Here is a 461,373-nt window from a genome sequence, read left to right as displayed (position 1 = left end):
GGAGCGAGCTCATGACGCTGCTGTTCGGCGGCGCGGAGCGCCTGACCGGTGAAGTAGAGGTGCTTGGCAAAAAGGTCAACTACAAAAACCCGAGCGACGCGATCAAAAACAAGATGTGCTATATCACGGAAGACAGGCAGCATACAGGTCTCTTCCTGATCCACACCATCGCACGCAATACGCTCATTGCCAATATGGTCAACACAAAGGGTTCCTATATCAATCCGAAGACGGAGATGAAGGTCGGAAACGAATTTGTGGAAAAGCTGGGGACAAAAGCAAAGGACGCTGCAGTGCTGGCAGGAAACCTGTCGGGCGGGAACCAGCAGAAAGTCGTTTTGGCGAAGTGGTTCAATACAGACGGAGAGATCTTCATCTTTGACGAGCCGACGCGCGGTATCGACGTCGGTGCAAAGCAGGAGATCTACCAGATCATGATGGACCTTTTAAAACAGGGCAAGGCGATCATCATGGTATCCTCGGATATGCCCGAGGTCGTCTCCATGAGCGACCGCGTTATGGTCATGAAAGCCGGAGAGCTGGTTGGCGAATTGGGCCGTGACGAAATATCCGAAGAAAATATTCTCGAGTATTCAATAGGGGGTAAAAAAATATGAAGCAGCAGCCATCTTCTATTTCCGGCAAGAAGCCGTCTATTTTCAGGAGAAGCGACCTTGCAATGGTACTTACCATTTTGGTGGGCTTTGTAGCCGTAATGTTTGTGATAGAGCTTGCAGGCGGTACATTTAAGTTCTTTACACCAACAAACTGGCTCAACATTCTGATGCAGAATACGGTAATCGGCATCATGGCAATGGGCATGACGATCGTTATGATCGCGGGCGGCATCGACCTTTCGGTCGGTTATCTCGCGTCTCTCGGCGGCATTTTCGTTGCGAAAGGCATCGTAGACTGGGGCATTCCGGTCGTTCCGGCGGTGATTCTTGGCATCTTGATCTGTATCGGCCTTGAAGCGATGCTTGGCGCGATCATCGCGCGCCTCGAGGTGGAACCGTTCATCATCACGCTGGGCGGAAGTATCGCGTTCCGCGGCATCGCACTTCTCATGTGCCAGTCCCGTGAGGTCGTTATGCAGGGGCAGCTTGAGGGTTTCAAGACAAACCTGATCGAGGGTGCGAAATCTCCGGATGGCCTCAATATGACCTTGCCAATATATGTCGTGATTTTTATCATCATTGCTATCATAGTTTGGTGGGTGTTGAAATATACAAAATATGGCCGCAGGATCTTTGCGGTCGGCGCGAATCCGAGCGCTGCCTATCTTGCCGGCATCAATGTAAAGAACATCAAGCTTTCGTCCTATATTATTAATGGATTGCTTGTAGGTATTGCGTCTATTTTGCTGTTGGCCCGCGTTGGCACCGGTATCATCACGAACGGTGAGGGTATGGAGATCGACGTCATCGCGGCAGTCGTTATCGGCGGCGTTGCGATGTCGGGCGGCAAAGGAAACGCGATGGGAACGCTCCTTGGCGTGATTTTGCTCGGCGCGATCACAAACGGCATGACGGTCCTGAAGCTGCAGTCCGAATGGCAGTTTGTCGCAAAAGGTGCGATCATCATTGCAGCAGTTGCGGCGGGCGCTATCTCAACGAGGATCGCCGCACGTGCGGAGCTTCGCCAGCAGAAGCAGGAAGCGTTGGCAGAGCAGGCTGCGGCGGAACAAAAATAATGATATTGACCGGAAACCGGTTGATATAAAATCCCTGTAATTTGTGTAAGTGAGCACACATGAAAAAAAATCAGGAGGAAAACATGAAAAAGATTATTGCTATTCTCGTATGTGTAGTAATGGCAGCAGCTCTGTTCACGGCATGTGCGGCAGAGACTCCGGCTGAAACTTCGGCTCCGGCTGAAGAATCCGCTTCCGCTGAAGCTTCGGCTCCGGCAGAAGAGTCCGCTGAGGCTTCCGAACCGGCTGCTTCCGGCGAAGCAAAGACGATCGGCTACTACAAAGACGCGGCTGACGACTATTACAAGGCTGGCTATGAAGTGTTCCTTGAATGCCTGAAGGCAGACCCGGAAACGGCTAACTGGGAAGTGATCGACAAGGTTGGTCAGGGCACGGCTCAGGAACAGCTTGCTGCGGTTGAAGACTTTATCACCACGGGCGTTGACGCGATCGTAGTGGTTCAGAACTCTCCCGAGATCACGGCTGAGTGCATCACGAAAGCAAACGAAGCGGGCATCCCGTACTTTGCTCTCACGCACGCTCCGACGGTTCCGGCAGGCGGCGAGCTCGCTGGCTTCATCGGATATGACTTCGTTGAGACCGGCGTTATGGCTGGTGAAGACGCGCTCCAGTACAATAACGGCGAAGGCGTTAAGAAGCTGGTCATGGTAGAAGGCAAGCTCGGTCAGGGCACGGCTTCCGCGCAGTCCCTCGGTTTCCTGCAGGCTTATGAAGAGGCTGGCAAGGACATCGGCGGCACGGCGAACGACGTTGCTGTAAACAAGACGGCAGGCGGCGCAGACCTCGAGATCGTTCAGTGGTCTTCCGGCGACTGGATGGCTGACCCGGCTAAGAAAGTGGTAGCTGACGTTATCACGGCTCTGGGCGCAGATGGTTTTGACGGAATGTACGTTCAGAACGACGAAATGATGGACGGCGCGATCCAGGCGATCGAAGAAGCTGGTCTCAATCCGGCTGACTACTGGCTCGGTTCTTCCAACGGTAAGGAAAAATCCTGGACGTGGGCTGAAGAGGGCCGCGTAACGATGGACGTTAACCAGACGCCCGCGCTTGAAGGCGACGCGCTCTATCAGATGCTGAAGGCATACTTCAACGGCGAAGAATACAGACAGTATATCGCTCCGTACCTCACGCCTTACAACTCCTCCAACGTTACCGAGCTGACGCTGGTACCGTATGTTGCTGCTGATTACATGGCAGGCCGTGAAGCGGGCGACTATGTAACGGATATCAACGATCCGAAATTCACGGACGCGACGGAACTGATCACGTTCAACTAAGAAAGAATCTATTAGTTAAGCATTAAGCAAGATAACGAATCGATTCACTTACAAAAGGGATAACAGTCAAGGGTTCAAGGCTTTGCTTTGGACCCTTTGCTTTCCGGGCGCGCAAAGCAAACCCATCTCAAAGAAAGCGCAAATATGTCATAGCGTTTTCGGACGCCGGTGATAAACTGTATTTATAGTATAAGAAGTTTTGCTCTCCGCAGGCGTATCTGCTGCAAAACAGACGGAAAAAATCACAAAAAAAGCGGCGCGATCCCGAAAAAACTGTTATAATGAAAAGAGGCCGGAAAAAGGCCTGCATGTCAAACGGCAATTCGGCCTGAGACCCGTATCTTCAGGCTTCGGGCCAAAACAAATCGATAAAACGAAGGGAGTAATTGATTATGGCAAGACCGGTAACACTGATGACGGCACAATGGGGCGATATGGATTTTGAGACCCTGTGCAGGACCGCAAAGGAAATGGGCTACGACGGACTTGAGATCATGTGCTGCTCGCACATCGACCCCAAACGCGCAGCGGAGGATATGGACTACTGCAACGAGCTGAAGAGCACGATGGAAAAATACGGCCTCAAAACGTGGGCGCTCGCGGCGCACATGGTAGGCCAGTGCGTGGGCGACAAATGGGATCCGCGGCTCGATAATTTTGCTCCGGCAGAGCTTGCAGGCAAGCCGGAAGAGATCCGCAAATGGGCGATCGAGACCATGATGTATGTGCCGAAAGCGGCAAGAAATATGGGCGTAGACGTTGTAACGGGCTTCATGGGCTCGCCGATCTGGGCATACTGGTATTCCTTCCCGCAGACGACGGAGGAAATGATCGACGCAGGATTTCAGGAGATCGTGGACCTGTGGACGCCTATCTTCGACGAATTTGACAAATACAACGTTCTTTTTGCTCTGGAAGTACATCCGACGGAGATCGCGTTCGACTACTATACGGCGGAACGCCTCCTCGAGGAATTCGATTACAGGGAAACGCTGGGCTTCAACTTCGACCCGTCCCACCTGCTGTGGCAGGGCGTGAACCCGACCATCTTCCTGCGTGACTTCATCGACAGGGTATATCATGTGCACATGAAAGACGCGGCGGTCACGCTCGACGGACGTGCGGGCATCCTCGGTTCTTTCATCACGTTCGGCGATACGGCGCGCGGCTGGAACTTCCGTTCCCTCGGCCACGGCGACGTCAATTTCGAAGAGATCATCCGCGAGCTGAACCAGTACGGCTATGACGGCCCGCTTTCCGTTGAGTGGGAAGACAGCGGCATGGAGCGCATCTATGGTGCGACGGAAGCGTGCGAATTTGTACGCGGAGTGGACTTCAAGCCGTCCGACGTAGCGTTCGACAAAGCGATTGCGAACGACTAATATCTGGATTTTACCGCAGTACGCGGGAACGGAGAGCCGTTCCCGCATACATGCGCAAAAAGGAGGATACAAGCATGGAACGTAAATTGAGATACGGTATGATAGGCGGCGGCCCGGGCGCATTCATCGGCGGCGTGCACCGTGCAGCGGTACGGCTGAACGACGAAGCGGAGCTCGTAGCGGGATGCTTCTCCTATATCGAAGAAGAACGCCAGCAGGCGGGACGTGAACTGAATATCGATCCCGAGCGCAATTATACGACGTTCGAAGAAATGGCAGAGGCTGAGGGAAAGCGTGAAGACAAGATCGATTGGGTCGATATCGTGACCCCGAACCGCTTCCACTATCCGGCGGCAAAGCTGTTCCTCGAGCAGGGCATCAGCGTTGTCTGCGAAAAACCGCTGTGCTTCACGGTGGAAGAAGGCGAAGACCTCAAAAAGACCGCAAAAGAGCATGGCTGTCTGTTCTGCGTGACCTATACCTACACGGGCCACGTCATGGCGCGTCAGGCGCGTGCGATGGTGCAGAAGGGCCAGATCGGCGATATCCGCATGGTCATGGCGGAATATCCGCAGGATTGGCTTCTTGATTCGCTCGAGACGATCACGGAAGACAATAAGCCGTGGCGCGCGGACCCGAAGCTTTCCGGCCGCGGTGCATGCGTGGCGGACCTTGGAACGCATATCGAAAACTGGGTCAACTATGTAACGGGCCTCAAGATCGACAAACTGTGCTGCAACCTTGACGTGTTCGGCAAGGGCGGCGTGCTGGACAACAACGTAGAGGTCATGGTGAAATATAAAGGCGGCGCAACGGGTATGTACTGGACGTCGCAGGTCGCGATCGGCTTTGACAATGCCCTCAAGATCCGTATTTTCGGTGAAAAGGGGACCATCGAATTCGTACAGGAGGAAAACAACTACCTGCGCGTTTCCATGCGTCACGAGCCGCCGAAGATCTACAGCCGCGGCTGCGGCTACCTCGAAGAGGAAGCGAAAAAATATGTGCGCGTTCCCTGCGGCCATCCGGAAGGCCTTACGGAAGCATTTGCGAACATCTATAAGGACTTCTGCGCCGCCCTGCGCGATAAGCTCGACGGCAAGGAAGTCGACGAAGCAAGCTACGGCTATCCGACGATCGATATGGGCATCGAAGGCGTGGAATTCTCCAATAAATGCGTAGACAGCTCTGAAGCAGGCTGCACGTGGGTAACAATGGAGAAATAAATCAGGACATCAAAGGAGAAAAACGATATGAAATTTGGTATGGTATCACTTGCTTGGCAGTCGCCGTTCAGCGATCCGCTCGGGCAGTTCAAACTGGCAAAGAAATATGGCTGTGACATCTATGAGATCGTTCCCGAGGATTGGGCGACCATCGATGTGGACGCGATCAACGCCGCAAAAGCGGAAACGGGCATCGAAACGCCCACCATCACGGGCGCGTTTGGAGATACGCGCGATATGTCTTCGGATAATCCGGAATACCGCAAGGGCGGCGTCCAGTATGTGAAAGATATGGTGGATTTTGCCGTCAAGATCGGCGCGAAGGTCGTTGCCGGCCCGATGTATTCGGCGGTAGGCAAGGCGCGCCAGATCACGGAGGACGAAAAGAAGCAGGCTTGGGATTGGGCGACCGAGAACATCAAAGAGTGCGCGCAGTATGCGCAGGACAAAGGCATCAAGCTCGGTATCGAACCGCTCAACCGTTTTGAAACGGACTTTATCAACACGGTGGAGCAGGGCCTTGACCTCATCGGACGCATTGGTTACGACAATGTGGGTTTCCTGCTCGATACGTTCCACATGAACGTAGAGGAATCCAATATCCCGGCTGCGATCCGCGCTGCGAAGGGCAAAATTTTTGACTTCCACACCTGCGCGAACAACCGTGGAACACCGGGCGAGGATAACTTCAACTGGGAAGCGATCGCGGAAGCGATCAAGGACGCGGGCTATGACGAATACTGCCTGATCGAGTCCTTTACACCCGATTGCAAGGAGATCGCGAAAGCGGCGTCCGTATGGCGGCCGTTTGCAAAATCTCCGGAAGCGATCGCAGAGAACGGCATTCCGTTCCTGAAGAAAGTATTCGGATAACAAAAACGCGCCGCGCGCGGCGCGTATGGCTTTGGCGGCTCCCGCTTTTTGCGGGGGCCGTTTTTTATGCGGCTCACGGGGCAGGGCTGCGGCCTTGCTGCGCCGCTCTCTTTCATCGCAAAGCATGGCCGTCTCTATCGCCCCTGCGCATGTGTTCGTGCCGCTGATATGCTTGCTTCCGAAGCCTTGAAGCCTGTATCCCATTGGCCTGCATGGGTCAGGCTGCGCGCCGGAAAAGTACCGTCCGGAGCATATTTGCGCAGCTTTTCCGAACGCTCAAAAAATGGCCGCGCTTATGAGCGGGCGGCGGTCAAAGGGTATGGCCGCTTCACCTATTTTTCATCATCCGCAGCAGGCAAAAGGATTGACAAAAAAGGGGAGATATAGTATAGTCTAATTAAACGATTAAGAAGAGCGGAAACCACGATTTTCCGTTGCAATACAGCAACAAAAAGAGCGAAAAGGCCGCAGCAAAAGCTGTGCGCATGAGGAAGCCGGATATGGTAAGAATGAAAGACGTTGCCGAACACGCAGGTGTTTCCGTCGCAACGGTATCTAACGTCATTACGGGGAAAAACTTCGTAAGCCCCGCAGTAAAAAAAAAGTAGAAAAATCGATTGAGGAGCTGGGCTACAAGGTCAATCTGCTTGCCCGGGGCCTGAAGATCAAGCATACCTATACCATCGGGGTAGTACTTCCCGATATCACGAAGATCTTTTTCCCAAATGTGCTCAAGGGAATCGAGACGGCGGCGAAAAAGGCGGGATATAAAGTAAATTTCCTCTCCAGCGATTTTGATTTCGCAACGGAGCGGGAGAGCGTGGAATATCTGAAAGCAAGCTATGTGGACGGTATCATCATAGACTCCTGCTGCAGGGCGGAGGGCCTTGCAAAATGGGCGGGAGAGCTTGCAGAAAGCGGCGGGGAAGCGCCCTTTCATGTCGTTTCGATGGAGCAGGTGATGGATTCGTCCAAGATATCGTCGGTGCTCGTGGATTATGAAAAGCTGAGCGGGATGGCGACGGCCCATTTGATCGGGCAGGGAAAGCGGGATATCCTTTACATAAAGGTGGGGAAAGAACTCCGGCATGGACAGGAGCGTTATCAGGGGTATTTGAGCGCTCTTGCAGAGCAAGGGCTCCCTTTTCGTGAAGAGCTCGTTCTGGAAGCGGATTTTTCAGCGCTTTCCGCCTATCATGCCACCAAGCTGGCCCTCGAAAAGGGGCTCCGGTTCGACGCAGTCCAGACGACGAACGACCAGATGGCGATCGGGTCGCTCAAGGCGCTCAAGGAGGCGGGGATATCTGTTCCCGGGCAGGTGGCGATTGCAGGATGCGACAATATCTTTCCCAGCACGCTCGTAAGCCCGCAGATCACGACCATAGACCTGCCGAAGTATGAAATGGGCTATACGGCGTTCGAGGAATTGAAGCGTTTGATGGACGGCGAGGGAAAGGCGTCTCCCCGTTCCGTCATATTGGAAGCAAAGCTGGTGGTCCGGCAGTCGACCGCCGCAGACAGAGCTGGCGACTGGAACCTTTCGATGTGGTAAAAATTTTTTTGGATAAAGCACAGACGGCAAAAATATAAGGGAAAAGCAGCAATTTTTCTTGAACGGAATGCTTAATCGATTAAGCGAATAATCAATTTCTATCCGCCTGCGCAGCGGATGAATCAAAATAACGAAGACCAAAAAGAAGCGGTAGCTTTTGAACGGGCAAAAAGGAGAGGTGAAAACTATGAAAAAAGTATCGATCGGTAGTTGGGCGTATGTATTCGGAGCATTCGAAGAAAACCCGGTGCTGCTTCCGCAGCTGTGCGAAAAGCTGCATGAGCTGGGATTCGACGGCATCAGCATGGGCGGCTTCAAGCCGCACGCGAATCCGGAGCTTTATGACACGCCGGAAAAACGGGAAGAGCTGAAGCAGCTCCTGAAAAAATATGATCTGGAAGTCGCGGATTTCGCCTGCGACCTGTGGAGTCTCGACTCCTTGAAGCAGCCGGAGGAATGGATCGCCCTGTTTGAGAAGAACGCGGAATTTGCGTCGCAGATGGGCTTCAAGATGATCCGGGTCGATTCTGGTACGGAGCCGGTCCTGCCGGAGGGCATGACCTACGAGCAGGCGCGCGCGAAAATTGTGGATAACTTCAAGCGCATCGCAAAGATCGCGCAGAAATACGGCCTCGAGGTCGTTTGGGAATTCGAGCCCGGCTTCATGATCAACGAGCCGAAATACATCGTTGAAACGTACGAAGCAGTAAACGAGCCGAACTTCAGCATTCTGTTCGATACCTGCCACGGCTATATGTCGGCAGTCGTCGGCGCGCGCCACATCGAGCCGAACAAGCTCGAGGGCGGCCTCGTAGAATTTATAGAAATGCTGAAAGGCAAGATCGGCCTTGTGCACGTCATCGATTCGGACGGTACGCTCAACGTGGCGAATACGAGCACACACGCGCCGTTCGGCCTCGGCAAGGTGGATTTTGACGAGGCGATCCCGGCTCTGCTCGAAAAAGCGGACTATAAGGGCGACTGGTGGGCGATCGACCTGTGCGAGTGGCCGGACGCTTGGAACGTAACGGCGGACTGCAAGGCGTTCGTAGATCAGTTCAACAAAAAATACTGCGGCTGAGGAAAGGCAGAAAAATGGAAACAAAAGAAATCAGAAATATATTGGAACGCGGAGAGGGCATCCTCTCTATGGCGCCCACATGGGTGCCCCGTCCGTTCAATAGGCCGGGCAAGCGCATCCGCCTGCATCCGGACGACTATTACGCGATGGGTCTGAAGCGCGGCGCGATCGTAGAACGCTGGTTCTCGTCCATCACAAAGGTGGAAACGGAGGGCGCGGAAGAATTTGAAGGCATGAGCTTTGTCAATGTGGACGGAAACGCCGACCACAAGGTCCTGTTCAAGGACTTTGTAGACGCGCTCGGCGCGGAGCTGATCGGCGAAAAGCTGATGGAGGATTACGGCACATGGCCGATGTATTCCAAATTTTACGACTACAACGAGCCACTGTTCCATCATGTGCACCACCGCGAGGAAGCGTGTGCGAAGGTCGGCGTGATGCCGAAGCACGAGCACTACTTCTTCCCGAAGCAGTATAACAACCATCTTGGCATCCGTCCTGTGACGTATTTCGGGTTCGACCCGTCTGTCACGAAGGAACAGGTCAAAGAGCGCCTGTCCAAATTCGAAACAGCGGACGGACGTATCCTCGAGCTTTCCCGCGCGTTCCGCGTAGAGCTCGGAACGGGCTGGTTCACGCCCGCAGGCGTCGTTCATGCGCCCGGCTCGCTGTGCACCTATGAGCCGCAGTGGAACAGCGACGTTATGGCAATGTGGGAAAACGTCGTGGAGGGAGAAGTGTTCGACTATTCGAGCCTGTGCGGTTATGTTCCGGCAGGAAGCGAACGCGACCTCGACGTCATCATGGACGCGGCGGACTGGGAGCTCAACACGATCCCGAATTACCGCGAGAAGTTCTTCCGCCCGCCGGTCACGGACGAAGTGGGCGAGGGCTATAAGCAGGACTGGATCTGCTACGGAAACGACTACGTCGCGGCAAAAGAACTGACGGTAGAGCCGGGCGCGGAGGTCCTCATCAAGGATGCGGCGGCATACGGCTGCCTTGCGGTGCAGGGCCACGGGCAGTTTGGTAAATTCGTGGTCGAATCCCCGACGCTCATTCGCTATGGGCAGCTGACGGCGGACGAGTTTTTCGTATCGAACGCGCGCGCAAAGGAAGGCGTGCTCATCAAAAACACGTCGCCTGTGGAGCCGCTCGTTATCTTAAAGCACTTTGGGCCGGACTGCGGAATGCCCCAGATGGACTGAACGCAGGCGTGGCATAAAGCGTGTCGCAAGACAGAAAGGGAAAATAGATGAAAGGAAAAATGAAAGTCCAGAATTTTTATGAACCGATGGTCATGAAGCTGGAGGAGCACGATATCCCCCAGATCGCAGACAACGAGGTTCTCATCAAAGTAAAGGCCGTGGGTATCTGCGGCTCCGATATATCCTATTATTATGGGCACAGCCCGCTCGATACGCCGAACGGCAAGGGACCGATGTATCTCGGGCACGAAGCGTCCGGTGTGGTCGCAGAGGTGGGAAGCATCCCGCGGAGCCTCGGGCTCTTCAAGGAGGGAGACCGCGTGGCCCTGAACCCGGTGCAGCAGTGCAACGCCTGCCCGGCATGCATGCGCGGAGAATTCAATACATGCAGCCATGTGGAAACGATCGGCGTTTCGGTAAACGGCTGCTTTGCGGAATATGTTAAGGTAAAATATACGCACGTCTATAAGATACCGGATGAGGTCAGCTTTGAGGATGCGGCGCTCGCAGAGCCGCTTGCCTGCGCGACGCACGCCATCGAGCGCCTTGACGTACGGCTCGGCCAGACGGTCGTGGTCTATGGAACAGGCGGGATCGGCCTCATGCAGGCACAGCTCGCGAAGGCGGCGGGCGCAGGCAAGGTCATCGTCGTCGCACGGAAAGACTATGGCCTCAAAAAAGCATTGGAATGCGGCGCGACGCACGTCATCAACAACACGGATACGAGCTCTGAATATTATGCTGCGGACGTTGCCGCCCGCGTTGCGGAAATCAACGGCGGAGTACCCGCTCCCCGCGCGATCGTCGCGACGAGCAACATGGATGCGCTTCAGGATGCCATCAAGGTAACGGGCCCGTGCTCGACCATCGTTTACTTCGGCCTGCCCGGTCCGGAGGATAAGCTTCAGGTTCCGGTGCTCGACGCCATCCAGTCTGAGCGTACGCTGAAATTCGCATGGCTCGCTCCGCTCGTATGGGACGAAGTGTTTGCGGTCATCGCCTCCGGGCAGGTGGATCTTTCCCCCATCATCACGCACCGTTTCTCGCTCGAGGATGCGGAAAAAGGCATCGTGTTCATGAAGGAAGCAAAAGAGCCGAAGATCAAAGGCGTTATTGTAATGGATTAAAATACGGGAAACAGCGGCGCGCGCATTCTTCCCGGATGCGCGCATCCGTCTGCCCGGAAAACAGGACAGGAGAAATAAGATAAATGGCACTTGATACAAAAGAAACCGTACTGAGAGCACGCAAAAACGGGGTCGTGATCCCGGCGTTCAACATTCCTCACCTCCCGATGCTCAAGGCTGTCGTAGAGGCGATCCGGGACGAGGATTCCGTCGCTATGATCGAAGTGGCGCGCGTGGAATGGGAAAAATTCAGCGCGCAGAGCCTTGAAGCGGTTGCGGAGGAATATCGGAAATACGCGGACGAAAAGCGCACCATGCTGCATCTCGACCATGTTCCGGTCATAGATGAGGATTATAAAAAGGTAGACTATATGCCGATCATCGAGCGTGCGGTGAAGGCGGGCTTTGGCTCCGTTATGGTAGACGCTTCCCGGCTGTCCTTTGAGGAAAATGCCGCGGCGACGAAGCAGGTCGCAGACAGGGCACACGCGGCAGGAATACCCTGCGAGGCGGAGCTCGGCGCGGTCATGGGGCACGAGAGCGGCGAAATGATGCCCTATGAGGAGATTTTTGCCACCAAAACGGGCTTCACGAAGCTCGACGAAGCGAAGCGGTTCGTACAGGAAAGCGGCTGCGACTGGCTCTCCGTCGCGGTCGGAAATATTCACGGGGCGATCGCAGACGCGACGCGCGACCAAAAGAAGCCGACGGCGCGCCTTGACGTAGAGCATATCGCGGCGCTGCATGAAGCGACGGGCATACCGCTCGTGCTGCACGGCGGCTCGGGCATCGATCCGGAATATATCCGCGCGGGCATCAAGGCGGGTATCGCGAAGATCAATGTGGGCACGGAAGTGCGGCAGGTGTATGAAGCGGCGCTGAAAGAAAGCGGAAACGATATCGAAGCGGGCCGTAAGGCAGTTTATGACGCGGTACGCGCACTGCTGCACGATACGCTCCGCATCAGCGGGACCCGGAGCCTTTTATACGGAGAATGATTGCTTATGATAAGCGGCCGGCAGGGAACAGACAGCATAGGAAGGCATATTATTTTTCCTGCGCGGCAGCTTATTGTAATAACCTGTCCGCCGCAGAAAAGAGCGGACATGAAAAGGAAACGGCGGCGCAAAAGAAACCCTTTTGCGCCGTTTTGCCAAAAAATTTCAAAACAAGGGGCTGTGCCCCGCAAAGCAGGAGGATAAGCCATGAATTTCTGCGGACTCGACGTAGGAACGAGCGGCGTGAAAGCAGTCGTTTTTGACGAAACGGGCAGACAGGCCGCAGCCGCATACCGCGCCTATGGAACGCAATACGACCCGGACGGCCTGCGCGGCCTTGACCCGCGCGCCATGTGGGAAAAAACAAAGGAAGTGCTCGCGGAAGCATGCGCGAAAGCCGGAGGGATCGACGCGCTTGCGGCGGCTTCGTTCGGCGAGGCGTTCGTTGTGCTGGACGACAGGGACGAACCGCTGCACGACATCATGATCTTTACGGACCCGCGCGGCGAGACGGAATTCCTGCGCGCGTCGCAGGGGCTGCCGCAGGAAGAGATCGCGGCTGTCTGCGGCCTCCCGTTTTCTCCGACCTACAGCATTTCCAAGCTGCTTTATCTGAAAGAGAAGAAGCCGGAGCTGTACGGACGGGCAAAGCGCGTTTTATTCATCGAGGACTATGTGGGCTATATGCTCAGCGGGAACGCGGCAGTCGATTATTCGGTGGCCGCGCGTTCCATGCTGTTCGATGTGAAGAACTATATATGGAGCGAACGGATGACCGGCCATTTTGGGATCGATGCGGGCCTGTTCTCCGCGCCTGTTCCGGCGGGCACGGAGATCGGCACGGTGCGTCCGTCTCTCGCGCGGGAGCTGGGACTGCCTGAGGGAATGAAGGTGGTCGCGGGCGCGCACGACCAGCCGGCCTCGGCGATCGGCGCGGGTCTTGCGCCGGGCAGCGTCGTCTGCTCGATGGGCACTTCCGAATGTATGACGCCCGTTTATAAAGGCATGTTCAAGCCGGACGCGATTTTGCAGAACGGGCTCCCCTGCGAGCCAATCTGGAATGATGGAACGTATTGTACGCTGGCCTATAATCCGTCGTGCGGCGTACTCATTGAATGGTTCTTCCGCACGTTCGCTGCGGAGGAAACAGAGAGGAGCGGGCCGCCCTTTGCGTTGTTTGAGGAGAATTTCCCGAGCAGGCCGACGAAGCTGATGGTGCAGCCCTACCTTACAGGCAGCGGCACGCCGTATCTCGACGCGCATGCGCGGTTCGCCGTTTTGGGCGCAGGCCTTGAAACGACGCGCTATGACCTATACCGTGCGGTACTCGAGGGCCTTGTGCTCGACCAATATCTGAACAAGGAAACACTGCACGCGCAGGGCGTTGAGGTAGAAAGCCTTGTGTGTGTGGGCGGCGGAAGCAAAAGCAGGCCGTGGCTCAGGCTCAAGGCGGATATGATGCAGATACCGGTCTCTACCCTTACATGCAGCGAAGCGGGTGCGCTTGGCTGCGCGGCCCTGTGCGCGGCCTCCACGGGTGCATATAGCTCCGTAGCGGAAGCGGCGGGGCGCATGGCGCAAAAAAAGGATACGATCGAACCGGATCCGGAATATCGGGAGCTTTACCGGGAAAAATTCGAGGAATACCGCACGCTCCACGCGCGGCTCGTGAAGCAGTAAAAACGGTCAAAAAAGAGCGCGCCCTGCGGCGCGCTCTTTTTTCGTTTTCCTGTTATTTTCCGTTCAGACTCCGGTAAAGCTCCATCGCGTCTGCCGCGGTGCGCATCCCGTCCGAAGCGCCGTCCGCAGAAAGCGAGCATGCCGCGGAGGCGATGCCAAGGCGTATCGCGTCCTCCAAGGACTGACCCTTATATGCGGCGTAGAGCACGCCCGAGCAGAACGCATCGCCTGCGCCCACCGTGCCCTTGATATATCCTTCCGGGAGCCGGAGGCTCGGAAGCTCGACAAAATTTCCGTCCGCGTCCATTCCATAGCCGACCTCAGGACAGTGAATGACCACCCATGTGGAAACGCCCATTTCAAACAGGCTGCGGAGCGCTTTCGGAAGATTTTCCGTGATCAGCTTTTCATCCGCGTCGCGCAGCGGGATGCCCGTCGCGTTCTGTGCCTCAAGCTCATTGATGATGCAGTAGTCCGTGAATTTAAGCGCCGGAGGCACGAGCCGCGCAAAGCGGTCACCCGTTTCGCTCACGACGTCGATAGAGGTCTTGATACCCGCCTGCTTCGCACTGTGCAGCAGCCGCGCCATTTTCGTGCCGTATTCCGCATCCTCCTCATCGAGCGTATCGAGCAGGAGGATATAGCCGATGTGCAGCAGGGAAGCGTCGATCTTACTCCAATCAAAATCCGCCTCGCACAGCTGCGCGTTCGCGCCGCGGTATTGGAAGAATGTACGCTGCTTGGTCGTGCTTTCGGCCATGACGGCAGTAAAGGAGGTCTTGCCCTCGCGGATCATGCCGTCTGTCCTGATGTTCGGGAACCGCTCCATCTCGCTCAAAATAAGGTCTCCCTCTGCATCGTTCCCGATGCGGCCGACCGCTGAAAGAGGGAGCGCAGGGTCAAGGTGCGCAAGATCGAGGATCACATTGCAAAGGGCGCCGCCCGTCGCGCGCGAGATGCCCTCGGTAATGGTGGTAAGCTCGCCCTTGCCCGGATAGCATTCGATGGGATACAGGATATCGATGATCGCGTTTCCTGCAACGCAAATACCTTTTTCCATAAAAATCTCCTTTGAAAGACCGGAAAAGCAGAAGAAAAGCTGCATACCGGTATATTCTGATGTTTTTGTGATGATTCTATTTTACAAAAAAAGGCCGCGCCGGATATGACAGGTTTGCCATTTTTGCAAGACCGATTTGTCTCAAATCAAAAAATATGACAAAAAAGCAAAAAAGTAATAGATAAGATCGGGAAAACCTGTAAATATCAAGGGGAAAGCAACAGATAGAAAACAAAACTGTCCCGGAAAAAAAGCAAAGATGTGCGGGAAGAGGGAAAAAAGAGGGGATATAATAAAGGCAGCATGGAAAGAAAGGCCGTTCGGCCGGAAAAAAAGGGAACCAAAGGAGGAAAAAAGGATGGCAAAATTCAGGTTTACGGTAGGACCGTGGAACGTGCACGAGGGAAACGAGACGTTCGGGCCGGGGATCAGGCCGACGGTGCCGTTTGAGGAGAAGATCAAAACATTCGCGGAGATCGGGATGGACGGAGTGCAGTTCCATGACGATGACGCGGTGCCGGATATGAACAATATGACGGAAAAGGCGATCGTGGATTACGCGAAGGACGTCAAAGCGATGCTGGACAAATACGGTCTGTTCGCGGAATTCGTGGCGCCGCGGCTGTGGTTCGACGCGCACACGAACGACGGGGGCTTCACGGCGAGCCGGAAGGAGGACTATGATTTTGCGATCTGGCGGGCGCTGCGGTCGGTAGATATCGCAAAGGCGCTGGGGACGAACAAGGTGCAGCTGTGGCTGGCGCGCGAGGGAACGCTGTGCGCGGAGGGGAAAAACCCGGTCGAGAAGATCAGGCAGCTGAGGGACGCGTTCGATACGATCCTGAAATACGACCCGGACGTGCAGATACTGGTAGAGCCGAAGCCGAACGAGCCGATCGACCGGAGCTACTGCGGGACGGCAGGGCATGCGCTTGCGGTAGGAGCGCAGACGGTGGATCCGTCGCGGGTAGGACTGTGCATCGAGAGCGCGCATTCGATCTTAGCGGGTCTTGACCCGGCGGCGGACATGGCGTTCGCGATCGCGTGGGGGAAGCTGTGGGGAGTACACCTGAATGACCAGAACGGGATCAAATACGATCAGGACAAGACGTTCGGAGCGGAGAACCTGAGGGCATGCTTCAATCAGGTGAAGGTGCTGTATGAAAACAACTTCGGCGATAACGGGGAATGCGTAGGACTCGACGTAAAGGCGATGCGGACGCAGCCGGCGGAGGACTGCTACCGCCACATCATCAACAGCAAGCGCGTATTCGAGCTGCTGCTTGAGAAGGTGAAGAAGTTCGACTATAAGTTCCAGGAGGAGTGCGTGAAGACGCAGAACTTCGAGAAGCTTGAGATGTATGTGATCGAGCTGCTGCTGAACGGCTGAGAGGAAGACAAAGGAACGGCGGACATCCCTGCCGATACCGTGCCGCAGACGAACAGGCAGGCTCTGAAAAAGTGTCCGGCCGCGCAGCGGGCGGCAAGACTTTTTTGAAAAACGCAGCATTGGCGGAGCATTCCGCCAATGCTTTTGCCGTTTTGCGGCTTTAAAATAAACACGACACAGCGGAGGATAAACATGAAACAGGCGGTAATGTATGGAGCGGGAAACATCGGAAGAGGTTTCATCGGAAAAACGCTTTCAGAAAGCGGGTATGAGGTGTGCTTTCTCGATATCGTGCCCGAGGTGATCGACGCATTCAACAAAGACCACGAATACCGGGTACGCATCGTTTCAAACGAAGGACAGAAGGTAGATACGGTCAAAAATGTGCGCGCGGTGAACGCGAATACGGAAGAGGCCATCGAGACCATCGCGGCGTGCGATATCATGGCGAGTGCCGTCGGCGTCAACGTGCTGCCGCATATCGCGGAAAATATTGCAAAGGGAATGCGGCTGCGCATGCAGAGAAGCGGCCGGCCGCTCGATATCATCCTCGCGGAAAACCAGCTTGATGCGGATAAGATCATGCGCGGGTATATCTATCAGTATCTGACGGAGGAGGAAAAGAAGTGGGCGGATGAAAATCTGGGACTGGTGGAAGCATCCATTGGGCGTATGGTTCCGCCGCTCACGCCAGAGGAGCGCGCGGGCGACCCGCTGCTCATCGCGGTGGAGCCCTATTGCCAGCTTCCGGTGGATAAGGAAGCGTTCCGGGGCGGTATTCCGGATATCGTGGGGCTGATCCCCTATGCGCCGTTTTCGTTCTATATCCGGCGCAAGCTCTTTATCCACAACATGGGGCACGCGATATGCGCCTATCTCGGCTGGCTGAAAGGCTATGAATATATCTGGCAGGCAGTCGCGGACGAAGAGATCAAAGCGGCCGCGCAGGCTGCGATGGACGGCAGCGCGGCGGCGCTCAGCAAGGAATACGGCGTGCCGGAAAGCGAGCTGAAAGAGCATGTGCGCGACCTTCTTTCCCGCTTCGGCAATCAGGCGCTCCGCGATACGACGGTGCGCGTGGGCGCAGACCCGGTGCGCAAGCTGCGCCGGGACGACCGTCTCGTGGGCGCGGCGCTCTATTGCATGGAGCAGGGCGTCGCTCCGGACATGATCGTACGCGGCATTGCGGCGGCGCTGAAATTCGCGCCCGAGGGCGACAAAGCGGCAGAAAAGCTGCAGGCGGCGCTGAAGCAGGACGGGCTCGACGCCGTGATCGAAACCTATATGGGCATTCCAGCCTCAGGAGAGCTCGCGCAGCTCATCAAAAAAGAAATGGCGTAAACGGAAAGGAAAAAGGCTGCTTTCCCGCGACCCGGAAAACAGCCTTTTTTTGTTGCGGACAGGCGCCGGTTTCCTTTGAAGATAAAACCATTGAACGAAAGAAAAAACGGGGGTAAAATAATATCCGGAAACGAAAGGAACGGTATTTATGGGGCTAATCGGCAGAAAACCAAAGGGAAAATGCCCGCCCGGAACGGCGAAAAAGGCGCTGCGGGCGGCGTTTCCCCATACGCTTCCCATCTTTGCAGGCTTCTGGTTTCTGGGCCTCACATATGGGATCTATATGAACGCGTGCGGGTTCAGCTTTTGGTATCCGATGCTGATGAGCCTGACTATTTTTGCGGGCTCGATGGAATTTGTGGCGGTGAACCTGCTGATGGGAGCGTTCGATCCGCTTCAGGCCTTTGCCATGACGCTGATGATCAACGCACGCCACCTGTTCTACGGACTTTCCATGCTGGACAAATATAAGGGAACGGGCTTAAAAAAGCCCTATCTTATCTTCGGCATGTGTGACGAAAGCTTTTCCATCAATTACACCGCAAAAATACCGGCGGGGGTGGATAAAGGTTGGTTCATGTTTTTCGTGACGCTGCTCAATCATATCTATTGGTTCTCCGGCTCGACGCTTGGCGGCATTTTCGGATCCCTGCTCCAGTTCAATACGGAGGGCCTTGAATTTGTGATGACAGCCATGTTCGTCGTCATTTTCCTCGAGCAATGGCTGAAAGAAAAAAACCATACCGCCGCACTGCTCGGCCTCGGGCTGTCCCTCCTGTTCCTCATCGCGTTCGGGGCGGACGGTTTTATCCTGCCCGCCATGCTGGCGATCCTCGGCGTATTGACGCTGCTCCGCAGGCCTATCGAGCGGGGAGGTGATGCCGCATGACGGAAATGACGCTCACCCAGCAAATTGTTACGGTCGCCGTCATCGTGGGAGGTACGATGCTCACGCGCTTTCTGCTTTTCCCGGCAGGGAAGAGTACGCCGAAATTTGTGCAGTACCTTGGGAAGGTGCTTCCCGCCGCGGTGTTTGGCCTGCTCATCATCTATTGCCTGAGGAACGTCTCCGTTTTTACGGGAAGCCACGGCATTCCCGAATTGATCGCGATCGGCGTCGTCGTGGGTCTGCACCTGTGGAAGCGGCAGATGCTCCTTTCTATCGCTGGCGGAACGATATGCTATATGCTGCTCGTGCAGCTCGCGTTTTGAGAACGGGAGGAAGATGGTCTATGAAAAGAGGAGAAGGCGCCTGCCTCGTGTGCGGACAGCCGCTGCAATACTTCAGGGAAGCGCGGGAAATGGAATGCAGCGTGTGCCATGGGAAATTCAAGAGCTATGCAAGCTGCAAGCAGGGGCACTATGTGTGCGACGCGTGCCATGAGAAAAAAGGGCTTGAGGCAGTCATGCGGGAATGCGGGGAAAGCGGGTCGAAAGACCCGATCCATATCATACAGACGGTCATGCAGGACCCTTACCTCTATATGCACGGGCCGGAGCATCATGTGCTCGTGGGCACGGCGCTGCTTACCGCCTACCATAACGCGGGCGGGGAGCTTGACCTTGCGGCCGCCCTGCGGGAAATGGAAGCGAGGGGAAGCGGATATCCCGGCGGGGCATGCGGGCTGTGGGGCTGCTGCGGCGCGGCGGTCAGCACGGGCATATTCGTCAGCATCGTGACGGGGGCGACGCCCCTGAGCGGAAAGCCGTGGAGCCTCGCCAATCAAATGACGGCGCGTGCGCTCGATGCGGTCGCACAGCTTGGCGGACCGAGGTGCTGCAAGCGAAATTCATTCACAGCCGCACAGGAGGCCGTCCTATTCACACAGGAAAACTTAGGTGTTTCAATGAAGCTGCCCGAAAAGATCGTCTGTAGGTTTTCGGATGAAAACAAGGAATGCATCGGGAAAAAGTGTCCATATTATCAGAAAAAATGGGAACGGTAGATTCAAGCGACGTAAGGAAAAGACTTCTGAAGGGAAACCGCATTCTGTTTACGAGAGATAGCCCGTGCCTAAAGGAGCTGCTTTGTATGCTCCGCGGACAGACGCGCAGAGCAGTGGTGCTGTGGGCGCTTGCCTGTGCGGAGGAAACGGGGCTTTGGCTGTCCAAACGTTTGCTGGACGACACAAGGCCTCAAACGGCGCTGCGGCCGTACGGGAATATGGGATAGATACCTGTGAAAATGCCGTGCGCGATAGGCTGACTTTCTACAAAGAGCGCATGGAATGGTGCAAAAGGATGGAATGCGGAAGAAAATGGGCCTCCTTTCTCCAAACCGGAGGTCCCAACCGGGAGTGGCTGTTGTGGAAAAAGAAGGTAAAAAAATAAGCCGGAGTGTATATCCGGCTTATTTTCAGTTGAGCGCCTTTAAAAGCAGCGTATAGGCATTGCCCATCGCGGTCCTGAGCGCGCCGTCCGTCGGCAGGTCCATACGGCAGCGCGCATGCACGAACCCCATCAGGGCGGAAGCGAATGCGCTGTAAGTATATTCTTCGTCGGTATACGGCGGAAAAAGCCCTTCGTCCGCGCCCGTTTGCGCGAGCTGCAATACCTTTTCGCGTATGGCCGAAAGATAGCGCCATATAAGAGAAATTTCACCGCCGAGAAGCTGTTTTGCCTCTCTGCTCCCCAAATTAAACAAAATCAGGTTTAGGTCGGAATGCTCGTTCGCCATCATTTCATGTATGGAAAACAGAACGGCATAACACTTTCCGCGGAAGGAGCTTTCCCGGTCCATACGCTCCCAAATACCGTGCAGCAGAGTATCGATGCTGTAAATGACTGTCCGCGCGAAAATATCTTCCTTTGCCGCAAAATAATTGTAAAGCGTTCCCTTGCCGACGCCCGCCTCCTGCGCGATGTCGGAGGTCTTGATCTCCGCGAGGGTTTGCCCGCGTGCAAGCAGGCGCATCAGCGCCCGCATGATCACGAGCTCCTTTTCTTTATAGGACGGGGATATCATCATCAAGTCCCTCCTCGATCACAACAGGCTTCAGAGCCTTTTTGTTGAAGATATCGTACAGCACGGGTACGAAGAACAGCGTCATAAAGGTCGCGTAAACGAGGCCCCCGATGGTCACCACCGCCATGGGCTGCAGCATTTCCGCGCCCTGCCCCATGCCGAGCGCGAGCGGCACGAGGCCAAGGATAGTGGTAAGCGCCGTCATCAGGATAGGCCGGATACGCGCCGCGCCCGTTTTGATGAGCGCCTCCCGCTTCTCCATACCGGAGAGCCGAAGCTGGTTCACATAATCCACGAATACGATGCCGTTGTTCACGACGATGCCCGCGAGGATGAGGAAGCCGAGCAGCGCGATCATGCTGAGGTCCGCACCCGAGAAAAGCAGGGCCAAAAGCCCGCCCGTGAACGCAAGCGGGATCGTGAACAAAATGATGAACGGCGCCTTTAAGGACTGGAACTGCGCCACCATGATGAGGTAGATCAGTACCACTGCAAGCAGGAACATGTAGATCAGGTTCGAGAAAGCATCCATGATCGTCTGGTTCTCACCCTCGATCTCCACGGAATAACCGGCCGGGACCGAATAGCCGGCCAGCTTCTGGGAAAAATCCCTGCTGACAAGGCCAATATTATGCTCCGTGTCTACGCCTGCCGTCACAGACATTGTGCGCGTCTGGTCTTCATGGCTGATGGAGGCGAGGCTTTGCTGCTGCGATATCCCGGCGATGTCCGCAAGACGCACCTCCGCTTCCTCTCCGTCTTTCGTTCCGATGAGCGTAAAGTCTTCCAGCGTATCGAGGGAGGCCATACCCTCCGGGCTGTTTTTTACGATGACAGGATACTCCTCTGTTTCAAAGGTCACGGTGGTGGCCGTCGTACCGGAGGAGACCTCGGCGGCTACCTGCTGGTAGACCTGCGCCGTTGTGAGGCCATATTCCGCGGCCTTGTTTTTGTCGACAACGATGCGCGTTTCCATCGAAGCGTCCGAAAGGCCGTCGTCGACTGCCGTAAGTCCCTCCGTCTCCTGCATCATGGCGGCGACGTCCTGCGCGATCTGCTTTAATGTGTCGAGGTCGTCGCCCTTGATGACGACCTCAAGGCCGGAGCCGGAAAGCGCGGACAGGTCCATCGTGGAATCGCTCACGTCGATCTCGGCGGGTAGGTCCGCTACGGCGTTTCTCATATCCGCTGCGATTTCGGAACTGGTGCGCGTCCGGTCTTCCTTCAAAAGAGCATACATCATCATGCTCGTGTTGTTCCCGCCGCCGGACGACGTTCCCATGGAAGACATCACGCTTCCCTCCATTGCGCCGATCGTTTCCACGTCGGGAACGGCGGTGAGGCGGGCAAGCACCTCGTCGCTCATATCCCGCGTCTCCTGCGTGGTGCTGTCCTCCGGCATCTCCATCGTGATCATGATCTCCGAGCTGTCCATCTTGGGCATGAGAGACGTTCCCATCGTAAAGACATTTGCCGCGCTGAATACGAACAGCACGACCACAAGGACGATCACGATCCATTTGCGCCTGAGCGCGCCGGAGAGCAGCTTCTGATAGCCCGCGGTAAAGCGGTCAAAGAGGGGGTGCTTTTTCTCTTTTGCCTTTTTCAGCATGGTGGAGCCCATGGCCGGTACGAGCGTGAGCGCGATGATGAGGCTCGCGAGCAGCGAAAATGCGATCGTAAGCCCCATATCCGCAAACAGCTGGCGCGTGAGGCCCTCTGTAAATACGATGGGCAGGAAGACGCACACCGTGGTCAGGGTGGAGGCGAAGATCGCGCCCGCTACCTGCTGCGCTCCTTTCACAGCCGCCCTTGCGGGCGGGATGCCGAGCGAACGCAAACGGTAGATATTTTCGATGACGACGATACTGTTGTCCACCAGCATGCCTACGCCGAGCGCAAGGCCCGCGAGGGAGATAACGTTCAGCGTGACGCCGCAGAAATACATCAGAGTGAGCGCGGCGAGCAGGCTGAACGGAATACTGATGGCGACGATCAGCGTGGGGCGTATATCCTTCAAAAAGAGGAACAGGATAATGATCGCGAGCACCGCCCCGAGAAGCAGGTTATCCAGCACCGAATCGAGCACGATGCCGATGTATACCCCTTGGTCGGACAGCGCGGTAAGATGCAGGGAAGAGTCCTCGGCCTGCAGCTGCTCCATCATGTCGTTGATGCGGTCCGAAACGTCGGTCGTAGAAGCCGTGCTCTGCTTTTGGAACGTGAGGAGAATACCGTCGTTGCCGTTGATCTTGGCATACATCTCGTCCCGGTTGTCCGTCATCTCGATATCGGCGACGTCCGAAAGGGTAACGGCGCCGATGCCGCCCGCCTCGATGTCAAATAAAACAAGGTCTTTGAGCTGGCCGATATCCCCGAACTGATCGCCCACCTTGACGAGATAGCGCTGGTCGCCCTCGCTGACATATCCGGCGGGCATAGAAAAGTTCTGCGCGGAGAGGATCTGGCTTATCGTTTCCTGCGTGATCTGCCCGTCAAGACCGGCCTGCTCGTAGGCGGCCTCTTTCTGCGCTTCAAATTCGGCCTCCTGCTGCGTGAGCGCCGCTTCCCCTCCGGCAAGCTGGCCGGAGGCCTGCGCAAGCTCTGTGGTAAGCGTCATTTTTCCGGCTTCAAGCTGGCGCTCACCGTCTGCGAGCTCGGCAAGCTTCGCCTCCAGCTGTTCTTTTTGAGCGGGAAGTGCGTCGAGCCCTGCTTCGATCTGGGAAATGCCGTCTGTAAGCTGCGGGATACCCTCCTCGATTTGAGAAAGCCCGCTTTCAAGCTGCGGTATGCTTTCCTTCAGCGCCGCAAGCTGTGCGGTCAGCTCGTCCGGAACAGGCTGCCCCGCGGCGACGAGCGCGGCGATCTGCTGCTCAAGCGCCGTTTCGGCTGTCCTTGCGTCTGCAAGCTGCGCGGTCAGCGTGCTTTTCTGCGTTTCAAGGTCCGTAAGCTGTGTTTTGAGGTCCGTAAGCTGCGTCTCGAGGTCTGTCTGCGCCTGCGGCAGGCTTTCGAGCGCGGCCTCGACCTGCTCCTTTCCGGCGGAGAGCGCGAGACCCATGTCCACCAGCTGCTGCGACTGCGTTTGGCTCATGGAGCGCAGCTGCGATTTTCCGCTTTCGATCTGCCCCTTTGCCTCGTCGATCTTCTCCTGCGCCTCCGCGAGCTTTTCATCTACCGACGCAAGCACACGCCGGTTCAGTGCGTCGATCTTGTCCTGATCGAGCGTGACCTCGATGGAATCCTCCACAAGGCCGGTCGCGGTGACGGACGCCACGCCGTCTATCCGCTCGAACGCGGGCAGGATATCTTCGGAGACGATTTTCGAGGTCTCGATGATGTCTTTGCCGTCGATGTCAACGCTTGAGATCATGACGGGCATCATGTCGGGATTGATCTTGATGAGCGTAGGCGTGCCCGCCGCGTCGTCGAGACTCGCCTCCACAAGATCGATGCTGCCGCTCATTTCGATCATCACGCTGTCCATGTTGGTTCCCTGCTCAAATTCCAGCAGGACCATACTGGAGTTTTCGTTGGACGAGCTGGTGATGCTTTTCACGCCGCTCGTAGTGGCGAGCGTCTGCTCAAGGGGCTTCGTTACCGTTTGTTCGATCTTCTCCGGGCTTGCGCCGGGATAGGTAGTGAGCACCATAACGTAGGGAAGATCCATTTTGGGCAGCAGGTCGGTGGTCATACTCGTGAATGAGATGAAGCCGAGGATGCACACCAAAACGACCGCCACAAAAATGGTCATTGGTTTTTTCACGCTGAATTTTGGCATTGCCGTTCCTCCGTTGCAGTAAAGTATATCCGCCGGTAAAGGCGGCTGGATCCTGATATCGTTTACGGTCCGCATAAATGACTGACCGGTCAGTCCGAATCCATTATACTGCGTGCCCGGGAAAAGCGTCAATAAAAAACGGCGCCGCTGTTCATAGTATTTTCATAAAAAGTTTACAGCCCTGATGCATGGTTATTGCTATAATGAGTAGTGCTATGCAGTACTATAATGAAACAGATCTTGAAGTCAGGAGAAGCTTATGAAACGCATTTTATCTGTGGTAATCGGTATGATGGTAGCGGCGGGAACGCTGTGCGCGTGCGCGCCTGCGGCGGAAACGCCCGCCGTGTTGCCGGTGGAAGCTGTTTCGTCCGCGGACGAGATGTCGGAAAAGCTGGGCTTTACGATGGAGACGCTCAGCATGGACGGCTACGAAGCGGCCCGTTTTGAAATATTGGACGGCGAGCTGGGGCAGATCACCTATGAAAATCAGGATGGCAGGATACTGCGCCTGCGCGTGCAGGATGTGAGTGACGATATCTGCGGGATAGAAGGCGCGAAAGACGCGGGTATGCACAAGATAGGAAAGCATGATATCTGGCTCGGATATCTTGACGGTACGCAGATCGCACAGTGGGGCGATAATGGCTTCACCTACTGCCTGATCGGTGAAAATTTTGGAGGAATGGGAAGAAAACCGTTCAAGGAAGCTGTAGCCGCACTCGAAAAACAAATCGAAGCGCGCAGGGAATGACCGGGCGCTTATTGCTTATCGCAAAAAAAGACAGGCTCCATGCCTGTCTTTTTATATGGAGCGATTCAGCCCTTCGGCTCCCATTGATCCAGATGGACGATGCCCATCACATCTTCCACAGGCAGGGAGAAAGAGATCCCATGCCCCTCGGTGGAAAGGCCGGCGCCTTTGCAGATCGCTTTCATGATAGCGTTCCGCGTCTTGAGCGGCGTGAGTATGAGGACGACTTCCTTTTCCGGCTGTATCGTGATGCCGAAAAATTTTTCCGCCTCATGGATGCCGGTGCCGCGACCATACAGCACGGTGCCGCCCGTCGCTCCTGCGGCCTTTGCCGCATCCATGACCTCGTCGGCAAAGCCGCGGTTTACGATCGTGATCACGAGTTCAAATTCTTTTTGGGATAGTTCCATGGTTCGTACCCTCTTTCAGCGTTTCAAACAGTTGGGAGAGAAAGGAAAGTGTCGTAGGACCGCCTACGCTGCCGATCGGTATGGTAAAGGCAATGCCGTTTCCCGCTTCCCGCAGCTCGTGGTCGTTTTCCAGCATGCGCATGACCTGCCGAACCTTATCTTCCGCCACAAAGCTCAGTATAACATATTTTTCCGTTTCGCCAAGCCCCAAAATATCGAGAAGCTCGGAAGAAGCGGTGCCCCGCCCCATCAGCATCATATTATAATACAGCCCCTCGCCGCGCAGGGTATGCAAAGCGTCTTTGCCTTTCTCCCGGTCGACGATCGTGACCAGCATCTTCATTTTTTTGCGCACGGCTTCCGCCATAAAAAAACCTCCTTTTTTAGAGATCGATGATCTCTTCCTCGTCCTCTGCGGCGGCCTGACCAAGCCCTCCGGCGAGCCGGGCCGCGTCGTTTTTGGTCTTGAGCTTATAATAAAGCCCCATGACCTGTATGGTAACAAGCGGCGTCATCGCGACCATCGCGACGATGCCAAAGGCGTCCGTGAGGATATTCCCCCCCATCGCACTGCATGCGCCCATCGCAAAGGGGAGCAGGAACGTAGCGGTCATCGGGCCGGAAGCGACGCCGCCCGAATCGAAGGCAATCGCCGTAAAGATTTTCGGTACGAAGAAGGAAAGGCCAAGGGCGACCGCATAGCCGGGAACAAGGAAATACCAAATGGAAAGTCCGGTCACGACACGCACCATAGCGAGGCCGACCGAGACTGCCACGCCGATGGAAAGGCTCAGGAGCATGGAGCGCTTCGAGATGGCTCCTACGGTGATCTCCTCCACCTGCTTGTTCAGAACATGTACGGCAGGCTCCGCCATGACGACGAAGAAGCCCATGATCATGCCGAGCGGAATGAGTATCCAGTTATAGTCCACAGAGCCGATCTGCGTGCCGAGATAGTTGCCCACCGGCATAAAGCCTACGTTCACGCCCGTCAGGAACAATACGAGGCCAAAATAAGTGTAGGCCATGCCGACAGCCATTTTCAAGAGCTGCGTTTTCGGCAGCCTGAGGAATACGATTTGAAAGATGACAAAAAATGCGATGATCGGAGAGATCGCGATCCCCACATCGCGGAAATATTCGGGGAAGCCCTCGCCAAACGCGTGCAGCAGGTCTGAAAATCCGCCGATCTCCGGAACAGAAAGGTCCGCCGCATAGTCGCTGGACGCGGGAAAAAGCATCCCCATAATGAGCACCACGAGAATCGGGCCGACCGAGCAAATGGCAACGAGGCCAAAGCTGTCCTCCTGCGCGCTGCGCCCGCCGCGCACCGCCGCGACGCCCACGCCGAGCGCAAGGATAAAGGGAACGGTGATAGGCCCCGTCGTTACGCCGCCCGAGTCAAATGCCACAGAAAGAAAATCGCCGGACGTAAACACCGCAAGGGCAAATACAGCAGCATAAAGCACGATCAGAATAACGGCAAGCTTCTTCTGAAAAATAATACGCAGGAGCGCGAGGACGAGGAACAGGCCCACGCCGAGCGCCACTGTGATGATAAGCGTCATATTGGGAACGGAGGGGACCTGATCGGCAAGCACCTGCAGGTCGGGCTCGGCAATGGTGATGGCGATCCCCATAATAAGGGCTACCACGATGAGCAGGCCGAGCTTACGCGTTTTGGTCAGCTGCGAGCCGATCCGTTCACCCATCGGCATCATGGCGATATCCGCGCCAAGAGAAAAGAGCGCCATGCCCACGATGAGGAGCACAGCGCCCATAAGAAACAATGCGACCGTTCCGCCTGTCATGGGGGCGACGGTGAAATTGAGCAGCAAAACAATGGCCGTGATCGGCAATACCGATATGAGGGCTTCCTTAAATTTTGCTGACAAGTTTTTATTCAAGCTTCCGGCCTTTCTTTTTTATTGTAGTATTGATAGACAAAAAATATTCTGCTAAAACGTCTTACTTTCAGTAAGCTTATTTTAATTATAGCAAAAAAAGCCGAAAGCATCAAGCGCAGGAAAAGGAAACGGGCAGATCATGCCATTTCATGACAGCAAAAAAAGACCGCTTCCGCGGCCCTTTCGCAATCATTCCGGGAAAACGATGCCCGCCTGCGCGCGCATCTGCGTGATCGTCTCCAGCACATCGAGGGAAAGCCGCTGTGCGCGCCGAAGCTCCTCCGCACAGCCCGCAGGGTCCCTGACATAGCGGACAAAATCCCGCGCCTCGTTCGCCATCAGCGTTTCGCGCGTAACGTCGCCCACAATGGTTTCCCTGCTCCCGTCCAGATATTCGATGCCGATGCCGGAAAGCTCGAACAGCGTGCGGATCGTCATCGTTCCCTTGTCGCCTAAGATTTCAGAGCCGATCCGGTCCTCCGATGCTTTGGAGGCGGTGAGTACGACGTGCTTGTCGTCATACACGAACAGGCTGGTAAATGAAATATCGGCGCCGGAGGAAAGCAGCCTTGCGCGCGTCACGATCTCGCGCGGCCGTCCGAAGAAATACAGCGCGGGATAAACGACATAAACGCCGAGGTCCATCATGCAGCCGGCTGCGAACCGCGGGTTGAAGATGTTCGGAAGCTCGCCGTCCATAAGCGCCTGATAACGCGAGGAATACTGGCTGAAATCGAAGCGTGCCGTATCGATCCTCCCAAGCCTTGAAAGGGCGTCTTTTACTGTTTTCAGACAGGGCTGGTGGAGCATCATGATGGCCTCCATGAATACGAGGCCGTTTTCATGCGCAAGGTCGTGCAGCTCAAGCAGCTGCTCGGGCCGGACGACGGCAGGCTTTTCGCAGATCACATGCTTGCCGTGGGATAAAAACAGCTTTGCCTGCTCGTAATGCAGGGAATTCGGACTCGCGATATAGACCGCGTCTACGCCGCTCCTCGCGATGGTGTCAAGGTCGTCGTAAGCATAATCGCAGCCGTTTTTGGAAGCGAATTCCACCGCGCGGGAGAGGCTGCGGGAATAGACCGCCCCAAGCGTGAGCTCTCCCAGTGTATTCGCACTGTCGATAAACGCCTGCGTGATCCATGAAGTGCCGATGATCGCATATTTCATAAGGAATACCTCATTTTATTTTATTGATCAAGATAAACATACAACATGCGCGCTTTTTATTCAAGGGATTTTTAGGAAAGAGGAGCGCGGAAAGAGAAAAAGCCGGAAAAGGATGGCGGGAGAAGGGCTTTTTGAGGGAATACGCGCATTTATTTCATGAAATCTATTGAGTTTCCGGCGCAAGATAGGGTACAATAACACTGTATTGGATGAATACAGGGTGTGCGCACCCGTGGAAGGAGAAATTATGTTTAAGGTAAACGACTATTTCGGACGGCTGCAGGGAAGCTATCTCTTCACAGAGATCGCGCACCGCGTGAACGCGTATACAAAAGAGAATCCGGATAAGGAGATCATCCGGCTCGGCATCGGCGACGTAACGCGCCCGCTTGCGCCCGCAGTCCTGCAGGCGATCGATGCGGCGACGCGCGAAATGTCGGACGCGAAAACGTTCATGGGCTACGGGCCGGAGCAGGGGTATGAATTTCTGCGCGCTGCGATCCGCGAGAACGACTATCTCGCGCGCGGGGTGGAGATCGGCCTCGACGAGATATTCGTCTCGGACGGAAGCAAGTGCGATACGGGCAACATTCAGGAGCTGCTTTCAGCGGACTGCAAAATCGGCGTGACCGATCCAGTCTATCCGGTCTATGTGGATACGAACGTCATGGCGGGCCGTTCGGGCGAATTTGACGCAGCGAAGGGCGAATTTACAGAGATCACCTATATCCCGACGACGGCGGAGAACGGCTTTGTTCCCGCGCTGCCGGAGCGGCGGGTGGACGTGATGTATTTGTGCTCCCCCAACAACCCGACGGGCACGGCGATGACCAAAGAACAGCTCAAGGTATGGGTGGACTGGGCCAACGAAACGGGTGCGCTCATTCTGTTCGACGGCGCGTACGAGCATTTCATCACGGACGAAAACGTTCCGCACAGCATTTATGAGATCGACGGAGCCAAGACGTGCGCGGTCGAATTCCGCAGCTTTTCCAAAACGGCGGGCTTCACGGGCACGCGCTGCGCGTATACGGTCATTCCCAAAGAGCTCGCGGGGGAAAACAGCAGGGGCGAAAAGGTCAGCCTGAATGCGATGTGGCTGCGGCGGCATTCGACGAAATTCAACGGCGTTTCCTATATCGTACAGCGCGGCGCTGCGGCGGTTTATACGGAAGAGGGCAAAAAGCAGATCGACGAAACCATCGCGTTCTATCTGGAAAACGCGAAAATCATCCGCGAGGGCCTCGGGCGGATCGGCATCACGGCATACGGCGGGGTAAACTCGCCCTATGTATGGCTGAAAACGCCGAACGGCATGAAAAGCTGGGATTTCTTCGATAAACTGCTTACGGAAGCGAACGTCGTAGGAACGCCGGGCAGCGGCTTTGGAAGCGCAGGCGAGGGCTATTTCCGCCTGACGGCGTTCAATACGAGGGAAAATACGGAAAAGGCGATCAGTCGCCTTGCCAATTTAAAGTAAGGAAAGGGAAGTATCATGAAAATCGCATTTTTAGCGGCGGCAAGCTCGCCGCATACGGTCAAATGGGCAAACGCTTTCGTGCAGGAGCACGACGTTACGGTCTTTTCCCTGCCCGACCAAAAGGATGAGCAGGGAGAGCTCGACGGAAAGGTGACGGTGGAATATCTGCCGTTTAGCACGGCGCAGGGCGGTTATAAGAAAAATGCGGCGGAGCTCAAAGGAAAGCTTGCTGCCGGCGGCTTCGGCGTGGTCAACGCATTCGGCGCGACGACCTACGGCTTCCTCGCGGCAAAGGCGAAAGCGCCGAACGTGCTTCTCACGGTGCTTGGCCCGGACGTTTACGCGGAGGCAGACCGCGGCCTGAAAGGACTGGTGAAAAAAAGCGTGAAGCACGCAGCGGGCGTGCTCGCGGCGGCTCCGAACGTCATTACGCGCGTCAAGACGCTCTATAAAAAAGAAAAAGCGTATTTTGTAGCGCCGTTCGGTGTGGATACCGAGGTGTTCAAAAAGCTGGGCGCAGAAAAACCGGAGGATTCCATGTGTTTCGGCTCCTTAAAGGCGCTTGAATACGGGAACGGCGTGGACCACGTTCTGGACGCGTTTGCGAAATATCTCGAAAAGACGACGGGCGCGGCGACGCTGAAAATAGCGGGGACCGGCTCGATGGAAAGCAGCCTCAGGCAGAAAGCGCAGAGCATGGGGATCGCGGACAAGGTGGAATTCCTCGGACATGTGAAAAATGCGGATATGCCAGCTCTCCTTGCCACGATAGACGTAACGGTGCAGATGGGCGACGCGGAGGCGTTCGGCGTGCCGGGCATCGAATCCATGGCGTGCGAAGTGCCGGTCGTGGCGTCAGACACGGTAGGCGCGAGCGAATATATCCTCAACGGGGTGACGGGCTATCTTGTGAAGATCGGCAATGTGGACCGCTGCTGCGAATGCATGATGGAGCTGCGCGACAAGGCGGCGCGCGAGCACATGGGCGAGCTTGCGCGGGGCGATATCAAGGAATCCTACGAGCTTGCGGCCTGCAGGGAAAAATATGAAGAAGCGCTACGGGCAGTCGGTTCGCGCGTGATGTAAGCAGAAAAATAAAAAAACGGCATGACATAGAGGTCATGCCATTTTTTTATGCGCACGGAAATCTTTGCCGGAATATCTAAAATTTTATGAAAGGCTGCTGCGCGGGGCGGGGGGCTTATCCAAAAAATGTATACCGCGATCCAAAGGATTTGGGATAGGAAACGTTTTTTATCTCCGTATAATGAGAAGCATGGAGCATTATCATTCTTTCGGAAAAGGAGACGGAAAAAATGGCATATATGAAAAAAATCTATCTCAGCAGCTATGAAGAAGTGCTTGAGCTCGGAAAAGAGCAGATGGAAGAGCTTAAAACGCGGGTAAAACAGGAAAAAAAAGAGGCGCCGCGGCACATCGGAAGCGAATGGGGAAGATTCGAGGGGCTCCATGATCTCTCGGAAGAACAGATAGATGAGTTGGCAAAAACAGTTCTGGCGGAAATGACACTCGAGCAAAAAGTGAATCAAATGAGCGGAGACGAATCACTGGATTCCATCGCGCTCAGCATCACGCGGGAATACAATAAAACGCCTTATTACGGAGGAGAGGATGCACAGCTCGACCTGCCCGCAGTTAAATTTTCAGATGGATCGACAGGCGTAGTGATGTACCATTCCACGGCATTCCCGGTTCCGGTCGGCCGGGCGGCGTCGTTTGATAAAGAGCTTGAATATAAGATCGGTGATGCGATTGGAACGGAGATCAGAGCACAGGGCGGCAATTATTATGGAGGCGTGTGCATCAATTTAGTACGGCACCCGGCATGGGGACGCGCGCAGGAATCCTTCGGGGAGGATCCCTATCTGCTGGGCGTTATGGGGGAAGCGCTGACAAAGGGTGTACAGAACCATGTAATGGCCTGTATCAAGCATTTTGCGGCAAACAGCATTGAAAATACGCGGTTTGAGGTAGATGTAGATATGGACGAGCGTTCCCTGCGCGAGGTCTATCTGCCGCATTTTGAACGCTGCGTCAAGGCGGGTGCAGCATCTGTGATGAGTGCCTATAATTATTTTCGGGGAGAGTCCTGCGGGCATAGCGCTTACCTGCAGAGAAAAATATTAAAGGACGAGTGGGATTTCCGTGGATTTATCCTATCAGACTTCGTGTTTTGCATCCGGGATACAGAGGATTCTGTAAACAGCGGTATGGACATCGAAATGCCGTCGACGATCCATTGGGGCACAAAGCTGGTGGAGGCGGTCAAAAAAGGGAACGTAAGAGAGGACGTGATAGACGATGCCGTCCTGCGCCTGCTGCGGCAGAAGATCCGTTTTGCGCAGATCAATGCAGATAAAAAGCCCGAACCGGAAAAGGTTGTGTGCAAAGAACATATCGCGCTTGCACGCCGGGCAGCGCAGGAATCCTTTGTTCTGCTGAAAAACGAAGGGGTCTTGCCGCTTGACGATAAAAAGGGGCAGAAAATACTTATTGCCGGAAAGCTCGCTGCGGAAGTCAATATCGGGGATGGAAAAGGTTCGAGTGCGGTCCGCCCGCCTTATGCCGTGACGCCGCTTGAAGGAATTTACCGCAGGGTAAAAAATGCGGCGGTCCTCTATGATGACGGCGATGATCTGAAAATGACCGCTCAAAAGGCACGGGATGCGGATTCCGTTATTGTCATCGCAGGGCTTACATGCGCAGACGAGGGGGAATATATGGCGACCTTCAGCGGCGGCGCAGACGGTATCATAGGCGGCGACCGGAGCGACCTGCGCCTGCACGGCAGCGACATACGCCTGATTGAGGCCTGTGCAAGGAATAACCGGTCCGTTACGGTCTGTGTGATGGGCGGAAGTTCGATCATTATGGACCCGTGGTGCGAAACAGTACAGGGGATCGCGATGATCTGGTATCCGGGAATGGAGGGTGGCAATGCGCTTGCGGATATCCTTTTTGGGGATGTATCACCCAGCGGAAAGCTGCCTGTCTCGATCCCGAAGACGGAGAGCCAGCTCCCATTCTTCAGAATAAACGCAGTAAAGGCAAAGTACGATTACTACCACGGTTATTTTCTTGCGGATAAAAATGGTTATGATATGCGGTATCCATTCGGATATGGACTTTCATATACGGATTTTGAATTGAGAAATCTACGTGTGAGCGCAAAGACAGCAAGCAAGGAAGACGTCGTAAAGGTGTTGGTCGATGTGTCGAATACAGGCAGCCGGGCAGGCACAGAGATCGTGCAGCTGTATACAGGCTACTGCGGACCGTCGGTAGAACGCCACCTGAAAGACCTGCGGGGCTTTGAGCGCGTCACGTTGGAACCGGGGCAGACAAAAACGGTGAGCATTCCTCTTGCTGTAAGTGATCTTTCCTATTATGACGATGCAAAAGGTGAATGGAGGGTAGACCCGATCGGCTATCGTATTATTGTGGGAAATTCTTCCATGGATCCGGACGCACTTGAAGCCGTATTGGAGGTGCGGTAAAAAATGGTCTTAAAAATACCGCTTTGTCCTATAAAATGATTGAACGGGCTGAAAAGGGGGTATGAATGAGACATAGCCTCCCGTCCGCCTCTGTACGGAAAAGGAAGGCGAAAGGCGGTATGATAATGAAAAAAAGACCAGAAATAGGAAAAAAGACGGCACAGCTGCTGCTTGCCGCGCTGTTTTGCCTCCTGCCGTTTACTTCGGCCTATGCTGCGGAAACGGGCGAAGAGGACTATGTGCCTCAGACTGCTGCTGTGGAAGAGACTGAGAAGGAGACGCAGGAAACGGATGTCTCCCCGGCTTCTGTTCCGTCTGCCCCACAGAAAGAGGTTGCGGACCTGCAGCCCGAAACAGAAAGCAAAGAGGCCCCGACGGCGCTTGCCGCCGGGGATGTGGCGATCGATGAAGCAAATTTTCCGGATGCCGTGTTCCGGGCGTATATCAGCAAACATTTCGATACGGACCACAATTCTATTTTGACACCGGAGGAATGCGGCGCGGTAAGCAGCATCAACGTTTCATTCTCTCAGGTGACAGGCACGATTTTTTCGCTTGAAGGGATTGGTTTCTTTCCAAATTTGACTTTTCTTAAATGCAACGGCAATGCCATAACCTCGCTTGACATGAGCGGGAATCCCAAGCTGGAACAGCTGATTTGCGAAAACAATCAGATATCCAGTCTGAATGTGACGGAAAATCCACAGCTGAAAACGCTGGAATGCTATAACGACCCGCTGACAGAGCTCGACTTAAGCGGAAATCCGCTTTTGTCTAGCCTGTCGTGCGGAAGCGGCCGGCTGACAGAGCTTGACTTGTCGCACAACCCGAATCTTATTTCGTTCACCTATCTGGGTGGGAATATCGGGGAACTGGACGTCACCCATGCGGCCGGGCTTCAAAGCCTGATCTGCGTCGGTTCAAAAATCAGCAGCTTGGACCTGTCGGGTAATCCGCAGCTCAGCTACCTGTCTCTCAAAGGAGACCGGCTCACCCGGCTCGACCTGTCGCATAATCCGCAGCTTTCTGTGCTGGAAGTGAATGGAAACGAACTGCTTACGCTCGACCTGTCCAACAATCCGAATTTGAGCAGGATAGAAGCGGGAAACAACGCTCTGATCTCTTTACACATGGGAACGAATACGGCAGCGAATGTGGATGGGCAAAAGGCTTATACCATCAAACTGGCGCAGGGAGAGACATCCTTCGATCTGACACAGCTCGATCCGGCGTTTGACGGTACGGCAGTCAGCAATCTTAAAAATGCTGTTCTGAACGGAACGGTGCTGAAAAATCTCACCGTCGGCATGCCGGTCTCCTACGATTATACGAGCAACGGCGTGACGCTGCATGCGAAGCTCGACGTCGTAGAGGGAAACGCATGGATAACGCCGCTCAGTATCCAAAACTGGACCTTTGGGGAAACGCCGTCTAAGCCGCATGCACAGGCACGGCTTGGAACCGTCCGCTTTCTCTATGGCAGGAACGGAGTATTCACAGAAAATATACCGCAGAGCGCCGGAACGTGGACGGTCCGGGCAGTAGTGGATGGAACGGACGATTATCCCGGGCTTGAGGCGGAAACGGAATTTGAGATCTATAAGGCGGTGCCGGCTTACACGGTTCCGCAGACGCTTTCGGGGACCTATGGGGATATCCTGCGCGATATTTCACTGGGAACAGGATTTTCGTGGACAGACGGGAGCCTGAGTGTGGGAAACGCCGGAGAGCATACGTTTGAGGTGACCTATACGCCTGCGGATACCGCCGATTACGTCACGGTAGAGCATATCCCCGTACACGTCATGATCCGGCCCAAGGACGGAACCGGCTTTGCAATATCCCCCTTGCCGCTGCAAAATGCGGAGGACGCAGACAGCATTGTCATCAAGGACGGCAGTACCGTGCTTGAGCGCGGCAAAGACTATACGGTAACGGAGGAGCGGCAGGGAACCGGCGTTCTTGTCACAATACAATATATCGGAAACTATACGGGAACCGTGACGCTCAGATATCCCGTTCCCGGGGCGGGAGCAGATGAAAGCGGGATTGCGCCCCGTACAGACGATGCTTCCGGCGGGCCGGGAGCCTATATTCTGGCTGCGGCCGCACTGCTGGCCATGTTGGGAACGACATTCGCACGGCGCGCAGGGAAAACAAAATAGCACGATATAAGAAATATCCGCCCGGAATGGCGGATATTTTTTTGCCGCGTGACGCGGCAGCCGTTTTCTGCTATAATCTGAAAGAGATATATTGGGATGGGCGGCGTAAAAAGCAGGAGCAGGGCGAATGAAAAAAAATTCCCGGTTTCCGGAACGGAAAAAAGAAGCGGAGATCATGGACTTTTCACAGGAGAGTAATTTGGAAGAGAAACTGCTCGGGCAGCTGAGGTCGGCGTTTTGGGGCAAGTTCGAAGACGACGACCTTGCTTCCGTCCATGCCGCCGGAAAGCCGCCGGTCTATCGGGATGACCGTTTGCCAAAACAAACGGAGGAGACGGACAAGCGATAGCCCGCGCACGCCCGCCTTGGCAGGCTGCCGTAAAGCAAGACGAAAAGCCAAAGCGGAGAATACGTTTGAACTACGATATCACGAGCCAAAGCGGCTTTGAACGAATGTACCGGGAATATTTCCCGAAGATCTACAACTATATTTTTTACCGGCTCCTGTCCCGGGAGGATACGGAGGACGTCGTGAGCGTGATCTTTATGAAAGCGGCCCGCAGCGCAGAAACATTTGACGAGAGTCGGGCGTCCCTCAGGACGTGGCTCTGCCGGATCGCTCAAAATGCGCTGATCGATTTTTTCCGTGCGAAGAAGCGGACGGTCTCTCTCGACGACGAAACTGCCGGAGTCGTCCTGCCGGTCGATTTTGAGGAGCAGGCGGAGCAGATCTCCTCGGAAAAGCGCCGGGTGATCTATCTCGAGCTCATGAAGCTTAGGGAACGCGAACGGCTCATTGTTTACTATAAATTTTTGAGGGCTATCACAACAGGGAGACCGCCTCTTTGCTCGGTATGAACGAGAGCACGGTGGGCACGGCGCTCTCCCGTACACTGAAGAAATTACGGACGGCTGGTTTGCGGGAACTCTGAAGCAGGGTTTCCGTTTTGCGGTCTCTTAAGAGAAACGCGGTATGGCGCACGGAAGACAGGAAAGAGAGGAAGCTATGGGAGACCTTTTCCGTAAAAAACCATTAGAGCATGCGGCAGGGCCGGAAAAATTAGACGATTACATCAAGGTGACGAATCCGGGTGTGTGGAGCCTGCTTATCGCCTGCATTGCGATCGTGGTGGCAGCCGTCGTGTGGCTTGCCATAGGAACGATACCGACGACGCTCGACATCAGGGGGGTCGTATTCCCGGGGAGCGGCGCGCTTTCCGTGACTGTACCCGTTTCCGGAGAGATACAGGATATGCGGGTGTCCCCGGGGGATACCGTATATCCGCACGATATCCTTGCGGTCGTTTCCCAGCCGGAGCTGCGCGCCGAGCTCGAAGCGCTTATGGCGGCGGAAACGCCCGATGAAGCCGCGGCCGCGCAGAAAAGGCAGGAATATATTGCCGCCTCCGTTATCCGTTCTGACACCTACGGCGTTGTGCTTGACGCGAAGCACAGAGGAGATATCGTTTCGGAAAACGATGAGATCGCAAGCCTCGCGCTGATGGAAGAGGGGACGAACAATTATCAGATCATCTGTTACGTTCCCGCGGATACGGCCCGCCGCCTGTCCGCCGGGATGGAGGCACAGGTCTGCCCGTCCTTTCTTTCCCGGGAAGAATACGGCTATATGTACGGGTATATCGAAAGCGTCGGAGACCATCCTGTGACAGACAGCGATATCGAAGCGGCAGTAGGCAGCCGGCAGTATGTGGAAGAGGTCCTTTCGGAGGGCAGTCTGATCGAAGTGCGCATCACGATCACGCTTGATCCGGAGGCGGAAGGCACGGCCAACTCTGCGCTTTGGTCCAATCCGATTGGGAACACAGTTCCGCTCTCGACGGGTATGGCGTGCGACATTCTTGTTGTGTTGGACGAACAGAAGCCATACGAGCTTCTCTTAAGGTCATAAGGAGGGCGCAATGGCGAAAACAGCCGTTAAGGTACCCGTTGTTATGCAGATGGAAGCGCTGGAATGCGGCGCGGCGAGCCTTGCGATGATTCTGGCCTATTATGGGAAATGGCTCCCGCTCGAGCAGGTGCGCGCCGACTGCGGCGTATCGCGCGACGGAAGCAGCGCGCGCGATCTGGTGCGCGCAGCCCGCGCCTATGGGCTTTCAGCCGCGGGTTACCGCATGGAGATAGAGGACGTCATGGCCTGCAGCTTTCCTGTGGTCCTGCATTGGGGATTTGATCATTTTGTCGTATTATGCGGCTTCAAAAGGGGGAAAGCCCTCATAAACGACCCTGCGCGCGGACGGGTAGCGGTGCCGATGGAGGAATTCGACCGCACGTTCACGGGCGTTGTGCTGTGCTTTGAACCAACTGGGGATTTTGAGCCCAGCGGAAAACCGGCAAGTGTGCTCGGATTCGCAAAAAAGAGGCTGCGGGGCAGCCGGGCGCTGATTCTGTTCGTCATGCTGTGGTCGCTGATCGGTGCGGCGATCGGCGTGGTGATTCCCCTCTTCTCTAAAATATTTATGGATCATATCCTGTCCGGCAAAAATCCGGAATGGCTTACGCCTCTTTTAAGCGTCATGCTCGGCGTGCTTGTTTTTCAATTTGTGGTATCCGCGCTGCAAAACGTCTATTGGCTGCGGATACAGGGGAAGATGGCCGTACAATCCAGCGCCTCGTTCATGTGGCATGTACTGCGCCTGCCTGTCGGCTTTTTTGCACAGCGCTATGCGGGCGATATCGCCGCGCGCCAGCAGAGCAATGAGGGTATTGCATTTTCTCTCATCGGGCGTATCGCGCCTGTGGCAGTCAATATATGCCTGCTCGTGCTCTATTTGTTCGTGATGCTGCGCTACAGCGTCCTGCTGTCGGCAGTCGGCCTTTCGGCAGTGGCGGCGAATGTTATCGCCATGCGCGTCATCTCGAATAAGCGCGTCGATTTCAGCCGCGTGATAGAGCGGGATATGGGCGCGCTGGCGGGGCTCACAGCCGCCGGCTTCGACATGATAGAAAGCATCAAGGCCGCAGGCGCGGAGGAGGGCTTTTTCGAGCGGTGGAGCGGCGCGTACGCAAAGGCGAATAACGGACGTATCCGCATGGAAAAGGCAAATCAATATTACGGCGTCATTCCGCAGTTTATCCAGCAGATCGCCAATATCGCCGTGCTCGTCCTCGGCGTCAGCCTCATATTGGACGGACAGTTCACGATCGGTACGCTGCTCGCGTTCCAAGGCTTCCTGTCCTCCTTTCTTGCGCCGGTAAACGAGATCGCGCAGATCGGCTCCGCGTTCATCGAGATGCGCACGCAGATGGAGCGTGTGGAGGATGTGCTGCACTACCGGACGGACGTTCCCGCAGCGGACGGAGGAGGCGGGGAAAAGCTGAACGGAGAGATCCGCATGGAGGGCGTTACATTTGGCTATGCCCGTCTTTCCCAGCCGCTCATCACAGATTTTTCTCTTCATGTAGGTCCCGGAAAAAGCGTCGCGCTCGTCGGCGCGTCCGGGAGCGGGAAATCCACGCTGGCCAAGCTGATCGCAGGGCTCTATCCGCCGTGGTCGGGCAGGATATCGCTGGACGGCCGGGAGCTCAGCGCGATCCCGCACAGCGTGCTTACGGATTCTCTCAGCGTCGTCGATCAGGATATCGTTCTGTTCGAGGATACTGTGGAGAACAATATCACGATGTGGGACGCTTCCATCTCCCGTGCGGACGTGATAGAGGCGTGCAGGGCGGCGGAGATACACGCGGATATCATGCAGCGGCCGGAGGGGTACGATTATATCATCCGGGAGGGCGGCATGAATTTTTCGGGCGGGCAGCGCCAGCGGATAGAGATCGCACGCGCCCTTGCCGTAAAACCGCGCATTCTGGTGCTTGATGAAGCCACGTCGGCTCTGGACGCGAAAACAGAGCAGCAGGTCATGGAAAACATCAAGCGCATGGGGCTCACCCTTGTAGTCGTCGCGCACCGCCTTTCCACGATCCGCGGCTGCGACGAGATCATCGTCCTCGAAGGCGGGCGGGTCTGCGAGCGCGGAACGCACGAGGAACTGATTGCCGCGCACGGCAAATATGAGGAATTGATCAGAAGCTAAACGAAAGGAGGCGCACAGTGGAAAGAAACAAAAAAGAACGGGAGCAGGAAGCGATGGATACGGCACTGGAAGCGCTCCTCTCCGTTTTTGGCAAAGAGGCGCCCGGAACAGACGGCGCGCAGCCCGCAGCGGACGGTATGCCCGCGCTGCGGCAGATACTCCGCTATCTGAAAGCGGATGCGCCGGAACCGCCGGAGGAAGTAACGGAGCTCCGGGAAAAAATGGAATATATGCTGCGCCCGGCAGGCGTCATGTGCAGACGGGTGCGGCTCACCGGAGCGTGGTGGAAAGAGGCGGCGGGGCCTTTTCTCGGTTCGCTCGCAGATGGAACGGCAGTCGCTCTTCTGCCTGCGGCGGGAGGATACTGCTATACCGACGGGGCGGGAAAGCGCGTCAGGATCACCAAAAAAAATGCGGGAAGCATCGAGAAAGAAGCCTGTTCTTTCTACCGGGGCTATCCTCTCCGGCCGCTGAAGCTGATGGATTTCCTGAAATTTCGGTTGGAGAGCATTTCCGTGTGGGACGTCGTATGGGTGTTGATCGCGTCGCTCGGCGTGAGCCTGCTTGGGCTGGTGCTGCCCATGATCAACAAGCTGATCTTTGACAATATCATTCCCGGAAATCTTCGGGAGGATATTCTGCCTGTTGCCGCCCTGCTCGTCGGAGCGACGGTAGGCAGCCTGCTGTTCGGGATATCGCGCACCCTCGTCATGTCGCGTTTGAGCAACAAGATGTCGTTTGCCTCCCAAAACGCCGTCATGGCACGTATTTTCTCGCTGCCTGTGTCGTTTTTCAAAGACTATTCGGCGGGAGACCTTGCCCAGCGCTTCAATGGGATCAACACGGTGTCGCAGGTCGTTTCAGACGGCGTGCTGACCGCAGGACTTTCGGTGCTGTTCTCGTTCGTATACCTGTTTCAGATGAATTCTCTGGCGCCTGTCCTCGTCGGACCGGGCATGCTTGCCATCGCCGTGATGCTGGCGGTGATCGTCGCAACGGTCCTGCTGCGTATGAGATTTATGAAGCTGCAGACAGAGGCGGCGGCAAAATGCAGCGGCCTTACGTTCAGCCTGCTCGGCGGGATCCAAAAAATCAAGCTGGCGGGCGCAGAACGGCGCGCATTCGCAAAATGGGCGGAGCTTTTTGCGCGGGAGGGGCGGTATGAATACAATCCGCCTTTCGGCATCAAGATCGGCTCCGCGCTGACCGGTGCGGTCTCGCTCGGCGGCACGATCCTGCTCTATCTGATCGCCGGTACGAACGACGTCTCCCAATCGGACTACATCGCGTTTTCGACCGCATACGGGGCAATATCCGCCGCGCTCATCGGGCTTTCGGGCGTGGTCGTGCAGATTGCGATCATCAAGCCGCTCCTCGACCTCGTTCAGCCTATTTATGACGCACAGCCGGAAAAAGCGGAGGAAAAAAAGCAGGCCGTTTCTCTCAGCGGAGAGGTGGAGGTGTCGCACCTGTCTTTCCGGTATGGGGAAAAGCTGCCCTATGTCCTCAAGGACCTCAGCTTGCATGTCGCCCCGGGCGAATATGTCGGCATCGTTGGAAAGAGCGGCTGCGGAAAATCCACCCTGATGCGCCTTTTGATCGGTTTTGAAACGCCCGGCTCAGGCGCGGTCTATTACGACGGGGAGGACCTGCGGGAGTTCGATCTGCGCAGTATCCGGCAGAAGATCGGCGTCGCCCTGCAAAATGGGAAGCTGTTTGCGGGGGATATTTTCTCCAATATCGTCGTCACTGCGCCGTGGAGCACGCAGGAGGATGCATGGGAGGCCGCCCGGCTCGCAGGGATAGCGGACGACATCGCCGCTATGCCGATGGGCATGCATACGGTGATCAGCGAAGGCAGCGGCGGGATATCCGGCGGACAAAAGCAGCGGCTCCTCATTGCACGGGCCCTCGTGGGAAAGCCGAAGATATTGCTGTTCGATGAAGCGACGAGAGCGCTCGATAATGCTGTGCAAAACGAGGTGGCGAAAAATATCGCCCGGCTCGGCTGCACGCGCATCGCGATCGCGCACCGTCTTTCCACCGTAAGGGAATGCGACCGCATCATCATGATAGACGGCGGACAGATCGCGGAGGAAGGAACTTACGACGAGTTGATGGAAAGGAAAGGGCTGTTCTATGAGTTTGCCGTCCGGCAGATTTGAGAACGGGCAATACGAATGAAAAAAGGTATGAAAAAAATAGTATCGGTATTACTATGCGCAGCAGTGTTCCTTTCGCTCACGGGCTGCGCACCCGCGCCGGAGCAGCAGGATGCGGACGCAGTCCGGATCGCGCTTCTTTGCAGGGAGGATATGGACTATAATGTGTCCCGCTATCAGAAGGGCATGGAAATGGCGATCGAGGAATACGCCGGACCGTATGAGGCGTCCGTTGAAGTGTACGGCCTTGACGCCCCCGATTTTGAAAGCTCGGTAGAGGAGGCTGCGCGCCTTGCGGAGGACCCGGATATTACGGCAGTCGTCACGATGCAGGACTATGAGGTCATCAATGCGGCGGCGAAAACGATGGACGATGCGGGCAAGGCGTTTTTCGCCGTGCAGGGCTATTATGACGAAACGGCGGAAGCAGGCTACGATACGTTTTTTCCGTTTTCCCTCAATGCGGAGCATCTTGGCTGCGCGATGGGCCTTTATGCTGCCCGGCAGGGTCTGAGACGGATAGGCTGCATCTACAGCGGCGCTGAATTTGAACGTGTACAGGTCAACGAGTTTGAGCGCGCGGGTATCATGAATGGGATTCAAACGGGAAGCTCGCTTTCCGAGCCGTTTGATACCGCTGCGTTTTATGAAGAGCTTGCAGTATGGGAGGCGCTCGGCATAGAAGCGGCCTATGTTCCCTATTACCGCTCGGCGTGGGGAGCGGAGATTTTAGCCGAAATCAAGGCGGAAATGCCGGAGATCCGACTGCTCTCCTGCTTTACGCTCGGCTCGCAGACCGCGGTGGATTATCTTGCGGAGCTTGACGGAACCGTCATGCCTGCGTTCTATCCGGTCGAAAGAAGCGATGAATACCGGGAGTGGGCGGCGCGGTATGAAGAAAGATATGGAGAAACACCGGATAACGAGGCGGTACAGGGCTACGACCTTGCGAATCTGATTCTCAGCAATTACAGCGGGGATAACAAAACGCTTGCGGAGGCGATACGTGCGAACGCGGAAAATGCCGCAGGGATCGCAGGAAACACCGTGCGCGACTTGCTGACCGGCCTGCCGGAGGTCTCCTATGACGAGGCGGATGCATACGGTTACGAATATTTGACCGTTCAGGACGGCCGGCTGGTGCATACGGAGCCGTAAAGCAAAAAACGGGCCGCGCGTAAGGTGGTCCGCTTTCCGTGAAACGCTTCAAAAGGGCGCAGCTGCAGGGCTGCCCCTTTTTTTATCCGTTTTTCTGCTTATATTCCGTACCCCACGCAACCATAGCGTCCAGAATGGGCTTTAAGCTATAGCCGGTTTCCGTAAGCGTATATTCTACGCGGGGCGGGACCTCGGCATAAACCTTTCTTGTCAGCAGGCCGCTTTCCTCCATAGAGCGCAGGTTTGCGGTCAGGACCTTCTGAGAAACATCCCCAACGGAGCGCTTCAGCTCTCCAAAGCGCTTCGTGCCCTCCATCAGGTCCCGCAGAATGAGCACCTTCCAACGGTCGCTGATGAGCATCAAAGTGGTCTCCACCGGGCAGGCCGGCAAATTTTTTTTCATAAAATCCCCCTGTTTTACACAATAGTTTCTATTTGGTAACTATAGCACAATAAAGTGCTTACTTTACGATTCGGGACTACAGATATATTATAATATCAGAAGCGGAACAGAGCAAGCCGCAAAAATAAAAAACGGAGGAAAGCAAAATGAAGATCGCAGTTGTTTGTGCAAATGGAAAAGCAGGAAAGCTGATCGTGCAGGAGGCTATGGAAAGAGGGCTCGACGTCACCGCTGTCGTGCGCGGGGAAAACCGCACGGTAGCGAAGCAGGTGATAAAAAAGGACCTGTTCGATCTGACGGCGGACGACCTCAAGGATTTCGACGTTGTGATAGACGCATTCGGCGCGTGGACGCCGGAGACTCTGCCGCAGCACAGCACGTCGCTTAAGCATCTTTGCGATATTTTGAGCGGCAGCAGCATCAGGCTGCTCGTTGTCGGCGGCGCCGGGAGCCTGTATGTAGACCCGGCGCATACGGCGCAGGTCATGGACGGAGTGGATTTCCCGGATATGTTCAAGCCCTTGGCAACGAATATGGGAAAGGCACTGGACGAGCTCCGCGCGCGCAGCGATGTAAAATGGACCTATATAAGCCCGGCGGCGGATTTTCAGGCGGACGGTGCAAAAACGGGGAAATATATTCTGGGCGGCGAAGAGCTGACGCTGAACGGCAAGGGAGAAAGCGTGATCAGCTATGCCGATTACGCCATTGCCATGGTGGACGAAGCCATAAGCGGGGAACATATCCAAGAGAGGATCTCCGCAGTGGCGGAATGAGCGGAAGCAGCCCCCTGCCGAAGGAACAGGGGGCTGCTTGCTTTGGAGGAACGATGAAAGCAGAACGGTATTTACAGATGCTGCAAAAGGATATCCATTCGGTGGTGCTTGCCTCGACGGATGAAAACGGCCTGCCCGTCACCTGCGTGATCGACGTCATGCTGGCAGGACAGGATGGGCTTTCCTTTCTCACGGCAAAGGGAAAAGCGCTTTACAGGCGTCTCAAAGAGCGGCCGTTCGTCTCTATCACAGGGTTTACGGGAAAAAGCACAATGAAGAGCAGGGCCGTCACCCTGCGCGGCGAAACGCGGGAAACGGGCCGGGAAGAGCTGGCGGAAATATTCCGGGAAAACCCTTACATGGCTGAAATATACCCAAGCACGGAAAGCAGGACGGTGCTGACCGTATTCCGGCTCTATCGGGGCAGCGGAGAATTTTTCGATCTGAGCCAAAAGCCTGTTTTTCGGGAAGCGTTTTCGTTCGGCGGGCTGGAAACGCATGCAGAAGCATTCTTTATCACAGCAGACTGCAATGGGTGCGGACGCTGCGCCGCTGCCTGCCCGCAGGATTGTATCGACCTGTCCGTTCGTCCTGCGTGCATACGGCAGGAGCATTGTCTGCACTGCGGGAAATGTGAGGAGCTCTGCCCGCGGCAGGCGGTGGAAAGGAGAGCATTATGACACAAGAGGAAAGGCGCATCTTTCTGATCGACTATTTAAAGCATGAGGACAGCAGGCTGGAGCAGCTGGAGCTTCCCGCTGGGGAAGAGGAGCAAAAGCGCCTCCTGCGCTCTCTTATGAATGTGCGTCCGGCAAGGCCGGCCCCGCCGGAGTTTATGGCGGTGCAGGACGCGTATTTGCTGGAAGAGCGGGAAAAAAGGGGGATCGTCTTTCCGGAAGCGCTTTCTCCGGTCAGGCCGGGAATTTATCTGTGGCAGGGCGACATTACCCGCCTTGCCGCGGACCGTCGGCTGAAAAGCATTGCCTTTTGCTGCATTTCCACCGGCGAATTTCATTTTCCGCCCCAAAAGGCGGCGGAAACGGCGGTACGGACGGTGCTGGAATATTTGGAGAAAAACGGGAACGGTATGGAGGTGGTCTTTAATGTCTTTCAGGACAGCGACTATGAGCTCTACCGGCGGCTGCTGGCATAGTGTCCGGCGGCTGAAAGCGGAACTCGAAGAGGCCGACGCCGTATTGGTCGGCGCGGGGGCCGGATTATCTGCCTCTGCGGGCTTTACCTATTCCGGCAAACGCTTTGAAGAGAATTTCCCGGATTTTATCCGGAAATATGGATTTTCGGACATGTATTCCGCGGGCTTTTATCCCTATGAGACCTTAGAGGAGCACTGGGCGTATTGGAGCCGCTATATTTTCATCAACCGCTATGAGGACGCGCCAAAGGACGTCTATGGGGCCCTGCTGGCGCTGCTGCGGGATAAGGATCATTTCGTGCTTACGACGAATGTGGACCATTGCTTTCAAAAGGCGGGCTTCGACAAGCACCGGTTATTTTATACGCAGGGCGACTACGGCCTGTGGCAGTGCTCGAAGCCCTGCCATGCGAAAACGTATGATAACGGGCGGAGCGTCCGGAAAATGCTTGCGGAGCAGAAGGATATGCGCATCCCGCCGGAGCTTGTTCCGCACTGCCCGCGCTGCGGCGCTCCGATGACGATGAACCTGCGGGCGGACAGCACCTTTGTGGAGGATGAGGGATGGCATAGAGCGGCGGCAAGATATCAGGATTTCGTGCGCCGCCACAAAGACCTGCGCGTCCTGTATCTGGAGCTTGGCGTGGGCGGCAACACCCCGGGGATCATCAAATATCCGTTCTGGCAGATGACCTATCAGAACCCAAATGCGGTCTATGCCTGCGTCAATCTGCTGGAGACCGGCGTCCCGTCCGGGCTTGCGGGACGTTCCATCCGCATCAAGGGAGATATAGGGAGCATTCTTGCGCAGCTATAGAGCGGGCCTCCATTTTCGGCGGCAAACGGGCTTTTCATTTTGGCGGGATATGGTATAATAAAAAAGATGCCGGGGAGAAGCGTATGCTTTTTGCCCGGCATGCCTATTACAACGACCGATTGGAGTTTTGTATGTCGAGCACGACGAAAAGCCTTATCAAAAGCACGATGATCCTCGGTGCGGCGGGCGTGATCGTAAAGATCATAGGCGCGCTTTTCAGGATCGTCCTTACGAACCTCATCACCTTTGAGGGGATGAGCTATTACCAGCAGGCGTTTCCGGTCTATTCCGCCCTGCTCATCATTTCTACGGTGGGCCTGCCCATTGCCATCTCCCGCCTCGTTTCCGAGCGTGTGACGGTAAACGACTATAAGGGCGCGTACGCCGTGTTCCGAACGGCGCGGGCCTTTCTGCTTATCGTCGGGCTGATAACCTCTATCCTGATGTTTGCGTTCGCGGGGCAGATCGCGGCGCTCCAGCAGCTCCCCGACGCGAAATATTCCCTGATGGCGCTTGCACCCGCCCTGTTCTTTGTATCGGTCATGTGCGCATACCGCGGTTATTTCCAAGGCCTGCAAAACATGAAGCCCACGGCGCTTTCGCAGATCGTCGAACAGCTCGTTAAGGTGGGCATGGGCCTTGCGCTCGCCTATTTGCTCCTGAAATGGACGGGCAGACTCGAATTCGGCGCGATGGGCGCGCTGCTCGGCATCACGATTTCCGAGATCACGGCGCTTTTCTATGTCATGGGGGCATTCGGGAAAGAAAAACGCCGCATGACCGCGGGCATGGTCGCGGCCTATAAAGGAAAGCTTTCCTTTGAAGACGCAAAGCCGCTTTTGAAAAAAATACTGGTGATCGCGCTCCCCGTTACAGTGGCGGGGCTCGTCATGCCGATCATCACGTTTGTAGATTCGGTCATCATACCGCGCAGCCTGTTCAACCTCGGTTATGACACGCAGACCGTACGCAGCATGTATGGCGCCCTCACAGGAGGCGTGCTCACGCTCATCAACCTCGCGGCCATCGTTTCGCAGGCGCTGCAGATGAGCGTCGTGCCCGCGATCTCCGAAGCGCTCAAGCTGGGGGACAAGGACCGCGTCCGGGCGAACGTCCTGCACGGGATAAAATTCGCGTTCCTTGAGGGGATACCGGTCACAGCGGCGTTCTTCGTCTTTGCGTATCCGCTGCTGCACTTCCTCTATCCAACGGCGTCGCAGGAAGAGATGGCGCTTTCCACCGGGCTCTTGATGACGATGTGCTCCGTTGCAGTATTCCTCCCGTTTATGCAGACCATGACGGGCATCCTGCAGGGGATCGGCAAGCAGAACCTTCCCCCGATCTCGCTCGCGGTCGGCGCGGGGACCAAGGTCGCGCTCAGCCTGTATCTGATGACGTTCCCGCAGATCAATATCTATGGCGCGGTCATCGGTACAGTCGTGTGCTATATCATTGCGGCATGCATGAACTATTACTTTGTACGGAAATATACGGGCGTACGCATGAATTTCGGCGAACACCTCCTGAAGCCAATTATTGCAACGGCGGTCATGGCGGCGGCTGCTTATCTGGTCTATAGCCTAATCGCGCCGTATTCCAATACGGTGGGCGTGATCGCCTGCGTGCTGGTAGGGCTCGTGGTCTATTTCATCATGCTTATCCTTGTAAAAGCGGTCACGGAGCGGGAGATGGAGCAGATACGCGGCGGAAAGAAGCTTGCCCGGATTTTGAAGCGGATGCATGTCTGGAAATAAAAAAGAAAAAACGGCGTAAGAGCCGTTTTTTTTTTGACGTTATTTTTCCCCGTATTGCTCGAGTCGGCTGATGCTGTCCTCCTCGCCGATCACGACAAGTACATCGTCCTCGGCGATCACGTCGCCGGGCAGCGGGCTGACATTGACGGAATGGCCGTTTTTGATGGCAATGATGTTCACGCCGTATTTTTTACGGAAATCGAGGTCGACGAGCGTTTTGCCGACCCATGGAGCATGCACCTCTATTTCCGCGATGCCGTAATCGTCTGAAAGCTCGATGAAGTCGAGAATGTTGGAGGAGATCAGGTTGTGTGCCACACGGATGCCCATATCGCGCTCCGGGAAGACGACCTTGTCCACACCCATCTTATAGAGCACCTTTGCGTGTACCTCGCTCTGCGCTTTCACGAGCACGAGATCGATCCCCTGCTCCTTGCAGATGAGCGCCGCCATGATGCTCGACTGGATCTCGCCGAGACATACGCACGCCACGTCGAAATTGCGGATGCCGAGGGACCTTAGGGCCTGCTCGTCTGTGGCGTCCGCCTGAACGGCATGCGTCGCATAGCTGATGGCCTGATCCACCTTTTCCTCATTTGCGTCGATTACCAGAACGTCTGCTCCCTGCTCTGCCAATGTTTTTGCGACACTCGTACCGAACCGTCCGAGGCCGATCACTACATACTGTTTTTTCATATCGTTTCTCCTGCTGTTATCCAATCATTACCCGGTCCTCGGGATAGCGTATATTGCTTGTATCTTGCTTACGCATGCGTTTTGCCACCGCTAAAGACATCGTAAACACGCCCACCCTGCCTGCAAACATGGTGAGCATGATAAGGATTTGGCTCAAAGGGGATAAAGTATAGGTGATGCCGGTGGAAAGCCCTACCGTGCCGAATGCGGAGACCGTTTCAAAAAGCAGGTCGGACGCGGCGATGTGGTGCTGCTCGATAATGCACAGCAGCATGGTAATAAACCCAACGAATACGAAAGCGAGGGTTGCTATCGTAATGGCACGCATCATCACGTCCTTGTTCATCCGGCGCTCCATCACGACAGTGTCCTTTTTACCCGTCACGACGGTCACAACAAAGAAGAGAAGCATGAGGGCGGTCGTCGTCTTGATACCGCCGCCCGTACCGGAGGGGGAAGCGCCGATAAACATCAGGGCCGTCGTAGCGATCTTGGAAGCCGGCATCAGATCGCCCTGCGGGATAGTCGCATATCCGGCGGTACGCGGCGTAACAGACTGGAACATGGCGCCCAGGACCTTATCGCCCACGGAAAGCCCCTCCGCTCCCAGTGTTTTGGGATTGTTCCACTCCGCGACCAGAAAGAAAAGAAAGCCGGCAACGATCAGAATACCGGAAGTAATCAGTACGATCTTCGTATGCAGCTTCAAATGATATTTGCGGCCCAGAAGCGCTTTGCGGTAGAGCTCCACCACAACAAAAAAGCCAAGGCCGCCAACAGTGATAAGAGCCATGACGGTGATCGTCACAAGAGGGTCGTACGCATAGGGAATGAGGCTCGTTCCAAGCCCGAATACGTCGAATCCGGCGTTGCAGAAAGAGGAGATCGAATGGAACACGCTGTAATAAAGGCCGCGGAGGACGCCGTATTCCGGAACAAAGCGAATAGATAAAAGCAGGATACCTGCCGCCTCCGCAACGGCGGTCACGATCAAAACATTGCGCGTCATGCGCACCACGCCCTGAAGATTCGTTTCATTCAGCGAATCCTTGATCACGATACGGTCCTTGAGCGTAATGCGGCGGCCGATCAGCATATATACCATAGAGGTCGCCGTCATGAAGCCGATACCGCCGAGCTGGATCAGGACAAGCATCACGAGCTGGCCGAACAAAGACAGGCTTGCGCCTAATTCCACCACGGAAAGCCCGGTCACGCAGACCGCGGACGTAGAGGAAAACAGCGCGGATAAAAAACCGATCGATTCGCCCGTAGCGGAAGCAGCGGGCAGGGTCAGCAGGACCGCGCCGATCAGGATCATTCCGCCGAAGCCAAAAACCAGTATTTCGGCGGGATTCAAAGCTCGTTTACGTTTCAAGATCCTCAATTGCAAATACCTCTGCGGGCTGCCCGGCGTTTCCACCGGCCGGATGGCGCGGGCGGGAGAGCAGACTGCCGCAAAACAAGACCCCGGAAGATCTTATGGAACCAAATTCTCTGTACCATTATACACTCTTTCGCGTAAAAGTACATACGATTCCATGCAGGACGTAAAAAATTATGAAAAAATTTAGAAAAACCGGAATATTTTTTTGTTTTCATGAATATAAGCTTATAGATATCAGCCGATAAACGATATGAAACAAGGCGCGGAAAGGACGATGAAAGAAATGAAGTGGGAGAAGATAGCGATATTACTGATAGATGACGATGCCCGGCAGGCAGAGGAAATGAAGCGGTTCCTTGTCCGGCAGGAGGAAGTGAGGCGGGTGGACTGCGCCTGCTGTGTGCGGGAAGCGGCGGAATACTGCGCGCTCGAAGCGTACGATATCGCCGTGCTGGACCTTATTATGCCCGGTGAGGACGGCTTCAGCTTTCTCGAGCATACAGCGGGGCAGAAAGCTCCCGGAAGTATCGTCGTATCTGCGGTCAGCAGTGAAGATGTGATACGGAAAGCGTTTTCCAAGGGGGCGAAATATTATATGGTAAAGCCCTTTCAAAAAGAGATCCTATATCGCAGGATATGGGATGTTCTGCGCCTGTGCAGCGGGGAAGAAGCACAGGCGGAGGCGGCTGGCGGGGCGGGTATGGAGCAGCGCATCACAGAATTGTTTTTGCGTATGGGGGTGCCGCCGCACCTGAAAGGCTATCAATATCTCAAGGAAGCGGTAAAGCTTACGCTGGCAGACCGGATGATCATCTACAGCATCACAAAGGAGCTTTATCCGAAGATCGCGGCGGCGTTCGGCGTTACGACAACAAAGGTAGAGCTTGCCATTCGCCACACGGTGGAAGTGATGTATGACAGGGATGGAATGCGCCGCATGAAAGAGGCGTTGGGCCTCCCGGCGGACGCGCACAGCCAGAAGCCCACCAACGGTGAGCTGATCGCGCTCATAGCGGACTGGATACTTAGCGGAACAAACGAATAATTATGCAGGAATCTGTTTCACGGAAATGTTTCACAAAATGTATAATTGTGGATAACGTGGATAAAATTGTGGATAACTTATGCCCAAAAGAGGCTTTTCCGGGCTGATTTGTGGATAGACTTGTGGATAACGTGGATGACTGCGTATGAATAATAAAAAAGCTTATGAATAAATCTGCCGTACAGGAACGGGTGTTATCTATGCGAAAGTGGATATTCCATGCATATTTTTCTGATAAATATACGGCTCGCAGCCGCTGTGCGCAGAAGCAGAGCAGAACAAAATCATCTGAAAGCCGCGCTTATGCCCGGCTTTCAGACTGTTGGCAGAATAATACCGCCTGCGGACAAGAGAACCGTATCCACCCGTTTATATGGCAGTTTTACAGCTATGCGGTTCCCGCCGCAGCACGGAAAATCTTCGGAGGCGCAGCGCTTTTCAATAAGCCCGAACCAGAGACAGCTTATTGCAGAAGCTCCCTGAAGCTGCGGATATAATAGTCCGCAGCTTCGGCAAGCCCCTCCTGCTCTTCAAAAGACCACGGCTCATAGACGCCGCAGGTGAAAAAACCGCCCGCTTTCGCGCCGAGCACGCCGGTACGGATATCCTCAAATACCATGCATTCCGCCGGACTTACGCCGATGCGCTGCGCCGCCAGCAGATAAACATCCGGAAACGCTTTGCTGCGCGGCACCTCGCAGGAGGAGGCGAACGCGTCGAATAAGCCGTATATGCCGTTATGCTCAAGGACGGGGCGGTATAGGCGGCTGGTAAGCGCGGTCGCTACACCGAGCTTCACGCCCGAATCCTTCAGCTTTCGCAGATATTCGCCCGCACCGTTTTTCAGTGTTACCTTGCCTGCGTAAACGCAGAGCGCCATTTCATCCCATTCGCGGAGCAAGTCCTCCGGCTCGTCGGAAAGGCCAAGCGTACGGATCGCGTAATCTGCCGCCTCGTCGGAAAACATCGGGGCGATTTTTTCAATATACCCGTCCGGCGCAGTAAGACCGCGTTTTTTTAAAAAATCCCGGTTGACGTCCGACCAGACGTACATCGAATCAAGAAGCGTTCCGTCGAGGTCAAAGACCGCGCCGTTCAATACTGGAAGCTGCATACTGTTCTCCTAACGACAAAAAATGCAGCGGAAGAAATTCCGCTGCATTTTTATATGCGTTTTCAGCCTCTCGGGCCTGCGTCCACAATGTGCTTGGGCATGTTCGGATATTTCTTTGCAAAATTATCGGCGAACATCTTCGCGAGCTTCTTCGCGGATTCATCGTAAGCAGCCTTGTCTTCCCATGTATCGCGCGGATTCATGATCTCGTCCGGCACATCCGGGCAGCTCTGCGGCACGTCTACGTTGAATACCTCGTCATGCTTGAACTCGGCGTTCTCAAGCGTTCCGTTCAGTGCGGCGGTGATCATCGCACGCGTGAATTTCAGCTTCATGCGGCTGCCCACGCCATACGGGCCGCCCGACCAGCCGGTGTTCACAAGGTAAACCTTCGTGTTGTATTTTTCGATCTTCTCACCCAGCATTTCCGCATAAACGGAGGGGTCCATCGGCATGAACGGCGCACCGAAGCAGGTGGAGAAAGTCGGCTGCGGCTCGGTCACGCCGCGCTCCGTACCCGCCAGCTTGGACGTGAAGCCGGTTACGAAGTGATACATCGCCGCATTCTCGTCAAGACGGCTGATGGGCGGAAGTACGCCGAATGCATCCGCCGTCAGGAAGATGATGACCTTCGGAACGTCGCCGACGCCCGGGATCGCCGCATTGGAGATAAAATCGACCGGATAGCCCACGCGGGTGTTTTCCGTGAGGCTGCCGTCATTGAAGTCGGGCGTGCGCGTTTCAGGGTCGAGGACCACGTTTTCCATCAGCGCGCCAAAACGAATCGCGCCGTAGATTTCCGGCTCGCCCTCCGGATCGAGATTGATGGTCTTTGCATAACAGCCGCCCTCAAAGTTGAAGATGCCGTGTTCAGACCAGCCGTGCTCGTCGTCGCCGATGAGTTTGCGGTTCGGGTCAGCGGAAAGCGTCGTTTTGCCCGTTCCGGACAGGCCGAAGAATACCGCCGTGTCGCCCGTTTCAGGATCCATGTTTGCCGAGCAGTGCATAGGCAGAACATCCTCTTTCGGCATCAGGTAGTTCATGACGGAGAATACGCTCTTTTTGATTTCGCCCGCATACTGGGAGCCTGCGATCACAACGAGCTTCGCTTCATAGTCTATCATGATGGCGGCCTCGCTGTTCACGCCGTCCTCCTCCGGAATGCATTTAAAGCCCGGAGCGGCGATGATCGTGAAATCCTCCTCGCCGTAGGAAGCGAGCTGCTCCGCTGTCGGACGAATGAGGAGCTGGTGAATGAACAGGTTTTCGCTTGCCAGCTCGTTCACAATACGGAATTTTTTCGTGCAGGCCGGGTCTGCGCCTGCGAATCCGTCAAAAATAAAAATTTCGCGGTTCTGCAGGTAAGCGGCCATTTTGTTTTTGATCGCGTTGAACTTTTCGCGGCTGATCGGCACGTTCACGCTGCCCCATGCGATCTCGTCATGCACGCCGGGCGTGTCGACGACAAATTTATCCTTAGGGGAACGCCCCGTATATTTACCGGTCGTGACGGTAAGAGCGCCCTTATCGCTCAAAACGCCTTCGCCCCTTCTCAGCGCGGCTTCCACAAGCGCGGCGGGGGACAGGTTGCGGTAAACTGCCGTGGGATTCAGGATCCCCAATTTTTCCAAACCGTAAGTCTCCATCATATACCTCCTAAAATGTTTTTATAATAATATTTTGATAGCATGCTCACTCCATCAGAGATGGAAAAGGATACAATTTGAACGTACCCCATATTTTAAATATTCTACATATACCCCTCTATTCCTGCTTGAAATCAAAAAAATTGTGAAAAAATTTACAAATTTTGAAAAATGGATTTTGCGATATCGCAGAATTGTGCGGGAGAAAGCTCCTGTGCCCGTGCATTCGGGTCTATTTTGCAGGATTCCAAAATGGATTTTGCGCGACCCTTTGCGAGCGGCTTCAAATTGTTGAAAATGGTCTTGCGGCGCATGGAAAACGCCGCGCGGACGACTGCCGTATAGTCTTCCCGCGGTACGCCGCTTATGGGATGAAGCTCCATGCGGATGATGGCTGAGTCTACGTCGGGCGCGGGATAAAAGCAATTGCGGGATACGGTAAACAGCGTCTCCGGCTTTCCGAAATACAGGCAGGACGCAGTGAGCGCGCCGTAATCCGTATCGCCCGGCCGTGCGGACAGGCGCTGCGCGACCTCTTTTTGTACCATTGCAGTGATGGAGCGGACAGGCGCACCGCTTTCCAAGATGTGAAGCAATATTTTGCTCGTGATATAGTAGGGCAGGTTCCCGCAGACATGAAAGGGCGCGCCGCCGAATTGCGCGCCGCACAGGGCTTTCAGGTCGAATTTGAGGATATCCCCTTCGAGCACGGTAACATTGGAAAGCCCATGAAGCGTCCTTTCGTGCAGGGCAAGAAGCCCCCGGTCGATCTCTATGGAGACGACCTTTTTCGCCCGCGCGCTAAGAGCGCGCGTGAGCGCGCCGAGCCCCGTGCCGATCTCGAGGACGAAATCCTGCGGAAAAAGCGTCGCGCCGTCCGCGATCTTTTGCACGACGTTTTCGTCGCACAGGAAATTCTGGCCGAATTTTTTCAGCGGGGAAAGCCCGCTCTCCGCGAGCAGGCATGTGATCTCACGTGGGGATGTTACGTTCATAGAACCTCCTCATTGCAGGCGGCGGAAATGCTCCGCCTCCGGTCAGGGTCATAAAAAACGGCGGGCAATCTGCCCGCCGCCCGGTATTTTCTATCCGATGACATAAACGGTAACGTTTCGTTTTCGTCCAAAAGCGTTGCATACATCGTCGTTCGGCTGCTCACCCATATAGATATCGATCACATTTCCGCCCATACCGCCGCGGTCCTCCACGACGTATTCTCCGTAGCCCTCGATATAGATGCGCGTTCCAAGCGGGAGGAAATTGCACGCGACTGTCCGGCCCGCCGTGGGATAGATCCCCATAGATGTTGTGCTGCCGCTGTTGCAGTACGAGCAGTAGGCGGTAAGCTGTACCTTCATGCCCTTGCTCCCGTTGAGATCGGAGTCAGACGAACCGCCCGACGAAGAACTGCCGGAGCTGCCCGAAGAGCTGCTTCCCTTGTTGGAACTGCCGGAGCTGCCCTTGCCCTTAGAACTGGAATTCTTTTTGGGAGTTTCCTCCGGCTCCGGTTCTACATACGTGCCGATCGCCATGACCTGATCGACAGGCGCCTGGATCACTTCCTCCGACACCGCCTCCTGCGAGATGAGCACGCCGTTCTTATAAAGCTGCTTATAGGTGATACGCTTTATGCCCTCCTGACCCTCCTGTACGATCTGGTGCTTGCCCTTTTCAAGCTCAGGGTCCTCTTTCGTCGTATTATCGAACGGAATAGACTGATCCTCTGTCGTTTCCTGCGTCGTTACCACGATATGGTCGATCACCATGCCGGAACGGACGATGGTGTCTGAGGACGGATATACCTCGTCGTCCGGCGCAGGGGAGATGCCCGCCATGTCGAGCGCATCCTGCACGGTATGCCCGGCCACGATGCTTATCTGTGTCTCCGCTCCATTGCTTTTTACGGTGACGGGCACAGCGCGGTAGATGGTAATGGTCTGCCCCTCATAAATTGGAGCGGAAAGGTCTGTGGAAACGACGTCCTCCTCTCCGAGCTCGACCGCATTGTCGGTCAAAAATTCACCGACCGTCTGGGCAGTGGTCTCGCATTCAAGCTCCCGGCCGTTGTCGATCAGCGTGATCGGTACCCCCGGCTTTGCAAATGTCGTCTGTACGGTAATGAGCGATACCGCGACGACGGCGATGCACACGAGTGATGTGGTCCGCAGGAGCTTATCGTGGAAAAAGCTGTTTTTACTCTGCCGCGGCTGCTGTGTGCGCAGCACTCTTCCGCTTCCTGCGGCCGGCGCGCCGCTCTGCTGTTTTGCCGGAGCCGTATTGAATGGCTTCCGGCGGAGTCTGCTGAAAAACGTTCCTGCCGGTTTTCCGGCCGGAGGGCGGCGGCGTTCCTTCCGCGGGAGCGGCGGCAGATCGTCCGGCGCAGAGCGCCGGCTTCCCGTATACAAGATCCCTTTATATTTTGTTTCCGGATGGACCGAAAGGTCGATATCCTTTTTCCGTCTTCCAAAAGGCATGTATTTCCTCCGTCTTTTTGCGGGCCTGCCCGCAAAATGTATGGGTATTATACTCCAAAACGGGCGGGAAGTCAAACCGGGCGAAAGGCCGTCCGTCCGCATTTTCAGGAGAAACGGCGGATTTGCAGGGCATAGATATGAACAAAACGTAACGTTTTTGCAATCAAAGCGAAAGAATAGTATAATGATACAAGCGCGGCGGCTGCGCAAACACTTAAGCAGGAATAAAGGAAACCTATGAAGAAAAGAATTCTGATCTGTATCGTGGCGGTCCTCTTTCTGGCGGCGTCCACGGCCGGCTTCTTTACCGGATGCTCGTCTTTTACGGAAAGCGCGGACAGCGTGGGAAACACATTTGTGAACAAGCTCGTGTCGCGGGACTATTCCGGCGCGTTCGATTACGTCTATGTGCTGACCTCCGATGTAAACACGCGGGACGAATTCGTAGCGCGGTTCACGAACATCTACGACGCGCTTGAGATATCCGACATCAAGCTCGTGTCGCGCAGCGTAGAGCCGGTGTCGGAAGACGAGTATAAGCTCAGCTATACGCTTGCGCTGACCAGCAAGCTCCTCGGCGTACTTACCTACGATTATTCGGCAGACATCGTTTCCGGCCCGCAGGGCTATACGGTCCTGTATACGCCCAGTCTGATCCTGCCGCAGCTCGAGGAGGGAGACCGTGTGCGCACCACCACGCAGGAGGGGCAGCGCGGCGAAATCTTCTCCGCGGACGGCGCAGTGCTCGCCAAAAACGATTACGCGGAAAGCATTTATATCGACCTTGAAAAGGGGCCGGACATTGAAGAGGTCAAGGCGTTCCTCGCGCAGAATTTCGGCGCGGACGCAGAGACGGTGCAGAAAAAATACGACAATGCAGTGGAAAAGGGCTATCCGCTCGAGGTGCTGCTCACCTATCCGAGGGGCACGCTCACAGAGGAGCAAAAAGAGTCCGTACAAACTGTGAACGGGCTCGGCTTCGACGATTCGCGGCTCACACCCACGCGGTATTATCCGCTGAAAGACGATGCGGCACATATCATCGGTTATCTTGGCTCGCCGTCGGAAGAGCAGCTTGCGGAAAATGAGGAGCTGACGGAATATTCCACGGTGGGCAAGTCCGGCCTTGAACTGCAATATGAGGATATCCTGCGCGGCAGCGACGGGCGCATCATCTATATCGAGGATGAAAAGGGCAATCTGAAGGAGGTGCTGTTCGAGGACGCGAAGACCGACGGGCAGAACATCGAGCTTTCCATCAATTCGCGGACGCAGGAGCGCGCCTATACGCTCATGGCGTCCAACCTTGTGGACGGGCAGAGCGGCGCGGTGATCGTTATGGACTATACGACGGGCGCGGTGGAGGCGATGGTCTCCTATCCGTCCTTTGACAATAACCTGTTCAATTTCCCGCTGGACGAAGCGACGTGGAACTATTATAACGACGACGAGGACCACCCGCTCATCAACCGCGCGACGCAGTCGGCCTATATGCCCGGCTCGTCCTTTAAGCCGTTTTCTTCCGTTCCGGCAATCGAAGCGGGACTGCTGGACGAAAGCTCCGTGCCGCCTATCCAGAAAAAATCGCCCCATTCGGCGGGCAACGACAGCGGCTCCTACAGCTGGACGCCGGATATCGAGGGCTGGCATTCTGGCTCGATCTATTCCAAAACGGTCGCGGATACGCCATATACCTATGAGATGGCGATGAAATCGTCGGATAACATCTTTTTTGCCTACTATGCGCTCCAAACGGGAGTAGAGCCCTTCAAATCCTATCTGGAGCAGATCGGCATCGGCGAAGCGCCCTCCTTTGAGCTTCCGGTCGCTTCGTCCAGCATGCTCAGCCAGTCCGAAGACGAGGTGGACTGGCTCGACTGGCTGGCGCGCACGGGCTACGGAACGGGCGAGCTCGTCATCACACCGCTCCAGCTCGCCTGCCTGTATACGGCGATCGAGAACAATGGAACGATGATGAATCCCACGATCGTAAACCGGATATTCACCATAGACGAAGAGGAAAATGAAACGGCAGTCAGCCAAACGGAGCCGTCCGCCTACCGGGAAAACACGATGAGCGAAAAAGCGATCAGCATCATAAAGCCCGCCCTGAAGCGCGTTATGGTGGACGGAACCGGCTATGAGGCGCGTTTAGGGGATATGCAGGTCCTTGGCAAGACGGGAACGGCGCAGGTCGGCGCGAACAATTCCCGCGAGGTCAACTGGATCATCGCCTTAAACGAGGAGGACGGCAAGCTGTACCTTGTGGTCGTAGAAACGGATACGGACGAGGGAACGGAACCGAAAACGGCGATATTGCGAGGGCTCGTGAAGCAGGAGGACTATTCTGTGGCGCTCAATGCAAGCAGCGGAGCCGCGGATGGGGACGGCGCGGGAAGCGGAGAATAAAGCGAAGACTGTTTTTATAGCATTGGATGTAAAAAAGGGCGGACCGGCAATAGGCCGGTCCGCTTTTTTGCATTGCAAAAAATTTAAAAAAATAAAACCTTTCGCCCTGAACGCCTGTCTTATAGACAGAAACCAAAATGGAAGCCGAAGAGCCGTTCAAAAGCCCGGTGGAAAAGCCGGAGACAAGAGCGCGCCGACGGCTTCGGAAAAAGAAAGGAAAAAAGAAATGAAACCTATCAGAAACTTTATCGCCCGTCATAAAAAAGCCGTGCTCTTCACCACTGTCCTCGTAGCCGCCATAGCAGTTGGACTCTGTTTCACGGCACAGCCGATACCGTCCCCAACGGCGCGGGCCGCCGGGGACGCGCAGCAGGCCGGGGAACAAACGGAAAAGCTGCACACGGCTGCACAGGAATCGGCAGCCGGAGGAAAGGAGCCTGCCTCTGCCGCTTCCACGGCCCCGGCCGGATCCCAAGCGGTCTCCGCAGGGGAGGACAGGGCAGTATCAACGGAGCCGGAAGAGGCATCTGCGGAGCCGACGGAGGAAAACGGAGAAAATACGCCTTCTTCCGCCTCCGGAAAGGGAGATGAAACAGCACGATCTCCGGAAGAGTCTGCCCATACGCACAACTGGCAGCCCCATACTACACAAAGATGGGTGCCCGAGCTCGTGACCGTTGTAGACACTCCCGAGCAGACGATATACGGTGCACAGCTCTATACGGAAAATGCAGACGGCATATGGACGAGCAACGGAGAGACCTATTGGTTTGAAAACGGCTTTACAATGGAGGATTTCAAGGCCCTGCTTGTGGATAAGATGAAAAACGAAGGGTATATCGGGAATTATGTGAACCGCACCAAAACGGTTCCGGCCGTAACACACGAGGAAGACAGAGGGCATTACGAGAGCTATACTGATTTCTACTTCTGCTCCTGCGGCGCAGTAAAATAAAAAGGCATTTCCCATGGAAATACCTTTTGCAGGGCCGTTGCTGCACGCTTTATTCGTGCAGCGTGAACAGCCACGCACATGCGCACGAATCGTCCGTCACGTCGGGGTAACAGCTCACACATTCACAGGTGAAACGTTCGTCGATGACGCGCGCAAAGCCGGAATATTCAATTTCGCCGACGGGCTTGCAGGGGTGCAGCTCCATGCCCTTGCGGCTGCGGGCGTTCTGCACGCGGCAGGCCGTCATACGGAATAAAAGCGTGTTCCCCTCCGTAATGCACTCATATTCGTTGATATTCGCATAAAACCGGAACGACAGAGCCTTTTTCAGTCCCTCGATCCCGGCATGCTCGGGCAGGCCGAGAAATTCCTTCAGCCTGCGCGCCTCGATAACGGTGAACCGTTCCCATGCGCGCGCGTCGTGCAGCATAGCCTCGTCCATCCCAAATTTCTGCTCGACGGATTGGAACCATACGCCGTCCAGCGCCAGCCAGTTTTTGGAATACAGGCCGATGAGCCGGATCAGCTCTTCCTTGGAAAGCGCCTCGAGCGCTTCATTTTGCTTCATAAGGCTTCCTTTCTTTCGCAATAAAAAGACGGCGGGCACGGAAATCCCCGGCGATGTGGTGCCGGGAAAGACCTAAGCCGCGCCGCCCTTGTTTCGGTGGTCAGTATTTCCTGCTCCGCTTGAATGCCTTGGCAAACAGGATGAATACAGTAAACTGCGCTGCGCACGCCGCGACGGCAAAAATGCGGATGCCCCACTGCGCCTCCATGCCCATGTCCGGCGCCTTCAGACTGTAAAACAGGAGAGAGATCGCTGTGACGAGCACAACGCTCGTGATGATGAGCGCAACGCCCCACTTCTTTTCATTCATATCAGATCACGCGCACCTTGACGATGCCGTCGATTGCGCGGATCTCAGAGAGCGCCTCGTCTGTGATATCGTGGTCGAGGTTCAGCACCGTATAGGCGATATCCCCGCGGGATTTGTTCGCCATATCTGCGATATTGAGGCCATATTTGGCGACGGTATTCGTGATTTGGCCCACCATGTTCGGCAGGTTCCTGTGAATGATCGTCACGCGCACCGCGTCAGACGGCGGAACGATGCATTCCGGCATATTGACGGAATTGACGATCGTGCCCGTCTCAAAGAAATCACGCAGCTGCTTTGCCGCCATCACCGCACAGTTTTCCTCGCTCTCCGGCGTGGAAGCGCCGAGGTGCGGGATCGCAAGGATATTCGGATGGCACAGCATGTCGTCGTCCGGGAAATCCGTCACATATTTTTTCACCTTTCCGCTCTCCATCGCGTCGAACAGGGAGGTGGTCTTCACAAGCCCTCCGCGCGCGAAGTTGAGGACGATCACGCCGTCTTTCATTTTGGAAAACTCCGGCGTGCTCAAAAAGCCCTTCGTTTTTTCATTCTGCGGAATGTGCAGCGTGATGAAGTCCGATTTTTCCAGAAGCTCGTCCAGCTTTTCCGCCTTGTGCGTATACATGGAGATAGACCACGCGCGGTCAACGGACAGGAACGGGTCGTAGCCGATGACGTTCATACCGATGGCCGACGCCGCGTTTGCAACCATGATACCGATCGCGCCGAGACCGATCACGCCGAGCGTCTTTCCCTTGACCTCGCCGCCCACAAACTGGCCCTTGCCCTTTTCCACAAGCGCGGGAACGCCCTCCTGTCCTTTCAGCGTTTTTGCCCAGTCGTATGCCTCGGGCAGATTGCGCGAGGCGGAGATCATCGCGCCGATCACGAGCTCTTTCACGCCGTTTGCGTTCGCGCCCGGCGTATTGAACACGACGATGCCCTTTTCGGTGCATTTATCGATCGGGATATTGTTGGTGCCCGCGCCGGCCCGCGCAATGGCGACCGTGTTTTCCGCAAAATCCATTTCATGGCAGCTTGCGCTGCGCACGATGAACGCGTCGCTGTCGTCCTCCAAATGGGAAGACACGTTATAGTTTTCCTTCGGCAGGTAATCGTAGATCACCGGGGATATTTTATTCAGCTTTTTGATCGTATGCATTCCAAAACTCCTTACGCTTTTCCATAATGATGGATCGAGAAACGGAGCGCCGTGCGGCATTCCGCAGTCCGGTCCCTTATTTGTGCTTCGCCTCAAATTCAGCCATGAAAGCGATCAGGCTGCGCACGCCGTCCATGGGCATCGCGTTATAGATGCTCGCGCGCATGCCGCCCACGCTGCGGTGGCCTTTCAGGTTCACAAGACCCGCTTTTTTCGCTTCGGCAACGAATTCTTTGTCGAGATCCGCGTCGCCCGTTACGAACGGAACGTTCATCATAGAACGGTCCGCGCCGGAAACCGTCGCGCGGAACAGGCTTGAATTGTCGAGAAATTCATACAGCATAGCGGCCTTTTCCTTATTGATCTTTTCCATTTCGGCTACGCCGCCCAGCTTTTTCAGATTCTTGAATACAAGGCCCGCGATATAGATGGCGTAGGTCGGAGGCGTGTTGAACATCGAACCGTTATCCGCATGCGTCTTATAGCGCAGCATGGTCGGGATATCCTCCGGCGCGTTTTCCACAAGGTCCTTGCGCACGATGACGATGGTCACGCCCGCCGGGCCGATGTTTTTCTGCGCGCCCGCATAAATGAGGGCATAGTCCGAAACGTTGAACACCTCGGACAGGATACAGGAGGACATATCCGAAACGAGGGGAAGCCCGCCCACGGGGGGAAGCTTCGTATATTTTGTTCCGTAGATCGTGTTGTTGGAAGTGATGTGTACATAATCCGCGTCCGGCGTGAACATATCTGCGGACAGCTCCGGAATATAGGAGAACGTCTTGTCCTCCGACGACGCGACGACGTTCACCTCGCCGAACTTTTTCGCCTCGGCGATCGCCTTTTTCGACCATTGCCCCGTGTTGACCGCATGGATCTTTTTATATTTTGTCATCAGGTTCATAGGGACCATGCAGAACTGCATAGACGCGCCGCCCTGCAGGAATAATACATCGTAGCTGTCCGGGATATTGAGCAGCTCGCGCAGGTCGGCCTCCGCTGTGTCGATGATATCCTGATATTCCGCGCTGCGGTGGCTCATTTCCATCACGTTCATGCCGCTTGCGCCATAGGAAATGAAATCCTTCTGCGCTTGCTTCAGAACCTCGATGGGCAGGCAAGCCGGACCGGCCGAAAAGTTATACACTCTTTCTTCCATTGTTGTAAGACCTCCTAAAAATTGAAGGACAGGATACGGCGTCCTCACCGGCCGCTCTGCCCAAAATATCGTGGTATAAACCTATTATAATATGGGAAAGTTGCATTTTCAATAAAATTTGCCGCAGACGCGCGCCCTATAGTTAAAATTTTCGCAAACGGACAGCAAATGGTATATAATAGGTAAAAGAGAATCAAGGGAGGAGATGCGGCGCTGCCGGGCGGCTCTTCCGCATGCCGGCCCTGAATATTTCCAAAGGAGTTTGCCAGTGGATTTGTTTTCCGGAAATATGGAAAAAAGCGCTCCGCTCGCGGACCGTATGCGTCCGCGCAGCCTCGACGAATTTCTGGGGCAGGAGCATATTGTTGGGAAAAACACCCTGCTTCGCCGGGCGATCGAAGCGGATAAGCTTGGCTCGTGCATTTTCTGGGGCCCGCCCGGGTGCGGGAAGAGCACCCTCGCGGCGATCGTCGCGCATACGACGGGCAGCGATTTTTATAAACTGAACGCGGTCACGAGCGGCGTAAAGGACGTGCGCGAGGTGATAGATAAAGCGGAAAACAGCCTGAAGCTATATGGCAGGGAAAGCTTCCTGCTGCTCGACGAGTGCCACCGATGGTCAAAATCCCAGTCGGACAGCGTGCTCCCCGCCATGGAAAGCGGGGTCATCAAGCTGATCGGCTCCACAACGGAAAATCCGATGGCCGCGATGACGAGCGCTATCGTTTCGCGCTGCCGCCTGTTCGAGTTTTACGCCCTTGGAAAAGAGGATATCAAAAAAGCCATATTCCGTGCCGTGCAGGATAAGGAGCGCGGATTCGGAAATATGGACCTTATGGTCGACGAGGCCGCGGCGGAGCACTGGGCGTCCGTCTCAAACGGAGACGTGCGGAGCGCGCTCAATGCGCTCGAGCTTGCGGTGCTCACCACAAAGCCGGACGCAAAGGGCAGGGTGCATATCACCCTTGAGATCGCAGAGCAGTCCATCCAGCGGCGCGCCGTGCGCATGGACGACAACGAATATTACGATATGCTGTCCGCGTTCTGCAAATCCCTGCGCGGAAGCGACAGCGACGCGGCTCTTTTCTGGTTCGCGCGCCTCATTTACGCGGGGGTGGACCCGCGCGTGCCCGTGCGGCGTATGATCGCGCACGCCTCGGAGGACGTGGGGCTGGCGAACCCGAGCGTGCTCAACCAGTGCGTGGCAGCCATGCAGGCGCTCGAGTTCAACGGCATGCCGGAGGCGCGGCTCAATATCGCGCAGGCCATCATCTATCTGTGCGAATCCCCCAAAAGCAACAGCGTGCTCCTCGCGGTGGACGCCGCGGCAAAGGCCGCGCGGGAGGCTTCGCGGCAGGACGTGCCCGCCTATCTTCAGGACGCGAATTTCGAGAAAGCCAAGCACGAAAAGAAAAGCAGGGAGTATAAATATGCGCACGATTACCCGCGCCACTATGTCGAGCAGCAATATCTGCCGGACGAAATGAAGGGCCGGGTGTTCTACCGCCCCTCCATGCAGGGCTACGAACAGAAGGTGCACGAATACCGCCGGTTCATCGGCAAGGAAAAGAAACGGGAAGAATAAAAAGAGGCCGCGGCCATGGCGGGAATGAAAAATACGCCGCCCGGCCGAATGCTGTGAGATGCCCGTTTTCCCCCTTTACAAAGCCCGGATCGTACCATATAATGATAATAATCGAAATATGTTTCGGCGCAGGACCGACAAACGTCCTTTCAAGTGGCCCACTAAGCGAGCGGGAGAGGGTGGAAGCCCCGCGGCAACGCTTTTCAGGATTATCACGCGTCCGCACTTTGCGCCGCGCGTTCCGCGCGTTACAGCGGAAACGAGCGCTTTTCTTTCCGCAGAAAGAAAAGAATTCAGGTGGTACCGCGAGCTTTCGTCCTGATGTGGACGGAAGCTTTTATTTTTGAATCTGATTTGTGAGGTTTGACTATGTACAAAAAAGTTCCTACAGACCTAAAGTTTGGAGAGCGCGAGCTCGAGGTGCTCGATTTCTGGCACAAAAACAAAATATTCGAGCAGAGCATGAAGGAAAATGAGGGCGGCCCCAAGTTCACCTTTTACGACGGCCCGCCGACGGCGAACGGAAAGCCGCATATCGGCCATATCCTGACGCGCTGCATCAAAGACCTGATCCCGCGCTATAAGACCATGCAGGGCTATCATGTACTGCGCAAGGCAGGCTGGGATACCCACGGGCTTCCGGTGGAGCTTGAGGTGGAGAAGCTGCTTGGCCTCGACGGAAAAGAGCAGATCGAGGAATACGGCGTGGAGCCGTTTATCCAGAAATGCAAGGAATCCGTGTGGAAATATAAGGGCGAATGGGAGAAGATGTCCGACCGCGTCGGCTATTGGGCGGATATGGACGACCCATACGTCACCTATGAAAACGACTATATCGAGTCCGTGTGGTGGTCTTTAAAGGAGATACACAAAAAGGGACTGCTCTATAAGGGCCATAAGATCGTGCCCTATTGCCCGCGCTGCGGGACGGCGCTTTCCTCGCATGAGGTGGCGCAGGGCTATAAGGACGTGAAGGAAACGTCCATCTTCGTGCGCTTCAAAGTGAAGGGCGAGGACGCGCATTTCCTCGCGTGGACGACGACGCCGTGGACGCTGCCCTCAAACGTCGCGCTGTGCGTGAATCCAAACGAAGAATATGTGCTCGCGCAGGACAAAAACGGCGACCAATATTATCTTGCGAAAGCGCTGTGCGAAAAGCTTTTGGGCGAGGACGCGCATATCGTCCGCAAATTCACGGGCAAGGAGCTCGAGTTCAAGGAATACGAGCCGCTGTTCGATTTCGCGCAGCCGGAAGAGAAAGCGTGGTACGTGGTGTGCGACACCTACGTCACGCTGACGGACGGCAGCGGCATCGTGCACATCGCGCCCGCATTCGGTGAAGACGACGCGAATGTCGGCCGCAAATACGGCCTCCCGTTCGTCCAGCTCGTAAAGCCGGACGGTACGCTTTCGGAGGAAACAAAGTGGGCGGGCGTGTTCGTGAAAAAGGCAGATAAGCTTATCATCGAGGACCTCAGGGAGCGCGGCCTGCTGTTTGCGGAGGTGCCGTACGAGCACAGCTATCCGTTCTGCTGGCGGTGCGATACGCCCCTCATTTACTATGCCCGCTCGACATGGTTCATCAGGATGACGGCCCTGCGGGATAATCTTCTGAAGAATAACGCCGGTGTGAACTGGCTGCCCGAAAATATCAAAAACGGGCGCATGGGCAACTTCCTTGAAAATGTCATCGACTGGGGCATCTCGCGCGAGCGCTATTGGGGAACGCCGCTTCCGGTGTGGACGTGCGGCTGCGGACATGTGCATGTGGTCGGCTCGCGGGCAGAGCTGCGCGAAATGGCGGAGACAGACGTTCCGGAGGATATCGAGCTGCATAAGCCGTTCCTCGACCCCATCACCCTCAAATGTCCGGAGTGCGGAGGCAGCATGCACCGTGTGCCGGAGGTCATCGACTGCTGGTACGACAGCGGCTCCATGCCCTTTGCACAGTGGCACTATCCCTTTGAGCACAAAGAGGAATTCGAGAGCCATTTCCCGGCGAATTTTATCAGTGAAGCGGTAGACCAGACGCGCGGCTGGTTCTATACGCTGCTTGCCATCGGCACGCTGATCTTTGATAAAGCGCCCTTTGAAAACTGCATCGTGCTCGGCCATGTGCAGGATAAGGACGGCCAGAAAATGAGCAAGCATAAAGGCAACGTTGTCGATCCGTGGAGCGTGCTCGATAAGCAGGGCGCGGACGCGGTTCGGTGGTATTTCTATTCGGCAAGCGCGCCGTGGCTGCCCTCGCGCTTCTATGACGAAGCGGTGAGCGAGATGCAGCGTAAATTCATGGGCACGCTGTGGAACACCTATGCTTTCTATATCCTGTATGCGGATATCGACGGGTTCGACCCGACGCAATATGAGCTGAAACCCACGAACATCATGGATAAGTGGGTGCTGTCCCGCCTCCATTCTCTGGTAAAAGCCGTGACGGACGACCTCGACCATTACCGCATCGTAGAGCCGTCGCGCAGCCTGAGCCAGTTTGTGGACGAGCTTTCCAACTGGTATGTGCGCCGCTGCCGTGACCGCTTCTGGGGAAGCGGGATGGAGCAGGATAAGGTCGACGCCTATATGACGCTGTATACGGTGCTCGAGACGCTTACGCGCCTGCTCGCGCCGTTCACACCGTTCATGACGGAGAGCATTTATCAGAACCTCGTGCGCACGAACGACAAAAACGCGCCGGTGTCCGTACACCTGTGCAAGTGGCCGCAGGCAGACGAGGCACTCATCGATACCAAGCTGGAGCGCGATATGGACGCGGTGCTGAACGTGGTCAACCTCGGACGCGCGTGCCGCAACACGGCAAACATCAAAAACCGCCAGCCCATTGCAAAGATATTCGTTTCGGGCATCGACCATCTTGACGAGACGTTCCTTTCCGTCATCCGCGGAGAGCTGAACGCAAAAGAGGTCGAGCTCGGCGCGGCCGCTGCGGAATATATCACCTATAACGTCAAGCCGCAGATGCGCACGCTGGGGCCGAAATACGGCAAGCTTCTGGGCGGCATCCGGGCGCATCTCGCGCAGGCGGACGGCATGCTCGTGGTCAGCACCGTGCGGAGCGGCGCGGCCTACGAATTTGAAGTGGACGGAAACAGAATATCGCTGCTGGAAGAGGACGTATTGGTCGAACCCGCGCAGCGCGAGGGCTTTGTAGCGGAAACGGGCGGCGATTTCGCAGTTATCATCGATACGACCCTGACGCCCGAGCTCATCGAGGAGGGCAACGTGCGCGAAATCATTTCCAAGGTCCAGACGATGCGCAAGGAAGCGGGCTTTGAAGTGACGGACAAGATCAGCCTTTCTGTAACGGATAACGATACGATCGCGGCGGTCATCCGCGCCAATGAAGCGCAGATCAAAAAGGAAGTCCTCGCACAGGCCGTGGAATACGGCGCTGCGGACGGCTATGCAAAGGAATGGAGCATCAACGGGGAAAAGGTGACGCTTGCGGTGAAAAAAGCGTAAACGCAAAATATATGCGCCATACTCCGAAAAAGCGCAGGAAAGACGGCACTCGGTGCCGTCTTTTTTACCGCTGGATGATAAATACGTTATAGGGCCTATTCTCCTGTGTGCAGGCCTCCCGCGCCCGCTGCACGAGCGGATTGCCGCGCGTGCAGATCGTCACCGCACGGTCGACGGTCTTGAGTGCATCCTCGGGCGTCAGCAATGATTTGAGCTTGTTGTAATCGACCAGCTCGATATCTTCCTCCGTAAAAATCAGAATTCTCATAAAATGCCTCCTTAATGAAATCATAATAAATGATATTTGCATTCATTTTTGCCAAATGGCTGTAAAATACAGCTATAATGAAAACAGAATAGATGCAATCATCATTCAAATTGGAGGGAAAAGCAAAGTATGAGCGCAAAACAGCTTATGCAGACTGCTGCAAAACCCATCAAGGCAAGCATAGCCACCTATACGCTGCGCCTGCCCAGAAACCTGTTGGAACAGCTCCACTATATTGCAGATTACGAGGGACGTTCTGCCAATATGGAGATCATCCAGCTCATCAAAAAACACATCGCCGCGTTTGAAGAAAAATACGGCGAAATCAAAATGAAGTGATTGAAACAGCCCCGCATGAACATGCGGGGCTGTTTTGAACAAATAAGTACAAAAGATGTTAATTTATAACATTCAAAGAAAGAATCGGTTGCCTTTTCCGGTTGAAATGGATGCGGGAATCCGTTATAATAAAAGTGTTTTTCAAGACCCATCATCACTGTAAAGATTTCACAGGAGGTTTCAACCAATATGAGTAAAGTGGATAAACTTGCGGTCAATACCATCCGTGTGCTTTCGGCGGAAGCGATCCAGAAAGCAAACAGCGGCCATCCGGGCCTGCCGCTCGGCAGCGCGCCTATGGCATATACGCTGTGGTCAAAGTATTTGAAGCATAATCCGAAAGACCCGAAATGGGAAAACAGGGATAGGTTCATTTTAAGCGCGGGCCACGCGTCCATGCTGCTGTATTCTCTGCTCCACATGTTCGGCTATCAGGTGTCTATGGAGGATATCAAGAATTTCCGCCAGTGGGGATCCGTAACGCCCGGACATCCGGAATACGGCCTTACGGACGGCGTGGAAGCAACGTCCGGCCCGCTTGGGCAGGGCATCGCGATGGCGGTCGGCTTTGCGATGGCGGAGGCGCACCTCGCGGCGCAGTTCAACAAGCCGGGCTATAATGTGGTAGACCACTACACCTATGCGCTCACGGGCGACGGGTGTCTGCAGGAGGGCGTTTCCGGCGAGGCAAGCTCCTTTGCGGGCACGCAGAAGCTTGGAAAGCTCATCGTGTTGTATGATAAGAACGATATTACCATCGAGGGAAATATCGGTACGGCGTTCGACGAAGATGTGAAAAAGCGCTATAAAGCTTACGGCTGGCAGGTGCTCGAGGTGGAAGACGGCAATGAGGACATGAAAGCCATCGCCGCAGCCATCGAAGAAGCAAAAGCAGAAAAGGAAAAGCCGTCCCTCATTATCGTCAAGACGGCGATCGCATACGGCTGCCCGGCAAAGCAGGGCAGCGAATCCAGCCACGGCTCCCCGCTTGGGCAGGAGAATATCGACGCAATGAAAAAGAACCTCGGCTGGGAATACGAAGAAGCGTTCGTAGTGCCGGAAGAGGTGAAGAAGCATATCGCAGAGCTGCAGGAAGTCTATTCCGCGGAGGAAGCGCAGTGGAAAGACCTCTTTGCGAAATATGAAAAGGAATATCCGGAGCTTGCAAAGGAATATAAGGCCTATATGGCTCCGGTGCCGGAGGATGTGTTCGACGACGCATATTGGAATTTTGAGGATAAGCCGATGGCAACGAGAGACACCTCCAACGTCATCCTGAACAGGCTCGCCGCAAAGGTGCCGAACCTCATGGGCGGCAGCGCGGACCTCGGCCCGGCGAACAAATCCATCATGAAAGAGCGCGCTTGGTTCTCGCCGGAGGACCGCAAAGGAACGAACGTGCACTTCGGCATCCGTGAATTCGCGATGGCGGCGATGTGCAACGGTATGATGCTGCACGGCGGCATCCGTCCGTACTGCGCAACGTTCCTTGTGTTCAGCGATTATATGAAGAGCGCGATCCGTATGTCTGCGCTGATGAAGCTCCCTGTTACGTATGTTCTGTCGCACGACTCCATCGGCGTCGGCGAAGACGGCGCAACACACGAGCCGATCGAGCATCTGGCGGCGCTGCGCGCAACGCCGGGCGTATATATGTGGCGTCCTGCAGACGGACACGAGACGGCGGCGGCTTATAAGGCTGCGATGACGGCGAAAGCGCCGAATGCCATCGCTCTTTCCCGTCAGAACCTGCCCCTGCTGAAGGAAACGGGCGAGGGCGCGCTGCGCGGCGGCTATATCTTAAAGGACGGCGGCGGGAAACCGGACGTGATCCTGATTGGAACGGGCAGCGAGGTAGAGCTGTGCATGAACGCGGCAGAGGAGCTCGGCAAGGAAGGAATTTCCGCCCGCGTAGTCTCCATGCCGTGCATGGACCTGTTCGAAGAGCAGGACGCAGCCTATCAGGAAAGCGTGCTTCCGAACGCGGTGCGCGCAAGAGTAGCGGTAGAAGCGGGTACATCGTTCGGCTGGGCGAAATATGTGGGGCTCGACGGCGGCTATGTGACGGTCGACCACTTCGGCGCTTCCGCTCCGGCGGGCGTGCTGTTCGAGAAATTCGGCTTTACGACGGAAGCGGTCGTCAAAAAAGCAAAAGAAGTGCTCGGAAAATAAAAAGAATAAAAAAGACGCGTCCGGCTTACCGGACGCGTCTTTTTTACATCTGAAAACCAATCGTTAGGCAAGCTGTTAAATTTTGAACGATGGAGAAAAGAAACTTCCTTTCTATCCCCCTTGCAGTGCTATACCTAAGAATCATCGAAATACAAGACATTCATAAGACTTAACTATCCAATATATGCTTCGTTGCCGAATAAAAAAGGCTATGCTATAATCAATTTAGTGATAAATCCTGATAAAATAGGTGGTAAAATGGAATTCTATGAAGCTGTCAATAAAAGAAGAACGGTACGGGAGTTTTTGGATAAAGCGGTCGATTTTGAAATTATCAAAAGAATTCTGAGGGCCGGTAATCAGGCTCCAACATGGAATCATAATCGCAATTGGAGTTATATCATATTAAGAACTGACGAAGAAAAAGAATATGCATTTGAACACGCAAAAAAGATAGCCGGGCGGTTTGATGCTGAAAAGTATCTGAATGCGCCGAGGCCGTATCCGACTACGCTTGCTCAAAAAATGTATGCCTACGCAATGCCAAGACAATATACGATGTTAAAGGATGCACCCTATGTGGTCATCCCCGTATTCAAATCAAAGGAACTGAATGGCGAATATGTGTCTAAGCTGAATTCATTTTCCACAATTTGGTGTGTCATAGAAAACATATTCCTTGCGGCAACCGCCGAGGGATTAGCTTGTTCTATGAGGATCCCGTTGAATGAAGAGCATGATATTGTGAAAGCAAAATTAAAAGTACCTCCCACATATATGATCCCTGTATTTATCGGAATTGGTTACGCAGACCCAGCGGAAAGGGAATTGGAACAGAATATTGCCGATCTTGATAAGCAGCTGCATTTTGGAAGATGGAAATGACCTGACTAACGATGAAAAGGGGCATAAGATGAAAGCTGCCGTAAAAGAAAGAACTGTAAAATCGATCGTCACTCGGTCAAATCTTCCGGTATGCGATTATTCCGTGAATCCTTATGTGGGCTGTACGCATGCCTGCAAGTACTGTTATGCCAGCTTTATGAAGCGCTTTACAGGACATACAGAGCCATGGGGCGATTTCCTTGATGTTAAGCATTGGCCTGAAATCAAAGATCCGCAAAAATATTGTGGAAAAGAATTCTTCGTTGGCTCGGTGACAGACCCCTATAATCCGTTTGAAGAACACTTTGGCAAAACAAGAGAATTTCTTGAGCAAATGCAGGGCAGCGGTGCAAAACTAAGTATACAGACAAAATCTGATTTGATCCTGCGCGATTTAGATTTGATCAAGACTTTTCCCGATGCAAGGGTAGGTTTCAGCATTAACACACTCGATGAAAAATTCAGAGAGGATATGGATCATGCTGTCAGTATTGAACGCAGATTTGCGGCGATGAAAGCGTTTCACGATGCCGGCGTCCGCACGACTTGCTTTATTTCTCCTATTTTCCCCGGTATAACGGATGCAGGCTCGATCATCGACCGTGCCAAGGCTCACTGTAATTTGATTTGGCTGGAAAATCTGAATCTGCGTGGAAGCTATAAAGCTGTGATCATGGACTATATTCGTGACAAATATCCGAAGCTGTTTCCGTTATATCAGGAAATCTATTCTGACGGAAGCAGGCTGTACTGGAAAATGCTTGATGCCTCTTTACATGGATATGCTAAGAAAAATGCACTTGATTATGTCCGAAACGATGATACAATGAAACGCCCATTCAGTGCACCGCCCGTGATGGTAAATTTCTTTTATCATGAAGAAATAAAAAAATCTGCAGGAAAACCGAACCAATAATGAAAAGATTTATCTCCGGAGAGCCGAATAAGAGAGCCAACGAAAAGGATCGGTGCACAAGTCTGTTTATTCCTTTTGGTCCTGCGCCTCCCGCACCAGCATGGGGATCATGTAGCTTAAATTCAGATCAAAGGCCTTTTCCGGCTGCAGGCTTGCCGTTACGTCGTTGTAAAACAGAGCCTTGAATTCACGGGCGAGCATTTCCGCCGTTTTGCCCGCGCGCAGGCCGTCGCGCACCCGCCGCATCGCTTCTTGGTTCCAATAAACGGCCCGTTCGATGAAATTCCGGCACGCTTTTCCCGTAAATAGGCCGCGGTGCGGAACCAAAACAGCCTCCGCGCCGAGCGCCGCAAGCTTCTTGATGGATCGCATCGCAAGCCCGTAGCCCACCAGATAGCAGGGAACGACAAGTCCGCCTCCGGCGTCCACCCCCAGCGTCTCGCACGAGATGAGAAGCTTCTCCTTTTCACACCAAAAGGCGATACAGCATTTCGTATGTCCGGGCGCCTCGACTGTTTCGAGCTTCATGGGGCCGAGCGAGAGCACATCGCCCTCCGAAACGGTTCTGTCAAGCCGCAGTCTATCTATGCGGTCGTCATACGGATAGGCGCCCGCAAGCCGGGCGGCGTTGTCGTTCATCTCCCGCATCACAGCCCGCGCGGAGGGTTTTGCAAAAATTTTTTCCGCGTATGCGCTGCCCACGATCTGCACATCCGGCCATTCGTCCCGCACGAAAACGCTGCCCGAAGCATGGTCGTAGTGCGAATGGGTCAGCAGCACATACCGCAGGGGACGGCCGCAAAGCCGCTCCCTGATTTTGGCGGCCATACGTTCCGCGCAGAACGCAAAGCCGGAATCGATAAGCGCGCAGCCCTCCTCCGTTTCGAGCAAAAACGCTTCGCCGCCGGGCGCGCCGCTCACATCTGTTATCGTATACATTTCAATGCTCCCTCAAAGCTCCCGCAGTCCCGCCGCCGGAGCATATTCCGGGCACTATTATAATCCATGCGCGCGGGGGCGCGCAAGGCGCTATTGTACTTCCTGCAAAAATGATGTATATTTAAACTGTTGAAATTTTGTGTAAATTTGTGTAAAGGACAGGACAAAAATGGCAGAACAAAAGCTGCGGGGGAGCTTTTCCAATTTTCCGGTGAACCCGGAGGATGCGGAAATGATCAACTTTGACGTGGTCGTCAAAATCGGCTCTATGGCTCTCATCCGCAAGGAAGACAATGACATCGACTACAATATCTTTTCGAGGCTCGCCGCCAGCCTGAAGCCGGGCTATATCCTCGTTTCGTCCGGCGCGGCGGAGATCGGGCGCATCGACTATATGAAGCGCAACGGCGGACGCGAGCTCAAGGGCAATCTTGCGGCGATCAAAACGGCGTACTCCGCGCAGGGGCAGCCGATTCTGATGGAGATGTACCGCCAGTTCGTGAACCCCAAATATTCAGTGCGGCAGGTGCTTGTGGAGCACAGCCATTTCAACGACGCGCGCAAGGTGAACCATATCCGCAATCTGCTTTTCTCGGCGGCGAACCAGAACGCCATCCCCATCGTCAACTATAACGACGCGGTGTCCGATACCGAAAATATGAAGCTTGAGCTGCGCGACCTCAAGCGCAAAACGGACCACGTTGTGGAATGCGTGGACAACGACGAGACCGCCGCGGTCATCGCACGGCTCGTGAATGCGCGCATCCTCGTGCTCCTCACAAGCGTGGAGGGCATCTATGCAGACCCAAAGGATCCGTCCACCCTCATCGAGGAAGTGACGGGCGGCACCTATGAAGAGGTGGAGCAGAAAATAGACGCCATGATGGAAAACTGCAGCGGCGCGTCCCGGCAGGGGGCGAACGGCGCAAAGGCCAAGCTCCAGTTCGCAAAGGGGCCGCTGCGGAACGGCACGACGGTCATCATCGCGCACGCGCGGCATAAGCTGTCCGACATTATCAAGGGGAATGTAAAACGCACGCTCCTGCATGTGGAATAAGGAGGAAGCTATGGATCACGAAACCCTGTATCAGGCGATTTTTCATCGGTGCTCAGTTCGCAAATACGACGCAGCTCCGCTCCCGAAACAAACGCTTGAAGAGCTGCGTTCGTTTATGAGCGGGCTCCTGCCGCTGCTCCCGGAAATCAAAACAGAGCTTAAGCTGCTGGGGCCGGACAGCATCAAAATAAATGCGCCGCACGCCGTATGCCTGTATTCTGAAAAAAAGGACGGCTGGCGCATGAACGCCGGTTTTCTGATGGAGCAGATCGACCTCTACCTCTCGGCGGGCAATATCGGCGCGTGCTGGCTCGGCATGATCAAGCCGGACAAAGGAAAGACTGCTCCGCCGGAAGGGATGGAATGGCTGGCGACGCTATGCTTTGGTACGCCCGCACAGCCCATGCACCGCACGGGCGCAGAGCAGTTCAAGCGAAAGAGCCTGAACGAGATATCCGGGCTGACGGACCTCTATCATGTGCTTGAGGCGGCGCGCCTCGCGCCCTCCGCTATGAACAGCCAGCCCTGCTTTTACAGCGGCGACACACACAGCATCGTGGTGAGCCGGAAAAAGAACCTGATGCTCGGCAAGCTGAACCAGATCGATACAGGCATCGCACTGTGCTGCCTGTGGCTCTCTCTGCTGCATCAGGGCATGACGGCGGAATTCTCCTTTGAACCGCAGCCCGTGCCCGAAAAGCACATTTTTATGGCTTCGGTCAAAACCGGAAAATAAACGGCGCGCAGCGTTGTGCTGTCTGCGCGAAGCATAAAAAAGAGCCTTTCGGCTCTTTTTTCCGTTTGTTTCTTATTTCCTGCATGCCAGCTTGCCGGAGCAGGCTTCCGCAAACAACGCGACGCCCCCGACAATGAGATAAAACGCGAAGATCCATTCCAACGTAAAGAACCCTGTGATCGGCGCGCAGATGATCAAAATACCTAAGATCAGATTGATGATACCGCTTGCGAGTATCCATCCCGTTCCCGGTTCACCTGCACGCTTGAACGCTCCGTAGGAAGATATCTGCGCGATACCGCCGAACAGAGCGAAAAAGCCGATGATAAACGAGAACGTGGACAGCATATTCAGCTTGCCGATGTGGCTTCCCAGCGCCTCGATCAAAATCAAAAGGCCGATCAGCGTGAAAATAATACCGTTGGCCAGCGTCCAGCCGTTTCTGAGGTCAGGATGGGTCCGCACATAAGCGATGATCTCAAAAATGCCGTACACAATAAAGCCAGCCGTTACGAAATACCCAATGCCGATTCCCATCGTATAGGGAGCCAAAAGAATCAGGACGCCGATCACGACCATGCAGATCGCAATCACGATCCCCGCCGTTTTATTGCCGCCGCTCATCTTCCGCGCTATGCCGTTCATATCCATTCTGGACTTAGGCGGCTCCTCATTGGAGCTCGGGTCATTTGGACCACGGCTGCCCCATGTTTCATCAGACATCATATCGATTTTCCTCCTTCATGCCCGTATGGGCGTATCGGTCTTGCCGGATACTCCGGCTTTCTTTTTTATTAAACGGATTTCCGCCCGTTTAAACAACGGGAAAACAAAAAGGCTCTCCGCTTTCGCGAAAGGGCCGTTTGCCGCCGCTTCAAACACGGCGCTTTTATTGTTCCAATATGCTTCCGTCCGTATCTACGATGGTCACGTTCCACGGGATCATTTTTCCGCAGTTTTTCAGCGCCTCTGTTGCCGCGAGGGCAAGACCACCGCAGCAGGGTACGGACATCCGCACGATCGTCACGCTCCTGATGTCGTTTTGCTTCAGGATATCCGTCAGCTTTTCGGTGTATTCCGCATCGTCGAGCTTAGGGCAGCCGATCAGCGTCACTTTCCCGCGGATAAAATCATTGTGGAAATTACCGTACGCGAACGCGGTGCAGTCCGCGGCAATGAGTAAATGAGCGCCGTTGAAATAGGGGGCGTTCACCGGAACGAGCTGAAGCTGTACCGGCCATTGGGAAAGCTGAGACTCCATTGCCGCGCTTTGTGACGGGGCCGCGGGCGCAGAACTCAGCCTGCGGTCGATGACTTTGGTGCGCATGCCGGGGCACCCTCCCGGAATAGGGGGCGTTTGTTTGGCCTCCATGTTCTTCCTGACTGCCTCCGCGTCATACGCCGCGGCCTCGCGTTCTTCAAAAGAGATCGCGTCCGTCGGGCATACGGGCAGGCAGTCGCCGAGCCCATCGCAGTAATCGTCGCGCAGGAGCTTCGCTTTCCCGCCGACGATACCGATCGCCCCCTCGTGACAGGCCTGCGCGCACAGTCCGCAGCCGTTGCATTTTTCTGCATCTATCCGAATGATTTTCCGTTTCATTTCGATCACCTCGTTGCTTTGATATTCTTATCATACCAGATGCCCGGGGAAAAGATGTTGCAAATGCAACAAAATTATCGGCGGGATTTTTTTCTGTGCGACGGTATGCTTATTTCCCGAAAGCCCTCGCCGGTGATCTCGCCTGCGTCTCCTACAATAATAAAGGCGTCCGGGTCAAGCTCGTGAATGAGATGATAGACTTTGTATACCTCCGGGCGGCGGACGGCGCACAGCAGTACCTCGCCCTCCGCGCCGCTGTAGCTGCCGCGCGACTTGAGTTCGGTCACGCCCCGCTCCATTTTTGTCAGGATCTCCTGTGCGATCTCTTTGTTTTTAGGAGAGATGATAAACATCATTTTTCCCGTGCCGAGGCTCGTGCCGTAAAGCACTGCGTCGATGACGCGGGAGGTGATGAAAATAACGAGAACGGCATAAAGCGGGCCTTCAAATTCGCGGTATACCACCGCGGAGATCAAAACGACGATCACGTCCAGCACCATGATGAGCTTGCCGAGAGACAGATGCGGGAAGCGTATGGCAAGGAGGTTCGCCGCAAGCTCCGTGCCGCCCGTCGTTCCGCCGCGCATCAGGATGAGCGCGAGGCCAAGCCCGGCGAACAAACCGCCGAATACGACGGTAATGAGGGGCTGGCCCGTATAGGCGGGCATGATCCCGGCCGTCGCGTCGATCACAACGGAAGACAAAATGGTGGCGACCACCGTTTTGATTACGAAGTGGTATCCGAAGAACAGAAAACCAAAAATGAACAAGGGAATGTTCATCACAAGGATCATGGTACCGATCGGCAGATCGAACGCGTAATTCAGCATCGTCGCAATACCGGTCAGACCGCCGGGGGCAATGTTGTTCGGCGCGGTAAAGATATTGACTGAGGCAGCATACAGCAGGCTGCCGAGCAAAAACAACACGCCGTCGAAAATATGCTCTTTTATTTTTGAGGAACGCAGCTTCATTCCTGTTTCTCTCCCTTCTGCTTCAAGCAAGACTGCATTTATCATACTCTTTTCCTATAAACAGGAAAAGCGCCGCCGTATTAAAATTCCGTTAAGATTTAGAAAAGATCCGCGGAAAGAAAATGCGCCGTTCCATGACAGAAAATCAGAAAGGCCCGCAAAAAGCGGGCCTTTCGATGCAAGTACGCCGGTCTGCCGGAAAAGCGGGGCTTATCCAAACGGCGCGGGAGCATCAGCCGACGCATTTCCCGCAGGGGTCAAGCCCCCGTGCAAGTGCTTCCTCCAAGCTGCACGGATAATAGGTTCCATTGCCGCAGGGATTGGCATAGTGGTATTTTGAGCCCGTCCGCGTATAGTAAACAGTCCTGCCGCCGCTTGGTTCGGACGGCTCGGCCGCAGCCTGAACGGCAGCAGCGGAGCTCTCCTCCATGTTTTTGGCTGCAAGCTCTTCGCTCGCCCTGCTTTCCTGTTCGGTCCGAAGAGCTTCATAAGCCTGCTCAAGCTCCGCATGCTTACGCGTCAACACATCGTGCTCGGCGGTCAGGGAAGCTTTTTCTGCTGTTACCGTTTCTAACTCTGCCTGCGCCTGTGCTAAATCGTCAGTCAGGCTCTCGTTTTGTTCCTCAAGCATACCGACGGTCTCCTGAAGCGTCTCGGCGGACGCCGCTTTTTCAGATAAGACCTTGTTCTGTACGCCTGCGGCATAATTGGATATACCGAGAGAAATACATACTACGGCAAAAGCGATCGCCACGATCAAGAGAAACACACGGAGAAATTTTACGTTGCTCAAAAGATCTTTCATAAAAAATACCCCCTTTATAATTCGTGGATTTTCGTAACAAAAAAGCACGGGCTCCCGTGCTTGCGTTCTGTCTGAAAAATAGCGGCGCGCTGCCAAGCGCACGATTTGTAAAACAGGCCCATCCTTTTCCGTTCCCACCTTTATCTGTTTACACGATATCACAAAAAAGGCGCGGAATCAACCGCGGCTCTGTGCGGACACAGAAAAACAGGCATACGCCGCCGGAAAGGGCGCATAATCTTCCTGCCGCCGCAGCCTAAAACAAAAAGCGGCATGCACAGCATGCCGCAGTCGAATCAATTATTTTTGCCTTCCGGCCTTATCCTGTATTGCCCTGTCAGCTTTTTCCACAGCCTCGCGGGTCTTCTCCGAAGCCTTGCTGATCCCCTCTTTCGTCTTTTCCGAGGCGATACTCACACCCTCGCGCGTTTTGTCCGCGACTTTTTTGAAAGCATCGTCGATCTTTCTGCCGGCGTCCTCTAATTTTCCCATGCATAACACCTCCCTTTGTGTTCTGATTTTAATATAACCATAAAATCCGGAACGGAAACAAAAAAGCCGTTCCCTGCGGACGTAAAAACGGCTGTGACCGAAAAGGCTCCCTTACGGGAGCCGGAATAAGGTGGGGAATCTATATAAAACGCCGGAGGCGGTGTTTTTGGACTCCCCCGGGCGCAGGGCCCTTCGCCCGAAGGAGAATTTTGATGTTTTTAAGATAACCGGTTTTCATGAACCCGATGTGAAACAGGTTTGAATAAATTGTAAAGAAGATGTCGATTTTCACACATAATTTATCCGTGGAAAAATCGGCACTGTTTTTATGTAAGAGATCCGTTCCGAAATAGAACGATCCTCCGTGTTATTTTTTACGATAGGGAGAGAAACGGGAAAAATTCATAAAAATTTTGCAGGGTTTCGTTATTTTTCCGGCAGCTTCTTTTGTTTTCCGCTGATTTCCCGCAGTATGATCTTCACGATACCGGTGCGCGAGAGTGATCTGCGGATGGCTTCGTCAAAGCCCGCCATATTGTCCGCCGCATATTTCCCGCAGATCAGGCGCAGGGCATAAATCTTTTCTTCGTCATCTGTTACGGTTTCCGCCCGCCCGAATGCGACCGTGCTTTGGTATGCCGTGGAAAATTGCTCGGGGATCGGCACGACACCGTCCGCACAGACGAGGCACACCTCCGGCTCGTGCTCCAAGCATTCGAGCTTATAGCCAGCGGGAGCGCAATGGAAATAGACTGTATCTCCGGAAACGGCGGGAGATATGGGAACAGCATAAGGCTTCCCGTCCGGCCCTGTCATGGAAAGCACCGCATATTCGCATCCGGCAAGCAGCCTGCGCGCTTCTTCTTCTGTCGTCGCACGTTCTTTTCGTCTCATTTCCCGCATTGTTTTTCTCCGCCTTTTGTTTTTTAACAGTATATCATAAAAACGGGTTTGCCGTTGCGGAAATAAAAAGGGGAAAGCGCGGAGCCGCTTTCCCCCGCCCCTTAGGAGCCGAGAATTTTTTCCAAATCCTCACTGGGCGTCGAGATCGGGCTGATACTGAACTTTTCCACGAGGAGCTTAAGCACGTTTGGCGATACGAATGCGGGCAGCGTGGGGCCGAGATAAATATTTTTGATACCAAGAGAAAACAATGTCAGCAGAATACATACCGCTTTTTGCTCGTACCACGAAAGCACCATGGAAAGCGGCAGGTCGTTCACGCCGCATCCGAATACGTCCGCAAGTGCTGTGGCCACCTGAATGGCGGAATATGCGTCGTTGCACTGGCCCATGTCCATGATGCGCGGCAGCCCTGCCACCGTGCCGAGGTCGAGGTCGTTGAAGCGGTATTTCCCGCAGGCCAGTGTCAGGATCACAGAGTCGTCCGGCGTTTGTTTGACAAATTCAGTATAATAGTTCCGGCCGGGCTTCGCGCCGTCGCAGCCGCCTACGAGAAAAAAGTGTTTGATCGTTCCGGACTTTACTGCGTCCACCACCTTGTCTGCAACGGAAAGCACGGTATCCACGCCAAAACCGGGCGTCAGCACATGCCCGCCGTTCAGCCCGCTCATCTCGCGTTTTTCCGCATAGCCGCCGAGCGCGAGAGCCTTTTCGATCACGGGCGTGAAATCTTTCCGCTCATCGATATGCGTCATGCCGGGATAGCCCACCACAGAGGTAGTGAATATGCGGTCCGAATAGGAGGGCGCCGGCGGCATCAGACAGTTCGTTGTAAAAAGGATAGGCGCGGGGACGTCCGCAAATTCTTTTTTCTGATTTTGCCATGCCGTGCCGAAATTGCCCCTGAGATGCGCATATTTTTTTAACTCCGGATATGCGTGAGCGGGCAGCATTTCACCGTGCGTATAGACGTTTATGCCCTTGCCCTCCGTCTGCTCAAGCAGCAGCTTTAAATCGTGCAGATCGTGTCCGGTCACGATGATAAACGGCCCCGCTTCGATGTCTGTGGAAACGGGCGTAGGCTCGGGCTTCCCGTATGCGCCTACGTTCGCATCATTTAAAAGCGCCATACACTTGAGATTCACCCGCCCGCATTCCATCACGAGGGCGAGCCGTTCGTCCGCCGTCAGGTCTTTCGCAAGAGACGCGAGCCCCTTGTAAAAGAATGCGTTCACCTCCGGGTCCTCTTTACCGAGCACGCGTGCATGATGGGCGTATGCCGCCATGCCGCGCATACCGAACAGCAGAAGCGATTCAAGGCTTCGCACGTCCTCGTCCGCATGCCACACATCCGCCGCCGCGAACGGGCAGCTGCCGCCGTAGCTGCGGATCAGCGCGTCGCCCCGGCTGCACAGCGCCTCGATATCCGCGTCGTCAAAATTTACGTTCGTGATGGTCGTAAACAGGCCGTCTATCATAAAATCATCCGTTTCGGCGTCGTGCGGTTTTCCCTCCGCAGCGCAGGCAAGCTCTACTAATTTCGAGGTAAGCTCATCCTGTAAAAGCGCTGTATCTATTTTTTTACCGCATACTCCGCCGCGGGTACACCCTGTACCGTTCGCGGTCTGTTCACATTGAAAACAAAACATTTCCATTTCAAATATCCTCCTGATAAATTTCTACATTCATACCCTGCCGTTGCGTTCTGTAAACAAGAATAGTACAATAAGAACAAATAATATGTTGCATTTGCAACAAAAAGGAACGGGAATGGAACGATATTATGAAGTCCTGCGGAAAAATGAACTGTTTAAGGACGCGGGAGCGGAGGAGCTGCGCTCTATGCTTGCCTGTCTTGGATATACGGTCAGGCAGTACCCCAAAAACGATATGATCTGGAACGTTGGCGCAGACGCGCGCAGCTTCGGCATCGTCCTTGCAGGGCAGGCGCAGGTGATACGCGAGGATTGGGACGGCGCGCGCAGCATCATAGCCGCGGTCCCGCCGGGCGGCGTGTTCGGAGAGGCATTTGCGTGTGCGGGAATAGAAAAAAGTCCGGTCGCCGTCCGCGCGGGAGTGGACAGTACGGTGCTCTTTTTGCGCGCAGAAAAGCTCCTGACCGTATGCAGCAGCGCCTGCGGGTTCCACAGCAGGCTGATCCGCCGCCTTACGCGTATGCTGGCGCGGAAAAATATTGAGCTTAACCGCAAAATAGAATTTATGGGCCGGCACACTACAAAAGAAAAGCTCATGGCCTATCTGCTTTGGGAATATGGACGGCAGGGCAGGAACCCATTTTCAATCGCCTTCAGCCGCGCCGAGCTCGCAGATTATCTCGGGGTGGACCGCAGCGCTATGTCGCGCGAGCTATCGCGCATGAAGCGGAAGGGAATCATCGACTACTGGAAAAACAGCTTTAAGCTGCTCGTGCCTGAAAAAGAGGAAAAGTGATTGAAAGCAGCTGCTTGCCTGTTATTGCATCTGCAGCGGCCCACTGCCCTTTTCAGCAGAAAAATGCTGAGCGGATAATCGAAATCTCCGGTTGATGCATTTTCGTCCCGATAATACCTGTGATGACAGAGCACATAAAGGTATGATTTCATTAATTGCGATGATGAAAAAGAGAAACAATTATGATGAAAAAGCAAAATAAAACGGCTGCCTGCGCAGCCGTTTTATGATAAATTCAGTTTATCCACTCGGCAATTCTCTGCGCGGCGGCCTCCTGCTGCGCGGCGGGAGAGAGCGTGGCCTCACCGTCGCCCTCCTGCGCGCCATAGCTGCCGAAGCCCGCGTGATTGCCACCCTCTATTTCAGAAAAAATGGTGTCTGCGGGAAAGGAGGGAAGCGCCGCATCATATTTTTCCCGGTTCAGCACGCCGTCGTTTGAGGCAGTGAGGGAAAGGGCCCTAAGGCCGCTCCGCGAAAGGTCGGAATTGGGATAAGCCGCAAGGAACACGACCCCCGAAATACGCTCGTCCTTTGCGGCGTAATCCGCCGCCATCACACCGCCGAGCGAATGCCCGCCGATCGTCCAGCTTTCTATCTCCGGATAAGCGTCAAGCACCTTTGACGCTCCGCCGCTGCCGAAGACCGCGAGGTCAAACGGCATTCTTACGATCACGGAAAAAATTCCCTCATCCGCAAGCGCATGCGCGAAATAGGCGTAGGCCTCAGCGTCCACCTTGCCGCCCGGATAAAAGATGAATCCGCGGCCGGCCAGCTGCTCCGACGGCGAAAAAACGATCCTGTCGCCCATATCCTCAACTGTTACGGTTTCGGTGGACATGAGCGCGCCAAGCGCCTCCTCGTTGGGCGGATGGCTGCCGGTCAGCAAATAGACCAGCAGGACAGCACATACGGCCGCCGCTGCACACACGGCGATCAGAAGCTTTCTTTTTTTCTTTTTCATCAAACGACACCTCCGTTTTTGTCAGACGGGCGCTCAACGTACCGCCGGAACCCCGAGCGGTCTGGTGAACCAGTCGACGCATTGCCAATTTTCATGCTTCGTCACCCTGTTGAACGCGCTGCGGAAAAACGTGTCGATCGCGGCGTCGGGCTCCGGGTAGGAAAGCGCGTCCTCAAGCGAAAGAAAATATTCCATTTTCTGCGGACTCCAAACAGCCCTATCCGGCGCTGCCGCCATATCGTCCTTGATGAATGGGTAAGGCATGATAAAGAATGACGGAGCCGCAAGGTTCTCGTCTCCGGCCCAAAAACCAAATTCAATAAACTGTTCGTCAAATCCGTTCGTTCCGATCACTCCGCCGCCCGGATAAGGGCTGGGCTTGCCGGAAAAAAGTATCGCCGAAACGTCGAACGTACCCCAGAAAAATGCGGGAAGCAGCTTTTTTCCGCGAAACGGCGATGTGAATCTGAGAAGCGCATTGCGCGCATATACGTACATGCGGAAAAAATCCCGTGCCGCACAGCCGTCGTAATCCCGTTTGGTGCGGTCGTCATAAAACGGGATCCTTGTGCTCATTTCCTGCGGCAGCGCATTGATCGGCGTATCGCATGCCAGCGTATGGAGCATCTTTTGGAAATCATTGTAATACTCGCTGACAGATGTGTTGCCGCGCAGCGAAAGCCCTGCTGTCTCGCCGGAGACTGTCTGTGCAAATGCGGTCGATGTGTCAAGATTCAGAGAAACGGAAAAGCTGTTTTCCCCGTTCGGGATCAGCCCGGTCGTCAGCCCCTGTGCGGTAAAATACAGCACGACGTGCCCCCATTCGGGCTGCGCGGGCATGCGCGCAAGCTTGACCTTACCCATCATCTGCGTGATCATGTGCAGGGTATACGCTGTTTCTGCCCACTCGTTGTAATCGATTTTTTTTATCATAATAAAAAGCCTCCTTAAAGAATGATAACGATACCGGAGGCCTATCATGATATACCGCGCGTCAGCGCTTTTTTTCCTCTGCCTGCGGGCAGCCTGCACAGCCGTTTTCACTTCTGCTGCACGCGCTGCAGCCGACGCATTCGCCCTTTTTCCGCTTCCGTACGATATATGCGACGGCCGCAAAGACTGCAGCCATGACTGCAATGATCAAAATAATATCAGCCATATTTCCTCATCCGCCTAAAATAAGCGAGCCGACTTGGAAAATGATGAACGCGACCACCCATGCAGCAAGGGTTTGATAGAGGATCGTGAGCAACGCGTTTTTTCCGCCGATCTCGCGCTTTGTCGTGGCGACCGCAGCCACGCACGGCATATAGAGCAGCACGAATGCGAGAAAAGAATATGCGGTGAGCGGCGTGAAGAGCGTCCCTAACATCTGTTCGCCTCCGGTCAGTACCGACAGAGTACTGATAACCGTTTCTTTAGCGGTCAAACCGGTAATGAGGGCGGTGGAGGCCTGCCAGCTTCCGAAGCCGAGCGGCGCGAACACAGGAGCAATGGCTTTGCCGATACCGGCAAGGATGCTCTGACTGTTGTCCGTAACAAAATTGAACTGGAAGTCAAACGACTGCAGGAACCAAATGACGATGCTCGCAAGGAAGATGATCGTAAATGCCCGTACCAGAAAATCCTTCGCCTTTTCCCACATATGGAGCAGTACGCTTTTGAGGGAGGGCAGGCGGTAGGCGGGCAGCTCCAGCACAAACGGAACGGGATTGCCCTTGAAAAGCGTCTTTTTAAAGAGAAGTCCGGTCAAAACAGCGATCACGATCCCCAGCAAATACAGGGAGATCATGACCAAAGCCTGATTCTGCGCGAAAAAGGCCGCCGTAAACAGAGCATAGATGGGAACCTTCGCCCCGCACGACATAAACGGCGTGATGAGGATGGTCAGCTTCCTGTCACGTTCGCTTGCCAGCGTCCGCGCAGACATGATCGCAGGCACGCTGCATCCGAACCCAATCAGCATGGGAACGAACGACCGCCCGGAAAGGCCGATCTTGCGGAGAGAGCTGTCCATCACGAACGCCACACGCGCCATATAACCGGAATCCTCCAAAATGGAAAGAAAAAAGAACAGGATCACGATGACGGGCAGGAAAGACAGCACCGTTCCAACGCCTGTAAACACGCCGTCGATCAGAAAAGAGTGCATCCAAAGCGATACGCCCGCATCCGAGAGCGCATTGCTTGCCGCGTCCGTCGCGAACGAGATCGCGTCCTCGAACGCCCCCGAAAGAGAACCGCCAAGCGGCCCGAATGTTAAATAGAAAATAAGCGCCATGATGCCGATGAAGATCGGGATCGCCCAAATCTTATGGGTCAGGATACGGTCCGCTTTCACAGAACGCTGCATTTCCCGCGTCATGCTTTTTTGACTTACACATGCGTCGTATAGCTGTTCGATGAACTGATAACGCATATCGGCCAGCGCAGCCTCGCGGTCTGTGCCCGTTCCCTCCTCCATCTGGTCGATGATGTGCTGCAGGATATCCTTATCCGATTCGTCGAGTTCAAGAACCGCCTCGAGAGGCTCGTCGCCCTCGATCAGCTTGGAAGCAGCGAACCGCGCGGGATAGCCTGCCGCCGCCGCATGGTCTTCGATCAGATGCTTCGCCGCATGCAGGGCCTTGTGTACCTCTCCCTCACAAAAATCTGTGCGCGCAGGCAGCTGCCGTGCACGCACCACGCGCCGCAGCTCCTCAACAAGCTCTTCCACGCCTTGGTTTTTGGCAGCAGAAATAGGAACGACGGGAACGCCGATCTCTTCGCTCAGTTTTTTGATATCAATAGAAATACCGCTGGAACGCACCTCATCCATCATGTTGAGGGCGATCACCATCGGTTTGCCAAGCTCGATGAGCTGCAGCGTCAAATACAGGTTGCGCTGCAGGTTGGTCGCGTCTACGATATTTAAAATGGCGTCGGGGTTCTGCTGAATGATGAAATCGCGCGAAACGATCTCCTCCGGCGTATAGGGCGAAAGGGAATAGATGCCGGGCAGGTCCACGACGGACATATCCTTTTCTCCTCGAATCTTTCCTTCCTTGTGCTCCACGGTCACACCGGGAAAATTGCCGACGTGCTGATTTGCACCCGTCAGTTGATTGAACAGCGTTGTCTTGCCGCAGTTTTGGTTCCCTGCGAGCGCGATCAGAATACTCATGCCTGTCCGCCTCCTTTGCGGAAGCGGTGACGGGATCGCCGCCGGGCGGCCTGCTCTGCCGCATCGCCGGACAGTATCTCGATTTCCGCCGCGTCCTCTTTTCTTAAAGTAAGCTGATACCCGCGGATATGGATCTCGATCGGGTCGCCGGACGGCGCCATTTTCTGTACCATCACGCTGGTTCCGGGCGTGAGCCCCATTTCAAGCAGGCGGCGGCGAAGCGCACCCTGCCCGCCCACCGTACCGATCACGCCGGATTCGCCGGGCTTCAAAGTGTCAAGCGTATGCATTTTTTGGACCGACCTCCCTGTATTAGCTTTTGCTAATACCAATCCGTAAAAGAGGAGTTTAGGAAACGGTTTCCAAAACTCCTTTCAAATTCTCCTAACTCTAATGGTAATGGAAAACGGCTGTGTTGTCAATCGCACACAGCCTGCCGGAAAATATTTTCGTAGGAAATGGTACTGTTTTTCTGTATGGTCTTACGTAATGCCCGCCCCGAACACATACGTTGCGAGCAGCGCGAGCGACTCGCGCATATAAGAGGGCGGCGCGGTATACGGCAGCGTATGGTACGAAAGCCCGTGAACGTCCGTCATGCCGGCCTCCTCCGCGTTCAGGTATCCGCGCAGAATATGGTAATCGTTGGTCACGAATACCGTCGTATAGCTTCCCTCGCCGAACCGTTCGTCAAGCAGCCTCTTTGAATTGACAAAGTTTTCATGCGTGCTGCGCGACTGGTCCTCCACTAAAATGCGGTCCTCGCTGATGCCGCGGCCGATGAGGTAATCCCGCATGGCGTGGGCCTCGGGAATGTCCTCCTGCGGACCCTGCCCGCCGCTTACGACGATGACCGCCTCCGGATTTTCCTGCGCGTAGGCGATCGCCGTATCCAGTCTGCGCGCAAGCGTATCCGACGGCTCCGTTCCCTTCAGCGCCGCACCAAGCACGAGAACAGCATCCGCATTCTGCGGCGGAGCAGTGTTCGCCGCTGTTCCCATCATGATGCCGAACACAGTAAAAACACCGATCAAAAACAGGTAACCGGCGATAAATATCCACTTGACGGCTTTTCCGAGCCCATGCGAGAACCAGCGGTTCAAAACGGGCGCGAAAATTCCATATATGAGAAGAGGAAGCCCAAGAAGCCCGGGCAGCACGTTGCCAAGATTAAAATTGTTGACCGCGAGCAATACGCCGGAATAGGCCGCGAGCAGCAGACCAAGCACGAGCAATACAGCGCGCAGTATTTTCAGCCCTTTTTTTCTTTTCATACGCCGTCTCCGTTTTTTTCGGCGGCACGAAACGAATGCCGCGCAGCCTATCAGTATTATGCAGGGGAAAGGGAAGCGGTGTCAACCGTCCGCGGCGTATCTTCAGGAAATCTTCATAATGCCGGGCCGCTCACTTCTGCTGCTTTTCCTTCACGACGCCCCTGCGGTATGCGTCGAGGAGCGCAGTCAGATCGTCGATATCACGCTGGAGGGCGCGCCCGATGTCCGTTTCTCCCACCGTGATACGGGATTGGGCCGTATCGAACACCACATGCGTGGAAAGGATGTCCTTGTTGTTCTTCACCGCGTCCGAAAGGCCGGGAAACGGCTCGTGCGATACGAGACGGATGCCATAGGAACTGTAAAACATCGTATAGCCTGCGATCCCCGTCTGTTCCTGATACGCCCGGCAGAACCCGCCGTCGATGACGATCGCTTTCCCGCCGCCGCGTACGGGAAGCTCCCCCTCGCGCGCGCGTACCGGAACATGCCCGTTCACGATGTGCGAATACTGCCCGGTCAGCCCGAATTCAGCCAATATTTTCGCGCACATCTCCGGCTCGTCGATAAAACGGTAGTATGGGTCCTTTTCCTCCCGCCATGCGGCTTTATCGTCGATAAACATGCGCTCGAACGTGGCGATCTTGGAGCGCCCGAACAGCGGGGAACGCCGCCCGCACCATAAATACCACAGAAAATCCTGCCCGTATTTCCGTTCATCCGTGCCCTCTTTCGCATAATACCCCTGCCGGGCAAGTGAGTCGGCATAGTCCATCAGCGCCCGCCCGGAAAGCTTTTTCCCATCCGCGTCGAATTCATAAAAGCCGCCGTCCTCCGTCATGGGAATACAGCCGTGAAACAGGAGGTTCCCGTTGAAAACCAAATAAATGCTGCCCTGCGAATAGAGAAACTTCACATGCCTCTGCAGCTTTTCGCTCTGCGTGAACGAATAGATGAGCTGCGCAACGACGTCAGCCTCGCCGGGCGTCAGGTCGTATGGATGCTCAGGGTCGATGGTGGGAAAGTCGTGGTCGTTGAGAGCATATTTTACACCGTCTACCATAACGGTCCTGTCTGAAAAGTCGATCTTGTCAAGCAGGAGGCGGTCTTTCATGTCGAATTCCGGCCGCCGCATCATGATCTGTCCCTCCAGCTTGAACTGAATGATGGCGATGGCCTTGTGCATGTGGTCAAGAAGGTCCGTATCGTCCGTATAGGTCTCCTGCGCAAACAGGGCGAGCGGACGCAGGTTGATGCCGTATGCCGTTTCCACAAAATCAATGTTGGAATAACGGGTGCTGATGTTGAGTACGCAGGCGATGCACGCGCCGCTTCCCGCCGCCGCGCCCATCCACAGCACATCGTGGTTTCCCCATTGGATATCCACGGCATGGTGGGCGGTCAGCTTGTCGAGGATCACGTCCGCATGCGGGCCGCGGTCGAATACGTCGCCCACTACGTGCAGACGGTCCACGACCAGCCGCTTGATGACGGATGCAAGCGCGATGATAAATGCGTCTGCACGGCCGATGTCTGTGATCGTGGAGATGATATGCTCGTAATAGGCCCGCTTGTCCTTATCGTCCGAGGGAGTGTGCAGCAGTTCGTCGATGATATATTCAAAGTCCTTTGGAAGCGCCTTCCTCACTTTGGAGCGCGTATATTTGGAAGCGCACAGGCGGCACACCTCGATCATACGGTAAAGCGTGATACGGTACCACTCGTCGTCCGTCTCGCCGCGCAGCTCCTCCAGCTTGCGGTCGGGATAGTAGATGAGCGTACACAGCTCGGTGCGCTGCCGTGCGGTCAGCGTTTTCTCGAATAAGAGGTCCACCTTTTCGCGGATCACGCCGGAAGCATTGTTCAAAATATGGCAGAAAGCCTCGTCCTCTCCGTGGATATCGCTTACGAAATGCTCCGTGCCCTTCGGCAGGCTCATGATGGCGTTCAGGTTGATGATCTCCGTACACGCCGCCTGTACGGTCGGGTATTTCTGCGACAGCAGCTCCAGATATCTCAAATTCTGTTTTGGCATTTTTCAGTTTCCTTTAGAGTTGATCGTTCCTTTTTGCGACAGCAGATAAAACATCCATTTTTTATTTTACCTCAAAAATAATAGAATAGGAATAAATTTCATCAAATTCTTGCGGTGAAAATATGATATAATGGCTTCAACACAAAAAGGAGTAAATGATGGACCTGCTTCAAAGTAAAAATTATATCCTGTTCGACGGCGCGATGGGGACCTATCTTGCGGAACGCTATGCAGGCGGCGTCGGACGGTGTGAAGAAAACAACCTCAAGCATCCGGAACGCGTGGTGCAGGCGCACCGGGATTATATCGCGGCGGGTGCGGACGCGGTCAAGACGAATACGTTCGGCGCGAACACGCTCGCGTTGGGCGCGGATATGGAAACGGTGCTGCGTGTGGTGGACGCAGGCTGCGCCTGCGCGCGGGAAGCGGCGGGAAAAGATACGCTCATTTTTGCGAGCATGGGGCCTATTCTGTATGATGAGCAGGAGCGGTGCGATGCGGAGCGTGAAAAGATCATAGACCGTTTTCTCGAAAACGGGGTCACAGGCTTCCTGCTCGAAACCTTTGCGGAAGCGGACGTGCTGGTGCGCGCCGCGCGGTATATCCGGAAGCATTGCCGGGAAGCGTATGTCATCGCGGAATGCACGGTCGCGCCGGATGGATATACGCAGAGCGGTATCTCTGCGCAGAGCATTATAGACGCCATGAAAGACGCGGAGGAGATCAACGCGTATGGCTTCAACTGTACGTGCGGGCCGATGCACATGGCGCATATCGCGGAAACGACGGAATTTTATGGGAAAACAGTCTCTATTATGCCGAATGCGGGCTATCCGACGATAGAGGCGGGACGCACCGTGTTCAAGAGCGCGCCGGATTATTTTGCGGAACAGCTGAAACGGAGCTTCCTTGCCGGGGCGCGTATCCTCGGCGGCTGCTGCGGCACTACGCCGGAGCACATCAGAGCGGCGAAAGAGGCGCTGAACGCAAACGAAGCCCCTGCCAAGCCAAAAGGGCCGGAAGCGCCGCGCATGGCGCGCAGAAAGGAGGCGGCGCCCGCGCTCTGCGGAAAGCCGGTCGCAGTAGAGCTCGATTCCCCGCTGGACGCGGACGGAAGCTTTTTTGTGCATGCGGCACAGGAGCTCCGCGCAGCAGGCGCGGATTATATCACGATAGCGGACTGCCCCATCGGCCGCGCGCGCGCGGACAGCAGCATGCTTGCCGCTATGCTCAAAAACCAGTATGGAATAGAAGCCATTCCGCACCTTACCTGCCGCGACAGGAACCTCAACGCGTCGAAAGCCCTGCTGCTCGGATTATCTATGCAGGACATACGGAACGTGCTCGTCGTGACGGGCGACCCGATCCCAAACAACCGCCGGGGCGAGATCAAAAGCGTGTTCCAGTTCAATTCCGTGCTGTATGCGGACTTCATCCGCGACCTCAACCGCACAACGTTTGCGGAAAGGCCGTTCCGCATCATGGGGGCGCTGAACGTGAATGCCAAGAATTTTGAAGCGGAGCTGAAAAAAGCGCAGAAAAAAGAAGCGGCGGGCGTTACCTGCTTTCTTACCCAGCCGATTTATGACCGCCGGGCTGCGGAGAATCTTGCACAGGCGAAGAAAACGCTTTCTTCCGCCCTGTGGGCGGGGGTCATGCCGGTGGTGAGTTATAAAAACGCCTGTTTTATCAATAACGAGCTTGCCGGGATCGAGATCCCGGCAGACGTGTGCGAGCGGTTCCGGAATGCAGATCGGGAGCAGGCGGCAGATATTGCCGTGGAAACGACGCTCGGCGCCGCAGAACTGATAAAGGATATCGCAGACGGTTACTATATCGTCACACCGCTCCGGCGCGCGGATATCGTGTGCCGCATCATAAAGGAGTTGAAAGTATGATCATTATTGGAGAAAAGCTCAACAGCTCTATCCCGTCCACCCTCAAGGGGCTGAATGAAAAAAACGAAGCGTTCGTAACGGAGCTTGCAGGGCGGCAGGCCGCCGCCGGGGCGCACTATCTCGATCTCAATACAGGCATGTGCGAAAATGAGAGCGAAATGCTCGTATGGGCGGCGGAGCTTGTACGGAAGGCTGCTCCGGGCTGTGCCATCATGGCGGATTCCACTGATCCGCGGGCGCTCCGGCGCCTGTTTGAAAGCATGGAGCTTCCGGGCGCGGTCATCAATTCGGTCACGCTCGAGGAAGAACGGCTCGCCGGCGTGCTCCCTCTCGTGCAGGAATTCAAAACAGGCGTCGTGGGTATGCCGGTGGGCGAGGGCGGGATCCCTAAAACAGCGGAGCAGCGTGTGGAAAATGCCCGCAGGCTGATCGGTATCCTGCGGGAAAACGGCAGTACGGATGCGGATATCTATATCGATATCGTGGTAGAGGCCGCTGCGACCGGGTGGGATGCGCCCGCTGCGGCGCTTGAGGCCGCCCGCTTGCTGCGTGAGGAATTTCCGGACGTGCATCTCCTTGCGGGGCTGTCCAACATTTCTTTCGGACTTCCCAAAAGAAGCGTGATCAATCAGGCTTTTCTTGCCTGCGCCCTTGTCTGCGGCGTGGACGCCGCCATCATGGATATCACGAGCCCGGCCATGAAGCTGCACCTGCGCGCGGCGGAGATGCTGCTCGGGCAGGACGAATACTGCGCGGGCTATCTCGAAGCGTTCCGGGAAACGGAAAACGGGTGAGCGTTTTTTCAAAAACAGGGGGGGAAATAAAATGAAAAAGTGTAGGATCACGGTGCTCAAAAAGACTCTTGACGAGGAATTGGCGCGCGAATACGGCGCGGAGGGGCTCACGGCCTGCCCGATGCTGCGGACAGGACAGGTGTTTTATGCCGATTACGCAAAGCCGGAGGGCTTTTGCGACGAAGCGTGGAAAGCGGTCTATCAGTATGTGTTCGCGCTCTCTCACGGCGCGGGCGGCGGGCTTTTTTATTACGGAGACTGGATCAGGAAGCCGGGCGTCGCCATTTGCAGCTGCAACGACGGCCTGCGGCCCGTGATCTTCAAGATCGAGGCGACGGACGAGGAATCGGAGATCGGTTACGAGCCGGTTGAATAAGCTGTGCTCATCTCATATTGCCAATGTGCCGCTGGTAGCGCTTGGGGATATTGATGCCCACGAGGAAGCCGAGGGATTCCAGCGTATGGGCAATGACGCTGAAGCCGTCCTTATAAAATGCCGCGATGCGTCTTTGCTGATCTGCGATCCCCTTGTAGTCGGGCGGGCAGGCGAACGTCCAATCCGCGCCGGAATCGTCTAATACGATGCGGAAATATTGATCGATATCCCGGCTGTCCCTGCCAATGTTCATAAGCAATATATGATGCTCGACACTGTCGTCGACCGGGCTGATGATCGTTTCGCTCCCGTCAAATGAGATGAGGACCAAGAGAGGCTCCTTATTTTTGATCGCGTCGGCGGCTTTCTGCTCCGACGGATAATAGACGATAGACATAGCATTCTCCTGCTTTCCTGCGTTTTTCTCATTATACCATTGCCGCGCAGGATAGAAAAGCTTTTCATGGAGCGTCCCGCGAACGGAGACAAATGAAGTTTACAAAATATTAACGCTGTGGGTGGCCCGATTCAGCGGCATTCTGTTGAATCCGGGCTTTTTTTATACTATAATTGAACTCTAAAGATAAAGGAGCTGCGGATGTTCAATAACAATACGGTAGAGATCACGTCATACGGGATCCTGAGCGACAAAGTAAAAAACGGGATCGTAGTGGCCCACCTTTCCGATCTCCATGAAAAGGAATTCGGGCCGGAGAACGCTCAGCTATTCGAAAAGGTAGAGGCGCTTGCGCCCGATCTTATCGCCGTTACGGGCGATATGGTAGCGCATGAAAATCAAAAAGAGGTAGACGAAGGATATACGCGGCGGTTCGCGCATAGCTTAAGGCGGATCGCGCCCGTCTATTTCGTAACGGGAAACCATGAGCGCAATTTTGACGGGCGTGTCGAAGCGATCATGGAGGAAGAGGGCGTGCGCGTCCTGCACAGCGGAGATATGGTCTGCGCAGCGGTAGGAGAGAGCAGGCTCAATATTTCGGGCATGGACGACGTTTCGTTTGAGGACACGAACGTTTCGCAGGCAGTGGGCGTGTTCCGGGAGAGGCGCAGGGGCTTCAATCTGTTTCTCGCCCACCGGCCGGAATATTATCCGCTCTATCTGCACAAAAACATCGACCTCGTGCTTACCGGCCATACCCACGCCGGGCAGATACGCTTTCCGAAGATCGGAACATTCGCCATGAACGGACAGGGCTTCCTGCCGAAATATGTGCAGGGTGAGTTTACGGACGGAGCGACGACGATGATCATCAGCCGCGGCCTCGGGGCGAGCGGCTATCCGAAAATCAGGATCAATAATCCGCCGGAGCTGGTCGCGGTCTATATAGAGCCGGAGCCGGAGGATATGCAATAAGTTTTCAGGAAGAGGGATACAGTATGGAAAAGAAACCGTTTGTCACAAAGGAAAAACTGGAGGAGATCGCGGCGAAATACCCCACGCCCTTCCACCTGTATGATGAAAAGGGGATACGGGAAAACGCGCGCCGGATGAACAAGGCGTTTTCATGGAATAAGGGCTTCCGCGAATATTTTGCGGTCAAGGCGACGCCCAATCCCGTGCTCATGAAGCTTCTGAAAGAGGAAGGCTGCGGCGTCGACTGCTCATCCTATACCGAGCTCATGCTTTCGGACGCGTGCGGCTTCCATGGGCACGACATCATGTTTTCATCCAACGATACCCCGCCGGAGGATTTCAGGCTGGCCAAGCAGCTCGGCGTCATCATCAATCTCGACGACCTGACGCATGTGGATTTTTTAAATGAAGTCGCGGGCATACCGGAAACGATCTGCTGCCGTTATAATCCCGGCGGCGTGTTCAAGACCGCGAACGGCATCATGGATAATCCGGGCGACGCCAAGTATGGCATGACCTACGACCAAATGGAGGAGGCATACCGGAAGCTGATGAAGCTCGGAGCAAAGCGCTTCGGTATCCATGCGTTCCTCGCAAGCAATACGCAGACAGACGAATATTATCCGGAGCTTGCACGCATTTTGTTTCAGCTCGCGGTCAGGCTGCGGGACGAAACGGGCGCGGATATCCGCTTTGTCAATCTTTCGGGCGGCGTGGGTATTCCTTATACGCCGGAGGGCGAGCCAGTCGATATCCTCAAGGTAGGAGAGGGCGTGCGAAAAGCGTTCGAGGAGGTGCTCGTTCCCGCGGGAATGGAAAACGTGGCGATCTTCACAGAGCTCGGCCGTTTCATGCTCGGGCCGTACGGCTGCCTCGTGACACGCGCGGTGCACGAAAAGCATACCTATAAGGATTATATCGGTGTGGATGCGTGCGCGGCGAACCTCATGCGCCCGGCCATGTATGGGGCCTACCATCATATCACGGTCATGGGAAAGGAAAATGCGCCCTGCGACCATAAATACGACGTGACGGGAGGCCTGTGCGAAAACAACGACAAATTTGCCATCGACCGTATGCTTCCCAAAATAGATATCGGAGACCTGCTTGTGCTCCACGATACGGGGGCGCACGGTTTTTCGATGGGCTATAACTATAATGGAAAGCTGAGAAGCGCAGAAATTCTGCTGAAAGAAGACGGAAGCTTCGAGCTGATCCGCCGGGCGGAAACGCCTGCGGACTATTTTGCGACGCTCGATTTTCTGCATCTGTTCGGCTAAAGCGGAACAAAAAACAAAGGGAGAAACGGAATGGACCGGAACCGGCTTGGAGGAAATGAAAACGGCAGAGCGGAACGCGCAGAGGCTGGAGAAAAGCCGCAAGCGGCACAGGCCGCGCCGCGGAAAAAAGGCGCTGTCCTGTCATGGGTCATTATTGCGGCGGCGGCCGTGGTGCTCGTTTTTGCGCTCGTCAACATCATTGGCATCAAAAGCGAGGATATGGCAAACGAACAGACCTATGAGCATCTGAAGATCGTGGCGCAGGGAACGGCCGAAGAGACCGCCCCGGCGGACCCGCGCGACAGAAAGATCGATTTCGCCGCGCTTGCAGAGGTCAACGAGGATATCATAGCTTGGCTCTATATTCCAAATACGAAGATCGATTATCCGGTCGTGCAGGGGGAAGACAACGACTATTACCTCACACGGGGCGCGAGTAAGGAGGAAAACCGTGCGGGCGCGGTCTTTCTCGATTACCGCAGCAGCGCAGACCTCTCGGACCCCAACACGCTCATCTACGGGCACCGTATGAACGACGGCTCCATGTTTGCGGATCTGCACCAATATGAGGATGAAAACTTCTTCCGTGAGAACCGCAATATCTATTTATATCTTCCGGACGGAACGGTAAATGTATATGACATTTTCGGGGCAGGCGTCGTCGGCGACAGCGACGAGGCTTATACCATTTCCTTTGCGGACGACGAGGCCTTTCAGGACTATTTGACCAAGATGAAAAACCGGTCGGCTGCATCCTTCGATATGGAGCTTTCGCCGCAGGACAGGATCATCACGCTGTCTACCTGTGTGCGCGGAGAGGATACGAGCCGCTATATCGTGCAGGCAAAATTGGAGCAATAGAAAGCAGGAGAATTTCTGATGATTTATACGGTAACCTTTAATCCGGCGCTCGACTACATCATGTATATGGACGGCCTGCGGGAGGGCGAGGTCAACCGTGTGCGCGCGTCTAAAATTTTGTGCGGCGGCAAGGGCGTCAATGTGTCGTGGGTGCTGCATAATCTGGGTGTGGAAAGCGTCGCGCTCGGTTTTATCGCCGGATTTACGGGAGAAGAGATCGACCGCCTGCTGCGGGCGCATGGATGCAAGACGGATTTTGTCCGTCTCCCGGAGGGGCTTTCGCGCATCAACGTGAAGCTCGTTGCGGATAGGGAAAGCGACCTCAACGCGCCCGGACCGCAGGTGCAGAACATAGAGCCCTTTTTGGAAAAGCTCGACGGACTGACGGGGAAAGACACGCTGGTGCTCGCAGGCAGCCTGCCCGCCGAACTGCCGCGGGATACGTACGAACGGGTGCTCGCGTGTGCGGGAAAGGCAAGGTGTGTGGTCGATACGACGGGAGAGGCCCTGCGCGCCGTGCTGAAATACCGCCCGTTCCTCATCAAGCCCAATCATCATGAGCTGGGGGAATTGTTTGGAAAGGCGCTTGAGAGAACAGAAGAGATCGCGGCCTGTGCCCGAAAGCTACAGGAGGAGGGCGCGCGCAATGTCCTCGTCTCTATGGCGGGCGCGGGTGCGCTCATGGCGGGAGAGGACGGAAAAATTTACCGCTGCGCCGCGCCGAAAGGAACGGTGCGCGGCTCTACAGGAGCGGGCGACTCTATGGTCGCGGGCTTCCTCGCGGGCTATCAGGAAAGCGGAAGCCTTTCTCATGCGTTCCGCATGGGCGTTGCTGCGGGAAGCGCGAGCGCGTTTTCAGAGGAGCTTGCAACGCGGGGCGAGGTGGATGCGCTTCTGGGAACGCTCAGAGATATCACGGCCGAATCATAAGCTTTGTACTCAGGCAGCTTCTGTAAATAAAGCGGCGGGGCTTTACGATAGCTCCACCGTTTCTTTTTTGACTTTATAAAAATTTTTTCAGGATAGATAAAACTTTTTTCGTTCTCCGCTTGTCTTAGGTATGAAAGCGAGGTGAGCGGGCTGAAAAAAGGAGGCTTCATCCAATGGCTGGTCCGCCTGATCAGGCGGGATATGGAGGGCTTCCGGGAGGATACGGAAGCAAAACGGAGCATTTACGATTTAGTCAGAAAGAGATCGAAGAGGTGAAGAAGATGGATTATCGAAAAGCGGTCGCGCTTGCAAAAGAGGGAAAAGAAGAGGGATTTCATTTTCTATACGAAGCGACCTACCGGAGCAAATACTATTTAGCGCTCCAATATATGAAGAACGGGGAAGCGGCAAAGGATGTGCTTCAGGACGCATACATCAAAGCGTTTTCCAAGCTGGATCAGCTGAAAGAGCCGGATGCGTTTCCGGGATGGCTGGGGAGGATTGTTGCCAATACGGCAAAAAATAAACTGGCAAGAAACGAACCGCTTCTGTTTTCGGACGTGGGCACAGACGAAGATGCGGAAGGGTTTGAATACCGGATTGAAGATGAGACGATTGAAAACCAGCCGGAGCTTTCCTATACGAAGCAAGAGGTGCGGGATTTGGTGCACGAGCTCATCGGTTCGCTCTCCGAGGAGCAGCGGATGTGTATTTTGCTGTTCTATATAGAAGGGGCGTCCATAAAGGAGATCGCCGCCACACTGGACTGCTCGGAAAATACGGTAAAATCCCGCCTGAATTACGGCAGGAAAAACCTGAAAGCGAAGGCCGAGCAGCTGCAGAAGAAAGGCTACAGGCTGTATGGCGTGGCGCCGCTGCCGCTGCTGCTCTTCCTGCTCCGGACGCAGGAAGCAGGGCTGTCCGAAAGCGGCGCGTTTGCGGAAGCGGGCAGGGAGGTCGCAAAGGAAATATTCCGCCATTCTGCGGCGCCGAAAAGCATGGCGTCCTCCGGCATACGGCATACTGCGGAGGGCGGCGCAAAAACAGCCGCAAAGACTGCGGCAAAAAGTGGATTTTTGCATACGGCGGCAGGAAAGGCAGTCGCGGTCATTGCCTGCGCGTGTATTGCGGGCGGCGTGATCTACGGCGCGTCAACGATGGCACCGCAGCCGGCCGAGACAGAAATAGCAGTACAGGAAACGGAAGAAGCGGCGCCGGAGAGAACGCCGGAAGCTACCCCGGAACCTACCGCAAGGGAACTGTCGGAAGCGGAATATCCGGAGCTGCTCGCCGGACAGCTTACCAAAGAGGAGCTGGAATTTGTTCTTGCCTATGGGCCGGATGAGATCCCGGAGGGGGGCTTCACGTCTTCCGACTATACGGATCTCATCAATTCGTTATGCCAAGGCTCCGATTCAGAGAATGGCGCCATAAAAAACTATGGGACCAACGAGCAATGGGAATCGCAGTATTCCATCGGGGATATCAACCGTCTGTTTTCCATGTTCACCGGTTACCGCCTTGCGGAAGGAAATGAACCCTCGGAAATGTTCCGTATCAGTGGGGACACGCTCGTGTTTTTCCCTGCCACACTCAGCTATACGGCGGCGGCCGACATCACAAAAACGGAATATACGGACAGCGAGCTCGATATTTATTATACTCATGTGCACAACAGCTATGAGAACGGCGAGAGTACATCTTTCAAAAAAGCGGTGCTCATGCCAAACGAGGACGGTGTGTATCAGATCGTAAGAATCGAGGAGGCCGGGCAGCCGACCGGAACGCCTGCTGCGGAGGCAACGCCCGAAGCGGGCGGCGCAGCAATAGGAGAGCTTTATGCGGGTGCATTGGACGAATCGGAAAGCGGGAGCGACTATTATTTTGTATACGACATGAACGGAGACGGAATACAGGAATTGATCGTAGGAACGGAATTTGCGGAAACGGCGTTTATCTATAGCGATATTCGTGTGTATACCTGTGAGAAACAAGCGGCAGGTTATGTGCTGAAGCCGATAAGCGGGGAAGTCACGACGCTGGGGCTTTGCATAGCAGAGGATGGAAACGGATTGTTTACACAGGATATCTCGCGCGGCACCGGCGCGATCGATATCTACCGGATCACGATACAGGACGGGGCGCTCGTAAGGGGAGATTCGGAACAGGAATACACACTGGGAGATGCCGGATATCAGGAATTCGGTAATGCGAATCCGACAGTCGAATGGCTCGAGCTTTCCGACCGTTCGGCTCTCGCTGTGATCGGCTGAAGCCGGCGCGCCCGGAAAGGGCAGAGCCTGCCGCGGCGGACGAACAGCAAACCAAAAAGTCAAAACAGCGGATAGTGTGTTCGCTGTTTTTTGTTGGCAATAAACAGGCGGAAAACGCCGCGATATGCGGAAATATGGCGTGCATCGTATAGATGGAATGCCGCGGATCGGAAGCTGTGGTTTGAAATTTCAAAGGAGGAAGAAGAGCATGAATGAAGAAATGGAAAAAACAGGCAGAATGGAACGGATCGAAGCATTATAGCAGATAGAGGTGGGAAGAAAAACGCTGCGCGCGGCCAAACTGCGTACAGCCCTGCTCGCTCTATGCACGGTCATCCTGATCATCGGAGCAGCTGCAGCCGGAAGTACGCTTTCTCAGACAGCGGATGTGCTCGAACAGCATTAGCGACGCAGCGGCGGGGATTGCTTACAGATATCGTAAGGCCGCTTGCAAACCTCGTGAATTTCTTTTCATGACAGGGTGCGGAAGAAAACCAGTGCGCCTTTGTTCGTCAGACAGCTTCTGAAAAGCAGGACTGCATGGCCTATGGGCGCGCATTCCTTGCCCGCAAATCAGAAAAAATGCTTGATTATCTGTAATAAGAGTTTATAGAAAGCTCAAGGTCTTCTCCCGTGTGGGAGGAGACCTCGCTTCTATAAAAAAGAGGAAATGAAAAAACTTATTTGCTATCGTTATTTTAAACGGCTTTTGTAAAAGCGGAACGAAAAAAACGTAAAGCCTTTGTAAAATAGCTGAGCCGTATAGGAAAACAATTTCCCGGAGCATATCATCGGATTATGGAGCCGTGCCTGTTTTTCAGATTTTCCGGCCGGACAGGAGTTCCCGCGTTTTATAAAATAAAAAACAGGTATTCCCGACCCCCAATCATTTGCGGGAACACCTGTTTTTCGGTATATCAAATTGCCATATAGGCTGTTTAGGAGGAGCCTTGCTTACAATTCCTGCACGTTCCATAAAACAGAATAGAATGCCCGGAGATACGGCAGCCCGTTTTTGCTTCAACCTCATTGTCAAAGGCGGGAACATATTCCTTTGGGATATCCACCATCGTTCCGCATTTTTCACAGATCATATGGTAATGCGGTTCCAGCGTTCCGTCAAAGTGGTCCGCTCCGTTTGGAACGGGTACCCGTACAAGCAGACCGCTTTTCGCCAGATGATTTAAATTGCGGTAAACGGTCGCGAGGCTCAGTTCCGGATGACTCGGCTTCAAAAGGGCGTAAACTGCGTCTGCCGTCGGATGGATTCTGTTTTCAAGGACTGCTGTGAGGATCAGTTCTCTTTGCTTTGAATATGCCATAGGAGTCCCCTTTCCACCGCAAATAAAATAATGATAATTATTATCAATATTTATTATATAGAAATATAGAGGAAAGTCAATCCTTTTTGCAAAATTTTTTTGAAATATGAAAAAGCACCGGCCATGGTTTTCCGGCCGGCGCTTCGGTCATGCTTCGAATGCTGCGGCAACCTCTTTCATCAGGTCCGCGATTTTCAGATGCTGCGGGCAGGCATGCTCGCAGCGTCTACAGCCGATACAATCCGAAGCTTTCCCGAACGTTTGAGCATAATTATCGTAATAGACGGTATGCAGAAAGCTTCTGGGGTTTGTACTTTGCTTCTGCCCGTTAAACAGGGCGAAATATTTCGGGATCGGGATGTTTTTCGGACAGCCGGCCGTACAGTACTGACAGGCAGTACAGGGAATTGCGATGGACTCGTTGATGAGATCCGCCGCTTTGCGCAGAAGAGCCGTCTCTTCGCCGGACAGCGGAGAAAAATCACGCATAGCTCCGGTGTTGTCGAGCAGCTGCGGCATGGACGACATCCCGCTCAAAACGACCGCCGTATTTTCAAGACTGGCCGCAAAGCGGAGCGCCCAAGAGGGGATGGACCAGTCCGGGTGGCATTCCTTTAGAAGGCGTTCGGCCTTTTCCGGGATATTTGCCAGCATTCCGCCTTTAACGGGCTCCATAACGATTACTTTTTTCCCGTGCCGCACGGCTGTTTCGTAGCACAGGCGGGACTGGATGCTTACGTCCTCCCAGTCGAGATAGTTGATCTGCAGCTGCACAAAATCGACCTCCGGGTGCTCGGACAAAATACGGTCCAGAAGCTCGGCGCTGTCGTGGAAGGAAAAACCGGCCTTCCGAATATAGCCCTCCCGCTTTTTGCGGGCGAGAAAACCGAAGCTGTCCATTCGCCGCGCGATCTCATAATGCTCCGTTCCAAGATTGTGCAAAAGGTAATAATCAAAATAATCCACACCGCATTTTTCAAGCTGCTCTTCAAAGATACGCGTCTGCTCCGTCTTTTGCTCCAATATGGCTACGGGCATTTTGGTAGCCAGTATGAAGCTGTCGCGCGGATGCCGCCGGACGATCGCCTCGCGTACGGCATATTCGCTTTTTTTATCGTGATAGACATAGGCGGTATCAAAATAGGTGAAGCCGCGTTCCAAAAAGACGTCCGCCATACGGGAAACCGTATCGATATCGATGCTTTCCTGCCTGTCCGGGTCGGTAAGCGGCAGCCGCATCAAGCCAAAGCCCAATTTTTTCATCACAGTTATTTACTCCTTTCTGAGTTGCCTGCAATTTCCGTCCATTGTTCGGAACGATACGAGCTATCCGCGAAAGAGCTGCTTTGCCCGCCGCATATTCCGGCGGACAGGAACGTCGAAGGGGCAGCGTTTTTCGCATGCGCCGCATTCGGTACATTCACCGGCGTGATGCGCAAGAGCGGCATAATGCTCGCGCACCGTTTCAGGAACTGTATTTTGTGCCTGCACAAGGTTCAGGAATTTGGTAACAGCCGCCACATCAATGCTCTGCGGACAGGGCGCGCAATGGCCGCAATACATGCAATGCCCGCGCCAGCTGATTCGCGGAAATGAGGCGAGTGCCGCCGCATAATCCCTTTCGCCGTCCGATGCAGTCTCATACGCGAGGCTTGCCTGAAGCTCTTCCAAAGAGTGGGCGCCGGTGAACACCGTTGCCGCGGCAGGCCGCGTCAAAGCGTAATGGATGCACTGGTTCACCGAAAGCGCCGCGCCGGCAGGGGAATCGGCAGTTAAAAGATCGCCGCCGCCAAAGGCTTTCATGACGGTAATACCGACGCCCATACGCTGACAGGTCTCATAAAGGGCCTGACGGTCAGGGTCCATGTTCAGCAATTCTTTTTCATAGCTTTCATCGGCCCACAAGGCTTCCACATCCTCGCTGCCCGGCTGCAGGTCATAGCAGGGGTTCACGCTGAACATCAAAACACGGATGAGGCCGCTTTTCACCGCTTCCATAGCGGCGACCGGGTTATGGCTGGAAAGGCCGATCTCCCGTATCTTTCCGGCCGCTTTCAGCTCTTCGGCATAGCGCATGACCTCTCCGTCCCTGATTCTGCGCCAAGTATCGACGGAATCCACATAGTGGATCATGCCGACGTCGATATGATCCGTATTCAAGCGGAAAAGCAGATCGTCAAAGGAGGCGCGCACCTCGCGGATATCCCGCGTCGCCTTATACTGCCCGTTTTTCCAGACCGTACATAAATGAGCCTGCAAAATAAAATCATTCCGGCGTCCGTACAGAACAGAGCCGATACGGCTGCGCAGGTCGGGATCGGGACTGTAAAGATCCATGCAGTTTATCCCGTTCTCTAGAGCATACGCGAACATCTCGCGGTCAAAAGCCTCGTTCCGGCCGGAAAATCCTTCGCAGCCAAGGCCGATCTCACTTACCATAAGGCCGGTATTGCCAAGCTCACGGTATTTCATACGCTTTCCTCCTGCTTTTTGCGAAGCGCTTCCAAGGTATGCCGGACCGCGGCAAAGGCCTCCTGAGGCGTACAAATCCCTGCGACGGCCTTTTCCATCGGGCACGGACCCGTACCTGCACGGTTTTCGATAGACGGCGTGAGTATGCCATAGGAATAGGCGATCCCACTTTGCTGCAATACGGGCAGGGCGGCCCCGCTCATTACAGAAGCATATATCTCACGCACACCGAGCAGTACGAATAAAAATGCAGCGGCCCTGCCGACGATCTTATCTGCTGCGGAAAAGCCGGTCAGGTCGGCTCCGGAGGAAAGAAATTCCACTAAGGGAAGAATGCCTGTTTTCCGGCTGATGGAAATACTGTTCCCTTTTACCAGAACACAGGAACAATTCTCTGACGCCAGCAGACTCTTTGCATGTTCAATATCACGCATGACGCTTCTCACGGTTTTGCAGCCAAAAGACGGCGAGCGGAATGAGGCACCACTGGAGTGCAAGCCCCGGAAGACCGGCGGCGATGCTTGTCCAGATGGAGCTTACGGCAATGGATTCGCTGCCCATGCCATAAACAGCGATCAATACGGCGGCAGCGCGCAGCGCGCGTCCGGCGAGCTGGGCAAGCAGGAGCTTTGCAATAACGGGCATCTTCGTTTGCATGAGCAGGCCGGCGAAAAGACCGTAGCCCGCGAGCTCGATCATCATGAAAGGAACTATTGCCGCAACGGGCATACCAGTCAAAGCAAAGCTCAGGAGCGGGCTTAACGCGCCCGCTGTGGCCCCCACAAAAGGGCCCGCTAAAAGGCCGATGAGCAGGATCGGCAGATGCATCGGCAGGAACGCCTGACCGAGAGCCGTTCCTGTTCCGGATACAGCGCCTGCGATATGAAAGAGCTGCGGAAGCGCCACCGCCAGCACGACGGCTGTCAGGATGGCGGCCGATTTGGTTTTCAACGTTTCTTTTTGAAGCGCGATCGTACGTAACATAAATTGATTCTCCTATCCGTTTTTGTAGTATAAGGATATCACTTGGAGTACACTCTAAGTCAATAGGATATTTTGTAAAATGAGAAATCTGACCATGTGCGGGGGCAGGGAAGAGCGGATCGGGATATCTCACAGGCTATGCCATAAAGAGGATAGAAACGGGCGTATAGAGTGAAAATGAAGCGGAAAATATTTTTGCCCGCAGCCGTTGACTTCCTAAATGCTTTATTATATAATAATAGAGCTTCAATTTTATAGTTGTGCCAGTAGCTCAGCTGGATAGAGTGTTTGACTACGAATCAAAAGGTCGGGGGTTCGAATCCCTTCTGGCACACCAAATGCCATTCCGTGCGCGAAGCGTATGGAATGGCATTTTTTATGTCATGGAGGATTCGAAGCCCCGGGGGTTCATGCAAGCGCAAGCCAAAGGCGCAGCGCGCGCTATCCCTTCTGGCACACCAGAAAAAAGCCTTTAACCATACGGGTTAAAGGCTTTTTTCTTTATCTTCTTGTTTTTGATTTGTGACACATTATAGGAAAAAATGAAAAAGAAAAAAAGAAACTATTGCATAATTTTGTGAATAGTGTGTATAATAAAAGCAAGGGTACAACCGCAAAGCGGTTAGCCCGGTGTGTTATTTGTTTAAATAACCGTCCGTGCAGGGGCGGTTATTTTTTGATGTCTGAAAAAATTTTCCAGAGCACGACCAATGAAATTACTAAAAATACTAATTCCATAAGCCTCATCCCCTTTCATAAGGGAGTGACTAACCGCCCGCTTATGTACCCTTGCAAATTATATTTTAACGTGGCAAAAAGGAAAAAGCAACAAAGTTACTTTTTCTTTTCATTGAAACAAGCGTGATAGATTTTCCAAAAAAGGTCAATTTCTTTTTTGGCTTCCGTTACGGAATCCGCAACGGAGCAGTTGAAGCTGTTAGGCTGAAATGCCACTTTCCCGTTTTGAAAAACAATGACGATGAAATTCCGACAAAGATATTTTTTCATGATTGAAAACCGCCTTTCGCCGCAAAAATGCGAATTTTTATGATATAGGGCATATTTTACCGCCGCGACAATGGCACGGAGTGCGCGGAGCGTTTACCATTGCCGCAAGGCGGGGAAAATATGCGATACTGGAAAGATTCGCAAGGCGGCAGGATAGGACGCAGGGCGGCGCAATACGCCGCTAAAATGGGGTCCCCGGCGCACTCGAACAAGCGAAGTGCCGTGAGTGCGTTGGGGTAAGCGAGGAACCGCCCGGCAAGCGGAATAACGCCGTGTGATTAACGGCGTTATGAAGCGCGTAGGGCGTGTTCGGAGCGCGTGCTTGCACACCACGACCCGGGAGGAATACCCGTTAGTTTAAAAAATAGGCGCACTTATGGCGGCGGTGAGCCGAAGCGAACGGGAGCCGCCCACACATAAGCGGCGGGAAGCGGGAACGCATAAAAAGCCCGCGCCGCAAGCCGGGCTTGCGGTTTTCTGTTTTTTCCCCTCTCATGAAGCGAGCAAGCTATCAATAAAAAGGCAACCGCGCCGCAAGCATGACCCGAGACGCGGCGCGGTTGCCTACCGAAACAAAATGCCCCCGCACACATGAGCGTTTCATTGATGTTTGTGTGCGGGGGGAAAAAAGGGGGAGTTTGAGGGGGAAAAAACACGCGGGCGTGTGATAAGAGAAAAGAGTTTGCGCCGGACAGTTTTTGCAGTATAATGACAACTCATTTTTCAATATGGTACGGGTGCGCGCCGCGCACTTCCTTTATCCCCGCGAAATCCATTTCGCCATGCTTCATTGGGCTTTCGCGGGACCCCTTCATTTTTCTTGGCATCTTTTTTGTCGAGATATTAAAAATACCATTCCGTACGCGAAGCGTACGGAATGGTATTTTTTATGTCATGGAGGATTCGAAGCCCCGGGGGTTCATGCAAGCGCAAGCCAAAGGCGCAGCGCGCGCTATCTCTTCTGGCACACCAGAAAAAAGCCTTTAACCCGATGGTTAAAGGCTTTTTTTTCTTTGAAATTTTGCGGTTTGCGACACAGTTGCGATATATTATGAGAAAAACGGGAAGTAAAAAAAGAAACTGAGGTTAGCCCTAAGCGTAAGGTATAAAATAATCGTCACCATTGAGCCTGAAGTGCACCCCGAAAGTTAGATAAAACCTAACAAACGGAGGTGCATTTTAAAAAAGGAGAAACGGCTAACCGTCCGATATATCCTTGCAAACGATGCTTTAACGCTGCCAAAAAATATCATTGATTTATATAAAAGCTGTAATGAAATCATTCATATTATGAATTTATTTATAAAATAAAATAATTAAACAAAAAAATTATAATTGCTTGTATATGAAATTTGGTATAAGATAATATCAAAGAAAAAACGGTTTTCCTGCGATGGACCGTTTTCAGACAGGATATGTATTGAGAAAGTGGGGAATGAGAATTTATATGGCTGCTACAAAAGGAAAAAATCTTGAAAATATTCAGCAGATGAACAGGACGTTGGTCTTGAAGCTGCTTCAGCAAAACAAGATATGTGCGCGTTCCGAACTTTCCAAACAATCAGGGCTGAAGCAGGCGACTATTACCAATATTATCAATGATTTTATTGCGTGGGGGATCGTTGAGGAGATCGGCTTTTTGGAAGGCATGAGAGGGAGGCGTTCTATTGCTGTTACGCTGGAACGGAAACGGCATTGTGTGGCAGCGGTTCGCATCTCAAGGAGATATTTTATGGTCGGTCTCGTTGATTTCCTTGGAGAAGAAGTTTCAAAACCTTATAAGGAAAACGTTAGCGGTCAAGCGCCGGAAATGATCATCGCCAAGATCAAGCGTACGATCAAAAGAGTGATCGCTGAAAATGACAAAATTATTTCCGCGATTGGCGTTGCGGTGCCTGGTCCTTATTTTTATAAGGAGGGAGAAATCGGCATTATAACAGACGCGCCCGGATGGGAAAAGGTATCGATCAAAAAGGAGCTGGAACAGGATTTCAGTATTCCGGTCGTGGTAGATCACGACGCCAACGCGGGAGTACTTGCGGAATGCTCTTTTCGTGAAACAAAGTTTTCAAATGACACTATTATCTATCTCGCGGTCGGACAAGGCATTGGCGCGGGGATATCCTATCATGGACGGATCATCCGTGGCTCCCTCGGCATTGCGGGCGAGGTAGGGCATGCCAGTATTAATGCAAACGGAATCAAATGCGAATGTGGAAACAGGGGATGCTTGACGCTCTATGCATCGAGCAGAGCGTTTATGGAGCAGGCAGAAAGAGAACGGAGCAGTGGAAAAAAGACCATGCTCAAGGAAGGCTTTACGTTGGATGAACTGATTGAGGCGACAGTGGAAAAGGATAAGATGGCCTATTCTGTTTTTAAAAAAATCGTTTACTACCTGAGTGTGGGAATCATCAATATTATTTATATCTATAATCCGCACACTCTGATCATTGGAGATGAAATGGCTGCTATTGGCCCGCTGCTGATCGATGAGATCATGCAGAACGTCGATAAGCTTAAGTCAAAACGGATCGCAGAAAACGTGAATGTACGCCTGTCATCCTTCCAGCCGGATCCCGCCTATATTGGAGCGAGTGCCGTCGCGATTGATCACCTGTTTAAAAATACGGAATTGTTCGATAGTGCAGAGGAAAGGTCGGCTGAATGAGGGAAGGATCGGGGCAGAGTATACCGTAAAAATAAAATATCCCGGCGATTTTGCCGGGATATTTTATTGGAGCGTGGGAAAGAGGCTATTCCAGATTCTGAAAAGAAAGGTTATGGAAGTCCACGTTACTGTCTTGCGCGAACAGGCCGATTTCGTGCTCTGCAGGTTCGTAGGAACGATAGGAGAAAGCGATCATATCGTCTATAAACGCTTCAATAGTGGTTTTGCCGACTACGATCTTAACATTGATAGTATCTCCGCTTCCAAAAGGAAATGTTTTCTCGCATACACGGGGACCGTCCACCTCGGGAAGGGGCTGTTCTTTCCCTGAAAGTGTTGCCCAGAAAGGATCAAGGGGTGCGGGAAGTTTGTTGAGGGAAACGCGTTGTCCGGCGAGATCGAAAGCAAGCAGATATCCCTTATCAAGATCAGAATCTGTTTTCAACGTGATACCAAAATAATCTCCACAGTCGCTGGGAACGATATTGCATTCAAAGAGAAATTCTTTTTGGGCAGGCAGATCAAAAAATCCGTAGCTGAGTGAGCCGATGGAATTGATGGAAACGGACTTGTTGCCGTAACTGCGTGTATTACCAAAATGAGGTCTGAAATCTGCGGAAAATCCTGCACCAAAAGAATGATAGATATTTTCAGGCATAGATACATAAAGATTGCCGTCCGGTGCGGATTTTACCTCATGCGGGATCGCGAAGTCGCCGCCCCATTGCCACCAGCCTTCATCAGAAGCGCCCTCGCGGTCATGGATCCATCCGAAATAGAAGCGATGGCCTTCTTTGTCGCTTAGTGATTTCGCTGCATAAAAGCGGCGGCAGTCAATACCGTCAAACTGCGGAGTACGCCATGGACCGTAAGGAGACATAGAAAAACGATAGAGAGTCTGCGCGCGTTCGGAAAAACGAGAATAGGAGAGATACCAGAAATTTCCAAGACGATACATCTCCGGGCATTCAGGACAGTTTGTGTGGTAAGGCTCATAGAGGACGCCGTAGTGCTCAAAGGTCCTTAAATTCTGGGATTTGTAAAGTACGACGCAGCCACGTCTATTTTCCGGCCCTTCATTACGGCGCGCAGCAATCAGCATCCAATAGCACGCATCCTCATCGTTATAAAAAACATAGGGATCACGCCAATCTATGGATTCGTAATACCTTGTATCCGGAACGATGTAGGGGCTGTCCTCATCTTTTACCCATACAATGCTGTCGTCACTGGTTGCATGACAAATGGTCTGCGGGAATTCAGCGGAAATATGATAACCAGTATAAAAAATATGGTATTTTCCCTCCGCATAAATAGCAGAACCTGTCCAACAGCCATTTGCATCTACCTGAGGCTCCTCGCCGGGAACAAGCGCTGGAGGAAGCTCCTCCCAATGAACGAGATCGGCTGAACGGGCATGCTGCCACGTTGTACGAACCCGATCGGGATACCGAGTGGTGTCCGGCGGGCTTGTCAGATAAAATAAATGATAAACGCCGTCATGATAGAATGGGATCGCGTCTCCGGATGCAAAACCTTCTTTACTTCTTCTGAATAACTTCATATTTTTCACCTCGTATTTTATTGTAAAGCATGATTTTTAAAAAATGATGGCGAATAACTGCTTAATAATTATTTCTATTTTAAAGAGAGATTAACACAGGAAAATAATTATGTCAATAAATTAATTAATAAAATTTATAAATTCATAAAAAGATGAAATTTGGAATGAAACTCCGCATATATAAAGGATTTTTTTAATGAATAAAAAATAGAGGAAAAAATATATTGACATAATATAAAATGAATAATATAATTAATTCGATAAAATAATTAAATGATTATCCAATATTAAAAAAGAATAGCACAGAAAAACTCAAGAGTCTTAAAGAACGGACGGCAGAAAACCAGATATCAGAGTTTGCCTGAAAGGGCAAAATAAAATAATTTGTGGAGGAAACAATGAAAAAGGTACTATTGATCGTATTGTGTGTAGTGCTCGCGTGCAGTGCTGTTGCATGCAGCGCGGAGGCCCCGGCAGAGACGGGATCTGCTCCGGCAACGGAATCTGTTGCGGTATCCGAGGAGCCGAAAGAAACGGAACCTGCCACAACAGCGGAATCTGCGGATGCATCCGCTTCAGAGGCTGTGGAAACAGCTCAGTACGAAGCGCGGGAACCCAAGAACGGTGATCATTATGTGTTCGGTTTTACAGAATGGGGCGCGGGCAGTTTCTTTGATTCTGTTTATGGGGCAATTGAAGAGGTGGTACTACAAAACGGAGATGAGATCATCCATCTGGAAGGACAATCGGACAGTAATGCGCAGTTGCAGGTCATTGAGGATTTTATCAGTCAGGATGTAGATGCGGTATTCTTTAATCCGGTAGATGCGGAAGCGTGCAAACCGGCAGTGCAAGCGCTGGTTGATGCAGGGATCCCGATCATTAATTTTGACTCGGCGGTTGCAGATATCGAGCTTGTAGATACGTTTGTGGCGACGGATAACTACAAAGCCGGACAAATTGCGGCCGAACAGATGATGAAAGATTTTCCGGACGGCGGTAAAGTGGCAGTGCTTGATTATCCGATCAATACAGCCGCCGTTGACCGTGCAAATGGCTTCATTGATGCGCTGAAAGGAAGCAATTTCGAAGTGGTAGCACAATTTGATGCAAGCGGAAAACCGGAAACAGGCCTTTCCGTGACAGAAGATATTTTACAGGCCCATAGTGACCTGACAGCGATTTTTGCAATCAACGATGAATCCGGAATGGGCGCGTATGCGGCGGTCGTAGCATCGGGCGACGATGTTGCGATCTATGGTGTAAACGGCAATCCGGAAACAAAGGTGGAAATTGCAAAAGCAGATTCGCCCTATAAGGCAACGGCGGCGCAGTCTACGATCGGAATGGGACAGCAGAGTATTGAAGTCGCATACAAGATCCTGAAAGGGGAAGAATTCCCAAAACAGATCGACGTAGCACCTTTTATTATCAATGCGGACAACGTAAATGATTATCCGTTAGACGGCTGGCAGTAATCAGTAAAATAAAAGGCGGATAAGTAATACTGGCGCTTCCCGCGGCCGAGAATGCGGGAAGCGCCAAATAATTTTAAATGTAACCAGTAGGGCAAGGAATGCTGGCTGGATCAGATGATCTCACGATGGGGAGGAAAAAAAGTTGAGTGAATTACTGGAAATGAAACATATATGCAAGCGTTTTCCAGGCGTAAAAGCTCTTGATGATGTCCAGTTGACAGTAAAAGCAGGAGAAGTCCATGCGCTGCTAGGAGAAAACGGCGCGGGAAAGTCTACATTGATCAAGGTGCTCGGCGGGATCTATACAAAGGATGAAGGGGAAATTCATATTGACGGAAAACAGGTTGATATTCATGACGTGGAAAGTGCGCGTGCAAATGGTGTGAGCGTTATCCATCAGGAATTGATGAGCGTGCCGTATCTTTCGGTTGCTGAGAATATTTTTCTGGGACAGGAGGAAACAAAATCCGGTTTCGTGAAAAAGGTACAGCAAAATAAACGGGCGCAGGAAATTTTAGACGAATATGAAATGGATGTCCGGGCCGGACAGCTTCTTGGCGAACTCACGATCGCACAGCAGCAAATGGTCGAGATCATCCGTGCAATTTCGTTTGGAGCACGAATCATTGTGATGGACGAACCAACCTCTTCTCTTTCTACAAAAGAGGTCGATATCCTGTTTGATACGGTTCGTAAGCTCAAAGAACGTAAAATCGGAATTATTTATATTTCACATAGAATGGCTGAACTGGACGAGATCGCAGACCGTATCACGATCATGCGCGACGGCCAATATATCGATACAGTAGTCACTTCGGAAACGCCGCGGGAGAGACTGGTGGCGCTCATGGTCGGACGCGAGCTTTCGAGCTATTATACAAAAACGGATACGGCGACGGAAGAAGTTATTTTAGAGGCGGAACACCTCTCAGATGGAAAAGATGTATTGGATGCGAGCTTCAACCTGCGCAGGGGTGAGATCCTTGGATTCTCCGGCCTCGTTGGGGCAGGACGCAGTGAAACGATGAAAATTTTGTTCGGGCTCCAAAAACCTATTTCTGGAACGATCAGATTGAATGGGGAAGAAGTAAAAATCAGTGATCCCCAAGAGGCGATCAGGCTTGGGATCGGAATGGTTCCGGAAGACAGGAAAGATTTAGGTTTATTTCAGGAATCCAGCGTGCGGTTCAATATGACGATCGACGTATTAAAACAGTTCATTAAGGGGATATCTTACAGCAGGGCGAAAGAAATGCGGCTTGTAGACGAGTATATCAAAAAAATGTCGATCAAGGTGGCTTCGCCGGAACAGCTCGTATCGGGCCTTTCCGGAGGGAATCAACAGAAGGTGCTGATCAGCCGCTGGCTGATGTGCACGGAAAAAATATTGATATTAGACGAGCCGACGCGCGGCGTAGATGTCAAAACCAAAGCAGAAATATACTATCTGATCAATGAACTGGCCGCGAACGGACTCTCCATCATTATGGTATCGTCTGAGCTTCCGGAACTCATCAATATGAGTGATCGCGTGGTAGTTATGTGTCATGGACGGACAACGGGTATTCTGGACCGCGCTGAATTAGATCAGGAAAAAATCATGACATTAGCGACAACGGATATCGTTGCATAATACAGAAATATACAGGAGGGAAATATGAAAGGTCAGGAAATGCTGGGGAACAGGAGTTCCCTTTCGAGATTCGGCGGTTCTTTGAAGACTGGATTGAAAGACAAACTGGGGATTTTAATTGGGCTGATCGCAATGTGCGTCTTGCTGGCGATTTTTACGGATTCTTTCGCGACGTCCAGAAACATTATCAATGTACTGCGGCAGATGTCGGTCAACGCATTTTTAGCCTGCGGTATGACGATGGTCATTATTCTCGGCGGAATCGATCTCTCGGTAGGATCTGTGATTGCGGTTTCGGGCTGCCTCTGCGCGGGGCTCATTACCAATAATGGGCTCCCATCCGGACTTGCCATTTTGCTGGCGATGGGGGCAGGTACACTGGTCGGCGTATTTAACGGACTTGTGATCTCGCGGACAACGATACCGCCTTTTATTGTGACGTTGGCGACAATGAATATTGGGCGCGGTTTTGCGCGGGTCTATACTGCGAATAAAACAATTATGGTTTCAGATGACCTGTTTGGCTTTATCGGCACAGGCTATTATGGTGCGATACCGGCGCCGGTCATTTATATGATCATTGCAATTGCAGTTGTAGGCTGCATACTCGCTTTTACACGGTTCGGGCGGCATATCTATGCGGTTGGCGGAAACAAGCAGGCTGCGATTTATTCCGGTATCAACGCTAAAAATGTCACATTCACCGTATATATCCTTGCGGGGCTGCTTGCTTCCTTTGCGGGTATTATAAGCGCATCGAGGACGTTTTCAGGACAATTTAATGTAGGCGATGGCGCGGAGATGGATGCGATTGCGGCAGTTATTCTGGGAGGGACCAGTATGACAGGCGGTGTGGGAACGCTGTCCGGTACAGTGATTGGCTGCTTTATCATCGCAGTGCTTAATAACGGGATGAATCTCCTAGGGATAGATTCATCGTGGCAATATATCGTGCAGGGAATTGTGATTTTGATCGCCGTTATGATCGATTTCCTGAAAAAGCGGAACCAGAAGTTTTGAATAATAGGATAATGCAGAAAAATTGTAACGTCGAAAAGGAAAAAATATGTCGGTAGTTTTAGGAATAGATCTGGGAACATCAAGTGTGAAAGCGTTGCTGATCGACTGCGAAAGAGGCGTGATCGGGCAGGCTTCTCAAGATTATGATGTATCCATCCCCATAAACGGATATGCGGAACAAGAACCTGAGATGTGGTGGAACGCCACCTGTAAGATCCTTCTGGAATTGAAAGAAAAATATTCGGATGTGTTTCAAAAAATTGCAGCTGTTGGACTTTCGGGACAGATGCACGGACTGGTCGCAGTAGACCGGGCAGGGAACCCGGTGCGGCCGGCGATCATCTGGCTTGATCAGCGCTCAGAGGAACAAGTAAGGGAGCTCCAACGTAGAGTATCGCACAACGAAATCCAAAATATACTGCAAAACGAGCCTTTTACAGGTTTTGCTTTCCCATCATTGCTGTGGGTCAGGGAACATGAGCCGGAGATATACCGGCAGATCGATAAGATTTTCCTGCCAAAGGATTACATTCGTATGAAGCTGACCGGAAAAATCGCTTCTGATGTGACGGATGCAGCTTCAACAGGATGCTTTGATATCGGCCGGCGCGACTGGGCCTACCGGATTGCGGAAAAGTTTTCTGTGGAAAGCGGTTTGCTGCCGGAATGTCATGAATCAACGGAAGTCGCCGGGGAAACTACGGCCGAATGCATGAGGCAGACTGGGCTCGCGGTGGGGATCCCTGTGATTTACGGCGCGGGAGATCAGCAGTGTCAGGGGATTGGGAATGGTGCTGACAAAGAAGGTATCGTCATATCCAATATCGGTACAGGAGGTGAAATATCCTCCTATATCGACAAGGATGTTTTCGACCCGATGATGAGGACACATACTTTTTGCCATGCGGTAAACCGTGGATATATTATCTATGGTGCGACGTTATGCAGCGGTATGTCGCTGAAGTGGCTGAAGAATAATATATTAAAGGCGGCCTCCTTTGAAGAATTGAGTAAAATGGCCTCCGAGATCCCCGCTGGAAGCGATGGTGTTATTTTTCTTCCGCATCTGACCGGCGAACGAACGCCCTACATGAATCCAAAAGCAAAAGGGATATTATTCGGCCTTCATTTAAAACATGATTCACGGTATTTGGCCCGCGCAGTGATGGAGGGCGTAGTATACAGTTTAAAAAGCACGTTGGAAATTTTCCGGGGGCTGGGAATACAGACAAATAAAATTATTGCCTCGGGCGGCGCTGTGTCAAGCCCCGTATGGCTGCAAATACAAGCGGATATTTATGAAAAACCGGTCGTGGTTTCAAAAATAAAAGAACAGGCAGCGCTCGGAGCAGGAATTCTTGCGGCACTGGGAGCGGGAATATTTCGTTCAGACGCCGACTATGCACATCTAATAGAGATGGACAAAAAGGTTTACTTTCCAAATAGCAAGAACGCAGAATGCTACCGTAAGGCCTACGCTGTCTTCATAGAACTCTATCAGAGAAATAAAGATTTGTTTGAAAAAAATTAATAAAAAAGACGATATTAAGGAGGATAAGATTATGTCTAATATTTATCGCCGCTCAGGCACGAATAACCCGCCTGCAAGTGATCCGATGCCCTTGTTTGTTGACGGGGCTTATCATGTGATACACTTGAGTCCGCCGTGGGATTCTCTGGGCGAGATCGTACCGGAAATTCGGAGCAAGGATACGCAGCGTCACATTTCCAGCACAGATATGGTACATTGGACCGTACATGAGCCTGCGCTTTATCCCGGTAAGCCCGGAGAGATAGATGAGGATGGGTGCTGGACTGGCAGTTTAGTACGCAAACGCGACGATGGTATGTTCTATCTGTTCTATTGCGCGTTCGATCACGATGCGGAAAATCCACAGAAAATCTGTCTTGCGACTAGTGAAGACGGATATCAATATACGAAACGTCCGGATTTTCCGACACTCCGTCCGGCAGCTGATCTGGAACAGATCGATTACCGAGATTCCTATGTGTTCTGGAATGAAGATGAACAAATATATTGGATGGTACTGGCTGCAAGATATCAGGATGGCGGTCCGTTCCATCGGAAAGGCGTTATCACCTATCGTACGTCGAAAGACTTGTGGAACTGGAGCGAAGACAATATATTATATGCTCCGTGGTATATGATTTGCCCGGAATGCCCGGAAATGTTCAAAATGGGTGACTGGTGGTATCTTGTTTATTCGCATTTTGACCAGAATGCCAAGACGACCTACCGTATATCTAAAAGCTGTCATGGGCCGTGGCGTGTTCCGAGCCTTCCGGGGTTTGACGGGAGGCGCTTCTATGCGGCAAAATCTCTTACAGACGGAAAACGCCGCTTTCAGTGGGGAAATATTTATGAACGTGAAACACTGACAAACGAGGGCAGATGGACCTATGCGGGCGATATGGCAATGCCGCACGAACTTCTGCAGAGGGAGGATGGTTCTCTCGCAGTATGCGTACCGCATGAGATCGTAGACAATTTCGCCAAACCGGTACAGAAGAAATTTAAGCAAATGATGGGCGATTGGCGGCAAGACGGAGATTCCATTCAGGTGGATTCTACGTCTACGTTTGCTTACGGTTTCTTTGAAGAAGAGAGCAAAGATGCGGTGATGCTGCATGCAAAGCTGAACCTGAAGGACGGATACGGAGCATTCGGTCTGCTTCTGAAGAGTACGGAAGGCCTGTCTCCGTCGTGGGAACTGATTTTTGAGCCCGCAAGGTCACGGGTGAGTATCACACGCTACCCGGTCGCATTGGATCCTTTCTGGGAAACATTGAACCCAAAAATCGACGATGCGCCGATGGAGGTAGATGGTCCGAGGACGATCGAACGTCCGATCAGGATCGAAAACGGTAAGGAAATCGATGTAAAAGCCTTTGTGGATGATTCTTTTGTCGAATGCTTTGTAAACGACGAGCTGGCTCTTTCTTTCCGCATCTATGATCCTACGGGCGGAGCACCCTTCCATAAATTCGGACTCTTTGTCGAGGACGGCGTTCTTGATGTAACACAGATCGAATTGAATGAAGAAATAGATTGAACGGCATACAGCTGCAAAATAAATTAAAACAGAGATAAAAAACCGGAGATTTTATGAAACTCCGGTTTTTTATTGCGTGATGGCTATACTGGGCATGCTGCTTTAACATTTCGGGAAAGGAAATGGCAGGGGGCGGTTTTGATAACCGGGAAACAACTGAGATGGTTTGTCTAAACGGCATTGCAAGAATAAAGAGCCTACATATTGAGAGGCTGCAATGGCTGCTTATAAATAGAAAAAGACTCTATGACAGCGTTGGGCTGAAGGAACAAAGATATAGTACCGGATATCGGAAATGAGAGAAACATTAGGCGCGGGGCAAAAGAAAAATAGAAAGGACCTGTCTGAGCGCTGCCGCGGCAGCGTGGACAGGCCCTTTCGTGAGGTATGCCACAAAAAATTTACATGGAACGAATATCCTTATACACCTGCTTTGTTTCGGCGGTCCATTTCGGCGACCGAAAAGGAACGCTTTGGCGTATAACCCGGAAGCGGCTGTATTTTCTGGTGATATGCGTCGAGAAACCAATCAGCCTGCGGAAAGAAAGAATCCTCCAATTCATATACGGGGGTGATCCAGTTTCTGGCGCCTAACACAACAGGCGGAGCATCCAGATAATTGAACAGGGAGGAACAGATATTCTGGGCGAAATCATTGATGATGGAACCTTTCTGACATGCGTCGCTTGCGATGATGATACGGCCTGTCTTTTTTACAGATTCCTGAACCGGACCAAAATTAAAAGGAACAATGCTCCGCGCGTCGATCACTTCCGCGCTGATTCCATACTGATCTTCAAAGAGCTTTGCGGCCTCTATCGCCTTATACAGCGTAGCGCCAATGGTCAGGATCGTAAGATCGGAGCCACGCCTTTTGATATCCGGCTCCCCAATCGGGATTTCATAATAATCCTCTGGAACGCCGCCTTTGTGGAAAGTTTCGCCAATACCATAGAGAGATTGACTTTCAAGATAAATAACGGGATCCGTTCCGGAGAGAGCGGAGTTAAGAAGCCCCTTTGCGTCATATGGGGTGACGGGGAATACGACCTTAAGACCGGGAACGTGTGCGCAGATACTCGACCAGTCTTGAGAGTGCTGCGCGCCATATTTTGCACCCACGCCCATACGCAGAACGACCGGCATTCTCACCTGTCCTGCAGTCATACTCTGCCATTTTGCCAGCTGGTTGAGTACTTCATCGCCTGCGCGGCCAAGAAAGTCACAGTACATCAGCTCAGGAAGCGCTCTGCCGCCCATCATGGCATACCCGACGGAAGCGCCGACAATGGCGGATTCCGATATCCCGGAGTTGAAAAGCCGGTGATAAGGAACAGACTTATCGAGGTCCTTATAAGCCCCGTAGGCGCTGCCCCAGATCCTTAGGTCTTCGCCGAACGACACCAAGGTCGGATCCTCATAGAATTTATCCAGAACAGACTCAAAAATCGCGTCGCGCAGCTGAACGACTGCGGAAGAAGGCAGCTCTTTACCGTCCTTTATCCCGTCGCGACTCTTTTTCTTCAGGCGCTGAAGGCGCGGGTTTTCTTCCTTAGGCGCACAGACCTCAACGGGAGTATCCGCCATTTTAGGCATGTGCTGGTTGGAATACATATATTTTTCAATGCTGTCCGGCTCTCTCAATAGGTCCATACGCGGAGAGATGTTATCATCGACCGCCAGCTTGAATACGGAAAAAATCAGGCTGCGTACTTCTTCCCGCAGGGAATCAGCTTGTTCCTTTGTCAGGACAGCATTTTCAACAAGCTGTTTTTCATAATCAGCAATCGCATCCTGTGCCTCCCAAGCGTTGATTTCTTCTTGTGTGCGGTTGGGATTGGCGTCCGATGTGGAGTGACCGGAGAAACGATAGGTGATAACATCGAGGAGAGCCGGGCCTTTTCCTTCTTCGAGCAGCTTTTTTTTGCGTTTCATTGCATCGATCACGGCGAATACATTGAAACCGTCTATACGTTCCGCATGCATCTGATCTGGATTGATGCCGGCGCCCACACGTGCGAGTATGCCGTATGCCATGGTTTCGCCGCTGGTTTGGCCGCCCATGCCGTATCCGTTATTGTTAAAGTTGAAGAGGATCGGCAGGCCGCCTTTATATCCTTCTTCCCATAGCGTTTTATATTGATCCATAGAAGCGAAATTCATAGATTCCCATACCGGGCCGCAGCCGAGCGAGCCGTCGCCTGCATTGGCAACTATGATACCTTTTTTCCTCATATTCTTTTTGTAGAGCGCCGCACCTGTCGCGATCGGTGCGCTGCCCCCGACGATGGCGTTGTTGGGATAAACGCCGAAAGGAATAAAAAACGCATGCATAGAATTGCCGAGGCCTTCCGCAAAACCATTTTTGCGGCCAAATATCTCCGCCATAATACCATATAGGTAGAAACGTTTTGCGGTTTCACGGACATCAAGGGAAAAATGTTCTTTTACGACACGGTATTGCGCTCCGCCGTTTGAACGCTCCATGATCTCCTCAAGTTCCCGGTCTGTCAGCTTGCGCAAAGCAGAAAAGCCTTTTGCAATCAGCTCGCCGTGGCTGCGGTGCGTACCGAAAACCGCATCGTTGCAGTCGAGCAGGAACGCTTGACCGACAGCGACGCTTTCCTGACCGATACCAAGATGTGCCGGACCGGAATAGTTGTAAGCCATATCGCAATATTTGCCTGTCAGACGGAGATCCTGCATCATAGTTTCGAACTCGCGGATCGTCAGCATATCGAAAAAGATATTGATGAGCTCTTCGCTGGTGAATTCGCCGAGGACGTCCTTCATTTTTTTCTGATAGTTGTTCAGTGGAATATCCTTGAATGCGGATGTACCGCGCGCTCTTATTTGAGCCGGATCAAGATACAGTTCTTTTGTCATGATTTTGATTACCTCCTAAAAGTTACATGAAAAGCACTTCGCGAATAATTTCGCAGACTGTCGGATGAGGAAAGATCGTTTTCCGGATGCTTTTTACCGGGATCTTATTCTGGATCATCAGCGCAAGAGAATAAATTATCTCGGAAGCATAGGCGCAAAACAGTGCCGCTCCTAAAACCGTTTGTCCTTTTTCATCAAGGATCAGTTTACAAAAGCCCTCGCTTATGCCATATTCGGCAACGTGCCGTCCGCTTAGGTTGATCGTTGCTTTTTTGACCACTGTTTTGATTCCCCGGGAATCCGCCTGCTGTTCCGTAAGACCGCAGAAGGCAGCTTCCGGCTGTGTATAAATCACGCCGGGGACTGCGGCATAATCCATTTCGTCCGGCACTCCTGTCATATTATTGATTGCTACTTCAGCTTCACGATAGGCAACGTGGGCAAGCATGTACTTTCCGTTTACATCACCCGCCGCATATAGATTCGGTATATTAGTCTCACAGTGGAGATCTGTTGAAACCGCGCCGCGCTCCACATAAAGGCCCATATCGGAAAGACCCGGGATATGAAGGGACGGCCTTCTTCCTACACACAGCAGAAGTTTATCATAAGGCAGGTCTTGATTGCCGGAAGGTGTTTCGATACGTGCGGTTTTTCCGGACACATCAACGACCTTGCTTCCCAAGATAAATTTGATCCCCGCTTTTTCCAGATGAGTTTGCAGCGCGAAGGAAAGCTCGGCGTCGATTGGGCCGCCGATCTGCTCCAGCATTTCGACGACGGTGACCTTACTTCCCGCGATGTTGAAATAAGCAGCCATTTCAAGACCAATAACGCCTGCCCCTACAATGACAAGCTCTTCAGGAACTTCCTGCAGCTCCAAAATTTCGCGGCTGGTAAGCACCGAGCCGTCTCCAATGCCGCCTGCAATGCCGGGGATATTGGGAATGACGGGTTCGGAACCGGTCGCAAGCAGTACTTTTTCTGCGCAGAAAGAGCTTCCGCCGCACAGAATAGTGAACCCATGCTCCGCCCTGCGTAGCCCCGCTTCGCCCCGTACGACGTCGACCTTTTTACGCGTGAGGGCGGAGGATACGCCGCCGACAAGCGTATTTACCACAGATCGTTTGCGGGCAAGCACCATAGTGTGGTCAAGCGCTGCATTTTCACAGCAAAGGCCTAAGTCTTTGCCTTTATGGTCTTCATATTCAAATATTTTTGCGGAATAAAGGAAAGTTTTAGTGGGAATGCACCCTTCGTTGAGACAGACGCCGCCGACTGTCCGCTTTTCCGCAAGCAAAACTTTTTTTCCGGCGTCAGCCGCGCGTTCCGCCGCGAGATACCCGGCAGGCCCGCCGCCGATTATGGCAATATCATATGATTCCATGATATGTTCCTCCTATACGAGTTGGTCAAATTGCTCCAGATTTTTGCATACCGCTTGCAGAAACTTGGAGGAAGGCGCACCGTCAACGGCGCGGTGGTCATAGGTGAGAGACAAATGGCCGGCCGGGTAATATAGGATGCCTTCGCTTGTCTTTTTAACTGCGTAATCAATGGTTCCGATGCCAAGAATGCCTATTTGGGGCGGGTTCAGGATGGGGGTGAATCCGGTTACGCCAAATCCGCCGAGGTTAGAGACCGTAAAGGTCGCCCCCGACATTTCCTCCGGACGGATACTCCCATCGCGGCATTTCGCTGCAAGCTCCTTGAGCTTTCTCGACAACTCAACGAGCGAAAGCTCCTGAGCCTTTTGGATGGTGGGAACCATGAGTCCGCGTTCCGTATCGACCGCGCAGCCGAGATTGATATCATCGAAATATTTGATTTCCTCATCGCTGACCATATGCGCATTCATATAATTGAACTGCTGAAGTGTTTTTGCCGTTGCGAACAGGACCATATCCGTGATCGTGACATTTTTTTCATCCCCCGGCGACAATTTCAGCCATTCGCGGTATCGCTGGATACACGAAGCATTGTAGGTCATGTGTGAAGTGAGCTGTGCGGTACTGGACAAAGAACGCACCATGTTTTTGGCAATCGCACGGCGGATCGGAGATGTTTTTTCGAGCCGTGAATCGTCTGTGCGAACCGCAGCGGAAGCCTCAGGCACCGAAGGCGCTGCTTGCGCCGCGGGAACGGGAAAAGCTTCCATCGCACGGATCACATCCGCTTCGATGACCCTGCCTTCCGCACCGGACGCAGTGAGCAGGGATGCATCTACAGCGTTTGCCTCGGCAAGCCTGCGTGCGCGGGGAGATAAAAAGCCTCCTGTCTGAGACGCCGGTGCAGGCGCGGATATGGATGCCTCTGTTGTCGGGGGAACGGGTACGGTCCTCTGTTCCTGCACGGGTTCGGCTTCCGTTCCGGCTTTTGCTGGCTGGATACCGCTGATATCCTCTCCCGGATTCCCGATGACGCAGACCGGCGTCATTACAGGAACGACATCATAGGGTTCATAGAAGCGTTTCAGAACTGTTCCGCCTGTTTCGGAATAAACAGTCATAGAGGATTTGTCCGTTTCGATGGAAAAAAGCTCGTCGCCATTTTGGACCGGATCGCCTTCGGACACGAACCATTCGCCGAGCACGCTGGCGTCTTCGTTAAGCCCGAGCCGAGGCATATTTACAACTTCTGCCATATTGTTTTCCTCCTTAGTAAAGTCAGATTTGAAAAACCGATTGCAGTATACCATTGCAGAGCTCTATGTCCAGCAAAAAGGAAAGATCCGGCAAAAATCCCACAAAAAAAACCTTTTTGAAATTAGTTTCAAAAAGGTTTTCGGCTGCGGGCAAGAATCTATTTTTTAAGCAAACGGGCTTTTTTCAGGATATCTTTCGCCGTAATTTCGTCTGTATAAAGGCGGTTCACGATCCCGCCGCGCAGGGCGCCCAAGATGGCATGGCTTTTGTGTTCGCCGATCGCGATGCAGATACGGTTTTTCTTTTTCTTAAGGTCTGCAAGAGGAATGCTCATGATCCGGCCGGTAATATTACTCTGGATCTCGTTGCCGTTGATGTCGAAATTACGCCCTGCAACATCGCCGACGCCTCCGCTGTGTGCGATTTTATTATAAACGCTGAGATTATAGGTCCCTTCATCCGTCAGAAAAGTATCCTTTAGGTCTGTTCCCCCTACGGAAAGGATAACGGTTTGCGCCTTGCGGCAAAGGTTCATGACGTAGCGTATATTGGAATCGGATAGCAGTACCTGCGCAATATGTTCCGTATCGACCAACAAGGGAGCCGGCATGACAAAACCCTGTGCAGAAAAAATATCCGCGAATTTTTCGATAATATGAGTTGCTTTCATAGAAGCGATGGTTCCTGTCACGAAGCCGCTCAGCATACAGATTTTTACGTCCCGTTTTTCCTGCGAGGGGGGAATCAGGTTCTTAGCGAGATATTCGGTTGTACGCCCCCATGTGACTCCGACAGTCTCGCCGTCCTCGATATATGCGGGAATATCGCGTGCGGCATATGCGCACACATCGTCAAGCCGCGGGAGGTAATCGTCTACAAATGAGGGAAGTACTGTGCAGGGAATGCCAAAGAAATCGAACAGCTCCTGCTGGAGGTGAATTACCGCCTCGCCCGAATAATTGATTTTAAATTCGACATATCCAAGATCGACCGCTTTACGGATCAGGCGGGAGACCGTAGACTTGGAAACATAGGCTTTCCTCGCGATCTCTTCCTGACTGATACCAAGCTGGTAATATTGCTTTGCAGCACTGATCATCAATTGAAATTCTTTTTCGTTCATACGTTCTCCCGTCCGAAATGGATTATTTATTATTATACCACATAGGCAATGGGCAAGTAACAAACCGGCCTGACATATCGTTCCTCCCGCCGCATGGGAAGCAGGCTCATCCGTGACCGGACGTACTATATTTATAGTTTGGAAAAGAAATATAAACAGCTGCCGAACGAAGCCGGAGGGAAGGAGACGACACTGCCGGAAGATGCAGGAACGGAGACGGATTCCCTGCCCAAAAAATATAAAGTATAAAATTATTCTCTTCATTTCACCCGGATTTATCCGCTGTTCGTCATTTTTTGTACAGAGGGGCCGCAAACGCGGTCTTATCTGCTATGATATTTTTACCGGTTTCGTGCGCACCGCTGCGGCGCGCGCGGAAGCTTATTATATAAACTGTTCTGATTCGTCAGCTTATGGAGGGCTCGATATGAAAAAAATTGTGTGTATGATATTGGCTGCCGTCATGATATGCTCGCTCGGCGCGACAGGCTTTGCGCAGGACGGTATTCCGGAGAGCGGCGGGCTGCCGCCTGTTCAGGATAGCTCCGTCAATGATGCGGAAGCGCCGCCGTCCGCTCCGCCGCAGGAAACGGATGCTTCTCCGGGGGAGAGCGGCCCGGAAAATGCCGGACCGTCCCCGTCTGCGGTTGTTTCGCCGCAGCCTGCGCAGGTACAGAGCGCGGATGCTGCCCCTGTCCCGAGCGCGGCTCCCGCATTGGGAGAAACGTCCGGCGCGGGCGGCACGGCAGTGTCGCGCGGTATTATCGGCAGGATCAGGGAGCCGCTGTCTGAACGGGCAAAAGAACTGCTCGAGACGCAGATCGTACTGGCGTTGGAGGATATGTCGGAGGATGGAAGCGAATTTGCCGGAGGCCTGCTGTTCTTCTTCTACAATGCGACCGATTATACGCTCGTTGAGATATACGAGACAGTGCTCGAAACGCTGGAGGTCGTCAATGAGATTGACGACGAAGTGGACGCGCTCACCATACGGATGGAGGAGCTGTTCGATGAAATAGAAAGAGGATTTGCGCAGAACGCCTATAACGACTGCGCCGAGGATCTGGACGCGGTATACGGACGTCTCGCCCCGCTTTGGGAGGATTACACGGCGCTTCTGGCGAAGGCCGACGCAAAAGCGGAGGACGGCGAGATTTCGGAGCCGGAAGAGCTTGCGATCCAAGGAAAAACAAAAGAACTGATGCAGGATATCTACGCAGTCTACGGTCCTTTTGGCGTCTCGAGCTTTGAAAGCGACCTTGAACTGGTGCACAATGCGATGTACAGCCCGTCCGGGCGCACGACGTTCACGGACGCGCAGATCGAACTGTCCCGTCTGAATCTTCCGTTTGAGCATCAGATCGTAGACGAAGCGGCTGCGGCGTTCAATTACGGGGCGGCTCTGCAGACGGCCCTGCTCTGGCTGTATGGAGAATATTCAAACTATATGCTGAGCAATGATACCGTGCTGAACGACCCGCAGGTAACGCTCCATCCGTTTGCGGCGGTCGGCGATCAGACGATCGAAAACCTGAACGCGCAGGCGGAGAAAAGCGGCATAAACGAGCTGATGACGCCGGAGGAGGTCGAGACGAGCATCACGCTGGCCGACGGCACAGTGCTGCCCGCCTATCATGTGATCGTGAACGCGGACGGGCACGAATATATGATAGGCCGGGAAACGCTGCGGCTGGGTTCTGCCGTCACGAGCTATAGCAGGGAAAACGATATCTACCGTCAACCGAGCCACGAGGGAAAGCTGACCAGTGCGGACGGGCGCTGGTATATCCCGGCGACCGAGAGCGAGATGAAAACGCTGTTTACCTCCACGATCACGAACCCCGGCTCGTGGCTGTCGGATCAGGGCAAGCTTTCCCTGCCCTCGCATGACGCGCTTCTTTTGGCCGATATCAGCCAAAAGACCGAATCGCGCCTGAACGGTATCCAAAAGCAGTACATCTATTCGTTCGATCAGGGCATGCTGGATTCCCACCACCTGACGGGAGACAGGGATAAAGTAACGGCTAATTCCTATCACGACATAGTGGATGAAGATACGAGCGTAAAGTGGGCGGGCCGCTCAGAGGAAATTTTATTCCAAGATACGGAGCTGCTGTATGTTTTCTTTGATAAGAGCAACCAGACGGCAGGGATCCCTACGGACGACAATGGTTTCCTCGCGCCCAGCGATCCGACGACTCTGCCGGATGAGATCTATCTCGGCGAGGGCAGCGGGCTGAACCTGACCAAACTGAATTCCACGGATATGCTCAATAAGGTGGTGGTCGTATCGGGAAACGCCGCGATTTTAGGCGGCGGACGCACCTACCAGAACCTCCAAATCCAAATGCGCCCCGGGGCGGATCTGACGGTGGACGGCCTGAACATAGACCACAAGAATATGAATAAGGCGGCGGTCGACGTATATGCATCGGACGCGAAGCTGACCGTAAGGGGCGAATGCAGCTTCCGCGGCGGCGCGGGGATGTATCTGGATAAGGACAGCGTGCTCGATGTGAAAGGAGAGGGCGAAGGCGCAGCTATTACCATTGCCGGAACGTGGGGATTCAACGTCCATGAGGACAGCTATGGGAATTTTCTTGGGCCGACAACGGCAAGGTTTGACGGTCTTGCGGTTTCCGTACAAGGCACGGAATATGGGCTTCGCGGGTTGTATTGGATGGAATGCAGAAACTGCGACGTATATATAAGCGGCGACAAGTGCGATCTTTATACACGGACGACCGGCGGAGTGAACTGCTATTTTTACGACTGCAACGTAACGATAGCCCATAATACAAAAAAAGATCATCATGTGAACGTGAAAATATCTGAATCTACGGCGATCAACACGCCGGTAAGCTACAAAATAAAGACCGCTACCAGTTATGTCAAGAACGCCGAGAGCAAGTCGGATATTTACCTCTACCTTACGGGAACGGACCGGTCCGGTAATACTGTGACCACCAACGGAGTCAATATTACGGATTTAGCGGGCGGCAAATTTACCAATAACAGTTATGATAATTTCTATACGGATTTTGACGTGTATCTGACGGATATTGATTATATCACGCTGGTCAACAAGGGCAGCGACGCATGGTATCCGGACTGGATCGAGATCACAAACGATTATGAACTGCCGAATCCGGAGACCGGAGAAGAGTGTTACTATCATTTCAAGGTTGATTCGTTCATCGATACGAAAAACTATGAGTACCGGTTTACTCATGACGGCAAACGGAACGCGCCTGCAACGGTTGGCTCGACACAGCCGATCAGCGATGAAGAGCTGATCGCCATGCTGGAAAAGGCAGGTGCGCCGAGCACCCTGCAAACGACCGTGGACGATGGGCATACCGTTTCCGCGCAGGTTCTCGCAGCGCTCAAGCGTTTGGGGCAGCGGCTGCAATATGCCGTAACGGACGCGGACGGGAACACGCTGTACCAGTGGAAATTTGACGGCACAAAAATTACGGATGCTTCCCTCCTGACGAGGCTGGGCATCACGATCGCAAAAACGCAGGAGGATGATTACGGCGGCCTGCTCGCGGGAAAAGACGGGCTGGTACTGCGCTTTGCGCACGACGGCCTGCTTCCCGGCGGAACGCAGGTCCGCGTCAACGCCGCGCGGCACGGCTATGCCGAGGGCGATATCTTTACGCTGTATCATATCGGGGACGGCGCGCTGAAAACGGCGGCGGAGGGCCTCGTTGTGGGAGAAGACGGATTCGTCACGCTGGAGATATCCCATTGCTCGGATTATGCGCTGGTCAAAACAGGAACGGGCGGGAGCGCGAACCCGAAAACAGGAGACGGACGCGATATTGCTCCGTGGCTCGCCCTGACGGCGGCTGCGGCAGGCGCGGCGGCGTTTTGTGCGGCCCGTTTGAGAAAACGGCGCAGGGGGGATATTTCCTGAGAAAATGCATGAAAATAAACACGGCCCGGAAGCATCAGGCGGCGCTTTCGGGCCGTTGTTTGCCTAAGGACTATTCTGCAAGAGGCAGACGGACGGTAAATTCGGTTCCATGTCCCTCCTCAGACTGCACACCGACGTCGCCCCCATATTCCTGCGCGACGGTACGCACGATATAGAGCCCCATTCCGGTTCCCCCATCGGCCGAACGCGTCGTGAAAAAGCGGTCGAACACGCGCGGGAGGATGTTTTTCGGAATACCGCTTCCCGTATCCCGCACCGAAAGGAAAGCGTCTCCGTTCCGGCAGGAAAGCGACAGTATAATACTGCCGCCCGGCGGGGTAAAGCTGACGGCGTTATACAGCAGGTTTTGAACGAGCCGGGTAAGCTTCTCCGGATCCGCATAGACCGTGCAGGCTCCCTGTTTCGGCAGTTCAAGGGAAAAAATTTGGCCGTCCATCTCCACATCCGGCTTGTTGAAGCGGTAAAGGTCACGGAGAAAGACGCACAGGTCAAGCCTTTTGCGGGGCGTTATCAGACGGTTTTCAGCGGCGTATTGCTGTACCTGCCTGATGCGGTCGCTGAGCATGCCGCACTTTTCCTCGATGACTGCAAGCTGTTTCCGCGTCTGCTCATCCAGCTGCACATTGTTGCTGCGTACCATCTGTGCGTAGGAAAGCATAAACGCTGCCGGCGACTTCATATCGTGCAGGAACCGGGAGATCAGGTCCTCACGTTCGCTTACCATCAGACGGATATCATGGGTCTGCCGCTCGACCTCTTCCTGCAGATGTTGGGTGAGCCGCAGGTTTTCCTGTACGACGGCATAGCTTCTGCGCACCACGAGAATGCCGAAGCATACGACAAGCGCCAGCGCGCCATATTCCTCCATCCAGCCAAAGCGCATGGGCTCAAAGGTGCTTACGGTAAGCGCGCCGGCAAGTATTCCCGTACCGTAAAATCCGGAGCCGGCAAATATCCATGCCATGTTGTCTTTCCCGCGCAGCGTTCCGTAGAAAGAGAGCGCGGTCAGGATCCCGGCGCTCAAAAAACGGTATACGGTGACGAGTGTTCCATACCACGCGGCAAAAGCAGGAAAAACGGGCAGAATAAACAGCGGAATGATCCCGCCCACGAATACCATCGTAAGCGCGGTGCGGGAGATGATGTGGGCAAACCGCGTATGAGACAGGCCGCATACCTGCAGCGCTATGCAGAACGTTCCCCATAGGAGCAGCAGGAATGCCGCGTCCTCAAGCGCGTAACACAGGTTTACGGCAGACGTTCCGAATGTCCAAATAAAAGCATGGGCCGTCCAAACGGAAAAAGCAAGGGCGAGCACTCCGAAGCTCTGTATCAGACTGTTCCGTTTCTGCCGCTTCCCCATCCAAAAAGCAGCGGAAAACACTGCGGCGGCAAGCGTGCCGAAGCAAAGGAGCCCATAAAAAGCGAGCCGTGCCGCGCGAAGCTGTCCGACCGCCTGCGCCGTTCCAAGAACAGGCGGATAGGTGAGTCCGCTGTAATAATGTGTGGCATTGACGGTCTGCAGGACGATCTCGTTTTCTTTGGCCAGAGAAAATGAGACGGCCGTGTCACGCACAAACGGAGCATACGGCTGTGTAGAGCCGCATTCTGCTGCCAGCCTGCCGTTGATATAAAGCCGGAACGCGCAGAACACCTCCGGCAAAAGCAAAGAGGCCGTGCCTTCCGGGCCGCTGTAGGAAAAGCGGAGACGCCATGTCGCGCTGCCGTAGGGATCGCCGTCCGAATGGAACGAAGAAAGCGTCAGGTATTCTCCCACAAAAGCATCGGTCGGCCGGATATCCCCGGCTGAAAGCTCCGACGGGGAAAGGAGGCGGTCGGGATACAGCTCCCAGCCGTCCGCCAGACTGACGCCCGCCGCAAGGTTTTGCCGCGTTACGGAAAGGATTCCATCTTGCGAAACGGGAACTCTGTCGGTATACTTGTTATCGTAATAGAAAATAAACGTAAAAAATACGGCCGCAAAGCAAAGAACGATGCCGAATATGATTATAGAACTGCATGCTGTCCGTATTTTCATAGGATCACCTCGTTTCCAAAGAAAGGAGCGCCGTTTATGTCAGAGCGACGGTTCCTGCGCAAGGCAGGTCTCATTCTGGCTGTATTGCTGGTTTTTTTAAATATTCCCATTATATCATACGCCTCCGGCATGGAACAGACGGACACACAGGAAACGGTGTGGGAGGAGGCGTCCAGTTTTGCGGAGCTTACGGAAAAGCTGGATTCCATGCGGCAAACAGGCGGGAATCTGCGTCTTACGGCAGATATTACCGTTGAGCAGGGAGAAGCCTATGATTTTATTGCACCGCAGCTCATGGGAAAGGAGCCGGTCCTTTTGGACCTTGGCCCATACACCATTACAGTGCGGGGAACGCTTGCGCTGTATCCATACCTGCATATCACGGGACAGGGCGGGCAGGATGGCCTGTTCCATGTAGAGGAGGGCGGATGGCTGGAAGTGTGGAGCATAACGGTCTCCGCGCAGGACGGCGTTGCGATACGGCAGGAAGACCGCTCTATTCTCGCCTATGGCAATCTGTTTGACGGAATGCCGGATTTCGCGTGTGAGGGGGAGATCATCCTTGCCGGCCCGGTCGCGGTGCCGAGATCGGCGGATGACCATGAATATCTTCCGGTTTTATATGTGCGCGACGGCGAGCGGCTGGAGGATGTTCTTCCCGAAACGGACCGCGCGGCTTTCTATGAAAACGGAACGGTCGATTATGAGCGCGACCTGCCTGTTTTATGGGATACCGAAGCGTTCGCCGGGCAGATCGGGCGCAAGGAACGCTTTCTGCTCACCGGAACCTACAGGGACGCGGCGGATTTTTCACCGCCGCAATGTCTGGTGACATTCGAGAACGGGAATCCTGCCACACTGCTTGCCTGCAGCACTTCCGCTATGCAGGGAGGGCTGATCGGCGACGTATGGGTCGCGTTTCCCCGGCCGGGCCCGGAATGCCGGCTGGACTGGTCTTCCGATGGGGAGCACTGGCAGCCCTGTGTATTCGAGATACAGCGCGAGCAGGACGGCAGGATACAATATGCAATAGAGCTCCCGGGAGCAAGCTATCCGTTTTATCTTTCCGCTGCCGTCCGATCGGAAACGGGCGGGGAAAGCTATTCCGATACCATCCGCATCGATGGTCCGGACGATACGGGAAAGATCGGCGGCAACCGCGGCGGCGGAACGGATATTTTAGAGCCTGACCTGCCGCCTGTTGTTTCCTCTCCCGGACAGGAGCAGGAGGGGCCATCCTTGTCTTCTGAGGCTTCTTCCGGCCAGAACGGCAGCGGAACGCCTGCTGCGGAACCGGATAAGATGGCACCGGCTGAAGCCGGTGCGCCCGCATCCGCACGGGAACAGAACGGCTCTTCCCCAGAATATGAAGAGCAGCCGTCGCCGTCTCAGCCGGTGCAGGAGGAACCATACGACGAAAAAAATGCCGGACAGGAGTCCGGAGCTGCGGAAGAGCCCGCCGAGGCATCCTCCGCGCAAAATATACAGAAAAAGCCGGAATATATGGCTCCCGCGCTGCAAATCATAATAGGCGCTGCGGTCATCGCGGGAATTGCTGCGCTCGTATTCACATGGGGGACCAAAGCCGGACTTGGCGCCAAGCTCAAGCGGCTTTTCCGTAAAAAGCAATGAAATACAGCGCAGCACGGTCAGCTTTCTTCTGAAACGAACCGATAGCCCTGACCGCGTATCGTTTCGATATATTCTTTTTCAGGGCAGAGAAAATGCAGCTTGCGCCTTACTTCAGATATGCGCGCCTGAATCGCATGGCGCCCTAAATTGACCGGTTCGCGCCACACCCTGTCGTGCAGCTGCTCATAGGAAAAGACACGGCCGGGATGGCGCGCAAGAAACGCGATGATCTCAAACTCGATCCGCGAAAAGTCTCCTTTTTGCTCTCCATACCATACCTCGCGTTTTCCGGTATCGATTTTGAGCGGGCCAAATTGCAGGAGCTCCGGCGGAAAATCCTCCGTGCGCCGTTGGATGCGCAGGCGTATCCGTGCTTCCAGCTCCAAAAAGGAGCAGGGCTTGCATACATAATCGTCTCCACCGATCGAAAGTCCACGCACACGGTGCTCCTCCTCCGTATAGACGGAAAGAAAAATGATAGGAACCGAAGAAACCGCGCGGATAGCGGTACATACGTCGAACCCGTCCCATTCCGGAAGATCGACGTCCAGTACGATGCAGTCAAATGCGGTAGAGGTCACGGAGCGGAGCACGTCTTTTGCATCGGAAAGACATGTGACGGTATAGCCGCGTTCCTTAAAAAAATCACGGCAGATCTGCAGGAAGTCCGTATCGTCATCTATAAAAAGCAGCTTATAATTTTTATGGCCTGTCATGACAGCATTGCCTCCGGGATACTGATTTCCTCCCTATTATAGCATAGGGAAAAATGCGGAATATTTGGAAATTGTCCGCTGGACGTCATATTTTGACGTTTCGTCCGCAGGCTGTGATAATAAAATGCCGTAAAAATCAGCGGAAAGAGATTCACGGCGGCCCGAGAGAAACTGCGGTATTGAAAAACAGCCGAAAAAATTCTGGAATATAAAAAAGCAGGGGGCCGCGGAACAATAGGCAAAAATCAGACTGTGGACCCGCCTTGACGACGGAACCGCACTGTTTGCCCGAGCATGCTCCGGCACGCTGGCTTACAGAAAATAATAGGAAAGCAGACGAGCCGCTTTTTCAGGACGGCAGACTCCGGATATAGTCATCGTCTCCCCAAACGATACGCAAAGCATATCGTTTGGGGGAATTGCTGTACCGGAAAACCAAAGCCGGATGAAGCTTCCGTTTTATTAAAAGCTCACGGCTCGAAACAGATCTCCCGTACCCCATCCTCGATATAGTAGTGCATCTCCTCATGCACATCCGCATCCGCTGCGATCTTCTGGATATCCATTCTGCAATAGGTGACCTCGGCGGAAGCGAGCGGCTCGCCGCGCACATCCAATATCTCCGTATTGACGCGGAAGAAAAGCGGGCTGCTTTTGGCAAGCCGTCCTCTTCCGAATAGGTCGGCGCCGTAGGGAACAGGCTTCCTGTATTTCACATTCAGATTGATGGTGACGCCCCACGTATCCTCCGCTTCCGTCCAGCAGGCCCGAAGCCCGAGCTCGTCGAGCATGGCCGATATGAGGCCGCCGTGCACCCGGCCGGGATAGCTCTGGTGCTCTTCGCGGAACTGAAACGGCGTTAAGACGCTGCCGTCCTCCATATTATAGAACTGGGCCTTCAGGCCAAAGGGATTATCCATACCGCACATCACGCACATGCGGCTGTTCCTCTGCTTGCTCAAAACTTTCATGCATTCACCTCAAAATATACCGTAAGATTTCCGAAATGCGGAGATAAAATATATTATAATAGAAAGGAAAAAGATAAAAAAGGAGTTTTGAAGAGAATTCCATGCAGAACGGATGAAAAGGGATGAACGAAAAGCAAAGGGCAGCAGTTACAGCTATGGAAAAATTTGGCCGTGTGTTTGCCGGAGCAGACTCGCGTTTGTTGCGATGACACGGGCACAAAAGAAGCGGTGGCTCTCCGGCGCGTTTTGATGGATCGCCCTGCCATCCATTCCGCTTTCTGTTTGATATTGGCGCAAAGTTCGTCTATACGCGGTAACAATGGGCTTGTGGAAGAAACGAGAAATTATGTACGCTATTGCCGGTAAAATATGCCGGAGAGAATATGGAGGCTCCCGTTTCCGGACGCGCAGAGGGAAAGCACGCGGTATTCAGCTGTGGAACGGTACTGGATGCGGATATGGATAAGGCGGCGTATGCCGCCCGGTTCGATGGACTGGATATGCCACGGCGCATCTCATTCCGTGTGAAATTGGAAAAGTTATAAACGCCTCTATATGCGGGAATCGAAAAAAGCGTAGTAACGGATTGCTTTTTTTGGTATAATAGAGAAATCATATGGGGCCTGCGGCCGCCGGAGGATATGTTTTTGAAGTATGACGTGACGCTCAGCATCGTCAATTACAACGACTATGACCGGGCAAAAGAGGCGATCGCCTCTATCCTGCAATATACGCACGGGATACGTGTAAAGATCTATCTTGTGGATAACGCGTCCAAAGACGGGAGCGCGACGCGGCTTGCGGACGAGTTTTCCGCGATCAGCGTGATCTTCAGCGATAAAAATCTGGGTTTCGGCGCGGGGCACAATCTCGTCCTGCCTCTGATCGATTCGGATTTCCACGCGGTGGTGAATCCGGATATCATTCTTGCGGGCGATATCCTTGCGGAGCTTACGGACTATATGCGCCGTCACCCGGATATCGGGATGTGTACGCCCGCCATCCGCTATATGGACGGAACGCCCCAGCATCTTCCCAAACGCAATCCGCGTTTGAAATACCTGATCGCAAACCGTGCGCCGGGCAAACAGTGGGAGCCTTTGCGGCGGCACTATAAAATGCTGGACGAGGATCTCTCGGACGTAACGGATATCGAGTTTGCGTCCGGCTGCTTCCTATTCGCGCGCACGCCGCTCTTAAAGCTTGTGGGCGGGTTTGACGAACGGTATTTTATGTATTTCGAGGATGCGGACCTTACGCGGATGCTGCGGAAAAATGCGCGCGTGGTCTATTATCCGTATGCGTACGTCTATCACGATTATTCCCGGACGAGCGCGCACAGCGCGCGCTATCTGATGATCCATATCGCTTCCATGTTCAAGTATTTCTGGAAATGGCGGGGAGCGGGAGCTGTGCAGGACGGCATTACAGTCGGACCGGGATAAAATACGATTTGAAAGAGGGAAAAGAAATGAAAGGAATCATATTAGCGGGCGGAAGCGGCACGCGGCTCTATCCGCTCACGATCATGACGAGCAAGCAGCTTTTGCCCGTCTACGACAAGCCGATGATCTATTATCCGCTTTCCACGCTGATGCTTGCAGGGATCAAGGATATCCTGATCATCTCCACGCCCGTCGACCTGCCGCGGTTCCAAAACCTGCTGGGAGACGGACAGCAGTTCGGTATCTCGCTCTCCTATAAGGAGCAGCCGTCGCCGGACGGCCTTGCGCAGGCGTTTATCCTCGGAGAGGAATTCATCGGAGGCGATTCGTGCGCAATGATCCTCGGAGACAATATTTTTTACGGAAACGGCCTTTCGCAGCTGATGGCAGAAGCGGTCGCAAACAAAAACCGTGCGACGGTGTTCGGATATTATGTAGACGACCCGGAACGCTTCGGCATCGTGGAGTTCGATGCAGACGGCAAGGCGCTGTCGGTAGAGGAGAAGCCGGAGCAGCCCAAATCCAATTATGCCATCACCGGCCTGTATTTTTACGATGAACGGGTGGTGGAATACGCGAAAAGCCTCAAGCCAAGCGCACGCGGCGAGCTTGAGATCACGGACCTCAACCGCATCTATCTTGAAAAGGGCGACCTTGACGTGAAACTCATGGGGCGCGGCTATGCGTGGCTCGATACGGGAACGTTTGATTCGCTGATCGAGGCGGCGGAATTTGTGCGCATGCTGCAAAAGCGGCAGGGCATCGTGATGTCCGCGCCGGAGGAGATCGCCTACCGCAGAGGCTGGATCGACGAACGGACGCTTGTGGAAAGCGCGGACCGGTATGGAAAATCATCGTATGGGCAGCATCTGCATGCTGTCGCGAAAGGAAAGGTGCTTGATATATGAAAGCGATAGAAACGGGGATCGAAGGCCTTGTGGTGATCGAGCCTGACTGCCACGGCGACCACCGCGGCTGGTTTATGGAAACGTACAGCAAGCCGAAGTTTGAAGCGCTCGGCATCACCTGCGAATTCGTGCAGGACAATCAGTCGTACTCGGCACAGAAGGGAACGCTGCGCGGCCTGCATTTTCAGAAGAATCCGATGGCGCAGTCGAAGCTTCTGCGGTGTACGCGGGGAAAGATACTCGATGTGGCGGTGGACATCCGCAAAAATTCACCGACCTATAAAAAATGGTATGCGGTGGAGCTTTCGGCGGAAAACAAAAAACAGTTCTTTATGCCGAGGGGCATGGCGCATGGTTTTGTCACGCTCACGGACGACGTGGAGGTGCAGTATAAGGTGGACGCGGTCTACGCGCCCGACTGCGACCGCTCCATCCGGTTCGACGATCCGGAGATCGGCGTCGACTGGGGCGTCACAGAACCGATTCTTTCGGAAAAAGACCTCAAAGCGCCTCTGCTGAAAGACAGCGACGCAGATTTTTAAGCGCGCGCGAAAGCGTGCCGCAAGCGCCTGTGAAACAGGCAGCGGACCGTCCAAAAGGCGTTTCCTGAACTTTCAGGCGCACGGCGCGGCAATACAGATCAATTTTAAGGAGTTTATGATATGACGAAAGTACTTATCACCGGCGGTGCCGGATTCATCGGGAGCAACTTTGTGTTCCACATGCTTGAAAACCACCCGGATTATGAGCTTGTGGTCGTTGACCTGCTCACCTATGCGGGCAACCTCGAAACGCTGAAAGACGTTTTGGACCGCCCGAACGTCCATTTCTATAAGGCGGATATTGCGGACCGGGAAGCGATTTTTGAGCTTTTTGAAAACGAACGCCCCGACACGGTGGTCAACTTCGCGGCAGAATCCCATGTGGACCGTTCCATCGAAGACCCGGGCATCTTCCTGCGTTCTAATATCATCGGCACGCAGACGCTGATGGACGCCTGCCGCAAATACGGGATCGGACGCTATCATCAGGTCTCTACAGACGAGGTGTACGGCGATCTGCCGCTCGACCGTCCAGACCTGTTTTTCACAGAGGAAACGCCGCTCCACACGTCGTCGCCCTATTCGGCGTCCAAAGCCAGCGCGGACCTGCTCGTGCAGGCGTATCACAGGACGTATGGGCTTCCGGTCACGATCTCGCGCTGCTCGAACAACTACGGGCCCTACCATTTCCCGGAGAAGCTGATCCCGCTCATCATTTCGCGGGCGCTTGCGGATGAAAGCCTGCCGGTGTACGGAACGGGCGAAAACGTGCGCGACTGGCTGTATGTGCGCGACCATTGCACAGCCATCGACCGTATCATCCACGACGGACGTGTGGGCGAGGTATATAATATCGGCGGGCACAACGAACGCACGAACCTTCAGGTCGTCAAAACGGTCTTAAAGGAGCTTGGAAAGCCGGAGAGTCTCATTACATTCGTCAAAGACCGCGCAGGACACGATATGCGCTATGCGATCGATCCGGCCAAGATGATGCGGGAGCTCGGCTGGGAGCCGACGACGACATTCGACGAGGGGATCAAAAAAACCGTGAAGTGGTATCTTGAAAACGAGGAATGGTGGAAAAACATCATCAGCGGAGACTATCAGCAATATTACGAAAAGATGTATGCGAATAGATAACGGGGCGCAGGGCTCCTAAGCTGACGACACAGATTTACCGCATATAAAAAACGCCGGATACCGGCGTTTTTTTATATGCAGCAGAGCGCGCGGCACCCCGGCAGACAGAGATAAGAAAAACGTACGGAAACAGATTTTTGGAAAGTGTATTGACTTAGAGTGAACTCCAAGATTTATAATGGTCCTGACAGCAGGGGAACGTAAGGGAACCTTTCAGAATATTTGCGGTAAAAATGGCGAATATATAGGCATAAGGAGGGAACAAAATGAAAAAGCAAACGGCGGGGCGGGACAGCCTCGGAAAATTTGCACCGAAATTTGCGCAGCTGAACGACGACGTGCTGTTCGGCGAGGTATGGAGCAGGGAAGACAAGCTGTCGCTGCGGGACAGGTCGCTCGTGACGATATGCGTCTTTATGGGGAAAGGTTTGGTGGACAGCTCGTTGAAGTTCCATCTGGTAAGTGCAAAAAACAATGGCATCACGCAGGAGGAAATGGCGGAGATCATTACGCACGCTGCCTTTTATGCCGGCTGGCCTAACGCGTGGGCCGTATTCAACATGGCGAAAGAGGTATATGCGGACGGCGATGCCGAAAAAGCGCATGGCGGACTATTCGGAATGGGAGAGCCCAACACGGCCTTTGCACAGTATTTCACAGGGAATTCCTATCTGAAGCCCCTGACGGACCCAAGCGGAGCGCTGTTTTTAGCCAATGTGACGTTTGAACCGGGCTGCAGGAACAACTGGCACAAGCATCTCGCCAAAAGCGGCGGCGGACAGCTTCTCGTCTGCGTCGAAGGAGAGGGCTGGTATCAGGAGGCGGGCAAGGCGGCTCAAAGCCTGAAAGCGGGAGACGTTGTTACGATACCGGCAAACGTCAAGCATTGGCACGGCGCGAAACGGGATTCATGGTTCAGCCATATTGCGGTCGAGGTTCCGGGAGAAGAGACTGAAAACGAATGGATGGAGCCTGTAACAGATGAGGAATATGGGAATTTAGAGCGGGAGGCGCGCGGCGAATAAGAGGCCGCGGCTCAAGAGAGCAAGAAATTGACGGAAGGAGGGAAGTATGCGAAAAAAACGAATAAGGTTCGCGGGACTTGTCCTGACGGCGTTTGCCCTCGCGGCTGTGATGACCGCTGCCGCATGTGCGGAAGCAGAACCGCAAAAACAAAATGACGACGGCAGGGGCTATGCCGCAGCCGGCGTGGAAGAACAGGCTGATGAGACGAAAAATAAAAATGCGGATATGGAGGAGGCGGCGAAGAACGCAGAGCTGAAGATCGCCGTAGGCGGCACGGTTCTGACGGCATCGCTGGAAGAAAATTCTTCTGCACAGGCATTGGAGCAGCTGCTTGCAGACGGCCCGCTTACTATTGAAATGCGGGATTACGGTAATATGGAAAAGGTGGGAGCGCTCGGCGCCGAGCTGCCGGAAAACAATGAGGAGCTCACGGCGCAAGCGGGAGACCTGATTCTCTATCAGGGAGATTCATTCGTCATCTATTATGCGCAAAACACATGGAACCTCACAAGGCTGGGGAAGATCAGGCATACCACAGCGGACGAACTGAAAGAAATACTCGGGAATGGTGATGCTACCGTTACGCTTTCACTGAATAAAGAATAACGATATGTAAAGGCGCGGCATATAGCCGCGCTTTTTTGCGCGGCGCTGCTCCCCCGCTTCTCCGCCGGGCTCATTTTACTGACGTTCCATTCAATCTCGGCAAAGATTTCGTTTTATCTGTATCTGTTTTGCAAAAAGTATAAAATTATTCTCTTCATCTCACTCGGATTTATCCGCTGTTCGTCATTTTTCGTACAGAGGGGCCGCAAACGCGGTCTTATTTGCTATGATATTTTTACCGGTTTCGTGCGCACCGCTGCGGCGCGCGCGGAAGCTTATTATATAAACTGTTCTGATTCGTCAGCTTATGGAGGGCTCGATATGAAAAAAATTGTGTGTATGATATTGGCTGCCGTCATGATATGCTCGCTCGGCGCGACAGGCTTTGCGCAGGACGGCATGAACGGCACGCAAAACCCAGCCGGAACGGCGGGTAATTTTACCGTCACCTATAAAACCAACGCCGATGTGGAAATGGGGACGCTGACCTATGAGATCGGCGGCGAAAACGCCCTGCCTACAGCCGGCGAACTCAGCTCAAAATTCAGTACGTTTATCCAGCGCGCAAAGCAAAAGGGCGATGTATACGTGCCGAACGACGGCGTCCTTTGGTACGAAGATAAGGAATTTACAAAGCCTGCCGCATTCCCAAACGGGCAGAAAGATGAAAACTATACCCTGTACTGTAAACTGACGATAGGCTCCATATCAGCAGGAAGCGTTAGCAATGGTGCGGAAAATAAGTCCTATGCGGACGTCGGCGGAACGATCCAGCCGTACTTAGCGGTAAGCGGCTATTACACAACAGGACGCAACGACGGATACGACGGAACGAAAGCTATCTTTGAGAAGAAAAATGCCGAAGGAAACTGGACAGAGGTGCCGGAAGAATACTGCACAGATAAATCCGGCAATACATGGCCGAATATGATTTATTTCAGCAGCGTATCTGACAGCGGCACATACCGGCTGAAAGATGTGCGCTATACGGCGACGGATAATGACGGAAACATCCTCTATTATGTCAATGCGGAGGATACGCCGAAAGATGAACATATCGTTACGATTGCCCCCGTGGAGCTTACCATTACAGGCGTAACGGCACAGGACAGAAATTGCGACGGTACCGATACGGTGCAGCTTACCGGCGGTGCGCTGCAAGGCGTTTTATATGGCGATGATGTATCTTTCAGCCTTGGAAGCGGCACAGTTGCGGATAAAACCGCAGGCAGCGGCAAGCCGGTAACAACGAATATTACCCTGACGGGAGCGGACGCCGGAAACTATACGCTGAAACAGCCGGAAAACATTACGGTGACAATATCCCATACAGTAGATCATACCGTCTGGCATTCCGATGAAAACAGGCATTGGAATACCTGTGTCTGCGGAGAAAAAATGAACGCGGACAGTCATACCGGCGGCACGGCGACCTGTACCGAACAGGCGGCTTGCGCAATCTGCGATCAAAAATACGGAGCTTTGCTCAAACATGAGCTGACGCCTGCGGAAAAGGTAGAAGCTACCTGCACCACGGACGGCAAGGAGGCATACTATACCTGCGAAGTCTGCGGTAAGCATTTTTCAGACGCTGCCGGGCAAGACGAAATCGGTGACCTTGACAGTTACGGCATTATTGGAGCGGCAGGCCATAGCATGACGCATCATGAAGCTGTGACTGCAACCTGTGCCGCGCCGGGCAATGTGGAATACTGGCATTGCTCTGTATGCGAAAAGAGCTTTGCGGACAAACAAGGAACGCAGCCTCTTATCAGCACGGAAATTCCCGCAGGTCATAAGGCTGAAAAGACTGATAGGGTGGAACCCACCGCTGCGACGCCGGGGAATATCGAATATTGGTACTGTCCGGCCTGCGGTCAGTATTTCAAAGACAAAGACCTGACGGAAGTAATCGCGAAAGAAGAAACAGTCCTTGCGGCAATTGGTGAAACAACGCAGTCAAATCCGGAACAACCGAAAAACGGGGATGCTGCCGCTGCAAACAATCCGAAAACCGGGGATAACAGCAATCCGGTTTTATGGATCGTACTCTTGATATTTGCAGGCGGCGCGGTCGTGGGAAGGACTGTTTACGGACGAAGAGTGAAACACAGCAGATGACCGGCGTTTCACGGCAGTATTGAGTACAGATGCCGCTTAGAGAAAGGAAGCGCGGAAGCTGGGGGGCGGCCGACCCATTGAGCGGATCGGCCGCCTTGTTTATCTGTCCGGCGGTCTGTTGCTTTTCCGGAAGTATAACTGCAGACTGAAGCGTGGAACGATGGATTTCATATATCTGCCGCCGTTGTCATAAAGCGGGTAAAGTGGTATACTTGCATCAGCGGATTAGCTGAATAAAAAATGTACGGAATGAAGGAGCAGATCATGCGGGTACTTGTAACGGGCGTAAAAGGACAGCTCGGCTATGACGTTGTGCGGCATCTTGAGGCGCGCGGCATCGAGAACAGAGGCGTGGATATCGAGGATTTTGACCTGACGGATGAAGCGGCAGTGCGTGCTTACGTCCGGGAATACAGGCCCACGTGTATCGTGCACTGCGCGGCTTATACCGCCGTGGACAGGGCGGAGAGCGAGCCGGAGAAATGCTTTGCCGTCAATGTGACGGGCACGAGAAATATCGCGCTGGCAGCCAAAGATGTGGACGCGGAGGTGCTGTATGTCAGCACGGATTATGTGTTCGACGGGAGGTCGAAGGAAAGCCCGTGGGAGGCGGACGATCCGAAAGGACCGCAGAACGTATACGGAAAAACCAAGTATGAGGGCGAGCTTGAAATAGAAAAGCTTCTCGACCGCTACTACATCGTCCGCATTTGCTGGGTGTTCGGCAAAAACGGGAACAATTTCGTAAAGACCATGCTGCGCCTTGCGCAGTCGCATGATGAAATATCCGTCGTGTGCGATCAGCACGGCGCCCCCACCTATACCTACGATGTGGCGGCGCTGATGTGCGACATCATCGCGTCCCATAAATACGGCGTGTATCAGGCGCCGAACGGCGGAGACATCACATGGTATGATTTTGCGGTGGAGATTTTCCGGCAGGCTGGCAGGAATGTGACGGTGCATCCCGTTTCCACGGAAGAATACGCGAAAATGAATCCGCAGGCCGCGGCGCGGCCCAAAAATTCGCGGATGTCGCAAAAAGCACTGGTCGAGGCAGGCTTTACTCCCCTGCCGGACTATAAGGACGCGCTCGCGCGGTATTTGAAAGAGCTATGAGAAAAGAGCCGCTCATCTCCGTTATCATACCGTCCTATAATTATGAAGCCTATATCGGACAGGCGGCTGAAAGCGCCGCCGCGCAAAGCTATCCCGAGCTTGAGCTTGTGATCGTGGACGACTGCTCGAAAGATGCAAGCTTTGCGCTCATTTCCGCTCTCGCGGAACAGGAGCGTATCAAGGAACGTTTTTCCGGCAGGATCATCGTGCGCCGGAACGAGCGGAATCTGGGTGCACACGAGACGATAAACCGTGCGGCCGGACTGGCGCACGGGGAATATCTTGCCATTCTTAATGCGGACGATCTTTTTGAAAGCAACCGCTTTTCAGTCATGCTGGAGGAAATGCGGCGCAAGGGTGCAATGTGGGGCTTTTCGCGCGTGCGGTGCATCGGCGCGGACGGAAAACCGCTTGAAACAGAGCAGGCGCAGGCTTTCGAGCGCATTCAGGAAAAGCTCTCCGGCAAGCGGCATACCGCGCTCGCGGCGGTGGCGGAGAACATAGGCATCTCGACGGGGAACCTCCTTTTTTCGCGGCAGCTCTATGAGGGGATCGGCGGCTTTAAAAATTATAAATATGTGCATGATTATGATTTTTTCCTGCGGGCGTGCTTGTATGACGAGCCTGCTTTCACGGCGGAAACAGCTTATTTATACCGCCTGCACGGGGAAAATTCCTTTTTATCCCTGCATGAGGAGGGCGTGCGGGAAAACCGCGTCGTTTGGCTGGAGTTCTACCGCGCTGTGCAGCGGGGAGAAGTGGCTAACCGCGTCATTCTTGAAAATCCGGCCTATTTGCAGGAGTTCTACGAGGCAGTATGCGCGGAGGGAAGTAAAAAACGCACGCTGTGGAAGCTGGCGCGCAACCCGCTCCTGCGCGCGGGTCTCAAGCTGGTCAAGGCAAAGTACCGCATGGAATAGACGAAAGCGTATCCAAACGAGAGCCGTCAGGCTCTTTTTTTTGCTGAAAACCGCTTGCCCGCGCATTAAGATTGTGTTAAGATAATCCTTGCTTTCAAAAGCCGCAGGAGGAAGGAGCGACGTATTTCAGAATGGAAAAAGGACTGAAAAAGAGCATGGACCACAGGAACATGCTGAAGATGTTTTTGACGATCGCGCTGCCGGTAGCCCTGCAAAATCTGCTGACGTATGCGGTGAGCCTGATGGATTCTATCATGGTCGGCTCTCTCGGCGAGGTGCAGCTTTCAGCCGTTACCGTGGCGAATCAACCCTTTTTCCTGTTTATGATGTGTATGTTTGGGCTGTCGTCCGGCGCATGCGTTTTGATCTCACAGTATTGGGGCAAGCAGGACCGCGAGACGATCTCGCGGATATTCGGCATCGTCATCAGGCTCGCGGTACTTATCGGGATTGGTGTGACTGCTGTGGTGCTGCTCTTCCCGCGTCCCGTAATGGCGCTCTATACAAGCGAGCAGCCGGTGATCGAGTATGGCGTGCAATATCTGCGGGTGGTCGTGTTCTCCTATATCCCGTTCGCTTTTACGAACGGATATCTCACCTGTGTGCGCAGCGTGGAACGGGTCAGGATCGCAGTCGTTACCTACAGCATCTCCTTTTGCGTCAACGTATTTTTCAATTATGTATTTATTTTCGGAAAGTTTGGCGCGCCGGCACTCGGCGTTGCGGGTGCAGGCGTCGGAACGGTGATCGCCCGCGCGACGGAATTCGCGATCGTACTTATCTACGCGCTCAAAAAAGAGACGCGGGTCACTTTGTGGTGGCGGTATATCCTCAAGAGTGAAAAGTGGCTGTTCCGCGATTTTATCCGCTTTGCAGCGCCCGTCATGGTGAACGAGATGATGTGGGCGTTCGGTTCCTCCGCGCATACGGCGATACTCGGACGCATGAGCGTTTCGGCAATCGCCACGGTGAGCATCGTTTCTACGGCGTTTCAGATCGTGACGGTCTTTATCTACGGCGCGTCGTCCGCGACGCTCGTGATCGTAGGGAAACACATCGGGGAGAAAAAATTTGAACTTGCCCGGAAAAGCGCCAACTGGCTTGTTGTCGCCAACGTCGTGATCGCCGCGGCTACGGCTGCGGCTTTCCTGCTGCTGAAGGATACTTTCATGAGTTTTTATACCATCACGCCGGAAACCAAAACGGCGCTCGATGCCACGATGGTCGTCGCCGCGGTCATCATTTTGTTCTATTCGGTCAACATGGCGTGCATCGTAGGCGTTTTCCGCGGCGGTGGAGATACGATGTTCGCGATGTATCTGGATATTATCGCAATGTGGGGGATTGCGGTGCCGCTGGGTGCGCTGGGTGCGTTCGCATGGGGCCTTTCCATTCCCGCTGTCTATTTTCTTCTGAGGTCCGACGAGGTCGTAAAAGCGGTGGTATGCCTTTTGCGCATGAAAAGCGGAAAATGGCTGCGGTCGGTCACGCGGAACACGGACGGAACGGATGATGCGCCGTTGCCGCCGCAGCGGGAAGTATGCTGAAGAGGAGTACAAGGCTCGTTTCAGACCGCCTGTCTTTATCATAGGCGGGTAAGCAGGCTTTTTAAGCTTTTATTTGCGGAAAAGGGCGGCATGTGCGCCATCAGGTCTGCTTTTATGCCGGTTTTACGGCCGTGCGACGCGGTAAAAACGGTGCGGGCCCCAAAAGCGTCGTCCGGCCGCGCAGCGGCGGGACTGTTCCGAAAAATGCAAAGGAGCCGCAAGGCTCTTTTTTTGTGGTAAAATAAAAGAATAAGGCGGAAAATTCCTGTTTATAACATACGCGAAGCTTTTTATCTTGAGAAAGGTGAGGATCATGGCGCAGAACGGAACGATGATGCAGTATTTTGAATGGTATCTCCCGCCGGGAATGCTGTGGACCAAAATCAAAGAGGAGGCGCAGTCCCTTTCGCGCTGCGGGATCACCGCACTGTGGATACCGCCCGCCTATAAAGGCAGCGCGGGGGTGAACGACGTAGGCTACGGCGTTTACGACATCTATGACCTCGGGGAATTCGGGCAGAAGGGCACGGTCGCGACCAAATACGGAACAAAAGACGAACTGCTTGCAGCGATTCACGCCGCGCATGAGGCAGACCTGCAGGTATATGCGGATATCGTGCTCGACCACATGATGGGCGCGGACGGGCTGGAGCTCGTCAATGCCTCGGAGGTCGACCCGAACGACCGCAATGAGGAAGAGGGCGAACCGCAGAAGATCGCGGCGTGGACGCATTTTTATTTTCCCGGACGGAATAAGGTATATTCAGATTTCGAATGGCATTGGTATCACTTCACGGGCATCGACTGGGATCAGCTGAAAAAGGAATCTGCGGTCTATAAATTCGAGGGCAAGGAATGGGAGCAGGAGGTAGACCGGGAAAACGGGAATTTTGACTATCTGATGGGCGCGGACCTCGATCTCGACCACTTCGACGTCATTACCGAGCTGACACGCTGGGGAAAATGGTTCATCGAAACGACGGATATCGACGGCTTCCGGTTTGACGCGGTCAAGCACATGAAGTTTTCTTTCTACCAGAACTGGCTCGATTCCATGCGGCGGGATGCAAAGGAGGAACTTTTCTCTGTAGGAGAATATTGGAACGCGGATATCCGCGCGCTCAGGAATTATATCGATATCACAAAAGGGGCGCTTTCCTTGTTTGACGTTCCTCTGCACTACCGCTTCGTTGATGCGGCAAATGCGGGCAGTGCGTTCGATATGCGCACGATATTTGACGGTACGCTCACGCAGGACAATCCAACGCGGGCCGTAACGTTCGTGGATAACCACGATACGCAGCCGGAGCAGGCGCTCGAGTCGTGGGTGCCGGATTGGTTCAAGCCCCTCGCCTATGCACTCATCCTTCTGCGGCAGGATGGCTATCCCTGCGTTTTTTATGGGGATTACTACGGCATCGCACATAACGGCATCGCTGCGAAAAAAAGAGAGCTCGACCGTCTGCTGTCCGCACGGCGGGACTGTGCCTACGGAAAGCAGAACGATTATTTCGACCATCCGAATCTCATCGGATGGACGCGCGAAGGGGATGAAGAGCATCCGGACGGTCTTGCCGCCCTGCTGACGAACGGCGACGGCGGCACAAAGCGCATGTATGTCGGGCAGGCGCACGCAGGCGAGGTCTGGCACGACTGTATGGGGAACCGTGCGGAGGAAGTGACCGTCGGAGAGGACGGGAACGGAGAGTTTTCGGTAAACGGCGGATCGGTTTCCGTATGGATCAAAAAGAAATAAGAAAGGGTGAGGAACGGTATGAACGAAGGAAGAATACGTCTGCGTCTGAAAGACGGCGGCGAAATGCCCGCGCTCGGGCAGGGCACGTGGCACATGGGCGGTCATAAGAACAGGGAAGAGCGGGAGATAGAAAGCATACGCCTCGGGGTATCTCTCGGCATGACGCTCCTCGATACGGCGGAAATGTATGGGGAGGGCGCGTCTGAACGCATGCTCGGCAGGGCGATCGCGCCGCTGCAGCGGAAAGAGCTGTTTCTCGTTTCCAAGGTCTATCCGTGGAACGCGGGGAAGGAGCACATCTTTGAAAGCTGCGAAAACAGCCTGCGGAGGCTGAAGACGGATTATCTTGACCTCTATCTTCTGCATTGGCCGGGAAGCGTGCCGCTCGCGGAAACGGTGGACTGCATGGAACGGCTTGTACGCGAGGGAAAAATACTGCGCTGGGGCGTATCGAATTTCGATACGAACGATATGGAGCGGCTATGGGCCGTACCGAATGGCGACCGGTGCGCAGTCGATCAGGTGCTTTACCACCTCGGCTCACGCGGCGTGGAATACGATCTGCTTCCGTGGCTGCGGCAGCATGAGGTCGCCATGATGGCCTATTGCCCGGTCGCGCAGGGGGGAACGCTGCGGGGGCGGCTCCTTACGGATCGGACGCTGAACGATATTGCCGCTGCGCACGGCGTCAGCGTCATCCAGCTTCTGCTTGCCTTTGTGCTCCGGCAGGAGGGCGTGGCAGCCATTCCAAAAGCGGGGACCCCACAGCATACGCGGGAGAATGCGGAGGCCGCGCAAATCAGGCTGACAGAAAAGGAGTGGAAAGAAATAGAAGCCGCTTTTCCGGCCCCTGCGCATAAAACGCCCCTCGACGTTCAGTAAAAAGCACAGGAACTGTTCCGGTCAGCTGTCGGCGACCCTTTCCGCAAACGTAAAAACCGTTCCCAAAGGGAACGGTTTTTCAGATACGAGGCATCTCATACAATATCATATTTGAAAGAAACAGTCTATACTTTTTTTCGGTTTCTGATAATCTTTTTATGGAAACGATCAGGAGGGGAGAGAAAATATGGCGGTAGATTTTGATAAAGCGGCGTACTATTACGATGCGATGTACGGAAATGAGGAGGAATACCGCACGGAGGCGGAGCATATCAGGAAACTCGCGCAAAAATACGGAGCGGGAAAGAGACTGATCGATATCGCCTGCGGTACGGGTCTTGCGGCAAAATATCTGCTTCGGGATTTCTGTGTGACAGGCGTGGATCTTTCGGAAAGGATGCTGGATAAAGCGAGGAAAAATGCACCGGGGGCACGCTTCCTGCGGGGAGATATGTTCTCGTTTTCGCTGCGGGAAAAATTCGATATTGCCGTAAATCTCTATGGAAGCGCCGGATTCGCAAAAGATACGGACGCACTTGCGGCAATGTGCGCGTGCGCATATAAATGCCTTGCGGGCGGAGGGCTTTTTATTCTTACGCCGTGGAGCACACGCGAGACGTTTGCGGAAAGCATCACTGCGGACAGCGGCAGGCGCGGCGGGCTCGCCTTTTGCAGAATGGAGGCGGTGCGCAGAAAAGACGCGCGGCACGCGGAGATCGAGATGATCCATCTGACCGGAGAAAACGGAACGCTCGATACGGCCCGCTTTGTACAGGAAATATCAATCTTTTCCGAACGGGAATACCGCGATGCTCTCGCAGAGGCGGGCTTTTGTATCTTGGAGCGTCTTGCAGAAGCGGAATTCCGAATGGGGGCTTTCGTATGCCAAAGACAGTAGGCGCTTGTTCAGGCTGTTTTCCATGCGGCCGGCAAAATTTACAGAAAATTATTTTTCCGATAGAATATTTTGTGATATAATTGATGCAATGTAGCATAGGGCGGGTGCTTAAGTGCCGCCGCAGAGCCGCAGGCTGGAAAGCCGATGCGGCGGAAAGAGAAGGGTATGACGAAGACGACGCAAAGCATCATGGTCAATATACGCGGAACGCAGGCCGACGCGTATGACGACAATACGATGGAGCTTTACACGGAGGGCATGCTGACGCATGACGACGGGAAATATATCATAGAATACGACGAAAGCGAGATATCGGGCATGGAAAATACGCGGACCTCGCTTACCGTGGAGGGAGACCGCGTACAGCTCAGACGCACGGGGGCGGTGGAAACGGAATTCGTGTTTTTAAAGAGCCGTGTTTTTGAGGCTGCCTATGAGACGCCGTTCGGGATGATGCAGATGTCTGTCCTGCCCACCCAAATTTTGAGCGAGCTTTCGGAAGAAAAAGGAAAGATCAATTTGGAATATGTGATCCGCATTGGCGACCAACAGGCGGTCAATAAGCTGGATATCGATTATAAAAAGATACCGAAGGCGTAAAGCCGGAGGTACTGTTTGAAGTTTTGAGGAGGACTGATGGAACTATGTTGATCGAATGGATAGGACATTCCTGTTTTTATATGACGACGGAGGCCGGAAAGACGATACTGATCGATCCGTATGACGATACGATCGGCCTTAAAGTGCCGGAAAAGCAGGCGGATATCGTGCTTGTGACGCACGACCACTTTGACCACCGCAATCAGGCATATCTTGACGGTATGCCGTCCGGCAGCGTTTTGATCGAGCAGGAAGGCGTGCATGAGGTGGACGGCATCAAAATCACCGGGCTCCCGGTATGGCACGATGAGCAGCAGGGGACGCAGAGAGGCAGGGTCATCACTTATCTGATCGAAGCGGATGGGATGCGGCTCCTGCATATGGGCGATGTAGGCACGATGCCGGAGGCTTCCTATTTTGAGCAGCTCGGGAAGATCGACATCCTGATGATACCGGTGGGCGGTTATTACACGGTGGATGCGAAAGGAGCACTCAATATTATGGACACGATCCACCCGAACATCACGATCCCCATGCATTACCTCACGGGCAGCCTGACGCTCACCGAGCTTGCGGGCTCGCACGACTTTCTGGCGCGTGCGGCCAGCCGGGAATATGATGTTTCGCGCCTTGGAGGCGGGCAGTTCGAGATCACGAAAGATAATCTGAAGAAACGCAACAGGATCGTCGTGATGGAATGTACGCATTGCTGACGCGCCGTTTGCGCGGCAAGCGATAAAACAGGAATAGACCGGAGGGAAAAAGGCTCCGGAAAGTGATGGGAAAGAAAAACGGGAACGCATTTTATGCGTTCCGTTTGTTGTGGGTAAAGGTCTGACGGCTTTTCCTTCTGGGAATGCCGGCGCTATATTGTATGGGGAGGCGTATGCTGCAATGAAAACCGGATTTGATAATGAGCTTTATATCAGAAAGCAAACAGAGAAGATACGCGAGCGTATCGAGCTTTTCAAGGGAAAGCTGTATCTGGAGTTCGGGGGCAAGCTGTTTGACGATTATCATGCGGCGCGCGTCCTGCCCGGTTTTGATATGAACGGAAAGGCAAAGCTTCTGCAAAGCCTGAAAGATCAGGCGGAGATCATATTCTGCATCAACGCCGGAGACATTGAGAAAAACAAGATGCGCGCAGACCTTGGCATCACCTACGATCTCGACGTGCTGCGCCTCATCGATAATCTGCGCGGTATGGGCCTTTATATCGGCAGCGTGGTCATCACGCAATATACGGAACAGCAGGCCGCGGATATCTTCCGCCAGAAGCTGGAGCGCAGAGGAGTCAAGACTTATATCCACAAGCATACGAAAGGGTATCCGAACGAGATCGAGCTGATCGTCAGCGACGAGGGCTATGGCATGAACCCATATATCGAAACGACGCGCCCGCTCGTCGTCGTGACCGCTCCCGGGCCGGGAAGCGGCAAGCTTGCGACCTGCCTTTCGCAGCTATATCACGAAAACAAGCGGGGCGTAAAGGCAGGCTATGCAAAATTCGAGACGTTCCCCATCTGGAACCTGCCTTTAAAGCACCCTGTCAATATGGCATACGAGGCGGCGACGTCGGACCTCAATGACGTCAACATGATCGACCCGTTCCATCTTGAAGCGTATGGGAAAACGGCGGTCAATTATAACCGGGATATCGAAGCATTCCCCATCGTCAAGACGATCCTTGCAAAGATCACAGGAAATAAGGACTACTACCAGTCTCCGACAGACATGGGCGTCAACATGGCGGGCTATGCCATCACGGACGACGAGGTCTGCCGCGAGGCGGCGCGGCAGGAGGTGATCCGCCGCTACTATAATGCGCAGTGTGATTTCAAAAAAGGCCTCATTCAGCAGGAGGCGCTGCAGAAGAACCTGATGCTCATGAAGCAGCTTGAGCTTGAGCCGTCGGGCCGTGCAGTCGTAGCGCCTGCCCTTGCAAAAGCGGAAAAAGAGGGTGTGCCTGCCGCCGCGATACAAATGGGAGACGGAACGATCGTTACCGGAAAAACAACGGAGCTCATGAACAATGTTTCGAGCATGCTCCTCAATGCCATCAAGCATCTTGGCAATATCGCGGACGAGATACGCCTTATTTCCCCAATGGTGCTGGAGCCTATCCTGAAGCTGAAATCGAGCGCGCTCAAAGAGCTTGACCCCATCCTGAACACAGAGGATGTGCTGATCGCGCTTTCCATCAGCGCGGCCATGAACCCGATGGCGGAGGTCGCGATGGATAAGCTTAAAGACCTCGCGGGCTGCGAGGTGCATTCTACCTGTATGCTGACGCAGACGGATGAAGCGATGCTCAAAAAGCTGAATGTGAACCTGACGTGCGAGCCGGCCTATCCGTCCAAAGATCTGTATTACGTATAACGGCTGAAGAAAATCAGCAAAAAGGGGAACGCCCGAAACAGCGGCGTTCCCCTTATATCTGGTAAAAAATACCGCAGAGGCGGCTTTTTCCTTTATCCGCATTCGCTGGAAATGAGAACTTCGACAGCAGAGCATCTTCCGGCGTTGCAGCTGCTCTCCGAAACGCTGCAGGCAGCTATGCCGAGGCGTACGTCCATCAATGCTTTCAGCTGTACGGCATCACCGGACCGGGAAAGAGGCCTTTCTACGGAAATACTTCCATCCGGACTGATTTTTGTATACATAAAGAAATTAACAGGATGGATCATGGCACGCTGCTCGCCTAAAGCGGCATTTATGTTGTCCAGACAGTTTGGGTGGCCCTTTCCGTTTTGGTAGAAAAAATCATACATCTCCGGACGGCAGCAGGGATGCAGCAGGTCATGCTCTCCTACGTCGTCGGAAATCAGACGGAACATGGGCCGGTATAAATTGGAATAGATCAGATCGCCGGGACGAAGCCGCAGAGATCCGTTGCAGTCGACGGTAACGCCCGTGGATAAATATTCGCGGGGATTTTGAAGGGCCTCGGCAAAGAAATCCACTACCTGCCCGCCCTCAAGGTCGATGACTGTAATGATTTGATTTTTTGCCGCATCAATTGCCTTTCCGGCGCATGCCTCGATTCGATACTTTTTCATTTTTCTCTCCTGATAAAGGGTCTACGGCTGTGCCGTATTCCCGCCGTACGATAGTTTGCAGGGGCTCAACCGGCAACTGTTTCTTTCTTAGCGGCCCTGCGCCAAAACCAGAAAAACAAGCCGAGGACGATCAGCGCAAGACTGACCCATTGGGAAACGGAAAAAACGCCATAAATACCACGGAACGCGTCATACCGGAAAAATTCGAGGATAAAACGGATGACGCCATAACCGATCAGATAAAAGGCGAGCATTTTGCCGGGCAGTCTTTTTTGTTTCCCATAATGATACATGAGAAAAAACAGCACAAGGAGGCATGCGGATTCGATGAGCTGGACGGGCAGCAGACGCACGCCGTGCGGCGCGATGGGAGATGCATCAAAGTAAAAGCCCCAGTCAGAGGGGATGCCATAGCAGCAGCCTGCTGTAAAGCAGCCGACCCGCCCGAAAGCATGCATAAGCGGAATAGACGGCAGTATGGTGTCGAGCACACTCCAAACGGGTGCGCCGACCAGCTTTGCGGTCATGAGCACGAACAGGACGGCGCCGATGAAGCCGCCGTAATAGACGAGTCCTGCGTCATTGAAATAATCGAGAAACGTATATCCGGTCTCCCGCGCCAGCTCTAAAAACTGCGGGAAGCCCTGTATCATATAGAACAGCTTTCCGCCGACGAGCGCTCCGGCCGCGCCGATAAAAGACAGGCCACAAGGTCCACAAGAGAGACCTCATTGACTTTCCGGTGAACAAGACAGAAAACAGCGCCGGCGGCAAAGCCGGCGATGATGAGAATGCCGTATGTAGTGACCGTATGGCCGAATATCGTTAAATAGGGATACAATCTTTTATCCTTTCGGTGAAAGCATAGGATTCAGGGAGCGGGCGCCCCCGGCGGACGGCCCGCGCTCTGAAATCTGTTTTAAAGCTGAGGCATGGTATTTTCGGTATGCGCTTTGGATCTATTCATACTCGTTACACAACAGCGCGATTTTTTCCTCGTCCTCCTCCAGCGTGCTGAAGCGGTTGACGTCTTCTGCGAAATAGTTATCCGTATCGTCGTCGTTCACAGAGGAGACCTCGCCGATCACTGCCGCTTCTTCACCCGGCGCGCCCCAGAACGAATGATACATATACGGCGTGAGCGTGATGCTGTTCCCGTTTTCGATCCGGAACACCTCCCCGGCCTTTACCGTACGCGGTATCCCATCGCAATACACCGTCACGTCGGACTCATAGTCTACACCGCCGTCCTTTGCCGTGTTGTAAAGCTTGATCTCAAACGGTGCCCCCGCGCGGCTGATGATATCCTCCGATTTACACACGTGCATGTGGATGGGCAGCCTTTGCCCCGGCTCCAATACGATATATTTTTCCGCATATGGCGTGCCGATCTCAGGATGATTCACGACTCCGTTGCGGACGGTGAACAGCACAGCGCCGACCTTGTGGAAATCACCGCACCCAAAGTCGGTCACATCCCAACCCAGCATCGCCGCCTTGACCGTATCGGCCTGATAAGCGCTCCAGTCCTCCGGCTTAAAATATCCGAACATCGGCAGTTTGATATTTGCCTGTGCAAGCTGCTCTCTTGCCCATTTGATTTTCTCGTTGATCAGACTGCGTTTCATTCTGTTTTCTTCCTTTCCTATTCATTTGCCGCTTCACTCACAGCGGCTGCCTTTCAATTTTATAATGATTTTCCTTTCTATGCAATAAAAAACAGGCAAACCGGAAATGAGGCTTGCCTGTTTTGATGCAGGTCTATTACATCATACCAGCAAGGGAAGCTGCTGTACCTACAAGCGCAATTGCACAAACTGCGAGAACGATCCACAAAATCACGGAAAGAACGATACCGATGATTGAGAGGACCAGACCGCCCTTGCTCATGCCGCTCGGAGCCACCTTGTTTGCTTTTACGCCCAGAACTGTACCGATGATACCGCAGATCAGGCCGACGATCGGAACGATGAATGCGAAAACGACCGAAACAATGCCCAGTACGAGAGGCGCAATGCCCATGTTTTTGTTTTCCATAGTGATGATACCTCCATAAATAAATATGATACTTGAATGTTGGAATACGGCGGAGGCAAAACCGGCAGGCATACCTCCCAGCCTTTTCCACACCCATATTATATACCGTTCCCCGCTTGTAAGTCAATTTTTTAAAGAGAAAAAAGGCGGTAAAATCAGAGAAAAAAAACGGGGATAGACAAAACCGGAAAATAAGATATATTTCTTTGTAATAAATGTAATATTTCTGCATAAAATATCGATAAATTTCATTGACAACCGCGCCTTTTTTGCGCATAATAAAAGAGACAGAAGTGGAAATGTGCAGAAATGGAGTTCCAAGCCGTTTTTTTCCTGTATTTTTATGTAGATAATTTTATCACTTCATGAACGTTAAAGGGTTTTGATTGACGCTGCTTTATTACAAATGTGTTTAAAATTTAACTATTTTTAACATACTGAGAAGGAGTAATCATCGTCGTGGATACCAGCTTACTTGAATCCAAAAACCTCGCAGATTTACGCGAGATCGCGAAATTGGCAGGTGTGAAGTCTCCAACAAAATACAAAAAAGCGGACCTCCTTGCAAAACTGCTCGAGCTCGAACAGGCAGAAACGGAAAAAAAGGACGTGCCGCCGCAGGAAGAGCCTGAGGTCATAAAGGAAGAGCCGGCTCCTGTGGCGCAGGAGCCGGAGGCGCCGCAGAAGAAAGCGCCGGCGCGGCGCGGACGGCCGAAAGCAAAGGCGCAGCCGGAAGAAGCGGAAGCGCCGGAGCAGATGCAGGATTTCAGTGAAGACGAGGCCGAGGGAGAGGAAGAGCACCATTCCCGCAGGCGCAGGATTATTGAATATGTGCCGAACAACGATGCCGTAAACGAGATACTCAATACCGGGGAATGCAAGGACGCCAACGGCATCCTTGAGGTGCACTCGGAAGGCTATGGCTTCCTGCGCAGTGAAAACTATCTGCCCGGCTCTAAGGATGTTTATGTGTCGCAGGCACAGATCCGCAAATTCAACCTGAAAACGGGAGATAAGGTGCGCGGAAAAACGCGGCCGTCCAAGGATGGAGAGCGCCTCTTGGCACTGCTTTATATCGAAACGGTAAATGACGAACCGGTGGAAAACTGTCAAACGCGGCCGGCGTTTGAAACGCTGACGCCGATCTATCCGGACGAACGTTTCACGCTGGAGAATATCCGTGCGTCGCGCGATCTTGCGATCCGCATGATCGACCTCATTTCGCCGATCGGAAAAGGACAGCGCGGTCTCATCGTTGCCCCGCCGAAAGCCGGAAAAACAATTTTGCTGAAAAAGATCGCGAACAGCATTACGACCAATTATCCCGAAGTGGAGCTTTTGGTGCTGCTCATTGACGAGCGGCCGGAGGAAGTGACGGATATGCAGCGCTCGATCGCGGGCGAGGTAGTCTATTCTACATTCGACGAAAAGCCGGAGAATCACGCGCGCGTGTCGGATATGGTGATCGAACGGGCAAAACGCCTCGTAGAGCATGGGCGCGACGTCGTGATCCTGCTCGACAGCCTGACGCGCCTCGGACGCGCGTATAACCTCATCGTCCCGCCGTCCGGACGGACGCTTTCCGGAGGTCTTGATCCGGCGTCCTTATATAAGCCGAAACGGTTTTTCGGCGCGGCCCGCAACATCGAAGGGGGAGGTTCCCTTACCATCATTGCCACAGCGTTGGTAGAGACAGGCTCGCGTATGGATGAGATCATCTACGAAGAGTTCAAGGGTACGGGCAATATGGAGATACATCTTGACCGCAAGCTTTCAGAAAAACGCATCTTCCCTGCGGTGGACCTTGCAAAATCCGGCACGCGGCGGGAAGACCTGCTGCTCTCGCAAAAGGAACTGGAAGGAACGTGGGCGCTGCGCAAGGCGCTTTCCTCCGGTAATACGACGGAGGTCACGGAACAGCTCATCGGCATGCTCGTGCGCACGCAGACCAACGAGGAATTCCTCGCAAGGCTGCATGAATGGTTCCGGATATGGGAAAAGGAAGGCTATAATTCGGGCAGCGGCGGACGGTATTGATAAGATGCAGAAACGGATATCCAAATTCGGATATCCGTTTTTTTGCGGTTCGATCCCGGCGCGCGCTGCGCCGGAAAGCATCTCGGCGGGGCAATCCATTTCGGGGCAGAACGCATTTCGAGCGCACACTCAGGCGCAGGCTTGGAAGTCAGGCGGCAAAAAGCTCCCGCGCTTTACCCGAACCGTTTTTTGTGCTATATTTTGTCCTGTATGAAAAACAAGGGGAGCGCTATGAAATTCAAAAACCTTTCCGTGCGCAGGAAGATATTGCTGACGAATTTTATGATGATCGTGATCCCCGTTTTTATCGTGCTGCTCGTTATGGCTGTGATCCTTGCCGGTATCCTGACAGGAGGCGGGCCGGGCGTCATGATCGCGGCGGCGGAAAAATGGGCGGGAGAAACGACCAATTATCAGCTCCAGCTGATGATCGATTCCATCAGCGAACAATTGGTGGAAGAGGAGGATGCATTTCGGGAGAACTCTTCCATGAGGGAGCTCTGCCGGAAGCTCGAGCAAACGGGAATACATATTGCAATCGCTGATGACACGGGTGTGCGCTATCTTTCGGAGGGCACATCCTATGAAGCGCTTGAACGGCAGGCAGATGAATTGGGGGCTTCCTCTGCGCCGTCTTTCGTACGGACGCAGGATGGGTTTGCGTGCCGCGCGGTGACAAAAACCGCCGCGGGAGCATACTCCATCACGGCGGCGGCACCGGGCTTCGCATATCCGCAGGGAGAATATTATGCCTATGATTCTATAAAAGCGCATCTGAAAGTTATCCTCGTTGTGGTCAGTGCAGCGGCAGTTGTTATTATATTGCTGACGGGCGTATTCCTTTCGCGCAAGCTGTCCCGCAGCATCCTTGACCCGGTGGAGAAGCTGGGAAAAGCGACGGAGGCGCTTTGTAAGGGGGATTTAGACCAGCCTGTGGGATACGGATCGGAAGACGAGCTTGGGCAGGTATGCAAGGGCTTTGACGAGATGCGGATCCGGCTGCGGGAGTCAAGGCGTAGAGAGGAGCGCTATCGGCAGCAGAGAAAACAACTGATCGCAGGGATATCGCACGACCTGTCAACACCCATCACCTCGATCCAAGGATATGTGAGCGGGATATTGGACGGGATTGCAGATACGCCGGAAAAGCGGGAGCGTTATCTGCATACGATCTATGACCGCGCCTGCGATATGAACAGAATGGTGGACGGCCTCTTCCTGCTTACAAAGCTGGATCTTGACCGGGAGCCGTTCCACATGGAGCGGACAGACCTTGCGCAGTACTTTAAGGAAAAATATCCCGGGTGGAAGGAAAAAATACCGGATATGGAGCTGGAGGTGCACATGGACGGCAGCCGCGGCGTGTTCGTGCAGATCGACCGTTTCCAGTTTGAACGCGTCGTTGCCAATCTGATCGATAACAGCAGCAAATACCGGAGGGGAGCGCACGGGAAAGTCAATATCTATCTCGTGCGGAACGCAGGCGCAGCAGAGATCACGTTTCGGGACGACGGGATCGGAATAGCCGAAAATGAGGAAGAAAAAATTTTTGAGAGCTTTTACCGCGCGGACCCTGCGCGGAATACGGAAAAGGGAAGCGGCCTCGGGCTTGCCATTGCGCGGCAGATCGTCGAACATATGGGCGGAAAAATCTGGGCGCAGGCCGTGCAGAGCGGCGGGCTCATCATACGCATCAGATTGCCGGAGGCGGGAGGAGAGCAGTGAAAAGAGTATTGATCATAGAAGACGACAGGAGCATTGCGGAGCTGGAACGGGATTATCTGCAGGCAGACGGCATTGAAGCGGTGGTAGCAGAAAATGGAAGGACAGGGCTTGCGTATGCGTTGGAAGAGCATTTTGACCTGATCGTATTGGACGTGATGCTGCCCGGTATGGATGGATTCGAGGTATGCCGGGAAATACGCGCACGGAAAGAGGTGCCGGTCCTGATCGTTTCAGCGCGGCGGGATGATGCAGACAAAGTGAAAGGGCTTGGAATCGGAGCAGACGATTATATCGTCAAGCCGTTCAGCCCGTCAGAGCTCGTGGCACGGGTCCGTGCCCACATCGCGCGGTTTGAGCGCTTGACGAACCGGAACGGAAGGGGAGAGATACGGGTCCGCGGCCTTGTGATCGACGTTCCGGCCCGGCGGGTATATGTGCAGGATAAGGAGGCCGTCCTCAAAAATAAGGAGTTTGAACTGTTGCTGTTCCTTGCGGAAAACCCGAATATCGTATTCAGCAAGGAAACGCTGTTTGACCGGATATGGGGCATGGATTCGCTCGGAGATACCGCAACGGTAACGGTGCACATCAACCGCATCCGCGATAAGATAGAGGGAACGGAAAAATATATCGAAACGGTATGGGGCTCGGGCTACCGCTTCCGGGCATAGAAAAAACGCATATACACGCGGTTTTTGCAGAGCCCTTTCATTGACAGCGCTAACCGGAACCGATACAATAAAAAAGGAACGTTTTGGGAGCAAACGGCGCAAAGCCGCCGAATCAACGGAACGGAATGGGGAATCGATATGAATGAACAGGTAAAACAAATAGCGGCGCGGATACGCGAACTGCGGGAGATATTGGATATCCCGCAGGAAAGGGTCGCCGAAAAAGTCGAGGTGAGCCTCGCAGAATATCAAAAATATGAAAATGCGGAGGACGATATCCCGATCGGCGTGCTGTACGGCGTGGCCGCAGAGCTGGGCGTGGACCCGACCGAGCTTTTGACGGGGGAAGCCCCGCACATGGACGAATATACCATTGTGCGCGGCGGTGCGGGCGTAAGCGTGGAACGCTATCCGGGCTATGCGTTCACCTCCCTTGCCTACAACTATAAAAACCGCGATATGGAGCCGATGATCGTGACGATCTCGCCGAGCGACGAAGCGGAGCTGATGACGCACAGCGGGCAGGAATTCAACTATGTCCTTGAGGGAAGCATCAAGGTCATCATCAAAAACCGTGAGTTTATTCTGAATGCGGGCGACAGCATCTATTTCAATCCCGCGTTTCCGCATGGGCAGCGGGCGGTCACAGATGTGGCGAAATTTTTGACGATCATCAACGAGTGAGGGGCAGGCAGATGTTGGAACGGTTTTTGGACAGAATAGAATTTGACAGCTATGAGGATTTCAAGCAAAATTATAAACTGAATATCCCGGAGCATTTTAATTTTGGTTACGATATCGTAGACGAATGGGCGCGGCAGGATGAAAGCAAGCCTGCGCTCGTGTGGTGCGACGACGACGGAAATGAGAAGAGGTTTTCATTCGGCGACATAAAGCGCATGAGCGATAAGGCGGCGAATATGCTGAAGAGCAAGGGCGTGCGCAGGGGGGACCCGGTTCTGCTGATGCTCAAGCAGCGCCCGGAGGTGTGGTTCATGATGGTGGGGCTGCACAAGCTGGGAGCAGTGTGCATTCCCGCAACTTTCCAGCTGACGCCGAAGGATATCATCTACCGCTGCAACGCGGCGGACGTGAAGATGATCTGCGCGGTGGACGACGAAGAGATGCTGAAGCATGTGGAAGCGTCGCTCCCCGAATGCAAAACGGTCGGGCATGTCGGCGTGGTCGGAGAGAACATTCCGGAATGGGCGTTCGATCTGCGGGCGGAGCTTGCGGCGGCGGACGGCGAATGGACGCGCGAATATATCAATGAAAACGACGAGCCGATGCTCATCTATTTTTCGTCGGGAACGACGGGCATGCCTAAGATGATCCTGCACGATTTCACTTACCCGCTTGGGCATATCGTAACGGCAAAATACTGGCAGAAGGTGGAGGATGGCGGCCTGCACCTTACGGTGTCCGACTCCGGCTGGGCAAAATTCGGCTGGGGCAAGATATATGGCCAGTGGATCTGCGGAGCGGTGGTTGTCGCATACGACACGGAAAAATTCAGGCCGCAGAAGCTGCTGGAAACGATCGACAGGCTCAGGCTGACGACGTTCTGTGCGCCGCCCACGATTTACCGCTTCCTCATCAAGGAGGATATGAGCCGCTGCGATTTTTCTACCATCAGGCATGCGGGCATCGCAGGGGAGCCGCTGAATCCGGAAGTGTACAACCGCTTCCTTGAGATCACGGGGCTTCCGGTGACGGAGGGCTTCGGACAGTCTGAAACGAGCGTGCTGATCGCCAATTTCGGGTGGGACCCGATCAAGCCCGGCTCTACGGGCAAGCCGTCCCCGCTTTACGATGTGGACATCGTGGACGAGGACGGAAATTCGTGCGAGGACGGCGTGGTCGGCTCCATCGTCGTAAGGAATGCGGACAAACACCCGGCAGGGCTGTTCAAAAAATATTACCGGGACGAGGAAGCGACGGACCGCTGCTGGAAAAACGGGATGTATAATACCGGAGATACGGCGTGGCGGGATGCGGAAGGATATTTTTGGTTCGTAGGCCGGAACGACGACGTCATCAAGTGCTCGGGCTACCGCATCGGGCCGTTCGAGGTGGAAAGCGCCCTGCTGACGCACCCGTCCGTACTGGAATGCGCGGTAACGGCCGTGCCCGACCCGGTACGCGGACAGGTCGTGAAAGCGACGATCGTGCTCGCGCGCGGATTTGAAGCGTCGGAGGAGCTGAAAAAAGAACTCCAAACGCATGTGAAGAATGTGACGGCGCCCTATAAATACCCGCGCGTGGTGGAATTTGTAGACGAGCTGCCCAAAACGGTGAGCGGCAAGATACGCCGCGTGCAGATACGAAACGAGGATGCAAAAAAATAATATGGAAACGGAAAAGCCGCGGCGAACGTAAGCAAAGCCGCGGCTTTTCGTATAGCTGCCGCTTTGCAGCAGGCGGCTGAATCCTCATAAAATGGCGGTACGGCATGATTGGTTTTTGGTAAAAGAACCGGATGGCTGTCAAAAAAGCGTTCCCGCTGCCAGAAACGCTTTTTTGAAATAGAAGAGGAGAGAAAATTACAGCTGGGAGCAAGCCAAAGCCTATCCCAGTTCGATCAATTCACAGTTATTATCCGGGCAAGCCCGCCGCCACATACGGGCAGTCATGCACTGGAGCGACAGGTCATGGAATTTTCCGTCTATCAGCACATGATCGATGAGCACGCCCTCCTGTATGCAGCCGCTTGCGGTCCTGCGCCGCGCCGCACACGCATTTTCCGGGAACGCGCTGAACGTGACCTTGTTGAGCCCTAATGCTCCGAATGCGTGATGATAGACGCTTCGTTCCAGCAGCAAAGACAATTCGTCCGAATCGTCCGCCGGATCGTGCAGATAATAGCTCCAGCCGCACCGCTTGTTTTCAAGGTTGATCCCTACGAGGGCAAGAACGCCGATGGGGGCTTTGTTCCTGCGTATGAGCCAATGCGTCGTAAAAGGCTCGTTTCTGCGCTCCCCGATCCACCGGAACTGTCCGGCAAGGGAGGCCTGCGTATCGCAGGCAAGAAATTCACGGGCGCTTTCGTCCGCCATCCATTCGGAGAGCAGACCGATCTCTTCCCGGGCGATCGGTGTACAGCTTATCAATGCGTTTACCATCCTGTTCTGTTCAGGCACAGCGCCTGTATGATAGTCTTTGTATAAACGAAACAGGGAAGGGATAAACAGGTTTGTTTGCGGTATGATAAAAGAAACGGAGGATAACGGGTGAAACAGACGGAACGGCTTTTTATCGCTGCGGAACTGCCGGAAAATATGGTGCGGACGCTCAAGCATACGGCACACAGCTTGGGATTGCGGGGAAAGGCGCGCTTATCACGGCCGGAGAACTATCATGTCACGCTTGCATTTCTCGGAGAGACGGAGCTTGCGCATGCGGAACAGATAGAGCGTGCGGTATCCCGTGCCGTGGAAAATGTGCCGCCCGTTTCTGCCGCGCTGTCCGGTCTCGGCTATTTTGGAAAGAAAAACGACGCGGTGCTGTGGTGCGGCCTTGCAGGTGCGCAGCCGCTGATCGCGCTTGCAGAGCGTATTCGTAAGAACTTGGGGCAGGCGGGGATATGGTTTGACGGCAAGCCGGTGCGTCCGCATATCACGCTTGCGCGCCGTGCAGACCTGACCGGGATAAGCTTGGAGGGCGCTTCGCCTGCGCCCGCGGCAGGAATACTCTCAAATATAACGCTTTTTGAGAGCGTGCGGGAAGCCGGACGGCTCGTATACCGCCCGCTTCGCCGGTTTTATTTAAAAGACGTTTAAAAAACGTGTATGCTTTGGATGCCGGGGACGGTTCGTTTTATGGAGGATAAACAGGTGATCAAAGTAGTAGCTGGGGTGCTCGAACGAAATGGGAAGATTTTGGTGTGCCGCCGCAGAAATCAGGACGGAAGTCCCGGAAAGTGGGAATTTCCGGGCGGAAAGCAGGAACCGGGGGAAACGGAAGAGGAGTGCCTTGTGCGCGAGCTGCGCGAGGAGCTATGTCTTGCGGTACGGCCGGGCGAAGAAATAGGACGCGTGCGGCATGATTACAAGGAATTTTCCGTAGAGGTCGTTTTCCGGCATGCGGCGGCAGAAAACGGAAATATGGAGCTTATGGTGCATGCGGAGGCGGTGTGGGCGGAGAAAAAGAGCCTCCCGGACTATGATTTTCTGGAAGCGGATATAGAATTTGTAAAACGATTGGCGGAGGGAGCGTTATGAAATATGATTTTGAGACCTGCACGGACAAACGGAAGAGCGGCTCTGTGAAATGGCGGGCCATGCTGAAAAAATATCCGGATATCCCGGACGGCATCGTGCCGCTCTCCGTTGCGGATATGGAATTCAGGACCGCGCCGGAAATTGTGGAGGGGCTTCAGGAATATCTTGAAAACAACGCACTCGGCTATACCGAAGCGACGGATTCCTATTACGCCGCGGTACAGGGTTGGATGAAGCAGCGTCATCATTGGAACGTGGAGCGCAGCTGGATCGTGACTACGCCGGGGATCGTGCTCGCGCTCGGCCTTGCGGTGCGGGCTTTCACGCAGCCGGGAGACGGCGTGATCGTCATGACGCCTGTTTATTATCCTTTTTTTCTTGTGGCGGAGCAGCAGGGGCGCAGGATCGCCGAGAATGTGCTGCTGAACCGGGGCGGAAGATATGAGATCGATTTTGAAGACCTCGAGAACAAGGCGAAAGACCCGGGCAATAAGCTTCTTCTTCTGTGCAGCCCGCATAACCCGGTGGGACGGGTGTGGACGCGTGAGGAGCTGAGGCGCGTCGGGGATATCTGCAAAAAACACGGTGTGCTCGTCGTAGCGGACGAGATCCATAATGACCTTGTTCTGCCGGGCCATGCGCATACCGTGTTCCTGCAGGCGGGCGATTTTGCGGATAACGCCATAATATGCACCGCGCCAAGCAAAACGTTCAGCCTTGCGGGTATGCAGGATTCCAATATCATCATTCCGGATAGGGAACTGCGTGAAGCATTCGTGCGGGAGAAGCGGCAAAACGGGCTTCTGGAGCTCAGCGCGCTTGCTTACCGCGCGTGCGAGCTTGCCTATACGCGCTGCGGCGGCTGGCTGGATGCACTCTTGCAGGTGCTCGACCGAAACCGGCAGCTGACGGAGAAATTTGCCGAACGTTTTTTACCGAAAGCGGTAGTATCCCCGCTGGAGGGAACCTATCTGATGTGGCTCGATCTGCGCGGCTATGGATATACGCCGCAGGAGCTTGAGAGGAGAATGGTAAAAGCATACCTCTTTCTGGACGAGGGTTATATTTTCGGAAAGCCGGGCGAGGGCTTTGAACGGCTCAACGTTGCCTGCCCGTCCGCTGTGCTGGAGGCTGCGCTTGCGCGGCTCGAAACGGCGCTCAATTAACAAAATTTTTGTTTGAAGCCCCTTGATTTTGTTTATTAGTTAGTATAAAATAAAAGCCAATCAGCCACGGGCATTGGACTTGCGGCTGATTTTTCTAAATCTTAATAAAGGAAGTGATGGATATGAAAGACAGAAAAATATCTGCCGCCGTCACGGATTCCGATTTTCGCAAACTCATAGAGGGCAAGAATATCAGAAAAGCTGTGATGGTAAAAAATGGAAAAGTATTCAAATATGGATACGATAAATAAACCGCGCGCAGATTTCCTGCACGCGGTTTCCATTTGAAAGGGCGCATTTCTTAAAAGTTTCGAAAGAACTGTTTAAAAATTTACAAATATATTACGTATATATTAAAATAATGTAAACAAAAACCCGCGTGCCGGAAAATACGTGTTATGATAGAAGCACAGGAAAGCAGAAACAGCGGCAAGGGGAAAACAGTTGAAAGGAGAAACAGGATGATAACAGGAAATGCTGATTTCAAACAGGAAGCAATGATGGTAAAAAAACAGAGCTATGGAACCGTTACTTTTGCCGGAGAGGTGCTTGCCACGATCGCGGGACTCGCGGCAGTTGATGTTCCCGGCGTTGCGGGAATGAGCGGCGGCTTTGTAGATGGGCTTACAGAACTGCTGGGACGAAAAAACCTTTCGAAAGGCATCAAAATAGAGCTTGGCGAAAAAGAGATCGCCGTAGACGCGGCGATTGTTGCGGAATACGGAAGATCGATCCCTGAGGTCGCTGAAACGATACGCAAAAATATCGTACAGTCCATTGAAAGCATGACAGGGCTCCGGGTACGGGAGGTCAATATTCGTGTGCAGGGGCTGAAGCTCGACGCACAGACGCAGGAAACACCGGTACCAATGCTCGCAGGCGCGAGGTAAAGGCCGTTTACATAGGATAGGAAAAGCGCGGAGCCAACGGTTCCGCGCTTTTCCTATTGGCCGCCTCTGCCGCAGCAGCCATAAAAAGGGATTGACAGAATGAGAGGAGTATGTTATTTTAGTATTAGTTAGCAATTGCTAACTAATCGGCGCGCTGCTGCGCGCATATTTTTCGGAAAACGGTTAGCATAAGCTAATTTTGGAAAGGAACGGTCATGACAGACGAAATGGAAATGACGGCCGCCTATCACTGTGCACCGGCGCTCGCCGGAATCAAGCCGTCGAATCTGGTCTCTTTCTGTATGGAACGCCATCCGGATTTGGAAAAACGGCTTGCGGAATGGAACGAGGGGCTTGCGCCGAGCGGGATTTGCTTTGAAAAACTATGCAGGTGTAAAAAGCGGATGCTTGTCCTTGTTTACCGCAAAAAAAAGATGGAAGAGCTGCTGCGCGACCCAAAGCTGTCCGCAGAGCTTGGCAAAGCGGGTTACCCGGCCGGGCAGGACTGCGAAGCGGTCATCTCTCATTTGAAGCGCCGCATGAAAGGGCGGGAAGATTTTCCGCATGAAATAGGGATATTCCTTGGCTATCCGCTGGAAGATGTGTATGGCTTTGTCCAAAACCAAGGAAAAGGCTATAAATTGAACGGCTATTGGAAGGTATATTCGAATGAGGACAGGGCAAAGGAGCTTTTCCGGCGGTATACCCGGTGCCGGGAAGCGGTGTGTGCCCGTATGGGCATGGGAATGTCGATCATGCGGCTGTTTGCAGTCGCTTAAAAATAGTTTAAAGGAGGAAAACATGGGAAAAAAGGCAGTCATTTATTGGAGTCTTACGGGTAATACGGAACAAATGGCAAATGCGGTATTCGAGGGTGCTGAGGAAGCGGGAGCGGACGTGGTGCTGTTGAAATTTTCAGAGACCAGCGCAGACGATGCGCTTGCCTTTGATGCAGTTGCGCTCGGCTGCCCGGCGATGGGAAACGAGGTGCTTGAGGAAGGCGATGTAGAACCGTTTTTCGCGGAAATGGAAAGCAAACTGAGCGGCAAAAAAATAGCGCTGTTCGGTTCCTACGACTGGGGCGACGGCGAATGGATGCGCGAATGGGAAAAGCGCGTCAGCGCCGCAGGCGGACAGCTCATCAGCGGAGAAGGCCTGATTGTGAACAACGAGCCGGACGAATTCGCACTTGGAGAATGCAAAAAACTGGGACAGGCACTGGCAACCGCATAGGTGCCCTCTATCATAGGAGCATGAAAAAAGAGCCCTTCGGCTCTTTTTTCATGCCGCGCCGCCGCGGCAGTCATTTCCGGTCAAAATAGGGCGATTTTCCCTTTGCGGAAAGCGGGATAGCGAGAATCACGCGTACATCGCCTCCCATGATGCCGAGGGAAAGCGCCGCCCGGCCTGCAGAGAACATGACGCGGCTGTCTATCCGCGCATCGGCGGCGGCAGAGACAGCGGAACCGACCGCGATGCCAAGGTCGATATTGTCGTAAGCGCATACGCTTCCGTCCTGCGCGCACTCCGTACAGTTTTTTCGGTTGCAGTATCCGCAGCCCTCGTTCAGTCCGCGCTGCTGATAAGTCGTGCCGATCAAAACAACGGCATGGCTGCTGCGGACGTTGCCTGCATCCCGTATAAAAAACGGATAACCGAGGACCGGAGCCAGACGCTCCATTTCATCTGCGAGCGCATCCTTTTCCCCACCCGTCAAAACGCAGGTATGAATAAAGTCGACGCCCTTTGTTTTGGGCGCGGTCCGCGCGGCAGCGCATACAGATGCGGCGGCAGCCATAACTGCCTGCTGTTCCAATGATTCGGATTCTATTTTCATCATTTGTTCCCCCTATAATGTTTCGAGCCTCGAAAGCGTTTTTAAAAATGCTTTCAGCTTTTTTTCCCCCAGCTGTTCCTTCAGACCGCGCTGCGCCCGCTTCCACAGTATTTCTGCGTGGACGAGCGTGTCCTTTCCTGCCTGTGTAAGCGAAAGGCGGCGGTCGCGTGAACCCTTTACCGCCGTATCCTCTACCAGTCCGGCAGTAAACAGCGGCTTTAAATTGCGGGTGAGCGTACTGCGGTCAAGCCTCATATCCTCGGCAAGCCCGCTCGTGGACGCAGCATTCAGACGGGCAAGATGGGAAAGAAGGGAATACTGTCCCGCCGTGACACCGGCCGGGGAAAGCATGCGGCTGTAATAAGCAGTAAGCGTCCGGCTTGCATGCCGGAGGCGTGCGCAGACACATTTTTCCTTAGTCATCCCGTTCCTCCCCGTTCAGAAAAGCGGACGTGAAATCCGGGTCGTTCTCCAGCGCGCGCAGCTGCTCGCGTGTGAGAACGCTGTTCGTGCCAAGGCATGCTGTGCACCGCGCCTCGCATGCGGGGCAGATACAGCCAAGCGTCAAGTCTTCGGCGTGCACCATATAGGCGCCGCACTGTGCGCATTCGCATCTCAATCGGCCACACCTCTTTTCGTGTATATACATTATATTAACGGGAAAACGGGAGCTTGTCAAAATTCATACGACGATCACGCCGAGCAGGCGCGCAAGCTCGACCGCCTGAACGGCGGAGATCACCGCGCCGCGCAGTTCGTGCAGAGAAACCGTGATGCCGGTGATATCGCTCGCAGTAAAATCGATCTCTTTCAGCGGGGTCTGAAAGAAACTGACGCGCGCAAACCCGGCGCCGGCAAGAGAAAAGCCGGAGAGGGAACACTCTTCGAAATCCGCATCCGCAAAAGAGGAATCTGCGACGCCGGAGTTTTTCTATTTGGAACGGCTGCAGTTTGCATAGCTGAAGTTTGAATCGGAAAAAAGGACGTCGCGCAAAAGACAGCCGCACAGGCGGCAGCCCACGCCCTTGCAGGCGTGCAGCTCACAGCGGCTGAAATAGCCGTTTTCCAAAAAACAGCCTGAAAAGTCGCAGCCGCGGAACAAGCAGTCTGAAAACGCGGCTTTCGCAAGCGCGCCGTCTGTAAACCGGCAGCCTTCGAAGACACAATTTTGAAAAGAGCATTTGGAAAAATCAACGCCGGAAAAATCAGCTCCCTGAAACAGAAAGCCGCTGATATCCGTTTCCTCGCTTCGTGCCTGTGCGGCAAGCCCTTCAAGCTCTCCGGCATATTCCATGTGTTCCCGTGTAAGACGGGGCTTTAAGCGTTTCATGATTTCTTCTCCTTGTAAGCTTTGAGCCTATCATAACATATAGGGACGACAAAAAAACGCATATCCCTGAATAATGTACCGGAGAATATCGAAAGGATCCTTGGCAATAGAGGAATGTGCGCCGTCAGGCTGCCCATACAGCGGTTTGATGTGCGGCGCAGCAAACCCGAAAAATGTCCGGCCGCACAAGAGCGGAAGCTCTGATGCGGCCGCACGCGTCGAAGCGATGCGCTTCTTTAAGAATCGATTTCGTTCAGATCGATCAGCTTTGCCGTCACGCCCTCTACGGCGTTGAAATCAGCGAGCATCTGTTCGACCGTTTCCCGGTCTCCGCAGACCTGAAGCATGATCACGCCGTCGTCCGCGCAATAGCCGTCGCCCGTCTCATGCATACCGACGCGCATACGGATATTGCAGCCGTGAGCGGTGAGCGCTTCCTGAAGCCTTGCGGCGTTGGCGGCCCGGTGCCTGAGCCGGATACCAATGATATAATAACAAGACATGACAATTCCTCCTTTTATGTTGTGAAAACTGAAGTATTGATTTCAGTATAGCATGCATCAGCCTATATTCGCAAACATTCCGGCGATCCCGCCAATGCATGCCATAAGGGAGACCATCCGCAGGATACTGACGGCGAGAACGATAAGGCCGATGGCAAACGCTGCGAAAGAGACGGCCGTGCGCTGCCCTGTACGGGCTATGATACCGAGTACAAAGCCTGCGGCGCCTGCGGCAAAGCCGATGAAAGGCCCGGCAAGATAAGAGAGCGGAAATCCCAGCAGAAAGCCGGCGGCAAAACCGCCAAGGCTGACGAGGATGGAAACGATAGCCATAAATAGATTCTCCTTATTTTGGATATCTTATTAGATACCCGAAAAAACTGTGCGTAAGCAGGAAATCGTTGTTGTGCGCCCCGGTAAGGTGATATACTGGTCCTGAACGATACAGAAAGTGGAGGAAACGGCTATGTATCAGATCATGACGGCGGAAGAAGCGGTCGGGCTCGTGCGGGATGGGGACGTCATAGGGATCAATTCCTTTCTTGCGCTTGCCAATCCGTTCGCGCTGCATACGGCGCTTGCAGAGCGTTTCCGGAAAACAGGACATCCGGGAAAGCTCACCTATTTTGCTTCCGCGGGCTTCGGCGGATGGGCCGAAACAAAGCTGGGCGACCAGCCGGTCGTCGCAGGGGCGGTAACGAAGGTCGTGACCAGCCATTTGAAAAGTATGCCGGGTGTGATGCGCCTGACAAAGGAAAACGCGATTGAATGCTATTGTATGCCTCTGGGCGTGCTGTCTCACATGACGCGCGCCGCTGCCGCGGGGCATCCCTTTTACATCAGTAAGGTTGGACTCAATATTTTTGTAGACCCGCGGATAGACGGACCGGGACTGAATGAGCGGTCGCGCGAAGAACTCGTGAAATTAGTGGAGATCGGTGGGGAGGAATACCTTTCCTACCGCGTGCCAAAGCTCAACGCAGCGTTTATACGCGGAACTACGGTGGACGGAAGCGGGAATATCTCTTTTGAAAACGAGCCGGTCACGGTGGATGCGCTCTCCATGGCGCAGGCGGTACGGGCAAACGGGGGCAAGGTGATCGTACAGGTAGAACGGGTCAGCAACACCTATACGCGCCCGCGCAACGTCATCATTCCCGGCGCGCTCGTGGATGCGGTCGTGGTGTGCGAGGACGTTCCGGAGGAATACCGTGCCGTACCCATCTTGTCCGGCGATATCCACGTCCATCCACGGCACATGGACTATTGGCTGGGCAAGCTGCGTGGATATGCAAAAGGAAGAGACGCAGAGGACTGCTCGGCGGACATCATAGGCCTGCGCGCGGCGCAGGAGCTGCGGCGCGGGGATATCATCAATATCGGCATCGGCATTCCGGAAAAGGTGGGAACGTATGCCTCGCGTATGGGAATGCTTCCGGATATCACGCTGACAGTAGAGGCCGGGGGCTTTGGCGGCCTGCCTGCGCCCGGGGGGCATTTCGGAGCGACCGTAGGCTCGGACATGGTGTGCGACATGGCGACTCAGTTTGATTTTTACGATGGCGGCGGGCTCGACGCCTGTTTTATGGGCGCCGCAGAGGTCGACCGGATGGGAAACGTCAATTCCCATTGCTTAGGCGAGCTGTATTCGGGGATCGGCGGATTTGCCAATATCACAGGAGCGACCAAAAAAATCGTATTCTGCTGCACCTTTACGGCGAAAGGGCTGAAGACTGCGGAGCAGGACGGCAGGATCGGCATTCTGCACGAGGGACGTATCCCGAAATTTAAAAAGCAGATATCGGGGATCAGCTTTTCCGCGAAAAATGCGCTTCAAAACGGCCAAAAGGTGCTTTATGTAACGGAACGCTGCGTGTTCGAGCTGACGCCGGACGGGCTTAAGCTGAAAGAGGTATATGACGGGATAGACGAAAAGACGCAGATACGCGGCCTGCTGGATTTTGAACTGCAATAAAAGAATACGGGAAGACAGCCTCCGGCTCTGTATGCGCCGGAGGCTGTCTTTCTGTCTGTGCAAACTGTGGCAGAATGCGGAAATATTAAAATATGGATTAAAATATGGGATTTTAATTCCAATACCAGATAAAGCATGGTATAAAAATACTTTGCCGCGGTTTTATGCGGGAGTATGATAAAAACGGTTACAGAAACGGTACCGCATATTCTTGTAGATCGGAAAACAGCGGAAAATAATGCGGGAATGTCTTTGCGCCGTGCTTACCGGCGCAGGCGTTCGGGTGGTTGGCTCTGCGTTGGAAAGGAAACAGAAAATGGGCGGAAAGACATTTTTGTGTGCATTTTACGGAAAAGGAGGGCAAACATGGCAACGTATGGGTATATGCGGGTCTCGTCGCGGGACCAGAAGGAATACCGTCAGGCGGATGCGTTCCGCCGTTTTGAAATACCGAAGAAAAATATATTTTTGGATAAGCAGTCGGGAAAGGATTTTGAGCGGCCGTCCTATCAGCGGCTGTTGAAGCGTTTGAAAAAGGGCGACCGGCTGGTCGTAAAGAGCATAGACCGGCTTGGGAGGAACTATCGGGATGTGATGGAGCAATGGAGCCTGATCACGAAAAAAATAGGCGCAGATATTACCGTGCTCGATATGCCCCTGCTGGATACGTCCCAGCAAAAGGACTTGCTCGGCACGCTCATCGCAGATATCGTGCTGCAAATTCTATCGTATGTGGCGGAGAATGAGCGGGAAACGATACGGCGGCGGCAGGCAGAGGGCATTGCATCGGCTAAGGCGCGCGGCGTGCGGTTCGGCAGGCCGGAGGTTCCGCTTCCCGAAAATTTTGAAGCGGTGTACCGCGAGTGGCGCGGCAAAAAAATCACGGTGCGGGAAGCGCTGTGCGCAACGGGGATCCCGCAGAGCACCTTTTACCGCAAGGTAAAGGAATATCAAAAAAACGGCATGTCCTCATGCCGCTGAAACCCTTTCTATTAACACATTCCACGATTTACAAGTAACTATACTTTTTTGTAACCTATAAGGATTTTAATAAATCCCTACGTCTCTTAACATTTTAGCAAAATTTCCGTAAAAATCAAGAGCTTTTTTGCGTTTTTTTGCATTCCCGAAAAGTATGACTTATGAGAAAAAAAGGAGGAGAACATGAAACAAGGACGAAGAAGAATGGCGCTTCTTGTCGTGATCGCGCTGCTGGTCACGCTGGCGGTGCCGATGAGCGCAATGGCGGCGTCGGAGATACCGAACGACCTCAAGATTGATGCAGTATCGGTAGATGAGGGAATACCTGCAACGTTTACGGTGGAAAGTGAAGGAGGGGCCCTTCCTGCTGGACTTACATTCCAGTGGCAGGTGAAAAAGGGCGAAAATGCCGCATTTGAAAATGTAACGGACGGAAAGGGAGACAATACGGCTTCCTACACGACGCCCGCGACAACGGCTGACATGAACGGGTGGGAATATCAGTGCATTGTAAGCAACGGAATAGAGGAGGCAACACCGAATCCGACGGCAAAACTGACCGTTACGCCCAATGAAGTTCCGAGTAACGAAAAGCCACAGGTAGAGGTGACGTCAGAACCGGAGGATGGCACACAAGTCGTGGACGGGGCTTCCGTTACGCTGACGGCCGAAATCACGATGAATCCGGAAAGCAGCCGTTCGATCCAGTGGTATGTAATCAAACAGGACGAAACGGGCAAGGACCTCGCGGCGGAAGCGGTTTCCGGCGCGACGGGCGAAGAGCTTGTTCTCGATCCGGTAACGGCGGAGATGAATGGGTGGAAATACTATTGTGTCGTAATAAACACGGGCTATTCCGATCCATTAGAGGGAAGTTCTAAAGAAAGTCCGATTACGCTGAATGTCCGCGCAAAGGACGGAAGGATCGAGATCGTTTCCAATCCGAAGTCCGCGGAGGTATTGGAAGGCGAGAATGTGATGTTCACGATCGATGCGGCGGCTGAAAACGGCGCAGCCTTGAGCTATGAATGGCAGAGAAGTGCAACAGAAAAAGGCACTTACCGTAAGGTGGCAGGTTCGCAGAATGCGCCGGAGCTGACGATCTCGAATGTAACATCCGACTATGCGGGCTATTACCGCTGTGTAGTGACCAGCGGCAGCGGAGAAGAGAGCAAGACGGCGACCTCCGCAGTGGCGCAGCTCACGGTCAATGAACGTTCCGCAGACCCGACTGTTACGCCAAAATATGAGACTACAACAACGGTGTTTGAAGGAGACCCCGTAACGCTTGAGGTAGAGGCTGAGATCACCAACGGTGATGCGATCGCTTATCAGTGGGAAGTAAAGATTGGCGGAACGGGAAGTTGGACGCCGATCGTAGGCGCGAACAGCGCAGCCTATACCATTGCAGCGGATGATGTACAGAATGGAAATCAGTACCGCTGTGTCGTAACGAATGCGGATGATGCAGAAGCTAATAAGGCAGGAGAGGACAACACAGTAACAACATTGTCGCTCCAGCATAGAGAGCTGATCCCCGAAATCGTCGCGCAGCCGGAAAATGTGACGGTGAAACAGGGCGATGAAGCCAATCTGAAACTGGAGATTCAGATTGCTCCAGTCGAAGAAGGTTCGACGGCGGTATATGAGGTTCAGGCACAGAGATGGGACCCGACCAAAACAGACGATACAGGCTGGATAAACATAAGCACAGCGAGAACGGTAGACGCGACAACAAACGCGGATGGAAAGATATTGGTAAACATTGGCACAAGTTATTTTAATAACTGGCTCGGAACCTATGGAACAGGCAGCTATCGTTTTCAAGTGACGACAAAGACATCGGGCACGGAGACGACTGCAAATGGTGAGTCGATTCTTTCAGATGTTGCGTACGTGACCTATAAAAGGGACCATTACCCGCAGATCACCGCACAGCCGCAAAATACTACGGTGTCGGTTGGCGGAAGCGCGACGTTCTCCGTGGAAGCGACGGTAGAACCCGCGGCACGGCTTTCCTACCAGTGGTACAAGGGCAGTGAGCCGATCAAAGACGCGACGGAAGCCTCCTATACGGTAAAAGATGCAGCCGTGGAAATGGACGGTGCGAAATATTATTGCGTTGTTCAAAACGACCAGTATAAGGTAACAACGAAATCTTATTGCGCGGTATTGACCGTAAGCGATGAAGCGCCGGTCGTAATTCCGGGCGATGTGGACGGAAACGGTGAAATTACTGCAACGGATTTGGCGCAGCTCGCACAGGCTCTGATTGGTGAACGCGAATTGACGGGCGCATCTGCGGAAGCTGCGGACATGAATGGCGATGGCGCAATTACTCCGACAGATTTAGCACAGCTCGCGCAAGCTCTGATTGCATAATATAGGCGATTGAGACAATAAAAGTAAACGTTAGGAGATAAATAGAATGAACAAGAAAAAGAAAGTAATTATATCGATTGTTATGGCGGCAATATTGGTCATGGCAATGAGCGTGACCGCATTGGCGGCGGAGCCGGTAATCAGTGTGGATAATCCGAAACCGCAGGTAGGCGATCAGATAACATTTACGATAAAAACGTCTGATGTGTCGGTCGTTGCGGAAGTTCAGGCAAGCGACAATCTTCACTTTGAAGGTTCGACAGGTGCAATGGCAGCCAACGAGAACAAATTTGCGAGCGTCAATAGCGCGACTGTAACTTATACCTACACAGTAACAGGTGAGGCAGGAGAAGCGTACAGCTTTGCGTTGGCAAATGTAGTATGCAGCGATGGCAGCAGTGATGTAGAAGAAACGGTAGCACCGGTAACCGGCACGGTAGAAGCGGCCCCGGCACCGAGCGGAGATCCGTCTGAGCCGACGCAGCAGCCGAGCGAAGACCCGTCCGAGCCGACGCAGCAGCCGTCTGAGCCCACGGGTGAGCCGAGCGCGCAGCCGTCCGATTCCCAGAACGCTGACGAACTGGACGACGTTCCGAAGACCGGCGACGCGACAACGGACCTTTGGGTGCTCGCGGCAGTCGGCATTGCGGCAGCCGCGGCGGTAGCGGTCGTTGCAGGCAAAAAAGTGTTTTCTCATAAGTAATAACTTTATCCATACAATGACGCACAAGTAACCTATGAGCAGTAAGAACGCGGCGGGCGGGGATCACTCCCCGCCCTGCGGCGTTTTTGCGGGAAGAACGGAAAAGGAAGACCAATGGAGCGAAACAACAACGGATATCATAGCAATACGGGCGGCCGGCAAAGGCGCAGGGCGCAGGCCGTACGTCCGAAGGAAAGAAAGCCGAATGGCAAAAAAAGGCTGTGGATCGTGATCATGGCAGCCGCAACCGCGGCGGTATGCATCATCCTTGCCGCCGCCCTGCCGATGTCGCAGCCCGCGCCCCGGCCCGTGCACGTTACGACGGAAACGGCGAGCGTCAGCACGCCCGTGCCGAGCGCGGCGCCCACGGAAAAGCAGATGCTTCCCGCTATGCAGACGCTGTATGAGCAGAACAGCGATATTGCGGGCTGGATCACGATAGAGGGGACGGAGGTGGATTATCCGGTCATGTATACGCCGGAGGACGGAGAGTACTACCTGTACCGGAATTTTGAAAAGGAGGATGACCCGACGAAGGAGGGGTGCCTTTTCATCGATAAAAACTGCACGGTAGAGCCGCGCAGCACGAATCTTCTGATCCACGGGCACAACATGAAGAACGGAACGATGTTCCACACGCTCATCAGCTATCAGGACGAGGCGTTTTATAAGGAGCACCCGACGATACGCTACAGCACGCTCTATGAGGAAGAGGAATACGAGATCGCGGCGGTATTCCTGTCGAAGATATACAAAAAGAGCGAAACGGACGTATTCAAATTCTATCAGTTCTATGACGCGGAGACGGAAGAAGAATTCGATGAATTTGTGCGGAGCATCAAGGAGCAGGAGCTGTATGAAACGGGCGTGACGCCGGAATACGGCGACGAGCTCATCACGCTGACGACGTGCGAATATTCGCAGGAGAACGGCAGAATGGTTGTCGTAGCGCGCAAGGCGGAAAAGGAAGCGAAAGCTGCGGAAACGGCGGCAGGCTGAACGGAGGGAAGGGATATGCGGATCAAGGCGACGACGGTCTACGCTGTAAGGATATTGGGGTTCATGATGCGTCGGCCCGGGGTCACGACGGTAAGCGAGCTCGTCCGGGGCGTCGGCATCACGCACCAGTACTGTATAAAGATATTGAACGAGCTGCGGCACGCGGGGCTGGTCGTATCGGAGCAGGGCTGCAAGGGCGGCTTTCGGCTGGCGGCGGAGGACGGGATCATCACCCTGTATGACGTCGTGGCGCTGTTCGAGCCGGAAAAGCAAAGTGAGAAAGGCTGGAAAGCCGCGGAGGGAGACCTTTTCCACAGCCATCTTCTGAAAATATGGGAGGAAAGCGTGGAAAGGCTGAAAGGGCTGAAGCTGAAAGAGATCTATGCGGGCTGTTCCGCAGAAAAAACACTTTGATTTGACCGCGGCGGCAATACGGTGTTCCTCCGGAGCGGGGTCCATCCGCCTGAAGCCCGGCCGGATACCGGGATGCTTCGCGGTGATCGTGAAATCAGGCCGCTGGCGCAAACCCGAAAAAGTGTCCGGCCGTGCAGAAGCAAGACTTTTTGAAAAATTCGGGAGATATGGAAAGACCATATCTCCCGTTTGCATAGAATGGAAATTTTTCCGCTCATGGTGTAAAATAAGAGCGGACGGAGGCGGGCAGATGGAAAAATTTTGTTTTACGACCAAAACAGATTATGAGGTGTTCCGGGATTACTGGATGTTTACACTGCTTCAGAAGAGGAGCGCGGGCGGGAAAAAGAGCGGATTTCTGAAATATATGACGGCCCTTGCCGCGGTGGTCGGCGCAGCGGGCGTGCTCTGCGTATGCAATGCCTTTGCGCTTGAAAATGCGCTTGGCGTGTTTCCGCTGTTTTTGCTGCTCGGTGTGGGCGCAGCGTTTGTCTCCGCGCTTGCAACGGCGCTGTATGTACAGCCGAAAGGGCAGTATAAGCTGGTGCGCGAGGCGGTGGAAAGCCCGCAGAAATACCGGTTTACGGAAGAGCAGATGGAGGTGCGCGAATCGATACCGGAGGAAAACAGGGAGTCGCTCGCGGAATTCCCGTATGGAAGCATCGTATGCGGGTGGGAAACGCGGAAAGCATTCTATCTGTTTATCAGCGAAACAGAAGCGTTTCTGATCCCGAAAGATCAGCTTGCGGACAGCAGCGGATTTTCAGCTTTTCTCGCCCGTAAATTGGAAGAACGGTATTTCCGGCAAAAAAACTGAATTTTGTGTTTGCAGGACGTTTATGATATGATGAAGAAAGTATGATCGGCAAAAAGGAGAGAATCGCATGATATATGATGTTATTATAGCGGGAGCAGGCCCGGCAGGCCTTACGGCTGCGATCTATGCGTGCCGGGGCGGGCTTAGGACGCTCGTGCTCGAGCGCGCGTTTGCGGGCGGGCAGATGGCGATCAGCCATATCATCGATAATTATCCCGGCTTTGAAAATGAAGTGACGGGCGCGGCGCTTGCCCACAGCATGAAGCTTCAGGCACAGAACCTTGGAGCGGAGATCGTAACGGAAGAGATCGTGGCGTTTGAATTGACCGGACAGGTCAAAAAGATCACGACCGCGAAAAATGCCTACGAAGCCAAATCGGTCATTCTGGCGATGGGCGCGTCACCGAAAAAGCTGGGAGTCAAAGGAGAGGAAGAGCTTGCGGGTGCGGGCGTTTCCTATTGCGCGACGTGCGACGGCGCTTTTTTCCGCGGCAGGGACGTCGCTGTGGTCGGCGGCGGCAATACGGCTGTGGAGGACGCGCTTTATCTTGCAAAATTCTGCAGCAAGGTTTATCTTGTCCACAGGCGCGACCAGTTCCGCGCCCTGAAAGGTCTGGTGGACGCGGCCGCGGCCCTGCCGAACATAGAATTTGTTTTGAGCCATACGCCGGAGGCGATAAGCGGTGAAAACGCCGTGCAAAGCCTGACGGTGAAAGACGTGAAAACGGGAAAAACAAAGGAGCTCGGCGTTGCGGGAATTTTTATCGCGGTCGGGCAGACGCCGAAGACAGAGCTCGTACGCGGACAGGTTGAGTTGGACGAGGCGGGCTTCATTCGGGCAGACGAGACTTGCCGGACGAACCTCGCAGGCGTTTCCTGCGCGGGAGATATCCGCACGAAGCGGCTGCGGCAGATTGTTACTGCGGTCGCGGACGGCGCGGTCGCCGCAGACAACAGCCTCGGGCTCGGCTGTGCCGTGCAGGCGGGAAAGGAAAAATAAAGAGCTCCCTGCGGGAGAAATTCAAAATAAGGGGTATACTATGGCACGACTTTTTGGTACGGACGGCGTGCGCGGCATCGCAAACGAAAAGCTCACGTCGAAGCTTGCTTACGATCTCGGACGGGCGGGGGCTTATTGCCTGACGAACGAGCTTCACAGTGCGAGGATATTGATCGGAAAGGATACGCGCGGCTCGGGCGATATGCTGGAATCGGCTCTTGTGGCGGGTATTTGCTCGGCGGGCGCGGAAGCGGTGGTGGCCTGCACGCTGCCCACATCGGCCATTGCCTATATCACCCGGCATTCGGGATACGACGCGGGCGTGGTCATTTCCGCTTCCCATAATACGGTGGAGTATAACGGGATCAAGTTTTTTAATTCCAGCGGTTACAAGCTGGCGGACGAGATCGAGGACCGCATTGAAAATATCATTATGAACGGCTCGGAGACCGTGCCGCAGCCAACCGGGAAAAAAATCGGCAGGCGCGTCCGGCTGAAAAAGGCCGCGCAGGATTATATGGATTTCGTCGTGGAAACGACGGACGTGCGTCTTGACGGAATGAAAGTCGTGCTCGACTGTGCCAACGGCGCGGCGAGCGAGGTTGCTCCGTGGATCTTCAAGCTGCTCGGGGCGGAGGTCATCCCCTACTATAATATGCCGGACGGTACGAATATCAACGAAAACTGCGGTTCCACACATCCGGAGCAGCTGTGCAGGCTGGTTTCCGAGCTTGGCGCAGACGTGGGGCTTGCATTTGACGGCGACGCCGACCGTTTGATCGCCGTGGATGAACACGGCAGTGTGGTGGACGGCGATAAGATCATGGCGATCTGTGCGCTCGATATGAAAAAGAGGGGCAGGCTCAGCAAGAATACGGTCGTTGCGACTGTCATGAGCAACATGGGGATGGAAGCGACGCTCCGCGAAAACGGCGTCGATCTTGTACGCACAGGGGTAGGAGACCGATATGTACTGGAGGAAATGCTGAAAAGCGGCTATAATTTCGGCGGAGAGCAGTCGGGGCACATTATTTTCCTCGACCATAACACGACCGGAGACGGAATCCTTTCGGGCGTACAGCTGATGTCCGTGATGAAGCGGGAGGATAAACCGCTCGCGCGTCTTGCGCGCCCGGTCAGCATTTATCCGCAGGTGCTCGTGAACGCATATGTCAGCGACGAGAAAAAGCATGACTATGATAAGGACGAGGAGATCCTCGCGGCGATCAAAAAGCTGGAGCAGGATTTCCGGGGAGAGGGCAGAGTGCTCATCCGGACGTCGGGGACAGAGCCGATGGTACGCGTGATGCTCGAGGGAAAAGACAAAGGAGCGATCACCAAGCAGGCGGTGGCAATGGCAAAGCTGATCGAAAAACGGCTGAAATAAAAAAGGCGGGGAGCGTGCAGCAGCGCTCCTTTTTTATTGCCGGGAAGCGCGCCGGATTTCATGTTTCTTTTTAGAGGAAAATCGGATATAATAGAAATATCTCGGCTTAGTAAAACTAAAATCAGGAGAGATATTATGTGCGGAATTGTTGGATATGTAGGAGAGAAAAATGTGATCCCCGTTCTGATCGGCGGGCTCAAAAAATTGGAATACCGCGGATATGACAGCGCAGGCATCGCGTATCTGGACGGCGGAAAAATGACCATCTATAAAGAAAAGGGCAAGCTGAAGGAGCTCGGGAAGATGGTGGAGGGGAAATGCGCGGAGCATACCGTCGGCATCGGGCACACCCGCTGGGCAACGCACGGCGAGCCAAACCAGATCAACGCGCACCCGCATACCAATGCGGCGGGCAATCTTGCCATTGTGCATAACGGCATCATTGAAAACTATTTACAGCTTCGTGAATGGCTGGAACGGAAAGGGGTCTCGTTCGTATCGGAAACGGATACGGAGATCATCGCACATCTGATCGACTATTATCTGGAGGGCGACCTGAAGGAAGCAGTTGCGCAGGCGATCTCGAAGCTCAAGGGAAGCTATGCGCTCGGCGTCGTGTGCGAGCGTTTTCCGGACGAGATCGTGGCGGTGCGCAAAGACAGCCCGCTCGTCGTAGGCGTAGGACAGGGGGAAAATCTGATCGCGTCGGATATCCCGGCTTTGCTGGAATATACGCGCGACGTATATTTCTTAAACAACGGAGAGATCGCCGTTGTGAAGAAAGACAGCGTGAGCCTGTATGATGAAATGCTGAACCCGATCGAGCGCGAGCTGTTCACTGTGGAATGGGACGTTTCGCAGGCGGAAAAGGCGGGCTATCCCCATTTTATGCTCAAGGAGATCGAAGAGCAGCCCCGCGCCCTTGCGGATACGCTCAATCCCCGTGTCAAGGACGGAGAGATCAACTTTGACGAGATCGGGATCGACGACGCGATGCTCGCTGAAATCAAAAAAATCACGATCATTGCGTGCGGCACGGCGTATCATGCGTCGTATGTGGGCAAATATATCATCGAGAGATTCGCGCGCGTTCCGGTCGAGGTGGAGATCGCCTCGGAATTCCGGTATAAAAATCCGATCATAAGCGAGGACAATTTTGTCATCGTGGTCAGCCAGTCGGGAGAAACGGCGGATACGATCGCCGCGCTCCGCGAGGCAAAAAGCTGCGGTGCGTCCGTGCTGGCGATCGCAAATGTCGTCGGCTCCACGATTGCCCGTGAAGCGGACAAGGTGCTGTATACGCGCGCGGGGCTTGAGATCGCCGTTGCGTCCACAAAAGCATATACCACGCAGCTGATGGCGCTCTATATGTTCGCGCTCAAGCTTGCCTATGCCAAGGGAAAGCTTTCAAAGGAGGATTACCATACCTATGTGGCAGAGCTGCAGAAGGTGCCGGAAAACGCGAAAAAGGTGATCGAAAACAAGGAGCTGCTGCAAAAATTTGCTTATGAGCATTTTACGGAGCACAGCGTGTTCTATATCGGCCGCGGGCTCGATTATGCGATGGCAATGGAGGGCTCCCTGAAGCTGAAGGAAATCAGCTATATCCATTCCGAGGCGTATGCGGGCGGAGAGCTCAAGCACGGAACGATCGCGCTGATCGAGAAAGGAACGCTCGTCGTCGCGGTACTGACGCAGGGCGAGCTGATCGAAAAGTGTCTCAGCAACGTAAAAGAGGTCACATCCCGCGGAGCGGTCGTGATGGTGGTCACGCAGGAGAAATATAAAGATATGGTAAAGGACGTTGCGGATAAGATCGTCACCATTCCGGATGCGATCGATTTTGAAGCGACGATCACTTCTATTATCCCAATGCAGATATTCGCTTATTATATGGCGGTACAGAAGGGCTGCGATGTGGATAAGCCGAGGAACCTTGCCAAAAGCGTGACAGTAGAATAAAGCAGACTCGGAAAACCGCCGGGAGACGGCCTTTCCCGGCGGTTTTTTCACACGATCCGATGGAATACGGAGAGAGGTATATGGCGGAAACGGGTTCAAGAGCTGCAAAGCGAAACGAGGAAAAAAAGAAAAATATATGGGGCTGGATACTGGCGGTCGGTATCGCCGTCGGAATAGCGCTTCTGGTGCGCGCCTTTTTATTTGAGATCATTCTGGTGGACGGCCCGTCTATGGAGCCGACGCTTTATACGAACGAGCGCCTTGCGGTGGAAAAGGTGAGCCGGTATGCCGGACTGCCGCAGCGCGGAGATATCGTGATCGTGCATTATTCGGACGGCACGGACAATAATTATGTGAAGCGTGTGATCGGCCTCCCCGGCGAAACGGTGGAGGTTCGGAACAGTACGGTGTACATCAACGGAGAGGCGCTCGCGGAGGATTATGTCAGCGCGAAGCCGTATGAGGATATGGCGCCGGTGACCGTTCCTGAGGACACGATATTCGTGATGGGGGACAATCGGGCAAATTCGACGGACAGCCGAATCGTCGGCCCGGTCCGGCAGGATCAGATCGTCGGTCATGCGTTTGCCGTTCTGTATCCTTTTGATAAAATGCGGGGGCTGGACGGAGATTGACCGGCTGGAAAACGGCGGGAGCATTTTATGGGGGCGAACTAATAAACTGTGGCAACATGCCTTAAGAAAGGGGAATACGCAATGAAGTTATTTGGAAAAGACATGACAAAAGAAGAGCTGTGCAAGCGTGTAGGTGACCTGTCGCAGATCGCGGACGCGCGCGAGGGAGTGCTGACTGCGGGAAAAGCGGACGGCGTGCGCGTGATCGACGTCAGGACGGGCGGCGGATTTTCTTTTTCGATCCTGCCATCCCGGGGAATGGATATCGCGTGGGCGGAATATAAAGGAACCCCCGTCGCTTTCATCGGGAAGACAGGCGTTGTGGGTCCGGCCTATTTTGAAAAAGACGGACTCTGCTTCATGCGCGGTTTTTTCGCGGGGCTCATGACGACCTGCGGCCTTACCTATATGGGCGCTCCCTGTACGGATGAAGGAGAAGAGCTCGGCCTGCACGGACGGATTAGCAATACACCCGCGTATGACGTGGGCGTCAGCCGGGAATGGGAAGGAGACGACTATGTGATCCGCATCCGGGGAAAAGTTGCAGAAAGCGCCGTGTTTGGCGAAAATATGGTGCTCACGCGGGAATTCACCGTAAAAATGGGCGAACCATGCGTACATGTGCATGACCGGGTGGAAAACTGCGGGCATAGCGAAGCGCCGTTTATGCTCCTGTATCACTGTAATTTCGGTTATCCGCTGGTCAGCGAGGATACAGTGCTGCTCGAACCGGAAGGAACGAAGGTACGCGCGCGCGACGCGGAAGGCGAAAAAGGGATCGACCGTTATATGAAATTCGAGAAACCAACGCACGGATATCAGGAGCAGGTATTCTATCATGATATTCCCAAGGTAAAAGGAGACGAGAGCTATGCATGTCTGTATAATGAAAAACTCGGTCTGGGCGGATATGTGAAATTCAACCGGGAACAGTTCGGCCGCTTCGGGGAATGGAAAATGATGGGTGAAGGCGATTATGTAGTGGGCCTCGAACCTTCAAACAGCCTGCCCGAAGGGCGCGACATGGCGCGCAGCCGCGGACAGCTGATCATGCTACAGCCCGGAGAGATCAAGGATTTTGAATTTACCATCGGGGTAGCCGAGGGCAAAGACGGAGTCGCAAAGATTCTATAGGGCATGACGGCCGTTATATAGTAAAAAGCCTGCGCTGCAAAGCGGCGCAGGCTTTTTTGTATCACCTGATATCGATTTTTTTTTGACTTCTTTTTTTCTTCTCCGCTTTTAGGAAGAACGATTTTCAAAACGCCGTCCTTCTTAAAATTCGTGAATCCGTCCGAACCGTTGAAGAAGCTGCGCATAAAGCTTCCATCCCAGAAGCCGAGGTCGTCAAAGCCTCTTGAAATACCATGCCGGTGACCAAATGGAATCAATCCTGCCATTTTTATCCATCTCCTTTTTACTTCTCCCGAGGACACGATATTCGTGATGGGGAACAATCGGGCAAACTCGACGGACAGCCGGATCGTCGGCCCGGCCCGGCAGGATTAGAGCGTCGGGTACGCATTTGCCGTTCTGTATCCTTTTGACAAAATGCGGGAGCTTGAAGGGCCGTAAGGCAAAGCCGGATTTTGCACGGCGCATGTCGTTTTGGAGGCTCACCAAAAGTATTCACAGATAAAGTGAAGCCGGGGAGTTGACAGCGCCCGAAAAAAGATGTATAGTTTTCCCATAAACCGTGCTCGAGCACGGAATGAGTAGGAGGATAGAATTTGGGAGTTACGATCAAACAGATCGCCGAGCTTGCGGGCGTATCGCGCGGAACGGTGGATCGGGCGATCCACGGGAGAGGAGACGTTAACCCGGAAACGAAAGAGAAAATCGAGCGGGTGATGCGCGAAACGGGCTACCGGCCGAACGCGGTCGCAAAGGCCCTGAAAGCGGCGCAAAACCCAGTGACACTCGACGTGCTCGTTCCAAGCAGCCCCTTTTATGCGGACCTTCTGCGGGGGGTACGCGCGGCGGAAGAATTTTACGCGCACTATGGGGTAAGGCTCCGGGTCGCGGAACGGTTTGAATTGAACGGAGCGTCGCAGGCGGCGATGCTGAGAAAACTCAGTGAAGAGCATACGGACGGTATTATTATGGCGGCGCTGGACGTTCCGGCTGTGCGGGAGGCGGTTTCGTGCGCGGCGGAAAAAGTTCCCGTCATCACCTGTAATTCAGATCTCACGGGGGTGAAGCGTCTTTGCTTTGTCGGGCAGGATCATTTCGCGGCGGGGCGCGCCTCCGGGACGCTGATGGGAAAAATGCTCCCACAGGGGGGGGAAGTCGCGGTGGTGCCGGGCAGTCGGGATATGCTCGCCCACATGCAGCGCGCTGCGGGTTTTCGGCAGGCGCTTCAGGAGCAGGGGGAATACGAATTGCTCTTAGACGTCCGTGAAACGGGAGAGTCCGACAAGCGGGCCTATGAAGTGGTCAAAGAGTTGCTGGACAGCCGGAAAAACCTTGCGGGGATCTGCATGACGGGAGGCGGGCAGGCCGGAGCGGGAGCGGCGCTCGCAGATTCCGGACGGGCCGGGGAAATAAGGCTCGCCTGTTACGATACCCTGCCCGGGACAGTAGAGCATATAAAAAACGGAACCGCGGATTACACGATCGCGCAGGATCCGTTTTTGCAGGGCTGCCTTCCGGTCAAACTGATGTACGAATACCTCGCGCTGGGCAAGGAGCCGGGACGTGAACGGATTTTTACCCGCATCGACATCCGGGTGAAAGATAATGTGGAAGATCAAGAATATGACATGTTTACCGGGGAAGACAGATAACACAGGGAGGAAAGAGCAATGAGAAGTACGTCAAGAGAAAGACTGATGAAAACGCTGGATCATAAAGACCCGGGCAAGGTGGTCGTCGATTTGGGGAGCTCGCTCGTGACGGGGATTTCGGCGGTCGCGCTTACGCGCCTGCGCGAGGCGCTGGGGCTCGAAAAGCGTCCGGTCAAGGTTTACGAGCCTATGCAGGTGCTCGGGCTGGTGGAAGACGATGTGATCGAAGCGCTGGGGATCGACATAGTGGGGGTATGCTCGCCCTACACCTGCTATGGAAACAAGAACGAAAGCTGGCAGCCATGGAAAGTGCGGGAAATCGACGTGCTGGTGGGAGAAGGCTTTGAAACAAGGGTGGATGAAGAAGGCAACACCTATGTATACCCGCAGGGCGACCGATCTGTGCCGCCGAGCGCGAAAATGCCGTCGGGCGGCTATTATTTCGACAATCTCGTCCGCCAGGGAGACATCAGCCATGAAAACCTGAACGGCCGCGAGGATTTCAAAAACGATTTCGCGTGTATGACGGACGAGGTGGTAGAGTCGATCCGCGGGCGTGTGGCCGATTACTATGAAAATACGGGCTATGGCATCAACGTGGGGAATTTTATGTGCGGCCCCGGGGACGCGGCGGCAATTCCGGGTGCGGGCCAGAAAGTGACGAAAGGGATCCGTAGCGTGGAAGAATGGCTGGTAGCGCATTACACGGAACCGGAATATGTGCACGATGTATACGATTATCTTGTGGAGGAAGCGCTCAAGACCTATGGAAAGCTGAAAAAAGCGCTTGGGGATATGCCGCAGGTCATACAGGTCAGCGGAACGGATTTCGGTACGCAGCGCAGCGAATTTATTTCACCGGATATGTACCGGGAGTTCTATAAGCCGTACCATACGAAAGTCAACAAGTGGATACACGAGAACACGAACTGGAAGGTGATGTATCATACCTGCGGCTCGATCGTTAATCTTCTGGACGATCTCGCAGAAACGGGGATCGACATCTTAAATCCCGTGCAGTGCTCTGCCGACGGAATGGATCCGCATATGCTGAAAGAAAAGTACGGAGATAGGTTCGTATTCTGGGGCGGCGGCGTGGATACGCAGAAGACGCTGCCGTTCGGCACGCCGGACGAGGTGTACGACGAAGTGTTGGAGAGGTTGAAAATATTCGCGCCGGGCGGCGGGTTCGTTTTCAATACGATCCACAATATTCAAGCGCCCACGCCGACGGAAAACATTCTGGCGATGTTTGAAGCCATCAGGGATTATAACAAAGATAAATAACCGCAAAAAGGCCCGTACCGCTCTGCGGCACGGGCCTTTTTTATGTCACCTGATATCGATTTTTTTTGACTTCTTTTTTTCTTCTCCGCTTTTAGGAAGAACGATTTTCAAAACGCCGTCCTTATATTCTGCGGAAATCTCATCTTCCTTTACGTCGCTTACCGAGAACGAGCGGGAAACACGGCCCATACGGCGTTCGTTTACCACATAATGCTCCTTTTCGGCCTTGGTTTCTTCATTCATGTCGGCGCTGATCGTGAGAATGCCGTCGTCATAAGAAACGTCGATCATTTCCCGGTGCAAGCCCGGAAGCTCGGCGTCGATCTCGTAGCGCTCCCCTAAATCTTTCACATCCACCTTAAAATTCGTGAATCCGTCCGAACCGTTGAAGAAGCTGCGCATAAAGCTTCCATCCCAGAAGCCGAGGTCGTCAAAGCCTCTTGAAATACCATGCCGGTGACCAAATGGGATCAATCCTGCCATTTTTATCCATCTCCTTTTTACTTCTTATAATTCAATAATACCAACATGGCAGAGTTTTAAACGTATGAATTTGTAAAAAGAATGTGAACGGGTCACCGCTCTATGAGAAGACGCTCCTCAGCACGGCACAAAAATGCATAGACCGGGGCAAGCAACTGAAAACCCTCCGCGAGAACGGTGCTGAGGCTGGAGGAAAACAACAGCTCGGCCTCCGAACTGTTTTTGATCCAAAGCAAATTTTTGCGGTCCAGCCAGCTGCGAAGCGCCTCCGGTGCGTCCGGGCATTTGCTCCGTTTATAAAAATCACCCTCCAAAATGAACGCATCCTGTTTTTTCATTGCCTGAAATGCTCTGCGGAAGAGAGGATCGTTTTCCGCAAGAGCCATTCGGCGTATCATTTCCATCGTGCGGGGCGGCGCGCTGTAATAGCCGCAGCCATACCGGAAGCCCTGCGGGGAAAATTCAAAGATAAATCCGGGCGGAGCTGCCAGCTCCTTTTTCCCGCGGGAGAATACGAGCCACATGACCTCCCGGTACAGAGATTTATCGTGTGAATACCGCGTATCCCGGTAAATACGGGAAAGCGCCTTGCCGACCTTAGGCTCTGTAACGATCAGCGGATCGATTGCCTGCATAGCGGGTGCAAGCTGCTCCGCTAACTGGATCATAGGCGCCAGAACATAGTTCAGATAATCCGGTCTGTGCGCGTGGAACCATTCTCTGCTGTTGCGGAAGCGGTTTTCCGCAAGAAATTGGAGCGTTTGCTTTGAGAGCGGCATGGGCATATCCTCCTTTTTATTATTGTATCATAAGAGCAGAACACGAAAAAGGCCTGCCGCAGGGCAGGCCCGGTTTCAGTCCTCCGTAATGGAGATGACGCCCACGGGGCATCCGTTTTCCGCTTCATAAGCGTCTGCTTCGTTCTCGCCGGTGATCTCGCCATAGACCTCTGCAAGACCGCGGTCTGTGATGCGGAATACGCTGGGGCATACGCTCTCGCATAAGCCGCAGCCGATACAACCATCCTCGATTTTTGCGTATTTCATATCAATCCTTCCTTTCCGGCGGAGGAAATACAACTGCCAGAAACATCTTGAACCGCCCGATCGCGCGGACTGCATGAGGATGTCCGGCAGGCATTAGAATCGCTTCGCCTTTTTCTAATTTATATTTTTGCCCGTCGATCGTGATTTCGCCAATGCCGTCAAGAGCGATCACGAGCGCGTCTCCGTGTGAGGCGTGCGTGCTGATCTCCTCATTTTGATCAAACGCGAATAGGGTGAGACTCACCGCATCGTTCTGAGCGAGCGTTCTGCTGGCAACCTGCCCCTCCGAATAGTTTACCAGATCCGCAAAGGGAAGCACCTCGGCGACAGAAATATTTTTCATCATTTGTTCCATTTTTTGGCTCCTTTTCTCTCTTCTTCTATTTTTATAATCCTTTTTTCGGCATGCAAACCATAATTTGGAGATGTTTATCCCTCAAAAATGCGTTTAACAATATACAACGATAAAAGGAGGTAGCATGATGAGAAAAAGAGATATCAACCCCGGAGAATTTGTGGAGGAAGATGAGGTCGTTATGACGGATACGAAGACCGATGAGGTAAATACATTCAAGGACGACGGCGTTTCAGCGGCTTTCCTGCGTTTTGACGATGTGGATGAAGACGAAGAAAAAAAGAACGCATGACCGTATGAAGAGAGCTGCCTGTGCCGCAGGCGGCTCTCTTTTAAGTTGGCACACAAAAACAAACCGCATACAAGCGGTTTCCCATTGGAACAGCCTACCCAAAATTGAAATTCTCACATGCAATAAACCGCACCGCAAGTACATATCCGTAAAAAGTTGGGGAGCAAGTTGCCGTCCAAAGCCCGCGTTTACAAGGGCTTAGGCAGCGTGAACACGACTTTTTTACGGAGGAGGAAAACGGAGCGAATGCAAAAGGCCCGCTTTTTAGCGGGGCTTTCCAGTGCAGTGTAGTTTGCTGCGGCGCGGAGAACCTACGGAATTTAAATTCTTGACTGACAATAAAACGCGCTGTAGGCGCGTACCGCAAAAAAGTGGTAGCGACCGAATCGGCGTTAAAAGGGGACATTTACAAGCCCTTAGCTGATGAGAGCGTGCGTGCTTTTTTGCAGAAAAGAAAGAGGAATCGGATCGGTTGCAGGATAAGTGCATCCCGGTCTGCCTCGGAGTGATCGACATTGTGTTATCGCTCTTATGGGTACTTGTTGGGAGTATACCGTTTGAAACGGCGAATGCGATACTGGAAACTGTGTTTACGGCGATCACACAAGGTGTTCTTGCCGCGGGGCTTCGGCCTCCGTTTTTTTGCTATCGCTATTTATAAAATGTGTAAAAATCGTGTGCAGATAAAATAAAACCCGCTGTTTAAGCGGGCTTTATGGTAACTGGTGGAGACAGCTGGGCTCGAACCAGCGACCCCCTACATGTGAAGCAGGTACTCTGACCAACTGAGCTATGCCTCCAAAACTATACTGCGAACTTGCTGAACAATAAATATTATATCATGTTTCCGAACGGTTTAAAAGGATTTTTTAAAAAATAGAAAAAATAACACGGCAGACAAGACGCTGCCTTTATACCCGTGTGAAATGCCGGGCAGAAAGCTATTTGCGGATATCGCCGGGATTCTGCCCGGTAAATTTTTTGAATACGGTATAAAAGTAACTGATACTGGAAAATCCGACTTTCTCCGCCACCTCGTTTGCCTTGACGCCCGATGTCATAAGCAGCTCTTTTGCCTTTTGAACGCGCTTTTTGTTTAAATAATCGGAAAAAAATTCATTCGTCTCCTGCTTGAACAGACGCCCCAAATAGGCGGGATTGATATTCAGCGCATTTCCCAGCGTTTTCAGGGAAATATTATAGTCATAATATTTTTCATTGATATATTCGATCGTTTTTTTAACGGCAAAAGAGTAGTTATGCGGAGAGGTACTGCGAAGCTGCCCGATGATCGCGTCGGAGAAGTAGATGAGCAGGTCTTTCAGTTGATCGGCATAGGATACAGTCTGCAATTTTGCGTAGATGGCTCCTTTGATTTTTTGCAGATAGATGGAGGAGATGTCATAGGCTTCCATATGATAAAGAACATAGGAAATAATATTGACGATCGAATATTTGACCGTCTCCGGATTGATATACCGGTTTTCGCTGAAAAGCCCGCCGATATATTGCCGGACAGCCTGTTTGTCTCCTTTTTTGATAAGAGTCAGAATGTTTTCATATTGAAGCTGTTCATACGCGGGCGCTTCCCCGATCTTATATATTTCATATTCTATGGAAGAATAAACTTTATCGAGCCCATATAAAAGCTGGTAATTCAACAGACGGAGCGAATCCTTATAGGTGTTGGGAAGCTCGCGGTGAGAGGAGGCAGGGCCGCTGAATGCCGCCGCACATCTTGTGTCCAGATATTTATGGATGTGATAGATGCAATCCTCCAAAAGACGCTGTATCCGCGAAGTATCGGGCTCGTCCTTGAAAAGAAGAATGATATTATCGCGGAGATCCGGAAAAATATAGCAATCCTTCGGAGAATGAATGAGCTCGTCGCAAATGTTGAGCGTCGCATATATTTTCCAATGGTCCTCTTCCTGTACGTTTAACTGGATGGCGGCAAGATACATACAGGAGGACTGAAAAGAGATCCCTAAAACATCACATTTTTCACGCAGCTCCTTAAGCGGGATCTGACCGGTGATTACGCGGTTGAGTGTATTTTTCTGGAGAAGCTGCAAAAATTCGCGGTACTTTAAAAATTCCTGTACGTCGGCGCCGATATTTTCAAGGATCTCGCGCATTGCGGCAATCAATTCTTCCGTATCGATGGGCTTTAACAGATAGTTTGCGGCCCCGAGGCGCATAGCGGTGCGTACATAGTCAAAATCATCATATCCGGAAAGAACGGCAACCTTGATATTCGGATATTGCTGTGAGATACGCTTCAATAATTCGATGCCGTCCATTTCAGGCATGCGGATATCCGTCAATACGACCGTCGGTTGAAAGGCTTCTATTTTATTAAGCGCATCTTTTCCGTTTTCCGCCTCGCATACGATCTCCATACCGAGGTCTTCCCATGAGATCACACTTTTCAGGCCGCTTCGTATGCTGGCTTCATCATCCACGATCATTACCTTATACATTCTTTTGCATTTCCTCCTTCGACATACAGGGGATGCGGACAGAGACCAATGTTCCGCGGTGCTTTTTGCTTGCAACAGAAATACCATAGTGTTCTCCGAAAAGCATCTGTATGCGTTCGTGTACGTTTTTCAGACCGATCCTGCAGCGGCCGTCCGCAGACTCGCCCGCAATGCTTTTCCGCAGGGCGCAAAGCTCCCCGTGCGTCATGCCTATCCCATTATCCGCTATACGGAATACGATATCGCGCCCACGCTTTTTCGCGCGGATCATGACGAGCCCACGCGCTGGTACAGCGGACAGACCATGCATGATGGCGTTCTCGACAACGGGCTGGAGCACGAGCTTCGGAATGCCGTAATCGAGCAGACTATCCGGCACAGAGATATCGATGTCGATCTTGTCGCTGAACCGAAAACGCTGCAGCTGAAGGTAAGACGAAATATAATCGACTTCATCTTCAATATAGACGATCTTTTCGTCGAAACGCATGCTCCAGCGAAACATGTTGCCTAAAAGAGAGAGCATCTGCGCGATCTCCATATTGCCCTCCTCCACGGCTTTCATGCGAATGCTTTCAATGGTGTTGAACAGAAAATGCGGATTGATCTGTGCCTGAAGCGCGTTCAGCTCGGCGGTCCGCCGCCTGATCTCCGCATCGTAGTTCCGCTTGATATAATCGTCCAGCCGTTCGCACATATCGTTGAACGAGGAGGAAAGCATGCCGATCTCATCACTTGATTCCACCGGCAGGCGGACGGAGATATCGCCGTCCTTGATCTCCTGCATTTTAAATGCGATTCCGGAGATGCGCCTGTTGTAGACCTTAAGCAGGGAAAATACCAGCAGCGTCAGCACGGCGATACACACGATCAGCACAAAGATCATTTGCAGCTGAAGCGGATAAATATCGTTTGAAAGCATTGCGTCGGAGACGATATTGACGACGCGCACGCCGGAAAGCCCGACATTGGCCTCGCTTATCGTCGTATTTTTGCCGGCAGCCTGTTCTGCAGAACTGTAATAATGCCCTTCCTCCTTCGGATCAGAGGAAAACAGGATGTGTCCGGTCTTGTTTACGAGATAAAGCTCTCCTTTGAATAGGGAGGCCTGCTCCTGATAGGCTTCATCGAAAGCGCTGATGGGGATGTTCATGATATAGATGCCGACAACGTGCCTTGAGGGAAATGCGGCGGGGTCAAAGATCTTGCCGATAAATGAAACGACAGGCTCGGGAGAGGAGCCTGATGTGCCGCTGATATAGGGCGGGGCGGCGTCATAGGTGATTAGCATATTATCCTCACCGGCGAGAAGCTCCTGTACCGGCGTGTATGTAAAATAATCAAAGCTGGGGGAAACGGTGCGGCCGCTGCTCGAGGGAGAAGCATATACGTTTCCATTCAGCGTTACGAGAATATATTCGGAAATATCCGATCCTGAGCTGCTGACGCTGAGCAGATAGTTATCAAGAAATTTGATCGTATCATAGTGATAGGCATAGCTTGGATCGGAAAGAATATTGGAAAAATAGCTTCCGACATTTCCGGAGGTATGCATATAATTGGATAAATTATAGGCACGGTTATATTTTTCCTCCGTGAAAGACTGTATCTTGCGGACAGCCTCCTTGCCAAGCAATGCTTCCTTTTCAAGAGCGACGCTGGAAAAAGAGGAAATCATAATAGAGGCTACTACAATGATAGCAACCGCGATAATCAGCACATTTGCAAAGGTGATTTGAAAGAAAAGGCCCCTGCTTTTGAATTTAGCATAAAACGTGGCAAACAATTTTTTCAATTCTTACATCCCATAGAACCGACTCTGATACATTTATATCTTATTTTATCAGAAAATATTTCCGGTTAGAATATTTTGTATAATTATTTAATTTTTTATACAAATATTAAACTATACAGAGGCTATCCGCATGCTCTACTATTACGGTAAAAGGAGAGTGAGATCAGGTGACTGCAAGGGAAAGAATGCTGAAAGCAATTGCACTGGAAAAGCCCGATGTATTGCCCGTAACGACGCATCATGTGCTGCCTTATTTTTTGGAGCGGTCGGAAGGGGGAATATCGAAGCGGGAGTTCTTTGAACGGTATGGGCTTGACGAGATCGAATGGATCGCCGTACAAAAGCCGGACGAAGCAAGAGGGGAGGCCTGCGATCCCAAGCAGGGAGAGCTCGGTTTTTTAGAGCTTCCGGTCATCATATCCGATGAGTGGCGTGTATCACGTGAGGAATTGCCCGGAAAATATCAGACGGTCCGCTGCCGCGTCAGCACACCGAAAAAAGAGCTTTCGATGGTCCTGCAGTCGAACGCCTATACCACATGGATCACAGAGCCGATCATCAAAGAAAAAGAGGATATCGACGTGCTGGAGCGGTATCTGCCCATGCCGCTCATGGATGTGCAGGCGAGCCTTGACGCGCGCGAACGCATAGGGGACAGAGGGATCGTGCGCACACATATACCGGGTGCGGTCGATTTTTACGGACAGCCCGGCTGCTGGCAGGACGCCTGCACGATGTATGGTCCGCAGAAGCTGATCCTGCAGACGTTTGACGATCCGGGCTGGGTGCACGCGCTTTTGCGCATGATCCAGAGAAGAAAGAAAAATTATATTGCCAGCATGAAAGGGGCGGCGTGCGACCTTGTGGAGCTTGGGGGAGGAGACGGCTGTACAAGCGTGATCTCCCCTGCGATCTTCGACGAATTTGTCGCGCCGTACGACAAGGAGCTGATCGACGCGGCGCACAAGAGCGGACAGAGGATCGTCTATCATCTCTGCGGAAGCAAGATGGCGCTTCTTGAAAGCCTTGCCCACATGGGAATGGACGCGCTCGAGACGCTTACGCCTCCCGCGATGGGGGGAGACTGCCGCCTGCGCGAAGTAAAGGAAAGCTTAGGGGATAAGATGTGCCTGATCGGCGGCTTCGATCAGAACTATTTCTTTACGGAAGCATCGGAAGAAGAGACGCGTGCGGCAGTGCGGAAATGCTTTGCGGAGGCCGGGGAGGGCGGCGGCTATATCCTTGCGCCGTCGGATCACTTTTTTGAAGCGAAGAGCGGGCTGCTCGCGGCCTTTGCGCAGGAAGCGCACAGTATGGCATATACATGAAAGGGGAAGCGATGAACAGTACCAAGGAACAAAAGCTTGCACGGATACATGCCGCGGCCAGCCATCGGGAGGCTGACCGTATACCGGTCGGCGAGTCTTTTTGGACGGGATTTTTAAAAAAGCTGGACGCGTATCACGGACATTCCATAGACCCATACCGGCAGTTCGACCTCGATTACCTTATGGTGATTCCAAACATGGACCCTGCAATACGCCGGTTCGAGATACAAAAAGCAGGAAAGGAGGACATCCGTATCAAAACCGGCTTTGGGGCGACTCTGCTGCGCCGGGGCGATATTCCAATGCCGCATTATGAAGCATTTGCGGTAACAAGCGCGGCACAGCTGAAGGATTTTGCATTCGATCCTCCGCGCGATCCTCGGCGGCTGTACGGCGCGGGCGACGATCAGATCAACTGCGTCGGAGATACGCTGCTGCGCAGCATTCCCTGCTGGAACGCACGTCTTGACAGCTATTGCGATGATTTTCCCGTTTTCGGCGGGATATGCGAAGCCTATGAGTATGTATGGAGGATCACAGGAACGGAAAATGCATTGTGCTGGATGCTGACTGAGGAAAATGCGTTTGGGGATTTCGTTGAGTGCGTGGGAGATTTTCTGGTCGGGCTGACGGAATATCAGATCAGCGAGGCGCGCGGGCGGCTGGCGGGAGTCTGCATCTATGGAGACGTTGCCTATACGAACGGAATGCTGTTCTCACCGGAAAAGTGGCGGGAGCTGTTTGCACCTGTGACCAAGCGCCTGATCGATACGATCCATGCTGCGGGGCTGCTCGCTTACTACCACGGCTGCGGGAATGCCTATCCGATCTTTGATGATCTGGCGGCAATGGGGCTTGATTTTTATAATCCGCTCGAAGCAAAAGCAGGGCTCGACGTGGTGGAACTGAAAAAGGAATACGCCGGACGTATGGCTTTTGCAGGAAATATCGATGTGCGCGCGCTGGAAAGCGGAAACAGGAAGCAGATCAAAAAAGAGGTCCTCTATAAGCTTCAGGCCGGAGCAGGCGGCGGCTGGATGTGCGCGAGCGACCATTCCATTTCTTCTTTCGTAGAACCGCAGAGCTATGAATATATGGTTGAGCTGCTCCGCGAATACGGAAGCCTGCCGCTTGATACGGAACGGCTGAAAGCAGAGCTGGAAGCGCTTGAAAGGTAAGGAATAAGGGTATGGAGCGGAATGTGCGGCTGGAAAGATGGCTGACAAAAGAAGCGCGGCGGCTTGTGGACGGGTGCAGGGTATTGGCATTCGACGGCGTTACGCAATGCTATACGCCGGACGCGACGGGAAAATACGGCGGCTTGTGGATACGGGATTTCTATTTTTTGGCGGAAGCTGTGGAATTTTTCCAAAAGGACGGGATATATGAGGCGGTAAACGATGTTCCGAAATACCGCGGCGCGAAGGACTATGTGATCAGCGCGGCGCTGGTCCTTGCGGCGCTCCGGCAGAGCATGAAGTGGAAATAGACCGTTTTTTTATAAAGGAGCGGAGCGCTGCTTGAATTTAATCGGCATGTATAATTTTTTATAGCTTTTCTATAATATTCTCAATTGAGGGTACCGCTGCGGTGTACTACAATCAGAAATAAGAGGAACGGTTTTGTTCCGGTTTTCTAAATTCACAAAAAAATAAGGGAGGAAAGAAGAAAATGAAGAAGTTGCTTTGTCTTGTTGTTGCCGTTTTAATGGTTGCTGCATTGTTTGCAGCCTGTGCGCCGGCAGCAGAAACACCGGCTTCGGAAGCGCCTGCGGAGGGGAACGCAGCATCAGAAGCTCCGGCAGAGGAAAGCGAGGCCGCTGCGGGCGAGCCCGTAACGATCACATGGTCTGTATTCGAGACCAATAACTATACGCCGGAATTCTATCAGCATATCATCGATGCGTTTGAAGCGGATAATCCTGATATCAAGATCGAAAAGGTTCTGATGACGGGTGACAGCCGTATGCAGTTCCAGAAAACACAGCTTGCTGCCGGAACGTTCTCAGACGTAACGATGGAAGCGAACGACCTTGCGAACATTGAGGGCGTATACGCAGAAGTACCGGAAGAGCTGATCTCCCGGTTCGACGATGCGGCAGTTGTGGAATGCTTTGGACAGAAAACGCTGATACCGGCCGGTAAGCAGTACCGCGTACAGTGCTACTACAACAAAGACCAGTTTGCGGAGGCAGGGATCGCAGAACCTCCGAAAACATGGGACGAATTCGTGGAAGCATGCGATAAGCTCGTAGCGGCAGGAAAAACGCCTCTCATCTGCGGCGGCGCGAAAGACATCTGGGCGACGGGCCTTTATTGGACGTCGACTGCAAACATGGACGTTATGCAGGAATATCCGAATTTCAACAGAGACCTGCTGGACGGAAAAGTGAAATGGGCAAACCCGACGATTTCCGAGACGCTGAAAGCATGGCAGAGCCTCGTACAGGCGGGGTACTATCATGAAGGAAGCATGTCCTTCAGCTATACGCAGGCATCCGAAGAATTCCTGAACGGTGCGGCGGCCATGATGTTGGACGGCAGCTGGCTGGCGGTGCAGGAAGATGCGAAAGGAAATGAAAACCTCGGTTCGTTCATCATGCCGAGCCCGGGTGGGATCAACACCTATTGCACGGATATCCAGTATTGGGGCGTGAGCAACACCTCCGAAAACAAGGAGGCGGCATTCCGCTTTGTGGATTATGTTCTCGGCGGAAACCCGGAGATTTATGCTTACTACCTCCAAGCGGACGGCTACGGCTCCACGACGAAAGAGCCCGTCGAATATGAGAGAGGACCGATCATCACGGAATTCATCGCAAATTACGACGGAATGACGCTCGTTCCCGAGATCGTAAAGGTAAAGGGCGACGACGCGCTTCCGGCGGGAACGCAGGACTTCATCGACAAATCCACGCAGAGCATGTTCGCGGGCGCGGATGTAGACGCTGAGCTTGAAAAGTGGGACGCTGAGCTGGCAAGAATGCTGGAAGCGCAGGAAGCGAACGCTGAATAAAAAGAAGCTTGAAATAAGCGGTTCCGGGACATTGACCCCGGAACCGCTTTCAAGAAAAGGAGAGGAAAGGTAATGAGGAAAAAAGGAAAGACAATAAGACCGATGGCCCTAAAAGGAAATACGGTTTCATTTGGCTTTGCAGTTCCCGCGCTCGCGTTGTATACGGTTTTATTGATCGTACCGATTATCATTGCTTTCGGATTCAGCTTTACAAGCTGGAATGGGATAGCCACGACTACACCGAAATTTATCGGATTTGATAATTATGCGGCGATGTTTCAGGACGAGCGCCTCGGGAACGCGATCGGAGTTACGGTGACGATCACCGTAGTCGTGGTAGTCTGCGTGAATGTATTCGGCCTGCTTTTGGCGATGCTGCTGAATCACGCAGGAAAAATGACAAATGTATCGCGGAGCGTTTTCTTTGCTCCTTACGTGCTGAGCACGGTAGCGATCTCCTTTATCTGGCTGAGTATTCTGTCTTATACGGGAATTCTGAACAGTATCTTTGAAGCGCTTGGCTGGGAAGGCCTTATCAAAAACTATTTGGGAACGCAGCAGGAAGCGATAGCGAGTATTTGCGTCGTGGAGATCTGGAGAACGCTCGGATTCCACATGGTCATCTATCTCGCCGCACTGCAGACGGTTCCCGCGGACCTGTATGAAGCGTGTACGGTAGACGGCGGCGGCCGCTGGCACAAATTCCGCTATGTCACGCTTCCGCTCATCACACCGGGCATCACAATCAGCCTGCTGATGAGTATTATCAACGAATTGAGAATGTACGATATCGTCAAGGTGCTGACGGACGGCGGTCCGGGATATGCTACGGAGACGATTACCTATAACATTGTGACGCAGGCGTTCGGCAACAACATGCTGGGGTACTCCTCGGCGATCGCGGTGTTCCTGTTCGCGGTCATTGCGACGGTTGCGATCATACAAATTAAGGTAACGACGAAAAAGGAGGTGGAATACTGATGAGCAGCAACGAAAAACGGCTCAGAAAACGGATCAGCGGCTTTAGCATCACCACAAAGGTCATTATGCTCATAGCGACGGTAGTGGTGGCGATCCCGCTCTATATCGCGGTGGTGAACGCGTTTAAAACCAACGACGCGATCACGTCTGCGCCGCTCGCGCCTCCGCTGCAGCCAACGCTTGAGAATCTGGAATATGTTCTGACGAATCCGAACGTCAATATTGGGGAAATGTACTTCAATTCCGCGATGATCGCAGGCTTCGGAACGGTGGGCTGTATCCTTCTTTCTGCGATGGCGGCTTATTACCTTGCAAGGTCGCGCAGGAAAAGCTCAAAAAACCTTTATATGTATTTTCTGTTCGGGCTGATGGTGCCTTATGTCATCGTATATGTACCGCTCGTAACGATCTTCAAATACATGGGGCTTATGGGAAATCTCCCGACGCTGATTTTCGTCTTTATATCGGGCAGCATCTCCTTTTCGGTATTTATGTTCTATGGTTTTATCAAAACAGTACCAAAAGAGCTGGAGGAAGCCGCGGCAATAGACGGCGCGAGCCCGCTGCGGATATTTTGGACGATCATCTTCCCGCTGCTGAAGCCGTGCACGACCACAGTGGCGATCTTTATCGGGCTTTCGATGTGGAACGACTTCATGACGCCGCTCATCATCGGCAACGTAAAGACGATCACAGTCGGTATCTATACGGCGATCGGTCCGTACTCATCCGACTGGGGAACGGTATTTGCTTTCGTGCTCTGCGGCTCGGTCCCGATCATCGTGGCTTACCTGCTGGCACAAAAACAATTTATCAGCGGCCTTACTGCGGGCGCGCTCAAAGGATAAGGGAGAGTTACTATGGCTGGATTGGAATTAAAGCATATCGATAAAATTTATCCAAATACGGAAACAAAAAAGAAAAAACGGAAAAAGGGCGAGCCTGCCGCCGTAGAACCTGCGCAAAAGGAACTGAAAGCAGTATCGGATTTCAACCTTGAAATCAAGGACAAGGAATTTTTGGTGCTGGTCGGGCCGTCGGGCTGCGGCAAATCGACCACGCTGCGCATGATCGCAGGTCTTGAGGATATCACGGCGGGCGAGCTTTATATCGACGGACAGCTCGTCAACAATGTTGCCTCAAAGGACAGGGATATTGCGATGGTATTCCAGAGCTATGCTCTATATCCGCACATGACGGTGTTTGAGAACATGGCGTTCGCACTGAAGCTGCGCAAGGTGCCGAAGGATGAGATCAAAACGCGCGTGCTGGAAGCGGCGAAAATTCTGGAGCTTGAAGAATACCTCGGCAGAAAGCCGAAAGCGCTTTCGGGCGGGCAGCGCCAGCGCGTCGCGCTCGGGCGGGCGATCGTTCGTCAGCCAAAGGTGTTTTTGATGGATGAGCCGCTTTCCAACTTGGACGCGAAGCTGAGAGTCGCAATGCGCACGGAGATCGCGAAGCTGCACAAGCGGCTTGCAACGACGTTCATCTACGTTACGCACGACCAGACGGAAGCCATGACGATGGGCGACCGCATCGTTGTCATGAAAGACGGCGTGATCCAGCAGGTAGGAGATCCGAACGAGCTGTATCAGCAGCCAGCAAACCGGTTCGTGGCGGAATTTATCGGCAGCCCGCAGATGAATGTGTTCCCGGCAGCGATCGAAAGGACGGCAAACGAAACCTTTGCGCTGATCGGCGGCAAAAAAATCACGGTGAACGCGGAACGCGCCGCGAAGATCGATCTGCCGGAGGGCAAAAGCGAAGTATTCATCGGGATCCGTCCGGAGGATCTTTATGTGGAGGAAGAGAACCTCGTGAAGTATCCGGACAGCCAGATCGACGCGAACATAGAGGTCCGCGAGCCGCTCGGCTCGGATATCTATCTGTATATGACGGTGCCGGGTGTGGATAAGACGGTGACGGCAAGGGTGCTGCCCACTTATGACGGTAAAATGGACGAGACCGTGAAGCTTGCGCTCGATACGGAAAGAATGCATGTGTTCGACTGCGGGAGCGGCGCCAGCCTGATACGCGGATAGGAGAAACGATATGAAACGTTCTTATGTAAATGAGCTGATTCGAAAAACGGAAGCGGCTCTGTCGGAAAACAAGATCGCGCTCCCTGAATTTTCCCGCTTTGGCCTGAAGGAATGGGAGGCCTGCAGGAGCAGGATGGGAACGGTAAAAAAGACGATGCTGGGCTGGGATATCACAGACTATGGCCGCGGCGAATTTGAAAAGCTGGGCACTGTGCTGTTCACGATCCGCAACGGAGATCAAAGTGATGCGTCTGTCGGCACGCCCTATGCGGAAAAGCTGCTGTTTGTTCTCGATGGGCAGCGCCTGCCGCTGCACTGCCACCGTAAAAAAACGGAAGACATCATCAACAGGGGCGGCGGCGATATGTTCATGATCCTTTACGGCTCGGACGCAAACGGCGGAGTGGATCGTGAAAGCGACGTTACCCTCTATTGCGACGGCATGCCGAAAACGGTAAAAGCGGGAGAGCGGTTCATCGTGACGCGCGGAAACAGCGTAACGCTGACGCCCGGTATCTATCATATTTTCGGAGCGGAAGCCGGGCGCGGCGATCTGATCGCGTGGGAGGTCTCTTCCATCAACGACGACAACACGGACAATTATTTTGCGGAAGAGGTCAGCCGTTTCGCGGGAATTGAGGAGGACGAGCCTCCGCTGCGCATTCTTTGCAACGAATACGAAGCATTCCTGCCGGAATAATAGCCTGCCGGGATACAGGGACCGGCAAAGGCGGAAAAAGGATGTTGGCAATGCGGAGGACATCCTTTTTGCTATCGCCCATCCGGTATCTATACCTGCTTGGAAACGAATGCTGATCATTGGAACGAATCTATAATGATTGAAATTGACGCTCGAACTTTCGGATGAATAGGATAAAACTGTGCCCGGCGTCCGCCGTTCCCCTGTGGGCGTGCGTGAAAGCCGGCGGAAAAGGAGAAGAAAAATGAAGGCTGCTTATGTGAAAGCTCCATTTGAATTTGAAGTAAGAGATAGAAAGCTCCGCGAGCCCGGAGAAACGGAGATCGTGGTAGACATAAAGGCCTGCGGCCTGTGCGGACACGATTTGATCCTGTCCCGCTATGCTGCGGACAGAATGCAGCAGTTTGGGCACGAGGTGTCCGGCGTGGTCAGCAAGGTGGGCAGACTGGTAACGAATGTAAAGACAGGGGATAAGGTAGTCCTCGAAAGCGGAACGTTCGACCGTTTTTCCGCCAATTCGCGCAACGGACGGGTAGACCTCGACAATAAGGGGCCGAATTTCTGGATAAAAGGAGACGACAACATGGGCTTCGCAGAGCGTATGATCGCTCCGTGCGAATGCGCGGTACCGTTTGACGGACTCGATTTTGAGGAGACGAGCATCGTGGAGCCGCTCGGAGTAGCGCTCGATTTGTTCAAGACGGCGGATATCAAGATCATGAACGATGTTCTGGTCATAGGCCTTGGGCCTATCGGCCTGATGGCGGCGAAGATCGCGAAAGAAAGCGGTGCGCGCAAGGTATATGCGGCGGAACTTTCCGCCTGCAAGGCGCGTATCGGGATCGCAAAAAAGTGGGGGATCGATGAGATCATTCTTTCAGACCAGCAGAAAATAGAGGACTATCCGTTTGAAAAGGACGGGGTGGACCGCGTGCTTGTAACGGCCCCGCCCGCGACGATCCCGGCGGCGCTGTCCGTCTGCCGCATGGGCGGTATCGTTGCGTTCCTCGGTATCGACTACAGCCCGGCCGGCATGGTGACGATCGATTCGACGCTGGTGCATTCCAACACGCTCCAGCTCCGGGCGTCCAATGCATCTCCGGCGCTGTATTTCCCGGAATGCCTCGACATCATCAAATCCGGCATGGTCAGCACGAAAGACCTGATCACGCACCGGTTCCGTCTGGACGAGATCGGCACGGCGGTCAAAGCGTTTGACGAAGACAAAGAGCATGGCGTGAAAGCCATTCTGGTAAACGAATAAGGAGGACTGAAAATGGTACGTTACGGAGTGATCGGCTGCGGCAATATTTCCAAGTTCCATTTCCACGCGCTGAAAAAGCTCGGCGCGGCAGTCACCTATGCGGCGGATATCAATGAGGAAGCGGCGCGGGAGCGCTCGGCAGGCACGGGTGCGAAAATCACGGCGGACTACAATGAATTGATCGGGAGCCCGGATGTAGACGTTGTGGTGATCCTTGCAAACGGAAGCATTCACAAGGACGCGGCAATGAAAGCGATCGCGCGGGGAAAAGGCGTGATCTGCGAAAAGACGATGATGAACAACAGCGCAGACGCGGCGGAGGTTGCCCGCGCGGCACAGAAGGCGGGCGTGCTTTTTTTCACGTCCTATATGAAGCGCTTTTTCCCGGCGGCGGAAAAGGCAAAGGAGCTGATGGAAAAATTAGGACATGTTTTTTCCGCGACGGTACGCTCCTATCAGGCGTGGGGCAACTTCTATACGCCGGAGCACGGCTGGGACCTTGACGGAGTGCTCCGCGTTTACGGAGGTGCGATCGTCAAATGTGCGGCAAGCCACATGCTGGATATGACGCTGTATCTGCTCGGAAGGCCAAAAAGCGTTTATGCCAGCGTCGATTTCTATCCGGATACGAAGTTCGACCGCAAAGCGACGGCGCTGTTTGAATACGAGGACGGTATGGTCGCTTCCTTTGAAACGGCTGCACATCCGCTGAAGAAGATCGGCTATGAACGGAATTCGTGGGACGAATTTATCGAGATCAACGGAACGGACGGGCGAATGAAGCTTTCCACCGTTATGTGGGATCACCCGGAAAACAATGCGGCGCTCCTGACGTTTTATGACAACGAAACGGAAACCGAGACGGAATACCGGTTCGACGCGATGAACCCGTTCGATGCAGAGATCGCCTATTTCAACCATTGCTTTGAAACAGGAGAAAAGGGCGCGCCGAACGAAAAAGACGGCTTTGCGGTCGACGCGCTGATCGAAACGATCTTCCTGTCGGCAGAGCAAAAGAAAAGCATACCGGTCGATTGGAGAGGGATCGATGTCTGATTGGACGCCTAAAAAACGCATGCTTGCCGCATACAGGGGGCAGCCGCAGGACCGCAGGCCCGTTGCGCCGGAATTTTGGTATTATTATCCGGCAAAGGTGCTGGGGCTCAGTATGGTGGAATTCGAACGGGAGGTGCCGTTTTGGCAGTCGCTCCAAAAAACCTTCGTGAGATATGAATGCGAGGGCTGGGGGGCTGTATTTCCAAAAGTGCTGAATGAAGCGCAGCTGGCGGTGCGGTTCAAACGCGAAGCGGAAGGGCGCTATCTTGAGACAGTCACGCGGAAGTTCCATGGCAGGGAATTTACGCAGGTCAAGGAATTCAGCGATAGGGAACCGTCATGGCTGAAAAAGCACTGGGCGGAGGGGGAAAGCCCTCTTATGGCGGCGGAGATGCTGCTCGATGCGGACTATTCTCTCGATACGGCGGAGATGCTTCATGCCTATGAAACAGTAGGAGAAGCTTATCTTCTTGAGGTTTGGTTGGGAATGCCGTTCTTCGATTTTGTCGCGGATATCATGGGCTTTGAAAGCGCGGTGCTGTATTTTATGCAGGAGGATGAGAGCACGCTTAGGGCGCTGCGCGAACGTTATACGGAGTATCAATGCGGACTCGTGGATAAGCTCTGCAAAAGGACTCCGTATGAATCCTATGTGATCGGCTGCGGATATTCGTGCAATTCACTGATCGGCCCGAAGCTCTGGCGAACGTGGGATAAGCCGTATATTGCGGCAGTCGCAAAGGAGCTGCACAGGCACGGAAGACTGCTGCACATTCATTTTCACGGCAGATGCATGGAGACGATAGAAGATTTTGCGGAGATCGGGATAGACTGCGTATGCCCGTTTGAACGCGCGCCGGGCGGGGACGTCAATACGGCGGAGGAGCTTGCGCGCGTACGGGAAGCGCTAAATGGCCGCGTGACATTCAATGGGAATGTGCATACGGTAGAAACACTCATTTTCGGAACGCCGCAGCGTGTGCGGGAAGAGGTGCGGGAAGTGAAGCGCGCATTCGCAGGCAGCAACCGGCTGATCATCGGAACAGGCGATCAGGTTGGTTATGAAACGCCGGAAGAGAATATATGGGCGATGATAGACGAGGCGAAGAAATGACGGCGAAGGAACGCGCAAGAATTGCGATGGAGGGCGGAAAACCGGACGGGCTCCCCACGATGGAGATCGTATTCGAGCTGGAGCGCGAGCTTACGGGCAGGGCTTATGTTCTGGGGAAAGACCTTGAGCCGCTGCGGGGAAGCGAACGGGAACGCGCGCTCAACGAAAATGCGGAGCTGTATATCCGGTGTGCGAGAGAGCTTGGCTATTCATCCATCACGGTCCATCCTGCGCCTACGCCGTGGTATATTCCGGGCAACAATTATTATCCTACGCTTGAGGACGAGCTCCATGTCGTCCGGCGCATTTTCCGCGAGGCGGGAGACGAGCTCTATGTCGCGGCAGGGATCGACGGAACGTATGCTATTCCGGACGGCAGTGGATTTGAAGCGTTCGTTTGGGCGCTCGCCGACCGGCCCGGAGAAATGAAGCGCGAGGCGCGCAGCCGCGCAGAATGGGCGGCGGAGCAGATGAAACGCCTTATCGACGCGGGCGCAGAGATCATGTATTGCTGCTCGGACTATTGCTTCAATCAGGGGCCGTTCCTGTCTCCGGCGATGTTCGAGGAATTTATATTTCCCTATCTTGCCTATCAGACGGAGGAACTGAAAAAGGCGGGCGCTTACGTGATCAAGCATACGGACGGAAATATCCTACCGATACTGGAGATGCTGATCGCAGCGGGACCGCATGTGCTCCATTCGATCGATCCTGTTGCGGGTATGTCGATGCGCGAGGTCCGCAAAAAAGCGGACGGGCGGATCGCATTGATGGGAAATGTAGACAGTACAAAGCTTCAAACGGGGGATATTCCGGGCATCATGGAAAGCTGCCGGGCGGCGGTTGAGGGAAGCGAAGCGGGCGGAACCGTTTTTTCCACCTGCAATTCGGTTTTCAGCGGAATCGGGCTGGAGCATTACAGAGTCATGCTCGATTTTTGGAAACAACATAATAAGGGAGCGAAGCAATGAACAAACGGGAACGCATTATGGAGGCCATACGGCACCGGGAGGCAGACCGGGTGCCTAAGGGCGAGATCTGTATCGAAGCGGGGATAGCGAACAGGCTGCTGAAAAAAGAATATTCAAACGCCTATCAGGATTACGAGCGGGACAAGGCGGTACGCGAGCTGCTGAAAATCGATTTTATCAACATAGGCGACTGGCCGCAGGACTACCTCGGCAGGGACGAAAAGGGCAGGGAGCTGTACCGCAGCATTTACGGATATGAATTTGTGACGGCCGGGGCAAGCAAGCACATCGTCCGGCCTCCGGTCGAACGGATAGAAGACGCGGCACAGTACCGGGTGCCGGATATCTCGCGTGTTTCCGGCGAACTGGTACGGAAGTTCCGCGATACGACGGACTTGTTTGTTTTCGCGCAGATCGGCGGCCCGGTCAGCATGGTGAACGAAATGTTCGATATGACGGACTATATGATCTACAGCATGACGAACACGGCGGAGCTCGGTCTCATCGGCGAACGCGTCATGGAATTTGAGATCGCAAAGGCAAAATTGTTTTTGGATAACGGTGCAGATGCGATCCTGATCGCGGACGATATCGCGTTTAATTCCGGAACATTGCTCCCTCCGCGCATCATGGACGAGATCGTGTTCCCCCTGCACCGCGCGGCGGTGGAGGAGATCAAGCGCTGCTGCGACGTTCCCGTCTTTTTTCATTCGGACGGAGACCTGCGGAGCGTGATGGATACGATCGTGAAAAACGGGTTCGACGGCCTGCATTCCCTTCAGCCGTCGGCCGGTATGGATATTGGGGAGATCAAGCGGAATTACGGAGAGACGCTGTGTCTTGTCGGGAATATCGACCTCGACCATGTGATGACGTTCGCACCGCCGCAGGAGGTGGCGGATGTGGTACGCCGGACGATCGATATCGCCGCGCCGGGCGGGGGCTATATCCTCGCGACCTGCAATACGCTGATCGACGCGATCCCGGATGAAAATGCGCTTGCAATGTATGAAACAGCGCAGGAGTACGGGAGCTATCAATAAATTTTTATCAATAGGCAAGCAAAGGAGAAAGAAGATGAAAAACGAAACGTATGATGTCGTGGTAGCGGGCAGCATCTGTATCGATATGACGCCGGAGTTTAAAAAGCTGCAGGAAAAGACGATGCAGGAAATTTTTATTCCCGGTAAAAATAAGGCGATGAATAAGATGGTCATCTCCACGGGAGGCCCGGTCTCGAATACGGGGCTCGGCCTCATCAGGCTGGGGGTTCCGACCAAGCTGATGGGAAAGGTAGGAGACGACTTTCTCGGCAAGGGCGTTCTATCCTTGCTTGAGGAATACGATGCTGCGGACAGCATGACGGTCGTGCCGGGGGAGGAGACCTCCTATACGGTCGTGATCGTTCCGGAGGGCTTTGACCGCATTTTTCTGCACGCAGCAGGAGCAAACGACACCTTTACCTCAGACGATATCGATTATGACATCGTGAAACGGGCGCGGGTGTTCCACATGGGCTATCCGACGACGATGAAGAAGATGTATGAAAACGATGGGGAAGAATTGATCCGCACCTATCGGCGCGTCAAGGAGCTGGGCGTCACCACCTCCCTCGATATGTCCTTGCCGGATCCGAACGCGGAAAACGGAAAGATGGACTGGGATTCGGTGCTGAAGCGTCTGTTGCCTTATGTGGATATTTATCTGCCAAGCGCGGAGGAGACGATGTATATGATCGCGCGCGGCGAATTCAACAGGCTGAAAGAAACTGCGGGCACACATGATATGCTCGAGAATCTGGATATCAACGTCATCAGCCGTCTCGGACAGCAGCTTCTTTCCTATGGAGCGAAGATCGTCGCCTTAAAATGCGGCGTAAAAGGGTTCTATCTTGCGACCGCCGGAAAGGAAACGCTTGCCAAAATGGGGACGGCCGTACCAGAGCAGCTCGACAACTGGGCGGACCGCGAGCTGCATGAGCCAAGCTTCAAGGTGAAGGTAATGGCGGCTACGGGCTCCGGCGACAGCTCGATCGCGGGCTTCTATGCCTCTTACCTGCGCGGACAGACGATAGAGGAGGCGATCAAAACGGCCTGCTGCACGGGCGGGCAGAACGTACAGGTGATGGACGCCGTATCCGGTATCAAAACGTTTGAGGAAACGGAACGCCTGATGCACGAGTGGGAGAAAAACGACCTTGCCGTGACGGGCGATTATTGGACCTATCTGCCCGACCGGCAGGTATGGGCCGGAAAGAAGGATAGACTGCATGAGTAAAAAAGGATATGTGATCCCGCATACGCATTGGGACAGGGAATGGCGGTATGCTCTGTGGGAGAGCCGCGTCAATCTGGCGAACATGATGGACGAGCTCATCGGAATATTGGAAAATCAGGAGGAGTATAAATGCTTCCTGCTTGACGGACAGTTCGTTCCCATTAAGGACTATCTTTTCCTGCGGCCGGAAAATGAAGCGCGGCTGAAAAAGCTGGTCGCGGACGGGCGTATTCGCATCGGCCCGTGGTACACGCTGCCCGACCTATACCCGGTGAGCGGCGAGAGTATCGTACGCAATCTACTGCGCGGACGAAAGGAATGCGAAGCGTTCGGCGGCATCCTTTCAGTCGGCTATGAATCATTCGGATGGGGGCAGCCCAGCCAATTCCCGCAAATATACAAAGGCTTTGGAATCGATACGGTGATCGTCGCAAAAAAGGTAGATTCCTCCCGCGCCAAGAACTGCGAATTTGCATGGGTGGGAAAGGACGGAACGACTGTGCTTGCAACGCGGCTCGGACAGGAGGCGCGCGCGAACTTCTTTATGCACAGCTATATGCGCATCATGAGCGGAAAGGAATATAAATCGGACGAATTCCGTTTCGATTACGATGCGGGCGACCTCGTATACCATACGGCGGATATCCCCGAATATGAGCAGGATTACCACCGCATTACCGATTCCCAGAAGATCCATACCGAAAATCTGCGGGAGATCGCCCTGAAATCGTGGCATGCGATGGACGAAACGCTTTTGCCGGACGACCGCGCCATGATGGACGGATCCGATCATACTTATGCGCAGCCGAAAATCGTAGAGGTGCTGCGGCATATCAACAAGGCGGTAGAGGAGGACGGGATCGTTTTTGCGATGTCGGATATAGAAGAATACGCGGCGCTTTTGAAGGAAAAGCTGCCGCTCGATACGCTCCCTAAGGTATACGGAGAGCTGCGTGACGGCCCGCCGCAGGGCGTGACGGGAAACGCTCTGATGACGCGGCCGATGCTCAAGCGGAAAAACCGGAAGGTGCAGAACGCTCTGATGGATACGGCGGAACCCCTTGCGGTCGCGGGCATGCTGACGGGGCAGGCCTATCCGTCCATTTATCTCGATACGGCAATGGACTATCTTCTGCTTTCCCATTCGCACGACTGCATCAACGGCGTAACACAGGATAAAACGGTAAACGACGTGATGTACCGGCTCGATCAGGCGGGAGAGATAGCGGACGTCGTCACACAGGAATCGGTCAAGCATATTCTGAAGAATATCGACGGCGGCGCGTTTGGAAAAAGCGACGCGCTCCTTTTGGTCGTAAATCCGCTTCCCTTTCCGCGCCGGGAGATTGTGGAAGCATACGTCGATCTTCCGCGGGAGGAGGACATCTGGAGCTTCGATATTCTGGACGCGGACGGAAACAGTATGAATGTTCAGCAGCTTGCGCGCGACGAACGGGTCATTCCGGTCGTGAGCCTTACCTCGCGTCCGGAGCCGTTTTATGTGGACCGCCACAGAGTGCAGTTTGAATCAGGGCTGCTTCCTTCCGGCGGCTATAAGGTGTTCCGCGTCGTGAAAAAGAGCACGCTTCCAAGAAAGACGGAGGCATGGGCGCCGTCGCGCAAAACGCTCGGAAAAGAGATCGCAGTCTCTCCGCTTCGGCTGGAGAACGAATTTCTGCGCGCGGATATCCTCGGCGACGGCAGCGTCCGGCTGCTCGATAAAAAAACGGGGCAGGAATATGGCCCTCTCAACTATTTTGAAGATACGGGCGACGTTGGAGATTACTGGATCTATTATCCACCCTATCAAAACAAGACCTTTACGACAAAGGGAATGACGGCGGAGCTCGCGCTTGAAGAAAATACGGAGCTTCAGGCGACGGTCATGGCAAAGCTCAAATGGGAGCTGCCTGCATTTGCAGACCGTCCGCGCAATTACGTGCGCGGACGCAGTGCACGCTCGGAGCAGACGGATATCGAAACGCTTTACGTCCGTTATACGCTGCGCAAAGGAGAAAATATGCTGCGCGTGCATACGGAGCTCGACAATAAGATTTCCGACCATCGCATGGCGGTGCAGTTTGAAACGGGTGTAAGTCCCCAAAAAGCGGATGCACAGGGACATTTCTGCGTTGACCAGAGAGACGTGCTGCCGCTTCGGGACGAGGATGGCCGCTGGTATAACGAAATGACGACACAGCCCATGCAGGATTTTGTAAGCGTAGCGGAAAACGGACGGGGCTTTGCCGTTGTAACGGATTGCCTTAGCGAATATGACGCGTCGAAGCCGGGCCTGCTCTCCTGTACGCTGATGCGCGGAATGAAAAATATCCTTTGCACGGAGTTCCGCAGCTTTTCTGAATATAATACGCAGGACGGCGGACAGTCGCACGGCAGACTGACCTACGATTATGCGCTCCTGCCGCATGTGGGAGAGACGCTTCCTCTGATGGAAACGGCAAAGCGGTTCAATATTCCGGCCAAAACGATACAGTTCACGGCCTGCACAAAGACGGGCGGCACACTTCCCGCAGAGCAAAGCTTCTATTCCGTTGAGGGCGCATCGGTCTCGGCGATCAAAAAGGCGGAGCATTCTGAAAACATCGTTATACGCTTGTTCAATGCGGACGAAAAAGCACACGAGGCAAGGATACGGCTGATACAACCGGTACGGAAAGCCTACAGGACCGATTTGGCGGAGCAGCGGAGCGGCGAAGCTGAGGTGCGCGGCGGCGCGGTGGTCGTGGAGATCGGTGCAAATAAGATCGTGACGCTGGAGCTTGAGGTGTGATAGCCGGATGGAGGGGAAAATGAACGGTTACGAACGGATGCTGGCAACACTTGCGGGAGAACGGGTAGACTATACGCCGTCCATGGAGATCATGATCGACGAAAGCGTTGTGCGTGCGGTCACCGGAAAAGATGATTATATGGCGCTGTGCGATACGCTTGAGCTTGACGCCGTGATCACGACAACACCGTCTAAGCTTTACCGCAGCGAAATATTAGATGCGGAAAAGGGCATTTTCCGCAATGAATGGGGAACGGTACGAAGACAGGGGCGGGAGGTCGTGTCGGCAATCGTAGACACGCCTCTTAAAACGGCGGAGGACATCGAGCGCTATACGGCGCCCGATCCCCTCGACGATTACCGGTTTGCTTTTCTGAGGGAGCTGCTTGCGCAGTATAAGGGGAGAAAGCTTGTTGGAATGCATATTCACGACTGCTTCAACTATCCCTATTACCTGATGGGTATGGAAAATTTGTTCATTATGATGTTCGAGGAGCCGGACGCGGTACGCCAGCTCGTGGATATTTCGGTGGAGCACAACATCGCGCTCGCGCGCAGGGCAATATCGCTTGGGGCGGATTACATTTTGCTTGGCGACGATTACGGCGGAGGAAATCAGCTTTTGATTTCGCCGGAGCAATTCCGGGAATTTTTTCTGCCCGGGCTGCGGCGCGTCGTAGAGGCGGTAAAAGGCGCGGGTGCTTTCTGCTTTAAGCATTGCTGCGGGAATATCAACGAAATATTAGACGATATCGTGGGAACGGGCATAGATGTGCTGCACCCTCTCGATCCGTCAGCGGGTATGGATATCGTGGCAGTCAAGGAGGCCTATCCGCGTCTTACGGTGATGGGTGGTATCAATTGCTATGAGCCGCTTTGCCAATATGATACGGCTAAGCTGGAAAAAGAGACGCGGCGTGTACTTGATACGGTAGGACGGGACGGACGCTTCATATTGGCATCGTCCAACAGCGTTCATTCAGACGTAAAGCCGGAGAATTTTGTAAAGATGCATGAAGTGCGGCGCAGTACCCCCGTTTTATACGAAAATCAGAAAGGCGGTGCAGTATGAAGCGGTATGGACAGGTCTTAAAGGTAAAAGCAGAAAAAGAAGAATACTATAAAGAGTTGCACGCGAAGCCGTGGCCGGGTATACTAAAAACGATCCGGGAATGCAATATCAGGAATTATTCGATCTATCTGCGGGACGGATATTTGTACTCATATTATGAATACATAGGAGAGGACTACGAAGCAGATATGGCGAAGATGGCGGCGGATCCGGAGACACAGCGGTGGTGGGCGGAGTGCACGCCCTGCCAGCAGCCGGTGGAGACGGCGCAGGAGGGAGAGCTGTGGGCGGAAATGGAAGAGGTTTTCCATTTGGATTAAAAGGAAAGAAAAAGGAGACGAAGCAATGGTAAAGATCGGGATCAGACCAACGATAGACGGACGGGAAAAGGGGATCAGAGAGAGCCTTGAGGAGCAGACGATGCGTATGGCGCATGCGGCTGCGAGGCTGATCAGCGGGAATGTGAAGGACGAGGACGGGAACGCGGTGGAGTGCGTGCTCGCAGACGGAACGATCGGCGGCGTGGCGGAAGCGGCGCGGTGCCGGGAGAAATTCGAACGGGAGGGCGTGTGCGCGACGCTGACGGTCACGCCGTGCTGGTGCTATGGGAGCGAAACGATGGATATGGACCCAAGGACGCCGAAGGCGGTCTGGGGGCTGAACGCAACAGAGCGGCCGGGGGCGGTGTACCTCGCGGCGGTCATGGCGGCGCACGCGCAAAAGGGGATACCGGCCTTTTCTATCTACGGACGGGACGTGCAGGACGCAGATGATGAGCGGATACCGGAGGATGTAGCGGAAAAGATCCTGCGGTTCGCGCGTGCGGCAGCGGCAGCCGGGCAGATGAAGGGGAAGTCATACCTGTCTGTAGGGAACGTGGCAATGGGGATCGCAGGAAGCATGGTAGACCCGGATTTCTTTGAGGAATATCTTGGGATGCGGTGCGAATATAAGGATATGAGCGAGATCATCCGGCGGGTGGAGAATGAAATCTATGACAAAGAAGAATATGAACGTGCGCTGGCATGGGTCAAAGAGAACTGCAAAGAGAATGAGGATATCTACAACGGAGAAAACGGACACAGCCGGGAGCAGAAAGACGCGGAGTGGGAATACTGCGTAAAGATGGCGCTGATCGTGCGTGATATGATGCAGGGAAGCGAGGCAGTGAAAGCAAAAGGCTGGAATGAAGAAGGAAACGGGAATAATGCAATTGCGGCCGGTTTCCAAGGTCAAAGACAGTGGACGGACTTCATGCCGAACGGTGACTTTATGGAGTCTATCTTGTGCTCTTCTTTTGACTGGAACGGGATCCGCAAGCCGCTTGTGGTGGCGACGGAGAACGACTGCCTGAACGGTGTGGCAATGCTGCTGGGGCATCTGGTGACGAATACAGCGGCAGTATTCAGCGATGTGAGGACCTACTGGAGTCCGGAGGCGGTGAAGCGTGTGACAGGCTATGAGCTGGAAGGGCAGGCGAAGAACGGGATCATCCATCTGATCAACTCAGGAGCAGCTTCGCTGGACGCATCGGGCGAGCAGGAAAAGGACGGGAAACCTGCGATGAAGCCGTTCTGGGAGATCACGGAGGAGGAGGCGCAGAGGTGCCTTGATGCGACGAAATGGACGCCTGCGAATGTGGGATATTTCCGGGGAGGAGGATTCTCCTCGACGTTCCTGACGAAGGGGGATATGCCTGTTACGATGTGCCGTATGAACCTTGTGAAAGGGCTTGGGCCGGTGCTTCAGATCGCGGAGGGGTACACGGCAGCGCTGCCGGAGGAAGTGAACAAAGCGCTGTGGGACAGGACGGACCCGGGTTGGCCGTGCACATGGTTCGCGCCGGTGCTGACGGGCGAGGGAGCGTTCCGGGATGTATACAGCGTGATGTCGAACTGGGGAGCGAACCACGGAGCGTCGGTATACGGGCATGTGGGAGCGGAGCTGATCACGCTGGCGAGCATGCTGAGGATACCGGTGAGCATGCACAATGTGAGCGGGGAGCGGATATTCCGGCCGGCGGCATGGAACGCGTTCGGCACACAGGACCGGGAGGGTGCGGACTACCGCGCCTGCAGGACTTATGGCCCCCTGTATAAGTGAAACAGTCAGCTAAATAGAAACTATAAAAAACGCCCTTGCCGGAAAAGCAAAGGCGTTTTTTATGTAATGATAAAATGCATTAAAATACAAACGTTTGCAAATAAAGTCTTGTATTTAATGAAATAGTTGTGATAAAATACAGAAAAGGATAGGGAATATGAGAAACCAAGGAACGATCAATATTAAAAAAATAGCGCAGCTAACAGGAGTGCACCCCTCAACGGTTTCCCGCGCACTGAACGGAAGCGAACGCGTAAAACAGGAAACACGCGAGTGGATCGAAAAAGTGGCGCATGAAAACGGCTATATTCCTGATGCGTTGGCAAAGAGCCTGATTGTAGGAAAAACCTATACGCTTGGTATTGTTGTTCCGGAAATATCGAACAGTTTTTATTCCCATATCATTCAGGAAATTGAAGATGAAGTCAGCAAAAAGGGCTATTCCATTATTATTGCCGGAACGAATTTCCAGTATACGAGTGAAAAAAGAGCGTTGGAGACTATGTTAGCCAAACGGGTGGATGCTCTCGTGCTTTGCGCACCCTCCCAGGAATTGCTCGATGAATCTGCGGAAAAGCTGCAGAAGATTCCATTGGTGCTGTGCGATACGATCAAAGATGAACCTCAATATGACTCCGTGTATGTGGATGAAAAAAGCGGAATATTGAATGCGGTGCGTTATTTGAAACAAATTGGGCACCGCAGGATCGGTTTTATTGCAGAAGAAGGCATCACCCAAAGACGTATGGATATTTTCAGAAATGCGTTGACAGAATGCGGACTGGAAGTGGATCATGAGCTTCTATGCGTAGAACCGAAGCTTTCGGCAGAATGCGGTTATGCAGGCATGCAGAAAATGCTGAGGGTAAGTGCACCGCCGACAGCCGTGATGGGTGCACGCGATAATATCGCCATCGGGGCAATGAGGGCCATTTATGAAGCAGGACTTAAAATACCGGGTGATATCAGCATTATTGGTTACGATGATATCGGTATTGCGCAATATCTTCATTCTATGCTTACGACAATCAAGCAGCCGGCAGGAGAGATCGGTAAGAATGTGGGCGAACTGGTTTTGAAAAAAATCAATAGCCAATCGAAAATCAACAGCATATCTAAAATCTGTTTGATTCCGGAATTAGTGGTACGGGAGTCTACCGCCGAAGTTTCAACGGAAAAAAATTAAAGAAAAAGAACGAATTTTTGGTTGACAAAAGCTGAATCAAGTGATATTGTAAAAATACAAACGTTTGCAAATATTTTTAGAGTTATATTTTACACAGGAACATAATTAAATAGAGAAGAAGAGAGAGAAGCGTTATGGGCGATATTGGGCTTATCTGCCTCGGACATGCGGACTATATCAACGAAAATTTCCGCAAAATGACAAGTGAGGTTGAAAAGCAATTACAAAGAGTTAAAATTTATAACCAAAAAATACAAACGATTGCCATAAATTCGGAATTGGCGATCAAACAGGCACGTGAATTGAGAAACAACGGCTGCCGCGGCGTTATCCTTTTTCTGGCAAGTTGGGTAGAGTGCCGCGTTGTAATGTCGGCGTTGAAAGAGCTGCAGGGAATGCCGGTCATTCTTTGGGGAACAACGATTGAAGAGATCGACGGTAAAAAATTGAGCACGGGCTCCTATGTTTCGGCAGCAATGATGAATGGAGTGATTCGCCGCCTTAATATGAATTGTCACTGCCTGATCGGAAGCCACAGGGATGAAAAAATATTAAAAAGACTTGTTGATTTTACTTGTGCGGCACGAGCAGCTTGGGATTTGAAATATGGCACGGTCGGCTTGGTTGGCTATACATCTATGGGAATTTATCCGGGAACCTTTGACCATGTGCTGATGCGTTATAAAGTGGGGCCGGAGATCGATCAGACAGATTCCTATTCGGTCATTTGCCGTGCAGAGCGAACAGAAAGAAAAAAACTCGAAGCAGCCCGGCGAAATTTGGATAGGATAGCTGTAGTTGCGCCTGAAGTTCATGGAGAGATATTGGATAAGACACTTTCTCTATATTGTGCATTGAAAGAAATGTGTGAAGAATATCGGTGGGATGCAGTGAACGTAAAGTGTCAGTATGAATTTTCAAAAGAATACAAGGCGGTCCCCTGTGTTGCCTTATCATTGCTTGCAGACGACGGCATTGTGGCTTCCTGTGAGGGGGATATCCCAAATACGGTATCTATGATGATATTGAAGTCTATAGCAGGAAAAACTGTGACCTATGGGGATGCGATCACGCATTGGGGAAATACGGTGAAATTTTCTGCCTGCGGTTTTTTACCGTTTAGTATGGGGTGCGGACAACGCTTCATTCGCAAATTTTTGGAGCATCCGGGCTTCAGCGGGATCCAGCCAAGTTTTGTAATGCGGCCGGAACGAGTTACGTTTCTGCGGCTTGTAGAAGACATTGGAAGTTATCATCTCCTCTACGGAACAGGACAGGGGCTTGTAACAGAACTGCGGGACGGCTGCATGCCGGCGCTTGATGTGCAGCTCGACGGCGAGATTGATACCTTAGTACATGAATATGCCGGACAACATTTTGCACTTTGTTATGGAGACATAGCGGGAGCGATCGAAGAATATGCGATCCTTATGGGAATGAAATCCCTGAGAATATAAAAAATGGAGGATAAAAAAGTGAAGAAAATGATGAAAGTGGTAAGTCTGGTGCTGGTCATCCTGATGGCAGTCGGAGTATTCGCCGCCTGCGGACAGCCCGCATCGGAGGGGACGGGGGCCGAAACGTCGACAGAAACGCAACAAGGGTCTGAAACGGCGGGAGCTACTGAAGGAGACATTGTTCTGAACTACAGAACATTTCGTACGGATGATGAAGAGATCATGAAAGAATTGATCGCAAAGTTTGAATCGGAAAATCCGGGAATCAAAATAAATTATTCGGCCGAACGTGACGAAACGGCGTATTACCAGAAGCTTCAAGCAGACATGGTAGCGGGAGAAGATGTAGACGTATTCGATGCGCACCCGCGTGCAGACTACGTTACGATGATACGCAGCGGAAACGTTCTCGATATCTCTGATCTCGAGTTCAATCAGAACTATGATCCGGGTGTTGCTTCCGTTTCTTCTGTGGACGGAAAAAATTATGGATACATCCCGGCGGTAAACCTTTTGTGCGTATTCTATAACAAAGACCTTTTTGAGGAGATGGGCGTTGAGGTGCCGACGACCTATGAAGAGCTGAAAACGGTCGTTGCAAAATCGAAAGAAGCAGGTTACGGTGGTATCGCTTATCCGGGGGCGACGGTAGTCGGCAACTGGATGGCCAATACGCTGCTCAATGAAAGTATGCAGACGGAAAAGATGCATGATGAATATTGGACTAAGATAGGAAACGGAGAACTGACAGATTTCAATACGGTTCCTGAAGCGCGCACAGCCTTCGATACGCTGGCGGCGATCAATAAAGACGGACTGCTGTACGATAATTCGGCAGGAACACAGCTTGATCAAACGCTCGCCCTGTTCCAGCAGGGACAAGCATCTATGATGTTTATGGGAACATGGGAATTGCTCAATCTGGATACGAATTATGCCGGCATGAATATTGGTCTGTTCACCATGCCGACGCTGGAAGATTCCACCTATACGCACGGTGAACCCGGGCAGATCATCAGCATTTATTCCAAGTCGAAAAATCTTGATGCGGCAAAGAAATGGGTAGAATTCCTTGCTTCTCCTGAAAATGCACAGATCTATACGGATTTTGCGCGGACGACACCTACTATTGAAGGGGTTGAAATGACATTTGAAGGTGCAGAGCTGCTGGATGAGCTCAAACAGAAAGGGATTACAACACAGCCCTTGAACGATGCGGAAAACTATGATATCTGGGGAAATATCGTCGTTAACATGTATACAGAGCTCCTGTTCGGCTCTGGGGATGTAGATGCACAGCTTGCGGAAGTAGACCGGCTCCTCAAAGAAGCTGATTTTGCAGGATAAGGAATGATCAAAGATGTCTGCCCGCTTGATAGCGGGCAGACATTCCCATGGAAGGAGGGGAAAATGAACATGGTAAATAACCCCACGGCACCGGGACGTATGCTGCAAACGCCTATACAGAGGAAAAGCAAACGGTATTTGAAATTTCTGCTGTATATTCTCCCGGCATTTGGTATATGGTTTATATTTCAAATCGTTCCGAACTTAAGAATATTCTGGCTGGCCCTTCTTGATTGGGATGGCATGAGCGCGGACAGCACGTTCGTAGGGTTACAGAATTTCAAGGAATTAACGCTTGATCCAACGTTCCCAAGCGTAGTTTTAAATACGCTGATCTACATTGGTGTAGTCGTTGCGGTTCAAATCAGTTTGGGTGTATTATTTGCAGTACTGCTGAAGAAAAATACGACTTTCAATAAATTTTTCCGGACAGTATTTTTTTCACCACTGGTATTTGGCACCGTTATGGTCGCCATGGTTTGGAGCTACATTTACGACCCGAATCTCGGATTTCTGAATAATTTTCTTGAATTGATCGGACTGGAAAGTCTGCAGCAGAGCTGGCTGTCAACGCCGGTATTGGCGATTTGCTGCATTGCCTTTGTGCAGGCATGGCATAATATGGGATATGCAATCACGATCACACTTGCCGCGCTGAACGGCATATCGGATTCTGTATATGAAGCTGCCGCGATCGACGGCGCCAGAGAACGAAAAAAATTTTTCAAAATTACGCTTCCGCTTTTGAAACCGACGATCCTCAGGCTGACGCTGCTATGCGTATCGGGCGCAGCGATCAGTTTTGATTATATCTATGCGCTGGGAGGTTCGATGTATGCCACGAAGCTCGATACACTGGCAGTATATATGTATCGAACAGTCGTAAATTCGGGCAACCTTGGCAAAACGTCGGCAGTAGGCGTGATACTTGTAATCATCGTAGCAGTATTTTACATTATCCAGTTCAATGCGCAGCGGAAGAGTGACGAGATTTATTAGGGGGAATGGAAATGAGCAGGAAAAAGTGGCTGACACCCGGTTGGTTTGCGGGTAAAGCAAGTATCTTTATTTATACGCTGATCGTTATTGTGCCGATTTATCTTCTGGTGACGACGGCGCTGAAAACGACAGACGAGTTGTATTCAAATCCGTTGGGGCTTCCGGCAGACCCGCAGTGGCAGAATTTTGCCATTGCAATCCAAGACGGAAATATCATGCAATACGCACTGAACAGTGTGATCGTTACCGGGGTCGCAGTCGTTCTGATCATTATCCTACAGACAATGTGCGCCTACGGGATCTATCGTCTGTATGAGAGACCGCTCGGCAAGATCCTTTATACGATATGCGTTGGTGGAATGATGATACCAGCGGTTGGATATGCGTCGATCATTCTGCTATACCGGGAAACGGGGCTCTATAATTCCCTGACGGGCCTGATTATTTCTTCGGTCGCAGGCTCACTTCCGTTTGCAGTGCTGACATTGGTGGGCTTTCTGAAGACTGTGCCGCGGGAGATGACAGAGGCTGCAAGAATAGACGGTTGCTCGGATTTTAAAATATTAACGAAAGTTATCGCGCCGATTTTATCGCCGGCCATCACAACAGTTGGAATGCTGAATTTAATCACCGTCTGGAACGCAGTATTCATGCCGCTTCTGCTTTTAAGCGATAAAAACAATTACACGATCCCTCTCGGACTTCTCAATTTCAAGGGGAACCATGCGACGGAATATAACTATATGTTTGCCGGTGTCATTATTGTAGCGATCCCGATGATCATTATCTATTTCTGCGCGCAGAAGAAGTTTGTGCAGAGCCTTGCGGGAAGCGTAAAGGGCTGACGGGGAGAGGAATATGAAGCAGCTTGAAGAAATCAAAACAATACATTTGATCCCCTACGCGCATTGCGATTATGCATGGACCAATACGCGTGAATGGCACATCTGGCGCTATGTGGAAAATTTAAAGTGTGTTGCGGAATTGATGGAAAGCCATAAGGAATTTACGTTTCTAATTGATAATGTTTTACAAACGGTAGACGTACTCGAACGTTATTTGCCGGACCGGATCGAAACGATCAAAACATCTATCAAGTGTGGCCGGATATCGGTCGCAAATGGAGGAATAGACCTCGTACGTCCGGGAAAAAGCGGAGATGAGCTTTTTATACGGAATATAGCCGCCGGGAAAAAAGTACTGCAGAATAAATTATGCCCTGAAAAAGAGTTAACGGTATTTTTGAATGCGGATACGGCGATCGGTCACAGCCAGATGCCGCAGCTTCTCAAACTAACGGGCCACAAGGCCTATCGGCTTTATCGCCCGGAAGGTGCTATGAATACGTCCGGGATACCCGGAGAGTTTATTTGGAAAGGCCTTGACGGAAGTGAGATTACAGTTTCACGCGGCATTTATTCGGGCATGGCGGACGAATACATCACAAACCCCGATTATGCCGTTCAGGAACAAGGATTCATACGGGAGGAACTGGAGGCAAAGCTCAAGATTCAACAAACAGAGGACCTTGCCGTTTTTGTAGGCGGAGATGATGCGCTCCCGATGCATACAATGCTTGACCGCCCCGCAGACCTTGATGCATTTATTCAAAAATGGAATAAAAGACACAAAACACAGCTCGTATTCTCTACACTTGATCGGTATATGGAAAAGATAGAAAAACAAAAGCTGCCATATGTGGAGGGGGTGATCGATGCCTGTGAGTTGACCTATGATATACCAACGAAGAGCGCTGAAGCAATGTATCGGAAACGCTTTTCGATCGAACGGACTTTGATATCGGTAGAAAAAATGGGTGTGATCGCAGAAGAAGTAGGTGCGGATTTCGACTGGAAAGCTGTGCAATCTTTGTGGGGAGGCCTCATGAAAATCAGCGGTCATGCGTTGGAAGCGCTCCTTGCAGCAGATTATGAAGAGAAACTGCGCTTTGCCTGCGCGCTTGAATATGAAGTGGACTGTCTTGCTGCTCATACGGCGGAAACGATAGCATCTGCAGCCCGAAAGTGCGGAGCGGTACAGTATACCGTGATCAATCCTCACCCGTTTAAAGCGGAAGAGTATGTACGGCTGCACGTTGCTTCGCCCTATAATCTGGTTCCCTTTCGTCTGGAATATGCGGATGGAGAGAAAGTGGAATATCAAATTGCGGAAATCTATCATGGAGACAAGCTGTATGCAAATTGTGCATGCAATGAAGCGGATATAGTGGCAAAGGTGCACTGCGGTGCAATGGGATATGAGAATCTGCTGCTTGTGCCCGATACACATGGAGAAGAGCTGATTAGGTCTGCCTGCCGGACGGCACCTGATAGGCTTGAAAACGGAAAGCTGCGGATCACACAGGAAAACGGAAAAATCAAAAAAATAGAAGACGTAAAAGGACATATTTTATTTTCGGAAGCGGATATGTTTGCACAGCTGCGTTTCTATCATACAGAACCTACAGGAGACTGGGTAGCGAACTATGAACCGAAAGAAATAGAGGTATTTCATGCGGAGAGTGCAGAGCTTACGGAATCAGGGCCGCTTATGCAAAAAATCGGGATAAAGGGGGATTTAGCGGGAAAACCGGCTGAGGTAGCCTACACGCTTTTTGCAGATCGGGAAGAGATCGGAATCGAATTGAATTTTGAAAGTGCGGGAAAAGAGGGATATTATACAGTCGCATTTTCCTGTGATAAAAAACCGGAATTATTGGCCGGTATCCCGTTTGGAATAGAGAAACGCCATCCGGAGTACGAGATGTATGGAAATGCGATCACCGGACAGGCAGAGGAGTATCTGAAATTTGAACGCGCACTTGACGGCCAATATTATGCGCGGCATTTCACATCGTTTTTGAACCACGGCGTACGCGTTATGCTCTTGCAGGGAAACGGAAGTATTTTCTACTGCTATAACAGACGCGAGAATATTGTTGAAACGGTGCTCTTACATACGATGGAACGCGATGTGCGGGGAAAGGAACAGACTGCGTCGTGGGTATTGAAAACGCCGGACAGCTATTTTGGAAACGGCAGGCACGATTTTGCATTTGATGTCGTATTGAAGCAGGAAATGTCCGGATTGGAGATGCAGAACTTATGCCTGCTTCGTGAACAGCCGTTTGTTAATACGGCACGCTTTTCAGAGTGTGAAGGCACTGCTGCGCCGCAGGCCTCCTTTATGGAAACGACGGGGCTGGCTGTAACGGCTGTGTATCGGGAGGACGGCGGATTATTTGTTCGCGGCTTCGAAGCAGACGGAAAGGCAGGAACTGCGGCAATACGGTTCAAAGACGCAGCGAAAGGAACTGCATGCGATCTCATGTTGTCACCCAACGGCCCGAAAGAAGAACTGGAACACATCTCTATAAGACCATACGAGATCAAGACCGTGCGAATAGAGGAGGAAGCAAAATGAATGAACGCACACGCCTGAAGGCAGCCTTGAAAGGGGAAAAAGCGGAACGGCACGCATGGTATGGTGATCTTTCCTATTGGTATGGAGCGTTGGAGAAGCAAGGAAAGCTTGAAAAAAGATATTGCGGAGAGGAAGGGTATCTGCGGTTCCATAAAGATCTTGGAGTAGGTATCTGTTTCTATGCGCCGCTGATGTGGAAAACAAACTATCCGAAATGGGCTGAATTCAAGGAACAGGAAAAAGGCGGACAGCGTTCGAGGGAATTGATTACACCGAAGGGAACATTGCGGTCCTTGGAGACGTATATGCCCGAAGCGTATACGTGGGCGATTACGGAACATTTCGTAAAAACGCCTGAGGATTTAGAAATCTATGCGGATATTTGCCGCGAAACGCGGTATGAAGCACAATACGAGGAATACGAACGGATCGACCGGCTATGGGGAGAAGACGGGATCGCAGTAGGGATCGCCCCGCTCGGAAGCTGTCCTTTGCAGCGTATGATCGCCCGTATTGCGGGCGTCGAAAACACGTATGGAATTTACGCGCAGAATCCGGAACGGTTTAGGCAGGTGATGGACGAGATTGCGGAAAGCGAGCTGCCGCTGTTTCATATCTTGGCAAATTCACCTGCGGACTTGATTGAATTTCCAGAGAATTTATCTGCAGATATTACTGGACGCAACTTTTTTGAGCAATACAATATGCCGTTTTACCAAAAGAGGAACGGGCTTCTTCATGCAGCCGGAAAGTATACGTCGATCCATAACGATGGTATGCTTGCCGCAACGTGGGATATGATCGCACCCAGCGGCTTCGATGTTGTCGAAGCGGTTACGCCTGCACCGGTCGGCGACCTCGAAATGACTGAACTGCGCAAAAAAGCAGGAGAGCAAATCGTGATCTGGGGCGGAATACCCGGCGCGCTTTTTTCGGAATTATACAGCGATGCATTTTTTGAAGAATATCTTCTGCGATTGGCAGAAACATTCCGGGAGGACGCAAGGTTCGTGTTCGGCGTAGCCGATCAGGTCCCGCCGGATGGCGTATGGCAGCGGGTTAAAAAAGTGCGTGATATTGTGGAGAATTTAACGTGATGCAGAAATATATCATTGGTATCGATTTGGGAACAACAACGGTCAAGGCGGCATTGTTCGACGAAACGGGACGACTGCTCCGCATGTGTCGAAATGAAGAGGAGTTGATACTGACTGGAAACGGATTTATTGAACAGGACCCGGCGGCATGGTATGAAAAAGTATGCGGCCTTTTAAAGGAACTGACGGAGGAGATCAAGCGGGAAAAAATCGCCGGAATCGGCATATCGTCGCAGGGTATATCATTCGTTCCGGTAGATGAAGCGCTCCGACCGCTCGGAAATGCGATATGCTGGCTCGACAGCCGCGCGGAAAGAGAAGCGCAAATCCTTGCCGCGCGGGTAGGGGACCGCACGATTACCCGCATAACCGGAAAACAAAATTCAGGAGTCTATCTTCTTCCGAAGCTAATGTGGTTAAAAGAAAACGATCCACAAATCTATCGGGCGGCTCATCGGTTTCTGATGCCGATGGATTATGCGGCAGCGCGGCTTACAGGCAATACGGTAACCGATCCAACGATGGCCGCGGGGAGCATGGCGTACGATATATTCGGCAGATGCTGGAGTAAAAAGCTGCTTGCAGCAGCAGAAGTGGAAGAAAATGTATTTCCGGATATTCGTGAGACCGGACGTTCTGCCGGACAGCTTACAAAAGAAGCAGCGGTAGATTTAGGATTCCCGATCGGGATACCGGTGTTATGCGCCGGGCAAGACCAGAAGACCGCCGCATATGGCGCGGGGCTTTCCGCGCATGCAGGAACGGTCTCGCTGGGCACAGCAGGAGCTATAGAGCTTATGACAGATGCGCTGGATATGGAACAAACGAGCGGCCTGACTCCCTGTCCGTATATTGGCAAGGAACGATGGGTGCTTGAAGGGTGCATCAATACGGCGGGAGCAGCGGTCAAGTGGGTAAAAAATACGCTTTTTTCAGATGTCAGCTATGAGAAGTTAAATCAAATGTGCGAACGGGCAACAGCCGGCAGCGGAGGCGTATATTTTTTGCCTTTTCTCAGCACGCCGGGAACACCGCATGGCAGGAAAAAGATAGAGGGACGGTATACCGGCCTGACGCTCGGGACTGGCCGCGCGGAACTTGCACGTGCGATGTATGAAGGGATCGCGTACGAGCTGAAACTGAATTTAAAAGCGGCGGAAACGGTGGGGGTCAGACCGGATTGGCTGTGGATATTCGGCGGCGGAAGTAAAAGTGAAGCATTTTGCCAGATCATTGCGGATATTACGGGAATGTGTGTAAAAACATTCGAGAGCGAAGAATTGTGCAGTGTTGGAGCAGCAAGGCTCACCGCAGAGTATTGCGGACTCAATGGAGAACGATTTGCGAAAGGTGCTGCACCCTGCCGGGCAGAGTACAGGCCGATTCCCGAAAAACAGGCAATATACCGGAGCCTGTTTGGAGAATATCAAAATAAGCTCATGAAAGGAGTATAAAAATGTCAATTTATTTTGGAGAAAAGACATGGGTTGAGATCCAGAAAGCGGTGGAGGACGAAGCGGTCGTGATCCTGCCGGTCGGCACAACAGAGGAACACGGTAGGCATCTTCCGGTTGAAACAGATGCAATGATCGCGCGCGGATATGCAGATATGTTGGGAAATGCCTGCATAGAAAAAGGGATACCGGTATTGGTCATGCAAACTATAAACTTTGGTTTTTCTATGGGGATCGTTCGACAATGGCCCGGCTGTCCGAATATCAATACGCGTACATTCGCGGATTATATTTATGATATTGTGGATTCGCTTGTGGGCATGGGGTTCAAAAAGATCGTAACGCTCGACTGCCATGGGAACCACGATTGTCTACTTCGTATGGTCATGCGGGAGATTGCGGATGTGCACGGCGTTTTTACGATGACGCTGGCGCCGATGACGCTTTCAGCGGAAGTATATGACAAAATGAAAAAAGATCCGGAAGGAGATATCCACGGAGGAGAATGGGAAACTTCATGCATTTTGTATCTGCACCCGGAACTGGTGCATCAAGATGAATATACAAATGTAGATGCGATCCGTCTGAATCGAAAATTATGCGGTCCAGTTTCCACATGGGCGCTGCAGAAAACAAAAACGGGATTATTTGGAGATCCTACCTGCGCGTGCGCGGAACTTGGCGAAGCAGTACTGAAAGCGGCAACGGAAAATGGCGTGGAATATATCGAAGAATTTCGCAGAGTATGACGCCGGGAAAACAATCGAAATAATAATAGAAAGGAGAGGGAATGCAACGGTCTGTTTATGCCGTGCTGAAAAGCAGAAGCTGCAAGATAGGGAGGCCGTGCGGGGTTCGGAAAGCGGACCAAACCTGTTTGATTATGGCAAAAGTGATCTTAAAAAATATCGGTAAAATTTACGGAAAAAATGTAGAGGCAGTCAAGAATTTCAACTTGACGATCGAGGACAAGGAATTTGTTGTATTTGTAGGACCATCCGGCTGCGGCAAATCGACCACGCTGCGAATGATCGCGGGGCTTGAGGAGATTTCGTCCGGAGAACTCTATATCGGAGACAAGCTGGTAAACGACGTACAGCCAATGGACCGAGATATTGCGATGGTATTTCAGAATTATGCGCTTTATCCGCATATGAGTGTGTTCGATAATATGGCATTTGCACTCACCCTGCGAAAAGTGCCGAAAGATGAAATCAAAAGACGTGTTCTTCAGGCGGCGGAGATATTGGATATTACAGAATATCTGGAGCGCAAGCCAAAAGAGCTTTCGGGCGGACAGCGGCAGCGTGTTGCCATTGGGCGCGCCATTGTACGTGAACCGCAGGTATTCCTGATGGACGAGCCGCTTTCCAATTTGGACGCGAAACTGCGTAATTCTATGCGCGCAGAGCTGATCTCTTTGAGGAAACGCCTGAATACAACGTTCGTATATGTGACGCACGACCAAACAGAGGCAATGACGCTCGGAGACCGGATCGTCGTCATGAAAGATGGGCTGATCCAGCAGATCGGCACGCCGCAGGAGGTGTTTAATTTCCCGGCAAACCGTTTTGTAGCAGGCTTTATCGGGGTGCCTCAGATGAACTTTTTGGAGAATGCACAGCTTAAATGCAGTGGAGGAGTATATAAGGTACATGTGCTCGGCGGAGAATTTGTACTCAATGAAGCTTATCAGCATATTCTTGCGGAAGCCGGAACGGGTGAAAGAAGCGTGACGGTAGGTATCCGGCCTGAAAATATGGCGGTTGTGGCAAAAGAAGCGGATGGTGCGATCACTGCGGATGTCGGCGTGACAGAACTGATGGGCTCGGAGATTTATATCCACGCGGATAAGAATGGAGACAAATTGGTGATCAAGGCCGGGATCACGGACGAATCCGACGTTCATTTTTCAGATATTCATAATATGAAAGAAATATCTTTCCGGTTAGATACAAGCAGAATACATCTTTTTGACAGAAATACAGGAGACTGCCTATACTATGCCGGAAGAGAGAGGGGAATATGAACGGGAGACAGAGGCTGCTCGCTGCTTTGAACGGGCAGCCGGCAGATAGGATACCGATCACGGAGATCGGTATATGGCCGGAAACGGAAGAGCGATGGCATTCGGAAGGGCTGCCGCAGGACGTGTCCGCTCAGGATCATTTTGGTCTGGACCGTTTTCATTTTTTCTCTTTTGACGGCTCACTGATGCTGCCGCCTGAGATCAAAGAAGAAACAGAGGACATTCTGGTCGTTTCAGACGGAGACGGAAATACTTATCGGTATTTGAAAAATAGGCAGGCTGCGCCGCAGCTGGTCGGAACAACGGTCAATGGATGGGAAGCATGGGAAAGGCTGCGTATTCGGCTGTCTCCGGATTACGAGCGCTTTTCCTCTTTCCGAAGGGACGTGATATGGGGAACACTGCGGAAAGACTCACAGGAGCAGTATTATGAACGTGTGCGGCAAGCGGACGGCTTCACGGTCTTGACACCAATCGAACCGTGCTGGTACTACATACGCCTGTTAGGTGAAGAAGAAGCGCTTGTCCAGATGGCACTCGAACCGCAATTTGCGCAGCGGATCATGGAAGATTATACGGAATTCAACATTCGTATGCTGGAGGAGATAACAAAACACGGCTATTCGTTTGACGCAATGTGGGTATTCAGTGATCTTTGTTATAAAAACGGTATGCTGTTTTCGCCGGAATTTTACCGGAATTATGTACTTCCCTGCCAAAAAAAGCTGTTTGCCGCCGCAAAGGAGCATGGAATGAAAGTGATATACCATTCGGACGGAGATATCCGCGCGCTGCTTCCTCTGCTGATTGAAGCGGGAATAGACTGTATGCAGCCGCTCGAAGCCCGGGCGGGAAACGATATATGCGAGTATGTTGAACAATATGGAAACAGATTGACGTTTATTGGGAATATCAATGCGGATATATTGGCAGGAGCTGTGGAGGATATCGAACGTGAGTTGCTCAAAAAAATACCTGCAGCAAAAAAATACCGCAGATATATTTATCATTCAGACCATTCGATACCGGATACTGTGAGTCTGGAAAATTTTAAATATGCGATAACGCTGGCAAAAAAACTTGGTCAATATTGATATTTCTAACAAAGTACGAAAACGGATCAGGAGGAAACGACAGTAATACCGGTCTCATCCAGTTCACTGCATGAAGCGCTCGCCGCTGCATCGGTCACAAGAAAATCGATCTCGTCGAGCGCACATACGTGCGAAAAACTTTCATGGCCGATTTTACTGCTGTCCGCCACGATGATCGTCTTCTGTGAGCGTTCAATCATCAGACGGTCGATCACACTTTCCTCGGCATGATAGGTCGTGATCCCCGCATGGCGGCAGATACCGTCCATGGAAAGCAGCGCATAGTCAGCCTTATAGCCGGAAAGCTGACGCTTTGCGTCCTCCCCGTAGATAAAGGAATATTGTGTATTGATCTCGCCGCCAAGAAGAATAACACGGAAAGTAGGCACACTGCCCAACTCTACGGCAAGTGAAATGGAATTTGTAACCACGTTTAAGTTTTTGTGCTGCTTCAGTTCAAGCGCGGTAAAATAAGTCGTCGTGCCGGAATTGATCAGCAGCGTATCGCCGTCGTGGATCATACGTGCGGCTGCAGCGGCGATCTGCTTTTTGATATCGGCATTCTTTTGCCGCCGGTACTGAAGCTCCATGTGATAAAAGTTTTTGGCAGATTGGACCGCACCGCCCTGTGTACGCTCCAAATAACCGTCGCGTTCAAGAGCGTCCAGATCGCTGCGGATCGTAACAACAGTAGCGCCAAGCTGTTTGCTTAATTGGGCAACGCGTACCTGCCCATCCCGACGGAGCATCTCCAAAATTTTTTTTCGCCGCTCATCAATTTTTAGCTTGTTTACAGACATTTGTTTTTCTCCCTGATTTGATTAGCGGTTCGGAGCTGCATTCAGACGCTCTCCGACCGCTCCGCCGGGATGGATGACGGCAAATTGTTCGTTGCGAAACCCGGTTGCCTCGATCAAAGCTGATTGCAGTGCATCGAATAAAACGTTCAAAACGGAGAAACTGGTCGTTCCCTGACTGTTGTAGCGATCAGCTTCGCGCGTTATCGGCGTCTGCAGCACGACGTCTGCTTCACGAGCAAGAGGGGAATCAAGATTTTCGGTTGCGGAGATCACAGACACTCCCTTTTGCTTACAAATAGAAAGGATAGGGAGCAATTCAGAGGTCTTTCCACCGCGTGAGGCCAACAGCATGACATCGCCCTGCTGGAGATATCCGGTCGCGCCGTGTACCGCTTCTGCGGGCGAAATGAAACGAGCGGGCCGTTCGATGCAGCACATAAGGTGTGCAAAATGCCGGCAGGCGATACCGGAGTGACCGCAGCCGCTGGCGGCGATGCGCTCGGCCTGCGCGAGCAGCTCAACAGCGCGCAGAAAAGAAGCTCGGTCGATCCCATCAAAAGCCTGCAAGATCGCATCGGTCTCGATTTGGTATGTATTTTCAGCTGCCTGCCATATTTTAGAAAGATCCATAAATATTCCCTTTCCCGCTTATTGCGATGTTTTATTTAACAGTATAGAGAGTTAGAATAAAAAAATCAATAAAAATAATCAGGAAATAAAAAAGAAATAAAAAAGAAATAAAAAAGAAAATATTATTGACCATAAAGAAAAAAGATGATAAGCTGAATAAAGAGACGCACAAACATTACAAGAGGAAAGGAAGCTTGAAGCATGTTGAAAAATTTTCCGTTAAAACCGCCGTTTTTTGAGATTGGTCCTAAATCGTATCTCGTTGGAGACGAAATATTGGAGCTTGCTTTGGCAGCAGATATCGCGGCAGAAAAATATGGTATCGATATTATTTTTACAACTCCAGTCGTAGATATCCGGCGTGTTGCACAGGCCGTAAAGCATCTTTTTGTGTTTGCGCCGCATATGGAACCGATCGAACCGGGAAGAGGACTTGCGGATATTCTGCCGGAATCTTTAGTAGCTGCGGGTGCGCACGGCGTTATGCTGAATCATTGTGAGAAACCGCTTTCGTTCAGCGTGTTGGCGAAAACCATAAGGCGAGCGGAAGAGGTGGGACTGGCGACGATCGTGTGCGCCGATTCTATTGCGGAAGCATCAGCGGTCGCACATCTTTCGCCGGATATTATCGTAGCGGAGCCTACGGAGTTGATCGGCACAGGTAATCCAAGCGACATGAGCTATGTACAAGCCTCGATCGAAGCGGTAAAAAAAATAGATTCGGATATTCTTGTGCTTCAAGGCGCAGGAATTAGCTGTGGGGAAGACGTGTATCGTGTGATCGGCACAGGGGCGGAAGCGACCGGCTCGTCGAGCGGGATCGTAAAAGCGCCCGACCGCGCAAAAATGATCGATGAAATGATAGGAGCCGTACGCCGTGCATGGGACGAAAGGCGAAAATAACGAAAAAGAAAATGAAACATTTTATGCGGCCCGGACAGCCGTAAATAAAGTAAATTATGAGGTGAAACATGGAATTTAAAGTTGTTCAAAAGGAATTGGAATTGCAGTCGCGCGGGTGGATACCAACATTCCATGACGTATCGAAAGAGGTATGTGAGATCGTGGAAGCTTCCGGTGTGAAAAATGGAACGTGCTGTGTTGCGTCTCACCATACAACCTGCTCCGTTATGGTTCAGGAATGTTCACACGATATCGATTCTTTCGATTTGGAATATCTTCAGCACGATCTCCTCGATATTATGCGGAAGATGATCCCGGATTTTGCAGAAGAGCATCAATATCGCCATCCCGGGCCGATCCATGCACAATTCGGAAGATTTGTGAATGAGCCGGGAGATTATACGAGTATGAATACAGATGGCCATCTGCGTTCTGTTTTTTTTGGACGCAGTGAAACGCTGACGATCAAGGATGGAAAATTAGATGGCGGAGAGTTTGCCCATATTTATTTCATTGATTGGGATCATGTACGCGCACGGCGCAGGCAGCTCAATGTTACGGTAATGGGAACAACGGAAGACATCGAAAGCCGCAAGTGGAACGGCGGAAAAGTGATCGACACCAAGCGTAAATATACAGAAGAAGAAAAAGCAGAAATGGAGCAGTTCTGGTTACAGCAAAAACGATAACCAGACAAAGATTCCGGCAGCTGTAACAGTCGCCGGAATCTTTTGCATTGTTTTTCTGTACGCTTGGCAGAAACCGGAATAAAATAATCAAAGAAAGGAGGAGAAGTAATGATAAAGACCGGGGCCGCCGCAATCGGCGGCACAGAACGCGTTCGGCACACAGGACCGAGAGGGTGCGGACTACCGCGCCTGCAGGATCTATGGCTCCCTGTATAAATAAAACAATATTTCCTTCCTGTTATATATAGATCCAACGAAAAAGGATGCGCTATTCATGCATCCTTTTTTATTTTAGTGAAGCAAAAATATAATATGAAATCAAATAATTCATACATTTTTGTGTATTAGTGCTATAATATCTATAAATGACGTTAAAAAAATCATGAAACAGACATGACACATTTGCCATTTTTCAGAAAAAAGCCGGAGCAGAAAATTTATGGAATATGAGTTTATCAAGCACATTTCGGGAACAAGCCTGAAAACGTTCGTGGTATCCATCAACTGGAGGGAGCTGCATTTTCATAATGATATGGAGATATTTCTCGTACTCAAGGGCAGCGTGAACATAGACGACGGCCAGCAGCGCCACCTTTTGAAGCGGAATGATATCTTTATCAGCAACCGGAATGCGATCCACAGCCTAAGGAGGACGCAGGAAGAGAATCTTTTGATGGTACTGCAGCTCGATCCGCTGCTGTGCAAGAAATATTATCCGCGCATTGCGCATGTCCGGTTTACCAAGCGGCATATCCTGCGGGAGAGCTCGCCGGAATATTGGGAGATGTTTCGGAACTGTATGGAAAAGATCGTTGCGTGCTATTGCAAAAAGGAAGAGGGGTATGCGCTGGAACTGGTATCGATCCTAAATCATATGCTGTTCCGTATGCTGGGGCACGATGACTACACGGTGCTCGACGAAAAGACGGCAGCGGCTGAAAACCGCAATATGGACCGCCTTCAGCGCATCATTGAGTTTATGCGGGAAAATTATATGTATCCTATTACATTGAAAGAGATCGCGGAACGTGAAAATCTGGACATGTACTACCTATCCCATTTTATCAAAACGCACCTTGGGATATCGTTCCAGAATTACCTGAACCGGATGCGCGGGGAAAAAGCGGAATATCTGCTTTTGCACACGGATCTCAGCCATATCGATATCTGTATGGAATGCGGATTTTCGGATTATAAATATCTCAATAAAGTGTTCCTGAAAGAATTTGGCTGTACCCCCGGGGAATACAGAAAAAAATACCGCATAGACTCCGTGCAGATAACGGAAGAAAATGAACAGCATACCGTTATGGACGTGAACCGCGCGCTGCATTTTTTAAAGCAGGCCGGCAGGAGCTGAGAGGACCGAAAACAAAACTGTCCCGGAAAAAAAGCAAAGATGTGCGGGAAGAGGGAAAAAAGAGGGGATATAATAAAGGCAGCATGGAAAGAAAGGCCGTTCGGCCGGAAAAAAAGGGAACCAAAGGAGGAAAAAAGGATGGCAAAATTCAGGTTTACGGTAGGACCGTGGAACGTGCACGAGGGAAACGAGACGTTCGGGCCGGGGATCAGGCCGACGGTGCCGTTTGAGGAGAAGATCAAAACATTCTCGGAGATCGGGATGGACGGAGTGCAGTTCCATGACGATGACGCGGTGCCGGATATGAACAATATGACGGAAAAGGCGATCGTGGATTACGCGAAGGACGTCAAAGCGATGCTGGACAAATACGGTCTGTTCGCGGAATTCGTGGCGCCGCGGCTGTGGTTCGACGCGCACACGAACGACGGGGGCTTCACGGCGAGCCGGAAGGAGGACTATGATTTTGCGATCTGGCGGGCGCTGCGGTCGGTAGATATCGCAAAGGCGCTGGGGACGAACAAGGTGCAGCTGTGGCTGGCGCGCGAGGGAACGCTGTGCGCGGAGGGGAAAAACCCGGTCGAGAAGATCAGGCAGCTGAGGGACGCGTTCGATACGATCCTGAAATACGACCCGGACGTGCAGATACTGGTAGAGCCGAAGCCGAACGAGCCGATCGACCGGAGCTACTGCGGGACGGCAGGGCATGCGCTTGCGGTAGGAGCGCAGACGGTGGATCCGTCGCGGGTAGGACTGTGCATCGAGAGCGCGCATTCGATCTTAGCGGGTCTTGACCCGGCGGCGGACATGGCGTTCGCGATCGCGTGGGGGAAGCTGTGGGGAGTACACCTGAATGACCAGAACGGGATCAAATACGATCAGGACAAGACGTTCGGAGCGGAGAACCTGAGGGCATGCTTCAATCAGGTGAAGGTGCTGTATGAAAACAACTTCGGCGATAACGGGGAATGCGTAGGACTCGACGTAAAGGCGATGCGGACGCAGCCGGCGGAGGACTGCTACCGCCACATCATCAACAGCAAGCGCGTATTCGAGCTGCTGCTTGAGAAGGTGAAGAAGTTCGACTATAAGTTCCAGGAAGAGTGCGTGAAGACGCAGAACTTCGAGAAGCTTGAGATGTATGTGATCGAGCTGCTGCTGAACGGCTGATACGGCACGGCGAAGGTATTCGGAAGCATTGGCGGAGTATTCTGCCAATGCTTTTTTGATTTGCGGTGCCCCATGAGAAATTTTACAAAAAAGAACAAAGAACGGATAGGAAAACGGAAACTTTTGATGTAAAATAATAGTAACATTTCAAAAGGGCGGTAATTATCATGATCGAGATTCAAAAAACAGGTGTAAAAGACGGAAAAGACGTTTTTGTGTATACTATTTCAAACGAAGCGGGCGGCCGCATGAAAGTAACCAATTACGGGGCGACCATCATGGCGGTGGAAATGCCGGATGCGGACGGTGCCGCGGCGGATGTGGTTCTCGGCTTCGAAACGCCGGAGGAATATTATGGGGACCATCCGTTTTTCGGTGCGACAGTAGGGCGCTACGCCAACCGAATTGCGGGCGGACAGTTCACAGTAGGCGGAAAGGATTATGTAATTCCCTGCAATGAAAACGGCGTCAATCTTCTGCATGGAGGAAACAATAGTTTGAACCGTAAGGTATGGGATGCGTCTGCGGAAGAGAATACATTGTCGCTCACCTATCACAGCCCGGACGGCGAGGATGGGTTCCCGGCAGCTGTGGATATCCGTGTGGAAATGACGCTCACGGACGACAACACGGTGCGTCTCGAGTATTTTGCTGAGGCAGATGCAGATACCGTGCTGTCGCTGACCAACCATTCCTATTTTAATCTGCGCGGAGAGGGAGACATAGGAGACCATGTTCTGAAGATAGACGCAGGTGAATATACGCCTGTAGATGAAAACCTGATCCCAACGGGCGAAATCGCCGAAGTCGCGGATACGCCGCTCGATTTTACCCATCCTCATTTGATAGGGGAGCGCATCGAGGATCCATTTCCGCAGCTAAGGCTGTGCGGAGGCTATGATCATAATTTTGTGCTGTGGGGGGCGGGTTTCCGCCGCGCAGCGCGCGTAGAGGATCCGCAGAGCGGACGAATCATGGAGGTATATACGGATAAGCCGGGCATGCAGCTTTATACGGCGAACTTTGTGCCGGAAATGAAAGGAAAAAACGGAGTGCAATACGGGCCGCGCACGGCATATTGCTTTGAAACGCAGCTTTTTCCGGACAGTATGCACCACGACGAATTTCCTTCCTGCATTCTGAAAAAAGGAAAGACCTATCATGATGTAACGGAATACCGTTTTTCTACAAAATAGCAGAGATTCTTAAAAATATCGAAACGGCAGATGAACAAATCTGCCGTTTTTTGTTAGTATTTTATAAAATTTAACAAATCGGCATTTAAGGGCAAAATAAATATGATATAATAAAACCATTATGGACGGTGTATGAGAGGAACAGTATGGCGGAAGAGCAGCAGCGCTACGATTCGGACTGCCGGACGGGGCTGACGGATGAACAGGTCAAAAGCCGCATAGAAGCAGGGCTTACCAACGCATTCAATACAAATACGACAAAATCCTACCGGCAGATATTCAAGGACAATCTCGTTACCTTTTTTAATATCCTGAATATGGTGTTTACCGTACTGATCGTCATGACGGGTTATATCAAGGAGCTTGTTTTCCTGCTTGTCGTAGTAGGGAATCTCGTCATCGGTATCGCACAGGAGATCGTCACGAAAAAGACGCTCGATAAGCTGTCGGTCATCGTGGCGGCAAAGGTGACGGTAGTCAGGAACGGAGCGGAAAAAGAGATCGGCGTGGCGGAGCTTGTGCTCGACGATGTGATGCAGCTCATGCCCGGCAATCAGGTATGCGCGGACGGGATCATTCTCGAGGGTTCGGTAGAGGTCAATGAATCGCTGATCACAGGCGAGTCGGACGTCATTGCCAAAGGGCCGGGGGATTTTCTGTATTCGGGAAGTTATATCGTATCGGGAAATGCGTATGCCCGCGTTGAGCGTGTGGGCATCGAAAACTATGCGAATAAAATATCATACGACGCCAAGGTGTCTAAAAAGCGCACCTCCGAGCTGCGCAATTCCCTGAACCGCATTTTGAAAGTGATCAGCATCATCATCGTTCCGGTCGGTATTCTGCTTTTCGTAAAGCAGGGCCTTGTCGTAGGTCTGCCCATAGCAGATAATACGGTGAAAACAGTAGGCGCGCTCATCGGTATGATCCCGGAGGGGCTCATACTGCTCACCAGTATTTCCCTTGCGACCAGCGCGGTGATCCTCGCAACAAAACGGACGCTCGTACAGGATCTTTATTGTATCGAGACGCTCGCACGGGTAGACATCCTGTGCCTCGATAAGACGGGAACGATCACCGAGGGGAAAATGCATGTGGAAGAGGTGATCGCCCTCGACCCATCGCAGAATATAGAGCGGGTCTTATCCAATATGGCAGGCGCGCTGCAGGATGATAACGCAACATTCCATGCAGTCGTAGAAAAATTCGGCAAGAGCTTTGACCATGAAATAAAGTCTATCATACCTTTTTCCTCCGCACGCAAATACAGCGGCGTATGCTTCGAGGGGGAAGGGACATGGTTCCTCGGGGCATTTGAATTCATTTTCCCTAACGGATATCAAGAGCTGGATGCAGAACAATATGCCAAAAAGGGCAGCCGGGTGCTCGTGCTTGCCCACAGCGCCGCAGACGACGTAGAGGGCAATGCCGTTCCAGAAGGAATGAAGCCGGCGGCATTTCTGCTGATATCAGACCGCATACGGCCGGACGCGAAAAAGACGCTGCGCTTTTTTGAGAAGCAGCAGGTCGCAATCAAGATCATATCGGGCGATAGCCCGGTAACAGCAAGCGCGATTGCCGAGCGGGCGGGCGTCAAGAATTATGAAGCGGTGGACGCGACGACGCTCACAACGCAGGAAGCGCTTGAAGCTGCCGCAGAAAAATATGATGTGTTCGGACGCGTTACTCCAGCGCAGAAAAAAGAGCTGATTGCGGCCATGAAGCGCAGAGGACACACGGTCGCGATGACGGGAGACGGCGTAAACGATGTGCTCGCTCTGAAAGAGGCGGACTGCGGGATCGCGATGGCGTCGGGAAGCGACGCGGCAAAAAATATTGCCAACCTCGTGCTGCTCGATTCTAATTTTGCGACTATGCCGGACATCGTCAACGAGGGACGCAAGGTTATCAATAACATCGAACGTGTGGCCACCCTGTTCATTACCAAGACGGTATACGCGGTGCTCCTTGCGTTTGCGACGGTCATTCTGCTCGACAGCAGCTACCCGTTCACGCCCCTGCAAATGACGCTCATCAGCTTTATCACGATCGGCTTCCCAGCGTTCTTCCTTGCGCTGGAACCGAATTTCTCACCGATAAAGAAGCATTTTCTTATCAATATCCTGAAGCGCTCGCTTCCAGGCGGCCTGTCTGTGATCATCGGTATCCTTGCGGTCAATGTATTTGCAGGCATCTTCCAATATACGCCTGCAGCGGTATCGACGATGTGTATGCTCATGGCAGTCGCAGTCGGAATGTGGGTGGTAGCGAAAGTCAGCGTACCGTTTACGACTGCGCGCAAGGTCATTTTCGGCAGTGCGGTCGGGCTGTTCTTCCTGTGCCTCATTATTCCGTTTATCCGGGGCTTTTTCGATATTTCGCCGATCAATCTGCCGCAGGTCGTAGTGGTGTGTATCTTTACGGTGATCGCGCCGTTTATGATGCGCGGGTTCGAGCGTATCATTGAAAAACGCGCGGATAAATTTCTTTCTAAAAAGTTGATCAAAAAGGGCCTGCAGCTCACAGACGACGAGCTGAAAAGCAAGTAACAAAAAATGCCGGAGATTTTTCCGGCATTTTGTTTTGATATATGTGGTTCAATGCACCATGCGCGGCCCTTTATAGGGACGCGTAAAAGGCATAAAGAAAGACTCCTCGAATGGACGGAAAGGCACCATTTGATAGATCTCATCGATTCGCTTCAAAACGTCTTCCGGCAGAGGACCCTTTTCATAGGAAGCGAGATTACGCTCCACATTTTTTACGGTTCCGGCTCCTGTTACGACTGCGTGAATGTCGGGGTTGGAAAATGCGAAGCGCATCGCAAGATCGGCAACGTCCATATGAAGCTCGTCGCACAACTCATATAGCTTCAAATATTGCTGCTGACGGGGCCTTGAGAGCCATGCGGGTTTTGCTTTCACCTGCTCGTCGTAACGCCTTGCGAGCGCTCCCTGCTGCAGAACGGAGCCGAGCAGGATCCCCATGTTTTGTTTTTTGGCGGCGGGGATGACCTCGATGGCTGCCTCCTGCCAAAGAAGGCTGTAATTGAAGGCTGTCAAAATCACGTCGAAAAAGCCGCTCTCGATGATGGGAACGATCTCGTATGCCGTCGTTCCGCCAATTCCCGTATATTGAATAATGCCCTGCCTTTTCAAATCGGAAAGCACGTCCATCACGGGACCATAATAGGCTTCGGGCCGGTTGAGGTCCTGCGGGCGTTCCCACCAGTCATACTGGAAAGGACGGTCGGGCTCATGCACCATCCAAATATCGATGGTGTCGCGTTTCAGACGGTTGAGGCTGTTTTCTACGGCGCGCAGCAGGCAGTCGCGGTCCTGCGGCAAAAATGGCTGCGGGTCATTGCTGAATTTTGTGGATACATATAGCTTTCCCTTGATGCCCGGAAGGATCGTTCCAAGCACCTCTTCGCTGCTGCCGTAAGCAGGCGCGGTATCGATCAGGTTCACGCCGTGATCTACGGCAAACTGCAGCGCCGCAGCAAACTCTTCGCGCGGCGTACGCACGTCGCCGCCCATCGCCATTCGGCTCACATGAATATCGGTCCTGCCAAGCTTTACATATTCCATAGACGTTTCCACTCTTTCGGATAGGATCATGAGCAGCTGCTCATACAGTCATTATCGCACAAATGGAATGTGACATCAATCATCAGGTGAACAATTTTTTTTTGCAGCGGACATAAAAATGTTTGAAAACTACATGAAAAGTATACTATTTTTCATTGATTCCCGGGTTCGTTTTCAGTATAGTTATTATTAGGAACATAATAATAAAGGGGAAATAGCATGAGCAAAATTTTGGCATTTGATTTCGGCGCTTCGAGCGGCCGTGCAATGATCGCACAGTATACGGACGGAAAAATCACGATGAAGGAGCTTCACCGCTTTACGAACGATCCGGTCTTCGTGAACGGAACCCTCTATTGGGATGCGCTGCGCCTGTTTTACAATATCAAGCAGGGGATCACAAAAGCGGTCAACGAGGGCGGCTTTGATATGATCGGCATCGATACATGGGGCGTGGATTTCGGCCTCATCGGAGAGGACGGGCAGCTCGTTCAGAATCCGGTCCACTACCGCGACGAACGTTCCGAGCAGCCGTTCCGCGAATTCCTGAGGCGGGTCGACCTCGGCGAGCTTTATGAGACGGCGGGCCTGCAGCACCTTGCGATCAATACGCTCTACCAGCTCATCTATCTGAAAGAGCAGAAGCCCGGGCTTCTTGAGGCGACGAAAAAGATACTCTTTACGCCCGACCTTTACAATTATTTCCTGACCGGAGAGATGCACACGGAATATACCATCGCTTCCACCTCCGAAATGCTGGATGCGAAAAGCAGGGATTGGAGCGATAAGGTGCTGGCGCTTGCCGGGATACCGCGTGAAAAGCTGTGCGATATCGTACAACCGGGCACGGAATGCGGCCTGCTGCGCGATGAAATATGCGAAGAGCTGGGTGCGCCCAAAGCGAAAGTGATGTGTACGGCCGGGCACGATACGGCTGCGGCGGTCGCGGCAGTTCCAACGCAGGAGCAGGATTTTATTTTCATCAGCTGCGGAACGTGGAGCCTGCTTGGAACAGAGCTGCATGAGCCGTGTATCAACGCGAAGGGAGCGGAATATAATTTTGCCAATGAGGGTGGCGTAGAGGGCACCTACCGTTTTCTGAAAAATATCATGGGGACATGGCCTATCCAAGAATCGCGCCGGCAGTGGATACGCGAGGGCCGTGAATTTGGCTTCGGAGAGCTCGAACAGATGGCGAAGAGGTGTACGCCTTTCCGCAGCTTGATCGACGTGGACAGCCCGGAATTCGGCAAACCGGGAAATCTACCGCGGCGCATTCGGGACTTTTGCGAACGGACCGGGCAGCCCGTACCGCAGACAGAGGGAGAAGTGATCCGCTGTATCGACGAAAGCCTCGCGCTGAAATTCCGCTACAGCATCGAGCGGCTGTGCGAATGTACGGGAAAGGAATACCGTACAGTGCACATTCTCGGCGGCGGAACAAAAAGCGCGCTCCTGTGCCAGATGACCGCCGACGCGACGGGCATGACCGTTATTGCCGGGCCGGACGAAGCGACGGTGCTCGGAAACATCGCAGTACAGCTGATTGCGGCAGGGGAGCTTGCCGACATCAGGGAAGCGCGCAGCGTTGTCGCGGCCTCCTGCGAGCCAGCGACCTATCTGCCGCAGGAAAAGCGGATGTGGGATGAAAAATACAAAGACTTCAAAAGCTTGGTCGAAGCGTAACGATAGGAAAGAGAACGCCGTGCGCGTTCTCTTTTTTTGCAGAAAACGGAAAAAACGCCTGAAGTTTACAACTATGAAACAATTTGCTTCTATTCTGAGAAAGCTTAAGAGTTTATTAAGAAAAAACGGAACAGCCCGGCAGTATGCTATGGTATAATAAAAATGCGGATATTGCTGTTTGGGCGTTTTTCCTTTTGCATCTGACAGAGGCTTTTATTTTCCATTTTGGAGGGGAACGGTGGAACCGATCATTATAGCAAGAAATCTGAAAAAAACCTACCGTATGGGAAATACGAAGATACATGCGCTTGCCGGAGTAGATATCGATGTGATGCCCGGCGAGGTGTGCGCGATCCTCGGTACGTCCGGCAGCGGAAAATCGACGCTGCTTTCCCTCCTTGCGGGGCTCGAGCATCCGACCGCAGGCAAGATATTTATTCGGAAAAAACCAACTTATAAAATGAATGAAAGTGAATTGGTGGATTTTCGCCTGAAGCATATCGGCTTTGTGTTTCAGTCCTTTAATTTGATGCCTACCATGACGGCGGCGGAAAATGTGGCGCTTCCCCTGATGTTCCGGGGCGTGCCGCGTGCCGTACGTATGAAAGCGGCGAACAGGCTGCTTGTAGAAATGGGGCTTGGGAAGCATCTGAAAAACATGCCGAACCAGCTCTCGGGCGGACAGCAGCAGCGCGTATCCATCGCGCGCGCCATCATTGCAAAGCCGGAGATCATTTTTGCGGACGAACCGACGGGAAATCTTGATTCGGTGACGGCGGAACAGATCATGGAGATCATGTGCGGGCAGGTAAGGAAACGCGGCGCAACGCTCCTGTTTGTGACGCACGACCCGACAAAAGCGGAATATGCCGATCAGGTCATTCATATCATAGACGGAAAAGTGGCGAAGCGTGAAAGACACGGGCCCGCCGCCGGAAAGACAGCACAGGCGGAATCAGAAACACAGGGAGAGGAAACATGAAAAAACGAATCACGATCACTGCACTCATTGTCCTGCTTGCGCTTTCTTTTGCGCTGCCTACCGCCTTTGCTGCGGATATGCGCGGCACGGCGCTGCGCATCGACAGCAAAAGCCAATATGAGGGAATGGATGCGACCTACCAAAACGGGTATAGCCCCGCCGTATCCGGCGGCGCTGCGCGGGTCATTCTCCCGCTGATCCCCGGTCCGGGAACGGAGCAGGTCGAGGAAGGAAAAGACGTAGCAGTCTCGGTCGATCTGGGAGACCCCCAAACAGCGCCGTTCATATTCAATAACTATGATACGTCCGTATCCTTGAAAGAGAACAAGCTGACAGACGGAAAAACGAAGCAGTCCTATCTGGTGGACCTGCGTCTGCCGCTTGCAAAGGACCGGGTGAACGGAAACTATCCGGTCGTTATCAGGACGAGCTATCCGACGGCAGGCGGAGAAGTGAAGACGCAGGAATTTACTGTCTTTGTCAAAATCACCGACGGAACAGACCCTGCGCCTGAGCCGAGTGAAGAGCCGGGCGGACAGCCGACGGAAGACCCGGGAACGGACCCGGGAGGAGATCCGGGATTTGATCCCGGAACGGGCGGCGGTGGCGGCAGCGGCGTGAGTTCTCAGCCGAAAGTGATCATCAGTAACTATGAGATCAGCCCCGACCCGGTAAACGCGGGCGAAAAGTTTACTGTGAAGGTGACGCTCACCAACACAAGCAAAGAGACGAGCGTGAAAAACATCACTGTCACCTTTAAGAGCCAGACGACGGACCTCATGCCCGGCGACAACACGAATACGGCGTATATCGAAAAGATCGCCCCCAAAAAGACGGCTGATTTCAGCTTCACGATGGAAGCCCGTGCCGACGCAAAAGCGGGGCCGCAGAAGATCGACATCGCCATTGCCTATGAGGACAATCAGGCTGCGCAGCTTACGGCGGCAGACGAGATCAGCGTGGAGGTACATCAGAAGATACGCCTCGAATATGATCCGCCGAAATTCCCGGCAGAGGTCTATATGGGCGACACGACCTCCGCCAGCCTGAACCTGTATAATAAGGGGAAAAATATCTTATATAATGTAACGGTCATGCTTGATGTGCCCGGGCTTACACCCGAATCGAGCGCGTTCCTCGGCAATATGGAATCCGGTACGGCAAAGACGGCGGATATCTACGCGGCGGTCGCGGCAGACACCGGAATGGGGCTGGAAGAAGGGGCCGGAGCGGACGGCGATATGGCGGGCATAACAGACGGCGGAGCTATAGCGGAAGATGTTGCGCGGACGGTCGTATCGACAGAAGCGGGAACGGCGGAGCCGGAGGACGGAGATGCAGGGCCTGTGCAGCCCGGCCCGGTGGAGGGCAATTTCATCGTTGCCTATGAGGATGAATACGGCGAAGAATATGAAATGAAGATACCCGTTGAGACGGTGCTCGTTCCTATGCCGGATTACGGCGGAGATATTCCCATGGAAGAAGTCCCGGAGGAAGAGACGGCGGGCTTTCCGTGGTGGGGATGGCTCATCATTGCGGGCGGAGCCGCAGCCGCAGCGGCCGTCATTGTGGTGAAAAAGAGAAGAAAAAAACGTGCACAGGAGCTTTCAGAGGAGCTCGAAGACGATGACATTTATTGATATTGTCCTCCTTGCGGCTTCTAACCTGTGGCGCCGCAAAATGAGGACCATTCTGACCGTTCTCGGCGTGATCATCGGAACGGCGTGTATCGTCATCATGGTGGCGCTCGGCCTTGGGAATCTCGAGCAGTTCAACCAGAGCATCATGCAGAGCACAGATCTCACGCAGATACAGATATCTCCGATGGGCTCGGGCGAGGAGGGAAAACTGACAGATGCAAAGCTGGAGCAGATACGGGCGCTGCCGGGCGTCAGGAACGCGACGGGGCTCTTATATATCCCCTCCTATATCGTGATGGGAAAATATAAGGCGGATACGCAGGTCTATGCGGTCGACCCGGACACGATGGATTTTTCGTTTATGGAGGGAGGCGTGTTTTCCGACACCTCCAATATCGAGCTTGTAATAGGAGCGAACGCGAGACAGTATTTCATGGACCCGAATGCTTCCGGCGGGATGATGGGCGGTACGGTGATGGCCGGAGGTTATGCCGTGGCAATAGATGCGGACGACTATCAGGAGCCGGCCGGACCGGATGTGGATTGGGTAGGTATGAATGTGAAATACTACCCCGGCAGCGGATATTTGATCGACAATCCCGACCCGTCCACGCCCGACCAGCCGACGCCCAAGGAATACCGGGGAAAGATCACGGGCATCCTCGAGCAGTCGGACAGCGAGCAGAGCTATAATATCTATATCAGCATCCCGGCGGCGAATATGCTGATCCGCGAAAATCGTAAGCTGATGGATCAGGCAGGGATCAAGGAAGGGGAATATTCGCAGGGATATGTGAACGCGGTGGATGTGGATGCCGTTCCGGACGTTCTTGCGGCGGTCAAAGAGATGGGATTTCAGGCATATAGCCCTACTGAATGGATCACCCAAATGCAGGAAGAACAGGCGCGGCAGCAATCACAGCTCATTGCCATCGGTCTCATCTCCCTTTTGGTGTCGGCGATCGGCATTGCCAACACTATGCTCGCGAGCATCCTCGAACGTGCACGGGAGATCGGTGTGATGAAGGTGATCGGCCTTTCTATCCGCAGGATCAATCTGATGTTCCTTGTGGAGGCGGCTATGATCGGTCTTTTAGGAGGGCTGATCGGTCTTGGGGTCAGTTATATTTTCGGAGCGGTCGCAAACTTCGGAGGAGGAGAGATCAGCTTCCTCGGCATGTACTTCCAGAACGGGGTGCAGCTCTCCATTCCGTGGTGGCTCAGTCTCGGAGCGGTCGGGATAGCCGTAGGCGTAGGGATCGTATCCGGCATCTATCCCGCATGGAAGGCGACCAGAATGAGCCCTCTTGAAGCGATTCGCAGCTCTAATTAAAGGAAAAAGAAACGCCCGGTAAAATTTACCGGGCGTTTTTGTATAAACCGGTTTGAAAGGGTGCGCCGGTGGTATATTGATACTATCCAAAGCAAAGACAACAAGACAGGCATGAGTGGAAATTTTATGAAAAGAGGGAGAGAGCATGTATCATCAAAAAATACGCGCCGTACAATACGGCTGCGGAAAAATGGCAAAGTATACGGTCCGGTATCTGTATGAGAAAGGCGCGGATATCGTAGGTGCGATCGACGTCGACCCGGATATCGTTGGAATGGATGTAGGGGAATGGGCGGGACTCGGCGTGCGTCTCGGCATTCCGATCCGCAGCGATGCCGACGCGGTTCTGGACGAATGCGATGCGGACATCGCAATCCTTACCTTATTCAGTTTTATGGATGATATGTATCCGCATATCGAAAAATGTGCCGCGCGCGGTATCAATGTGGTGACGACATGCGAGGAAGCCATCTATCCGTGGACCACCTCTCCGGCCGTTACGAACAAGCTGGATGTGCTTGCAAAGGAAACAGGCTGTACGATCGTAGGCTCCGGTATGCAGGATATCTATTGGATCAATATGATCGCATGCGTTGCAGGAGGAGTCCACACGATAGACCGCATCGAAGGCGCAGTCAGCTATAATGTAGAAGACTATGGCCTCGCGCTCGCACAGGCGCACGGAGTGGGACTTACGCCGGAGGAATTTGAAAAGCAGCTGGCACACCCGGAAATTCTGGAACCGAGCTATGTGTGGAATTCCAACGAGGCGCTGTGTGCGAAAATGGGCTGGACGATCCGGTCTCAGACACAAAAAAGCGTGCCGTATTTTTATGAAAAAGATCTATATTCCGAGACGACCGGTGAAACGATCCCGAAAGGAAACTGTATCGGCATGAGCGCGGTGGTCACGACACAGACGCATCAGGGTCCTGTGATCGAAACACAGTGTATCGGAAAGGTATACGGGCCGGACGACGGCGATATGTGCGATTGGAAGATACTCGGCGAACCCGATACGGAGTTTCATGTGGTCAAGCCCGCGACGGTAGAGCATACCTGCGCGACCGTTGTGAACCGTATCCCAACGATTTTGAATGCACCGGCGGGCTATGTGACGGTCGACCAGCTTGAACCGCTGGAATATCTCTCTTATCCGGTGCATCTGTATACGGAAGAGTGGTAGCTCATCGGAAAACGCCCGGAGAGAATTTTCTCTTCGGGCGTTTTTGCGTTTACAGATTTTTCATGCTTTCATCATACAGTTTTCACGTTGCGCTCCTACAATAGGAACAGACCAAGAAAGGAGCGGTCAGTATGAAAAAAATATTAGCAGTTCTGCTGTGTGCAGTGCTTTTGATGGGCATAACAGCCTGTGCACAGCAGGCATCAGAGACGGCGTCCGATGCTGCGGAAACGGGCACGCAGGAACAGGACGACGCGGTATATGGGCAGGTAACGGCAATCGATGACGATGAGGCGACGATCGCCCTCGGAACGGTGAATGGCGGAATGCCGCCGGACGAAGAGCCGCCCGATATGGAGAATGGGGAAACATCCTCCGGCGAAATGCCGCCCGACATGGAGGGTGGAGAAATGAATTCTGGTGAAGTACCGGAGATACCGGATGGGGAAGCACCGTCAGGTGATGCAGGAAACGGCGGAACGCCGGATATGGGTGAAAGCGGCCCCGGTGGAATAGGCGGTTTTACGGCAGATGAAGGCGGAACGGAAATCACCGTCGACCTCACTGCGGTTATCATCACAAAACAGGAGGGCGGCAGTGAGACGGAGGCCTCGTATTCTGACCTTGCGGAAGGCACGATCGTCAGAATGGAAGGCTCGGGCGAAGGCGGGGATTTTGTGCCAACGGCTCTTACGATCGTGAATACGGGCGGCCCCGGCGGGGATATGGGCGGATCGGAAACGGGAAGCATCGAGCTTGCAGGCGTACTTGCGGTGGACGGAACCAGCGAGACCTCGGACGGCGAAGAGATCGTCTCCTCGTCTGCCGATGAGAATGCCGTGCTTGTAAAAAACGGCGGAAGCCTGACCATGACAAACGGAACGCTCGGGAAAACAGGAGATACGTCGAGCGCCGATGAAAGCAACTTCTATGCGGTGAACGCTGTACTCGCGGCGGCGGGTGGCAGTACTGCCGAGATATCAGATACGGTCATAAGCTCCGCGGCAGAGGGCGCGAATGCCGTTTTTGCGACGGGTGAGGGCTCCGTGGTCACGCTGGATAACGTTACCATTCATACGACAGGAGATCGCTCAGCGAAGGCTCGAGCTTCAGCGTAAAAATGGATCTCCCATTCTTATCGCCGCCCTGCATAGCAAACATTTTTCCGCCGACGGAATAGCGGGTGGCTTCCCATTCGGGATGGTAATCTGTGGTCACCCCCGTTTTTTCGAGCAAATACCTGCTGAGCCATTCATAATTCACCGCAGGATCCCGCTTTCCCGGATCAGGCGAACCGCATGCTCGATGGAGGGGACGTCGCGCACAAGGGCGAGCCGTACGAATCCCTCGCCCGCAGGGCCGAAGCTCTCGCCGGGCGTGCAGATGATCCCTGTTTTATCCATCAGCTCAAGCGCGAAATCCCACGATTTTTCGTAGCCCTTTGGAAGCGGAGCCCATACGAACATGGTGCCCGGGGAATCGGGAACATCCCAGCCGATGCTCCGCAGTCCGCCGCACAGCGCGTTCCTGCGTTCGCGGTAGCCCCTGCGGTTGCGTTCCAATATATCCTGAGGACCGTTCAGCGCTGCGATCGCCGCTTTCTGCACCGGGAAAGAAATACCGTAATCGATCTGCGAACGCAGGCAGCGGAAGCTGCGGATGATCTCTGTGTTGCCGAGTGCAAAGGAAATGCGCAGGCCGGTCAGGTTATAGGATTTGGAGAGAGAGTTGAATTCGATACCCACGTCCATCGCACCCGGAACGGCGAGGAACGACATGCCCGGCTCGCCGTCCATCACAAGCTCGGAATAGGCGTTGTCGTGTACGACGATCACGTCGTATTTTTTCGCCCATGCGACGAGCCTTTCATAAAACGCATAGTCCGCGACCGCCGTGACCGGGTTGTTGGGGTAGGAGACGACGATCATTTTCGCGCGGCGCGCGACGTCTTCCGGAATACTGTCAAAATCGATCAGAAAGTTATTTTCCTTTTTCAGTGGTGTGTAATAAACCTCCGCCCCCGCCATGCGCGGTCCATACATGAACACCGGGTAACACGGGTCCGGGGCGATCACGAGGTCGCCGGGATCGCAGATAGGGAGTGCAACATGCGCCATGCCCTCCTGCGTGCCGTAAACGGACATCACCTGCCGCGGCTCGAGGGGAACGCCGTAGCGGCGGCCATACCACGCGATGACCGCCTCGGTAAGCTCGGGAAGGTCGGCGAGGGAATATTTGAAATTATCCGCGATGCCCGCCGCCTCCTTGAGGGCCGCGATCACATGGTCGTCCGGCTTAAAATCGGGCGTACCTACCGAAAGGTTGATGACCTCCATGCCCCGCCGGAGAAGCTCGGCGCGCTTTTCCTCCAGCTTGGAAAAAACATTCAAATCGAAGATTTTCATTTTATCTGCAAATTTCATATTCCGCCTCCGCTGCTTGCTAAATTTCATCTATTTTTTATCTTACTGCAAATGCCTGCTGCCCGCAAGCTTGGAAACAGAAAATAACGGGGTGGGTTGTGCTTTGCCCGCAGACCGCGATATAATAAAGAAAACCAATCGGCTGCGCCGCGTGAAAAAAGGCAGGCATGAGCGGCGCTTTTGGGCAAAGAGGAGAAAACGATCGTGGGAATCCAATTAAAGCAGAATTATGTCAACGAGGAGAATGTGCTGTGCTACAATTGCGTACATTACGGTGTGCTGACCTTTGCGCCGGGCATGCCGGAGATACGTTCCTGTCAGGTCTACGGGGATATCGACCCGGATATGCTGACAGGTGAGAAGAACAGGTGCGATCATTTCGAACCAAGAACAGGAACGGAGTATTAAATGTTTGTAGCAGACCTGCATATCCACTCCAAATATTCGCGTGCGACCAGTAAGGAATGCGTACCTGAGCATCTTGACCTGTGGGCGCGCCGCAAGGGGATCGATCTTCTCGGCACAGGCGATTTTACGCATCCTGTGTGGCGGGAAGAACTGAAAGAAAAGCTGCTTCCGGCCGAAGAGGGCCTGTACCGCTTAAAGGAGGAGCACCGTATCCCGGATGAGATCGGAGGAGAACCGATGCAGCCGCGTTTTGTCCTTTCGGGCGAGATCAGCTCCATCTATAAGCAGGACGGACGGGTGCGTAAGATACACAATGTCATTCTGCTGCCCTCGATCGATGCGGCGGAAAAGCTTTCGCATAAGCTTGAGCTTTCCTTTAACCTGCATTCGGACGGACGGCCGATCCTTGGCCTCCCAAGCCGGGATCTGCTTGAGATCACCCTCGATATCTGTCCGGAGGCAGTCTTTATTCCGGCGCATATCTGGACGCCGCATTTTTCGTTGTTTGGGGCCTATTCGGGCTTTGATGCCATCGGAGAATGCTTTGGCGATCTAACGCCGCATATCCATGCGCTCGAGACGGGCCTGTCGTCCGATCCGCCTATGAACTGGCAGCTTTCGGCGCTCGACGGCTTCACGATGGTGTCCAATTCAGACGCGCATTCCCCTGCGAATCTCGCACGGGAAGCGAATCTTTTCAATACGGAAATGAGCTATCCGGCTGTTGCGGCGGCGCTCAAAAATCATGATACGGACGAGTTTTACGGAACACTGGAATTTTTCCCGGAGGAAGGGAAATACCATAACGACGGCCACCGGAACTGCAAGGTGTGTATGACGCCGGAAGAGACGATCGCCGTGGGGGGCAAATGCCCGGTATGCGGGCGGCGCATCACGGTAGGCGTCTATCACCGTGTGGTGGAGCTCGCAGACCGCGCGGAGGGCTTTCGCCCGAAAAACGCAAAGCACTTCGAAAGGATCGTTCCGTTGCCGGAGGTCGTGGCGTCGTCGATGGGGCTCACACCGGCAAGCAAGAAAGTACGCGCGCAATATCTGGAGCTTCTCCGTATGCTCGGCCCCGAGCTTTCCATTCTGCGCGAAACGCCGCTCGCAGAGATAGAACGTGCGGCGGGCGTGTGCATCGCGGAGGGGATCCGGCGCCTGCGCTGCGGCGAGGTAGAGATCCATCCGGGCTATGACGGGGAATACGGGAAAATCCTTGTGATGGATAAAGGAGAGGTGGAAAGACTGTCCGGGCAGCTTTCGCTGTTTGCGGACGAGCCGAAAAAGAAGAGGGAAAAGCACGATTCGGTGCAGGAAGCGTTTCCCAAAAAGAACGCGGCGGAACAAGTGGCTGCAAGCGCGGCGGGAGCAGCACAGGCATCCTATGGGCTCAATGAAGAGCAATGGGCCGCTGCCTCTGCGACAGAGCCTGCGGTCGCTGTGCTTGCAGGGCCGGGAACCGGAAAAACACGCACGCTCGTATACCGTATCGCATGGCTCATAGAGCATTACGGCGTAGCACCGGAAAACATTACGGCAGTCACATTTACGAATAAGGCTGCGGACGAGATGCGGGAGCGTTTGGAAGCGCATTTCGGCAGCAAAAGGACGGTACGGGCAATGCACATCGGCACCTTTCATTCCCTCGGCCTCGGCCTGCTGAAGGAATGGAACAAGGATGTGACGGTGGCGGACGAGCAGGAAGCGCTTGCGATCCTCTCCGAAACGCTTACCGCATGCAACTGTACGATACGCCCGCGTGACGCAATGCAGGCAGTATCGAAACGCAAGTGCGGCGCGGCGGGGGATATCCCGCAGGTGGTGTACGATGCCTACTGCGCGCGCATGCGGTCTCTCGGACTGATCGATTTTGACGATATCCTGACGGATACGCTGGAAAGCTTCCGCATGGGCGGTGCAAAGTGTGAAGCGCTTCTCCCGCGCTTCGAGTATTTGCTGGTGGATGAATTTCAGGACATCGACCCCATACAGCTCGAACTGATCCGCACATGGGGGCAGAAAAGCAAAGGACTGTTTGTGATCGGAGACCCGGACCAGTCTATTTACGGCTTCCGCGGCTCGGACGCGCATTGCTTTGAACGTCTAAAGAAAGACAGGACGGTGCGCGAGATACGCCTGAAAAAGAACTACCGCTCCACGCCGGAGATCATCAGCTGCGCGCTTCCGGTGCTGCGGCGGGAACAGGCTGTATTGGAGGCGCAGCGGAAGAGCGGCGTAAAAACGCGGCTTCTGACGGCGGACTCACCCTTTGCAGAGGCGCTGTTTGTGGCCAAGGAAGTGAATGCCATGGTGGGCGGGATCGATATGCTTGCGGCCCATGCCCAGCACAGGAAGCGCGGAGAAGCGGCCTATGGGCTTTCGGATATCGCCGTGCTTTACCGTACGCACCGGCAGGCGGCTCTGATCGAGGAGTGCTTTCAGAAAGAGGGGATCCCCTATGTGGTGCTGGGAAAGGACGATACGCTTGCAGACCGCCGCGTGCGCGGCGCGCTTGCGTTTTTTCGTGTTTTGTGCAGCCCGAAAGACGCCGTTTCGCTCAGGACCTGTCTGCGCGCAGAGGGAGTCGCGCAGGCAGTAATGGAAAAAATAACAGATCGCTATGGACAGGAAAAACAAACGGCGGTCTCCCTCGCATCTGTTTTAGCAGAGATGGGAGAGACGAAGCTTGCGGAGCGCGTCGGAACGTTTGCGCCGCTCGTGCGCAGGACTGCCCCGGCAGAGCTGATCGACCTATGGACCGCGTCGCAGGGATATGAAAAAACACCGCCGTGTATGGAACGTCTGAGAAATATGGCGGTGTTTTATGGGCGTATGGCGGAATTCCTGAACGCCCTTACGCTCGGAGCGGAGGGGGACGTAAGGCGCAGCGGGCAAAAGGCGTATACGGCAGACGCAGTCACGCTCATGACGCTGCACGCGGCGAAAGGCCTTGAATTCCCCGCCGTGTTTTTATGCGGCGTAACGGACGGGCTGATACCATTCCGGAAAAAGGACGGGGAATGCAGCGAGCAGGAGGAACGCAGGCTGTTTTATGTAGGCATGACGCGCGCGCAGGACGAGCTTGTCATGCTCACGGGACGGAAAGACGAACGTTCGCCTTTCCTTGCGGATATCCCTGCCGCACTTCTTGAGGAGGGGCCCGCGCAGACGCGTAAAAAACCCGCAGGGAAACAGCTTGGATTTTTTTAAGGAGAAGCAGCGGTGAAATTGCTGATCGACCAGTCGCCGGAAAATGAAGCGGTAGAAATCATCATAAAATGCGGGCTGATCGATGCAAGGCTCGAGAAGCTCATCGAGCAGGTCAGGCTATATTTCTTTTCCGTTGCGGCAAAACGCGACGGGAAGACGTTCCAGCTGCGCCTTGAGGATATCTTCTATTTTGAGTCGGTGGACAGCCACACATTTGCCTATACGGAAAAAGAGGTCTATGAATGCAGCATGAGGCTTTATGAACTGGAGGACCAGATCGCAAAAACGGATTTTGTGCGTATCAGCAAGTCATGTATCCTGAATGTGACGACGCTCAAAAATGTGCGCGGGCTGCTCAACGGCAGAATGGAAGCAGAGCTCGAAAATGGGGAAAAGGTCGTCGTCACCCGCCATTATGTGGAAGCGCTCAAGAAAAAACTCGGTTTGTAAGGAGAGCGGAAAGATGGAGAAATTCAAATTTTATGTTACGATGGACTGCATTTCCTTTACCGTACTGATACTTTTATATACGGTGCTTTCGATTACGATCGGCTTTGCGGCCGTAGCGCCGGAGGCGGTACTGATGCTCTTTTTGATGACGACATGTATCGCGGTGCTGATGTTTTTTACCGACAGGCTGCCGATCAGCAGTCCGATGCTGCAGGCGGCGGTGAGCCTGATCGATATCATTGCGGTCGTATTCCTGATCGGCGGCCCGACGGGTTTTATTCCTCTCGAAGCGCCCTATGTGCCCATTGTCCTCGGCATGATCGGCGTTGTTTATCTTGCGACCTACGGCGTACTTGCCGTCAAGACAAAGGCGGACGCCGAGCATATTAATGAACAGATCGAAAAAATGAAGAGGAAATGACCGTCCGTATACTTGGCGGATACGGCGGCAATAGGTATAAAAGCGGCAAACGGCCCGCGGCAGGAGTCCGCAGGACCGTTTTACACTTGACTTCTGTAAAACGGCGTGTTATATTACAGCGTCTTTTCAAATCAAGAAAAAGGAAGTGCTTATCTATGCCGGTTGGAGTCATGATCGATTGCCTTTGCATCATAGCAGGCGGGCTCGTTGGAGCCAAAATCAAAGATAAGGTGCCGTCCCGCATCATTCAACCTCTCAATATTGTGTTCGGTATTTGTGCGATTGCCATTGGAATGGTTTCTCTTATCAAGCTGTCCTCTCTTCCGGCGGTAATATTGTCGCTTATTTTAGGAACGCTCATAGGTGAGCTTCTGCGGTTTGACGATAAAATAAAGGGGATATTTGGAAAAGCGATTTCGCGCATGCATTTTCAGGTTGAGGGAGACCGGCGCGAATATATGAACTTTTATGTGACAGTGGCGGCGGTGTTCTGCGCCAGCGGAACCAATATCTTTGGCGCATTCAGCGAGGGAATGACGGGAGATTTTACGGTTTTGCTGTCAAAGGCGTCGATGGATATTTTTGCCTCGCTTATTTTTGCTGCAGTGCTTGGTGCCGCCATGCTCATCATTGTGATCCCGCAGTTTTTGATCCTCGCGGCCTGTTTTTATGCCAGCAGGTTCGTCATGCCGCTTATCAGCGAACCAATGCTGGCGGATTTCATTGCGGTCGGCGGCCTTATGACGCTCGCGCTCGGCTTCGCGATCGCAAAAATAAAGGATATTCGGGCAGTCAATATGCTGCCTGCTTTGATTCTCGTATTCCCAGTATCTTATTTGTTTCATTTGTTTTTGGAATAAGAGGAATAAGGCTCTTCAATGTATCTCACCGCAGAAAAAATGCATCTTACGCAAGGCCGCTTGAAGCGGCCTTTTTTGATTGATAATATACCAATATAACCTATCGCCAAAACGAAAGGAAAAGGTATGACGAAGCTTATTGAAGCAGAGGGACTGAAAAAATCTTATGGAACCATACATGCCGTAAGGGGGATCGATCTCTCGGTAGAAAAAGGAACGCTGTTCGCGTTTTTAGGGCCAAACGGCGCCGGAAAATCAACGACGATCGAGATTCTCTCTGCCCAGACGGCTCCGGATGCGGGAACCGTCCGAATAGGCGGGCATATTTTGGGACGGGACGATATGGCTATCCGCGCGGAGATCGGCATCGTATTTCAAGACAGCGTTCTCGATAAGCTGCTTACGGTACGGGAAAATCTGATGCTGCGCGGCAGCTTCTATGGCATGAAGCGGTCTGCGCTGGAAAATGCGGCCAAGGCGGCAGCGGAGGCGGCGGATGTTACGGACTTTTTAGACCGTCCCTACGGAAAGCTGTCCGGAGGGCAGCGGAGGCGGGCGGATATTGCGCGGGCACTGATTCATACGCCGCCGCTTTTGTTTCTCGACGAACCGACGACAGGGCTTGACCCACAGACCCGGCGCCGGGTGTGGGAGACGGTTCGGCTGCTTCAAAAAGAACGGGGCATGACGGTGTTTTTGACCACACATTATATGGAAGAAGCGGCACAGGCCGACTATATCGTCATTATGGATCATGGCCGTATTCTTGCAGGAGGAACGCCTGCGGAGCTCAAGGAAACCTATACGCGGGATATACTCAGGATCGCTCCTCAAAAAGAAGAGGCGCTTGCCGCGCTTCTAAAACGGTGCGGCGTGCGCTTTCAGAAAACAGGAGGAGAGCTTGTCGTACGTCTGAAGCATACGACGGATGCGATCAGGATATTGGAAAGCTGCCGGGAGGAGATCGCCGGCTTTGAGGTGCGGCGGGGAACGATGGACGACGTTTTTTTGAATATTACGGGAACGGAAGTGAGGGATTGACATGCGGGCAATGGCGAAGCGGAATCTGAAGATATTTTTTCGGGATAAAAGCGCGGTATTTTTCTCTCTGCTTGCCGTCTTTATCATTATCGCACTGTATGCGGTATTTCTCGGCGATACGATCACCGGGGGAATGGAAAGCGTGACGGAGATCGATTTTTTGATGAACAGCTGGATCATTGCGGGGATACTCGCAGTGATATCTGTAACGTCTACGCTCGGTGCGCTTGGAATCATGGTGGAAGACCGTGCGAATAAGGTAATCAAAGATTTTACGGCGTCTCCGCTCGGCAGAGGGAGCCTTGCAGGCGGCTATATCCTCTGTGCGTTTGCAGTAGGCGTTATCATGAGCCTGATCGCACTGGTGATAGGAGAAGTCTTCATCGTCTGCGCGGGCGGTAAGCTGCTTTCTATGGGGAATATGCTCGCGGTTATCGGGGGAATATTTCTTTCTGTTTTGTCCTCGGGCTCCATGATGCTGTTTATCGTCTCGTTTTTTAAAAGTCAAAATGCTTTTGGTACGGCAAGCACAGTCGTAGGTACGCTGATCGGCTTCCTCACCGGCGTGTATATTCCGGTCGGAAGCCTGCCTGAAGCGGTGCAGGGAATCGTCAAGGTGTTCCCGGTGTCCTATTCGGCCTCCTTTTTCCGGACTGTGATGATGCGGCAGCCCGAAGCGGTATCCTTTGACGGCGCGCCTCAAAACGTACTGCAGGAATTCCATACGGAGCTCGGCGTGACCTTTGATTTTGATGGAAAGGAAACGACCGTCGCCGTCTGTGTAGCGGTGATGCTGGCAGCTGCGGCAGTTTTTTGTACGCTGTCTGTGTGGAGGCTCTCAAAAAAAAGAAAATAAAAATAAAAAATATTCTGCAAAAAGCCGCTTCCCAATGAAGCGGCTTTTTATATCCTGATTTTGAGAACTGCTCAAACGAAAAACGGCGCAGTCCCGCGCGAGCATTTCTGCATGACCGCGGCGTTTTGGATGTATGCAGGTCTAACGCCCGGAATAGGCCTCGTCCACGATCGAAAAAATTTCATCGATCCACAGGCCGGAATCCCGCGCTTCCCGCGTTACGCGCTGGAACATCTCGCGGATCTCCTGCTTACGCATTTCTTTGATGCGCGCGGCATTATCCGCCACAAAATCGCCTTTCCCCGTCACGGAATAGAGGATCCCCTCGCGCTCCAAAGCTGCGTAGGCCTTTTGCACGGTGTTGGGATTGACGGCGAGAGATTTTGCTGTTTTACGGACAGAAGGGATCTGCTCGTGAGGATGCAGCTTGCCCGTCATAACGAGGGTCTTCATCTCCTGCACGATCTGTAAATAAATCGGTGTTTTAGATTCGGGGTCGAGCGTGAGCACGGTCATTTGTCCTTTCTTTCTGTATGAAGCGTATTAGTACGATTCTCATCTTATTTTATTTTTCTGAAGAGCCTCTGTCAACCCATATATACAGAAATGTGAAATTTGCAAAAAACACGCAAAAAAAGCGGATGATTTTGGGAAAAACACTTTAAAAAGTTAAAAAAAGGAGCTATACTATATACTGTCGGAGAATTTGGATTTTTGATTAGATTTTCATATACAATTTTCATAAAAAATCATTGAGAAGGAGGAAGAAGTATTTATGAATCTTGTGATTCTGGCGCCTATCGGTGCGGTCGTTGCGTTGCTCTTTGCACTTATCACCGGAAAAGGCGTCATGAAAAAGAGCGAAGGCAGTGAAAAGATCAAAAAAATTGCCGGTGCGATCAGGCGGGGGGCAAATGCCTACCTAAAACGCCAGTATAAGGGCGTTGCGATCTTCTTTGCGGTCGTATGCGTGATTTTGATCTTTATGGCGGTCGCCGGGTTTATCTCTCCGTTCGTTCCGGTGGCATTCCTGACGGGCGGATTTTTCAGCGGACTTTCCGGCTTCATCGGCATGAAGATAGCGACCTACGCAAACTCCCGTACTGTAAACGCAGCTACGAACAGCCTGAACGCAGCGCTGCGCGTCGCGTTCTCAAGCGGAACGGTCATGGGGATGGTCGTCGTAGGCCTCGGACTTCTGGACTTATCCATTTGGTATTATATCCTGAACGCGGTCTATGCGGGGCTTCCTGAAGCGGAGCGCATCGCGGAGATCACGAGCGCGATGCTGACCTTTGGTATGGGCGCTTCCAGTATGGCGCTGTTTGCACGTGTGGGCGGCGGTATTTTCACGAAAGCCGCGGACGTAGGCGCGGACCTCGTCGGCAAGGTGGAAGCGGGGATCCCGGAGGACGATCCGCGCAACCCTGCCGTCATCGCGGATAACGTCGGCGACAATGTCGGCGACGTCGCGGGCATGGGCGCGGACCTCTATGAATCCTATGTCGGTTCCATTATTTCGACTGCTGCGCTTGCCGTGGCGGCGGGGCTCGGCGTACAGGGCGTTTCCCTCCCGATGGCAATGGCGGCGATCGGCATCATCGCCAGCATCATCGGTACGTTTTTTGTCCGCTCGAAAGAGAGTGCGTCGCAGAAAGAGCTTCTGTTTGCACTGCGCAAGGGCGTATATATCAGCGCGGTCATCATCGCGGTGGTCAGCTTTTTCTTGGTGCGCTATGTGCTCGGACCGGAGCATATCGGCGTTTACTTCGCGATCCTGTCCGGCCTTGTGGCGGGCATCATCATTGGCTACTATACGGAATATATGACAAGTGACAGCTATAAGCCGACGAAAAAGCTTGCAGATTCTACGGAAACGGGTCCGGCAACAACGATTATCAGCGGTCTTGCGCTGGGTATGAAGTCCACGGCAGTTCCGGTTATCGTCGTTGTGGCAAGCGTGCTCATCAGCTATTTTGCAGCGTCGGCAGGAGCGCCCGCGGACAGCACGTTCAACATGGGACTTTACGGTGTCGGCATCTCGGCGGTCGGCATGCTTTCGACGCTCGGGATCACACTTGCGACGGATGCCTACGGCCCGGTTGCGGATAATGCCGGCGGCCTTGCCGAAATGACGGGTCAGCCGCCGGAGGTGCGGGAACGCACAGATGCTCTTGATTCCCTCGGGAATACGACAGCGGCTACCGGAAAAGGCTTTGCGATCGGCAGTGCTGCGCTCACGGCGCTTGCCCTCATTGCGGCCTTTACGGACGAAGTCGCCAAAATACCCGGCGCGGGCACGATTGATTTGTCGATCATGAACCCACCGCTTCTGATGGGCCTTATGGTGGGCGTCATGCTGCCCTTCCTGTTCTCGTCGATGACGATGAACGCGGTCGGCAAGGCGGCGCAGAGCATTGTTATGGAGGTGCGGCGCCAGTTTAAGACCATCAAGGGGCTTATGACGGGTGAGGCGGAGCCGGATTACGAAAGCTGCGTCGATTTGTGTACGCGCGGTGCGCAGAAGCAGATGCTCCCTCCCGCGATCGTAGCGGTTGTCGCGCCGATCCTCGTAGGTGTGATCCTCGGACCGAGCGGGGTCGTAGGCATGCTGGCGGGCGCTACGGGCTGCGGCTTTATGCTTGCGGTCATGATGTCCAATTCCGGCGGAGCATGGGATAATGCCAAGAAATATATCGAGAGCGGCGCGCATGGCGGAAAGGGCTCGGAAGAGCACAAAGCTGCTGTTGTCGGAGACACGGTAGGCGATCCGTTCAAGGATACGTCGGGTCCGTCGATCAATATTCTGATCAAGCTGCTTTCCATGGTATCCGTTGTATTCGCGGCGTTTATCGTAAATTTCCACATTCTGTAAAAGATCCTTGGAACAAAAACTGCCTGCCGGTTTTTCCGGCAGGCAGTTTTTTACTGCGTTTTTATTTTTCAGGCGCAGGGCCGGAGGAATGTACAAGCCTCCCGAGGTAAGCGGCAGTGCGTTCCTGAACGTTCCGTTCGAGATTCTTATAAAACAGCGCGATGTCAAGCATGTGCAGGGAACCGCGGTTCATAAGAAATTTTTTAAGGAACCAGCGCGCGCGGTAAAGCTCGTAGGCCGCGTCGTCATCGATCATCAGCACGCCGCGCGTTTCATCGACGTACGCGCCTGTATAATGCGGAACCTCATATTTGAATTTTTTCCCGAACTGGAACAGCACCGCACCGTCATTTTGGGATTTATCCGCATACGTTCCGTCGTGCTTCCAGTTGAGCGGATTGACGCATACGGAATCCGGACGGATAAACCGCATGAGGGGAAGCCCCCTTGCCGTCGTATTATACGAAATGATGACCCCCGTGTCGTCTGCGGCCTGTGCAAGATGCAGGTGCGGATACCGCTCAAAATCGCGCCGGGTGAGGGAAAAACCAATCAGATAGGCGGCAATCAGCCTTTCCTGCAGCGCGGGTTCCGAGAATTCCATGCGCATGAGCTGCAGCAGGACGGCGCTTCCCTGACTGTGCCCGGCCAGAATAAAAGGACGGCCCTCGTTATAGTGCTCCAAATAATAAAAAAATGCGTCGCGCACGTCTTCATACGGCATACGCTCCGCGCGCATCACTTCGGGAAGCGGCATTTTAAAGCTTTCCATGCCGAGCTGCCGGTAATATGGCGCATAAAAATTACAATGCCGTGCGAAAAGCTGGCCCTGCCATGCAGCCATCCCCTTGGCGACCCAAAGATAGACGGGGTTTTTCATGCTCATGTGATGGCGCTTTTTCTGGAAGGGATGCGCGTAAATAGTCGGATAGATGTAAAAAACGTCCACCGGCTTTTTTTCCTGTTTTTTGTTTGGCAAGAAAGCCCATAGGCCCTTTTTCGAATAATCCATACCGCACCCGCCTGTCAGTCAGTATCGTACCATATCCTGAAAGAGATTACAAACGGAGCCCCATTAAAATCGAAAACCGGTTTTGACGGAATGCACGGCTGTGATATAATGATAAAAAACAGGCGGGGCCTGATTGCGGAGCAAAGGATGAAACGAAAATGGATCGCGCTGTTTGCCGCGGCGGCATTTGCGCTTGCGGGAACAGCTGGGTGCGCGGGCAGCGCACAGAATGATAAGAGCCGGTTTGAGGCTGCTGCGGCAAGCAGGCAGATCGAACAGGCGGATGGCATGACGAGCGGGCATATTTTGGAAACGGACGGGGATATCCTGATCTCAGCCGATTATCCGGTTGTGGAAGCAGCGCCGGATTTTTCGGACACACTGGAGGCGTTCGCTAAAAACGCGGCGGCAGCCTTTCGGACGGCAGCGGAAGCGAACGGCGGAACGTGCGAGTTCGTTCTGACCTATAAGCCGTATACATCTGCGGACGGCACTATCGTCAGCGTCAAATTTACGGCGGAGTCCGCGCTCGACGGGCAGGACGAAACGAAAGCGGTCGACACCTTTGTTTACGACCTTGCACAGGGAAAAGAGCTTTCCCTTGAAGACCTGTTCGATACGCAGCAGGAATATCTCGAAACGGTCGCGCAGCTTACGCAGGGGTACCTGCAAAATAATGAGGTGCTGAAAAGCAGCATGGACGAAAGCCTGTTTTCCGGCGGTACGGCAGCGTCTGCGGAGAATTATGGGGATTTCGCGCTGACGCCGGAAAAAATGTTGTTCTTTTTTGACGGCGGTGCGGTCGCGCCTGCCTCTGCCGGGATTTTTGAAGTCGGGATACCGCTGGAAAGGCTGACGGACCTGCTGAATGCGGAACGCAAAGAGGCGGTCCTCGGCGGGATACGGATGGAAAGCGCAGCGGACGCGCAGGGGGGAGAAACGGCTCCTGCCGGTCCCGCGGATACGGACATTTACCAAATCAGACAGAGGGACGGGTTCATGTCTGCCAAAAGCATCGAGGGGATCGATCCGCTGAATGATAAGGTCATCGCGCTGACGTTCGATGACGGTCCGCATGAAACGCTTACTCCGGAGCTTCTTGATATTCTGAAGGAAAATGGGGCTGTAGCCACATTCTTTATGCTCGGACAGAACGCGGAAAAATATCCGGATATCGTAAAACGGGTCTATGACGAGGGGCACGAGATCGGCACGCATAGCTGGAACCATCCGCAGGACTGGCCGAAGCTTTCAGTCGGGGAAAAGCTCGACCAGTACACAAGAGCCAATGATGCCATTGAGGCAGCGACAGGTCTGCGCACGATCATCGACCGGCCTCCGGGAGGAGCGATCACAGAGGAAGAAGCCGCATCTATCGGGAGAGAGCAGATCATCTGGTCTATGGACCCGAAAGACTGGGTGAAGGAATTCCGCGATCCGGACATTCTTTATTCCAATGTGATGAACGGCGGCGACGGCGGTGGAGCAAAGGAAGTGGAGGGCTATCTTTCCAACGGAGGCGTCATCTTGTCGCACGATATCCACGAAACGACGGTGGACGCATACGACCGTATCATCAAGGAGCTTAAAAATCAGGGATACAAATTTGTGACGATCACCCAACTGATGCAGATCGCTGAGGCGCGGGGGCAGGATATGAGCAGTCTTAAATTTTACAGCGCGCTGGAGCCAAGCGGGGAAAATGAATGAAAACGGAACGAAAGGCCGCGGAAACGACCCGCGGCCTTTTGATATACAATGGTAATTTTTTAAAGTTTACAATTCTGATGCATCTGTATTATAATCTATGAGGCAAGCATTTTGAAAAGAAGGATATGGATCATGAAAAAGCTCGTTTGTGTTAGTTTAGCCGCGTTGCTGTGCATTTTTGCTCTGGCAGGCTGCGGCGCAGGAAATACGGAACCGTCCGCAGAGGCGACGGTCATCACGGCAGGGCCGGCCGGGGAGCCCGCGGCAGAGGCGACGGCAGAACCGACGCCCACGCCGGAGCCGACTCCCGAACCCACGCCGGAAAGCGTGACGAACATCCCGCAGCTTCAGGCAAAAGAAGGCTTTATGGAGGCAAAGAGCCTTGAAGGGATCGACCCGCTGAACGATAAAGTCGTCGCGCTGACGTTCGACGACGGCCCCAACCCGGTCAAAACGCCGGAGCTCTTGGATATTCTGGAAGAAAATGACGCGGTAGCCACGTTTTTCGTGGTAGGCAATCTTGTGGAGCAATATCCGGATGTCGTGAAGCGCGCGTATGAGGCGGGAAACGAGATCGGTACACACAGCTATAACCACCCGACTGAAAGCTGGACAAAGCTGAGCGCGGATGAACGGCTCGCGCAGTATGCGCAGGCGAATGACGCCATCGAGGCGGCGACCGGTCTGCGCGCTCTCATTGACCGGCCGGTCGGCGGAGGAATGGAAGAGGAAATGGCGGCAGAGATCGGCCGGGAACAAATAATCTGGTCGGTCGACCCGGAGGACTGGAAATATAAGGATGCCGATACGATCTATGAGCATGTGATGGACGGCTGGAACGGCGGTGTGGTGCAGGATGGCTCGGTGATACTTTCCCATGAGATCTACCAATCTACGGTAGACGCGTATGCACGCATCATTCCCGCACTGAAAGAGCAGGGCTATAAATTTGTGACGGTCACGCAGATGATGCAGATCGCCGAGATACGAGGCGGTTCGTTCGGCTATCTGTTCAAGAGCGCTCCTGCCGCAGGAGCGGAGGCAGCTGCGGAGGAATGACGGAAACGGTACCGCTGCTCATTTTAGGCGCACTTTTGTGTGTGCTCGGCATACTCAACAGAAAGGGAAATATCTCCTCGATCCATTGGTATCAGAGGCAGCGGGTAGCTGAGGAGAATATCCCGAAATATGGAAAGCTGATGGGAAACGGAACGCTCATCATCGGCGCTTCGGCCATCGCAACAGCAATATTGCGAATGCTTTTCGCCTCGGAAGCTTTCTTTTTGATTCTGGCAGCCGGCGTTCCGGCCGGGATCGCGTTCATGCTGTACGCTCAATTCAGATATAACGGAGGACTGTTTTAAATTGGCCCGTATTGCCGGGAAAGGACTCCGGTGCAGAACAGGGTGTGCGGCGTTTACACCGATTGGAAAGTATACGATAATAAAAAATGATTTCTTCAAAAATATGAAAGGAAAAATGCATGAAGCAAAAAATAAAATTCATTTCTATCATACTCGCAGCATTGACAGCCGTTGTTTTTGCGGTTGGCTGCGGCAGTACGGAAAGTGCGGCGCCCTCCGCCGCGCCGACGGTGATCACAGCGGTTCCCGCGGAAAGCCCGTCAGCGGAAGCGGCGGCAACGCCTACGCCGACCCCGGAGCCGACTCCCGAGCCTACGCCGGAGTTCACCTCCGCGCTCACGCAGATACAGCCCAAGGAGGGATATATGGAGCCGGACAGCCTTGAGGGGATCGACCCGCTGAACGATAAAGTTGTTGCGCTTACCTTCGATGACGGTCCTCATCCGGAAAACACGCCGCGCCTGCTCGATATCTTGAAGGAGAACGATGCGGTGGCGACTTTCTTTATGGTCGGTACGAATGCAGCAGAATATCCGGATATTGTAAAGCGTGTATACGATGAAGGACATGAGATCGGTACGCACAGCTGGAACCATAAAGATTTGAAGAAGCTTTCACTTGATGAGATCATGGTGGACCAATACGGAAAGGCAAATGATGCGATCGAAGCCGCGACCGGCCTGCGGGCGCTTATCGATCGTCCGCCGTACGGGTCCATGACGGAGGAATTGGCGCAGCAGATCGGCCGCGAGCAGATATTGTGGTCGGTCGATCCGGAGGACTGGAAATATAAGGATGCGGATACTGTATATGACCATGTTGTCAACGGAACGGACAACGGCGGTTATGTGAAAGACGGGGGCATCGTCCTTTCACATGATATCCACGCGACGACGATAGACGCATACGAGCGCATTATCCCGGCGCTCAAGGAAGAGGGGTATAAATTTGTGACGGTCACGCAGATGATGCAGATCGCCGAAATACGCGGGAAAGAGATCGAATACCGTTTCGGTCATGCGCCTGCAGCGGAGGAAGCGGCGCAGGCAAAGGAGACGACAGATACGGAAGCATGATTTTTGTAGGGAAAGGCCGGTTCCTGCATTCGCAGGAACCGGTTTTCATTTCTGCGCGGCTGATATATAATAGGAGATGCGCAGAACGCGCGGAGAGCAGACAGGGGGCGGAAGTATTATTGCAAAAGCTGAAACTATATGGGTTCAACAACTTGACGAAAACATTGAGCTTTAATTTATATGATATTTGTTATGCCAATACAAAAGAGGACAGGCACAGCTATATCGAATATATCGATGAATGCTATAACGCAAAGCGCCTGACGGAAATACTCATGGACGTTGCGCGCAGGATCGGCGCGCGGGTGCTCAACATAGCGGAGCAGGACTATGAGCCGCAGGGGGCGTCGGTCACGATGCTCATTGCAGAAGAGGATATGCCGGCAAGCCTCGTAGGGCATCTCGATAAAAGCCATCTTACCGTACATACCTATCCGGAGAGCCATCCGCAGCATGGTATATGCACATTCCGGGCAGATATCGACGTTTCCACCTGCGGGGAGATATCGCCGCTCAAAACGCTGGAAAAGCTTATCACAAGCTTTGATTCCGACATCATCACAATGGACTACCGGGTACGCGGCTTCACGCGCACGGAGGACGGAGGCAAGGTGTTTTTAGATCATGACATCATGTCCATCCAAGATTATATCCCGGGGTATATTTTGGAAAAATATGAGACCTATGACGTGAATCTGTATGAGGAGCGCATCTTCCATACCAGTATGGTCCTAAAGGAATACGATCTCGACAATTATCTTTTCAACCTTGATGCGGCGGACCTGAAAGAAAAGACGCGGGCGCGCATCGAGCGGAATCTAGAGCGGGAAATGAAGGAGATCTTTTATGGCAGAAATTTCAAAAAATGATTGGTTTTACGAATATTTTACGGAAACGGCAAAATTCGGCATTAAGATCAAAGAGCATCTTGTCGATACGAAAAGCGAATTTCAAAAGATCGATTTTTACGATTCCTATGAATACGGACGCTTTTTCACGCTGGACGGCTTTATTATGCTGACTGAACGGGATGAATTTATTTACCATGAAATGCTGGTGCACCCGCCTATGGCAGTCAACCCGGATATCAAAGATGTGCTCATCATCGGCGGGGGAGACGGCGGCGCGGTCCGCGAGCTTCTGCGGTATCCCGGTATCCGGCACATCGATATGGTAGAGATCGATAAAATGGTCGTCGACCTATGCAGAGAGTATCTCCCGCAGACTGCCTGTAGGCTGAATGACCCGCGTGTATCTCTTCATTTTTGTGACGGCATTGCGTTCGTGCGGAACGCGCAGGAGAGTTACGATCTTATTCTGGTGGATTCCACAGACCCGGTCGGCGTGGGCGAAGGGCTGTTCTCACAGGCGTTTTATGAAGACTGTGCCCGGCTTCTCGCGCCCGGCGGCATCATGATCAACCAGCACGAAAGTCCCTATTATGAGGGAGACGCGCGCGAAATGGAGCGTGCTCACAAAAAGCTGTCGTCTGTGTTCCCGGTATGCAGGGTCTATCAGTTCCACATGCCGACTTATGCGTCCGGCCACTGGCTGTTCGGCTTTGCCTCAAAAGACCGTGAGCCGCTTTGCTTCGATGCACAGGCATGGAATGCGCTTGGGCTGCATACGGATTACTACAATACGGAGCTCCACCGCGGCTGCTTTGCATTGCCGAACTATGTGCTGCGCAGGCTTGCCGAAGCGAAAAGCGAGCAGGACGGTTCATAAAATATTTACAAAATATCCCTTGCAATATGGGGAAATGTAGTATAAAATAAAACCATATCTTAGGAGACTAAGATATGTCAATCCCCACCCTTTTATTATTTTTTGAAAGGCCGGTTCGAAAGAACCGGCCTTTCACGTTTCCTGCGTTTTCCGTGCAGTAAAAAAGAGCGGTGGATGTACCGCTCCTTTTTGTTTTAACGGCTATTTTCCCGCAGGCGCATACAGCGAACGGAACATTCGCTGTTTGTTTTTCAGCAGGATACACATCAAAACGACATATACGACGCACATGATATAGGTGGATGGAATACGCGCCGCAAGCACCACGGCATAACTGGGGCCATACAGGAAATAGGTCCAGAAAGAATTGATGAGCAGTGAACAGATCGTCTGGATGAGCACGGTTCCGAGGGATATTTTCGCGATGGAGGGAACTTCAGATTGCCGGTCTTTCCGGTAGAAAAGCAGCCCGGCAATAAGGCCGTAGAGAACCATCGTAACGGAAAAGCCCGGAAAATACGGGCCGGGCTTCGCAGCCGTACCGATGAGAAACGAAAGTACGTCCGTCACACCGCCGGCCGCAGCACCGTAAATAGGGCCGAGGACCGCGCCGGTCAGCATGATGATAACGGGCGCAAGATTGAATTTGATACTTTCCGTCACATAAAAGGACAGAAAGCTGCCGACAACGACGGCAATGGCGATAAAGGTTGCGCAATACACGATGCGCAGGGTTTTCGGACTGATTTTGGACATAAAAATAACCTCCCTTTCGTAAAAATGGCAACGCTTCTACAAAAGAAAGGCTGTCAGCCGGGCAGACCGGAACGCTGCCCGAAGCGATCTTCTTTTGTGAGCAGCGGACGCGGTTTTGCACCGCAAGACATATAGCCTTTTCGTTACCGGGCGACATCCCATCCCGGCACACTTAACGCGCAAAACCTACTCTGCACATTTTTCTGTTGTATTTTCAGTATAGCATACGGAGGGCGGAAGCACAAGCGGGATATGTGGAGAGAGGGGAGTAAAAAGCGGGGCGCTGCGAATGGAAAATGTACGTACATACGGATAAAAAAACAGAATGGGGAAGAGGGAGGGAAAAAATGTAAAAAAAGGGGAGAAAGCCGCGCCGTGCCTTGACTTTTCGGTGCTCTCAATACTATAATTATACTGTTGCGAATATTTTGATATGAATTTAAAATCAGGAGGTCAATAAGAATGGCAAAACAAACAATCGACGGTAATACCGCTGCCGCGCACGTTGCATATGCGTTTTCGGATGTCGGCGCGATTTACCCGATCACTCCTTCCTCGCCAATGGCGGAGTCCTGCGACGAATGGGCTGCGGCGGGAAGAAAGAATATCTTCGGGCAGACGATGAAAATCTCCGAGCTGCAATCTGAAGGCGGCGCCGCGGGTGCCGTTCACGGTTCGCTTGCTGCTGGTGCCCTTACGTCTACGTTTACGGCGTCTCAGGGCCTGCTGCTTATGATCCCGAACATGTATAAGATCTCCGGCGAGCTCCTGCCCTGCGTATTTCACGTTTCCGCAAGGGCGCTTGCCGCGCATGCGCTTTCTATCTTCGGTGACCATGCCGATGTAATGGCTGCGCGCCAGACGGGTTTTGCGATGCTCGCCGCCGCTTCCGTACAGGAAACGATGGATATGGCTGCAGTGGCACACCTGTCCACTCTGAAAGCGAAAGTTCCGTTCGTACATTTCTTCGACGGCTTCCGCACGTCTCATGAAGTCTCCAAGATCGAGCTCCTCGACTATGATAAATTGGCTGAAATGGTCGACTGGAAAGCAATCGAAGAATTCCGTGCGCGCGGCATGAATCCGGATCATCCGCACCAGCAGGGCACGGCGCAGAACCCGGACATCTACTTCCAGAACAGGGAAGCTGCGAATAAATACTATCTGGCCACTCCGGCTATCGTACAGGAGACGATGAATGCGTTCGCGAAGATGTTCGGACGCCAGTATCATCTGTTCGATTATGTCGGTGCGCCGGATGCGAAGAACGTAGTTGTCACGATGGGTTCTTCCTGCGACGTAACGGAAGAAGCGATCAACTACCTCAACGCGCAGGGTGAAAGCTATGGTCTCGTGAAAGTGCGTCTGTACCGCCCGTTCGATGCAAGCGCATTCGTGGCTGCGATCCCGGCGTCGGCAGAGAAGGTCACCGTTCTCGACAGAACGAAAGAGCCCGGTTCTCTCGGCGAGCCGCTGTATGAAGACGTCGTAACGGCGCTCTTTGAAGCGGGCCGCGCAAACATCAAGGTTTATGCGGGACGTTATGGCCTCGGCTCCAAAGAATACACGCCTTCCATGGTAAAGGCGGTTTACGACAACATGAAGCAGGACGCTCCGAAGAACCACTTCACGGTCGGTATTACGGACGATGTGACGAACACGTCTCTCGAAGTGAAAGACATGATCGATTCTTCCCCGCACGGCCTCTTCAGCGCGAAGTTCTACGGCCTCGGCTCCGACGGTACGGTCGGCGCGAACAAGAACTCCATCAAGATCATCGGCGACCATACCGACATGTATGCGCAGGGTTATTTCTCCTATGACTCCAAGAAGTCCGGCGGAATCACGATCTCGCACCTGCGTTTCGGAAAATCTCCGATCCAGTCTGCATATCTTATTACGCAGCCGGATATGGTGGCGTGCCACAATCCGTCCTACGTCATTCGTTATGACGTGCTCGAAGGCATCAAGGAGGGCGGCACGTTCCTCCTGAACTCCCCGTGGACGCTTGAGGAAATGGAGCACGAGCTTCCGGCGGCGATGAAAAATGTGATCGCACAGAAGAAGCTGAAGTTCTACAACATCGACGCGATCAAGATCGCGGGCGAGATCGGCCTCGGCGGCAGGACAAACATGGTCATGCAGTCCGCTTTCTTCAAGATCGCAAACATTATTCCGGAGGCTGACGCCATCGAATATATGAAGCAGGCGATCAAGAAAACGTATGGCAAAAAAGGCGACGATATCGTCAACATGAACTATAAAGCGGTCGATGCAGGCATGGCCGTAGAAGAAGTGAAATATCCGGAAAGCTGGGCGACCACGACGGAGGGCGCTCCGTGCCTCGCGCTGCCGGACGATGAATATTACTGCGACGTGATCCACCCGATCCTCGTACAGAAGGGCGACGAGCTTCCGGTTTCCAAATTCGATCCGCGCGGCTTTGTTCCGACGGGTACGACGAAGTTTGAAAAACGCGGCATCGCGGTCAAGGTGCCGGAATGGCAGATCGACAACTGCATCATGTGCAACCAGTGCTCGTATGTCTGCCCGCACGCGGCGATCCGTCCGTTCCTTGCGACAGACGAAGACCTGAAGAACGCTCCGGCGGACTACAAGACGAAGCCGGCACGCGGCAAGGCGGGCTATAACTACCGCATGCAGGTTTCCACGCTCGACTGTACGGGCTGCGGAAACTGCGCGGACATCTGCCCGGCAAAGGAAAAAGCGCTCATCATGAAGCCGCTTGCAGAACAGGAAAAGGTACAGGCTGCCAACTGGGATTTCGCAGCGGCGCTGCCTGAACCGAAGATCGAATTCAAGAAGAATACGGTTCCGGAAAGCCAGTTCCTAAAACCGCTGTTCGAGTTCTCCGGCGCCTGCGCAGGCTGCGGAGAAACGCCGTATGTCAAGCTGGTAACGCAGCTCTTCGGCGATAGGATGACGGTGGCGAATGCGACGGGCTGCTCGTCCATTTACGGCGGCAGCGCTCCGACGTGCCCGTATACGGTAAACGACGCGGGCAAAGGTCCCGCTTGGGCAAACTCGCTGTTCGAAGACAACGCGGAATTCGGCTATGGCATGAATCTTGCGTTCACGGCGCGCAGGAATGCCCTCAAAGAGCAGGTACAGGCGGCGATCGACGCGCCCGGCGAAAAGGATGCGGAAGTGGTTGAGGCCATGAAAGCATGGCTTGAAGCCGCGGATAAGGGCGATGAGTCCAAAGTCGCGGCGGCGGCTCTTGAAGCGGCGCTCGAAAAGGTTGCCGACAAGTGCGACACCTGCAAGAAGATCTTGGCTCAGAAAGATCTCTTCGTGAAGAAATCTGTCTGGATCTTCGGCGGCGACGGCTGGGCATACGATATCGGTTACGGCGGTCTCGACCATGTCCTCGCTTCTGGCGAAGACGTGAATGTCCTCGTGCTCGACACGGAGGTATACTCCAACACGGGCGGACAGGCAAGCAAATCCACGCCGACCGGCTCCATTGCGAAATTTGCGGCGTCCGGTAAGAAGGTCAAGAAAAAAGACCTCGGCGCAATTGCGATGACGTATGGCTACGTCTATGTTGCAAGCGTTGCGATGGGCGCAAATCAGGGCCAGCTCCTGAAAGCGATGCAGGAAGCGGAAGCCTATCCGGGTCCGTCCCTCATCATCGCGTACGCGCCGTGCATCAACCACGGCATCAACATGGGCAAGTCGCAGCAGGAAGAAAAGCGTGCGGTGGAAGCAGGCTACTGGCAGCTCTATCGTTACAACCCGCTGCTGAAAGAAGAGGGCAAGAATCCGTTCACGCTCGATTCCAAGCCGGCAACGGCAAGCTTCCGCGACTTTATCATGAGCGAGACGCGGTACAAATCTCTGAAGAAGCTCTTCCCGGAAACGGCGGAGAAGCTGTTCGAGAAATCGGAAGAGGAAGCGAAAGAACGCTACGAATATTATAAGAACCTCGCGGAAGAGAAATAAATATTCTGCAAAAATCCCCCATGTACGCATGGGGGATTTTTTATGCCCGCATTCTCTTGGGCGTAAAAAATTAAAATTTTGGATTCACAAATCTCGAATATAGATTCCCTGCTATTTCTATAATAAAAGAGGAACGGAAGAATAGAACGCGAAAAGAAATGAAATATTATTCGAGGCATGCCGAAAGAAAAAATATAAAGATCGATCATTATTCGAAAATGGGTTGCGCCGTGAGCGGTTTTTTTATATAATCTAACATGTTGCGGTTTTTTAATATTTTTAAGCTTAGGAGCAGATATCAGATATCCTGCCGCGGGAAAGCGGACGGAGGGCAAAGCTGCTCCATGGCATCGAATTGGGGGGAATGCATTGAATAGTTTTGCCATCATCTTGATCGTCTTATCTTTGGCAGTCGGAATCGTTATCGCCATTTTAGGTACGCATTTCGCAAAGAAAAAGATGAAACACGAGGAAGCCTATTTTACCGCCGGACGGAATATCTCCACAGGCTTTATGACGGCTTCTTTTATCGCCTATGCGGTTGGAACAGGGCTCATTTTTTCGCCGGGGGAATCGGCCTATACCACGGGCGTGACGGCAATGATAGGCTATGCGCTGGCGATCTCGCTTGCGTTTATCGTCTTTGTTCCGATTTCTAAACGGATCAAAACTATGATTCCGGAAGGACATACGCTCGGCGAGTATACCAATACGCGGTATGGAAAATTTATGTATGTGGTATCCCTTGCGGTATCCATTATTTATATGTTCATTCTGTTTATTTCCAATATGATCGGCGCGGCCATCATGTTCAAATATGTGGCGGGAGTTCCCATGCTTTTGAGCATCATCGTGATTGGGATACCCACCATTTATTTTGCATCGTTCGGGGGTGTTACGGCCACGATCTTTACTGCGGGGCTGCAATCCCTGCTCGTTACGCCGCTCCTTTTCTTCCCTGCATTTATGTGCCTGTTTGATGTAGGCGGTATTTCCCAGATATATGGGGCGATAGAAGCTGTATCTCCGAATTTCCTGAATATCTTCGATGAGGCAGGACTGGAGTTTGCGGCGATGATCATCATAGGCGTGGTGTCGGCAGAGCTTTTGAATCAGACGCTATGGCAGAGGATATATACGGCCAAGGATCAGAAAGTCATCAAAAAATCTCTCATCAGCGCAGCTGTTATGGTGTTTCCGATGACGATCGTTGCAGCAGCGCTTGGACTGTTTGCGGTCGGCCTTGGAGTAGATGTTCCGCATACATCCATCGCTTCCGGCATGACGGTTGCTACTGCGCTTCCGGAATGGGCGGTGATGCTGTTCTGCCTCGTTGTCGTGGTGGCGGCCTCCTCCACAGGCGGCGATGCCCTCAGTGGATTCTCGTCGATCGTATCCATCGATATCGCACGTCCGCTGAAGAAAGGAAATATCAGCGAAAAAAATATGGTGCGCATCGGGCGGATCGGAGCAGTAGCGATCGGTATCGCAGGCCTTATCATCGCATCGTTCGAGCCCTCTGTGCTTCAAACACTGCTGCTTGCAGACCTGCTTGCTTCAGCGGCAGTCGTTCCAACGATAACAGGCCTGTATTCCAAACGGATATCCGGAACAGCGGCGGCGCTTGCAACGATCGCGGGTATTGCGGTGGGCTTGCCTTTCTATGTCATGGGAGAATCCTTTACAAGCTTTTCTCTTGCGCTTGCCGTATCTACCGTCATTACGATCATCGGTCATATCGCATGCAAAAAGGAATTTGATTTTGAACTTTTGAAGACCAATATCAAGGAATTATAAGGAGGAGACGTTATGTATTCGGAGCTATTTCTCACAGTATTACTCTATATATGTCTGTTCTCGCTGATCGGGGTATTTGCCTTTCAGATATACTATTTTATCAAAGACATTAAGAATAAGACATTTTGGAAATAGGAGAGAATGGTTATGAGCGGAAAATTAGATGCGAAAACGGCACGTATGATGATTTGGGAGGAACTGCGCAAGGTAGCGAAGCCGGATTCCCGTTTCAGTTTTAATTTTGCTGAATTTATCACGGATTATGAGGGAAGCGACAAGAATGCGGAGCTCTTCGTCCAGCAGGATTTCTATAAGCAGGCGGACGTTCTTTTTGTCACGCCGGATAATAATCTCGAATATCTGCGCGAAAAGATATTGCTCGATAAGAAAACGCTTGTGATGACAAATTACAGCATTTCACGCGGCTTCTTTATCGTCAAGCCGGGCATGGTACCGGAGGGGAAAGAAGAGTTTGCCTCCACGCTCGACGGTGTACAGCGTTATTGGAAGCACTGCACACTGGATGTACTGAAGCAGGAGGTAGGCCATATCGATCTGCTTGTGACGGGTGCGAGCGCGATCACGCCGGGCGGTATCCGTTTCGGAAAAGGGCATGGATATTTTGACCTTGAGTGGGCTATGCTCTATACGGCAGGGCTGGTAGATGACTCCTCGCTGCTCATTGCAGTAGGACACGACTGCCAAATCATGGATGTTGACGTTGAAGTACGCGAATTTGATACGGCGATCGACTATATTGTGACTCCCACAAAGGTGATTGCGACAAGACATGAATATCCGCGGCCAAAACGCGGCGTCATCTGGAGTATGCTGGAAGCTGATATGATCGGACGCATCCCGCCGCTTCAGGAGCTGTGGTGGAAGATCGCATGCAAGTAAAATGCTATAGCAAAAAATACGGCTTTCATGGGTGAAAGCCGTATTTTTTATAGTCCCGTGTGTTCAAATAAAAAAGCGGGGTCTTATTTCAAGACCCCGCTTCTATCATCACTATTTACATTCACTTTTACTTATACAGTCCTGCGCTCTGCCAATATCTTCGGGTCATGCATCTCCCATCGGTTCCTGCCGACCACCACATTGATACGCAGCATCTCTCACTTTATATTTACGTACCAACCGGCACATCCAATATGGCATTCTTTGCAAACAGCCTGCACTTTTCCGGCACCACATACACCTTTAAACCGACAAGCGGCTTTCCCATGCGGCTACAACGCCCGCGATACGTTTGCTTTTTTTGGCGCCTCCACTAAGCTTTCTTTACAGCTCTGCCGCAGAATCCACGCTCTCCGTCCGCTGTCTCAGCGGTCCATCAGCGTATTTCTGCCGCCACGGATATTTCCAAACTGTCAGAACCAATTCAAAAATCCTTTTCCGTGGTCCTTTACGTGCAGCCTCAAAGCCTATCCCTGCAATTGTGTATGCGTGCCCAACCTAACGCATTCAACATCGTACATTGGTATCACGCCCTTTCTTTGCCGATTCAGACGATCTTCCGGATCACAATCCGCCGAAGCCATCCTGCTTTACTATTATCATACCCGAAAACCGACCTCTTAAACATTTTATATTTTGGTTTCCTGTATGATTTTCTTATTATATACATTCTACACCCGTATTGGAATTCCTGCAAGTATTTTTAAAAAATTTCAAACAAAATGTTATTTTTTGAAAAAAATAACAAAAATGGATTTTTTAAAGGCCTGTAAGCTTTCCCAAATATTCAGGATGAGTCTTAAGCCAGTATGCGGCGTAGGGGCATGTGGCAGCAGGCTGCTTTCCGCTTTCGGCAATCTGACGAAGAGCCGCTTGCACCAATTCCCCTGCAACACCTTTGCCGCGCAAAGCAGGGGAGACGAACGTGTGGTCGATTGTCGCGGTTCCGGGCGCTGATTCCGGAAAAGTGATCTCGGCGATCAGCCTTCCATTATCGTCCTCCGCATAAATACGGCCGTTTTCCTGCTTGAATTCCATATAAAGCCTCCTTCGATCGTTTGTTTTCTGTTTCTATAATAAGGAAAAAGAACATAGATGAAACAACGGAAAAGAAAAAAGCTGTGCCTTTTTCGCCAAAACACAGCTTTTTGATTCAGCCGGTAACGGTTTCCGGCATAATGGTTCCCTGAGCGACCGTATAGTGAATGACGGTGCTGCCGCCGTTTTCGAACAGGAAACTGATTAGGATAATATAACCGTCGGAAGAGGCTTCTTTCCCAATCTGATAGCTTTGAGCGGTTCCGGAGGCCTGTGCCTCCTGCGTGACCATATAACCGTCGGAAACGAGAGCTTCAATATAAGAATTCAGTTCCTCCAAAGACACGCCTTGATAGGTAAGCTCTACCTCTGCACCTCCGGTTCCTACGCCCGTGGAAGTTCCCGTGATCTTTTTTTCACCGACAACGGAATACAGGGAGGGAATCGACTCCTTTCCGACTTTGACGACCGGAGCCGTGGCGGAGGCACAGCCTGCCGCGCACAGGAGAAACGCAAGAACCAGAAGAAAAAAGACAGATATTCTTTTTTTCATACTGCCTCCTCAATAATACAAAAATGAGGTCAGTGACGAGATAATGACAGCATTGATGATCCAAAAAATCACAGCGACCACAATACCGATGATTCCGCAGATGAAGCCTGCATTTGCAGAACCGCGCTGCTCTGGGGGCAATATGCGCTTTGCCTTGTTTCCTGTGACGACCGCTATAATACCAAGAATAATACCGGCAATCGGAACAAGACAGCCCAAAACAATGGCGATGATGCCGCACACAAGGCTGGTCGTTGCGGGACCCTTTGCGGGCGGCGCAGTCTGCACCTGCGGTACTTGGCCGTATGGTTGCTGCTGATAGGCGGTATAAGCCTGCTGGTTCTGTTGTGGCTGCGGTGACTGCTGCGGTGCGGCAGATTCGGCTGTTGGCATTTTGACTGCACCGCAATACGGGCAGGCATTCAGACTATCGTCATAGCTTTGTTTACAATTGTTACAAATCATACGAACACCTTCTCTCTCTTTATTTGATGGAAGCAGGCAGCGCTTCCTCATAAGATATTCTTATTATACCACAAAGAAAAATTTTTATGGGAAATATCAGGCTCTGTTCTAAATTCGGACAAGAAAAATACAGGTATGATATTTTATTGCTCTTGCGTTCGCCGGCACACGCCGCGGACTGTTAAGAGACTGCCTCGGACGGAAAATTTGATTTCAAAATCTTTGTATTCCATGCCGTATATCCTGTCCGGGTCGTGATGATATCCGGGGCGGGGGTCATAGGAAAGCAGGGAACGGATCACCGCTGCATCCTCCGGTGGCAAAGGCTCCAAATATTTTTCAGAATCTGCTACCTGAAGAGGAGCATCCTCCAAGCTCCGGGTAAATCCAGCGGCCGCCTGCGGATGACAGTCGCCCGGGATATAGGGCTTGATGTCATAGATCGGCGTACGGTTCATAAGATCGGCCCCCAGCACATGAATAACCGGCCCGTCCGGCGTTTCCAGCTCGATCAAGTCAAGCTTCACGGAAGAAAGGCCGATCGGATTAGGCCTGTAGGGAGAGCGGGAGGCAAATACGCCTACGCGGACGTTGCCGCCTAACCGCGGCGGACGCACTGTGGGCGACCATGAAGAGCGGCATGCCTCTGAAAAACCCCATAGAAGCCAAATATGAGAAAACGACTCAAGTTCCCTCAGCGCTTCAGGCTTCCTGTATGGTTCGGTAAAAATGATAGAAGCGCGCGTATCCCCAACCAGTCCGCTTTGGCGGGGAATACCGAATTTTGTAGGAAAGTCGCTTCGTATATGCGCGATTGGTTCAAGCTTTAGCATACCGCCCCTCCTTTTGACAAAAATTTATATTTTTATTGTAACTTAATGTGGGGAAAATGCAACGTGAGAAAATAAAAGGAATTTTAATTCCATATTAAAACTATATAAAATCTTAATTTATGTATAAAAAATAGCAGAATTTTCTCTAATCAAACAAATTAACATATTGAAAGAACATTTTTGAATAAGCAATGTCTTATATAGCTATAAGAGTACATTAATAAGAAAATTTAATCTAACAAATAGACAAGTTAAGCGCACATATATACTTTGAATTTGTGTAAAAGAATCGTTAGTATAAACCCATAGAGAAAATACAGTACTTTCAGTATATAGACAAAATCAAGTATATAAAATTAAAGAAAGACAAGATGACTCAAATGGTTGTCGTTTACCTTTATGTATCTTCAGCGTACTCATTTTTATAGATTTGAACAATATGTTCTATCTATAAAACAAAAAAATAAAGGAGAGAAAAAATATGAACACAATGACCAGAGCAGAAATTATGGAAAGGTTCAAACGCGAAACAGAAGCAGGAAAAATACTGGTTGGCGTTGGCGCAGGAACCGGAATCACCGCTAAAAGCAGTGAGGCAGGCGGCGCAGATATGTTGATTATTTACAATTCCGGAAGATTTCGCATGGCGGGAAGAGGCTCGTTGTCAGGGTTGCTTTCTTATGGAGATGCGAATCAAATCGTCGTAGAAATGGGGGCGGAAGTACTGCCCGTAGTAAAAGATACGCCAGTATTAGCTGGAGTATGTGGTACGGATCCTTTCCGAGTTATGGAGGTGTATCTAAAGGATCTCAAGGCACAGGGATTTAACGGCGTTCAGAATTTCCCGACGGTAGGCCTTATAGATGGAATTTTCCGACAGAATCTTGAAGAGACAGATATGGGTTATGGTCTTGAAGTGGAAATGATAAAAAAAGCACATGAATTAGATATGCTGACATGTCCGTATGTATTCGATCCAGAACAAGCGGTGGCGATGGCAAAAGCAGGCGCTGATATTCTGGTAGCGCACATGGGACTTACCACAAAAGGAACCATTGGGGCAAAGACGGCGCTGACGCTGGATGACTGCATTATAAAAATAAAAGATATTATTGCAGCAGGACGTGAAGTAAACCCGGATATTATGGTGATATGCCACGGCGGGCCAATCGCAGAACCACAGGACGCGCAATATGTGATAGAACGGGTACCCGAGATCGATGGTTTTTTTGGGGCTTCCAGTATTGAGCGGTTTGCAGCGGAGAGAGGTATTAAAGAACAAGCTGCAGCTTTTAAAAATATTAGAAAATAGGAATAAAACAGCAGGAGGGAAACCGCCATGACGCTTACACAAGAGATTGCAAGCTATGCGATATCTATTAACAAAGATACGATTTCGGCCGCTACCCAAAAAATAGCCGCAGAAATTATGCGGGATTGCGTCGGCTGTATTCTTGGCGGAATGAACGATTGGCCAGTACGCCGTACTGCGGAATATTACAGAGGATTTCATGCAGATACAAACGCTTCAGTTATCGGGATAAGGGATTTAAAGCTTGCCCCGGAATATGCAGCAATGGTAAATGCCATGGCTGCTCATATCCGTGATTTTGACGATATCTGTGTGGCGGCGGAGGGTCACCCAACCGTGGCGGTATTTCCTTCGGTTCTTGCTCTCGGAGAAGCGCTTTCATCTTCAGGACAGGAAATCATAGATGCTTATATTACCGGTGTAGAGATAACAGGACTTATGGGAAGTGCTTTGTTTGCATCGGGGTATCACATGGGGTGGGATACGACCTGTACAACAGGAATATTTGGAACGACAGCGGCGGCAGCAAAGCTGCTGAGACTGACGGAAGAAGAATTTACAAACGCACTTGGAATCGCGGCGACAGAGGCAAGCGGTTTGCGAGCAAGCTATGGTACGTTTGCAAAAGACCTCACGGCAGGAAGAACTGCTTCAAAAGGAATTTATGCAGCAAAGATGGCGCAGCTCGGATTTGATGCGAATCCTGCGGAGTTGGAAGACGAAAGCGGGCTGTTGGCCGTTTCTTCCAATGGATTTGATGTAAAGTTATTCCATCACATTATAGAAAAACGAATTTCAACTTTCCTTTCGCCGGGCATGATCATGAAGCGTTATCCTTCTTGCCGCGGAACGCACAATGCGATCGATGCAGCGCTTGGACTCGCTGATGAGACTGAATTTCGCACGGAGGAAATAAAAGAAATTTTTTGTTATGCAGAACATTCAGCGATCGAAAACGATAGATATCCACAACCGGAAATTCCGATCCAAGGGAAATTCAGCATTCCTTATTGTGTGGCGTTGGCATTAAAAAATAAAGGGATTCGTCTTGGAGATTTTGCAGGAGATCAAATTACAGATAAAGCAGCAATGGATTTATGCCGAAAAATAAATGTTACGGAAAAAGGAGAAGGATTCACCAAAGGAAAAGGCGGTACGAAGATCGTTGTTGTCATGAACGATGGCACACGCCACGTACGTTGTGTTGACATTGCAAAAGGAGATCCGCATTTGAGACTCACGGAAGACGAATTAGAAAGTAAATTTATGGAGATTGCAGAGACGATCATGGATCCCATAGACGCAAAACGATTATATGAGTTTCTCGGCGATATTAGCAACGTAAAAGATGTCGGCGAAATTGTGAGAAATATCAATCAGAACCTATAATTTGTCCGGAAACACCGGATAAAAGTAATTATGCAGGAAACTGCAATAAAAAAGGAGATCAGAATATGAAAAAATTGTTACTTATTGTATTGACGGTAATTATGGTATTATCTGTTGTTGCTTGCTCGGCAGCGCCGGCAACCGAATCTTCGGCGGCATCGGTGGAAAGTACAGACGATTCTACAGCAAACGCGGAAGCGGAAGCAACTCAGAAAGAATCGGGAGGCAAGCAGCAAATTAAAGTTGCTTTTGTGTTCGATATTTTAGACGTAAACCAACAGGATCATGTAGACCATATCCGTTATCAATTAGAACTGATTAACGACGAGCAAGATGAAGTAGAATTTACAGATTTTACCGGGTATAACTGCAACATGGTAAATGAAGAATTCCTCACCAATATGGAAACAGCCGTTACGGCGGGTTACAATCTTATTTTCACGATGCCTGTTGACTCGGAAGGCTGCATTCCGGCCTATCAGAATGCGACGGCAGCAGGTGTAAAAGTCGTGGATCTGCGCGGTGTACCGACGACTGATGAGGTTGCTGTTATGTATCAGGGTATAGGCGAAGACCAAATCGGTGCCTGCACGAAAGAATATGTAAAAAATATGTTGGAAGAAAACCCTGATTTGGTGCTCAATACTTGCCTGGTTTACCCTACGGCAGGACACACAGGTTCCTTTATTCGTTTGGATGTGATGAAAGAGTTAGCCGAAGAAATGCCCGGGCGAATCAATATTCTGGTAGAGGGTTATGGAAACTGGAGAACAGAAGATACGCAAAAGCTTGTGGAAGATTGGATTCAAACCTATCAAGATATCAATTTTGTTTTGTGCGCAAATGATGAGGAAGCACTTGGAGCGATCAATGCTTTAGAAGCAGCGAATATGAAAGAGGACGTTATGGTCCTCGGCGGCAATGGTGCAATGCAGGGAACGGATCTGATTATCGAGGGAAGATTAGATGCAACTGCTGCCCAGGATAAGCCTGTATTTGCAAGAAACCTTGCAGAACTTGCAGTAAAACTTTACGATGGCACCTATACCGAACTTGCAGGATATGATGATACAACGAAAGTATATCTCCCAGAAATAAGTGCGGTTTATATGCTTACGCCTGATAATGCAGAACAGCGTAAAGAAGACCTTCAGTTCTATGAAGATACTTTTGCGGCTTATCATTAAGCAGTGACAGGGATCCGGCAGCATACGAAGGTATGCTGCCGGATGTCCGCAAAATCGAAACAGTAAAAGGGGAAGGCAATGAATACGATTTTAAAAATGAGCGGGATTAAAAAAGTGTTTGCTGGAGTCATTGCCCTTGATGACGTCAACCTTGAACTTGAAAAAGGAGAGATACATGCTCTGATTGGAGAAAATGGAGCGGGAAAATCGACGCTGATGAAGATACTTTTGGGTATGTATCAGAGAGATGGGGGCGAAATTGAGTTCAAGGGACAAAAGATTAACTTTAAAAGTCCGGCAGAAGCGTTAGAGAGCGGAATATCAATGATCCATCAGGAGATCAGTTTGGTTCCCAACATGACAGTTGCAGAGAACATCTGGTTAGGACGTGAGAAGCAATTTAAAAAAGGCGCCATGATAGATATCAGAAAACGGCATGAGAAAACAGAGAAACTTCTTCACGGGTTAGAAATCGATGTAAAGCCGAATGTTCCCGTTAAGAACCTCAGTGTTGCGGAGATGCAGCTTGTTGAGCTGGCACGGGCGGTATCTTACGATGCAGATATTATTATTATGGACGAGCCGACCTCCGCACTCACTACAAAAGAAGTAGAGCTATTATATAAAATTACGCGCAATTTGGCAAAAGAAGGCGTAACCTCCGTTTTTATTTCCCATAAATTAGAAGAGATTTTTGATATTTGTGATAGGGTGACAGTTCTTCGGGACGGGCATTTTATCAAAACAGATTACTGCAAAAATATATCCAACGACCAGTTGATTAAAATGATCGTTGGAAGAGAGTTGAAAGATATTTATCCCAAAGTACAGCCAAAATATGGCGATGTGGCGCTTGAGGTGAAACATCTATGTAAAACAGGTGTGTTCGACGATATCAGCTTCGAGGTACGGTCTGGTGAAATACTTGGATTTGCGGGCCTGATGGGGGCGGGCAGGACAGAGATCATGCGGTCGATTTTTGGTATGGAAAGGCCGGACAGTGGGGAAATCTATATACATGGGAAAAAAGTGCATATAAAACGTCCAAAAGATGCTGTGGAAAACGGAATTGGTATGGTGACGGAAGATCGTCTGCGTACCGGCTCTATCTACACATTATCCGTCATTGGAAATACAACGCTTGCCAGTCTTGGACAAATTACTAATCGACTGGAGTTGTATTCCCCCAAAAAAGAACTGAAAGAATTTACAAAAGTTTCAGGGAAATTATCCGTTAAATATAGCTCGCCAAAAGAATTGATTGGCAATCTTTCCGGCGGAAATCAGCAGAAAGTAATCATCGCACGGTGGCTTTTGAAAAATGTAGATATTCTGATTATGGATGAACCGACTCGTGGGATCGACGTGGGTTCCAAGTCGGAAATTTATCAGTTGATGGCCGATCTTGCAAATCAAGGAATGGCTATTATTATGATTTCATCGGAAATGCCGGAACTGCTTGGTATGAGCAATAGGATTGTGGTAGTCAGAGGTGGAAAATTGGTCTTTGAGTGCAGCAGGCAGGAAGCAGATCAAGAAACACTGATTGCACATGCTTTCGATATCTAAATGAAATGGAGGGCTTAAGATATGCAAAAACAGAGAGAGGAATTGAAACTGAAGCTGGGAGTGACATCATTTTTGATGGAATATAAGGTGTTTCTGGTTCTGGCGGTGATCGTAGTTGCCCTTTGCTGCATGACCCCGCTGTTCTGGACATCACAGAATTTATTCAATATTTTACGGCAGGTTACGGTCACAACAGTAGTTGCAGCGGGATTTACTTTGGTATTGGCGATTGGAGCTATCGATCTTTCAGTTGGATCAGTTCTTGGTTTTGTCGGAATTATGATGGCCTTTATGCTACAGGCAGGCGTTCCGGTTGGGGTTGTGATTATCGCAGGTGTTATTATGGGAATCGGAACGGGGCTGCTGAATGCTTTTCTGGTTACGGCTTTTAAACTGCCGGCATTTATCGTAACGCTTGCTATGTCGTCCATCTATCGGGGACTGTGTTATGTTACGACGGGAATGGAAGCTGTATATGGTTTGCCGGAAGATTTTTTGTTTTTTGGACAAGGTTATGTAGGTGTAGTACCGTTTCCTGTATTCATTATGATTGCTACGATAATAGTAATGTATATTGTTGTAAACCGGACAGCGTTCGGCAGACATGTGATTGCGATGGGCGGCAATGAGGAGGCAACACGCGCATGTGGAATCAACGTAAACAGAACGCGCTATGGTGTATTCGGAGTAATCGGTGGTTGCGCAGGCCTTGCTTCCATTATATTAACAGCACGGTCGGCTTCCGCTCAAGTCACCGCAGGAACCAACATGGAAATGGACGCAATTGCTGCGGTTGTCATTGGCGGGACATCACTTATGGGTGGAAATGCCAATGTTCTCGGCACATTAGCCGGGTGCCTGATTGTAGGGGTTGTGAACAATGGCTTGAATCTAATGGCTGTGGACTCCAACTGGCAGGTAGTAGCAAAAGGATTATTGATCCTGTTTGCAGTTATCCTTGATTCCGTATCTGCACAGGTATTCAAAAAGTCCCAAATTAAGCAGGCAGCGCAAAAAAGCAACTAATAAAAAACTTTTACAATAAAGAAAAAGGAGAATTTAAAATGTATACAGAATCAAAAGTTATTATGATGCATGGCCCGTTCGACGCACGGCTCGATACTGTGCCGCTGCCACCGCTCGGGGATGACGAAGTACAGTGCAAGTCTGTAAAATCGCTAATTAGTGTCGGTACAGAGGCAATCCAGTATGCGAGGAATCAAGATGCGTCGATGCATAGGGTAGCTTTAGACCTCGGAAAACCACATAAAACGAGCTATAACACTTCGGCTGAAGTTGTAGCCGTTGGAAAGAATGTAAAGGATTATAAGGTGGGAGACAAAGTATATGCACTGGTAGGGCACGAACAATATTTCAACATTAGGCCTTCGCTGCTGACGCATATGCCGGACTGGATCAGCCATGAAGAGAATGCGTGGATGACGATTTTGCGCACCGGCCTGTTTTCCTGCATGCAAGCGGGCTTGAAACCATACGATACAATTGTGATTGCAGGACTCGGAATATTCGGATTTGCAACCCTAATGGCAGCTAAAATATATAACGCTAAAAATATTATTGTAGTGGAGCCGGAAAAATATCGTGCCGATAAGGCAAAAGCTCACGGAGCAACCCATGTGCTGAATGCAAAAATAGGAGATGTGTTGGAAGATATTATTGAATTGAATGATGGTAAATTAGTAGATGTTGCGGTGGATGCGACTGCGTGGGCCGGAAATATTAAACACTGCCAATATGTCGTTAAACGTAATGGAAATGTTACAGTGATTTGTGATCCGCCGAATACTGACAGCCAAATTATGAACTATGGATTTTTGCATTATCGGGGACAGCATGTTCATGGAGTATATATCAATATGATGCTCGCGGAGCCAGATCCGTGCACAGATCAGAGAGAATTCGTCAATCCGTTTTATCCAATGACCATGCAGGATATTCATACATTTTTATATGAAAAATTCAAAACAGGAGAGATTAATGTAAAAGACCTGATTGCAGGATATGTTTCTCCAACGGATTGCGCTCAGGTATATCACGACCTGCACTATGACCGCGGGCAACGGCTCGGCACGGAATATGACTGGACGATGCTAAGATAGGATTTCTTTCCTACTGTCCTGTAAATATTATAAAAATAAAGAACCGCTTTAAAGCGGTTCTTTATTTTTATTGCACAGATTCACGAAGCTTGCGATTCTTATTGGAAAAATATTCCCGGGGCGACATGCCGGTCTGCTTTTTGAATGCTTTGCTGAAATGAGCATAGTCATTATACCCCATAAGATAGGCAAGGTTTACAAAGGAAATCAATTCACATTTTTCGATCTCGATTGCCTTATTGATACGCACACGACGCACATATTCCGGAAAGGTACACCCCATTTCTTTTTTGAAAAGCGTACTGAGGTAAGAACGTGAGATGTGAAGCTTGTCGGCGATATCGGAAAAGATCAATTCATGCATGTAATTGGCGGCGACGTGTTCTTTAATGAGATCTACATAGTTGTAGTGGCTGGATACATCTGCTATCATTTTATGAAGTTCGGCATTCTGATTAAATTTACCGACCATTTTGAATTCCTGAGTTACATGAGTAAGGGATTGCTCAGATGGTATGCGTTCGAACGAAGAACCGCCGAGATAGCCTTGTGCGATAGTATTGTCGTACATATATTTCACATCAAGACGCGTGCGTACCGGTCCGCCGTAAATTAACTTGATAACAGAAGGACGTATCGCTTCGCATATTCTGAAAATACGGTTGGAAGCGTCTATAGATTCCTCCAAAGACATAACTTTTTTGGCACCGAGATTTCCGCCGCTTGTAAGGCCGAGGTGTAAACAAATGATGTCGGCACCTGCATCAAGCATTTTTTCGCATTGAAGCTCATCAAAAACAAACGCTACGGAAAATATATTTTTCTGGTTGGCAATACGTATCGCTTCAACCTCTTTATCGTAAGTCATACCCTCCTCTTCCAGAGCTTCACGAAATTTGCCTCCAATCATGCCGATGGACGGGTAATTGTTTATGCCGCTGAATTTTTTTTCGTGGATCAATTCCAGATATTCAGGAAGCGAGATCGTAGGATCGGTTGCGCATAAACCGAAAATTACAGGGATTTTTTTTATACTGGGGATAATTTCCCGAGAAGCAAAATCCATAACCATTTGATTACAGTTTGCAAAAGGCATGAAACCTGCCAAAGAAGATGTGCCGGCCTGCCGAAACCGTCCGGAGTTGAGCGCAAGCAGCATATCAGCGCCGCCTTTTTCCGTGTATTTCGCAGAAATACCGCTGCCGCAGGCTACGCCTAACAAATGACCATTTTGTTCCAAACGTTTTTTCAGAAAAGCATGAATTTCATTTCGTTCCATGTATGTTCCTCCTGCCGATGAATGACAAAAAATCTCTGCACAAAAGTTCCCCATAATCTATATAAAATATAACAAATGAAAACGACATATACGCTCAAAAGGCGAGCAACTGAAATGTCCCGGATTTAATCACAGATAAGACATCTCAAAAATTTACTAATTATAGTATAACATGTTGAAATAAAATAGAAAACTTAAAATCAAATGAAAAGTCATTGATTTTTTCCCGAAAAATTCTGTATTTACAACTGTTCGGTAAATTCAAACAAGAGGTTAACAAATAAACATGTTATCCGTACATCTGTCTATGGATATGCCCGACTTTCAACCGTAAAATGAAATTGCAGAAAACAAAATACCCCCATATTTTGAAAGAAAATTACATATACAAAAATTAAATAATGGTTGATTCAGGAGGCAGAAAGATGAAAACAGTCGCACTTGCAGGGACGCTCGATTCGAAAGCGCGGGAATACGCTTATGTAAAAAATTTATTAGAGGATGCGGGCCTTAAAACATTGATAATTCATACCGGAGTTTTTGAGGCGGAAATTCCGGCTGATATATCCAATGCTGATGTAGCGGCGGCGGCAGGATATGATATAGAAGAGATTATACAAAAAAAGGATCGCGCTTATGCAACACAGGCCCTTTCAAAAGGAATGGAAGCAATCATTCCTCGCCTGTATGAAGAATATAGATTCGACGGAATACTTTCTTTCGGTGGAACGGGAGGTACCTCGATCGTTACCCCTGGAATGCGTGCGCTGCCGATCGGTGTCCCCAAAATTATGGTTTCAACGGTTGCCTCTGGCGACGTATCTTTTTATGTGGGGACCAGCGATATCATGATGTATCCTTCGATTGTAGATGTTTCGGGACTTAATTCGCTTTCCACTAAAATTTTTGCAAATGCTGCCCATGCAATGGCGGGCATGTTGAACTATGAAGTAAAGCAAAAGGCGAATAAAAAACCTTTGATCGCAGCGACAATGTTCGGCGTAACAACGCCGTGTGTAGATGCTGCAAGAGAATATCTGGAAAAGAAGGGCTTCGAAGTTTTGGTGTTCCATGCAACAGGAACGGGAGGAAAAACAATGGAAGCTCTTATCAACTCAGGATTTTTTGCAGGAGTATTAGATCTTACGACAACAGAATGGTGCGATGAACTTTTTGGCGGCGTATTAGCAGCCGGGGAACATCGGTCGGAAGCGGCAGCCATAAAGGGAATTCCGCAAGTGGTCTCGGTAGGAGCGATGGATATGATCAATTTCGGAACGATAGATACTCTACCAGAAAATATGCAAAACCGTAATATATATCGACACAATCCTAGCGTAACACTTGTGCGTACTACTACGGAAGAAAACAGAGCGTTAGGGGAAAAACTTGCGCAGAAGTTAAATATGGCGCATAAAAAGACAGTACTTTTATTACCATTGAAAGGTGTTTCTATGATTGATGCGGAAGGACAGCCGTTTTATGGAAAAGAAGAAGACGAGGCCTTGTTTGAGACACTGAAACGACATATAGATACGCAGAAAGTAAAAGTCATAGAACTGCCCCTGCATATCAATGATAAAAAATTTGCGCAAAAAGCGGCTGAAATTCTGATTGCATTGATAGAAGAATCATAAAAGTAAATAAGGGTAGTACAAACAAAGAGTTTTGATACGAAAAAACGGTCAGGAGGGAAAATTGAAAACGCATACCTGTTGGTTCAATAAGAGGAGTATTTTTGGCAGAGGTTCGGTAAAGGAAATCTGTGAAATTGCCGCAGAAAAGCATTTTGCAAAAGCATTTTTAATGACCGACGAGGGCGTAGTTGCAGTAGGGATTATAAAAAAAGTAACAGATATTCTTGAGACGGGAAATATTCCATATGAAATATTCAGCGATATATGCCAAAATCCGACAATTCAAAATGTCCAGCGTGGCATTTGCCATTTTGAAAGCGCAAAAGCAGACTTTATAATCGCCATAGGCGGCGGATCGGTTATCGATACGGCCAAAGCTGTAGGAATGATCTATTCGAATCCGGTACACCATGATGTTGTCAGCCTTGCAGGCCGCAATGTTTTGCCACGGCCATGCGTGCCTATAATCGCAGTGCCCACAACTGCGGGAACTGCATCTGAAGTGACGATGAATTATGTCATCACAGATGAAAACAACCGACGAAAAATCGTCTGCACAGATCCTGGTTGCATTCCGGAAATAGCCGTAATTGATCCGGAATTGATGAAAAGCATGCCGTCGTCGCTTATTGCGTCAACCGGAATGGACGCGCTTACACATGCGGTTGAGGGATATTTTACAAAAGACGCATGGGAACTTACCGATATATTCCATTTGGAAGCCATTCGAATGATTTCTCAATATTTACCGTTGTCTGTAAAAGGAGAAGAAAACGGACGGGAACAAATGGCGCTTGCGCAATACATGGCTGGTATGGGCTTTTCCAATTCAGGGCTTGGACTTGTTCACGCTATGGCGCATAGTTTAGGTGCTATATACAATATGGCGCATGGAATTGCAAACGCGGTTTTACTGCCTCATGTGCTGGCATACAATTTAGAAGTATTGCCAGAATGGAAAATCAAAAAAGCGGCGGTTGCAATGGGAGCTGGAGAAGAAAAATACAGTCTGATATCTGCAATAAGAGATTTGGCAAAGGAAGTGGGGATACCGACGAGTTTAAAAGAATTATCTGTAAAAAGGGAGGATTTTTATAAGCTGTCCGAAGTGGCGTTTAGTGATGCCAATACGACAGGAAATCCACGAAAGACAAGTGTAAAAGAAATTTGGGAAATATTTGAAAAAGCATACTGAGCAAAGGATGAAAATATGAAAAGAATAGGAATATTGACTGGCGGCGGCGACTGTCCCGGACTCAATGCAGTGATTCGCAGCGCGGTAATTCGGTGTGAACAATGCGGAATGGAAAGCGTGGGTTTGATGTATGGCTGGCGCAGTATGATAGATAACAGACATGTACCTCTTAACCGAAAGCTCGTAAAAGGAATACAGACGGAAGGTGGAACGATTCTTGGTTCTTCAAGAACGAATCTAATGCAATGTGAAGGGGGATTGGTAGCAGCAAAAAGAACATTGGAAAATTTAAAGCTTGATGCGGTGATTGCTATTGGAGGAGATGATACGCTCGGAGTGGCAATGGAGCTTTCCAATCGGGGACTTCCTATGATAGGTGTACCTAAAACGATCGATAACGATTTATCCTGTACAGATTATACGTTTGGCTTTGATACGGCAGCAAGCATAGCGATGGAGGCGATAGAGCGAGTGAAAACGACGGCGGCTTCCCATGAACGGACAATTGTTGTAGAAGTGATGGGAAGGTATACCGGTTGGATCGCTTTAGAAGCGGCGGTCGCAGCTGATGCCCACATGGTATTAATACCGGAATTTCCAGTCGATATCAACGAAATCGTCAGAATCGTGAATAAGCGTTATGATGTAGGGAATACTTGCAATGTGATCGTGGTTGCGGAAGGATTTTGGCCGAGAGGTATAGAGAAAAGCGAGGAAAATCTGAAAGACGACGATATGTTCGGACATACGAGGCTGGCGCGTCGGGAAGTTTCAAAAACCCTTGCGGAAGAAATAGAACGGCGGACAGGGCATGAAACAAGACACATTGTTCTCGGACACGTTCAGCGCGGGGGAAATCCTACAATGTTCGACCGCTTTTTAGGAACCCGTATGGGAACCAAAGCAGTTGAACTTGTAATGGAGAATCAATTCGGTTCTATGGTTGCATTGCACGGGACAAGTATAGAAAGTGTTCCACTCAGCGATGCACTGTCTGTACGAAAATGTGTACCCCAAAATTTATACGAAATGGCAAATATGTATATTGGAAAAGGATGAGAGGAAAAGGAAATGATTGAATTGAAATTAAAAACGCTGATTGCAGAAAAAGGAATGGTAGCTGGTGAAGAGGATTATGTCAAGCGCGCGGAGGACATGGACGTATGTATAGACGACTTCAAGGCGATAGAAAATAGAGTACAGCGTATCGGTGTCACGACGCAGTATCGTGATGTAATAGATACGCTCTATCGGAATGAAGACGGGACGCCGCCAGGATTTAAACGGTTGCTATGTATGGAGCAGAGCGGTGTTCTGCGTGTAGATTTGGTGCGCGATATTTCATATGACAAAAATGGGGAAAAACGTCCGACGAATTTACTCTTTTCGGCCGACAGTGCAAACCCCTACGAAGTTCGCCCTATTGCAAACCTCATTGCGAACTTAACATGCAACCCGGGAATTGTCTACGATTTGTTTATTAATAATCCCAAAGCTAATATAGGCGGACAGTATAAAACACGCGATGAAGTGATGGAAGAAATCGGGAAAATTCTTGGGCCGGGCTGCGATATTAGTGTAGAATTAAATAATCCTTTTGAAAAATCAGAAGCGGCCATTCTGGAAGAAGCAGAAAAATTCAGAGAAATGTTTTCTAAATATCGTGTTGTGATTAAAGTATCGCATACAGGGCCGGTAAACAGCGAGAATGTTCACGAATTGATGGAAGGAAATAAGCGTTTTTCAAAAAATTTTAAAACTGTTGCAACGGCGGACGCTCTGCGGGGACATAATTTAGCCTTGATGCTACGCGAACATGGATATCGTGTGAATTTCACGCTTATGTTTGAACCGTATCAAACTCAATTAGCTCTACAGGCGAAACCTTATTTTATTAACAGCTTTATCCGCCACCGCGCGATGCAAAGTACATATATCAAATCAAGGCTTGACTGCTATGCGACAGACCGAGATAAAAACCATTTGATAGAATTGAGGGATTTTCTACTACAAAATGATTACTTATGCCCAGATGAAGCGGAAAAAGAACTGATTGACGTACTGAATATGGGAGAGGATATTTTAAATGCCCGACGGTTCAGAGATAAAGAAGGCAACGATGGGTTGGACGGAATCCGCCACAATCTGCGCGTAATGAGAGGTTGTAATTTAGAGGATACGCGGCTGATTATATGCAGCATGGAAGGAGAATATAACTATCCGGATATCGACAGGCTTCTTGCAGACCCGGAATTTTCAGACATGTCAGATCGGGTAGTGATTACGGCAGAACCGGGCTATCTTGCGCGTTTCACCTCGACAAATCAAGTCATTTCTTATCAGCGCAGGTTCATGAACGCTGCGAAAGGCATGAAATAAGGAGGGAAAAATGGAACAAAGGCGTATATTGATTCAATTACTGGACACAATCAGCCGTAAAATGATTGAGGTAGAACCGGAACTTACGGAGCTCGATTCAAAGATTGGAGATGGGGACTGTGGTATTGGTATTAAAACAGGATTTTCGGAAGTACTTGAAAAAATACCTCAATGGCAGGAAGATAGCATTTCCGATATTCTTAAAAAGACCGGAATGACACTCGTTTCGTCGATCGGAGGGACATCCGGAGCTATTTTGGGAACCGGTTTTATGCGCATGGCAATGCAGGCAAAGGACAAAATATACTTAACGATGAAAGATTGTGCAGATCTACTATGTGCAGCTTTAAAAGGAATGTCAGAGCGTGGAGAAAATACGCAGATAGGCGATAAAACGATGATTGATGCTCTTGCACCTGCTGTTGAAGTGTTTCGCAGAGCAGCAAAAACGCAATTGAATTTAAAACAGGGGTTGCGGGAAGCGGCAGTTGCAGCTAAAAAAGGTTCGGACAGTACGATTGATATGATTGCAAAAAAAGGACGTGCATCTTATCTCGGAGAACGAAGCCGTGGGAATCGAGACGCGGGCTCAATGGCGATTTATTATATGTTTGAGGCAGCGAGAGATTTTTTCGGAGCATGAAAGGAGAAAAAATATGAAAAAAATAATCAATAGGGCAGAAGACGCAGTGAACGAAATGATCAGTGGTTTGGTAGCTGCAAATCCAGAGTTGGTAGATTCTATTCCTGAAAAGCGGATCGTATACAGGAAACAGCTAAATAAAAAGAAAGTAGCGGTCATTACAGGATCGGGCAGCGGACATGAGCCAGACCAACTTGGTTTTGTAGGAAAAGGTATGATGGATGCGATCGTCGCGGGCCCTGTATTTGCGGCACCTACGGCCGATGCAATTTATGAGGCAGCCAAACTTACTGCAGGCAATCAGGGTGTTTTATTTATGGTCAAAAACTATACGGGCGATAGGGCACAATTTTCAATGGCGGCAGAAATGTGTGAAATGGACGGAATAAAAACGAAGACCGTTATGACAGACGATGATGTGGCTGTAAAAGACAGTACCTACACGGCGGGCCGGCGAGGTATTTGCGGAGCGATATTTGGCTATAAGGTCGTATGTGCAAAAGCAGAACAGGGAGCCGATCTTGAAACTCTTGTCGCACTTGCTGAGCGTGTCAATGCGAATACACGTTCTATGGGATTTTCATTGACTTCCTGCATTCCTCCTGCAAAAGGAACGCCTATTTTCGAGATTGAAGATGATGAGATAGAAATCGGGATAGGGATCCATGGCGAACCTGGGCGGGAACGTATGAAATGGCAGCCTGCAGATATATTAATAGAAAATATCGTAAAAAATATTCTGGAAGATCTACCTTTCCGTGCAAGTGATGAAGTTGCCGTTATGGTCAACGGTCTTGGTGCCACGCCTACAATGGAATTATATATTGCCTATCGAAAAGTAGCGGAAATGCTTGATGCTGCAGGAATCAAAACGTTTAGAAGCTATGTGGGAAACTATTGTACGTCCCTTGATATGGCGGGCTGCTCCGTTTCTTTGCTGAAATTGGATGAAGAGATGAAAACGCTCTTATTGGAGCCGATAGAGATCCCATTGCATATTTTCTAAATTATATTAGTATGAACGAATAAAAATCAATAAAACAGCTTGCATACCGTTGGAAAACGATATATACTATATAAAACAACTGAACATTAGGGAGCTTGTGAGACAGGCTGAGAGGAAAGTGTTACTTTCGACCCATAACCTGATTTGGATAATGCCAACGTAGGGATACTGAAATAAAGCATATTGAGCGGGAAGCTTCAGGTTTGGGGCTTCCCGTTTTGTTTTGCCCGGAGGAAAGCAAATGGTCAGGATCAATGGAGAGGCGGCGGATGCTGCCGGAAAGAGTATAGCGGAATATCTGGCGGGTACAGCCTATGACACCGGACGGATCGCCGTGGAACGCAACGGAGATATCGTTCCCAAAGCGCGATATGACGAAACGGTCCTTATGGATGAAGACGTCGTTGAGATCGTCAGCTTTGTAGGAGGCGGCTGAGATGATTCCATCAAGAGACGAATGGCAGGCTGCGTTGGAGCTGCGCCACGGAAGAGAACGGCAAAAAAGCTTTTCTTCCGCCGTTGTTGCCGTGTGCGGCCTCGGAGGCCTTGGCTCCAATATTGCGGTAGCGCTTGCCCGCGCGGGCATAGGGAAGCTGATCCTCATTGATTTTGATAGGGTAGACCTCACGAATCTTCACCGGCAGCAATATAAGGCGGAGCAGATAGGCAGGCTGAAAACGGAAGCCCTCTCGGAGAATTTGAAGGAAATCGCTCCTTATACTGCTTTGGAGACCCATACGGTGCGGATAGACAGGGAAAATGCCGCAGCGCTTTTAAAAGAGGCGGACATCGTCTGCGAGGCCTTTGACGATGCGGAATACAAGGCCATGCTTGTGGATACCGTAACAGAGAAGATGCCCGGGAAATATTTGATCGCAGCCTCCGGCATGGCGGGCTTGGGCAGCGCGAACGATATCAAAACGAGGAGGCTCACCAACCGTTTTTATCTTTGCGGTGATGAAGTCAGCGATGCCGCGGATGAGATCGGGCTCGTATCCGCCCGGGTGATGCTCTGTGCGGCGCATCAGGCGCACGCAGTGCTGCAGATTTTGGCAAAAGAAGCTTAGGAGAAAGAAGGAAGAAAAATGGAGCAGGATATATTATGGATAGGCGGACACAAATTTCACTCGCGGTTTATTCTTGGTTCGGGTAAATATTCCCTCGGACTGATCGAAGCGGCAGTACGGGATGCCGGGGCAGAGATCATCACACTTGCGGTCCGCCGTGCGAATACGAAAGAACGGGAAAGCATACTGGATTTTATACCAAAAGGGGTTACGCTGCTTCCCAATACGAGCGGTGCGCGGAATGCGGAGGAAGCCGTACGCATCGCGCGGCTGGCGAGAGAGCTCGGATGCGGAGATTTTGTGAAGATAGAGATCATGCGCGATTCCAAATATTTGCTCCCCGATAATCAGGAGACCATACGGGCTACGGAGGTCCTTGCAAAAGAGGGATTTATCGTCATGCCATATATGTATCCCGATCTGAATGCCGCGCGGGACCTTGCCTGCGCCGGCGCTGCGGCGGTCATGCCTCTGGCTGCTCCGATCGGTTCCAACAAGGGGCTGACCGCAAAAGAGTTTATTCAGATCCTGATAGACGAAATAGAGCTTCCTATTATTGTAGACGCGGGGATCGGAAGACCGTCTCAGGCATGCGAGGCGATGGAAATGGGCGCTGCCGCAGTCATGGCAAATACCGCTCTTGCCACAGCTGGAGATATCCCGATGATGGCTGCGGCATTCCGCCAAGGGATAGAGGCCGGAAGAAAGGCATATCTTGCGGGCCTCGGAAGGGTACTTGCACGCGGTGCGTCCGCTTCCGATCCGCTGACCGGATTTTTGCGCGACTGAGAGGAAAAGACAATGGATGATCGCTTTTTTGTAGATTCGGAATATCTGTCGCCGCAGGCATTGGAAAAAAAGCACAGGCTGGAGACTGACCCGTCCGTCCGCCGCAGCCACATGGAATATCTTCCCGGTATGGAACGGATCGAGTCGGATGTCTGCGCCAATGTCATAGGGCAAATGGAGGCCTATGATTATGCACGGTATACCGCGAAAGACGTACGGACGGCTCTGGAGCATGAGACCTGTTCGGTCGAAGACTTTAAGGCGCTGCTTTCGCCCGCCGCCGAGCCGTTTCTTGAACAAATGGCGCAGCGGGCACGGGTCGAGACGAGCAGGCATTTCGGCAATACCGTATATTTGTTCACCCCGCTGTATATTGCAAATTATTGCGAAAACTATTGTGTCTACTGCGGCTTCAATTGCTATAACCACATCAACCGCATGAAGCTGACGATAGAGCAAATCGAAAAGGAAATGAAAATCATTGCGGACAGCGGCATGGAGGAGATACTGCTCCTGACCGGAGAGAGCCGGACGCAGAGCGGTGTGGATTATATCGGGGAAGCATGCAGGCTGGCAAGGAATTATTTTCGCATGGTGGGCCTTGAGATCTATCCCGTCAATACGGACGAATACCGCTATCTCCACGAATGCGGCGCAGATTATGTAACGGTTTTTCAGGAGACCTACGACGCGGAGCGATATGAAAAGCTCCACCTGTTTGGGCATAAGCGCGTATGGCCCTACCGGTTTGATGCGCAGGAGCGCGCGCTTATGGGCGGCATGAGAGGCGTGGCGTTCTCCGCGCTGCTTGGGTTATCCGATTTCAGGAAGGATGCTTTGGCAAGCGCGCTGCATGTCTACTATCTCCAGCGCAAATATCCGTATGCGGAGATGTCGCTGTCCTGTCCGAGACTGCGGCCTATTATCAACAATGATAGGATCGACCCGTTGGATGTGCACCAAAAGCAGCTTTGTCAGGTGCTCTGCGCATACCGTATTTTCCTGCCCTTTGTGGGGATCACGGTATCGTCGCGTGAGAGCGCCGCATTCCGCAACGGCATCGTCAAGATCGCTGCGACTAAGGTGTCGGCAGGCGTTTCTACGGGGATAGGCGACCATGAAAGAAAATACAGCGGAAAGGAGACGGACGGCGCGCAGGGAGACGAGCAGTTCGAGATCGACGACGGCCGGAGCCTGAACCAAATGTATCGGGATATTGCCGAAGAGGGCCTGCAGCCTGTCTTGAACGACTACCTCTATGTCTGATATTCTCTGCGTTACCAACCGGAAGCTCTGCCGTGGGAGCTTTTTGGAAAGAGTCGGGCAAATTGCCCGGGCAAAGCCCGCAGGGCTCATCCTGCGGGAAAAGGATTTGCCGGAGGATGAATATATAGCTCTCGCCCGCCAAGTCCTGAAAATTTGCGGCGCATACGGTGTAAACTGCTTCCTGCATACCTTTGCGGAGGTAGCCGCTGCCTTGGGAGCGGAGTTCTTGCATGTGCCTTTTCCGATATTGATGAGCATGAGCGGGAGAGAGAAGGCAAGATTTCGGAAGCTCGGCGCGTCCTGCCATTCCGTGGAGGAAGCAAAAGCCGCTGAGAAACAGGGCTGCACCTACATTACGGCCGGGCATATTTTTGAGACGGACTGCAAAAGAGGCCTTGCCGGACGCGGATTAAAATTTTTAGAGGAGATATGCGCATGCGTTTCTATTCCGGTATACGCGATCGGCGGGATCGATGCGGAAAATATCGGGAAGATACGCAAAGCCGGAGCGGCAGGCGCGTGTGTCATGAGCGGGCTCATGGAATGTAAAGATACGGCGGATTACCTCCGCGCACTGGAGAGAAGAAATGATTTTTCATAAAGAGATGTTGCTCCTGTATGCTGTGACCGACCGAAGCTGGACGGGACGGCAAACGCTGTGTGAACAAATCGAGGAAGCGCTGAAAGGCGGGGCGACCGCCGTTCAGCTCCGGGAAAAGGAGCTTGGAAAAGAGGAGTTTCTGCGGGAAGCGGCCGCGGCCAGCACGCTTTGCCGCCGTTACGGAGTGCCGCTGCTCATCAACGATAGCGTTGATGTAGCGCTGGAGAGCGGCGCGGACGGCGTCCATGTCGGGCTCGGTGACGCACCCGTTGCAGAAATACGCAAAAGAGCGCCGAAAGGCTTTATTATCGGTGCGACAGCGAAAACGGTAGGACAGGCGCGGGCGGCGGAGCGGGCCGGAGCAGATTATCTTGGCGTCGGAGCCGTATTTCCCTCTCCCACCAAGAAAAATGCCGTCCGCATCACAACAAAACAGCTCAGAGAGATTTGTGATTCCGTGGCGATACCGGTTGTTGCGATCGGCGGTATCAGCCTCGCCAATATACAGGAGCTGAAAGGCTGCGGGATGAAAGGGGTTGCCGCCGTATCAGCGCTTTTTGCCGCCGGGGATATCCGCAAAGCGGCGGAAGAATTGAAAAAAGCGGCGCAAGTGGCAGCCGGAAGCGGATACCCACGATATGATTGGTAAAACGACGGAGCAGATGCTCCTTGTAAGCGCAAGCAATACGATCAACACTTTCAAAGGAGAAAAACAATGAAAACGGCATTATCGATCGCGGGGAGCGATTCCTGCGGCGGCGCCGGTATTCAGGCGGATGTCAAAACGATGACGATGAACGGCGTTTATGCGATGAGTGCGGTCACGGCGCTCACAGCGCAGAACACGACCGGCGTCCGCGCGGTTTTAGAAACGCCGCCCGAATTTTTGAGGGAACAGCTCGACGCGGTATTCGAGGATATATTTCCGGATGCGGTCAAGATCGGTATGCTGCCGTCGGCTGAGCTGGTGCGCACGATTGCTGAACGGCTGCGGTATTATCAGGCGAAAAACATTGTAGTAGACCCTGTGATGGCAGCGACCAGCGGTTCAGCCCTGATGGGAAGCGGTACAGCGGAGGTATTGGCGAACGAGTTGTTTCCCATCGCGGCGCTCGTCACGCCGAATATCCCGGAGGCGGCGGTCCTATCGGGAGTTACCATCCGTGAAGAGGGGGATATGCTGTGCGCGGCAAAACGAATCGGAGACGCGTTCGGCTGCGCGGTCCTTTTGAAAGGAGGGCACAGCAGCGGAGCCGCCGATGATCTGCTCTATGCGGATGGAGGCTTCCGGTGGTTCAGAGGAGAGCGGATCGAAAATCCCAATACGCACGGAACGGGCTGCACGCTGTCAAGTGCGGTCGCTTCCAATCTTGCTAAGGGATTTACGCTCGACGAAGCGGTACAAAGGGCAAAAAGCTATTTATCCTGTGCGCTTGCAGCTATGCTCGATTTGGGGAAGGGTGCAGGCCCGATCGAGCATGCTTTTGCTTTGAATGGCTGTTTTGCCGATAAAAAATAAACTATCTGCCGGAAAGGAAATAAAAGCAATGAGAAATTATAAGACTCAGATGGAAGCGGCTAAAAAGGGACTCGTTACTCCGGAAATGAAAGAGGTCGCGGCAAAGGAATACCGCACGGAAGAGGAAATCAGGGAATTGGTCGCAAAGGGGCAGGTCGCGGTCTGCGCAAACAAGCTGCATACCTGTATCGAGCCAAACGGTGTTGGCTCTATGCTGCGGACCAAGATCAACGTGAATCTCGGCGTGTCCCGCGACTGCAAGGATTACGATGTCGAGATGCAAAAGGTGATGGCCGCGGTAGAGCTGGGTGCGGAAGCGATCATGGATCTATCCTCCCACGGGAACACGCAGCCGTTCCGCAGAAAATTGGTAAGCGAATGTCCTGCTATGATCGGTACGGTCCCGGTGTATGACAGTGTGATCCACTATCAGCGCGACCTTGCCACGCTGTCGGCAAAGGATTTTATTGATGTGATCCGTCTGCATGCTGAAGACGGCGTCGATTTTGTAACGCTGCACTGCGGCATCACACGAAAGACGATCGAGCAGATCAGAAAGCATAAAAGAAAAATGAACATCGTGTCGCGCGGCGGCTCGCTGGTCTTTGCATGGATGAGCATGACGGGCGAGGAAAATCCTTTCTATGAATATTACGACGAAATTCTCGATATCTGCCGCGAATACGACGTAACGATCTCTTTGGGCGATGCCTGCCGCCCCGGCTGCCTTGCCGACGGGAGCGACGTCTGCCAGATCGAAGAGCTTGTTCGGCTGGGAGAGCTGACAAAGCGCGCATGGGAAAAAGATGTTCAGGTGATGGTGGAAGGGCCCGGGCACATGCCGATGGACCAGATAGAAGCCAATATGAAGATACAGCAGACGCTTTGCATGGGCGCGCCGTTCTATGTGCTGGGGCCGATCGTCACTGATATCGCTCCCGGATATGATCACATCACGTCGGCGATCGGCGGAGCGATCGCAGCGGCTTCCGGCGCGGCCTTTCTCTGTTATGTCACCCCGGCGGAGCATCTGGCGCTTCCGGATGTCAATGACGTCAAGCAGGGGATCATCGCCTCTAAAATTGCCGCGCATGCGGCGGATATCGCGAAGAAGGTTCCGCATGCACGGGATATCGACGATGCGATGGCTGATGCGCGGCGTACCTTTGACTGGGAAAAGCAGTGGGAATGCTCGCTCGATCCGCAGACGGCAAAAGGTATCCGTGACAGCAGAGCGCCGGAGCATGAGGACAGCTGCTCAATGTGCGGAAAATTCTGCGCTGTCAGAAGCATGAATAAGGCGCTGAGCGGGGAATATATCGATATCCTGTAAATAATACGGCGCAGCGTGAAAGCGGGAGCGGCTCAAATGCCGCTCTCGTTGGTTTAGAAGCCATATAAAAGAATAAAGAATTTTTTTGAGAAAACAGGGCCGTTGGTACGGTCTTCTGTTTATTTCAACAGCTGTTCGACGGTCCGCTCGAGCCGCATACCGCGCGAGGCCTTGACGAGCACGGCGTCTCCCGCGTGAATGAAGCCGCCAAGCTTTTCCAGCAATTCGTCCTGTGTACGGAACCATTCCGCCTCTGCACCTGCATTATGCGCTTCCTCGCAGATATATTTCGCGAGTGCCCCGACGCACAGAACACGGTCCGCATTTTTGGCGGCATATCGCCCAAGCTCGCGGTGATACTGCTCCGCCTGTTCGCCGAGCTCCAGCATATCCCCGAGAATACATACCCTGCCGCCCTCCGCATAGGCCAGAACGTCGAGAGCGGCACGCATAGAGCCCGGATTCGCATTATATACGTCGTTCAAAACGGTGATGCCGTTTTTTTCTTCGATACACATCCGGCCGGCGATCGTACGATAGGCTGCAAGCCCCGCAGCGATCTCGTCCGGCGCCATGCCGAGTGCAAGGCCTGCCGCTGCCGCTGCAAGCGCATTGTATATCATGTGGCTGCCCGGCGACGGCACATGCACTTTAAATTCCGCGTCCGGCACATGGATCACAAAATCTGTTCCGCCAAGACCGCGGCTGTGTATTTCCTTTGCATAAATGTCGTTTTCTCTGCCGAGGCCGAACGCTGTCACATCCATCCGCGTATCGCGGAGCGTTTTCAAATACGGGTCGTCCCCATTTATAAATACATGACCGTCCGGCTGCATATATTCCAGCATTTCAGATTTTGCTTTTAGGATGCCCTCCTTAGAACCCAAATGCTCGATGTGCGCCTCGCCGATGTTGGTCAGGAAGCAAAGCTCCGGCCGGACGATCTTAGCAAGGCTGCGTATCTCGCCGAAATGATTGGTTCCCATTTCAACGACAGCGACATCGTGATGTGCCTCCAGACGGAGTACCGTCAGCGGAACGCCTGTCTGGTTGTTGAGGTTTCCCTCCGATTTCAATACATCGTATTTTTGAGACAGCACGGAAGCGATGAGCTCTTTGGTCGTTGTTTTGCCTACGCTGCCCGTGATACCAACGGTCTTAACGGAAAAAAGACTTTTATAAAATTCTGCGAGGCCTTGAAACGCGGCAAGCGAATCCTCTACTAAAATATATGGATGGTCTGTTTCAAGCGGCCGTTCTGTGATACAGGCGACCGCTCCGGCCTCGTAAGCGGCGGGAATGAAGTCATGTCCGTCAAAACGTTCTCCTTTAATGGGAACGAATAAAAAATCCGGCTCCACCCTGCGGTTGTCGATCACAACGCCGCGGACGTTCCGCGAAAGCAGGGCGCTGTCTCCGCAAAAGGTTCCGTGCACCGCCTGTACTGCTTGCTCCAGAGAAAATTCTTTCATACCGTTCACCTGTATTTTTTAAGAGAAAGCTCTATGATGCGCTCACATAGCTGCTCATAGGAGATCCCTGCGGCCGCTGCCTCCTGTGGGAGCAGACTGGTCGGCGTCATGCCCGGAAGCGTATTCATCTCGAGAAAATAAATATCGCCGCTTTCCGTGAGGATGAATTCTCCCCGCGCATAGACCTCCAGCTTTAAGAGGCGGCACGCTTCCCGCGCCATTTCCTGCATCCGTTTTTCTGTTTCCGCATCGATGGCGGCGGGGCATACCTCTTCCGTCCATCCGGCCTGATATTTGTGCGCGTAGTCGTAAAAGCCGCCGCGCGGAATGATCTCGATCGGCGGAAGCGCCCTATCGCCCAGAATGCCGACTGAAAACTCCCGTCCTGTGATAAATTGCTCCACCATGACCTCGTCCTCATAGCAGAACGCTTCCTCCAGCGCCCGCTGCAGCCCGTCCTGATCCGACGCTTTTTCGATGCCGATGCTCGAACCGCCGCAGCAGGGCTTCACGATGCAGGGAAAGCCGACCGCTTCGGCATCATCTATCGCTTCTCCCCTGTGAAGCACCACGCTTTTGGCGGCTTTCAGAAGACTGCTATCCTCTATCATGCGCTTACTGATCCCTTTATGCATAGCAAGCGCGCTGCCGAGATAGCCTGTTCCCGTATATTTGATGCCCAGCACATCGAAAAATGCCTGCATGCGTCCATTCTCCCCATCTTCTCCGTGCAGCCCCATATAGACGATATCAGCTGCACGGCATATCTCAATGACATTTTTGCCGATGGTCCCAAAGCCGCTCTCTCCGCGCGCGGCCTTTACCTGTTCCAGATCGGGCGCCTTTTCGTCGACATGAACTGCATGAAGCTCACCCTCTGCCTGAAAGACGTCGCGGATATCTCCGGATACCTCCAAGCCGAGGAAAGAATCCACCAATACTGCACGGTGCCCTGCCCGGCGAAGCGCATTCGTCACCATCGTTCCTGAGGATAAAGAGACTTCCCGTTCCGTACTGAGTCCGCCCGCTAAAACAACAATATCCATTCTATAAAGCTCCATTTCTAATCATTGACTGAACGGGATTTATTATACCACATCGCAGCGGATGTGTTAAGACAGGTGCAGGACCGCAGGCAGCCTGTTTTTTCAAAAAAATTTTCCTTGCTTTGCTCTTATATATTGAAATATTTTCTGGTTTCGCTTATAATAAATAAGCTGTTTCTTATATTCTGCTGATGTGGCACAGGTGGTAGCGCACATCCTTGGTAAGGATGAGGTCACGAGTTCGAGTCTCGTCATCAGCTCCAGAGAAAATCTTTTAGTAGAGCGGTTTTTGCGGATTCGTAAAAACCGCTTTTGCTATTTTTTATTCAAAATTCATTTTTCTCATAAATTTGTGGGTGTAATTCAGCCGATTTCTGCGACACGGGGGGTAAACAAGCGTAAAGCTTTTTTGCTAAATCCGGCTGTTCGGCTAACTTCTTAAATGACCTTTGCAAGTTAAAGTCCTCTGTTACCCGTTTTTGTTCCAGCCGCCCATAAAAATCATTTTCCGCTTGTAGACGGCCACTTTCTTCGGTATTTTTCGAGAATTCCGTCATAGTGGTAAAAAGGCATTGTAGCCGATGTTTCTCACTTTTCGCCTCCGATGACCTGCATATCATAACAGTCTGCGCCTTGCGGCAAAGGTTCATGACGCAGCGTATATTGGAATCGGACAATAGCACCTGCGCGATATGTTCCGTATCGGCCGGTAAGGGAGCCGGCATGACAACCCCCTGTGCGGAAAAAATATCTGCGAATTTTGATAATATGAGGTGCTTTCTTAGAAACGATGATTCCCATATTATATCATAGATAGAAAACTATTTTTTACAAGGGCATAATGCCAAGTGAAAAGGTTTTAGATTTTCCAGTGGATTGTAACACTCTCACTGGTAGCGTCAATTTGTGATATGAGTATATCAACCACCTTGCGCTTATCGTCAAAGCTCACGGACTCCCAGTCATCGAGATAATCCGTAATGCTATCAATCTGTGAAGCGGAAACAGAATTGGCGGTGAGGTCTGCGACCAGCCGGAGCTGTTTCTGCCGTTCTGCATCCAGTTCCTCAATGCGTGTATTTGCGTATTGCAGGAGAAGCGGATTAGCCCCGGACAAAGTGTCCAGAAGTTTCTCGATCTCGCTTTCCGTCTTTGCCAGGGCAACACGGGCGGCGGTCAGCTTCGGATTGTAGCTTTGTTCCTTGCCGCCTTTCAGCGTGTGGAATTTCCGCATCTTCTTAACCATCTCGCCGTAGACAAACGCCTCCATGTTTTGCGCGGTCAGCGTACCGGCACCCTCGCAGCTCTTATTGTCTGCCCGTTGTTTGCACCGCAAATAGGTAACACCGTTTCTGGCGTTCAAACTTGCCAGGGCGTAACCACAGCGCCCGCACTTGATTTTCCCGGCCAGCCATGTGTTATGGCATTTCCGACCATTCTGGAATGTCGTGTTTTGTGAGAGCTTGCGCTGAACGGTCAGCCAGAGCTGGGAGGGGATGCGCCCCTGGTGGGGAGCAATCACAAGGATCGGCTCCTCGCCCTCGCGCCCTTGATAGAGATAACAGCTATTGTCCCCTGTGAACATTTCCGGGGGACTTTCAATTTTTACGCCCTGGGCCTTGAAGTATTCGTAGATGTCCATATCGGCCTGGACGTAGACGGGGTTTCTCAGCAGTTGAGCAATAAACCCGCGCTTTAGGGACTTGTCATAAACCTTAATGTCGTTCTCGGCAAAGTACCGGGATATATCGCCGTAGGAGTTGCCCGGCTCCGCATACATTTGATACATCAGCTCGGCAAAATCCATTTCCGCATTTTCCACCAGCTGTTTTGTCTTGATCCCGTCCATGACGATGGGCTCGGTATCAAAGCCGTATGGCGTCCGGCCCCGCATATAGTAGCCTTTGGTACACCGAGAATAAAAAGCGTCCTGCACACGCATCTGGATGCTTTCGCGTTCAAGCTGGGCAAAAACAATGCAGATATTGAGCATCGCCCGGCCCATCGGTGTGGAAGTGTCAAACTTTTCTGTGCAGGACACAAACTCCACATCGTACTGTTTGAACAGTTCCATGAGCTTTGCGAAGTCCACGATGGAACGGCTAATCCGATCCAGCTTGTAGACGATCACCCGCTTAATCAAGCCCAGCTTGATGTCCTGCAGAAGCCGCTGGAAGTCGGGGCGCTCAATGTTCTTGCCAGAGTAGCCCTTGTCTTTGTATTCCTTACCCTCACCGCCTTTAAGCTCATAGCGGCAAAACTCAAATTGACTTTCAATGCTGATACTGTCCTTTTTGTCAATCGACTGCCGCCCGTAAATTGCATCTATTCTACTATCCATAATTAGCTCCCTTCCGTTAAACGGGAGCCAACCTACAATTATATTGTACCTCTGCCGCCCCCTTACCACAAGGATGACTCTGGCCTACCCCCGTCCGGCATATTTGCGGAACACATCGAACAGCCGCCGCTCGACCTCGCGGTTGCGCTTATCCTGTTCCTGCGGGGAAAGAACGGGGGTGAGATTTTTGACGGTGATCGTGCGATCTCCGAGAACAGCAGTTTTGACTTCACTTTCGTATTTGACCTGTGCCTGCATAAAATCCCTCCCATACAATCAAAGAATGTTTTGAAACGTGGCAAAGGCCAGCACCGTGAAAGTGCTGGCCTTTGGCCGGATATGTACCTCTGGACAAAGTGTCCAGAAGTCAGTAGGGACTCCGCTCGTAGTGTTGCTGGGCCTCTTCCAGTCCACGGATGTCAAAAACCTCATAGAGCTCAGCCACCACACGCCGGATGTCCTGGGGCGAAAAACCGCAGTTCTCCATCGCGTAGATCACATAGCCGCGACAGGCATTGTTACTCCACGGCTGGGAGAGCAGGGCCGCCAGTTCTGGATCATAGTTCATAGAGCGTTTCCCTCTTTCTTGATAAATTAGGGAGTGCCGCGCCCGTTTCCTTGACCTGTCCAAAGACAACCATACTCAGCGCGGCATCCCCACGCAACAGAGGAACGGCGGCCCGGAGGGACAGACGGCCAGCCTGTCCAATAGCGGATCGTGGCCGTGAGCTGGCCCGGCCCACTTGCGGCGCTGGTGTTTGTCGCTCGTTCTCCGTGGAGAGAAGTCACCGCGCACCCGCCGCCCGGCTCCCCGCGCTATGCTCAGGGCCGCCGCCGTTCCGTTGCGGAGAGGTTTATATTTCCCTCTCTAATAACCAAGACATTTTTGCATCAATTCCAAGTGGGGAAAAAGCAAAAATCAAAAAGTTTTTTTCATGCGTTCCAGGCCCCGCTTGATAGACTGGCGGACGGACTCCTCATGCACACCCTCGGCCTCGGCAATCTCTTTGATGCTTTTGCCAAGAATGATATGAGCATCGATCCGGCGGCCCTGGATCTCCGGCAGGGAGTTGAGGGCGTTCCAGAGCCGGACAAACAGCTCCATGCGTTCCAGAAGCTCCTGGGGCGTGGGCTCATGCAGGCAGGCCGAGTATTCGATCCCGTCCTCACAGTCCAAGGAATACTGCGCCTTGTGCCGGGTGAGCCGCCGCTGGTAAGCGGCTTCATAGCGGACGCTGGCCCGGAGCGCCTCGGCCACTTCCTCAGAAACCTCGATAAACTGATCCTGGATGTACCAATAATAAAAATCTTTCAGATTGATGGTAGTCATTATAAACCTCCGTTTCGGTGTGGGTGAACGAGTGACCGAAACGGGGGCTGGTGGAGAGCGGCACCCAGGGGAGCCGCACCGCACCTCTGGACAAAGTGTCCAGAAGTCGGACAAACAAAATGCGCCTGCGCGACACAAGGCCACGCAAGCGCACGAAATGACAAATTCATTTATGTACTGCCAAATTTCGCATCTGCCGCCGGACTGATCCCGTTGGGCGGGTGGGCTTTTTTTGACAGGTTAGGGGGATGGAAAAAGAAACAGGACACGGCGATACCTCCCGGACACCGCCGTATCCTTAAAAAAGGGCGACTTTAACACACCCCCCCGTATTCTCATTTTTTGAAAAGAAAACGGCGGCTTGAAATTGTTATTTCAAAACCGCCGCAAATCTTTATCGGGCATGGAGAGAGTGCTGCCACACGACGGTTTTTTTCTTTTGCCGTCGTACGGCAGATTGTATTTGTATTCAGATTTATCCCAAAGACTTTAGATTATTACGGTATTCAATCATTTCTGCTTCGTCAACCGTGTCAAGGATATGCTGTAATTCACTAATTACTTTTTCGCGTTCCTTCGGCAAAAATGCTGTTACCGGATAAAAATTTGATGATGTATTAGCAAGCAGATGCGTCCTAATTTGCAAGTTCTGAATAAATACCTGTAACTCTTCAATCCTTTCTTTTTCTCCAGCAGGTACAAATTCTCCCCTTTTCGCCATTTCGTAAAGTTCAGTATCAGGGAACAGTGTTAAAGAGTCCACGGAGATGAAATAAGGATTAAGCTGGCTAAATAGCTTTGCACTATTGACAGCATTACGATACCCGTTTCCTTTACCTGCCAGCCCGGTCATATAAACAAAGTAATACTCAATACCAGCTTCATCTAATTTCCGGCACTGTTCAATAATGTCCTCAGAAGTGTAACCCTTATTTGCGAGCAATAGGGTTTGATCATCTCCGCTTTCTGTTCCAATGCTTAGTCCGTTGATACCCATCGCTCGAAGTTTCCGTAACTGCCAAACTTCTTTTGGCTTAATATCCCGTATGCTTGCAAACATCGCCATAGTTTGGCATTTGATTAAATAATCCCGCACAGTTAAAGCGCGAAGTTTTAAGTTTTCGTAGCTCATAACAAACGGATTAGCACCCGTCCAGAAAATACGCCTTGCATTAGGCTGGTAGTTTTTAATTTCGGCTAAATCCTCCTCAAATTCTTCAATAGGGGACATTCGGAAGCATTCACCTTTGTAAAGGCTACAAAACCGACATTTATTGTATGTACATCCAGACGTGGCCTGAATAATAACCGAATGTGCCTCATAGGGAGGGCGCCATGTTCTTCCTGTAAAATGCAAAATTTTCCTCCTGTCATAAATGTTTTAAGTTTCTACGATAATATTGCAGTTCTTCTTCACTGACGTTTTCTATTATTTTATCCAGAGTGTCTAAAAGTTTCTTTTTATCCCGTGGTAAGATGCCCATAAGCTGAAAAGCATTAGAAGCTCCTAAAGCACCGAAAGCTGTCGGAATGTTCAGATGCTCGATAAGTGCTCTTACTTCCTTATATTTTTCCAGCTCACTCTCTTCTTTCCATGTACCGCGCTGAATTTCTTGATACAGTTCAGAATCGGGATAGATCGTCAGCATATTAGCACCTACTTCCGTAGGATGAAGCTGATTGCAGATCTCGGCAGTGGCTTTCGCCCCAATCTCTCCTCGTCCAGCTCCAGAGATACTTGTAAGGTAGAAAAAGCTATAATGGATACCAGCCAAGTCAAGTCGCTTACATTGTGTGACAATATCATCAGCACGATAGCCTTTGTTCATAAACTTTAACGCTTCATCGTCACCAGTTTCAATTCCAATCGTTAGGCCGTCATAACCGGCATTATGCAGAGCTTTCAGTTCTTCATCTGTTTTTAACGTAACATCTGTAACACGAGCAAAGCAGCCTATCGTTCTGCTTGACGGAATATACTTATGAACGAGATCGGCAATTTTCATTAAACGATCAAACTTTAGCACAAAAGGATTAGCGCCAGTTAAGAATGTCCTTTCAAAGGAAAAATTTTTCCAGAGTTTTACCGTATGAGCAGCTTCTTGCAAATCTGCTTCAATATCCTCTAACGGTGACATTCTAAATTTGAAAGGCAAATCATTATAGAGTGTACAGAATTTGCATTTGTGATGCGTGCATCCAGCAGTAACCTCCAGCAACAAAGAAGAAGCCTCATAAGGTGGCCTCCATATAGTTCCAGTGTAGTGCATAGTGTTTTCCTCCTTCACACTAATTATATCATTGTACACGAATTTGAAAAGTACTGTACTTTTTTGTAGTACCTTGCTTTATCATTGAACATGGTATATTATAGTATAGGAAAGGAGTAGCAACGAGATGAGAAAGACAGAACTTGCGATTGAGAGATGTAAAACCATATCCACACTTCAAAAGATATTGGGTGGAAAGTGGAAAATAGAAATTTTATACTATATCGCCATCCGTGATATACATAGGTTTGGAGAACTACGGCGGCATATCGGAGAAATTACAGAGTCATCATTAACCAAGCAACTACGAGAATTAGAAGCAGACGGATTTTTAATTAGACATGATTACCATGAGGTTCCGCCTCGTGTAGAATATACTCTTACTGAATTAGGAAGAAGTTTTATTTCCGTCTTAGATTTTATGAAAACATGGGGCGATGAAAATTTGAAAGATGTTCCGTGACTATTTAGGGTTTAATTTACCGCATAGGCGAAATTAAATACTACTACAAGTAAAACTGTATTTCGTTCTCATAGGCTCACCCGAAATGTAGAATAATATAGGGTGATATGAGAATGTACCAATATGACAAAAACCTTGATTTTCACGCCCTGGGCCGTGAGATCAAACGCAAACGGGAAGCAAAAGGCTGGACGCAGGAGTACCTGGCTCAGCTTGTGGATCGCACCCCGCGCTCCATCATGTATATGGAGAACCGGGGGCAGAAGCCAAGCCTCAATGTTTTTTACCAGCTTGTCACCCTGCTGGAGATTTCCGTGGATCAATTCTTTTTCCCGGACAAGCTCAACGGAGAGAGCACCTGCCGGAAACAGATAGATGTCATGCTCAATTCAATGGACGAAAAAGAGCTAACCGTAATGAAATACACAGCAGAGGGACTGCAAAAAGCCCGTGAAACGGAGGATGCGTAAGAAAAGCGTGTACCTCCGTTTTTTCGTGCCATTTTCGGGGCTTGCACAAAACGGCAAGCAATTCGAGTGTGGGCACACTCGAAATTTTTGCAGGGCCGAGGGCCCCGCAAAAATGCTTGTTGGGGAGCTCCCCAAACCCGCTGGACTTCTGGACACTTTGTCCAGAAGTCCAGGCGCAAGCGCCTGTTGTCTGCGTCCCGGAGCTATCGCTCCTGGGCCTTATTTTCCCGCCCGTCCGTATGGCCGAGCAGATGGTCAATATTCGCCTTGACTGCTACGGCCTGCCGCATATCCGCCTGGGCCTTGCGGTACTCGGCATAGAGGGCTTTTTTCTTTTCGGAGAGCTCCCGGCGCTCCTTTTTCAGCGTGTCCATTTTCGGGAGCTTTGCGCCGCCCAGGAGATCGCTCATAGTAGCTTTTGCAGCCCGGTAGTTAGCCAGCTCTGCCTCGTGCTGGGCCAGATACTTTTTAGAATACCGGGCCGCTTTGTAGCCATCGAACACGGGCCGCGTCTTTGCATACTGTACCACCGCACCCATGAGCTCAGAAGTTTTAGAGAGGGCATCCTCCGTATTACGCAGCTCCCCGGCCAGCTTGTGGGCGCGATCCACCGCCGCCTCGGTGCTGGCGGCCAGCGCGTCATAATCCATCAGATTATGCTCCCGGAGATACTGGAGCGCGGCGGCCATCTGTTTGAGGTTGTAAACTTTGGCCCACCGTTCATAGGCCGGGCCCTTGCCCTGGGCCATGCGCTCTTGAATATCAATAATCAGATTGACACGCCGGGGCGGAGCCGGGCTGTCCTTCGGGAGCTCCGGGATCGGACGCTCCCCGGCAATCACCGCCCGGATGTCATCGGGATCAAAGCCGGGGCCCAGGACAGAAGCCCGCAGACGGGTGTACTTATCCTGCCCAGGGGCCAGGAACGAGATCACGCCTCCCCGCCCATGCTTCACTTGAAAGCCGGACTCCTCCATGAGCCGCAGGAACGCCGGGAAGTCGGCGGGCTTTTTCTCCAGGGTCTCCACGATGGCCAGCCGCACCCGCTGTTGTGCGGTGGGCGGCTTTTCGCCAATCCACTGGCCATAGTGAAGAAAACGGCCCTTGCTGTGCTGTTTCGGATTTTGGATAACAGACAGCTCATGCTCGATGCACACCCGGTCAGAGAGCCGCCGCACCGCAAAGCTGGAGCCGATGAAGTTATGAAACTTCCGGGAGCGGTCAAAGGCTGTAGAGTTGTAATAAATGTGATTGTGAATGTGGCCCTTGTCGATGTGGGTACAGACAAAGAACTGGTACTTGCCCTTTGTCCAGCGCATGGCCGTTTCATAGCCGAGTTTGTTTGCCTCCTCCGGCGTGACCTCGCCGGGCGGGAACGCCTGCCGGATCTGAAAGAACAGGGCCCCGCGCTCCACGGCCCGGCCCGTTTCCGCCTGGTACTGGCTTTTCGTCAGAAGAAACTCAGCGGGGGCCGATACAGGATCGCAGAGGTAGGCAGACACAGCTCCTATCTTTTTCAGATTGAGCCCGTAGGCAAACCGATCCTCCATTGTCTGAACAGCAGTTTTCCCCGCCGCTACCTTGTAGGGCCGGATGTAAGTTGTAGCGATAGCCGCACCTCCTTTCCCAGCAGAAAAAGCGGGCGGCGGTCTGTTTCACCCGCCGCCCGGCACCTCTGGACATTTTGTCCATAAGTATCAGCTCGCCATAAAGTCCATCGCCGCATACTTCACACTATGCAGACGCTCCACCAGCCAGCCGCCGAGGGCCGGGAGCCCAAAGGGGGAAACCAGGAACGCCAGCACAAACATAGCGATGCAGCCTACTGTCTGCCCGGCCAGCAGGCAGAGGATCGCCAGCAGGGACAGGCCCACACAAGCCACAATGCACACAGCCCCCGCCACGCAGGACAGGAACGTAAGCACCGCCACAATGAGGATCAGGGCCAGGACAAAGGGAGCCGCGATGATTTTTAAGATTGTCCGCATCGTTCATACCTCCTACAAAAAGTTCGTTGTTTGCCTCTATATGTATATTATAACTCCGCAGGAGGGGGCCAACAAGGATGCCTCGGCTATCCCCACTTCTGGACAAAATGTCCAGAAGTGGGGATAGCCGGGGAACGGCAAAACCGCTCCCCGGCAGATCAGAGCCGCACGATGGCGGAGAGCTTTTCCAGCAGATCGGAAAGGGGCCGCCACAGCTTTTCATAGTCCCGTTGCAGAGCCGTAATCTCCTCCGGGTAAATGCCGCCGTAGGTATTCGCCTGGATCGCCACCTGATTTAGATTGTTGGAGCACCGCCGCTGGAGCGACACCAGCTCCTGGACAGGTGACAGGTCAACATGGAGCACATACCCATTGAGGGCCATTTTCCGCATATAGGCCCCCATGTTTCGGATGCCCGCCTCGGCCATCCGTTCCCGGATCAGCGCCTGCTCCTCCTCGGACACCATCACATGGAGATGGATGGGGCGGCGGCGTTTCTTTGTCACCGCTCCTCCCGTTCCAGGCTCCGGCAGACGCGGGGCGGTTCCTTTACCTTGTCCAGCGCCTTTTCCCGTTCCGGGGGCTGGGCGGGGATCGGCGTATTGAATACCCCGGAGAGCCGCAGGGCCTCCTGGCTGGCAAAATCCTGTTCACGCTTCTTTTCCATAACAGTCCTCCTATCTGTCGTCCCGGTCAGGGGCTTTCTTTTTAGGGCCGTCCGGGGCCCGGTGTTCCTGGGCCTCCTTTTGCGCCGCTTTCAGTTGCTCCGCAATCGGGGGCTGGCGTTTGGCCTCCTTATGAGCCCGCGCCGCCTCCTGGCGTTCCACACCACGGGCAAAGCTGGCCAGTTGCTCCGGGGTGATGTATTCTTTCACCACATAACTGCCGAAGTCAGGGTAAAACCATGTCAGCCGCTTTTGATCCGGGATGCGGTGAGCGTCCTCCCATTTTCCCACCACCTGGGCCTGGGCGTCCATCTGCCGCCGAATATCCAGGTTATTGCGGGAGGGCCGGAGCTCATAGTCCTGCATTTCCCGTTCCGTCAGGGGATGAGCATAGGTGATGGCACCCCACGCCTGGAACGCCTCACCCGTCACTTGCTGGCGGGTAAAGTATAAATCCATGTGGACAGGGCGGTTAAAGTAGCTGTTCGGGTAAGTGCCGATGTCGATAGGCCGCTGGGTGGAGTAGTACAGATAGGTTTCCTTGTCCGGGGTCTGCTCCACTTCCTGCACATGGTAACGCCGCTGGTAGTCCTCGGCCCGGTTGAGTAAGTCCCGTTCCGCCATATCCGGCTCATTCATATAGTGGCCCCAAAAGTAATTCCGCTGGCCGTCCTGCTCATTGAACCGCCACGTCACAAAGGGATTAGGGGCCCTGCTATTTTCCCCCAGGGCAAAACCGCACTGATTGTCAAACAGGATCGTGCGGCGGATCACATAGCCTTGATTTTCTTCCAGAATAACACCTCCTTAGATGCCCCGCCACCTCTGGACAAAGTGTCCAGAAGCGGCAGGGGTAGATGTGGAAAGCATTTGAGCAAAACAAGGGCAGGCCATAGAAAGATACGCCCCACCCCCAAAAGGGCCCCGGAAAGCCTTGATCCAAGCGGGTTTTCCAGGGCCTAATTTTCCACACATCACCTCCGCTTTTTCCGCATATAGTCCCGCTTTTGCCGCCGCAGGGCAATCCGGGCACAGGACTCGGAGCAGTAGGCCATGCGCCCATCGGCGGGGACGGCCCCGCCGCAGATGGGGCAGGGCTTAAAATCCGGCCTGGGCCCCTCAGTCATCAGGGACACCTCCAGGGCCGGATCAAGGGGCAGGACGGCCTCCCGGAAGTAGCGGCAGTAAGCACCCGTCCAGCATTTCCCGAACATATAGCACTCACAGTCCAGGGGCAGACACCCGCACTCCCGGTCATAGTTGGCGCACCATTTTGTTACCAGGGCGCGGATGGCCCTTTTTTCCTCGCGTGTCAGTTCACGGGCCAAGCCGTCACCTCCCGCCAGCCGGGGCTTTCAAAAGCTCCCGGTAGCAGGACACACAACCGATGCCCCGCCAGTAGGGGCACCCGGAGCACCGGGAGCCCCTGGGCGGCTTTGCCGGGGCCGGAGCCTGGGGACGGGGCTTCTGTTTCATCATTTTTTCAAAGGGGCTGTCGGTAAACCTCATTTGTCAGCCTCCTCTCCGTCATCGTCCTCCTCGTCCCAGGGCGGGCCGTCATCGTCCTCGTCCCCGTAGCCGTCCGGCCCATCATAGTCATCCAGCTCCCCGCCGTAGTCCTCCTGGGGCTCGGCGGCTTTCTGCTGTTTGGGACGCAGTACCTTGAAATAGAACGCCGCGCCGCCGCCCACTAAGGCCACCGCCAGCACCGCCAGGAGCATCCCCATGTTGCCGCCCGTTTCCGGCTCGGCCTCCTCCGGGGCGGGTTCCTCGGTTTCCGTGGGTTCCGGCTCCGGCTCAACACCCGCGCACTTGTTCATATTGACCGAGCAGACGGCGCACTCCGTATTCACGGCACCCGCCGCGCATTTTTCAGAGCAGGAGCAGACCGCCTGCTCCACCCCGGCGGCCTCGGCTGCGGCCAGCAGATCGGCCTCGTCTACCACGCTGAAGAAGTAGGTTTCATACTGCTCGCCCTCCTCGTCCACAGGCTTGTCGTAGTCAATGACGATGTAAAAGGTATTCCCGCCCGCCGTCTGCACCGTAATAAACTGCTTGTTGGTGTGCTCGTCATAGAGCAGATCGCGGGTTACAAGGTTGCCCTCCTCCGAAAAGCCCTCGCCCGGTTCGATGGTGGGTTCCGGCTCCGGGGCCTGGGTTTCCTCGGTCATGGTGGGATCGCCATAGTCCGCGCCCTCGCCGCCGTCCGCATAGGCATAGGCCGGGATGCTAAATCCGCATAAAAGAACGGCGGCACACAGCGCCGCCGCCATCACCCGAAAGCGTTTCATCTTCAATTTTCCTCCTTTCCGCCGTCCTCGGACTTCTGGACACTTTGTCCAGAAGTGCCATCCCGGAGCCGCTGGAGCACCAGGGGGAGCTCCTCCAGGGAAATGCTCATACCCCGCACGATGTCCACGATCTCGCTGTTTTCGGCCTCCTGCTTGTTCTTTTCCAGCTCCTTGAGCCGGGCCTGCTGTTCGCTGATTTTGGCCTTGACCTTATCAATCTCGGCCTGGATTTTTTGGCTTTTGCTTACCGCCATAGATACCTCCTTATCAGGGTAAACGCCCGTAGGCGTAAAAATGAGATTGCCAGTAACTTGTATTCAGATTTGCATATTGGATGGGATCGCCACAGTGGATCATCATCCCGTCCCCCACATAGATGCCACAGTGGGACACGCCCGCCGTGTCATAGGTGCCGACAAAGAACACCAGATCGCCGGGTTTTGGATTGCTGGTAGGGGTGCAGATGTTATAGAGCCCCTGGGCCCCCAGGCGGCCCACATTCCAGCCGCTGTGATTGATGACCCAGGACACGAAGCCGGAGCAATCAAAGGACGTAGCCGGGGAGCTCCCGCCCCACACATAGGGATAGCCCAGGTATTTCTCCGCCTCGGTGAGCATGGCCGCAAAGGTTTCATCGTCCAGATATTCCCCCGGCACGTCATATCCGGCGGGCGGGTTGGTAACGTATTTTCCCACATAGGCCGACTCAGGGAACAGGTCTGGCCGGTTCCCCAGGGTGGACATATAGAGGGAGTACCGGGACATCTGCTCCTCGTTCATCATTTCCAGGGGCAGATGGGACAGGTTTTTGTTTTCCAGCGTCACATAACAGATGTAGTAATTGTAGGGGACTTCCACATCGTAGGAGTTGCCCTCGCTGTCTGTCCGGCTTTCCGTCCGATAGCGCACCTCAACCACCACATCCTCGGTGAGAATGTACTGACGGTCAAAGAGGGTTTCCAGCGTCCCCTGCACCTGATCCAGCGTCCATGCCCCCTCATGGAGCACAGACAGGATAGAGATCAGCACATAGGGATCGTGCTCAATGCTGTCCAAGTCGAAGTGGTACTCGTCATAGTCGTGGGTACTTTCGTAGCTGTCCAGGTAGTCCTGGAGCTCCGCCTCCATTCCCACATAAGCCGCCTCCGCCGCCAGCATTTCCTCGTCCTGGGATGGGTAGGTAGTTGCGCCCACCGCGCCCGCCCCGGCGTTGCCAAGCGTCACCAGGGAGGACGAGCAGGACTGCATCATAAAGAGCAGGAGCACACAGGCCAGGGCCAGAACCACCCCCACGGGATGCCGCTTCACAAAGCCTACCACCTTTGCCCCGGCCTTTTCCGTGGCGGCGGCGGTCTTTTTCGCCGCGCCTGCCGCCCCGGTCTTGACCGCCTCCCGCGCCCGCTTCTGGTACTGCTTTTTCAAGCGGTGCTTGCGCCACATCCGGGAAACCGGGTTGCCGGACATCTCCGGGTGTTCCTGGGCGGCCATGCGGAAGTGATAGTCCGCCGTGGCCTTGACATATTTGGACTCGGCCCGCTGGACGGCCTTTGCCGGATGTTCCCGGACTTTCCGCTTCACAAACCGGGAGCCATGCCGCAGGGCGGCCTCGCCCACCAGCTCGGAGCGGTGGGCCCCCTCGATGCCCACATTCTCATGCTCGTTTTCATAAATCTTCCCATGCACAAAACCGTGGGCGGCCCCGCCAGCGGCGCGGCCCACCCGCCGGATGGGGCCGGGCTTTTTTGGGGGCTTCTGTTTTGCCAGCTTGTCTTTGGCCGCCTCCAGCTTTTCCACGCGCTTTTCCATGCGGAGCTTAGAAGCGGCGGCCTGTTCCTGTTTGCTTTTCTGCCGGAACTTTGACTTGTGGACACTTTGTCCAGAAGTGCTCTCTGTCCCGGCACCGCCTGGAGAGCCGTCCCCAGCGGCCCCGGAAGAAGCGCCGCCGGGATCGGCGGGCTCCTCCCAGGAGCCGGAGCGCTCCCTGGGCTCTTGTTCGGGTTTATTCAGTTTTCGCTTCATTCTTCAAGTCCTCCGGGCGCGTGGTCAGCAGGTTATAGATCTCCCCACGGGGGAACCGATCCACAAAGGGGATGGTCACATCGCCATAGAACAGCAGGCCCTCGCCGGAATTGGAATGGGTGATATAGGAGAGCTGATGCTCGGAAATGCCGAGCTGTTTCGCCAAAATCGCCCGGTCACTTTGGGCCTGGGACAGCAGGATCATAAAGTCGGTGTTGTCCAGAATGGCCTCGATCTCCCGGCTGGCCAAAAGGTCTTTGACGTTCTGCGTTAAAGCTGAGGGCACGCAGCCCTTTTTGCGGAGCATCTTCCACACGGCCACAAAGTAGCTGGCGGTGAGCGCGTCCCGGAGCAGGATGTGGAACTCGTCAAAGTAGCACCAGGTAGAAACGCCGTTGTGGAAATTGGCATCCACCGCCTGGGAAACAAATTCATTTGTGATGTGCATAGCGATCTTTCGGAGGTTTTCTCCCATGTTCTTGAGCACAATACACACCACCCGTTTATCCGTTTTTACATTAGTCGGATGATTAAAAAGATTGAGGGAGCCCGTACAGTAGAGCTCCAGGGCGGTTGCCACACGGCGGGCCTCCGGCTCCGGCTGTTTCAAGAGTTCCTCGTACAAGTCCTGCAACAGCGGCGTTTTTCCCGTGGCAATTCCCAGGGCCTGCTCCCGGTAGACCAGCCGCACACAGCGGTCAATCACCGTCTTTTCAATGGGTTGCAGGCCGTCTTTGCCGCCCACCACCAGCTCGCACAGGGACAACAAAAAATCCGCTTTCATGGAAAGCGGACTTTCTCCGGCGGTCATGTTAAGTTCTACATCCATCGGGTTTAAGTGATTTGGGCTGTCCGGGGATATTTCGATAATTTGTGCCTGGTTTCCCAGCCTGCGTACCAGCGGGACATATTCCCCCATCGGATCGACAATGATGATCCGGTCTTTTGGGATAGCGAGAAACACGTTGATGATTTCACGCTTTGCGGCGAAGCTCTTGCCGGAGCCCGTAGAGCCGAGATACAAGCCGTTGGCCGATTTCAGCTTTTTCCGATCCGCCATAATGACGTTGTGGGAAAGAGCGTTCATACCGTAGTAGAGGGACGGCCCAGCCATCCGCAGCTCCCTGGTCATAAAGGGAATGAAAATCGCCGTGGAGCTGGTAGTCATGCCCCGCTGGATTTCCACCTCGTTATAGCCCAGGGCCAGGGAAGAAACAAAGCCTTGCTCCTGTTGCCAGTCCAGCCGCTTCAAAGTGCAGTTATATTTCTGCGCGATACCGCCCACCGTGAACACGTCATTCTCCAGCCGCTGGCGGGTGGGGGCAAGGTTTACCACCGTGAACGTGAGCAGGAACATCCGCTCGTTTCGGGACTGCAGGTCAGCCAGAAGCTCCGCCGCGTCCTTGCTGAACGTAATGAGGTCAGGGGGCAGGATGTCGGGATCGTACCCGGCCCGCACCGCCTTGCGCTGTTCCTCCACCTTCATTTTGCCGATGTCGGAGATTTTGCCCTTGATGGTCTTAATGGCTTTAAGCTGATCCACCGTCTGAATGTGGAGAGTAACCGTCATTTCCGCATCCAGCTCCAGGATCTCCGCCAGGAGCTTGTCCGAGAGCTCGGACGCCAAAATCTGCAAGTAGGACGCCGCACCCCAGTATTGGCCGATGCGGAACGTCCTGGCCTGCCGGAAGTCGAAGCTGTCCGGCGCGATATAGTCCTTTGTGCCAAGCCCGGTTTTGGGGATGTCCTGCCAGGAGAAGCGGAACGGCTCCCGGTTGCCGGGATGCATCTGCCCGTGGAGCAGGGCCAGCCGCGCCTGTCCGTCCATCGGGACAGAGGGAACGCCCAGCCGTTTGAGGTTGCCTGTCACATCGGCTTCCACCCGTTCCAGGCGGGGGCGGGCTTCCGCGATCCCCTCGGCGGGCAGGCCAAAGGTAATATATTTTGACCGCTCGATGCCGTTGTTGCTTTTGGCAATCTGGTTTTTCAGCATCCCCGTAAACTCGGCCCGGATGCTGTCAAAGTCATCCTGGGCCGGGGGAATGTTTACCTTGTAGCGGCTCCGGGAACGGGAGCGGCGGTTGATAAAGGAGAGCTGGAACGGCAGGGAGCTGTCGAAGTAGTTGAGGAACGAGCTCCACCCGCTGAAAATCGCCGTCTGATCCTCCGTAGACGCAACGGAATAGTTGATGTCCTCATATTCCACCGTCTTTGTGTAGAGCCCGCCGGGGAGCTGGCACACGCCGTCCGGGTGCATCACCAGATAAGGGATGGTCTGCTGGGCGGACAAAACAGCTTTCCGGTTAGCGGCCTTTCCGGGGCCGCGCTTTTGGCTTTTTGCTTTCTGCAATCGCATCCTCCTTTCGCACAGCGCCCCGCTGGGTGAACGGGGCATAGATATTTTCCGTCTGGTAGGGCCTCACCCCAGGCCGCAGGAACTTCGCCCGCAGGACATTCCGCACAACCTTTTCAAAGGGGAGCCCGTCTTTTTCATACATCGCCAGCAGGAACGCCGGGAGCGCCACCCCCATCATCAGGAACATGGCCCCGGTGTTGCCGATGGCGCTCCGGGCCAGCAGGTAGGACGGGATGCCCACCGCCGCCGCGATCCCGAAGCACACAAGCTGGCGCTTTGTCAAATTAAAGGCCAGTTTGGTCTTGATTTTGGATAAGTCGTTAGGGACATTTACATAGGGAATTTCAATCACTCCTTTCCGGCCCGGCCACCTCTGGACACTTTGTCCAGAAGTCCGGGAGGGTGCTTTCCACCTCATTCCCCCACACATCCCAGCCAGGCGGGGACTGCCGGGCGAACAGCTCCACCCTGGGCACATCGCCCATGAGGGCCACGATCTTGTCACGGGCCTCCTCCGGCTTGCGGCTGTGCTCCTGGATAGGGGAAATAATGAATTGATGGACGTTTGCCGCCTGCCGCTTCGGGTGCCCCCGCGTTGCCAGCAGGCAGACCTCCGCGTTGCCCCGCGTCCAGAAGCCCAGGCCATAGAACCAGCCCTCGGACTTGCGGTTTTTCTTCAGCCAGACGAAAGCAACGCTCTTATAAGTGAAGCCCCACGCCTTGATGAGCCGCAGGGCCTCCGGGAGCTGCGGGAATGTAGCCCACAAAAAAAGCACGCTGTCCGGGGCCGCCAGATCCGCCACCGGGAGCGTGCATAACTCGTCAACCCCCATTGTGGGGTAGTGTTTTTCCGCCGCCCCCTGCAAGCCCTTTTGAGCATACCGCCAGGGGGGATCGGCGTAGATCACAGAATACTGTCCGATAGTCAAACTCCTTTCTCCCCGGCCTCCACCGCCGCGCCTGCCACACGGATGCGCTCGCTGGCGGCGGCATAGTAGGCCGGGACGGTTTCAAAACAGAGGAAGCGGCGGCCCGTATTGAGGGCGGCCACTGCCGTTGTGCCGGAGCCCGCGCAGATGTCCGCCACCAGCTCGCCGGGCCGGGTGTAGGTCTTGATGAAATACTCGCACAGGGCCACCGGCTTCTGCGTGGGGTGGACGGTGCGCTGGACGGTGGGGAACGTGAGCACGTTCCCCGGAAAGCGCAGGCCATCCTCCGAGCCGCCCGTGGTACGGACGAATTTTCCATAGTTCGGGCTGTCCCCGTTGTTGGTCAGACTCCGCTTGTAGGGCTTGCCCTGTTCAAACTGCGGGTTGTAAAGAGGGAGCTTCTGATAGAATACCAGGATGTTCTCCGTCTTTTTCAGCGGAGCGCGGCGGGCATTGAGAAAGCCAGTAGAGCGGCTTTTGTACCACACCCACTCATAGCGGAGCATGGACAGGTTGGATGCCCCCAGCACCTTGTCATAGGGGCACTGCGCGAAAAACAGGATCGCGCCGTCCGGCTTGACCGCCCATTTTACCGCCTCCCACAGCTCCGGGAGCGGCAGGGGCACATCCCAAAAGTTCCGGGTTGTCCCATAGGGCGGATCAGTTAAGAGCATATCCACGGAATGACGGGGCAGGGAGCGCAGGCCCTCGATGCCATCCATGAGGAACAGCCCCTCCGGGGGTTCCGGGGACTTCTGGACACTTTGTCCAGAGGTGCCCTTATCGGTCATCCCTGGCCTCCTTGCCCTTTGCCGGGGCGGGCCGGGCGGCGTTCTCGCGGGCGGCCTGCGCCCGCCCCTCGGCTAACTGCTGGGCAATCGTCTTTGCGTCATCACTGCCGCCCAGCAATTCCCGCTTTTGTAAAACGGCCTCCGTTTCCGCCATAAAGCGGTGAACGTCAGCCTGGGTGAAGTCCTCCGGCGCTTTCCCATACCACAGGCGCGTCCCGTCGGGCCCATATCTTCTCGGCATATAACACCCCTTTCTTTAGTGCGCACTAAAGATGCTGCGCGCTATCGTCCCGGTTTTGAACAGCATGAAGCAGAGCAAAACCGTATAGCCCACGGTGCCCCAGATCGCCCCGATGGGATCTCCGCCCGTGGCAATTCCCTGGATCAGCACCGCATAGATTGCAACGCACACCAGAATGAGCATCCCCTGGAAGCCCACGGCAAAGAGGGAGCGCAGATAGTTCTGCCCCATCTGTCCCACTTCCCGGTGGGAGATGGTTGCCATAGGGATCGGGGCCAAACTGGTGAGCAAATAGATTTCCAGCATCCTCCCGTAGACCAGGACGAAAATGACGATACCCAGCGCCCACATGGTAACGCCGATAATTGAGGACTGGAGCCATAGGCCCAGAAGCGGCCCTAAGTCCATCCCCTCCAGGGTGGTTTCCAGTTCCGTGATCATATCCGGCGTGATGTCCGTGGAGCCCTGGATCAGACCGCCCGCCTGGGCAATCACTGTCTGCGACACGTCAAAGACGGCCATCACAATATCAAAGGTATTTGAGAGAATGAAGATGGCACAAGCCGTTTTGAACATCCATTTGTAGATATTCGCCACGTCAAACTCGTGCATATTGTTCTTTTCCAAAAGCATCTGAATGAGCTCATAGGTGGCAACAAAGGTCAGTACCAGCCCGGCAATCGGTAAAATCACCGTTTCGGAAAGCTGGCGGATGAGGGAAAATACCCCGGCGTTCCACGCCGCCGGGGTAGTCCCCACCTGTACCGCGATCTCTCCGACTTGGGTATTGACGTAATCAAAGAGCCCCTCCAGGTTCCCCATGATCCCGCCAATCAACAGCTCTTTGAGCCAGTCCGTGAGCCAGTCGGTGAGAAAATCCATAGGCCCTTACCTTAGAACAAACCGCTCAGCAGAGGGATCAGGGTGGTGCCCAGCAGGATGATGCCGCCGCCCGCCATGAGCTGTTTTATCCCTAATTAGGAGTAAAACCTTGCTCGATGGCGGGCGGCGGCGTGTCAAAAAATATATGGAATTGTTTTAGAACCGCCCCAGCGGGAACAGGTCAGCCCTTGACCTGTTCCACCTCCGGGATGGGTTTGAGATTGAAGTGAATTTCGATAGAAATGTGTCGTGTCTTATCGCTGTCGATGTGTTCATGGACAACGATTTCTTTAATCAGGCGGTTTAAGGTGGCTGTGTCCAACTCCGTGATGTCGGCATATTCCTGAATGGCGTCCACCCATTGTTTGGCGTCCATTGCCAGCCGCATTTCATCAGCCAGCTTCTTGCGCCCCTGTGCAACCCGTTCTTTCAACTCGGCCTGTTCCTTCTGCGTCTTGTCCAGCATGAGATTGAAGTTGGCTTCGCTGATCCGCCCGGCAACCATATCCTCATAGAGCCGCAGCACCATCTTTTCCAGAACCTCAATTCGTTCCTCGTCTTTTGTCAGGGAACGCTCCAACGCTTCCCGCTGGCCTTTCTGTTCGGCTTCACAGGTGTTGGTCAGCTTCCCGGCAATGGCTTCCCCATCGGTCAGGGCAGCCCTGGCACACTCCCGGATTTTGTTCAGGACAAGGTGGTAAAGGGTGTCGTACTCCACCCGGTGCTGGGAACAGTGGTTCTTGCCGAACGCCCCATAGGTCTTACAGGCGTAAATCTGCTGCGGGTGCTTGGCGTGGGTGGTACGGATGGTCAGCGACTTGCCGCACTCGCCGCACTTGATAAGCCCGGCAAACAGGCTGGTTTCCCCGTCCTGACGGGGGCGCTGCCGGGATTTCAGCTTGTCCTGCACGATGGCAAAACTTTTGCTGTCAATCAACGGTTCGTGCCGCTGCTCCACCACGATCCAGTCCTGCGGCTTCTTCTCGCCAATGGTGCCGATTTTGAAGCGGTAGTCCTTCTTTTGGGAAGCGATCGCCCCGGTATAAACGGGATTCATCAGGATGTCCTTTATCACGGAGAAATCCCACATATACCGCCCGTTTTCCGGGTCTTTCTTTTCCCATTTGGTGCGGACATTGCGGAAGCCCCGTTCCCGGTTCCACCATGTAGGGCAAGGCACCTTCTGTTCTTCCAGCCTGCGCCGGATGAAGTTGGGGCCGTGTCCTTCCAGCGCCCAAAGGAAGATTTGCCGGACAATGGGGGCGGTTTCCTCGTCCACCAGCAGGTGGTTTTTGTCCTCCGGGTCTTTCCGATACCCAAAGGGAGCCACACAGCCGGTAAACTGGCCTTGCTGGGCTTTCAGCAGATATGAGGAATGTACCTTCTTGGAAATGTCCTTGCTGTACATCTCGTTCAGGATGTTCTTGAACGGCGCAATGTCGTTGTTGTCCCGCATGGTGTCGATACCGTCATTCATGGCGATATAGCGGACGCCGTGACGGGGGAAGAAGTCCTCAATCAGTGTGCCGGTCTGCAAGTAATTTCGGCCCAATCTCGATAAATCTTTCGTTATCACAAGATTTATCTGCCTGCGCTCGATGGCCTTTAACATCCGTTTCAGGTCGGGGCGCTCCATGTTCAGCCCCGTGTAGCCATCGTCCTGATAGACTGCCACAACCTCCCATCCCTGCTTTTCGCAGTAGCTTTCCAGCATATCCCGCTGGTTGGCAATACTGGCGCTCTCCCCGTCAAGGTCATCGTCTTTGGAAAGCCTGCAATAGATAGCCGCCCGGAAGCTGCCCGCCAGAATTGCGTCCATGCCTGTGTATTCGTATCCGTTCATCATAACCGTTTACCCGCACAATCCAGACGGAACACGGTTCTTCTGAACCTCGTCTTTATTATATCCTAAATCTTGTGTTTTCGCAAGATTTTCCTTGCCGGTATTCTGCCCATATTTTTGGGCAATCAGGCTCACAAAGACATCCGCTGCGTCCAGTTCGCCGTCAAAAACTGTGGTAACATGAATCTCTGTTTTCGTTTTTGCCATAGGCAGTTATCCTCCATAATAGAATAGCCAGACAAGGAGAAGGTCGGCAACGAAGTCCGGCAACGGGCTTCAAAAAACCTCAAAACCATCTCTGTCTGGCGGTTTGGTTACAATTTATATTTTCTTTTATTTTTCTGTTGTTTTGGTTGTCATAGGGGAGAAAAGCCGATAGTTTCGGGATTTTCCCCGGCAACCGGCTCGGCAACGGGATAGCAACAGGGGATGCAACGGGCTGTCATTTTCAGAATGGAAGCTCCATCTGTTCTGTGACCTCCACAAAACCGTCCATCGTTTTTTCAGACGGGTTGCCGGAGTCCGTTGCCGGGTTTTCACGCTCCCAGCCCTTTTGTCTGCCATATTCGGAAAACATTCTTGGGTTCGGGAAGTACCGCCAGCGGTCAATGCTCTGGTTCATAATCTCGTTGATTTCCCGGATTTCCCATTGCTTCGGTTCGTCAAAGGCATGGTTCAAGGCTTCCTTGTAGAGCTGCTTGGAACAGACCATGCTCCCGGTGTACTTATCAAGATATGCCTGTATCATCCCGGCTTTGGTGTCCTCCGGCATAAAATCCCGCTGGTGTTCTTTGAGATACCGCTGCATGGCGGAGCTGAAAGCCAGCTTGAACCTGCCGCTTCGGTAAATCTCCATCGCTTCCGCCCACATCTGCTCGATATAGGCTCTGGAAGCAGCTTCGTCCTCCAAAATGTGAACCTCGGCTTGCCCTGGGTACACCATGACGGGGATAAAGCGGCGGTTGCCGGAACGGTCAAGGGGCAGGAAGTCAAGGGCATTGGAAGTGCCGCCAAACACGCACTGACGGGGGCGGTCTGCCGGGTGGGTTTCATAGGGTATCTTATAAACCTCTTTCTGCCTGCTTAAAAATGACTTGATTTCCTCAATGCTCTTGGCATTGGCGGTTGCCATCATTTCCGACATTTCGATAATCCAGTGACCTTGCAGCTTGCGGTACACATTGTCATCGTCCAGCTTCCGCAAATCATCGGAGAACCACTCGTCCCGGACTGCCAGCAGACGGAAGAAGGTGGACTTGCCAGCCCCCTGACCGCCTACCAGACAGAGCATGATTTCAAATTTGCATCCCGGCTGAAAGGCTCGTGAGATTGCACCCAGCAGGAACAGCTTCAACGCTTCATAGGTGTAATCGTCTGCGTCAGCCCCCAGAAAGTGCCGCAGGCAGAAACGGATTCGCTCTGTCCCGTCCCACACAAGGGTATTAAGATAGTCCCGGATGGGATGGTACTTGTTTTCATTCGCCACAATCCCGATGGCGTTATCAATCTTCTTCTCATTGGTAAGCCCGTAGGTTTCTTCCAGATAGAGAAGAAGATACTTCATATCCGTATCATTCAGGGCGGTGCTTTCTCTGTGGAAGCCGATGGGCTTTATGATGTCCTTGCGGTCGGTCAGGATGTTGTATGCGATAGCCCCGGAAAGCAGCGGGTCACACTGGAATACGGTCAGGCAGTTCCGTATGCTCTGACGGACACCGCCTTTCTCGGTAGTTTCCAGCCCCGCCTTGATTTCCTCAATGCTCTGGGGCGGCTGCATGGCGTTCATGGTGTTTTTTAGTTCTTGCTGCGTCTGCGGTTGCAAGCTCTGCCATTCGCTGTTCAAGCTGTATCACATCCTTTCCGTAGTCCGTAATCAAAGCCGCTTTTTCCTCTGTCTCCCCGAACAACAGCACATCCAGCAGATATTCCACTTGGGCTTGCTTCTGTAAGGCTTCCACAAACCGGGGATGAAAGGCTTCCTCTGGGGAGTGCGGGGCGTAGTCTTTTCTCCATGCCATAAGCAAGTGATGATAATCGGCAAGAATACGGAAGCAGCGGTTCTTTGCTTCCTGAAACTGTTCCTCCGGGGATTTCTGCCGGGGCTTGGGCTTTTTTGCCTTTCCCGGCGGTTTCCAGTCCTCATAGGAAAGCCCGAAGTCCTGTGCCAGTTGTACGGCGGCTTCTTTCTTTCCCAGCCCATACAGGGCGGCGGCAAAATCAATCACATCCCCATCCGCACCGCAGCCGAAGCAGTGGTAACGCTGATCCAGCTTCATGCTTGGGGTTTTATCGTTATGGAACGGGCAACAAGCCATCCCGTTCCGACCTACATGGATTCCATAATGCTCCGCAGCCTGTCTTGTTGTAACGGACTGCTTCACAGCTTCAAATACATTCAAATCTATCCCTCCTTAAAAATAAGAAAAGCACCTGACATTCTCTGATTGAAAATGGCAAGTGCCTGTTAAAGTTCCATATCCTGTTGTTTGTGTTTCGCCTGTGCCGGGACAGTTCTTTGTGCTTTTTTCTCGTTCGCCTTATCCTGCAAGACTTCCTTGATAGGCTGCTTCTTGGGCGGCTCTTTGCTTTCCTCTGTGCCGGGGGTGGCTTTCCGTACCCAGTAGCGGATGTCCCGCAGCTTCTTCAAATCCTCCTGCACCTCGGTCAGCGGTACTTTCATCTCTGCGATTTCTTCCAGAAGTGTTTCCTGCTCCTCTTGCAGTTCCTTTTGGGTGCTGTCCTTATCGTCCGGGTGTTTGGCAAGGTAGGCGGCAGCTTTCTCATACCGGGCAACCTCCGGGTGTTCCTGTTTGAATTTCTCCTTTGTTTTCTTAAAAAATATCTTCTGGTACTTCTCATAGACAGGCTTACATTCCTTGCAGTCTGTCCGGCTGGCAAGAATCCCGTCAATCACTTTGCTGCGGGCTTCCTTTGGCTTCATCTGATTGCGGTAATCTGCGGCTGATTTCCCGGAAGATTCCAGAAATGCTTCTAAGTCCTCCACAGTGGAAAGCCCCTTTTGCCGAAGATAGGACAGAGCTTCGCTGACTGCCTTTAAGTCCTGTGAAGTCCCCCGGTTCTGTCCAGCCCTTGTCCAATCCTTCCGTTCCTCCTTTCGTATCTCCATATATTTCATTAGTAGATTGGGGAGAAGTGTCGCTTCCTCCGCCGCCTTTTGTGCAAGCAGTTCTTTCCGTTTTTCTCCCAGCTCGGTAATCCAGCCTTTGAGGTTTTGGATAAGCTGCCGGATGGACTTCATCAGGCGGTTGGCGGCTCTGATTTCCCGGTTCAGGTTGCCGATATTCGTCTGGATACCTCGCTTTTCCATCTGCCGGACAGCAGCACCCTCATGGACAGTAGGGATAATATCAAGCCCCTGTCTGGCATAGGAACGCAAGTCCACACGCTCCGGGCGGTCATTGGCTTCCAGATAACGGTTCTGGATGACCTCCCATTCATGCCGCCAGATTTCACAATACTTCTGGTCGTTCCAGTCAACCGTATCCTCCTTGTGGCTTTTCCACCTGCCGGATGGCAGCTTTATCCGTTCCCCGTTCTCGTCAAGGTCATAAACCTTGCGGCTCTTGGGAAGCCATTTCCCATGTTCGTCCATTGCCCTCATAGTGAGCAAGACATGGGCGTGGGGATTGTGTCCCGGCGGATGGGGGTCATGGATGGCAAAATCAGCAATCATGCCTTTGGAAACAAACTGCTGCTGGCAGAACTCCCGGACAAGGACAGCGTACTGGTCAGGTGGTATCTCTCTTGGGATGGTAAGCACCCACCGCCTTGCAAGCTGGGAGTTCCATTGCTTCTCCACTGCTTCGGCGGCGTTCCATAAGGTATTGCGGTCTGCATACTCTGGCAAGGCATTTGCCGGGAGCAGGATTTCATTGTGGACGATACCACGCTTTTCCGGGTAGTGCTTCACTTGCTGGTCGTATTCACAGAACAGCTTTTCACCACTCTGGTAAGCAGCGGCGGCAACCGCAGACTGCCGCTGGCTGCGCTGAACAATCGTGATTTCGTTGTGTGGACAGGGCATTTCGTGTCCCTCCTTTCTGTAATTGACGGATGGGGTGGTGCTTTACCACCTCATTTTGGACAAAAAAAGCAGGAGACCTTTTTTCAGATTTCCTGCTCGGTGTGCCGCTGTGTGAGCGGCGGGTATTTAGTTGTAAAAGTTCGGGACAAGTTGACCCGATGTAAAGCTAACAAACTGAAATTTGACTTGTCTATTTTCTTAAAATCTCATGTGGAGCTTCTATTTCATTTGCCAAGGTATGCTCTGTTAATTCTGACATCAATTTCAATTTTTTATTAATCAATGGTCGCATACAATTAGGAACATGTTCCTGATGCGCTCTGTGGATTGCTACACATTCCTTACAGTTTCCGTGATAACGACAGGCTTTCAGGCAAGGACAGTGATCTTTGTCTTTATACTCCTTACGAAATTCCGCTGCAAATTCTTCTTGCAGTCTCAGCCCCTCGACACGGTTTCCCTTATGAAATTCTACCATTGCATCCAGTTCTTTCTGGTTCCCTTCAATCTTCATGTTATTATAGCGCCTCCATTTCAACTATTCCTCATTTTCTGATAAATTACGATTTATTGCTGACTTTATTATACTTTATTGCCTATCGAAAAGATAGCATATTTTATAAAACTTGTCGGCTGGGAACAGCTTGCAACGCAAGGTGTCCCCAGATGGCAAGTTCACAAAAGGGTAGCTGGCGGCAGCCAGCGCAGGGGAAGCGTAGCGTCCCCTGTATGATTTGGAGCAGACCATGACTGCGGAAAATCACAGCCCTCCGGCGAGGAGCCTTCGGAGAACGCAATGCACCAACCTCTGGGTGGTGTATAATTGCGCCCTTAGTAAACTAAGGGGTTTCCGGCTTCTCCCGTTCCAGCATTTTTTTCAATAGTTCCTGCGTGTCCTGTCTGTGAAAAATGAGTTTCAACAACAGCATGACATCATCATCTGTCAGGCGTTCCGGCTCTTGCAGAAAACTTTCCAGCATACCGCCACGGGTACAGAGCCGGTGTGTCCGTTCCTTTCGGGTAAGCTGCTTTAACTGGTGCTGCAATGCCTTTTCATCATTGATAGCTTTCCGCAGTTTCTTTTCGCTTTTCTCCAGCTCCCGGTTGAGCTTTTCCAGCTTTGAGGTATCAGGCAAGGGCGGCGTCCTCCTTTCCCGGTATCAGCACATAAATCCTATTCGGTTCTCCCACGCCCTGACGCACCCGCATGATAAGTCCGGCGGTTTCCAGTTCATTCAAAGAACGCTTGACCGTCATGGGGCTGCGGGACAGGACTGCGGCAATGGCTGTAACAGGGAAGCAAACAAACAGGATTCCGTTCTCGTCCTCCTGCCCTTTGGAGAGCATAGCGTCCAACATCCGGCAGTACATAACCTTTGCGGTGCTGCTAACTGGAAACCCTGTCAACGCTCTGGGAAATGGCATACATGGCGGCAATGGTGTGTCTATCGTCATAAATTCAAAATTCATTCTGTGTGTTCCTCCTTTTTCTTTGCTCGTTTGGATAAATAACGGGGGCAGTCAATCACAACCGCCCGGAAGCTCTGCTTGCACCCATGCTGGCATTTCCGGCATAATTCGTTGTAAGTGACACGCCCCCGGTCATTGAGGTAAAAGGAAAGCTCATACTTCCTCTTTTTGCTCATTCTCGGCATATTGCGCTTCCTCCCGTTTTAGTGTATGGTTTCGGGGCGCTTTTCGGCAAAATTACGGTCATAGAGCCGCTTAAAATCTCCCGAAGTATCAGCGATAGGGTAGACTATCCCCCTATCAGATTGTCGTGTTTCGGTATCATTTCGGTGTCAGTTCGCCAGTTCTCCCTGGTGTCGTTCCTCCCCTGAATCTCACAGCGGCGTATTGCTCCCTTTGGTACGCTCGTTTTGGTCAGGATTCCTCCACATCCCTGCCAAAAGTCATGGCACTACATCGCCGGGGAAGCATATCCCACACAGGCTGGTCATTCGATTGGAATAATCCATCGATGAACTACCTGTATCATAGAACATTTTTGTACCCTGTGCCGTATGTCCACAAAGTAGGAATTAAGGGTAAAAATCAGAAATTTCCACGATTGCGGAAAGTGTGATATAATCCAGTTAAGCGGCAGCAATCAAACCGCCGGAAAGGAGCGTGTGCCCATGAAAGGAGCGACAAGCATACAGGAACGCCTTTGGGAACTCCGCAAGGACAAAGGCTTAAATCTGGAAGAATTATCAGAGTTGACGGGTATTTCCAAATCAGCTCTTGGAAGTTATGAAAAAGAGGATTATAAGGAAATCAATCATGGCAACCTTATCGCGCTGGCAGACTTCTATGGAGTTTCCGTTGATTATCTGCTGTGCCGGACAGAGAACAGGGAGCAGATCAACACGCCATTGACGGAGCTGCATTTGAATGATGAGATGGTCGCACTTCTGAAAAGCGGTCGGATTAACAACCGTCTGCTCTGTGAGCTTGCCACACATAAAGATTTTATCAAGTTTCTTGCAGATATTGAGATTTATGTGGACGGGATTGCCACCATGCAGATTCAAAACCTCAACGCCCTTGTCGATACCGTCCGGCATGAAATCATTGAACGGTATCGCCCCGGCGAAGATGACCCGCATTTGAAGGTGCTGCAAGCTGCCCATATCAGCGATGATGAGTATTTCAGCCACATGGTTCTGGATGACCTCAACCGGATTATCCGTGATATTCGGGAAGCCCACAAAAAGGACAGTGAGAGTGCGCCCCAGACCACTGTTGCCGATGAACTGAAAGAAAATCTGGAAGCGGTCGAAAATTTCAAGGGCAGCCGGGATGAAAAGTTGGTTGTCCTTTACTGCAAGCAGCTCGGCATCAACTATAAAAATCTGTCAGACGAAGAATTTCGCTGGCTGATTCGGATTCTCAAAAAATCAAAGAAAATGGGAACGCCTATCAGCCAGAGGAAAAAAAGGTAAGGAAAAACCGCTGTTGCATGGTTTGTTGGCTCCCATGTAGCAGCGGTTTGTGCTGTGGTTATTCAGTTAAAATTTCAAAGCGATAAAGTGGAATTTATCTTAGAAATTACAGCAATGTTATTTTGATAAACTTTCAAGAATTGAAATATCATGCTTATCTTTATCTCTTAATTCATAACCTGAGTGGAAAACTCTTTGACCTTTTAAGGATATACAAGGAATTGTTTTTCCTTCAAAAAAAGCACTACCAAAGTAATCTTTTTCAAACTCATACCAGCCACCCTCTAAATCAGCTTGTTTTGAAGTTCCGTCCTCATTTAAAACGAACGGGTGAATGTCTAAGTAACCAAGTTCATCACTATATAACTCTATTCTAACCGGTTTCCAGTCTGTATCAATTTTATAGCCCAGATTCAAAAGCACATTTAACAATTTTTCCGTATGTTGAGCATCAAAATTTATATCTATATCTCTATGAATTCTTGTTTGTTTACCAGCTAAAATATCTACACCCCATCCGCCATCCAACCAGTATGTAATTCCAGTATTTTCGAATAATTCTATTACTTTCATTAAATCTTCTTTTGTTGTTATTTCTTTTCTACCCATACAAAGTCTCCTTTACAACTTCTAATTTGTAATAATCATTCTACCATACCGTTATGAATAAATCATCTCATGCAAAACAATTTCTTCTGCCCGGTTGTGAATGTTATTGCAACGCTGCACCCATTCCATTTGACAGGTACGCTTTAATTCCTCTGTCACGCCCTCGGCAGCTTTCAGCTGTTCCATGATAGTGTCTGACCGTTCCTGTGCCTGTTCGTTCATGTCTACAAGATATGTCCACAATTCTCCGGTCAGTATCAATGTATTCAATCTGGATGGGTGGACTTCTCTTAAATATTCCCGGTGCATCCGTCCATACTTTCCGATGGGGCGGTGTTCTTCCGGAAGTTTCAAATCCGGGATGTAGTAATCTCCGACAAGGATATAGTCAATTCTGTTTTCTGTTATTCTTGGTTTCAATTCGCTCATGTTCCTTACCTCCTGTGGAAGCAGGCTCGTCTGATACTAACTCAATCACATCGGTAATCTCACAATTCAGGGCTTCGCAGATACGCAGCAGCGTTTTCATACTGATATGCTCGCCCTTGCCCATGTTGGCAATCATGTTGGTTGTCAGACCGGCGGCAAGCCGCAAGTCCTCTTTTCTCATGCCACGCTCTTTCAGGGTGTTCCATAATGGCTGATAGCTGATGTTCATAGGCTTCCCGTCCCTCTTTCCATCGTCAAGTGTTCTGCACCCATTATAGCAGAAATCTTGCGTTTCCACAATATTTCTTGACCGCACCGCCGGTTCCGTCTGGATTGTGTTTTCCCTTTCTTCGCTTTTTTATTACATCTAATTAGCCATAAGCTGCTTCATGCCCTGGCTTTTGGAGCCAGGGTTGTCCGAGCCGTATCCCTCCAGGAGATTGACAACGCCCCACACGCCCAAACCAGCGCCGAGAGCTACAACAAGGGTCTGCAAAGTATCAATAGCGGAAGAAAAGAACTGCATATAGCCTCCATTTCTCCGGGTTTTCCCCGGCCATGAAAAAAGCCGCCCGTTTGGGCGGCAGGTTGCGACCTCTGGACACTTTGTCCAGAAGTGATTTATACATAGGCATCCGGATCGTCTACGTCGTCGTAATTGAGGATGTCCTCGTCCTCGCTTACGGGCCCCGCTTCCGATACGTCTACCTCGTACACCTCACAAGCCTCGGAAAGCCCAGGCCGCCTGCGGCGGTTGATGAGCTTATCCAGGTCAAAGGCGTTTTTCTTTTTATCGGCCTCAGCCGTGTACTTGTAGTTCGGGTGCTGTTTCAAATCGTATTTGGACGAAAAGAACGGGGGCAGGCCCCGCAACTGCAAAATGCACTTATCGCCCGGCATGGTAGCCAGCTCGCTGGGGGTCATCAGCTCCCGGCCCAGCCGCTGGGTGTTCTGGTTGTAGCTTTCCGACTGACCACGGGAACGGCCCTCGGTCTGCATGGAGATGGTGGCCTTTCCCAGCCAGTTCTCGGATATTTCCTTAATGGTGGAGCTTTCCCGCCCGCCCAGGAAGATCACGCTGTCCATGTTGCCTAAGATCGTTTCCGCGTTGTCCTTGTAAATGGCCTTGCATTGGGCGTACTGCTGGTAGAACAGGCACAGGCTTACCTCACGGGAACGGATGACGGCCACCAGCTTCTCCAGCGAGGGCACCTGGCCTGTGTTGGCCGCCTCGTCCCACAGCACCCGCACATGATGGGGCAGGCGGCCCCCGTGAACATTGTCCGCCCGTTCGCACAGAAGATTGAACATCTGCGAAAAGGCCAGGGCCACAATGAAGTTATAAGTCGGGGTGGTGTCGGAAATGGTGAAGAAAACCGCCGTTTTCCGATCCCCGATGCGGTCAAGCTCCAGTTCGTCATAAGACATGATCTCCCGGAGCTGGGGGATGTCAAAGGGGGCCAGCCGGGAACCGCAGGAAATAAGGATTGATTTTGCAGTTTTGCCGCTGGCCAGCTTATATTTCTTGTATTGCTTCACGGCAAAGCAATCCGGCTTGCGCTTTTCCAGGCCCTTGAACATATAGTCCACCGCGTTCATATAGGACTCGTCATCCTCTTTCACGTCCATGCCGGAAATCATGTCCACCAGGGTATTGATGTTCCGATCCTCGGCAGGCGCTTCAAAAATGATATAGGCAATCAACGCACAATAAAGGAGCGTTTCTGCCTTTGTCCAGAACGGATCGCCCTCCTTGCCCTCGCCTTTGGTGTTCGCTATGAGGGTATCGACAAACTTTAGGATGTCGGCCTCATTATGGATGTAGGACAGCGGATTGTAGTGCATGGATTTTGAAAAGTCGATGCTGTTGAACACTTTGACCTTATAGCCCCGGCGTTGCAGGAAAGCCCCCACCTGGGAGAGCACCCCGCCTTTTGGATCGACGCACACATAGGAGCTGTGCGCCTGGAGTAGCTGGGGAGTGAGCCAGAAGCGGGTTTTGCCCGACCCGGACGAGCCGATGATGCAGGCGTTGAGGTTGCGGGCGTTGGCCGGGTTTTTAGGCCGGGTGTTCATGGTGAGAAACTCCGTCTTTGTCAAAATGACGTTGTTCTCAAACTTCGGATCGACAAAGGGCTTGATGTCTTTTTCGGTGCCCCAGCGGGCCGATCCGTATTCTTCATCCCGCCGGAATTTCTTTGCGTTCTTGCTTTTCATATGGATCAGCAGGCGGAAGCCCACCGCGCCCACAATGCCGATGAGCCAGTCAAAGGGATGGAGCCCCGGCGCAAAGTCGGCAAAGGCCGGGCCGATGCTCTGGCCCAGGCCCATCAGCTTGTGAGCAAAGTCCGCTCCGGGAGCCAGGCGGTAGGCCGTCCCCAGCTTTAGGCAGGCCCACAGGATAAACAGGTACGGGATGTTGGGTATCACATATTTCTTAACGCTATCTGTCCTCATGCACCGCCTCCCTTGCACGTTCTTTCTTGTGGGACGGCTGGCGGGCCAGTTCAGCAGCGGCCCGTTTGAGCTGTTCCCGGATCGGGACGCGCCGGGACTTGGAACGCTTCATCACGCGCCGGGAATATTCCGAAAAACAAGCGGTGATGGCATCGGCCTGCCCACTTTTGAAAAACAGCAGGTACTTATCCGGCCCGGTCTTATAAAAGGCATAGTCTACATTCCATTTCCGGGCCACCCGGTCAAAGTCCTTTGGGGACTCCACCTCGATGCTGTTCGTGGCGGCCCCGTGGCCCATGAGCTGGCGCACCGTCTGTTTGCCGTGGGGTGTCTGGCGGGCCCGGTGAGCTTTTTTGATCTTCCGGCCCACCGCCAGACACGCCTGGGCCAGCACCCGGCCCGTGAGCTTTGTCGCCTTGATGGAAACTGCTATGGTACGTCTGGAAACGTCCTCATCAATCAGCCGTATCCCTCCTTTCCATGAAAAAGGCACCTCTGGACAAAGTGTCCAGAAGTGTCGTTATCGCTCCTCATGCTCCTTTTTGGCAATCTTCCGATAGCCCTCCAGTGAGGAGCCGTCAATAATTTCTTTGTAGGCCGCCATCTGCTCCCGCACCGAGAGCTGCGGGAACGCGAAAACCTTATGCTCGGCGGGAATGTCCTCGATCCTGTGGTAGTGCTCGATGAATTTGCCGCCGTTGTTCAGCACATAGCCGCCGGGGGCAAAGTGGCCGTCCTCGTTGATCCGCACGTCCCGCCCGTATGCTTCATAATCGAAGTAAGGGAGCAGGTGATCGGGAATGTCAATGGCCTCCATATCCTCCACATAAATGCGGCCCAGGGTTTCATCGTCCTCCACACCGGGATAAAACTCGTAGCAATCCAGGTTTTGCGCCAGATTGATCAGGTCAGCCACGCTGGAAGTATGTTCGCCGCTGTCAATGACCGCCTCAAACTTCTCCAAGTCGCCTTGATCCAGCTCGGAGAGCAGGCAGGCCAGATGGTTGAGCTCGTCCAGGTTTTCATACTCGCCTAAGTAGTCATAGAGCCCCAGCACATCACCGTCAAAGCTGGTGATGAAAAATTCCTCATACCGCACCCCATCCACGCCGATGCGTTTCAGAAGTCCCTGCACCTCCTCCGTGGTAGTGGGGAATTTCAAGGTTTCACCGACCAGCTCGCCCTCGTTGTATTTTCCCAGGTTCGTGATGTAGGCTTCAAACAGGGACGCCATATCAGCGGCGGCCCTGGCCCTTGACGGTCAGGATGCCCTCAAGGGTGGTAGCGGTGATCCCCAGCCGCTGGGCCACGGCAATATCATTTTTCATGGACTCGGTGATCGTATGGCCGCACACCACCAGCACACGGGAACGCCGGAGCAGGTCACGGCCCATGTCGATGCCGTTCTTGTGCTCCTCCGGCACCGCGTCATTGAGGAACAGCGGCAGATAGAGCATGGGGCAGATGGGGGAATAGCCCGCATCGTAAACTACACGGCAGAAATGCGCCGCCTGTTCCATGTCCACCGCAGGATCGCCGCGCCATGCGGCGGTAATATAAGCAAGGGATCGTTTCATCTTCAACACCTCCGATATTTATAATAGGTAGTTCGACCCTATCCCCCGCCCTTTCCCTATCCAGGGAAAGGGGGCGGCTCTGGAGGATATATACCCCCGCCGCGCCGCTGGAAGTAGCACAGCCGGGGCAGACCGTCAAGGGCAAGCCGCCGCGAGCGGCGGTGCGTTGCACCCTTGACGGCCCACTCCCGGCTGTGCAGGAATATAGGCGGCGACGGGGGATATATCACCACAGAGCCCATCCCAAGCGCGGGGCGCTTACCTCTGGACAAAATGTCCAGAAGCGGGGCCCGGTTACTTCTCCAAGTCCTTTTTCTTGTCCGGTTTCGCCAGTTCGGGCGGCTGTTTCTCTTTCCACTCGTCCAGCAGGGCCATGATCTGCTCCTTCATTTTGGCAGGAGTGACCTCCTTGCCGAAATACTTAGACAGTTCAGCAGTCGAAATAATCACACCGCGATCCTCCTTTTTTTCTTCACTCAAAATACCGTCAATCACATCGCCGTTGAGCTTGCCCTCCTTGTCCAGCTCGTGGAGCCTCTTCGCCTGGGCCACCGAGGGGGAGGACTGCTCCCCGTCAATGGAAACGGCAATCAGCCGCTGGTTTTCCGGCCTGATATACGAGATCTCCACCGCAGGCATAAAGCCCATCTGCTTTGCGTCCACCTTGTCCAGAAGCTCCGGCACCAGGGAGTTAAGGCGGATATACCGCATGACCTTTTTATAGTTCATGTCGTGTTCCTTACCCACGATCTCCACCGAGAGCTTACCCAGGGCCTCGGCCTCTTTCTCCGTTTTCGGGCGGGCTCCCTGGCGTTTGATGGCCTCCACCTCCAAATCCAGGAGCTTTGCCAGCTCGCTGGGGAGCGGATCGCCGCGCTGTTTATTGCTGTTCCGCATTTCCCGGACGGCTTCAAGGTCAGTCATCTCCCGGACAATACAGGGCATTTCCTCCAGCCCGGCCCGCGCACCACCATGATGGCGGCGGTGGCCCGCGATAATCTCATAGCCCTTGCCGTCCTTTTCCGGGCGGACGGTGGCAGGGGTCATAATGCCGTGTTCCTTGATCGTCCCCACCAGATCGTCCATCGCCTTATCGTCCTGCACCTTGTAGGGGTGTTCCCGGAACGTGTGGAACGGATGGAGCTCCGACATCTTCAAATAGACGATTTTTCCCTCTTCCACCGGGCGGGGCGGCACCTCCGGCGTGGGTGGCAGCTTGATCTCCGGCGGCGGGACTGCCGCCTCCTTGACAGGAGCGGCCTTGCCCGGCTTTACCGTCTTAGCGGATTTAGACGCAAGCGCACCGCCGGAGCCCGTTTCCTTGCCCTTGTCGGCTTTCTTACCTCTGGACACTTTGTCCCGAACAGAGGGCGGAGCCTCCTCACGGGCCGCCTTGTCAACCTTAGACGGGCGGCCTGTGCGGGGCTCCGCCGCTTTCAACTTTTTCTCCACAGTCGGCCCAGCCTGCTCTTTCGGCGGACGGCCCCGGCGCTTCGGCGGCTTATCCGCCTCCGGCGTTTTCTTATCCGGGGCGGGAGCAGAAGCCTCCTTGCCGCCCTTATCAGCGGCCTGGATGTCCGAGAGGTTGATCACCTTGCCGGACGGCGCGGGAGCGTCCTCACCCATACCGGGGAGAACGGTCTGCTGGGTATGCCCCCCAGCGGCGGGCTCCGCATGAGAGGGGGCCGCTTGATCCCCACCAGGGACAGCGGGCCCCTCGGTGTGCTCTGGCGCGGGCGGATCGCCCGGCCCGGACGGGGCCGGAGCTTCCGGGGCTTTCTTTTCCTCCGGGCTCACGTTTACTTTTTCATCTGCCATTGGCTAACCTCCTTTTTCGTGAGATGAAAAAAGGCCAGACCTCCCGGCCCGGCCAGCTAAAAATTCCCCCTTTCGTTTTAGTATTAAGTCAGCACCACTCCTTTCCAAAACCGGGCCATGAAAAAAACGCCGCCTTTTTCTTGAAAAAAGCGACGTTTTAGTGTAGGTTGGCTCGGTTTTTGTTGTGATTTATGATTATGCCTTTGTAAAGAAACCTAAAGAAAAAAGAGAATAAAAATACCAAACAGCAATATTTCTATGAATAGATCGGTACAAAAAACGGGTTGACTGACAGCATTTGTATAAAAGACAAAATAAAAGAGAACGTTATCAACAAATCTCTTGACAATATTTTTTCCTTTTTGTATAATGAAGTCGTTAGCAAGATAAACCGTAAATAACGTTTTGTAATATTTCAATAAGATTTTTAATATAAATACATTTAGGAAACGAGATCTGCATATTTCCATAAAATATTAGAATACATGGAAAAAGATTTGTTTTTCACGGAAAAGTATCTGTATTTGCTCGAAATATTGATAACGTTATCAAAATGCGGAAGAGAGTATAAGGGAAAATGGAAAGCGTGACAGGAAAGCAAAATATTACAATTATAGACGTAGCGCAAAAGGCAGGATTATCGTCTGCGACTGCTGGACGTGTACTCGGGGGATATGGAAACGTTTCGGAGAAAGCGCGTTTAAAGGTGATGAAAGCAGCTAAGGAACTTGGCTATATGCCCAACGCGATTGCGCAGAGTATGAAGAGTCAAGTTACCAAAACAATAGGAGTTCTGGTAGGGAATATTGCAAATCCGTTTTTTAGCGAGATTATTCATTCTATTGAGGTGAAAGGCGCAGAAGCAGGATATAGTGTGATCATTGCCAATACGGGCGAAGATATCGACGAGGAAGTAAAAGCTATTAAAACATTATATGCAAAGCGCATTGACGGCCTGATCATTGCAACGGCGCAGCCGAACGATATGATACTGGATGCCTCAAAAAAAAGGTTATATGCCGGAGCTGTTCCGGTAGTATATATTGACCGTGAATTATTGAATGTCAACGAATTGACCATTAAAGCGGACAATTTTTCAGGAAGCTATGAAGCGACTCGCTATTTGATACAAAAGGGACATGAAAATATTGGCTTGATCGCAAGTATTTTTACATCAACTATGTACGAGAGGATCGGCGGATATAAAAAAGCATTAAGCGATGCGGGGATACCTTACCATAAGGAATATATCAAAATTGGGAGCAATGCATCGGTTGAAGAAGGAAATCGGTTCACGAAAGAGTTACTGGCGCAAAACACGGAGCTGACAGCTTTATTCGTTCTTAATAATATTACATGTACAGGGGCGTTGCTTGCCTTGCGGGAAATGAATAGAAAAATTGGCCGTGATATTAGTTTCATTGCTTGGGACGATTTTGAACTAGCGAAGATACTTGATCCACCGTTGACAACGGTAACGCAAGATCCTCAAAAAATGGGAGAATTGGCTGCGGAAAAATTATTTGAGAAAATCAACGCAAAACGGGAGAATAAGGAATGGTTGGGAGAATCGACGATCGTACTCAAAACACAAATGATCGAACGCCAATCATGCTGTGATATTAACCTTTTAAAATAATAATTTACTTTAAACTACGGAGGTGATGAGATAGGAAAGAGGTTTTTATTTACGGTTTAAAAAAGGCAGCACAGGAGAGACAAAAAAATGCTACAAACATGTAGCGATGTTTGTAGCATGGGCGGATATCAGGGAGAAGATGTGTGTTCTTTTTGTACCCTTTTATCCATTAGGATTATATCACTATATTGATTAAAAAGCAAATCTCAAGTTACAAGGAGGAAAAAATGGCATTAATTATGGGGATGAACAGCGGTTCATCATTTGATGGAATTGACGTTATTCTTGCGGAAACAGAAATTGCGGAAGACGGTTTTCCGAAACCGACAAAATTTTTGAAGGGAGGATCATATCCATGGCCTAAAGAAGTGGAAGATATGATCGTACCTGCATTCGACAATAAAGTCGATATGGTAGGACTTACCCGCCTTACCTATATTGCGGGAGCACAGATGGCGGAAGCGGTCCGTCAGTTCATGAAAGAAAACGGAATTGATCCGAGGGATATCGAAGTATTGGGAGTAGACGGCCAGACGCTCTATCAGGAGCAGCCCGACCATGTGAAGATTGCGGCGATGACAGACGCGCAAAAGGATGACTGGGTACATCGTTGGTTGAATGGGCCGTATCCATGCGGTTACCAAATTGGCGATACATCTGTGATCGCCGGCCTGACCAATATCACTACTGTGACGAATTTCAGACAGGCCGACCATGTATGGGGCGGCAGCGCGGCACCGTTGATGCAGTACTTTGATTTCGTTTTATTCCGGGATAAGGAAGAGCCGACACTTACGCTTAATATTGGTGGGATCGCAAATGTGCATCTTGCATATAAAGACCGCCGTAAAATGGTTGCTTTCGATACCGGCCCCGGGAATTTGATGTCTGACAATGCAGCAAGAAGGCTTCTTGGGCAGCCATGCGATTATGATGGTGCTGTTGCGGCCAAAGGAACGGTAAATGAAAAAATGCTGGCGGAATTCATGGAGCATGAATTCTTCAAGCGGCCTGTACCGCGTTCCGGATGGAAGTATGATTTTTCGGAAGAATATAGTGACAAAATGCTGGATAAATATTCCCATCTCTCCACGGAAGATATTATGGCGACGATCTGCGCTTTCACGGCGGAAGCGATCGTACGGAATATGAACGATTATATCCCGCAGGACATGCTTAAGCGGGTAAAGGTGATGTACGCTTCCGGCGGTGGAGTGAAAAATCCGACTATTATGAAATATATCCAGGAAAAGCTGCCGCGAAATATCCGCCTGACATCTTCTGATGAGATCGGTATCCCGCCGGAATATAAGGAAGCGTGCAAATTTGCAACGCTGGCATATTCGACAATGAATAATATTGCGGACAACATTCCGGCGGCATGCCATGCCTCCCAGTATACGATTATGGGAAAGGTATCGTTCGCACCGTGGAAAGCAAAAAATGTTGGACCCTTGGATTAAAAAATGTCCTAAAAAATAATTAAAAGTGTGAGGTAAAAAACATGAAAAAATCTATTATTGTAACGCTGGTATGTCTGATGGTTATTTCGGCAATGCTGTTTACGGCTTGTGGCGCACCGGCAGCACCTGCGGAATCGCCGGCGACGGAAACATCCGCGTCGTCTGAAGGCTCCGCTTCAAAGGCGCCGACGGAGAGCGGCGGAACGGCTTCGGCAGAAGGAATAAAGATCGGATTCTCTTTTGGACAAAGTGTTCATCCGTTTTTCGTAGCCATGCAGCAAGGGGCGGAAGCTGCGGCGAAAGAAGCGGGAGTACAACTGGTCGTGACAACTGCTGATTATGAAGTTGAGACACAGGTTTCGGACGTGGAAAATCTAATGCAGCAAGGTGTAAAAGCAATTATGGTAAACCCGATCGACTCTGCGGCGCTTAGCAATGTATGCAACGAAGCGTTGGAAAAGGGGATCGGAATTTTTCCGGTCGATATCAATGTGGACAATTGTGAGGTAACGGCATTTGTTTCTTCTGACAATAAAGAAATCGGAAAAATGGAAGCGGAATACATTATAGAGCAGTTGGGCGGCGCAGGCACAGTTGCGTGGCTGGGAAATCCGAGCATCACATCCCTGCGTGATCGACAGGAAGGCTTTTTCGAAGTGATGGATGCGCAAGAGGGAATCAAAGTTGTCGCGACGAACGAAACTGCGGCAATCGAAAGGACCAAAGCACTGGAAGCAGCAGAGACTATCCTGCAAGCGAATCCTGATTTGGACTGTATAGCAGGCTCCAACGAATCTTCTGCTCTGGGCGCGCTTTCGGCGGCACAGGCTGCCGGCAAAACCGATATTCTGATTACGGGAGTTGACGCAACAGAAGACAATCTCAATGCGATCAAATCTGGAACGCCATTTTCGATGGCAGTTGCTCAGGATCCATACCAGATGGGTTACCAGGCAGTACAGAATGCACTCAAATGGATTAATGGAGAGGAAGTGGAAGAGTTCATTTCCGTACCGATCGGCCTGATCACAATCGATAATGTGGATGAATATATCGAACGTGAAGCGCAATACGCTGCCGCTGAATAAAAATTGGAAGTAGAGTTGACGTGGGGGGCTGGGGAGCTTTACGGTTCCCCACACTCTGCTCAAAAAGGTTAAGAGTACTATCATTTGGAAAGGTGTGGTAACGTGCCCAGAAAAATTTTGAATATGAAAAATATCACCAAATCCTTTGCCGGCGTTACAGTGCTTGACAATGTACAATTCGACCTAATGGAGGGCGAAGTACATGCACTGATGGGTGAAAACGGAGCAGGGAAATCGACCCTGATGAAGATATTGACGGGCGTATATACAAAAGATAACGGGATCGTAGAAAAATTGGATCAGGCTGGAACTATGGTGCAAATGGAACATATTACACCAAAAGAAGCACAGGAGCAAGGAATTAGTATCGTGTTCCAAGAGTTCAACCTCCTTAACAATATGAGTATTGCCGAGAACGTTTTTATCGGCAGGGAACCCAAAACAAAAGCGGGCACAATGGACTGGAAAAAACTGTATGCAGATACCCGGGACATATTGAAGCGCGTCAAAATAGATAAAGAACCTCATGTCTTGGTCTCGGAATTGAGCGTAGCGGAAAAACAACTGGTTGAAATTGCGAAATGCCTGTCCTATCAGGCAAACATTATTGTATTGGATGAACCGACTTCCAGTCTGACAGACCGCGAAGTAGATATTCTATTTGACTTAATTACCGAACTGAAATCCAAGGGAACAAGTATTATTTATATTTCCCATCGAATGGAGGAGATTTTTAAAATAACAGATCGTATTACGGTATTCCGGGATGGGAAATTTGTTGATACATTTAAAACGGCTGACACTACCAATGAAAAATTAGTGCAATGTATGATAGGCAGGAAGCTAAACTTAGAAAAGAACACTCAGGCGAAGAATTACAAGGATAAGGAAGTTGCACTTGAAGTTAAAAATGTGAATGTAAATGTTACACTGAAATCAAAGCCTTTTGATTTCAGACTCCATAAAGGGGAAATATTAGGTTTTTTTGGACTCGTAGGCGCAGGCAGGACCGAGATGGCACGTATTATCTTTGGGATCGATAAAGCGGATGAAGCAGAAGTGTATAAAAACGGCCGGAAGATTACCATAAAGTCGCCGATCGACGCGATCAATAATGGAATTGCGCTGATTCCGGAGGACAGAAAAGAATTGGGGTTGGTTTTATCCCTATCCGTACAAAATAATTTGGTATTATCATGCCTGAAGAATTTAAGCCCGATCAGGATGCGAAAAGCTGAAGAGAAAGAAATCGCCCTGAAATATATCAAAGACCTTTCAGTAGCCTTGAGCAGCGAGGAACAGGCGGTAGAGGAGCTTTCCGGAGGGAATCAGCAGAAGATTGTTTTGGGGAAGTGGTTGGCGATGAAACCCGACATTTTGATTATGGATGAACCGACACGCGGAATCGACGTAGGAGCAAAAGCGGAGATTTATTCGATCATGCGGCAGCTTGCAAAAAACGGAACAAGTATTTTGATGATTTCGTCAGAAATGCCGGAGATTTTACATATCAGCGACCGCGTGATCGTACTTTATGAAGGACAAAAAACACTGGATGCACCTGTTGCGGGTCTCGATCAGGAAAAACTGATGCATGCAGCGATTGGAGGGAATGAATGATGTCGAATAATGAAGCAAGCATCGCTTCTGAAGCGAAGCGCGGGAGAAAGATTACAAACCTTCGGCAATATGCGCTTATTTTTATTATGGTTGGTCTGTTTGTGGTCTTTGCCTGTTTGACAAACGCATTTTTTACGCCGGATAATTTGCTCAATATGTTCCGGCAAGTGTCGATGATATGTATCGTTGGCGTCGGTATGACAATGATTATTATTCTGGGAGATATCGATCTGTCTCCGGGATCGGTGATGGCATTTGTCGGTGTGATGGGAGCGACGGTATATAAAGTGACACAAAGCCCTTTCCTGACCTTGGTATTTTCGCTTGCAATCGGCGCGGGAGTTGGCTTTGTAAACGGATTCATCACTGCAAAAGGCCGGATCCCGGCGTTTATCACGACGTTGGCGACGATGCAGATTTTCCGCGGAATATCTTTTATTTATACGGGAGGCAATCCAGTATCGGTATTTGATGAAGGCTTCACACAATTTGGAACGGGATACGTGGGTGCGATCCCGCTGCCCGTCGTGTTGATGGCTGCGGTTGTTGCTGTTGGCATTTTTATTACGAAATATACACGGTTCGGACGGCATATTTATGCAGTTGGCGGGAACTCCAAAGCAAGTCAATGGTCCGGTATTAGCGTCGACAGAATAAAAATTGGTGTGTTCACTCTGAGCGGCCTTTTTACCGGGTTGGCGGGGCTTGTGATGGCGGCGCGTCTTGGATCAGGGCAGCCTTCGGCAGCAGATGGATTTGAAATGGACGTTATCGCTGCCGTCATCTTGGGCGGGGCATCTTTAGCCGGCGGTAAGGGAACGATTTTTGGAACGGTCATCGGTGTGATCATTATTGGCGTTCTGGCGAATGGGCTCACACTATTGGATGTTTCCTCGTATTGGCAGCAAGTAGTAAAAGGACTGATTATTGTCGTTGCAGTCCTCATAGATACAAAAAGCAGGAAGAGGGCATGAGCGGGGGATACTATACCCCCGCAGGGCTTCGTGAGGTGATATATGCTGTATCCATTTAAATTTGATCATATTTATATCAATAAAATATGGGGGAGCCGCGATTTTTCATTGTTCCGCAGCGATCTTCCCGAGGGGAAGATAGGAGAAACATGGGATATTGCCTGTCATGAAGAAGGTACGAGTATCGTAACGAACGGGCAATACGCGGGGAAAACATTACAGGAAATGGTTGATATGTTCGGCCATGATCTGCTTGGAAGCAGAATAGATTTGGAAAATTTTCCTTTCATGATTCGTTTGGTCAATCCGCGGGAAAAGCTGTCTATCCAGGTACATCCCAATGATGACTATGCGCGCAGCAAGGGTATGGCGGCGGGAAAGACAGAGGCATGGTATGTGATGGAGACCTTTGAGGAGCCGTTTTTATACTTGGGCACGAAAGAGTGTACGGCAGAGGAATTCCGCAAGAGCATCAAAACAGGGGAAACAGAAAGGTATATGAAGCGCTATGAAGCCAAAAAAGGAGATGTATACCTGCTTCATAGCGGTTTAGTGCATGCGATGGGGAGCGACCTGATCATGGTGGAAATCGGACAAAACTCCAATACAACTTACCGTATCTTTGATTATGGACGCGGAAGGAAAATAGATGTGGAAGATGCGTTCCATGTGATCGACCTCAATATGCAAGGAAAACGCTCCCCGGGCGTTTCTGTCGACCACAGCGGATACAGGCGGACGATCTATTTTGTTCATGAAGCATTTGCATGGGAATGTTATGAGATCAGTTCCTATATGAAAAGCTGTACAGACAAAGAGCGCTTTCATACCTATACCTGTGTCGAAGGCTGTGGAGTGCTGAGATATGGAAGTGAATGTGAATATATCCGATGCGGGGAAAGCGTGCTTATGCCGGCCGGCATGGGAGAGTATGAAGTACAGGGCAATTTGAAGCTGCTTAAATCGTATGTACCAGATAAGACGCGCGCAAAACAGGAATTGTGCAAAATGATAGGGATATGAAAAAAGCAGATTACAGATATACGGTGCGGGCATGTTATATGGGATATATCGTGTTGGCGATCGTGATAAATCTAACGCCGATCCTGTTCGTTCCGCTGCAAAGCCTGTATGGAATTACCTATGCTCAGCTTGGCATATTGATTTCGGTAAATTTTATTGTACAGGTAACATCTGATCTTGCGTTCGGCCGAGCGGCCGATGTGTTGGGAGCGCGCCCATTCGTAATATTAGCACAAGTGCTGGCTGCAGCAGGTTTGCTGGTATTTGTGTTTGCGGCAGACTTGTTTGCAGATATATTTACGGGTTTGCTGATCGGTACGATCCTTTTTTCGATAGGAGGCGGACTGCTGGAATTGCTGATCAACCCTATTGTGAATGCAATCCCGACTAAAGAGAAAATTTCAGCCATAAATATACTGCATTCCTTTTATTCATGGGGACAGATTGCGGTCATTATTGTTACTACGGTACTCATTTATACATGGGGAGCGGCAAGCTGGCGGCAGATTGTATTGTTATGGCTGACAATTCCGGCAATTAACATATTTTTATTTTCCAAAGCACCTATTGCCCCTTTTGTAAAAGAAGGTAAACAAAAGATGCCGCTTAAAAAAGTAGCGAAGAACAAATACTTCCTGCTTGTGGTGTTATGTATTATTATGGCCGCAGCTTCTGAGCATGTAATGGGCGAATGGAGTTCGACATTTATGGAAAAGGCTGCGGGATTTCCCAAAATTGTCGGCGATACGGCAGGCGTATGCATGTTTGCGCTTATGATGGGAGTGGGAAGGATCATCTATGCCAAATCGGGGGGAAAAAATTTACTGAATGCTCTTACTGCAGGTGCAGGCTTGGCTTTGGCGGCATATTTATTAATTGCATTTACAAATAACGGTATGTTGGCACTGACAGCATGCGCGTTGTGCGGATTCGCGGTAAGCATCATGTGGCCGGGCTGCATCGTACTTGCAGCGGACCGTTTTCCGCGGGCTGGAGCTTCGATGTTTTCCTTGCTTGCGGCAAGCGGAGACGCGGGTGCGGCATTTGCGCCATGGCTTGCAGGTATGGTCGCGCAGGGAGTTTCTGTGGTAAATGGAGACCAAGCGGGCCTTCGAATGGCAATGATGATAACGGCTGTATTTCCATTGATTATGATAGCAGCCATGATAATGATCAAAAAAGAACATAAAAATGAAAAGGAGTATAAAGATGAAAACAGGGATCTCAGCATCGATGATGTGCGCTGATTTTATGGATATGAGAAAGGACATACGCGCAATGGAGGCAGCGGGAATTGAATACCTGCATTTTGATATTATGGACGGAAGTTTTGTGCCAAATTATGCATTAGGGGTATGCATGATCGAACAAGTCAGAAGAGAGACGAATTTACCACTAGATATCCATTTAATGGTAGAACGCCCGGATCTAAAAACAGGGTACTTTCCTTTTCGTGAGGGAGATACAGTATCGGTGCATGCAGAAAGTACGGTCCATCTGCAAAGACTATTGCAATCGCTTGGAAAGGAAGGGATACATCCGGGTATTGCAATGAATCCTGCTACTCCTGTTGAAGTATTGGAATATGTGCTGGATGTGGCGGATTTTGTGCTGGTAATGACGGTGAATCCGGGATTCGCAGGACAGGTGATCGTAGAAGAGACACTGCGAAAAATTGAGAATGTACGCAGCTATTTAGATAAACGGGGATACCGGGATACGGTGATTCAGGTCGATGGGAATGTAAGTTTTGAAAATGCAAGAAGAATGAAAGCTGCCGGTGCAGGAAATTTTGTGGCGGGGAGTGCAGGATTGTTCCGGACGGATATGACGCTTCCGGAGGCTATTAAAAAGCTGCGTGATGCTATTCAGTAGAAATTATATTGGACAGTTTTTTGATTTTACAGCGATGGGGATAAGAAACATATAAAAATTTGACCGTAAAAAGCACTTAAAACGGCGCTTTTTGCGGTCAAATTTTTATGGCTTTTTGGGAAAGCATACATAGTCTGTCCGATGGTTAATACCTGCCTATCTAATAAACCGGAGAAGAATTTTGACATTGCGACGAATAGCTCCTTTTAATGCAGCAGACGCGAAAGATAAAGGGATTTCTGTATGCGGTTTGACGCGCCTAACAAGCTTTGGATCTGTGGCTTTCTACTTAGAAGCAGGTACACCACCTCATACGGTATTCAGATACATGATTTTCAATATCAAAAAATCTCTGAAATTACGATTCAATATCATTACCGATCCCAAATCAGAACAGACGCTAAAACACTATACTGTCTGCCACAGCTATGGTATCGTGATATATTTCATAGGCCTTGTTTTTACATGCAGCAGATAATGCGGTATATCTGCTGCCCAAATCGTTCGGGGCTATGATTGAGCAATACAGCATCGTAAGAAATCATTTTGTCCGCGGCCTATACCGGTAAGAACTAAGAAACGGCGGTAAAAAGCATCTGTGCGGCTTCACGGCTGCTGCTGTATCAAAACCTCCGGAACAGTAGCTTGGAATCGGTAAAGAACAGTCCGCCTGTGGACGGGATCGCTCATTAAAATTTTTTTGTTTTTGTTTGGACGGCAAATGGGAAGGGTATGTATAAGCCCTACAAGGAAGCCGCGGGGAGGAACGAGCCGCCGCGGCCAGCAGTAAAAAAGGAGTGAGATTTATGCCAAGTTTTGGAGACCCGTTTGCGGGAAATGTGGAAAGAAGATTATCAAAGGGTGAACTGATACAAGCGGTGCGTCTTGATATTGCAGGAGAATTGGAAGCGATCTATTTATACGATGCGCACGTTATGGCAACAGACGACGCTGTTGCAAAAACGGTTCTTGCGGATATTCGTGATGAAGAAAAAGCGCACATAGGGGAACTCATGACGCTCCTGCAGCATCTTGACCCGGATGAAGCAGAGCATTTTGCATTCGGTGTACAGGAGGTCAAGGAAATGATGGAAAAACTGGGAACGCCGGATGAAGCGGCAGTCAAGGCGACGGTCGGCAGCCTTCTTGACAGGTAAAGGAGGAAACGGTTATGGATTATTTATCAAGAGACAGTGCGCCGTTCGGCGAAAAGCTTTGGAATGAAATAGACGATGCCGTTGTAGAAGCGGCGAGAAGAAATTTGATAGGCCGCCGCTTCCTTACGGTATTTGGACCGCTCGGTGCAGGCGCACAAAGCGCTGTGATAGACGGAAAGAAGAAATCGGAGATTTTTGAGGATGGGATCGTACGGACGGAGGACAGGCAGTATGCAGAGATCCCGCAGGTATACGATGATTTTATCCTCCTGTGGAGAGATATCGAGGCCAGCAGCAAAGAGGGATATCCGGCAGACCTTTCCTCTGCGATCGAAGCGGCGGGATCATTAGCGCGCAGAGAGGACAAACTGGTTTTCTTCGGCAACCGCGCTCTCGGGCTTACCGGCCTTACAAATGCGCCGCAGGCGAATAAAATCAAGCGCGGGGACTGGACAAGCGGCGAAAATGCATATACGGACATTGCAAAAGGCCTGACGATGCTGAATGATAAAGGATTTATCGGGAGGTATGCGCTGATCGTGAGTCCGGATCTGTATTTGGACCTGCAGCGCATCCAACCGGGTACAGGCGTACTTGAGATCGACCGGATATCCAAAATGGTAGACGGAAGAATATTACGCGCTCCGGTTCTCGGCATAAAAAAAGCGGTGCTCGTTTGCTGTGAGCCGCAGTATATGGATCTTGTGATCGGACAAGACATAAAAACTGCTTATCTTGAGCTTATACAACTGAACCATCATATGCGTATATTAGAAACGGTGCTTCCGCGGCTCAAGAGACAGGAAGCGGTCGTATTATATGAATGATATGATGTGACACTATTACAAAAACGTAATTTTATTGTAAGTAAACGAGATGGCATGGTTTTGTCCGAAGAAGTAAGATAGGATCAGAAAAAGGCAAGGAGGATAAAATCATGAAACAGATACTGTTCTGGCTCATCATAGGCGCGACGGTGCTTGCGACTCTTCTATATTCAGGTGTTTCGGCAATTGCAGGAATGATAAAGCGAAAAGGAAAAACACGGAAAGGAAGAGAACGGGAAATGAGCCATATCATGCGCGACGCGCGGTACGCGATGATAAAATAGAAAGGAAGATATCTGTGAGCAAAGTGAGAAAAGCGTTATATGCGGCGGGCGTATGGATCGGAACGGTCCTGCTGGTCACGACAGGCGCAAACGAACAGGAAGCTCTGGAAATACTTCATGGCCGCGAAAAAGAATAGATAGACTGACAGGAAAAGCCCGGACGAAATTTCATCCGGGCTTTTGAGCGTTTTTGACCGGCGGGAAACACGAAGCATACAGAAATAAGATCAGGCAGTCATGCCTGCCGAAACAAAACGACCCCCGTGTTGGTGACGGTGTTAGGCCCGTGGATATAACCGAGCCCGCATTTTGCGCATAAGACAGAGACATTGATGCCGCATGCCTCCACGGAAATGTTTTTCCGCTCCGGGAAACGGCAGGGAGCGTCAGGATATGTACATGTTCCGCACAGGGTGCAGCCGCCCGCGCCGAGCACAAACGAAGCGGGAACATTCGCTTGCACAAAGGAACGGATGCCGTCCGTAATACCGCCGAAAACACGTCCTGCCTCCATCATGCCCTCGTAGTCAAAGGAATCTTCCAATGCGCCTACATATTGGTAAACGACTCCGGATGGATATTCGCGCACTTTGCAGGACAGCTCGTCTACTGTACCGCAGCCGGGCGGACAGCCCCAATTTGTACCGAACGCACCGCAGCTGTTCATTTCACACAGTGTGCGGAGGTCGGGCGAAAAGCTGATATCAGCGACTTTGACCGGCGCAGTATACAAAGCGCCCAGCCGTTTCAATTCCCTTGTGATCTTCTGTTCCATGCATATTCTCCTGTCTGGCCGCAGCCTGCACCTGCGGGCCGCCGGGTCGCCCGCGGAGAACGCGGGACTTTTATTTATTATAGCATAGGCATGAAAAAATGAAAGGATGAACAAACCGGTACAAACAAAAAACCGGCATTTCGCCGGTTTTTTGCTGATTGGGGGTATGTATTGTTTTGGCGCCACTTCGGCCCGCAGGCGTCGGTGACATAATATATATAACCTGCATATCTCACAGTAAACACTATTTTGATTTTAATTTTCGTTTTTTTCGTTTCCGTGCCGCAGAGAACAGGGCAAGAAGCCCCATAAACACCTGACCGTTCAGAATCATCAAAACACCGCGCGCCATGCCATAGGTAAAAAGGCCGCCCGACATCGACACGAGCACCCGCATAGGATTTTCCTCAAGAAGCTGCATCATGATCTTATGGCTATGATAACCTCCGGGGTCCATATGCTTTTCTGCGAACCGGGTGATGACACGGTGAGCCGCCCGCCCGATCGCGACGGAATCAAAATCTTTCAGAGTAGCGTTGATGGTAAAAGGATGAATGCTGAAAGCGACGCTTGGAATACGCTTGAAAAGACCATAAAATTGAACGGCGTCCCAATGGCCGTCACGAGCCACGGGATAGGACGGCGCTGCGGTTCCCGAAGGGATTTTTATAGCGGTATCGAGACGCAGGTCGCGTGAGGAAGCGCCGATCAGGACATGCGCATCCCGCATCAGCTTCCAGCCCTCAGAAAAAAAGGAAAAATCCCGGTCTGTGAGCGTGAAGGAAACGCGTACGCTTTCGCCGGGCTGCAGGAATACTTTTTCAAACCCGCGCAGCTGCTTCAGAAAGCAGCCGTCCTCCTGAACATAGCATTGGACGATCTCCGCGCCGGCACGGCTTCCTGTGTTTTCGATCTGTACACTCACAGTCACTGTTCCTCCGGGCGCGATGCTTTCAGCATCCGTCTGTATATCGGAATACGAAAAATCCGTATAGGAAAGGCCGAAGCCGAACGGAAACAATACCTCCTTTTCTGCCGCATCATAGTAGCGGTAGCCCACGTAAATACTTTCCCGGTATTCCACATTGTGCCGGTCGTCCGAAAAAAAGCGGAAGGCAGGGGTATCCGTCAGGGCAAGCGGCCACGTCTCGGCGAGCTTGCCGCTGGGATTCACCTCGCCCGTCAGGATCTGTGCCATAGCAGAAGCGCCTGCTTCACCGCCCAAATAGCAATTTACAAGCGCAGAAACGGAGGAGAGCCACGGCATTTCTATAGGCGCGCCGCCGCATAAAAGCAAAACGACGGGCCGTATGGCGGCGATCCGCATGATAAGGTCTGTCTGATTTTGCGGTATACGCATGTGGGAACGGTCTATCCCTTCTATTTCATAGCGCGGAGGAAGTCCGGCAAGGATCACGGCGACGTCGCATTCGGCAGCGACGCGCTGTGCCTCGGAAATAAGCGTTTCGTTCGGAGCGTCCTCTGCGATGGAATAACCCTTTGCATATTGGTAATCGATCCCATGCATACGAAATACGGTCAGCGCATTTTCCAGCTCAAGAGGCTGTATCATTGAGCTTCCCGCCCCCTGATAACGGGGATTTTCCGCAAATTCCCCCAACAGGGCGATCTTTGTGTTCGGCTTTAGAGGAAGAAGCTCTTCGTTTTTCAGCAAAACAGCACTTTCCGCCGCAGCCTTTCGTGCAAGTGCATGATTTCTCTCCGCATCATAGCGATGGGGAAGCGCCTTGTTTTCTTCGCAGCGGAACACAAAGGAAAGAATATGCCGGACGCATTCGTCCAGTGCGTTCTCGCCCAGTGAACCGTTTTTTACTGCACGCAGGATACGTTCGGTATTTTCTTCGCCGGAATAGGGCATTTCGAGGTCTAAGCCGGCGGCGATTCCCTTTTCGCGGTTATAGCAGGCTCCCCAGTCGGAAACGACGAGGCCGTCGAATCCCCATTCCTCCCGCAGGACGCCACGGATGAGAGCAGGCGTTTCTCCGCAGTATACTCCGTTCAGCATGTTATAGGCGCTCATGACGGCATAAGGCTTTGCTTTTTTAACGGCGCGCTCAAATCCGGAAAGATAGATTTCACGCAGGGCGCGCCTGTCTATGATGGAGTTGGAAACCATACGGAAATATTCGCGGTTGTTTGCGGCAAAGTGTTTGATGCAGGCGCCTGTACCAGTGCTTTGTATCCCCTTTGTCATTGCAGCGCCGAGCTCGCCGGAAAGCAGCGGGTCTTCGGAAAAATATTCGAAGTTCCGGCCGCACAGGGGAGATCGCTTGATATTGATGCCCGGGCCGAGCACCATGGAAACGCCCTGCTCCCGCGCTTCGCTTCCAAGCGCCTCTCCGACTTCGTACAGGAGGGCTCTATCCCACGAGCAGGCGGTCGTCGCGGCAGAGGGAAAGCAGGTTGCCGGAACAGACTGCTCCAGCATGGCGGTGCTCTTATCATATTGCTTGCGCAGGCCGTGCGGGCCGTCTGTCATGAGAACGGAGGGGATTTCCTGCTCCTCTATGGGATAGGTGTTCCATGCGTCGGCGCCGGAGCACAGGCGCGCCTTTTGCTCGAGAGTCAGCCGTGAAATAATTGGATCGATCCGGTCCATAAAAACAGAGTACCTTTCCTTAATATAGAGAGAAAAAGCAGAAAATGGGCCGCATGCAGAAAGCGGGATATCCCGCGGTCCTTTTTAAGCTGCCGAAAGCTGTATACAGGAAGATGCCTTTTCTCCAATCGTATTGATATTATTATACCATAGAAGGCCGGAGACAAAACGATGAATGCGGCCTGTTTTTCCGGAAGCAAAAAATTTTTAACAAATACGTGAGAAGCGGATAGCAAAAGGAAAATACAATAGATTTGTTACGCAAATATTACGAATAAATTAAAAAACTGTGGACAAATCAAAAGAAATGTAGTATACTCATAACAAATTCGCGGAAGCGAACAAAAAGGAGACCAACATGATTAAGCCATTTGGGAAACACAGAACGTTTGTCAGAGCCAGACGTAACGGAGACGTTTCCTCACATAGCAGTACGGTATCCCGTGCGGCAGTGCGTTACCGTGCCAGAAAGAAGAAACGTTTGTTTACGGTGGTGACGGTCGCTGTTGCATCGGTCATGGTTCCGATCATGATCGCCTCGGCCGCGACCGGGGATATGAGCATGCTCCCGCAGGCGGAACCGACTGCACAGGTCGCCGAGGCAAATGCGGTTGCATCTCATGAAACGAACGACGCAGAGCCGTCCGCACTTCCTTCGGTGACCGAGCTGTATACGGCGCCGGAACTGACGGAAACGACACAGGCGGCAGCTCCGGTACAGTCGGAAGCCTCCGCTGTTACGGCAGAAGGAGAAACGGCGAAAGCTCCTGAGGAGGAAACAACGCAGGATGCTGCGCAGGCTCCGGCCGAAGAGCAGCAGATTCCGGTCACTTATGTGGAAGGCATGACCGATGCAAAGGTGCACGAGATCCAGCAGAGACTGATGGACCTTTACTACATGGGTGAAGATGAAACGACGGATTATTTCGGACCGGCTACCAATCAGGCGCTGAAGTATTTCCAGCGCAAGCATGGCCTTACGGTAGACGGTGCCGCAGGCCCGGAAACGATGGCGCTTCTTTTCTCGGACGAGGCTAAGGAATACTCCATGACGCTTGGCGCTGCGGGCGCAGACGTAGAAAATATGCAGGAACGCCTGATCGAGCTGGGTTATCCGATCTCGGAAGCAACGGGCTATTTTGGAGAAGAGACTGATTCCGCAGTACGTTATTTCCAGAGAATGAGCGGCCTTACGGATGACGGCAGCGTAGGACACATGACGCAGGAGCTCCTCTATTCGGATAACGCCGAAAAGTCTCTCGAATATGTAGAGCAGCAGGAACAGCAGGAGCAGCAGGAAGCTGAGGCACAGCAGCCGCAGCAGCCGGATGAAAACGCAGGACAGGAGGAAAGCGCTCCGGCGGAGGATACCTCCGGCAGCGGAGAGAGCCAGCCGGCGCCTCCGGCTCAGGAAGAGAGCGCCCCTGCGGAAGATACCTCCAGCGATGATTCGCCGTCCTATACGGCCGATCCCGGTTCTGTAGAAGCGTTTATCGCAGTCGCGGAGGCACAGCTCGGGAAGCCGTATGTACTCGGCGGCAAAGGACCCAATTCGTTCGACTGCTCAGGCCTGATCTACTATTGCCTGCGTGAAAGCGGAAACGACGTTCCTTACAGGACGTCTGCGGGATGGAGAAGCACAGATTATACGACGATCACGAACATCAATGATCTCCAGCGCGGCGACATCATCTGCATGGATGGCCACGTAGCGATTTATCTCGGAGCCGGCATGGTGATCGATGCGTCCTCCAGCCAGAACGCGATGGTGAAGCGGGAATTTGGTTCTTGGTTCCGGAACGGCTTCATCTGCGCGAAGCGGCCCTTGTAAGGAATGTGCATCGCGAACTGAAAGAAAGCAGAAAATTTCCTGCCCCGAAGGGGCGGGAAATTTTTTTATTATTGAGCGGATACCGGCGGAAGATACCAAAAACAAAAAGCGGGTTGACTTTAAAAATACAGTATGCTGAAATCCAACTGTTCATCGGAGGACTGGTCATCGCAACGACCGGCCGAGCAGTGTACGGCCATAGTCGAGAAAATGTCAGGTACGCCCGGTTATTGAGAAATAACCGGGCTTTTTTTATACTTTTCAGCTTGGTAAAAAAGAGGAGGAAGCACCATTTATTTTCAAGCGATGATGCAGCCGAAGGCGGCATTTATCGTTACCGTGGGAAGAGGGTTCGTGATAAGCGGGCTGCTCATTTTTCTTTTGTCCGCTATTGCCGGAGCGGATTCCATTTGGTATGCGATGCTGATAACAGAAGGCTGACCGCCCTGTACGCAGTTTCCGTGATGATAAAATATACCCGGAAACTGCCGGAAAAAACGGAGAAAGAGCCGGTGCTGCAATAGGCCCGCAGGCCTGCGGCGGAAAAATGGAAAAGGCCGTATATCGATGATATACGGCCTTTTCTGGCGGGTGTCAGTCAAGAATGCCGACAAACCCATAAATCATTCATTCTCATTCCGGATATGCCGCATGGGTCGGGCATTCGATCTCACAGGCATAGCAATCGATGCATTTGTCTCTATCGATTTCCATGTGCTTTTCTCCCTTGCTGATCGCGTGCACCGGGCAAATCTTTACGCATCTTCCGCAGTTGATGCAATCGTCATCTATTGTTCTTGGCATAATGTTACCACCTTTCTTTGCTGATAGACTATCCCTGATTCTTTCTGCAATGAGATCAGGTGTGCTTTGCTTTCAGTTTTCCTTCTTCTTTGACCATCTTAACGTATTCTTCCGTGAAATGCGGATCATACGTTGCGCAGCCTACGTGATGCTGGCGGATCAGGAACTCCACGCAGTGGTCGCACAGCGTGCACCAGTGGATATCCTTTTCGTTGCCTTCCATCATCTTCTTTGGCAGGTATGGGTCTGCGAATGCCTGACGGCCGATCGCGACTGCGTCTACGATGCCTTCCTTGATATTCTTGTTGCCCCAGAAGCGCAGGTTGTTCTTTTCCGGTTTTACAGCGCAGAAAGGCTGTTTGCCGTCGCGGTAAATACTGTATGCGGAACCGATGATAGCGGTTTCCGGTTTCTGTACGGCTTCCTTGCATACCTTCTGGAAATAGAAATGCATATAAGCATAGTCGGGCGTGCGTCTGTCAGGATGCGCAAGGTCCAGCGTATGGGACGGGGAACCTGCGGATTCCAGAATATAGCTTGCGCCGTGCGCCTCGAGCTGCTTCACAAGATCGATGGTTTCCGTAAGGTCCATCAGAGCGGTATCCGGACCGGCCGTGCCTACGCCGCCCGGGAAGCCCTCCCAAACGGAGATCTTGGAGCCAAGTACGAAGTTTTCATCCGGGATAGCCGCACGCGTGCGGTCATAGATGTCGATCGCGAACTGGCGTCTGTTCTCCCAGCTTCCGCCGTATTTCCAATTGTCCTTGTTGTAGGGGCGGAGGATCTGCGTGCCGAGATAACCGTGGCAGAGCTTCAGATCAACGCCGTCTGCGCCGACTTCATACGCATACTGGGAACCGAGAACATAGTCCTTGATGACCTGCTCGATCTCATCCTCACGCACCAGTTTTGCGTCCTCATAGCCCGGAAGCGGTTCCTCCGTTACGCGGATACGCTGGGAATAAACATTGTTGCTGATCTCGCCGGAGTGCGTGATCTGGAAAAAGATCAGCGTTTCGGGATTGATCTCTTTCAGATGGGCGATGAATTTTTTCAGCGCCGGAATGTTATGCTCTTTGATCGAGAGCTGGTTCCTCCTTGCGATGTAATCATACTGGGGCGTGATCGCCTCCAGAATGACAAGGCCGGCCTGCCCTCTGAAATAGTCCTCGTAACGTTTATACGTCGCCGGGCTTGGGTCGCCGTTGTCAAGCGCATCGCAGCATTCCATTGCGTTCAGAACGATACGGTTCGGCGCTGTTCTTGTACCGATCTTAAGCGGTGTAAACAACAATTCTTTTTCTTCCATTCTTAAACACCCTCCATATTTATTTATTTTGTTTTGAAATATGAACATTTACCCCTCGATACTGCTATCATAACCCCGCGGCACCGTTCCCACAATCCCTAAAAAGTCCGTTGTTTATACCAGTATAAAACTAGTATTTTTATTGACTTTTAGCGGCAGGGAGCCTATACTGGACCTATACTATATTTATATGGGGAAACGTATATGGTAAAGAGCACGGAATGGGTATTCAAACCGGATGTGCCGACGGCGATTTCCGTCGATACGGAGGATGAATTTTTATCCAATACGGAATTATATGAAGCGGTCCTTTCCAGTATTCAGGATGGGATCAGCGTCCTAAAGCCGGATTTTAAGATCATTTATGTCAATCAATCCATGCTGCACTGGTATACGGGCGAGGACAGAAGCAGCGTGGTGGGCGGAAAATGCTACGAGGTGTTTCACGGCCGCAAGGAGCCCTGCGTCTGCTGCCCTACTATACGCGCCATGCGTACCGCAGACCCGCAGATGGACCTCGTGCCCTATACCTCAGGCGGAGAGGATTCCGGCTGGCAGAAGCTGTATGCAGTCCCGGTACTGGATAAAAACGGGCATGTCGTGCTTGTGATCGAATATATCCGCGACATCACGTTCCAGAAACGCGTGGAAACGAATATGAACGAATTGGCGGAGCTCTATGAAAACTTGGAAGCGCAGAACGATATGCTGATGGAAATTTTAAATCAGCGGGAGCGGTATAAAGAGGATCTGGAGCAGGCGATCACACAAAATGTAGAAAAATATATCCGTCCTTCCTTGAATTACTTGAAGAAGAATGTAAAGGAGCGGGATATCAATATCGTCTCCGGCATTATAGACGAGATCGTCTATCCAATCACGAAAAAGCGCCCGTCTGTATTCGACCGGCTCACCCCGCGGGAATTGCAGGTATGCGCCATGATCAAAGAGGGGTATACCAGCAAGGAGATCGCAGATGCGCTGTTTATCACAAAAAAGACAGTAGATTACCACAGGAGCAGCATTCGGAAAAAATTAGACCTCAAAAACGGAAACCTGCGCGTCTATCTCGAAACACATTTATAAACGCGATTCATATTGCGTTCATGTGTGTGCGGTATTGTAATGTTAACAAAATATTCATGCGAAATCCCCCCGGTTAGAGGTTGCACACGCGGGGACTTCAGTATATTATATATAATAGGAAAAAGTTTGATATGGAAAAACGAGTAAGGGACTTTATAGCGGAAAACAGTCTGGTCTGCCCGGGGCAGACGGTCGGCGCCGCGGTTTCGGGAGGACCGGATTCTATGGCGCTGCTGAATTGCCTGCACGCCCTTGCGCCGTTTTTTTCGTATTCTGTCGCGTGCGTGCATTTTGAGCATGGGATCCGCGGACAGGAATCGCTTGACGATGCGGACTTTGTAGAAGGGTTTTGTGAGAAGCACGGCATCCCCTTTTATATGAGCGCAGCCGACGTGCCCGCGCTTGCCCGGGAGTGGAAGGTGAGCCTCGAGACGGCGGCGAAGCGGGCGCGGGAAGCCTATTTCGATACGCTTGTGAAAAACGGCGATGTGGATGTGATCGCGACGGGCCATCAAAGCGACGACTATGCAGAAAGCGTGCTTATGCATATCCTGCGCGGATGCGGAACAGATGGGCTTCGGGGCATTGTCGTACGGAAGGGGGATATGATCCGGCCGCTGCTGTGCGTATCGCGCGCGGATGTGATGAGCTATATCCGGGAAAACGGGATACGCTATGTGGAGGATAAGACGAACTGCGACGATGCCTATACCCGGAATTTTGTCCGCAATATTTTGCTTCCGCAGATACGGGAACGGGTGAATCCGGATATATCCGGCGCGCTTATTCGGCTGGGTGCGGCTGCGCGGGAGGATTCCGCCTTTATTCTTGAAGAGGCAGAGCGCATATTCCCGGAATGCGCCGTAAAAAGAGACGACCGTGTGGATATCGACCTTGAGTCTTTTCTGCGGCTCTCTCCGGCAGTGGCTTATCGGGTCATCAAGCTTGCGTGTGCGGAGCTGTTTGTGACGCAGGATATTGAAAAAGCGCATGTTGGCGCGGTTGTGAGGCTCGCACGCAGCAGGCGCACCGGCGCGCGGGCGAGTCTTATGGGCGGCTTGTGCGCGGAAGTGGAATATGGAACACTGGTGATCCGCTTTTCGGCGCGGCGGGCAGATCATAGTTTTTGTCAGTGGTTCGACGCGGCAGTCAGGAATGAAACGCCCGGCGGAGACTATATCGTATGCACGGAGACGGATGCATGTGATTTTGCCAATCAAGAGCCGGACACGGCCTATGTGGACAGAGACAAGCTTCCCGCGCGGATCGCGTTCCGTACCCGGTATGCGGGCGACCGCATCACGCCGCTTGGGAGCGGCGGAAGCAAAAAGCTGAAGGATTACTTTATTGATAAAAAGCTTACGCGGGAACAGCGGGAAAAGACACCGCTTCTTGCGGACGGCAGCCGTATCATCTGGGTGGTCGGGCACACGATCGGAGACGATTACAAGGTGGACGGTACGACGAGACATATTCTGCGGATGGATTATATTCGCCGCGATAGGAATAAAGAAGCAGACGGGGGAAATAGTTGAAAATGCAGCATTATGTGGAACGTGATATTGAAAAAATATTGCTTTCAAAAGAGGAGATCGCCATACGCGTAAAAGAGCTCGGCGAGCAGATCTCAAAGGATTATGAGGGGAAAGACCTGATCGCAGTCGGGATACTGCGGGGAAGCGTCGTGTTTTTTTCAGACCTGATGCGCGAGATCAAGATACCGATGGAGATCGACTTTATGGCGGTGTCGAGCTATGGTCAGGGCAGCAAATCTACGGGAAGCGTTCGAATCAAGTATGATATGCAGGAAGATATCCGCGGGAAGCATCTGTTGATTATTGAAGACATCATCGATTCTGGGTGGACGCTGCATAACCTGCTTGAACAGCTGCGGGGAAGGAAGCCGGAAAGCATCGAGCTTTGCTGCCTGCTGAATAAGCCGGACCGCCGCGAAGTGGAAGTGCCGGTCAAATATATCGGATTCGATATCCCGGACGAATTTGTGGTCGGCTATGGACTCGATTATGCTTCCAAATACCGGAACTATGAACATGTCGGGATACTGAAGCGTTCTGTCTATGAATGAGAGAAAGCCGGTTTGAGGCTTTTAAAAAGCAGGTAATAATATTTTAGGAAAATAAAAAAGCTCCGGCTTGGCGGCATTAAGCCAAAGAGAAAAACGGGGCCCCCGGCAAAGCCCAATGGAGCGAAAGCGAAATGGGTTTGTGGGGGAAGAGGAGCGGCAGCCTGAAACCGCGAAGTTTTCGTCCGGAAGGACGAAACGAGCAAAAAGGCTTGCCGTAAGAAGAGAAAAAATAAAAATAAAAAAGCTCCGGCTTGGCGGCGTTAAGCTAAAGAGAGAAACGGGGCCCCTGGCAAAGCCCAATGGAGCGAAAGCGAAATGGGTTTGTAGGGGAAGAGGAGCGGCAGCCTGAAACCGCGAAGCTTTCGTCCGAAAGGACGAAACGAGCAAAAAGGCTTGCCGTGACGAAGGAGGATAGAAATTTGGGAAAATTTTTCAGAGGGCCGCTGATCTATATCATTATTATCGTAGTGATCATAGTGGCGGCACAGTTTCTGGGAAGTCCGCAGCAGACGACGGTGGACGAGCTGCAATATTCAGACTTTTTGCAGGAAGTACAGGATGGGAACGTCAAAGCCGTCGCGCTTCAGGACCGTACGCTTGTAGGGCTCTATAATACGGATTCCAAGGTTCAGGACGAAAAGCTGTTTCCGGCGCAGCAATACGATTTTTCAACGACGATCCCTGCGTCTGTCGAGCAGTTCAACCAAGATCTGGCCGCGGTCACGGGAAGTACGAATCCGGAGGAATATGGTTTTACACTGAACTATGTTCCGACGCCTGAGCCAAACTTCTTTGTACAGCTGCTGCCATATCTTATCCCGATCGTGCTTTTGCTCGTGCTGTGGGTCGTTATCATGCGTCGCGCCCAGAACGGCGCAGGCGGCACAGGCGGGGCGATGGCGTTTGGCAAAAGCAAGGCGCGTATGACGGACGGCGGCGAGACGAACAAGACGTTTGCAGACGTTGCAGGCGCGGACGAGGAAAAGGAAGAGCTTGTAGAGATCGTGCAGTTCCTGAAGAATCCCGCGCGGTTCAAAGAGCTCGGCGCACGTATCCCGAAAGGCGTGCTGCTCGTAGGCCCGCCCGGAGGCGGAAAAACCCTGCTTGCAAAAGCGGTCGCAGGCGAAGCAAAGGTGCCGTTCTTTTCAATCAGCGGCTCGGATTTTGTGGAAATGTTCGTAGGCGTGGGCGCGTCCCGCGTACGCGATTTGTTTGAAAATGCAAAGAAAAATGCGCCGTGCATCGTGTTCATCGACGAGATCGACGCAGTCGGACGCCAGAGAGGTGCGGGCCTCGGCGGGGGTCACGACGAGCGCGAGCAGACGCTCAACCAGCTGCTTGTCGAAATGGATGGCTTTGAGGTGAACGAGGGGATCATCGTAATGGCGGCGACGAACCGCCGTGATATCCTTGACCCGGCGTTGCTGCGTGCGGGCCGCTTCGATCGGCAGATCACCGTAAATTATCCTGACGTAAAGGGCCGGGAGGAGATATTGAAGGTGCATGCAAAGGGCAAGCCGTTCGAGCCGGATGTAGACTTTAAGGTTATTGCACGCCGTACGCCGGGCTTTATCGGCGCAGACCTTGAAAATGTGCTGAACGAAGCCGCGATCCTGACAGCGCGCCGCAGGAAAAAACGTATCGGCATGAGCGAGATCGAGGAATCCATCACCCGCGTGATCGCAGGACCGGAAAAGAAGAGCCGTGTCATGACAGAGGATGACAAAAGGTGCACCGCATATCACGAGGTAGGCCATGCGATCCTTGCGCATGTGCTGCCCAAGTGCGACCCGGTGCACGAGGTCTCGATCATTCCGCGCGGAATGGCGGCAGGCTATACCATGACGCTGCCCGAGGAAGATAAGCAGCATGTGTTCAAATCCCGCCTGATGGATGAGATCACGATGATGCTGGGCGGCCGCGTGGCGGAGTCGCTCACCTTAAAGGATATCTCCACAGGCGCGATCAACGACCTCCAGCGCGCGACAGAGACGGCAAAGGATATGGTCACAAAATATGGCATGAGCGACGAGCTTGGCCCGGTGTTCCTTGCGTCCGGCCATGAAGTATTCCTCGGAAAGGATTTCGGCCAGACGCCCGAATATTCCGAGAGCACTTCCGCGCGGATCGACGCAGAGGTATCGCGTATCATTGAAAGCGCGTATGCGAAAGCGACGGAGATATTGAGTAAAAATTTGAAAAAAGTGGTCAATATCGGGGAACTCCTCATGCGTAAGGAAAAGCTGACGGGCGAGGAATTCAAAAGATTGTTTGAAGACGACGCGGCGGACCCTGCGGCGTGGGAGGACAGCGAAAGAGAAACGAAAGAAAAAGAACCGGAGCAGATCGCTCCTCCGGCGGAGCCGGTGGACGCGGAAGCGGTGGAAGCGATCGTCGTGGACCCGCCTGAGCCGGAAGAAGAATAAAGACCAAAATAAGAGACGGTGGGAAGATCAGCGGCAGTCTGCCGCTGATTTTCTATCGCCTGACGGAGCACAGAAAAATGATAGACCTACACATGCACTCCACGGCGTCAGACGGCACGGATACGCCGCAGGAGATCATTACAAAATGCCGGAAGCTGGGCCTCAAGCTGTCGGCAGTCACGGACCATGATACGATGGATTCCCAGCCGGAGGCAATACGGACAGCGCGGGAACTGAAGCTGCGGTATCTGACGGGCGTGGAGTTTTCCGTGCGCCATATAGGGGAGCTGCATATCCTCGGCTATGGGATGGACACCGAAGATCAGGAGCTTATCGCCATGATGAATGATTTGCGGAGCTCGCGTGTAGAGCGTGTGCATGAGATCATCCGTGTCGTACAGGAGCATGGCATGAAAATAAGCTTTGAAGATGTAGAGCGCTTTGCGAAGGGCAATACGCTCGGACGTCCACACGTTGCGCTTGCCCTGATCGAAAAGGGATATGCGAGCGATCTTCAGGATGCGTTCACACGCTATCTGAATGAGGAAGGCAGCTGCTATGTGCAGCGCCGTAAGCTGAATCCCGGTCAGGCGATCGAAATGATCCGCAAAACGGGCGGGCTTCCCGTACTCGCCCATCCGAAATTTGTTCGTACGGACGATATAGAGGCGCTTGTGACGGAGCTGAAAGAAATGGGGCTCGGAGGTATCGAGGCATATTATCCCGCGCATTCGGATGCAGATGTGGAACGGTATGTGGGGATCGCGCGGAGAAACGGTCTGCTCGTGACGGCGGGCAGCGATTATCACGGTGCGATGCGCCCCTATGCGGCGATCGCGTGTGAAAAACGTACGGGGCCGTTCCTCGAGGAGTCCGTGAAAATTTTAGCTGAAAAATATGCAATTTGATTGAAAAGGATACGTACGGGTGCTATAATTGTGAATAGGTGCTAAAACGATTTTGACAAGGATGGTAGGTACTTATGCTGAACGGAAACCCGGACATAAAAATTTTTGCCGGCTCATCAGGGGTTGCTTTTGCGAAGAAGATGTGCGCCTATCTTGGGGCGGACTTAGGGGCGTCGGAGGTCATCCATTTTTCTGACGGAAATATCTTTATCCGCATCAAGGAAACAGTAAGAGACAAAGATGTGTATGTAGTGCTCCCGATCGGTTTGGACCCAAACAACGAATTAGTGGAGCTTTTATTTTGGATGGATTCCTTCAAGCGTGCGAGCGCAAGCTCCGTTACGGCGATCATTCCGTATTTCGGATATGCCAAAGGCGATAAAAAGGACGAACCAAGGGTCTCCATTCGGGCGCGTGTGTGCGCAGACTGTCTGGAAACGGCAGGGGCGGACCGCGTGATCACGATGGATCTGCACAGCGCGCAGGTGCAGGGCTTCTTCAAGATCCCTGTAGACCATCTGCTTTCCCTTCCGATCTTGTGCGAATATATCAAGGGAATGGATATCATGGAAGACCTCGTGGTCGTTTCACCGGATGCAGGCTTTGCCAAGACGGCGCGGAAATATGCAGATTATCTGAAGCTTCCCGTTGCCATTGGCGATAAAACGAGGACAGGGCATGACGAAAATGCGCACATCCTTGAGCTCATCGGCGATGTCGAGGGCAAGAACTGTATGATCGTGGATGATTTCTCTATTTCAGGTGGAACGCTGATCGATGTAGCGCACATGCTGAAAGCTCGGGGTGCAAAGCGTATCGTTTCTGTCTTGGGGCATATCATGCTGCGCGAAAAGGGCGTCCGTGCCATCAACGAGAGCCCGATCGAAGCTGTGATCTCCACAGACAGTGTGGAGAATCCGTTTATTGTCGGGCAGAATAAATTCCAAACGGTATCCGTCGCGCCGCTTTTTGCGGAAGCAGTTTACCGGATCCACGAGCGGGAGTCGGTGAGCACGCTGTTCTCGACCGTACCGCAGAAATTAAAAGACGACCTCAAAGGCTCGTGCGGAAAGTAAGAGAAAACGATAAAATAAACACAGCCCTGCCTTGTTGTAGCATCTATGATAAGACAGGGAATTTTTTTAAAACGAGAGGAAACCGATGAAAAAATATAAAAAGATATTGGGCTTCGTCTTATTGACGGCGATGATATTGACGATGCTCCTGCCGGCGGCAGCATTTGCGGAAGAGACGGCAGCGCCGACAGAGACGGCGGCGCAGACGGCAGAGCCGACGCCGGAGCCTACACCAGAGCCGACGCCGGAACCCACGCCGGAGCCGACGCCGGAACCTACGCCGACTCCGACACAACGGCCGACGCAGGCGCCAACACAGACGCCGTCCGCTTCTCCGTCGCCTACGGCGACACCGGACGACAGCCAGAATTATGTCGATCTGGCGATGTATATCTATGATAACGGTGCGGTCGTATCCGGTTATACCGTTAAGGTAGGCAACCTTTCCCAGACGACCAACGGAGAGGGGATGGTATCCTTCCCGGGGGTGGCAGTGGGCGATCATACCGTAACGCTGACCGGAAAAGACGGCAAACAGAGCACCGGGCGTATTCTGCTTTCCCGCGGAGACCGAACGGCCATTCAGGATATGGCGATGGGCGGAAAATATGATGTCTCCATCGCGAACGGAGTAAAAACTCTCTATATGTCTGTCGTGTTCGTGCCGGAGGAAGCGCTTCAGATATACGCGGTAGGTGAAAGCAAAACACCGGCGCCGGAAGCGACGGCAACGGCTTCAGCAGGTATCGCCGGCGCGATGAAATTTACAGCTGATTTCGTGGATATGGCAGGAGACGGGATCTCCGGCGTGAGCGTACAGGTCAATCAGGGAGATACGGTGCTCGCTACGGGAGCGGCGGACGGAAAAGGACGTTTTGTTGTCAGTCAGGGCGGGATCGGCTCTTATCAATGGAGCATGCTCATGCCCGGCGCATCCGCAGAGCAGGGAACGCTCCTGAACGTTGAGGTACAGCAGGGAGCAACGACTAAAATCGTATCTGCAGCAGACGGCTCTTATGTGGTACAGACGCCGGGAACCTCGCAGAATCTGTATCTGAAGTTTGAACAGAACGGGGGCGGTTTTGTTCTAAAAGAAGTTTCCGATCAGGTACCGGGCGGGATCAGTTCCCTTATGCTCGGCATCATTATGGTAATCGTGATCATCGTTGTGGTCATCGTGATCATTGCGGCGGTCCGGCACAATAAAAAGAAAAAACGCAGGATGGAGAAGATGCCGGACGAACCCCGCGGCCGCGAACGCGAATTCGAGATGGAGGATGTGCGGGAAGAAAACGCCGCCGCACGTCCGAAAAAAACGGGTGGAGCGAATAAAATGGGCGACCGCAGCAGGCTGTAACAAGAAAAAGAAAAGGGCGGCTCTCTTATAGAGCCGCCCTTTTGGAAAGGAAATACTATGAAACTGCTTATTGCATCAGACATCCATGGTTCTGCGCTTTTTTGCGGACAGCTTATGGAGGCTTACAAAAAAGAAGGCACACAGCGGCTGCTTTTGCTTGGAGACCTGCTGTATCACGGGCCGCGCAATGAGCTCCCCCAAGGATACGCGCCAAAAGAAGTGATTCGGATGCTCAATGAAAAAAGCGGCGATATTTTGTGTGTGCGGGGCAACTGCGAGGCCGAGGTAGACCAAATGGTGCTTGATTTTCCCGTCATGGCGGATTATAGTGCGATCTTTTTGGATGGTATCACAGTCTATGCGACGCATGGGCATATCTGGAACGAAGAGGACCTGCCGCCGCTTAAGAAAGGGGATATCCTTTTGTGCGGTCATACGCATGTGCCGAAATGCACAGATCATGGGAATTATGTTTATATGAACCCGGGCTCGGTATCCATCCCGAAAGAGGGAAGCGCCCACGGTTATATGATATTTGAGGACGGGAGTTTTGTATGGAAAACGCTTGCGGGGGAGGCATACCTAAAGTATGAATGCCGGTAAAAGAAAGGAAAAAAGGCGGCTTTGCAGAGCCGCCTTTTTTAATAGTTCCCGGTCATACCGGAGAATTCTAATTTTTGGTTATTTCAAATAACGTTCGATGGGCGAAAGGTCGAGCTTGTCGTAGTCTTTCAGGAATGCATATAGCTTTTCCGTGATTATGCGGACGCCGCCCTCGCGGTCGCTTTCCACATTGACGGGGATCAGCGGATCGTGCAGGGAAAGGCGCACGAGGAACCAGCCGGCGCCCTGTTCCTTGTCAAAGGAAACGCGGATGCCCTCATGATTATCCGGCGCGATCTTGAAATCAGGCTGCTTTTTCGCATATTTCTCAAGTGCGGCGATCATTTCGTTGCCATACGCTTTAAAGTCGTCCGTGCCGATATTGAGGCGGAACTCCCTGCTCTCAAACGGTTCTTTCAGGTCTGAGATCAGGTCTGAGATCGTATGGCCCTGTTTTTTCAGCTTTGCCATTTCGATAAGCAGGCGCGTTACAAGATAGGCGCCGTCGTCGAGAAAATAATTTTCCTTGAGCGCCGCATGCCCCGACGTCTCAATGGCAAGCTGGGAATCGACGCCGTTTTCATTGAGACGGATGGATTCGTTGATCACGTTTTTATAGCCGCGCTTAAAGCGGTGATGCACGCCGCCATGGTTTGCAATGAATTCCGCAAGCCCGCTTGATGTGATGGAATCCGTCACGATCGTAGTGCCGGGAAATTCCTTCAAAAGAATCGCGGAGATCGCCGCGATGAGCCGGTTCTTGTTGAGAACGCTGCCGCCCTTATCTACCGCGCCCGCACGGTCGACGTCCGTATCGAAAATAATGCCGAAATCCGCTCCGTTTTTTACGACGGCGTCTACGATGCTCTTCATCGCGTCTCCGTCCTCAGGGTTGGGGATATGGTTCGGGAACGTACCGTCCGGCTCGAGGAACTGGCTTCCCGCCGTATCTGCACCAAGCGGCGCGAGTACTTTGTCTGCATAAAATCCGCCCGCACCGTTGCCTGCGTCTACAATGATCTTAAAGCCCTCGAACGGTTTTTCCTCGCCGGTGGCCTTCCGGATCTTTTCCGTAAGGATGCCGGCATATACGCTCATGAAATCGGCCTGCGAAACGCTGCCCTTTGCTTCCGCCGGAAGAGAAGGCTTCGCCGCGATGCGGATCAGCTCCGCGATATCGCTCTTTTCGAGGCCGCCGTCTTTGGTAAAGAACTTCAGACCATTGCGGTTCATGGGCAGGTGGCTCGCCGTCACCATAACTGCGCCGTCGCACAGGAAGCCGTCAGTCACGGTCGTCATGAACATTGCCGGAGTGGAGGCCATGCCGCAGTCAAGGACGTCAGCCCCCATAGCGGTGAAGCCCTCGATGCAGGCCTGCATAAGCGCCGGACCGGTCACGCGGGAATCCCTGCCGACCGCGATTTTCGGCTGCGCGTTGCCGCGCGCGGAAAGCCATTTTACAAATGCCGCCGCAAGGTCGCGCGCCGCTGCCTCTGTGAGGTTTGCGCCGTCGCCGAGCGCTACGCCGCGTATATCGCTGCCGTTTTGCAGTTTCTGATAATCCATATTTTTACCACGCTTTCTTTTTGTTTTATATTCGGATAACTTTATTGTACCCGGAAAACAGAGCGCATTCAAGAGCCTGAAGCCGCTGAAGGTGTTTTTTCAGGGGGAGGGGCCGGTTTTCAAAAAAATACTTGAAAATATATGAGGTTTTGCTCAAAAGGCATGTGCTTTGCGGCGGGAACCGTACAGGGAGACAGGCGGGAAAAGGCCGGAAATATGACGTTTTCGTAACAAAACAGTTGAAAAAAGACCCTTGATGTATTATCATATATGATATGTAGACCTGTGATATTTTGCGTGCCGCAGCATGCGGCGGCGTGAGGAACGGGTCAGTAATCGAGAAGAGAGGCTTCGATGAATGGGTTTATTCGGAAATTACAATGATATAGGGATCGACCTCGGTACGGCGACGGTTCTCGTCTATGTGCGGGGAAAAGGCATCGTGCTGCGCGAGCCGTCTGTGGTCGCAGTAGACCGGCTTTCGGGCAGAATGCTTGCGATCGGCGAGGAAGCGCGTATCATGCTTGGACGCACGCCCGGCAACATCGTGGCGGTCCGTCCGCTGCGGGAAGGCGTGATCTCGAATTTCCATGATACGGAAAGAATGCTTCGTTACTTCCTGCGCAAGGTGATCGGAAAACGCCTGTTCTTTAAGCCGCGTGTCGTCGTGTGCGTCCCATCCGGTGTTACAGAGGTGGAAAAGCGTTCGGTCATCGAGGCGACGGAGGAGGCGGGCGCGCGCCACACCTGCCTGATCGAAGAACCGATCGCGGCGGCGATCGGTGCGGGGATCGACATCGGCGCGCCGCAGGGCAATATGGTGCTCGATATCGGCGGCGGCACGGCAGATATGGCCGTCATTTCGCTCGGCGGGGCTGTTATCAGCGATTCCATCAAGATCGCGGGCGATACCTTTGACGAATATATTTCACGGTATATCAAGAAAAAATACAATATGCTGATCGGCGAACGCACGGCGGAGGAGATCAAGATCAATATCGGCAGCGCGTTCCCGAGAAAAGAAGAGGCTTATATGGAAGTGACGGGGCGCAACCTGATTTCCGGGCTTCCCAAAACGATCACCATCAGCTCGAACGAGACGATAGAAGCGATGCAGGAGCCTTTAAACCGCATCATGGAAACGATGCACAGCGTGCTCGAACGTACGCCGCCGGAGCTTACGGCGGACATCGCGGAAAACGGTATCTGTATGACAGGCGGCGGTTCCCTGCTGTACGGGCTTGACCGGCTGCTCACGGAGCGCACCAAGATCCCGTGCTATGTTGCGGAGGATGCCGTTTCATGTGTTGCGATCGGCACCGGAAAGGCGCTTGAGAGCATCGACGTATACAGTGCGGGAGCAGTCTATGATTACCGCCGGGGCGATTACTACAATCAGGGATATTAAACAGGAAAAGGAAATTGCCATCCTGTTCCAAGGGTGGCAATTTTTTCTTGTTTTGCGCAGACCTTGCGGCCGCATTTTTTAATATTTTGTAAATCTTTGCAAAAAGCCGCGTAAATTCTATAAAAATGGCTTAATATAGAAGCTGTGAAAAATGAAAGCGGAGGAAATAGACCCTTGAATCAGCAGGTAAAACGGGTGAATCACCATAAATCGATCAAAGCGCTTTTGGTCATACTGATCGCGCTTGCCGTAGCAGCGGTATTTGTTTTTGCGTCGCTCTACGGAACCTATCAGAAGCTGCGTTCCAACCCAATTACTGCATTTCAGACAACGGCGCCTCAGGCGGAGGCAACGGACGCGATCAATTACGATAAGAACGCACATGTAAAAACAGTAACGATAGACGGGCGGGACTATGCCGCCAATCCAAACATCATCACAGTATTGCTCCTCGGCATCGATACGGATGGAAGCGCAGTCAAGACTTCCCAAGGGGAACGCAGCGATATGATGATGCTGTGCACAGTCAACCTTGAAGAAGGACAGGAGGGCATCACACTTACCTCGCTGCCGCGGGATACGCAGACGGAGGTGCATGATGTGGATGACGATACGGGACGTATCCTCGACAAGAGCTGGATGACGAAGCTGAACCATTCCTATATCATCGGCGGTATGACGAAAGGCTATGGCGCAGAGAACGCGATGCGCGCCACGGAAGACCTCATTGAATGTGATGAGCAGCTCAGCATACCGATCCAGTATTATATCTCGATCGACCTCGAGCACCTGTCCGACCTTGCGGACGTGCTTGACGGCGTAGAAGTCACGCTCGATCAGGATTATCCGGATATCGGAAACGAGGGGGACGTCGTGAACCTGCGCGGGAACGATGTACGCCTATATCTGCAGAACCGTAAGCAAATGGACGACGGCGAGATGGACCGTCAGCGCCATGAACAGAATTTCCTGATGGCGATCGCCAAGAAGATAAAAGATATGGGGGCGGTAGACGCTGCGTCGCGGCTGTTCACCCAGCTTCAGGACGTAGTACACATGAACCTGAACCTCGATCAGGTGGTGGCGATGGCAGGCGTGCTCGATAAGGTTTCCTTGGACGATATTCAGCATTCCGTACTGGAAGAGGGAAACTACGAAAACGATTACGACGAATATATGGGTCAGGAGCTCAATTTCTATAAGGCGGATGAGCAGGAACTGCTGGATAAGATGCTTGAGCTATATTATACTCCGGTATAAGAAGCTGGATACCCGAAGAGCTGCACGGCATGTGCAGCTCTTTTGTTATGTGCGGAAAACGGACGTAGAGCGGCGTCGGACGGATACAGGGAAAATAAATGAAGCCGGAATAAAAATTTTCAGATGAAGGGATATATGGCGTTTTGGCACTGAAGATAAGCGACTTATTTCCAGATGAAGCTATATGCCGAAAGACCTGTATTTCAGGCTGGAAAGCCCGCCGTTTCAAGAAAATTAATGAAAACAGACACAAAAATTTTCATAAATCCCAGAGAAAAAAGAGTTGTCTTTTTTCAGAAAAGAATTTATACTGCAAACAACAGTCAAAGTAAAGCATTACTCCAAAAGAAAAAATTGTAAAGTATCTCGTTTTATAGACACAAAATAATAGAAAAGTATTAAACAAGTAACGGATTTAAAGCGGTTTAATAAAATTTGCGCAGATTTACAGGGAAGCTGCAGATGGTCAAGGAAAAGAGAAAGAAAAAAATAACGATACACGATGTGGCGCGGGAAGCGGGCGTATCGATCTCAACTGTATCCCATGTGCTGAACGGTACGGCGAAGATATCGGATGCGACCCGGCAGCATGTTATCGAGGTAGTGCAGCGTTTCAATTATGTTCCGAACGGCTATGGCGGAAAGGGAAGAGATAAGAATCTGAAAACGGTCGGCATTATGGTCGCGGATATCAAAAATGAATTTTATGCCCGGTGTGTTCAGTCTATCATGAATGCAGCGCTGCAGGAAAACTACACGACGATGATCTGTGAGATGGCGTTCAATTACAAAAAAGAATGCATGGGAGTGGACGCCCTGCTCGATAAAGGGGTGGACGGCATCATCTTTATGGGAGGCTCGCTGGATGAAAATATCATCCGTAAGGCGAACCGGTCGGCCCCGGTCCTATTATGTGACCGGAAGATAGCCGGCTCCTCTCTGCCGTCAGTCACAACGGACAATGTGAGCGCGATGCGCGACCTGATCTCGCTTTTAAAGGAATGGGGCTACACGAAGATCGGCCTGCTGTCCGAAACGCCGGAGATGGATAATCTGAAAGACCGCTGCCTTGGCTTCAAAGCGGGAATAGAGGAAAACGGGCTGAAGCTGTATAAAGAGTTCATGCTGTTCTCCCCCGACTTAAAGCTCGATAAAGCGAGGGCAGCGAATTGCCTGCTGAAGGAATACCTTGAAAAACACGGAACGAGAAATCTGCCGGAGGTCTTTGTGACGACGAGTGACCTTATTGCAGCCGGAGCGATCTCTGCACTGCGGAAATATGGCATACGCGTTCCGAACGACGTGGGGATCACCGGCTTTGACGATATTTCTCTTGCAGCGAACCTTGATCCGCCGCTCACCACGATCGCGCAGAATATGGAGGAAATAGGGCTCTATTGCTTCCGGCACATTCTCAATCTGATCAACGGAACGGCGATCGGCGTTCCGCACAGCGTGATCGAGGCGGAGATCGTGATACGAAAATCTGTGATCGACCGGCGCATGCCGCTGGCGTGGAATAAAATGAAAAAAAGCTGTTAGTATAAGCGGAAAGGAAGGACCATGTTTCAACCAAAATACAGTATTATTCTTGCAAATGTAGGGATGTGTGCCGACCGTTATATGAGCGGAGGCTATTCCGACCCGTATACGATAGACGAGATGTTCGCACGGGTCGCCTCTGTGGACGGTGTGAGCGGCGTCGAATTGGTGAGCGATTGGAATATCACGGCAAAAAATGTGGAACAGATACGGGAAAATCTGGAAAGATACAGCCTCAAGCTTGTGTCCATCATTCCCGATCATTTCGGGGAAATGAAATGGGGAAAAGGCGCGTTTACCTCAAAGGAACCTGACATACGCAGGCAGGCCGTGGAGGATACTAAAGAGCTGATGGATATTTCCGCGGAGCTTGGGGGGAACCTCATCAGCCTGTGGCCGGGGCAGGACGGATATGACTATTATTTTCAGGGGGACTATATCCGCGAGCACGAATGGCTTGCGGAGGGCATAGCGGCGTGCTGCGACTACCGCAGCGATGTGAACATTGCCATTGAATATAAGATCAAAGAGCCGCGGAATTTTTCCTATCCGTCTACCATGGCTGTGGTCCTGCTCATGCTGGAGCAGTTGAAACGGAAAAACAGCGGCGTGACGATCGATTACGGCCACGCACACGTAGCGGGCGAAAATGTGGCGGAGTCCGTCGCTCTGGCGAAGGAGTATGGCAATAAGCTGCTGCACGTCCACATGAATGATAATTATGGCTTCTGGGATGATGATATGATCGCAGGCGCAGTCCATACGATCCCGTTCATTGAGTTTTTCTATTGGTTGAAGAGGACGGGGTATGACGGATATATCTCAACAGACCAATATCCGTACCGGGAGGACGGCCGGGATGCGGTGAACGAGACGGTCCGGTGGATGGAGGTCTTTGCGGAGCTTGCGGACCGCATTGACGAAAACGGGCTGGAGGAGATCTATAAGACGGGAAATGCATGCGAAGTAAGCGCGATGCTGAGAAAGCTGATGTTTGGAAAATAATTCTGCGAAAGGGAGAAACGAAATGAAAGTACTTTTAGTCGGCGAATCGTGGACTGTCCATGAAACGCACATGAAAGGGTTTGATATCTTCAATGTATGCCGGCATGAAGAGCACTGTGGAACTATGCTGGCAGATATACTGCGGGAAGAGGGCTGTACGGTAGAGTTTATGCCCAGCCACGAAGCGCAGACGGAGTTCCCGGACACGGTGGACAAGCTTGCGGCTTATGACGTGGTCCTGCTGAGCGATATCGGCAGCAATACGCTGCTGCTCTCCCCGGATACCTTTTACCGCGGACAGCGCAGACCGAATAAGCTGCAATTATTGGTAGACTATGCACAGCAGGGCGGCGGAGTCGCAATGATCGGCGGCTATCTTAGCTTTGCGGGAATCGACAACAAAGCGCGCTACGCTATGACTCCACTTGCGAAAGCGCTCCCTGTTGAAATGCTGAATCACGACGACCGCGTGGAGTGCCCGGAGGGTATCGTTCCCCGCGTGACAGACGCTTCCCACCCGATCTTCAAGGGGATCGGCACAGATTGGCCGTTTTTCCTCGGCTACAATAAGATAAAGGCGAAAAAAGAGGCGCAGGAGCTTGCCGTCATCGGTGAAGATACGTTCATTGCGGTCATGGAGTATGGAAAAGGCCGTACGCTCGCATTCGCGTCGGACTGTGCGCCGCACTGGGGGCCGAAAGAATTTATGGAATGGGAAGGCTATCGTCCGCTGTTTGGAAATATGGTACGCTGGTTGGCGGGAAAATAATCTTTAAAGCGCTTTAAAAAATCCTTGACAACTGAATATCGGTGGGGTTATAGTAAGATTAATCTTTTAATGTTCTTAAAAACCGTAGATAAGCAGGTCGGTAAAAATGGCGACAACACTCAAAGACATTGCCAAAAAACTTGGGATCTCGGAAGCGACGGTCTCGCTCGCGCTGAATAATAATTCTCTGGTCAACGAAAAGACCAAAAAACGCGTGCACGAAGCGGCGAAGGAACTGAAATATTTTCCCAATATGATCGCCAAAGGACTTGCGACGAACAAGAGCAACACGATCGGTATTATCGTACCGGACATCAATATCGTTTTCTACGCGAATATTCTGCGGGCGGTGGACGAGATCGTAAACCGCGCGGGCTACAGCCTGCTTGCGGCGATGTCCAACGACGACCCAAAGGTCGAGGAAGAGATCATCAGGACGTTCATCTCAAAGCGGATCGAAGGAGTGCTGGCAGTTCCGACGAACCAGCCGACGAAATTCCTGACATCCTACCAGAAGGCGCTGAAAGAGCACAATATCCCTCTCGTATACATCACTTCGCTCTATACGATCGACGGCATCCGGTATGTGATGGGCGATATCCGGGAAGGAACCTATATGCTGGTGAATCATCTGGTAGAGCTTGGACACAAGGATATCGTATTCATCGGCGGCAACAGAACGGTCCCGACGACATCACTGCGACGGGAAGGCTATGGACGGGCGCTTACAGAGCATGGTATCCCGATCGATGAAAAGAATCTGATCGAATGCGACGGGATCCACTATGATCAGGCAGTATTGGCCACAGAGGAGCTGCTTCAAGAGCGGCATGACTTCACGGCGATCTGTGCGATGAACGATGAGATGGCGCTCGGCGTAGTCAATACCCTGCAAAAAGCGAAGATCCGCGTTCCGGAGGACGTTTCGGTGGTAGGATATGATAATACGATCTTTTCAAAAGTATCTATGGTAGGGATCACTTCTATGGATTCTGATATCGAAGGAACCTGCCGGCAGGCTGTGGATATGCTGATGCAGGTGATTCGCGGAGAAGAGCCGGAGGAGCCGCACATCATGGTAAGACCGGCGATCGTGCAGAGGCAGTCCAGCGGAAAAGCAAGGCGGTAAAAGAGACGATCAAGCGGCCGTTCAGGCCTAAGAAGAGCGGAACAGGACATTTCCCAAAACATCAGAGCGTTCCGCGAAAGAGTTGTAGCTTCAAATAGGAACAACTAAAAAGATTTTTCAAAACGCTGCTTTAAAGCGTTTTATAAAAAGACAATAAAATTTAAAGCGCTTTAAATAAATGTGAAAATAAAATTTGCCGGAAAAAGGCAAAATAATAAAAAGAACTGTTTCAAAGGAGGAAAAGAAATGAAGAAGATTTTGGCTATTTTGCTGGTGGCAGTATTGTCTGTTGCTCTGTTTACCGCCTGCAGCGGCGAACCGGCGGCGGAGGGCTCTGCATCTGCAAGCACGGAAGCTTCGGCTGAGGCTTCGACGGAAGCATCGGCTGAAACGGGCGGCGAAGCGTCCGGTGACGGGAACTACACGATCGCGGTCGTTCCGAAAGACAGCACGAACCCATGGTTCGTACGCATGGAGGAAGGCGTAAAGAAATATCAGGAAGAAAATCCGGGCATGACCGTGTTCCAGAGGGGCCCGGCAGAGACGGATGCGGCGCAGCAGATTCAGGTCGTTGAAGACCTGATCGCACAAGGCGTCGACGCGCTGTGCGTCGTTCCGCACGACCCGGGCGCAATGGAAGAAGTGCTTGGGAAAGCGCGCGAGCAGGGGATCGTCGTTGTAACGCACGAGGCTTCCTCGATGGAAAACTGCGATTACGACCTTGAAGCGTTCAACTATGACGAATACGGCGCATATATCATGGATACGCTTGCTTCGGCAATGGGCGAAGAAGGCAAATATATCTGCATGGTAGGCTCTCTCACGAACGACTCGCACAACATGGAAGCAGACGGCGCGATCGCTGCACAGCAGGCAAATTATCCGAACATGGAACTGATCGACGAACGCCTCGTCACGGACGACAATGCGGAAACAGCTTATCAGCGTGCAAAAGAAGCGCTGCAGGCATATCCGGATATCAAAGGCTTCGTTGGAACGTCCTCCTTTGACGCACCCGGCGCCGGCCGTGCGATCGAAGAAGCAGGACTGATCGGAAAGGTGTTCACCTGCGGGACCGGTATGCCGCAGACCAACAAGGAGCTGCTCGAAAACGGCGCTGTTTCGGCACTGACACTGTGGGATCCTGCGGATGCGGGCTATGCAATGTGCAAGCTGGCAACGATGATCCTGAATGGTGAGGAAGTCGGCGAGGGAACAGACCTCGGGATCGAAGGCTACGATGCGCTGACGCTCGACGGCCATGTGCTCACCGGCAACGCTTATATCACGATCACAAAGGAAAACGTAGACGATTACAACTTCTAATTTTCAGTGAACAGGGATTTATAACGGGCGGTCCATACCGCCCGTTATAAACAAAAAGGATTTCAACGACGAAAGGATCGGGTATCTATGCAGGAAGAATATGTTTTGAGAGCCACAGATATCATAAAGTCGTTTGCGGGTGTAAAGGCATTGCAGGGTGTTCACCTTGAGATCAAAAAGGGAGAGATCCATTGCCTCGCAGGAGAAAACGGATGCGGCAAATCGACGCTGATCAAAATCATCTCCGGCGTTTACAGCCTCGATAGCGGCAAGGTAGAGTTTAACGGAGTAGACCAGACTCACCAGCTTTCCCCGCTCAATGCGATCATGAATGGGATACAGGTGATTTATCAGGACTTTTCGATTTTCCCGAATTTATCGGTCATGGAAAATCTGGCATATAACAGCGAGCTGATGCAGCGGCGCAAATTTGTAAACTGGAAACGGTTCCGCAGAATCGCGGAAGAGGCGGTCAGCAAAATCAATTTCAACGTCGACCTCGACGCGAAGGTAGGAACGCTTCCGGTCGCAGACAAGCAGCTTGTAGCGATCTCACGCGCGCTGATCAACAACGCAAAACTCATCATCATGGACGAGCCGACTACGGCGCTGACCAAAAAGGAAGTAGAAGCCTTGTTCAGGATCATCAAAGACCTGCAAAAACAGGGGATCGCCATTCTATTTGTCAGCCATAAGCTCGACGAGGTATTTGAGATATCAGAGCGTTTCACAATTCTGCGGAATGGACAGAATGTAAAGGACGGCGACACCTCTGAACTGGACAGTGACAAATTCACCTACTATATGACGGGCCGCCATTTTGAAAATAAGCATTTCACGGCGGAGATCAAAGAGGAAAAGCCCATATTGGAGGTAAGAAACCTTTCCCGCGAGGGGGAATATGAAAACGTCATGTTCGATCTGCGCAAGGGCGAGATATTAGGGATCACAGGCCTCCTTGGTTCAGGCCGTACAGAGCTTGCGCTCTCGCTGTTTGGACTCAATAAACCGACGTCGGGCCAGATACTGATGAACGGAAAGGAGATCAGGCTCGACTCAGTGCAGGATGCGATGCGCAACAAGATCGGCTATGTTCCGGAAGACCGTCTGACGGAGGGCCTGTTTTTAGATCAATCGATCGGGAGGAACATCGTCATATCGGAAATGAACCATTTTTCCTCGAAACTCGGGATCATCAATGAGGAAAAACGGGATGCAGATATCGCGAAATGGGTCTCTGAACTGAAAATTAAAGTAGCGGATCCGAACTTGCCGGCTTCTACGCTTTCGGGCGGCAACCAGCAGCGTATCGTGCTCGCTAAATGGCTGGCGACAAACCCGGAGGTGCTGATCCTCAACGGGCCGACGGTGGGCGTCGACATCGGCTCCAAGCATGATATGCATGCGATCCTGCATGAGCTTGCCAAAAACGGTCTTGGGATCATCATCATATCGGACGACCTCCCGGAAGTGATCACAAACTGCAGCAGAGTGCTGATCATGCGCGGCGGTAAGATCACAGGAGAGGTCGACCCGCTGCAGACGACGGAAAGCGACCTTACCAAGCAGGTAACGGGCGCTGCCGTAAACAGCTGAGGAAAGGAGCGTGCATTATGAATAAAATCAAAAAAATGACGCACCAGACGGAATTCTATATTTTTCTTGTCATCATTGTGTTGGCATGCATCATACAAGGACGAAGCGGACAGTTTTTTACAGGGAATAATATCGTGAGCCTGCTCAACGCAATGATCGTTCCGGCATTGTTCAGCATCGGGACCTTTATGATCATCGTATCGGGCGGGATCGACGTATCGTTCCCGGCAGTCGCTGCGCTCACCTCCTATGTGGTGACGATCGTGCTGAATGCTGCAGATTATACGGGTCCTATCGTCGTGCCGTTCCTGTTTGCAGGAGCACTCGGCCTTGCCTGCGGCGCATTCAACGCTCTGTTTATTGCGAAGATGCGGCTGCCCGCCCTCATCGCGACGCTCGGTACGCAAAGCGTGTTCCGCGGCATTCTGCAGGGGGCGCTCAATGCGCAGCAGATCAACGATCTTCCCATTTCCATGAAGGAATTTGGAGATACGAACCTGCTGGTATCCTCGAATGAAGCGGGCGTGACCTCCCTGCTGCCCATCGCGTTTTTGGTTTTGGTCGTCGTTGTCGCCATTGCGTTTATCATCATGCGCTATACCATGCTCGGCCGGGGGATCTATGCGATCGGCGGCGATGAAAATTCGGCAAACCGCGCCGGCTTCAAGGTGATGAAAATACAGTTCTTTGTATATTGCTTCGCCGGTGTGCTCGCGGGCGTAACGGGCGTTATCCGCGCCAGCATGATGAACATGGTCCATCCGACGAATATGTTTGGGATGGAAATGACGGTCATTGCGGCGATCGTCCTCGGCGGCACCAGCATTACGGGCGGAACGGGAACCCTTACGGGCACGATGCTCGGTACGTTCCTGCTCACGATGGTATCCAACAGCCTGATCATGCTCGGCGTTCCGTCTTATTGGCAGGACTTCATGACGGGGCTGCTGATCATCGTCGGTACGGCGGTTTCCTCCATACAGATTCTGCGCAGCCAGAAACAGAAAAAAAACAGCCTTTCAAGGGCCAGCTCGTAAGGGAGGGACGAAGAAATGAAAAATAATGCGACAGTTTCCATGCGGATTAAAAATTGGTATGGGCAGGACAGAAATTTTGCACGTCTGCTGATCATCTTCATCTTGGTGGTGATTGCATTCAGTATCATCAATCCGTCGAAATTCCTGACAGTGGCAAACTTTCAGTCGATGGTATATCAGTTCCCTGAATTCGGACTGATGGCGCTTGGCGTCATGCTGACGATGCTTCTCGGCGGCATCGACCTTTCCGTCGTGGGCATGGCGAATCTTACGTCGATCGCCGCGGCGTCTGTATTGGTTGCGCTGGTTCCGGAGGGCGCAAGCGACAGTCAGACGATGCTCACGATTATATTTGCAGTCGTCATCGGGCTCGTTGTAGGAAGCGCGGCGGGTTACCTCAACGGAAACCTCGTTTCGCGTCTGCATATCCCGCCGATCCTTGCGACGCTCGGTACGCAGCAGCTCTTCACCGGAATCGGGCTTATCGTCACGCAGGGAAGCTCGATCAGCCGTTTGCCGGCAATGTATGCGGCGACAGGAAAAACACTCGTAGCAGGCTTTATTCCGCTTGCGCTGTTTTTCTTCATCGCGGCTGTTATCGTGCTGAGTATCGTGCTCAATAAGACGAAGTTCGGTATGAGCCTCTACATGATGGGCTCCAATCCGGTCGCGTCCAAATTCAGCGGGCTCAACAATACGGCGCTTACGAACAGGGCTTACCTGATGTCCGGCACGCTTTCCGCAATGGCGGGACTCATCATGCTGGTCAACTATAACTCGGCAAAGGCGGACTATGGCACTGCCTATCAGCTGCAGACGATCCTTATCGTCGTGCTCGGCGGCGTCAACCCCAACGGCGGATTTGGAAAGGTCGGCGGCGTCACGCTGGCAATTCTGATTTTGCAGATACTGTCTTCGGGCCTCAATATGTTCCCGAACATCAGCAATTTCTACCGTCAGCTCATTTGGGGCGGCGTGCTCCTTGCCGTGCTTACGCTGAACTATTTCACACAGCTTAGGGAGCAGAAAAAAATATCGACCTCCTATAAGAGCGGAAAAACGGAGCCTGCAAAGGCATAACGGTTTGAAAGAGGGATAACAATGAAAATAAGATTGAATGAATCTGCATTTACAGACAGGGAAACGCTGTTTGCGGACGCAGGAGAACTAAAGGCGTATCTTTTCCGGTATGAAAGCGGGATATGCGCCGTGAAAATAGAAAATGAAAAGGGCTATATCACGGTGCTTCCTTTTGACGGGCAGATGGTATGGGACGCGGTATTCTGCGGACGTTCCCTCAAAATGGAAACAAGCTTTGATATGCCCCGCCGGCGCGGGATATTCAGGGATACCTACGGCTGCTATATCATGCACTGCGGCGCGCTGGCGATGGGGTGCCCCTCGCCGGAGGACGATCACGGGCATCACGGCGAGCTTCCGTATGTGAGATATGACTGCGCCTTTCTCGTGAGCGGCGAAGACGAAAAGGGCCGCTATATGGGAGTGACGGGAGAATATGAATATAACCGCGCGTTCGGCAGCCACTATATGGCGCGTCCGGTCGCAAAGGTATATGAGGGGAGCACGCTCATCGATGTTGGGATCGAGATCGAAAACAAAGCGGCGCACCCGATGGATCTGATGTATATGTGCCACGTCAACAATGCGCCGGAGGTAGGAGCCGAAATCTACCAGACGCTTCCGTGGACGCCGGAAAATATGGTGGTAAGAGTCAGTATTCCGCAGTACAATGAGCCGGATCCGGCGTTTATGGAGCTTTTGGACCGCGTTCAGCAGGACGTATCGGTCACGCGCGTCATCGGACCGGAAGATGTATACGACCCGGAGATCGTGCTCTTCCTGCGCGGCGTAAAAGGGGATGAAGACGGGAAAGCGCATTTCCTCTATGTGCATAAGGATGGCTCGGCGGATTATACGACGTATGACGCGGCAGTCCTGAACCGCGGGGTGCGCTGGATGGTCAACCATGACGACTGGAAGTCTATGGGCATGGTGCTTCCGGCGACTGCAGAGCCGGAGGGATATATTGCTGAAAAGAAAAAAGGAAACGTGCGTATCCTGCCCGGAAAAGAAACGTTCCGCGCGAACGTTACGGTCGGCTATCTCGCGCCGGGCGAAGCGGAGCAGGTAAAGCAGAAAATCGAAACGGTCATGAAATAAGGAGAGCGCTATGAGGCAGGAATTGAAAAATATCTTCACCCACGAGAAGCCGATCATCGGTATGGTACATCTGCGCCCGCTTCCCGGCGCGCCGCTGTATGACAAAAAAAACATGAGCATGCAGCAGATCATCGATACGGCAGTCAAAGAGGCGCAGCTTCTGGAGGAGGGCGGCGTAGACGGCCTGCAGATCGAGAACATCTGGGATTATCCCTATGTCAAGGGAGAAAAGATCGGCGAAGAGACGGTCGCAGCGGTGACGGCTGCGGCAGTGCATGTAAAACAGAACGTCAAAATACCAATCGGAGTCAACTTCCATCTCAACGGCGCAAAGCAGTCGCTTGCGGTTGCGATCGCGGCAGGAGCGCGCTGGATACGCGTATTCGAATTTGTGAACGCGTATGTTTCCCATGCGGGGATTCTGGAAGGGATCGGAGGAGAACTGGCGAGATACCGCGCCGCGCTCGACGCACGCGAGGACGTCATGTTTCTGTGCGACGTCAACGTAAAGCATGGGAGCCATTTCATCATTTCCGACAGGACGCTCGCAGAGCAGGCGAACGACGCAGTGGCGGAAGGCGCGGAAGCGCTTATCGTGACGGGCTTTGAAACGGGGATCGCGCCCACTCCCGAAAAGGTGCGCGAATTTTCAGAGCATGTAGACGTACCGGTATTCCTCGGGAGCGGAACGACGAGCGAAAACGCGCGGGAATTGCTGAAATATTCAGACGGAGCGATCGTCGGCAGTTATTTCAAGGAAGACAATAACTGGAAAAAACCGGTGAGCCTCGAGCGGACCAAGCGGTTTATGGACGCGGTATGGAGTATTCGCAATGGAAAAGCATAGGAAGCGTATTTTATGCATGGGCAGCATCAACATGGACCTCAATATGTTCATGGAGCGTATGCCTGCGCCTGCCGAAACGGTGGCGACGGATAATTTTACGACCTGCCCGGGCGGAAAAAGCGGTAATCAGGCAGTCGCCGCGGCCCGGCTCGGCGGTGAGGTCGGCTTTTTCGGCAAGCTTGGCGACGATATGTTCAGCAAGGAGCTGCTGGCGGCGATGCAGAAGGACGGAGTGGATACGACACACATTCTGATCGAGCCCGGCGCAACGGCGGGCGTCGCCATGATACGGATCGACGCAGAGGGGATCAATTCCATCTCCTTTACGCCGGGAGCGAACGCCCTGATGACGCCGGAGGACGTGAACGCACACGAGGCTCTTTTCGAGGAGTATGGATTTTTGCTGATAACGGCGGAGATTCCTCTGCCCACCGTATTTGCGGCGGTGCGCATGGCAAAAAGCAAGGGGATGACGGTCGTCATGGATGTGGCTCCTGTTCCAAAGGAGCCCATTCCTCCCGATATCCCACCCATGCTCGATTTTATCAAGCCGAATGAGATCGAAGCGGGACAGCTTGCAGGCATGCAGGTGACGGACGAGGCCTCGGCGCGGGAATGCATGGATATTCTGCGCGGTCTCGGATACCGCAATCCGCTGATCACACTCGGAAAAGACGGCTGTCTCGCGTGGACGGGCAGGGAAGCGCAGAGGCTTCTTCCGCCTAAGGTGAACGCGATCGACACGACTGCAGCGGGCGACGTTTTTCTCGGAGCGTTTACAGCGGCGCTTTCAAACGGAAAGGAGATTCCGGAAGCGGTCTCTTTTGCTTCCGTGGCCTCTGCGATCAGTACGACCGTGAAAGGGGCGCAGACGTCGATCCCGACGCGGGAACAGGTGGAAGCATTCATGGAGCAGGAAAGGATAGGATAACATGAAGTTAGGAATACATGCGTATGAATGGTGCAGCGAATGGTCGAACGACACGCTGGACATCATTGATAAAGTAAAGGAATGTGGGTTTGATTTCATCGAGATTCCGCTGATGCGCCTCGATCTCTTCGACCCTAAGGCAGTCAGAGAGCGGCTTGACGGATTTGAAGTAACGACGTCGAACGTTCTGCTGGCGGACGATGTGGACGTCACCTCGTTCGATCCGGACGTGCGGAAAAACGGCGTCCGCTACCTGAAAGACTGTGTGAAAGCCTCGGCGGAAGCAGGCGCAAAAATGTTTTCGGGCGTGATCTATTCGCAGTATCTGAAGGATGCAAAAAAAATGCCCACGGAGGAGGAGTGGCAGTTCAGCGCGGACAGCATGCGCGAGCTCGCCCGCTATGCGGCGGATTTCGGTATGTCTATCGCATTTGAGCCGGTCACGCGGTATGAGTCTTATTTGCTCAATACGGCGGAAGAGGCCGTGCGCCTCGTGAATATGATCGGTGAACCGAACGTGTTTATCCACCTCGATTCCTACCACATGAACGTGGAGGAAAAGGATTTTCACGATGCGGTCGTAACGGCGGGCAGTAAGCTTTCCAACTTCCACATGTGTGAAAATGACCGCGGAATACCGGGAACAGGCCATGTGGACTGGGACGGCATCTTCCGGGCGTTCAAGGAGATCGGCTTCGACGGATATCTGGGTTTTGAGGGCTTTTCCGACTGCACAGACAACATGAGCACATGGGTGTGGCGCAAGCTCGCACCCGATGGCGATACGTTCGTACGGGAAAGCATCGCTTTCGCCAGAAGGATGATGCAGAAATACGGCGTATAAAAGGCCCTGCCCGCTTCGGAAAAGTATTGCAATCGGCCGCGCCGTATTGTAAGGTAAAAGCAAGCAAGATAAAGGAGAAGAAGAAACGGTATGCCAAATTATCTCATTGCACACGATCTGGGAACGTCCGGTAATAAAGCGACGCTGTTTACGACCGACGGAGAATACGTCAAAAGCCGGGTAGCAGGCTACGATACCCATTTTTTCAACGCCAACTGGGCGGAGCAGGCTCCGGAGGACTGGTGGAAAGCCGTCTGCCTGTCTACAAAAGAGCTGATGCAGGGGGTCGATGCCGGAAGCGTTGCCGCCATCTCCTTCTCCGGCCAAATGATGGGCTGCCTCTGCTTGGATAAAAACGGCACGCCGCTTCGGAAGCATATTATATGGGCGGATATGCGTGCCGTAAAGGAAGAGCGGTCGATACGGGAACGCATCGATCCCCACGAATTCTATCATATCACAGGGCATCGTCCGAGCGCCTCCTACTCGCTCGCCAAGCTCCTGTGGGTCAAGAACAATGAGCCGGACGTTTACCGGAATATCTATAAGGTGCTGAACGCAAAGGATTACATCGTCTATAAAATGACGGGGCAGTTTCTGACCGATCATTCGGACGCGACAGGAACGAACGCATACGATCTCAACCGCTTTTGCTGGTCGGAAAAAATATTGGATGCCGTCGGGATAGACGGGGCGCTTTTTCCGGAGGCGAAGCCCTCCACGCATATAGCCGGAGAGCTAGGAAAGGAAGCGGCGGAAGCCTGCGGGCTCGTACCGGGCATTCCGGTCGTGATCGGTGCGGGAGACGGCACAGCGGCGACCGTGGGCGCCGGCTCGGTCTCGGAGGGCGTCACCTATAACTGTTTGGGTTCCTCATCGTGGATCGCAACGACAGCACAAAAGCCCGCGTTTGATGAAGAAATGCGCATATTCAATTGGGCGCACGCTGTACCGGGACTGATCGCGCCCTGCGGAACGATGCAGGCGGCGGGGAATTCCTACGCATGGATGAAAAAACAGCTGTGCGGTGAGGAGGCTGCGCGCGCGCAGAAGGAAGAGATCAGCATTTATGATCTGATCAACGGTGAGATCGCGCAGGCTCCGGCCGGCGCAAACGGGCTCTATTATCTGCCCTACCTGATCGGCGAGCGTTCCCCGCGGTGGAATCCGAACGCAAAGGGCGCCTTTATCGGCCTCACGATGGAGCATACCCACCGGGATATGCTGCGCAGCGTCGTAGAGGGAGTGGGCATGAACTTAAGGCTGATCCTCGATATCATACGCACCCATACGGAGGTAAAGGAGATCATCGCACTGGGCGGATTGGCAAAATCCGATGTTTGCCTGCAAATTTTTTCGGATATTTTCGGGATTCCCGTAAAGCCGCTCAATCATTTGGAGGAAGCGACGTCCATCGGAGCGGCGGTATGCGCAGGCGTAGGCGTAGGCGCGCTCAGTTCGTTTGAAGAGGTAAGCAAATTCGTACGTCCGGTAGGCGAGTTTGAGCCGGAGGCGGAGCACAGCGCCCTGTATGAAAAGATGCTGCCCGTTTTCGACCACTCTTATCATGCGCTTTGCGGCGTATACGATGAAATTGCCGGAATGGCAAAATAAGAAACTATAACAAAAGGAACCGCGCCGCCGCGGCTCCTGAATTCGCATATAAAATCTTGCCGCGCTGCGGACGGATGTTTTTTTCAAGCTTGCGGCGGTTTTACTGCGCGCAGGCCGCCCTTGCCCGCGAATAGCAGATCAGGAAAGGGCGGCTTGATCATCTATAAAGTTTATCGACAGTCTGAAGAGCCGTGAATGCGGCTCTTTTTGCGAAAACCTGTTTCCGGTCAGAAATTCCAGTCCTTGTTCCACAAATTATAGGTATCGGCCGTTTTGACCGCATTCAGCATATTGTCCGCCGTACCGGGATAAAGGGAGTTCAAATAGCGTACGATCTCTTTCGCCTGCTCCCGCTTGGTGGAGAAATCGATGGGGCATGGGTTTTTGGCGATCGGAATATCGAGCCGGTTCACAGCGGAGGCAATGTCGCGCTCCCGCAGGAACACGAACGGACGCACCAAAGTGATATCCCGGCGGGAAAGATAAGACTTTGGAGAAAAGGTATTCATACGTCCCTCGTACATCAGGCTCATGAGCAGCGTTTCGATCACGTCGTCGCCGTGGTGTGCAAACGCGGCTTTGATGCACAAAAGCTCCTTGGCTTTCTCATAAAAAGCTCCTTTCCGCATTTTGGCACACAGCGAGCAGGGATTCTTTTCCTTTCGGATATCGAACACGATCTCCGAGATATTGGTCTTTAGTATGTGGAGCGGCACCCCGAGGCCGTCTGCATACGCCTGCATTACGTCGGTCGCATAATTGCCGAAGCCGAGGTCGACGGTAACAGCCAGCAAGGCATAGTCCTTTTTTGCATATTTTTGATAGAGATGGAGCGCATACAGCAGCAGCATCGAATCTTTTCCGCCGGAAAGCCCTACGGCGATCCGGTCTCCCGGGGCGATCATGGAGAAGTGTTCGTCCGCCCGGCGCAATGCGCCTAAAATTTTTCTCATTGGCAAAAATCCTTAACAGTTTCTTAAGATTTACACGGCTTAACCGTGCATAAAAAGCGATATTTGTTAGACATTTGTTAGTCATTTTATATCAGATTCAGATTTTTTGTCAAATACTCTTTGTCCTTTGCTGTGTAAACATTTGCTGTAAAAGCATAATTTGTATGGCCCATGAGCTGCTGTATCGCAAGTGTATCAGCGCCATTCCGGGCAAGGAGCGTCGCAAAAGTATCTCGGCATTTGTGGGGCGACTTTTTGGAGATTCCAAGCTGAGCGAGTGCCGGGTAATACATTTTTTCACGGAAATACTGCTGCTTAAGTACTTTCCCGCCCCGTGTGAACAGATTATCTTTTGCGTTGTCTACATATTTTTTCCAATATTTCATAACTCTTGGGTGAATCGGTACGATCCGGCCTTTCCCGCTATCGGTTTTCAGACCACCCGTCACAATACCATTTTTCAAATCAACGGAAAAGACCGTAAGGTTTAGAAACTCCTGAATACGGAATCCCGAATAAATAAGCATAAGCGTCATATCCACACCGGGTATCGTATCGTTGTCAAATAATTTTTTTATTTCAGTATCAGTAAATATTTCTATTTCTTTCCTTTCAGCTTTTTCGATTTTTATAAACTGTGCGTAATTTTTATGGCAGATGTCATTCTCCATTGCGTAGCGGTACAGTAACCCTACAAAAGTTTTAATTATTTCTTTGTAAGTCCTTGATTTGTCAAGACGGTCTATAACGCGCTGAAAATCTGCCGTACGCAGCTCGCAAAATACACGAGAATGCAAAGGCTCCAAGAGTTTATAGCTGCCTGTATAAACATATTTTGCTTGTCGGCTTACCCTTTTGTAGTGTATCATGCTCCACTCGTCGTAAAGTGCGCTGAATGTGATCCTGTGTTTTTCCGAAACAGGCTGAATAAGATTAAGGGCAAGAGCCTTTTCGGCCTCTGATTTCGTCGTGTAATATCCAAGCGTTACCCATTTGCGACGGCCCAGCTCGTCACGCCCGGCCGGAAATCTCGCGATCCACGGGCGCACCCTGTTGCCCGCGAGCTTATATGCGGTACCAAGACCATTGGCTCTACGTTTCATAAATAAATCCTTTCATTTTAAGGAAAACCCTGCTAAAATGAAAGGGCAGAGTGATCCTCGTAGTGGTGGTGATGTCTGCTTGCCCCTTTGGTGCGCCAACACCGAGGGGCTTTTTATTTATTTAATAGCTCTTATCAGTCGCCTAACTTCGCCGAGCACGCGGCACTCATTCAAATCCCAATTTTCAATGCGTTTTGTTTGATATTCGGGATTCCGGGGGATAAGCTCGACCCAATCCTCGCCTTTTTTGTAACGCACCTTTTTTAGCGTTGCAATCTCACTATCATACAGCATGACCGCAACCGTTCCGCTGTCCACGGAGTTTTGGCGGTGTACGAGAACGTGATCGCCATCCTGAAAGTCAGGGTACATAGAATCGCCTTTCACACGCAAAACAAAGAAATTATCTGGATTGTGGCCACGGAGCCATTCAAGAGGTATTTGCTCATAATCTCCGGTTTCTTCCTCTACGGCCTCGCTTCCAAAGCCTGCGGCCACCTCTCCGATGACTGGATAGGAACGGCAGGCGACTGATCCTAAGGCATGCCATCCTTCTGTAGCTATACGTTCCGCATTTTTCAATTCTGTATCAACGGGTGCGCCAGTACGCTTTGAATGATCTACTTCGCCGAGAACAAGGTCGGCGGTTCCGTTTTCGTCTTCCCAGCCCATGAGATAGGCAGGGGTGACATCTAATATGGAAGCAAGCGCCTCGATCACAGGAAGCTTGATTCTGCCAGTACCTTCGCCGTTTTCCCAACGCATAATAGTACTTTTATGTACGCCTATTTTGTTACCAACCTCTTCTTGTGTAAGATTTCTTTCGAGCCTTGTAGCCTTAAGTCGTGCGGCTAACAAATCTGTATCTCTCATTTCGTAGCGCCTCCCTCAATATCACTATTAAAACATAGCTTGTTGCAAAATGCAATAATTTTTTGAATAAAGCCAAAGAAAGTTGCAAAATACTATTGACAGTATATGTTGTATGGGGTAGAATGATGTTGCAAAATGCAACGAAAGGGGAGCGAATTTTAGATGGTGAATACTGCAAAACTCAAAGGCCGTATTGCAGAAAAGAAAACTACTATACAAGAACTATCAAAAATAGTAGGACTAACGCCGTATACATTGGGCAAACAAATATCGAATAAAAGTAAGATGTCTATCGATACGGCAACGAGATTAGGTATAGAATTGTCTATACCAGAATCAGATATGAGCGAATATTTTTTTGCCCAGAAAGTTGCAAAATGCAACAAAAAATAAGCGCCACTGCAGGTATGGTACAAAACATACCGTACCTCATCCGCAACGCAGGAGAAATAGGGGCAAGCACAAATCCACTACGAGAAATCTTAAAAGGAGGATAGAAATGACGTCGCTTAGGATCATACCAAATCAAGACGTATGTAAATTGCTCGGTCTGCAAGACACCACCATGCTTGGGATAGCGATCAAATCTGGTAAATTCGAACCAAATATTGGGGTGGCATTCGAGCCGGGGGAGATCGACAACAAGCATTGGATCGTCAAGGTATACGAAGATAGGCTGAATGCATGGCTCGGAAAAGGAGGAAACCATGAAAAATAAAGCGCTTGACCTGACTTTCGTCAGGATAGCAAATAATAAAAAACTTACTTCTGCACTCCGCAAACTGATGAAGGACGCAGAAGAGAAAGGGGGAACCGATGGGAACACGAGATATCCAGCTGATGAAAGAGGCCGCGCTTGATGTATACCGCATGGGGAAATGGGCAAGACGCTTTCCGATGAAAACAAAAACAGGACGACTGTTATCATTACCGGACCTTTTTCATATCCTGCTTACGGAGTTTCGAAAAGCAGGTATAAGTGATATTTTTATACGCGCTATGGAATCGAAAAATGGCTATCGGTATTTTGAAGATGGATATATCAAGCGGATGCCTTACGAATTGAAAACCCGATGGCAAAAGAAAAGATCGCTGCGGCAACAACGATCGATTCTAAAAAGTGAATAACTTATCTATGCCTATCTTACCATAGGCGGAAAGGAAAAAGCAATGGAGAGTTTAACGGTAGAAAAAATCAAGAAGGTTTGTCTTGATCTGTGTGGTGAGCTGCCGTCCGATGATGTGGTGAGACTTATCTTATTGACGGATGCCTTAAAGTGTAAAGCCTATGAACTTGGATTCATAGAGGGATATGCGGTGGCGGTGGCGGAGGCGGATTATGAAAAACGATAAAGTCATTAGATTCATGGCGACTGTAGCTGGGAACTGCATGGAGGCTGTCGGCATTCGGAACGGCGACATGGTACTGGTAGGAAAAAATATCCCGCCGAGAAACGGGGATATCGTAGTTTGTGAGATAGCCGGCAGGGAGGCTGTAAAGATGTATCTGGGGAGAACCGCTGACGGTTTCGCGGTATGTACCAGATATAAAGACTCCGGGCATAACAAGAGTTATATCGCGCAAACGATCGCAGGCGTCGTTACGGAAGTATACACAAGACGCGCATATATGGACATTGATGTGGCTGAACGCTTTGAAAGAGAAGAAAAGCGAAAAGAAGAGGAAGCGCGCTATGGCGGCTCCAATATAGGCGGCCCGGGGCTTGCGGCGCTGCTTATGCGGAATTTTGATGAATACAAAGGCTTTAGGAAAGGGGTATAACATGGAGATCATCATCACACTTAAGAATGTAGATAAACAGGATTTAAAAGAGGCGATCGCTTTTGCGAACGCTTTGCAAGAGGGAATTTCGGAGGAACAGAAAACCAAGCCGCAGCCTAAAGTAAACAGTACCGCGGAACCGGAGCCCGAGGAACAGCCGAGAGATAAAGATATGGGGCAAAGTGAAGAAAAGACGCCGATCACAAAGGAAGTATTGCGGAAAGCATTAGGCGAATTATCGAAAGCCGGAAAAACCGCAGTCGTTAAGGATATCTTCAAACGGTACGGTGCCACAAAGCTATCCGATCTTTCGGAAGAGAAATACGAGGATTGTTATATGGACGCGCTCAAAGAAAGGACAAAATGATGCCGGGAGTACACGCGATATTATCAGCTTCGGCGGCGCACCGATGGCTTAACTGTAATCAAAGTGCGCTTTTTGAGAAGCAGTACGAAGAACAAGGCTCCGAATATGCCGCAGAGGGCACATTTGCGCATGAGGTCGCAGAGATCAAACTGGGGCGCGCGTTGTCTGACGCGGGCTATTGGAAAGAACGTCCCTCCCGCCGCCTGAATAAAAACAATGAATTTTGGAGCGTTGCCCTCGAGGATTATATTGACGGGTATGTTGCGGAGGTCATGGAGTATATAGCCAGTTTAAAAGAGCCCTTGGTCATGCTGGAGCAGCGCTTGGATTTCAGTAAATATGTTCCCGGAGGATTCGGTACCGGGGACGTAGTGATTGTATCTGATGGAGCACTCGATGTGATCGACCTAAAATACGGAAAAGGGGTTCCGGTGAGCGCTGAAAGGAATCCACAGCTGATGCTATATGGATTGGGCGCCTTGGAGACTTACGACTGTCTATATGACATCGAAACGGTACGGCTACATATCAAGCAGCCGCGGTTAGATGATGCCTCGTCTTATCAAATCTCCGCAGCAGAACTCATTGATTGGGCGGAAAATGAAGTCGCGCCAAAAGCCGAACTTGCTATGAAGGGTGAGGGGAGTTTTGAAGCGGGGGAGTGGTGCCGGTTCTGCAAAGCGCGAAAAGACTGCAGGGCAAGGGCAAAAGCAAATCTTGAATTGACAAAATATGAATTTGCTCCCGGGCCGCAACTGACCGACGATGAGATCGGAGATATCCTCGGAAAAGCCAGCGAACTAAAACGGTGGGTGGAGGATATCGAAGCCTTTGCGCTTGAACAGGCGGAAAAGAATGGGAAAAAATGGCCGGGCTGGAAGCTCGTTGAAGGCAGAAGTAACCGCAGATATTCGGACGAGGACAAGATAGCCGAAATATTGCTTGGCGAAAACTACCGGGAAGAGGATATTTTTAACAAGAAGCTAAAAGGAATCGGCGACATGGAGAGATTGCTCGGAAAGAAAAAATTCTGCGAATTACTCGCTGAACAAATCACAAAACCACAGGGTAAGCCCACACTCGTACCGGAAAACGACAAACGACCGGAGTTAGGAAGTATAGCTTCGGCAGAAAAAGACTTTAAGGAGGATAAGTAAAAATGGAGAATGCAACAAAGGTAATCACGGGAAAAGACACAAGGTTTAGCTATGCGCATGTATTTAGGCCGCATGCGATATCAGACGGACAGGAGCCTAAATACTCGGTGTGCCTGCTGATTCCGAAAGAGGATAAAACGACCATCGCAAAAATAAAACGTGCAATCGAAGCGGCGAAGGAGGCCGGAAAATCCAAGTGGGGCGGTAAGATTCCGGCAAATTTGAAAACGCCTCTGCGCGACGGCGACGAGGAAAAACCGGATCAGGAAGAATATGCGGGCTGCTATTTCATCAACGCGAATGCAAACCAGAAACCGGGGATCGTGGATGCAGGCCTTAATGAGATCATTGATCCGTCCGAGTTTTACAGTGGATGTTACGGACGTGCAAGTATCAACTTTTTTGCGTACAATGCCGCAGGAAACCGGGGGATCGGGTGTGGGCTTAATAACCTGCAAAAGCTACGCGATGGCGAACCGCTGTCCGGTCGGACAAGACCGGAGGATGATTTTGAGGTGGAAGAGGACGAGGATCTTCTGGAACTATGAAAACTTTAGCTTTGGATATCGAAACCTATAGCGATATCGACTTGAAAAAAGCGGGGGCGTACGCATATAGTGCGTCCCCAAATTTCACAATATTATTGCTGGCATACGCTTTTGACAATGAGCCTGTGGCTGTGATCGATCTTGCGAACGGGGAAACGATTCCGCACGACATATTGAACGCGCTGACATCGCCGGACATTGTAAAAACTGCGTATAACGCCAATTTTGAGCGTACATGCCTTGCCGCGTATCTAAAGAAGGCTATGCCTCCTGAGCAATGGCGTTGTACAGCTGTACTTGCCGCAACAGCAGGCCTGCCACGCTCTTTGGCCGGGGTAGGCAGCGTTCTCGGATTGCCCGAGGATAAGCAAAAGCAAAAGATCGGCGGGAGTTTGATTCGGCTGTTTTGCTCTCCCGAACGTAAAATGCCGAATGACTATCCGGAAAAATGGGAACTGTTTAAGCAATATAACGCGCAGGATGTGGTAGTCGAGCGCGAAATCAGGGAACGTCTCTCTTATATTGAAATACCGCTTGACGAACAAAGACTTTGGGAGCTGGACCAGAAAATAAACGATACTGGTGTTTGTATAGATATGCCGTTCATTCACTCTGCGATCCGCGGAGATACGGAAAACCGGGAGAGGCTCATGAAAGCGGCGCAGGCGCTGACTGGCCTTGAAAATCCGAATAGCGGGAAGCAAATGCTCGATTGGATCGAACAGGAGACTGGCCTGCGTTTTGATAGCCTGCGCAAAGAGTTTATATCGGACATTGATCGAGAGTGTGATTCGGTTATTGTTTCTGAGGCGCTGAGAATGCGACAGGAGCTTTCCAAGACTTCAGTCAAGAAATATACCGCAATGGTAAATGGGGCATGCCCTGACGGAAGGATCAGAGGACTTCTGCAATTCTACGGGGCAAATCGGACTGGACGGTGGGCTGGGCGGTTTGTGCAGGTACAAAATTTACCTAAAAACAAAATACCGGATTTAGAACTTGCGCGGGAGCTGGTGGGCGTCGGAGATTTTGAAGCCGTAAAAATACTATTCGGCAGCATACCCGAAACGCTCTCCCAGCTCGTGCGCACAGCTTTTATACCAAGTGCCGGCTGCCGCTTTATCGTATCGGACTTTTCGGCCATCGAGGCGCGGGTGATCGCATGGTTGGCGGGAGAAAAGTGGCGGCTGCAGGTATTTAACAGCCACGGAAGAATATACGAAGCATCGGCGGCGCAAATGTTTAAAGTACCCATTGAAAAAATCGTGAAAGGCAATCCGGAATATGCGCTTCGGCAAAAAGGAAAGGTAGCGGAATTGGCGCTTGGATATCAGGGGAGCAAAGGCGCGTTGATACAAATGGGAGCGCTTGATATGGGATTGGAAGAGGAAGAACTCCTGCCGCTGGTAAGCACTTGGAGAACAGCGAATCCTAATATTGTGCGTATGTGGAATGATATTGAAAGCGCCGCAATGGAAGCCCTATCCGGCGCCGGGCGCGTTCCATATAAATACGGCATCGAATTTGAATTTACGCATGGGAGACTTGCTGTGCGTTTGCCGTCGGGGCGAAAGCTGTCCTATTTCAAACCGAGATTGGAACCTCACCCGAAGTATCAAGGAATGCAGATTACATACGAGGGAACGATACAAAGCGGAGCTGCGGCATCGGGAGGCTGGGGACGAATACCGACTTATGGTGGGAAGCTCACAGAAAATATCGTGCAGGCTGTTGCACGGGATTGTCTCGCTGTTGCAATGCGTCGTCTTGATAAGCAGGGATATAAGATCGTGTTCCATGTACATGATGAAGTGATCGTTGATGTTCCAAAAGAAGAAAGCTCGGCGAAAGAAATCGCGGATATCATGAGCGGGCCGATCAAGTGGGCTCCGGGACTTCCGCTCAATGCCGACGCATACGAGTGCGCTTTTTACAGAAAGGATTAGGAAATGGACTTGATAATCAGCGAAGCGGGAAGCCGCACGAGCAAACATTGGAAAAATAAAACCTATACTTGGGACGCGTTGAAAAAACGTCTTAGCGAAACCGTCAGAACGGGGGAGACGGTCGCGGAATATAAGGCTATGTCGAAAGCGGATCAGGACCTTAGAAAAGACGTTGGAGGATTTGTCGGGGGAAAGATCAAAGGCGGCCGACGTGTCACAGGGGCGATCGAAAATAGGTGTCTGATTACGCTGGACGCAGATTTTGCCGATGAAAATCTTTTACCTATGCTTGAAATGCTTGGGGATTTCAAATGCGCGGTGTATTCCACGCATAAACATACTCCGTCAAAGCCGCGGCTGCGGGTGATTATACCGCTTAAACGTCCGGTGACGCCTGACGAGTACGGCGCTGTGTCGCGCAAGATCGCGGAGGATATCGGGATCGAATACTTTGATGATACAACCTATCAGCCCCAAAGACTTATGTACTGGCCGTCTACATCTTCGGACGGTGAGTTTGTATTCAAAGATATAGATGGTCCTGTCCTTGATCCCGACGAGGTGTTGGCGCGGTATGGGGATTGGAAAGACATAACAAGCTGGCCGTGTTCCTCGCGTGTCTCGGAGGCGATACACAAAAAGGCTGGTGCGAAACAGGCCGATCCGATGCAGAAAAGCGGGGTTATAGGGGCGTTTTGTCGGACATACAGCATCGAAGATGCGATAGGGAAGTTTTTACCGGATATCTATGTGCCCTGTGAATCCGTGCCCGGACGGTATAGTTACGCTGCCGGTTCGACAGTCGGCGGCGTCGTGATATACGACGGCGGGAAATTCTTGTATTCTCACCACAGCACTGATCCATGCTGCGGTCAGCTGCTGAATGCCTTTGATTTGGTACGGCTTCATTTATTCGGGGACAAGGACGAAGATGTGGCAATGGGAACGCCTGTAAATAAGCGTCCGTCTTATATGGCGATGACCGAATTTATCCAACAGGACGAGGCTGTAAAAATACGCTTGGTACGGGAAAGAGCGGACGAGGCTAAGGGGGATTTTAAAGAGGGGAGTAATTGGGAGGCAACTCTAAAAACTGACAGCAAGGGTAATATAAAAAGTACGATAAAAAATGTTGTTATTATTATGATGAATGATCCACAACTCATAGGAACGGTTGCAAGGAATGATTTTAAAGAACGCCCCGTTTTGATCCACGATACTCCGTGGCATAAAGTACAGGATAAATTAAATGGCGATGTATGGACTGATACGGACGATGCGCAGCTGCGGCTGTACATAGAAGAATGCTATGGGATCGAAAAAGTCAGTAAAATTTATGATGCGACTAATATTGTGGCGGACGAGCAGCATTTCCACCCGGTCAGAGATTATTTGCAGGGCTTGGAATGGGACGGGATCGATAGATTGGAAACTGCTTTTATAGAATATTTGGGGGCTGAAAACAACGAATATGTGAGAGCGGTTTCGCGCAAAATGCTTGTGGGGGCGGTAGCCCGCGTTATGGAGCCGGGATGCAAATTTGACTATATGACGGTATTGGTGGGTAAGCAGGGGCTCGGGAAGAGCAGCTTCATTTCGGAATTGGCCGGGGCGTGGTTTTCCGATACGCTGACCTGTATATCCGGCAAAGAAGCCTATGAGCAGATACAAGGATTCTGGCTGATTGAAGTTGCTGAATTATCTGCGATGCGAAAAATGGATATAGAGGCAATCAAGCATTTCATCACAAAACGCGTAGACAGCTATCGAGCTGCTTATGGCAGACGGGTAGAAGATCACCCGAGGCAATGTATTCTTATAGGAACAACAAACTCAACAGCTTTTTTACGCGATGACACCGGAAACCGCCGCTTTTGGCCTGTTCAAGTAACGAAAAAATTTAAGATTGGAGATATCAATAAAACGGAAATAGATCAGCTGTGGGCTGAAGCCCTGTATCTGTATAGGAAAGGCGAACCCCTATATCTACCGCGGGAGCTTGAAGAATTTGCTGAAAGCAAAAGGAGCTTCTATGAAATGGAAGATCCGAATGTTGCAGAAGTACAGGCATATTTGGAACGGCTTTTGCCGGAAGAATGGGGAAAAATGAGCCTATATGAACGGCGCGCGTGGCTGGACGATGAATTTGGCGAAAAGCCGGGGTGTTTACAGAGGACGGAGGTATGTACTTCCGAGATATGGAGGGAACATTTTAGAGGCGACGGGCAGCAGCTTCTCGAGCAGAGACGGGCACTCGGTTTAACAAATATTATGCAAAAAATGCCGGGCTGGGTGAAAGCGGAAAAGAAGATAAAATTCCCGATATATGGAACCCAATGGGGCTATGTAAGAATAGGAGACCCGAGGGCGAAAAAAGGTTGACACAGGAAAAACGGCATGGCAACCGAGGGCAAACATGGCAACCCAAGATGCCGCGAGGCGGCGTTAAAAGTTGCCGAGGTTGCCGCAAAGTTGACATTGTTGTAAACCTTAAAAATGCGATTGCTATACCGTTTATCGGTTATAGTTGCCAAGGTTGACATATTTTTACTGGTAATTATCGGAATAGGGCATATAAAAGGCGTATAACGCCTAATGCGTAATGCATATACGCGTGTGCGCGCGAGGCAACTTCGGAATGGAGATGAAGAAATGGATTTAAAAGAAAAGTATGTTTGGTTTGATATCGACTATAAAAAATTTGCATTGATCGCAATTTATCCGCAGAACAAACAGAACGCGGTCATCATTTTGCGTAATAGGGATAAAGAAAACGAGCCATATCCGTGGTGCGTAGAATACAAAGGCGGGGGACATTATTTCAAGACTGCGGATGAAATGTTTGCCTACTGTGATTACCGGGGGTGGAAATTGGAACTATGAAACGAGAGGCGGCGCTTGAAAGAAAACTGGTGAGGGAAATTGAAAAGATCGGCGGGCTTTGTTGGAAATTCACCTCTCCCAACACACCGGGTGTCCCGGACAGGGTATGTATCATGCCGGACGGAGCCGTGGTATTTGTGGAAATGAAAGCAGAATTTGGCCGGCTGTCCAATATCCAGAAATACCGGAGAGAGCAGCTTAAGACGCGCAACGCAGATATCAGGATTGTAAAAGGAGAAACGGCATTGGTGGAATTTATTGCGGAGGTACAGAAAAGATATGCAGTATAGACCCCACAATTACCAGAAGTATGCGACGGATTTTATATTAAATCATACCTCGGCAGGGCTTCTGTTGGCAATGGGCCTCGGCAAAACAGTAATAACACTTACGGCTATAGGAGAGCTGTTGTACGATACGTTTGAAATAAGCAGGGTATTGATAATAGCCCCCAAGCGCGTTGTCGAGAGCACATGGGAACAGGAGGCGCAGAAATGGGATCACTTGAAACATTTGCAGTTTTCACGAGTGATAGGAACAGTAAAACAACGCCGTGCAGCTCTCAAGGCTCCTGCGGATATTTATCTGGTCAACCGGGAGAATGTGAAATGGATCGTTGAAGAATGCGGGAATAGCTGGCCGTTTGACATGGTAGTGATTGACGAGCTTTCGAGCTTCCGCAATCCCGCATCACAAAGATTCCGGTCTCTGCGGCGGGTACTTCCGAGGATAACCCGAATTGTCGGTTTGACAGGAACACCAACACCGAAAGGCCTGATCAATCTATGGGCCCAGCTTTACCTGCTTGACCGCGGCGAACGGTTAGGCAGAACTTTGGGGGGATATCGGGAGCAGTATTTTAAGCCGGGACGGCGAAACGGGTATGTGGTATACGACTGGATATTGCGGCCGGGCGCACAGCAGGCCATATACGACAAGATTTCAGATATCTGTGTGAGTATGAAAGCGGAAGATTGGCTGGAGCTGCCGAAACGGATCAATGTGATTCGTTCCGTGCGGCTTCCGGAAGAAGTGATGAAAGAATATCACGAGATGGAGAAACAGCAGATGCTTTTAGGTGAGCAGACTGTTATTGCAAATGGAGCTGCTGATTTGGGGAATAAATTACAGCAGTTTGCGAATGGGGCTGTATATGCAGACGATGGCAGTGTGCGGACCGTCCACGATGAAAAGCTCGAAGAGCTGGAGGAATTAGTCGAGGAAGCAAATGGACAGCCGGTTCTTGTATTTTACGCATATAAGCACGACGCGGCCAGAATACTGACGCGATTGGAGGGGGCAAAGTTATTAGAAACAGACGATGATGTAAAAGCGTGGAATCGGGGAGATATTCCGGTGCTGCTGACGCATCCGGCTTCTGCTGGACACGGCCTTAACCTACAGCAAGGGGGCCATATCGTAATCTGGTTTGGAATGACGCGTGATCTTGAGCTTTACCAACAGGGAAACTGCAGACTGGACCGACAAGGACAAAAGGAGAATGTGATCGTGTACCATATCATCGCGGAATGCACAAGAGACGAGGACTGTTTACCGGTACTTGAGGGGCGAGAAGTAACACAACGCGATCTTATGGAGGCCTTAAAGGCAAGAGTGAAGCGGTATGAGAGGAGGGATCAGCGTGGAAGCCGTTGAAAAGAAGCTGTATCAATATTCGGGGTATAAAAAGCGGATAGAAGAGCAAGAAAAACAGATCGTAGAGCTTATGGATAAAAAGGATGTACTGGCAGAGCGTATGCTACGAGGGCGAAATCTTGATATTGTTCGTGTGATGGGGGGCTTTGCTTCCGATCCTGTGTTCATCGCGGTGCAAAAAATGGTCGATGTATATGGAGCAATGATAGACGCGATCCGGCATGAGCTTGTAGATTTATACTTCAAGGCAGATGAAATCATAAGGCTTGTGAATGCTGCTGGGCTGACTGACATGGAGAGGCAATATATTCAATACAGGTATTTTGACGGTTTGAGGGCATCACAGACGGCGGCAAAGCTGGATTACAGCGAGGGCCACGCCAGAAAAATAAAAAATTCGTCACTATTGAAAATTTGCGCGGTTTTGGAGCGGTAATGTTTGTTTTTTTGTGATAGGATGGTAGCGTCGGAGAATTATAAAAAGCCGCAACGAGGTGGAACCACTTTCAAGGTGCAATAAACCACAAGGAACACCCGGGAGGAAAGGTTGTGGCTTATGATAAAGCGCCATTCCTTGCGGAGTGGCGTTTTTGTTTTGGGGATGTGAATGGTTTCGACGCGATGTAAGCCCAAAGCGGATATTCGCGGACACGAGTTCAATTCTCGTCATCTCCACCAAGGAGGCACGGTTCGCGACCGTGGGTAGGCAGCGCGTTTTAGTCTGAGGGCGAGGGCTGAAAGGGAGAAGCAGGCGCACCGCATTAGGCAATGTTGGCAAGGGCTGTTTCATGGTGCAGCGTGTGCGTGCACACGATCAGGCGGGGACTGCATCAAAAGCTTCCCTATGGGGAATTGAGAAAGTCACGTGAAAGCGGGTAGGCGCATACCGCTATAATCAGGCAGCATTTGGGAAGCTGTCGAGTGCCAACGGGAATAGCCGTGCGCCCAAGCTGGCTGATACCCGAAAAAACCAAGCCGTAGGTTTCCTGCACAGATAAGAGTAGGTTTTAGAGCGGAATAGGATTAAATGATTGCCGCTTGCCCGCAGCGACGAATAAATAGCGGGCTTGAAATAATGTGATTGCGGTGCGTTTCTTCGGAGCGCACCTATGCGGCGGGGACGCGTCCCTTCCGCATTTAGTAAATATTGATCGCGCCCGTCATGCTTGTGGGGCACACAACCCTTAAAGACTCCTGCGGGGGTCTTTTTGTTTTGGAAAAGGGACGGGAAATGAAAGTTTTATCCGAAAAAGCGCTTCAAATACTGGAAGATGAGAGGATATTTAAGATAAGAGAAGAAAGCGGAAAGTATTTTATCGTAGAAAACTGTGATGAATATTTTTCGTTAGAACTCACGCCGGATATATGCAGGGGATTGATGGAGGCGTTTGGTAAGATATGCGACATATTGGAGTAGATAAATACAATCCGGAGCATTATATGGATTATACCGCCGCGGTCGCGGTAAGCCGGGCAGACCGGAGAAAGACGGTCGCGTTTACTGTACGCGGCGGGAGCTATCGAATTGGAGATGTTTATCGGTTTGAGTGGAAGAACGGGGTGCTTCATATATGGGAATACAAAAGCGCGGACGAAGAGTAGTCGCCATCATTCACGGAAACAGATGAAAGAATTTGCTAAGGCGTTCTATAAATCAAAGCGATGGCAAAAAACAAGAAATGCTTATGCGGCATATGTAGGATGGTTATGCGAAGAATGTTTGCAGAACGGAATATATAGACCCGGAGAAATCGTGCATCATAAAAAGAAGTTGACTCCGGATAATATAGACGATCCAAATATAGCATTATCATGGAATAACCTTGAGTTGCTTTGCAGAGATTGCCACGCAAAAAAACATGAGGCAATGAGAAACAGAAGATATAGTGTAAATAGTTTAGGAAAAGTGACGGCAATAGAGTAACAACGCCCCCCCCTATTCAAAAATTTTAGAGGGGCGCGGGAGACCGAGCTGTGGGAGTTAGGAAAAACTCCGCAATGTTAACGAGAGGGGGTGTGACTTTGGCTAAATTATCAAAAGAATCAAGGATAAAACGAGAACTCGAGCGATTAAAAAAAATATATGCAGATTTGCCGAGCGGTAAGTTGTCTATCGTCACTCCTTTGCTTGAAAATGCGGCTTTCATGAAAATCACGCTTGATGATTTACAAAAAAGCATCAATGAAAATGGATGTAGTGACGAATATAAGAATGGAGAAAATCAGTACGGAAAAAAGGCAGCTGCTGATCTACAGGCATACAATAGCCTTATAAAAAATTTTAACACGATATCAGATCGGCTCGAAAAGCTACTTCCAGCAGAAAAGGGGAAAGGAAGATTGGGTGCGCTTATGAATGAGTAACTATATCTATCAGTATTATCAAAAAATTCAAGACGGCAGCATAATTGTTGGAAAATGGATATTGCTCTGGTATGAGTACATCATAAAAGGCCTCGGAAGCGGTCTTTTTTACTTTGATGCCAAAAAGGCAAATAAGGCCATAAAGTTTATTGAAACATTTTGCAGACATCACGAGGGAGCGTTGGCCCCGCAGCTGATAAAACTTGAATTATGGCAAAAGGCATTTCTATCCGTAGTGTTTGGAATCGTGGACGAAGCTGGCAATCGGCAGTTTAGAGAAATTGTCTGCATTATAGCGAGAAAGAATGGAAAAACATTATTTGCCGCAGGAATCGCCGAATATTGTACATTTCTCGATGGAGAGTACGGAGCCAGGATATATTTTGCTGCTCCAAAATTGGAGCAAGCCGCGCTTTGCTATGATGCTTATTTCCAGATGATAGACAAAGACCCGGAATTGTCTATCATGGCAAAAAAGAGGCGATCAGACATCTACATTGCAGAAAGCAACAGCAGCGCGAGACCGCTGGCATTCTCTGCAAAAAAATCAGATGGATTAAACATAAGCTTATGTGTAGCCGATGAGATCGCTAGTTGGCCGGGCGAACAGGGTTTGAAGTTTTATGAAGTCATTAAATCGAGCTTTGGAGCACGCAGGCAGCCCCTTTTATTATCCATATCGACAGCCGGATATATCAATGAGGGAATTTACGATGAGTTAATGAAGCGCTGCACAAGATTCTTAATGGGCGACAGCAAGGAGAAACGAATCGCGCCGTTTCTATACATGATAGATGATGTGTCGAAGTGGAATGATATCAACGAGTTACAGAAAAGCAATCCAAATTTGGGAATATCTGTTTCTGTAGATTATCTGCTTGAAGAAATTGCCATAGCAGAGGGGAGCCTTTCTAAAAAGGCAGAGTTTTTGACAAAATACTGCAACATCAAGCAGAACAGCAGCCAAGCGTGGCTCGCAGCGCAGGACGTTGAGAGGTTAAGTGGAGCCGCGCTATCGCTTGAAGATTTTAGGGATTGCTATTGCGTGGGAGGCATAGACCTTTCGCGCACAACAGACTTAACGGCGTGTGTGATCGTGATAGAAAAAAGCGGGAAATTATATGTGTTTGCAAGATTCTTCCTACCAGAAGAAAAAATACAGGAGGCGACCGAAATAGACGGATTGCCGTATTCGGCATATATACAGCGCGGCATTTTGACAGCTTCCGGAGATAATCTCGTGGATTATCATGACTGTTTCAATTGGTTCGTAAAACTTGTAGAAGAATACCATATATATCCACTAAAAATAGGATATGACAGATATTCAGCGCAGTACCTTGTTCAAGAAATGAGCCAATATGGATTCCATATGGATGACGTGTTTCAAGGATATAATCTAACGCCTGTTATATGCGAAACGGAAGGACTTGTTAAGGATGGCATGTTTTGTATAGGCGATAACGATTTGTTAAAGGTTCATTTACTTGACACAGCATTAAAAACGGATGCAGTGAGCGGGAGGAGCAAGCCTATAAAAATAAATCCAACGTCACATATAGACGGTGCAGCAGCGCTACTTGATGCAATGACAGTGCGCCAAAAATATTATGCGGAGATAGGAGAGCAATTAAAAAACGGAGGATAAAATGGGATTATTTGAAAAAATATTCAAAAGACCAAAGCCAAAAAGTGAGCCGGAAGGTTTCTTCAAAACATTAACTGCTTATACGCCAGTATTTACAACATGGGGAGGGCAGATATATGAAAGCGAGCTTGTTCGGGCTGCTATCAACGCAAGAGCAACGCATATCAGTAAACTATCTGTACAGGTGAGCGGCTCCGCAAAACCAAAACTGCAAACAAAGCTGAAGGCTGGGCCGAACGAATGGCAGACGTGGGGGCAGTTTCTATATAGATTATCTACGATTCTTGATGTAAATAACACAGCGTTTATTGTTCCGGTATTAGACTATTATCAAGAAGTAAGCGGCATTTATCCGATTCTACCAAATATGTGCGAAATCGTGCAATATAACGGTGAACCGTGGCTTCGGTATCAATTTAGATCGGGTGAGTTCGCGTCAATAGAAATGCGGAGCTGCGGGATTATGACAAAATTCCAATATTCCGATGACTTCTTCGGAGAAAGCAACGCTGCACTTGCACCGACAATGGAGTTAATTAACATTCAGAATCAAGGGATAACGGAAGGAGTCAAAAGCTCTGCCACATTTCGTTTTATGGCGAAGATCAATAACTTTACCAAAGCGGAAGATTTAGCAAAAGAGCGTCAGCGGTTCACGCGTGAAAATATGCAAAGTGGAGACGGAGGGATTTTATTGTTCCCGAATACCTATTCGGAGATACAGCAAATAAAATCAAGCCCATTTGTTATTGACGCGGAACAGATGAATATGATCCAAAAGAATGTGTTCAATTATTACGGAGTAAATGAGGACATTCTACAAAACAAAGCGTATGGAGACGCATGGAGCGCGTTTTATGAAGGAGCCATAGAGCCATTTGCAATCCAGTTTTCGGATGTAAGCACAAAAATGCTTTTCACAGAGCGGGAACGGGCTGCCGGCTCTTTTTTGATGGCAACAGCGAACCGCCTGCAATATATGAGCAATACAGAAAAATTGAATGTATCAGCGCAGATGGCAGACAGAGGAATCATGAATCGAGATGAGATAAGAGAAATATGGAATCTTCCGCCATTACCGGACGGGCAGGGGCAGGCATACACCATACGCGGCGAATATTATTTGCTTGGAGCTGATGGAAGCGTAACAAGGAAAGGAGATGACCTTACAGATGGTAAGTGAAGACAGAGAGTACAGAGCATTTGAGATGCGGGCGTCAGAAGAAGGGATGACTGTAGAAGGATACGCCGCTGTATTCAATTCGGCAGCTATTTTATATAGCTTAGATGGAATTGACTACAAAGAAGAAATAGACAGAAATGCTTTTAATAGCGCGCAAATGGCAGATGTAGTAATGAACTATAATCATCAAGGAAAACCGGTCGCAAGAACAAAAAACGGAACCTTAGAGCTATTTATTGATAATACTGGTTTGCGAATTAAAGCAAATTTGGCAGGCACAGAGGAAGGACGCCGACTTTATGAAGAAATAAAGGGCGGATATATCGACAAGATGAGTTTTGCGTTCATAGTATCGGAGGATTCTTATGATCGTAACACACATACACGGCGTATCTTGGGCTTTGATAGAATTTTCGATGTCGCAGCTGTAGATATGCCTGCATACGACGCTACAAGTATAAGCGCGCGCTCCTACTTTTCGGCGGAGGCTGAGAAGGCGAAAATGGCGGAGGCCAGAGCGAAGAAGATCAAAAAAATAAAACTAATGTTGGAGGTATAAAAATGAATCGAAGAGAAGAGATTGAAGCGCGTTTAGCCGCTATCGCAAATGAGATCGATATGGACGGAGCGGACATTGATGCGCTTACCGAAGAGGTCAGGAGCCTTAAGGAAGAATTAAAGAGAATTAAGGATGATGCCGAGAAAAGAGCAATGCTTCGCGACGAGGTAGCGAGTGGAGCGGGCGAGGTTATCCGCAGATTCGAGCCGATGAAACAGGAGGAACGCATACTGGGGGCTGACAGTAAGGAATATCGGAATGCTTTTCTGAAAGATCTGCTCGGACTTGAAATGACAAAAGAGGAGCGTGCGGCATTCGTACATACTACGGCAAATACAGCCGCGGTATTGCCGACAACTATGCTCAATCGAATTTGGGATTTAGTATCTCAACGCCATTCGATTATGGGAGATATTACGATTTACCGCACGGGAACGATTCTTGAAGTGGTAAAACATACGGCAATTGCACAAGGTGCCGCTAAGGTTGTCAAGGAAAATGCAGCCAATGATGACGAGCAGAACACCTTTGTTAAGGTTACGTTGTCCGGGAAAGATTTTTCTAAGCATGTAGATATATCTTATGCGATGGAGCGTATGAGTATTGATGCGCTTGAACAGTATCTGATTGACGAAATAAGCGCCAGCATGGGTGACGCAATGGCGGATGATGTGATCGCGCAGATCGGCACGGATATGACAAGCGGCAACAAAGTGAATAGCGCTGCAAATGATACACTGACCTTCAAAGAGCTTGCAGCTCTGTTTGGTAAGTTGAAGCGCGTGGGGGCAGTGAATGTTTATGCTACACGTGCCACGATCTATAACTATCTGGTAGGAATGGTTGATACGAATGGACGCCCGATCTTCCAGCCGTCAGCACAGGCCGGACAAGAGGGTGTTGTTCTTGGCGCGCAAATCAAAGTAGAAGATTCCGTAGCGGATAACGTAATTTTGATCGGAGACGCCCAGAGGTTCGTTTATAACATGGTACAAGACATCATGATCGAAAGCGACAAGGACATCAAAAAGCATGTAACGACTTATTCCGGTTATGCTCGTGGTTCCGGTGCGCTGATCGATCCGGATTCCTTTGCGCAGCTTACGGTGACATCGGGGGAATGATAGGCTCTGACGTTGAGATACCAGCGGCAAGTCAGAGCCTGTACGGTAAGTCCGTTGGAGAGATGATTAATGATGATGTGCTGGTAGCTAAAAGTGGCGCGGTGACTGGTACATTTAAGTATGTTACCGGATATACAGGGTTTAACGCCTCTGTTCCGGATGAACAGGAAGGTTATTATTTCCCGTTCACCCTAAAAAAGACAGGAACGCAAATGAGCTTCAAGAAGAATGGTTCTATGGGAAAAGAGAACATTCCGTTTGAAGCAAATAACGTATTCCGAGTAACACAGGGTGATTCTTTTACCGTATTGGTAGATGGTGCGGAAGTAATCACATTTACGTTCAACGGTGCTACGTTTACACCGCAGGCACGTTCTGCGAAATCGAGGGCGAAAAAGAATGCTTGAAAAGGTCAAATTGGCGCTGCGGATTGCAACGACAGCGTTTGATTCCGAATTGAATGATTTAATTAACGCGGCGCTTGCTGACCTCGGCATTGCCGGAGTAACGTCGCTGAAAGAGGATGATCCGCTTATCATACGTGCGGTAACAACATATTGCCGTGTGCATTTCGGCGAGCCTGACGATTACGACAAGATGAAAGCATCTTATGACGAACAAAAGGCGCAGCTTCAGACGGCCACGGGTTACACGGATTGGGGTGAGGACAATGGATAAATCCAAAGTCCTCACCCTTATTTCTGAAACCTATATTGTGGACGAAATAGGGCAGCAAATACCACAGGAGACGCGGCGCGACGTTTTTTGCAACATAAGCAGCGTATCTGCGGCTGAGTGGTTCGAGGCAGGCAGAAGCGGCCTAAAGCCAGAGTATCGGGCAACGATGTTTTCCTACGATTACGGCCATGAGAAAATAGTGGAGCTTGATGGCGTGCGCTACGGAGTATATCGCACATACTTGGGAAAAAATGAAAGTATAGAGCTTTATCTTGAAAGTAAGGTCGGCGTGTGATGGCAAAGAAGTGTGAGCCAGAAGGTCTTGCGAAAGCGATACAGGAAGAATTGGCACTTTATTCAAGCGGCGTAACAAAAGAAATAAAAAAGGCTGTGGATGATACGAGCAAGGAATTGCTCGATGACATCAGAGAACATGCGCCGAAAAGAACAGGAAAATATCGAAGGGCTATGGCTGTCAAGAATATTTATGAAAATGCAAATGGCAAGAAGAAGGTGTGGTATGTAAAAAAACCGCACTATAGGCTTACGCATCTTTTGGAATATGGACACGCAAAAGTCAACGGGGGGCGTGTGTCCGGGAGGCCACACATCAGACCCGCCGAGGAACGCGCTGTTAAAAAATTTGAGAAAAGAGTGGAGGAGGCTGTAAAAGGATGACGGCACAAGATTTATATGATGCGCTAAAAAAAACCGGATATCCGGTAACTTATAGTCATTTCGATACGCCACAGCGGCCACCATTTATAACGTATATCATGGCGTATACGGAAAACTTTTTTTCGGATAACAGAACAGCAGCGGTCGTGAACAGGTGGCAAGTGGAGCTTTATACAGGGAAAAAAGACGTAGAAGCGGAAGAAACGGTAGAAAACGCACTTAGAGAATTTTGTTGGAACAAAACAGAGACTTTTATTGATGATGAAAAAGTCTTTCAGATTATTTATGAAATATCGGAGGTTTAATTATGGCTAACAAAGTGCAATTCGGTTTGAGCAACGTATGGTTTGCTCTGCTGAACATAGGTAGTAATGGAGAAGTGGAATACGGTACGCCGCACAAACACCCAGGAGCGGTCAATCTGACGCTCGATCCGAACGGCAGCGACACGCCGTTTTATGCGGATAACATAACGTACTACACGGCGTCGGCGAATCAGGGATATACTGGTTCTATTGAAATGGCGTTGTTTGACGAGTGGTTCCAAACAAACGTGCTCGGGAATACGCTGGATGAAAACGGGGTAATGGTCGAGAACGCGAACACGAATCCCAAACCTGTGGCTATACTGTATCAGGTGGAAGGTGACGAAAAGGCCGCGCGGCGCGTTCTATATAACGTACAGGTGAGCCGCGGTTCCGATACAGCTGCGACAAAGGGAGAGACAACGGAGCCGCAGACCTCTACTATGAATATTACGGTAAGTCCGCTCCCTGAAAGCGGCATCGTAAGGGCGCATACCACGCAGAACACCGATGCGGAAACGTTTAACGCTTGGTACAACGAGGTCTATATCCCATCCGGTGAGTTTACGGCAGACGTGACGCTGCAAAGCCTTTCGCTCGGAACGGTAACACTTGAGCCGACGTTTGCGCCGGAAACAGTTTCGTATACAGCGACAACAACAAATGCTACTAACACGATCAACGCGCAGGCAAATGACCCGAATGCTACTGTGTCGATCATGGCAAATGATGCGCCAGTATCAAACGGTTCCGCGATCACATGGCAGGAAGGTTCTAATACTGTTGTTATTACGGTAGAAAATGGCGGACAATCTAAAGATTATACGATCACGGTGACAAAGGGAGCATAGTCATTGACTGCCAAAACCTGAAATTGTATATTTAAGTTGCCGAAAACCTAATAGGTAGTATAGCAAGAGTTTGTACAAGAGCGCTTGCTTATTTGAGTATGATTTTTGTTGTGTTATCTAAGGTTTTCGGCAAAAACTAATGAGCAAACGCTATTTTGAGTTCGCCTATTTTATACCATATAAAATCAAATGAAACCGATCAGAAATGGGCGGTTTTATGTTTGAATAGATTGACAGCCTATCATATGTACGCTATAATGTACATATAAAGGAGGCGAGCAGGATGTTAAATACGAATGCGACAAATTTTAGGAAAAATATGTTCAGTTTGCTTGAACAGACAGTTAAATATAATCAACCTGTGCAGATTACCACGAAAGATGGAAATGCGGTCATGATAAGCGAGGAAGATTATAACGGTCTGATGGAAACGATGTATTTGAATTCTGTTCCGGGCTTAGTTGATGAAATTAAGGCTGCTGCGGCGGAACCGCTTGAAGAATGCGTGCCGGAAAATGAGGTCGAATGGTAATGTACCGGATCGTATATTCCAAAAAATCATTAAAACACGTTCAGAATATAAAGGCAGTGAACCTTGAAAAGCAAATCAAGGAGCTTATGAATGTCTTGCGGGAGAATCCGTTTCGCAATCCGCCGCCATATGAAAAATTGCAGGGAGAGTTGAAAGGATTTTATTCCAGAAGGATAAACGCGAAGCACAGGCTTGTATATCAGGTGTATGAAAGCGAAAATACAGTCAAGATATTAAGAATGTGGACACATTACGAATTTTGATGGAGGATCTATGAAATCGTTAATACAAATCATCGTTATATGTTTACTGATGATACTGCTGATTTACTTTATCAGTTCTGTTTTTAATGAATGGTTTTGGCTGTATATTGTAATTGGTGTAGCCGCTGCTATCGCGGTGGCAGTACTGATACACAAAAAGGCGTGTAAAACGTCTGTGAAGCGAAACGGCCAGAATATTGTGAATAAATAAAATAGAAAGAATATAAAGACGCTCACAAACGTGGGTGTCTTTTATTATACAAAAAATTAGGAGATATGAAATGGAAAAAGTGATAAAAATTGGAGATAAAGACGTAAGATTAAAGGCCAACGCAATGCAGGCCATCATCTACCGCCGTGAATTTGGGCGGGACATTATGGAAGTTCAAGGCAGCATCATGAAGATGATGAATTTTGACAAAGCAGGAAACGCTACATTTAATTTAGACGGTATTGGAAATCTGGACAGCGTTGGGATCGTTCAAGTGATCTGGACGATGGCAAAAGCCGCAGACGCTTCCGTGCCGCCACTTGAACAATGGCTTGAACAATTCGATGCGTTTCCAATAATGGACGTGTTCGCGGAGACTTACGAGCTTATTTTAGCTAACTTTATTTCTACGACACGAATAAAAAACAGAAAAGCGGCGGGAAGCTCACGACGCAAGGGTTGATTGCGGCTGCGATAAACAGCGGGTTTTCCGTCGCGGATTTTGAATTTATGACAATCGGAATGTTGCAGGATGTCCTTTCAGAGTTCACACCCGAAAAAGACAGGATATATATTGCAACGCAAGAGGATATCGACAAATATCTATGAGGTTAAGACATGGCACAAAGGATAAAGGGAATTACTGTCGAGATCGGCGGTGATACACAGCCGTTAAATAAGGCGTTAAAGGATGTAAGCAAGACTGCATCATCTTTGAATAGCGAACTGCGCGTTATAGATAAGCTACTTAAATTAGACCCGACTAATACAACGCTATTGGCACAAAAACAGGAAGTGCTGGCAAAGTCTATAGAGAATACAACGAAAAAACTGAACGTCCTTAAGTCAGCGCAGGAGCAGGCGAAAGCGCAACTTGAACGCGGAGAAATCGGCGCAGACCAATACAGGGCATTAGAAAGACAAGTCATATCTACCGAAAATTCGTTAAATCGCCTGCAAAATGAAGCGCAGCAAACAGATGAAGCATTCGATAAAATGGGAAATGCTGCACAAAAAAGCGAGAAAGATATGAAATCGCTAAGTGTAGGCGGAGTAGCCCTCGGAACAGTTTTAGGAAACGTCGCAACAAAATTGCTAGAATTTGCTGGCAGCGCTGTAACATTTCTGACGGATGCGGTAGAGGAAACGAAAGAGTTTCGTTCTGATTTATCAAAACTGGAACAGAACGCAAAAGCAGCGGGGACGGGCATAGACGATGTAACTGACGATCTGGAATATTTTGTCGCAATTACCGACGAAACGGATTCCTCTGTAGAGGCTTTGTCTAACCTTTTGAAAGCGGGATTCACAGGGGAAACGCTGACCGACGCTGTGAACAATCTTTCCGGCGCTGTCGTTGCGTTCCCGGACACGCTTAAAATAGAATCCCTTGCAGATTCCTTGCAGGAAACGCTTGCGACCGGAGAGGCGACGGGGCAGTATGGGGAGCTGTTAGAGCGCTTAGGCGTAAATCTTGAGGACTTTAACAAAGGATTGCAGAAATGCACGACCTCCGCGGAAAAACAGCAATATGCGGTGGATATCCTCGCCAAAAACGGCATGGCAGACCTCAACGCGCAGTATAAAGAAGCGAATGCGGATTTGATCGCGTATTCTACGGCGCAGACGCGATACACGGAAATGCTCTCCAAAGTAGGCGCGGCGATGCAGCCTGTTATGACGGCGCTCACCGATACCAAGACGTTGCTTCTCGAAGGAATGATACCTGCGCTTGAAACAACAGGGCAGGCATTGAGTGAAAAGCTTGCGAGCCCGTCTGTGCAAAACTCAATCAAAAAAATCGGAGAGTTTTTGGGAGGAGCCGCTAAAGCATTTGCGGATTTTGCAATTTTTGTGATAGAGAACGGAGAGGTTATTTTAACGGTAGTCGGTAGCATCGCAGCAGGTTTCGCTGCATGGAAGATATCAAGTATTATAGGGAATGTCGTTAAATCTCTCGGAACATTTGTTACGGCGATTAAAAACGCAGCAAGCGGAGCCGTAAGCGCGATACAGTCTATCAATGCGGCAAGCATGAGTACAATTATAGGAGCAATCGTAACCGTTGTATCTTTAGTTATTAGTTTTGCATCAGAACTCGGTAAGGCGTCTGATGAAATGGAAGAATTAAAAAGCGCATCACAGGATTTGTCTGGATCAATAGAAGATACAGCAATAATATTTAATGAATCGGAAGCGGCGTATGCGGCTACAAAGAATATTGCAGACGATCTGCTTGCAACCATGATGCGGTACAACGATGAATTAAAGCAAGGAAATCATTCGGAGACGGAAGCCGCGGCAAAGCGGCAAATGCTTGCGCAGGTGACTGAACAATACAACTCAACCGTTGGTGGAACTGCTGCGACAATCAATGAAGCAACGGGTCTATTGAACGAAAGTACAATTGAAATACAAAACAATACAGATGCCCTCCTGAAAAATGCCCGCGCGCAAGCCTATCAGGAAGCGTTTACGGATATCATGCGCGAGCAGGTCGAGATCGAGAAAAACAGAATTATGGCTGTTGAAGCGATCCAAAAAAATATGGGTGACCTGACCGAGGAACAACAAAATTACATCAATGGGCTCATAGAAGCCGGAAACTGGACAGAACTTGCATCAGAATTTCAATACTCGTGGAACAAGGAGTTGAAATCAGCAGGCGAAGTTTTAGCTAATACTGTAGATCAAGAAGAACTAACAGCGGATCAGTTGGAATACTTAACAAAAGTAGCAAATGAGAATGAGATCGCATTTGACGGAAACACAGAATCCGTGGACAGAAATGCGGAGGCGGTTTCAAACCTAACTGAAGCCCAAGCATTGCAACTTCTCCGTATGCAGGAGAATGGGCAGGCTTTAGATGAGGAGCAGACTAAACAGCTTGATACATATAAAGCCAAAAATGAAGAGCAATATAATTCGCTGACGGAACTCGTCCAGAAAGAGCAAGAGCTACAGCAAAAGCGTTTAGAAATTCTGACCAATAGTAATGACGCGATAAACTACGAAGATCAGATTTCCTTGAAAGAACGAATAGACAATTTAAATTCCAATACACAAGCCGTTTTAGATTATGAATCTGGCCTTGCAGAACTGCGGCAGCAAGCAGAATTGCAGAGTAACGAATCTATGAAAAACAATATGCTTGCATATATCGAAACACTCGGTGACTATAGCAAGGATTCTATGGCAATCGTAAGTCAGATGGTAGCAGACTTCGGTGAAGGTGGCGGAAATATGGCATGGGCTTTAGCGAATGCCTATGGAAATGCGCTTAGTGTTGCAAAGCCCGGAATGGACGCTAAAACGCATGAAGTGGGGTACAGCGCAGAAGAAGCAGGCGGTGCCGGAATAGCGTCAAATGATGCGATGCAAACAGAATTTGAATCCTCTATGCAGGATACGCTGAACAGAGTGAGCGACATGATAGGCGAAAACGGCCCCTTTTATTGGCTCGGTATCGGAATCATCAACCGCCTTGCGTCCGGCATGCGGGACATGGCATGGAAACTGCATGATGTGGCAGACAATGTCGTCAGTACGCTGAAAAGCAAATTTAATTTCGAGATATCCGTATCGAGTACAGGAAGCGGCGCAAAATTCCAGAGCTTTGCAACAGGCGGTATCATCTCGCGTGAACAGATCGTACGGGTAGCGGAGCGCGGGCCGGAGGCGATCATACCGCTTGACCGTTTAGGCGGTATCATTCAGGGTGTGCTGGATAACAACGGAGGCGGCAGCGGCGGCAACACGTATCAGCTTAATGTATATACTAGTGATTTAAGTGACGGCGCTCAAGTGCGACTATTCAAGAATTTCAGCAAATGGGCAGGCAGGAGGTTAGATTGAGAAGATTCTATTTAGAGGACAATACAGGCCGCAGGCTTTCCCTGCAGGACAATAAACGCTTCATGTGGGAGCCGTCCGGCCTCGGCTATGCGGAGGACATCGGTTTCGTGCAGGTGGAATACGGCTTTTTCTCGGAATCCTCACGGGATTACGCGCAGCCGAGTATCAGCGGAACGATGGTGTTTATGCCGGATGTGCAGGAGCCCTATCAAACCTATCAGGAGTTTGTGGACTGGGTGAACAGCGCGGAGGGCCTGCAGCTCGTCTACGTACCGTACGGAACGCGGGAGCTATACGTTGATGTGATCGTGACGGGGCTCGAGCTTTCGGAAAAGGAACTGACAGGGGTGCTCGAATGCCCGGTCACATTCACGGGCACAAGCCCGTACCACAAAAAGAACCCGCTGACGTTTCTGTTCAGGACGGAGGAAAGCATCAATCCAATGAAGTTTACGTTCAAGTTTCCGTTTAAATTTTCAGATAGTGGTGCGGGAGACGCACAGGTCTTTACTCCTCAGGGGCATTTCCCGGCGGCAATGGAGCTGACTATCAACGGGCCGTGCTCGAATATCTACTTCAAGGTCGAGGACAACGCCACGGGCGCGCTGATCGGAGCGCTCGACCTGTCCGGCGTATCAGTCGCGGCAGGAGATCATATCTACTATTCTTCCCGTCCGAACGCTGACGGGGTGTGGAAAGTGAGCGGAAACACCAGAACTGATCTTGTGGAATCGCTGAACGAGAACGTAGCAAACTTCTTCACGCTCCCGGTCGGGAAAGAAGTGCGGGCGACGCTGACAGCGGACACAACGGCAGGAACGGAGATAACGCACGTTCTGCATGTGCACGAGTATTTCAAGGGGTGATGCATAGTGATAACGTACATACGGGACCGCCATACATTCGCCCTCAAGCACCACGCGACGGCGCTCACCTACGACATGACCGTGCAGTCCATCTATGATGAAGTTTCGGACTTCAAAATACGCGGGAACGAATCTTCGGCAAAGGCCGGGGATTTTTTCTTTACGGAGGGATTCTTCGGGATCATCAAGGAGGTGGACAAGGACAGGGAGACGCTGGATATCACCTGCAATGACATTGACACGCTGTTTGCGCGGGATATCCCGGACGACCCCGGAACGGTCGGCGAGAGTATCGAGCAGTATATAAAATCGCTGATCGACAAGTATTACGTCAAACTATCCGACGCGGTATACGCCACGCCGTTTTTAACGGTGATCGCATCTACATCGACGACGGGAAGCGCATTGCCGGATGTGGAGGACGGAGTTTGGAATATCAAGTCGTATCTGTCAAAGGTGAGGCGATTATATAACATTCATACTTCGTATTCGGTAGTAAACGGTGGGCTTGTGATGCGGCTCTTCCACCGCGACAGGCAGACGCATAAAATCTTCCTCGACCTTTCGGACTATGAGATTTTAGAGGAATCGTTCGCACATGAGGCGATCGGAAAGATAACGACCATAGCGGAGGACACCGGGGCGCGGCAGGATTGGTACTTGCTTACAGATGGCACGATCACGAACACTTACACCGATGAAAACCGGGTGGATGGCACATGGGAAATATTGAATGTGAGCGAGGCGGAGGACGCTGCGGAGGAGGTCAAAAACAAATTCGCGGAGAACAGCGATTCGCACCTCATCGAGTTTGCGTGCAGTAAAGAATATAATTTCTATGACAATCTGATTGTTCGCACGAAAGACGGGCAGGTTCTATCGAGTTACATCTCCGCGATCCGCAAAAGCAGCGACCGGAGCAAGAACGTATACAAGAGCGGCGAGCTGCGGATCATGCTGGACGAAAAGCTGAACCTTTGGAAGCGGGAACAGCCGCAGACGGCAGGAGCGGCGCAAAGCATTGAGATCGAGGCGGAAGCAATTACAAATGAAGAATTGGAGGGAATGCTGAAATGAGGAGGAAAGACGGATGGCGCTGAATGGGATCATTTTTGAGGAAAGGAACAACACGGCAAAGAATTGGCGCAGGATATTTCAAAATATGCACGGAGACGGCATATTGAGAGGGTGCGACGTGACCTTTACGTCCAACTCGATCACAGTAGGAGACGGAGTGTTTATACTGGCCGGAGGGATCATATCAAACGACGGGGCGGACACGATCGCGGTAACTCCAACGCTTACAGACGGATATGTCCGTCTTAAATGCCGGGTAGATATGACGCAGGAAGCGCTTGAAACAGGGCCCGGACAAGTAGAATGGCTCATGGAGTTTTCAACGACAACGACGTTTCCGGCGCTGACACAGGAAGATATAAACGGCACGGGGAGCATCTATGAGGGAGAGATCGCGGTCTTGCAGATCGTGAGCGGAAACATCACGGGAAAGGTAAGCGTGATGAATACGGTATATGGAGCGAATAGTGAGGATTTTTAAAAATGGCAATCAAATATTTAGATAGCAACGGTGTTTTATATTTATGGCAGAAGCTAAAAGCGTTTGTCAGCAGCGCAATTTCAAATAAGGTGGATAAGGTAAACGGTAAGGGGCTTTCCGCGAACGACTATACGACAGCGGAAAAAGAAAAGCTGGCGGGGATAGAAGCGGGGGCAAATAAATATATGCACCCGGATAGCCACCCTGCCAGTATGATAAGTGGTCTCGACGCGGCGATACAAGAGAAAGTAGCGGCGGCCGGACATTTAAAGCGTGAGATCGCAGCCGCTCTGCCGGAGCCGTCGGCGGCAGATGGTAACACGATCTATATGATCCGGAAATCATCGGGCGCCGATGGGAACCTATACGATGAATATATGCTGATCGACGGAGCGATGGAACGGCTCGGAGATACTGCGGTGGATATGACGGGATATGTGAAAGAAAGCGACCTTGCTGCAATCACGAATGGGGAAATAGATGAGATATGCGTATGAGGTGAACGATGTTTGTTTTTTTGAATAAGGCGGGGCTTGCCCGGCTATGGGAAAAGATCAAAGCGCTCGTTGCGGCACACGACTGCGGCGAAGATTTTTAGGAGGAAGCTATGTTTAAAAGGCACAGACAAATGACAGGCGCGGCAGCGCCGGAAAATGCTGAATATGGGGATATCGTCATTTTAAAAAACGGATCATTTTTTGTCGTAGACGAAAATGGTGATCTGATAGGGTTCATGACAAAAGACGGCGGAGTGTTCACAGGGGATATCAGCGTAAAAAACGTGATACCAAGCGTTGGAGGAGTAAGCACGTTAGGTACTGCTGCAAAAGAATGGAACAATATCTACACACAGAACGTTTCAAGGAACGCGGCGGGATATTTAGTCTTACGATGCGACGATGATGTCATGGTAACGGACGAAAGCGGGGCATATCTGCGTGGTATTCGGGTAGGAGCGGGCAATGTGTCAAACGGTAACGCGCTGTTCGTGGGGGATTACCAAAGCTCATGCGGCGTGTTGTCTACGACGGCGTTTTACGTAGGGAATATTCAAGGGACTGCGCTGCAAACGATCTATGCGCAAAATATAAGCGGTTCTGCGAAACGGTTCAAAGAGGATATCCGGGAGCTGACGCCGGAAGAAGCGGAAAAGGTACTTAAAATGCTCCCGGTGGCTTTTAAATGGAAAGAGGGAGCGCCGTGGTCGGGCGAATCCATTTCATTCATTGCGGACGACGTGGAGGAGATCGACGACCGATTCGTCTTTTATTCGGAGGACGCGGACGGAAATAGGCAGGTAGAGGGATTGCAGGTAAATCCGTTCCTTGCAGCGTTTGGGTTCCTGATAAAGGAAAACCGAAAAAGAATTGTGGAGCTTGAGGAAAAGGCGGAAAAATTCGATGCGCTTTCCGCGCTCCTTGTGGAAAAAGGGATATTGACACAGGAAGAGATAGACGGGCTGGGGGAATGAGACATGGGGATCGTAGAAGCAGTCGTAACGGTAGCCGTGGCGATCTTGGGAGCGGGTGGCATCGTTACGATCTATCTAAAGCATCGGCTGGATAAAGAGCGGGACGAAGAACGCCGGAAACGGGAGGCGGAGGCGGAGCGCCGGAAACAGCTTGTGCTGATCGAGAATGACATAGACCTTGCGAAAAGCAAAGAGTGGATGGCGCTCGGCAAGATATTGAAATCCATTGTGGACTGCCTGCACGGAGAAAAGCCGAACGGACAGCTTACGGCGGCCTATGATAATTACTTAAAATCAGCGGAAGAATCCGAGCTTCTCTACAAAAAGAAGCGGATTTTTTTAGACAGTGAACAATGACGCATCTGCGTCTTTTTTATTAGAAAGGAGTTTAGTATGCAAAAAATAGCAAGACAGACAATGATCGATTTTGTCAAACAGGAAGCAGCGCGTGGCTCAATTTATGTATGGGGAGCGCAGGGGCAGCGCGGCGGACAGATCACCGAGGATTGGATCAGAAAAATGGAAACGTCCGCAACGAACGCGAACAGAGCCATTTCTCTTTGGAAGAAAAATAAGGGGAAATACGATCCGAACATGATCGGCGCGTTTGATTGCTCCGGCCTGATCGGCGCGTGCCTCAACGCGAACGGAAACGCGGGATTTGACGATACGGCAGACGGCTATAGGAATCGGTGCGTTTCCATAGATAAAGGCGCCCTGCAGGCTGGCGATCTCGTTTTTGAGTACAGCAACGGAAAGTCCGGTCACGTTGGCGTGTATATTGGAGACGGAAAGGTTATAGAGGCACGGGGCCGTGATTATGGAGTTGTAGAAACAGACCTGAATGCGCGGAACTGGAAGAAATACGGCAGGCCGGATTTCATGTATACAGATGGAAATGCTCCGGCCGCTCCATCGGAGCCGACCTACACCAAAAAGGCATTCACACTTGACCATGTTGTGAAGAAAGGGAGCAAGGAAGCGGCGGTCGGTTCTATCCAGAACAATCTGCTTGCGATGGGCTATGATCTGGGAAGCACCGGGATCGACAACAACTTTGGCACAAAGACGGACGCCGCTGTAAGGGACGTTCAGAAGAACGGCGGCGTGAAGATAGACGGGCAGGTCGGCAAAAATACAACGCCTTTGCTCGGCGGGACGTGGACGGAAAAGAGCGCGCCCGCGGCGTCTATCCCGGCGCTGACACGCAATTTAAAGCTGGCCTCTCCCATGATGCGCGGAGACGATGTGCGGCAGGCGCAGGAGCGTCTGGAAAAGCACCTTGCACAGCCGGGCAGGATAGACGGCGTATTCGGGAACAGTACGAAAGAAGCAGTCATACGGTTCCAGCAGGCGAGGAAAAACGAGGGCCGGGACATTGGAGAAGTGGACGGCGTGATTGGGCCGAAAACGTGGGCGATCTTGTGGGAATAAGGAAAGGAGGATTAAGCAATGGAAGTATTAGAACAGTACGCAATACCAATTGTTATGGGTATCTGCTTTGGCCTTGGGTTTGTGCTGAAGCACGCGGTCACAAAGCTGCCGAATAACTGGATTCCGGCGATTCTGGTTGTTATTGGCGTGATCGTCAATTCATGGCTCGAAGCGTGGGCATTCACGCCGGAGATCCTGATCGGCGGTATTGCAAGCGGACTTTTGAGCGTCGGTTTGTTTGAGACGGCAAAGACGCTGATCGACCGGGTGAAGAATGCATTTAGTACGAAAGAGTAACAAATTGGCGGGGGCGAAAGCTCCCGCTTTTTTGTTTGCGTATAAGAAAAACGGAAAATCAATAGAACAACGCCGCGAAAAAGCATTTATCTATAAAAAAAATCGCGATTTTTTTATAGATAAATATGGTTTTTTGTAAAAAAAAGAAGCCCGACGCATCAGGCTTCCTTAGGCTTCCATCTTAACAAATTAAGATTTCCACCCCAATTACAATTATAATATACCACACCACGGAGAAGATAATCAACATTTATCTGAAAATTTACGAGTTTTTAACAAATGCTTTCAATTGAGCGAGCTTTGTTCGCGTATTTGTGCGCACAATATAATTGTATTCGTTAAGCTGGAAATCTGCACGAAATGCTTCAATGCATTTCTCGAATTCGCGTATGATTCTATTTAGCTCGGTTTTGCTAATTCGTAATCCTTTTAGTAAATAAACAATTAGCACCAAATAATCCAAAATTGATTCAAATGTTACATCGTCAACTCCCGTATTTTGCGAAATACAGTACTTAAAATCACCACGAATATTTTTAGGTTCGCTAAAACGTGATACATCAAATATTACATGATTATGGGCAATTGCATTGCGTAAGCTGTTTAGAGCAAAAACTACATCGACAATTAAGCGATTTTTACTTTTAATCTTGCAATTGCACGGATTTAAGCTTAATTTATCAACGATTTTCTGCTTGGTGCTTATATTTAAAGCTTTGATAAAATTACCGAATTTCCCCATACTAATTACTTCAAAAATTGCCCAAATAGGAACGGGTCTATCCGAATTGTAATAATGTCTCACGCTTGCTGTGTTTTTGCTATAATTAAAGGATAGCATACTATGCGTGTCGTCTCGCACCTTGCAGCGTAATAAGTATAGCTGTTTGTAAGCATCGCTATTAGATGGATAAGCCTTGTATGCGGTGAGTAGCTTGTTATAAATGTCGTTAAAGCTACTACTGTTGCATTCGCACATGACAATTTCTGCGGCATAGTTCTTCAACGCAGTTTCTATAAACATGATTTGGCTATAAAAAAGAGACTTTAAATTCATGTCAAATCTATTTAGCGCCATTACTTCGTTAAAATTATTAAACGGAATTTTATTTCGTGGTGTTATTATGTATCGATAGCCCTTAAAGCCGTGGAAGTAGCCGATGTTTTTTAAGTTTCTTTTTTGCGTACTCCCACCAATTGAAATTGCATGGTTGTTCCGTAAGTGCCTCATTAGAGAATCTATTGTTTTAAAGCTACCATCTTTCCCCATTATCAAGGCTCCTTATTAGTTATAAATATATTTTACATCGCAAATATTAAATACGTCAACTGCTCGATGGTAATTCATATAGCGATTGGCGCTCCATCGACTGGCTCACCTCCCACGGATGGGGAACCGGATTAGACAACTAAAGACCGCCTGCATCGGGTTGATGTGGGCGGTTTTTTGATTTTATAAACCTATGTAGATAATTCTAATTTTATATTGCTTTCATTAAAAATGAGGATTAAAATGAAAGCACAAAACAGTTTTTACATACATCAGATAAAAGGGAATAGTGTTTGAGATTGACGGCTGCCATTCATGCCGCCTATGCGTAGAAGCGCGAAAGGAGAGAGGCTTTATGGAGTGGAAATTCATGGTTGTTCAGCGGCGCTATTGTAACGGGGAATACGAAGCAGATATCTTTGATAAGAGGGATTTTTGCAAAGAGGATTTTCCCGAAAGTAAACAGTATGAGCAGAGATTCTGCCCGTGCGGGAGTTTTGAAAAAGCGGTGCAGGAGATGATGCACTGGCATTCGGATGCTTGATACATAATATGGAGAAAGGGCCGCTTGCGCTGATGCGTGGGCGGCATTTTTAGCTATAATTTGTTAGACATTTGTTAGACTTTGACTTTATTTTCTGTGCTTTCAAGCACTCTGAAATGCGTTAACAGCGCGGAAAACGCATAATAAATAGACCAATTAATTAACAGTTTCTAAATAACATTTTCATTTCATTGCAATTATACCATAGATATAGTATCTTTTTAACGTAATTGTTTTGACAAAGGCGGGCCGAAGAGGGCCGAAAAAAGGAGAAGAATTGCAGCATGATGGAAAAAAGAAGAGATCATAGAAAAACGGGCGGCGGGGCTGCCGACTGGCTGCTCCGGCTCGTAAAGGGCGTATTCGTAGGCACGGGGTTCATTCTGCCCGGCGTCAGCGGAGGCGCGCTTGCAGCCATTTTTGGACTGTATGAACGCATCATATCCTTTCTGGCGCATATTACAAGAGATTTTAAGAAAAACGTCCTGTTTTTTATTCCGGTCGCGATCGGTATGCTGGGAGGCATCGTGCTCCTGTCCTATCCGCTGGAATATTTTCTGGACCGCTATCTAGCCCCCACGATGTGGTTTTTTATTGGGGCGATCATCGGAACGTTTCCCGCTCTGTGGAAGGAGGGCGGGAAGAAAGGACGCAGCCCCCGCCATTTAGTCATTATGGCTGTGGCGTTTGTCGCCGGATTTTTCCTGCTGCGTTTTGGTGAAAGCGCTTTTGCGGGCAATGTGCCGCAGAATTTCGGCACGTGGCTGCTGGGCGGTGCGATCATTGCGCTGGGAATATTGATCCCCGGCCTCAGCCCCTCCAACTTTTTGCTTTACATGGGAATGTATGGGGCGATGGTAACGGCGTTCAAAACGCTCGACGTCAGCGTGATCCTGCCTCTCATACTGGGCCTGCTGATTTGTCTGCTTGCACTCTCTAAGCTGATGGACGCGCTCTTTGCAAAGGCCTATGCAGGAGTGTTCCATGTGATACTCGGCGTGGTGGCCGCATCTACCGTCATTATCGTACCGCTGGACTTCAATTATTTGAGCCTCGAGGGCTTGGCGTGTATCCCCACCTGCATCGCAGGCATTGCGCTTGGTCTTTGGATGAGCAGGCTGGAGGACCGGTATAAACCTGCGCGGGCGTAAAGGAGCGGAAAAAATTTTTTCAGCCGGGCAGATTTTTATTGGAACAGGCGTTCAATAAAAATGCCGCAATTTAAAGGAAGATTAGAACGGGTGTTCAAATAAAAGAGGAGGAAAAGCGGGAAACCTGCTCCCATAACGGGTTTCCGTGCTGTTTTTTCCATTGAAAAGCGTGCGTCTCTTTGTTATAATATGGGATAAGTAAAATCATACGTTTTCGTATATCGATCAATGGAGGAAAAAATATGAGAAGATTATTTACTTCGGAATCCGTTACGGAAGGGCATCCGGATAAAGTCTGCGACCAGATTTCGGATTCCGTTCTGGACGCGATCTTAGAGCAGGACCCCAACGCGCGTGTGGCGTGTGAAACGTCGGTCAATACGGGTCTTGTGCTCGTTATGGGCGAGATCACGACAAACGCGTATGTAGATATCGCAAAAATCGCGCGTGAGACGATCAAGCAGATCGGCTTCGATAAGGCGGATTATGGCTTTGACGGCGAAACCTGCGGCGTGATCACCTCGATAGACGAACAGTCGCCGGATATTGCGATGGGCGTTGACAAAGCGCTCGAAACGCGTGAAAATCAGGACGATGCGGAAAACGGTGCGGGCGATCAGGGTATGATGTTCGGTTATGCGTGCAACGAAACGCCCGAATATATGCCGATGCCGATCTATCTTGCGCATAAGCTTGCGCGCCGTCTTGCAGAGGTGCGTAAAAACGGTACGCTCGATTATCTGCGGCCGGACGGAAAATCTCAGGTCACGATCGAATATGACGAGAACTGGAAGCCGGTCCGTGTAGATGCGGTCGTCATCTCTACGCAGCACGATCCGGAAGCGACGCAGGCGCAGATTCGGCGCGATATGATCGAGCAGGTCATCAATCCGGTGATCCCGGCCGATATGATGGACGACGATACGAAGATCTATGTGAACCCGACGGGCCGTTTTGTGATTGGCGGGCCGAAAGGCGACAGCGGGCTTACGGGCCGCAAGATCATTGTCGATACCTACGGCGGAATGGGCCGTCACGGCGGCGGCGCTTTCTCGGGCAAAGACCCGTCCAAGGTAGACAGAAGCGCGGCATACGCAGCACGCTATGTTGCGAAGAACGTTGTTGCGGCAGGGCTTGCAGACCGCTGCGAGATCCAGCTTGCTTATGCCATCGGCGTTGCGCGTCCGGTTTCGGTATTTGTGGAAACGTTTGGGACAGGCAAAAAGCACAGCACGGAGATTGCGGACATCGTGACGAAGCTGTTTGACCTCCGTCCGAAAGCGATCATCGAAAAGCTCCAGCTCAGAAAGCCCATCTATCGCCAGACTGCGGCATACGGCCATTTTGGCAGGGACGATCTGGATCTGCCGTGGGAGAGGCTTGATATGGTTGAGGCCATCAAGAAAGAGATTTGAACGAAACGCTTGAAGGTACGGTCATAAGCATCATCTATGAAAGCGCGGATGGTTACACCGTGGCGGAGATCGAGGCGGAAGAGCCCACCATTGTGGTGGGCAACATGCCCGGTCTTAAGCCCGGGGAGCGTACGCGCTTTTTTGGTGCATATAAAAATCATGCAAAATATGGAACGCAGTTTGCGGTGCAGTCCTATGAAAGCGCCCTGCCGCACGATTTAAACGATATCGTGCTCTTTTTGTCGGGCGGATTCATCAAAGGGCTGGGGGAAGTGCTCGCCACACGTATCGTTGAGGAATTCGGGGAGGACACCTTTGATGTGATCGAAAACGACCACCGGGAGCTCACGCGCATCCGCGGGATATCGGGCCGCCTTGCAGACAGCGTACACGAAGCGATCAAAGAATATGAGCAAAAGAAATACGTCTATTCTGAGCTGATGGGTATGGGCCTTACGGCACGTCAGGCGACGGCTGCCGCCGCTGCGCTCGGAGATGCTGCTGCGAAACTTGTGCGGGAAAACCCTTATTTGCTGATCGAGCACGTCCGCGGGATCGATTTTCTTACGGCCGACCGGATCGCTCTGCAGATCGGCATCGAGGAGTGCTCGCCCTTCCGCATCAAAAATGGGATATTGAACGTATTGCATAAGGTGCTCGCACAGGGAAGCACTTATGTGCATAGAAAGCGTCTCATTCCGCACGTCGCTAAAAATTTGGGCGTGGCGGCTGCAGAGGTGGACCGGGCGCTGCTTATGCTTGTATGGGAAAAAAAACTTGTGCTCAAAAAATATTATCCCGATCAGCAAGCCGTCTTTCTGGCCTCCGCCTATTATGCGGAAACACGCTGCGCCGCACGGCTGTTTGGCCTCGCGCGGGCTCAGGAGCCGAACCGCGTAAGGAATTTGGAAAGCCTGCTGAAGAAACAAAAAAAAGCGTTTTCCCTCACAGACGAACAGCAAAGCGCAGTACGCGCCGCTGTGGAGAACCGTATCTGCATCATTACAGGCGGTCCGGGAACGGGGAAAACAACGATCCTGAAAGCGGTTTTGAATATTCTGGGAGGCATGGGGCTTACGTGCAGCCTTGCCGCGCCGACCGGGCGCGCGGCAAAGCGTATGCAGGAGGCGACGGGGACGCAGGCGGCCACGCTTCACCGGCTGCTTGAATATTCCTATGACGAGGATGAATACAACTGCTATTTCCGCAGGAATGAAGAAAATCCGCTCGATGCGGATGCGGTCATCGTGGACGAGGTATCCATGCTGGATGTCTATCTCTTTCATAATCTGCTGAAGGCGCTTCCGGAGGAGGCGCGGCTCATTCTTGTGGGCGATGCGGACCAGCTTCCGTCTGTCGGGCCGGGAAACGTAATGGGAGACATCATCGAATCGGAGATCGTTCCGTGCGTGAAGCTCACGCACCGGTTCCGTAACGCAGGCGGAATTGCGGATGCGGCATACGATATCCTCAATGGAAAAATGCCGGAAACAGGCGACGGTTCCTTTGAATTTCGGGAGTGCTCCAGTGCCTTGGAGGTACGTGAGCTGTTATGTGCGGAATATGAAGCCTATACCAAAAAAGGGGAGGATGTTCAGCTGATCGCGCCCATCAAGCGGACCGATCTCGGAACAGTTGCGCTCAATGCGGCGGTACGGGAGCGCATCAATCCGCCAAAGACAGGAAAAGCAGAGATCGTATTCGGAGACAGAACGTTCCGCGAGGGCGACCGTGTGATGCAGATCAAAAACAATTATGCCCGTGCATGGCGGAACGATGCGGAGCTTGCGCTCGGCGAGGGTGTATTCAACGGAGATATCGGCACTGTGCAGCGGATCGCAGCGGGAACCGTAGACGTGCTGTTTGAGGATATGAGGCGCTGCGAGTATGAAATACAGGCGCTTTCCGAGCTGGACGGGGCGTATGCTTATACCATTCATAAATCGCAGGGAAGCGAATTCGATGTGATCCTGATGCCAATGCTGTACGGCGCACAGCCGTTTCTGACGCGCAATCTGCTCTACACGGGCGTAACGCGAGCAAAGAAAAAGGTGCTGATCGCGGGCAGTGCGGCGACGCTGGAATATATGGTCGGAAACGTATGGCAGGGGCGGCGGGCGACGGTCCTGAAACGGGAATTGATGTATTTAGGCAGGCTTAAAAATGGGAAAGTGGATTGACTTTGCACGGCAGACGATGCGCATGGGTGAAAAATGCGTATACTGCGGACGGGAAATACCCGAAGGAGACCCTGTGTGTATGGAATGCGCAAGGGAAGAGGAAGCACTTTGCAATCACGACGGCTTTATAGGCGGAACTTTGTTCGCCTACCGCTACGGCGGCATCGTGCGCAGCCTGATCCATCGTTTTAAATATGATGATTCTCCTCACGTTTCCCTGTTCATGGCGCAGCGTATGGCTGAGTTTCTTGCGCCATACGATGTGAACGCGGATATGGTCACGTTCGTACCTATCCACGAAACACGAAAAAAGATACGAGGTTACGATCAATCGGAATTTCTGGCCCTGCATCTGGGAATGCTTCTGGAAATTCCGGGAAAAGCGGCGCTCGTCAGAGTACGGGAGACTAAGCCGCAATATAAGCTCAGCGCGCAGGAGCGCGGACGCAACGTGCGCGGCGCGTTTCGGCTGCGGGAAGACGCAGAGCCCAAAGGAAAAAATATTTTGCTGATAGACGATATACTCACGACCGGCTCGACGGCAGGCGAATGTATGAGGACGCTTACCGAAGCAGGAGCAAACGTGATGCTGTTTACGTATGCAAGGGAGTTCCCGGGGCAGGAGCGCTGACGCTCCGACGGTATTTTAATCTTCAGATATTCCTTTCTTTCTTGCGGAGAAAGCAGCTAAGTGATATTCTATAGTTAGCTTATGCTAATTTACAAAAGGCAGGCGATGATCGTGCTGGAATTAAAGGGAATATCATTTCAAACGCCGGAGAGGCGGGAAATATTGAATGAAGTCGGGCTTCGGCTCGAAAAAGGAAAATTCATCGTGGTAACAGGGCCGAACGGCGGCGGAAAAACGACGCTTGCGAAGCTGATTTCAGGGATCGAGAAGCCGTCAGGCGGCAGGATCGTTTTTGATGGACGCGATATTACGGATATGGACATCACCCAACGCGCGCGTTTGGGCATCTGCTATGCGTTCCAGCAGCCGGTACGCTTCAAGGGGCTCACAGTACGCGATATACTGGAGCTCGCTGCGGGCCGTTTCCTGCGGGAAGAGGAGCTGTGCGGCTATCTGATGGAGGTCGGCCTGTGCGCGCAGGATTATATGGGAAGAGAAATAGACGCAAGTCTATCCGGCGGAGAGATCAAACGGATTGAAATTGCTACGGCGCTTGCACGGGAAGCCAAGCTTACGATCTTTGACGAGCCGGAAGCAGGCATCGACCTGTGGAGTTTCAACAGCCTGATCGGCGTATTTCAAGCACTGCGCAAAAAAGGAAAGTCGGTCATGGTCATCTCCCATCAGGAGCGTATCCTTGCGATTGCGGATGAGATCGTCGTCCTCGCGGACGGGAAGGTCGTACGGCATGGGCCGAAGGCGGAGGTCTTTCCTACGCTTTTGGGCGAACAAAAGCAATCGTTCTGCCCCAGACAGGAGGAAAGAATATGAACAGGATCACACAAAAGCTGCTGGGGCTGGTCTCCGGATTATCCGGCAGGCCGGGCGGGGCCTATAATATTCGGGAGGACAGCCGGTGTGCAGGCAGGCAGAATTCGGAGCACATCCGGATCGAACAGAAAACGGATAAACCGGGCATCGATATCATCGTGCGGGCAGGCACACGGGGAGAGACGGTCTATATTCCGGCCTGCATCACACACAGCGCTGTAGACGACCTCGTTTATAACGACTTTTATATTGCAGAAGGGGCGGATGTAACGGTCGTCGCAGGCTGCGGCGTGCATACGGAAGGAGAAGCGGATTCGCGCCATAATGGTATCCACCGTTTTTTTATTGGAAAGGATGCGCATGTGCGCTATCTGGAAAAGCATATCGGCACCGGCGGGGGAACAGGAAAACGGATCATCGATCCGCAGACAGTCTGCGAGATCGCAGAGGGCGGCCTTTTAGAAATGGATACTGCGCAGATACGAGGGGTAGACAGCACAAAACGGGTCACGCGCGCCCGTTTAGAGCGGGCTGCGCGCTTGGTGATACGGGAAAAGATCATGACGTACGGTTGCCAGTCGGCCGTTACGGATTTTGAAGTAGAGCTCAACGGAACGGGCTCCGGTACCGACCTTGTCTCCCGCTCCGTAGCGCGGGGAGAATCGAAGCAACTCTTCCGCTCCCGTATTTATGGGAACGCCGCATGCAGCGGACATTCGGAATGTGATGCGATCATTATGGACGGAGCAGAAGTGAGCGCCATACCGGAACTGACAGCCCGCCATGTAGACGCGGCGCTGATCCACGAAGCGGCAATTGGAAAAATCGCGGGCGAGCAGATCGTAAAGCTCATGACACTTGGGCTGACGGAAGAACAGGCGGAAGCGAAGATCATTGACGGATTTTTGAAATAAACGGAAAAAGAGCCGTATACATTGTATACGGCTTTTTTTATAGTTGTATCTACCCTTATTCTTATTTTTTGCTCTTATTCGGGCTCGATCAGCCCATAATTTCCATCGGCGCGCTTGTAAATAACGTTCACTTCATTTGAATAGGCATTGCGGAACACATAAAAATTATGGCCTAAAAGCTCGAGCTGCACGGCCGCATCCTCCTCTGTCATGGGACGCAGAGCAAATTTTTTATTGCGCACGATCTGCGGCTCGTCCTCATCGAAAGCTTCGTCATAGTAATCGTATACGGTATCTTCCGAAAAGGCCTCTTCATGCAGGCGCTTTGCGAGCTTCGTGCGGTGCTTGCGCATCTGCCGCTCCAGCTTTTTGAGCGCCACGTCGATGGAAGAATACAGGTCGCCCGTAGCTTCCTCTGCGCGCAGCACGACGCCCTCCGCAACAACGGTGATCTCGGCGATATGCCGCGATTTTTCGATGGAAAGCGTTACCTGCATTTCGGTATCGGGCTTGAAATAGCGCTCCAGCTTACGCGCCTTTTTGCCTGTAACGCGGCGCAGATAATCGGAGACTGTGATGTTTTTTCCTGAAATATTGATGTTCATAAACTTCGCCCCTTCCGTGATATGTTCATGTGACAGCGGGTGATCCCCTTACTTACAAATACACCTATAAGGACTGCTTGAAACAGCGTTTGTTTCCGGCAGGATACCGATACGGCGCCGGAGACGGGGAGGCGTTTCGGCAAAAGGAAAACCCAATGCCCCAAATAACTACCTTATTTTAATAATTCGCCGGAGAAAACGCTTTTTCCTTTCCGAATGGAAAAAAGAGCAGAAAAGGCTCCGCCCGACCTGGTCTTTTCCCCCACATTCGCCGCCGGGGAGCCCCGCAGCGCTGCGCCACTCTTACTCCTCTCGCCTTTTTTAGACGGGCGGGCTTACATCTAACCGCACTATGCTCATTATACACAGCGTATAACTTACGTGGACCGTTTTGCCTGCGGCTGGCATCGGCTTTCAACCACGGACGCGGACCTTTTCCGCCTGCCTTGATTATAATGCGGGGAATTGAAAATAACAATATTTTTTTAGGAGCTTCTTATGCGGCTGCCTTGGCTCTGCGGAAGAAAAAATGAAAAACGGGAACAGAACGGGGCCCGAAACTGCTTTTTGAAAAAATCTGTTTTTGGAGGCCGCTGCCTGATCCTACAGAAAGCGTGCCCGGAATCAGAAAAGATTTAAAAAAGCTATTGACTTGATGTGGATTTGACGTGCTATACTATAGAGGTATTATGTTAGTGATTTCGCAACGGTAAAACGAGACAGGATGATATATTTACCATCGGAGTTTTAACAGCGATTTTATGGATCACTCCAAAATGGAGTCAAGGCCATACGGACAGCCGGGTCCACTGCCGATCGGCGGCTTGCCGCCTTATTGATTGAGTTAAAAGCTCAGTTTTATAAGTTGGTTACTTTATAACCAAAATGCGTATAGGCGCAGACTTGTGAAATGGTCAATAAGAGTAGTATTGCTATATAGACTCTGTATGCCCGAAATAATATCCGCTGCCTTTATTACACGGGAACGGTGCCATGGCCCGAAAGCGACGCTCCCCTGCAATGTCCGGTAATATTTGATAAGGATATTCAACGCAAGCTGTGTGGATACGGCTTGCGTTTTTTATTTGCGAGGTGCGGTATGGAAAAGGAATTATTCGATCAAAAAAGAGCTCCTATCTATGAGGCGCTCCAAACCTTCCGTAATATGCGCGTTGTTCCGTTTGATGTTCCGGGGCATAAGCATGGCAGGGGGAATCCTGAGCTTACGGATTTTCTGGGGGAACAGTGCGTAGGCATCGATGTGAACAGCATGAAGCCGCTCGATAACCTTTGCCACCCGGTATCTGTCATACGGGAGGCTGAGATGCTTGCGGCCGATGCGTTTGGCGCGGCACATGCTTTTTTTATGGTCGGCGGGACGACGAGCGCCGTTCAAAGCATGGTGCTGTCCTGCTGTAAACGCGGAGATAAGATTATCCTTCCGCGCAATGTACACAGAAGCGTTATCAACGCTTTGGTGCTTTGCGGAGCGATCCCGGTATATGTGAACCCTGAAGTCGATAAAAGGCTTGGTATTTCCCTCGGAATGAGCCGCGCACAGGTAAAAAAGGCGATCTCCGCGCATCCGGACGCGGTCGCGGTTTTGGCAAATAACCCAACCTATTATGGGATATGCAGCGACCTGCGTGCGATCGTAAAAATGGCGCATGATGCGGGCATGGTATGCCTTGTGGATGAAGCGCACGGAACACATTTTTATTTCGGAGATAAAATGCCGGTCTCGGCAATGGCGGCAGGGGCGGATATGACGGCGGTCTCCATGCATAAAAGCGGGGGAAGCCTTACGCAGTCGAGCCTGCTTTTGACGGGCGAAAACATAAGCGCGGGCCATGTGCGCCAGATCATCAATCTGACGCAAACGACGTCGGGAAGCTACCTCCTGATGTCAAGTCTCGATATCAGCCGGCGTAATCTCGCCCTGCGCGGCAAGGATGTGTTCCGTAAGGTCGTGGAAATGGCGGATTACGCGCGGGAAGAGATCAACGCGGTCGGCGGATATTACGCCTATGGAAGCGAGCTCATAAACGGCGATTCCATTTTTGATTTCGATCCGACGAAGCTCAGTGTCCATACAAGGGATATCGGCCTTGCGGGTATCGAAGTATACGACATCCTGCGCGATGAATATGATATCCAAATCGAATTCGGAGATATCGGAAATATCCTTGCATATCTTTCCATCGGCGACAGGATGCAGGAGCTGGAACGCCTTGTGAGTGCGCTTGCGGAAATACGCCGCAGATACCAGCGCGACCCGAGCGGCCTTTTGAGTCAGGAATATATCGACCCGGAAGTGGTCAGCAGCCCGCAGCAGGCGTTCTATGCAGAAAAGAAAAGTATTCCGCTCCATGAGAGCGCCGGATATGTGTGCAGCGAATTCGTGATGTGCTATCCGCCCGGCATCCCGATCCTTGCACCCGGTGAACGCATCACAAGAGAGATACTCGATTATATCGAGTATGCAAAGGAAAAGGGGTGTTCCATGACTGGCCCGGAAGACCCCAAGATAGAGTATATCAATGTGTTGGAGGAGGACGGCAGAGCAGATGAATCTGTGGTTTAGCGAATATCACGCGCCCGACGTTAGGCACAGCCTGCGGGTAACGCGGCATCTATATTCTCAAAAAAGCGAATATCAGCAGATCGATATTTTTGATACGCCTGAATTCGGCAGAGTGCTCACATTGGACGGACACGTCATGCTTACAGAGCGCGACGAGTTCATCTACGACGAAATGATCACGCATGTGCCGATGTCGGTCCACAAAAACGTACAGGACGTTCTTGTGATCGGCGCGGGCGACGGCGGCGTCGTGAAGGAGTTGGCCAGATATGAGAGCGTCCAGCGCATCGATCTGGTAGAAATGGACGGGCAGGTGATCGAAGCGTGCAGAACGTATCTTCCTGAAAACGCCTGCCGGCTCGACGATAGCCGGGTCCATATTTATTTCGATAACGCCCTGCGCTTTATCAGACGCTGCACAAATGAATATGATTTGATCATCGTTGATTCCACAGACCCATTCGGCCCGTCAGAGGGATATTTCACGCGCGAATTTTACGGCATTTGTTATAATGCGCTCCGTGAAGACGGGATCATGGTCAATCAGCAGGGGAGCCCGTTCTATAAGCATGACGCGGAGGCGATGCAGCGGAGCCATAAACGGATCGTGAATACCTTTCCCATCAGCCGCGTTTATCAGGCCCACATCCCAACCTACGCGGCGGGATATTGGCTGTTTGGCTTTGCAAGCAAAAAATATCATCCGATCGATGATTTTGATGAAGCAAGGTGGAAAGCGTTTCATTTGAGCACGAAATACTATACGACCAAATTGCATATCGGCTCCTTTTATTTGCCCGCCTATCTTGAAAAAATGCTTGAGGAGGTAGAAGAATGAAGCAGAATGTAGAAACGTTCCTTGGCTGCGAATCGGGTTATGCGGATGCAAAGATCGTTTTGTTCGGCGCGCCCTTTGATTCCACGACCAGTTTTCGTCCCGGCGCACGCTTTGGCGCGTCGGCCATGCGCCACGAAAGCTTCGGACTTGAGACCTATAGTCCCTATCAGGACAAAGACCTGTGCGAGATGTCGGTTTTTGACTGTGGAGATCTGGAGCTTTGCTTTGGCTCTCCCGAAGCGGCCCTCGCAGATATCGAGAAAAAAGCGGCGGAAATACTCGGCGACGGTAAAATGCCCTTTTTACTGGGAGGCGAGCATTTGGTAACGCTGGGCGCGGTCAGGGCTGCCGCTGAAAGGTATCCCGGTCTGCACATCATCCATTTTGACGCCCATGCCGATCTGCGCGAGGATTATCTCGGCGCGCGGCTCAGCCATGCGTGCGTGATGAAGCGGTGCTGGGATCTTTTGGGAGACGGGCGGATCCATCAGTTCTGCATCCGCAGCGGAGAAAAAGAGGAGTTTGCGTTTGCAAAAGAGCATACGGACATGCACCGTTTTGGTTTCGAGGGCCTTTCCCAGCTGACCGAGCGGATGCGGGAAGAGCGGACCCCTGTGTATTTCACTGTAGACTTGGATTGCCTCGATCCGTCGGCCTTTCCCGGTACGGGAACGCCCGAGGCGGGCGGCGTCAACTTTCAGTCTTTATTGGAGGCGATCCTCCTTGTCGGCAAAACGAACATCGTGGGGGCGGACGTCAACGAGCTTGCCCCGATGCTCGACGCGAGCGGGGCGTCCACAGCCGTGGCCTGTAAGGTTTTGCGGGAGATGCTCTTAGCGGTTTACGGCGAATAAGAAAAGATTTCAAATATAAGGAGAAACACGAGGATGAGTAGAGTTTTAGTGATCGGATGCGGCGGGGTCGCAAACGTAGCGGTTCGGAAATGCTGCCAAGTGAGCGATGTGTTCAGCGAGCTGTGCATCGCAAGCCGCACGAAATCCAAGTGCGATGCGCTGGCGGCGTCATTGGCGGATAAAACGGAAACGAAGATCACAACAGCGGAGGTCAATGCGGACAACGTTCAGGAGGTGATCGGTCTGATCCGGTCGTACCGGCCCGAGCTTGTTATGAATATCGCCCTCCCTTATCAGGACCTTACCATTATGGATGCCTGTCTTGCGTGCGGCGTTCACTATATGGATACCGCAAACTATGAGCCGGAAGATACGGACGATCCCGCGTGGCGCAAAATTTATGAGAAGCGCTGTAAGGAAGCGGGATTTTCGGCATATTTCGATTACAGCTGGCAGTGGGCGTACCGCGAAAGATTCGAGAAAGCGGGGCTTACTGCGCTTCTCGGCTGCGGCTTTGATCCCGGTGTCACACAGGCATATTGTGCATACGCAAAAAAACACGAATTCGACCGTATCGATACCATCGATATCCTTGACTGCAATGGCGGTGATCATGGATATCCTTTCGCAACAAATTTCAATCCCGAGGTAAATCTGCGCGAGGTCTCCGCTCCGGGCAGCTATATCGAAAACGGAAAGTGGGTGGAGATCCCGGCGATGAGCGTGAAGCGGGAATATGATTTCGACCAGGTTGGACGGAAGGATATGTATCTTCTGCATCATGAAGAGCTGGAATCGCTGGCGGCAAATTTTCCTGAGGTCAAAAGGCTCCGTTTCTTTATGACCTTTGGGCAAAGCTATTTAACGCACATGAAGTGCCTCGAAAACATCGGCATGCTTTCCACGGTTCCTGTTGATTTCGAGGGAACGGAGATCGTGCCGATCAAATTTCTGAAAGCGCTCCTGCCCGACCCTGCAAGCCTCGGCCCGCGCACACATGGAAAGACAAACATCGGCTGCATCTTTACGGGCGAGCAGAACGGCAAAAAGAAAGCCTATTATATTTATAATATATGCGACCATCAGGAATGCTACCGTGAGGTGGAAAGTCAGGCTGTCAGCTATACGACCGGCGTTCCCGCGATGTGCGGCGCCTTGATGCTTTTAACGAAGAAGTGGGATAAAGCAGGCGTCTATACCGTTGAAGAGTTCGACCCGGATCCTTTCCTCGACGCTCTGGACAAATATGGCCTGCCCCGCAGAGAAAACCGCGCTCCTGTGTTGGTGGACTGATGGAACGGACGAAAAATATACCTCCTGCATTTGAAGCGTTGGGCGGAAGAAGCGCTGCGGCTCTTTTCGAAGCGCTGCCGACTCCATGCTATATCATTGATGCGGGGAAGCTGAAAGAGAACGGAAAACGCCTTTTTTCTGTCATAGAGCATACGGGGTGCAGGATACTGCTTGCCCAAAAGGCTTTTTCCAATTATGATCTTTATCCGCTCCTGTCGGAATATTTGTCGGGAACAGAGGCGAGCGGGCTGTATGAAGCGCGGCTCGGTGCGGAGGAGATGCCGGGCAGGGAGGTCCATGTGTTTTGTACGGCCTACCGGGACGACGAATTTGAAGAGCTCATGAGGTACGCCGACCACATCGTGTTCAATTCTCCCGGTCAGCTGAAAAAATTTGGAGCCGCCGCCAAACGGTGCGGAAAAAGCATAGGGCTCCGCATCAATCCGGAATGCTCCACGCAGGAGGGGCATGAGATCTATGACCCCTGCGCCGCCGGAAGCCGACTTGGTACAACGCGGGCGGTTTGGAACAAGGAAATGACAGAAGAATGGCGCGCGCTGCTCGACGGCCTGCATTTCCACACCCTGTGCGAGCAGGATTCCGATGCGCTTGAAATAACGCTCCGCGCGGTGGAGGAAAAATTCGGCGATATCCTGCCTGAAATGAAATGGCTGAATATGGGCGGCGGCCACCATATCACCCGCAGGGGCTACGATATGGAGCGTCTCGAACGGCTCATCACATACGCGCAGGATAAATGGAAGCTGCGCGTCTATCTTGAGCCGGGCGAGGCCGTTGCGCTCAATGCAGGCTTTCTCGTGAGCCGCGTGCTGGATATTGTGGAGAACGGCGGCACGCGTATTGCCGTCCTCGATGCCAGCGCTGCCTGCCACATGCCGGACGTGCTTGAAATGCCCTATACCCCGCCGCTGTATCTGGCGGACGAGCCGGGAAAACAGCAATATACTTTCCGCCTGTCGGGGCCGACCTGCCTTTCCGGCGATGTGATCGGGGATTACAGCTTTCATACGGAGCTGCGCACCGGCGATCTTCTTGTGTTCGGCGATATGGCGATCTATTCAACCTGTAAAAACAATACGTTCAACGGCATGGCGCTGCCGGATATCTATAAATGGGAGCCCGACGGAGCTTTCATGAAACTGACCGGCTTCGGTTATCAGGATTTTAAACTGCGGCTTGGGAGCAGAAAGTAAAAAAGCGCTTAATAGGGCTGCGTTTCCTCCTGTGTATGGCAGCCCTGATGGCGCGCAAGACGACTTTGTTCTCCCGGCAGCCGGGCGGAGAAAAATAATAAGATTATTTCAAAAATATAGAAAAAAGCGGCCCTTTCTCATGGGCCGCTTTTTCCAAATACCAACAATTTGTGAACAATCCCCGGATTTTGGCCGTATTTATTTACTTAAAAGACCGTCTTTGATAAAATAAGAAAGATCAAAGATCTATCGAAACAAGAGAGAAGGTTTTCAATAAAATGGGTTTATTCGGAAATTCGGCCCTGCGGCCGGTCAAAAAGCTTGCGGATAAAGTAGAAGCGCTTTCTTCCCGGTTTGAGGAGATGAGCGACGACGAGCTTGTCCGCAAGACGGAAGAATATAAAAAGCGGCACAGGGAAGGGGAATCGCTCGATGCCCTGCTGCCCGAGGTGTTCGCGCAGGTGCGCGAGGCAAGCATGCGCGTGCTTGGCATGAAGCACTTTTACGAGCAGGTGCTGGGAGGCATCGTCCTTCATCAGGGAAATATCGCCGAAATGAAAACCGGCGAGGGAAAAACGCTCGTCGCGACGCTTCCGGCGGTGCTGAACGCGGTGTCGGGAAAAGGCGTGCATATCGTCACGGTAAACGAATACCTTGCGAAACGCGACAGCGAATGGATGGGCAAGGTCTTTCGGTATCTTGGTTATACGGTCGGCCTCGTCACCCGCGATATGGACAGGGCGCAGAAGCAGAAAGCCTATGCGTGCGATATCGTCTATTCTACCAACAACGAGCTTGGGTTCGACTATCTGCGCGACAATATGGTCGTGCGCAGGAGCGATCTTGTCCAGCGCGAGCTCAATTTCGCCATCGTAGACGAGGTGGACAGTATCCTCATCGATGAGGCGCGTACGCCGCTCATTATTTCCGGGCAGGGAGATAAGGGAACGGACCTCTATCAGCAGGCGGATAAGTTTGTGCGCCGCTTAAAAGAGGAAGAGGACTATGAAGTCGACGAAAAGATGAAAGCGATCAACCTGACGGAGGAGGGCGTAGGAAAAGCGGAGCAATTCTTTGGGCTCGAAAACCTGACGGATATTGAGAATACGGAGATCGTACACCACATCAATCAGGCGCTGAAAGCACACCGGTTGTTCCTGCGCGACAGGGAATATGTAGTTACGGAGGACAATGAAGTCGTCATCGTAGACGAATTTACGGGCCGCCTGATGATCGGCCGCCGTTATTCAGACGGACTGCATCAGGCGATCGAGGCAAAGGAGGGCGTGAAGGTCGAGCGGGAGTCGAAAACGCTTGCGACGATCACGTTCCAGAATTTTTTCCGTATGTATCATAAGCTTTCCGGTATGACGGGTACGGCGAAAACGGAAGAAGCGGAATTCCAGAGCATTTATAATCTTCAGGTCGTAGAGATCCCAACACACCGCCCTATGGTGCGTAAAGATCAGAATGATGTGATCTATGGCTCCAAAAAAGGAAAATTCAACGCAGTTGTGGAGGAGATCGCACAGGTCCACGAAACGGGACGGCCTATCCTTGTGGGTACGGTCTCGGTTTCGGACAGCGAATATTTATCCTCCCTGCTTGTGCGGCGCGGCATCAAGCATGAGGTTCTGAACGCAAAAAATCATTTGCGGGAAGCGCAGATCATCGCGCAGGCGGGAAAAAAGAATGCAGTCACGATCGCGACCAATATGGCCGGACGCGGTACGGATATCCTGCTCGGCGGTAATGCAGATTATCTTGCGCGCAACGAGATGCGTGCGGAGGGCATGGAGGACGAAATGATCGAGAACGCAGTCAGCCATGCGGCGACGGACGACCCGGATATCCTCGCGGCGCGCAAAAAATATGCGGAGCTTGTGGAAAAGCATAAAAAGGTTACGGATGCAGAGCACGACGAGGTAGTAGCGCTGGGCGGCCTTGCCATCATCGGAACGGAACGGCACGAATCCCGCCGGATCGATAATCAGCTGCGCGGCCGAAGCGGACGGCAGGGGGATCCGGGCTCCTCCAAATTCTATATCGCACTGGAAGACGACCTGATGCGTCTGTTTGGCGGCGACCGTGTGAAGAGTGTGATGGACAGGCTTTCGGGCGGAGACGACGATATTCCGCTTGAATTTGGTATGATGACGAAGCAGATCGAGAACGCTCAAAAGCGGATCGAAAGCAATAACTTCAACCTCAGAAAGCACGTTCTCGACTACGACGATGTCATGAACAAGCAGCGTGAGGTCATCTACGGTCAGCGCCGGCAGGTGCTCATGGGAGACGATATCTCGGAGAATATTCAGTCCATGATCTCATCTCTTGTCGAGCAGGTGATGACGGTCTATTGCCCCAAGGGGAAATATCCCGAGGAATGGGACTGGAGCGATCTCTATGCGTATATCGAACGTATTTTTGGCGTAAAGCTCACGCCCTATACGGAGGAACAGCGGGAGCAGGCTGAAGCAAAGCAGCTCCATAAAGAGATATTGGATGCGGTAATGGCTTTCTATGCAGGCAAGGAAGCGGAAATGGCGGAGGCGGGCTTCAATATGCGCGATGTGGAGCGGATGGTCCTCCTGCGCGTGGTAGACAACAAATGGATGGACCATATCGACGCAATGGACCAGTTCCGCCGGGGCATCGGCCTGCGGGCGCTCGGGCAGCGTGATCCGATCAACGAATACCGTATCGAAGGCTTTGATATGTTCGATACTATGGTCGATGCGATTCGTGAGGAAACGGTCTATATGCTCTTCCATATACGGGTGGAGAGCAAGGTGGAGCAGCGCGAGGTAAAGAACGTGCAGGCCAACGTAGACGCAGACGGAAACCCGGTCGCATCAAACGCAGCGCCGCAGCGGCGTATGAACACCAATACAAATGCGGGAGAAGCGCAGATGCCCGTGCGTGTGGAGAAAAAAGTCGGGCGGAACGAACCGTGCCCATGCGGAAGCGGCAAAAAATATAAAAACTGCTGCGGGAAAAACGTATAAGCAAGACGTATAAAAACAGGGGGCGCTCATGGAAAACGGGCCGGACAGTAGGCGTCAAAGCGGCGTGCAGCTGCAGGAAAATACACGATATACGGGGCGGCAAAAGACCGGGCATATCAGAAGCCGGGAGAACAGTATATTTATGACTCTCCTGTCACGCAGGCGCCGCCGTCTAATGGCTGTGCGGCAGGCGGTTTTGTATGCGCGCTCTTGGGCTTGATTTTTTGCTGGATCCCGGTAGTTGGTTTTATTCTGCTGGTCTTGGGGCTCGTTTTATCCGCGGCAGGGCTCGCAGCTTCCAAATCGCGCAGCGGTGCAGGCAAGGGATTGGGCATTGCCGGGCTTGTCACAGCGCTCGTTCCGGGCGTTGCGGTCTTGACGGTTAGCTGCACAGGCTGTATCGGAAGCCTGTCCTTATAAAACGATGGACACAAAAAAGCGTATGAAAATACGCTTTTTTTGTTGAAAATAGCGCTTGAATATCGGTGCGCGGCGTGCTATGGTAATAGATGCGAATTGAGAACGGGAGGAAAAGACGATGATGCCGTGGAACCGAAAGGAATTATGGATGGGGAGTTCCATGAAGAAATTTTCGGATATCAGGAGAATACTTGATGCAAATGAGATTACATACGACGATAAAGTAAAGTCAGCCGGCTGGTCGGGAGGCAGAGGGCTTGGAGAACGCAGCGCAGCGGCGATGCGTGCAGGAGAAAACGCGGAGAGTCTGAACCTGTATTATATTTATGTCCACAAATATGAATATGAAAGAGCGTCGCATCTGATATGGGAAGTTGTAAAATGAGACCATGTTAAGACGGCGTTAAAATTGTATAAAAATTCCGGAGATGCTCTTGCAAATAGGCAGGACGGGCTCTACAATGACAATACACGGCCCGGATGGGCCGAAGTACGCTGCGGAGCGCCGAATCCGCGGCACCGGGTCAGAAGGAGGAAAATTACATGATCCCATTAAGCCGGCGGGAAGTTCTGGGTACGCTTTCTGCCGAACGGTTTTCCCAAGCGAAAAAGCTGCTTGCAAGCAGCAGTATCCTGTGTGATTACAGTATTATATACTGCGACCATACGGGACGGCCGGGTGAGATGCATCACCTTTACGTGCGCGAGGCCGATTATGGAAAGGCTCGGCGCGTATTGGCGGGGCTTGCGGAATAAGGCGATTGTGCAAATTCATCTGACAAAAACGGAGACGCATTATGCGTCTCCGTTTTTAATTATGCTTTCACTGTACAAAGCGGCCGATTCGGGATTTGTAAAAAAACTTGACCTTGCCCTTAGGGTAGGTCCTATACTAAGACTATGGAACCGGTCCCAAACAGATAGGAGAAAAGCTGATGTTCACGATAGGAGAATTTTCAAGGCTGTGCATGGTCACGACAAAAACGCTCCGGCATTACGACCGGATCGGACTGCTCACACCGGCCTATATAAGCGGGGAGACAGGCTATCGCTATTATGAGGCAGGGCAGTTTCGCGATATGTTTTTTATCCAAAAGTGCAAAGATTACGGTTTTACGCTGGAAGAAACAGCATGTCTTCTTCATGCGCCTCCACATAAAGCCGCAGCGCGGTTTGCCGTCAGATATGAACAGCTGAAGCAGGAGCTTGTACATCAGCGGAAGCTTCTCGGAAAAATACGGGAAGATATTGAATTATTGCAGAAAGGAATCGATATTATGAATCAGGAAACACAGAAAGTAAAATTGGTGGAAACAGAACCGTTTGAGATCGTTAGCGTACGCGATATGATCGCTGTGAAGAATTTTGATATTTTATATCAAAGAATGATGAATGTTCTGCAGCAGAATGGACTTACTTGTGAAGGCGGTATCGTTGCGCTGTATCACTGTGAGGAATTTGATCCGGAGCATGTAGATGCAGAGATCGGGGCGGTCGTATCCTGCGCAGAAAGCTTCACGAGAACCGTTCCGGGAGGGACTTGCGCGATGGCCGTGCACTGCGGACCATATTCGAAGCTCGGCAGGACCTATGCGGCGATCGTAAAGTGGATCGAAAAAAACGGCCGGCATATTGCCGGGCAGCCGTATGAGAAGTATCTCAACAGCCCGCATGAAGTGCCGGAAGAAGAGCTTGTGACGGAAATCTATTTTCCGGTCCGGTAGGGACGAAAATGGCGGTCCGATGCATTTTACGGCACCGGACCGTTTCTTTCCGGAAGTTTTATGGTATAATATTCTTGAGGTGAAGAAAATGGCTTTAAGGGAAATCAGGACGTCCGGAGACGAGATCCTGCGTAAAAAGTGTAGGGAAGTCAAAGAGGTCACAGACAGGGTGCGAATGATTCTGGACGATATGGTAGAGACGATGTATCATGCGGATGGCGGCGGGCTTGCCGCAAATCAGGTGGGGATACTGAAGCGTCTTGTGGTGATCGATGTGGGAGAGGGGCTCTTCAAGCTCGTTGATCCTGAATTTGTGCTTCAGGAGGGAGAGCAGATCGAAACAGAGGGCTGCCTTAGCTTCCCGGACGTATGGGGCAAGGTGAAGCGGCCGGAGCATGTGATCGTTCGCGCGCTTGACGAAAACGGAAAGGAGATCACGGTGGAGGGGAGAGGACTTTTGGCAAAATGCCTTTGTCATGAACTCGACCACCTTGACGGAAAGGTATTTGTGGATCAGATCATCGAACCGGAGGAAGTCGAACCGGAAGAATAAAAAAAGGCCGTAAGGCCTTTTTAAGTTTCAGTGAAAGTCTCCGATGCAGACGGCAGGCTCGCACCGGAACGCGTCCCGCCGCTTTTTTTATGCCGTCCGGCGAGCCGGCGGTAAATATAGTCGGGAAAAAACAATGCGAGCACGATGGCGATCCCGATTCCCAGAAGAAGTATTCGGCTGCCGATAGCCGCCGCCGAATCAAAGAGCACCAAGCTGGCGTTGATCGCGCTGATGGTATTGATGATTTGAACATATTTATATTCCTTGACCCATGTTCCAACATACCCGAGGAAAATGATGAAAAAGAAAATGTATTCCTGCGGAATCAGATATTGGCAGAACAGCAAAAAGAGGAAAACACCGATGATAGTTGCGATAACGCGGTATTTAATGCGCTGATGCGTTTCCCTGACGTCGATCTGCGTCAGAGAAAAGACCGCGATGCTGATCCACATCGGTTTTTTCAGGTGAAAGATAAAACCGATGATCCCGGATAGGGTAAGACCAATAGCCATACGCAGGATAAAGCTTTTATGCCTGCCTGAAAGCAGAACCTGCTCATGCAGGCTATGCTGTCTGCAGCTTTTTGGCCTGCGCCTCCATGTGAAATATGTTACGAGTGCGACTGATAGCCCTCCGACGGTAAGACAGATCATGCGCGAAGCAAAGACCTCGGGGGTAAGCACAGGGCTTCCTTGTGAAAAGATGTAGCACAATAAAAACGTGATATAGGGTTTCATTTGCAGCGGTTCTGCAGTAAGCAAAAGAATGAAGAACGTGATGCCGAAATTACACAAAATGCTGAGCCAAATATTTCCAAAAGACAGGGCGGCGGCAATACCGGCCAGCGGAAACAGTAAAAAGGCCGTCACGCAAAACGAAATGGGTTCTACCCTAAGGTCCAGTGCAGGAAATGTCATCAATCCCACAACGACTGCAACGGACGGCAGGATGTTATGGGAGCCGAACAAAAAGAGAAACAGATAAATACATCCTATGCAAAACGCGAAAGATGCGGTGTTTTTGCCGATCAATATCCAGATTTTTTTCTTTTTTTCCGTCAGCAATTCCTTTTTATCCATTCTAAAAATATCAACGGCATTATTATAGAAATTTTAGAGGAACGAAACAAGTACGTTATTTTGTGAATAAATTGTGAATTTTATGAAACGGAAGAACAAAAAAGGCCGCATGGCCTTTTTCGTTTACGACAAGCAACACGCCGCCGGACGTGCCGTTTGTTTTTAAAATCCTTGTATCAGGCAAGCCTTGATAAATTCATCGATATCGCCGTCCATTACAGCGTTGATATTCCCCGTTTCCACATTCGTACGATGATCCTTTACCATTGTGTATGGACAGAATACATAAGAGCGGATCTGACTGCCCCACTCGATCTTTTTCTGATCGCCTTTGATTTTGGCAAGCTCCGCCATACGTTCCTCCTCGCGTTTTTCGGCAAGCTTGGATTTGAGCATGCGCATTGCGGTCTCGCGGTTTTGCAGCTGAGAGCGTTCGTTCTGGCATTGCACGACGATACCCGTAGGGAAGTGCGTGATGCGGATCGCGGAGGATGTTTTGTTGACGTGCTGCCCGCCCGCACCGGAAGAACGATAGGTGTCTACGCGGATATCGTCGGGATTCACCTCAATATCGTTGTCGGCGTCGTCGATCTCAGGCATAACGTCAAGGGAAGCAAACGAGGTATGCCGACGCGCGTTCGAATCGAAAGGCGAGATGCGCACCAAACGGTGTACGCCTTTTTCGTTGCGCAGATATCCATAGGCATTGTCGCCCTCGATGCGCATGGTAACGCTCTTGATGCCTGCATCATCGCCGTCAAGATAATCGAGCACCTTTACGTCATATCCGTGGCGCTCCGCCCAGCGCGTATACATACGCATCAGCATCTGCGCCCAATCCTGCGCTTCCGTTCCGCCTGCACCCGCATGCAGGGAAATGATGGCGTTGTTCGCGTCATACGTTCCGGACAGCAGGGTCTGCAAATGAAAGTCATTGATGTCTTTTTCAAAATCCGCGAGCTCGGTATTCAGCTCGGTAAGCAGTTCTTCATCCTGCTCCTCGTCTACCATTTCCACAAGGACTTTCAAGTCCTCGAGGGAGGAATGGAGCTTCTCACATAGGGTGATCTTGGCTTTCAGCGGTTTTTCGCGCTTAGTGACCTTGTTTGCGTTTTCTACATCATTCCAGAAATCAGGCGCCTCCATTTGCGCCGTCAGTTCTGCAAGCTCTTCCTTCAGCGCGGGCAGGTCGAGAGATGCCGTCGCTTCCTCAAGCTTCTGCTCCGCGTCCCGTATTTTTTGTTTTTGATCGTCTGTTGTGATCATATTAAAACTCCGTTTTTTATGTAATCGATCGCGGCGTTCGCCACCAGATAATCTTATCAATTCCGCACGGCGCTGTCAACTGGAGCGGCAGGGATTCCGGCGGCCGGACAATACGGTTTTACAGGAACAGATATCGAAGAGTTTCCGCGTAAGATAAGCATACCGCCGAATGAAATAAAACATATCAATAGCTGTCGGAACGGAATCAGAAAAGGCTTCACAAAACGCTTTGTGAAGCCTTAAAATGTGGACTAACCTACCATGAACTGTTAGCTTTTAACGAACCGTACCATAGGTGCGTACCCGAAAAAAGCTGTGGTGCAGCGGAGCTGTTGCGAGCGCGCTTGCAAGCGAGCAGGCGCAGCAAGCGTGACTTTTTTCGGAAAAGGAGGAACAAGCACGCGGGTGAAGATTTTTCTTTATAAAAGAAAAATCGGAACAAAGCAAGCTTTGTTCCGACGTGGTAGCGGCGGTGTGATTCGAACACACGACCAATCGGGTATGAACCGAGTACTCTAGCCAACTGAGCTACGCCGCCATCTGATTAAATTGTCTTGCAATATAATATCACATACCACTTCCAAAAGCAACAATTTTTCGCTGGAACGGCAAAAAAATTAAAACAGGCGGACTGGACTGAATCCTTGCGCAAAGAAAAGCACGTGTTTATCATTTTACACCGCTCTTTTCGATCCGGCTGACAATAAAGGGCAGGACCTCTCCGCGCTGCAGCTCCAGTACATGTGCAAATTCATCGTAAAGCGCTTTTTCGGCGTCTTTTAAAAAGTGACTGTCGGCGATGTGGAGCTTTTTTCCCTCTGCTTCCAATTTTTGCCCGTGCAGATACAGCGCTTTGATCAGCCGGATAAGGCTGCGATCTCCGCGCGCTAAAATTTCTTTATAGCGGACCTTGCGTTCGTTTTCATCGCCGATCCAGTAGGGCTCCATATCCGCCATCTGACCAACGATTTCCAGAACCTCTTTTTTGGAAAGAACGCGGCGCATCTTTGCAGTCAGCGCCTTGTTATGTACAGGAACGAATACGCGCGTGTCCTTCCCGTCGAAAACCGGACATAAAACATAGTATTCCGCGGAGACCCCGCCGAATTCTTTTTCCACGATCTCGACGACCGTACATACGCCCTGCGCGCCATATAAAACGGAATCGTTTACCTGAAACATCTGCTGCCTCTTTTCTCCGTATTATCAAAAAGCGTGTGATCTGCACAAGCTGGACTTACGTTCCAAAAGGGCAAACTACACGCTGTTCAATACCTATATTATAGCATTTTAGACAAAAAAATGTCAGCAGAAACTCCGGGAAATTTTTTTGATGCGGAGCCGCAGAAAGCATTCAGTCCTCAAATGTAATAGAGACGTCCTTCTTCAGAGCCAAGCGGCATTCGGCTTCCATGCATTTTATGATACCGGAGAGGACCGGGCATGCGGCATGGACGGGAAAATGCTCTTTGGCATAGTCGAAAAAAATACCCTCGCCGGGCTTCTTCAAACACACCTCATAAGCGTCGAACGTAGTGCCGAGCGCATCCATCATCGCACGGATACTATCACAGCCGGATTTTACGGTCACTTCGACGGTCATCTGGTCGTCAGAGTGCGCTTCTGCGCTTGTGATAAGTCCGCATATACCGGGATCGATCTTTACTTTTGTCATAGCTTTTCCCACCTTTCCTTTAAGACCACTATACTGCTTTTTACAATAAGATGCAACCGATAAAAAGAGGGATAAATATTTGAATTTTGAGCGGGGAGGTGTATCATAAAGGTAAGAATTTATTGAAAGGGGATGCTCTTGTTGCGGGAGCTTACAGTACAGACAGATTGCGGATTGATAAAGGGAATGGAAGAAAACGGCGCGCTCGCATGGAAAGGGATCCCATATGCACAGCCGCCCGTTCGCTTTTCCGCTCCGCAGCCCGTGGAAAAATGGAGCGGGGTACGCGACGGAACGCGGTTCGGCCCGTCATGTCCGCAGGAGAATGAAAAACGCGCTCCTATGGCGGAGGACTGCTTATATCTGAATATCTGGTCGCCGGATACGGAAGGGGCGCGGCCCGTTATGTTTTTTATCCACGGAGGCTCATTCGCAGGCGGGAGCGCAAGTGAACCGGCATATAATGGGGCGAACCTCGCGCAAAAGGAGGACGTGGTGGTCGTAACGGTCAATTACCGCGTAGGGATCCTCGGATTTCTGGATTTCTCCTTTCTGGATGAAGCGTTTCGGCCAAACTGCGGACTGCTTGATATACTTGAGGCGCTGCGGTGGGTAGGAAGAAATGCGAAGGCTTTCGGCGGTGATCCCGGAAATATCACTGTGTTCGGCCAATCGGCAGGCGGTACGCTGACAAGCGTGCTCCCCACACTTCCGGCAGCGGAGGGGCTTTTCTCCAAAATCATCGTCATGAGCGGGGGACCTACGCTCCTGCAGGGTAAGGAGGAGGGGCAGAGGACGGCGCGCGCGTTCCTTGCGCTTTCGGGAATTGAAGGCGCGGACGGACTGCGGCATATACCGGCGGAAGCCCTGCCTGAATTGCAAAGAAGCTTTGTGGCACAGTATGGCCTCGGAGCAGGAACGTTTCGCATCTCGGTAGATGAGGATGTCGTTCCGGATTATCCTATCCCGGGCGTCAAAAACAGGACGGTAAGGATCCCTATGCTGATCGGAACGACGCGGGAGGAGATGTCGTTTCTTCTGATCAAGCCCGTTGCCAAGGCGCTGGATGTGGATGGAATCATGCAGGCGGGCGTCGGACATGAGACGCCCGAATGTGTCGAACGCATCCCGCGCGTTTACGAGCGGCTCTATGGAAAAAAACGGGGACAGGCACTTATGTTTTCCGATATGGTGTTCCGCATGGGGAACGTCTGGTATGTACAGGAATACAGCCGCCAGTGCGATGTATGGATGTACCGTTTCGATTATGAGACTGCGGCGATGCGGGTCAGCGGGCTCCATTCGTTCCATTCGAGCGACATCCCCTTTGTGTTCGGAAATTTCCGGGAGGGAATGGGAAAACTGATGTTTTTGTTTTCTCCGTCGCTCAAACGTGCGCGTAGGCTCTCGCGGGAGATACAGCATGATTTTGCGGAATTTGCCCGTACCGGGCGCGCAAAATGGGAAAAATGCGGAGAAGGGCGTATCCCTGCAAAATGTTATAATAGCAAATGCGGCGTTTATCCGGCAGTAGAGGCGGAGATCGTTCGGCAATATGAGGGAACGCATTTCCAAAAGACGAGCTTTTCAAGCTGCCGCGAAAACTAATGGCGGCGCGTGCTTGCCACGGCGATAGATTTCTGCCGCCGGATAGAATATAATGTAGGAAAGCAATAACGACCGAGGAAAGGTATATCGCATGGGCACACAAGAACGGATAGACGGATTGAAAAAGGAATTTAAAGAGCTGTTGTTTTCTACCGGGCGGGAGGGTATAGAGGGCCTTCTTGCGTGGCTTGACGAAACGGATTTTTATTCTGCGCCGGCCAGCACGTCTAAACACGGCGCGTATGAAGGCGGGCTGCTGAATCACAGTATGAACGTATACAAGCTGCTCGTCAATTTCAATAAAAATATCAAGTGCGAGCGCGAGGATTCCCTTGCGATCGCAGGGCTGCTGCACGATGTGTGCAAAACCAACCTGTATGTGAAAGGCATTAAAAACGTCAAAACGCCCGGGAAACGGGAATGGACGGAAAAAGAGGTCTATCTGATCGAGGATGAGCTTCCGATCGGGCATGGAGAAAAATCTGTCTACCTGCTGATGAAGCACATCGACCTTACGGAGGAAGAAGCCATCGCGATCCGTTGGCACATGAGCGGATATGACGATGCCGCGCGCAGCTATATCGGCGGCATCACACAATCGAAAGCATTCGAGAAGTATCCGTTGGCTCCGGCGCTGGCGATCGCAGATATGTATGCGACTTATTTTGCGGACTGAATAAGGAAATACCGCTGCCAATGGCTCCGGAACGCAAATACAGGTTCGGAGCCGCACCGGTTTCACGATCTGCCGTATAGCATTTTTATACTCTTGGCGGTTTGAACTGTTTGTATTTTATTTTTAAAATGTGATATATTTAAAAATCATGAAAGATTCTGAAATGAGATTGAAAAATATGAAAAAGCAAACAACTGCATTGAAGGCTTTTTTTCAGGAGCTGGATCTGGAGTATGAGAAAGGCGGTGCGCGGGAGGCAGAGGAATTCCTGCGGAAGACCGTGGATCGGTATTCCCGCTGCGCCGGGGGATCCGAGGAGGTCTATATTGCCGCGTTGAGCGAGCTTGGCGGGCTATACAGGGGTATGGGAAAATATGCCGAATCGGAAAAAAGCCTGTTGCTCGTGCAGGAAAAGATAGCCGGACGTTTGGGAACGGACAGTATGGAATATGCGACGAATCTCAACAATCTGGCGGGAACCTATCGATTGATGGGAAAAACAGAGGAGGCGCTTTCCTGCTTTCAAAAAGCGAAAAGTATTTACGAAAGAACTGTTGGAAAAGAGGACTATTTTTATGCGGCGCTGCTGAACAATGTGGGGCTTTTATATCAGCGGATGGGAGAATATGAAAAAGCGGCCCATTCAATTGAAACCAGCCTTGCGGTCATAGAAAAATTAGGAAATAGAGAGGAGGAGGCCGCCACGGCGCTTACGAATCTCGGCGTTATATACCGCAACCTAAAGGATGAGAAAAAGGCGGAAGAGAGCGTCGGAAAAGCGCTTGAGAAATTTAAGAAATGTGCGTCCGGCAGCTATCATCTCGCAGCGGCAAATAATACTATGGCAGCATTGCTGTTCCGAAAAGGCGATTTTTGCCGCGCAAAGGAATATTTTATATCCGCGCTCGGGGTCCTGAAAGCCACTTTAGGCGAAAACGAAGAATACGCGATCTGCTGCGGCAGCCTTGCCCTCACTTGTCTGAAGCTCGGTGAGAAAAAAGAGGGGGAAGATTTTGCAAAGCAGGCTGCGGAAATCTATGAAAGGCTCTACGGGGCTGAACATGAAAAAACGCAAAACGCAAAAAGGATGCTGAAAGGAATGAATGATATATTATGAAAGGGTTGGAGCTCTCCGAAGAATATTTTTGGCAGGTCGGTTATCCGGTATTATGCAAACGTTTGGGAGACATAGCAGACTGCGCGGCATACGGTTTAGCGGGAGAAGGCTCGGAATGCTTTGGATTTGACGACGACCTTTCCCGTGACCACGACTGGGGGCCTGCCTTTTGTATTTGGCTTTCCGATGAAGACTTTGAGCAATACGGACGAGAATTTCAGAAAGTATATCAGGGCTTGCCGGGAGAATTTGCAGGATACCCGTGCCGCAATACGACAGAGCAGGGAAGCGGCCGAGTGGGCGTGATGCGGAGCTCTGATTTTTACAGAAAATTTACCGGATGCCCGCAGGCGCCTGATAGCCTGGGAAAATGGAGGGTGATACCCGAAAAATTTTTGGCGATGGCAACAAACGGCAAAGTGTTTCAGGATAAGAAAGGCGGATTTTCCGCTGTCAGGGAAAAGCTCCTGAATTATTTTCCGGAAGACCTGAGGATCAAAAAGATCGCGGGAAAAGCGGCGTTGATGGCGCAGTCAGGACAGTATAATTATATGCGCTGCATAAAAAGAGGAGAACAGGTCGCCGCGCGCTTTGCGCTTTCTGAATTTATGGATAAAACGATCAATATGGTATATCTTTTAAATAAAAGATATATGCCCTTTTATAAATGGGCGCACAGAGGCATGAAGGGGTTTGCAGTGCTTCCGCAGATGTATGTGCTGCTGGGCAAAATGGTACAGGAGACAAGCAGCGAGGTCATCTTTGACATGGTCGAGCATATCAGCGGCCTTGTGATAGAAGAACTCAGGCGCCAAAAGCTCACAGATGTGAACAGTGTTTTTTTAGAAGACCATTGTATGAGCATTCTGAGCAGGATTCAGGATAAAAGCCTGATGAGGCTCCATGTGATGGCGGATTAAGCAGAGAAAATGGGAAATAAGGATGAGACGATGAGCAAAAGGAGAGTGGAAACGATGCAGAAAGAGGCGCTGATCGAAGAGATCGTCGGAATAGAGTGGAACATGTTCGATAAGGTGAATAATTTAGGCGGGCGCGCAAGCTGTCAGGATGACTATACAACCTTTCACATCATGCGGAAATCGCAGTTTCAGGCATGGAATATCCTTGTGCTGGAAAGCTATAAAAACGATTTGATGACCGCCCGAGAAGAAAGAAGAAATTTGCTTACGGAAAAATATGCATATATGATGGAGTATACGCACGCGGATGAATATGCAAAAATCGCTCATGTTCTTCCGAAAGTTTCCGCTGAAAAATCAAGCAATATCGATAAGATCACCCAAATATACATGCGCCAGACCGAACAGCTTGCAGAAGAATATCCTAAATATATGGCAAGAACAAGGCCGATCCATGCGCAGGATGACCGGCATTTTACCTCTATAGAGACGTATCTTCGGTGTGAGCTGAAAACGTATTCAGAAAATACGGTAAAGGAGTATTGGAATTATTTGCAGGAGCTGGAGAAAACCGGCGGTAAGATCGCCTATATGATATGCGAAAATATCGCAAAATGTTATGGATATAGTTCACTTGCAGACGCAGAGAGAGGCATAAAGGAAAGGTAAGGTAAGAGAAAAAACAGCAGTATGCGCGCGCTGGAGGCATAAATTTCAGGCGTTGGTATTGACGTAATGTTTTTTTGGTGTTATAATCAGAAAAACGGTTTATTTGTGGATGGAAAAGCAAATACTGCGAAGTGATAAATGAATAGAGAGCTGCCGAAGCTTTCTCAATACATGACAGCAATCAATCCTATCGGGCAGCGCTCAAATAAGGCAATATAGCAGCAGAAGATACAAAAAAGAGAACAGCATACGGAGATATTTAGTACAATACAGAAGTATTCATAGCAGAAAAAGGTTTTTCTGCAAAGGATGGCTTCATTGGTTGGAAAAACGTTTTACAAATAAAATTCAGGAAGTAATGGGGGAACGAAATGGAAGGATATGTTTACAATATACGAAGATATTCGAGACATGATGGGCCGGGAGTGCGAACGACAGTATTCCTGAAGGGGTGCCCGCTGCGCTGCCAATGGTGCTCCAGTCCGCAGACATGGAGCCTGAAACCGGAGCCGGTCTTTCTGGCATCAAAATGTATTGGCTGCGGAAAATGCCTGCATGCCTGCAAAAATGGCGCGATCAATATGCTGCCGGGCGCGCACAGGATCAATTACTCAAAATGTATAAAATGCGGCGCCTGTGCGAAAGCCTGCCCCTCGCAGGCGATTCGGATGGACGCGCAGAAAATGACCTCAGAGGAGGTCGTGGACATTGTCGAGCGCGATAAAAAATATTATCGTCCTACGGGCGGCGGTATCACGCTTTCGGGCGGCGAGGTGCTGGCACAGGCGGATTTTTCGGCGGACATTTTACGGCTTTCTCAGGAAGCGGGCATACACACATGCATCGAGTCCAGCGCCTATGGATCATGGGATGCATTGGAAAAAATACTGAAGCATACGAAGATCGCATATTTTGATTTAAAGCATGTAGATGACGCAGCTCATAGGGAATTGACGGGAGTTTCAAATGAGATCATCAAGCAGAATATAGAAAAAGCGGCAAAATCCGGACTTTGCAGGGTGGTGGTCAACCTTCCGGCGATCCCCGGGATGAATGATTCGGAAAAGAACATTCGCGCCATGGCTTTCTTCCTGCATGAGATCGGCCTGTCGGAAGTAAAATATCTTTCGTTCCACAAATTGGGGCAGCATGAATATGAGGAGCTCGGATGGGATTATCCGGTAAAGGACCTCCCCGCGAACGAGCCGGAGGAAGACGACGACAAGAAGGCGTTTTTTGAATCTTTGGGGATTCATATCGTAACAAAGTAAGACGGTTTTAAAGCTGTGAATATATCAAACAAATATAGGAGGGAGCAAATATGTTATTTACTGGTAAAAATTATAAAGTGCGGAAAAGAGAAGAAGAGACGCCGCGTATCAATGCGCTCAAAAAGAGATTTTTGAGCGACAAGTTCTACGTAGATATCCAAAGAGCGAGGATCGTTACGGAGTCCTATAAGAAATCCGAGGGATATCCCATGGTCATACGCCGTGCGATGGCGTTCAAGGACATCATGGAAAATCTTGATTGTGTCATTCAGGATAATGAACTGATCGTCGGCGCGCAGAACGGTTCCTCCAACAGAAGCGCGAGCGTATTTCCGGATTCCCGGGTCGATTTTATTCGGGATGAGATCGATATTTTCGAAACGCGTGCGGCAGACCGCTTTATCGTAAGGCCGGAGGTCAAAAAGGAGCTTCTGGAGGATATCATTCCCTATTGGGAGGATAAATGCCTGCATTCGAATATGCTGAAAACGCTGCCGGATGAGACACGCCGCCATCAGTTGGCCGAAAATCAATGCGTAAACGGTTGGTGCGCCTTTGCAAACGGCCCGGGGCACTATGTTCCGGATCATGAAAATCTGCTGAAAATGGGCCTGAAGGGGAAAAAAGAGCAGGCGGAAAAGGTTTTGGCGGAAATCGACATGTGCGATAAAGAGGGCATCAGGAAGATGCACGACCTGCAGGCTATGATTATGACGATAGACGCGGCCATTACGTTCGCACACCGGTATGCGGCAAAAGCGCGCGAGATGGCGGAAAAGGAAGCCGATGAGACGAGGAAAAAAGAGCTGATCCGAATCGCCGAAACCTGCGAATGGGTGCCGGAAAACCCGCCGCGCAACTTCTATGAAGCGACACAGTTTGTTTGGTTCACAGAACTGATCACACAGATCGAAACGAACGGCGTGTCGATCGCACCGGGCAACTTCGACAGATATATGCTGCCGTATTACGAAAAAGACATCGCGGATGGCACAGAAACGCAGGAATCGATCGCGGAAATTTTGGGCTGCTTCTACATCAAGCTTGCGGAAATGGTGGTGCTGTATGACACGCAGCAGTCTACCTTTATTGCAAACTTCGCAATGGGCGAGCATTTGAGCATCGGCGGCACGGATAAGTATGGCAGGGATGTCACGAACGAGCTGTCCTATGTCTGTCTGCAGGCGCAGATGGACGTTGGTCTGTTCCAGCCGAATATGTCGGTAAGGTGGCATAACAAGTGCCCGGATAATCTTCTGAAGGAGGGCCTGCGGGTCGTCAGCGTCAGAAATGCGATCCCGCAGATCATCAATGACGAGGTATTTGTGGAGTCTATCCTTTCGCGCGGCGTACCGATGGAGGAAGCGCGCGAATATGCATGCGCAGGCTGCTCGGAGGTCCAGCTCCCGGGGAAAACGGCCTCTCTCCTGATGATTTGGGTTTCAGACCTGAAGGTTTTGGAAAATGCTCTGAACAATGGCCGCGATATGATGACCGGAAAACAGTTTGGACCTAAGACGGGCGAGGTCGAGGAATTCACCTGCATCGAGGATGTAATACATGCCTATGAGGAACAGCTGAAATATTATTATAAGCAGGCGGCTATCATGATGAATACGGAAGCCGATGTCCACCGGAGAGTACAGCCGCTCCCGTGGATGTCCGTAACCAATGGCACCTGTATCGAAAAGGGAACGGAGATCTGGCGCGGCGGTGCAAAATATTATTGGACCTCTATGATCGCTTTGGTAGGCATGGCAAATGTCGGAAATTCCATTGCGGCAATCAAGAAAGTATGCTTTGACGATAAGCTCTATACGCTGAGAGAAGTTATGGATGCATGCAAGGTAAACTTTGAGGGACATGAGGATATGCGGCAAGTGCTTCTGAACGTAGATAAATTCGGAAACGACATCGAATGGGTCGATAAGATCACGGTAGATATGATGAATCTTTCCTATGAATTGGGGCAGAAATATGTCGACGACAATGGTATCGTGCATGAATTTAAGGACCCGAGGGGCGGAGAGCTTCCGCGTTCCATGTGGCCGTCCTATCTCACAGTCTCCGCAAATACGGCCTACGGGAAATACTGCGGCGCGAGCCCGGATGGAAGATTGGCGACAACACCCTGCAGCGATAGTATCTGCCCGACGCAGGGTTCAGATTCACATGGACTTACCGCTATGCTGAATTCTATGGCGCAGCTTGACCAAACGCAGGCTACGGGCGGCGTTATCTTCAATGTAAAGTTCTCGCCGGACGCGCTTTCCACAGAAGAAGCGTTGGATGATACCGTCGAGGTAGTGAAATCCTATTTCCGGAACGGCGGCGCGCAGATCCAGTTTCAAGTGACCTCGCATAAAACGCTGCGCAGGGCACAGGAGCATCCGGAACAGTACGGAGACCTGATGGTTCGTATCACAGGATATGCGGCATTGTTTACAGAGATCACTCCTGAAGTACAGGAGGAACTGATTTCACGTACACAGTATGAAGAATTGGCGTGATTTGCGCATATAAAAGTGCTTCGGGGGAATGCCGCAGGGTATTCCCCTTTGGCATCTTGTGAAAAAGGACGAGGATTTTATGATAGAAAAATTTTATGATGAATTAGAGGAAGTATATCAGACAGAGGATGCTGCTGCGATAGAAGGCTTTCTGCAAGAAAGTATGTTATCATCCGGCAGCGGAAGTACGAATGGTATCCGTATCGCAGCCTCCAATGAGCTGGGGAATTTTTATTTAAATAACGGAAGGCCAAAAGAGGCGGTAAATTCTTTTCAGCAGGCAAAAGCCCTTGTTTTGGAAACGTACGGCCCACGCTCTCTGGAATATGCGAATATTGTGAATAATTTTGCCAATGCCTGCCGGGTAAGCGGGGATATGGATGTAGCTTTAAGGGAATATGAGGAAGCGCTTGCAGTCTATCGGGAACTCGGCAAAACGGAGGGATATTTCTATTCGGCAGCGCTCAACAATATTGCTATCATCTATATACAGAAAAAGAGGTATGATGATGCCAAGGCCGCCCTTCAGCAGGCGTTGGCAAGTACCGAACAAAAAGCGGACCTGTTGCCGGAAAGGGCGGTCGCCCTTACCAATATGGGAAGCCTTTATATGTATGAAAAAAAGCATCAGGAAGCGCTGAAATATGTAAAAGAAGCCATTTCTATCTATGACGTACTGCCTGATGAAAAAAAGACCAATATGGCCGCGGCATATAACACCTTAGGCGACCTGCTCGTGCAAGAGAAGCAATTGGAGGATGCCGCTGCGGCGTATGCTGCGGCTAAAGCACTTATGGTTCAGTTTTGCGGGAAAAACCTTGAATATATTACTATATGCAGGAAGCTGGCTATGGTTTACAGCAAGCAAAAGAACTATCGCAAAAGGGATGCCAAGGTGAAGGAAGCATTGGATATCATGGAGAAGTTAGGATTCAGCGGCACAAAGCTCTATGAGGATACCAAAAAAATAGGCGAACAATAGCAAAAGTCTTCTGTTGCTTTGGATAGGAGGAAAACGTTGATGAAATATATCGTATTCAGTCAGCATATCAGGAAATCGGAGGAGTTCAGCAACATTCGCGCGGCCGTAAATATCATTATGGATTATAACGGTGAAATGACCTTTGCCGCAGAGTATGACCGGACGCACAAGGAAGCGGACGGCGATGTTCCCCGGACGGCAAAGGAGCTGAAAGAGAAAAATAAACGGCAATATTTTCTGCAGATGAAAAAGCATATCCAAAATGAGGCGGCCAAGCTTACGGAAACGCTCGAAAAAACAAAGCCGGGCGAGGTGATCCGCTATCATTTGTGCGAAATCAAAGTGCAGGAGGATGATGGAAACAGCTGCGCGTTTGGGATTGGCGGAGGGTGCTGCAATCCGCCGGATGCCCTGTAAATGAAAAGTTTATAGTCAAATATATCGATTTGCTTAACATAATAGCAGGCTTGAGCAGTTTTAGCTGTATGCCTATGATCTGTTTTTCTTTGGCTCGTGAGGCTGATTGGAAGCACGGGAGGAAAGACGGGCACATCTGCCAGCAGAAAAACAAATTGCATTCCTACCGGAGAGGCTGCGGGCAGTGAACTGAAAAAAGTGCGGGAGCTTGCTGTGATAGTAATTTCAGAAAATGAATTTAAGGAAATGGAAATGATGCTGTAAAGGAGAAAAAGATATGCTGAAAGAACGGGCACGGATTTATTATCAGGAAAAAGACTATAATTGCGCAGAGGCAATTATTCGTGCTGCCAATGACGAATATGCTTTGGGGATAAACGAAGCAGGGCTGAAAGCCTTCGGCGGATTTGGAGGCGGCATGCAGTGCGGAAGCATTTGCGGTGCCGTATGCGGCGGAATCGGAGCGATAAGCACAAAGGAAATAGAGACATGCGCGCATCAAACGGAAGCCTTGCACCCCAAATGCAGAGCGATGATGAATGCCTTTAAGGAGCGGTTTGGAAGCGCGTTTTGCGCCAAGGTTCGCAAGGAAAATTCAAACCCTGTCGAGCATTGCTGGCGCGTCGTAGAGGGCGCGGTAGAGATTTTGGAAAAAATTATGGAATAGCATATACTTATTATGCAAAATATGTTTCGTGCATTATTTTATAATACGAAAATGAAAAATGGGAGAAGCGGCAAGAAGAGTGCGTAAGATCTTTTGGCGGGCATATCGGCACTGGCGGAAGATATCGCGAAGAGGATTTTTGCTTCGGGGCTTATAAATAAAACATGATAGGAGACGAGTTATGGATGCGAAAGAAAGAATTGAAAAGGTAACCCGTGCAATGCTCTGTATGGAACGGTATCCGTGGGAACAGGGAGAAGCATCTCAGGCTCTTTTAGAATTAGGGGATTATGAAAATGCTTACTTGATGGCGCACGATGCCGTATTGCGGCAATCGCCTGATGGTAGACTGGGAACAACATTTTATCGCGATCATGTGGCCATGTTCGGCGACACAAGTACGGTAACGGATGCAGTAAATAATGGGCAGGCGGTTCTGTATTTCGCTGAAAAAAACCATGACGCTTCCTTTTTGGAAGCTGCCCGCAAACAAATAGCGTTCTTGATGGAAACTGCGCCTCGCGCCAAGAATGGAGCGATTAGCCATGTTCTGGATCATCCGCAGGTATGGGTGGATTCCATTCATCACTGCCCGCCATTCCTTGCGCAGATGGGTGAACAGGAAGAAGCGGTGCACCAGATAAGGGCGATGCGTGAGCTGGTATATGACTCGGAGACTAAACTGATGTATCATGTGTGGGACGATGTGAAAGAGGAATATGTGAATTCTGATTTCTGGGGGATTGGCATGGGGCTGGCACTGATGGGAATGGTTAAGACAGTACAATATTTGGAAAAGGAAGAGCAAAAAGAAGAAATCAAAACATATGCAATGGAATTGCTGGACACACTTTTGCTTTATAAAGATAAGAGCGGAATGTTTCATAATATTGTCAACGATCCGGATACTTTTTTGGAAGCAGACCTTTCTCAGGAAGTAGCGTGCGCCGTTTATTCCGGAATCTACCAAGGATGGATACCACGATCCTATCAGAAATATGCGGATGAAATGAGAAAAATGGCACAGGACTGCGTGGATGAATATGGATTTGTGCGGAATGTGTGTGGAACGCCCACTTTTGCCGCGTTAAGTGTTTCAGTAGAAGCACAAGCAATGTTTCTGCAAATGGAGGCCGCTGCAATCAGGCTGGGGCTGTAATAGCGAAAGAGGAACATTGCACATTTATAGATTCGCTTTTATGCAGTAAAAGGGATTCTCTGTATAAGCTTAAAATATAGAAGGTGCGTGTACTGCCGGCCGTGATTTTAAAGCAGACATGAAAAAAGGACATGCCTGCTTTTTATATCTGGAAAATAGGCGGCAAACCTAAAGGAGGGAGCAAAAAAGGAATATGGACGAACTGTAAGGGAAATAATTGCCGATTTAATGGAGACGGGCAGCGAAAGGCTGAACGTGCTTTCCATTCGATGTAAAATCATTTCACGATCGAATGAGGGAACTATAAAGCCACCTATATAGATAGTGTTTACCTTAAACTATAATAGTCTTGCCCTATTTAAAATAGGACAAGACTATTAAACCTACTTTTTTTATTATTGTTTTAACTTAACCTATGGCGCGTAGTGTATAATTGTCAAATATGGATAGCGCCCGTGCTTGCTCCGAGGAAAGCTTCCATCAGCGCTTCCGAGAGCGTGGGGTGAGCGTGGACCATGTTGCCGGCTGCTGCCGCTGTCGCTTCAAGATTCATAGCGGCAACTGCTTCATGAATCAAGCTGGATGCCTCAGGACCAATGATATGGACTCCCAATATTTCTCCATATGCAGCGTCAACAACGACCTTTACAAAGCCCTCGCTTTCACTGAGCGTCAGAGCTTTGCCATTCGCTGCAAAAGGAAATTTGAATGTCTTGACCGTATAGCCGGCTTCTTTAGCTTTTTCCTCCGTCATACCGACAAAGGCGATTTCGGGTTCCGTAAAGATACAGGAGGGGATAATGACCTTTTCTTCCTCCTGATGATTGCCAAACAAATAATTTACTGCAATCTCACCCTGCTTGGAGGCCTCATGAGCCAGCATATAACCGCCTGTGATGTCACCGATTGCATATACGGTTTCGTTTGAGGTGCACATTGTATCGTCGACCACTACGGTGCCTTTGGGAGTGCGCTCTAAATCGAGTGCTGCAAAAGCCGTATCGACCGTGCGTCTCCCAACCGCTTCAAGAATCATCTCACACTCGACGGTTTCACCGTTTTCAAGCTCCAGAGCATTCAGCTTGCCCTGCTTCTTCACGGCCTTTGTTCCGATGCCGTTGATGATCCTCACACCTTTTGCCTGCAAGGAAGAGGCCAAAAGCGAAGAGATTTCTTTATCGACCATAGGAACGATCGTAGGCATCAGTTCGATGATTGTGACTGAGACGCCAAAGGAAGCAAAGATATTTGCGATCTCGCAGCCAATCACGCCGCCGCCGATGATTGCAAGGCTTTCCGGAAGCGCCTCAATCGAAAGCAGTTCATCGGTCGTCAGGATAGTAACGTCGCTGTCCACATTTTGTAAAACGTGGAGCGGAGTCGTACCGGTTGCAAGAAGGATATATCCTGTCGTGAGCGTTTCATCTCCGACCGTTACCGTATGTCCATCCTTGCAGACTGCCTCGCCCTTGTAAAGCGTTACGCCGTTCTTTTTCAAAAGGGCGCCCACACCGCCTGTCAGTTGCTTGACGATACTGTCCTTGCGCGCCATGATCTTAGACCAGTCAAAACCTACTTTCTCAGCGCAGAGGCCGTAGATGTCAGCGTTTTTCATTTTGTTATACTGATTTGCACTGGTATACAGTGCCTTTGTAGGAATACATCCCCGGTTAAGGCAAGTTCCGCCAAGCTCATCTTTTTCTACGACCGCAACTCTCGCGCCGAGCTGTGCCGCCTTGATCGCAGCGACATATCCGCCGGGGCCTGCGCCTATGACGGTGAGATCATAAGAATAACCGCTCGTATCAAGCTTTGCCCTTGCGGAAACTTCTTTCTTTTCCGGTTTAGGAGCGGCAGGGGCAGAGGCGGCAGGCGCAGCTGCGGATGCTTTTTCCGGTTGTGCGGCAGACGCAGTGGGAACGGATACATCCGGGATATCTTCGCCCTCTTCTCCAATAAAGCACAGCGGGGTGCCGATCGGAACGGTCTCGCCCTCCTGCACAAAGATCTTGAGCAATTTGCCCGGTTTGTCGTAATAATCCTCGGCGTTGGAAGCCTTTCCGGTTTCGGCCTCAAATAAACTTTCGCCTTTATCAACAAAATCGCCCTCTTGGAAATACCACCGGGTGATGGTCCCTTCAGTCATAGACATATCAAACTGGGGCATATTTACTATTTTTCCCATAATTTACTCTATCCTTTCTTAATTTTGCTCTTCTTCGAAAATGACCTCTGCCCGGTCGAATACCTCTTGCACTGCCGCCATGAATTTCCCGCCGACCGCACCGTCAAGATGCCTATGGTCGAACGTATAGCTCAAAGTCATGACCGGATGGATTCCAATGTTTCCGTCAACTGCCACGACCTTGTCAACAGTACGCCCGATTCCGACGATCGCGCTTTCGGGAATATTGATGATCGGAGTAAAATGGTCTACGGGGAAGCCGCCGAGGTTAGAGATGGTGAAAGTTCCCCCTGTGATATCCGCCGTCGGAAGCTTTCCTTCTCTGCCCTTGGCCACTAATTCCGCACGTTCCTTCGTGATCTCTTTCAGCGTTTTCCGGTCGGCATCCTTAATATTGGGAACAATCAGGCCATCCTCAGGCATTGCCACGGCAAGACCAACGTTGATGTGCTTATGGATCACGATACCATCGTCGGTAAACGTAGAATTTACGATAGGACACTCCTTTAATGCGGTTGCAAATAATTTGATGAATACATCGGAAAAGGTCGGCTTGATCTCGCCCGCTTCCAAGCACTTTTTCTTATAGTCGCTGAATGCTTTTTTGAGAGCGAACATATCATACTCCGAATGCAGGGTATACTGGGGGATCGTATCCATACTGGCTTTCATAGATTTTGCGATCACCTTCCGGATACCGCTCAGCGGCAGCGTCTCATCCGTATTGCTGTCCAGATATGCCAGAACATCATTTTTGCGAAGCATTCCTTTTACTGCGGGAATAGCGTTTATGTCGATACCGTGATAGTCTGCAATCGCCTTTGCGAGAGGCGTTATTTTTTTCCGGCCTGCAAGGTGGACAATATCGTCCAGCCGAATATAACCGACCGCCGGATTGAGCGGCAGGCTTGTAAGATCAAGCCCGCGCTCAGCCGCAAGTCTTCTGGCCGCGGGAGTTGCTTTGATTTTTTTGCTCAATTTAAGATACCTCCCTTATTTCAATAAGTCGCGGATCTTATCGCAAATAGTCTCTACCTGCGGAATATAAGAATATTCAAGCTCTTTATTGTACGGGATCGGCATATCGTCACAGCCGCCAAAGCGAACGATAGGGCGGTCGAGATAATAGAAAGCTTCGCTGTCTGCGATGATTCCTGCGACCTCTGCACCTACACCGCACTTCTGGACGCCTTCATGGGCAATCAGCACTTTTCCGGTCTTTTTCACGGAATCGATGATTGCCTGCCGATCGATCGGGTTGATGCAGATCAAATCGAGAACTTCGACGTCGATGCCTTCCGCTTCCAGCTGTTTCGCTGCTTCCAAGCATTTAACAGTCGTATAGGAATAGCTGATGAGCGTAATATCCTTACCCTCGCGCGCAACCTTTGCTTTGTTGAGGGGCAGCGTATAATCTTCGCCGTCCGGCACCTCGCCCTTCACGCGATAGCCAAGCTTATGCTCATAGAAACAGATTGGGTTATCGGAACGGATGGCAGCTTTCAGTAAGCCTTTCGCGTCATACGGATTGGAGGGGGCCACGCAAATCAAGCCGGGCACATGGCACATCCAAGCCTCGAGAGACTGGGAATGCTGTGCCGCAGCGCCTGTGCCGCAGCCGCCGGGGAAACGGATGACTAAAGGCATTTTGCACTGGCCGCCGAGCATGAATCTTTGCTTTGCCGCCTGATTGACGACGTGGTCCATCGCACAGGTAACGAAGTCGGAAAACATATATTCGACCACAGGCCTATATCCATACATAGCGGCGCCGACCGCGATGCCAGTGAATCCGCCCTCTACGATAGGAGGCTCGATCAATCTTCTGTCTTTGATCGGGGGCTCCGGCCATTGACCGATGGGAGTGTTCTCGTCCGGAGTCAGGTCAAATTCTTCCTTTAATCCTCTGGTCACACCAAAACAACCGCCGTAAATACCTATATCTTCACCGATGATAAATACTTTTTCATCCCGCAGCATTTCCTCTCTTAATGCGTCGTGGATCGCCTGCATCACTTGAATTTCACTCATTTAAGGTATTCCTCCTTTACAAAAACAAGCTCTTTTGCTTCTTCTGGTGTCATGATCTCTTCACAGGATTCCGCAAATGCAACGGCATCGTCGTTTACCTGTTCGGCCTTTGCGGAGATATCGTCCAATTCTGCTTGCGTAAAACCATTTTTCAACATGTAGGCTTTGAACCGCTTGATGGGGCATTTAGCTTTCCAAGCAGCCTCTTCTTCCTTCGTCCGGTAGACTCTTTTATCAGATTTGGAGTGGCCGAGCCAACGATAGGTTTTGTGCTCGATGAGCGTCGGGCCGTTACCGCTTCTGGCTCTTTCAATGGCTTTTGCGCAGGCCTCTCTGACGGCAAGGATATCGTTGCCGTCTACGATTTCGCCGGGGATACCAAACGCGGCGGCTCTATCCGCGATATTCGGTACGGAACAGGTTTTTTCAATAGGAGTCGACATACCGTACAAATTGTTTTCGCAGATATACACGATGGGAAGCTTCCATAACGCGGCCATGTTTACCGCTTCATAGAAATTACCCGTGTTGGAGGTACCGTCGCCGAAAAAGTTCAGGATGACTTTTCCTTTATTTTCTTTCGCGAGCCCAAGCGCTACTCCTGTTGCGATCGGAATAGCCGGCCCAATCACGCCGTTCGCGCCATAATTGTTTTTGGAAAGGTCGACGATATGCATAGAACCGCCGAGCCCTTTGCAATAACCGGCCTTTTTTCCCAAAAGCTCCGCCATCATAAGGTTGACGTCCGCGCCCTTTGCGACCATGTGGCTGTGCCCTCTGTGGCCGGACATGATGATGTCGTCCGGCCTTAAAACGGAGATCGCACCTACGGCAGAGGCTTCTTCACCGATGCTCAGATGCGTCGTTCCGTGGATCTTTCCTTGACTGAACATGTCAAGAACACGTTCTTCAAAGGCTCGGGCAACACACATTTTGTAGAGTATGTCGTGCATTTGTTCTCTTGATAACTGTTCCATTTGGTACCTTTACCTCCCATAAATATTGATAGATCATGATAAAATGAACATAAATACGAGTCATATTCCATGGTGTTTCGATAGATAGAATAAAATATCACTTTTGTAAATAGAATATCGCACAGTATGTCAGATGTCAATATATTTTTTTACAATAATTAATATATAATATATAAATTTATAATTGTAAAAATCATTTGAAAGAAAGCAAACCTCCAAATAAAAAAAGCCTTGTCTTTTCAAAGACAAGGCTTTTATAAGCTCTTTATTGAACCATTACTGCAGCTTTTGTATGATCCCTTTCGCGGTATGCTCGTCGGTGATCAATATATTGAATAGATTCGCTCTTGCCGCACCGATGATCGATTCGATCTTATATTTGCCTCCAGCCGCAGCTATAACATTAGGGGTCGCACGCAGGCTGTCTATATCGATGCCGATCCTGCGTTTATTGATGGGTACATCGCAGATATTCCCGTCCAGATCGTAAAAATAGGTACACACATTTCCTACAGCATGCGCTTCCCGCAGGTCGGTGATATTGCTGTCGGAAAACATATCGGCATCAGTCGCAAGGTAGTTCATGATCGTCGTGGAATGCTCGATATCGCTGTCTATTCCAATAATTGCCATGTCGAGTCCGGCCATTTTGCATAGCATGGCCTGAATGGGCTTTGAAGTCAAAAATGCTTCTGCGGTTATCTCATCCGCAGCAAACATCGGAGCATACAGGTATTGTACGATGCTCTGGGGAAAGTTTGCCGCGATACGTTCGCACAAAGCATTCGCAAACATTTTGATATCCTTATTTGTTCCCAAGCCCCCCAAAAGCGGGATAAACTCGATGCTGCTGATTTTTTCAGCAGGCATCATCTTCTCGGCAAAATGTTCCAACGTTTTGCCCCAACCGATACCGACGTGAAATTCGCTTTGCATGATCGACATCACATATTCTGCGGCAGCGCTGCCGATCCTGTCGGTCACGACGTCGATATGGTCGTTTGAAGCGCCGACGATCTTGACATCCCTGATTCCGAGCAGATCACACAGAATGATCTCATCCTCTGCGAACATATTTTCATTTCTCAGCTCGGCGATCTGGATCTTTATGATGCCCTCAGCCTTTGCTTCTTTCAGTAATTTAATGACGGTAGGGCGTGAAATGTTGAACCGGTTCGCGATCTCGACCTGCGTTTTATCTTTGATATAATGAAGATATGCTATCTTTACTTTTAAATTATATCGTTCTTCCTTGGAAAAAGCCATAATACAAATCCACCCGTCTAAATTTTATTGTGTGATTACCTATATATTAAAATTATTATGGCATATACAATTGACATTTGTCAATAAATTTCAAAAAGTATGATTATTTTAAAAAATATGATTGACAACTCCGTTGTTATCATATATAAATTAATCATATATAAAATTACAAATATAAATTTCAAAAGTTTATTCTCTATGTATAAAAACGTTTTACTATCAAAGGAGGTAACTGGAATGAGTTGCTTTATGGGAATTGATGCAGGAACGAGTGGCATCAAAGCTATCGTTATTGACGAAAATGGAACAGTCAGGGGCAGCGGATATCATGAGTGCGATGTTTTAAATCCGAGACCCGGCTGGGCGGAGCAGGCGCCGCAGATGTGGTGGGAGACCTGTTGTCAGGCCGTTAAAAAAGCGGTGGAACAGAGTGGGTGCGGAAAAGAGATCGCCGGGATCGGTTTTTCGGGGCAGATGCAGGGTACCGTTTTTATCGATAAGGAGCATCGTTCCATCTCGAATTGTATGATTTGGCTGGATCAGCGGTCTACAGAACAGGTCATGGAAATAGAACAGCTGATTTCCGACGAGGAAGCGCTGCAAGCAACGGCGAATACCTGCCTGAACAGCTTTTGGGCTCCTAAAATCCTGTGGGCAAAGAAATATTGGCCGGATGTCTATGAAAAAATTGACAAGGTGATTTTTACAAAAGACTATTTACGGCTCCGTATGACCGGGGAGGTAGCAACGGAGGTAAGCGATGCCTCTCTTTCCTTCCTGCTCGATGTTGCAAAAAGGAAATGGTCGGACGAAATGTTCCAAAGGCTTGATATCCCGAAAAGCTTTGCGCCTAAGTGTGTAGAATCCTGCGATGTGGCGGGCTATCTGCTTGAGAGCGTCGCAAAGGACTGGGGGCTCACCGCGGGAATACCTGTTGTTGCAGGCGGCGGCGACCAGCCGGCAGGCGGTGTTGGCACCGGCATTGTAAAGCCCGGAGTCGTAGGCGCTACGATCGGGACCTCAGGCGTTGTGTTCGGCTGTACGGATAAGCCGCTGATCGATCATAAAAAAAGAGCATTGATGACTATGGCGCACTCCGTTCCGGATAAATGGTGCTATTTAGGTCTCGTGCTCACCGCAGGAGGCTCATTCAAATGGGTGCGTGATAATATATTTGCAGAAAAGAAAGCGGAATTTGCCGTCCAAGGAAAAGATATTTATGACTATATGACGGCGCAGGCTGCAAAGGCAAAGCCGGGCTGCGAGGGCTTGACGTTCCTCCCTTATTTTAATGGGGAAAAAACGCCGATCTCCGACGAAAAGGCGAGAGCCGTATTTTTCGGGCTTTCCTCAAGGCACAATAGCGGAGACCTATGCAGGAGCGTGATGGAAGGCGTTACCTTTGCTTTGCGCGACACCATCGAGATATGCCGGGAATTTGGGATGGAGGTGAACGAGGTGCGCGCCAATGGCGGCGGCGCCAAAAGCGACCTTTGGCTGCAGATCCAGGCAGATATATATAATGCCAATGTTGTCACTATGAATATGGAAGAGGGGCCGGCTGCGGGAGGCGCGATCATGGCAGCAGTCGGCTGCGGCACATTTGGCTCTGTTCCGGAAGCCTGCGAGCATATTTTGAAAGTGGAAAAGGTCGTAGAGCCGATACGGGAAAATGTAAAACTATATGACGATTATTACGATACCTATCGCGAGCTTTATCCCGCACTGAAGGAAATATACAGCAAGCAGGATCAAAAGGTCAAAAAATATCTATAGCTGCGTTTTTTGCGGCAGATATTATAGAAATACAGAAAGAAAGGGGAAAATTATGTCATTGACACCGGAAAAAAGAGAATGGGCAAGACTCAAGGCACTGGAATATTTTGATAGAGCGCATATCTATCTTACCGACAGCGAGCGGGAGAATATTGAGGTTGCCGACATGGGAATGGGGAGGATCGAAGAATACGGGATCCAGATCCATAATTATTTGAATACAAAGCGCGTAGCGGCGAAGGAAATGGTCCTTTTCCCATATCAGATCTGTCCGGAGCAGATGCATCCGCCGTTTGACGGAACTCCGGGCAAGGAAGAAACCTTCCGCGTACGGTGGGGGACTCTGTATCTGTACACAGAAGGCGAGCCGGTAGAGAAGGATAAGATGTTTGCAAAAATACCGGCAGGAAAGGAGAATACTTTCCATGTGTTCCATGAAATAAAGCTGGAGATCGGAATGCAGTATACGATGGAGCCCGGCATTACCCATTGGATCGTAGGCGGACCGGAGGGGTGCGTGGTCAGCGAGTTCTCTACTCATAACCGTGATGATCTGGATTATTATTCGGACCCGGAGGTTGCAAGAATGGACGGCGTGACGCTGCATGAGGATTAAGGAGGAATCGGCGATGGATTTCAAGGAACTCAGAAGATATGTGGGCAGCGAATTCCAGCATTTTGGCGTC

General features: G+C 51.7%; 445 protein-coding genes, 4 tRNA genes, 1 other RNA gene, 1 pseudogene and 2 riboswitches (2 of these 453 running past the window's edge). Of the genes and pseudogenes, 307 read left to right on the top strand and 144 right to left on the bottom strand.

The window, feature by feature from the left end:
- The 14 genes from PUP29_RS07755 to PUP29_RS07690 form a co-directional block, all read left to right on the top strand.
- Positions 1-617, top strand: the 3' end of a protein-coding gene (locus PUP29_RS07755) for a sugar ABC transporter ATP-binding protein (RefSeq protein WP_079546415.1). The gene continues 871 nt to the left of window position 1, outside the view; only the last 617 of its 1,488 coding nucleotides appear in the window; the start codon falls outside the window, past its left edge; the stop codon is at positions 615-617.
- Complete coding sequence (locus PUP29_RS07750) at positions 614-1,693, top strand: ABC transporter permease (RefSeq protein WP_079546416.1); 1,080 nt, start codon at positions 614-616, stop codon at positions 1,691-1,693. The genes PUP29_RS07755 and PUP29_RS07750 overlap by 4 nt, the downstream gene beginning before the upstream one ends.
- Before the next feature lie 83 nt (positions 1,694-1,776).
- Positions 1,777-2,994 (top strand): substrate-binding domain-containing protein, encoded by a 1,218-nt coding sequence (locus PUP29_RS07745; RefSeq protein ID WP_353422896.1) that lies wholly within the window; start codon positions 1,777-1,779, stop codon positions 2,992-2,994.
- A 392-nt stretch (positions 2,995-3,386) separates the two neighbouring features.
- Positions 3,387-4,376 carry a sugar phosphate isomerase/epimerase family protein gene (locus tag PUP29_RS07740; RefSeq protein ID WP_079546418.1) on the top strand — a complete coding sequence of 330 codons (990 nt, stop codon included), beginning with the start codon at positions 3,387-3,389 and terminating at the stop codon, positions 4,374-4,376.
- Positions 4,377-4,450: 74 nt separating this feature from the next.
- Positions 4,451-5,602, top strand: a complete 1,152-nt coding sequence (locus tag PUP29_RS07735; RefSeq protein WP_353422895.1) for a Gfo/Idh/MocA family protein — start codon at positions 4,451-4,453, stop codon at positions 5,600-5,602.
- Between the two features lie 27 nt (positions 5,603-5,629).
- A complete protein-coding gene (locus PUP29_RS07730; protein WP_079546420.1) occupies positions 5,630-6,475 on the top strand; it encodes a TIM barrel protein in 846 nt (281 codons plus the stop codon).
- Positions 6,476-6,541: 66 nt separating this feature from the next.
- Entirely contained in the window at positions 6,542-6,862 is a 321-nt protein-coding gene (locus tag PUP29_RS07725; protein ID WP_353422894.1) for a hypothetical protein, read from the top strand.
- Between the two features lie 113 nt (positions 6,863-6,975).
- The gene (locus PUP29_RS07720; protein ID WP_353422892.1) at positions 6,976-7,083 is read left to right on the top strand and encodes a LacI family DNA-binding transcriptional regulator; all 108 of its coding nucleotides are present in this window, start codon (positions 6,976-6,978) and stop codon (positions 7,081-7,083) included.
- Between the two features lie 8 nt (positions 7,084-7,091).
- Positions 7,092-8,027, top strand: a complete 936-nt coding sequence (locus tag PUP29_RS07715) for a LacI family DNA-binding transcriptional regulator (protein WP_353424072.1) — start codon at positions 7,092-7,094, stop codon at positions 8,025-8,027.
- A gap of 187 nt (positions 8,028-8,214) precedes the next feature.
- Complete coding sequence (locus PUP29_RS07710) at positions 8,215-9,108, top strand: sugar phosphate isomerase/epimerase family protein (protein WP_079546424.1); 894 nt, start codon at positions 8,215-8,217, stop codon at positions 9,106-9,108.
- Between the two features lie 14 nt (positions 9,109-9,122).
- Positions 9,123-10,316 (top strand): hypothetical protein, encoded by a 1,194-nt coding sequence (locus PUP29_RS07705; RefSeq protein WP_079546425.1) that lies wholly within the window; start codon positions 9,123-9,125, stop codon positions 10,314-10,316.
- Positions 10,317-10,363: 47 nt separating this feature from the next.
- Positions 10,364-11,443, top strand: a complete 1,080-nt coding sequence (locus tag PUP29_RS07700; protein WP_079546426.1) for a zinc-dependent alcohol dehydrogenase — start codon at positions 10,364-10,366, stop codon at positions 11,441-11,443.
- Positions 11,444-11,526: 83 nt separating this feature from the next.
- Positions 11,527-12,441, top strand: a complete 915-nt coding sequence (locus tag PUP29_RS07695; protein ID WP_079546427.1) for a class II fructose-bisphosphate aldolase — start codon at positions 11,527-11,529, stop codon at positions 12,439-12,441.
- A gap of 207 nt (positions 12,442-12,648) precedes the next feature.
- On the top strand, positions 12,649-14,121 hold the full coding sequence (locus PUP29_RS07690) for an FGGY-family carbohydrate kinase (RefSeq protein WP_353422891.1): 1,473 nt from the start codon (positions 12,649-12,651) through the stop codon (positions 14,119-14,121).
- A gap of 52 nt (positions 14,122-14,173) precedes the next feature.
- Here PUP29_RS07690 and PUP29_RS07685 read toward each other — a convergent pair whose 3' ends face one another.
- Positions 14,174-15,181 (bottom strand): carbohydrate kinase family protein, encoded by a 1,008-nt coding sequence (locus PUP29_RS07685; RefSeq protein WP_353422890.1) that lies wholly within the window; start codon positions 15,179-15,181, stop codon positions 14,174-14,176.
- 358 nt (positions 15,182-15,539) lie between these two features.
- Between PUP29_RS07685 and PUP29_RS07680 the strand changes: the two genes are divergently transcribed.
- From PUP29_RS07680 to PUP29_RS07655, 6 genes are all read left to right on the top strand, one after another.
- Complete coding sequence (locus PUP29_RS07680) at positions 15,540-16,571, top strand: TIM barrel protein (protein WP_079547813.1); 1,032 nt, start codon at positions 15,540-15,542, stop codon at positions 16,569-16,571.
- 192 nt (positions 16,572-16,763) lie between these two features.
- Entirely contained in the window at positions 16,764-17,912 is a 1,149-nt protein-coding gene (locus PUP29_RS07675) for a mannitol dehydrogenase (RefSeq protein WP_353422889.1), read from the top strand.
- Between the two features lie 148 nt (positions 17,913-18,060).
- Positions 18,061-18,801 (top strand): azaleucine resistance protein AzlC, encoded by a 741-nt coding sequence (gene azlC / locus PUP29_RS07670; RefSeq protein WP_079546432.1) that lies wholly within the window; start codon positions 18,061-18,063, stop codon positions 18,799-18,801.
- Positions 18,802-18,806: 5 nt separating this feature from the next.
- Positions 18,807-19,124: a branched-chain amino acid transporter permease gene (locus tag PUP29_RS07665; protein ID WP_353424071.1), complete on the top strand. Its 318-nt coding sequence runs from the start codon at positions 18,807-18,809 to the stop codon at positions 19,122-19,124.
- Between the two features lie 20 nt (positions 19,125-19,144).
- A complete protein-coding gene (locus PUP29_RS07660) occupies positions 19,145-19,858 on the top strand; it encodes a DUF5714 domain-containing protein (protein WP_079546434.1) in 714 nt (237 codons plus the stop codon).
- An 86-nt stretch (positions 19,859-19,944) separates the two neighbouring features.
- Positions 19,945-20,085 carry a putative immunity protein gene (locus tag PUP29_RS07655; RefSeq protein ID WP_353422888.1) on the top strand — a complete coding sequence of 47 codons (141 nt, stop codon included), beginning with the start codon at positions 19,945-19,947 and terminating at the stop codon, positions 20,083-20,085.
- Between the two features lie 183 nt (positions 20,086-20,268).
- Here PUP29_RS07655 and PUP29_RS07650 read toward each other — a convergent pair whose 3' ends face one another.
- The gene (locus tag PUP29_RS07650; protein WP_079546436.1) at positions 20,269-20,880 is read right to left on the bottom strand and encodes a TetR/AcrR family transcriptional regulator; all 612 of its coding nucleotides are present in this window, start codon (positions 20,878-20,880) and stop codon (positions 20,269-20,271) included.
- Positions 20,858-24,655 carry an efflux RND transporter permease subunit gene (locus tag PUP29_RS07645; RefSeq protein ID WP_353422887.1) on the bottom strand — a complete coding sequence of 1,266 codons (3,798 nt, stop codon included), beginning with the start codon at positions 24,653-24,655 and terminating at the stop codon, positions 20,858-20,860. Before PUP29_RS07645 ends, PUP29_RS07650 begins: the two co-directional genes overlap by 23 nt.
- Before the next feature lie 259 nt (positions 24,656-24,914).
- Between PUP29_RS07645 and PUP29_RS07640 the strand changes: the two genes are divergently transcribed.
- Entirely contained in the window at positions 24,915-25,409 is a 495-nt protein-coding gene (locus tag PUP29_RS07640; protein WP_079546437.1) for a hypothetical protein, read from the top strand.
- A 65-nt stretch (positions 25,410-25,474) separates the two neighbouring features.
- Here PUP29_RS07640 and PUP29_RS07635 read toward each other — a convergent pair whose 3' ends face one another.
- From PUP29_RS07635 to PUP29_RS07620, 4 genes are all read right to left on the bottom strand, one after another.
- A complete protein-coding gene (locus tag PUP29_RS07635) occupies positions 25,475-25,819 on the bottom strand; it encodes a P-II family nitrogen regulator (protein WP_079546438.1) in 345 nt (114 codons plus the stop codon).
- Complete coding sequence (locus PUP29_RS07630) at positions 25,794-26,186, bottom strand: hypothetical protein (RefSeq protein ID WP_079546439.1); 393 nt, start codon at positions 26,184-26,186, stop codon at positions 25,794-25,796. The genes PUP29_RS07635 and PUP29_RS07630 overlap by 26 nt, the downstream gene beginning before the upstream one ends.
- A gap of 16 nt (positions 26,187-26,202) precedes the next feature.
- Positions 26,203-27,714, bottom strand: coding sequence for a DUF1538 domain-containing protein (locus PUP29_RS07625; RefSeq protein ID WP_353422885.1), 1,512 nt, complete (start codon positions 27,712-27,714; stop codon positions 26,203-26,205).
- Positions 27,715-27,915: 201 nt separating this feature from the next.
- Positions 27,916-28,896 carry a Gfo/Idh/MocA family protein gene (locus tag PUP29_RS07620; protein WP_079546441.1) on the bottom strand — a complete coding sequence of 327 codons (981 nt, stop codon included), beginning with the start codon at positions 28,894-28,896 and terminating at the stop codon, positions 27,916-27,918.
- Between the two features lie 247 nt (positions 28,897-29,143).
- Here PUP29_RS07620 and PUP29_RS07615 point away from each other — a divergent pair, with 247 nt between their 5' ends.
- The 11 genes from PUP29_RS07615 to PUP29_RS07565 all read left to right on the top strand — a co-directional run bounded on the left by PUP29_RS07615 (position 29,144) and on the right by PUP29_RS07565 (position 43,431).
- Complete coding sequence (locus PUP29_RS07615) at positions 29,144-30,376, top strand: LL-diaminopimelate aminotransferase (protein ID WP_079546442.1); 1,233 nt, start codon at positions 29,144-29,146, stop codon at positions 30,374-30,376.
- A gap of 15 nt (positions 30,377-30,391) precedes the next feature.
- Entirely contained in the window at positions 30,392-31,462 is a 1,071-nt protein-coding gene (locus tag PUP29_RS07610; RefSeq protein WP_079546443.1) for a glycosyltransferase family 4 protein, read from the top strand.
- Positions 31,463-31,692: 230 nt separating this feature from the next.
- Positions 31,693-33,894 carry a beta-glucosidase family protein gene (locus tag PUP29_RS07605; protein WP_353422884.1) on the top strand — a complete coding sequence of 734 codons (2,202 nt, stop codon included), beginning with the start codon at positions 31,693-31,695 and terminating at the stop codon, positions 33,892-33,894.
- Between the two features lie 125 nt (positions 33,895-34,019).
- Positions 34,020-36,059 carry a leucine-rich repeat domain-containing protein gene (locus PUP29_RS07600; RefSeq protein ID WP_079546445.1) on the top strand — a complete coding sequence of 680 codons (2,040 nt, stop codon included), beginning with the start codon at positions 34,020-34,022 and terminating at the stop codon, positions 36,057-36,059.
- Positions 36,060-36,186: 127 nt separating this feature from the next.
- Complete coding sequence (locus PUP29_RS07595) at positions 36,187-36,408, top strand: hypothetical protein (RefSeq protein ID WP_079546446.1); 222 nt, start codon at positions 36,187-36,189, stop codon at positions 36,406-36,408.
- Between the two features lie 65 nt (positions 36,409-36,473).
- Complete coding sequence (locus PUP29_RS07590) at positions 36,474-36,917, top strand: RNA polymerase sigma factor (protein ID WP_079546447.1); 444 nt, start codon at positions 36,474-36,476, stop codon at positions 36,915-36,917.
- On the top strand, positions 36,914-36,991 hold the full coding sequence (locus PUP29_RS07585) for a hypothetical protein (RefSeq protein WP_353424070.1): 78 nt from the start codon (positions 36,914-36,916) through the stop codon (positions 36,989-36,991). The genes PUP29_RS07590 and PUP29_RS07585 overlap by 4 nt, the downstream gene beginning before the upstream one ends.
- A gap of 41 nt (positions 36,992-37,032) precedes the next feature.
- Complete coding sequence (locus PUP29_RS07580) at positions 37,033-37,968, top strand: hypothetical protein (protein WP_079546449.1); 936 nt, start codon at positions 37,033-37,035, stop codon at positions 37,966-37,968.
- Positions 37,969-37,978: 10 nt separating this feature from the next.
- A complete protein-coding gene (locus PUP29_RS07575) occupies positions 37,979-40,111 on the top strand; it encodes an NHLP family bacteriocin export ABC transporter peptidase/permease/ATPase subunit (protein WP_079546450.1) in 2,133 nt (710 codons plus the stop codon).
- Positions 40,112-40,128: 17 nt separating this feature from the next.
- Positions 40,129-42,276, top strand: coding sequence for an NHLP bacteriocin export ABC transporter permease/ATPase subunit (locus tag PUP29_RS07570; RefSeq protein WP_353422883.1), 2,148 nt, complete (start codon positions 40,129-40,131; stop codon positions 42,274-42,276).
- A gap of 27 nt (positions 42,277-42,303) precedes the next feature.
- Complete coding sequence (locus tag PUP29_RS07565; RefSeq protein WP_353422881.1) at positions 42,304-43,431, top strand: ABC transporter substrate-binding protein; 1,128 nt, start codon at positions 42,304-42,306, stop codon at positions 43,429-43,431.
- An 82-nt stretch (positions 43,432-43,513) separates the two neighbouring features.
- Here PUP29_RS07565 and PUP29_RS07560 read toward each other — a convergent pair whose 3' ends face one another.
- Positions 43,514-43,834: a winged helix-turn-helix transcriptional regulator gene (locus PUP29_RS07560; protein ID WP_079546452.1), complete on the bottom strand. Its 321-nt coding sequence runs from the start codon at positions 43,832-43,834 to the stop codon at positions 43,514-43,516.
- Positions 43,835-43,980: 146 nt separating this feature from the next.
- Between PUP29_RS07560 and PUP29_RS07555 the strand changes: the two genes are divergently transcribed.
- The 5 genes from PUP29_RS07555 to PUP29_RS07535 all read left to right on the top strand — a co-directional run bounded on the left by PUP29_RS07555 (position 43,981) and on the right by PUP29_RS07535 (position 48,334).
- Positions 43,981-44,610: an NAD(P)-dependent oxidoreductase gene (locus tag PUP29_RS07555; RefSeq protein WP_079546453.1), complete on the top strand. Its 630-nt coding sequence runs from the start codon at positions 43,981-43,983 to the stop codon at positions 44,608-44,610.
- Positions 44,611-44,663: 53 nt separating this feature from the next.
- Positions 44,664-45,290 carry a 4Fe-4S binding protein gene (locus PUP29_RS07550; RefSeq protein WP_353422880.1) on the top strand — a complete coding sequence of 209 codons (627 nt, stop codon included), beginning with the start codon at positions 44,664-44,666 and terminating at the stop codon, positions 45,288-45,290.
- A complete protein-coding gene (locus PUP29_RS07545; protein WP_353422879.1) occupies positions 45,287-45,763 on the top strand; it encodes a macro domain-containing protein in 477 nt (158 codons plus the stop codon). The genes PUP29_RS07550 and PUP29_RS07545 overlap by 4 nt, the downstream gene beginning before the upstream one ends.
- Complete coding sequence (locus PUP29_RS07540) at positions 45,714-46,580, top strand: SIR2 family NAD-dependent protein deacylase (RefSeq protein ID WP_434542789.1); 867 nt, start codon at positions 45,714-45,716, stop codon at positions 46,578-46,580. Before PUP29_RS07545 ends, PUP29_RS07540 begins: the two co-directional genes overlap by 50 nt.
- Positions 46,581-46,663: 83 nt before the next feature.
- A complete protein-coding gene (locus tag PUP29_RS07535; RefSeq protein ID WP_079546456.1) occupies positions 46,664-48,334 on the top strand; it encodes a putative polysaccharide biosynthesis protein in 1,671 nt (556 codons plus the stop codon).
- A gap of 39 nt (positions 48,335-48,373) precedes the next feature.
- Here PUP29_RS07535 and PUP29_RS07530 read toward each other — a convergent pair whose 3' ends face one another.
- The gene (locus PUP29_RS07530) at positions 48,374-49,030 is read right to left on the bottom strand and encodes a potassium channel family protein (RefSeq protein WP_079546457.1); all 657 of its coding nucleotides are present in this window, start codon (positions 49,028-49,030) and stop codon (positions 48,374-48,376) included.
- A gap of 16 nt (positions 49,031-49,046) precedes the next feature.
- Complete coding sequence (locus PUP29_RS07525) at positions 49,047-50,417, bottom strand: TrkH family potassium uptake protein (protein ID WP_353422878.1); 1,371 nt, start codon at positions 50,415-50,417, stop codon at positions 49,047-49,049.
- Positions 50,418-50,691: 274 nt separating this feature from the next.
- Between PUP29_RS07525 and PUP29_RS07520 the strand changes: the two genes are divergently transcribed.
- Positions 50,692-51,462 carry a sporulation initiation factor Spo0A C-terminal domain-containing protein gene (locus tag PUP29_RS07520; RefSeq protein WP_353422877.1) on the top strand — a complete coding sequence of 257 codons (771 nt, stop codon included), beginning with the start codon at positions 50,692-50,694 and terminating at the stop codon, positions 51,460-51,462.
- 463 nt (positions 51,463-51,925) lie between these two features.
- Here the strand turns inward: PUP29_RS07520 and PUP29_RS07515 are convergent, their stop codons facing one another.
- The 4 genes from PUP29_RS07515 to PUP29_RS07500 all read right to left on the bottom strand — a co-directional run bounded on the left by PUP29_RS07515 (position 51,926) and on the right by PUP29_RS07500 (position 56,696).
- A complete protein-coding gene (locus PUP29_RS07515) occupies positions 51,926-52,576 on the bottom strand; it encodes an HAD family hydrolase (protein ID WP_079546460.1) in 651 nt (216 codons plus the stop codon).
- 62 nt (positions 52,577-52,638) lie between these two features.
- The gene (gene pckA, locus PUP29_RS07510; protein WP_353424068.1) at positions 52,639-54,222 is read right to left on the bottom strand and encodes a phosphoenolpyruvate carboxykinase (ATP); all 1,584 of its coding nucleotides are present in this window, start codon (positions 54,220-54,222) and stop codon (positions 52,639-52,641) included.
- A gap of 155 nt (positions 54,223-54,377) precedes the next feature.
- Entirely contained in the window at positions 54,378-55,217 is an 840-nt protein-coding gene (gene rsmA / locus PUP29_RS07505; protein ID WP_353422876.1) for a 16S rRNA (adenine(1518)-N(6)/adenine(1519)-N(6))-dimethyltransferase RsmA, read from the bottom strand.
- A 90-nt stretch (positions 55,218-55,307) separates the two neighbouring features.
- The gene (locus tag PUP29_RS07500; RefSeq protein WP_353422875.1) at positions 55,308-56,696 is read right to left on the bottom strand and encodes a G5 domain-containing protein; all 1,389 of its coding nucleotides are present in this window, start codon (positions 56,694-56,696) and stop codon (positions 55,308-55,310) included.
- 237 nt (positions 56,697-56,933) lie between these two features.
- Here PUP29_RS07500 and PUP29_RS07495 point away from each other — a divergent pair, with 237 nt between their 5' ends.
- Both PUP29_RS07495 and PUP29_RS07490 read left to right on the top strand, forming a co-directional pair.
- Positions 56,934-59,105 (top strand): penicillin-binding transpeptidase domain-containing protein, encoded by a 2,172-nt coding sequence (locus PUP29_RS07495; protein ID WP_353422874.1) that lies wholly within the window; start codon positions 56,934-56,936, stop codon positions 59,103-59,105.
- Positions 59,106-59,331: 226 nt separating this feature from the next.
- Positions 59,332-60,060 (top strand): hypothetical protein, encoded by a 729-nt coding sequence (locus PUP29_RS07490; RefSeq protein WP_353422873.1) that lies wholly within the window; start codon positions 59,332-59,334, stop codon positions 60,058-60,060.
- A gap of 49 nt (positions 60,061-60,109) precedes the next feature.
- Here PUP29_RS07490 and PUP29_RS07485 read toward each other — a convergent pair whose 3' ends face one another.
- The 4 genes from PUP29_RS07485 to serC form a co-directional block, all read right to left on the bottom strand.
- Entirely contained in the window at positions 60,110-60,628 is a 519-nt protein-coding gene (locus PUP29_RS07485) for a DUF6125 family protein (protein ID WP_079546466.1), read from the bottom strand.
- A 100-nt stretch (positions 60,629-60,728) separates the two neighbouring features.
- On the bottom strand, positions 60,729-60,938 hold the full coding sequence (locus PUP29_RS07480; RefSeq protein WP_353422872.1) for a hypothetical protein: 210 nt from the start codon (positions 60,936-60,938) through the stop codon (positions 60,729-60,731).
- Between the two features lies 1 nt (position 60,939).
- The gene (locus PUP29_RS07475; RefSeq protein ID WP_079546468.1) at positions 60,940-62,103 is read right to left on the bottom strand and encodes a phosphoglycerate dehydrogenase; all 1,164 of its coding nucleotides are present in this window, start codon (positions 62,101-62,103) and stop codon (positions 60,940-60,942) included.
- A 76-nt stretch (positions 62,104-62,179) separates the two neighbouring features.
- Positions 62,180-63,265: a 3-phosphoserine/phosphohydroxythreonine transaminase gene (serC, locus tag PUP29_RS07470; RefSeq protein ID WP_353422871.1), complete on the bottom strand. Its 1,086-nt coding sequence runs from the start codon at positions 63,263-63,265 to the stop codon at positions 62,180-62,182.
- 268 nt (positions 63,266-63,533) lie between these two features.
- Between serC and PUP29_RS07465 the strand changes: the two genes are divergently transcribed.
- Both PUP29_RS07465 and ileS read left to right on the top strand, forming a co-directional pair.
- On the top strand, positions 63,534-64,850 hold the full coding sequence (locus tag PUP29_RS07465) for a replication-associated recombination protein A (protein ID WP_079547818.1): 1,317 nt from the start codon (positions 63,534-63,536) through the stop codon (positions 64,848-64,850).
- Between the two features lie 369 nt (positions 64,851-65,219).
- Positions 65,220-68,330 (top strand): isoleucine--tRNA ligase, encoded by a 3,111-nt coding sequence (gene ileS / locus PUP29_RS07460; protein ID WP_353422869.1) that lies wholly within the window; start codon positions 65,220-65,222, stop codon positions 68,328-68,330.
- Between the two features lie 64 nt (positions 68,331-68,394).
- Here the strand turns inward: ileS and PUP29_RS07455 are convergent, their stop codons facing one another.
- The gene (locus PUP29_RS07455; RefSeq protein WP_079546472.1) at positions 68,395-68,598 is read right to left on the bottom strand and encodes a hypothetical protein; all 204 of its coding nucleotides are present in this window, start codon (positions 68,596-68,598) and stop codon (positions 68,395-68,397) included.
- A 129-nt stretch (positions 68,599-68,727) separates the two neighbouring features.
- Here PUP29_RS07455 and PUP29_RS07450 point away from each other — a divergent pair, with 129 nt between their 5' ends.
- From PUP29_RS07450 to PUP29_RS07435, 4 genes are all read left to right on the top strand, one after another.
- Positions 68,728-68,937 (top strand): Arc family DNA-binding protein, encoded by a 210-nt coding sequence (locus tag PUP29_RS07450; protein ID WP_353422867.1) that lies wholly within the window; start codon positions 68,728-68,730, stop codon positions 68,935-68,937.
- Positions 68,938-69,126: 189 nt separating this feature from the next.
- Complete coding sequence (gene tkt / locus PUP29_RS07445) at positions 69,127-71,109, top strand: transketolase (protein ID WP_079546473.1); 1,983 nt, start codon at positions 69,127-69,129, stop codon at positions 71,107-71,109.
- A gap of 258 nt (positions 71,110-71,367) precedes the next feature.
- Positions 71,368-71,994, top strand: coding sequence for a nitroreductase family protein (locus PUP29_RS07440; RefSeq protein ID WP_353422865.1), 627 nt, complete (start codon positions 71,368-71,370; stop codon positions 71,992-71,994).
- Between the two features lie 28 nt (positions 71,995-72,022).
- Complete coding sequence (locus PUP29_RS07435) at positions 72,023-72,910, top strand: radical SAM mobile pair protein B (protein WP_079547820.1); 888 nt, start codon at positions 72,023-72,025, stop codon at positions 72,908-72,910.
- Between the two features lie 66 nt (positions 72,911-72,976).
- On the opposite strand, the gene PUP29_RS07430 is transcribed toward PUP29_RS07435, so the two are convergent.
- Entirely contained in the window at positions 72,977-73,849 is an 873-nt protein-coding gene (locus PUP29_RS07430; RefSeq protein WP_079546475.1) for an MBL fold metallo-hydrolase, read from the bottom strand.
- Between the two features lie 169 nt (positions 73,850-74,018).
- Between PUP29_RS07430 and PUP29_RS07425 the strand changes: the two genes are divergently transcribed.
- A complete protein-coding gene (locus tag PUP29_RS07425) occupies positions 74,019-74,906 on the top strand; it encodes a uridylate kinase (RefSeq protein WP_353422864.1) in 888 nt (295 codons plus the stop codon).
- A 10-nt stretch (positions 74,907-74,916) separates the two neighbouring features.
- Positions 74,917-75,642, top strand: a complete 726-nt coding sequence (locus PUP29_RS07420) for a nitroreductase family protein (RefSeq protein ID WP_353422862.1) — start codon at positions 74,917-74,919, stop codon at positions 75,640-75,642.
- A 72-nt stretch (positions 75,643-75,714) separates the two neighbouring features.
- Here the strand turns inward: PUP29_RS07420 and PUP29_RS07415 are convergent, their stop codons facing one another.
- The 7 genes from PUP29_RS07415 to hcp form a co-directional block, all read right to left on the bottom strand.
- On the bottom strand, positions 75,715-76,368 hold the full coding sequence (locus tag PUP29_RS07415) for an HdeD family acid-resistance protein (protein WP_079546477.1): 654 nt from the start codon (positions 76,366-76,368) through the stop codon (positions 75,715-75,717).
- Positions 76,369-76,531: 163 nt separating this feature from the next.
- Positions 76,532-77,242 carry an ATP-binding protein gene (locus tag PUP29_RS07410; protein ID WP_079546478.1) on the bottom strand — a complete coding sequence of 237 codons (711 nt, stop codon included), beginning with the start codon at positions 77,240-77,242 and terminating at the stop codon, positions 76,532-76,534.
- 74 nt (positions 77,243-77,316) lie between these two features.
- Positions 77,317-78,261, bottom strand: a complete 945-nt coding sequence (locus PUP29_RS07405) for a YitT family protein (RefSeq protein ID WP_353422861.1) — start codon at positions 78,259-78,261, stop codon at positions 77,317-77,319.
- A 187-nt stretch (positions 78,262-78,448) separates the two neighbouring features.
- Positions 78,449-79,021, bottom strand: a complete 573-nt coding sequence (locus PUP29_RS07400) for a hypothetical protein (RefSeq protein ID WP_353422860.1) — start codon at positions 79,019-79,021, stop codon at positions 78,449-78,451.
- Between the two features lie 300 nt (positions 79,022-79,321).
- Entirely contained in the window at positions 79,322-79,513 is a 192-nt protein-coding gene (locus PUP29_RS07395) for a hypothetical protein (RefSeq protein WP_079546480.1), read from the bottom strand.
- Positions 79,514-79,939: 426 nt separating this feature from the next.
- The gene (locus PUP29_RS07390) at positions 79,940-80,416 is read right to left on the bottom strand and encodes a pyridoxamine 5'-phosphate oxidase family protein (protein WP_079546481.1); all 477 of its coding nucleotides are present in this window, start codon (positions 80,414-80,416) and stop codon (positions 79,940-79,942) included.
- A 101-nt stretch (positions 80,417-80,517) separates the two neighbouring features.
- Positions 80,518-82,071: a hydroxylamine reductase gene (gene hcp, locus PUP29_RS07385; RefSeq protein WP_353422859.1), complete on the bottom strand. Its 1,554-nt coding sequence runs from the start codon at positions 82,069-82,071 to the stop codon at positions 80,518-80,520.
- Positions 82,072-82,186: 115 nt separating this feature from the next.
- On the opposite strand from hcp, the gene PUP29_RS07380 reads away from it, so the two are divergent.
- Positions 82,187-82,867 (top strand): Crp/Fnr family transcriptional regulator, encoded by a 681-nt coding sequence (locus tag PUP29_RS07380; protein WP_353422858.1) that lies wholly within the window; start codon positions 82,187-82,189, stop codon positions 82,865-82,867.
- A gap of 235 nt (positions 82,868-83,102) precedes the next feature.
- On the opposite strand, the gene PUP29_RS07375 is transcribed toward PUP29_RS07380, so the two are convergent.
- The 7 genes from PUP29_RS07375 to PUP29_RS07345 form a co-directional block, all read right to left on the bottom strand.
- Positions 83,103-83,828, bottom strand: a complete 726-nt coding sequence (locus tag PUP29_RS07375; RefSeq protein ID WP_353422857.1) for an alpha/beta hydrolase — start codon at positions 83,826-83,828, stop codon at positions 83,103-83,105.
- 33 nt (positions 83,829-83,861) lie between these two features.
- Positions 83,862-84,761, bottom strand: a complete 900-nt coding sequence (locus PUP29_RS07370; protein WP_079546485.1) for a DUF5996 family protein — start codon at positions 84,759-84,761, stop codon at positions 83,862-83,864.
- 61 nt (positions 84,762-84,822) lie between these two features.
- Complete coding sequence (locus PUP29_RS07365; protein ID WP_079546486.1) at positions 84,823-84,987, bottom strand: FeoB-associated Cys-rich membrane protein; 165 nt, start codon at positions 84,985-84,987, stop codon at positions 84,823-84,825.
- Positions 84,988-84,993: 6 nt separating this feature from the next.
- Positions 84,994-86,991, bottom strand: coding sequence for a ferrous iron transport protein B (gene feoB, locus PUP29_RS07360; RefSeq protein WP_079546487.1), 1,998 nt, complete (start codon positions 86,989-86,991; stop codon positions 84,994-84,996).
- On the bottom strand, positions 86,988-87,281 hold the full coding sequence (locus PUP29_RS07355) for a FeoA family protein (protein ID WP_079546488.1): 294 nt from the start codon (positions 87,279-87,281) through the stop codon (positions 86,988-86,990). The genes feoB and PUP29_RS07355 overlap by 4 nt, the downstream gene beginning before the upstream one ends.
- 192 nt (positions 87,282-87,473) lie before the next feature.
- Positions 87,474-88,265: a YdcF family protein gene (locus PUP29_RS07350; protein WP_079546489.1), complete on the bottom strand. Its 792-nt coding sequence runs from the start codon at positions 88,263-88,265 to the stop codon at positions 87,474-87,476.
- Between the two features lie 130 nt (positions 88,266-88,395).
- Positions 88,396-90,300 carry a fructose-1,6-bisphosphatase gene (locus PUP29_RS07345; protein WP_079546490.1) on the bottom strand — a complete coding sequence of 635 codons (1,905 nt, stop codon included), beginning with the start codon at positions 90,298-90,300 and terminating at the stop codon, positions 88,396-88,398.
- 155 nt (positions 90,301-90,455) lie between these two features.
- On the opposite strand from PUP29_RS07345, the gene PUP29_RS07340 reads away from it, so the two are divergent.
- Genes PUP29_RS07340 through PUP29_RS07330 form a run of 3 tightly spaced genes read left to right on the top strand, consistent with a single transcriptional unit; the run spans position 90,456 to position 93,368 of the window.
- Entirely contained in the window at positions 90,456-92,198 is a 1,743-nt protein-coding gene (locus PUP29_RS07340) for a bifunctional homocysteine S-methyltransferase/methylenetetrahydrofolate reductase (RefSeq protein ID WP_079546491.1), read from the top strand.
- A complete protein-coding gene (locus tag PUP29_RS07335; protein WP_079546492.1) occupies positions 92,195-92,992 on the top strand; it encodes a dihydropteroate synthase in 798 nt (265 codons plus the stop codon). The genes PUP29_RS07340 and PUP29_RS07335 overlap by 4 nt, the downstream gene beginning before the upstream one ends.
- Positions 92,993-93,023: 31 nt before the next feature.
- Entirely contained in the window at positions 93,024-93,368 is a 345-nt protein-coding gene (locus PUP29_RS07330) for a TIGR04076 family protein (protein WP_079546493.1), read from the top strand.
- Between the two features lie 7 nt (positions 93,369-93,375).
- On the opposite strand, the gene PUP29_RS07325 is transcribed toward PUP29_RS07330, so the two are convergent.
- The gene (locus PUP29_RS07325) at positions 93,376-93,765 is read right to left on the bottom strand and encodes a hypothetical protein (protein WP_079546494.1); all 390 of its coding nucleotides are present in this window, start codon (positions 93,763-93,765) and stop codon (positions 93,376-93,378) included.
- Positions 93,766-93,966: 201 nt separating this feature from the next.
- Here PUP29_RS07325 and PUP29_RS07320 point away from each other — a divergent pair, with 201 nt between their 5' ends.
- From PUP29_RS07320 to PUP29_RS07295, 6 genes are all read left to right on the top strand, one after another.
- On the top strand, positions 93,967-94,740 hold the full coding sequence (locus PUP29_RS07320; RefSeq protein ID WP_079546495.1) for a metallophosphoesterase: 774 nt from the start codon (positions 93,967-93,969) through the stop codon (positions 94,738-94,740).
- A 23-nt stretch (positions 94,741-94,763) separates the two neighbouring features.
- On the top strand, positions 94,764-96,020 hold the full coding sequence (locus PUP29_RS07315) for a diaminopimelate decarboxylase (RefSeq protein ID WP_079546496.1): 1,257 nt from the start codon (positions 94,764-94,766) through the stop codon (positions 96,018-96,020).
- 30 nt (positions 96,021-96,050) lie between these two features.
- Positions 96,051-96,881: a class B sortase gene (srtB, locus tag PUP29_RS07310; RefSeq protein WP_079546497.1), complete on the top strand. Its 831-nt coding sequence runs from the start codon at positions 96,051-96,053 to the stop codon at positions 96,879-96,881.
- Positions 96,882-96,899: 18 nt separating this feature from the next.
- The gene (gene pfkB, locus PUP29_RS07305; RefSeq protein ID WP_079546498.1) at positions 96,900-97,811 is read left to right on the top strand and encodes a 1-phosphofructokinase; all 912 of its coding nucleotides are present in this window, start codon (positions 96,900-96,902) and stop codon (positions 97,809-97,811) included.
- 173 nt (positions 97,812-97,984) lie between these two features.
- Complete coding sequence (locus tag PUP29_RS07300; RefSeq protein ID WP_079546499.1) at positions 97,985-100,084, top strand: RNA polymerase sigma factor; 2,100 nt, start codon at positions 97,985-97,987, stop codon at positions 100,082-100,084.
- A 271-nt stretch (positions 100,085-100,355) separates the two neighbouring features.
- Positions 100,356-100,490, top strand: coding sequence for a hypothetical protein (locus tag PUP29_RS07295; RefSeq protein ID WP_353422853.1), 135 nt, complete (start codon positions 100,356-100,358; stop codon positions 100,488-100,490).
- 532 nt (positions 100,491-101,022) lie between these two features.
- Here PUP29_RS07295 and PUP29_RS07290 read toward each other — a convergent pair.
- The 5 genes from PUP29_RS07290 to PUP29_RS07270 form a co-directional block, all read right to left on the bottom strand.
- Complete coding sequence (locus tag PUP29_RS07290; RefSeq protein ID WP_079546501.1) at positions 101,023-101,406, bottom strand: Fur family transcriptional regulator; 384 nt, start codon at positions 101,404-101,406, stop codon at positions 101,023-101,025.
- 147 nt (positions 101,407-101,553) lie between these two features.
- On the bottom strand, positions 101,554-102,669 hold the full coding sequence (locus PUP29_RS07285; RefSeq protein ID WP_079546502.1) for an aldo/keto reductase: 1,116 nt from the start codon (positions 102,667-102,669) through the stop codon (positions 101,554-101,556).
- Positions 102,670-102,732: 63 nt separating this feature from the next.
- Positions 102,733-103,878 (bottom strand): aldo/keto reductase, encoded by a 1,146-nt coding sequence (locus tag PUP29_RS07280; protein ID WP_353422852.1) that lies wholly within the window; start codon positions 103,876-103,878, stop codon positions 102,733-102,735.
- On the bottom strand, positions 103,875-104,312 hold the full coding sequence (locus tag PUP29_RS07275) for a DUF1893 domain-containing protein (protein ID WP_079546504.1): 438 nt from the start codon (positions 104,310-104,312) through the stop codon (positions 103,875-103,877). The genes PUP29_RS07280 and PUP29_RS07275 overlap by 4 nt, the downstream gene beginning before the upstream one ends.
- Positions 104,305-104,862, bottom strand: coding sequence for an ECF transporter S component (locus PUP29_RS07270; RefSeq protein WP_079546505.1), 558 nt, complete (start codon positions 104,860-104,862; stop codon positions 104,305-104,307). The genes PUP29_RS07275 and PUP29_RS07270 overlap by 8 nt, the downstream gene beginning before the upstream one ends.
- A 260-nt stretch (positions 104,863-105,122) precedes the next feature.
- On the opposite strand from PUP29_RS07270, the gene PUP29_RS07265 reads away from it, so the two are divergent.
- A tRNA-Arg gene (locus tag PUP29_RS07265) sits at positions 105,123-105,199 on the top strand.
- 497 nt (positions 105,200-105,696) lie between these two features.
- Here the strand turns inward: PUP29_RS07265 and PUP29_RS07260 are convergent.
- Entirely contained in the window at positions 105,697-105,870 is a 174-nt protein-coding gene (locus tag PUP29_RS07260) for a hypothetical protein (protein ID WP_353422850.1), read from the bottom strand.
- A gap of 1,447 nt (positions 105,871-107,317) precedes the next feature.
- On the opposite strand from PUP29_RS07260, the gene PUP29_RS07255 reads away from it, so the two are divergent.
- Positions 107,318-108,541 carry an ROK family protein gene (locus PUP29_RS07255; protein WP_353422849.1) on the top strand — a complete coding sequence of 408 codons (1,224 nt, stop codon included), beginning with the start codon at positions 107,318-107,320 and terminating at the stop codon, positions 108,539-108,541.
- Positions 108,542-108,626: 85 nt separating this feature from the next.
- Here the strand turns inward: PUP29_RS07255 and PUP29_RS07250 are convergent, their stop codons facing one another.
- Positions 108,627-110,105 (bottom strand): family 43 glycosylhydrolase, encoded by a 1,479-nt coding sequence (locus PUP29_RS07250; RefSeq protein ID WP_079546528.1) that lies wholly within the window; start codon positions 110,103-110,105, stop codon positions 108,627-108,629.
- 398 nt (positions 110,106-110,503) lie between these two features.
- Here PUP29_RS07250 and PUP29_RS07245 point away from each other — a divergent pair, with 398 nt between their 5' ends.
- The 5 genes from PUP29_RS07245 (at position 110,504) to PUP29_RS07225 (ending at position 117,310) form a co-directional block, all read left to right on the top strand.
- On the top strand, positions 110,504-111,583 hold the full coding sequence (locus PUP29_RS07245) for a sugar ABC transporter substrate-binding protein (protein ID WP_079546529.1): 1,080 nt from the start codon (positions 110,504-110,506) through the stop codon (positions 111,581-111,583).
- Positions 111,584-111,743: 160 nt separating this feature from the next.
- Positions 111,744-113,216 carry a sugar ABC transporter ATP-binding protein gene (locus tag PUP29_RS07240; protein ID WP_434542805.1) on the top strand — a complete coding sequence of 491 codons (1,473 nt, stop codon included), beginning with the start codon at positions 111,744-111,746 and terminating at the stop codon, positions 113,214-113,216.
- Between the two features lie 24 nt (positions 113,217-113,240).
- Entirely contained in the window at positions 113,241-114,236 is a 996-nt protein-coding gene (locus PUP29_RS07235) for an ABC transporter permease (protein WP_079546531.1), read from the top strand.
- 46 nt (positions 114,237-114,282) lie between these two features.
- Positions 114,283-115,767 (top strand): xylulokinase, encoded by a 1,485-nt coding sequence (xylB, locus tag PUP29_RS07230; RefSeq protein WP_079546532.1) that lies wholly within the window; start codon positions 114,283-114,285, stop codon positions 115,765-115,767.
- Positions 115,768-115,798: 31 nt separating this feature from the next.
- Complete coding sequence (locus PUP29_RS07225) at positions 115,799-117,310, top strand: GH32 C-terminal domain-containing protein (protein WP_079546533.1); 1,512 nt, start codon at positions 115,799-115,801, stop codon at positions 117,308-117,310.
- 420 nt (positions 117,311-117,730) lie between these two features.
- Here the strand turns inward: PUP29_RS07225 and PUP29_RS07220 are convergent, their stop codons facing one another.
- From PUP29_RS07220 to PUP29_RS07205, 4 genes are all read right to left on the bottom strand, one after another.
- Positions 117,731-120,196, bottom strand: a complete 2,466-nt coding sequence (locus tag PUP29_RS07220) for an alpha-ketoacid dehydrogenase subunit alpha/beta (protein WP_353422848.1) — start codon at positions 120,194-120,196, stop codon at positions 117,731-117,733.
- 22 nt (positions 120,197-120,218) lie between these two features.
- Positions 120,219-121,583, bottom strand: a complete 1,365-nt coding sequence (gene lpdA, locus PUP29_RS07215) for a dihydrolipoyl dehydrogenase (protein ID WP_353422847.1) — start codon at positions 121,581-121,583, stop codon at positions 120,219-120,221.
- A 12-nt stretch (positions 121,584-121,595) separates the two neighbouring features.
- Positions 121,596-122,840, bottom strand: a complete 1,245-nt coding sequence (locus PUP29_RS07210) for a dihydrolipoamide acetyltransferase family protein (protein ID WP_353422846.1) — start codon at positions 122,838-122,840, stop codon at positions 121,596-121,598.
- Between the two features lie 158 nt (positions 122,841-122,998).
- Positions 122,999-123,964 (bottom strand): sugar-binding transcriptional regulator, encoded by a 966-nt coding sequence (locus tag PUP29_RS07205; RefSeq protein WP_353422845.1) that lies wholly within the window; start codon positions 123,962-123,964, stop codon positions 122,999-123,001.
- Positions 123,965-124,391: 427 nt separating this feature from the next.
- On the opposite strand from PUP29_RS07205, the gene PUP29_RS07200 reads away from it, so the two are divergent.
- Positions 124,392-127,886, top strand: a complete 3,495-nt coding sequence (locus PUP29_RS07200) for a PLAT/LH2 domain-containing protein (protein ID WP_353422844.1) — start codon at positions 124,392-124,394, stop codon at positions 127,884-127,886.
- 70 nt (positions 127,887-127,956) lie between these two features.
- Here PUP29_RS07200 and PUP29_RS07195 read toward each other — a convergent pair whose 3' ends face one another.
- The gene (locus PUP29_RS07195) at positions 127,957-129,945 is read right to left on the bottom strand and encodes a sensor histidine kinase (RefSeq protein ID WP_353422842.1); all 1,989 of its coding nucleotides are present in this window, start codon (positions 129,943-129,945) and stop codon (positions 127,957-127,959) included.
- Positions 129,946-129,981: 36 nt separating this feature from the next.
- Between PUP29_RS07195 and PUP29_RS07190 the strand changes: the two genes are divergently transcribed.
- A complete protein-coding gene (locus PUP29_RS07190) occupies positions 129,982-131,577 on the top strand; it encodes a hypothetical protein (protein ID WP_353422841.1) in 1,596 nt (531 codons plus the stop codon).
- A gap of 17 nt (positions 131,578-131,594) precedes the next feature.
- Here PUP29_RS07190 and PUP29_RS07185 read toward each other — a convergent pair whose 3' ends face one another.
- Positions 131,595-132,293: a response regulator transcription factor gene (locus PUP29_RS07185; RefSeq protein WP_079546540.1), complete on the bottom strand. Its 699-nt coding sequence runs from the start codon at positions 132,291-132,293 to the stop codon at positions 131,595-131,597.
- Positions 132,294-132,763: 470 nt separating this feature from the next.
- Positions 132,764-133,264, bottom strand: coding sequence for a PaaI family thioesterase (locus PUP29_RS07180; protein ID WP_079546542.1), 501 nt, complete (start codon positions 133,262-133,264; stop codon positions 132,764-132,766).
- Positions 133,265-133,647: 383 nt separating this feature from the next.
- Here PUP29_RS07180 and PUP29_RS07175 point away from each other — a divergent pair, with 383 nt between their 5' ends.
- The 17 genes from PUP29_RS07175 to PUP29_RS07095 all read left to right on the top strand — a co-directional run bounded on the left by PUP29_RS07175 (position 133,648) and on the right by PUP29_RS07095 (position 151,156).
- On the top strand, positions 133,648-133,809 hold the full coding sequence (locus PUP29_RS07175) for a hypothetical protein (protein ID WP_353422840.1): 162 nt from the start codon (positions 133,648-133,650) through the stop codon (positions 133,807-133,809).
- Between the two features lie 102 nt (positions 133,810-133,911).
- Positions 133,912-134,709 (top strand): glycosyltransferase family 2 protein, encoded by a 798-nt coding sequence (locus tag PUP29_RS07170; protein ID WP_353422839.1) that lies wholly within the window; start codon positions 133,912-133,914, stop codon positions 134,707-134,709.
- A gap of 26 nt (positions 134,710-134,735) precedes the next feature.
- Positions 134,736-135,617 (top strand): glucose-1-phosphate thymidylyltransferase RfbA, encoded by an 882-nt coding sequence (gene rfbA, locus PUP29_RS07165; protein ID WP_079546544.1) that lies wholly within the window; start codon positions 134,736-134,738, stop codon positions 135,615-135,617.
- On the top strand, positions 135,614-136,159 hold the full coding sequence (rfbC, locus tag PUP29_RS07160; RefSeq protein ID WP_353422838.1) for a dTDP-4-dehydrorhamnose 3,5-epimerase: 546 nt from the start codon (positions 135,614-135,616) through the stop codon (positions 136,157-136,159). Before rfbA ends, rfbC begins: the two co-directional genes overlap by 4 nt.
- A 120-nt stretch (positions 136,160-136,279) precedes the next feature.
- Positions 136,280-137,302, top strand: coding sequence for a dTDP-glucose 4,6-dehydratase (gene rfbB / locus PUP29_RS07155; protein ID WP_353422837.1), 1,023 nt, complete (start codon positions 136,280-136,282; stop codon positions 137,300-137,302).
- A gap of 266 nt (positions 137,303-137,568) precedes the next feature.
- Positions 137,569-138,327 carry a carboxymuconolactone decarboxylase family protein gene (locus PUP29_RS07150; protein WP_353422836.1) on the top strand — a complete coding sequence of 253 codons (759 nt, stop codon included), beginning with the start codon at positions 137,569-137,571 and terminating at the stop codon, positions 138,325-138,327.
- Positions 138,328-138,373: 46 nt separating this feature from the next.
- A complete protein-coding gene (locus PUP29_RS07145) occupies positions 138,374-138,934 on the top strand; it encodes a cyclophilin-like fold protein (protein ID WP_353422835.1) in 561 nt (186 codons plus the stop codon).
- A 321-nt stretch (positions 138,935-139,255) separates the two neighbouring features.
- Positions 139,256-141,055 carry a YDG domain-containing protein gene (locus PUP29_RS07140; protein ID WP_079546548.1) on the top strand — a complete coding sequence of 600 codons (1,800 nt, stop codon included), beginning with the start codon at positions 139,256-139,258 and terminating at the stop codon, positions 141,053-141,055.
- A gap of 264 nt (positions 141,056-141,319) precedes the next feature.
- Positions 141,320-142,174, top strand: a complete 855-nt coding sequence (gene rfbD / locus PUP29_RS07135; protein ID WP_079546549.1) for a dTDP-4-dehydrorhamnose reductase — start codon at positions 141,320-141,322, stop codon at positions 142,172-142,174.
- Positions 142,171-143,094, top strand: coding sequence for a glycosyltransferase family 2 protein (locus tag PUP29_RS07130; protein WP_353422834.1), 924 nt, complete (start codon positions 142,171-142,173; stop codon positions 143,092-143,094). The genes rfbD and PUP29_RS07130 overlap by 4 nt, the downstream gene beginning before the upstream one ends.
- Before the next feature lie 131 nt (positions 143,095-143,225).
- Positions 143,226-144,641: an MATE family efflux transporter gene (locus tag PUP29_RS07125; protein WP_353422833.1), complete on the top strand. Its 1,416-nt coding sequence runs from the start codon at positions 143,226-143,228 to the stop codon at positions 144,639-144,641.
- A 313-nt stretch (positions 144,642-144,954) separates the two neighbouring features.
- A complete protein-coding gene (locus PUP29_RS07120) occupies positions 144,955-146,397 on the top strand; it encodes an alpha-amylase (RefSeq protein WP_434542804.1) in 1,443 nt (480 codons plus the stop codon).
- 18 nt (positions 146,398-146,415) lie between these two features.
- A complete protein-coding gene (locus tag PUP29_RS07115; protein WP_353422832.1) occupies positions 146,416-147,279 on the top strand; it encodes an aldo/keto reductase in 864 nt (287 codons plus the stop codon).
- 187 nt (positions 147,280-147,466) lie between these two features.
- Positions 147,467-148,177, top strand: a complete 711-nt coding sequence (locus PUP29_RS07110; RefSeq protein ID WP_353422831.1) for a class I SAM-dependent DNA methyltransferase — start codon at positions 147,467-147,469, stop codon at positions 148,175-148,177.
- A gap of 165 nt (positions 148,178-148,342) precedes the next feature.
- Positions 148,343-148,777 carry a DUF1934 domain-containing protein gene (locus tag PUP29_RS07105; RefSeq protein WP_353422830.1) on the top strand — a complete coding sequence of 145 codons (435 nt, stop codon included), beginning with the start codon at positions 148,343-148,345 and terminating at the stop codon, positions 148,775-148,777.
- Positions 148,778-148,821: 44 nt separating this feature from the next.
- Positions 148,822-149,490 carry an MBL fold metallo-hydrolase gene (locus PUP29_RS07100; protein ID WP_079546562.1) on the top strand — a complete coding sequence of 223 codons (669 nt, stop codon included), beginning with the start codon at positions 148,822-148,824 and terminating at the stop codon, positions 149,488-149,490.
- A gap of 181 nt (positions 149,491-149,671) precedes the next feature.
- Positions 149,672-151,156, top strand: coding sequence for a DUF1846 domain-containing protein (locus PUP29_RS07095; protein ID WP_079546563.1), 1,485 nt, complete (start codon positions 149,672-149,674; stop codon positions 151,154-151,156).
- Between the two features lie 92 nt (positions 151,157-151,248).
- On the opposite strand, the gene PUP29_RS07090 is transcribed toward PUP29_RS07095, so the two are convergent.
- The 5 genes from PUP29_RS07090 to PUP29_RS07070 all read right to left on the bottom strand — a co-directional run bounded on the left by PUP29_RS07090 (position 151,249) and on the right by PUP29_RS07070 (position 153,873).
- On the bottom strand, positions 151,249-151,836 hold the full coding sequence (locus PUP29_RS07090) for a DUF1989 domain-containing protein (RefSeq protein ID WP_079546564.1): 588 nt from the start codon (positions 151,834-151,836) through the stop codon (positions 151,249-151,251).
- A gap of 65 nt (positions 151,837-151,901) precedes the next feature.
- Complete coding sequence (locus PUP29_RS07085; RefSeq protein ID WP_353422828.1) at positions 151,902-152,489, bottom strand: prolipoprotein diacylglyceryl transferase; 588 nt, start codon at positions 152,487-152,489, stop codon at positions 151,902-151,904.
- On the bottom strand, positions 152,486-152,677 hold the full coding sequence (locus tag PUP29_RS07080) for a hypothetical protein (protein WP_353422827.1): 192 nt from the start codon (positions 152,675-152,677) through the stop codon (positions 152,486-152,488). Before PUP29_RS07080 ends, PUP29_RS07085 begins: the two co-directional genes overlap by 4 nt.
- A 118-nt stretch (positions 152,678-152,795) precedes the next feature.
- Complete coding sequence (locus tag PUP29_RS07075; RefSeq protein ID WP_079546566.1) at positions 152,796-153,464, bottom strand: D-lyxose/D-mannose family sugar isomerase; 669 nt, start codon at positions 153,462-153,464, stop codon at positions 152,796-152,798.
- Positions 153,465-153,600: 136 nt separating this feature from the next.
- Positions 153,601-153,873 carry a hypothetical protein gene (locus tag PUP29_RS07070; RefSeq protein WP_079546567.1) on the bottom strand — a complete coding sequence of 91 codons (273 nt, stop codon included), beginning with the start codon at positions 153,871-153,873 and terminating at the stop codon, positions 153,601-153,603.
- Between the two features lie 459 nt (positions 153,874-154,332).
- Here PUP29_RS07070 and rho point away from each other — a divergent pair, with 459 nt between their 5' ends.
- From rho to PUP29_RS07045, 5 genes are all read left to right on the top strand, one after another.
- Positions 154,333-155,910, top strand: a complete 1,578-nt coding sequence (gene rho / locus PUP29_RS07065; protein WP_353422826.1) for a transcription termination factor Rho — start codon at positions 154,333-154,335, stop codon at positions 155,908-155,910.
- A gap of 231 nt (positions 155,911-156,141) precedes the next feature.
- Positions 156,142-157,635 carry a HAMP domain-containing sensor histidine kinase gene (locus tag PUP29_RS07060; protein ID WP_353422825.1) on the top strand — a complete coding sequence of 498 codons (1,494 nt, stop codon included), beginning with the start codon at positions 156,142-156,144 and terminating at the stop codon, positions 157,633-157,635.
- Positions 157,632-158,306: a response regulator transcription factor gene (locus PUP29_RS07055; RefSeq protein ID WP_079546570.1), complete on the top strand. Its 675-nt coding sequence runs from the start codon at positions 157,632-157,634 to the stop codon at positions 158,304-158,306. Before PUP29_RS07060 ends, PUP29_RS07055 begins: the two co-directional genes overlap by 4 nt.
- A gap of 138 nt (positions 158,307-158,444) precedes the next feature.
- The gene (locus tag PUP29_RS07050) at positions 158,445-158,990 is read left to right on the top strand and encodes a helix-turn-helix domain-containing protein (RefSeq protein WP_079547829.1); all 546 of its coding nucleotides are present in this window, start codon (positions 158,445-158,447) and stop codon (positions 158,988-158,990) included.
- Positions 158,991-159,001: 11 nt separating this feature from the next.
- A complete protein-coding gene (locus PUP29_RS07045) occupies positions 159,002-160,654 on the top strand; it encodes an AMP-binding protein (RefSeq protein WP_079546571.1) in 1,653 nt (550 codons plus the stop codon).
- 219 nt (positions 160,655-160,873) lie between these two features.
- Here PUP29_RS07045 and PUP29_RS07040 read toward each other — a convergent pair whose 3' ends face one another.
- Complete coding sequence (locus PUP29_RS07040) at positions 160,874-161,416, bottom strand: GNAT family N-acetyltransferase (RefSeq protein WP_079546572.1); 543 nt, start codon at positions 161,414-161,416, stop codon at positions 160,874-160,876.
- Between the two features lie 120 nt (positions 161,417-161,536).
- Between PUP29_RS07040 and thpR the strand changes: the two genes are divergently transcribed.
- The 7 genes from thpR (at position 161,537) to PUP29_RS07005 (ending at position 165,815) form a co-directional block, all read left to right on the top strand.
- Positions 161,537-162,085 (top strand): RNA 2',3'-cyclic phosphodiesterase, encoded by a 549-nt coding sequence (gene thpR, locus PUP29_RS07035; protein WP_079546573.1) that lies wholly within the window; start codon positions 161,537-161,539, stop codon positions 162,083-162,085.
- A gap of 39 nt (positions 162,086-162,124) precedes the next feature.
- On the top strand, positions 162,125-162,526 hold the full coding sequence (locus PUP29_RS07030) for a (deoxy)nucleoside triphosphate pyrophosphohydrolase (RefSeq protein WP_353422824.1): 402 nt from the start codon (positions 162,125-162,127) through the stop codon (positions 162,524-162,526).
- On the top strand, positions 162,523-163,692 hold the full coding sequence (locus tag PUP29_RS07025) for a MalY/PatB family protein (protein WP_079546575.1): 1,170 nt from the start codon (positions 162,523-162,525) through the stop codon (positions 163,690-163,692). Before PUP29_RS07030 ends, PUP29_RS07025 begins: the two co-directional genes overlap by 4 nt.
- Positions 163,693-163,814: 122 nt before the next feature.
- Entirely contained in the window at positions 163,815-163,943 is a 129-nt protein-coding gene (locus PUP29_RS07020; RefSeq protein WP_353422823.1) for a hypothetical protein, read from the top strand.
- A gap of 210 nt (positions 163,944-164,153) precedes the next feature.
- Entirely contained in the window at positions 164,154-164,582 is a 429-nt protein-coding gene (locus PUP29_RS07015; RefSeq protein WP_079547830.1) for an Asp23/Gls24 family envelope stress response protein, read from the top strand.
- A gap of 215 nt (positions 164,583-164,797) precedes the next feature.
- Positions 164,798-165,361, top strand: a complete 564-nt coding sequence (locus PUP29_RS07010; protein ID WP_353422821.1) for a DUF3793 family protein — start codon at positions 164,798-164,800, stop codon at positions 165,359-165,361.
- A 22-nt stretch (positions 165,362-165,383) separates the two neighbouring features.
- Positions 165,384-165,815: a flavodoxin gene (locus PUP29_RS07005; protein ID WP_079546577.1), complete on the top strand. Its 432-nt coding sequence runs from the start codon at positions 165,384-165,386 to the stop codon at positions 165,813-165,815.
- 70 nt (positions 165,816-165,885) lie between these two features.
- Here the strand turns inward: PUP29_RS07005 and PUP29_RS07000 are convergent, their stop codons facing one another.
- From PUP29_RS07000 to PUP29_RS06975, 6 genes are all read right to left on the bottom strand, one after another.
- Positions 165,886-166,422 carry a ferredoxin domain-containing protein gene (locus PUP29_RS07000; RefSeq protein WP_353422819.1) on the bottom strand — a complete coding sequence of 179 codons (537 nt, stop codon included), beginning with the start codon at positions 166,420-166,422 and terminating at the stop codon, positions 165,886-165,888.
- 9 nt (positions 166,423-166,431) lie between these two features.
- Positions 166,432-166,842 (bottom strand): MarR family winged helix-turn-helix transcriptional regulator, encoded by a 411-nt coding sequence (locus PUP29_RS06995; protein ID WP_353422817.1) that lies wholly within the window; start codon positions 166,840-166,842, stop codon positions 166,432-166,434.
- Positions 166,835-167,038: a hypothetical protein gene (locus PUP29_RS06990; RefSeq protein WP_353422815.1), complete on the bottom strand. Its 204-nt coding sequence runs from the start codon at positions 167,036-167,038 to the stop codon at positions 166,835-166,837. Before PUP29_RS06990 ends, PUP29_RS06995 begins: the two co-directional genes overlap by 8 nt.
- A gap of 312 nt (positions 167,039-167,350) precedes the next feature.
- On the bottom strand, positions 167,351-167,749 hold the full coding sequence (locus tag PUP29_RS06985; RefSeq protein WP_353422813.1) for a pentapeptide repeat-containing protein: 399 nt from the start codon (positions 167,747-167,749) through the stop codon (positions 167,351-167,353).
- A 236-nt stretch (positions 167,750-167,985) separates the two neighbouring features.
- On the bottom strand, positions 167,986-168,252 hold the full coding sequence (locus tag PUP29_RS06980) for a hypothetical protein (protein WP_079546581.1): 267 nt from the start codon (positions 168,250-168,252) through the stop codon (positions 167,986-167,988).
- Between the two features lie 57 nt (positions 168,253-168,309).
- Complete coding sequence (locus PUP29_RS06975) at positions 168,310-168,585, bottom strand: hypothetical protein (protein WP_079546582.1); 276 nt, start codon at positions 168,583-168,585, stop codon at positions 168,310-168,312.
- Between the two features lie 133 nt (positions 168,586-168,718).
- On the opposite strand from PUP29_RS06975, the gene PUP29_RS06970 reads away from it, so the two are divergent.
- The 15 genes from PUP29_RS06970 to PUP29_RS06900 all read left to right on the top strand — a co-directional run bounded on the left by PUP29_RS06970 (position 168,719) and on the right by PUP29_RS06900 (position 185,580).
- Positions 168,719-170,227, top strand: coding sequence for a CoA-transferase (locus PUP29_RS06970; RefSeq protein WP_353422811.1), 1,509 nt, complete (start codon positions 168,719-168,721; stop codon positions 170,225-170,227).
- A gap of 366 nt (positions 170,228-170,593) precedes the next feature.
- Positions 170,594-171,208, top strand: a complete 615-nt coding sequence (locus tag PUP29_RS06965; RefSeq protein ID WP_353422809.1) for a recombinase family protein — start codon at positions 170,594-170,596, stop codon at positions 171,206-171,208.
- 183 nt (positions 171,209-171,391) lie between these two features.
- Positions 171,392-173,590: an immunoglobulin domain-containing protein gene (locus PUP29_RS06960; protein ID WP_353422807.1), complete on the top strand. Its 2,199-nt coding sequence runs from the start codon at positions 171,392-171,394 to the stop codon at positions 173,588-173,590.
- A gap of 46 nt (positions 173,591-173,636) precedes the next feature.
- Positions 173,637-174,293: a hypothetical protein gene (locus PUP29_RS06955; RefSeq protein WP_353422805.1), complete on the top strand. Its 657-nt coding sequence runs from the start codon at positions 173,637-173,639 to the stop codon at positions 174,291-174,293.
- A 114-nt stretch (positions 174,294-174,407) separates the two neighbouring features.
- Positions 174,408-175,292: a class B sortase gene (locus PUP29_RS06950; protein WP_353422804.1), complete on the top strand. Its 885-nt coding sequence runs from the start codon at positions 174,408-174,410 to the stop codon at positions 175,290-175,292.
- Positions 175,293-175,307: 15 nt separating this feature from the next.
- Entirely contained in the window at positions 175,308-175,706 is a 399-nt protein-coding gene (locus tag PUP29_RS06945) for an RrF2 family transcriptional regulator (RefSeq protein ID WP_353422803.1), read from the top strand.
- 250 nt (positions 175,707-175,956) lie between these two features.
- Complete coding sequence (locus PUP29_RS06940; protein ID WP_353422802.1) at positions 175,957-176,523, top strand: YcxB family protein; 567 nt, start codon at positions 175,957-175,959, stop codon at positions 176,521-176,523.
- Between the two features lie 70 nt (positions 176,524-176,593).
- The gene (trxB, locus tag PUP29_RS06935) at positions 176,594-177,523 is read left to right on the top strand and encodes a thioredoxin-disulfide reductase (protein WP_353424065.1); all 930 of its coding nucleotides are present in this window, start codon (positions 176,594-176,596) and stop codon (positions 177,521-177,523) included.
- Between the two features lie 40 nt (positions 177,524-177,563).
- The gene (gene glmM / locus PUP29_RS06930) at positions 177,564-178,910 is read left to right on the top strand and encodes a phosphoglucosamine mutase (RefSeq protein ID WP_079546589.1); all 1,347 of its coding nucleotides are present in this window, start codon (positions 177,564-177,566) and stop codon (positions 178,908-178,910) included.
- A 135-nt stretch (positions 178,911-179,045) separates the two neighbouring features.
- A complete protein-coding gene (gene glmS, locus PUP29_RS06925; protein ID WP_079546590.1) occupies positions 179,046-180,872 on the top strand; it encodes a glutamine--fructose-6-phosphate transaminase (isomerizing) in 1,827 nt (608 codons plus the stop codon).
- Positions 180,873-180,952: 80 nt separating this feature from the next.
- The gene (gene lepB / locus PUP29_RS06920; RefSeq protein WP_079546591.1) at positions 180,953-181,507 is read left to right on the top strand and encodes a signal peptidase I; all 555 of its coding nucleotides are present in this window, start codon (positions 180,953-180,955) and stop codon (positions 181,505-181,507) included.
- 81 nt (positions 181,508-181,588) lie between these two features.
- The gene (locus PUP29_RS06915) at positions 181,589-182,641 is read left to right on the top strand and encodes an aldose 1-epimerase family protein (protein WP_079546592.1); all 1,053 of its coding nucleotides are present in this window, start codon (positions 181,589-181,591) and stop codon (positions 182,639-182,641) included.
- Between the two features lie 252 nt (positions 182,642-182,893).
- Positions 182,894-183,016, top strand: a complete 123-nt coding sequence (locus tag PUP29_RS06910) for a S26 family signal peptidase (protein WP_353424064.1) — start codon at positions 182,894-182,896, stop codon at positions 183,014-183,016.
- Between the two features lie 221 nt (positions 183,017-183,237).
- Positions 183,238-184,293 (top strand): LacI family DNA-binding transcriptional regulator, encoded by a 1,056-nt coding sequence (locus PUP29_RS06905; protein ID WP_353422801.1) that lies wholly within the window; start codon positions 183,238-183,240, stop codon positions 184,291-184,293.
- A gap of 18 nt (positions 184,294-184,311) precedes the next feature.
- Entirely contained in the window at positions 184,312-185,580 is a 1,269-nt protein-coding gene (locus PUP29_RS06900; RefSeq protein WP_079546594.1) for a uroporphyrinogen decarboxylase family protein, read from the top strand.
- Between the two features lie 45 nt (positions 185,581-185,625).
- Here the strand turns inward: PUP29_RS06900 and PUP29_RS06895 are convergent, their stop codons facing one another.
- The 4 genes from PUP29_RS06895 to PUP29_RS06880 form a co-directional block, all read right to left on the bottom strand.
- Positions 185,626-186,063 (bottom strand): Hsp20/alpha crystallin family protein, encoded by a 438-nt coding sequence (locus PUP29_RS06895; RefSeq protein WP_353422799.1) that lies wholly within the window; start codon positions 186,061-186,063, stop codon positions 185,626-185,628.
- Between the two features lie 92 nt (positions 186,064-186,155).
- Entirely contained in the window at positions 186,156-186,842 is a 687-nt protein-coding gene (locus PUP29_RS06890; RefSeq protein ID WP_353422798.1) for a DUF2461 domain-containing protein, read from the bottom strand.
- A gap of 75 nt (positions 186,843-186,917) precedes the next feature.
- Positions 186,918-187,109: a ferredoxin gene (locus PUP29_RS06885; RefSeq protein ID WP_079546597.1), complete on the bottom strand. Its 192-nt coding sequence runs from the start codon at positions 187,107-187,109 to the stop codon at positions 186,918-186,920.
- A 1-nt stretch (position 187,110) separates the two neighbouring features.
- Positions 187,111-187,464, bottom strand: a complete 354-nt coding sequence (locus PUP29_RS06880; RefSeq protein ID WP_079546598.1) for a cupin domain-containing protein — start codon at positions 187,462-187,464, stop codon at positions 187,111-187,113.
- A 124-nt stretch (positions 187,465-187,588) separates the two neighbouring features.
- On the opposite strand from PUP29_RS06880, the gene PUP29_RS06875 reads away from it, so the two are divergent.
- Together PUP29_RS06875 and PUP29_RS06870 are read left to right on the top strand one after the other, a co-directional pair.
- The gene (locus PUP29_RS06875; RefSeq protein ID WP_353422797.1) at positions 187,589-187,756 is read left to right on the top strand and encodes a hypothetical protein; all 168 of its coding nucleotides are present in this window, start codon (positions 187,589-187,591) and stop codon (positions 187,754-187,756) included.
- Between the two features lie 472 nt (positions 187,757-188,228).
- Positions 188,229-188,417 (top strand): phage holin family protein, encoded by a 189-nt coding sequence (locus PUP29_RS06870; protein WP_079546599.1) that lies wholly within the window; start codon positions 188,229-188,231, stop codon positions 188,415-188,417.
- Between the two features lie 62 nt (positions 188,418-188,479).
- Here PUP29_RS06870 and PUP29_RS06865 read toward each other — a convergent pair.
- The 3 genes from PUP29_RS06865 to PUP29_RS06855 form a co-directional block, all read right to left on the bottom strand.
- A tRNA-Val gene (locus PUP29_RS06865) sits at positions 188,480-188,556 on the bottom strand.
- Positions 188,557-188,697: 141 nt separating this feature from the next.
- Complete coding sequence (locus tag PUP29_RS06860) at positions 188,698-190,239, bottom strand: response regulator transcription factor (RefSeq protein ID WP_353422796.1); 1,542 nt, start codon at positions 190,237-190,239, stop codon at positions 188,698-188,700.
- Positions 190,232-192,034, bottom strand: coding sequence for a cache domain-containing sensor histidine kinase (locus PUP29_RS06855; RefSeq protein ID WP_079546601.1), 1,803 nt, complete (start codon positions 192,032-192,034; stop codon positions 190,232-190,234). Before PUP29_RS06855 ends, PUP29_RS06860 begins: the two co-directional genes overlap by 8 nt.
- Before the next feature lie 167 nt (positions 192,035-192,201).
- Between PUP29_RS06855 and PUP29_RS06850 the strand changes: the two genes are divergently transcribed.
- From PUP29_RS06850 to PUP29_RS06710, 29 genes are all read left to right on the top strand, one after another.
- Complete coding sequence (locus PUP29_RS06850; protein ID WP_353422795.1) at positions 192,202-193,362, top strand: uroporphyrinogen decarboxylase family protein; 1,161 nt, start codon at positions 192,202-192,204, stop codon at positions 193,360-193,362.
- 11 nt (positions 193,363-193,373) lie between these two features.
- On the top strand, positions 193,374-194,540 hold the full coding sequence (locus PUP29_RS06845) for a uroporphyrinogen decarboxylase family protein (protein WP_353422793.1): 1,167 nt from the start codon (positions 193,374-193,376) through the stop codon (positions 194,538-194,540).
- A gap of 11 nt (positions 194,541-194,551) precedes the next feature.
- Positions 194,552-194,851 (top strand): hypothetical protein, encoded by a 300-nt coding sequence (locus tag PUP29_RS06840; RefSeq protein WP_079546604.1) that lies wholly within the window; start codon positions 194,552-194,554, stop codon positions 194,849-194,851.
- 182 nt (positions 194,852-195,033) lie between these two features.
- Positions 195,034-196,377 (top strand): ABC transporter substrate-binding protein, encoded by a 1,344-nt coding sequence (locus PUP29_RS06835; RefSeq protein ID WP_079546605.1) that lies wholly within the window; start codon positions 195,034-195,036, stop codon positions 196,375-196,377.
- A gap of 72 nt (positions 196,378-196,449) precedes the next feature.
- On the top strand, positions 196,450-197,358 hold the full coding sequence (locus PUP29_RS06830) for a carbohydrate ABC transporter permease (RefSeq protein ID WP_353422792.1): 909 nt from the start codon (positions 196,450-196,452) through the stop codon (positions 197,356-197,358).
- Entirely contained in the window at positions 197,358-198,206 is an 849-nt protein-coding gene (locus tag PUP29_RS06825; RefSeq protein ID WP_079546606.1) for a carbohydrate ABC transporter permease, read from the top strand. Before PUP29_RS06830 ends, PUP29_RS06825 begins: the two co-directional genes overlap by 1 nt.
- 12 nt (positions 198,207-198,218) lie before the next feature.
- Positions 198,219-199,400 (top strand): ABC transporter ATP-binding protein, encoded by a 1,182-nt coding sequence (locus PUP29_RS06820; RefSeq protein ID WP_079546607.1) that lies wholly within the window; start codon positions 198,219-198,221, stop codon positions 199,398-199,400.
- Positions 199,401-199,410: 10 nt separating this feature from the next.
- Positions 199,411-200,100: a D-lyxose/D-mannose family sugar isomerase gene (locus tag PUP29_RS06815; RefSeq protein WP_079546608.1), complete on the top strand. Its 690-nt coding sequence runs from the start codon at positions 199,411-199,413 to the stop codon at positions 200,098-200,100.
- A gap of 244 nt (positions 200,101-200,344) precedes the next feature.
- Positions 200,345-201,364 (top strand): zinc-dependent alcohol dehydrogenase, encoded by a 1,020-nt coding sequence (locus PUP29_RS06810; RefSeq protein WP_079546609.1) that lies wholly within the window; start codon positions 200,345-200,347, stop codon positions 201,362-201,364.
- A gap of 12 nt (positions 201,365-201,376) precedes the next feature.
- Complete coding sequence (locus PUP29_RS06805; RefSeq protein WP_079546610.1) at positions 201,377-202,420, top strand: Gfo/Idh/MocA family protein; 1,044 nt, start codon at positions 201,377-201,379, stop codon at positions 202,418-202,420.
- Positions 202,413-203,534: a uroporphyrinogen decarboxylase family protein gene (locus PUP29_RS06800; protein WP_079546611.1), complete on the top strand. Its 1,122-nt coding sequence runs from the start codon at positions 202,413-202,415 to the stop codon at positions 203,532-203,534. Before PUP29_RS06805 ends, PUP29_RS06800 begins: the two co-directional genes overlap by 8 nt.
- Positions 203,504-204,505 (top strand): uroporphyrinogen decarboxylase family protein, encoded by a 1,002-nt coding sequence (locus tag PUP29_RS06795; protein WP_353422791.1) that lies wholly within the window; start codon positions 203,504-203,506, stop codon positions 204,503-204,505. The genes PUP29_RS06800 and PUP29_RS06795 overlap by 31 nt, the downstream gene beginning before the upstream one ends.
- Positions 204,502-205,548 carry a uroporphyrinogen decarboxylase family protein gene (locus PUP29_RS06790; protein WP_079546613.1) on the top strand — a complete coding sequence of 349 codons (1,047 nt, stop codon included), beginning with the start codon at positions 204,502-204,504 and terminating at the stop codon, positions 205,546-205,548. The genes PUP29_RS06795 and PUP29_RS06790 overlap by 4 nt, the downstream gene beginning before the upstream one ends.
- A 34-nt stretch (positions 205,549-205,582) precedes the next feature.
- On the top strand, positions 205,583-206,782 hold the full coding sequence (locus PUP29_RS06785) for a carbohydrate kinase family protein (protein ID WP_353422789.1): 1,200 nt from the start codon (positions 205,583-205,585) through the stop codon (positions 206,780-206,782).
- Complete coding sequence (locus PUP29_RS06780) at positions 206,775-209,573, top strand: glycoside hydrolase family 38 C-terminal domain-containing protein (RefSeq protein ID WP_079546615.1); 2,799 nt, start codon at positions 206,775-206,777, stop codon at positions 209,571-209,573. The genes PUP29_RS06785 and PUP29_RS06780 overlap by 8 nt, the downstream gene beginning before the upstream one ends.
- A gap of 19 nt (positions 209,574-209,592) precedes the next feature.
- Complete coding sequence (locus PUP29_RS06775) at positions 209,593-210,645, top strand: uroporphyrinogen decarboxylase family protein (RefSeq protein WP_353422786.1); 1,053 nt, start codon at positions 209,593-209,595, stop codon at positions 210,643-210,645.
- A complete protein-coding gene (locus tag PUP29_RS06770) occupies positions 210,642-210,965 on the top strand; it encodes an L-rhamnose mutarotase (RefSeq protein WP_079546617.1) in 324 nt (107 codons plus the stop codon). The genes PUP29_RS06775 and PUP29_RS06770 overlap by 4 nt, the downstream gene beginning before the upstream one ends.
- A gap of 25 nt (positions 210,966-210,990) precedes the next feature.
- Complete coding sequence (locus tag PUP29_RS06765) at positions 210,991-212,748, top strand: L-fucose isomerase (RefSeq protein ID WP_353422785.1); 1,758 nt, start codon at positions 210,991-210,993, stop codon at positions 212,746-212,748.
- Positions 212,749-212,905: 157 nt separating this feature from the next.
- Entirely contained in the window at positions 212,906-213,934 is a 1,029-nt protein-coding gene (locus PUP29_RS06760) for a LacI family DNA-binding transcriptional regulator (RefSeq protein WP_079546619.1), read from the top strand.
- Positions 213,935-214,068: 134 nt separating this feature from the next.
- Positions 214,069-215,391 (top strand): hypothetical protein, encoded by a 1,323-nt coding sequence (locus PUP29_RS06755; protein ID WP_079546620.1) that lies wholly within the window; start codon positions 214,069-214,071, stop codon positions 215,389-215,391.
- Positions 215,392-215,418: 27 nt separating this feature from the next.
- Positions 215,419-216,738, top strand: coding sequence for an ABC transporter substrate-binding protein (locus PUP29_RS06750; protein ID WP_353424063.1), 1,320 nt, complete (start codon positions 215,419-215,421; stop codon positions 216,736-216,738).
- Between the two features lie 63 nt (positions 216,739-216,801).
- Positions 216,802-217,737, top strand: coding sequence for a carbohydrate ABC transporter permease (locus tag PUP29_RS06745; RefSeq protein WP_353422783.1), 936 nt, complete (start codon positions 216,802-216,804; stop codon positions 217,735-217,737).
- Between the two features lie 11 nt (positions 217,738-217,748).
- Entirely contained in the window at positions 217,749-218,582 is an 834-nt protein-coding gene (locus PUP29_RS06740; protein WP_353422781.1) for a carbohydrate ABC transporter permease, read from the top strand.
- 13 nt (positions 218,583-218,595) lie between these two features.
- The gene (locus PUP29_RS06735) at positions 218,596-221,160 is read left to right on the top strand and encodes a glycosyl hydrolase-related protein (protein WP_353422779.1); all 2,565 of its coding nucleotides are present in this window, start codon (positions 218,596-218,598) and stop codon (positions 221,158-221,160) included.
- On the top strand, positions 221,157-222,257 hold the full coding sequence (locus PUP29_RS06730; RefSeq protein WP_079546625.1) for a uroporphyrinogen decarboxylase family protein: 1,101 nt from the start codon (positions 221,157-221,159) through the stop codon (positions 222,255-222,257). Before PUP29_RS06735 ends, PUP29_RS06730 begins: the two co-directional genes overlap by 4 nt.
- Complete coding sequence (locus PUP29_RS06725) at positions 222,257-223,711, top strand: xylulokinase (RefSeq protein WP_079546626.1); 1,455 nt, start codon at positions 222,257-222,259, stop codon at positions 223,709-223,711. The genes PUP29_RS06730 and PUP29_RS06725 overlap by 1 nt, the downstream gene beginning before the upstream one ends.
- 2 nt (positions 223,712-223,713) lie before the next feature.
- Entirely contained in the window at positions 223,714-224,460 is a 747-nt protein-coding gene (locus PUP29_RS06720) for a creatininase family protein (protein WP_079546627.1), read from the top strand.
- Between the two features lie 134 nt (positions 224,461-224,594).
- A complete protein-coding gene (locus tag PUP29_RS06715; RefSeq protein ID WP_079547835.1) occupies positions 224,595-225,740 on the top strand; it encodes an ABC transporter ATP-binding protein in 1,146 nt (381 codons plus the stop codon).
- A complete protein-coding gene (locus PUP29_RS06710) occupies positions 225,737-226,834 on the top strand; it encodes a uroporphyrinogen decarboxylase family protein (protein ID WP_079546628.1) in 1,098 nt (365 codons plus the stop codon). Before PUP29_RS06715 ends, PUP29_RS06710 begins: the two co-directional genes overlap by 4 nt.
- A 26-nt stretch (positions 226,835-226,860) precedes the next feature.
- On the opposite strand, the gene PUP29_RS06705 is transcribed toward PUP29_RS06710, so the two are convergent.
- Positions 226,861-227,634: a DeoR/GlpR family DNA-binding transcription regulator gene (locus tag PUP29_RS06705; RefSeq protein WP_079546629.1), complete on the bottom strand. Its 774-nt coding sequence runs from the start codon at positions 227,632-227,634 to the stop codon at positions 226,861-226,863.
- A 21-nt stretch (positions 227,635-227,655) separates the two neighbouring features.
- Positions 227,656-228,264, bottom strand: a complete 609-nt coding sequence (locus tag PUP29_RS06700; protein WP_079546630.1) for an SIS domain-containing protein — start codon at positions 228,262-228,264, stop codon at positions 227,656-227,658.
- Between the two features lie 201 nt (positions 228,265-228,465).
- Here PUP29_RS06700 and PUP29_RS06695 point away from each other — a divergent pair, with 201 nt between their 5' ends.
- The 6 genes from PUP29_RS06695 (at position 228,466) to PUP29_RS06670 (ending at position 236,131) form a co-directional block, all read left to right on the top strand.
- On the top strand, positions 228,466-229,167 hold the full coding sequence (locus tag PUP29_RS06695; RefSeq protein WP_353422775.1) for a triose-phosphate isomerase: 702 nt from the start codon (positions 228,466-228,468) through the stop codon (positions 229,165-229,167).
- 68 nt (positions 229,168-229,235) lie between these two features.
- Positions 229,236-229,856, top strand: a complete 621-nt coding sequence (locus tag PUP29_RS06690; protein ID WP_079546632.1) for a YjbQ family protein — start codon at positions 229,236-229,238, stop codon at positions 229,854-229,856.
- 439 nt (positions 229,857-230,295) lie between these two features.
- Positions 230,296-231,216, top strand: coding sequence for an AraC family transcriptional regulator (locus tag PUP29_RS06685; protein WP_079546633.1), 921 nt, complete (start codon positions 230,296-230,298; stop codon positions 231,214-231,216).
- 138 nt (positions 231,217-231,354) lie between these two features.
- Positions 231,355-232,386, top strand: a complete 1,032-nt coding sequence (locus PUP29_RS06680; RefSeq protein ID WP_353422773.1) for a TIM barrel protein — start codon at positions 231,355-231,357, stop codon at positions 232,384-232,386.
- A gap of 167 nt (positions 232,387-232,553) precedes the next feature.
- A complete protein-coding gene (locus PUP29_RS06675) occupies positions 232,554-233,582 on the top strand; it encodes an aldose epimerase family protein (RefSeq protein WP_353422771.1) in 1,029 nt (342 codons plus the stop codon).
- 146 nt (positions 233,583-233,728) lie between these two features.
- Positions 233,729-236,131, top strand: a complete 2,403-nt coding sequence (locus tag PUP29_RS06670) for a cation-translocating P-type ATPase (RefSeq protein WP_353422769.1) — start codon at positions 233,729-233,731, stop codon at positions 236,129-236,131.
- A 48-nt stretch (positions 236,132-236,179) separates the two neighbouring features.
- Here PUP29_RS06670 and PUP29_RS06665 read toward each other — a convergent pair whose 3' ends face one another.
- Complete coding sequence (locus PUP29_RS06665) at positions 236,180-237,202, bottom strand: aldo/keto reductase (RefSeq protein ID WP_353422767.1); 1,023 nt, start codon at positions 237,200-237,202, stop codon at positions 236,180-236,182.
- Between the two features lie 189 nt (positions 237,203-237,391).
- Between PUP29_RS06665 and PUP29_RS06660 the strand changes: the two genes are divergently transcribed.
- The 6 genes from PUP29_RS06660 to PUP29_RS06635 all read left to right on the top strand — a co-directional run bounded on the left by PUP29_RS06660 (position 237,392) and on the right by PUP29_RS06635 (position 245,117).
- The gene (locus PUP29_RS06660) at positions 237,392-238,858 is read left to right on the top strand and encodes a rhamnulokinase (RefSeq protein WP_353422765.1); all 1,467 of its coding nucleotides are present in this window, start codon (positions 237,392-237,394) and stop codon (positions 238,856-238,858) included.
- A 238-nt stretch (positions 238,859-239,096) separates the two neighbouring features.
- Complete coding sequence (locus PUP29_RS06655) at positions 239,097-239,840, top strand: ABC transporter ATP-binding protein (RefSeq protein ID WP_353422763.1); 744 nt, start codon at positions 239,097-239,099, stop codon at positions 239,838-239,840.
- Positions 239,837-241,480 (top strand): COG1361 S-layer family protein, encoded by a 1,644-nt coding sequence (locus PUP29_RS06650; RefSeq protein ID WP_353422761.1) that lies wholly within the window; start codon positions 239,837-239,839, stop codon positions 241,478-241,480. The genes PUP29_RS06655 and PUP29_RS06650 overlap by 4 nt, the downstream gene beginning before the upstream one ends.
- The gene (locus tag PUP29_RS06645; protein ID WP_079546639.1) at positions 241,467-242,813 is read left to right on the top strand and encodes an ABC transporter permease; all 1,347 of its coding nucleotides are present in this window, start codon (positions 241,467-241,469) and stop codon (positions 242,811-242,813) included. Before PUP29_RS06650 ends, PUP29_RS06645 begins: the two co-directional genes overlap by 14 nt.
- Before the next feature lie 145 nt (positions 242,814-242,958).
- Positions 242,959-243,999, top strand: a complete 1,041-nt coding sequence (locus PUP29_RS06640; protein ID WP_353422758.1) for an NAD(P)H-dependent amine dehydrogenase family protein — start codon at positions 242,959-242,961, stop codon at positions 243,997-243,999.
- Between the two features lie 131 nt (positions 244,000-244,130).
- Entirely contained in the window at positions 244,131-245,117 is a 987-nt protein-coding gene (locus tag PUP29_RS06635) for a hypothetical protein (RefSeq protein WP_353422756.1), read from the top strand.
- Here PUP29_RS06635 and PUP29_RS06630 read toward each other — a convergent pair.
- Both PUP29_RS06630 and PUP29_RS06625 read right to left on the bottom strand, forming a co-directional pair.
- Positions 245,065-245,262 carry an MmcQ/YjbR family DNA-binding protein gene (locus tag PUP29_RS06630; protein ID WP_353422754.1) on the bottom strand — a complete coding sequence of 66 codons (198 nt, stop codon included), beginning with the start codon at positions 245,260-245,262 and terminating at the stop codon, positions 245,065-245,067. The two genes, PUP29_RS06635 and PUP29_RS06630, sit on opposite strands and share 53 nt — an antisense overlap.
- Complete coding sequence (locus PUP29_RS06625; RefSeq protein WP_079546642.1) at positions 245,259-246,422, bottom strand: aminotransferase class I/II-fold pyridoxal phosphate-dependent enzyme; 1,164 nt, start codon at positions 246,420-246,422, stop codon at positions 245,259-245,261. Before PUP29_RS06625 ends, PUP29_RS06630 begins: the two co-directional genes overlap by 4 nt.
- A gap of 204 nt (positions 246,423-246,626) precedes the next feature.
- Between PUP29_RS06625 and PUP29_RS06620 the strand changes: the two genes are divergently transcribed.
- The 7 genes from PUP29_RS06620 to PUP29_RS06590 all read left to right on the top strand — a co-directional run bounded on the left by PUP29_RS06620 (position 246,627) and on the right by PUP29_RS06590 (position 253,671).
- The gene (locus tag PUP29_RS06620; RefSeq protein ID WP_353422752.1) at positions 246,627-246,830 is read left to right on the top strand and encodes a hypothetical protein; all 204 of its coding nucleotides are present in this window, start codon (positions 246,627-246,629) and stop codon (positions 246,828-246,830) included.
- Complete coding sequence (locus tag PUP29_RS06615; protein ID WP_353422750.1) at positions 246,831-250,043, top strand: UvrD-helicase domain-containing protein; 3,213 nt, start codon at positions 246,831-246,833, stop codon at positions 250,041-250,043.
- Between the two features lie 12 nt (positions 250,044-250,055).
- Positions 250,056-250,493, top strand: coding sequence for a LytTR family DNA-binding domain-containing protein (locus tag PUP29_RS06610; RefSeq protein WP_079546645.1), 438 nt, complete (start codon positions 250,056-250,058; stop codon positions 250,491-250,493).
- Between the two features lie 13 nt (positions 250,494-250,506).
- Positions 250,507-250,914 (top strand): hypothetical protein, encoded by a 408-nt coding sequence (locus PUP29_RS06605; protein WP_353422747.1) that lies wholly within the window; start codon positions 250,507-250,509, stop codon positions 250,912-250,914.
- Between the two features lie 155 nt (positions 250,915-251,069).
- Complete coding sequence (locus PUP29_RS06600) at positions 251,070-251,774, top strand: DUF554 domain-containing protein (protein ID WP_079546647.1); 705 nt, start codon at positions 251,070-251,072, stop codon at positions 251,772-251,774.
- Positions 251,775-251,900: 126 nt separating this feature from the next.
- Positions 251,901-252,815, top strand: coding sequence for an ABC transporter ATP-binding protein (locus tag PUP29_RS06595; RefSeq protein WP_079546648.1), 915 nt, complete (start codon positions 251,901-251,903; stop codon positions 252,813-252,815).
- A gap of 1 nt (position 252,816) precedes the next feature.
- The gene (locus tag PUP29_RS06590; protein ID WP_079546649.1) at positions 252,817-253,671 is read left to right on the top strand and encodes an ABC transporter permease; all 855 of its coding nucleotides are present in this window, start codon (positions 252,817-252,819) and stop codon (positions 253,669-253,671) included.
- Between the two features lie 141 nt (positions 253,672-253,812).
- Here the strand turns inward: PUP29_RS06590 and PUP29_RS06585 are convergent, their stop codons facing one another.
- Complete coding sequence (locus PUP29_RS06585) at positions 253,813-254,187, bottom strand: GntR family transcriptional regulator (RefSeq protein WP_079546650.1); 375 nt, start codon at positions 254,185-254,187, stop codon at positions 253,813-253,815.
- Positions 254,188-254,446: 259 nt separating this feature from the next.
- Between PUP29_RS06585 and PUP29_RS06580 the strand changes: the two genes are divergently transcribed.
- A complete protein-coding gene (locus PUP29_RS06580; RefSeq protein ID WP_079546651.1) occupies positions 254,447-256,546 on the top strand; it encodes a sodium-translocating pyrophosphatase in 2,100 nt (699 codons plus the stop codon).
- Positions 256,547-256,607: 61 nt separating this feature from the next.
- Here PUP29_RS06580 and PUP29_RS06575 read toward each other — a convergent pair whose 3' ends face one another.
- Positions 256,608-257,558 (bottom strand): DUF3089 domain-containing protein, encoded by a 951-nt coding sequence (locus PUP29_RS06575; protein ID WP_353422744.1) that lies wholly within the window; start codon positions 257,556-257,558, stop codon positions 256,608-256,610.
- Positions 257,559-257,705: 147 nt separating this feature from the next.
- Between PUP29_RS06575 and PUP29_RS06570 the strand changes: the two genes are divergently transcribed.
- The 6 genes from PUP29_RS06570 to speE (PUP29_RS06545) all read left to right on the top strand — a co-directional run bounded on the left by PUP29_RS06570 (position 257,706) and on the right by speE (PUP29_RS06545) (position 263,436).
- Positions 257,706-259,268 (top strand): polysaccharide deacetylase family protein, encoded by a 1,563-nt coding sequence (locus PUP29_RS06570; RefSeq protein WP_353422742.1) that lies wholly within the window; start codon positions 257,706-257,708, stop codon positions 259,266-259,268.
- A 111-nt stretch (positions 259,269-259,379) separates the two neighbouring features.
- Positions 259,380-260,327 carry a polysaccharide deacetylase family protein gene (locus tag PUP29_RS06565; RefSeq protein WP_353422740.1) on the top strand — a complete coding sequence of 316 codons (948 nt, stop codon included), beginning with the start codon at positions 259,380-259,382 and terminating at the stop codon, positions 260,325-260,327.
- Positions 260,324-260,632 (top strand): hypothetical protein, encoded by a 309-nt coding sequence (locus PUP29_RS06560; protein WP_079546655.1) that lies wholly within the window; start codon positions 260,324-260,326, stop codon positions 260,630-260,632. The genes PUP29_RS06565 and PUP29_RS06560 overlap by 4 nt, the downstream gene beginning before the upstream one ends.
- 119 nt (positions 260,633-260,751) lie before the next feature.
- Positions 260,752-261,708, top strand: coding sequence for a polysaccharide deacetylase family protein (locus PUP29_RS06555; RefSeq protein ID WP_079546656.1), 957 nt, complete (start codon positions 260,752-260,754; stop codon positions 261,706-261,708).
- 119 nt (positions 261,709-261,827) lie between these two features.
- Entirely contained in the window at positions 261,828-262,577 is a 750-nt protein-coding gene (gene speD, locus PUP29_RS06550; protein ID WP_353422738.1) for an adenosylmethionine decarboxylase, read from the top strand.
- Positions 262,555-263,436, top strand: a complete 882-nt coding sequence (gene speE / locus PUP29_RS06545) for a polyamine aminopropyltransferase (protein WP_353422736.1) — start codon at positions 262,555-262,557, stop codon at positions 263,434-263,436. Before speD ends, speE (PUP29_RS06545) begins: the two co-directional genes overlap by 23 nt.
- Positions 263,437-263,637: 201 nt before the next feature.
- Here speE (PUP29_RS06545) and PUP29_RS06540 read toward each other — a convergent pair whose 3' ends face one another.
- Positions 263,638-264,192, bottom strand: coding sequence for a folate family ECF transporter S component (locus PUP29_RS06540; protein WP_353422734.1), 555 nt, complete (start codon positions 264,190-264,192; stop codon positions 263,638-263,640).
- Positions 264,193-264,291: 99 nt separating this feature from the next.
- Positions 264,292-264,388, bottom strand: a riboswitch (THF riboswitch).
- Between the two features lie 266 nt (positions 264,389-264,654).
- Between PUP29_RS06540 and nifJ the strand changes: the two genes are divergently transcribed.
- The 3 genes from nifJ to PUP29_RS06525 all read left to right on the top strand — a co-directional run bounded on the left by nifJ (position 264,655) and on the right by PUP29_RS06525 (position 270,855).
- On the top strand, positions 264,655-268,158 hold the full coding sequence (gene nifJ, locus PUP29_RS06535; protein WP_353422732.1) for a pyruvate:ferredoxin (flavodoxin) oxidoreductase: 3,504 nt from the start codon (positions 264,655-264,657) through the stop codon (positions 268,156-268,158).
- A 369-nt stretch (positions 268,159-268,527) separates the two neighbouring features.
- Positions 268,528-269,955 carry a sodium:solute symporter family transporter gene (locus tag PUP29_RS06530; protein ID WP_079546661.1) on the top strand — a complete coding sequence of 476 codons (1,428 nt, stop codon included), beginning with the start codon at positions 268,528-268,530 and terminating at the stop codon, positions 269,953-269,955.
- 147 nt (positions 269,956-270,102) lie between these two features.
- Complete coding sequence (locus PUP29_RS06525) at positions 270,103-270,855, top strand: 5-formyltetrahydrofolate cyclo-ligase (RefSeq protein WP_353422731.1); 753 nt, start codon at positions 270,103-270,105, stop codon at positions 270,853-270,855.
- 819 nt (positions 270,856-271,674) lie between these two features.
- Here PUP29_RS06525 and PUP29_RS06520 read toward each other — a convergent pair.
- From PUP29_RS06520 to tsaA, 4 genes are all read right to left on the bottom strand, one after another.
- Positions 271,675-271,953 carry a GNAT family N-acetyltransferase gene (locus PUP29_RS06520; protein WP_079546663.1) on the bottom strand — a complete coding sequence of 93 codons (279 nt, stop codon included), beginning with the start codon at positions 271,951-271,953 and terminating at the stop codon, positions 271,675-271,677.
- Positions 271,954-272,068: 115 nt separating this feature from the next.
- The gene (locus tag PUP29_RS06515; RefSeq protein ID WP_353422730.1) at positions 272,069-272,506 is read right to left on the bottom strand and encodes a hypothetical protein; all 438 of its coding nucleotides are present in this window, start codon (positions 272,504-272,506) and stop codon (positions 272,069-272,071) included.
- A gap of 9 nt (positions 272,507-272,515) precedes the next feature.
- Positions 272,516-272,971 (bottom strand): hypothetical protein, encoded by a 456-nt coding sequence (locus tag PUP29_RS06510; protein ID WP_353422728.1) that lies wholly within the window; start codon positions 272,969-272,971, stop codon positions 272,516-272,518.
- A 143-nt stretch (positions 272,972-273,114) separates the two neighbouring features.
- A complete protein-coding gene (gene tsaA, locus PUP29_RS06505) occupies positions 273,115-273,804 on the bottom strand; it encodes a tRNA (N6-threonylcarbamoyladenosine(37)-N6)-methyltransferase TrmO (RefSeq protein WP_079546666.1) in 690 nt (229 codons plus the stop codon).
- A gap of 481 nt (positions 273,805-274,285) precedes the next feature.
- On the opposite strand from tsaA, the gene PUP29_RS06500 reads away from it, so the two are divergent.
- From PUP29_RS06500 to PUP29_RS06475, 6 genes are all read left to right on the top strand, one after another.
- Positions 274,286-275,116, top strand: a complete 831-nt coding sequence (locus PUP29_RS06500) for a phosphoenolpyruvate hydrolase family protein (RefSeq protein ID WP_079546667.1) — start codon at positions 274,286-274,288, stop codon at positions 275,114-275,116.
- Positions 275,117-275,143: 27 nt separating this feature from the next.
- Positions 275,144-276,505, top strand: coding sequence for an MmgE/PrpD family protein (locus tag PUP29_RS06495; protein ID WP_079546668.1), 1,362 nt, complete (start codon positions 275,144-275,146; stop codon positions 276,503-276,505).
- A 65-nt stretch (positions 276,506-276,570) separates the two neighbouring features.
- Complete coding sequence (locus PUP29_RS06490) at positions 276,571-277,692, top strand: sugar ABC transporter substrate-binding protein (protein ID WP_079546669.1); 1,122 nt, start codon at positions 276,571-276,573, stop codon at positions 277,690-277,692.
- A 78-nt stretch (positions 277,693-277,770) separates the two neighbouring features.
- Positions 277,771-279,261: a sugar ABC transporter ATP-binding protein gene (locus PUP29_RS06485; RefSeq protein ID WP_079546670.1), complete on the top strand. Its 1,491-nt coding sequence runs from the start codon at positions 277,771-277,773 to the stop codon at positions 279,259-279,261.
- A 21-nt stretch (positions 279,262-279,282) separates the two neighbouring features.
- On the top strand, positions 279,283-280,287 hold the full coding sequence (locus tag PUP29_RS06480; protein ID WP_079546671.1) for an ABC transporter permease: 1,005 nt from the start codon (positions 279,283-279,285) through the stop codon (positions 280,285-280,287).
- A 38-nt stretch (positions 280,288-280,325) separates the two neighbouring features.
- Entirely contained in the window at positions 280,326-281,381 is a 1,056-nt protein-coding gene (locus PUP29_RS06475) for a zinc-binding dehydrogenase (protein WP_079546672.1), read from the top strand.
- A gap of 67 nt (positions 281,382-281,448) precedes the next feature.
- Here PUP29_RS06475 and PUP29_RS06470 read toward each other — a convergent pair whose 3' ends face one another.
- The gene (locus PUP29_RS06470; protein WP_353422726.1) at positions 281,449-282,660 is read right to left on the bottom strand and encodes a phosphoenolpyruvate hydrolase family protein; all 1,212 of its coding nucleotides are present in this window, start codon (positions 282,658-282,660) and stop codon (positions 281,449-281,451) included.
- A gap of 425 nt (positions 282,661-283,085) precedes the next feature.
- On the opposite strand from PUP29_RS06470, the gene PUP29_RS06465 reads away from it, so the two are divergent.
- The 14 genes from PUP29_RS06465 to thiC all read left to right on the top strand — a co-directional run bounded on the left by PUP29_RS06465 (position 283,086) and on the right by thiC (position 296,095).
- Positions 283,086-284,297 carry a Tm-1-like ATP-binding domain-containing protein gene (locus tag PUP29_RS06465; protein ID WP_079546674.1) on the top strand — a complete coding sequence of 404 codons (1,212 nt, stop codon included), beginning with the start codon at positions 283,086-283,088 and terminating at the stop codon, positions 284,295-284,297.
- Between the two features lie 61 nt (positions 284,298-284,358).
- Positions 284,359-285,492 carry an iron-containing alcohol dehydrogenase gene (locus PUP29_RS06460; protein WP_079546675.1) on the top strand — a complete coding sequence of 378 codons (1,134 nt, stop codon included), beginning with the start codon at positions 284,359-284,361 and terminating at the stop codon, positions 285,490-285,492.
- 15 nt (positions 285,493-285,507) lie between these two features.
- Positions 285,508-286,551, top strand: coding sequence for a 6-phosphofructokinase (locus PUP29_RS06455; protein ID WP_079546676.1), 1,044 nt, complete (start codon positions 285,508-285,510; stop codon positions 286,549-286,551).
- A 12-nt stretch (positions 286,552-286,563) separates the two neighbouring features.
- Entirely contained in the window at positions 286,564-287,871 is a 1,308-nt protein-coding gene (locus tag PUP29_RS06450) for a transaldolase family protein (RefSeq protein WP_353422724.1), read from the top strand.
- 10 nt (positions 287,872-287,881) lie between these two features.
- The gene (gene dhaL, locus PUP29_RS06445) at positions 287,882-288,514 is read left to right on the top strand and encodes a dihydroxyacetone kinase subunit DhaL (RefSeq protein WP_079546678.1); all 633 of its coding nucleotides are present in this window, start codon (positions 287,882-287,884) and stop codon (positions 288,512-288,514) included.
- A gap of 13 nt (positions 288,515-288,527) precedes the next feature.
- Positions 288,528-289,520, top strand: coding sequence for a dihydroxyacetone kinase subunit DhaK (dhaK, locus tag PUP29_RS06440; protein ID WP_079546679.1), 993 nt, complete (start codon positions 288,528-288,530; stop codon positions 289,518-289,520).
- 79 nt (positions 289,521-289,599) lie between these two features.
- Positions 289,600-289,703: riboswitch (TPP riboswitch) on the top strand.
- Positions 289,704-289,761: 58 nt separating this feature from the next.
- Positions 289,762-289,956, top strand: coding sequence for a sulfur carrier protein ThiS (thiS, locus tag PUP29_RS06435; protein WP_079546680.1), 195 nt, complete (start codon positions 289,762-289,764; stop codon positions 289,954-289,956).
- A gap of 1 nt (position 289,957) precedes the next feature.
- Positions 289,958-290,587, top strand: a complete 630-nt coding sequence (gene thiF / locus PUP29_RS06430; protein WP_079546681.1) for a sulfur carrier protein ThiS adenylyltransferase ThiF — start codon at positions 289,958-289,960, stop codon at positions 290,585-290,587.
- Positions 290,588-290,605: 18 nt separating this feature from the next.
- The gene (locus PUP29_RS06425; protein WP_079546682.1) at positions 290,606-291,376 is read left to right on the top strand and encodes a thiazole synthase; all 771 of its coding nucleotides are present in this window, start codon (positions 290,606-290,608) and stop codon (positions 291,374-291,376) included.
- Between the two features lie 12 nt (positions 291,377-291,388).
- Positions 291,389-292,642 (top strand): 2-iminoacetate synthase ThiH, encoded by a 1,254-nt coding sequence (gene thiH / locus PUP29_RS06420; RefSeq protein ID WP_079546683.1) that lies wholly within the window; start codon positions 291,389-291,391, stop codon positions 292,640-292,642.
- Positions 292,635-293,243: a thiamine phosphate synthase gene (locus PUP29_RS06415; protein ID WP_079546684.1), complete on the top strand. Its 609-nt coding sequence runs from the start codon at positions 292,635-292,637 to the stop codon at positions 293,241-293,243. The genes thiH and PUP29_RS06415 overlap by 8 nt, the downstream gene beginning before the upstream one ends.
- On the top strand, positions 293,230-293,892 hold the full coding sequence (thiE, locus tag PUP29_RS06410) for a thiamine phosphate synthase (protein WP_079546685.1): 663 nt from the start codon (positions 293,230-293,232) through the stop codon (positions 293,890-293,892). Before PUP29_RS06415 ends, thiE begins: the two co-directional genes overlap by 14 nt.
- Positions 293,893-293,958: 66 nt before the next feature.
- Positions 293,959-294,762 (top strand): bifunctional hydroxymethylpyrimidine kinase/phosphomethylpyrimidine kinase, encoded by an 804-nt coding sequence (thiD, locus tag PUP29_RS06405; RefSeq protein WP_079546686.1) that lies wholly within the window; start codon positions 293,959-293,961, stop codon positions 294,760-294,762.
- Positions 294,763-294,790: 28 nt separating this feature from the next.
- Positions 294,791-296,095: a phosphomethylpyrimidine synthase ThiC gene (gene thiC, locus PUP29_RS06400; protein ID WP_353422719.1), complete on the top strand. Its 1,305-nt coding sequence runs from the start codon at positions 294,791-294,793 to the stop codon at positions 296,093-296,095.
- 119 nt (positions 296,096-296,214) lie between these two features.
- Here thiC and PUP29_RS06395 read toward each other — a convergent pair whose 3' ends face one another.
- Both PUP29_RS06395 and PUP29_RS06390 read right to left on the bottom strand, forming a co-directional pair.
- Positions 296,215-297,567 (bottom strand): UDP-N-acetylmuramoyl-tripeptide--D-alanyl-D-alanine ligase, encoded by a 1,353-nt coding sequence (locus PUP29_RS06395; RefSeq protein ID WP_353422718.1) that lies wholly within the window; start codon positions 297,565-297,567, stop codon positions 296,215-296,217.
- Between the two features lie 5 nt (positions 297,568-297,572).
- Positions 297,573-298,613, bottom strand: a complete 1,041-nt coding sequence (locus PUP29_RS06390) for a D-alanine--D-alanine ligase family protein (protein WP_353422717.1) — start codon at positions 298,611-298,613, stop codon at positions 297,573-297,575.
- Positions 298,614-298,800: 187 nt separating this feature from the next.
- Here PUP29_RS06390 and PUP29_RS06385 point away from each other — a divergent pair.
- Positions 298,801-298,876, top strand: a tRNA-Thr gene (locus PUP29_RS06385).
- A gap of 63 nt (positions 298,877-298,939) precedes the next feature.
- Here the strand turns inward: PUP29_RS06385 and PUP29_RS06380 are convergent.
- The 7 genes from PUP29_RS06380 to PUP29_RS06350 form a co-directional block, all read right to left on the bottom strand.
- Positions 298,940-299,338 carry a hypothetical protein gene (locus tag PUP29_RS06380; protein ID WP_353422716.1) on the bottom strand — a complete coding sequence of 133 codons (399 nt, stop codon included), beginning with the start codon at positions 299,336-299,338 and terminating at the stop codon, positions 298,940-298,942.
- Between the two features lie 134 nt (positions 299,339-299,472).
- Positions 299,473-300,954, bottom strand: coding sequence for a recombinase family protein (locus PUP29_RS06375; RefSeq protein ID WP_353422715.1), 1,482 nt, complete (start codon positions 300,952-300,954; stop codon positions 299,473-299,475).
- Positions 300,955-301,038: 84 nt separating this feature from the next.
- A complete protein-coding gene (locus PUP29_RS06370; RefSeq protein WP_353422714.1) occupies positions 301,039-301,212 on the bottom strand; it encodes a hypothetical protein in 174 nt (57 codons plus the stop codon).
- Positions 301,213-301,321: 109 nt separating this feature from the next.
- Complete coding sequence (locus tag PUP29_RS06365) at positions 301,322-301,522, bottom strand: hypothetical protein (protein WP_087307739.1); 201 nt, start codon at positions 301,520-301,522, stop codon at positions 301,322-301,324.
- 351 nt (positions 301,523-301,873) lie between these two features.
- Positions 301,874-302,284 carry an RNA polymerase sigma factor gene (locus PUP29_RS06360; protein ID WP_289600364.1) on the bottom strand — a complete coding sequence of 137 codons (411 nt, stop codon included), beginning with the start codon at positions 302,282-302,284 and terminating at the stop codon, positions 301,874-301,876.
- 475 nt (positions 302,285-302,759) lie between these two features.
- Positions 302,760-303,641: a radical SAM protein gene (locus tag PUP29_RS06355; RefSeq protein ID WP_353422713.1), complete on the bottom strand. Its 882-nt coding sequence runs from the start codon at positions 303,639-303,641 to the stop codon at positions 302,760-302,762.
- A 13-nt stretch (positions 303,642-303,654) separates the two neighbouring features.
- The gene (locus PUP29_RS06350; protein ID WP_353422711.1) at positions 303,655-304,554 is read right to left on the bottom strand and encodes a radical SAM protein; all 900 of its coding nucleotides are present in this window, start codon (positions 304,552-304,554) and stop codon (positions 303,655-303,657) included.
- Between the two features lie 127 nt (positions 304,555-304,681).
- On the opposite strand from PUP29_RS06350, the gene PUP29_RS06345 reads away from it, so the two are divergent.
- Together PUP29_RS06345 and PUP29_RS06340 are read left to right on the top strand one after the other, a co-directional pair.
- Positions 304,682-305,017, top strand: a complete 336-nt coding sequence (locus PUP29_RS06345) for a winged helix-turn-helix transcriptional regulator (RefSeq protein WP_353422710.1) — start codon at positions 304,682-304,684, stop codon at positions 305,015-305,017.
- Between the two features lie 113 nt (positions 305,018-305,130).
- Positions 305,131-305,487: a helix-turn-helix transcriptional regulator gene (locus PUP29_RS06340; RefSeq protein ID WP_158404048.1), complete on the top strand. Its 357-nt coding sequence runs from the start codon at positions 305,131-305,133 to the stop codon at positions 305,485-305,487.
- 203 nt (positions 305,488-305,690) lie between these two features.
- Here the strand turns inward: PUP29_RS06340 and PUP29_RS06335 are convergent, their stop codons facing one another.
- From PUP29_RS06335 to PUP29_RS06215, 25 genes and pseudogenes are all read right to left on the bottom strand, one after another.
- Positions 305,691-307,037 carry a relaxase/mobilization nuclease domain-containing protein gene (locus tag PUP29_RS06335; protein WP_353422709.1) on the bottom strand — a complete coding sequence of 449 codons (1,347 nt, stop codon included), beginning with the start codon at positions 307,035-307,037 and terminating at the stop codon, positions 305,691-305,693.
- 147 nt (positions 307,038-307,184) lie between these two features.
- Positions 307,185-307,475, bottom strand: a complete 291-nt coding sequence (locus PUP29_RS06330) for a CD1845 family protein (protein ID WP_055152367.1) — start codon at positions 307,473-307,475, stop codon at positions 307,185-307,187.
- Positions 307,476-307,633: 158 nt separating this feature from the next.
- Positions 307,634-307,981, bottom strand: coding sequence for a plasmid mobilization protein (locus tag PUP29_RS06325; protein ID WP_205130205.1), 348 nt, complete (start codon positions 307,979-307,981; stop codon positions 307,634-307,636).
- On the bottom strand, positions 307,978-308,142 hold the full coding sequence (locus tag PUP29_RS06320) for a hypothetical protein (protein WP_353422708.1): 165 nt from the start codon (positions 308,140-308,142) through the stop codon (positions 307,978-307,980). The genes PUP29_RS06325 and PUP29_RS06320 overlap by 4 nt, the downstream gene beginning before the upstream one ends.
- A 10-nt stretch (positions 308,143-308,152) precedes the next feature.
- Positions 308,153-308,764, bottom strand: a complete 612-nt coding sequence (locus PUP29_RS06315; RefSeq protein WP_353422707.1) for a hypothetical protein — start codon at positions 308,762-308,764, stop codon at positions 308,153-308,155.
- A gap of 350 nt (positions 308,765-309,114) precedes the next feature.
- Positions 309,115-309,468, bottom strand: coding sequence for a cysteine-rich VLP domain-containing protein (locus tag PUP29_RS06310; protein WP_353422706.1), 354 nt, complete (start codon positions 309,466-309,468; stop codon positions 309,115-309,117).
- Positions 309,469-309,645: 177 nt separating this feature from the next.
- Positions 309,646-310,431 carry a DUF4366 domain-containing protein gene (locus PUP29_RS06305; protein WP_353422704.1) on the bottom strand — a complete coding sequence of 262 codons (786 nt, stop codon included), beginning with the start codon at positions 310,429-310,431 and terminating at the stop codon, positions 309,646-309,648.
- 2 nt (positions 310,432-310,433) lie between these two features.
- Positions 310,434-310,685, bottom strand: a complete 252-nt coding sequence (locus PUP29_RS06300; protein WP_087232213.1) for a DUF4315 family protein — start codon at positions 310,683-310,685, stop codon at positions 310,434-310,436.
- Positions 310,686-310,698: 13 nt separating this feature from the next.
- Complete coding sequence (locus PUP29_RS06295; protein WP_353422703.1) at positions 310,699-312,450, bottom strand: C40 family peptidase; 1,752 nt, start codon at positions 312,448-312,450, stop codon at positions 310,699-310,701.
- On the bottom strand, positions 312,431-314,806 hold the full coding sequence (locus PUP29_RS06290) for a VirB4-like conjugal transfer ATPase, CD1110 family (protein ID WP_353422702.1): 2,376 nt from the start codon (positions 314,804-314,806) through the stop codon (positions 312,431-312,433). Before PUP29_RS06290 ends, PUP29_RS06295 begins: the two co-directional genes overlap by 20 nt.
- Positions 314,754-315,149, bottom strand: a complete 396-nt coding sequence (locus PUP29_RS06285; protein ID WP_087232295.1) for a PrgI family protein — start codon at positions 315,147-315,149, stop codon at positions 314,754-314,756. The genes PUP29_RS06290 and PUP29_RS06285 overlap by 53 nt, the downstream gene beginning before the upstream one ends.
- 1 nt (position 315,150) lies before the next feature.
- Positions 315,151-315,735, bottom strand: coding sequence for an MT-A70 family methyltransferase (locus tag PUP29_RS06280; protein WP_353422701.1), 585 nt, complete (start codon positions 315,733-315,735; stop codon positions 315,151-315,153).
- Positions 315,732-316,526 (bottom strand): DNA-methyltransferase, encoded by a 795-nt coding sequence (locus PUP29_RS06275; RefSeq protein ID WP_353422700.1) that lies wholly within the window; start codon positions 316,524-316,526, stop codon positions 315,732-315,734. Before PUP29_RS06275 ends, PUP29_RS06280 begins: the two co-directional genes overlap by 4 nt.
- Positions 316,516-316,767, bottom strand: coding sequence for a hypothetical protein (locus PUP29_RS06270; protein WP_353422699.1), 252 nt, complete (start codon positions 316,765-316,767; stop codon positions 316,516-316,518). The genes PUP29_RS06275 and PUP29_RS06270 overlap by 11 nt, the downstream gene beginning before the upstream one ends.
- 15 nt (positions 316,768-316,782) lie before the next feature.
- Positions 316,783-317,649: a VirB6/TrbL-like conjugal transfer protein, CD1112 family gene (locus tag PUP29_RS06265; protein WP_055152387.1), complete on the bottom strand. Its 867-nt coding sequence runs from the start codon at positions 317,647-317,649 to the stop codon at positions 316,783-316,785.
- 11 nt (positions 317,650-317,660) lie between these two features.
- Positions 317,661-317,741: pseudogene (locus tag PUP29_RS06260) on the bottom strand (Maff2 family mobile element protein); the annotation flags it as partial.
- A gap of 89 nt (positions 317,742-317,830) precedes the next feature.
- Positions 317,831-319,495 (bottom strand): recombinase family protein, encoded by a 1,665-nt coding sequence (locus tag PUP29_RS06255; RefSeq protein WP_087989535.1) that lies wholly within the window; start codon positions 319,493-319,495, stop codon positions 317,831-317,833.
- 6 nt (positions 319,496-319,501) lie between these two features.
- Entirely contained in the window at positions 319,502-319,699 is a 198-nt protein-coding gene (locus PUP29_RS06250; protein ID WP_015536493.1) for a hypothetical protein, read from the bottom strand.
- Between the two features lie 241 nt (positions 319,700-319,940).
- The gene (locus tag PUP29_RS06245) at positions 319,941-321,278 is read right to left on the bottom strand and encodes a virulence-associated E family protein (RefSeq protein ID WP_087989536.1); all 1,338 of its coding nucleotides are present in this window, start codon (positions 321,276-321,278) and stop codon (positions 319,941-319,943) included.
- Positions 321,247-321,891, bottom strand: a complete 645-nt coding sequence (locus PUP29_RS06240) for a CHC2 zinc finger domain-containing protein (RefSeq protein ID WP_087989537.1) — start codon at positions 321,889-321,891, stop codon at positions 321,247-321,249. Before PUP29_RS06240 ends, PUP29_RS06245 begins: the two co-directional genes overlap by 32 nt.
- Before the next feature lie 65 nt (positions 321,892-321,956).
- On the bottom strand, positions 321,957-323,537 hold the full coding sequence (gene mobQ / locus PUP29_RS06235; protein WP_087989538.1) for a MobQ family relaxase: 1,581 nt from the start codon (positions 323,535-323,537) through the stop codon (positions 321,957-321,959).
- A 190-nt stretch (positions 323,538-323,727) separates the two neighbouring features.
- On the bottom strand, positions 323,728-324,051 hold the full coding sequence (locus tag PUP29_RS06230; RefSeq protein ID WP_004613237.1) for a hypothetical protein: 324 nt from the start codon (positions 324,049-324,051) through the stop codon (positions 323,728-323,730).
- A gap of 325 nt (positions 324,052-324,376) precedes the next feature.
- Positions 324,377-324,673: a DUF3847 domain-containing protein gene (locus tag PUP29_RS06225; protein WP_009296086.1), complete on the bottom strand. Its 297-nt coding sequence runs from the start codon at positions 324,671-324,673 to the stop codon at positions 324,377-324,379.
- A complete protein-coding gene (locus PUP29_RS06220) occupies positions 324,666-325,007 on the bottom strand; it encodes a DeoR family transcriptional regulator (protein ID WP_003020305.1) in 342 nt (113 codons plus the stop codon). The genes PUP29_RS06225 and PUP29_RS06220 overlap by 8 nt, the downstream gene beginning before the upstream one ends.
- Positions 325,004-325,192 carry a hypothetical protein gene (locus PUP29_RS06215; protein WP_020989947.1) on the bottom strand — a complete coding sequence of 63 codons (189 nt, stop codon included), beginning with the start codon at positions 325,190-325,192 and terminating at the stop codon, positions 325,004-325,006. The genes PUP29_RS06220 and PUP29_RS06215 overlap by 4 nt, the downstream gene beginning before the upstream one ends.
- Before the next feature lie 483 nt (positions 325,193-325,675).
- Between PUP29_RS06215 and PUP29_RS06210 the strand changes: the two genes are divergently transcribed.
- A complete protein-coding gene (locus PUP29_RS06210; protein WP_075877043.1) occupies positions 325,676-326,482 on the top strand; it encodes a helix-turn-helix domain-containing protein in 807 nt (268 codons plus the stop codon).
- Positions 326,483-326,599: 117 nt separating this feature from the next.
- On the opposite strand, the gene PUP29_RS06205 is transcribed toward PUP29_RS06210, so the two are convergent.
- The 9 genes from PUP29_RS06205 to PUP29_RS06165 all read right to left on the bottom strand — a co-directional run bounded on the left by PUP29_RS06205 (position 326,600) and on the right by PUP29_RS06165 (position 333,372).
- A complete protein-coding gene (locus PUP29_RS06205) occupies positions 326,600-327,091 on the bottom strand; it encodes a nucleotidyltransferase domain-containing protein (protein WP_009266803.1) in 492 nt (163 codons plus the stop codon).
- A 51-nt stretch (positions 327,092-327,142) separates the two neighbouring features.
- Complete coding sequence (locus tag PUP29_RS06200) at positions 327,143-327,520, bottom strand: TnpV protein (protein ID WP_075877044.1); 378 nt, start codon at positions 327,518-327,520, stop codon at positions 327,143-327,145.
- Entirely contained in the window at positions 327,480-327,749 is a 270-nt protein-coding gene (locus PUP29_RS06195) for a helix-turn-helix domain-containing protein (protein ID WP_075877045.1), read from the bottom strand. Before PUP29_RS06195 ends, PUP29_RS06200 begins: the two co-directional genes overlap by 41 nt.
- A gap of 138 nt (positions 327,750-327,887) precedes the next feature.
- Positions 327,888-328,046, bottom strand: coding sequence for a Maff2 family mobile element protein (locus PUP29_RS06190; RefSeq protein ID WP_094762465.1), 159 nt, complete (start codon positions 328,044-328,046; stop codon positions 327,888-327,890).
- A gap of 95 nt (positions 328,047-328,141) precedes the next feature.
- Positions 328,142-329,977: a VirD4-like conjugal transfer protein, CD1115 family gene (locus PUP29_RS06185; protein WP_353424034.1), complete on the bottom strand. Its 1,836-nt coding sequence runs from the start codon at positions 329,975-329,977 to the stop codon at positions 328,142-328,144.
- Positions 329,964-330,398: a PcfB family protein gene (locus tag PUP29_RS06180; protein ID WP_243130919.1), complete on the bottom strand. Its 435-nt coding sequence runs from the start codon at positions 330,396-330,398 to the stop codon at positions 329,964-329,966. The genes PUP29_RS06185 and PUP29_RS06180 overlap by 14 nt, the downstream gene beginning before the upstream one ends.
- A gap of 99 nt (positions 330,399-330,497) precedes the next feature.
- Complete coding sequence (locus tag PUP29_RS06175) at positions 330,498-331,211, bottom strand: antirestriction protein ArdA (protein WP_353424033.1); 714 nt, start codon at positions 331,209-331,211, stop codon at positions 330,498-330,500.
- A gap of 1 nt (position 331,212) precedes the next feature.
- On the bottom strand, positions 331,213-331,554 hold the full coding sequence (locus PUP29_RS06170) for a DUF7768 domain-containing protein (protein WP_087234751.1): 342 nt from the start codon (positions 331,552-331,554) through the stop codon (positions 331,213-331,215).
- A 294-nt stretch (positions 331,555-331,848) separates the two neighbouring features.
- Complete coding sequence (locus PUP29_RS06165) at positions 331,849-333,372, bottom strand: ParB/RepB/Spo0J family partition protein (protein WP_353424032.1); 1,524 nt, start codon at positions 333,370-333,372, stop codon at positions 331,849-331,851.
- A gap of 577 nt (positions 333,373-333,949) precedes the next feature.
- Between PUP29_RS06165 and PUP29_RS06160 the strand changes: the two genes are divergently transcribed.
- From PUP29_RS06160 to PUP29_RS06105, 12 genes are all read left to right on the top strand, one after another.
- Entirely contained in the window at positions 333,950-335,011 is a 1,062-nt protein-coding gene (locus PUP29_RS06160) for a LacI family DNA-binding transcriptional regulator (protein ID WP_079546691.1), read from the top strand.
- Between the two features lie 227 nt (positions 335,012-335,238).
- Positions 335,239-336,474, top strand: coding sequence for an anhydro-N-acetylmuramic acid kinase (locus PUP29_RS06155; protein ID WP_079546692.1), 1,236 nt, complete (start codon positions 335,239-335,241; stop codon positions 336,472-336,474).
- A gap of 41 nt (positions 336,475-336,515) precedes the next feature.
- Positions 336,516-337,562: a sugar ABC transporter substrate-binding protein gene (locus PUP29_RS06150; protein WP_353424031.1), complete on the top strand. Its 1,047-nt coding sequence runs from the start codon at positions 336,516-336,518 to the stop codon at positions 337,560-337,562.
- A gap of 123 nt (positions 337,563-337,685) precedes the next feature.
- On the top strand, positions 337,686-339,182 hold the full coding sequence (locus tag PUP29_RS06145; RefSeq protein ID WP_079546694.1) for a sugar ABC transporter ATP-binding protein: 1,497 nt from the start codon (positions 337,686-337,688) through the stop codon (positions 339,180-339,182).
- Entirely contained in the window at positions 339,179-340,156 is a 978-nt protein-coding gene (locus PUP29_RS06140; RefSeq protein ID WP_079546695.1) for an ABC transporter permease, read from the top strand. The genes PUP29_RS06145 and PUP29_RS06140 overlap by 4 nt, the downstream gene beginning before the upstream one ends.
- 42 nt (positions 340,157-340,198) lie before the next feature.
- Positions 340,199-341,179, top strand: coding sequence for a type I phosphomannose isomerase catalytic subunit (locus PUP29_RS06135; RefSeq protein ID WP_353424030.1), 981 nt, complete (start codon positions 340,199-340,201; stop codon positions 341,177-341,179).
- A complete protein-coding gene (locus PUP29_RS06130; RefSeq protein ID WP_353424029.1) occupies positions 341,176-342,426 on the top strand; it encodes an MFS transporter in 1,251 nt (416 codons plus the stop codon). The genes PUP29_RS06135 and PUP29_RS06130 overlap by 4 nt, the downstream gene beginning before the upstream one ends.
- Positions 342,389-343,054 (top strand): ribulose-phosphate 3-epimerase, encoded by a 666-nt coding sequence (gene rpe / locus PUP29_RS06125; protein WP_079546697.1) that lies wholly within the window; start codon positions 342,389-342,391, stop codon positions 343,052-343,054. Before PUP29_RS06130 ends, rpe begins: the two co-directional genes overlap by 38 nt.
- 806 nt (positions 343,055-343,860) lie before the next feature.
- Complete coding sequence (locus PUP29_RS06120) at positions 343,861-344,211, top strand: demethoxyubiquinone hydroxylase family protein (protein ID WP_353424028.1); 351 nt, start codon at positions 343,861-343,863, stop codon at positions 344,209-344,211.
- Between the two features lie 14 nt (positions 344,212-344,225).
- Entirely contained in the window at positions 344,226-345,038 is an 813-nt protein-coding gene (locus tag PUP29_RS06115; RefSeq protein WP_079546699.1) for a family 1 encapsulin nanocompartment shell protein, read from the top strand.
- Positions 345,039-345,148: 110 nt separating this feature from the next.
- Positions 345,149-345,322: a hypothetical protein gene (locus PUP29_RS06110; protein WP_353424027.1), complete on the top strand. Its 174-nt coding sequence runs from the start codon at positions 345,149-345,151 to the stop codon at positions 345,320-345,322.
- Between the two features lie 14 nt (positions 345,323-345,336).
- Positions 345,337-345,459 (top strand): hypothetical protein, encoded by a 123-nt coding sequence (locus tag PUP29_RS06105; RefSeq protein ID WP_353424026.1) that lies wholly within the window; start codon positions 345,337-345,339, stop codon positions 345,457-345,459.
- Between the two features lie 98 nt (positions 345,460-345,557).
- Here PUP29_RS06105 and PUP29_RS06100 read toward each other — a convergent pair whose 3' ends face one another.
- Entirely contained in the window at positions 345,558-346,097 is a 540-nt protein-coding gene (locus tag PUP29_RS06100) for a DUF2284 domain-containing protein (RefSeq protein ID WP_079546700.1), read from the bottom strand.
- A 244-nt stretch (positions 346,098-346,341) separates the two neighbouring features.
- The gene (locus PUP29_RS06095; protein ID WP_079546701.1) at positions 346,342-348,717 is read right to left on the bottom strand and encodes a glycoside hydrolase family 3 C-terminal domain-containing protein; all 2,376 of its coding nucleotides are present in this window, start codon (positions 348,715-348,717) and stop codon (positions 346,342-346,344) included.
- A 358-nt stretch (positions 348,718-349,075) separates the two neighbouring features.
- Here PUP29_RS06095 and PUP29_RS06090 point away from each other — a divergent pair, with 358 nt between their 5' ends.
- Complete coding sequence (locus tag PUP29_RS06090) at positions 349,076-350,548, top strand: peptidoglycan-binding protein (RefSeq protein ID WP_079546702.1); 1,473 nt, start codon at positions 349,076-349,078, stop codon at positions 350,546-350,548.
- On the top strand, positions 350,506-351,072 hold the full coding sequence (locus PUP29_RS06085; RefSeq protein ID WP_079546703.1) for a hypothetical protein: 567 nt from the start codon (positions 350,506-350,508) through the stop codon (positions 351,070-351,072). Before PUP29_RS06090 ends, PUP29_RS06085 begins: the two co-directional genes overlap by 43 nt.
- Before the next feature lie 109 nt (positions 351,073-351,181).
- Here PUP29_RS06085 and PUP29_RS06080 read toward each other — a convergent pair whose 3' ends face one another.
- Both PUP29_RS06080 and PUP29_RS06075 read right to left on the bottom strand, forming a co-directional pair.
- The gene (locus tag PUP29_RS06080) at positions 351,182-351,352 is read right to left on the bottom strand and encodes a DUF362 domain-containing protein (protein ID WP_079546704.1); all 171 of its coding nucleotides are present in this window, start codon (positions 351,350-351,352) and stop codon (positions 351,182-351,184) included.
- A gap of 55 nt (positions 351,353-351,407) precedes the next feature.
- Positions 351,408-352,661, bottom strand: a complete 1,254-nt coding sequence (locus PUP29_RS06075) for a 2,4-dienoyl-CoA reductase (protein ID WP_079546705.1) — start codon at positions 352,659-352,661, stop codon at positions 351,408-351,410.
- Positions 352,662-352,865: 204 nt separating this feature from the next.
- Here PUP29_RS06075 and PUP29_RS06070 point away from each other — a divergent pair, with 204 nt between their 5' ends.
- The 8 genes from PUP29_RS06070 to yfcE all read left to right on the top strand — a co-directional run bounded on the left by PUP29_RS06070 (position 352,866) and on the right by yfcE (position 362,203).
- Positions 352,866-353,747, top strand: a complete 882-nt coding sequence (locus PUP29_RS06070; protein WP_079546706.1) for a LuxR C-terminal-related transcriptional regulator — start codon at positions 352,866-352,868, stop codon at positions 353,745-353,747.
- A gap of 131 nt (positions 353,748-353,878) precedes the next feature.
- Complete coding sequence (tilS, locus tag PUP29_RS06065; protein WP_079546707.1) at positions 353,879-355,282, top strand: tRNA lysidine(34) synthetase TilS; 1,404 nt, start codon at positions 353,879-353,881, stop codon at positions 355,280-355,282.
- Between the two features lie 2 nt (positions 355,283-355,284).
- A complete protein-coding gene (hpt, locus tag PUP29_RS06060; RefSeq protein ID WP_079546708.1) occupies positions 355,285-355,833 on the top strand; it encodes a hypoxanthine phosphoribosyltransferase in 549 nt (182 codons plus the stop codon).
- Between the two features lie 419 nt (positions 355,834-356,252).
- Positions 356,253-358,259, top strand: coding sequence for an ATP-dependent zinc metalloprotease FtsH (gene ftsH, locus PUP29_RS06055; RefSeq protein WP_353424025.1), 2,007 nt, complete (start codon positions 356,253-356,255; stop codon positions 358,257-358,259).
- A gap of 77 nt (positions 358,260-358,336) precedes the next feature.
- Positions 358,337-359,167: a PHP domain-containing protein gene (locus PUP29_RS06050; RefSeq protein WP_079546710.1), complete on the top strand. Its 831-nt coding sequence runs from the start codon at positions 358,337-358,339 to the stop codon at positions 359,165-359,167.
- 74 nt (positions 359,168-359,241) lie between these two features.
- Positions 359,242-360,243 carry a ribose-phosphate diphosphokinase gene (locus PUP29_RS06045; RefSeq protein WP_079546711.1) on the top strand — a complete coding sequence of 334 codons (1,002 nt, stop codon included), beginning with the start codon at positions 359,242-359,244 and terminating at the stop codon, positions 360,241-360,243.
- 85 nt (positions 360,244-360,328) lie between these two features.
- Entirely contained in the window at positions 360,329-361,600 is a 1,272-nt protein-coding gene (locus tag PUP29_RS06040) for a hypothetical protein (protein ID WP_079546712.1), read from the top strand.
- Between the two features lie 57 nt (positions 361,601-361,657).
- Positions 361,658-362,203: a phosphodiesterase gene (gene yfcE / locus PUP29_RS06035; protein ID WP_079546713.1), complete on the top strand. Its 546-nt coding sequence runs from the start codon at positions 361,658-361,660 to the stop codon at positions 362,201-362,203.
- 78 nt (positions 362,204-362,281) lie between these two features.
- On the opposite strand, the gene PUP29_RS06030 is transcribed toward yfcE, so the two are convergent.
- A complete protein-coding gene (locus tag PUP29_RS06030; protein WP_079547838.1) occupies positions 362,282-363,769 on the bottom strand; it encodes a phosphomannomutase/phosphoglucomutase in 1,488 nt (495 codons plus the stop codon).
- Positions 363,770-364,127: 358 nt separating this feature from the next.
- On the opposite strand from PUP29_RS06030, the gene PUP29_RS06025 reads away from it, so the two are divergent.
- From PUP29_RS06025 to PUP29_RS05955, 15 genes are all read left to right on the top strand, one after another.
- Positions 364,128-365,177 (top strand): rod shape-determining protein, encoded by a 1,050-nt coding sequence (locus tag PUP29_RS06025; protein WP_066522428.1) that lies wholly within the window; start codon positions 364,128-364,130, stop codon positions 365,175-365,177.
- Between the two features lie 174 nt (positions 365,178-365,351).
- Positions 365,352-366,437 (top strand): LCP family protein, encoded by a 1,086-nt coding sequence (locus tag PUP29_RS06020; protein WP_079546714.1) that lies wholly within the window; start codon positions 365,352-365,354, stop codon positions 366,435-366,437.
- A 462-nt stretch (positions 366,438-366,899) separates the two neighbouring features.
- Positions 366,900-367,979, top strand: coding sequence for a LacI family DNA-binding transcriptional regulator (locus PUP29_RS06015; protein WP_079546716.1), 1,080 nt, complete (start codon positions 366,900-366,902; stop codon positions 367,977-367,979).
- A 21-nt stretch (positions 367,980-368,000) separates the two neighbouring features.
- On the top strand, positions 368,001-368,984 hold the full coding sequence (locus PUP29_RS06010; protein ID WP_079546717.1) for a sugar phosphate isomerase/epimerase family protein: 984 nt from the start codon (positions 368,001-368,003) through the stop codon (positions 368,982-368,984).
- A gap of 22 nt (positions 368,985-369,006) precedes the next feature.
- A complete protein-coding gene (locus tag PUP29_RS06005; protein WP_353424024.1) occupies positions 369,007-369,753 on the top strand; it encodes a glutamine amidotransferase in 747 nt (248 codons plus the stop codon).
- Positions 369,754-369,859: 106 nt separating this feature from the next.
- Positions 369,860-370,882, top strand: a complete 1,023-nt coding sequence (locus tag PUP29_RS06000; RefSeq protein WP_353424023.1) for a LacI family DNA-binding transcriptional regulator — start codon at positions 369,860-369,862, stop codon at positions 370,880-370,882.
- A gap of 246 nt (positions 370,883-371,128) precedes the next feature.
- Positions 371,129-372,208, top strand: a complete 1,080-nt coding sequence (locus tag PUP29_RS05995; protein WP_353424022.1) for an autoinducer 2 ABC transporter substrate-binding protein — start codon at positions 371,129-371,131, stop codon at positions 372,206-372,208.
- Positions 372,209-372,295: 87 nt separating this feature from the next.
- Positions 372,296-373,804, top strand: a complete 1,509-nt coding sequence (locus tag PUP29_RS05990; protein ID WP_353424021.1) for a sugar ABC transporter ATP-binding protein — start codon at positions 372,296-372,298, stop codon at positions 373,802-373,804.
- A 17-nt stretch (positions 373,805-373,821) separates the two neighbouring features.
- A complete protein-coding gene (locus PUP29_RS05985; RefSeq protein ID WP_353424020.1) occupies positions 373,822-374,841 on the top strand; it encodes an ABC transporter permease in 1,020 nt (339 codons plus the stop codon).
- 15 nt (positions 374,842-374,856) lie between these two features.
- Positions 374,857-375,921, top strand: a complete 1,065-nt coding sequence (locus PUP29_RS05980) for an ABC transporter permease (protein ID WP_079546723.1) — start codon at positions 374,857-374,859, stop codon at positions 375,919-375,921.
- Between the two features lie 21 nt (positions 375,922-375,942).
- Positions 375,943-377,022 (top strand): DUF4432 family protein, encoded by a 1,080-nt coding sequence (locus PUP29_RS05975; RefSeq protein WP_353424019.1) that lies wholly within the window; start codon positions 375,943-375,945, stop codon positions 377,020-377,022.
- Between the two features lie 10 nt (positions 377,023-377,032).
- The gene (locus PUP29_RS05970; protein ID WP_353424018.1) at positions 377,033-377,869 is read left to right on the top strand and encodes a BtpA/SgcQ family protein; all 837 of its coding nucleotides are present in this window, start codon (positions 377,033-377,035) and stop codon (positions 377,867-377,869) included.
- On the top strand, positions 377,856-378,800 hold the full coding sequence (locus tag PUP29_RS05965) for a ribokinase (protein ID WP_079546726.1): 945 nt from the start codon (positions 377,856-377,858) through the stop codon (positions 378,798-378,800). The genes PUP29_RS05970 and PUP29_RS05965 overlap by 14 nt, the downstream gene beginning before the upstream one ends.
- Before the next feature lies 1 nt (position 378,801).
- The gene (locus tag PUP29_RS05960) at positions 378,802-379,644 is read left to right on the top strand and encodes a sugar phosphate isomerase/epimerase family protein (protein WP_353424017.1); all 843 of its coding nucleotides are present in this window, start codon (positions 378,802-378,804) and stop codon (positions 379,642-379,644) included.
- A 90-nt stretch (positions 379,645-379,734) separates the two neighbouring features.
- Entirely contained in the window at positions 379,735-381,258 is a 1,524-nt protein-coding gene (locus tag PUP29_RS05955; protein WP_353424016.1) for a xylulokinase, read from the top strand.
- A 227-nt stretch (positions 381,259-381,485) separates the two neighbouring features.
- Here PUP29_RS05955 and PUP29_RS05950 read toward each other — a convergent pair whose 3' ends face one another.
- The 3 genes from PUP29_RS05950 to PUP29_RS05940 form a co-directional block, all read right to left on the bottom strand.
- Entirely contained in the window at positions 381,486-382,211 is a 726-nt protein-coding gene (locus PUP29_RS05950; RefSeq protein WP_353424015.1) for a tRNA 2-thiocytidine biosynthesis TtcA family protein, read from the bottom strand.
- An 86-nt stretch (positions 382,212-382,297) separates the two neighbouring features.
- The gene (locus PUP29_RS05945; protein ID WP_353424014.1) at positions 382,298-383,314 is read right to left on the bottom strand and encodes a tyrosine-type recombinase/integrase; all 1,017 of its coding nucleotides are present in this window, start codon (positions 383,312-383,314) and stop codon (positions 382,298-382,300) included.
- A gap of 117 nt (positions 383,315-383,431) precedes the next feature.
- A complete protein-coding gene (locus tag PUP29_RS05940; RefSeq protein WP_353424013.1) occupies positions 383,432-384,187 on the bottom strand; it encodes a helix-turn-helix domain-containing protein in 756 nt (251 codons plus the stop codon).
- A 162-nt stretch (positions 384,188-384,349) separates the two neighbouring features.
- Between PUP29_RS05940 and PUP29_RS05935 the strand changes: the two genes are divergently transcribed.
- The 43 genes from PUP29_RS05935 to PUP29_RS05725 all read left to right on the top strand — a co-directional run bounded on the left by PUP29_RS05935 (position 384,350) and on the right by PUP29_RS05725 (position 414,404).
- Entirely contained in the window at positions 384,350-384,580 is a 231-nt protein-coding gene (locus tag PUP29_RS05935; protein WP_353424012.1) for a helix-turn-helix domain-containing protein, read from the top strand.
- Positions 384,581-384,686: 106 nt separating this feature from the next.
- On the top strand, positions 384,687-384,905 hold the full coding sequence (locus PUP29_RS05930; protein ID WP_353424011.1) for a hypothetical protein: 219 nt from the start codon (positions 384,687-384,689) through the stop codon (positions 384,903-384,905).
- Positions 384,895-385,047 carry a hypothetical protein gene (locus PUP29_RS05925; RefSeq protein ID WP_353424010.1) on the top strand — a complete coding sequence of 51 codons (153 nt, stop codon included), beginning with the start codon at positions 384,895-384,897 and terminating at the stop codon, positions 385,045-385,047. Before PUP29_RS05930 ends, PUP29_RS05925 begins: the two co-directional genes overlap by 11 nt.
- On the top strand, positions 385,028-385,315 hold the full coding sequence (locus tag PUP29_RS05920) for a hypothetical protein (RefSeq protein WP_353424009.1): 288 nt from the start codon (positions 385,028-385,030) through the stop codon (positions 385,313-385,315). Before PUP29_RS05925 ends, PUP29_RS05920 begins: the two co-directional genes overlap by 20 nt.
- A 42-nt stretch (positions 385,316-385,357) precedes the next feature.
- Entirely contained in the window at positions 385,358-385,540 is a 183-nt protein-coding gene (locus PUP29_RS05915) for a hypothetical protein (RefSeq protein ID WP_353424008.1), read from the top strand.
- The gene (locus PUP29_RS05910) at positions 385,527-385,970 is read left to right on the top strand and encodes a LexA family protein (RefSeq protein WP_353424007.1); all 444 of its coding nucleotides are present in this window, start codon (positions 385,527-385,529) and stop codon (positions 385,968-385,970) included. The genes PUP29_RS05915 and PUP29_RS05910 overlap by 14 nt, the downstream gene beginning before the upstream one ends.
- A gap of 1 nt (position 385,971) precedes the next feature.
- The gene (locus PUP29_RS05905; RefSeq protein ID WP_353424006.1) at positions 385,972-386,337 is read left to right on the top strand and encodes a hypothetical protein; all 366 of its coding nucleotides are present in this window, start codon (positions 385,972-385,974) and stop codon (positions 386,335-386,337) included.
- Entirely contained in the window at positions 386,334-387,494 is a 1,161-nt protein-coding gene (locus PUP29_RS05900; RefSeq protein ID WP_353424005.1) for a DUF2800 domain-containing protein, read from the top strand. Before PUP29_RS05905 ends, PUP29_RS05900 begins: the two co-directional genes overlap by 4 nt.
- 2 nt (positions 387,495-387,496) lie before the next feature.
- Positions 387,497-388,042 carry a DUF2815 family protein gene (locus tag PUP29_RS05895; protein ID WP_353424004.1) on the top strand — a complete coding sequence of 182 codons (546 nt, stop codon included), beginning with the start codon at positions 387,497-387,499 and terminating at the stop codon, positions 388,040-388,042.
- Complete coding sequence (locus tag PUP29_RS05890; RefSeq protein WP_353424003.1) at positions 388,039-389,988, top strand: DNA polymerase; 1,950 nt, start codon at positions 388,039-388,041, stop codon at positions 389,986-389,988. Before PUP29_RS05895 ends, PUP29_RS05890 begins: the two co-directional genes overlap by 4 nt.
- 3 nt (positions 389,989-389,991) lie before the next feature.
- Entirely contained in the window at positions 389,992-392,370 is a 2,379-nt protein-coding gene (locus tag PUP29_RS05885; protein WP_353424002.1) for a virulence-associated E family protein, read from the top strand.
- Between the two features lie 270 nt (positions 392,371-392,640).
- Positions 392,641-392,871: a hypothetical protein gene (locus PUP29_RS05880; protein ID WP_353424001.1), complete on the top strand. Its 231-nt coding sequence runs from the start codon at positions 392,641-392,643 to the stop codon at positions 392,869-392,871.
- Positions 392,868-393,161, top strand: coding sequence for a VRR-NUC domain-containing protein (locus PUP29_RS05875; protein WP_353424000.1), 294 nt, complete (start codon positions 392,868-392,870; stop codon positions 393,159-393,161). The genes PUP29_RS05880 and PUP29_RS05875 overlap by 4 nt, the downstream gene beginning before the upstream one ends.
- The gene (locus PUP29_RS05870; protein ID WP_353423999.1) at positions 393,151-394,527 is read left to right on the top strand and encodes a DEAD/DEAH box helicase; all 1,377 of its coding nucleotides are present in this window, start codon (positions 393,151-393,153) and stop codon (positions 394,525-394,527) included. Before PUP29_RS05875 ends, PUP29_RS05870 begins: the two co-directional genes overlap by 11 nt.
- Positions 394,496-394,963: a sigma factor-like helix-turn-helix DNA-binding protein gene (locus tag PUP29_RS05865; RefSeq protein WP_353423998.1), complete on the top strand. Its 468-nt coding sequence runs from the start codon at positions 394,496-394,498 to the stop codon at positions 394,961-394,963. The genes PUP29_RS05870 and PUP29_RS05865 overlap by 32 nt, the downstream gene beginning before the upstream one ends.
- Positions 394,964-395,124: 161 nt before the next feature.
- Positions 395,125-395,205, top strand: a transfer-messenger RNA (tmRNA) gene (gene ssrA / locus PUP29_RS05860).
- A 553-nt stretch (positions 395,206-395,758) separates the two neighbouring features.
- On the top strand, positions 395,759-395,944 hold the full coding sequence (locus PUP29_RS05855; protein ID WP_353423997.1) for a hypothetical protein: 186 nt from the start codon (positions 395,759-395,761) through the stop codon (positions 395,942-395,944).
- The gene (locus PUP29_RS05850) at positions 395,926-396,129 is read left to right on the top strand and encodes a hypothetical protein (protein ID WP_353423996.1); all 204 of its coding nucleotides are present in this window, start codon (positions 395,926-395,928) and stop codon (positions 396,127-396,129) included. Before PUP29_RS05855 ends, PUP29_RS05850 begins: the two co-directional genes overlap by 19 nt.
- A gap of 22 nt (positions 396,130-396,151) precedes the next feature.
- Positions 396,152-396,451, top strand: coding sequence for an HNH endonuclease signature motif containing protein (locus PUP29_RS05845; RefSeq protein WP_353423995.1), 300 nt, complete (start codon positions 396,152-396,154; stop codon positions 396,449-396,451).
- Between the two features lie 98 nt (positions 396,452-396,549).
- Positions 396,550-396,891: a hypothetical protein gene (locus tag PUP29_RS05840; protein ID WP_353423994.1), complete on the top strand. Its 342-nt coding sequence runs from the start codon at positions 396,550-396,552 to the stop codon at positions 396,889-396,891.
- Positions 396,884-398,539, top strand: coding sequence for a terminase large subunit (locus PUP29_RS05835; RefSeq protein ID WP_353423993.1), 1,656 nt, complete (start codon positions 396,884-396,886; stop codon positions 398,537-398,539). The genes PUP29_RS05840 and PUP29_RS05835 overlap by 8 nt, the downstream gene beginning before the upstream one ends.
- A 1-nt stretch (position 398,540) precedes the next feature.
- Positions 398,541-399,722 carry a phage portal protein gene (locus PUP29_RS05830; protein ID WP_353423992.1) on the top strand — a complete coding sequence of 394 codons (1,182 nt, stop codon included), beginning with the start codon at positions 398,541-398,543 and terminating at the stop codon, positions 399,720-399,722.
- Positions 399,712-400,281 (top strand): HK97 family phage prohead protease, encoded by a 570-nt coding sequence (locus PUP29_RS05825; protein ID WP_353423991.1) that lies wholly within the window; start codon positions 399,712-399,714, stop codon positions 400,279-400,281. Before PUP29_RS05830 ends, PUP29_RS05825 begins: the two co-directional genes overlap by 11 nt.
- Positions 400,282-400,283: 2 nt before the next feature.
- The gene (locus PUP29_RS05820; RefSeq protein WP_353423990.1) at positions 400,284-401,405 is read left to right on the top strand and encodes a phage major capsid protein; all 1,122 of its coding nucleotides are present in this window, start codon (positions 400,284-400,286) and stop codon (positions 401,403-401,405) included.
- Complete coding sequence (locus tag PUP29_RS05815) at positions 401,402-401,812, top strand: hypothetical protein (RefSeq protein WP_353423989.1); 411 nt, start codon at positions 401,402-401,404, stop codon at positions 401,810-401,812. The genes PUP29_RS05820 and PUP29_RS05815 overlap by 4 nt, the downstream gene beginning before the upstream one ends.
- Entirely contained in the window at positions 401,805-402,083 is a 279-nt protein-coding gene (locus PUP29_RS05810) for a head-tail connector protein (protein ID WP_353423988.1), read from the top strand. Before PUP29_RS05815 ends, PUP29_RS05810 begins: the two co-directional genes overlap by 8 nt.
- Complete coding sequence (locus PUP29_RS05805) at positions 402,076-402,378, top strand: phage head closure protein (protein ID WP_353423987.1); 303 nt, start codon at positions 402,076-402,078, stop codon at positions 402,376-402,378. The genes PUP29_RS05810 and PUP29_RS05805 overlap by 8 nt, the downstream gene beginning before the upstream one ends.
- On the top strand, positions 402,378-402,761 hold the full coding sequence (locus PUP29_RS05800; RefSeq protein ID WP_353423986.1) for an HK97 gp10 family phage protein: 384 nt from the start codon (positions 402,378-402,380) through the stop codon (positions 402,759-402,761). Before PUP29_RS05805 ends, PUP29_RS05800 begins: the two co-directional genes overlap by 1 nt.
- Positions 402,758-403,066 carry a hypothetical protein gene (locus PUP29_RS05795; protein WP_353423985.1) on the top strand — a complete coding sequence of 103 codons (309 nt, stop codon included), beginning with the start codon at positions 402,758-402,760 and terminating at the stop codon, positions 403,064-403,066. Before PUP29_RS05800 ends, PUP29_RS05795 begins: the two co-directional genes overlap by 4 nt.
- A gap of 2 nt (positions 403,067-403,068) precedes the next feature.
- A complete protein-coding gene (locus tag PUP29_RS05790) occupies positions 403,069-403,917 on the top strand; it encodes a major tail protein (RefSeq protein WP_353423984.1) in 849 nt (282 codons plus the stop codon).
- A 283-nt stretch (positions 403,918-404,200) separates the two neighbouring features.
- Positions 404,201-404,449: a type II toxin-antitoxin system Phd/YefM family antitoxin gene (locus PUP29_RS05785; RefSeq protein ID WP_353423983.1), complete on the top strand. Its 249-nt coding sequence runs from the start codon at positions 404,201-404,203 to the stop codon at positions 404,447-404,449.
- Positions 404,449-404,712: a Txe/YoeB family addiction module toxin gene (locus PUP29_RS05780; protein WP_353423982.1), complete on the top strand. Its 264-nt coding sequence runs from the start codon at positions 404,449-404,451 to the stop codon at positions 404,710-404,712. The genes PUP29_RS05785 and PUP29_RS05780 overlap by 1 nt, the downstream gene beginning before the upstream one ends.
- A 10-nt stretch (positions 404,713-404,722) precedes the next feature.
- Positions 404,723-404,923: a hypothetical protein gene (locus tag PUP29_RS05775; protein ID WP_353423981.1), complete on the top strand. Its 201-nt coding sequence runs from the start codon at positions 404,723-404,725 to the stop codon at positions 404,921-404,923.
- A 70-nt stretch (positions 404,924-404,993) separates the two neighbouring features.
- Positions 404,994-405,386 (top strand): hypothetical protein, encoded by a 393-nt coding sequence (locus PUP29_RS05770; protein ID WP_353423980.1) that lies wholly within the window; start codon positions 404,994-404,996, stop codon positions 405,384-405,386.
- Between the two features lie 155 nt (positions 405,387-405,541).
- Entirely contained in the window at positions 405,542-408,778 is a 3,237-nt protein-coding gene (locus PUP29_RS05765) for a hypothetical protein (RefSeq protein ID WP_353423979.1), read from the top strand.
- Positions 408,775-409,644, top strand: a complete 870-nt coding sequence (locus PUP29_RS05760) for a phage distal tail protein domain-containing protein (protein ID WP_353423978.1) — start codon at positions 408,775-408,777, stop codon at positions 409,642-409,644. Before PUP29_RS05765 ends, PUP29_RS05760 begins: the two co-directional genes overlap by 4 nt.
- A 6-nt stretch (positions 409,645-409,650) precedes the next feature.
- Positions 409,651-410,721 carry a hypothetical protein gene (locus PUP29_RS05755; RefSeq protein WP_353423977.1) on the top strand — a complete coding sequence of 357 codons (1,071 nt, stop codon included), beginning with the start codon at positions 409,651-409,653 and terminating at the stop codon, positions 410,719-410,721.
- Positions 410,722-410,734: 13 nt separating this feature from the next.
- The gene (locus PUP29_RS05750; protein WP_353423976.1) at positions 410,735-411,202 is read left to right on the top strand and encodes a hypothetical protein; all 468 of its coding nucleotides are present in this window, start codon (positions 410,735-410,737) and stop codon (positions 411,200-411,202) included.
- A 2-nt stretch (positions 411,203-411,204) separates the two neighbouring features.
- Positions 411,205-411,699 carry a hypothetical protein gene (locus PUP29_RS05745; protein ID WP_353423975.1) on the top strand — a complete coding sequence of 165 codons (495 nt, stop codon included), beginning with the start codon at positions 411,205-411,207 and terminating at the stop codon, positions 411,697-411,699.
- Positions 411,700-411,809: 110 nt separating this feature from the next.
- Positions 411,810-412,673 (top strand): tail fiber domain-containing protein, encoded by an 864-nt coding sequence (locus PUP29_RS05740; protein ID WP_353423974.1) that lies wholly within the window; start codon positions 411,810-411,812, stop codon positions 412,671-412,673.
- Positions 412,674-412,676: 3 nt separating this feature from the next.
- Positions 412,677-413,030, top strand: coding sequence for a hypothetical protein (locus PUP29_RS05735; protein WP_079547103.1), 354 nt, complete (start codon positions 412,677-412,679; stop codon positions 413,028-413,030).
- 36 nt (positions 413,031-413,066) lie between these two features.
- Positions 413,067-414,107: a peptidoglycan-binding protein gene (locus PUP29_RS05730; protein ID WP_353423973.1), complete on the top strand. Its 1,041-nt coding sequence runs from the start codon at positions 413,067-413,069 to the stop codon at positions 414,105-414,107.
- Between the two features lie 18 nt (positions 414,108-414,125).
- Positions 414,126-414,404 carry a phage holin family protein gene (locus PUP29_RS05725; protein ID WP_079547105.1) on the top strand — a complete coding sequence of 93 codons (279 nt, stop codon included), beginning with the start codon at positions 414,126-414,128 and terminating at the stop codon, positions 414,402-414,404.
- 262 nt (positions 414,405-414,666) lie between these two features.
- On the opposite strand, the gene PUP29_RS05720 is transcribed toward PUP29_RS05725, so the two are convergent.
- Entirely contained in the window at positions 414,667-415,674 is a 1,008-nt protein-coding gene (locus PUP29_RS05720; protein WP_353423972.1) for an Abi family protein, read from the bottom strand.
- Positions 415,675-416,029: 355 nt separating this feature from the next.
- Here PUP29_RS05720 and PUP29_RS05715 point away from each other — a divergent pair, with 355 nt between their 5' ends.
- From PUP29_RS05715 to PUP29_RS05685, 7 genes are all read left to right on the top strand, one after another.
- Positions 416,030-416,218 (top strand): hypothetical protein, encoded by a 189-nt coding sequence (locus PUP29_RS05715; RefSeq protein WP_079546960.1) that lies wholly within the window; start codon positions 416,030-416,032, stop codon positions 416,216-416,218.
- A 287-nt stretch (positions 416,219-416,505) separates the two neighbouring features.
- Positions 416,506-417,369: a DUF368 domain-containing protein gene (locus PUP29_RS05710; RefSeq protein WP_353424062.1), complete on the top strand. Its 864-nt coding sequence runs from the start codon at positions 416,506-416,508 to the stop codon at positions 417,367-417,369.
- 242 nt (positions 417,370-417,611) lie between these two features.
- Positions 417,612-418,784, top strand: a complete 1,173-nt coding sequence (gene metK, locus PUP29_RS05705; RefSeq protein WP_079546730.1) for a methionine adenosyltransferase — start codon at positions 417,612-417,614, stop codon at positions 418,782-418,784.
- Positions 418,781-420,964, top strand: a complete 2,184-nt coding sequence (gene recD2, locus PUP29_RS05700) for an SF1B family DNA helicase RecD2 (RefSeq protein ID WP_079546731.1) — start codon at positions 418,781-418,783, stop codon at positions 420,962-420,964. Before metK ends, recD2 begins: the two co-directional genes overlap by 4 nt.
- A complete protein-coding gene (locus tag PUP29_RS05695; protein WP_079546732.1) occupies positions 420,948-421,595 on the top strand; it encodes a ComF family protein in 648 nt (215 codons plus the stop codon). The genes recD2 and PUP29_RS05695 overlap by 17 nt, the downstream gene beginning before the upstream one ends.
- 111 nt (positions 421,596-421,706) lie before the next feature.
- On the top strand, positions 421,707-422,426 hold the full coding sequence (locus PUP29_RS05690) for an ABC transporter ATP-binding protein (RefSeq protein WP_079547840.1): 720 nt from the start codon (positions 421,707-421,709) through the stop codon (positions 422,424-422,426).
- The gene (locus PUP29_RS05685) at positions 422,423-423,340 is read left to right on the top strand and encodes a SufB/SufD family protein (RefSeq protein ID WP_079546733.1); all 918 of its coding nucleotides are present in this window, start codon (positions 422,423-422,425) and stop codon (positions 423,338-423,340) included. The genes PUP29_RS05690 and PUP29_RS05685 overlap by 4 nt, the downstream gene beginning before the upstream one ends.
- A gap of 74 nt (positions 423,341-423,414) precedes the next feature.
- Here the strand turns inward: PUP29_RS05685 and hpf are convergent, their stop codons facing one another.
- Complete coding sequence (hpf, locus tag PUP29_RS05680) at positions 423,415-423,945, bottom strand: ribosome hibernation-promoting factor, HPF/YfiA family (RefSeq protein ID WP_079546734.1); 531 nt, start codon at positions 423,943-423,945, stop codon at positions 423,415-423,417.
- A gap of 1,099 nt (positions 423,946-425,044) precedes the next feature.
- On the opposite strand from hpf, the gene PUP29_RS05675 reads away from it, so the two are divergent.
- From PUP29_RS05675 to def, 11 genes are all read left to right on the top strand, one after another.
- Positions 425,045-426,529 (top strand): aminotransferase class I/II-fold pyridoxal phosphate-dependent enzyme, encoded by a 1,485-nt coding sequence (locus PUP29_RS05675; RefSeq protein WP_079546735.1) that lies wholly within the window; start codon positions 425,045-425,047, stop codon positions 426,527-426,529.
- On the top strand, positions 426,513-427,367 hold the full coding sequence (gene speE, locus PUP29_RS05670) for a polyamine aminopropyltransferase (RefSeq protein ID WP_079546736.1): 855 nt from the start codon (positions 426,513-426,515) through the stop codon (positions 427,365-427,367). Before PUP29_RS05675 ends, speE (PUP29_RS05670) begins: the two co-directional genes overlap by 17 nt.
- On the top strand, positions 427,364-428,221 hold the full coding sequence (gene speB, locus PUP29_RS05665; protein WP_079546737.1) for an agmatinase: 858 nt from the start codon (positions 427,364-427,366) through the stop codon (positions 428,219-428,221). Before speE (PUP29_RS05670) ends, speB begins: the two co-directional genes overlap by 4 nt.
- Positions 428,222-428,254: 33 nt before the next feature.
- Entirely contained in the window at positions 428,255-429,514 is a 1,260-nt protein-coding gene (locus PUP29_RS05660) for a saccharopine dehydrogenase family protein (protein WP_079546738.1), read from the top strand.
- Complete coding sequence (locus PUP29_RS05655) at positions 429,514-430,728, top strand: carboxynorspermidine decarboxylase (RefSeq protein ID WP_079546739.1); 1,215 nt, start codon at positions 429,514-429,516, stop codon at positions 430,726-430,728. The genes PUP29_RS05660 and PUP29_RS05655 overlap by 1 nt, the downstream gene beginning before the upstream one ends.
- A gap of 278 nt (positions 430,729-431,006) precedes the next feature.
- A complete protein-coding gene (gene secA / locus PUP29_RS05650; protein ID WP_079546740.1) occupies positions 431,007-433,736 on the top strand; it encodes a preprotein translocase subunit SecA in 2,730 nt (909 codons plus the stop codon).
- 210 nt (positions 433,737-433,946) lie between these two features.
- Positions 433,947-434,156, top strand: a complete 210-nt coding sequence (locus PUP29_RS05645; RefSeq protein WP_353423971.1) for a hypothetical protein — start codon at positions 433,947-433,949, stop codon at positions 434,154-434,156.
- 118 nt (positions 434,157-434,274) lie between these two features.
- On the top strand, positions 434,275-434,541 hold the full coding sequence (locus tag PUP29_RS05640; protein WP_079546743.1) for a hypothetical protein: 267 nt from the start codon (positions 434,275-434,277) through the stop codon (positions 434,539-434,541).
- Positions 434,542-434,699: 158 nt separating this feature from the next.
- On the top strand, positions 434,700-434,912 hold the full coding sequence (locus tag PUP29_RS05635; RefSeq protein ID WP_079546744.1) for a hypothetical protein: 213 nt from the start codon (positions 434,700-434,702) through the stop codon (positions 434,910-434,912).
- Positions 434,913-435,091: 179 nt separating this feature from the next.
- The gene (locus tag PUP29_RS05630) at positions 435,092-435,880 is read left to right on the top strand and encodes a MerR family transcriptional regulator (RefSeq protein WP_079546745.1); all 789 of its coding nucleotides are present in this window, start codon (positions 435,092-435,094) and stop codon (positions 435,878-435,880) included.
- Between the two features lie 88 nt (positions 435,881-435,968).
- Positions 435,969-436,433: a peptide deformylase gene (def, locus tag PUP29_RS05625; RefSeq protein ID WP_079547841.1), complete on the top strand. Its 465-nt coding sequence runs from the start codon at positions 435,969-435,971 to the stop codon at positions 436,431-436,433.
- A gap of 20 nt (positions 436,434-436,453) precedes the next feature.
- Here the strand turns inward: def and PUP29_RS05620 are convergent, their stop codons facing one another.
- The 5 genes from PUP29_RS05620 to PUP29_RS05600 all read right to left on the bottom strand — a co-directional run bounded on the left by PUP29_RS05620 (position 436,454) and on the right by PUP29_RS05600 (position 440,456).
- A complete protein-coding gene (locus tag PUP29_RS05620; RefSeq protein ID WP_079546746.1) occupies positions 436,454-437,515 on the bottom strand; it encodes an FUSC family protein in 1,062 nt (353 codons plus the stop codon).
- 162 nt (positions 437,516-437,677) lie between these two features.
- Entirely contained in the window at positions 437,678-438,781 is a 1,104-nt protein-coding gene (gene prfB, locus PUP29_RS05615; RefSeq protein ID WP_079546747.1) for a peptide chain release factor 2, read from the bottom strand.
- A 461-nt stretch (positions 438,782-439,242) separates the two neighbouring features.
- Positions 439,243-439,319 (bottom strand) — tRNA-Met (locus PUP29_RS05610).
- A 131-nt stretch (positions 439,320-439,450) separates the two neighbouring features.
- Positions 439,451-439,963 carry a CarD family transcriptional regulator gene (locus PUP29_RS05605; protein ID WP_079546748.1) on the bottom strand — a complete coding sequence of 171 codons (513 nt, stop codon included), beginning with the start codon at positions 439,961-439,963 and terminating at the stop codon, positions 439,451-439,453.
- Positions 439,964-440,135: 172 nt separating this feature from the next.
- A complete protein-coding gene (locus PUP29_RS05600) occupies positions 440,136-440,456 on the bottom strand; it encodes a DUF6951 family protein (protein WP_079546749.1) in 321 nt (106 codons plus the stop codon).
- A 141-nt stretch (positions 440,457-440,597) separates the two neighbouring features.
- Between PUP29_RS05600 and PUP29_RS05595 the strand changes: the two genes are divergently transcribed.
- The 11 genes from PUP29_RS05595 to PUP29_RS05545 all read left to right on the top strand — a co-directional run bounded on the left by PUP29_RS05595 (position 440,598) and on the right by PUP29_RS05545 (position 452,452).
- A complete protein-coding gene (locus PUP29_RS05595; protein ID WP_353423970.1) occupies positions 440,598-442,064 on the top strand; it encodes a carboxylesterase/lipase family protein in 1,467 nt (488 codons plus the stop codon).
- A gap of 91 nt (positions 442,065-442,155) precedes the next feature.
- A complete protein-coding gene (locus tag PUP29_RS05590; RefSeq protein WP_079546751.1) occupies positions 442,156-442,740 on the top strand; it encodes an HD domain-containing protein in 585 nt (194 codons plus the stop codon).
- Positions 442,741-442,918: 178 nt separating this feature from the next.
- On the top strand, positions 442,919-443,857 hold the full coding sequence (locus PUP29_RS05585; protein ID WP_353423969.1) for a tetratricopeptide repeat protein: 939 nt from the start codon (positions 442,919-442,921) through the stop codon (positions 443,855-443,857).
- Positions 443,854-444,777, top strand: a complete 924-nt coding sequence (locus PUP29_RS05580; RefSeq protein WP_079546753.1) for a DUF4037 domain-containing protein — start codon at positions 443,854-443,856, stop codon at positions 444,775-444,777. The genes PUP29_RS05585 and PUP29_RS05580 overlap by 4 nt, the downstream gene beginning before the upstream one ends.
- Before the next feature lie 30 nt (positions 444,778-444,807).
- Positions 444,808-445,446 carry a DUF4125 family protein gene (locus PUP29_RS05575; protein WP_353423968.1) on the top strand — a complete coding sequence of 213 codons (639 nt, stop codon included), beginning with the start codon at positions 444,808-444,810 and terminating at the stop codon, positions 445,444-445,446.
- 371 nt (positions 445,447-445,817) lie between these two features.
- The gene (locus tag PUP29_RS05570) at positions 445,818-446,717 is read left to right on the top strand and encodes a glycyl-radical enzyme activating protein (protein ID WP_079546755.1); all 900 of its coding nucleotides are present in this window, start codon (positions 445,818-445,820) and stop codon (positions 446,715-446,717) included.
- 50 nt (positions 446,718-446,767) lie between these two features.
- Entirely contained in the window at positions 446,768-449,227 is a 2,460-nt protein-coding gene (locus PUP29_RS05565; protein ID WP_079546756.1) for a glycyl radical protein, read from the top strand.
- 79 nt (positions 449,228-449,306) lie between these two features.
- On the top strand, positions 449,307-450,209 hold the full coding sequence (locus PUP29_RS05560; RefSeq protein ID WP_353423967.1) for a tetratricopeptide repeat protein: 903 nt from the start codon (positions 449,307-449,309) through the stop codon (positions 450,207-450,209).
- 39 nt (positions 450,210-450,248) lie between these two features.
- Complete coding sequence (locus tag PUP29_RS05555; RefSeq protein ID WP_079546758.1) at positions 450,249-450,626, top strand: hypothetical protein; 378 nt, start codon at positions 450,249-450,251, stop codon at positions 450,624-450,626.
- 277 nt (positions 450,627-450,903) lie between these two features.
- Entirely contained in the window at positions 450,904-451,293 is a 390-nt protein-coding gene (locus PUP29_RS05550; RefSeq protein WP_079546759.1) for a C-GCAxxG-C-C family (seleno)protein, read from the top strand.
- Positions 451,294-451,474: 181 nt separating this feature from the next.
- Positions 451,475-452,452 (top strand): glycoside hydrolase family 88 protein, encoded by a 978-nt coding sequence (locus tag PUP29_RS05545; protein ID WP_079546760.1) that lies wholly within the window; start codon positions 451,475-451,477, stop codon positions 452,450-452,452.
- Positions 452,453-452,888: 436 nt separating this feature from the next.
- Here PUP29_RS05545 and lpdA (PUP29_RS05540) read toward each other — a convergent pair whose 3' ends face one another.
- The 5 genes from lpdA (PUP29_RS05540) to PUP29_RS05520 form a co-directional block, all read right to left on the bottom strand.
- Positions 452,889-454,637: a dihydrolipoyl dehydrogenase gene (lpdA, locus tag PUP29_RS05540; RefSeq protein ID WP_079546761.1), complete on the bottom strand. Its 1,749-nt coding sequence runs from the start codon at positions 454,635-454,637 to the stop codon at positions 452,889-452,891.
- 18 nt (positions 454,638-454,655) lie between these two features.
- Positions 454,656-455,615: a dihydrolipoamide acetyltransferase family protein gene (locus PUP29_RS05535; RefSeq protein ID WP_079546762.1), complete on the bottom strand. Its 960-nt coding sequence runs from the start codon at positions 455,613-455,615 to the stop codon at positions 454,656-454,658.
- 15 nt (positions 455,616-455,630) lie between these two features.
- Positions 455,631-456,668, bottom strand: coding sequence for an alpha-ketoacid dehydrogenase subunit beta (locus tag PUP29_RS05530; protein ID WP_079546763.1), 1,038 nt, complete (start codon positions 456,666-456,668; stop codon positions 455,631-455,633).
- Complete coding sequence (locus tag PUP29_RS05525) at positions 456,665-457,645, bottom strand: thiamine pyrophosphate-dependent dehydrogenase E1 component subunit alpha (RefSeq protein ID WP_079546764.1); 981 nt, start codon at positions 457,643-457,645, stop codon at positions 456,665-456,667. The genes PUP29_RS05530 and PUP29_RS05525 overlap by 4 nt, the downstream gene beginning before the upstream one ends.
- 276 nt (positions 457,646-457,921) lie before the next feature.
- On the bottom strand, positions 457,922-458,911 hold the full coding sequence (locus PUP29_RS05520; protein ID WP_079546765.1) for a sugar-binding transcriptional regulator: 990 nt from the start codon (positions 458,909-458,911) through the stop codon (positions 457,922-457,924).
- Between the two features lie 237 nt (positions 458,912-459,148).
- On the opposite strand from PUP29_RS05520, the gene xylB (PUP29_RS05515) reads away from it, so the two are divergent.
- The 3 genes in view from xylB (PUP29_RS05515) to PUP29_RS05505 are tightly spaced (at most 52 nt apart) and all read left to right on the top strand, a layout consistent with a single transcriptional unit that may run on beyond the window.
- The gene (gene xylB / locus PUP29_RS05515) at positions 459,149-460,687 is read left to right on the top strand and encodes a xylulokinase (RefSeq protein ID WP_353423966.1); all 1,539 of its coding nucleotides are present in this window, start codon (positions 459,149-459,151) and stop codon (positions 460,685-460,687) included.
- 52 nt (positions 460,688-460,739) lie between these two features.
- The gene (locus PUP29_RS05510; protein ID WP_079546767.1) at positions 460,740-461,303 is read left to right on the top strand and encodes a D-lyxose/D-mannose family sugar isomerase; all 564 of its coding nucleotides are present in this window, start codon (positions 460,740-460,742) and stop codon (positions 461,301-461,303) included.
- Positions 461,304-461,316: 13 nt separating this feature from the next.
- Positions 461,317-461,373: the start of an aldose 1-epimerase family protein gene (locus PUP29_RS05505; protein WP_353423965.1), read on the top strand. Its footprint extends 1,002 nt past the window's final position; 57 of the gene's 1,059 nt are visible here — the first part of the coding sequence; its start codon is at positions 461,317-461,319; the stop codon falls past the right edge of the window.

The sequence above is a fragment of the Christensenella massiliensis genome (assembly GCF_040409835.1).
Lineage (GTDB): Bacteria > Bacillota > Clostridia > Christensenellales > Christensenellaceae > Christensenella > Christensenella massiliensis.
The sequence above is the reverse complement of the archived record's forward strand: the minus strand, read 5'-3'. Positions and strand labels throughout refer to the sequence as shown.

Coding starts and splice junctions, on each gene's coding strand:
- lpdA (WP_079546761.1), bottom strand. CDS start 454,637: ATGGGAAAAATAGTAAATATGCCCCAGTTTGATATGTCTATGACTGAA.
- PUP29_RS07075 (WP_079546566.1), bottom strand. CDS start 153,464: ATGAAACGCAGTCTGATCAACGAGAAAATCAAATGGGCAAGAGAGCAG.
- PUP29_RS07180 (WP_079546542.1), bottom strand. CDS start 133,264: ATGAAAGTTTTGAGCAAGCAGAGGAACAGCCGCATGTGCGTGATGTGC.
- PUP29_RS07615 (WP_079546442.1), top strand. CDS start 29,144: ATGTTTAAGGTAAACGACTATTTCGGACGGCTGCAGGGAAGCTATCTC.
- PUP29_RS05545 (WP_079546760.1), top strand. CDS start 451,475: ATGGATGCGAAAGAAAGAATTGAAAAGGTAACCCGTGCAATGCTCTGT.
- PUP29_RS07530 (WP_079546457.1), bottom strand. CDS start 49,030: ATGAAAAAACAGTATGTAGTGATCGGCCTCGGACGGTTCGGTACGAGT.
- PUP29_RS05555 (WP_079546758.1), top strand. CDS start 450,249: ATGAAATATATCGTATTCAGTCAGCATATCAGGAAATCGGAGGAGTTC.
- xylB (WP_353423966.1), top strand. CDS start 459,149: ATGAGTTGCTTTATGGGAATTGATGCAGGAACGAGTGGCATCAAAGCT.
- PUP29_RS07095 (WP_079546563.1), top strand. CDS start 149,672: ATGAAAACCGGATTTGATAATGAGCTTTATATCAGAAAGCAAACAGAG.
- PUP29_RS06575 (WP_353422744.1), bottom strand. CDS start 257,558: ATGGATTATTCGAAAAAGGGCCTATGGGCTTTCTTGCCAAACAAAAAA.
- PUP29_RS06790 (WP_079546613.1), top strand. CDS start 204,502: ATGAACAAACGGGAACGCATTATGGAGGCCATACGGCACCGGGAGGCA.
- PUP29_RS06050 (WP_079546710.1), top strand. CDS start 358,337: ATGATAGACCTACACATGCACTCCACGGCGTCAGACGGCACGGATACG.
- PUP29_RS07010 (WP_353422821.1), top strand. CDS start 164,798: ATGACAGACGAAATGGAAATGACGGCCGCCTATCACTGTGCACCGGCG.
- rfbB (WP_353422837.1), top strand. CDS start 136,280: ATGACGAAAGTACTTATCACCGGCGGTGCCGGATTCATCGGGAGCAAC.
- serC (WP_353422871.1), bottom strand. CDS start 63,265: ATGGAAGAAAGAGTGTATAACTTTTCGGCCGGTCCGGCTTGCCTGCCC.
- srtB (WP_079546497.1), top strand. CDS start 96,051: ATGGACCGGAACCGGCTTGGAGGAAATGAAAACGGCAGAGCGGAACGC.
- rsmA (WP_353422876.1), bottom strand. CDS start 55,217: ATGAACGTAACATCCCCACGTGAGATCACATGCCTGCTCGCGGAGAGC.
- PUP29_RS07600 (WP_079546445.1), top strand. CDS start 34,020: ATGAAAAAAAGACCAGAAATAGGAAAAAAGACGGCACAGCTGCTGCTT.
- PUP29_RS07435 (WP_079547820.1), top strand. CDS start 72,023: ATGAAAGCTGCCGTAAAAGAAAGAACTGTAAAATCGATCGTCACTCGG.
- PUP29_RS07610 (WP_079546443.1), top strand. CDS start 30,392: ATGAAAATCGCATTTTTAGCGGCGGCAAGCTCGCCGCATACGGTCAAA.
- PUP29_RS07150 (WP_353422836.1), top strand. CDS start 137,569: ATGAAAAAGCAAACGGCGGGGCGGGACAGCCTCGGAAAATTTGCACCG.
- PUP29_RS07345 (WP_079546490.1), bottom strand. CDS start 90,300: ATGCCAAAACAGAATTTGAGATATCTGGAGCTGCTGTCGCAGAAATAC.
- PUP29_RS07550 (WP_353422880.1), top strand. CDS start 44,664: ATGAAAGCAGAACGGTATTTACAGATGCTGCAAAAGGATATCCATTCG.
- PUP29_RS06570 (WP_353422742.1), top strand. CDS start 257,706: ATGAAACGAAAATGGATCGCGCTGTTTGCCGCGGCGGCATTTGCGCTT.
- PUP29_RS07070 (WP_079546567.1), bottom strand. CDS start 153,873: ATGGAAAACAAAAACATGGGCATTGCGCCTCTCGTACTGGGCATTGTT.
- PUP29_RS05530 (WP_079546763.1), bottom strand. CDS start 456,668: ATGAGTGAAATTCAAGTGATGCAGGCGATCCACGACGCATTAAGAGAG.
- ileS (WP_353422869.1), top strand. CDS start 65,220: ATGTACAAAAAAGTTCCTACAGACCTAAAGTTTGGAGAGCGCGAGCTC.
- PUP29_RS05830 (WP_353423992.1), top strand. CDS start 398,541: ATGGGATTATTTGAAAAAATATTCAAAAGACCAAAGCCAAAAAGTGAG.
- PUP29_RS06945 (WP_353422803.1), top strand. CDS start 175,308: ATGCGGATCAAGGCGACGACGGTCTACGCTGTAAGGATATTGGGGTTC.
- PUP29_RS07535 (WP_079546456.1), top strand. CDS start 46,664: ATGCTTTTTGCCCGGCATGCCTATTACAACGACCGATTGGAGTTTTGT.
- PUP29_RS07675 (WP_353422889.1), top strand. CDS start 16,764: ATGAAACAGGCGGTAATGTATGGAGCGGGAAACATCGGAAGAGGTTTC.
- PUP29_RS06875 (WP_353422797.1), top strand. CDS start 187,589: ATGATGAGAAAAAGAGATATCAACCCCGGAGAATTTGTGGAGGAAGAT.
- PUP29_RS07245 (WP_079546529.1), top strand. CDS start 110,504: ATGAAAAAGGTACTATTGATCGTATTGTGTGTAGTGCTCGCGTGCAGT.
- PUP29_RS07220 (WP_353422848.1), bottom strand. CDS start 120,196: ATGACAAAAGAACTGTATCTTGATCCGGCTCAAATAAGAGCGCGCGGT.
- PUP29_RS06390 (WP_353422717.1), bottom strand. CDS start 298,613: ATGGATATTGTTGTTTTAGCGGGCGGACTCAGTACGGAACGGGAAGTC.
- PUP29_RS05900 (WP_353424005.1), top strand. CDS start 386,334: ATGATGCCGGGAGTACACGCGATATTATCAGCTTCGGCGGCGCACCGA.
- PUP29_RS05805 (WP_353423987.1), top strand. CDS start 402,076: ATGGATAAATCCAAAGTCCTCACCCTTATTTCTGAAACCTATATTGTG.
- PUP29_RS06080 (WP_079546704.1), bottom strand. CDS start 351,352: ATGCCAAGAACAATAGATGACGATTGCATCAACTGCGGAAGATGCGTA.
- PUP29_RS06415 (WP_079546684.1), top strand. CDS start 292,635: ATGTCTGATATTCTCTGCGTTACCAACCGGAAGCTCTGCCGTGGGAGC.
- PUP29_RS05895 (WP_353424004.1), top strand. CDS start 387,497: ATGGAGAATGCAACAAAGGTAATCACGGGAAAAGACACAAGGTTTAGC.
- PUP29_RS05720 (WP_353423972.1), bottom strand. CDS start 415,674: ATGGGGAAAGATGGTAGCTTTAAAACAATAGATTCTCTAATGAGGCAC.
- PUP29_RS07585 (WP_353424070.1), top strand. CDS start 36,914: ATGAACGAGAGCACGGTGGGCACGGCGCTCTCCCGTACACTGAAGAAA.
- PUP29_RS06695 (WP_353422775.1), top strand. CDS start 228,466: ATGTTGAAAAATTTTCCGTTAAAACCGCCGTTTTTTGAGATTGGTCCT.
- PUP29_RS07655 (WP_353422888.1), top strand. CDS start 19,945: ATGCTCCGCGGACAGACGCGCAGAGCAGTGGTGCTGTGGGCGCTTGCC.
- PUP29_RS05715 (WP_079546960.1), top strand. CDS start 416,030: ATGGAGTGGAAATTCATGGTTGTTCAGCGGCGCTATTGTAACGGGGAA.
- PUP29_RS06250 (WP_015536493.1), bottom strand. CDS start 319,699: ATGGCAAAAACGAAAACAGAGATTCATGTTACCACAGTTTTTGACGGC.
- PUP29_RS06395 (WP_353422718.1), bottom strand. CDS start 297,567: ATGAAAGAATTTTCTCTGGAGCAAGCAGTACAGGCGGTGCACGGAACC.
- PUP29_RS06960 (WP_353422807.1), top strand. CDS start 171,392: ATGAAACAAGGACGAAGAAGAATGGCGCTTCTTGTCGTGATCGCGCTG.
- PUP29_RS06595 (WP_079546648.1), top strand. CDS start 251,901: ATGACGAAGCTTATTGAAGCAGAGGGACTGAAAAAATCTTATGGAACC.
- PUP29_RS06375 (WP_353422715.1), bottom strand. CDS start 300,954: ATGGATAGTAGAATAGATGCAATTTACGGGCGGCAGTCGATTGACAAA.
- PUP29_RS07430 (WP_079546475.1), bottom strand. CDS start 73,849: ATGTATACGATAACAGATGTGAGCGGCGCGCCCGGCGGCGAAGCGTTT.
- PUP29_RS07705 (WP_079546425.1), top strand. CDS start 9,123: ATGGAAACAAAAGAAATCAGAAATATATTGGAACGCGGAGAGGGCATC.
- PUP29_RS05695 (WP_079546732.1), top strand. CDS start 420,948: ATGGGAAAGTGGATTGACTTTGCACGGCAGACGATGCGCATGGGTGAA.
- PUP29_RS07255 (WP_353422849.1), top strand. CDS start 107,318: ATGGCTGCTACAAAAGGAAAAAATCTTGAAAATATTCAGCAGATGAAC.
- PUP29_RS07090 (WP_079546564.1), bottom strand. CDS start 151,836: ATGAAAAAGTATCGAATCGAGGCATGCGCCGGAAAGGCAATTGATGCG.
- PUP29_RS07005 (WP_079546577.1), top strand. CDS start 165,384: ATGGGAAAAAAGGCAGTCATTTATTGGAGTCTTACGGGTAATACGGAA.
- PUP29_RS05795 (WP_353423985.1), top strand. CDS start 402,758: ATGACGGCACAAGATTTATATGATGCGCTAAAAAAAACCGGATATCCG.
- PUP29_RS07425 (WP_353422864.1), top strand. CDS start 74,019: ATGGCAGAACAAAAGCTGCGGGGGAGCTTTTCCAATTTTCCGGTGAAC.
- PUP29_RS06680 (WP_353422773.1), top strand. CDS start 231,355: ATGGCAAAATTCAGGTTTACGGTAGGACCGTGGAACGTGCACGAGGGA.
- PUP29_RS06715 (WP_079547835.1), top strand. CDS start 224,595: ATGGCAAAAGTGATCTTAAAAAATATCGGTAAAATTTACGGAAAAAAT.
- hpf (WP_079546734.1), bottom strand. CDS start 423,945: ATGAACATCAATATTTCAGGAAAAAACATCACAGTCTCCGATTATCTG.
- PUP29_RS06795 (WP_353422791.1), top strand. CDS start 203,504: ATGGGCGATGATAGACGAGGCGAAGAAATGACGGCGAAGGAACGCGCA.
- thiC (WP_353422719.1), top strand. CDS start 294,791: ATGAGAAATTATAAGACTCAGATGGAAGCGGCTAAAAAGGGACTCGTT.
- PUP29_RS07455 (WP_079546472.1), bottom strand. CDS start 68,598: ATGAGAATTCTGATTTTTACGGAGGAAGATATCGAGCTGGTCGATTAC.
- PUP29_RS07280 (WP_353422852.1), bottom strand. CDS start 103,878: ATGAAATACCGTGAGCTTGGCAATACCGGCCTTATGGTAAGTGAGATC.
- PUP29_RS06425 (WP_079546682.1), top strand. CDS start 290,606: ATGGAGCAGGATATATTATGGATAGGCGGACACAAATTTCACTCGCGG.
- PUP29_RS07030 (WP_353422824.1), top strand. CDS start 162,125: ATGGAGGATAAACAGGTGATCAAAGTAGTAGCTGGGGTGCTCGAACGA.
- PUP29_RS05735 (WP_079547103.1), top strand. CDS start 412,677: ATGGGGATCGTAGAAGCAGTCGTAACGGTAGCCGTGGCGATCTTGGGA.
- feoB (WP_079546487.1), bottom strand. CDS start 86,991: ATGAGTATTCTGATCGCGCTCGCAGGGAACCAAAACTGCGGCAAGACA.
- PUP29_RS05775 (WP_353423981.1), top strand. CDS start 404,723: ATGAAATCGTTAATACAAATCATCGTTATATGTTTACTGATGATACTG.
- PUP29_RS05790 (WP_353423984.1), top strand. CDS start 403,069: ATGGCTAACAAAGTGCAATTCGGTTTGAGCAACGTATGGTTTGCTCTG.
- PUP29_RS06315 (WP_353422707.1), bottom strand. CDS start 308,764: ATGGCGGAACGGGACTTACTCAACCGGGCCGAGGACTACCAGCGGCGT.
- PUP29_RS06185 (WP_353424034.1), bottom strand. CDS start 329,977: ATGAGGACAGATAGCGTTAAGAAATATGTGATACCCAACATCCCGTAC.
- PUP29_RS05750 (WP_353423976.1), top strand. CDS start 410,735: ATGGCGCTGAATGGGATCATTTTTGAGGAAAGGAACAACACGGCAAAG.
- PUP29_RS06220 (WP_003020305.1), bottom strand. CDS start 325,007: ATGAATTTTGAATTTATGACGATAGACACACCATTGCCGCCATGTATG.
- PUP29_RS07205 (WP_353422845.1), bottom strand. CDS start 123,964: ATGAACGAAAAAGAATTTCAATTGATGATCAGTGCTGCAAAGCAATAT.
- PUP29_RS07380 (WP_353422858.1), top strand. CDS start 82,187: ATGGAACGATATTATGAAGTCCTGCGGAAAAATGAACTGTTTAAGGAC.
- PUP29_RS05905 (WP_353424006.1), top strand. CDS start 385,972: ATGGAGATCATCATCACACTTAAGAATGTAGATAAACAGGATTTAAAA.
- PUP29_RS06810 (WP_079546609.1), top strand. CDS start 200,345: ATGAAGGCTGCTTATGTGAAAGCTCCATTTGAATTTGAAGTAAGAGAT.
- PUP29_RS07025 (WP_079546575.1), top strand. CDS start 162,523: ATGAAATATGATTTTGAGACCTGCACGGACAAACGGAAGAGCGGCTCT.
- PUP29_RS06175 (WP_353424033.1), bottom strand. CDS start 331,211: ATGGCGTCCCTGTTTGAAGCCTACATCACGAACCTGGGAAAATACAAC.
- PUP29_RS06975 (WP_079546582.1), bottom strand. CDS start 168,585: ATGGCTATCGTTTCCATCCTCGTCAGCCTTGGCGGTTTTGCCGCCGGC.
- PUP29_RS07750 (WP_079546416.1), top strand. CDS start 614: ATGAAGCAGCAGCCATCTTCTATTTCCGGCAAGAAGCCGTCTATTTTC.
- PUP29_RS06480 (WP_079546671.1), top strand. CDS start 279,283: ATGCAAAAACAGAGAGAGGAATTGAAACTGAAGCTGGGAGTGACATCA.
- PUP29_RS06665 (WP_353422767.1), bottom strand. CDS start 237,202: ATGATCCTATCCGAAAGAGTGGAAACGTCTATGGAATATGTAAAGCTT.
- PUP29_RS07650 (WP_079546436.1), bottom strand. CDS start 20,880: ATGATGATATCCCCGTCCTATAAAGAAAAGGAGCTCGTGATCATGCGG.
- PUP29_RS06160 (WP_079546691.1), top strand. CDS start 333,950: ATGGAAAGCGTGACAGGAAAGCAAAATATTACAATTATAGACGTAGCG.
- PUP29_RS07290 (WP_079546501.1), bottom strand. CDS start 101,406: ATGGCATATTCAAAGCAAAGAGAACTGATCCTCACAGCAGTCCTTGAA.
- PUP29_RS05930 (WP_353424011.1), top strand. CDS start 384,687: ATGACGTCGCTTAGGATCATACCAAATCAAGACGTATGTAAATTGCTC.
- PUP29_RS07685 (WP_353422890.1), bottom strand. CDS start 15,181: ATGGAAAAAGGTATTTGCGTTGCAGGAAACGCGATCATCGATATCCTG.
- PUP29_RS06465 (WP_079546674.1), top strand. CDS start 283,086: ATGAAAACAGTCGCACTTGCAGGGACGCTCGATTCGAAAGCGCGGGAA.
- PUP29_RS05600 (WP_079546749.1), bottom strand. CDS start 440,456: ATGACAAAAGTAAAGATCGATCCCGGTATATGCGGACTTATCACAAGC.
- mobQ (WP_087989538.1), bottom strand. CDS start 323,537: ATGCCCTGTCCACACAACGAAATCACGATTGTTCAGCGCAGCCAGCGG.
- PUP29_RS06155 (WP_079546692.1), top strand. CDS start 335,239: ATGGCATTAATTATGGGGATGAACAGCGGTTCATCATTTGATGGAATT.
- PUP29_RS06270 (WP_353422699.1), bottom strand. CDS start 316,767: ATGCCGAGAAGATATGGGCCCGACGGGACGCGCCTGTGGTATGGGAAA.
- PUP29_RS07745 (WP_353422896.1), top strand. CDS start 1,777: ATGAAAAAGATTATTGCTATTCTCGTATGTGTAGTAATGGCAGCAGCT.
- PUP29_RS07710 (WP_079546424.1), top strand. CDS start 8,215: ATGAAAAAAGTATCGATCGGTAGTTGGGCGTATGTATTCGGAGCATTC.
- rpe (WP_079546697.1), top strand. CDS start 342,389: ATGAAAACAGGGATCTCAGCATCGATGATGTGCGCTGATTTTATGGAT.
- PUP29_RS06830 (WP_353422792.1), top strand. CDS start 196,450: ATGAGGAAAAAAGGAAAGACAATAAGACCGATGGCCCTAAAAGGAAAT.
- PUP29_RS07580 (WP_079546449.1), top strand. CDS start 37,033: ATGGCGCACGGAAGACAGGAAAGAGAGGAAGCTATGGGAGACCTTTTC.
- PUP29_RS07110 (WP_353422831.1), top strand. CDS start 147,467: ATGGCGGTAGATTTTGATAAAGCGGCGTACTATTACGATGCGATGTAC.
- PUP29_RS07125 (WP_353422833.1), top strand. CDS start 143,226: ATGGAAAAAGGACTGAAAAAGAGCATGGACCACAGGAACATGCTGAAG.
- PUP29_RS07190 (WP_353422841.1), top strand. CDS start 129,982: ATGTCAGAGCGACGGTTCCTGCGCAAGGCAGGTCTCATTCTGGCTGTA.
- PUP29_RS06230 (WP_004613237.1), bottom strand. CDS start 324,051: ATGAAGATTGAAGGGAACCAGAAAGAACTGGATGCAATGGTAGAATTT.
- PUP29_RS06215 (WP_020989947.1), bottom strand. CDS start 325,192: ATGCCGAGAATGAGCAAAAAGAGGAAGTATGAGCTTTCCTTTTACCTC.
- PUP29_RS05975 (WP_353424019.1), top strand. CDS start 375,943: ATGAAAATAAGATTGAATGAATCTGCATTTACAGACAGGGAAACGCTG.
- PUP29_RS06950 (WP_353422804.1), top strand. CDS start 174,408: ATGGAGCGAAACAACAACGGATATCATAGCAATACGGGCGGCCGGCAA.
- PUP29_RS05865 (WP_353423998.1), top strand. CDS start 394,496: ATGAGAGGAGGGATCAGCGTGGAAGCCGTTGAAAAGAAGCTGTATCAA.
- PUP29_RS05570 (WP_079546755.1), top strand. CDS start 445,818: ATGGAAGGATATGTTTACAATATACGAAGATATTCGAGACATGATGGG.
- PUP29_RS05780 (WP_353423982.1), top strand. CDS start 404,449: ATGTACCGGATCGTATATTCCAAAAAATCATTAAAACACGTTCAGAAT.
- PUP29_RS07370 (WP_079546485.1), bottom strand. CDS start 84,761: ATGATAAAAAAAATCGATTACAACGAGTGGGCAGAAACAGCGTATACC.
- hcp (WP_353422859.1), bottom strand. CDS start 82,071: ATGGAAATGTTTTGTTTTCAATGTGAACAGACCGCGAACGGTACAGGG.
- PUP29_RS06200 (WP_075877044.1), bottom strand. CDS start 327,520: ATGAGCGAATTGAAACCAAGAATAACAGAAAACAGAATTGACTATATC.
- PUP29_RS07045 (WP_079546571.1), top strand. CDS start 159,002: ATGTTGGAACGGTTTTTGGACAGAATAGAATTTGACAGCTATGAGGAT.
- PUP29_RS06205 (WP_009266803.1), bottom strand. CDS start 327,091: ATGGGTAGAAAAGAAATAACAACAAAAGAAGATTTAATGAAAGTAATA.
- metK (WP_079546730.1), top strand. CDS start 417,612: ATGAGAAGATTATTTACTTCGGAATCCGTTACGGAAGGGCATCCGGAT.
- PUP29_RS06755 (WP_079546620.1), top strand. CDS start 214,069: ATGGGCGATATTGGGCTTATCTGCCTCGGACATGCGGACTATATCAAC.
- PUP29_RS05820 (WP_353423990.1), top strand. CDS start 400,284: ATGAATCGAAGAGAAGAGATTGAAGCGCGTTTAGCCGCTATCGCAAAT.
- PUP29_RS06330 (WP_055152367.1), bottom strand. CDS start 307,475: ATGCGGACAATCTTAAAAATCATCGCGGCTCCCTTTGTCCTGGCCCTG.
- PUP29_RS06540 (WP_353422734.1), bottom strand. CDS start 264,192: ATGTCCAAAATCAGTCCGAAAACCCTGCGCATCGTGTATTGCGCAACC.
- PUP29_RS05605 (WP_079546748.1), bottom strand. CDS start 439,963: ATGTTTCAGGTAAACGATTCCGTTTTATATGGCGCGCAGGGCGTATGT.
- PUP29_RS06345 (WP_353422710.1), top strand. CDS start 304,682: ATGAGAAAGACAGAACTTGCGATTGAGAGATGTAAAACCATATCCACA.
- PUP29_RS06135 (WP_353424030.1), top strand. CDS start 340,199: ATGCTGTATCCATTTAAATTTGATCATATTTATATCAATAAAATATGG.
- PUP29_RS07560 (WP_079546452.1), bottom strand. CDS start 43,834: ATGAAAAAAAATTTGCCGGCCTGCCCGGTGGAGACCACTTTGATGCTC.
- PUP29_RS07330 (WP_079546493.1), top strand. CDS start 93,024: ATGAAAAAGTGTAGGATCACGGTGCTCAAAAAGACTCTTGACGAGGAA.
- PUP29_RS07335 (WP_079546492.1), top strand. CDS start 92,195: ATGATCATTATTGGAGAAAAGCTCAACAGCTCTATCCCGTCCACCCTC.
- PUP29_RS07210 (WP_353422846.1), bottom strand. CDS start 122,840: ATGGCAGAAGTTGTAAATATGCCTCGGCTCGGGCTTAACGAAGACGCC.
- PUP29_RS06895 (WP_353422799.1), bottom strand. CDS start 186,063: ATGGCAGGATTGATCCCATTTGGTCACCGGCATGGTATTTCAAGAGGC.
- PUP29_RS07410 (WP_079546478.1), bottom strand. CDS start 77,242: ATGAAACGGAAAATCATTCGGATAGATGCAGAAAAATGCAACGGCTGC.
- PUP29_RS07720 (WP_353422892.1), top strand. CDS start 6,976: ATGGTAAGAATGAAAGACGTTGCCGAACACGCAGGTGTTTCCGTCGCA.
- PUP29_RS05845 (WP_353423995.1), top strand. CDS start 396,152: ATGAAAGAATTTGCTAAGGCGTTCTATAAATCAAAGCGATGGCAAAAA.
- PUP29_RS06110 (WP_353424027.1), top strand. CDS start 345,149: ATGAAACAGATACTGTTCTGGCTCATCATAGGCGCGACGGTGCTTGCG.
- PUP29_RS05985 (WP_353424020.1), top strand. CDS start 373,822: ATGAATAAAATCAAAAAAATGACGCACCAGACGGAATTCTATATTTTT.
- PUP29_RS06470 (WP_353422726.1), bottom strand. CDS start 282,660: ATGGAACGAAATGAAATTCATGCTTTTCTGAAAAAACGTTTGGAACAA.
- PUP29_RS05800 (WP_353423986.1), top strand. CDS start 402,378: ATGGCAAAGAAGTGTGAGCCAGAAGGTCTTGCGAAAGCGATACAGGAA.
- PUP29_RS05590 (WP_079546751.1), top strand. CDS start 442,156: ATGGGCACACAAGAACGGATAGACGGATTGAAAAAGGAATTTAAAGAG.
- PUP29_RS07340 (WP_079546491.1), top strand. CDS start 90,456: ATGATGGACCTGCTTCAAAGTAAAAATTATATCCTGTTCGACGGCGCG.
- PUP29_RS07015 (WP_079547830.1), top strand. CDS start 164,154: ATGATAACAGGAAATGCTGATTTCAAACAGGAAGCAATGATGGTAAAA.
- PUP29_RS07695 (WP_079546427.1), top strand. CDS start 11,527: ATGGCACTTGATACAAAAGAAACCGTACTGAGAGCACGCAAAAACGGG.
- PUP29_RS05585 (WP_353423969.1), top strand. CDS start 442,919: ATGAAAAAGCAAACAACTGCATTGAAGGCTTTTTTTCAGGAGCTGGAT.
- thiS (WP_079546680.1), top strand. CDS start 289,762: ATGGTCAGGATCAATGGAGAGGCGGCGGATGCTGCCGGAAAGAGTATA.
- thiF (WP_079546681.1), top strand. CDS start 289,958: ATGATTCCATCAAGAGACGAATGGCAGGCTGCGTTGGAGCTGCGCCAC.
- PUP29_RS06095 (WP_079546701.1), bottom strand. CDS start 348,717: ATGGACCGGATCGATCCAATTATTTCACGGCTGACTCTCGAGCAAAAG.
- PUP29_RS06725 (WP_079546626.1), top strand. CDS start 222,257: ATGCAGAAATATATCATTGGTATCGATTTGGGAACAACAACGGTCAAG.
- PUP29_RS06560 (WP_079546655.1), top strand. CDS start 260,324: ATGACGGAAACGGTACCGCTGCTCATTTTAGGCGCACTTTTGTGTGTG.
- PUP29_RS05915 (WP_353424008.1), top strand. CDS start 385,358: ATGGAGAGTTTAACGGTAGAAAAAATCAAGAAGGTTTGTCTTGATCTG.
- PUP29_RS06360 (WP_289600364.1), bottom strand. CDS start 302,284: ATGACTACCATCAATCTGAAAGATTTTTATTATTGGTACATCCAGGAT.
- PUP29_RS05935 (WP_353424012.1), top strand. CDS start 384,350: ATGGTGAATACTGCAAAACTCAAAGGCCGTATTGCAGAAAAGAAAACT.
- PUP29_RS07195 (WP_353422842.1), bottom strand. CDS start 129,945: ATGAAAATACGGACAGCATGCAGTTCTATAATCATATTCGGCATCGTT.
- PUP29_RS06670 (WP_353422769.1), top strand. CDS start 233,729: ATGGCGGAAGAGCAGCAGCGCTACGATTCGGACTGCCGGACGGGGCTG.
- speE (WP_079546736.1), top strand. CDS start 426,513: ATGAATCTGTGGTTTAGCGAATATCACGCGCCCGACGTTAGGCACAGC.
- PUP29_RS05880 (WP_353424001.1), top strand. CDS start 392,641: ATGGATTTAAAAGAAAAGTATGTTTGGTTTGATATCGACTATAAAAAA.
- PUP29_RS06615 (WP_353422750.1), top strand. CDS start 246,831: ATGTTTGTAGCAGACCTGCATATCCACTCCAAATATTCGCGTGCGACC.
- PUP29_RS06525 (WP_353422731.1), top strand. CDS start 270,103: ATGAGCGGAAAATTAGATGCGAAAACGGCACGTATGATGATTTGGGAG.
- PUP29_RS05960 (WP_353424017.1), top strand. CDS start 378,802: ATGAAGTTAGGAATACATGCGTATGAATGGTGCAGCGAATGGTCGAAC.
- PUP29_RS07085 (WP_353422828.1), bottom strand. CDS start 152,489: ATGATACAGGGCTTCCCGCAGTTTTTAGAGCTGGCGCGGGAGACCGGA.
- PUP29_RS06785 (WP_353422789.1), top strand. CDS start 205,583: ATGAAAAACGAAACGTATGATGTCGTGGTAGCGGGCAGCATCTGTATC.
- PUP29_RS06675 (WP_353422771.1), top strand. CDS start 232,554: ATGATCGAGATTCAAAAAACAGGTGTAAAAGACGGAAAAGACGTTTTT.
- PUP29_RS07175 (WP_353422840.1), top strand. CDS start 133,648: ATGGAGGCTCCCGTTTCCGGACGCGCAGAGGGAAAGCACGCGGTATTC.
- PUP29_RS06210 (WP_075877043.1), top strand. CDS start 325,676: ATGAAAGGAGCGACAAGCATACAGGAACGCCTTTGGGAACTCCGCAAG.
- glmS (WP_079546590.1), top strand. CDS start 179,046: ATGTGCGGAATTGTTGGATATGTAGGAGAGAAAAATGTGATCCCCGTT.
- PUP29_RS07520 (WP_353422877.1), top strand. CDS start 50,692: ATGAAAGAAATGAAGTGGGAGAAGATAGCGATATTACTGATAGATGAC.
- PUP29_RS07145 (WP_353422835.1), top strand. CDS start 138,374: ATGCGAAAAAAACGAATAAGGTTCGCGGGACTTGTCCTGACGGCGTTT.
- PUP29_RS07115 (WP_353422832.1), top strand. CDS start 146,416: ATGAACGAAGGAAGAATACGTCTGCGTCTGAAAGACGGCGGCGAAATG.
- PUP29_RS06245 (WP_087989536.1), bottom strand. CDS start 321,278: ATGAACGCCATGCAGCCGCCCCAGAGCATTGAGGAAATCAAGGCGGGG.
- PUP29_RS05890 (WP_353424003.1), top strand. CDS start 388,039: ATGAAAACTTTAGCTTTGGATATCGAAACCTATAGCGATATCGACTTG.
- PUP29_RS06290 (WP_353422702.1), bottom strand. CDS start 314,806: ATGCGATTGCAGAAAGCAAAAAGCCAAAAGCGCGGCCCCGGAAAGGCC.
- thiD (WP_079546686.1), top strand. CDS start 293,959: ATGAAAACGGCATTATCGATCGCGGGGAGCGATTCCTGCGGCGGCGCC.
- PUP29_RS06980 (WP_079546581.1), bottom strand. CDS start 168,252: ATGTCTTGTTATTATATCATTGGTATCCGGCTCAGGCACCGGGCCGCC.
- PUP29_RS06145 (WP_079546694.1), top strand. CDS start 337,686: ATGAAAAATATCACCAAATCCTTTGCCGGCGTTACAGTGCTTGACAAT.
- PUP29_RS06510 (WP_353422728.1), bottom strand. CDS start 272,971: ATGATTTGTAACAATTGTAAACAAAGCTATGACGATAGTCTGAATGCC.
- PUP29_RS07440 (WP_353422865.1), top strand. CDS start 71,368: ATGGAATTCTATGAAGCTGTCAATAAAAGAAGAACGGTACGGGAGTTT.
- PUP29_RS05945 (WP_353424014.1), bottom strand. CDS start 383,314: ATGAAACGTAGAGCCAATGGTCTTGGTACCGCATATAAGCTCGCGGGC.
- PUP29_RS06800 (WP_079546611.1), top strand. CDS start 202,413: ATGTCTGATTGGACGCCTAAAAAACGCATGCTTGCCGCATACAGGGGG.
- PUP29_RS07680 (WP_079547813.1), top strand. CDS start 15,540: ATGGCAAAATTCAGGTTTACGGTAGGACCGTGGAACGTGCACGAGGGA.
- PUP29_RS05875 (WP_353424000.1), top strand. CDS start 392,868: ATGAAACGAGAGGCGGCGCTTGAAAGAAAACTGGTGAGGGAAATTGAA.
- PUP29_RS07250 (WP_079546528.1), bottom strand. CDS start 110,105: ATGAAGTTATTCAGAAGAAGTAAAGAAGGTTTTGCATCCGGAGACGCG.
- PUP29_RS06820 (WP_079546607.1), top strand. CDS start 198,219: ATGGCTGGATTGGAATTAAAGCATATCGATAAAATTTATCCAAATACG.
- PUP29_RS06660 (WP_353422765.1), top strand. CDS start 237,392: ATGAGCAAAATTTTGGCATTTGATTTCGGCGCTTCGAGCGGCCGTGCA.
- PUP29_RS05850 (WP_353423996.1), top strand. CDS start 395,926: ATGCGACATATTGGAGTAGATAAATACAATCCGGAGCATTATATGGAT.
- PUP29_RS06520 (WP_079546663.1), bottom strand. CDS start 271,953: ATGGAATTCAAGCAGGAAAACGGCCGTATTTATGCGGAGGACGATAAT.
- PUP29_RS07665 (WP_353424071.1), top strand. CDS start 18,807: ATGACGCTCACCCAGCAAATTGTTACGGTCGCCGTCATCGTGGGAGGT.
- PUP29_RS06115 (WP_079546699.1), top strand. CDS start 344,226: ATGGATTATTTATCAAGAGACAGTGCGCCGTTCGGCGAAAAGCTTTGG.
- PUP29_RS07490 (WP_353422873.1), top strand. CDS start 59,332: ATGAAACCTATCAGAAACTTTATCGCCCGTCATAAAAAAGCCGTGCTC.
- PUP29_RS05765 (WP_353423979.1), top strand. CDS start 405,542: ATGGCACAAAGGATAAAGGGAATTACTGTCGAGATCGGCGGTGATACA.
- PUP29_RS06805 (WP_079546610.1), top strand. CDS start 201,377: ATGGTACGTTACGGAGTGATCGGCTGCGGCAATATTTCCAAGTTCCAT.
- PUP29_RS07725 (WP_353422894.1), top strand. CDS start 6,542: ATGCGGCTCACGGGGCAGGGCTGCGGCCTTGCTGCGCCGCTCTCTTTC.
- PUP29_RS06640 (WP_353422758.1), top strand. CDS start 242,959: ATGTATCATCAAAAAATACGCGCCGTACAATACGGCTGCGGAAAAATG.
- PUP29_RS05740 (WP_353423974.1), top strand. CDS start 411,810: ATGTTTAAAAGGCACAGACAAATGACAGGCGCGGCAGCGCCGGAAAAT.
- PUP29_RS05815 (WP_353423989.1), top strand. CDS start 401,402: ATGATAGGCTCTGACGTTGAGATACCAGCGGCAAGTCAGAGCCTGTAC.
- PUP29_RS06710 (WP_079546628.1), top strand. CDS start 225,737: ATGAACGGGAGACAGAGGCTGCTCGCTGCTTTGAACGGGCAGCCGGCA.
- PUP29_RS06305 (WP_353422704.1), bottom strand. CDS start 310,431: ATGAAACGCTTTCGGGTGATGGCGGCGGCGCTGTGTGCCGCCGTTCTT.
- PUP29_RS07225 (WP_079546533.1), top strand. CDS start 115,799: ATGTCTAATATTTATCGCCGCTCAGGCACGAATAACCCGCCTGCAAGT.
- PUP29_RS07690 (WP_353422891.1), top strand. CDS start 12,649: ATGAATTTCTGCGGACTCGACGTAGGAACGAGCGGCGTGAAAGCAGTC.
- PUP29_RS06835 (WP_079546605.1), top strand. CDS start 195,034: ATGAAGAAGTTGCTTTGTCTTGTTGTTGCCGTTTTAATGGTTGCTGCA.
- PUP29_RS07575 (WP_079546450.1), top strand. CDS start 37,979: ATGGCGAAAACAGCCGTTAAGGTACCCGTTGTTATGCAGATGGAAGCG.
- PUP29_RS06690 (WP_079546632.1), top strand. CDS start 229,236: ATGGAATTTAAAGTTGTTCAAAAGGAATTGGAATTGCAGTCGCGCGGG.
- PUP29_RS06170 (WP_087234751.1), bottom strand. CDS start 331,554: ATGAAACGATCCCTTGCTTATATTACCGCCGCATGGCGCGGCGATCCT.
- PUP29_RS06860 (WP_353422796.1), bottom strand. CDS start 190,239: ATGTATAAGGTAATGATCGTGGATGATGAAGCCAGCATACGAAGCGGC.
- PUP29_RS06780 (WP_079546615.1), top strand. CDS start 206,775: ATGAGTAAAAAAGGATATGTGATCCCGCATACGCATTGGGACAGGGAA.
- PUP29_RS06880 (WP_079546598.1), bottom strand. CDS start 187,464: ATGGAACAAATGATGAAAAATATTTCTGTCGCCGAGGTGCTTCCCTTT.
- PUP29_RS06890 (WP_353422798.1), bottom strand. CDS start 186,842: ATGCCGCTCTCAAAGCAAACGCTCCAATTTCTTGCGGAAAACCGCTTC.
- PUP29_RS06045 (WP_079546711.1), top strand. CDS start 359,242: ATGCTGAACGGAAACCCGGACATAAAAATTTTTGCCGGCTCATCAGGG.
- PUP29_RS07630 (WP_079546439.1), bottom strand. CDS start 26,186: ATGGCGGAAGCCGTGCGCAAAAAAATGAAGATGCTGGTCACGATCGTC.
- prfB (WP_079546747.1), bottom strand. CDS start 438,781: ATGATCACAACAGACGATCAAAAACAAAAAATACGGGACGCGGAGCAG.
- PUP29_RS05620 (WP_079546746.1), bottom strand. CDS start 437,515: ATGGATAAAAAGGAATTGCTGACGGAAAAAAAGAAAAAAATCTGGATA.
- PUP29_RS05990 (WP_353424021.1), top strand. CDS start 372,296: ATGCAGGAAGAATATGTTTTGAGAGCCACAGATATCATAAAGTCGTTT.
- PUP29_RS07325 (WP_079546494.1), bottom strand. CDS start 93,765: ATGTCTATCGTCTATTATCCGTCGGAGCAGAAAGCCGCCGACGCGATC.
- PUP29_RS06720 (WP_079546627.1), top strand. CDS start 223,714: ATGTCAATTTATTTTGGAGAAAAGACATGGGTTGAGATCCAGAAAGCG.
- PUP29_RS05675 (WP_079546735.1), top strand. CDS start 425,045: ATGGAAAAGGAATTATTCGATCAAAAAAGAGCTCCTATCTATGAGGCG.
- PUP29_RS07100 (WP_079546562.1), top strand. CDS start 148,822: ATGTTGATCGAATGGATAGGACATTCCTGTTTTTATATGACGACGGAG.
- PUP29_RS06885 (WP_079546597.1), bottom strand. CDS start 187,109: ATGAAATACGCAAAAATCGAGGATGGTTGTATCGGCTGCGGCTTATGC.
- PUP29_RS06030 (WP_079547838.1), bottom strand. CDS start 363,769: ATGGATTATCAGAAACTGCAAAACGGCAGCGATATACGCGGCGTAGCG.
- nifJ (WP_353422732.1), top strand. CDS start 264,655: ATGGCAAAACAAACAATCGACGGTAATACCGCTGCCGCGCACGTTGCA.
- PUP29_RS06685 (WP_079546633.1), top strand. CDS start 230,296: ATGGAATATGAGTTTATCAAGCACATTTCGGGAACAAGCCTGAAAACG.
- PUP29_RS06335 (WP_353422709.1), bottom strand. CDS start 307,037: ATGGAGGATCGGTTTGCCTACGGGCTCAATCTGAAAAAGATAGGAGCT.
- PUP29_RS06745 (WP_353422783.1), top strand. CDS start 216,802: ATGAACATGGTAAATAACCCCACGGCACCGGGACGTATGCTGCAAACG.
- PUP29_RS05525 (WP_079546764.1), bottom strand. CDS start 457,645: ATGGAACAGTTATCAAGAGAACAAATGCACGACATACTCTACAAAATG.
- PUP29_RS07645 (WP_353422887.1), bottom strand. CDS start 24,655: ATGCCAAAATTCAGCGTGAAAAAACCAATGACCATTTTTGTGGCGGTC.
- PUP29_RS07120 (WP_434542804.1), top strand. CDS start 144,955: ATGGCGCAGAACGGAACGATGATGCAGTATTTTGAATGGTATCTCCCG.
- PUP29_RS06775 (WP_353422786.1), top strand. CDS start 209,593: ATGAACGGTTACGAACGGATGCTGGCAACACTTGCGGGAGAACGGGTA.
- PUP29_RS05640 (WP_079546743.1), top strand. CDS start 434,275: ATGATGCCGTGGAACCGAAAGGAATTATGGATGGGGAGTTCCATGAAG.
- PUP29_RS06825 (WP_079546606.1), top strand. CDS start 197,358: ATGAGCAGCAACGAAAAACGGCTCAGAAAACGGATCAGCGGCTTTAGC.
- PUP29_RS06585 (WP_079546650.1), bottom strand. CDS start 254,187: ATGACCGTGCTCACGCTCGACCCCGAATCTAAAACACCGATTTATTTA.
- pckA (WP_353424068.1), bottom strand. CDS start 54,222: ATGGAGACTTACGGTTTGGAAAAATTGGGGATCCTGAATCCCACGGCA.
- speE (WP_353422736.1), top strand. CDS start 262,555: ATGGCAGAAATTTCAAAAAATGATTGGTTTTACGAATATTTTACGGAA.
- PUP29_RS07640 (WP_079546437.1), top strand. CDS start 24,915: ATGAAACGCATTTTATCTGTGGTAATCGGTATGATGGTAGCGGCGGGA.
- PUP29_RS06770 (WP_079546617.1), top strand. CDS start 210,642: ATGAAGCGGTATGGACAGGTCTTAAAGGTAAAAGCAGAAAAAGAAGAA.
- PUP29_RS06190 (WP_094762465.1), bottom strand. CDS start 328,046: ATGCAGTTCTTTTCTTCCGCTATTGATACTTTGCAGACCCTTGTTGTA.
- PUP29_RS05730 (WP_353423973.1), top strand. CDS start 413,067: ATGCAAAAAATAGCAAGACAGACAATGATCGATTTTGTCAAACAGGAA.
- azlC (WP_079546432.1), top strand. CDS start 18,061: ATGGGGCTAATCGGCAGAAAACCAAAGGGAAAATGCCCGCCCGGAACG.
- PUP29_RS05565 (WP_079546756.1), top strand. CDS start 446,768: ATGTTATTTACTGGTAAAAATTATAAAGTGCGGAAAAGAGAAGAAGAG.
- PUP29_RS05630 (WP_079546745.1), top strand. CDS start 435,092: ATGTTCACGATAGGAGAATTTTCAAGGCTGTGCATGGTCACGACAAAA.
- PUP29_RS07060 (WP_353422825.1), top strand. CDS start 156,142: ATGAAATTCAAAAACCTTTCCGTGCGCAGGAAGATATTGCTGACGAAT.
- PUP29_RS06840 (WP_079546604.1), top strand. CDS start 194,552: ATGGAGCGGAATGTGCGGCTGGAAAGATGGCTGACAAAAGAAGCGCGG.
- PUP29_RS05520 (WP_079546765.1), bottom strand. CDS start 458,911: ATGGCTTTTTCCAAGGAAGAACGATATAATTTAAAAGTAAAGATAGCA.
- PUP29_RS07730 (WP_079546420.1), top strand. CDS start 5,630: ATGAAATTTGGTATGGTATCACTTGCTTGGCAGTCGCCGTTCAGCGAT.
- dhaK (WP_079546679.1), top strand. CDS start 288,528: ATGAAAAAAATAATCAATAGGGCAGAAGACGCAGTGAACGAAATGATC.
- PUP29_RS06040 (WP_079546712.1), top strand. CDS start 360,329: ATGAAAAAATATAAAAAGATATTGGGCTTCGTCTTATTGACGGCGATG.
- PUP29_RS06900 (WP_079546594.1), top strand. CDS start 184,312: ATGAGAAGTACGTCAAGAGAAAGACTGATGAAAACGCTGGATCATAAA.
- PUP29_RS05925 (WP_353424010.1), top strand. CDS start 384,895: ATGAAAAATAAAGCGCTTGACCTGACTTTCGTCAGGATAGCAAATAAT.
- PUP29_RS07735 (WP_353422895.1), top strand. CDS start 4,451: ATGGAACGTAAATTGAGATACGGTATGATAGGCGGCGGCCCGGGCGCA.
- PUP29_RS07300 (WP_079546499.1), top strand. CDS start 97,985: ATGGCTGGTCCGCCTGATCAGGCGGGATATGGAGGGCTTCCGGGAGGA.
- PUP29_RS05995 (WP_353424022.1), top strand. CDS start 371,129: ATGAAGAAGATTTTGGCTATTTTGCTGGTGGCAGTATTGTCTGTTGCT.
- pfkB (WP_079546498.1), top strand. CDS start 96,900: ATGATTTATACGGTAACCTTTAATCCGGCGCTCGACTACATCATGTAT.
- PUP29_RS06475 (WP_079546672.1), top strand. CDS start 280,326: ATGTATACAGAATCAAAAGTTATTATGATGCATGGCCCGTTCGACGCA.
- PUP29_RS07240 (WP_434542805.1), top strand. CDS start 111,744: ATGAAACATATATGCAAGCGTTTTCCAGGCGTAAAAGCTCTTGATGAT.
- PUP29_RS06750 (WP_353424063.1), top strand. CDS start 215,419: ATGATGAAAGTGGTAAGTCTGGTGCTGGTCATCCTGATGGCAGTCGGA.
- PUP29_RS07350 (WP_079546489.1), bottom strand. CDS start 88,265: ATGAAAAGAAAAAAAGGGCTGAAAATACTGCGCGCTGTATTGCTCGTG.
- PUP29_RS05835 (WP_353423993.1), top strand. CDS start 396,884: ATGAGTAACTATATCTATCAGTATTATCAAAAAATTCAAGACGGCAGC.
- PUP29_RS06915 (WP_079546592.1), top strand. CDS start 181,589: ATGAAGTTATTTGGAAAAGACATGACAAAAGAAGAGCTGTGCAAGCGT.
- PUP29_RS07475 (WP_079546468.1), bottom strand. CDS start 62,103: ATGCATACGATCAAAAAGCTGAATAAAATATCCCCGGTGATCTACGAT.
- PUP29_RS05970 (WP_353424018.1), top strand. CDS start 377,033: ATGAGGCAGGAATTGAAAAATATCTTCACCCACGAGAAGCCGATCATC.
- PUP29_RS05710 (WP_353424062.1), top strand. CDS start 416,506: ATGGAAAAAAGAAGAGATCATAGAAAAACGGGCGGCGGGGCTGCCGAC.
- rfbC (WP_353422838.1), top strand. CDS start 135,614: ATGAAAGCGATAGAAACGGGGATCGAAGGCCTTGTGGTGATCGAGCCT.
- PUP29_RS06650 (WP_353422761.1), top strand. CDS start 239,837: ATGAAAAAACGAATCACGATCACTGCACTCATTGTCCTGCTTGCGCTT.
- PUP29_RS06735 (WP_353422779.1), top strand. CDS start 218,596: ATGAAGCAGCTTGAAGAAATCAAAACAATACATTTGATCCCCTACGCG.
- PUP29_RS06765 (WP_353422785.1), top strand. CDS start 210,991: ATGGTAAAGATCGGGATCAGACCAACGATAGACGGACGGGAAAAGGGG.
- PUP29_RS06965 (WP_353422809.1), top strand. CDS start 170,594: ATGGCAACGTATGGGTATATGCGGGTCTCGTCGCGGGACCAGAAGGAA.
- PUP29_RS05655 (WP_079546739.1), top strand. CDS start 429,514: ATGGAACGGACGAAAAATATACCTCCTGCATTTGAAGCGTTGGGCGGA.
- PUP29_RS07270 (WP_079546505.1), bottom strand. CDS start 104,862: ATGTTACGTACGATCGCGCTTCAAAAAGAAACGTTGAAAACCAAATCG.
- PUP29_RS07355 (WP_079546488.1), bottom strand. CDS start 87,281: ATGCATACGCTTGACACTTTGAAGCCCGGCGAATCCGGCGTGATCGGT.
- PUP29_RS05745 (WP_353423975.1), top strand. CDS start 411,205: ATGGCAATCAAATATTTAGATAGCAACGGTGTTTTATATTTATGGCAG.
- PUP29_RS06940 (WP_353422802.1), top strand. CDS start 175,957: ATGGAAAAATTTTGTTTTACGACCAAAACAGATTATGAGGTGTTCCGG.
- PUP29_RS06120 (WP_353424028.1), top strand. CDS start 343,861: ATGCCAAGTTTTGGAGACCCGTTTGCGGGAAATGTGGAAAGAAGATTA.
- PUP29_RS06635 (WP_353422756.1), top strand. CDS start 244,131: ATGAAAAAAATATTAGCAGTTCTGCTGTGTGCAGTGCTTTTGATGGGC.
- thiE (WP_079546685.1), top strand. CDS start 293,230: ATGATTTTTCATAAAGAGATGTTGCTCCTGTATGCTGTGACCGACCGA.
- PUP29_RS05950 (WP_353424015.1), bottom strand. CDS start 382,211: ATGAGAAAAATTTTAGGCGCATTGCGCCGGGCGGACGAACACTTCTCC.
- PUP29_RS06370 (WP_353422714.1), bottom strand. CDS start 301,212: ATGCAGGCACAGGTCAAATACGAAAGTGAAGTCAAAACTGCTGTTCTC.
- PUP29_RS06130 (WP_353424029.1), top strand. CDS start 341,176: ATGAAAAAAGCAGATTACAGATATACGGTGCGGGCATGTTATATGGGA.
- yfcE (WP_079546713.1), top strand. CDS start 361,658: ATGAAACTGCTTATTGCATCAGACATCCATGGTTCTGCGCTTTTTTGC.
- PUP29_RS05685 (WP_079546733.1), top strand. CDS start 422,423: ATGAACAGGATCACACAAAAGCTGCTGGGGCTGGTCTCCGGATTATCC.
- PUP29_RS06010 (WP_079546717.1), top strand. CDS start 368,001: ATGTTTCAACCAAAATACAGTATTATTCTTGCAAATGTAGGGATGTGT.
- PUP29_RS07500 (WP_353422875.1), bottom strand. CDS start 56,696: ATGCCTTTTGGAAGACGGAAAAAGGATATCGACCTTTCGGTCCATCCG.
- PUP29_RS07635 (WP_079546438.1), bottom strand. CDS start 25,819: ATGGAACTATCCCAAAAAGAATTTGAACTCGTGATCACGATCGTAAAC.
- PUP29_RS06495 (WP_079546668.1), top strand. CDS start 275,144: ATGACGCTTACACAAGAGATTGCAAGCTATGCGATATCTATTAACAAA.
- PUP29_RS05920 (WP_353424009.1), top strand. CDS start 385,028: ATGAAAGAGGCCGCGCTTGATGTATACCGCATGGGGAAATGGGCAAGA.
- PUP29_RS06605 (WP_353422747.1), top strand. CDS start 250,507: ATGGAGAAATTCAAATTTTATGTTACGATGGACTGCATTTCCTTTACC.
- PUP29_RS06555 (WP_079546656.1), top strand. CDS start 260,752: ATGAAGCAAAAAATAAAATTCATTTCTATCATACTCGCAGCATTGACA.
- PUP29_RS06000 (WP_353424023.1), top strand. CDS start 369,860: ATGGCGACAACACTCAAAGACATTGCCAAAAAACTTGGGATCTCGGAA.
- PUP29_RS07420 (WP_353422862.1), top strand. CDS start 74,917: ATGGATCACGAAACCCTGTATCAGGCGATTTTTCATCGGTGCTCAGTT.
- PUP29_RS06590 (WP_079546649.1), top strand. CDS start 252,817: ATGCGGGCAATGGCGAAGCGGAATCTGAAGATATTTTTTCGGGATAAA.
- PUP29_RS07000 (WP_353422819.1), bottom strand. CDS start 166,422: ATGATGAAAATAGAATCCGAATCATTGGAACAGCAGGCAGTTATGGCT.
- PUP29_RS06320 (WP_353422708.1), bottom strand. CDS start 308,142: ATGGAAAAGAAGCGTGAACAGGATTTTGCCAGCCAGGAGGCCCTGCGG.
- PUP29_RS06195 (WP_075877045.1), bottom strand. CDS start 327,749: ATGAACATCAGCTATCAGCCATTATGGAACACCCTGAAAGAGCGTGGC.
- glmM (WP_079546589.1), top strand. CDS start 177,564: ATGGCACGACTTTTTGGTACGGACGGCGTGCGCGGCATCGCAAACGAA.
- PUP29_RS06955 (WP_353422805.1), top strand. CDS start 173,637: ATGAACAAGAAAAAGAAAGTAATTATATCGATTGTTATGGCGGCAATA.
- rfbA (WP_079546544.1), top strand. CDS start 134,736: ATGAAAGGAATCATATTAGCGGGCGGAAGCGGCACGCGGCTCTATCCG.
- PUP29_RS07740 (WP_079546418.1), top strand. CDS start 3,387: ATGGCAAGACCGGTAACACTGATGACGGCACAATGGGGCGATATGGAT.
- PUP29_RS05980 (WP_079546723.1), top strand. CDS start 374,857: ATGAAAAATAATGCGACAGTTTCCATGCGGATTAAAAATTGGTATGGG.
- PUP29_RS06500 (WP_079546667.1), top strand. CDS start 274,286: ATGAACACAATGACCAGAGCAGAAATTATGGAAAGGTTCAAACGCGAA.
- PUP29_RS07515 (WP_079546460.1), bottom strand. CDS start 52,576: ATGCAGCTTCCAGTATTGAACGGCGCGGTCTTTGACCTCGACGGAACG.
- PUP29_RS07495 (WP_353422874.1), top strand. CDS start 56,934: ATGAAGAAAAGAATTCTGATCTGTATCGTGGCGGTCCTCTTTCTGGCG.
- PUP29_RS06580 (WP_079546651.1), top strand. CDS start 254,447: ATGAATCTTGTGATTCTGGCGCCTATCGGTGCGGTCGTTGCGTTGCTC.
- PUP29_RS05825 (WP_353423991.1), top strand. CDS start 399,712: ATGGTAAGTGAAGACAGAGAGTACAGAGCATTTGAGATGCGGGCGTCA.
- PUP29_RS05955 (WP_353424016.1), top strand. CDS start 379,735: ATGCCAAATTATCTCATTGCACACGATCTGGGAACGTCCGGTAATAAA.
- PUP29_RS06600 (WP_079546647.1), top strand. CDS start 251,070: ATGCCGGTTGGAGTCATGATCGATTGCCTTTGCATCATAGCAGGCGGG.
- PUP29_RS07285 (WP_079546502.1), bottom strand. CDS start 102,669: ATGAAAAAATTGGGCTTTGGCTTGATGCGGCTGCCGCTTACCGACCCG.
- PUP29_RS06450 (WP_353422724.1), top strand. CDS start 286,564: ATGATTGAATTGAAATTAAAAACGCTGATTGCAGAAAAAGGAATGGTA.
- PUP29_RS06350 (WP_353422711.1), bottom strand. CDS start 304,554: ATGCACTACACTGGAACTATATGGAGGCCACCTTATGAGGCTTCTTCT.
- PUP29_RS07565 (WP_353422881.1), top strand. CDS start 42,304: ATGAAAAAAATAGTATCGGTATTACTATGCGCAGCAGTGTTCCTTTCG.
- PUP29_RS07485 (WP_079546466.1), bottom strand. CDS start 60,628: ATGAAGCAAAATGAAGCGCTCGAGGCGCTTTCCAAGGAAGAGCTGATC.
- PUP29_RS07185 (WP_079546540.1), bottom strand. CDS start 132,293: ATGACAGGCCATAAAAATTATAAGCTGCTTTTTATAGATGACGATACG.
- PUP29_RS06625 (WP_079546642.1), bottom strand. CDS start 246,422: ATGAAATTTGCAGATAAAATGAAAATCTTCGATTTGAATGTTTTTTCC.
- PUP29_RS07130 (WP_353422834.1), top strand. CDS start 142,171: ATGAGAAAAGAGCCGCTCATCTCCGTTATCATACCGTCCTATAATTAT.
- PUP29_RS06150 (WP_353424031.1), top strand. CDS start 336,516: ATGAAAAAATCTATTATTGTAACGCTGGTATGTCTGATGGTTATTTCG.
- PUP29_RS06485 (WP_079546670.1), top strand. CDS start 277,771: ATGAATACGATTTTAAAAATGAGCGGGATTAAAAAAGTGTTTGCTGGA.
- xylB (WP_079546532.1), top strand. CDS start 114,283: ATGTCGGTAGTTTTAGGAATAGATCTGGGAACATCAAGTGTGAAAGCG.
- PUP29_RS07545 (WP_353422879.1), top strand. CDS start 45,287: ATGACACAAGAGGAAAGGCGCATCTTTCTGATCGACTATTTAAAGCAT.
- PUP29_RS07020 (WP_353422823.1), top strand. CDS start 163,815: ATGAAAGACAGAAAAATATCTGCCGCCGTCACGGATTCCGATTTTCGC.
- PUP29_RS07405 (WP_353422861.1), bottom strand. CDS start 78,261: ATGATAAATGCAGTCTTGCTTGAAGCAGAAGGGAGAGAAACAGGAATG.
- hpt (WP_079546708.1), top strand. CDS start 355,285: ATGCAGCATTATGTGGAACGTGATATTGAAAAAATATTGCTTTCAAAA.
- PUP29_RS06005 (WP_353424024.1), top strand. CDS start 369,007: ATGAAAGTACTTTTAGTCGGCGAATCGTGGACTGTCCATGAAACGCAC.
- PUP29_RS06970 (WP_353422811.1), top strand. CDS start 168,719: ATGTATCAGATCATGACGGCGGAAGAAGCGGTCGGGCTCGTGCGGGAT.
- PUP29_RS05910 (WP_353424007.1), top strand. CDS start 385,527: ATGAAAAACGATAAAGTCATTAGATTCATGGCGACTGTAGCTGGGAAC.
- PUP29_RS07235 (WP_079546531.1), top strand. CDS start 113,241: ATGAAAGGTCAGGAAATGCTGGGGAACAGGAGTTCCCTTTCGAGATTC.
- PUP29_RS05785 (WP_353423983.1), top strand. CDS start 404,201: ATGTTAAATACGAATGCGACAAATTTTAGGAAAAATATGTTCAGTTTG.
- PUP29_RS05855 (WP_353423997.1), top strand. CDS start 395,759: ATGAAAGTTTTATCCGAAAAAGCGCTTCAAATACTGGAAGATGAGAGG.
- PUP29_RS06365 (WP_087307739.1), bottom strand. CDS start 301,522: ATGAACTATGATCCAGAACTGGCGGCCCTGCTCTCCCAGCCGTGGAGT.
- PUP29_RS06455 (WP_079546676.1), top strand. CDS start 285,508: ATGAAAAGAATAGGAATATTGACTGGCGGCGGCGACTGTCCCGGACTC.
- lpdA (WP_353422847.1), bottom strand. CDS start 121,583: ATGGAATCATATGATATTGCCATAATCGGCGGCGGGCCTGCCGGGTAT.
- PUP29_RS07700 (WP_079546426.1), top strand. CDS start 10,364: ATGAAAGGAAAAATGAAAGTCCAGAATTTTTATGAACCGATGGTCATG.
- tilS (WP_079546707.1), top strand. CDS start 353,879: ATGGAAAAACGAGTAAGGGACTTTATAGCGGAAAACAGTCTGGTCTGC.
- PUP29_RS06845 (WP_353422793.1), top strand. CDS start 193,374: ATGAACAGTACCAAGGAACAAAAGCTTGCACGGATACATGCCGCGGCC.
- PUP29_RS07400 (WP_353422860.1), bottom strand. CDS start 79,021: ATGAAAGATCTTTTGAGCAACGTAAAATTTCTCCGTGTGTTTCTCTTG.
- tsaA (WP_079546666.1), bottom strand. CDS start 273,804: ATGCTAAAGCTTGAACCAATCGCGCATATACGAAGCGACTTTCCTACA.
- lepB (WP_079546591.1), top strand. CDS start 180,953: ATGGCGGAAACGGGTTCAAGAGCTGCAAAGCGAAACGAGGAAAAAAAG.
- PUP29_RS07395 (WP_079546480.1), bottom strand. CDS start 79,513: ATGGGAAAATTAGAGGACGCCGGCAGAAAGATCGACGATGCTTTCAAA.
- PUP29_RS05885 (WP_353424002.1), top strand. CDS start 389,992: ATGGACTTGATAATCAGCGAAGCGGGAAGCCGCACGAGCAAACATTGG.
- PUP29_RS06645 (WP_079546639.1), top strand. CDS start 241,467: ATGACATTTATTGATATTGTCCTCCTTGCGGCTTCTAACCTGTGGCGC.
- PUP29_RS06380 (WP_353422716.1), bottom strand. CDS start 299,338: ATGCCGGCTCCCTTACCGGCCGATACGGAACATATCGCGCAGGTGCTA.
- PUP29_RS07365 (WP_079546486.1), bottom strand. CDS start 84,987: ATGGCTGATATTATTTTGATCATTGCAGTCATGGCTGCAGTCTTTGCG.
- PUP29_RS05810 (WP_353423988.1), top strand. CDS start 401,805: ATGCTTGAAAAGGTCAAATTGGCGCTGCGGATTGCAACGACAGCGTTT.
- PUP29_RS06340 (WP_158404048.1), top strand. CDS start 305,131: ATGTACCAATATGACAAAAACCTTGATTTTCACGCCCTGGGCCGTGAG.
- PUP29_RS05870 (WP_353423999.1), top strand. CDS start 393,151: ATGCAGTATAGACCCCACAATTACCAGAAGTATGCGACGGATTTTATA.
- PUP29_RS05575 (WP_353423968.1), top strand. CDS start 444,808: ATGAGCAAAAGGAGAGTGGAAACGATGCAGAAAGAGGCGCTGATCGAA.
- PUP29_RS07320 (WP_079546495.1), top strand. CDS start 93,967: ATGTTCAATAACAATACGGTAGAGATCACGTCATACGGGATCCTGAGC.
- rfbD (WP_079546549.1), top strand. CDS start 141,320: ATGCGGGTACTTGTAACGGGCGTAAAAGGACAGCTCGGCTATGACGTT.
- PUP29_RS07620 (WP_079546441.1), bottom strand. CDS start 28,896: ATGAAATATGCGATCATCGGCACTTCATGGATCACGCAGGCGTTTATC.
- PUP29_RS07375 (WP_353422857.1), bottom strand. CDS start 83,828: ATGAAAAAGAAAAAAAGAAAGCTTCTGATCGCCGTGTGTGCAGCGGCG.
- PUP29_RS05635 (WP_079546744.1), top strand. CDS start 434,700: ATGATCCCATTAAGCCGGCGGGAAGTTCTGGGTACGCTTTCTGCCGAA.
- PUP29_RS07555 (WP_079546453.1), top strand. CDS start 43,981: ATGAAGATCGCAGTTGTTTGTGCAAATGGAAAAGCAGGAAAGCTGATC.
- PUP29_RS06490 (WP_079546669.1), top strand. CDS start 276,571: ATGAAAAAATTGTTACTTATTGTATTGACGGTAATTATGGTATTATCT.
- PUP29_RS06015 (WP_079546716.1), top strand. CDS start 366,900: ATGGTCAAGGAAAAGAGAAAGAAAAAAATAACGATACACGATGTGGCG.
- PUP29_RS06815 (WP_079546608.1), top strand. CDS start 199,411: ATGAAACGTTCTTATGTAAATGAGCTGATTCGAAAAACGGAAGCGGCT.
- PUP29_RS06295 (WP_353422703.1), bottom strand. CDS start 312,450: ATGAAGCGAAAACTGAATAAACCCGAACAAGAGCCCAGGGAGCGCTCC.
- PUP29_RS07450 (WP_353422867.1), top strand. CDS start 68,728: ATGAGCGCAAAACAGCTTATGCAGACTGCTGCAAAACCCATCAAGGCA.
- PUP29_RS07200 (WP_353422844.1), top strand. CDS start 124,392: ATGAAAAAAATTGTGTGTATGATATTGGCTGCCGTCATGATATGCTCG.
- thiH (WP_079546683.1), top strand. CDS start 291,389: ATGGATGATCGCTTTTTTGTAGATTCGGAATATCTGTCGCCGCAGGCA.
- PUP29_RS06255 (WP_087989535.1), bottom strand. CDS start 319,495: ATGATGAACGGATACGAATACACAGGCATGGACGCAATTCTGGCGGGC.
- PUP29_RS07540 (WP_434542789.1), top strand. CDS start 45,714: ATGTCTTTCAGGACAGCGACTATGAGCTCTACCGGCGGCTGCTGGCAT.
- PUP29_RS05940 (WP_353424013.1), bottom strand. CDS start 384,187: ATGAGAGATACAGATTTGTTAGCCGCACGACTTAAGGCTACAAGGCTC.
- speB (WP_079546737.1), top strand. CDS start 427,364: ATGAAGCAGAATGTAGAAACGTTCCTTGGCTGCGAATCGGGTTATGCG.
- PUP29_RS06740 (WP_353422781.1), top strand. CDS start 217,749: ATGAGCAGGAAAAAGTGGCTGACACCCGGTTGGTTTGCGGGTAAAGCA.
- secA (WP_079546740.1), top strand. CDS start 431,007: ATGGGTTTATTCGGAAATTCGGCCCTGCGGCCGGTCAAAAAGCTTGCG.
- PUP29_RS05510 (WP_079546767.1), top strand. CDS start 460,740: ATGTCATTGACACCGGAAAAAAGAGAATGGGCAAGACTCAAGGCACTG.
- PUP29_RS05550 (WP_079546759.1), top strand. CDS start 450,904: ATGCTGAAAGAACGGGCACGGATTTATTATCAGGAAAAAGACTATAAT.
- PUP29_RS07605 (WP_353422884.1), top strand. CDS start 31,693: ATGGCATATATGAAAAAAATCTATCTCAGCAGCTATGAAGAAGTGCTT.
- PUP29_RS06985 (WP_353422813.1), bottom strand. CDS start 167,749: ATGAAACGCTTAAAGCCCCGTCTTACACGGGAACACATGGAATATGCC.
- PUP29_RS05725 (WP_079547105.1), top strand. CDS start 414,126: ATGGAAGTATTAGAACAGTACGCAATACCAATTGTTATGGGTATCTGC.
- PUP29_RS07660 (WP_079546434.1), top strand. CDS start 19,145: ATGAAAAGAGGAGAAGGCGCCTGCCTCGTGTGCGGACAGCCGCTGCAA.
- PUP29_RS05560 (WP_353423967.1), top strand. CDS start 449,307: ATGATAGAAAAATTTTATGATGAATTAGAGGAAGTATATCAGACAGAG.
- PUP29_RS07140 (WP_079546548.1), top strand. CDS start 139,256: ATGAAAAAAATTGTGTGTATGATATTGGCTGCCGTCATGATATGCTCG.
- PUP29_RS07050 (WP_079547829.1), top strand. CDS start 158,445: ATGAATGAACAGGTAAAACAAATAGCGGCGCGGATACGCGAACTGCGG.
- PUP29_RS07390 (WP_079546481.1), bottom strand. CDS start 80,416: ATGCGGGAAATGAGACGAAAAGAACGTGCGACGACAGAAGAAGAAGCG.
- PUP29_RS06700 (WP_079546630.1), bottom strand. CDS start 228,264: ATGGATCTTTCTAAAATATGGCAGGCAGCTGAAAATACATACCAAATC.
- PUP29_RS05660 (WP_079546738.1), top strand. CDS start 428,255: ATGAGTAGAGTTTTAGTGATCGGATGCGGCGGGGTCGCAAACGTAGCG.
- PUP29_RS06730 (WP_079546625.1), top strand. CDS start 221,157: ATGAATGAACGCACACGCCTGAAGGCAGCCTTGAAAGGGGAAAAAGCG.
- PUP29_RS06075 (WP_079546705.1), bottom strand. CDS start 352,661: ATGGAAGAAAAAGAATTGTTGTTTACACCGCTTAAGATCGGTACAAGA.
- PUP29_RS06995 (WP_353422817.1), bottom strand. CDS start 166,842: ATGACTAAGGAAAAATGTGTCTGCGCACGCCTCCGGCATGCAAGCCGG.
- PUP29_RS07315 (WP_079546496.1), top strand. CDS start 94,764: ATGGAAAAGAAACCGTTTGTCACAAAGGAAAAACTGGAGGAGATCGCG.
- def (WP_079547841.1), top strand. CDS start 435,969: ATGGCTTTAAGGGAAATCAGGACGTCCGGAGACGAGATCCTGCGTAAA.
- PUP29_RS07480 (WP_353422872.1), bottom strand. CDS start 60,938: ATGAATGAAAAGAAGTGGGGCGTTGCGCTCATCATCACGAGCGTTGTG.
- PUP29_RS07275 (WP_079546504.1), bottom strand. CDS start 104,312: ATGCGTGATATTGAACATGCAAAGAGTCTGCTGGCGTCAGAGAATTGT.
- tkt (WP_079546473.1), top strand. CDS start 69,127: ATGAGTAAAGTGGATAAACTTGCGGTCAATACCATCCGTGTGCTTTCG.
- PUP29_RS06100 (WP_079546700.1), bottom strand. CDS start 346,097: ATGGAACAGAAGATCACAAGGGAATTGAAACGGCTGGGCGCTTTGTAT.
- PUP29_RS05965 (WP_079546726.1), top strand. CDS start 377,856: ATGGAAAAGCATAGGAAGCGTATTTTATGCATGGGCAGCATCAACATG.
- PUP29_RS07415 (WP_079546477.1), bottom strand. CDS start 76,368: ATGATGTCTGATGAAACATGGGGCAGCCGTGGTCCAAATGACCCGAGC.
- PUP29_RS06140 (WP_079546695.1), top strand. CDS start 339,179: ATGATGTCGAATAATGAAGCAAGCATCGCTTCTGAAGCGAAGCGCGGG.
- PUP29_RS06265 (WP_055152387.1), bottom strand. CDS start 317,649: ATGGATTTTCTCACCGACTGGCTCACGGACTGGCTCAAAGAGCTGTTG.
- PUP29_RS05580 (WP_079546753.1), top strand. CDS start 443,854: ATGAAAGGGTTGGAGCTCTCCGAAGAATATTTTTGGCAGGTCGGTTAT.
- PUP29_RS06515 (WP_353422730.1), bottom strand. CDS start 272,506: ATGAAAAAAAGAATATCTGTCTTTTTTCTTCTGGTTCTTGCGTTTCTC.
- PUP29_RS06090 (WP_079546702.1), top strand. CDS start 349,076: ATGATTAAGCCATTTGGGAAACACAGAACGTTTGTCAGAGCCAGACGT.
- PUP29_RS06705 (WP_079546629.1), bottom strand. CDS start 227,634: ATGTCTGTAAACAAGCTAAAAATTGATGAGCGGCGAAAAAAAATTTTG.
- PUP29_RS06275 (WP_353422700.1), bottom strand. CDS start 316,526: ATGACCGATAAGGGCACCTCTGGACAAAGTGTCCAGAAGTCCCCGGAA.
- dhaL (WP_079546678.1), top strand. CDS start 287,882: ATGGAACAAAGGCGTATATTGATTCAATTACTGGACACAATCAGCCGT.
- PUP29_RS06025 (WP_066522428.1), top strand. CDS start 364,128: ATGGGTTTATTCGGAAATTACAATGATATAGGGATCGACCTCGGTACG.
- PUP29_RS06760 (WP_079546619.1), top strand. CDS start 212,906: ATGAGAAACCAAGGAACGATCAATATTAAAAAAATAGCGCAGCTAACA.
- PUP29_RS06070 (WP_079546706.1), top strand. CDS start 352,866: ATGGTAAAGAGCACGGAATGGGTATTCAAACCGGATGTGCCGACGGCG.
- PUP29_RS07105 (WP_353422830.1), top strand. CDS start 148,343: ATGACGAAGACGACGCAAAGCATCATGGTCAATATACGCGGAACGCAG.
- PUP29_RS07260 (WP_353422850.1), bottom strand. CDS start 105,870: ATGAAAAAATATCTTTGTCGGAATTTCATCGTCATTGTTTTTCAAAAC.
- PUP29_RS07595 (WP_079546446.1), top strand. CDS start 36,187: ATGAAAAAAAATTCCCGGTTTCCGGAACGGAAAAAAGAAGCGGAGATC.
- PUP29_RS06165 (WP_353424032.1), bottom strand. CDS start 333,372: ATGGCAGATGAAAAAGTAAACGTGAGCCCGGAGGAAAAGAAAGCCCCG.
- PUP29_RS06300 (WP_087232213.1), bottom strand. CDS start 310,685: ATGGCGGTAAGCAAAAGCCAAAAAATCCAGGCCGAGATTGATAAGGTC.
- PUP29_RS05770 (WP_353423980.1), top strand. CDS start 404,994: ATGGAAAAAGTGATAAAAATTGGAGATAAAGACGTAAGATTAAAGGCC.